This is a genomic window from Streptomyces ficellus (genome assembly GCF_009739905.1).
GTDB lineage: Bacteria > Actinomycetota > Actinomycetes > Streptomycetales > Streptomycetaceae > Streptomyces > Streptomyces ficellus_A.
This window is the reverse complement of record NZ_CP034279.1, coordinates 2,912,437-3,359,943: the sequence shown is the minus strand read 5'-3', so window position 1 is coordinate 3,359,943 and position 447,507 is coordinate 2,912,437. Positions and strand designations below refer to the sequence as shown.

439 protein-coding genes, 6 tRNA genes, 3 rRNA genes and 3 pseudogenes (1 of these 451 only partly in view) are annotated in these 447,507 nt (G+C 71.8%); 284 read left to right on the top strand and 167 right to left on the bottom strand.

Annotation, left to right across the window (positions count from 1 at the left end; genetic code table 11):
- A protein-coding gene (locus EIZ62_RS14800) for a GntR family transcriptional regulator (RefSeq protein ID WP_156693140.1) crosses the window boundary here: on the top strand, positions 1-118 show its end. 563 nt of this gene lie to the left of the window's left edge; the window shows 118 of its 681 coding nt (coding positions 564-681); the start codon falls outside the window, past its left edge; its stop codon occupies positions 116-118.
- 165 nt (positions 119-283) lie between these two features.
- A complete protein-coding gene (locus EIZ62_RS14795) occupies positions 284-934 on the top strand; it encodes a hypothetical protein (protein ID WP_156693139.1) in 651 nt (216 codons plus the stop codon).
- Positions 935-984: 50 nt separating this feature from the next.
- On the opposite strand, the gene EIZ62_RS14790 is transcribed toward EIZ62_RS14795, so the two are convergent.
- Positions 985-1,740, bottom strand: a complete 756-nt coding sequence (locus EIZ62_RS14790) for an SLATT domain-containing protein (RefSeq protein ID WP_208827919.1) — start codon at positions 1,738-1,740, stop codon at positions 985-987.
- A 272-nt stretch (positions 1,741-2,012) separates the two neighbouring features.
- Between EIZ62_RS14790 and EIZ62_RS14785 the strand changes: the two genes are divergently transcribed.
- The 3 genes from EIZ62_RS14785 to EIZ62_RS14775 all read left to right on the top strand — a co-directional run bounded on the left by EIZ62_RS14785 (position 2,013) and on the right by EIZ62_RS14775 (position 3,776).
- The gene (locus EIZ62_RS14785; protein WP_156696403.1) at positions 2,013-2,354 is read left to right on the top strand and encodes a YbaB/EbfC family nucleoid-associated protein; all 342 of its coding nucleotides are present in this window, start codon (positions 2,013-2,015) and stop codon (positions 2,352-2,354) included.
- Positions 2,355-2,524: 170 nt separating this feature from the next.
- A complete protein-coding gene (gene recR, locus EIZ62_RS14780; protein WP_064067261.1) occupies positions 2,525-3,124 on the top strand; it encodes a recombination mediator RecR in 600 nt (199 codons plus the stop codon).
- Entirely contained in the window at positions 3,117-3,776 is a 660-nt protein-coding gene (locus EIZ62_RS14775; RefSeq protein ID WP_156693138.1) for a DUF5063 domain-containing protein, read from the top strand. The genes recR and EIZ62_RS14775 overlap by 8 nt, the downstream gene beginning before the upstream one ends.
- A gap of 71 nt (positions 3,777-3,847) precedes the next feature.
- Here EIZ62_RS14775 and EIZ62_RS14770 read toward each other — a convergent pair whose 3' ends face one another.
- A complete protein-coding gene (locus EIZ62_RS14770) occupies positions 3,848-4,762 on the bottom strand; it encodes a LysR family transcriptional regulator (protein ID WP_208827917.1) in 915 nt (304 codons plus the stop codon).
- Between the two features lie 125 nt (positions 4,763-4,887).
- Between EIZ62_RS14770 and EIZ62_RS14765 the strand changes: the two genes are divergently transcribed.
- The 5 genes from EIZ62_RS14765 to EIZ62_RS14745 all read left to right on the top strand — a co-directional run bounded on the left by EIZ62_RS14765 (position 4,888) and on the right by EIZ62_RS14745 (position 10,828).
- A complete protein-coding gene (locus EIZ62_RS14765) occupies positions 4,888-5,910 on the top strand; it encodes a YncE family protein (protein WP_156693137.1) in 1,023 nt (340 codons plus the stop codon).
- 186 nt (positions 5,911-6,096) lie between these two features.
- Positions 6,097-7,368, top strand: coding sequence for an aspartate kinase (locus EIZ62_RS14760; RefSeq protein WP_156693136.1), 1,272 nt, complete (start codon positions 6,097-6,099; stop codon positions 7,366-7,368).
- 88 nt (positions 7,369-7,456) lie between these two features.
- A complete protein-coding gene (locus tag EIZ62_RS14755) occupies positions 7,457-8,533 on the top strand; it encodes an aspartate-semialdehyde dehydrogenase (RefSeq protein ID WP_280117743.1) in 1,077 nt (358 codons plus the stop codon).
- A 421-nt stretch (positions 8,534-8,954) separates the two neighbouring features.
- The gene (locus EIZ62_RS14750; protein WP_156696399.1) at positions 8,955-9,602 is read left to right on the top strand and encodes a SigE family RNA polymerase sigma factor; all 648 of its coding nucleotides are present in this window, start codon (positions 8,955-8,957) and stop codon (positions 9,600-9,602) included.
- Positions 9,599-10,828 (top strand): hypothetical protein, encoded by a 1,230-nt coding sequence (locus EIZ62_RS14745; protein ID WP_244375700.1) that lies wholly within the window; start codon positions 9,599-9,601, stop codon positions 10,826-10,828. Before EIZ62_RS14750 ends, EIZ62_RS14745 begins: the two co-directional genes overlap by 4 nt.
- A gap of 63 nt (positions 10,829-10,891) precedes the next feature.
- On the opposite strand, the gene EIZ62_RS14740 is transcribed toward EIZ62_RS14745, so the two are convergent.
- From EIZ62_RS14740 to EIZ62_RS14715, 6 genes are all read right to left on the bottom strand, one after another.
- On the bottom strand, positions 10,892-11,794 hold the full coding sequence (locus EIZ62_RS14740) for an SURF1 family protein (protein ID WP_156693135.1): 903 nt from the start codon (positions 11,792-11,794) through the stop codon (positions 10,892-10,894).
- Between the two features lie 22 nt (positions 11,795-11,816).
- Positions 11,817-13,646: a S9 family peptidase gene (locus tag EIZ62_RS14735; protein ID WP_156693134.1), complete on the bottom strand. Its 1,830-nt coding sequence runs from the start codon at positions 13,644-13,646 to the stop codon at positions 11,817-11,819.
- A 95-nt stretch (positions 13,647-13,741) separates the two neighbouring features.
- Positions 13,742-14,227, bottom strand: coding sequence for a DUF7144 family membrane protein (locus tag EIZ62_RS14730; protein ID WP_425281820.1), 486 nt, complete (start codon positions 14,225-14,227; stop codon positions 13,742-13,744).
- Positions 14,228-14,550: 323 nt separating this feature from the next.
- Positions 14,551-15,567, bottom strand: a complete 1,017-nt coding sequence (locus EIZ62_RS14725; protein ID WP_156693133.1) for a hypothetical protein — start codon at positions 15,565-15,567, stop codon at positions 14,551-14,553.
- Between the two features lie 382 nt (positions 15,568-15,949).
- Positions 15,950-16,414 (bottom strand): hypothetical protein, encoded by a 465-nt coding sequence (locus EIZ62_RS14720; protein ID WP_156693132.1) that lies wholly within the window; start codon positions 16,412-16,414, stop codon positions 15,950-15,952.
- A gap of 266 nt (positions 16,415-16,680) precedes the next feature.
- Positions 16,681-16,920, bottom strand: coding sequence for an HAD family hydrolase (locus tag EIZ62_RS14715; protein WP_244375698.1), 240 nt, complete (start codon positions 16,918-16,920; stop codon positions 16,681-16,683).
- 103 nt (positions 16,921-17,023) lie between these two features.
- On the opposite strand from EIZ62_RS14715, the pseudogene EIZ62_RS32455 reads away from it, so the two are divergent.
- Positions 17,024-17,236: pseudogene (locus EIZ62_RS32455) on the top strand (site-specific integrase); the annotation flags it as partial.
- Between the two features lie 78 nt (positions 17,237-17,314).
- Here the strand turns inward: EIZ62_RS32455 and EIZ62_RS14705 are convergent.
- Positions 17,315-17,388: transfer RNA gene (locus EIZ62_RS14705), tRNA-Pro, on the bottom strand.
- A gap of 104 nt (positions 17,389-17,492) precedes the next feature.
- The gene (locus EIZ62_RS14700) at positions 17,493-18,431 is read right to left on the bottom strand and encodes a metallophosphoesterase (protein ID WP_156693131.1); all 939 of its coding nucleotides are present in this window, start codon (positions 18,429-18,431) and stop codon (positions 17,493-17,495) included.
- Positions 18,432-18,509: 78 nt separating this feature from the next.
- Between EIZ62_RS14700 and EIZ62_RS14695 the strand changes: the two genes are divergently transcribed.
- A complete protein-coding gene (locus EIZ62_RS14695) occupies positions 18,510-18,974 on the top strand; it encodes a GatB/YqeY domain-containing protein (protein ID WP_156693130.1) in 465 nt (154 codons plus the stop codon).
- Between the two features lie 198 nt (positions 18,975-19,172).
- On the opposite strand, the gene EIZ62_RS14690 is transcribed toward EIZ62_RS14695, so the two are convergent.
- Positions 19,173-21,425 carry a transglycosylase domain-containing protein gene (locus tag EIZ62_RS14690; RefSeq protein ID WP_156693129.1) on the bottom strand — a complete coding sequence of 751 codons (2,253 nt, stop codon included), beginning with the start codon at positions 21,423-21,425 and terminating at the stop codon, positions 19,173-19,175.
- A gap of 574 nt (positions 21,426-21,999) precedes the next feature.
- Between EIZ62_RS14690 and EIZ62_RS14680 the strand changes: the two genes are divergently transcribed.
- Positions 22,000-22,344 (top strand): WhiB family transcriptional regulator, encoded by a 345-nt coding sequence (locus EIZ62_RS14680; RefSeq protein ID WP_058940833.1) that lies wholly within the window; start codon positions 22,000-22,002, stop codon positions 22,342-22,344.
- A 188-nt stretch (positions 22,345-22,532) separates the two neighbouring features.
- On the opposite strand, the gene bagB is transcribed toward EIZ62_RS14680, so the two are convergent.
- Complete coding sequence (gene bagB / locus EIZ62_RS14675) at positions 22,533-23,906, bottom strand: ATPase BagB (RefSeq protein WP_156693128.1); 1,374 nt, start codon at positions 23,904-23,906, stop codon at positions 22,533-22,535.
- Complete coding sequence (bagA, locus tag EIZ62_RS14670; protein ID WP_208827915.1) at positions 23,903-24,865, bottom strand: ATPase BagA; 963 nt, start codon at positions 24,863-24,865, stop codon at positions 23,903-23,905. Before bagA ends, bagB begins: the two co-directional genes overlap by 4 nt.
- A gap of 210 nt (positions 24,866-25,075) precedes the next feature.
- Between bagA and sp36 the strand changes: the two genes are divergently transcribed.
- The 4 genes from sp36 to EIZ62_RS14650 all read left to right on the top strand — a co-directional run bounded on the left by sp36 (position 25,076) and on the right by EIZ62_RS14650 (position 27,776).
- Entirely contained in the window at positions 25,076-25,234 is a 159-nt protein-coding gene (gene sp36 / locus EIZ62_RS14665) for a Sp36 family protein (protein WP_019992579.1), read from the top strand.
- Positions 25,231-25,701, top strand: coding sequence for a RidA family protein (locus tag EIZ62_RS14660; protein ID WP_064067273.1), 471 nt, complete (start codon positions 25,231-25,233; stop codon positions 25,699-25,701). The genes sp36 and EIZ62_RS14660 overlap by 4 nt, the downstream gene beginning before the upstream one ends.
- A 213-nt stretch (positions 25,702-25,914) precedes the next feature.
- Positions 25,915-26,949, top strand: coding sequence for an NUDIX hydrolase (locus EIZ62_RS14655; RefSeq protein WP_341873946.1), 1,035 nt, complete (start codon positions 25,915-25,917; stop codon positions 26,947-26,949).
- Positions 26,946-27,776 (top strand): MBL fold metallo-hydrolase, encoded by an 831-nt coding sequence (locus tag EIZ62_RS14650; RefSeq protein ID WP_156693127.1) that lies wholly within the window; start codon positions 26,946-26,948, stop codon positions 27,774-27,776. The genes EIZ62_RS14655 and EIZ62_RS14650 overlap by 4 nt, the downstream gene beginning before the upstream one ends.
- Positions 27,777-28,174: 398 nt before the next feature.
- On the opposite strand, the gene EIZ62_RS14645 is transcribed toward EIZ62_RS14650, so the two are convergent.
- Positions 28,175-28,849 (bottom strand): Crp/Fnr family transcriptional regulator, encoded by a 675-nt coding sequence (locus EIZ62_RS14645; RefSeq protein WP_156693126.1) that lies wholly within the window; start codon positions 28,847-28,849, stop codon positions 28,175-28,177.
- Positions 28,850-29,077: 228 nt separating this feature from the next.
- On the opposite strand from EIZ62_RS14645, the gene nth reads away from it, so the two are divergent.
- The 3 genes from nth (at position 29,078) to EIZ62_RS14630 (ending at position 32,511) form a co-directional block, all read left to right on the top strand.
- Positions 29,078-30,085, top strand: coding sequence for an endonuclease III (gene nth, locus EIZ62_RS14640; RefSeq protein WP_425281819.1), 1,008 nt, complete (start codon positions 29,078-29,080; stop codon positions 30,083-30,085).
- A gap of 472 nt (positions 30,086-30,557) precedes the next feature.
- Complete coding sequence (locus tag EIZ62_RS14635) at positions 30,558-31,223, top strand: NUDIX hydrolase (protein WP_208827911.1); 666 nt, start codon at positions 30,558-30,560, stop codon at positions 31,221-31,223.
- 88 nt (positions 31,224-31,311) lie between these two features.
- Positions 31,312-32,511: a MarP family serine protease gene (locus EIZ62_RS14630; protein WP_208827909.1), complete on the top strand. Its 1,200-nt coding sequence runs from the start codon at positions 31,312-31,314 to the stop codon at positions 32,509-32,511.
- A gap of 54 nt (positions 32,512-32,565) precedes the next feature.
- On the opposite strand, the gene EIZ62_RS32450 is transcribed toward EIZ62_RS14630, so the two are convergent.
- The 6 genes from EIZ62_RS32450 to EIZ62_RS14600 form a co-directional block, all read right to left on the bottom strand.
- Positions 32,566-32,745 (bottom strand): hypothetical protein, encoded by a 180-nt coding sequence (locus EIZ62_RS32450; protein WP_156693122.1) that lies wholly within the window; start codon positions 32,743-32,745, stop codon positions 32,566-32,568.
- A gap of 143 nt (positions 32,746-32,888) precedes the next feature.
- Positions 32,889-33,821, bottom strand: a complete 933-nt coding sequence (locus EIZ62_RS14620) for an alpha/beta fold hydrolase (RefSeq protein ID WP_156693121.1) — start codon at positions 33,819-33,821, stop codon at positions 32,889-32,891.
- Complete coding sequence (locus EIZ62_RS14615) at positions 33,818-34,312, bottom strand: phage holin family protein (protein ID WP_156693120.1); 495 nt, start codon at positions 34,310-34,312, stop codon at positions 33,818-33,820. Before EIZ62_RS14615 ends, EIZ62_RS14620 begins: the two co-directional genes overlap by 4 nt.
- 132 nt (positions 34,313-34,444) lie before the next feature.
- Positions 34,445-35,986, bottom strand: a complete 1,542-nt coding sequence (nhaA, locus tag EIZ62_RS14610; RefSeq protein ID WP_425281818.1) for a Na+/H+ antiporter NhaA — start codon at positions 35,984-35,986, stop codon at positions 34,445-34,447.
- 251 nt (positions 35,987-36,237) lie between these two features.
- Positions 36,238-38,193 carry an acetate--CoA ligase gene (gene acs, locus EIZ62_RS14605; RefSeq protein ID WP_156693118.1) on the bottom strand — a complete coding sequence of 652 codons (1,956 nt, stop codon included), beginning with the start codon at positions 38,191-38,193 and terminating at the stop codon, positions 36,238-36,240.
- A 253-nt stretch (positions 38,194-38,446) separates the two neighbouring features.
- Complete coding sequence (locus tag EIZ62_RS14600; protein ID WP_244375694.1) at positions 38,447-41,200, bottom strand: bifunctional SulP family inorganic anion transporter/carbonic anhydrase; 2,754 nt, start codon at positions 41,198-41,200, stop codon at positions 38,447-38,449.
- A gap of 299 nt (positions 41,201-41,499) precedes the next feature.
- Between EIZ62_RS14600 and EIZ62_RS14595 the strand changes: the two genes are divergently transcribed.
- Positions 41,500-43,104 (top strand): polysaccharide deacetylase family protein, encoded by a 1,605-nt coding sequence (locus EIZ62_RS14595; RefSeq protein WP_244375692.1) that lies wholly within the window; start codon positions 41,500-41,502, stop codon positions 43,102-43,104.
- On the opposite strand, the gene EIZ62_RS14590 is transcribed toward EIZ62_RS14595, so the two are convergent.
- The gene (locus EIZ62_RS14590; RefSeq protein ID WP_156693117.1) at positions 43,092-44,078 is read right to left on the bottom strand and encodes an ATP-binding protein; all 987 of its coding nucleotides are present in this window, start codon (positions 44,076-44,078) and stop codon (positions 43,092-43,094) included. The two genes, EIZ62_RS14595 and EIZ62_RS14590, sit on opposite strands and share 13 nt — an antisense overlap.
- A 112-nt stretch (positions 44,079-44,190) precedes the next feature.
- On the opposite strand from EIZ62_RS14590, the gene EIZ62_RS14585 reads away from it, so the two are divergent.
- Positions 44,191-45,072: a Fic family protein gene (locus EIZ62_RS14585; RefSeq protein WP_156693116.1), complete on the top strand. Its 882-nt coding sequence runs from the start codon at positions 44,191-44,193 to the stop codon at positions 45,070-45,072.
- 403 nt (positions 45,073-45,475) lie between these two features.
- Here EIZ62_RS14585 and EIZ62_RS14580 read toward each other — a convergent pair whose 3' ends face one another.
- Positions 45,476-46,306 carry an HAD family hydrolase gene (locus tag EIZ62_RS14580; RefSeq protein WP_156693115.1) on the bottom strand — a complete coding sequence of 277 codons (831 nt, stop codon included), beginning with the start codon at positions 46,304-46,306 and terminating at the stop codon, positions 45,476-45,478.
- A 534-nt stretch (positions 46,307-46,840) separates the two neighbouring features.
- On the opposite strand from EIZ62_RS14580, the gene ssd reads away from it, so the two are divergent.
- Genes ssd through EIZ62_RS32445 form a run of 7 tightly spaced genes read left to right on the top strand, consistent with a single transcriptional unit; the run spans position 46,841 to position 52,011 of the window.
- Positions 46,841-47,944 (top strand): septum site-determining protein Ssd, encoded by a 1,104-nt coding sequence (gene ssd, locus EIZ62_RS14575; protein ID WP_156693114.1) that lies wholly within the window; start codon positions 46,841-46,843, stop codon positions 47,942-47,944.
- Positions 47,941-49,092, top strand: coding sequence for a TadA family conjugal transfer-associated ATPase (locus EIZ62_RS14570; RefSeq protein WP_156693113.1), 1,152 nt, complete (start codon positions 47,941-47,943; stop codon positions 49,090-49,092). The genes ssd and EIZ62_RS14570 overlap by 4 nt, the downstream gene beginning before the upstream one ends.
- A gap of 11 nt (positions 49,093-49,103) precedes the next feature.
- A complete protein-coding gene (locus EIZ62_RS14565; protein ID WP_208828218.1) occupies positions 49,104-49,952 on the top strand; it encodes a type II secretion system F family protein in 849 nt (282 codons plus the stop codon).
- The gene (locus EIZ62_RS14560; RefSeq protein ID WP_244375690.1) at positions 49,949-50,713 is read left to right on the top strand and encodes a type II secretion system F family protein; all 765 of its coding nucleotides are present in this window, start codon (positions 49,949-49,951) and stop codon (positions 50,711-50,713) included. Before EIZ62_RS14565 ends, EIZ62_RS14560 begins: the two co-directional genes overlap by 4 nt.
- A 26-nt stretch (positions 50,714-50,739) precedes the next feature.
- Entirely contained in the window at positions 50,740-50,973 is a 234-nt protein-coding gene (locus tag EIZ62_RS14555) for a DUF4244 domain-containing protein (RefSeq protein ID WP_244375688.1), read from the top strand.
- Positions 50,960-51,325: a TadE family type IV pilus minor pilin gene (locus EIZ62_RS14550; protein WP_156693111.1), complete on the top strand. Its 366-nt coding sequence runs from the start codon at positions 50,960-50,962 to the stop codon at positions 51,323-51,325. The genes EIZ62_RS14555 and EIZ62_RS14550 overlap by 14 nt, the downstream gene beginning before the upstream one ends.
- On the top strand, positions 51,322-52,011 hold the full coding sequence (locus EIZ62_RS32445) for an Rv3654c family TadE-like protein (RefSeq protein WP_244375686.1): 690 nt from the start codon (positions 51,322-51,324) through the stop codon (positions 52,009-52,011). The genes EIZ62_RS14550 and EIZ62_RS32445 overlap by 4 nt, the downstream gene beginning before the upstream one ends.
- On the opposite strand, the gene EIZ62_RS14540 is transcribed toward EIZ62_RS32445, so the two are convergent.
- Entirely contained in the window at positions 51,953-54,430 is a 2,478-nt protein-coding gene (locus tag EIZ62_RS14540) for a DEAD/DEAH box helicase (RefSeq protein WP_156693110.1), read from the bottom strand. The two genes, EIZ62_RS32445 and EIZ62_RS14540, sit on opposite strands and share 59 nt — an antisense overlap.
- A 79-nt stretch (positions 54,431-54,509) precedes the next feature.
- Between EIZ62_RS14540 and EIZ62_RS14535 the strand changes: the two genes are divergently transcribed.
- The 11 genes from EIZ62_RS14535 (at position 54,510) to EIZ62_RS14485 (ending at position 71,873) form a co-directional block, all read left to right on the top strand.
- On the top strand, positions 54,510-54,863 hold the full coding sequence (locus tag EIZ62_RS14535) for an STAS domain-containing protein (RefSeq protein WP_003967428.1): 354 nt from the start codon (positions 54,510-54,512) through the stop codon (positions 54,861-54,863).
- A 584-nt stretch (positions 54,864-55,447) separates the two neighbouring features.
- Positions 55,448-55,906 (top strand): ATP-binding protein, encoded by a 459-nt coding sequence (locus EIZ62_RS14530; protein ID WP_156693109.1) that lies wholly within the window; start codon positions 55,448-55,450, stop codon positions 55,904-55,906.
- Positions 55,907-56,141: 235 nt separating this feature from the next.
- Positions 56,142-58,532 carry a sodium-translocating pyrophosphatase gene (locus tag EIZ62_RS14525; protein WP_156693108.1) on the top strand — a complete coding sequence of 797 codons (2,391 nt, stop codon included), beginning with the start codon at positions 56,142-56,144 and terminating at the stop codon, positions 58,530-58,532.
- Between the two features lie 257 nt (positions 58,533-58,789).
- Positions 58,790-59,455 carry a small secreted protein gene (locus EIZ62_RS14520; RefSeq protein ID WP_156693107.1) on the top strand — a complete coding sequence of 222 codons (666 nt, stop codon included), beginning with the start codon at positions 58,790-58,792 and terminating at the stop codon, positions 59,453-59,455.
- A 105-nt stretch (positions 59,456-59,560) separates the two neighbouring features.
- Positions 59,561-61,075, top strand: coding sequence for a N5-glutamine methyltransferase family protein (locus tag EIZ62_RS14515; RefSeq protein WP_156693106.1), 1,515 nt, complete (start codon positions 59,561-59,563; stop codon positions 61,073-61,075).
- A 521-nt stretch (positions 61,076-61,596) separates the two neighbouring features.
- A complete protein-coding gene (locus EIZ62_RS14510) occupies positions 61,597-61,794 on the top strand; it encodes a hypothetical protein (protein WP_156696391.1) in 198 nt (65 codons plus the stop codon).
- Positions 61,795-62,119: 325 nt separating this feature from the next.
- Complete coding sequence (topA, locus tag EIZ62_RS14505) at positions 62,120-65,008, top strand: type I DNA topoisomerase (RefSeq protein ID WP_156693105.1); 2,889 nt, start codon at positions 62,120-62,122, stop codon at positions 65,006-65,008.
- A gap of 460 nt (positions 65,009-65,468) precedes the next feature.
- Entirely contained in the window at positions 65,469-68,693 is a 3,225-nt protein-coding gene (gene tmk / locus EIZ62_RS14500) for a dTMP kinase (protein ID WP_156693104.1), read from the top strand.
- A gap of 167 nt (positions 68,694-68,860) precedes the next feature.
- A complete protein-coding gene (locus EIZ62_RS14495) occupies positions 68,861-70,066 on the top strand; it encodes a DNA polymerase III subunit delta' (protein ID WP_156693103.1) in 1,206 nt (401 codons plus the stop codon).
- A gap of 102 nt (positions 70,067-70,168) precedes the next feature.
- Positions 70,169-71,725 (top strand): alpha/beta hydrolase, encoded by a 1,557-nt coding sequence (locus tag EIZ62_RS14490; protein WP_156693102.1) that lies wholly within the window; start codon positions 70,169-70,171, stop codon positions 71,723-71,725.
- Positions 71,726-71,799: 74 nt separating this feature from the next.
- Positions 71,800-71,873: transfer RNA gene (locus EIZ62_RS14485), tRNA-Thr, on the top strand.
- 45 nt (positions 71,874-71,918) lie between these two features.
- Here the strand turns inward: EIZ62_RS14485 and EIZ62_RS14480 are convergent.
- From EIZ62_RS14480 to EIZ62_RS14465, 4 genes are all read right to left on the bottom strand, one after another.
- A complete protein-coding gene (locus EIZ62_RS14480; protein WP_156693101.1) occupies positions 71,919-73,325 on the bottom strand; it encodes a tyrosine-type recombinase/integrase in 1,407 nt (468 codons plus the stop codon).
- A gap of 64 nt (positions 73,326-73,389) precedes the next feature.
- On the bottom strand, positions 73,390-73,593 hold the full coding sequence (locus EIZ62_RS14475) for a helix-turn-helix domain-containing protein (RefSeq protein ID WP_156693100.1): 204 nt from the start codon (positions 73,591-73,593) through the stop codon (positions 73,390-73,392).
- A gap of 453 nt (positions 73,594-74,046) precedes the next feature.
- A complete protein-coding gene (locus EIZ62_RS14470) occupies positions 74,047-75,519 on the bottom strand; it encodes an ATP-binding protein (RefSeq protein ID WP_156693099.1) in 1,473 nt (490 codons plus the stop codon).
- A 3-nt stretch (positions 75,520-75,522) separates the two neighbouring features.
- Positions 75,523-76,383, bottom strand: coding sequence for a bifunctional DNA primase/polymerase (locus EIZ62_RS14465; protein ID WP_156693098.1), 861 nt, complete (start codon positions 76,381-76,383; stop codon positions 75,523-75,525).
- A 135-nt stretch (positions 76,384-76,518) separates the two neighbouring features.
- On the opposite strand from EIZ62_RS14465, the gene EIZ62_RS14460 reads away from it, so the two are divergent.
- Complete coding sequence (locus EIZ62_RS14460) at positions 76,519-77,544, top strand: SRA domain-containing endonuclease (protein ID WP_156693097.1); 1,026 nt, start codon at positions 76,519-76,521, stop codon at positions 77,542-77,544.
- 26 nt (positions 77,545-77,570) lie between these two features.
- On the opposite strand, the gene EIZ62_RS14455 is transcribed toward EIZ62_RS14460, so the two are convergent.
- The 10 genes from EIZ62_RS14455 to EIZ62_RS14410 all read right to left on the bottom strand — a co-directional run bounded on the left by EIZ62_RS14455 (position 77,571) and on the right by EIZ62_RS14410 (position 83,853).
- The gene (locus EIZ62_RS14455) at positions 77,571-77,759 is read right to left on the bottom strand and encodes a hypothetical protein (RefSeq protein ID WP_156693096.1); all 189 of its coding nucleotides are present in this window, start codon (positions 77,757-77,759) and stop codon (positions 77,571-77,573) included.
- A gap of 20 nt (positions 77,760-77,779) precedes the next feature.
- Positions 77,780-78,034 carry a hypothetical protein gene (locus tag EIZ62_RS14450; RefSeq protein ID WP_156693095.1) on the bottom strand — a complete coding sequence of 85 codons (255 nt, stop codon included), beginning with the start codon at positions 78,032-78,034 and terminating at the stop codon, positions 77,780-77,782.
- A gap of 150 nt (positions 78,035-78,184) precedes the next feature.
- Positions 78,185-80,257: an FtsK/SpoIIIE domain-containing protein gene (locus EIZ62_RS14445; RefSeq protein WP_156693094.1), complete on the bottom strand. Its 2,073-nt coding sequence runs from the start codon at positions 80,255-80,257 to the stop codon at positions 78,185-78,187.
- 95 nt (positions 80,258-80,352) lie between these two features.
- Positions 80,353-80,514 (bottom strand): hypothetical protein, encoded by a 162-nt coding sequence (locus tag EIZ62_RS14440; RefSeq protein WP_156693093.1) that lies wholly within the window; start codon positions 80,512-80,514, stop codon positions 80,353-80,355.
- A 23-nt stretch (positions 80,515-80,537) separates the two neighbouring features.
- Entirely contained in the window at positions 80,538-80,723 is a 186-nt protein-coding gene (locus EIZ62_RS14435) for a DUF6257 family protein (RefSeq protein ID WP_156693092.1), read from the bottom strand.
- A 75-nt stretch (positions 80,724-80,798) separates the two neighbouring features.
- Complete coding sequence (locus EIZ62_RS14430; RefSeq protein WP_156693091.1) at positions 80,799-81,173, bottom strand: DUF6251 family protein; 375 nt, start codon at positions 81,171-81,173, stop codon at positions 80,799-80,801.
- Between the two features lie 31 nt (positions 81,174-81,204).
- Positions 81,205-82,029: a phosphoadenosine phosphosulfate reductase gene (locus EIZ62_RS14425; RefSeq protein WP_156693090.1), complete on the bottom strand. Its 825-nt coding sequence runs from the start codon at positions 82,027-82,029 to the stop codon at positions 81,205-81,207.
- Positions 82,026-83,144 (bottom strand): conjugal transfer protein, encoded by a 1,119-nt coding sequence (locus EIZ62_RS14420; protein ID WP_156693089.1) that lies wholly within the window; start codon positions 83,142-83,144, stop codon positions 82,026-82,028. Before EIZ62_RS14420 ends, EIZ62_RS14425 begins: the two co-directional genes overlap by 4 nt.
- On the bottom strand, positions 83,141-83,587 hold the full coding sequence (locus tag EIZ62_RS14415; RefSeq protein WP_156693088.1) for a Pycsar system effector family protein: 447 nt from the start codon (positions 83,585-83,587) through the stop codon (positions 83,141-83,143). Before EIZ62_RS14415 ends, EIZ62_RS14420 begins: the two co-directional genes overlap by 4 nt.
- The gene (locus EIZ62_RS14410; RefSeq protein ID WP_156693087.1) at positions 83,584-83,853 is read right to left on the bottom strand and encodes a DUF6284 family protein; all 270 of its coding nucleotides are present in this window, start codon (positions 83,851-83,853) and stop codon (positions 83,584-83,586) included. Before EIZ62_RS14410 ends, EIZ62_RS14415 begins: the two co-directional genes overlap by 4 nt.
- A gap of 649 nt (positions 83,854-84,502) precedes the next feature.
- On the opposite strand from EIZ62_RS14410, the gene EIZ62_RS14405 reads away from it, so the two are divergent.
- Positions 84,503-85,261, top strand: coding sequence for a helix-turn-helix domain-containing protein (locus EIZ62_RS14405; protein WP_156693086.1), 759 nt, complete (start codon positions 84,503-84,505; stop codon positions 85,259-85,261).
- 2 nt (positions 85,262-85,263) lie between these two features.
- The gene (locus EIZ62_RS14400; protein ID WP_156693085.1) at positions 85,264-85,737 is read left to right on the top strand and encodes an NUDIX domain-containing protein; all 474 of its coding nucleotides are present in this window, start codon (positions 85,264-85,266) and stop codon (positions 85,735-85,737) included.
- Here the strand turns inward: EIZ62_RS14400 and EIZ62_RS14395 are convergent.
- The 7 genes from EIZ62_RS14395 to EIZ62_RS14360 all read right to left on the bottom strand — a co-directional run bounded on the left by EIZ62_RS14395 (position 85,725) and on the right by EIZ62_RS14360 (position 92,530).
- Entirely contained in the window at positions 85,725-86,291 is a 567-nt protein-coding gene (locus tag EIZ62_RS14395) for an HD domain-containing protein (protein WP_156693084.1), read from the bottom strand. The two genes, EIZ62_RS14400 and EIZ62_RS14395, sit on opposite strands and share 13 nt — an antisense overlap.
- Position 86,292: 1 nt before the next feature.
- Positions 86,293-86,754 (bottom strand): GntR family transcriptional regulator, encoded by a 462-nt coding sequence (locus EIZ62_RS14390; protein WP_156693083.1) that lies wholly within the window; start codon positions 86,752-86,754, stop codon positions 86,293-86,295.
- Between the two features lie 171 nt (positions 86,755-86,925).
- Complete coding sequence (locus tag EIZ62_RS32930; protein WP_425281877.1) at positions 86,926-87,759, bottom strand: Shedu anti-phage system protein SduA domain-containing protein; 834 nt, start codon at positions 87,757-87,759, stop codon at positions 86,926-86,928.
- 223 nt (positions 87,760-87,982) lie between these two features.
- Entirely contained in the window at positions 87,983-89,371 is a 1,389-nt protein-coding gene (locus EIZ62_RS14375) for an AbiJ-related protein (protein WP_156693081.1), read from the bottom strand.
- Between the two features lie 480 nt (positions 89,372-89,851).
- A complete protein-coding gene (locus EIZ62_RS14370) occupies positions 89,852-91,081 on the bottom strand; it encodes a glycosyltransferase (RefSeq protein WP_156693080.1) in 1,230 nt (409 codons plus the stop codon).
- Positions 91,082-91,229: 148 nt separating this feature from the next.
- Positions 91,230-91,889, bottom strand: a complete 660-nt coding sequence (locus tag EIZ62_RS14365) for a vitamin K epoxide reductase family protein (RefSeq protein ID WP_156693079.1) — start codon at positions 91,887-91,889, stop codon at positions 91,230-91,232.
- A 128-nt stretch (positions 91,890-92,017) separates the two neighbouring features.
- Complete coding sequence (locus tag EIZ62_RS14360) at positions 92,018-92,530, bottom strand: DUF5949 family protein (protein WP_208827906.1); 513 nt, start codon at positions 92,528-92,530, stop codon at positions 92,018-92,020.
- Positions 92,531-92,706: 176 nt separating this feature from the next.
- Here EIZ62_RS14360 and EIZ62_RS14355 point away from each other — a divergent pair, with 176 nt between their 5' ends.
- Entirely contained in the window at positions 92,707-93,174 is a 468-nt protein-coding gene (locus tag EIZ62_RS14355; RefSeq protein ID WP_156693078.1) for a tyrosinase family oxidase copper chaperone, read from the top strand.
- Entirely contained in the window at positions 93,158-94,024 is an 867-nt protein-coding gene (locus tag EIZ62_RS14350) for a tyrosinase family protein (RefSeq protein ID WP_156693077.1), read from the top strand. The genes EIZ62_RS14355 and EIZ62_RS14350 overlap by 17 nt, the downstream gene beginning before the upstream one ends.
- Before the next feature lie 108 nt (positions 94,025-94,132).
- Here EIZ62_RS14350 and EIZ62_RS14345 read toward each other — a convergent pair whose 3' ends face one another.
- The 5 genes from EIZ62_RS14345 to EIZ62_RS14325 form a co-directional block, all read right to left on the bottom strand.
- Entirely contained in the window at positions 94,133-94,402 is a 270-nt protein-coding gene (locus EIZ62_RS14345) for a chaplin (RefSeq protein ID WP_156693076.1), read from the bottom strand.
- Between the two features lie 172 nt (positions 94,403-94,574).
- Positions 94,575-95,093, bottom strand: a complete 519-nt coding sequence (locus tag EIZ62_RS14340; RefSeq protein WP_244375683.1) for a hypothetical protein — start codon at positions 95,091-95,093, stop codon at positions 94,575-94,577.
- A 260-nt stretch (positions 95,094-95,353) separates the two neighbouring features.
- On the bottom strand, positions 95,354-95,632 hold the full coding sequence (locus EIZ62_RS14335) for a hypothetical protein (protein ID WP_156693075.1): 279 nt from the start codon (positions 95,630-95,632) through the stop codon (positions 95,354-95,356).
- 315 nt (positions 95,633-95,947) lie between these two features.
- Positions 95,948-96,649, bottom strand: coding sequence for a hypothetical protein (locus EIZ62_RS14330; RefSeq protein WP_156693074.1), 702 nt, complete (start codon positions 96,647-96,649; stop codon positions 95,948-95,950).
- A gap of 277 nt (positions 96,650-96,926) precedes the next feature.
- Positions 96,927-97,166 carry a chaplin gene (locus EIZ62_RS14325; protein WP_156693073.1) on the bottom strand — a complete coding sequence of 80 codons (240 nt, stop codon included), beginning with the start codon at positions 97,164-97,166 and terminating at the stop codon, positions 96,927-96,929.
- Positions 97,167-97,609: 443 nt separating this feature from the next.
- Here EIZ62_RS14325 and EIZ62_RS14320 point away from each other — a divergent pair, with 443 nt between their 5' ends.
- Genes EIZ62_RS14320 through EIZ62_RS14285 form a run of 8 tightly spaced genes read left to right on the top strand, consistent with a single transcriptional unit; the run spans position 97,610 to position 107,416 of the window.
- Positions 97,610-99,076, top strand: coding sequence for a glycosyltransferase (locus tag EIZ62_RS14320; RefSeq protein WP_280117742.1), 1,467 nt, complete (start codon positions 97,610-97,612; stop codon positions 99,074-99,076).
- Positions 99,073-100,497 carry an exopolysaccharide biosynthesis polyprenyl glycosylphosphotransferase gene (locus EIZ62_RS14315; RefSeq protein WP_156693072.1) on the top strand — a complete coding sequence of 475 codons (1,425 nt, stop codon included), beginning with the start codon at positions 99,073-99,075 and terminating at the stop codon, positions 100,495-100,497. The genes EIZ62_RS14320 and EIZ62_RS14315 overlap by 4 nt, the downstream gene beginning before the upstream one ends.
- Entirely contained in the window at positions 100,497-101,951 is a 1,455-nt protein-coding gene (locus tag EIZ62_RS14310; RefSeq protein WP_156696387.1) for an O-antigen ligase family protein, read from the top strand. The genes EIZ62_RS14315 and EIZ62_RS14310 overlap by 1 nt, the downstream gene beginning before the upstream one ends.
- Positions 101,944-103,713, top strand: coding sequence for a lipid II flippase MurJ (locus tag EIZ62_RS14305; RefSeq protein ID WP_156693071.1), 1,770 nt, complete (start codon positions 101,944-101,946; stop codon positions 103,711-103,713). Before EIZ62_RS14310 ends, EIZ62_RS14305 begins: the two co-directional genes overlap by 8 nt.
- Positions 103,710-104,438, top strand: a complete 729-nt coding sequence (locus tag EIZ62_RS14300; protein WP_156693070.1) for a polysaccharide deacetylase family protein — start codon at positions 103,710-103,712, stop codon at positions 104,436-104,438. The genes EIZ62_RS14305 and EIZ62_RS14300 overlap by 4 nt, the downstream gene beginning before the upstream one ends.
- Complete coding sequence (locus EIZ62_RS14295; RefSeq protein ID WP_156693069.1) at positions 104,435-105,544, top strand: glycosyltransferase; 1,110 nt, start codon at positions 104,435-104,437, stop codon at positions 105,542-105,544. The genes EIZ62_RS14300 and EIZ62_RS14295 overlap by 4 nt, the downstream gene beginning before the upstream one ends.
- Before the next feature lie 7 nt (positions 105,545-105,551).
- Complete coding sequence (locus tag EIZ62_RS14290) at positions 105,552-106,208, top strand: YveK family protein (RefSeq protein ID WP_244375679.1); 657 nt, start codon at positions 105,552-105,554, stop codon at positions 106,206-106,208.
- A complete protein-coding gene (locus EIZ62_RS14285) occupies positions 106,205-107,416 on the top strand; it encodes a GNAT family N-acetyltransferase (RefSeq protein WP_156693068.1) in 1,212 nt (403 codons plus the stop codon). The genes EIZ62_RS14290 and EIZ62_RS14285 overlap by 4 nt, the downstream gene beginning before the upstream one ends.
- Here EIZ62_RS14285 and EIZ62_RS14280 read toward each other — a convergent pair.
- The 4 genes from EIZ62_RS14280 to EIZ62_RS14265 form a co-directional block, all read right to left on the bottom strand.
- The gene (locus EIZ62_RS14280; protein WP_156693067.1) at positions 107,406-108,803 is read right to left on the bottom strand and encodes a glycoside hydrolase family 26 protein; all 1,398 of its coding nucleotides are present in this window, start codon (positions 108,801-108,803) and stop codon (positions 107,406-107,408) included. The two genes, EIZ62_RS14285 and EIZ62_RS14280, sit on opposite strands and share 11 nt — an antisense overlap.
- A gap of 200 nt (positions 108,804-109,003) precedes the next feature.
- Positions 109,004-109,237 carry a chaplin gene (locus tag EIZ62_RS14275; RefSeq protein WP_156693066.1) on the bottom strand — a complete coding sequence of 78 codons (234 nt, stop codon included), beginning with the start codon at positions 109,235-109,237 and terminating at the stop codon, positions 109,004-109,006.
- 510 nt (positions 109,238-109,747) lie between these two features.
- A complete protein-coding gene (locus EIZ62_RS14270) occupies positions 109,748-111,100 on the bottom strand; it encodes a cytochrome P450 (protein WP_156693065.1) in 1,353 nt (450 codons plus the stop codon).
- Positions 111,101-111,249: 149 nt separating this feature from the next.
- Positions 111,250-111,630 (bottom strand): DUF6479 family protein, encoded by a 381-nt coding sequence (locus tag EIZ62_RS14265; RefSeq protein WP_156693064.1) that lies wholly within the window; start codon positions 111,628-111,630, stop codon positions 111,250-111,252.
- A 190-nt stretch (positions 111,631-111,820) separates the two neighbouring features.
- Between EIZ62_RS14265 and EIZ62_RS14260 the strand changes: the two genes are divergently transcribed.
- Complete coding sequence (locus EIZ62_RS14260; protein WP_156693063.1) at positions 111,821-112,213, top strand: rodlin; 393 nt, start codon at positions 111,821-111,823, stop codon at positions 112,211-112,213.
- Between the two features lie 179 nt (positions 112,214-112,392).
- Positions 112,393-112,785 carry a rodlin gene (locus tag EIZ62_RS14255; protein ID WP_156693062.1) on the top strand — a complete coding sequence of 131 codons (393 nt, stop codon included), beginning with the start codon at positions 112,393-112,395 and terminating at the stop codon, positions 112,783-112,785.
- A 113-nt stretch (positions 112,786-112,898) separates the two neighbouring features.
- On the opposite strand, the gene EIZ62_RS14250 is transcribed toward EIZ62_RS14255, so the two are convergent.
- The 4 genes from EIZ62_RS14250 to EIZ62_RS14235 form a co-directional block, all read right to left on the bottom strand.
- Positions 112,899-114,593: a bifunctional 3'-5' exonuclease/DNA polymerase gene (locus EIZ62_RS14250; protein ID WP_156693061.1), complete on the bottom strand. Its 1,695-nt coding sequence runs from the start codon at positions 114,591-114,593 to the stop codon at positions 112,899-112,901.
- Positions 114,594-114,635: 42 nt separating this feature from the next.
- Positions 114,636-116,723, bottom strand: a complete 2,088-nt coding sequence (locus EIZ62_RS14245) for an FtsX-like permease family protein (RefSeq protein ID WP_167536376.1) — start codon at positions 116,721-116,723, stop codon at positions 114,636-114,638.
- Positions 116,717-117,451 carry an ABC transporter ATP-binding protein gene (locus EIZ62_RS14240; RefSeq protein WP_156693060.1) on the bottom strand — a complete coding sequence of 245 codons (735 nt, stop codon included), beginning with the start codon at positions 117,449-117,451 and terminating at the stop codon, positions 116,717-116,719. Before EIZ62_RS14240 ends, EIZ62_RS14245 begins: the two co-directional genes overlap by 7 nt.
- 70 nt (positions 117,452-117,521) lie before the next feature.
- Positions 117,522-118,349, bottom strand: coding sequence for an NAD(P)H-binding protein (locus EIZ62_RS14235; protein WP_156693059.1), 828 nt, complete (start codon positions 118,347-118,349; stop codon positions 117,522-117,524).
- Between the two features lie 71 nt (positions 118,350-118,420).
- Between EIZ62_RS14235 and EIZ62_RS32440 the strand changes: the two genes are divergently transcribed.
- The 3 genes from EIZ62_RS32440 to EIZ62_RS14225 are packed head-to-tail and all read left to right on the top strand — an operon-like array spanning position 118,421 to position 122,036.
- Positions 118,421-118,822: a winged helix-turn-helix transcriptional regulator gene (locus EIZ62_RS32440; protein WP_244375677.1), complete on the top strand. Its 402-nt coding sequence runs from the start codon at positions 118,421-118,423 to the stop codon at positions 118,820-118,822.
- On the top strand, positions 118,819-119,952 hold the full coding sequence (locus tag EIZ62_RS14230) for a DUF2786 domain-containing protein (protein ID WP_244375675.1): 1,134 nt from the start codon (positions 118,819-118,821) through the stop codon (positions 119,950-119,952). The genes EIZ62_RS32440 and EIZ62_RS14230 overlap by 4 nt, the downstream gene beginning before the upstream one ends.
- A 29-nt stretch (positions 119,953-119,981) precedes the next feature.
- Positions 119,982-122,036 (top strand): FUSC family protein, encoded by a 2,055-nt coding sequence (locus EIZ62_RS14225; protein WP_156693057.1) that lies wholly within the window; start codon positions 119,982-119,984, stop codon positions 122,034-122,036.
- Between the two features lie 64 nt (positions 122,037-122,100).
- Here the strand turns inward: EIZ62_RS14225 and EIZ62_RS14220 are convergent, their stop codons facing one another.
- The 3 genes from EIZ62_RS14220 to rpmB all read right to left on the bottom strand — a co-directional run bounded on the left by EIZ62_RS14220 (position 122,101) and on the right by rpmB (position 123,232).
- Positions 122,101-122,628: a hypothetical protein gene (locus EIZ62_RS14220; RefSeq protein WP_156693056.1), complete on the bottom strand. Its 528-nt coding sequence runs from the start codon at positions 122,626-122,628 to the stop codon at positions 122,101-122,103.
- A 62-nt stretch (positions 122,629-122,690) separates the two neighbouring features.
- Positions 122,691-122,996, bottom strand: a complete 306-nt coding sequence (gene rpsN / locus EIZ62_RS14215; protein ID WP_156693055.1) for a 30S ribosomal protein S14 — start codon at positions 122,994-122,996, stop codon at positions 122,691-122,693.
- Positions 122,996-123,232, bottom strand: coding sequence for a 50S ribosomal protein L28 (rpmB, locus tag EIZ62_RS14210; RefSeq protein WP_156693054.1), 237 nt, complete (start codon positions 123,230-123,232; stop codon positions 122,996-122,998). The genes rpsN and rpmB overlap by 1 nt, the downstream gene beginning before the upstream one ends.
- Before the next feature lie 63 nt (positions 123,233-123,295).
- Here rpmB and rpmG (EIZ62_RS14205) point away from each other — a divergent pair, with 63 nt between their 5' ends.
- The 5 genes from rpmG (EIZ62_RS14205) to EIZ62_RS14185 all read left to right on the top strand — a co-directional run bounded on the left by rpmG (EIZ62_RS14205) (position 123,296) and on the right by EIZ62_RS14185 (position 125,637).
- Entirely contained in the window at positions 123,296-123,460 is a 165-nt protein-coding gene (gene rpmG, locus EIZ62_RS14205) for a 50S ribosomal protein L33 (protein WP_030573688.1), read from the top strand.
- A gap of 6 nt (positions 123,461-123,466) precedes the next feature.
- On the top strand, positions 123,467-123,724 hold the full coding sequence (locus tag EIZ62_RS14200) for a type B 50S ribosomal protein L31 (RefSeq protein ID WP_156693053.1): 258 nt from the start codon (positions 123,467-123,469) through the stop codon (positions 123,722-123,724).
- On the top strand, positions 123,724-124,848 hold the full coding sequence (locus EIZ62_RS14195) for a CobW family GTP-binding protein (RefSeq protein ID WP_156693052.1): 1,125 nt from the start codon (positions 123,724-123,726) through the stop codon (positions 124,846-124,848). The genes EIZ62_RS14200 and EIZ62_RS14195 overlap by 1 nt, the downstream gene beginning before the upstream one ends.
- 3 nt (positions 124,849-124,851) lie before the next feature.
- Entirely contained in the window at positions 124,852-125,097 is a 246-nt protein-coding gene (rpsR, locus tag EIZ62_RS14190; RefSeq protein ID WP_156693051.1) for a 30S ribosomal protein S18, read from the top strand.
- 300 nt (positions 125,098-125,397) lie between these two features.
- Positions 125,398-125,637 carry a DUF397 domain-containing protein gene (locus EIZ62_RS14185; RefSeq protein ID WP_156693050.1) on the top strand — a complete coding sequence of 80 codons (240 nt, stop codon included), beginning with the start codon at positions 125,398-125,400 and terminating at the stop codon, positions 125,635-125,637.
- Between the two features lie 52 nt (positions 125,638-125,689).
- On the opposite strand, the gene EIZ62_RS14180 is transcribed toward EIZ62_RS14185, so the two are convergent.
- Positions 125,690-126,211: an ATP-binding protein gene (locus EIZ62_RS14180; protein WP_156693049.1), complete on the bottom strand. Its 522-nt coding sequence runs from the start codon at positions 126,209-126,211 to the stop codon at positions 125,690-125,692.
- A 329-nt stretch (positions 126,212-126,540) separates the two neighbouring features.
- Between EIZ62_RS14180 and EIZ62_RS14175 the strand changes: the two genes are divergently transcribed.
- The 6 genes from EIZ62_RS14175 (at position 126,541) to EIZ62_RS14150 (ending at position 131,826) form a co-directional block, all read left to right on the top strand.
- Positions 126,541-127,404, top strand: a complete 864-nt coding sequence (locus EIZ62_RS14175; RefSeq protein WP_156693048.1) for a helix-turn-helix domain-containing protein — start codon at positions 126,541-126,543, stop codon at positions 127,402-127,404.
- Positions 127,405-127,463: 59 nt separating this feature from the next.
- Positions 127,464-128,921 (top strand): aldehyde dehydrogenase family protein, encoded by a 1,458-nt coding sequence (locus EIZ62_RS14170; protein ID WP_156693047.1) that lies wholly within the window; start codon positions 127,464-127,466, stop codon positions 128,919-128,921.
- Between the two features lie 99 nt (positions 128,922-129,020).
- The gene (locus tag EIZ62_RS14165) at positions 129,021-129,557 is read left to right on the top strand and encodes a DinB family protein (protein ID WP_156693046.1); all 537 of its coding nucleotides are present in this window, start codon (positions 129,021-129,023) and stop codon (positions 129,555-129,557) included.
- 50 nt (positions 129,558-129,607) lie between these two features.
- Positions 129,608-130,216, top strand: a complete 609-nt coding sequence (locus tag EIZ62_RS14160) for a PadR family transcriptional regulator (protein WP_156693045.1) — start codon at positions 129,608-129,610, stop codon at positions 130,214-130,216.
- Between the two features lie 32 nt (positions 130,217-130,248).
- Positions 130,249-131,007 (top strand): MerR family transcriptional regulator, encoded by a 759-nt coding sequence (locus EIZ62_RS14155; protein ID WP_156693044.1) that lies wholly within the window; start codon positions 130,249-130,251, stop codon positions 131,005-131,007.
- Between the two features lie 135 nt (positions 131,008-131,142).
- Positions 131,143-131,826, top strand: a complete 684-nt coding sequence (locus EIZ62_RS14150; protein WP_156693043.1) for a DedA family protein — start codon at positions 131,143-131,145, stop codon at positions 131,824-131,826.
- A 356-nt stretch (positions 131,827-132,182) separates the two neighbouring features.
- Here EIZ62_RS14150 and EIZ62_RS14145 read toward each other — a convergent pair whose 3' ends face one another.
- Positions 132,183-133,853, bottom strand: coding sequence for a threonine/serine exporter family protein (locus EIZ62_RS14145; protein ID WP_208827904.1), 1,671 nt, complete (start codon positions 133,851-133,853; stop codon positions 132,183-132,185).
- Between the two features lie 108 nt (positions 133,854-133,961).
- The gene (locus EIZ62_RS14140; RefSeq protein ID WP_073756976.1) at positions 133,962-134,456 is read right to left on the bottom strand and encodes an inorganic diphosphatase; all 495 of its coding nucleotides are present in this window, start codon (positions 134,454-134,456) and stop codon (positions 133,962-133,964) included.
- Positions 134,457-134,613: 157 nt separating this feature from the next.
- On the opposite strand from EIZ62_RS14140, the gene dacB (EIZ62_RS14135) reads away from it, so the two are divergent.
- From dacB (EIZ62_RS14135) to EIZ62_RS14105, 7 genes are all read left to right on the top strand, one after another.
- Entirely contained in the window at positions 134,614-136,038 is a 1,425-nt protein-coding gene (gene dacB / locus EIZ62_RS14135; RefSeq protein ID WP_156693041.1) for a D-alanyl-D-alanine carboxypeptidase/D-alanyl-D-alanine endopeptidase, read from the top strand.
- A gap of 55 nt (positions 136,039-136,093) precedes the next feature.
- On the top strand, positions 136,094-137,221 hold the full coding sequence (locus EIZ62_RS14130; RefSeq protein WP_156693040.1) for a zinc-dependent metalloprotease: 1,128 nt from the start codon (positions 136,094-136,096) through the stop codon (positions 137,219-137,221).
- Positions 137,222-137,421: 200 nt separating this feature from the next.
- Positions 137,422-138,498: a tRNA lysidine(34) synthetase TilS gene (gene tilS, locus EIZ62_RS14125; protein ID WP_156693039.1), complete on the top strand. Its 1,077-nt coding sequence runs from the start codon at positions 137,422-137,424 to the stop codon at positions 138,496-138,498.
- A gap of 41 nt (positions 138,499-138,539) precedes the next feature.
- Positions 138,540-139,079 carry a hypoxanthine phosphoribosyltransferase gene (gene hpt, locus EIZ62_RS14120; RefSeq protein ID WP_132917781.1) on the top strand — a complete coding sequence of 180 codons (540 nt, stop codon included), beginning with the start codon at positions 138,540-138,542 and terminating at the stop codon, positions 139,077-139,079.
- Positions 139,080-139,249: 170 nt separating this feature from the next.
- On the top strand, positions 139,250-141,289 hold the full coding sequence (gene ftsH, locus EIZ62_RS14115; RefSeq protein WP_156693038.1) for an ATP-dependent zinc metalloprotease FtsH: 2,040 nt from the start codon (positions 139,250-139,252) through the stop codon (positions 141,287-141,289).
- A gap of 134 nt (positions 141,290-141,423) precedes the next feature.
- On the top strand, positions 141,424-142,029 hold the full coding sequence (folE, locus tag EIZ62_RS14110; RefSeq protein WP_156693037.1) for a GTP cyclohydrolase I FolE: 606 nt from the start codon (positions 141,424-141,426) through the stop codon (positions 142,027-142,029).
- A 76-nt stretch (positions 142,030-142,105) separates the two neighbouring features.
- Positions 142,106-143,116: an aldo/keto reductase gene (locus EIZ62_RS14105; RefSeq protein ID WP_156693036.1), complete on the top strand. Its 1,011-nt coding sequence runs from the start codon at positions 142,106-142,108 to the stop codon at positions 143,114-143,116.
- A 23-nt stretch (positions 143,117-143,139) separates the two neighbouring features.
- Here the strand turns inward: EIZ62_RS14105 and EIZ62_RS14100 are convergent, their stop codons facing one another.
- The 6 genes from EIZ62_RS14100 to EIZ62_RS14075 all read right to left on the bottom strand — a co-directional run bounded on the left by EIZ62_RS14100 (position 143,140) and on the right by EIZ62_RS14075 (position 147,972).
- Positions 143,140-143,619 carry a DUF3180 domain-containing protein gene (locus EIZ62_RS14100; RefSeq protein ID WP_156693035.1) on the bottom strand — a complete coding sequence of 160 codons (480 nt, stop codon included), beginning with the start codon at positions 143,617-143,619 and terminating at the stop codon, positions 143,140-143,142.
- A 49-nt stretch (positions 143,620-143,668) separates the two neighbouring features.
- Entirely contained in the window at positions 143,669-144,268 is a 600-nt protein-coding gene (folK, locus tag EIZ62_RS14095) for a 2-amino-4-hydroxy-6-hydroxymethyldihydropteridine diphosphokinase (RefSeq protein WP_156693034.1), read from the bottom strand.
- Positions 144,265-144,624, bottom strand: coding sequence for a dihydroneopterin aldolase (gene folB / locus EIZ62_RS14090; protein WP_156693033.1), 360 nt, complete (start codon positions 144,622-144,624; stop codon positions 144,265-144,267). The genes folK and folB overlap by 4 nt, the downstream gene beginning before the upstream one ends.
- 132 nt (positions 144,625-144,756) lie before the next feature.
- A complete protein-coding gene (locus tag EIZ62_RS14085) occupies positions 144,757-145,221 on the bottom strand; it encodes a nuclear transport factor 2 family protein (RefSeq protein ID WP_156693032.1) in 465 nt (154 codons plus the stop codon).
- Positions 145,218-146,078, bottom strand: coding sequence for a dihydropteroate synthase (folP, locus tag EIZ62_RS14080; protein WP_156693031.1), 861 nt, complete (start codon positions 146,076-146,078; stop codon positions 145,218-145,220). Before folP ends, EIZ62_RS14085 begins: the two co-directional genes overlap by 4 nt.
- Positions 146,079-146,133: 55 nt before the next feature.
- Complete coding sequence (locus EIZ62_RS14075; RefSeq protein ID WP_156693030.1) at positions 146,134-147,972, bottom strand: transglutaminaseTgpA domain-containing protein; 1,839 nt, start codon at positions 147,970-147,972, stop codon at positions 146,134-146,136.
- A 148-nt stretch (positions 147,973-148,120) separates the two neighbouring features.
- Between EIZ62_RS14075 and EIZ62_RS14070 the strand changes: the two genes are divergently transcribed.
- Positions 148,121-149,236: an alpha/beta hydrolase gene (locus EIZ62_RS14070; protein WP_156693029.1), complete on the top strand. Its 1,116-nt coding sequence runs from the start codon at positions 148,121-148,123 to the stop codon at positions 149,234-149,236.
- Positions 149,237-149,250: 14 nt separating this feature from the next.
- Here the strand turns inward: EIZ62_RS14070 and EIZ62_RS14065 are convergent, their stop codons facing one another.
- A complete protein-coding gene (locus EIZ62_RS14065; RefSeq protein WP_156693028.1) occupies positions 149,251-150,393 on the bottom strand; it encodes an ABC transporter ATP-binding protein in 1,143 nt (380 codons plus the stop codon).
- Between the two features lie 185 nt (positions 150,394-150,578).
- Here EIZ62_RS14065 and EIZ62_RS14060 point away from each other — a divergent pair, with 185 nt between their 5' ends.
- The 4 genes from EIZ62_RS14060 to EIZ62_RS14045 all read left to right on the top strand — a co-directional run bounded on the left by EIZ62_RS14060 (position 150,579) and on the right by EIZ62_RS14045 (position 154,217).
- Positions 150,579-151,283, top strand: a complete 705-nt coding sequence (locus EIZ62_RS14060) for an ABC transporter permease (protein ID WP_208827902.1) — start codon at positions 150,579-150,581, stop codon at positions 151,281-151,283.
- Between the two features lie 3 nt (positions 151,284-151,286).
- Complete coding sequence (locus EIZ62_RS14055) at positions 151,287-151,964, top strand: ABC transporter permease (RefSeq protein WP_156693026.1); 678 nt, start codon at positions 151,287-151,289, stop codon at positions 151,962-151,964.
- Between the two features lie 57 nt (positions 151,965-152,021).
- Entirely contained in the window at positions 152,022-153,002 is a 981-nt protein-coding gene (locus tag EIZ62_RS14050; RefSeq protein WP_156693025.1) for an ABC transporter substrate-binding protein, read from the top strand.
- Positions 153,003-153,218: 216 nt separating this feature from the next.
- Positions 153,219-154,217 (top strand): hypothetical protein, encoded by a 999-nt coding sequence (locus tag EIZ62_RS14045; protein ID WP_156693024.1) that lies wholly within the window; start codon positions 153,219-153,221, stop codon positions 154,215-154,217.
- Between the two features lie 36 nt (positions 154,218-154,253).
- On the opposite strand, the gene EIZ62_RS14040 is transcribed toward EIZ62_RS14045, so the two are convergent.
- Entirely contained in the window at positions 154,254-155,396 is a 1,143-nt protein-coding gene (locus EIZ62_RS14040) for an NADH-quinone oxidoreductase subunit D (RefSeq protein ID WP_156693023.1), read from the bottom strand.
- Entirely contained in the window at positions 155,393-156,502 is a 1,110-nt protein-coding gene (locus EIZ62_RS14035) for an SAM-dependent methyltransferase (protein ID WP_244375673.1), read from the bottom strand. The genes EIZ62_RS14040 and EIZ62_RS14035 overlap by 4 nt, the downstream gene beginning before the upstream one ends.
- Before the next feature lie 90 nt (positions 156,503-156,592).
- Between EIZ62_RS14035 and EIZ62_RS14030 the strand changes: the two genes are divergently transcribed.
- Both EIZ62_RS14030 and EIZ62_RS14025 read left to right on the top strand, forming a co-directional pair.
- The gene (locus tag EIZ62_RS14030) at positions 156,593-157,795 is read left to right on the top strand and encodes a sensor histidine kinase (RefSeq protein ID WP_156693021.1); all 1,203 of its coding nucleotides are present in this window, start codon (positions 156,593-156,595) and stop codon (positions 157,793-157,795) included.
- Between the two features lie 58 nt (positions 157,796-157,853).
- Positions 157,854-158,528, top strand: a complete 675-nt coding sequence (locus EIZ62_RS14025) for a response regulator (protein WP_156693020.1) — start codon at positions 157,854-157,856, stop codon at positions 158,526-158,528.
- A 29-nt stretch (positions 158,529-158,557) separates the two neighbouring features.
- On the opposite strand, the gene EIZ62_RS14020 is transcribed toward EIZ62_RS14025, so the two are convergent.
- Positions 158,558-159,667, bottom strand: coding sequence for a DUF5937 family protein (locus tag EIZ62_RS14020; RefSeq protein WP_156696384.1), 1,110 nt, complete (start codon positions 159,665-159,667; stop codon positions 158,558-158,560).
- Between the two features lie 105 nt (positions 159,668-159,772).
- Here EIZ62_RS14020 and EIZ62_RS14015 point away from each other — a divergent pair, with 105 nt between their 5' ends.
- The 11 genes from EIZ62_RS14015 to EIZ62_RS13965 all read left to right on the top strand — a co-directional run bounded on the left by EIZ62_RS14015 (position 159,773) and on the right by EIZ62_RS13965 (position 168,178).
- The gene (locus EIZ62_RS14015; RefSeq protein WP_156693019.1) at positions 159,773-159,967 is read left to right on the top strand and encodes a hypothetical protein; all 195 of its coding nucleotides are present in this window, start codon (positions 159,773-159,775) and stop codon (positions 159,965-159,967) included.
- 67 nt (positions 159,968-160,034) lie between these two features.
- A complete protein-coding gene (locus EIZ62_RS14010) occupies positions 160,035-160,937 on the top strand; it encodes a Rossmann-like and DUF2520 domain-containing protein (protein ID WP_156693018.1) in 903 nt (300 codons plus the stop codon).
- The gene (gene panC / locus EIZ62_RS14005) at positions 160,934-161,944 is read left to right on the top strand and encodes a pantoate--beta-alanine ligase (protein ID WP_156693017.1); all 1,011 of its coding nucleotides are present in this window, start codon (positions 160,934-160,936) and stop codon (positions 161,942-161,944) included. The genes EIZ62_RS14010 and panC overlap by 4 nt, the downstream gene beginning before the upstream one ends.
- On the top strand, positions 161,941-163,635 hold the full coding sequence (locus tag EIZ62_RS14000) for an L-aspartate oxidase (RefSeq protein ID WP_156693016.1): 1,695 nt from the start codon (positions 161,941-161,943) through the stop codon (positions 163,633-163,635). The genes panC and EIZ62_RS14000 overlap by 4 nt, the downstream gene beginning before the upstream one ends.
- Positions 163,636-163,637: 2 nt before the next feature.
- Positions 163,638-164,663 carry a carboxylating nicotinate-nucleotide diphosphorylase gene (gene nadC, locus EIZ62_RS13995; RefSeq protein ID WP_156693015.1) on the top strand — a complete coding sequence of 342 codons (1,026 nt, stop codon included), beginning with the start codon at positions 163,638-163,640 and terminating at the stop codon, positions 164,661-164,663.
- Complete coding sequence (locus EIZ62_RS13990; protein WP_156693014.1) at positions 164,663-165,469, top strand: type III pantothenate kinase; 807 nt, start codon at positions 164,663-164,665, stop codon at positions 165,467-165,469. Before nadC ends, EIZ62_RS13990 begins: the two co-directional genes overlap by 1 nt.
- A 346-nt stretch (positions 165,470-165,815) precedes the next feature.
- On the top strand, positions 165,816-166,391 hold the full coding sequence (locus EIZ62_RS13985) for a hypothetical protein (RefSeq protein ID WP_156696383.1): 576 nt from the start codon (positions 165,816-165,818) through the stop codon (positions 166,389-166,391).
- 13 nt (positions 166,392-166,404) lie between these two features.
- A complete protein-coding gene (locus EIZ62_RS13980) occupies positions 166,405-166,593 on the top strand; it encodes a hypothetical protein (protein WP_156693013.1) in 189 nt (62 codons plus the stop codon).
- Positions 166,594-166,696: 103 nt separating this feature from the next.
- On the top strand, positions 166,697-167,140 hold the full coding sequence (locus EIZ62_RS13975; protein ID WP_244375671.1) for a BlaI/MecI/CopY family transcriptional regulator: 444 nt from the start codon (positions 166,697-166,699) through the stop codon (positions 167,138-167,140).
- A 9-nt stretch (positions 167,141-167,149) separates the two neighbouring features.
- Positions 167,150-167,704, top strand: a complete 555-nt coding sequence (locus EIZ62_RS13970) for an amino-acid N-acetyltransferase (protein ID WP_156693011.1) — start codon at positions 167,150-167,152, stop codon at positions 167,702-167,704.
- A gap of 138 nt (positions 167,705-167,842) precedes the next feature.
- On the top strand, positions 167,843-168,178 hold the full coding sequence (locus EIZ62_RS13965) for a histone-like nucleoid-structuring protein Lsr2 (protein WP_073757004.1): 336 nt from the start codon (positions 167,843-167,845) through the stop codon (positions 168,176-168,178).
- Here the strand turns inward: EIZ62_RS13965 and EIZ62_RS13960 are convergent.
- Positions 168,157-168,732, bottom strand: a complete 576-nt coding sequence (locus EIZ62_RS13960; RefSeq protein ID WP_156696382.1) for an SCO3374 family protein — start codon at positions 168,730-168,732, stop codon at positions 168,157-168,159. The genes EIZ62_RS13965 and EIZ62_RS13960 overlap by 22 nt on opposite strands.
- Before the next feature lie 429 nt (positions 168,733-169,161).
- On the opposite strand from EIZ62_RS13960, the gene EIZ62_RS13955 reads away from it, so the two are divergent.
- Entirely contained in the window at positions 169,162-171,687 is a 2,526-nt protein-coding gene (locus EIZ62_RS13955) for an ATP-dependent Clp protease ATP-binding subunit (protein WP_156693010.1), read from the top strand.
- 73 nt (positions 171,688-171,760) lie between these two features.
- Here the strand turns inward: EIZ62_RS13955 and dacB (EIZ62_RS13950) are convergent, their stop codons facing one another.
- On the bottom strand, positions 171,761-173,332 hold the full coding sequence (gene dacB / locus EIZ62_RS13950; protein ID WP_156693009.1) for a D-alanyl-D-alanine carboxypeptidase/D-alanyl-D-alanine endopeptidase: 1,572 nt from the start codon (positions 173,330-173,332) through the stop codon (positions 171,761-171,763).
- Positions 173,333-174,002: 670 nt separating this feature from the next.
- On the opposite strand from dacB (EIZ62_RS13950), the gene EIZ62_RS13945 reads away from it, so the two are divergent.
- A complete protein-coding gene (locus EIZ62_RS13945; protein ID WP_156693008.1) occupies positions 174,003-174,716 on the top strand; it encodes a M23 family metallopeptidase in 714 nt (237 codons plus the stop codon).
- Positions 174,717-174,719: 3 nt separating this feature from the next.
- On the opposite strand, the gene EIZ62_RS13940 is transcribed toward EIZ62_RS13945, so the two are convergent.
- Positions 174,720-175,286 (bottom strand): TetR/AcrR family transcriptional regulator, encoded by a 567-nt coding sequence (locus EIZ62_RS13940; protein WP_156693007.1) that lies wholly within the window; start codon positions 175,284-175,286, stop codon positions 174,720-174,722.
- A gap of 104 nt (positions 175,287-175,390) precedes the next feature.
- On the opposite strand from EIZ62_RS13940, the gene EIZ62_RS13935 reads away from it, so the two are divergent.
- Positions 175,391-177,043: an MDR family MFS transporter gene (locus tag EIZ62_RS13935; protein WP_156693006.1), complete on the top strand. Its 1,653-nt coding sequence runs from the start codon at positions 175,391-175,393 to the stop codon at positions 177,041-177,043.
- 113 nt (positions 177,044-177,156) lie between these two features.
- On the opposite strand, the gene cseC is transcribed toward EIZ62_RS13935, so the two are convergent.
- From cseC to EIZ62_RS13905, 6 genes are all read right to left on the bottom strand, one after another.
- The gene (gene cseC / locus EIZ62_RS13930; protein ID WP_156693005.1) at positions 177,157-178,482 is read right to left on the bottom strand and encodes a two-component system sensor histidine kinase CseC; all 1,326 of its coding nucleotides are present in this window, start codon (positions 178,480-178,482) and stop codon (positions 177,157-177,159) included.
- Positions 178,479-179,192 (bottom strand): two-component system response regulator CseB, encoded by a 714-nt coding sequence (gene cseB / locus EIZ62_RS13925; protein ID WP_156693004.1) that lies wholly within the window; start codon positions 179,190-179,192, stop codon positions 178,479-178,481. Before cseB ends, cseC begins: the two co-directional genes overlap by 4 nt.
- Before the next feature lie 39 nt (positions 179,193-179,231).
- Positions 179,232-179,951 carry a hypothetical protein gene (locus tag EIZ62_RS13920; RefSeq protein WP_425281817.1) on the bottom strand — a complete coding sequence of 240 codons (720 nt, stop codon included), beginning with the start codon at positions 179,949-179,951 and terminating at the stop codon, positions 179,232-179,234.
- Positions 179,939-180,523 carry a SigE family RNA polymerase sigma factor gene (locus EIZ62_RS13915; protein ID WP_156693003.1) on the bottom strand — a complete coding sequence of 195 codons (585 nt, stop codon included), beginning with the start codon at positions 180,521-180,523 and terminating at the stop codon, positions 179,939-179,941. Before EIZ62_RS13915 ends, EIZ62_RS13920 begins: the two co-directional genes overlap by 13 nt.
- A 258-nt stretch (positions 180,524-180,781) precedes the next feature.
- Positions 180,782-181,693: an HhH-GPD family protein gene (locus tag EIZ62_RS13910; protein ID WP_156693002.1), complete on the bottom strand. Its 912-nt coding sequence runs from the start codon at positions 181,691-181,693 to the stop codon at positions 180,782-180,784.
- Between the two features lie 25 nt (positions 181,694-181,718).
- Positions 181,719-182,396 (bottom strand): phosphatase PAP2 family protein, encoded by a 678-nt coding sequence (locus EIZ62_RS13905; protein ID WP_156693001.1) that lies wholly within the window; start codon positions 182,394-182,396, stop codon positions 181,719-181,721.
- 136 nt (positions 182,397-182,532) lie between these two features.
- Between EIZ62_RS13905 and EIZ62_RS13900 the strand changes: the two genes are divergently transcribed.
- Positions 182,533-183,375: a hypothetical protein gene (locus EIZ62_RS13900; protein ID WP_156693000.1), complete on the top strand. Its 843-nt coding sequence runs from the start codon at positions 182,533-182,535 to the stop codon at positions 183,373-183,375.
- A 55-nt stretch (positions 183,376-183,430) separates the two neighbouring features.
- On the opposite strand, the gene disA is transcribed toward EIZ62_RS13900, so the two are convergent.
- A complete protein-coding gene (gene disA, locus EIZ62_RS13895) occupies positions 183,431-184,555 on the bottom strand; it encodes a DNA integrity scanning diadenylate cyclase DisA (RefSeq protein WP_156692999.1) in 1,125 nt (374 codons plus the stop codon).
- Between the two features lie 457 nt (positions 184,556-185,012).
- Positions 185,013-186,428 (bottom strand): DNA repair protein RadA, encoded by a 1,416-nt coding sequence (radA, locus tag EIZ62_RS13890; protein ID WP_156692998.1) that lies wholly within the window; start codon positions 186,426-186,428, stop codon positions 185,013-185,015.
- A 207-nt stretch (positions 186,429-186,635) separates the two neighbouring features.
- Between radA and EIZ62_RS13885 the strand changes: the two genes are divergently transcribed.
- Complete coding sequence (locus tag EIZ62_RS13885) at positions 186,636-188,381, top strand: BACON domain-containing protein (protein ID WP_156692997.1); 1,746 nt, start codon at positions 186,636-186,638, stop codon at positions 188,379-188,381.
- A gap of 34 nt (positions 188,382-188,415) precedes the next feature.
- On the opposite strand, the gene EIZ62_RS13880 is transcribed toward EIZ62_RS13885, so the two are convergent.
- Complete coding sequence (locus EIZ62_RS13880; protein ID WP_156692996.1) at positions 188,416-189,300, bottom strand: DUF3109 family protein; 885 nt, start codon at positions 189,298-189,300, stop codon at positions 188,416-188,418.
- 39 nt (positions 189,301-189,339) lie between these two features.
- Between EIZ62_RS13880 and EIZ62_RS13875 the strand changes: the two genes are divergently transcribed.
- From EIZ62_RS13875 to ilvD, 4 genes are all read left to right on the top strand, one after another.
- A complete protein-coding gene (locus tag EIZ62_RS13875) occupies positions 189,340-190,272 on the top strand; it encodes a Ppx/GppA family phosphatase (protein WP_156692995.1) in 933 nt (310 codons plus the stop codon).
- A gap of 44 nt (positions 190,273-190,316) precedes the next feature.
- Positions 190,317-191,123, top strand: a complete 807-nt coding sequence (locus EIZ62_RS13870) for a sugar phosphate isomerase/epimerase family protein (RefSeq protein WP_156696380.1) — start codon at positions 190,317-190,319, stop codon at positions 191,121-191,123.
- A 28-nt stretch (positions 191,124-191,151) separates the two neighbouring features.
- A complete protein-coding gene (locus EIZ62_RS13865; protein ID WP_156692994.1) occupies positions 191,152-191,760 on the top strand; it encodes a TetR/AcrR family transcriptional regulator in 609 nt (202 codons plus the stop codon).
- 137 nt (positions 191,761-191,897) lie between these two features.
- Positions 191,898-193,751 carry a dihydroxy-acid dehydratase gene (gene ilvD / locus EIZ62_RS13860; protein ID WP_156692993.1) on the top strand — a complete coding sequence of 618 codons (1,854 nt, stop codon included), beginning with the start codon at positions 191,898-191,900 and terminating at the stop codon, positions 193,749-193,751.
- Here ilvD and EIZ62_RS13855 read toward each other — a convergent pair whose 3' ends face one another.
- Positions 193,752-195,980: a protein kinase domain-containing protein gene (locus EIZ62_RS13855; protein ID WP_156696379.1), complete on the bottom strand. Its 2,229-nt coding sequence runs from the start codon at positions 195,978-195,980 to the stop codon at positions 193,752-193,754.
- A 149-nt stretch (positions 195,981-196,129) separates the two neighbouring features.
- Between EIZ62_RS13855 and EIZ62_RS13850 the strand changes: the two genes are divergently transcribed.
- The 16 genes from EIZ62_RS13850 (at position 196,130) to EIZ62_RS13775 (ending at position 212,245) form a co-directional block, all read left to right on the top strand.
- A complete protein-coding gene (locus EIZ62_RS13850) occupies positions 196,130-196,459 on the top strand; it encodes a peptidase (RefSeq protein WP_425281816.1) in 330 nt (109 codons plus the stop codon).
- A 47-nt stretch (positions 196,460-196,506) separates the two neighbouring features.
- Positions 196,507-197,025: a hypothetical protein gene (locus EIZ62_RS13845; RefSeq protein ID WP_156692992.1), complete on the top strand. Its 519-nt coding sequence runs from the start codon at positions 196,507-196,509 to the stop codon at positions 197,023-197,025.
- A gap of 82 nt (positions 197,026-197,107) precedes the next feature.
- Complete coding sequence (locus EIZ62_RS13840) at positions 197,108-197,875, top strand: ABC transporter ATP-binding protein (RefSeq protein ID WP_156692991.1); 768 nt, start codon at positions 197,108-197,110, stop codon at positions 197,873-197,875.
- On the top strand, positions 197,872-198,609 hold the full coding sequence (locus EIZ62_RS13835) for an ABC transporter permease (RefSeq protein WP_156692990.1): 738 nt from the start codon (positions 197,872-197,874) through the stop codon (positions 198,607-198,609). The genes EIZ62_RS13840 and EIZ62_RS13835 overlap by 4 nt, the downstream gene beginning before the upstream one ends.
- Positions 198,610-198,668: 59 nt before the next feature.
- Positions 198,669-199,478 carry a pyrroline-5-carboxylate reductase gene (proC, locus tag EIZ62_RS13830; protein ID WP_156692989.1) on the top strand — a complete coding sequence of 270 codons (810 nt, stop codon included), beginning with the start codon at positions 198,669-198,671 and terminating at the stop codon, positions 199,476-199,478.
- Between the two features lie 649 nt (positions 199,479-200,127).
- A 16S ribosomal RNA gene (locus EIZ62_RS13825) occupies positions 200,128-201,655 on the top strand.
- Between the two features lie 297 nt (positions 201,656-201,952).
- Positions 201,953-205,075, top strand: a 23S ribosomal RNA gene (locus EIZ62_RS13820).
- A gap of 94 nt (positions 205,076-205,169) precedes the next feature.
- Positions 205,170-205,286: ribosomal RNA gene (gene rrf / locus EIZ62_RS13815) — 5S ribosomal RNA — on the top strand.
- The 16S, 23S and 5S rRNA genes sit together here, the layout of an rRNA operon.
- A gap of 62 nt (positions 205,287-205,348) precedes the next feature.
- Positions 205,349-205,993 (top strand): HAD family hydrolase, encoded by a 645-nt coding sequence (locus tag EIZ62_RS13810; protein ID WP_156692988.1) that lies wholly within the window; start codon positions 205,349-205,351, stop codon positions 205,991-205,993.
- A 43-nt stretch (positions 205,994-206,036) separates the two neighbouring features.
- On the top strand, positions 206,037-207,200 hold the full coding sequence (locus EIZ62_RS13805; RefSeq protein WP_156692987.1) for an MFS transporter: 1,164 nt from the start codon (positions 206,037-206,039) through the stop codon (positions 207,198-207,200).
- A complete protein-coding gene (locus tag EIZ62_RS13800) occupies positions 207,169-208,344 on the top strand; it encodes an acetoin utilization protein AcuC (protein WP_156692986.1) in 1,176 nt (391 codons plus the stop codon). Before EIZ62_RS13805 ends, EIZ62_RS13800 begins: the two co-directional genes overlap by 32 nt.
- 103 nt (positions 208,345-208,447) lie before the next feature.
- Positions 208,448-209,263 (top strand): phosphatase, encoded by an 816-nt coding sequence (locus EIZ62_RS13795; RefSeq protein WP_156692985.1) that lies wholly within the window; start codon positions 208,448-208,450, stop codon positions 209,261-209,263.
- A 128-nt stretch (positions 209,264-209,391) separates the two neighbouring features.
- A complete protein-coding gene (locus tag EIZ62_RS13790) occupies positions 209,392-209,604 on the top strand; it encodes a helix-turn-helix domain-containing protein (protein WP_064070100.1) in 213 nt (70 codons plus the stop codon).
- Positions 209,605-209,756: 152 nt separating this feature from the next.
- Positions 209,757-209,855: a 30S ribosomal protein bS22 gene (locus tag EIZ62_RS13785; RefSeq protein ID WP_003948845.1), complete on the top strand. Its 99-nt coding sequence runs from the start codon at positions 209,757-209,759 to the stop codon at positions 209,853-209,855.
- 200 nt (positions 209,856-210,055) lie between these two features.
- Positions 210,056-211,126: an NAD-dependent epimerase/dehydratase family protein gene (locus EIZ62_RS13780; RefSeq protein ID WP_156692984.1), complete on the top strand. Its 1,071-nt coding sequence runs from the start codon at positions 210,056-210,058 to the stop codon at positions 211,124-211,126.
- Positions 211,127-211,144: 18 nt separating this feature from the next.
- Complete coding sequence (locus tag EIZ62_RS13775) at positions 211,145-212,245, top strand: lysophospholipid acyltransferase family protein (protein ID WP_156692983.1); 1,101 nt, start codon at positions 211,145-211,147, stop codon at positions 212,243-212,245.
- 220 nt (positions 212,246-212,465) lie between these two features.
- Here EIZ62_RS13775 and EIZ62_RS13770 read toward each other — a convergent pair whose 3' ends face one another.
- The 3 genes from EIZ62_RS13770 to EIZ62_RS13760 all read right to left on the bottom strand — a co-directional run bounded on the left by EIZ62_RS13770 (position 212,466) and on the right by EIZ62_RS13760 (position 215,907).
- Positions 212,466-213,671 (bottom strand): DUF5667 domain-containing protein, encoded by a 1,206-nt coding sequence (locus tag EIZ62_RS13770; RefSeq protein ID WP_156692982.1) that lies wholly within the window; start codon positions 213,669-213,671, stop codon positions 212,466-212,468.
- A gap of 225 nt (positions 213,672-213,896) precedes the next feature.
- Positions 213,897-214,676, bottom strand: a complete 780-nt coding sequence (locus EIZ62_RS13765; RefSeq protein WP_064070096.1) for an ECF subfamily RNA polymerase sigma factor, BldN family — start codon at positions 214,674-214,676, stop codon at positions 213,897-213,899.
- A 325-nt stretch (positions 214,677-215,001) separates the two neighbouring features.
- Positions 215,002-215,907 carry an HAD family hydrolase gene (locus EIZ62_RS13760; protein ID WP_156692981.1) on the bottom strand — a complete coding sequence of 302 codons (906 nt, stop codon included), beginning with the start codon at positions 215,905-215,907 and terminating at the stop codon, positions 215,002-215,004.
- Between the two features lie 94 nt (positions 215,908-216,001).
- Here EIZ62_RS13760 and EIZ62_RS13755 point away from each other — a divergent pair, with 94 nt between their 5' ends.
- The 6 genes from EIZ62_RS13755 (at position 216,002) to hemB (ending at position 222,731) form a co-directional block, all read left to right on the top strand.
- Positions 216,002-216,277 (top strand): glutaredoxin family protein, encoded by a 276-nt coding sequence (locus EIZ62_RS13755; RefSeq protein WP_156692980.1) that lies wholly within the window; start codon positions 216,002-216,004, stop codon positions 216,275-216,277.
- A 327-nt stretch (positions 216,278-216,604) separates the two neighbouring features.
- Positions 216,605-217,396, top strand: coding sequence for a redox-sensing transcriptional repressor Rex (locus EIZ62_RS13750; protein WP_156692979.1), 792 nt, complete (start codon positions 216,605-216,607; stop codon positions 217,394-217,396).
- Complete coding sequence (locus tag EIZ62_RS13745) at positions 217,393-218,748, top strand: glutamyl-tRNA reductase (protein ID WP_156692978.1); 1,356 nt, start codon at positions 217,393-217,395, stop codon at positions 218,746-218,748. The genes EIZ62_RS13750 and EIZ62_RS13745 overlap by 4 nt, the downstream gene beginning before the upstream one ends.
- Positions 218,745-219,710, top strand: coding sequence for a hydroxymethylbilane synthase (gene hemC / locus EIZ62_RS13740; protein ID WP_156692977.1), 966 nt, complete (start codon positions 218,745-218,747; stop codon positions 219,708-219,710). Before EIZ62_RS13745 ends, hemC begins: the two co-directional genes overlap by 4 nt.
- Positions 219,707-221,374: a bifunctional uroporphyrinogen-III C-methyltransferase/uroporphyrinogen-III synthase gene (locus EIZ62_RS13735; RefSeq protein WP_156692976.1), complete on the top strand. Its 1,668-nt coding sequence runs from the start codon at positions 219,707-219,709 to the stop codon at positions 221,372-221,374. The genes hemC and EIZ62_RS13735 overlap by 4 nt, the downstream gene beginning before the upstream one ends.
- A gap of 358 nt (positions 221,375-221,732) precedes the next feature.
- On the top strand, positions 221,733-222,731 hold the full coding sequence (gene hemB / locus EIZ62_RS13730; protein WP_156692975.1) for a porphobilinogen synthase: 999 nt from the start codon (positions 221,733-221,735) through the stop codon (positions 222,729-222,731).
- A 9-nt stretch (positions 222,732-222,740) separates the two neighbouring features.
- Here hemB and EIZ62_RS13725 read toward each other — a convergent pair whose 3' ends face one another.
- Together EIZ62_RS13725 and EIZ62_RS13720 are read right to left on the bottom strand one after the other, a co-directional pair.
- Positions 222,741-223,469 carry a DUF4253 domain-containing protein gene (locus EIZ62_RS13725; protein ID WP_156692974.1) on the bottom strand — a complete coding sequence of 243 codons (729 nt, stop codon included), beginning with the start codon at positions 223,467-223,469 and terminating at the stop codon, positions 222,741-222,743.
- A 61-nt stretch (positions 223,470-223,530) separates the two neighbouring features.
- Positions 223,531-224,247: a DUF4232 domain-containing protein gene (locus EIZ62_RS13720; protein WP_156692973.1), complete on the bottom strand. Its 717-nt coding sequence runs from the start codon at positions 224,245-224,247 to the stop codon at positions 223,531-223,533.
- A 295-nt stretch (positions 224,248-224,542) separates the two neighbouring features.
- Here EIZ62_RS13720 and EIZ62_RS13715 point away from each other — a divergent pair, with 295 nt between their 5' ends.
- On the top strand, positions 224,543-225,913 hold the full coding sequence (locus tag EIZ62_RS13715) for a helix-turn-helix domain-containing protein (protein ID WP_244375667.1): 1,371 nt from the start codon (positions 224,543-224,545) through the stop codon (positions 225,911-225,913).
- A gap of 66 nt (positions 225,914-225,979) precedes the next feature.
- Here EIZ62_RS13715 and argS read toward each other — a convergent pair whose 3' ends face one another.
- Positions 225,980-227,737, bottom strand: coding sequence for an arginine--tRNA ligase (gene argS / locus EIZ62_RS13710; protein WP_156692971.1), 1,758 nt, complete (start codon positions 227,735-227,737; stop codon positions 225,980-225,982).
- Positions 227,738-227,927: 190 nt separating this feature from the next.
- On the opposite strand from argS, the gene lysS reads away from it, so the two are divergent.
- Both lysS and EIZ62_RS13700 read left to right on the top strand, forming a co-directional pair.
- Positions 227,928-229,670, top strand: a complete 1,743-nt coding sequence (gene lysS, locus EIZ62_RS13705; RefSeq protein ID WP_156692970.1) for a lysine--tRNA ligase — start codon at positions 227,928-227,930, stop codon at positions 229,668-229,670.
- Between the two features lie 135 nt (positions 229,671-229,805).
- The gene (locus EIZ62_RS13700) at positions 229,806-230,012 is read left to right on the top strand and encodes a hypothetical protein (RefSeq protein ID WP_156692969.1); all 207 of its coding nucleotides are present in this window, start codon (positions 229,806-229,808) and stop codon (positions 230,010-230,012) included.
- Positions 230,013-230,063: 51 nt separating this feature from the next.
- Here the strand turns inward: EIZ62_RS13700 and EIZ62_RS13695 are convergent, their stop codons facing one another.
- The 3 genes from EIZ62_RS13695 to EIZ62_RS13685 all read right to left on the bottom strand — a co-directional run bounded on the left by EIZ62_RS13695 (position 230,064) and on the right by EIZ62_RS13685 (position 233,231).
- Complete coding sequence (locus EIZ62_RS13695) at positions 230,064-231,380, bottom strand: DUF2637 domain-containing protein (RefSeq protein ID WP_156692968.1); 1,317 nt, start codon at positions 231,378-231,380, stop codon at positions 230,064-230,066.
- 131 nt (positions 231,381-231,511) lie between these two features.
- Positions 231,512-232,246 (bottom strand): DUF3558 domain-containing protein, encoded by a 735-nt coding sequence (locus tag EIZ62_RS13690; RefSeq protein WP_156692967.1) that lies wholly within the window; start codon positions 232,244-232,246, stop codon positions 231,512-231,514.
- 136 nt (positions 232,247-232,382) lie between these two features.
- Positions 232,383-233,231 (bottom strand): DUF3558 domain-containing protein, encoded by an 849-nt coding sequence (locus EIZ62_RS13685; RefSeq protein WP_156692966.1) that lies wholly within the window; start codon positions 233,229-233,231, stop codon positions 232,383-232,385.
- A 209-nt stretch (positions 233,232-233,440) separates the two neighbouring features.
- Here EIZ62_RS13685 and EIZ62_RS13680 point away from each other — a divergent pair, with 209 nt between their 5' ends.
- Positions 233,441-234,634, top strand: coding sequence for an RtcB family protein (locus tag EIZ62_RS13680; protein WP_156692965.1), 1,194 nt, complete (start codon positions 233,441-233,443; stop codon positions 234,632-234,634).
- Between the two features lie 70 nt (positions 234,635-234,704).
- Here EIZ62_RS13680 and EIZ62_RS13675 read toward each other — a convergent pair whose 3' ends face one another.
- On the bottom strand, positions 234,705-235,496 hold the full coding sequence (locus tag EIZ62_RS13675; protein ID WP_156692964.1) for an SDR family NAD(P)-dependent oxidoreductase: 792 nt from the start codon (positions 235,494-235,496) through the stop codon (positions 234,705-234,707).
- Positions 235,497-235,618: 122 nt separating this feature from the next.
- On the opposite strand from EIZ62_RS13675, the gene EIZ62_RS13670 reads away from it, so the two are divergent.
- Together EIZ62_RS13670 and EIZ62_RS13665 are read left to right on the top strand one after the other, a co-directional pair.
- A complete protein-coding gene (locus EIZ62_RS13670; protein WP_167536375.1) occupies positions 235,619-236,092 on the top strand; it encodes a hypothetical protein in 474 nt (157 codons plus the stop codon).
- Positions 236,093-236,181: 89 nt separating this feature from the next.
- Positions 236,182-236,889 carry an AAA family ATPase gene (locus EIZ62_RS13665; RefSeq protein ID WP_156692963.1) on the top strand — a complete coding sequence of 236 codons (708 nt, stop codon included), beginning with the start codon at positions 236,182-236,184 and terminating at the stop codon, positions 236,887-236,889.
- 71 nt (positions 236,890-236,960) lie between these two features.
- Here EIZ62_RS13665 and EIZ62_RS13660 read toward each other — a convergent pair whose 3' ends face one another.
- Positions 236,961-238,403: an FAD-dependent oxidoreductase gene (locus EIZ62_RS13660; RefSeq protein ID WP_156692962.1), complete on the bottom strand. Its 1,443-nt coding sequence runs from the start codon at positions 238,401-238,403 to the stop codon at positions 236,961-236,963.
- A 134-nt stretch (positions 238,404-238,537) separates the two neighbouring features.
- Here EIZ62_RS13660 and EIZ62_RS13655 point away from each other — a divergent pair, with 134 nt between their 5' ends.
- Together EIZ62_RS13655 and EIZ62_RS13650 are read left to right on the top strand one after the other, a co-directional pair.
- Positions 238,538-239,098: a TetR/AcrR family transcriptional regulator gene (locus EIZ62_RS13655; RefSeq protein ID WP_156692961.1), complete on the top strand. Its 561-nt coding sequence runs from the start codon at positions 238,538-238,540 to the stop codon at positions 239,096-239,098.
- A 25-nt stretch (positions 239,099-239,123) separates the two neighbouring features.
- Positions 239,124-239,591 (top strand): MarR family winged helix-turn-helix transcriptional regulator, encoded by a 468-nt coding sequence (locus EIZ62_RS13650; RefSeq protein WP_156692960.1) that lies wholly within the window; start codon positions 239,124-239,126, stop codon positions 239,589-239,591.
- A gap of 67 nt (positions 239,592-239,658) precedes the next feature.
- Here EIZ62_RS13650 and EIZ62_RS13645 read toward each other — a convergent pair whose 3' ends face one another.
- The 5 genes from EIZ62_RS13645 to EIZ62_RS13625 all read right to left on the bottom strand — a co-directional run bounded on the left by EIZ62_RS13645 (position 239,659) and on the right by EIZ62_RS13625 (position 243,439).
- Positions 239,659-240,393, bottom strand: a complete 735-nt coding sequence (locus tag EIZ62_RS13645; protein ID WP_156692959.1) for a Mut7-C RNAse domain-containing protein — start codon at positions 240,391-240,393, stop codon at positions 239,659-239,661.
- An 89-nt stretch (positions 240,394-240,482) separates the two neighbouring features.
- A complete protein-coding gene (locus EIZ62_RS13640) occupies positions 240,483-241,334 on the bottom strand; it encodes an SDR family oxidoreductase (RefSeq protein WP_156692958.1) in 852 nt (283 codons plus the stop codon).
- 154 nt (positions 241,335-241,488) lie between these two features.
- Positions 241,489-242,247, bottom strand: coding sequence for a phosphodiesterase (locus EIZ62_RS13635; RefSeq protein WP_156692957.1), 759 nt, complete (start codon positions 242,245-242,247; stop codon positions 241,489-241,491).
- Between the two features lie 63 nt (positions 242,248-242,310).
- Complete coding sequence (locus EIZ62_RS13630) at positions 242,311-242,844, bottom strand: GNAT family N-acetyltransferase (RefSeq protein ID WP_156692956.1); 534 nt, start codon at positions 242,842-242,844, stop codon at positions 242,311-242,313.
- 19 nt (positions 242,845-242,863) lie between these two features.
- The gene (locus EIZ62_RS13625; RefSeq protein ID WP_208827900.1) at positions 242,864-243,439 is read right to left on the bottom strand and encodes a hypothetical protein; all 576 of its coding nucleotides are present in this window, start codon (positions 243,437-243,439) and stop codon (positions 242,864-242,866) included.
- Positions 243,440-243,741: 302 nt separating this feature from the next.
- On the opposite strand from EIZ62_RS13625, the gene hemL reads away from it, so the two are divergent.
- The 8 genes from hemL to EIZ62_RS13580 all read left to right on the top strand — a co-directional run bounded on the left by hemL (position 243,742) and on the right by EIZ62_RS13580 (position 252,066).
- A complete protein-coding gene (hemL, locus tag EIZ62_RS13615; protein WP_156692954.1) occupies positions 243,742-245,049 on the top strand; it encodes a glutamate-1-semialdehyde 2,1-aminomutase in 1,308 nt (435 codons plus the stop codon).
- Complete coding sequence (locus EIZ62_RS13610; RefSeq protein WP_156692953.1) at positions 245,046-245,729, top strand: histidine phosphatase family protein; 684 nt, start codon at positions 245,046-245,048, stop codon at positions 245,727-245,729. The genes hemL and EIZ62_RS13610 overlap by 4 nt, the downstream gene beginning before the upstream one ends.
- Before the next feature lie 269 nt (positions 245,730-245,998).
- On the top strand, positions 245,999-247,255 hold the full coding sequence (locus EIZ62_RS13605; RefSeq protein ID WP_156692952.1) for a polysaccharide deacetylase family protein: 1,257 nt from the start codon (positions 245,999-246,001) through the stop codon (positions 247,253-247,255).
- 67 nt (positions 247,256-247,322) lie between these two features.
- Positions 247,323-247,952, top strand: a complete 630-nt coding sequence (locus EIZ62_RS13600; protein ID WP_156692951.1) for a TlpA family protein disulfide reductase — start codon at positions 247,323-247,325, stop codon at positions 247,950-247,952.
- A 3-nt stretch (positions 247,953-247,955) separates the two neighbouring features.
- Positions 247,956-248,696 carry a cytochrome c biogenesis CcdA family protein gene (locus EIZ62_RS13595; protein WP_156692950.1) on the top strand — a complete coding sequence of 247 codons (741 nt, stop codon included), beginning with the start codon at positions 247,956-247,958 and terminating at the stop codon, positions 248,694-248,696.
- Positions 248,697-248,700: 4 nt separating this feature from the next.
- Entirely contained in the window at positions 248,701-250,434 is a 1,734-nt protein-coding gene (gene resB / locus EIZ62_RS13590) for a cytochrome c biogenesis protein ResB (RefSeq protein ID WP_156692949.1), read from the top strand.
- Entirely contained in the window at positions 250,431-251,510 is a 1,080-nt protein-coding gene (gene ccsB / locus EIZ62_RS13585; RefSeq protein ID WP_156692948.1) for a c-type cytochrome biogenesis protein CcsB, read from the top strand. The genes resB and ccsB overlap by 4 nt, the downstream gene beginning before the upstream one ends.
- A 37-nt stretch (positions 251,511-251,547) precedes the next feature.
- Complete coding sequence (locus EIZ62_RS13580) at positions 251,548-252,066, top strand: SRPBCC domain-containing protein (protein WP_156692947.1); 519 nt, start codon at positions 251,548-251,550, stop codon at positions 252,064-252,066.
- 26 nt (positions 252,067-252,092) lie between these two features.
- Here the strand turns inward: EIZ62_RS13580 and EIZ62_RS13575 are convergent, their stop codons facing one another.
- The 5 genes from EIZ62_RS13575 to EIZ62_RS13555 form a co-directional block, all read right to left on the bottom strand.
- Positions 252,093-253,640: a type 1 periplasmic-binding domain-containing protein gene (locus EIZ62_RS13575; protein WP_156692946.1), complete on the bottom strand. Its 1,548-nt coding sequence runs from the start codon at positions 253,638-253,640 to the stop codon at positions 252,093-252,095.
- 1 nt (position 253,641) lies between these two features.
- A complete protein-coding gene (locus tag EIZ62_RS13570; protein ID WP_156692945.1) occupies positions 253,642-255,714 on the bottom strand; it encodes a hypothetical protein in 2,073 nt (690 codons plus the stop codon).
- Between the two features lie 75 nt (positions 255,715-255,789).
- Positions 255,790-256,734 (bottom strand): isopenicillin N synthase family dioxygenase, encoded by a 945-nt coding sequence (locus EIZ62_RS13565; protein WP_156692944.1) that lies wholly within the window; start codon positions 256,732-256,734, stop codon positions 255,790-255,792.
- Positions 256,727-257,182, bottom strand: a complete 456-nt coding sequence (locus tag EIZ62_RS13560; protein ID WP_156692943.1) for a nucleoside deaminase — start codon at positions 257,180-257,182, stop codon at positions 256,727-256,729. Before EIZ62_RS13560 ends, EIZ62_RS13565 begins: the two co-directional genes overlap by 8 nt.
- Before the next feature lie 83 nt (positions 257,183-257,265).
- Entirely contained in the window at positions 257,266-257,580 is a 315-nt protein-coding gene (locus EIZ62_RS13555; RefSeq protein WP_156692942.1) for a PLD nuclease N-terminal domain-containing protein, read from the bottom strand.
- 88 nt (positions 257,581-257,668) lie between these two features.
- Between EIZ62_RS13555 and EIZ62_RS13550 the strand changes: the two genes are divergently transcribed.
- Together EIZ62_RS13550 and mqnP are read left to right on the top strand one after the other, a co-directional pair.
- Positions 257,669-259,120, top strand: coding sequence for a menaquinone biosynthesis decarboxylase (locus tag EIZ62_RS13550; RefSeq protein WP_156692941.1), 1,452 nt, complete (start codon positions 257,669-257,671; stop codon positions 259,118-259,120).
- Complete coding sequence (gene mqnP, locus EIZ62_RS13545) at positions 259,117-260,037, top strand: menaquinone biosynthesis prenyltransferase MqnP (protein WP_156692940.1); 921 nt, start codon at positions 259,117-259,119, stop codon at positions 260,035-260,037. The genes EIZ62_RS13550 and mqnP overlap by 4 nt, the downstream gene beginning before the upstream one ends.
- Here mqnP and EIZ62_RS13540 read toward each other — a convergent pair.
- The gene (locus tag EIZ62_RS13540) at positions 260,027-260,653 is read right to left on the bottom strand and encodes a rhomboid family intramembrane serine protease (RefSeq protein WP_156692939.1); all 627 of its coding nucleotides are present in this window, start codon (positions 260,651-260,653) and stop codon (positions 260,027-260,029) included. The genes mqnP and EIZ62_RS13540 overlap by 11 nt on opposite strands.
- A 141-nt stretch (positions 260,654-260,794) precedes the next feature.
- Between EIZ62_RS13540 and EIZ62_RS13535 the strand changes: the two genes are divergently transcribed.
- From EIZ62_RS13535 to EIZ62_RS13510, 6 genes are all read left to right on the top strand, one after another.
- Complete coding sequence (locus EIZ62_RS13535) at positions 260,795-261,469, top strand: UbiX family flavin prenyltransferase (protein ID WP_156692938.1); 675 nt, start codon at positions 260,795-260,797, stop codon at positions 261,467-261,469.
- A 167-nt stretch (positions 261,470-261,636) separates the two neighbouring features.
- Positions 261,637-262,092 carry an Lrp/AsnC family transcriptional regulator gene (locus EIZ62_RS13530; protein WP_064070042.1) on the top strand — a complete coding sequence of 152 codons (456 nt, stop codon included), beginning with the start codon at positions 261,637-261,639 and terminating at the stop codon, positions 262,090-262,092.
- Between the two features lie 70 nt (positions 262,093-262,162).
- Positions 262,163-263,326 (top strand): aminofutalosine synthase MqnE, encoded by a 1,164-nt coding sequence (gene mqnE, locus EIZ62_RS13525; protein ID WP_156692937.1) that lies wholly within the window; start codon positions 262,163-262,165, stop codon positions 263,324-263,326.
- Positions 263,327-263,437: 111 nt separating this feature from the next.
- Entirely contained in the window at positions 263,438-263,965 is a 528-nt protein-coding gene (locus tag EIZ62_RS13520; RefSeq protein WP_156692936.1) for a GNAT family N-acetyltransferase, read from the top strand.
- Between the two features lie 122 nt (positions 263,966-264,087).
- Complete coding sequence (locus EIZ62_RS13515) at positions 264,088-264,342, top strand: DUF4229 domain-containing protein (protein ID WP_156696375.1); 255 nt, start codon at positions 264,088-264,090, stop codon at positions 264,340-264,342.
- Between the two features lie 358 nt (positions 264,343-264,700).
- Positions 264,701-266,068 carry a dicarboxylate/amino acid:cation symporter gene (locus tag EIZ62_RS13510; protein ID WP_425281815.1) on the top strand — a complete coding sequence of 456 codons (1,368 nt, stop codon included), beginning with the start codon at positions 264,701-264,703 and terminating at the stop codon, positions 266,066-266,068.
- A 63-nt stretch (positions 266,069-266,131) separates the two neighbouring features.
- Here the strand turns inward: EIZ62_RS13510 and EIZ62_RS13505 are convergent, their stop codons facing one another.
- A complete protein-coding gene (locus EIZ62_RS13505; protein WP_156692934.1) occupies positions 266,132-267,304 on the bottom strand; it encodes a S8 family peptidase in 1,173 nt (390 codons plus the stop codon).
- Positions 267,305-267,540: 236 nt separating this feature from the next.
- Here EIZ62_RS13505 and EIZ62_RS13500 point away from each other — a divergent pair, with 236 nt between their 5' ends.
- From EIZ62_RS13500 to EIZ62_RS13490, 3 genes are all read left to right on the top strand, one after another.
- Positions 267,541-268,176, top strand: coding sequence for a TetR/AcrR family transcriptional regulator (locus tag EIZ62_RS13500; RefSeq protein ID WP_156696374.1), 636 nt, complete (start codon positions 267,541-267,543; stop codon positions 268,174-268,176).
- A gap of 205 nt (positions 268,177-268,381) precedes the next feature.
- Complete coding sequence (locus EIZ62_RS13495; RefSeq protein WP_244375665.1) at positions 268,382-268,669, top strand: hypothetical protein; 288 nt, start codon at positions 268,382-268,384, stop codon at positions 268,667-268,669.
- Positions 268,670-268,813: 144 nt separating this feature from the next.
- Positions 268,814-270,676, top strand: coding sequence for an AMP-dependent synthetase/ligase (locus EIZ62_RS13490; RefSeq protein WP_341873945.1), 1,863 nt, complete (start codon positions 268,814-268,816; stop codon positions 270,674-270,676).
- A 10-nt stretch (positions 270,677-270,686) separates the two neighbouring features.
- Here the strand turns inward: EIZ62_RS13490 and EIZ62_RS13485 are convergent, their stop codons facing one another.
- The 6 genes and pseudogenes from EIZ62_RS13485 to EIZ62_RS13460 form a co-directional block, all read right to left on the bottom strand.
- On the bottom strand, positions 270,687-271,376 hold the full coding sequence (locus EIZ62_RS13485) for a class I SAM-dependent methyltransferase (protein ID WP_156692932.1): 690 nt from the start codon (positions 271,374-271,376) through the stop codon (positions 270,687-270,689).
- A 104-nt stretch (positions 271,377-271,480) separates the two neighbouring features.
- Entirely contained in the window at positions 271,481-271,942 is a 462-nt protein-coding gene (locus tag EIZ62_RS13480; protein ID WP_156692931.1) for a glycine-rich domain-containing protein, read from the bottom strand.
- A 169-nt stretch (positions 271,943-272,111) separates the two neighbouring features.
- A pseudogene (locus EIZ62_RS13475) lies at positions 272,112-272,363 on the bottom strand (type II toxin-antitoxin system VapC family toxin); the annotation flags it as partial.
- Positions 272,315-272,629 (bottom strand): hypothetical protein, encoded by a 315-nt coding sequence (locus EIZ62_RS13470; RefSeq protein ID WP_156692929.1) that lies wholly within the window; start codon positions 272,627-272,629, stop codon positions 272,315-272,317. The pseudogene EIZ62_RS13475 and the gene EIZ62_RS13470, both read right to left, overlap by 49 nt.
- Positions 272,630-272,639: 10 nt before the next feature.
- Positions 272,640-272,885 carry a DUF397 domain-containing protein gene (locus tag EIZ62_RS13465; RefSeq protein WP_156692928.1) on the bottom strand — a complete coding sequence of 82 codons (246 nt, stop codon included), beginning with the start codon at positions 272,883-272,885 and terminating at the stop codon, positions 272,640-272,642.
- Positions 272,882-273,712, bottom strand: coding sequence for a helix-turn-helix domain-containing protein (locus EIZ62_RS13460; protein WP_156692927.1), 831 nt, complete (start codon positions 273,710-273,712; stop codon positions 272,882-272,884). The genes EIZ62_RS13465 and EIZ62_RS13460 overlap by 4 nt, the downstream gene beginning before the upstream one ends.
- 128 nt (positions 273,713-273,840) lie before the next feature.
- On the opposite strand from EIZ62_RS13460, the gene EIZ62_RS13455 reads away from it, so the two are divergent.
- The 4 genes from EIZ62_RS13455 to EIZ62_RS13440 all read left to right on the top strand — a co-directional run bounded on the left by EIZ62_RS13455 (position 273,841) and on the right by EIZ62_RS13440 (position 276,725).
- Positions 273,841-274,251 carry an ATP-binding protein gene (locus EIZ62_RS13455; protein WP_156692926.1) on the top strand — a complete coding sequence of 137 codons (411 nt, stop codon included), beginning with the start codon at positions 273,841-273,843 and terminating at the stop codon, positions 274,249-274,251.
- Positions 274,252-274,524: 273 nt separating this feature from the next.
- Positions 274,525-275,373: a helix-turn-helix domain-containing protein gene (locus EIZ62_RS13450; RefSeq protein WP_244375663.1), complete on the top strand. Its 849-nt coding sequence runs from the start codon at positions 274,525-274,527 to the stop codon at positions 275,371-275,373.
- Positions 275,374-275,417: 44 nt separating this feature from the next.
- Entirely contained in the window at positions 275,418-276,023 is a 606-nt protein-coding gene (locus tag EIZ62_RS13445; RefSeq protein ID WP_156692924.1) for a Uma2 family endonuclease, read from the top strand.
- 84 nt (positions 276,024-276,107) lie between these two features.
- On the top strand, positions 276,108-276,725 hold the full coding sequence (locus tag EIZ62_RS13440) for an antibiotic biosynthesis monooxygenase family protein (RefSeq protein WP_156692923.1): 618 nt from the start codon (positions 276,108-276,110) through the stop codon (positions 276,723-276,725).
- A 24-nt stretch (positions 276,726-276,749) separates the two neighbouring features.
- Here the strand turns inward: EIZ62_RS13440 and EIZ62_RS13435 are convergent, their stop codons facing one another.
- Positions 276,750-277,559: a maleylpyruvate isomerase family mycothiol-dependent enzyme gene (locus EIZ62_RS13435; protein WP_156692922.1), complete on the bottom strand. Its 810-nt coding sequence runs from the start codon at positions 277,557-277,559 to the stop codon at positions 276,750-276,752.
- Positions 277,560-277,804: 245 nt separating this feature from the next.
- On the opposite strand from EIZ62_RS13435, the gene EIZ62_RS13430 reads away from it, so the two are divergent.
- Positions 277,805-278,989, top strand: coding sequence for a hypothetical protein (locus tag EIZ62_RS13430; protein ID WP_156692921.1), 1,185 nt, complete (start codon positions 277,805-277,807; stop codon positions 278,987-278,989).
- A 102-nt stretch (positions 278,990-279,091) separates the two neighbouring features.
- Here the strand turns inward: EIZ62_RS13430 and EIZ62_RS13425 are convergent, their stop codons facing one another.
- Positions 279,092-279,490, bottom strand: coding sequence for a DnaJ family domain-containing protein (locus EIZ62_RS13425; RefSeq protein WP_156692920.1), 399 nt, complete (start codon positions 279,488-279,490; stop codon positions 279,092-279,094).
- A gap of 168 nt (positions 279,491-279,658) precedes the next feature.
- Positions 279,659-279,862: a cold-shock protein gene (locus tag EIZ62_RS13420; RefSeq protein ID WP_003967102.1), complete on the bottom strand. Its 204-nt coding sequence runs from the start codon at positions 279,860-279,862 to the stop codon at positions 279,659-279,661.
- A 261-nt stretch (positions 279,863-280,123) separates the two neighbouring features.
- Here EIZ62_RS13420 and EIZ62_RS13415 point away from each other — a divergent pair, with 261 nt between their 5' ends.
- On the top strand, positions 280,124-280,987 hold the full coding sequence (locus tag EIZ62_RS13415) for a menaquinone biosynthetic enzyme MqnA/MqnD family protein (RefSeq protein WP_156692919.1): 864 nt from the start codon (positions 280,124-280,126) through the stop codon (positions 280,985-280,987).
- Here EIZ62_RS13415 and EIZ62_RS13410 read toward each other — a convergent pair.
- Complete coding sequence (locus EIZ62_RS13410; RefSeq protein ID WP_156692918.1) at positions 280,984-282,072, bottom strand: alpha/beta hydrolase; 1,089 nt, start codon at positions 282,070-282,072, stop codon at positions 280,984-280,986. The genes EIZ62_RS13415 and EIZ62_RS13410 overlap by 4 nt on opposite strands.
- Before the next feature lie 121 nt (positions 282,073-282,193).
- Between EIZ62_RS13410 and EIZ62_RS13405 the strand changes: the two genes are divergently transcribed.
- A complete protein-coding gene (locus tag EIZ62_RS13405) occupies positions 282,194-283,870 on the top strand; it encodes a serine/threonine-protein kinase (protein WP_156696372.1) in 1,677 nt (558 codons plus the stop codon).
- Here the strand turns inward: EIZ62_RS13405 and EIZ62_RS13400 are convergent.
- On the bottom strand, positions 283,853-284,800 hold the full coding sequence (locus EIZ62_RS13400; RefSeq protein ID WP_156692917.1) for an oxidoreductase: 948 nt from the start codon (positions 284,798-284,800) through the stop codon (positions 283,853-283,855). The genes EIZ62_RS13405 and EIZ62_RS13400 overlap by 18 nt on opposite strands.
- Positions 284,801-284,847: 47 nt before the next feature.
- On the opposite strand from EIZ62_RS13400, the gene EIZ62_RS13395 reads away from it, so the two are divergent.
- From EIZ62_RS13395 to EIZ62_RS13380, 4 genes are read left to right on the top strand one after another with little or no spacing between them, the layout of a single operon-like run.
- A complete protein-coding gene (locus EIZ62_RS13395; RefSeq protein ID WP_156692916.1) occupies positions 284,848-285,534 on the top strand; it encodes a TetR family transcriptional regulator in 687 nt (228 codons plus the stop codon).
- Positions 285,535-285,590: 56 nt separating this feature from the next.
- On the top strand, positions 285,591-286,790 hold the full coding sequence (gene mqnC, locus EIZ62_RS13390) for a cyclic dehypoxanthinyl futalosine synthase (RefSeq protein WP_156692915.1): 1,200 nt from the start codon (positions 285,591-285,593) through the stop codon (positions 286,788-286,790).
- A gap of 6 nt (positions 286,791-286,796) precedes the next feature.
- Positions 286,797-287,396 (top strand): hypothetical protein, encoded by a 600-nt coding sequence (locus tag EIZ62_RS13385; RefSeq protein ID WP_156692914.1) that lies wholly within the window; start codon positions 286,797-286,799, stop codon positions 287,394-287,396.
- A 52-nt stretch (positions 287,397-287,448) separates the two neighbouring features.
- Positions 287,449-288,141 carry a demethylmenaquinone methyltransferase gene (locus tag EIZ62_RS13380; RefSeq protein WP_156692913.1) on the top strand — a complete coding sequence of 231 codons (693 nt, stop codon included), beginning with the start codon at positions 287,449-287,451 and terminating at the stop codon, positions 288,139-288,141.
- Positions 288,142-288,161: 20 nt separating this feature from the next.
- Here EIZ62_RS13380 and EIZ62_RS13375 read toward each other — a convergent pair whose 3' ends face one another.
- A complete protein-coding gene (locus EIZ62_RS13375) occupies positions 288,162-288,713 on the bottom strand; it encodes a GNAT family N-acetyltransferase (RefSeq protein WP_156692912.1) in 552 nt (183 codons plus the stop codon).
- 99 nt (positions 288,714-288,812) lie between these two features.
- Here EIZ62_RS13375 and EIZ62_RS13370 point away from each other — a divergent pair, with 99 nt between their 5' ends.
- Positions 288,813-290,105, top strand: a complete 1,293-nt coding sequence (locus tag EIZ62_RS13370) for a geranylgeranyl reductase family protein (protein ID WP_156692911.1) — start codon at positions 288,813-288,815, stop codon at positions 290,103-290,105.
- Here EIZ62_RS13370 and EIZ62_RS13365 read toward each other — a convergent pair.
- Entirely contained in the window at positions 290,071-291,102 is a 1,032-nt protein-coding gene (locus EIZ62_RS13365; protein ID WP_156692910.1) for a helix-turn-helix domain-containing protein, read from the bottom strand. The genes EIZ62_RS13370 and EIZ62_RS13365 overlap by 35 nt on opposite strands.
- Before the next feature lie 104 nt (positions 291,103-291,206).
- On the opposite strand from EIZ62_RS13365, the gene EIZ62_RS13360 reads away from it, so the two are divergent.
- Entirely contained in the window at positions 291,207-292,085 is an 879-nt protein-coding gene (locus tag EIZ62_RS13360) for an NAD(P)-dependent oxidoreductase (protein ID WP_156692909.1), read from the top strand.
- A gap of 91 nt (positions 292,086-292,176) precedes the next feature.
- Here the strand turns inward: EIZ62_RS13360 and EIZ62_RS13355 are convergent, their stop codons facing one another.
- Positions 292,177-293,019, bottom strand: coding sequence for a C40 family peptidase (locus EIZ62_RS13355; RefSeq protein ID WP_156692908.1), 843 nt, complete (start codon positions 293,017-293,019; stop codon positions 292,177-292,179).
- 692 nt (positions 293,020-293,711) lie between these two features.
- On the opposite strand from EIZ62_RS13355, the gene EIZ62_RS13350 reads away from it, so the two are divergent.
- The 16 genes from EIZ62_RS13350 (at position 293,712) to EIZ62_RS13275 (ending at position 311,695) form a co-directional block, all read left to right on the top strand.
- Complete coding sequence (locus EIZ62_RS13350) at positions 293,712-294,071, top strand: NADH-quinone oxidoreductase subunit A (RefSeq protein ID WP_064070021.1); 360 nt, start codon at positions 293,712-293,714, stop codon at positions 294,069-294,071.
- Between the two features lie 18 nt (positions 294,072-294,089).
- Entirely contained in the window at positions 294,090-294,644 is a 555-nt protein-coding gene (locus EIZ62_RS13345; RefSeq protein WP_064070020.1) for a NuoB/complex I 20 kDa subunit family protein, read from the top strand.
- On the top strand, positions 294,641-295,372 hold the full coding sequence (locus EIZ62_RS13340) for an NADH-quinone oxidoreductase subunit C (RefSeq protein WP_156692907.1): 732 nt from the start codon (positions 294,641-294,643) through the stop codon (positions 295,370-295,372). Before EIZ62_RS13345 ends, EIZ62_RS13340 begins: the two co-directional genes overlap by 4 nt.
- The gene (locus tag EIZ62_RS13335) at positions 295,369-296,709 is read left to right on the top strand and encodes an NADH-quinone oxidoreductase subunit D (protein WP_156692906.1); all 1,341 of its coding nucleotides are present in this window, start codon (positions 295,369-295,371) and stop codon (positions 296,707-296,709) included. Before EIZ62_RS13340 ends, EIZ62_RS13335 begins: the two co-directional genes overlap by 4 nt.
- Positions 296,709-297,569: an NADH-quinone oxidoreductase subunit NuoE gene (nuoE, locus tag EIZ62_RS13330; protein ID WP_156692905.1), complete on the top strand. Its 861-nt coding sequence runs from the start codon at positions 296,709-296,711 to the stop codon at positions 297,567-297,569. The genes EIZ62_RS13335 and nuoE overlap by 1 nt, the downstream gene beginning before the upstream one ends.
- Positions 297,569-298,912: an NADH-quinone oxidoreductase subunit NuoF gene (nuoF, locus tag EIZ62_RS13325; protein WP_156692904.1), complete on the top strand. Its 1,344-nt coding sequence runs from the start codon at positions 297,569-297,571 to the stop codon at positions 298,910-298,912. Before nuoE ends, nuoF begins: the two co-directional genes overlap by 1 nt.
- Positions 298,913-298,917: 5 nt before the next feature.
- The gene (locus tag EIZ62_RS13320) at positions 298,918-301,407 is read left to right on the top strand and encodes an NADH-quinone oxidoreductase subunit G (RefSeq protein WP_425281876.1); all 2,490 of its coding nucleotides are present in this window, start codon (positions 298,918-298,920) and stop codon (positions 301,405-301,407) included.
- Positions 301,404-302,762 (top strand): NADH-quinone oxidoreductase subunit NuoH, encoded by a 1,359-nt coding sequence (gene nuoH / locus EIZ62_RS13315; RefSeq protein ID WP_156692902.1) that lies wholly within the window; start codon positions 301,404-301,406, stop codon positions 302,760-302,762. The genes EIZ62_RS13320 and nuoH overlap by 4 nt, the downstream gene beginning before the upstream one ends.
- Positions 302,755-303,381, top strand: a complete 627-nt coding sequence (nuoI, locus tag EIZ62_RS13310; RefSeq protein WP_244375659.1) for an NADH-quinone oxidoreductase subunit NuoI — start codon at positions 302,755-302,757, stop codon at positions 303,379-303,381. Before nuoH ends, nuoI begins: the two co-directional genes overlap by 8 nt.
- The gene (locus EIZ62_RS13305) at positions 303,378-304,229 is read left to right on the top strand and encodes an NADH-quinone oxidoreductase subunit J (RefSeq protein WP_156692901.1); all 852 of its coding nucleotides are present in this window, start codon (positions 303,378-303,380) and stop codon (positions 304,227-304,229) included. The genes nuoI and EIZ62_RS13305 overlap by 4 nt, the downstream gene beginning before the upstream one ends.
- Complete coding sequence (gene nuoK / locus EIZ62_RS13300) at positions 304,226-304,525, top strand: NADH-quinone oxidoreductase subunit NuoK (RefSeq protein ID WP_093661653.1); 300 nt, start codon at positions 304,226-304,228, stop codon at positions 304,523-304,525. The genes EIZ62_RS13305 and nuoK (EIZ62_RS13300) overlap by 4 nt, the downstream gene beginning before the upstream one ends.
- Before the next feature lie 11 nt (positions 304,526-304,536).
- Positions 304,537-306,477, top strand: coding sequence for an NADH-quinone oxidoreductase subunit L (nuoL, locus tag EIZ62_RS13295; RefSeq protein WP_156692900.1), 1,941 nt, complete (start codon positions 304,537-304,539; stop codon positions 306,475-306,477).
- Positions 306,478-306,482: 5 nt separating this feature from the next.
- On the top strand, positions 306,483-308,054 hold the full coding sequence (locus tag EIZ62_RS13290) for an NADH-quinone oxidoreductase subunit M (protein WP_156692899.1): 1,572 nt from the start codon (positions 306,483-306,485) through the stop codon (positions 308,052-308,054).
- Entirely contained in the window at positions 308,051-309,715 is a 1,665-nt protein-coding gene (gene nuoN / locus EIZ62_RS13285; protein ID WP_156692898.1) for an NADH-quinone oxidoreductase subunit NuoN, read from the top strand. Before EIZ62_RS13290 ends, nuoN begins: the two co-directional genes overlap by 4 nt.
- A 118-nt stretch (positions 309,716-309,833) precedes the next feature.
- Complete coding sequence (locus tag EIZ62_RS13280; RefSeq protein ID WP_156692897.1) at positions 309,834-310,829, top strand: helix-turn-helix transcriptional regulator; 996 nt, start codon at positions 309,834-309,836, stop codon at positions 310,827-310,829.
- Between the two features lie 50 nt (positions 310,830-310,879).
- A complete protein-coding gene (locus EIZ62_RS13275) occupies positions 310,880-311,695 on the top strand; it encodes a dioxygenase family protein (protein ID WP_156692896.1) in 816 nt (271 codons plus the stop codon).
- A 4-nt stretch (positions 311,696-311,699) separates the two neighbouring features.
- Here EIZ62_RS13275 and EIZ62_RS13270 read toward each other — a convergent pair whose 3' ends face one another.
- The 4 genes from EIZ62_RS13270 to EIZ62_RS13255 all read right to left on the bottom strand — a co-directional run bounded on the left by EIZ62_RS13270 (position 311,700) and on the right by EIZ62_RS13255 (position 315,925).
- Entirely contained in the window at positions 311,700-312,269 is a 570-nt protein-coding gene (locus tag EIZ62_RS13270) for a hypothetical protein (protein ID WP_156692895.1), read from the bottom strand.
- 141 nt (positions 312,270-312,410) lie between these two features.
- Positions 312,411-313,640: a fumarylacetoacetase gene (gene fahA / locus EIZ62_RS13265; RefSeq protein WP_156692894.1), complete on the bottom strand. Its 1,230-nt coding sequence runs from the start codon at positions 313,638-313,640 to the stop codon at positions 312,411-312,413.
- Positions 313,641-313,683: 43 nt separating this feature from the next.
- Complete coding sequence (locus EIZ62_RS13260; RefSeq protein WP_156692893.1) at positions 313,684-315,708, bottom strand: CocE/NonD family hydrolase; 2,025 nt, start codon at positions 315,706-315,708, stop codon at positions 313,684-313,686.
- A gap of 40 nt (positions 315,709-315,748) precedes the next feature.
- Positions 315,749-315,925, bottom strand: coding sequence for a hypothetical protein (locus EIZ62_RS13255; protein ID WP_156692892.1), 177 nt, complete (start codon positions 315,923-315,925; stop codon positions 315,749-315,751).
- Between the two features lie 156 nt (positions 315,926-316,081).
- On the opposite strand from EIZ62_RS13255, the gene EIZ62_RS13250 reads away from it, so the two are divergent.
- A complete protein-coding gene (locus EIZ62_RS13250) occupies positions 316,082-317,092 on the top strand; it encodes a polyprenyl synthetase family protein (protein WP_156692891.1) in 1,011 nt (336 codons plus the stop codon).
- Between the two features lie 196 nt (positions 317,093-317,288).
- The gene (locus tag EIZ62_RS13245) at positions 317,289-318,500 is read left to right on the top strand and encodes a LolA family protein (protein WP_156692890.1); all 1,212 of its coding nucleotides are present in this window, start codon (positions 317,289-317,291) and stop codon (positions 318,498-318,500) included.
- A gap of 102 nt (positions 318,501-318,602) precedes the next feature.
- On the opposite strand, the gene EIZ62_RS13240 is transcribed toward EIZ62_RS13245, so the two are convergent.
- Positions 318,603-319,952 (bottom strand): M28 family metallopeptidase, encoded by a 1,350-nt coding sequence (locus EIZ62_RS13240; protein ID WP_156692889.1) that lies wholly within the window; start codon positions 319,950-319,952, stop codon positions 318,603-318,605.
- Between the two features lie 348 nt (positions 319,953-320,300).
- Between EIZ62_RS13240 and EIZ62_RS13235 the strand changes: the two genes are divergently transcribed.
- Positions 320,301-320,516: a hypothetical protein gene (locus EIZ62_RS13235; protein ID WP_156692888.1), complete on the top strand. Its 216-nt coding sequence runs from the start codon at positions 320,301-320,303 to the stop codon at positions 320,514-320,516.
- 124 nt (positions 320,517-320,640) lie between these two features.
- On the opposite strand, the gene EIZ62_RS13230 is transcribed toward EIZ62_RS13235, so the two are convergent.
- Complete coding sequence (locus tag EIZ62_RS13230) at positions 320,641-321,093, bottom strand: VOC family protein (protein WP_156692887.1); 453 nt, start codon at positions 321,091-321,093, stop codon at positions 320,641-320,643.
- Positions 321,094-321,114: 21 nt separating this feature from the next.
- Here EIZ62_RS13230 and EIZ62_RS13225 point away from each other — a divergent pair, with 21 nt between their 5' ends.
- Positions 321,115-321,732 carry a CGNR zinc finger domain-containing protein gene (locus EIZ62_RS13225; RefSeq protein ID WP_156692886.1) on the top strand — a complete coding sequence of 206 codons (618 nt, stop codon included), beginning with the start codon at positions 321,115-321,117 and terminating at the stop codon, positions 321,730-321,732.
- Positions 321,732-322,124, top strand: a complete 393-nt coding sequence (locus EIZ62_RS13220) for an SRPBCC family protein (protein ID WP_156692885.1) — start codon at positions 321,732-321,734, stop codon at positions 322,122-322,124. The genes EIZ62_RS13225 and EIZ62_RS13220 overlap by 1 nt, the downstream gene beginning before the upstream one ends.
- Before the next feature lie 45 nt (positions 322,125-322,169).
- Here EIZ62_RS13220 and rarD read toward each other — a convergent pair whose 3' ends face one another.
- The 6 genes from rarD to EIZ62_RS13190 all read right to left on the bottom strand — a co-directional run bounded on the left by rarD (position 322,170) and on the right by EIZ62_RS13190 (position 330,237).
- The gene (gene rarD / locus EIZ62_RS13215) at positions 322,170-323,150 is read right to left on the bottom strand and encodes an EamA family transporter RarD (RefSeq protein ID WP_244376201.1); all 981 of its coding nucleotides are present in this window, start codon (positions 323,148-323,150) and stop codon (positions 322,170-322,172) included.
- 322 nt (positions 323,151-323,472) lie between these two features.
- Positions 323,473-324,522, bottom strand: a complete 1,050-nt coding sequence (locus EIZ62_RS13210; protein WP_156692883.1) for a 2-oxoacid:ferredoxin oxidoreductase subunit beta — start codon at positions 324,520-324,522, stop codon at positions 323,473-323,475.
- The gene (locus tag EIZ62_RS13205) at positions 324,515-326,485 is read right to left on the bottom strand and encodes a 2-oxoacid:acceptor oxidoreductase subunit alpha (RefSeq protein WP_156692882.1); all 1,971 of its coding nucleotides are present in this window, start codon (positions 326,483-326,485) and stop codon (positions 324,515-324,517) included. Before EIZ62_RS13205 ends, EIZ62_RS13210 begins: the two co-directional genes overlap by 8 nt.
- A gap of 287 nt (positions 326,486-326,772) precedes the next feature.
- Positions 326,773-327,432, bottom strand: a complete 660-nt coding sequence (locus EIZ62_RS13200) for a response regulator transcription factor (RefSeq protein WP_280117739.1) — start codon at positions 327,430-327,432, stop codon at positions 326,773-326,775.
- Between the two features lie 236 nt (positions 327,433-327,668).
- The gene (locus EIZ62_RS13195) at positions 327,669-328,982 is read right to left on the bottom strand and encodes a sensor histidine kinase (protein ID WP_156692881.1); all 1,314 of its coding nucleotides are present in this window, start codon (positions 328,980-328,982) and stop codon (positions 327,669-327,671) included.
- 100 nt (positions 328,983-329,082) lie between these two features.
- The gene (locus EIZ62_RS13190; protein ID WP_156692880.1) at positions 329,083-330,237 is read right to left on the bottom strand and encodes a sensor histidine kinase; all 1,155 of its coding nucleotides are present in this window, start codon (positions 330,235-330,237) and stop codon (positions 329,083-329,085) included.
- 181 nt (positions 330,238-330,418) lie between these two features.
- Here EIZ62_RS13190 and EIZ62_RS13185 point away from each other — a divergent pair, with 181 nt between their 5' ends.
- The 13 genes and pseudogenes from EIZ62_RS13185 (at position 330,419) to EIZ62_RS13125 (ending at position 342,265) form a co-directional block, all read left to right on the top strand.
- A complete protein-coding gene (locus tag EIZ62_RS13185; protein ID WP_156692879.1) occupies positions 330,419-330,829 on the top strand; it encodes an NADH-quinone oxidoreductase subunit A in 411 nt (136 codons plus the stop codon).
- Positions 330,820-331,398 carry an NADH-quinone oxidoreductase subunit B gene (locus EIZ62_RS13180; protein ID WP_156692878.1) on the top strand — a complete coding sequence of 193 codons (579 nt, stop codon included), beginning with the start codon at positions 330,820-330,822 and terminating at the stop codon, positions 331,396-331,398. Before EIZ62_RS13185 ends, EIZ62_RS13180 begins: the two co-directional genes overlap by 10 nt.
- A pseudogene (locus EIZ62_RS32925) lies at positions 331,395-331,784 on the top strand (NADH-quinone oxidoreductase subunit C); the annotation flags it as partial. The gene EIZ62_RS13180 and the pseudogene EIZ62_RS32925, both read left to right, overlap by 4 nt.
- A gap of 814 nt (positions 331,785-332,598) precedes the next feature.
- Positions 332,599-333,567, top strand: a complete 969-nt coding sequence (locus EIZ62_RS13170) for a complex I subunit 1/NuoH family protein (protein ID WP_156692877.1) — start codon at positions 332,599-332,601, stop codon at positions 333,565-333,567.
- On the top strand, positions 333,567-334,265 hold the full coding sequence (locus tag EIZ62_RS13165; protein WP_167536480.1) for a NuoI/complex I 23 kDa subunit family protein: 699 nt from the start codon (positions 333,567-333,569) through the stop codon (positions 334,263-334,265). Before EIZ62_RS13170 ends, EIZ62_RS13165 begins: the two co-directional genes overlap by 1 nt.
- Entirely contained in the window at positions 334,262-334,813 is a 552-nt protein-coding gene (locus EIZ62_RS13160; RefSeq protein WP_156692876.1) for an NADH-quinone oxidoreductase subunit J family protein, read from the top strand. The genes EIZ62_RS13165 and EIZ62_RS13160 overlap by 4 nt, the downstream gene beginning before the upstream one ends.
- On the top strand, positions 334,813-335,190 hold the full coding sequence (gene nuoK, locus EIZ62_RS13155) for an NADH-quinone oxidoreductase subunit NuoK (protein WP_156692875.1): 378 nt from the start codon (positions 334,813-334,815) through the stop codon (positions 335,188-335,190). Before EIZ62_RS13160 ends, nuoK (EIZ62_RS13155) begins: the two co-directional genes overlap by 1 nt.
- Positions 335,187-337,187, top strand: a complete 2,001-nt coding sequence (locus EIZ62_RS13150) for an NADH-quinone oxidoreductase subunit 5 family protein (protein ID WP_156692874.1) — start codon at positions 335,187-335,189, stop codon at positions 337,185-337,187. Before nuoK (EIZ62_RS13155) ends, EIZ62_RS13150 begins: the two co-directional genes overlap by 4 nt.
- Positions 337,188-337,214: 27 nt before the next feature.
- The gene (locus tag EIZ62_RS13145; RefSeq protein ID WP_156696368.1) at positions 337,215-338,768 is read left to right on the top strand and encodes an NADH-quinone oxidoreductase subunit M; all 1,554 of its coding nucleotides are present in this window, start codon (positions 337,215-337,217) and stop codon (positions 338,766-338,768) included.
- Positions 338,765-340,348: an NADH-quinone oxidoreductase subunit N gene (locus EIZ62_RS13140; protein WP_208827898.1), complete on the top strand. Its 1,584-nt coding sequence runs from the start codon at positions 338,765-338,767 to the stop codon at positions 340,346-340,348. The genes EIZ62_RS13145 and EIZ62_RS13140 overlap by 4 nt, the downstream gene beginning before the upstream one ends.
- Before the next feature lie 62 nt (positions 340,349-340,410).
- A complete protein-coding gene (gene mscL / locus EIZ62_RS13135) occupies positions 340,411-340,866 on the top strand; it encodes a large conductance mechanosensitive channel protein MscL (RefSeq protein ID WP_156692873.1) in 456 nt (151 codons plus the stop codon).
- A gap of 146 nt (positions 340,867-341,012) precedes the next feature.
- Entirely contained in the window at positions 341,013-341,876 is an 864-nt protein-coding gene (gene htpX, locus EIZ62_RS13130) for a zinc metalloprotease HtpX (RefSeq protein ID WP_156692872.1), read from the top strand.
- Positions 341,873-342,265 (top strand): YccF domain-containing protein, encoded by a 393-nt coding sequence (locus tag EIZ62_RS13125; protein ID WP_156692871.1) that lies wholly within the window; start codon positions 341,873-341,875, stop codon positions 342,263-342,265. Before htpX ends, EIZ62_RS13125 begins: the two co-directional genes overlap by 4 nt.
- A gap of 137 nt (positions 342,266-342,402) precedes the next feature.
- On the opposite strand, the gene EIZ62_RS13120 is transcribed toward EIZ62_RS13125, so the two are convergent.
- Positions 342,403-343,617 carry an APC family permease gene (locus tag EIZ62_RS13120; RefSeq protein WP_156692870.1) on the bottom strand — a complete coding sequence of 405 codons (1,215 nt, stop codon included), beginning with the start codon at positions 343,615-343,617 and terminating at the stop codon, positions 342,403-342,405.
- Positions 343,618-343,703: 86 nt separating this feature from the next.
- Here EIZ62_RS13120 and EIZ62_RS13115 point away from each other — a divergent pair, with 86 nt between their 5' ends.
- Entirely contained in the window at positions 343,704-343,973 is a 270-nt protein-coding gene (locus tag EIZ62_RS13115) for a GlsB/YeaQ/YmgE family stress response membrane protein (RefSeq protein ID WP_156692869.1), read from the top strand.
- 18 nt (positions 343,974-343,991) lie between these two features.
- Here the strand turns inward: EIZ62_RS13115 and EIZ62_RS13110 are convergent, their stop codons facing one another.
- From EIZ62_RS13110 to EIZ62_RS13100, 3 genes are all read right to left on the bottom strand, one after another.
- Positions 343,992-344,678, bottom strand: a complete 687-nt coding sequence (locus tag EIZ62_RS13110; RefSeq protein ID WP_156692868.1) for an alpha-ketoglutarate-dependent dioxygenase AlkB family protein — start codon at positions 344,676-344,678, stop codon at positions 343,992-343,994.
- Positions 344,675-345,172 (bottom strand): methylated-DNA--[protein]-cysteine S-methyltransferase, encoded by a 498-nt coding sequence (locus EIZ62_RS13105; RefSeq protein ID WP_156692867.1) that lies wholly within the window; start codon positions 345,170-345,172, stop codon positions 344,675-344,677. The genes EIZ62_RS13110 and EIZ62_RS13105 overlap by 4 nt, the downstream gene beginning before the upstream one ends.
- 233 nt (positions 345,173-345,405) lie before the next feature.
- Positions 345,406-345,894 (bottom strand): YajQ family cyclic di-GMP-binding protein, encoded by a 489-nt coding sequence (locus tag EIZ62_RS13100; RefSeq protein WP_156692866.1) that lies wholly within the window; start codon positions 345,892-345,894, stop codon positions 345,406-345,408.
- A 204-nt stretch (positions 345,895-346,098) separates the two neighbouring features.
- Between EIZ62_RS13100 and EIZ62_RS13095 the strand changes: the two genes are divergently transcribed.
- A tRNA-Tyr gene (locus tag EIZ62_RS13095) sits at positions 346,099-346,180 on the top strand.
- A 114-nt stretch (positions 346,181-346,294) separates the two neighbouring features.
- On the opposite strand, the gene EIZ62_RS13090 is transcribed toward EIZ62_RS13095, so the two are convergent.
- The 3 genes from EIZ62_RS13090 to EIZ62_RS13080 all read right to left on the bottom strand — a co-directional run bounded on the left by EIZ62_RS13090 (position 346,295) and on the right by EIZ62_RS13080 (position 348,870).
- Positions 346,295-346,813 carry a GyrI-like domain-containing protein gene (locus EIZ62_RS13090; protein WP_156692865.1) on the bottom strand — a complete coding sequence of 173 codons (519 nt, stop codon included), beginning with the start codon at positions 346,811-346,813 and terminating at the stop codon, positions 346,295-346,297.
- A complete protein-coding gene (locus EIZ62_RS13085; RefSeq protein WP_156692864.1) occupies positions 346,810-347,466 on the bottom strand; it encodes an SDR family oxidoreductase in 657 nt (218 codons plus the stop codon). The genes EIZ62_RS13090 and EIZ62_RS13085 overlap by 4 nt, the downstream gene beginning before the upstream one ends.
- Before the next feature lie 171 nt (positions 347,467-347,637).
- Positions 347,638-348,870, bottom strand: coding sequence for an amidohydrolase family protein (locus EIZ62_RS13080; RefSeq protein WP_156692863.1), 1,233 nt, complete (start codon positions 348,868-348,870; stop codon positions 347,638-347,640).
- 390 nt (positions 348,871-349,260) lie between these two features.
- On the opposite strand from EIZ62_RS13080, the gene EIZ62_RS13075 reads away from it, so the two are divergent.
- The 6 genes from EIZ62_RS13075 (at position 349,261) to EIZ62_RS13050 (ending at position 351,835) form a co-directional block, all read left to right on the top strand.
- Positions 349,261-349,333: transfer RNA gene (locus tag EIZ62_RS13075), tRNA-Thr, on the top strand.
- 44 nt (positions 349,334-349,377) lie between these two features.
- Positions 349,378-349,450, top strand: a tRNA-Met gene (locus EIZ62_RS13070).
- Positions 349,451-349,538: 88 nt separating this feature from the next.
- Positions 349,539-349,703 (top strand): 50S ribosomal protein L33, encoded by a 165-nt coding sequence (rpmG, locus tag EIZ62_RS13065; protein WP_003948671.1) that lies wholly within the window; start codon positions 349,539-349,541, stop codon positions 349,701-349,703.
- Positions 349,704-349,788: 85 nt separating this feature from the next.
- Positions 349,789-350,244: a MaoC family dehydratase N-terminal domain-containing protein gene (locus EIZ62_RS13060; protein ID WP_156692862.1), complete on the top strand. Its 456-nt coding sequence runs from the start codon at positions 349,789-349,791 to the stop codon at positions 350,242-350,244.
- A gap of 4 nt (positions 350,245-350,248) precedes the next feature.
- Positions 350,249-350,677, top strand: coding sequence for a MaoC family dehydratase (locus EIZ62_RS13055; protein ID WP_156692861.1), 429 nt, complete (start codon positions 350,249-350,251; stop codon positions 350,675-350,677).
- Between the two features lie 102 nt (positions 350,678-350,779).
- The gene (locus EIZ62_RS13050) at positions 350,780-351,835 is read left to right on the top strand and encodes a UDP-N-acetylmuramate dehydrogenase (protein WP_156692860.1); all 1,056 of its coding nucleotides are present in this window, start codon (positions 350,780-350,782) and stop codon (positions 351,833-351,835) included.
- 6 nt (positions 351,836-351,841) lie between these two features.
- On the opposite strand, the gene EIZ62_RS13045 is transcribed toward EIZ62_RS13050, so the two are convergent.
- Together EIZ62_RS13045 and EIZ62_RS13040 are read right to left on the bottom strand one after the other, a co-directional pair.
- The gene (locus tag EIZ62_RS13045; RefSeq protein ID WP_156692859.1) at positions 351,842-352,864 is read right to left on the bottom strand and encodes an adenosine deaminase; all 1,023 of its coding nucleotides are present in this window, start codon (positions 352,862-352,864) and stop codon (positions 351,842-351,844) included.
- Positions 352,865-352,998: 134 nt separating this feature from the next.
- Entirely contained in the window at positions 352,999-354,225 is a 1,227-nt protein-coding gene (locus tag EIZ62_RS13040) for a pyridoxal phosphate-dependent aminotransferase (RefSeq protein WP_156692858.1), read from the bottom strand.
- 204 nt (positions 354,226-354,429) lie between these two features.
- Between EIZ62_RS13040 and EIZ62_RS13035 the strand changes: the two genes are divergently transcribed.
- The 9 genes from EIZ62_RS13035 to EIZ62_RS12995 all read left to right on the top strand — a co-directional run bounded on the left by EIZ62_RS13035 (position 354,430) and on the right by EIZ62_RS12995 (position 366,805).
- Positions 354,430-354,502: transfer RNA gene (locus EIZ62_RS13035), tRNA-Trp, on the top strand.
- A gap of 102 nt (positions 354,503-354,604) precedes the next feature.
- Positions 354,605-354,892 (top strand): preprotein translocase subunit SecE, encoded by a 288-nt coding sequence (secE, locus tag EIZ62_RS13030; RefSeq protein ID WP_064069968.1) that lies wholly within the window; start codon positions 354,605-354,607, stop codon positions 354,890-354,892.
- Positions 354,893-354,969: 77 nt separating this feature from the next.
- Positions 354,970-355,863 (top strand): transcription termination/antitermination protein NusG, encoded by an 894-nt coding sequence (gene nusG, locus EIZ62_RS13025; RefSeq protein WP_156692857.1) that lies wholly within the window; start codon positions 354,970-354,972, stop codon positions 355,861-355,863.
- A 159-nt stretch (positions 355,864-356,022) separates the two neighbouring features.
- Positions 356,023-356,457, top strand: coding sequence for a 50S ribosomal protein L11 (rplK, locus tag EIZ62_RS13020; RefSeq protein ID WP_064069966.1), 435 nt, complete (start codon positions 356,023-356,025; stop codon positions 356,455-356,457).
- 81 nt (positions 356,458-356,538) lie between these two features.
- On the top strand, positions 356,539-357,267 hold the full coding sequence (gene rplA, locus EIZ62_RS13015) for a 50S ribosomal protein L1 (RefSeq protein WP_156692856.1): 729 nt from the start codon (positions 356,539-356,541) through the stop codon (positions 357,265-357,267).
- A 488-nt stretch (positions 357,268-357,755) separates the two neighbouring features.
- Positions 357,756-358,286: a 50S ribosomal protein L10 gene (rplJ, locus tag EIZ62_RS13010; protein WP_156692855.1), complete on the top strand. Its 531-nt coding sequence runs from the start codon at positions 357,756-357,758 to the stop codon at positions 358,284-358,286.
- A 114-nt stretch (positions 358,287-358,400) separates the two neighbouring features.
- Entirely contained in the window at positions 358,401-358,784 is a 384-nt protein-coding gene (rplL, locus tag EIZ62_RS13005) for a 50S ribosomal protein L7/L12 (RefSeq protein WP_156692854.1), read from the top strand.
- 539 nt (positions 358,785-359,323) lie between these two features.
- Entirely contained in the window at positions 359,324-362,809 is a 3,486-nt protein-coding gene (gene rpoB, locus EIZ62_RS13000; protein ID WP_156692853.1) for a DNA-directed RNA polymerase subunit beta, read from the top strand.
- A gap of 96 nt (positions 362,810-362,905) precedes the next feature.
- Positions 362,906-366,805, top strand: coding sequence for a DNA-directed RNA polymerase subunit beta' (locus tag EIZ62_RS12995; RefSeq protein ID WP_156692852.1), 3,900 nt, complete (start codon positions 362,906-362,908; stop codon positions 366,803-366,805).
- 67 nt (positions 366,806-366,872) lie between these two features.
- Here the strand turns inward: EIZ62_RS12995 and EIZ62_RS12990 are convergent, their stop codons facing one another.
- The 6 genes from EIZ62_RS12990 to EIZ62_RS12965 form a co-directional block, all read right to left on the bottom strand.
- Positions 366,873-368,135, bottom strand: a complete 1,263-nt coding sequence (locus tag EIZ62_RS12990) for a M48 family metalloprotease (protein ID WP_156692851.1) — start codon at positions 368,133-368,135, stop codon at positions 366,873-366,875.
- Between the two features lie 38 nt (positions 368,136-368,173).
- Complete coding sequence (locus EIZ62_RS12985) at positions 368,174-368,683, bottom strand: Pycsar system effector family protein (RefSeq protein WP_156692850.1); 510 nt, start codon at positions 368,681-368,683, stop codon at positions 368,174-368,176.
- Entirely contained in the window at positions 368,680-370,203 is a 1,524-nt protein-coding gene (locus EIZ62_RS32740; RefSeq protein WP_280117738.1) for a hypothetical protein, read from the bottom strand. The genes EIZ62_RS12985 and EIZ62_RS32740 overlap by 4 nt, the downstream gene beginning before the upstream one ends.
- Positions 370,204-370,223: 20 nt before the next feature.
- Complete coding sequence (locus EIZ62_RS12975) at positions 370,224-372,374, bottom strand: hypothetical protein (protein ID WP_156692849.1); 2,151 nt, start codon at positions 372,372-372,374, stop codon at positions 370,224-370,226.
- A complete protein-coding gene (locus tag EIZ62_RS12970) occupies positions 372,371-373,156 on the bottom strand; it encodes a hypothetical protein (protein ID WP_156692848.1) in 786 nt (261 codons plus the stop codon). Before EIZ62_RS12970 ends, EIZ62_RS12975 begins: the two co-directional genes overlap by 4 nt.
- 126 nt (positions 373,157-373,282) lie before the next feature.
- On the bottom strand, positions 373,283-374,071 hold the full coding sequence (locus tag EIZ62_RS12965) for a Crp/Fnr family transcriptional regulator (protein ID WP_156692847.1): 789 nt from the start codon (positions 374,069-374,071) through the stop codon (positions 373,283-373,285).
- Positions 374,072-374,432: 361 nt separating this feature from the next.
- Between EIZ62_RS12965 and rpsL the strand changes: the two genes are divergently transcribed.
- The 4 genes from rpsL (at position 374,433) to tuf (ending at position 378,783) form a co-directional block, all read left to right on the top strand.
- Positions 374,433-374,804, top strand: a complete 372-nt coding sequence (gene rpsL / locus EIZ62_RS12960) for a 30S ribosomal protein S12 (protein WP_003948652.1) — start codon at positions 374,433-374,435, stop codon at positions 374,802-374,804.
- Positions 374,805-374,806: 2 nt separating this feature from the next.
- A complete protein-coding gene (gene rpsG / locus EIZ62_RS12955) occupies positions 374,807-375,277 on the top strand; it encodes a 30S ribosomal protein S7 (protein WP_031076642.1) in 471 nt (156 codons plus the stop codon).
- 38 nt (positions 375,278-375,315) lie between these two features.
- Entirely contained in the window at positions 375,316-377,442 is a 2,127-nt protein-coding gene (fusA, locus tag EIZ62_RS12950) for an elongation factor G (protein WP_156692846.1), read from the top strand.
- 147 nt (positions 377,443-377,589) lie between these two features.
- Positions 377,590-378,783: an elongation factor Tu gene (gene tuf / locus EIZ62_RS12945; RefSeq protein ID WP_156692845.1), complete on the top strand. Its 1,194-nt coding sequence runs from the start codon at positions 377,590-377,592 to the stop codon at positions 378,781-378,783.
- A gap of 85 nt (positions 378,784-378,868) precedes the next feature.
- Here tuf and EIZ62_RS12940 read toward each other — a convergent pair whose 3' ends face one another.
- The 3 genes from EIZ62_RS12940 to EIZ62_RS12930 form a co-directional block, all read right to left on the bottom strand.
- Positions 378,869-380,953, bottom strand: a complete 2,085-nt coding sequence (locus EIZ62_RS12940; protein ID WP_156692844.1) for a PIG-L family deacetylase — start codon at positions 380,951-380,953, stop codon at positions 378,869-378,871.
- A gap of 173 nt (positions 380,954-381,126) precedes the next feature.
- Entirely contained in the window at positions 381,127-381,981 is an 855-nt protein-coding gene (locus tag EIZ62_RS12935) for a LolA-like protein (protein WP_156692843.1), read from the bottom strand.
- A gap of 127 nt (positions 381,982-382,108) precedes the next feature.
- The gene (locus EIZ62_RS12930) at positions 382,109-382,540 is read right to left on the bottom strand and encodes a DUF2000 domain-containing protein (protein ID WP_156692842.1); all 432 of its coding nucleotides are present in this window, start codon (positions 382,538-382,540) and stop codon (positions 382,109-382,111) included.
- A gap of 49 nt (positions 382,541-382,589) precedes the next feature.
- Between EIZ62_RS12930 and EIZ62_RS12925 the strand changes: the two genes are divergently transcribed.
- Complete coding sequence (locus tag EIZ62_RS12925; protein ID WP_156692841.1) at positions 382,590-383,489, top strand: AraC family transcriptional regulator; 900 nt, start codon at positions 382,590-382,592, stop codon at positions 383,487-383,489.
- Between the two features lie 159 nt (positions 383,490-383,648).
- Here EIZ62_RS12925 and EIZ62_RS12920 read toward each other — a convergent pair whose 3' ends face one another.
- The 3 genes from EIZ62_RS12920 to EIZ62_RS12910 are packed head-to-tail and all read right to left on the bottom strand — an operon-like array spanning position 383,649 to position 386,318.
- Positions 383,649-384,350, bottom strand: a complete 702-nt coding sequence (locus EIZ62_RS12920; protein WP_156692840.1) for a bleomycin resistance protein — start codon at positions 384,348-384,350, stop codon at positions 383,649-383,651.
- Between the two features lie 24 nt (positions 384,351-384,374).
- Positions 384,375-385,196, bottom strand: a complete 822-nt coding sequence (locus EIZ62_RS12915) for an RNA repair domain-containing protein (RefSeq protein WP_156692839.1) — start codon at positions 385,194-385,196, stop codon at positions 384,375-384,377.
- A gap of 18 nt (positions 385,197-385,214) precedes the next feature.
- Positions 385,215-386,318 (bottom strand): FAD-dependent monooxygenase, encoded by a 1,104-nt coding sequence (locus EIZ62_RS12910; protein ID WP_156692838.1) that lies wholly within the window; start codon positions 386,316-386,318, stop codon positions 385,215-385,217.
- Positions 386,319-386,506: 188 nt separating this feature from the next.
- Between EIZ62_RS12910 and EIZ62_RS12905 the strand changes: the two genes are divergently transcribed.
- The 33 genes from EIZ62_RS12905 to truA all read left to right on the top strand — a co-directional run bounded on the left by EIZ62_RS12905 (position 386,507) and on the right by truA (position 406,549).
- Complete coding sequence (locus EIZ62_RS12905) at positions 386,507-387,466, top strand: TetR/AcrR family transcriptional regulator C-terminal domain-containing protein (RefSeq protein ID WP_156692837.1); 960 nt, start codon at positions 386,507-386,509, stop codon at positions 387,464-387,466.
- A 39-nt stretch (positions 387,467-387,505) separates the two neighbouring features.
- Complete coding sequence (locus tag EIZ62_RS12900) at positions 387,506-388,618, top strand: hypothetical protein (RefSeq protein WP_156692836.1); 1,113 nt, start codon at positions 387,506-387,508, stop codon at positions 388,616-388,618.
- 500 nt (positions 388,619-389,118) lie between these two features.
- Entirely contained in the window at positions 389,119-389,427 is a 309-nt protein-coding gene (rpsJ, locus tag EIZ62_RS12895; protein ID WP_003948644.1) for a 30S ribosomal protein S10, read from the top strand.
- A gap of 13 nt (positions 389,428-389,440) precedes the next feature.
- Entirely contained in the window at positions 389,441-390,085 is a 645-nt protein-coding gene (rplC, locus tag EIZ62_RS12890) for a 50S ribosomal protein L3 (protein WP_064070111.1), read from the top strand.
- An 8-nt stretch (positions 390,086-390,093) separates the two neighbouring features.
- Entirely contained in the window at positions 390,094-390,744 is a 651-nt protein-coding gene (rplD, locus tag EIZ62_RS12885) for a 50S ribosomal protein L4 (RefSeq protein WP_064069951.1), read from the top strand.
- Positions 390,744-391,061 (top strand): 50S ribosomal protein L23, encoded by a 318-nt coding sequence (rplW, locus tag EIZ62_RS12880; protein WP_156692835.1) that lies wholly within the window; start codon positions 390,744-390,746, stop codon positions 391,059-391,061. The genes rplD and rplW overlap by 1 nt, the downstream gene beginning before the upstream one ends.
- 41 nt (positions 391,062-391,102) lie before the next feature.
- A complete protein-coding gene (gene rplB / locus EIZ62_RS12875; protein WP_156692834.1) occupies positions 391,103-391,939 on the top strand; it encodes a 50S ribosomal protein L2 in 837 nt (278 codons plus the stop codon).
- A 12-nt stretch (positions 391,940-391,951) separates the two neighbouring features.
- Positions 391,952-392,233 carry a 30S ribosomal protein S19 gene (gene rpsS / locus EIZ62_RS12870; RefSeq protein ID WP_031076666.1) on the top strand — a complete coding sequence of 94 codons (282 nt, stop codon included), beginning with the start codon at positions 391,952-391,954 and terminating at the stop codon, positions 392,231-392,233.
- 42 nt (positions 392,234-392,275) lie between these two features.
- On the top strand, positions 392,276-392,623 hold the full coding sequence (gene rplV / locus EIZ62_RS12865; RefSeq protein WP_030685471.1) for a 50S ribosomal protein L22: 348 nt from the start codon (positions 392,276-392,278) through the stop codon (positions 392,621-392,623).
- Positions 392,623-393,456 carry a 30S ribosomal protein S3 gene (gene rpsC / locus EIZ62_RS12860; protein ID WP_147987684.1) on the top strand — a complete coding sequence of 278 codons (834 nt, stop codon included), beginning with the start codon at positions 392,623-392,625 and terminating at the stop codon, positions 393,454-393,456. The genes rplV and rpsC overlap by 1 nt, the downstream gene beginning before the upstream one ends.
- A 5-nt stretch (positions 393,457-393,461) precedes the next feature.
- Complete coding sequence (gene rplP, locus EIZ62_RS12855; protein ID WP_005313579.1) at positions 393,462-393,881, top strand: 50S ribosomal protein L16; 420 nt, start codon at positions 393,462-393,464, stop codon at positions 393,879-393,881.
- Positions 393,881-394,105, top strand: coding sequence for a 50S ribosomal protein L29 (rpmC, locus tag EIZ62_RS12850; RefSeq protein WP_031076670.1), 225 nt, complete (start codon positions 393,881-393,883; stop codon positions 394,103-394,105). The genes rplP and rpmC overlap by 1 nt, the downstream gene beginning before the upstream one ends.
- Entirely contained in the window at positions 394,105-394,389 is a 285-nt protein-coding gene (gene rpsQ, locus EIZ62_RS12845) for a 30S ribosomal protein S17 (RefSeq protein WP_156692833.1), read from the top strand. Before rpmC ends, rpsQ begins: the two co-directional genes overlap by 1 nt.
- A 103-nt stretch (positions 394,390-394,492) precedes the next feature.
- Complete coding sequence (gene rplN, locus EIZ62_RS12840) at positions 394,493-394,861, top strand: 50S ribosomal protein L14 (protein WP_003956455.1); 369 nt, start codon at positions 394,493-394,495, stop codon at positions 394,859-394,861.
- Between the two features lie 2 nt (positions 394,862-394,863).
- On the top strand, positions 394,864-395,187 hold the full coding sequence (rplX, locus tag EIZ62_RS12835; RefSeq protein ID WP_019888758.1) for a 50S ribosomal protein L24: 324 nt from the start codon (positions 394,864-394,866) through the stop codon (positions 395,185-395,187).
- Positions 395,187-395,744: a 50S ribosomal protein L5 gene (gene rplE, locus EIZ62_RS12830; RefSeq protein ID WP_073753487.1), complete on the top strand. Its 558-nt coding sequence runs from the start codon at positions 395,187-395,189 to the stop codon at positions 395,742-395,744. Before rplX ends, rplE begins: the two co-directional genes overlap by 1 nt.
- Positions 395,745-395,749: 5 nt before the next feature.
- On the top strand, positions 395,750-395,935 hold the full coding sequence (locus tag EIZ62_RS12825; protein WP_003956452.1) for a type Z 30S ribosomal protein S14: 186 nt from the start codon (positions 395,750-395,752) through the stop codon (positions 395,933-395,935).
- A gap of 209 nt (positions 395,936-396,144) precedes the next feature.
- Complete coding sequence (gene rpsH, locus EIZ62_RS12815; protein WP_006347222.1) at positions 396,145-396,543, top strand: 30S ribosomal protein S8; 399 nt, start codon at positions 396,145-396,147, stop codon at positions 396,541-396,543.
- Between the two features lie 21 nt (positions 396,544-396,564).
- Entirely contained in the window at positions 396,565-397,104 is a 540-nt protein-coding gene (rplF, locus tag EIZ62_RS12810) for a 50S ribosomal protein L6 (protein WP_156692831.1), read from the top strand.
- Positions 397,105-397,107: 3 nt separating this feature from the next.
- The gene (rplR, locus tag EIZ62_RS12805) at positions 397,108-397,491 is read left to right on the top strand and encodes a 50S ribosomal protein L18 (protein ID WP_031076680.1); all 384 of its coding nucleotides are present in this window, start codon (positions 397,108-397,110) and stop codon (positions 397,489-397,491) included.
- A gap of 43 nt (positions 397,492-397,534) precedes the next feature.
- Positions 397,535-398,140 (top strand): 30S ribosomal protein S5, encoded by a 606-nt coding sequence (rpsE, locus tag EIZ62_RS12800; protein WP_128554712.1) that lies wholly within the window; start codon positions 397,535-397,537, stop codon positions 398,138-398,140.
- Positions 398,140-398,322 (top strand): 50S ribosomal protein L30, encoded by a 183-nt coding sequence (rpmD, locus tag EIZ62_RS12795; RefSeq protein WP_041130781.1) that lies wholly within the window; start codon positions 398,140-398,142, stop codon positions 398,320-398,322. The genes rpsE and rpmD overlap by 1 nt, the downstream gene beginning before the upstream one ends.
- A 1-nt stretch (position 398,323) precedes the next feature.
- Positions 398,324-398,779 (top strand): 50S ribosomal protein L15, encoded by a 456-nt coding sequence (gene rplO / locus EIZ62_RS12790; RefSeq protein WP_126886732.1) that lies wholly within the window; start codon positions 398,324-398,326, stop codon positions 398,777-398,779.
- A 424-nt stretch (positions 398,780-399,203) separates the two neighbouring features.
- The gene (secY, locus tag EIZ62_RS12785; protein WP_156692830.1) at positions 399,204-400,523 is read left to right on the top strand and encodes a preprotein translocase subunit SecY; all 1,320 of its coding nucleotides are present in this window, start codon (positions 399,204-399,206) and stop codon (positions 400,521-400,523) included.
- The gene (locus EIZ62_RS12780; protein WP_156692829.1) at positions 400,523-401,182 is read left to right on the top strand and encodes an adenylate kinase; all 660 of its coding nucleotides are present in this window, start codon (positions 400,523-400,525) and stop codon (positions 401,180-401,182) included. The genes secY and EIZ62_RS12780 overlap by 1 nt, the downstream gene beginning before the upstream one ends.
- A gap of 116 nt (positions 401,183-401,298) precedes the next feature.
- Entirely contained in the window at positions 401,299-402,150 is an 852-nt protein-coding gene (gene map / locus EIZ62_RS12775) for a type I methionyl aminopeptidase (protein ID WP_156692828.1), read from the top strand.
- A gap of 197 nt (positions 402,151-402,347) precedes the next feature.
- Positions 402,348-402,569: a translation initiation factor IF-1 gene (infA, locus tag EIZ62_RS12770; RefSeq protein WP_003956442.1), complete on the top strand. Its 222-nt coding sequence runs from the start codon at positions 402,348-402,350 to the stop codon at positions 402,567-402,569.
- Between the two features lie 57 nt (positions 402,570-402,626).
- On the top strand, positions 402,627-402,740 hold the full coding sequence (gene rpmJ, locus EIZ62_RS12765) for a 50S ribosomal protein L36 (RefSeq protein WP_003956441.1): 114 nt from the start codon (positions 402,627-402,629) through the stop codon (positions 402,738-402,740).
- 184 nt (positions 402,741-402,924) lie between these two features.
- On the top strand, positions 402,925-403,305 hold the full coding sequence (rpsM, locus tag EIZ62_RS12760; protein WP_156692827.1) for a 30S ribosomal protein S13: 381 nt from the start codon (positions 402,925-402,927) through the stop codon (positions 403,303-403,305).
- Between the two features lie 66 nt (positions 403,306-403,371).
- Entirely contained in the window at positions 403,372-403,776 is a 405-nt protein-coding gene (gene rpsK / locus EIZ62_RS12755; RefSeq protein ID WP_003956432.1) for a 30S ribosomal protein S11, read from the top strand.
- Positions 403,777-403,999: 223 nt separating this feature from the next.
- The gene (locus EIZ62_RS12750) at positions 404,000-405,022 is read left to right on the top strand and encodes a DNA-directed RNA polymerase subunit alpha (protein ID WP_003956430.1); all 1,023 of its coding nucleotides are present in this window, start codon (positions 404,000-404,002) and stop codon (positions 405,020-405,022) included.
- Between the two features lie 80 nt (positions 405,023-405,102).
- Positions 405,103-405,591 carry a 50S ribosomal protein L17 gene (gene rplQ, locus EIZ62_RS12745; protein ID WP_064069940.1) on the top strand — a complete coding sequence of 163 codons (489 nt, stop codon included), beginning with the start codon at positions 405,103-405,105 and terminating at the stop codon, positions 405,589-405,591.
- Between the two features lie 91 nt (positions 405,592-405,682).
- The gene (gene truA / locus EIZ62_RS12740) at positions 405,683-406,549 is read left to right on the top strand and encodes a tRNA pseudouridine(38-40) synthase TruA (protein WP_156692826.1); all 867 of its coding nucleotides are present in this window, start codon (positions 405,683-405,685) and stop codon (positions 406,547-406,549) included.
- Here the strand turns inward: truA and EIZ62_RS12735 are convergent.
- A complete protein-coding gene (locus EIZ62_RS12735) occupies positions 406,511-407,395 on the bottom strand; it encodes a hypothetical protein (protein WP_156692825.1) in 885 nt (294 codons plus the stop codon). The genes truA and EIZ62_RS12735 overlap by 39 nt on opposite strands.
- 55 nt (positions 407,396-407,450) lie before the next feature.
- Between EIZ62_RS12735 and EIZ62_RS12730 the strand changes: the two genes are divergently transcribed.
- The 4 genes from EIZ62_RS12730 (at position 407,451) to glmM (ending at position 411,775) form a co-directional block, all read left to right on the top strand.
- Complete coding sequence (locus EIZ62_RS12730) at positions 407,451-409,073, top strand: ABC-F family ATP-binding cassette domain-containing protein (RefSeq protein ID WP_156692824.1); 1,623 nt, start codon at positions 407,451-407,453, stop codon at positions 409,071-409,073.
- 225 nt (positions 409,074-409,298) lie between these two features.
- Positions 409,299-409,742, top strand: a complete 444-nt coding sequence (rplM, locus tag EIZ62_RS12725; protein WP_156692823.1) for a 50S ribosomal protein L13 — start codon at positions 409,299-409,301, stop codon at positions 409,740-409,742.
- A 44-nt stretch (positions 409,743-409,786) separates the two neighbouring features.
- Positions 409,787-410,305: a 30S ribosomal protein S9 gene (gene rpsI / locus EIZ62_RS12720; protein WP_031076704.1), complete on the top strand. Its 519-nt coding sequence runs from the start codon at positions 409,787-409,789 to the stop codon at positions 410,303-410,305.
- Between the two features lie 111 nt (positions 410,306-410,416).
- Complete coding sequence (gene glmM, locus EIZ62_RS12715; protein WP_156692822.1) at positions 410,417-411,775, top strand: phosphoglucosamine mutase; 1,359 nt, start codon at positions 410,417-410,419, stop codon at positions 411,773-411,775.
- 67 nt (positions 411,776-411,842) lie between these two features.
- Here the strand turns inward: glmM and EIZ62_RS12710 are convergent, their stop codons facing one another.
- Positions 411,843-412,784, bottom strand: a complete 942-nt coding sequence (locus EIZ62_RS12710) for a DUF389 domain-containing protein (RefSeq protein WP_156692821.1) — start codon at positions 412,782-412,784, stop codon at positions 411,843-411,845.
- A gap of 29 nt (positions 412,785-412,813) precedes the next feature.
- Positions 412,814-413,806: a type I pantothenate kinase gene (gene coaA, locus EIZ62_RS12705; protein ID WP_425281814.1), complete on the bottom strand. Its 993-nt coding sequence runs from the start codon at positions 413,804-413,806 to the stop codon at positions 412,814-412,816.
- Positions 413,807-414,004: 198 nt separating this feature from the next.
- Between coaA and EIZ62_RS12700 the strand changes: the two genes are divergently transcribed.
- From EIZ62_RS12700 to EIZ62_RS12660, 9 genes are all read left to right on the top strand, one after another.
- Entirely contained in the window at positions 414,005-415,003 is a 999-nt protein-coding gene (locus EIZ62_RS12700; protein ID WP_156692819.1) for an ATP-binding cassette domain-containing protein, read from the top strand.
- Positions 415,000-415,809, top strand: coding sequence for an ABC transporter permease (locus tag EIZ62_RS12695; RefSeq protein ID WP_156692818.1), 810 nt, complete (start codon positions 415,000-415,002; stop codon positions 415,807-415,809). Before EIZ62_RS12700 ends, EIZ62_RS12695 begins: the two co-directional genes overlap by 4 nt.
- A gap of 51 nt (positions 415,810-415,860) precedes the next feature.
- A complete protein-coding gene (gene glmS / locus EIZ62_RS12690) occupies positions 415,861-417,708 on the top strand; it encodes a glutamine--fructose-6-phosphate transaminase (isomerizing) (RefSeq protein WP_156692817.1) in 1,848 nt (615 codons plus the stop codon).
- Entirely contained in the window at positions 417,705-418,073 is a 369-nt protein-coding gene (locus EIZ62_RS12685) for a holo-ACP synthase (RefSeq protein ID WP_156692816.1), read from the top strand. The genes glmS and EIZ62_RS12685 overlap by 4 nt, the downstream gene beginning before the upstream one ends.
- Before the next feature lie 4 nt (positions 418,074-418,077).
- A complete protein-coding gene (locus EIZ62_RS12680) occupies positions 418,078-419,496 on the top strand; it encodes an NAD(P)H-hydrate dehydratase (RefSeq protein WP_156692815.1) in 1,419 nt (472 codons plus the stop codon).
- Positions 419,497-419,877: 381 nt separating this feature from the next.
- Positions 419,878-421,023 (top strand): alanine racemase, encoded by a 1,146-nt coding sequence (alr, locus tag EIZ62_RS12675; protein WP_156692814.1) that lies wholly within the window; start codon positions 419,878-419,880, stop codon positions 421,021-421,023.
- Positions 421,024-421,083: 60 nt separating this feature from the next.
- A complete protein-coding gene (locus tag EIZ62_RS12670; RefSeq protein WP_425281875.1) occupies positions 421,084-422,268 on the top strand; it encodes an alpha/beta fold hydrolase in 1,185 nt (394 codons plus the stop codon).
- On the top strand, positions 422,240-422,755 hold the full coding sequence (tsaE, locus tag EIZ62_RS12665) for a tRNA (adenosine(37)-N6)-threonylcarbamoyltransferase complex ATPase subunit type 1 TsaE (protein ID WP_156692812.1): 516 nt from the start codon (positions 422,240-422,242) through the stop codon (positions 422,753-422,755). Before EIZ62_RS12670 ends, tsaE begins: the two co-directional genes overlap by 29 nt.
- Positions 422,756-422,945: 190 nt before the next feature.
- Entirely contained in the window at positions 422,946-423,149 is a 204-nt protein-coding gene (locus EIZ62_RS12660) for a hypothetical protein (RefSeq protein WP_156692811.1), read from the top strand.
- Between the two features lie 120 nt (positions 423,150-423,269).
- Here EIZ62_RS12660 and EIZ62_RS12655 read toward each other — a convergent pair whose 3' ends face one another.
- Complete coding sequence (locus EIZ62_RS12655; protein ID WP_156696367.1) at positions 423,270-423,812, bottom strand: hypothetical protein; 543 nt, start codon at positions 423,810-423,812, stop codon at positions 423,270-423,272.
- Between the two features lie 129 nt (positions 423,813-423,941).
- On the opposite strand from EIZ62_RS12655, the gene tsaB reads away from it, so the two are divergent.
- The 8 genes from tsaB (at position 423,942) to EIZ62_RS12615 (ending at position 429,478) form a co-directional block, all read left to right on the top strand.
- Positions 423,942-424,598 carry a tRNA (adenosine(37)-N6)-threonylcarbamoyltransferase complex dimerization subunit type 1 TsaB gene (gene tsaB / locus EIZ62_RS12650; protein WP_156692810.1) on the top strand — a complete coding sequence of 219 codons (657 nt, stop codon included), beginning with the start codon at positions 423,942-423,944 and terminating at the stop codon, positions 424,596-424,598.
- 17 nt (positions 424,599-424,615) lie between these two features.
- The gene (gene rimI / locus EIZ62_RS12645) at positions 424,616-425,092 is read left to right on the top strand and encodes a ribosomal protein S18-alanine N-acetyltransferase (protein ID WP_156696366.1); all 477 of its coding nucleotides are present in this window, start codon (positions 424,616-424,618) and stop codon (positions 425,090-425,092) included.
- Positions 425,085-426,197 carry a tRNA (adenosine(37)-N6)-threonylcarbamoyltransferase complex transferase subunit TsaD gene (gene tsaD / locus EIZ62_RS12640; RefSeq protein ID WP_156692809.1) on the top strand — a complete coding sequence of 371 codons (1,113 nt, stop codon included), beginning with the start codon at positions 425,085-425,087 and terminating at the stop codon, positions 426,195-426,197. The genes rimI and tsaD overlap by 8 nt, the downstream gene beginning before the upstream one ends.
- Complete coding sequence (locus tag EIZ62_RS12635; protein ID WP_156692808.1) at positions 426,194-426,469, top strand: hypothetical protein; 276 nt, start codon at positions 426,194-426,196, stop codon at positions 426,467-426,469. Before tsaD ends, EIZ62_RS12635 begins: the two co-directional genes overlap by 4 nt.
- Before the next feature lie 88 nt (positions 426,470-426,557).
- Positions 426,558-426,911, top strand: coding sequence for a DUF6247 family protein (locus tag EIZ62_RS12630; protein ID WP_156696365.1), 354 nt, complete (start codon positions 426,558-426,560; stop codon positions 426,909-426,911).
- A 326-nt stretch (positions 426,912-427,237) separates the two neighbouring features.
- Entirely contained in the window at positions 427,238-427,594 is a 357-nt protein-coding gene (locus EIZ62_RS12625; RefSeq protein ID WP_156692807.1) for a YciI family protein, read from the top strand.
- A 38-nt stretch (positions 427,595-427,632) separates the two neighbouring features.
- Positions 427,633-428,871: an RNA polymerase sigma factor gene (locus tag EIZ62_RS12620; RefSeq protein ID WP_156692806.1), complete on the top strand. Its 1,239-nt coding sequence runs from the start codon at positions 427,633-427,635 to the stop codon at positions 428,869-428,871.
- Positions 428,858-429,478, top strand: coding sequence for a hypothetical protein (locus tag EIZ62_RS12615; RefSeq protein WP_156692805.1), 621 nt, complete (start codon positions 428,858-428,860; stop codon positions 429,476-429,478). Before EIZ62_RS12620 ends, EIZ62_RS12615 begins: the two co-directional genes overlap by 14 nt.
- Positions 429,479-429,500: 22 nt before the next feature.
- On the opposite strand, the gene EIZ62_RS12610 is transcribed toward EIZ62_RS12615, so the two are convergent.
- On the bottom strand, positions 429,501-430,700 hold the full coding sequence (locus EIZ62_RS12610) for a THUMP-like domain-containing protein (RefSeq protein WP_156696364.1): 1,200 nt from the start codon (positions 430,698-430,700) through the stop codon (positions 429,501-429,503).
- Between the two features lie 190 nt (positions 430,701-430,890).
- Between EIZ62_RS12610 and EIZ62_RS12605 the strand changes: the two genes are divergently transcribed.
- From EIZ62_RS12605 to groL, 3 genes are all read left to right on the top strand, one after another.
- Positions 430,891-431,814 carry a polysaccharide deacetylase family protein gene (locus EIZ62_RS12605; RefSeq protein WP_425281874.1) on the top strand — a complete coding sequence of 308 codons (924 nt, stop codon included), beginning with the start codon at positions 430,891-430,893 and terminating at the stop codon, positions 431,812-431,814.
- Positions 431,815-432,098: 284 nt separating this feature from the next.
- Positions 432,099-432,407: a co-chaperone GroES gene (groES, locus tag EIZ62_RS12600; RefSeq protein WP_010471835.1), complete on the top strand. Its 309-nt coding sequence runs from the start codon at positions 432,099-432,101 to the stop codon at positions 432,405-432,407.
- Positions 432,408-432,560: 153 nt separating this feature from the next.
- Positions 432,561-434,189, top strand: a complete 1,629-nt coding sequence (gene groL, locus EIZ62_RS12595) for a chaperonin GroEL (RefSeq protein ID WP_156692803.1) — start codon at positions 432,561-432,563, stop codon at positions 434,187-434,189.
- 82 nt (positions 434,190-434,271) lie between these two features.
- Here groL and EIZ62_RS12590 read toward each other — a convergent pair whose 3' ends face one another.
- The 3 genes from EIZ62_RS12590 to EIZ62_RS12580 all read right to left on the bottom strand — a co-directional run bounded on the left by EIZ62_RS12590 (position 434,272) and on the right by EIZ62_RS12580 (position 437,158).
- Positions 434,272-435,312: a hydroxyacid dehydrogenase gene (locus EIZ62_RS12590; RefSeq protein ID WP_156692802.1), complete on the bottom strand. Its 1,041-nt coding sequence runs from the start codon at positions 435,310-435,312 to the stop codon at positions 434,272-434,274.
- Positions 435,313-435,606: 294 nt separating this feature from the next.
- On the bottom strand, positions 435,607-436,380 hold the full coding sequence (locus EIZ62_RS12585) for an SDR family NAD(P)-dependent oxidoreductase (RefSeq protein WP_156692801.1): 774 nt from the start codon (positions 436,378-436,380) through the stop codon (positions 435,607-435,609).
- Between the two features lie 109 nt (positions 436,381-436,489).
- Positions 436,490-437,158 (bottom strand): MOSC domain-containing protein, encoded by a 669-nt coding sequence (locus EIZ62_RS12580; protein ID WP_156692800.1) that lies wholly within the window; start codon positions 437,156-437,158, stop codon positions 436,490-436,492.
- Between the two features lie 79 nt (positions 437,159-437,237).
- Between EIZ62_RS12580 and EIZ62_RS12575 the strand changes: the two genes are divergently transcribed.
- Complete coding sequence (locus tag EIZ62_RS12575) at positions 437,238-438,131, top strand: LysR family transcriptional regulator (RefSeq protein ID WP_156692799.1); 894 nt, start codon at positions 437,238-437,240, stop codon at positions 438,129-438,131.
- A gap of 165 nt (positions 438,132-438,296) precedes the next feature.
- Here the strand turns inward: EIZ62_RS12575 and EIZ62_RS12570 are convergent, their stop codons facing one another.
- Positions 438,297-438,617, bottom strand: coding sequence for a WhiB family transcriptional regulator (locus EIZ62_RS12570; protein WP_156692798.1), 321 nt, complete (start codon positions 438,615-438,617; stop codon positions 438,297-438,299).
- A 390-nt stretch (positions 438,618-439,007) separates the two neighbouring features.
- On the opposite strand from EIZ62_RS12570, the gene EIZ62_RS12565 reads away from it, so the two are divergent.
- The 4 genes from EIZ62_RS12565 to EIZ62_RS12550 all read left to right on the top strand — a co-directional run bounded on the left by EIZ62_RS12565 (position 439,008) and on the right by EIZ62_RS12550 (position 443,364).
- A complete protein-coding gene (locus tag EIZ62_RS12565) occupies positions 439,008-439,619 on the top strand; it encodes a response regulator transcription factor (protein WP_003948568.1) in 612 nt (203 codons plus the stop codon).
- Between the two features lie 233 nt (positions 439,620-439,852).
- Positions 439,853-440,443 carry a sigma-70 family RNA polymerase sigma factor gene (locus tag EIZ62_RS12560; RefSeq protein WP_156692797.1) on the top strand — a complete coding sequence of 197 codons (591 nt, stop codon included), beginning with the start codon at positions 439,853-439,855 and terminating at the stop codon, positions 440,441-440,443.
- Between the two features lie 166 nt (positions 440,444-440,609).
- On the top strand, positions 440,610-442,112 hold the full coding sequence (gene guaB, locus EIZ62_RS12555) for an IMP dehydrogenase (protein ID WP_156692796.1): 1,503 nt from the start codon (positions 440,610-440,612) through the stop codon (positions 442,110-442,112).
- A 127-nt stretch (positions 442,113-442,239) separates the two neighbouring features.
- Entirely contained in the window at positions 442,240-443,364 is a 1,125-nt protein-coding gene (locus EIZ62_RS12550; RefSeq protein ID WP_156692795.1) for a GuaB3 family IMP dehydrogenase-related protein, read from the top strand.
- A 225-nt stretch (positions 443,365-443,589) separates the two neighbouring features.
- Here EIZ62_RS12550 and EIZ62_RS12545 read toward each other — a convergent pair whose 3' ends face one another.
- Both EIZ62_RS12545 and EIZ62_RS12540 read right to left on the bottom strand, forming a co-directional pair.
- Entirely contained in the window at positions 443,590-444,084 is a 495-nt protein-coding gene (locus EIZ62_RS12545; protein ID WP_156692794.1) for a hypothetical protein, read from the bottom strand.
- Positions 444,085-444,232: 148 nt separating this feature from the next.
- A complete protein-coding gene (locus tag EIZ62_RS12540; protein WP_156692793.1) occupies positions 444,233-445,474 on the bottom strand; it encodes a nucleotide sugar dehydrogenase in 1,242 nt (413 codons plus the stop codon).
- A 281-nt stretch (positions 445,475-445,755) separates the two neighbouring features.
- Between EIZ62_RS12540 and EIZ62_RS12535 the strand changes: the two genes are divergently transcribed.
- Positions 445,756-447,462 (top strand): glycerol-3-phosphate dehydrogenase/oxidase, encoded by a 1,707-nt coding sequence (locus tag EIZ62_RS12535; RefSeq protein WP_156692792.1) that lies wholly within the window; start codon positions 445,756-445,758, stop codon positions 447,460-447,462.
- Positions 447,463-447,507: the final 45 nt, after the last annotated feature.

The window sequence follows — 447,507 nt, the reverse complement described above, 5'->3', positions numbered from 1 at the left end:
CCACGAGGAACTCGTCGACGCGGTGACGCTCGGCGACCCGGACGCCGTAATGGCGGTCGTCGACGCGTACAACGCGCACTCGATGCGGTGGGCCGACCACCTGGACGGGCGGCGCTGACGCCCCCTACCGCTCGTGCCGACGGCTCTTACCGCTCATGACGGGTGGGTAGGGGATGTGCACCCGAGCCGCACCCGACCGAGTCGCACCGAGCCGCACCCGAGCCGCACTAATCTGTCCCGGCCGTCTGCCGTAGCCGCCCAACTGAAGGAGAGCGAGTCTCCCTTGGCCTGTGACCTGTGGTTGGTCCCCCTCGTCGACGTGCTGTGCCACAGCCCCGACAACCCCTTCGCGGAAGAGATCGCCGCGTACGACAAGGCCCTCACCGAGGCCGGTCTGCCGACCGTGCCCGTCTTCGCCTACATGCCGGGCCTGTCCGGCGACGTCGCACCGGTCGCCGGTTTCGACTACGACGCCCTGCACTTCCTGCGCCGCGCCTACCTGCTCCAGATCTGCGGTCTCGCCGTCACCCCGGTCGACGAACTGGGCGGCGACTACGAGCAGCTGCTCGAGATGTTCGAGTCGACGGCCCAGCAGTCACACCTCGTGTGGCACTACGACCACGCGGGCGCGTACGTCCCCGTCGACTTCCCCGCTCCGCTGTCCAACGACGAGCTGCTGGCGGGCGGCGGTCCGCTCGGCTCCGCCCAGGGGCTGCTGCGCGAACTGGAGTACGTCGCGCCGTCGATCGGCATCGACCCCGCCAACCCGCCCGCCGCGCCCCACCCGCCGGAACGCCCGACGGCCCTGGAGGAGCCCGCCGGGCCGGTCCCGTACGACGACAGCCCCTTCGCCCGCGAACGGCACGTGTGGCTCGGCCTGCACGCGGCGGCCACCCGCAGCCTCGCACAGGGCTCGATGATCATCTTCAGCTGACCGCCCGGCGGACCCGGGGGACATCCCGGGCCCGCCGCGCCCCCCGCGGTTCAGCGGGGCTCCGGCGGGCGCTGGCGGGGCATGTTGGGGCGGGTGCCCGGCGGGAGCGGGAAGCGCCCGGAGGGGTGAGCGCCGGCCCCCTCCGGGCGGGGCGGCGCGTACGACAGCGTCGACTGCGTCACCAGCGGCGCCGGGCCGGACCGGAACTCCACCATCCAGTCCGCCGTCTCCGCCCGCACCAGCTCCGTCACGTCCTCCGAGAAGCGGCGCAGCACCCCCAGGCACCGCTCCGCCGCCTCGCTCGCCGTGCCCTCCGTGGGGCCCAGCACCTCCCGGATGTTCTCCGCCGCCCAGTCGAACTGGAGCGCCTGGAGACGCCGCTGCACGGCCTGCGCCGTCGCCACGTCCCGCATCCAGCCGGACGTGAACCCGAAGTACCGGTCGCAGGCCAGGCACGCGGCGCCCAGCAGCAGGGACACGTACCCCCAGCCCGCAGCCCCCTCCAGCGCGCCCGTCAGGTCCAGCAGCGGCAGCCCCGCCCCCGCGACCGCGCCCAGCGCCGTACCGATCCGCAGGGCCCGGGCCCCGAGCCGCTTCGACGCCCGGTCCGCCAGGTACCAATCGGCCGTGCGCAGCGCCTGGTCCTCCACCCACCGGTAGAGCTCGTCCAGCCGCTCCGCCGGCTCGCCCCAGTCGCCGAGCGGGAACGGCCGCCCGCTCAGATCGCCGCCGGGGCCGCCGTACCTGCCCTGGCGGTCGCCCTCCCCCCGGGCCGGGCCCCCGGGCTGCATCTCCGGCTGGCTCACCGGGGCACTCCTCTGCGCTCTGCGTGACAATCCGTAACGTGCGGGCGGTGCGATGCGCGTGTGCGTACTGGTGCGCATGCCTTTCCTACCGCCGAATGGTGGGCCGGCAGCGCGGAATCCCGGGATTTCCGCCCGCAAGAGGGTCTTGATCAGCTAGAGGGCGCGCCCGATTCCCACCCGAAAGAGTGAGGCCGTGTGGATGGGGCACACCGTCCGGCGACCACGTAGGCTCGGCATACCGAATACTCATCGTCGAAATGCCAGGAGTGACCGTGATTCCCGGTGGTGGCCAGCCCAACATGCAGCAGATCCTCCAGCAGGCCCAGAAGATGCAGCAGGACCTCGCCCGCGCCCAGGAGGAACTGGCGCAGACCGAGGTGGACGGGCAGGCGGGCGGCGGTCTGGTGAAGGCCACCGTCACGGGCTCCGGCGAGCTGCGCTCCCTGGTCATCGACCCCAAGGCGGTCGACCCGGAGGACACCGAGACCCTCGCCGACCTCGTCGTCGCCGCCGTACAGGCCGCGAACGAGAACGCGCAGGCGCTCCAGCAGGCCAAGCTCGGCCCGCTGGCCCAGGGCCTGGGCGGCGGCGGCATCCCCGGCCTCGGCATCTAGCCACCGGGTCCGCGGGGCCCGCGGGGTCCGCCGGGTCCGCCGACCCGTTGGTCCGTCCCGTGCGCGTCGTACGGGCCGCGGGCTCGTCGCACGGGCTGCGGGCCCGCCCTTCTAACCCGTACGCACAGCAACTACCGTAAGCATCACAGCACTCCACGAGAGGCGTTCCGTTGTACGAAGGCGTGGTTCAGGACCTCATCGACGAACTGGGCAGGCTGCCAGGCGTCGGTCCCAAGAGCGCCCAGCGGATCGCCTTCCACATCCTCCAGGCCGAGCCCACCGACGTGCGCCGCCTCGCCCACGCCCTCCTCGAGGTCAAGGACAAGGTGCGGTTCTGCGCCGTGTGCGGCAACGTCGCGCAGGAGGAGCGGTGCGGGATCTGCCGGGACCCGCGCCGTGACGAAGCGGTCATCTGCGTGGTCGAGGAGCCGAAGGACGTCGTCGCGATCGAGCGGACGCGCGAGTTCCGTGGGCGGTACCACGTGCTCGGCGGCGCGATCAGCCCGATCGAGGGCGTCGGCCCGGACGACCTGAGGATCCGCGAGCTGCTGGCCCGGCTGGCGGACGGAACGGTCACCGAGCTGATCCTTGCGACCGACCCCAATCTGGAGGGGGAGGCCACCGCGACGTACCTGGCGCGCATGGTCAAGCCGATGGGCCTGAAGGTCACGCGCCTCGCCAGCGGACTCCCCGTTGGCGGAGACCTGGAATACGCCGACGAGGTCACTCTCGGGCGAGCGTTCGAAGGGAGACGACTCCTCGATGTCTGACGCCACACTGCACGCGCACTCGCTGGACCCCGACAGCTTCGCGGTCCAGATCGCCGACTCCATCGAGTCCTTCATCGTCGCCACCACGGAAGTGGCCAAGGGCGACGAGCCCGACAGCGCGATCCCGTTCCTGCTCCTGGAGGTCTCCCAGCTGCTCCTCGCCGGCGGCCGCCTGGGCGCCCACGAGGACATCGTCCCCGAGGAGCGGTACGAACCGGACACCGGGCCGGACGTGGACGTCGACGAGCTGCGCATGCGGTTCGCGGCCATGCTCGATCCGGTGGACGTCTTCTCGGAGGTCTTCGACCCGTACGAGCCGCGCAAGGCGCCCGTGCCGTGCCGGATCTCCGACAACCTGGCCGACATCATCATGGACCTGCGCCACGGCCTGGCCCACTACCGGGCGGGCCGCACCACGGAGGCTCTGTGGTGGTGGCAGTTCTCGTACTTCTCCAACTGGGGCCCCACCGCCTCGGCGACCCTGCGGGCGCTCCAGTCCCTGGTGTCCCACGTCCGGCTGGACCAGCCGCTGGAGGAGCTGGACGGGCTCGACACGGACGAGGACCTCACCGAGGACGCGCTGGCGGAGGAGGCGGGCCGGGTGATGGCCCAGGAGATCCTCGGCCCGCTGGGCATGCGCACGGTGAAGTAGGCCCCGCCCCGCCGGCAGATCGGGGCTCGGTCACGCAGCAGCACCCGCCTCGCCGTCAGGTCCGGGCTCGGTCACGCAGCACCCGTCTCTCCGGCGCTCCAGGTCTCACGGACCCGGTCGCGCAGCCACCTGTGCGCCGGGTCCGCGTCGTTGCGCGGGTGCCAGGCCATGCCCAGCGGGAGCGGCGGCAGGTCCAGCGGGACCTCGAAGGTGCGCAGGCCGAGCGCCTCCGCCACGCCCGGCGGGGCCAGACCCACCAGGTCGGCCTCCCGGCACAGCAGCAGCGCCGCCGACCAGCCCGGCACGACCGCCACCACCCGCCGGCGCAGCCCCAGCGCGGCGAGCGCGTCGTCGACCGGCCCGTGCACCCGCCCCTGCCGGGACACCCCCACGTGCTCGGCGGCGGCGAAGGCCCGTGCGGTGACCCGCGTCCGCGCCGCCAGAGGGTGCCCGGGGCGTACGGCTCCGACGAGGCCCGTGACGCCCAGCGCCTCGGTCCGGGTCTCGGGGTCGGCGTGCCCGATCACCCCGAGCTCCAGGTCGAGCCGCCCGTCGCGCAGCGCGGGGGTGCCCTCCAGGCTCTCCGGCAGGAAGCGCAGGGTGACGCCCGGGGCCTGCCGGGCGACCGCCGTGATCAGCCGGGCGCCGAGGTGGGCGAGGACCAGGTCACTCGCCTGGACCGCGAACTCGCGCCGCAGGGCGGCGGGGTCGGCGGGCGGCCGGGGCGCGAGCAGGTCCCGGGCGGAGGCGACGACGGTACGGACGTGGGGCCGCAGCTCGACGGCGCGGGGCGTGGGGACGAGGTGGCGCCCGGCCCGTACCAGGACGGGGTCGCCGAGCGCCGCCCGGATGCGGCCCAGAGTGCGGCTCATGGCCGGTGCCGAGACGTGCAGGCGGGCGGCGGCGCCGGTGACGCTCTCCTCCTCGAGGAGCGCGTCGAGCGCGACGAGGAGGTTGAGGTCCAGGGATGCCGGGTCGCGGCGCATGCTGTGACTCCGATCACCTGCTTCGCCGCCCGTGGGCGGCACGACGTCGCCGTTTGCGTACGGCGCAAGGACACCTTGCCAGCATTGCACTGGAGTGAATCCGCCGCGGGTCCGAGGCTGGCCGCATGAGTGAGACGAACGACGTCCTGGCCGTCGTGAGCCAGAGCGGCCCCACGGTCACCTTCTTCGACGCGGCCACCCACGACCGGCTCGGCGAGGTCCGCGTCCCGCACGAGCCGCACGAACTGTGCCTCGACGCGGCCCGGCGTCGCCTGTACTGCACGATCACGTACCGGTCCGGCTACTACCACGCCAACGGCGGACGGGCGCGGGAGCTTGTCGTGATCGACCCCGACGAGCGGCGGGTGACCGGCGTGGTCGGCCTCGCTCCCGAGTGGGCGCCGCACGGCATCGCGCTCGACCCGTCGGGCGAGCTGCTCTGGGTGAGCGTCGAGGGCGCGTCGCCTGGCGCGGAGGGCGCCCTGCTGGCCCTGGACGCCGAGTCGCTGCGCCCGGTGAGCCGGGTGGCGGTCGGTGCGCCGGGGCCGCACTGGTTCGCGCTCGCACCGGACGGCACGCGCGCGTACACGGCGAACAAGGAGGCGCCGTTCGTGTCGGTCGTCGACCTGGTCGAGGGTGCGCTCGTGGACCGTGTCGAGGTGCCCGGCAGCGAGGGCATCGCCGTGTCGGGGGACGGACGCCGGGTGTACGTGGCGGCGCCGAAGGGCGATTTCGGCGGCGGGCCCGCGCGGGACGCGGGCGTACGGGTGGTCGACACGGCGACCGGGGCGGTCGTCCGCACGCTGCCGACGGACGGCGTCGTCTTCCCGGTGCACGTGACGCCGGCGGGCCTGCTGCTCGCCGGAGAGCTGCGCATGACGGCCGGGCGGTCGGCGCTGGGCGGCCAGCGGCCGGGGGTGCTGCACGTGTACGGCGAGGGCCTCGACGAGCGCGCCCGCCTGGAGGTGGGTGCCTTCCCGCTGACGATCACCTCGTCACCGGACGGGCGGTACGGGTACGTCGCCGCCGTCTCGTCCAGCACGGTGACGGTCGTGGACCTGGCGGCCGGCGCGGTCGTCGCGACCCTGGAGGTGGGCCGGTCCGGCGAACCGGGGGCACACGGGCTGGCGTACGTACCGTCCGCGTGAGCGGGTGACCCGGCCCACATTCCGCGTAGCCCCGGCGACCCCGGGCAGGTACTGGCCGAGCGGCCGTGAAGCTCCCCTCGTTGATCACGTCGTGAGCGGGACATCTCACGATGTGATATGGCGGGGGCGTTTCCCGGCCGCTCGTTAAACTGAACCGACCGCAAACGGACTGAGCGAGGAGCGCACGTGGGCCTTGTCGTGCAGAAGTACGGAGGCTCCTCCGTTGCCGATGCCGAAGGCATCAAGCGCGTCGCCAAGCGAATCGTCGATGCCAAGAAGAACGGCCACCAGGTGGTCGTCGTGGTTTCGGCGATGGGCGACACGACGGACGAGTTGATCGATCTCGCCGAGCAGGTATCCCCGATCCCTGCCGGGCGTGAGTTCGACATGCTGCTGACCGCCGGAGAGCGCATCTCCATGGCGCTGCTGGCCATGGCGATCAAAAACCTGGGCCACGAGGCCCAGTCGTTCACCGGCAGCCAGGCGGGCGTCATCACCGACTCGGTCCACAACAAAGCGCGCATCATCGATGTCACGCCGGGCCGGATCCGTACGGCGCTGGACGAGGGCAACATCGCCATCGTCGCGGGCTTCCAGGGCGTGTCCCAGGACAAGAAGGACATCACCACCCTCGGGCGTGGCGGGTCGGACACGACCGCCGTCGCCCTCGCCGCGGCGCTCGACGCCGAGGTGTGCGAGATCTACACCGACGTCGACGGTGTCTTCACCGCCGACCCCCGGGTCGTGAAGAAGGCCCGGAAGATCGACTGGATCTCGTTCGAGGACATGCTGGAGCTCGCCAGCTCCGGCTCCAAGGTGCTGCTGCACCGCTGCGTCGAGTACGCACGCCGTTACAACATCCCGATCCACGTCCGGTCGTCCTTCTCGGGGCTCCAGGGCACGTGGGTCAGCAACGAACCGCGAGGGGACCGCAAGGTGGAGCAGGCCATCATCTCCGGTGTCGCCCACGACACGTCCGAGGCGAAGATCACTGTCGTCGGCGTGCCGGACAAGCCGGGCGAGGCCGCCGCGATCTTCCGCACCATCGCGGACAACGAGATCAACATCGACATGGTGGTGCAGAACGTGTCCGCCGCGTCGACCGGGCTGACCGACATCTCCTTCACGCTGCCCAAGGCGGAGGGCCGCAAGGCGATCGACGCCCTGGAGAAGCAGAAGGCGCTCATCGGTTTCGAGTCGCTGCGCTACGACGACCAGATCGCCAAGATCTCCCTGGTCGGCGCGGGTATGAAGACGAACCCGGGCGTCACCGCCGGATTCTTCGAGGCGCTGTCCGACGCGGGTGTGAACATCGAGCTGATCTCGACCTCCGAGATCCGCATCTCGGTCGTGACCCGCGCCGACGACGTCAACGAGGCCGTCCGCGCCGTCCACACCGCCTTCGGCCTGGACAGCGACTCCGACGAGGCAGTGGTCTACGGAGGCACCGGGCGGTGACGAACCGCTGCGGCCGGGCGGTGGCGGATCGGTGGAACTGCACCGTCGCCGCCCCGCGTGGCCGGACCGTGGCCGACCGGTGCGGCCGGTGACGCCGACCGGGCCGCCGCCGCACCGCAAGCCGGCGCTCGCGGTCGTGGGAGCGACCGGGGCCGTCGGCGCGGTGATGCTCCAGATCCTGTCGCAGCACGCGGACGTCTGGGGCGACATCCGCCTGATCGCCTCCCCCCGCTCGGCCGGCCGCAAGCTGACCGTGCGCGGGGAGGAGGTCGAGGTCCTCGGCCTGTCCGAGGAGGCCCTGGAGGGCGCCGACGTGGCGCTCTTCCTCGTGCCGGAGGAGGTCGCCGCCCAGTGGGCGCCGATCGCCGCCGCCAAGGGCACGGTGGTGGTGGACGCCTCCGCGGCGTTCCGGGCCGACCCGGACGTCCCGCTGGTCGTCCCCGAGATCAACCGCCACTGCGTCCGCGTACGACCGCGCGGCATCGTCGCCTGCCCCGGCGACACCACGCTGGCGCTGATCGTCGCGGTGGGCGCGCTGCACGCCGAGTTCGGCCTGAGCGAGCTGGTCGTGTCCGCGTACCAGGCCGCCAGCGGTGCCGGCCGCGGCGGTGTCGGAGCGCTGCGCGGACAGCTGTCGCTGGTCGCCGGTACGGAGCTGGGCACCTGCCCGGGCGACGTGCGCCGGGCCGTCGGCGACGACACGGGGCCCTTCCCCGCTCCGCTCGCCCTGAACGTGGTGCCCTGGTCCGGCTCGCTCCAGGAGGGCGGCTGGTCCTCGGAGGAGCTGCGCGTCCGGGGTGAGACCCGCAAGGTGCTGGACCTGCCGGAGCTGCGGGTCGCGGCGACCTGCGTCCGCGTGCCGGTGGTGAGCGCCCACTCGGTGTCCGTGCACGCGCGGTTCGAGCGGGAGGTGACGGTCGCGCGGGCGCACGAGATCCTGGCGACCTCGCCGGGCGTGGTGCTGTACGACGACCCCGCTTCCGGCGACTTCCCGACGCCGGCCGACGTCGTCGGCACCGATCCGACGTGGGTGGGGCGGGTGCGACGGTCGCTGGACGACGACCGGGCGCTGGAGCTGTTCGTCTGCGGCGACAACCTGCGCAAGGGTGCCGCGCTGAACGCCGCCCAGATCGCGGAGACCGTCGCCGCCGAGTTCACGGCGTGAAGGCATGCCGGTGTGAAGGCGTGCCGACGTGAAGGCGTGACCGGTCGGAGGCGGCCGACAAAAGGGCGATGAACAGATCGTCCGATCTTTGTAGGATCTGTGAACGCCCTGTGAGCAAGTCTTCGGTCTGCGCCACTTGAACTGGGGCGATGGCATGTTCGACGATGCTTTCTTCCTTGCTGCAACCGGTGGTCGGGCGGGAAGCGTCTATGCGGTCGCCCCTTCGCGGCGCCCGTGACATTCGGGGCATTGGGGAAGAGCGGGTACGCATGAGGGCAAACGTCGCACTGTCAAAAGCGACCGTGTGCGCGTACAACCCTGACGGGGGGAAGCGTGTCCAACAGGCGTGGCAGAGGTACTCGACATCACAGCGGCGGTTCCGCTCCGTGCCCGCGCGGCCGGAGCGGCGGGCGGCGTGGGCATGGGCGGCGTCGGCATGGGCGCGGTGCGCCCGCTCCGGCGACCCCGCCGGCCCGGCGGCATGCCGGTGATCGCGCCCGTGCCCGCCGCTAGGCGTACGACCCGGATCCCGTCCCAGCGCGGCGCCCAGAGCACCGACGACACGACGACGATCGCGGGTACGACCGTCGACCACCTCACCGAGACCTACCGCGCCCACTACCGGTCGCTGCTGGGTCTCGCCGCGCTGCTGCTGGACGACACCGCCTCGTGCGAGGACGTCGTCCAGGAGGCGTTCATCCGCGTCCACTCGGCGCGGCGCCGCGTGCGTGACCCCGAGAAGACCCTCGCGTACCTGCGCCAGACCGTCGTCAACCTGTCCCGGTCCGCCCTGCGCCGGCGCATCCTCGGCCTGAAGCTGCTCTCCAAGCCGATGCCCGACATGGCGAGCGCGGAGGAGGGTGCGTACGACCAGCTGGAGCGCGACGCGCTGATCAAGGCCATGCGCGGGCTCCAGCGCCGTCAGCGCGAGGTCCTGGTGCTGAGGTACTTCGCGGACATGACCGAGGCCCAGGTCGCCGAGACCCTCGGCATATCGCTCGGCTCGGTCAAGGCGTACGGGTCACGTGGCATCGCGGCGCTGCGCGTCGCCATGGAGGCCACGGCATGACCGAGCACCAGAAGAACCAGAACCAGAATCAGAACCAGAACCAGAACCAGAACGGGTCCGGGCAGCACGGACCCGGTAGGCCGGACGGGCCGTTGAACGAGAACGACCGGACTGGGAACGACACTGTGAACAACGGGCACGACCGGCCGGAGAAGGGCCCCGCGGACTTCGGTGAGCCCGGTGCCGACGAACTGGCGCTGCGCCGGCTGCTCCACGGCGCCGTGCAGGACCTGCAGCCCGCCGACGGCACCCTGGACCACCTCCGCCGGGCGGTCCCCGCGCGGCGGGCGCGCAAACGGCAGGCGCTGGTGGGCGCCGCCGCGGCCGCGCTGCTCTTCGGTACGGCGGTCCCCGCGTTCGTCCACGTCGCGAGCTCCGACGGCGCCTCCGACGACCGCCCGGTCAACGCCGGCCACGGCGAGCAGGTCCAGGGCGGCACGGGCGAGGAGACCGGCGGGGAGGGCAGCGGCCCGGGGGAGCCCAGCGCCGCGGCGGGCCAGGACACCGGTGGTGGCGGCAAGGACGACAAGGACAGCCCCGCGCAGCCGGGCATCCCGCCGGCCGGCGCCTCCGACGGCACCGTGGGCGGCCCGTCGGCACCGTCCAGCGCCGTCCCGGAGAGCGTCCCGGTGTGCGACGCCGCCCAGCTCGGCGTGGCGGCCGCGGAGGCCGGGCAGCCGGACGCGGAGGGCAAGGTCTACGGCACCTTCCGCATCGCGAACGTATCGGGCACCGACTGCTCGATCACCGGTACCGGAGGCATCGCCTTCCAGACCTCCGGTGCGGCCGACCCGGCGAAGATCGCGGTCGTCGGCCACACGGCGGGCGACCCGGCGACGGGTCTCCCCGACCCCTCCCAGGAGACCCCGGCCCCGCTGCTCCTCAAGCCCTCGGGCGCGTACGAGGTGAAGTTCGCCTGGGTACCGGGCGAGACCTGCCCCGTCGAGGGCGGCGGCAGCGGTGGCACCGGCGGCGGCGACCCCTCGCCCGAACCGACCCCACCGACCGACGGCTCGTCCGCCGAGTCGGCGGGCTCGGACGGCACGGCGGGAACGGCGGCCGTGGAGCCGCAGCTGGGCAAGGAGGAGGACGGCGACGGCCCCCGCGCGGACGGCAGCGTCACGGTCACCCACACCGCGGAACCCGGCGGGCCGTCGGCCGAGGCCGCCATTCCGGGCGCCTGCGCGGGCACCATCTACCGGACGGGCCTGCTGCCGGCGCAGTGACCCGGGGGCGGACGGGACGTGTGGCGGCGTTACGTACGTCGTGACGACCCGGCCTGGGCGCCCTCAGGGCGCCGTATCCGCCTTCGCCCCGTCGGCCGGGGCGCCGGTGGCCGACGTACCGGCGGCCGAAGCACCGACGGCATCGGCATCGCCGACAGCGACCGAAGCACCGACGGCATCCGAGCCGCCGACACCGACAGCGACCGATTCGCCGACGGCGACCGGCGCGAGGCCGAGTGCCTCGTCCCGGGCCTGTTCCGCCTCCCGACGCAGCAGGCGGAACCACATGAAGAGCACGAAGCCCGCGAAGACGAACCACTCACCGGTGTACCCGAGGTTCTGGAACGCCTTCAGGTCCAGACCGCTGCCCTCCGGCGCGGCCGCCGGGACTGGCGTCAGGCCCGCCGGGGCGTCCAGCAGGGTGACCCAGGCGTCGTAGACGTCGTCCTGCACGACGTTCACCAGGGAAGCCGCGCTGATCATGCCGACCTGGCCGCGCGGGAGGGCGCCGGCCGCGTGCACGCCGGCGCTCCCGGTGTGCTCGGACGCCTGGAGCGCACCGGTCACCGTGACCTGGCCCGCCGGCGGGGCGGGGGCCGTGCCGCCGTGGGGCAGCCAGCCGCGTACCACCGGCAGGGACGTGCCGCTCCCGGTGCGCAGCAGGGTCAGGACGTACGAGCCGTCCTTGCCGTCCAGCTCGCGCCCGGGGACCAGGAACTGTTCCCCGTACCGCCCCGTCGCCGTGGCGTGGCGGCCCGAGGTCGACTTGTCGACCGGCAGCAGCTCGTCGAGCGGCGCGGCCCTCACCGAACCGGGGTCCGGCCGCCGCTCCGCCTCCTGGTGGGAGTCGACGCGGTCCTCGAACCGGCCGAGCTGCCACGTCCCCATGAAGACGCAGAAGGGAATCGCCAGCACGACGAAGATGTTGATCCCCCACCAGCGGGGCGTCGTCAGGAACCGGTACACGCCTCCACGGTACGGAACACCGTCACCCGGCCGCCGCGCGGGTCCCCAGATGCCGGTCGGCGAAGTCCAGCTCCAGCCGCACCTGCTTGATCCGCTCCTCGACCACCAGCGAGCCGTGGCCCGCGTCGTACCGGTACACCTCGTGCACCGCGTCGCGGGCGGCGAGCCGGTCGACGTAGTTGTCGATCTGGCGGATGGGGCAGCGCGGGTCGTTGACGCCCGCCGAGATGTACACGGGGACGCGCACCCGGTCGACGTACGTGATCGGGGAGGAGACCTCGAACCGCTCCGGGACCTCCTCCGGCGAGCCGCCGAAGAGGGTCCGGTCGAGGGCCTTCAAAGCCTCCATCTCGTCGTGGTACGCCGTGACGTAGTCCGCCACCGGGACGGCCGCGAGGCCCAGCGCCCAGGCGTCCGGCTGCGTGCCGAGCCCGAGCAGGGTCAGGTAGCCGCCCCAGGAGCCGCCGGTGAGGACCAGCCGCGCGGGGTCGGCCAGACCGGAGGCCACCGCCCACTCCCGTACCGCCGCGATGTCCTCCAGCTCGATCAGCCCGACCCGGTGCTTGAGCGCGTCGGTCCACTCCCGCCCGTAGCCGGTCGAGCCGCGGTAGTTGACCCGGACGACCGCGTACCCGTGGTCCACCCAGGCGGCGGGGGCGGCGGCGTACGCGTCGCTGTCGTGCCAGGTGGGGCCGCCGTGGATCTCGAACACCGTCGGCAGCGGACCGTCCGCCCCCGTCGTGCCCGCCGGGCGCTGTACGAGTGCGTGGATGCGCCCGCCGGGCCCGTCGACCCACACGTCCTCGACCGGCACCGAGGCGGGCGCCTTCATGCCGGGCGGCTCCAGGACGACGCCGCCGGCCGTGGACCGCACCGACGGCGGCTGCGCGGCGGACGACCACAGGTACTCCACCGAACCGTCCGGCCGTGCCGTCGCGCTCGACACCGACCCGGCCGGGGTGTCCACCCGTACGAGCTCCCGCGTCGCGATCTCGTACCGCCACAGCTCGCTGCGCGCCTCGAAACCGTGCACGACGAGCAACCCGGAGCCGTCCGGGTACCACTCCGCCGACACATCACCGGGCAGGTCCAGCCCCAGCTCGGTCTCCACCCCGGTCGCCACGTCCCACAGCATCGGCTCCCAGCGCCCGCGCCGCTGGTGGCCCACCAGCAGCCGGGTGTCCCCGTCGACCGGTGCGAAGCCCAGCACGGACAGCCCCAGCTCCTCGGTCCCGCCCTTGGTGTCGTCCAGCTCGGCCACGACGGCACCGTCCGGGCGGACCACCCGCACGGCCGCGTGCATGGCGTCACCGTGCTCCGTGTGCTCGATCGCGATCAGCGTCCCGTCGTGCGACAGGTCACCGACGCCGGCCGACTCCCGGTGCCGGTAGATCTCCAGCGGCGGCCGCCCGGGCCGTACGACATGGATCGTCGACCCGTCCTCGTCCGTCGACCGCCCGACCACCGCCGTCCCGTCCCGCCCGACGGCCAGCCCCGCCGGGTACGACGGCTCCAGCCCGGGCACGGCCGGCTCGTCCTCCCCGCCCCGGAACGGCTGGCGCATCCACACCCCGAACTCGTCGCCGTCCGTGTCCGAGAACCACCAGACCCACTCGCCGTCCGGCGACGGCACGCCGTCCGTCGTCCCGTTCGGCCGGTCGGTGACCTGCCGCTGCTCCCCGGTCTCCCGGTCCCACGCGTACAGCTCGTACGTCCCGGTCGCGTTCGACACGAACAACGCCCTGCCCGGCGCGTCCCACGCCCACTCGGGCAACGACACCCGCGGCGCCCGGAACCGCTTCTCCCAGTCGGGCATGGCCTGCACCTGTGCGTCCGTCGGCTGCTCAGTCATGCGTCCATGAAACCCGATGGCGGGATCCGGCCGGAGGCGGGTCACTTCTCCTGACGGCCCCGGCCGGACGTGAACCGCCGGGTACGTCCGAGGCCTCAGCGTCTCTTGGCGGCGGCGGTGATCGAGTCGTCGGAGCAGAGCGCCCAGATCACGAAGACACCGATCGCGATCGAAATGATGGCCCACACCGGCTGGTACGGCAGCCAGATGAAGTTCGCGATCACCACGAGCGCGGCCACCGCCACCCCGCTCGCCTTGGCCCACTCCGCCCCACTGAGGATGCCCGCGCCGATGACGGCGACCAACAGGCCCAGCACCAGGTGGACCCAGCCCCACGCGGTGACGCTGAACTCGAAGACGTACTCCCCGATGCGTCCGTAGACATCGTCCTCGGCGATGCCCGCGATGCCCTGGAGCATGCCGAGCACACCCCCGACCATCATCAGCACCCCGGCGAACATGACCCCGCCGGCAGCCCAGCCCCCGCCGCCCCCATGCGTCTCGGGAGCGGGGTGACGGGCGTCGTGATGCGCGTACGCGTGATGTGCCGAGCCGCTCGGCCCCTCGGACGGATTGCTCATTCCCCGAGCGTCCCGCCCTCCCTCCGCGACGGCCACCGCACGCGCCCGTCCGGGTGAGCCAGCCCCTCGGGGGGCCGGGCCGGCAGCTCGGGCAGGGGCGTGGCCCCGGCCTCGGACCGCTGGGCGCCGTCTGCACCCGGCCTTTCTGCCGCGCGGCGACGCTCGGTCACCTGCCAGCGGTGACGGCGGTGTTCGAGGACGGCCTTCCACAGCTCCAAGCGGTGGCGGGAGTCCCTCGGCAACGTGAATCGGAGGATTCCAAGGACCAGGGCAGCCACCAGAACGGGCACGGACACGGGATGCTCGATGAGGAACGGCACGGATCAGCCCTCTCCGTCGCGGAGATCGAGCGACGCGGTGCCCAGCGTGACCCGGTACGCGTCACCGTGGCGAGTGAGTGCCGCGCCCTTGATCCCGACTTCCCGGTGGGTCAGGGCCGTAGCCAGGTCGTAGGGGGCCGGGCAGCCGGACCACCGGTACGTCCACGAGTCCCCGGCACCCCAGAGCCGGCGAACGGCACCGCGCCGCATCACATCCGCCTCCCTCCTGCCTTCGACCCCGGGCCGTCCCAGGGGGTCCCAGGACAGGCTGGTCGCCCACCGGCCGCGCCGGTCCACCAGGTTGTAACGGGACACGAGACCGGCCAGCAGCATGGTGGCGTCGGTCGAGAGCGGCGGGACCGCCGCCAGCGCGCGACGCTCGTGCGAGGTGAGCCCGTGATGCACCGTGAGGTAGGAGTGCAGGGGCACGAGGCTGCGCTTCCTGCCGCGTCGACATCCCTGCGGGTCACCGGTGATGGTCAGCAACGCACCGGTCGGCAGATGGCGCAGGCAGAGGGAGCGCTCGCCATGGCAGGTGTAACTGGCCTCGTGCCGTAGTCCGGGGACGCCGAAGGGGGCGGCTCCCTCACTGGCCAGCAACCGCGTGGCCACGTTCTCCGGAGCACGCTCCGCCACCATCACCAGCCGGTCCCTGCGGGGCGACATCACCGGGTCGTACGACGCGACGACCGAGTAGTTCCACCGCGCCGTCGGGCCGGTGTACACGTTGCCGTTGAACAGCGCGAGCGCCAGCAGAGCCCGGAAGGCACGCTGCTCGTCCGTGCAGTGGTCCAGCCCCAGACCGTGGGTGTCCCCGGTGATCGCGGACCCTGCCGCGGCTTCGCTCTCCCCGGTGTACTGGACGCGGAGCGGGACCCGCTCGGAGGGCTCCATGGTGTGGACGGGCAGTCCGCCCAACTCGTGCGCGGCGGTCAGCCGAGCCTGCCGGAAGGCAATGGCGTCCCCGGACGCGTGCCGGATGCGGCGGGCGAGCGTGGTGATGTCCCTGTCGAGGGTCATGTCCGGCTCCTGGTGGGCGCGCTTCAGTGCTCCCGCCCACTGCGCCCCGAAGGAGGACCGACAGTTGTGGATCACGCGTGCCCGACGGCACTTTGCGCCCTCAACCCTGGGCAGCTGCGGGAGGAACCCAGGTCCGACGTAACGGCGAGCGTGGTCGCCCAGCCCGAGCATAGCGGGCCGGGCGGGCGTGTACGAGGGGATGCTTCAGAGGCAATTCGGGTGGGAGCTCTGCCTTGGGCTGGGACGCCTCTCACCTGCGCTGACGGTCCGCAGACGTTCGCGCTCGTCCGCCGCTGTTCGTCGGCGTTGTCACGCAATTGGACACGCACCGCCCATGTCCGTGCCGGTCTTTAGAGGCGGTCCAACGACCGGACACCCAGCCTCAGAGGTGTTGCTTCGCTGCCCTGACTAGATGAGCGATGCCATCCCGTGTGCGCGTCCTTCGCTGATCCAGCTCTGACCGACTGTCTGTTTTGTGTACGGCTGTGATCTCGGCAAGCAAGCTTTCACCCTTGCGGCTCAGCTCTTCGTTGTCGGTGAGCATCTGCATCCGGAACAGAGCCTCCTGGGCCTTGGACCTGAGGTCGTAGGCCCGGATCTGTACAGCCTCAGCGGCTTCCGGAGGGGGCTGCTCATGGGTACAAAACCAAAGGTGCACGAGACACCGCCGGTAGTTGATCAAAGCCGCCGCATAGGCCGTGTACGCGTCCAGCCGTTCCTGACGCAACTTCTCGTCCCGTGTGAACTGGTGGCCTCTCTCAGTGGTGCGCCGTTGGACTCCCAGGGTGATCCCCGAACCAAGCAGGGTGCCCAAGACGGCGATGGCGCTGGCGATTATGGCTTCCACCTCCGTAGAAGACCACGGTTGAAGGCGCTCTGTGATCGCTTTCGCAGGAGCTACTGGGGCGCATGTTGGGGGGTTGATTCCTCTGCGTAGGAACGAGCTCGTGGGCCCCACGGAGCCTCTGCCCACCACCCGCACCGAATCCCATCCCGGAGTCGGAGCGCCCCGGCCGGAGGCATGTCGGTGACGGTGAGGGAACGGCGGAGCGGAGCGCAGCCGGGTGCTTGATGAGGTGGAGAAACCTGTAACAGGTCCCCGCTGAACCTCGGCTACGCCGTGATGAGTGCGTCGGCGATGGCGTGCATGTCATCCGTGATCGCGTCGGCTCCCGCTTCGGCGAAGAGGTCGGCCTTGTGCATGCGCTCGGCCGCCGTGATGAGCGGGAACGGGCTGGGCTTCATCAGATGTGGTTGCCCGGACGGGCGCCCGACGATCTTCGCGACGTGCTCCCCCAACCCGTGCGCCTCCGGGAAGCGCTGGACGCACTCGGCGGAGTTGTTGCTGACCACCGCTACAACCCGCCCCGAGGAAACGGCGGCACGCAGAGCCTCTTCCGCCCTGGGGCCGGCGGGCCGGCCACCGCCACGGCTTCGACGCCTCAGGGGCAAGCACAACGTCCGCCGCGCCTTCCGCCAGGCACTCAAGGGCATCGACGGAATCAATGCGCTGGAAGTGATCTCCCGCCTCGTCGGCCATTCGGGGACGGCTGTGACGGAAGAGGTCTACCGGAGGCAGATCCGGCCCGTGATCCAGACCGGTGCCGTAGTCATGGACGGGATCTTCGGCGCCGATCCGCCGCCAGCGCGGACACGCGGGGAGCGGTAGTCACGCAGATACACACGCAGACAGCAAATCAGCCGGTCTACTCACGTGAGTAGACCGGCTGATTTGCTGTTTCAGCTGTCGGGGTGGCGGGATTTGAACCCACGACCTCTTCGTCCCGAACGAAGCGCGCTGCCAAGCTGCGCTACACCCCGATGTCACCGGTTGTCGCGGCGACGTCGTTTACTTTAGCCCACCGGCGCTCCCAGACGAAATCCGGTTTCCCGGCCCCGCGCGGGGCCGGGAAACCGGGGCACGGTCAGTCGCGCGGGGTCAGGGTGAGCAGCGTGGCCTCGGGCGGGCAGGCGAAGCGGACCGGGGTGTAGCGGTTGGTGCCGCAGCCCGCCGAGACGTGGAGGTACGCGGTGTTGTCGCCGGCGCGGTGGGTGGAGAGGCCCTTGACGCGCTCGGTGTCCAGGTCGCAGTTGGTGACCAGTGCCCCGTAGAAGGGGATGCACAGCTGGCCGCCGTGCGTGTGGCCCGCCAGGATCAGCGGGTAGCCGTCGGCCGTGAAGGCGTCCAGGGAGCGCAGGTACGGGGCGTGGACGACGGCCAGGGACAGGTCGGCGTCCGGTTCGGGGCCGCCGGCGACCCTGTCATACCGGTCCCGCTTGATGTGCGGGTCGTCCAGGCCGGTGAAGGCCAGCTCCAGCCCCTCCAGCTTGAGGCGGGCCCGCGTGTTCGTGAGGTTCAGCCAGCCCGCCGTGTCGAACGTGTCGCGGATCTCCTCCCACGGGTTGTGGACGGCGCCGACCGCCGGCGCGTTGCCGTTCAGGCCGTGCCGGCCCTGCGCCTTCTCGATCAGGTAGCGGGCCGGGTTGCGCAGCTTGGGGCCGTAGTAGTCGTTGGAGCCGAAGACGTACACACCGGGGAAGTCGAGCAGCGGGCCGAGCGCGTCCAGCAGCTCCGGTACGCCGTTCGGGTCGGAGAGGTTGTCCCCGGTGTTCACCACGAAGTCCGGGCGCAGCCCCGCAAGCGACTGGAGCCAGGCCCGCTTCTTGCCCTGGCCGCTCACCATGTGGATGTCCGAGACCTGGAGCATCCGCAGGGGCCGCGTACCGCGCGGCAGCACGGGCACGGTGATCCGGCGGAGCCGGAAGGAACGGGCCTCGAACCCGGCGGCGTAGGCCAGCCCGGCCGCGCCGGCCGCTGCGATTCCTGCGGTGACTTTCAGGGGAACTCCGTATCGCGCGCGCATGCCGCCATCGTCCCAGAACGGCGTGGGCGCGGGAAATGCACGGGCGTGCAGGTCGTCGCACCTGCCACACTTGTCCGCATGACCACGCTCAAGTCCACGCTGCAGGAAGACCTCAACGCCGCGATCAAGGAGCGCGACGAGCTGCGCTCCTCGACGCTCCGGCTGACCCTCTCCGCCATCACCAAGGAGGAGGTCTCGGGCAAGGAGAAGCGCGAGCTCTCCGACGACGAGGTGCAGAAGGTGATCGCCAAGGAGGCGAAGAAGCGCCGCGAGGCGGCCGAGGCCTTCGCGCAGGGCGGCCGGGCCGAGCAGGCCGAGCGTGAGCGGGCCGAGGGCGTCATCCTCGACGCGTACCTGCCGCAGCAGCTCAGCGACGACGAGCTGAAGCAGATCGTCGCCCAGGCGGTCGACGAGGCCAAGGCGGCCGGCGCCGAGGGCCCGCGCGCCATGGGCGCCGTGATGAAGATCGTGAACCCGAAGGTCGCCGGCCGCGCCGAGGGCGGCCGCGTCGCCGCCGTGGTCAAGCAGCTCCTGGCGGGCTGAGGCCCCGCTGCCCCCGCTGCCCTGGGGGCCCGCTGCCTCGGGCACGGGCGGCGGGCCGCATCACCGGGTCGGCCCCAGGTCCGGCCGCACTCCCAGGACGCCCGCGAGACGGGCAGGCATACGGACAGAGGGGCGCCCCACCGGAAACCTCCGGTGGGGCGCCCCTCTGTCCGCGCTTGTGCGCGCTTGCCCGCGCTCTCAGCGCCAGCCGCCGCCGTTCTGGCCGCCGCCGATCATGTCCGGCGGGAGGGTGATGCCGTCCCAGGGGTTGCCGCCGCCGGGGCGGCCGCCACCCGGCCGGCCCTCGTCGTCATCGCCGTCCCCCGGCTTGTCGCCGCCGCCGCCCGGCTTGTTGTCGCCGGGCTTGGGCTTGCCGTTGCCGGGGTCCTTCGGCGCGTCGGGGATGTGGACGTCGACGAAGCCGGGCGCCTCGCGGCCGTCCAGCGCGCCGGTCATCGCGTCGCGCCAGATCGGTCCCGGCACCTCGCCACCGAAGACCGAGCCGTGGTACCGGCCACCGATCCGGATGGAGAACATCTCGACGTCCTGCGCCGGGCTGCCCACCCACACGGCGCTGGACAGGTTCGGGGTGTAGCCGACGAACCAGGCGTTCTTGCGGGCGTCCGTCGTACCGGTCTTGCCCGCGTTGTCACGGCCGCTCAGACCGGCCTTCTCACCCGTACCGGAGTCGATCACACCACTCAGCAGGGCGTTGATCGAGTCGGCGGTCCGCTCCGACATCGCCTTGCTGCAGTTGGTCTTCGGGACCGGCAGGCTCTTGCCGTCCGCCGTCTTGATCGCCTCGATGGCGGTCGGGGTGCAGTACGTGCCCCGGTTGGCGAACGTCGCGTACGCGTTCGCCATGTTCAGCGGCGACATGCCCTTCGAGCCGAGCGAGATGGCCGGCACCTCGGGCAGCTTCTCGCCGCTGCCCTGCACGGCGCCCAGCTTGGTGGTCATCTCCACGACCGGGCACATCCCGATCTCGGCGATCATCTGCACGAAGTACGTGTTGACCGACTTGGCCATCGCGTCCCGGAGGTTGTACGGGCCGACCTCCGACTCGTTCTCGTTCTCCACCGTGTCGCCCTGGTTGAGCCACGGCTTCCCGCTGCACGTGGAGACGGACGACGGGTAGGGCATCTGGTACGGCGACGGGTACGTCTGCGTCGGCGGCTTGCCCTGCTCCAGCGCGGCGGCCGCAACGAACGGCTTGAACGTCGAACCGACCGGGAAGCCGAAGTTCGAGCCGCCCATGCGCTTGTTGACCGAGTAGTTGATCTGCGTCTCGTTCTTCCCGAAGCCGTACGGCCGGGACTGGCCCATCGCCAGGATCTTGCCCGTGCCCGGCTGGACCATGGTCACCGCCGTGGCGACCTTGTCGGTCTGGTACACGTGCTTCTTGATCGACTCCTGCGCGGACTTCTGCGCCTGCGGGTCCAGCGTCGTCCTGATCGTCAGGCCGCCGCGGTTCCAGACCTTGTTGCGCTCCTCCCGGTCCTTCCCGAAGACCGGGTCGGAGAGGAAGACCTCGCGAACGTAGTCGCAGAAGAAACCGGCGCCGTCGACGGCCGTGATGCAACCGTTCTTGGGCTTGCTGACCCTCAGCTTGATCGGCGTCGCCTTGGCCCGCTCGGCCTCCGCCTCGCTGATGTCACCGACCGCCGCCATGCGCGACAGGACGATGTTGCGGCGCTTGGTGGCCTCCTCCACGTCGTTGACCGGGTCGTACCGGCTGGGCGACTGGACGATGCCGGCCAGCATCGCCGACTCCTCCAGGGTGAGCTTCTTGGCGGGCTTGGAGAAGTACCGCTGGGCCGCGGCCTCGATCCCGTACGCCTGCTGCCCGAAGAAGGTGATGTTGAGGTAGTTCTCGAGGATCTTCTTCTTCCCGAGCTCCTCCTCGACCTGGATCGCGTACTTCAGCTCCTGGATCTTGCGGCCGAGGGTCTGCTGGGTGGCTTCGGCGACCTTGTCGGGGTCGTCGCCGGCCTCCTCCACGAAGACGTTCTTCACGTACTGCTGCGTCAGCGTCGACGCGCCCTGCGCCACCCCGCCCGACTGGGCGTTGCGGTTGAGCGCGCGCAGTACGCCCTTGAGGTCGACGGCGCCGTGCTCGTAGAAGCGCGAGTCCTCGATCGCGACGATCGCCTTCTGCATGTACGGGGAGATGTCCTTGAGGTCCACCACCGTGCGGTCGCGGGAGTAGACCGTGGCGATCTGGCCGCCCTGCGAGTCCAGGATCGTGGTGCGCTGGCTCAGCGGGGGCCGCTTGAGGTTGGCCGGGATCTCGTCGAACCCCTGGACCGTGCCCTTCGCCGCTAGCCCCAGCGCTCCCGCGGCGGGCAGGGCGATGCCCGCCAGGACGGCTCCGGCGAGCACGCTGACACCGACGAACTTGGCGGCCTGCTGGGTCCCGGTCAGACCACCGCCCGAGCGCTTCTTTGGCATGCGGTAACCCTAATCCGTCGGTGGTGGCGTTCCGAGGGAGCGGGTGGGTTACGGGAGGTTCGCGTACCAGGTTGTGACATCGGAGGGAGGAGGGGCCCGCCCCCGTCGGCGGTGGCCGGCGGCCTCTCGGGTGCACCCTGCTCGTTTTCCGGACACGCGTACAGGCCTTGGCCTAAGCTGGTCACAACTGTCACAGCAGTTGCACCCTCAAGTATTTCCCGAGCATTCCCCAAGCACTCTCCGAGTACTTCCCGAGGTACTTCCCGAGCACGCCCCGAGCACATACGAGCACCTCCCGAGCCGCGCCGGTCGCTGTCCGTTTCCCCCTCATGCGTCAGCGCGCGCCCGTTGTGACTCAACCAGAACGCCCTGGCCTGCGTCATACGTCACGCATGTCTCTCGCTCACTCCCCTGGGTGATCTGCCGCGTACGCATAGTCCGTTCGGACCATTCAAGATTGGGCCCGAAGGGGGTGTTGCGCTGTGCCCACCTTCCGTAACGTCCTCAACTGGTAGCGGTGAATATGCCGCTGCCGCCGTGGGGGAGCCTCGATTCGGGAGAGGACGGCGCCGGTATGGGCTGGGTAGCTGACTGGAGTGCGCAGGCCGCCTGCCGCACTACCGATCCGGACGAACTGTTCGTACAGGGTGCGGCGCAGAACAGGGCCAAGGCGGTGTGCACCGGGTGTCCGGTGCGGACCGAGTGCCTGGCGGACGCGCTGGACAACCGCGTCGAGTTCGGCGTGTGGGGCGGTATGACGGAACGTGAGCGCCGTGCGCTGCTGCGGCGGCGGCCGACCGTCACCTCGTGGCGCCGGCTGCTGGAGACCGCGCGCACGGAGTACGAGCGCAGCGCGGGCATCCTGCCCGTCGCGCTGGATGACGACGAGACGTACGAGACGTACGCGGCGGTGGGCTAGCGGCACCCCGAGCCGCGCCGGCCGAACCGCACTGTCGATCGCACCCCACGGCGGTCAGTAACACGGCGGTGAGCGACACGGCGGTCAGTGACACGGCGGTGAGCGACACGGCGGTCAGTGACACGGCGGTGAGCGACACGGCGGTCAGTGACACGGCGGTGAGCGACACGACTACAGCGACACCGCGGTCATGACGACGTCTCAGCGGTGACCCGCGGCCCTTCGGCGGCCGCCAGGCGGTCGCCGATGGCGCGGAGGCCCGCCAGGTCGTGCACGTCACCGGGCAGCGCCGGGACCTCGGTCACCGCCACCTCCGGGTGGAGCGTGGCGAACCGGTCGCGCGTGCGCCGTTCCCGCGCGAGCACTTGCATCCGCTCGGCGTGCAGCCGCAGCAGACCCGCGGTCAGCTCGGCGACGGCGGGTGGTGTGGCCGCGCCGGACTCGGCGTCACCGGCGTCGGTGTGGGGGTGGGTGTGCGTGTGGATCTCTGTGTCGCTACCGATGGCCGCAGCGGCGTCGGAGCGTGCCACTGCCGTGGTTCGGAGGGCCTCGGGCTCGGGAGAGGTGGCCTCGGGGCCTCCGGGGCCACGAACACCAGTCTTCCCGGCGCTCTGATCCACAATGCGGCCCTCTTCAAGATTTTCCGCGGCGGCCAGTGCCCGCTCGGCCGACAGCCGGGCGGCCCCGCTCCCGTGCACCCGGTTCAGCACCAGGCCGGCCAGCGGCATCCGCTCCGCGGCGAGCCGCTCCACGAAGTACGCCGCCTCCCGCAGCGCGTCCCGCTCCGGCGCGGCCACCACCAGGAAGGCCGTACCAGGAGCCTGGAGCAGCCGGTAGGTGGCGTCCGCCCGCGTACGGAAGCCGCCGAACATGGTGTCCATCGCCGCCACGAAGGTCTGGACGTCGCGCAGCAACTGACCCCCCAGCAGCTTCCCCAGGGTGCCGGTCATCATCGACATGCCGACGTTGAGGAACTTCATCCCGGCCCGGCCGCCCACCTTCGCCGGGGCCATCAGCAGCTTGATGAACTTCCCGTCCAGGAACGACCCCAGCCGCTTCGGCGCGTCCAGGAAGTCCAGCGCCGAGCGGGACGGCGGCGTGTCGACCACGATCAGGTCCCACTCGTCACGTGCCCGCAGCTGGCCCAGCTTCTCCATCGCCATGTACTCCTGCGTGCCCGCGAAGCCGGCCGACAGGGACTGGTAGAACGGGTTGCCCAGGATGGCCGCCGCCCGGGCGGGGTCGGCGTGCGCCTCGACGATCTCGTCGAACGTGCGCTTCATGTCGAGCATCATGGCGTGCAGTTCCCCGCCGCCCTCGATGCCGTCGACCCGGCGCGGGGTGTTGTCCAGCTGGTCGATGCCCATGGACTGGGCGAGCCGGCGGGCCGGGTCGATGGTCAGGACGACCACCTTGCGGCCCCGCTCCGCCGCCCGTACACCCAGAGCGGCCGCCGTCGTCGTCTTGCCGACACCGCCCGCGCCGCAGCACACGATGATGCGCGTCGCGGAGTCGTCGATCAGCGGGTCGATCTCCAGGCCGGGAGCCCCGTCGAGAGTCATGCGCCCACCCCGAGCTTCCTCAGTTCCTTGGCCAGCCGGTAGAGGCCGGCGATGTCCGCCCCTTCCCCCAGGAACGGCAGTTCGTACGTCGGTACCTGGAGCTTCGCCAGCGCCTCGCGCTGCTCCCGCTCCAGCTCCACCCGCTGCGCGTGCTCCGCGGCCTGGTCCAGGAGCGGGCCGACCAGCCGGGCCGAACCGCTGATGCCCGACGCCGCGAGCGCCTTCGCGATGCCCTTGCGGTGGTCGCCCGCCGCCGCCCGTACCGCGTCCTCGTCCAGGACGTGCGGGCGGACCATGTTGACCACCACGCCGCCCACGGGGAGGTCCGCCTCCCGGAGTTCGGCGATGCCGTCGGCGGTCTCCTGGACCGGCATCTCCTCCAGGAGGGTCACCAGGTGGACGGCCGTCTCCGGGGACTTCAGGACCCGCATCACGGCCTGGGCCTGATTGTGTATCGGGCCGATCTTCGCCAGGCCCGCCACCTCGTCGTTGACGTTCAGGAAGCGGGTGATGCGGCCGGTGGGAGGGGCGTCCATGACGACGTGGTCGTACACGAACCCCCCTTGTTTCTCCCGGCGGCGTACCGCCTCGCACGCCTTGCCGGTCAGCAGGACGTCCCGCACGCCCGGCGCGATGGTGGTGGCGAAGTCGATGGCGCCCAGCTTCTTGAGCGCGCGGCCCGCCGAGCCGAGCTTGTAGAACATCTGGAGGTAGTCGAGGAGCGCGCGCTCGGCGTCGATGGCCAGCGCGTACACCTCGCCCCCGCCGGGCGCGACGGCGATCTTCCGCTCCTCGTACGGGAGCGCCTCCGTCTCGAAGAGCTGCGCGATGCCCTGCCTGCCTTCGACCTCCACGAGGAGAGTCCGCTTGCCCTCGGTCGCGAGGGCGAGCGCGAGGGCGGCGGCGACCGTCGTCTTACCGGTACCGCCCTTGCCGCTGACGACCTGGAGCCTGCTCACGTATTCGAGACTAACCAGTCGTACCGCGCACCCGTCGCCCCCGGGTCGGATTGGGCGGGTCACGCCTGCCCGGCCGTGGCCGGAAAGCTGCGGCGTTGGCGGGGGCGAGGGAGGTGGCGAGGGCGGTGGCGAGGGTCTGGTCCCGGGAGGCGCCGGGGCCGGGGGCGCCTGTGCGGGAGGCTGTCCCGGGCAGCAGCTACAGTCGGCTCCATGACCAAGTGGGAATACGCGACCGTGCCCCTTCTCGTGCACGCGACCAAGCAGATTCTGGACACCTGGGGCGAGGACGGCTGGGAGCTCGTCCAGGTCGTGCCCGGGCCGAACAACCCCGAGCAGCTCGTGGCCTACCTGAAGCGGGAGAAGCCGTGACCGGCCGCGTCGAGGCGACCCTCGCCGAACTCGGCCTGACCCTCCCGGACGTGGTGCCACCGCTGGCGTCGTACCAGCCGGCGGTCCGGTCGGGCGTGTACGTGTACACGGCGGGCCAGCTCCCCATGGTGGACGGCAAGCTGCCGGTCACGGGCAAGGTGGGCGGCGAGGTCACCCCGGAGGAGGCCAAGAAGCTCGCGCGGATCTGCGCGCTGAACGCGCTGGCCGCCGTGAAGTCGGTCGCCGGGGACCTGGACCGGATCGCGCGGGTCGTGAAGGTCGTCGGGTTCGTCGCCTCCGCGTCGGACTTCACCGGGCAGCCGGCCGTCCTCAACGGCGCCAGTGAGCTGCTGGGCGAGGTGCTCGGCGACAAGGGCGTGCACGCGCGCAGCGCGGTGGGCGTCGCGGTGCTGCCGCTGGACGCCCCGGTCGAGGTCGAGATCCAGGTGGAGCTGGTCCAGGACTGACCGCGCAGGACTGACCGCGCGCTGTACGTTCCCGGGCCTGCGGCGCCCGGGTGTTGCGTACGGCCCCGTCGCCCCAATCGGGCACCCGCGTGGCCCCAATCGGGCGCCCGCGTGGCCCCGGTCCGGCGCCCTCGTGGCGCCGGTGGGCGCGGGGCCGTTGCCGTGACCATCTTTCCTCTCGAACATCTCGGCGGATACGCATAGCATCCGGCCATGTCCAATGGTCAGTGGTATCCCCCGGAGTGGCCCGACCGCATCCGCGCGCTCGCCGGCGGCACGCTCACGGCCGTGACCCCCAGGCGGGCCGCGACCGTCCTGCTGCTGCGCGACGGCGCCCGCGGACCCGAGGTGCACATGCTGCGCCGGCGTACGTCCATGGCGTTCGCCGGTGGCGCGTACGCCTATCCGGGTGGCGGCGTCGACCCGCGCGACGAGCACCCGGTGCGCTGGGCGGGCCCGTCGCCGGCCGAGTGGGCGGCCCGGCTGGGCGTCGGGGAACCGGCCGAGGCGCAGGCCGTCGTGTGCGCGGCGGTGCGCGAGACGTACGAGGAGTCCGGCGTCCTGTTGGCCGGGCCGACCCCCGACTCGGTCGTCGCCGACACCAGGGGCGACGACTGGGAGGCCGACCGGGCGGCGCTGGTCGCCCGTGAACTGGCGTTCGCGGACTTCCTGGACAAGCGGGGGCTGGTGCTCCGTTCCGACCTGCTGGGCGCCTGGGCGCGCTGGATCACCCCGGAGTTCGAGCCCCGCCGCTATGACACCTGGTTCTTCGTGGCCGCCCTCCCGGAGGGGCAGCGCGCCTCGAACGCCTCGACGGAGGCGGACCGTACGGTCTGGATCCGCCCGGCGGACGCGGCGGCCGGGTACGACCGGGGCGAGCTGCTGATGATGCCGCCGACGATCGCCACGCTGAGGGCCCTGGAGGGGTACGCGACGCCCGCGGAGGCGCTGGCGGGGGCCGGGGACCAGGACCTCGCCCCGGTGCTGGCTGAGGCGCGCCTGGAGGGTGGCGAAGTGGTGCTGAGCTGGCCCGGGCACGAGGAGTTCACGAAGCGGATCGGCACGGAGGGCGCCGGGAGCGTCGGGGACGGGGACGCGAACAGGGGCAGGGACGGGAACACGGACGAGGACAGGGACGGGGACGCGGACGGGGACAGAGGCGGGGACTTGGTCGGGGACGTGGACCGGACCCGGGACGTCGGGAACGGCGCGGGGGGCTCGGACCGGGCGGGGGGTGCGGGAGCATGACCGACGCCGCCGCCCTCCCGGGACAGCCGCGCGGAGCCGTGGTCTCCGGCCCCGCGACCGAACGGGCCGTCAACGTCCTCGCGCCGAACCCGTCCGCGATGACGCTCGACGGCACGAACACCTGGATCCTCTCCGAGCCGGACTCGCCGCTCGCCGTCGTGGTCGACCCCGGCCCGCTGGACGAGGGCCACCTGCGGCACGTGGTGGACACCGCCGAACGTCTCGGCAAGCGCGTCGCGCTGACGCTCCTCACGCACGGGCACCCGGACCACGCCGAGGGCGCGGGGCGCTTCGCGGAGCTGACGGGCAGCCCCGTACGCGCCCTGGACCCGGCGCTGCGGCTCGGTGACGAGGGCCTGACGGCCGGCAGGGTGGTCGACGTCGGCGGGCTGGAGCTGCGCGTGGTGCCGACGCCCGGCCACACCGCCGACTCGCTCAGCTTCCACCTGCCGGCCGACCGGGCGGTGCTGACCGGCGACACGATCCTGGGCCGCGGTACGACGATGGTGGCGCACCCCGACGGGCGGCTCGGCGACTACCTGGACTCGCTGCGGCGGCTGCGCTCGCTGGCCGTCGACGACGGCGTCCACACCGTGCTGCCGGGTCACGGCCCGGTCCTGGAGGACGCCCAGGGGGCGGTCGAGTACTACCTGGCCCACCGTGCGACCCGGCTCGCCCAGGTGGAGACGGCCGTCGAGAACGGTCACCGCACGGCGCCGGACGTCGTCGCGCACGTGTATGCCGACGTCGACCGGTCCCTGTGGCCGGCGGCCGAGCTGTCGGTACGGGCACAGCTGGAGTACCTGACGGAGCACGGCCTGATCTGAGACGGTCACGTTCCGAGCCGGACGCGATCCAGACCGGGCTCAATTCAGACCCAGGCCGGACCGAACCGGTCGAATGCGCGACAGGGCGTGCGGCCGGCCCGAACCGGTCGATGCGCGACAGGGCCGGGGCCAGCCGAATCGGTCGAATGCGCGACAGGGCCGCCCCGGTGCTCCCGGGGCGGCCCTGTCACGTACAGGTCGCGGCGTACCCGCTCGCGGGCGTACTAGGGCGTGTTTCGAAAGTCCCGTCTGGCCGGGAACGCCTGGCACGCACCCTCGCGGCGTTGTCGGCCGTCGGCGCAGCCCGCTGCGCTCTCCGACCTCCGCCTTGCGATCGCACGCACCAGACGCCCCCGGCCCCGCCCTCCGGGCGGACGACGCTACTTTCGAAACACGCCCTAGCGCGAGCGCTTGGCGAGGCGCTCGACGTCCAGCAGGATCACCGCGCGCGCCTCCAGGCGCAGCCAGCCGCGGCCGGCGAAGTCGGCCAGGGCCTTGTTGACCGTCTCGCGGGAGGCCCCGACGAGCTGGGCCAGCTCCTCCTGGGTGAGGTCGTGCACCACGTGGATGCCTTCCTCCGACTGGACGCCGAAGCGGCGCGACAGGTCGAGGAGCGCGCGGGCGACGCGGCCCGGCACGTCGGAGAAGACCAGGTCGGACATCTGGTCGTTGGTCTTGCGCAGGCGGCGGGCGACCGCGCGCAGCAGGGCCGTGGCGACCTCGGGGCGGGCGTTCAGCCAGGGCTGGAGGTCGCCGTGGCCCAGGCCCAGCAGCTTGACCTCGGTCAGGGCGGTCGCGGTGGCGGTGCGCGGCCCGGGGTCGAAGAGGGACAGCTCTCCGATCAGCTCGCCGGGGCCGAGGACGGCGAGCATGTTCTCGCGGCCGTCGGGGGAGGTGCGGTGGAGCTTCACCTTGCCCTCGGTGACCACGTAGAGCCGGTCGCCCGGGTCGCCCTCGTGGAAGAGCGCGTCGCCACGGGCGAGCGTCGCTTCACTCATCGAGGCGCGGAGCTCCGCGGCCTGCTCGTCATCGAGCGCCGCGAAGAGCGGGGCGCGCCGCAGAACGTCGTCCACGAGTTCTCTCCTATGTCGACCTGCTCAGGGACGTTGGGTCCCATGATGCCGGACGGTAAAACAGTGCGATCAATCACAACAAGTTTGACGCACTGGTACGCGTGTCCGTACGGCAGGGCCCCGATTGGGTCGTGATCGTTGATGGCCGGGGCGGATGTCGGCGGTGGCGCTTAGGCTGGCCGGGTGTCCAATTCGCCGGTGAGAGCGCAGGCAGAGGGGGCCGGAAGAGTGTCAGGGGAACAGAATTCCGCTGTGGGCGAACAGGTGTCGCCCACGTCAAAGAAAGCCGCAAAAGCGGACAAACCGGCGAAGGTGGCCAAGGTGGCCAAGGCCGCGAAATCGGCTAAGACGGCCAAGACGGCCAAGACGGCCAAGACGGCAGCGTCGGCCGAAACGGCGGCGCCGGCCAAGACCGCCAAAAGGGCGGCCGAGGCGGCGAAGCCGGCCCGTCCGGTGAAAGCGAAGCCGGAGTCGCACCTGGGCATGGTGCGCCGCGCCCGCAAGATCAACCGCGAGCTGGCCGAGGTCTATCCGTACGCCCATCCCGAGCTCGACTTCCGCAATTCCTTCGAGCTGCTGGTCGCGACCGTCCTCTCGGCCCAAACGACCGACCTGCGGGTCAACCAGACGACCCCCGCGCTGTTCGCCAAGTACCCGACGCCGGAGGACATGGCGGCGGCGGTGCCGGAGGAGCTGGAGGAGATCATCCGGCCGACGGGGTTCTTCCGTGCCAAGGCGAAGTCGCTGATGGGCCTGTCCGCGGCCCTCCGTGACCGGTTCGACGGCCAGGTCCCCGGGCGCCTGGAGGACCTGGTGAGTCTGCCGGGCGTGGGCCGCAAGACGGCGAACGTGGTGCTGGGGAACGCCTTCGGCGTACCGGGCATCACCGTGGACACGCACTTCGGTCGGCTGGTCCGGCGGTGGAAGTGGACCGAGCAGGAGGACCCGGAGAAGGTCGAGGCGGAGATCTGCGCGATCTTCCCCAAGTCGGAGTGGACGATGCTCTCGCACCGGGTGGTGTTCCACGGCCGGCGCATCTGCCACTCGCGCAAGCCGGCGTGCGGCGCCTGCCCGATCGCGCCGCTGTGCCCGGCGTACGGGGAGGGCGAGACGGACCCGGAGAAGGCGAAGAAGCTCCTCAAGTACGAGATGGGCGGCTACCCGGGCCAGCGGCTGGCCCCGCCCCCGGACTACCCGGGCCGCCCGGCGGCGCCTCTGGGCACCGGCGACGAGTGACGGTGGAACGAACCGGTGGCCGGAACGCGTTGTGACGTCGGGGGTGCCTATGACGCGCGCTGAAGAACACCCGCACCATCGCGGGACGAACCGCCGGGTGCGGTCGGCCGACCCTGCGCCGACCGCGCCCACCGCTCCGACCGGATTGACCCCACCGGCCGGATTGACCCCACCGACCGGATTGACCCCACCGACCGGATCGAACGCACCGACGGGCATCGAACCGACCGCCCCTCGCGCCCACCGTCGCGCCCCGGCAACACCCGGCACCGCCGGGCCGGGCACGGCCGGCGGGAACCCGTCGCGCCCGGGTGCGTCCGACCCGAACCCGACTCCGCGCCCCACGGCTCCCGCCGCGCACCGCACCGCCGCGCAGCACACCACCCCGCTGCACGACGCTCCCGCGCCCCCGCCGGCTCCACAGCCCGGGCCCCGGCCCACGCCCCACTCGGCGCACCCCACCACCACCCTCATGCCCGTGGCGGTGAGCGAGGAGGGGTTGCCCGAGTGGCTGGAGCCGGTGGCGCGGGCGGGGCGCACGGTCGCGCCCGAGCAGCTCAGCCGCTTCCTGCCGCCCGAGCGGGGTGGCCGCCAGTCCGCCGTGCTGATCCTCTTCGGGGAGGGCGAGCGCGGGCCCGAGCTGCTGCTGATGGAGCGGGCCGGCAGCCTGCGGTCGCACGCCGGGCAGCTGTCGTTCCCCGGCGGCGCCCTCGACCCGGAGGACGGCGACCCGGAGGCCGACGGACCGTTGCGCGCGGCGCTGCGCGAGGCGGAGGAGGAGACGGGGCTGGATCCCGCGGGCGTACAGATCTTCGGCGTGCTGCCGCGGCTCTACATCCCCGTCAGCCGTTTCGTCGTCACGCCCGTCCTCGGCTGGTGGCGCACCCCGAGCCCGTTCCGCGCCGTCGACCCCGCGGAGACCGCCCGCGTCTTCACGGTGCCCGTGGCGGATCTCACGGATCCGGCCAAGCGCGCCACGACCGTCCACCCCAGCGGCCACCGCGGCCCGGCATTTCTGGTCGAATCGGCCCTGGTCTGGGGTTTCACCGCGGGTGTGATCGACCGGATCCTCCACTTCGCAGGCTGGGAGCGACCCTGGGACCGCGGGAAGCAGGTCCCGCTCGACTGGCGCTCATGACAGGCTGACGCATGTGCTCCTGCGGCCCCGACCGGCCGTACGGGGCGACTGTGGGGTGACCGGAGACGAATCTGCGAGGCTAATGACGGTGAACGTGCTGGACATTCTGCTGCTGGTCGCCGCCGTGTGGTTCGCGATCGTCGGGTACCGCCAAGGGTTCGTCGTCGGCATCCTGTCGGTGATCGGCTTCCTCGGCGGCGGCCTGATCGCGGTCTACCTCCTCCCGCTCGTGTGGGGCCCGATGACGGACGACGCCAAGGTGTCGACGACGGCCGCGATCGTCGCCGTCGTCATCGTGATCGTCTGCGCCTCGGTCGGCCAGGCGTTCACCACGCACCTCGGCAACAAGCTGCGCCGCCACATCACCTGGTCACCGGCCCGCGCGCTGGACGCCACCGGCGGCGCGCTGGTCAACGTGGTGGCCATGCTGCTGGTCGCCTGGCTGATCGGCTCGGCCCTGGCCGGTACGTCCCTGCCCACGCTCGGCAAGGAGGTCCGCAACTCCAAGGTGCTGCTCGGCGTGTCACGGGTGATGCCGGCGCAGGCCTCCACCTGGTTCGCGGACTTCTCCTCCGTACTGGCGCAGAACGGTTTCCCGCAGGTCTTCAGCCCCTTCGCCAATGAGCCGATCACCGAGGTCCGCGCCCCGGATCCCGCGCTCGCGGGCAGCCCGGTCGCCGCCCGCGCCAAGAGCTCCATCGTCAAGGTCGTCGGTACGGCGCCGAGCTGCGGCAAGGTCCTCGAAGGCACCGGCTTCGTCTTCGCCGAGCGCCGCGTCATGACCAACGCCCACGTCGTCGGCGGCGTCGACGAGCCGACCGTCCAGATAGGGGGCGAGGGCCGGAAGTACGACGCGAAGGTCGTCCTCTACGACTGGCAGCGCGACATCGCCGTCCTGGACGTGCCGGACCTGAAGGCCAAGCCGCTCCGGTTCACCGAGGCGGACGCGCGCAGCGGCGACAGCGCGATCGTCGCGGGCTTCCCGGAGAACGGCGCGTACGACGTCCGCTCCGCGCGCGTGCGTGGCCGGATCAACGCCGACGGCCCGGACATCTACCACCGCGGTGAAGTACGCCGAGACGTGTACTCGCTGTACGCGACGGTCCGCCAGGGCAACTCCGGCGGCCCGCTGCTCACGGCGGACGGCAGGGTGTACGGGGTGATCTTCGCGAGGTCCCTGGACGACCCGAACACCGGCTACGCCCTGACGGCGGACGAGATCCGCCAGGACATCGAGCTGGGCCGGACCGCCAACCAGCAGGTCGACAGCCAGGGCTGCGCCCTCTGACCGGTCAGCCGACGACCGCCCCGCCGGACAGCACCGGCGGGGACGGCGCGCCGTCTAGTCGCGCGTGTGGCGGAGGCGCGCCGAGACCCAGCGGGCCCGGCGGCGGAGGATGAGGGAAATCCCGAGTCGGGGGTCCTGCCCCGGTACGGCCGGAGGGCCGCTCCTCGGAGGGATCGGCGCAGAGGCCGAGCGGCGGTTCCGTGCTGAGTCAGCGTAGTCGTGCGTCCAGCCCATACCCCGACGTCTGCCCGGGGCTCAAGGTCGGTAACCGCCCCCGGGGCGGCCAATTGGCGTATGCGCCGGGCAATTGGCTGTTCGTCGCACCATGCGTTCGTCGGACTAACGTGTGGTCGCCCCACACGGTGCGCCGATGTTGCTCAGCGGTCAGGCTCGGGGTCCTTGAGCCAGTTGATGAGTTCGGTGGAGAACGCCACCGGGTCCTCCTCGTGGGGGAAGTGCCCGAGCCCGTCGAACAGCCGCCAACGGTACGGGGCTTCGACGTACTCGCCCGAGCCCGCCGCGCTGCGCGTCCGCATCGCGGGGTCCAGCGAGCCGTGCAGGTGCAGCGTCGGCACCCGCACCGGGCGCTTCATGCGGCGGTTGAACTGAATGCCGTCCGGGCGGGCCAGCGATCGCACCATCCACCGGTACGGCTCGATCGAGCAGTGCGCCGTCGACGGGATCGTCATCGCCCGCCGGTACGCCTCGACCGCCTCCTCGCTCGGCTCCTGGCCGGGGCCCGACCAGTCGTGGATCAGCCGCCCCACCAACGCCGCGTCGTCCGCGACCAGCTGACGCTCCGGCAGCCAGGGGCGCTGGAAGCCCCACACGTACGAGCCGGCGCGCGACTGCGAGAAGTCCGACAGCATCGCCGAGCGCCACCGCCTCGGGTGCGGCATCGACGAGACGGCCAGGCGGCGCACCAGCTTCGGCCGCATGACCGCCGCCGTCCACGCCAGGTACCCGCCCAGGTCGTGTCCGACCAGTGCGGCGTCCGGCTCGCCGAGCGACCGGACGACACCCGTGATGTCGAGCGCCAGGTTCGCCGGGTCGTAGCCGCGAGGCGTACGGTCGCTGCCGCCCACGCCCCGCAGGTCCATCGCGACCGCCCGGAACCCGGCCTCGGCGAGCGCGGGCAGCTGGTGCCGCCACGTCCACCAGAACTGCGGGAAGCCATGCAGCAGCAACACCAGCGGTCCGTCGCCCATCTCGGCGATATGGAAGCGCGCCCCATTGGCCGCCACGTCACGATGTGTCCAGGGACCATCGATCCGTACGGGACTGCCGGCGTTGCTCTCAGGGACGGTCATGCAGACGAGCGTGCCACAACCTCGGCCTCGTCCTTGACCGGAAGGGCGGGACGAATCGGACGACCGGGAGCCTCACGCGGGTGCGGCTTGGCGTTGCCGAGCATGGCGGCCGTCTGCTTGGCCGACGCGATCGACCGCTCCGGCGGCTTGACCTTCTTGAACTTGGTCACCGCGAGCAGCGCCAGCAGCCCCGCCAGCACCAGGTAGGCGCTGCCGACGATCAGGAAGGACCAGGCGAGCCCGAGCCCCAGGTTGTGGATGCCGTACGCCGCCGCGAAGCTCAGCACCGGCAGCGAGAAGAGCGCGAAGACGCCCGCGACGCTGATCGCCGCACCGCCCATCGCGCCGCGCTTGACGTCCTGTCGCAGTTCGGCCTTGGCCAGCGCGATCTCGTCGTGCACCAGCGCGGACATCTCGGCGGTCGCCGTGGCGACCAGCTGGCCGAGGCTGCGCTCGGCGGCGGGTCCACCATTGTCGGCGGGGTAGCTCATCGTCTCGCTCCCTCTTCTCTCCTACGGTCCGACCTCAGATCATGCCGGACGGTCGCCGTCCGTGCGCGATGCCCCCGCCACTTCCGCCGCCCGAGCCTCATGGACCCAGCGGTCGCGGCGGTCGCGGCGGGCCTAGCGGTCCTCGCGCGTCGGTGCGGCGGAGTCGGCGGAGGCCTCGGAACGCGCCGTACCGTCCGTGCCCGCCATACCCTCCGTGCCCGCCGTACCGTCCGTGCCCACCGCGGCGTCGGTGCCGGCCGCCGCCGCGGCCGCTTCGGCCAGTTTCCGGTGCTCGGCGGCCTTCTTCTCGTGGATCTCCGCCATCCGCAGGTGGTAGGCCGGGTCGTGCTGCTCGTACACGTCCGGAATGCCGTCCATGTCCTCGTCGCGCTCTTCCTCCTCGAACAGCGCCCGGTACTTCCGGACCCGGAGCTTCAGCAGTACGGCGGCGAGTACGGCCGCGGTGAGCGAGCCCATCAGGACGGCCGCCTTGACCTCGTCGGTCAGTGCCGCGTCCCCGGCGAAGGCCAGCTCGCCGATGAGGAGCGAGACGGTGAAGCCGATGCCCGCGAGCGTGGCGACGGCGAACAGGTCGGCCCAGGCCAGATCCTCGTTCAGTTCCGCCCTGGTGAAGCGCGCCGCCAGCCACGTACCGCCGAAGATGCCGACGGCCTTGCCGACCACCAGGCCGAGCACGACACCGAGGGTCTCGGGCTTGGTGAAGACGTCGGCCAGGGCGCCGCCGGAGACCGACACGCCGGCCGAGAGGAGTGCGAACAGCGGCACGGCGAACCCGGCCGACAGGGGGCGCACCAGGTGTTCGATGTGCTCGCCGGGGGAGTGGTCCTCGCCCTCGCGGCGGTTGCAGCGCAGCATGAGGCCCATGGCGACGCCGGCGATGGTGGCGTGGACGCCGCTGTTGTACATCAGCCCCCAGATGACCAGGGCGAGCGGGACGTAGACGTACCAGCCGCGCACGCCCTTGCGCAGCAGGACCCAGAAGACGACGAGGCCGGCGAAGGCGCCGCCGAGCGCCGCGAAGTTCAGGTCGCTGGTGAAGAAGATCGCGATGATCAAGATCGCGAAGAGGTCGTCGACGACGGCCAGGGTGAGGAGGAAGGCGCGCAGCGCGGAGGGCAGTGACGTGCCGATGACGGCGAGGACGGCGAGGGCGAAGGCGATGTCGGTGGCGGTCGGGACCGCCCAGCCGTCCAGGGAGCCGCCGCCGGTGACGTTGACGATCGTGTAGACGAGCGCGGGGGCGATCATTCCGCAGAGCGCGGCGATCACCGGGAGTGCGGCGGCCTTCGGGTCGCGGAGTTCGCCGGCGACCAGTTCGCGCTTGAGCTCGATGCCCGCGACGAAGAAGAACACGGCGAGCAGGCCGTCCGCGGCCCAGTGCTGGAGGGACAGGTCCAGCCCGAGCGCGGCCGGTCCTATGTGGAAGTCGCGCACGGCCGCGTAGCTGCCGCTGATCGGGGTGTTCGCCCAGACGAGCGCGGCGATGGCGGCGAGCAGGAGCAGGACGCCGCCGACGGTCTCGGCGCGCAGCGCGTCCGCGATGTACGTCCGCTCGGGGAGGGGGAGCCGGGCCAGGAACTTCCGCGGGGCGCTGGGCGGCGTCGGCCGGTCTGCGGGGTGCGTGGGCGGAGTGCTGGGGCTGGGCGCGGCCACGGTGGCGGACCTCCGGTCGGTTCGGCGGGCATGACGAAGCACATGCCGACCAGACTTCCCGGCGCACCTGTGGACCTGCGGACCTGTGGACCTGTGGTTGGACCCTGTGGTCATTTTGTTGACGCGGCTTTAACCCTACCCGGCGCGCGCAAGGGCATATCCGGTGAATGACACCTTATGCGCGAAGAGGGCATCCGGCGCGTCGTCGCCGGATGCCCTCGTGATACTTCTTCTCGTTCCGTCGCGTCCGGTCAGTCCTCGCTGGAAGCAGTCGGCAGCTTGGACTGGATGAGGTCCATGACGGACGAGTCGGTCAGCGTGGTGACGTCACCGAGCTGGCGGTTCTCCGCGACGTCCCGCAGCAGGCGGCGCATGATCTTCCCGGACCGCGTCTTGGGCAGCTCCGCCACCGGCAGGATGCGCTTGGGCTTGGCGATCGGGCCGAGCGTGGCGCCCACGTGGTTGCGCAGGTCGTTGACGAGGGCGTCGTCCTCGCTCGCCGTGCCGCGCAGGATCACGAACGCCACGATGGCCTGGCCGGTCGTCTCGTCGGCCGCGCCCACGACCGCCGCCTCGGCGACCTTCGGGTGCGACACGAGCGCCGACTCCACCTCGGTGGTGGAGATGTTGTGGCCGGACACCAGCATGACGTCGTCCACGCGCCCGAGCAGCCAGATGTCGCCGTCGTCGTCCTTCTTGGCGCCGTCGCCGGCGAAGTACTTGCCCTCGAACCGCGACCAGTAGGTGTCGATGAAACGCTGGTCGTCACCCCAGATGGTGCGCAGCATCGAGGGCCACGGCTCGGTGAGGACCAGGTAGCCACCGCCCCCGTTCGGGACTTCGTTCGCCTCGTCGTCGACGACGGTGGCGGAGATCCCCGGCAGCGGGGTCTGCGCGGAGCCCGGCTTGGTCTGGGTGACGCCCGGCAGCGGCGAGATCATCATCGCGCCGGTCTCGGTCTGCCACCAGGTGTCGACGATCGGGGTCTTGCCGGCCCCGATGTTCTCCCGGTACCAGATCCACGCCTCGGGGTTGATCGGCTCGCCCACCGACCCGAGGACCCGGAGGCTGCTCAGGTCGAACTTGGCGGGGATGTCGTCGCCCCACTTCATGAACGTACGGATGGCGGTGGGCGCGGTGTAGAGGATCGTGACGCCGTACTTCTGCACGATCTCCCAGAAGCGGCCCTGGTGCGGGGTGTCCGGCGTGCCCTCGTACATGACCTGGGTCGCACCGTTGGCCAGCGGCCCGTACACGATGTACGAGTGGCCGGTCACCCAGCCGATGTCGGCGGTGCACCAGTAGACGTCGGTCTCCGGCTTGAGGTCGAAGACCGCGTGGTGCGTGTACGCCGCCTGCGTGAGGTAGCCGCCGGAGGTGTGCAGGATGCCCTTCGGCTTCCCCGTCGTACCGGACGTGTACAGGATGAAGAGCGGGTGCTCCGCGTCGAACGCCTCGGGTGTGTGCTCGGCGGGCTGGCGGGCGACGATGTCGTCCCACCACACGTCGCGGCCCTCGGTGAACGCGGTCTCCTGGCCGGTGCGGCGCACCACCAGGACGTGTTCGATCTGCGGGCACTTCGCCACGGCCTCGTCGATGGCCGGCTTGAGGGCGGACGGCTTGCCGCGCCGGTAACCGCCGTCGGCCGTGATGACCAGCTTGGCGTCGGCGTCCTGGATGCGGGAGGCGACGGCGTCGGCCGAGAAGCCGCCGAAGACGACGGAGTGGGCCGCGCCGATACGGGCGCAGGCCAGCATGGCGACGGCGGCCTCGGGGATCATCGGCATGTAGACCGCGACCCGGTCGCCCTTGCGGACGCCCAGCTCGGTCAGCGCGTTGGCCGCCCTGGACACCTCGTCCTTGAGCTCCGCGTACGTGATGGCCCGGCTGTCGCCCGGCTCCCCCTCGAAGTGGATGGCCACCCGGTCGCCGTGACCCGCCTCGACGTGCCGGTCCACACAGTTGTACGCCACGTTGAGTGTGCCGTCGGCGAACCATTTCGCGAAGGGCGGGTTGGACCAGTCGAGGGTCTCGGTCGGCTCGGTGGCCCAGCTGAGCCGGCGTGCCTGCTCGGCCCAGAAGCCAAGCCTGTCCGCCTCGGCCTGCTCGTACGCGGCCGCCGTCACATTGGCGTTCGCAGCCAGCTCGGCGGGCGGTGCGAACCGCCGCTCCTCCTTCAGAAGGTTGGCCAGGCTCTCGTTGCTCACGACATCTCCCATTCCCGGGGCGTCCGATGTGTCCCAGCCCATAGCTCATCAGCGATATGCCCGGGTGACAAGAGCTTCCAGCCCATTGGTTTAGACCTCTCGCGTGGATGACCCGGGTGGAGGTCGGGTGGAGGAGCCCGGCGGGAATCGGCTGAGGGGGTGAGCGGGACCAGGGGGTCAAGTGACCCCTCCTCCCCGGGCGGTGGGGAGAAGGGGCCACCGTTCAGTCCCACGGATGCGGACCACCGGAGGTTCAGGCGGGCGCACCCTCCTTCGGCGACGGCCGCGCGGGGGCCGCGCGGGAGACGGAGTCCGCGCCGACGGGTTCGGGATCAACGGGCTGGGCACCGTCCCGGTCGGCACCGACGGGTTCGGCACCGACGGGTTCGGCACCGACGGGTTCGGCACCGACGGGTTCGGCACCGACGGGTTCGGCACCGACGGGCTGGGCGCCGTCCGGTTCGGCGGCGGACTGCCCGGTGGAGGAGCGTCCGGCGGGCAGACGTTCGGACGGGGCGGGGGCGGTCGGGGCCACCCAGTGGAAGAGGGCGCGCTCGCCGCCCTCCCGTGGGCTGCCCGCACTGAGGTCGGTGCCCGGCAGTCCGGTTTCCGACAGCTCGGTTTCCGACACCCCGGTTTCCGACGCCCCGGTTTCCGACAGCGCGAGCCCTGACGGCTCGGGCCCGGACAGCAGGTACGCCTGGGCCTCGCCCACGTGGAAGTACATGCCGTGCAGCTCCAGCGTGCCGTCCGCGAGCCGCCGCGCCACCGCCTCGTGGGCCTTGAGGTGCTCCAGCTGCTGGACCACGTTCGTCAGGCACAGCTGCTCGGCGGCGTCGGCGGGGAGCCGGCCCGTGCTGTCGCCGGACGGGCCTCCGGAGAGCCGGGCCCAGGTGCGGTGCGTGCTCTTCATCCGTTCCAGGCTCGCCGTCCCGTGGCGCAGCCAGCGCCGCAGCGGTGTCTGGGGCGCGTCCGGGTCGAGGTTCAGCAGGGTCTGCATCGCCCCGCAGTCCGAGTGCCCGCACACGGTGATCGACTGCACGCGCAGCACCTCCACCGCGTACTCGATCGCGGCCGCCACGGAGTCGTCCCCGCTCTCCGCGCCCGGCAGCGGTACCAGGTTTCCGACGTTGCGCACGGTGAACAGGTCGCCCGGCCCGCTGGCCGTGATCATGCTGGTGACCAGCCGCGAATCGGCGCACGTGAGGAAGAGCTGCGAGGGCCGCTGGCCCTCCCGGGCGAGCCGTGCGAGCTCCTCGCGCACCAGCGGGGCCGTGTTGCGCTGGAAGGAGCTCAGCCCGTTGGCCAGTTGCTGACTCTTCATGTGCCGCTTCGGCTCGGCGGCCGGATGTTCTCCGCAGTGGTGGTTGCGCCAGGGCGTCCAGGGGCGACAGCAGGCGTGCGCGCCCGCGCCGGGTTCGGCGATCCGCACGCCCGCGCGGCCGGTCACCTCGACCTGCCCGCCCCGGACGATGTGGGACGTCTGCCAGTCCTGCAGGGTCTCGTAGGCGGCGTGGTCCATGAACGACCCGTCCAGCTCGACGACGACGCTCGCGCCCTGGGGGATCTGGTGCAGCGTCCGGCTCAGCCGGGGCACGGCCAGGAAGGTCAACTGTCCACGCACCTTGATGCGTTCGGCGCCGTCGGACGTCTCACGCGTGATCCGCGTCCTGGTCAGCCGGTGCATGGCGACACCACTGGCCGCGACGATCCCGAGCGCCACGCCCTCCAGGATCCCGATGAGGACCACCCCGGACACCGTCACCGCGTAGACGAGCACTTCGCGGTGGCGGGTGACGCTGCGGATGTGGGTGATGCTGACCATCTGGATGCCGATGACCATGACGAGCGCGGCCAGCGCCGGCAGCGGGATCAGGTCCAGGACGGGTACGAGGACGAGGGCGGCCAGCACCACCCACGCGCCGTGCAGCATCGTGGAGTGCCTGCTCACCGCACCGGCCGACACATTGGCCACGCTGCGCACGGCGACGCCGGCGACGGGCAGCCCGCCGAGCGCGCCGGAGACGATGTTCGCGGCTCCCTGCCCCGCCAGCTCCCGGTTGAGGTCGGCGCGCGGCACATGGACCGTGGTGTCCTTGCGGGCCGCCACCAGCTTGTCGACCGCGACGGCCGACAGCAGGGACTGGACGCTGGTGACCAGTGTGATGGTCAGGACGCCCACGGCGATGCCCAGGACGGGCCCCTCGGGCAGTCCTGGGAGGGCGTGACTGCTCCAGGACGGCAGGTCGACGCGGGGTACGCCGATTCCCGCGGCGAGGGCCAGGAGGGTCGCCAAGGCGACGGCGGCGAGGGCGGCCGGCAGTTTCCGCAGGCCGCGGCCCACCCGCCCGGGGAGCCGTGGCCACGCCAGCAGGACGAGGACCGTCACCGCGCTCACGGACACGGCGGCCGTGTGCAGGTCGGCCAACTGGGCGGGCAGCCCGCGGACGTTGTCGACGGCCGAGCTCTGTGGCGTACCACCGAGGACGACATGGAGCTGGGCCAGGGCGATGGTGGTGCCGATGCCGGCCACCATGCCGTGCACGATCGCCGGGGACACGACGAGCGCGGAGCGCGCCACACGCAGCGCCGACAGGGCCAGTTGGGCGAGGCCCGCCAGGACGGTGATGGCGCAGGTGGTGCGCCAGCCGTACTTCTGGATCAGTTCGGCGGTGACGAGCGTCAGGCCGGCGGCGGGCCCGCTGACCTGGAGCGGTGAGCCGCCGAGCCGGCCGGCGACGAGACCGCCGACCGCGGCGGCCACCAGCCCGGCCTGGAGCGGGGCGCCGGTGGCGAGCGCGATGCCGAGGGAGAGCGGCAGCGCGATGAGGAACACGGCGATGGAGGCGGACACGTCGGCGCCCGCGACGGGGAACCGGCGTCCTCCCCCCTCCGGTGGCGGGCTGTGCGGCCGCCTGAAGCGGGGCCGCGCCGCTGCACGGAGCGCACGGCCGGGGAGGCCGGTCCGGGCGGTGCGGTTCGTGCGGGCCGGGGTGCAGGCAGTCATGGTTTCCCGTCTCCTCCGGGGCTACGCGGTCGCGGTACGTGCGGGTCGAACGAACGTGGGGTCGCGGCCGTGGGTCACGGCGTGCAGTGGCGGGAACGTTCCAACTCTCTGTAAACGGATCGTAATGCAGAGTAAAGATTTCGGCATTATTTTCGATGCATAAGGTGCAATGTTTCACCTGATTCGGTGATTAATCGTTCTAGTACGGCTTGTCGTATCTTCATGTCGCCTTCCGTGGTGCGAGGTTGACGGCGCTCGCAGCAGAGACCTCCGTGGACCACGAGAAGGGTGGGCGGAAGATGGCCGCCACGAACGAAACCGCCCCGCACGGGCTCCCCGCCCGCACGGGCGCCGCGCCGCAGAGCGCCGCCCGGCGAACCGCCGCCCGCACGGGCGCCGTCCGGCGGCTCGCCGCGTACAGAACCGCCCAGGCCGGAACCGCCCGCAGCGCCGCCGCCCCGACCCCGACCGCCCCGACCTCGACCGCCCCGGCCCCGACCGCCCCGGGCGGATTCGGGTCCGGCGGGTCCGGCGGGTCCGCGGGTTCAGGGGGTCGCGGGGCAGGCGTGGTCGTTTCCGGCGGGGGCGGCCGCGGCGGTGCCGCTCGCGGTGGGCGCCCCGCCGGTGCGGTGGCGGTCGCGGCGGGTGTGGCGGCGGCCCTGGTGGCGGGCCTGGCCGGATGCAGCGGGTCCGGCGATCCCGCCGCGGGCGCCGGAGGCCCCAAGCGGGTCGGCGCGCCCAAGAGCGTGGTACGGCTCATCGGGGACGGTTCGACGGCCTACACCGGCGCCCAGCCCGGCCTGAGCAAGCCGGAACGGCTCAAGCCCGGCCAGAAACCCCCTCAGTTCGTCGTCTTCTCCTGGGACGGCGCCGGCGAGGACAGCCAGAAGCTCTTCTCCCACTTCCGCAAGGTGGGCAAGAAGCACGGCGCGACGATGACGTACTTCCTCAGCGGCGTCTACATGCTGCCGCAGGAGAAGGCGAAGCTGTACGTACCGCCCGGTCACGCCCCCGGCCGCTCCGACATCGGCTTCAACGACACCGAGGGCATCCGCGCCACCGTGCGCGAACTGCGCGGTGCCTGGCAGGAGGGCAATGAGATCGGCACCCACTTCAACGGCCACTTCTGCGGCCCGCAGAGCGGTGTCGGCACCTGGTCGGTCGAGGACTGGAAGAGCGAGATCGCCCAGGCGAAGGCCTTCGTGAAGCAGTGGAAGACGAACGCCGGCCTGACGACGGAGAAGCCGCTGCCGTTCGACTACGAGACGGAACTCATCGGCGCCCGCACCCCCTGCCTGGAAGGCCGTGACAACTTCGTCCGGGCCGCGAGCGAGCTCGGCTGGCGCTACGACACGAGCGGCGTCAACAACCAGGTGTGGCCCGGCAAGGACCAGGGCCTGTGGGACCTCTCGCTCCAGATGATCCCGGTGCCCGGGCGGGCCTTCGAAACGCTGTCCATGGACTACAACTTCCTGGTCAACCAGTCGGGGACCACCAAGGGCGCCCCGTCGATGCACCAGTTCTGGGGCAACCAGTTCCGGGACGGGATGATCCAGGCCTTCGAGCGCGCGTACAACGGCAACCGCGCGCCACTGATCATCGGCAACCACTTCGAGTCGTGGAACGGCGGCACCTACATGCGTGCCATCGAGGAGACGATCGCCAACGTCTGCGGCCGCAGCGAGGTGCGGTGCGTGTCATTCCGGCAGCTCGCCGACTGGCTGGACGCCCAGGACCCCGCCGTCCTCGCCAAACTGCGGACCCTGAAGGTCGGCGAGGCCCCGAAGGCCGGCTGGACGGCCTTCCTCGCCGCCCAGCCCTCCGGCGCCCCGGCGTCCGGCGCCGCCTCGCCCGCCGTCCCGGCGGTCCCGGCCGGTCCCGGCGCCCGTCGTCAGGCCGGCTGAGCCGCGCCCAGGCCCTCACCGAGTATGAAGCCGGGGTCGACCTGTGCCGCCAGGTCGGCCCCCGTCTTCGCGTTGCCCCAGCTCTCCGCGTTCTTCAGGTGGAAGTGCACCATCTGACGCGTGTAGCGCTCCCAGTCCCGGTGCCGGTACGAGTCGTCCGCGGCGTTCTGCAGCGACTGCAACGCCATCCGGTTCTCGGCCTCCAGCAGCTCGAAGCGCGCCGGCCGGCCCTTCTCCATCGAGCGGACCCAGTTCGAGTGGCCGACGGTCACCAGCAGGTCGTCGCCGATCTCCTCGCGGAGGAAGTCGACGTCCTCCATGCCCTGCACCTTGTTGCCGACCACCCTCAGCTCGACGCCGAAGTCCCGCGCGTAATCCTTGTACTGGCGGTAGACGGAAACCCCCTTGCGGGTCGGCTCGGCCACCAGGAACGTCATGTCGAACCGGGTGAACATCCCCGACGCGAACGAGTCGGAGCCGGCCGTCATGTCGACGACGACGTACTCGTCGGCCCCGTCGACGAGGTGGTTCAGGCACAGTTCCACGGCGCCCACCTTGGAGTGGTAGCAGGCGACCCCGAGGTCGGACTCGCTGAACGGCCCGGTCGCCATCAGCCTGATGTCGCCGTCGTCCAGGCGCACGGTGCGGGCGCAGGCCTCGTAGACCGGGTTGTCCTCCAGGACGCGCAGCAGCCGCGATCCCTCGCCCGGCGGGGTGGTCTTGATCATCGTCTCGGCGGACGGGATCCGGGGGTTGGTGCCGCGCAGGTACTCCTTGATCAGCGGCAGGTGCGCGCCCATCGCCGGCAGTGCGGCCACTTCTGCCTCGTCCAGGCCCAGCGCGGCCCCGAGATGCTGGTTGATGTCGGCGTCCACCGCCAGGACGGGGACTTCGTTGGCGACGAGGTGGCGGATGAAGAGCGAGGACAGCGTCGTCTTGCCGCTGCCGCCCTTCCCTACGAAAGCGATCTTCATGTTCAGATAGCGTAGCGGTGTGTAGTGGGGGAGTTGCGTGAAGTCGCCGGTGCGTATGAGGAAGGCCACTCCTGGGCGGGTGCCGTCGGCCGGGCGCGTAGCCTCGCTACCTATGAGTACGAATCCCTCTGACCCCCTGGTCGCGCTGGGAACGCTGCCCGGCGTGCCCGATGCGGTGGACTCCGTTCGCAAGGCCGTCGACCGGGTCTACGGGCACCGTGTGATGCGGCGCCGCAGCAATGAGGTGGCGTCGGAGGCCGCCCTGCGCGGCGCGCGCGGCTCGGCCGCCCTGTCCGGTGCCGACTGGGCGCTGGAGGAGGTGCGCCGGCGTACCGACTTCGGCGGTGACGAGGAGGCGCGGACGGTCGGTGCCGCGTTGCGTCTGAGCGCCGAGGCTGGGCAGTTGCTGTCGATCTGGCGGCAGTCGCCGATGCGGGTGCTGGCCCGGCTCCACCTGGTCGCGGCGGGCGACCCGGGCCGGCCGGCCGGCCCGGCGGCGAGCCCGGTGGCCAGCTCCGAGGCGGCGGCCGGTGCGCCGGCCGATTCGGTGGGACGGCCGCGGCGGGACGGTGAGCCCGTGGTCGAGCCCCTGATCGAGGCCCCGCTGCCGAGTGCCGCGGAGGTCGCGGGGCGGCTGGAGGGGCTGGCGGACCTCATCGTGACGGGCAGCTCGGCCCCGGCGTTGGTGACGGCCGCCGTGGTGCACGGCGAGCTGCTGGCGCTGCGGCCCTTCACCTCGTACAGCGGGCTGGTGGCGCGGGCGGCCGAGCGGCTCGTGCTGATCGGCAGTGGCCTGGACCCGAAGGCGATCTGCCCGGCTGAGGTCGGCCACGCCGAACAGGGGCGGGCGGCGTACGTGGCGGCCTTCGAGGGCTATCTCTCCGGTACTCCGGAGGGCATGGCGGCGTGGATCACGCACTGCGGGCGAGCGGTGGAGCTCGGGGTCCGGGAGTCCACCGCGGTGTGCGAGGCGCTCCAGCGCGGAGCGGCGTAGGAACCACGGCAGGGGCCGGCGGGTTCGGACAGGGTTGCGGCGGTACCGCGGAGCGGTACCGCCGCTGGCACGTCCGCCGAGTTACCAAGCGTCCTCGATATGTGCCCATCAGGCGGGGACTTTGCCCGACGCCTGGTGCGGCTGGCCCGTAATCGACGGGTCGACGTCGCGTGGGTGCTCAGCTTTCGTGCTGTTCGGTCCGTGGGGCCTTCTTGCTCAACAGGTGATCCTTTCGGATGTCCTCGGTCTCGCGGGCCGTTAATTCCTTTGTACTACCGTCCGCGGGGATCCGAAAGCCCTGTCTGCACCTTTTAGCGCCTGAAGCTCACTGTTGAGTTGTTTCGCCCCGCCCGTCGGGGCCCGTCGGGGCCCGTCGGGAGTGGGGCCCGGGGGGACGATCCGCTCATGCGGATTGCCGGCGCCTGCTGGCGTACCAGACCAGGCCCGCCGTGGCCGCGGCCGCGCCCACCGCCGCGGCGGCCACCAGCGCGGGGCGCGGAGGCATCCGGAATGCGGGCAGGCGCTGCTTCAGCCGGACCGGGCGGTTGAAGACCAGAACCGGCCAGTCGCGGGCGGTCGCCTCGCGGCGCAGTGCCCGGTCGGGGTTGACCGTGTACGGGTTGCCGACGGCCTCCAGCATGGGCAGGTCGGTGGCCGAGTCGCTGTAGGCGTAGCAGCGGGAGAGGTCGTACCCCTCCGCTTCGGCCAGCTCGCGGATGGCTTCCGCCTTGGTGGGGCCGTAGGCGTAATACTCCACCTCTCCGGTGAAGCAGCCGTCGTCGCCGACGACCATCCGCGTGGCCACGACCCGGTCGGCTCCGAGCATCTCGCCGATGGGTTCGACGACCTCGGCGCCGGAGGTGGAGACGATCACGACGTCCCGGCCGGCGGCGTGGTGCTCCTCGATGAGGGATGCCGCCTCGTCGTAGATGATCGGGTCGATCAGGTCGTGCAGGGTCTCGGCGACGAGGTCCTTGACCTGCTGGACGTTCCAGCCCTTGCAGAGTGCGGAGAGGTACTGCCGCATCCGTTCCATCTGCTCGTGGTCGGCGCCGCCGGCCAGGAAGACGAACTGGATGTAGGCAGTCCGCAGTACGGCGCGGCGGTTGATCAGGCCGCCTTGATAGAAGGACTTGCTGAAGGTCAACGTCGATGACTTCGCAATGACCGTCTTGTCCAGGTCAAAGAAGGCTGCTGTGCGCGGCAAGGAGTGGTTTTCCACGAGTGCGAGCATAGGTGCCCGCCATTCGGCGTACGCTGGGGCGTGTGGGTTTGCCTGAGAAGGCTCTCGGGTACACCATGGAAGTCACGGATCGTTCGCGACCGTGCTAACCCGGTCCGGCTCCTCCCCCCCCGAGTCGGCCGGAGAGACGACCCCCGCTCTCCCCCCCGGCGGGGGTCGTCGCATGTCCGGACGCGTTTTCGCCCGTTCCTGGCGGCTCCGGTCGATCATCGCGCTTTCCCCTCCCGTGATCCGGCGGTGCCTCAGCCGCACCCTCTCGTCACTCAGCGTAGCGGATGAGCTGCTCTGTGGAAGTCGCTGGTATGGGCGAACGGGATATTCACAACCCGCGAGTTGTCCACAGTTATCCACCAAGATCCACTTCATTTCCGGAAGTCGTACACCGTGATTCCGGCCGCGAAGTCCGCGGCGGAAGGAATCGCAGATCTCCGGTCCCGTGCGAGCGGGGCGGGGCCGTGTGCGGCCGGCGCGCAGAGCGTTGGCGCGACACACGTGATGCGCATGCGAAGGGGAGAGGGGGCGGAGATGGCCGGAACCATCACATCCGACCGGACACCGGCCGGCGAGCGGCGGCGGGCCGGACCGCTGATCGTGACCGAGGACGCCGAGCTGCTCGACGACCTGCTCCGGCTGTGCGCCGCGGCGGGCGCCCACCCGGAGGTGTACCACTCGGTGCCCGAGCAGAGCGCCGACTGGGACGCCGCGCCGCTCGTCCTGGTCGGTGACGACGCGGCCGGGCGGTGCCGCGGTGCGACGCGCAGACGGGACGTGCTCCTGGTCGGGAGGGACCGGGACGACCCCGGCGTGTGGCGGCGGGCGGTGGAGATCGGCGCGGACGACGTGCTGCGGCTACCCGACGCCGAGAGCTGGCTCGTCGACCGGATCGCGGATGTCGTCGAAGGCGCCGGACGGTCGGCGCTGACGGTCGGTGTGATCGGCGGGCGCGGCGGTGCGGGGGCGTCCACGCTGGCCTGTGCGCTGGCGGTCACCGCCGCTCGGGAGGGCCGGCGGACGATGCTCGTGGACGGCGATCCGCTGGGCGGAGGGCTCGACGTCCTGCTCGGTGGTGAGCAGGAGGAGGGCTTGCGGTGGCCGGATCTCGCCGCCTCCAAGGGCCGTGTCGCCGGCGGCGCCCTGGAAGAGTCCCTGCCGTCGCTGCGCGGACTGCGGCTCCTCAGCTGGGACCGGGGAGAGTCGGTGACGATACGACCGGAGGCGATGCGCTCGGTCCTGGCGGCGGCGCGCAGACGCGGCGGAGTAGTCGTGGCGGACCTGCCGCGACGGATCGACGAGGCCACCGCTGAGGCGCTGGCGCAACTGGATCTGGGGCTGCTCGTGGTGCCCGCCGAACTGCGGGCCGTCGCGGGTGCCAAACGGGTCGCGGCCACGGTGGGCACGGTCGTGCGGGACGTGCGGGTGGTGGTCCGGGGGCCGTACGCCGCCGGGGTCGACGACCAGTGGATCGCGTCCGTGCTCGGCCTGCCGCTCGCGGGGGAGCTGCCTCAGGAACCGGGACTGGCGGCGGCGCTGACCGCGGGCGCACCGCCGGGCGACAGCGCGCGGAGCCCCCTCGGACGGTTCTGTTCGGCGTTCTGGGAGCGGGCGCTGCCGGAAGGGAGCACGTCATGACAGCGGGACTCCTGGAGGCCGTCCGGCAGCGGCTCGTCGAGAGCGGCACGGACCCCACTCCGGCCGGGGTGGCGGCGGCACTGCGAGCGCAGGGGCGCTTACTGGGCGACGCGCAAGTGCTCGGCGCGGCCGAGGAGCTGCGCTGCGAGCTGGTGGGGACCGGACCGCTGGAACCCCTGCTCGCGGACCCGCTGGTGACGGACGTCCTGGTGTCGGCGCCGGACCGGGTGTGGGTGGACCGGGGCGCGGGCCTGGAGCTGTCGGACGTCGTCTTCCCCGACGCGGCGGCGGTACGAAGACTGGCGCAGCGGCTCGCGGCAGTGGCGGGGCGGCGCCTGGACGATGCCCGGCCCTGGGTGGACGCGCGACTGCCGGACGGCACCCGGATGCACGCGGTGCTGCCACCGGTGGCGGTCGGGTCGACGTGCCTGTCCCTGCGGGTGGTGCGCCCCCGGGCCTTCTCCCTGGCGGAGCTCACGGCCGCGGGGACGGTGCCGCCGGGTGGTGAGCAGGTGCTAGGGGCACTGGTCGAGGCGCGGGTGTCGTATCTGGTCAGCGGCGGTACGGGGTCGGGGAAGACGACGTTGCTGTCGACGCTGCTCGGCTTGGTGGGGGAGCGGGAGCGGATCGTCCTGGCCGAGGATTCGGCCGAGTTGCGGCCCGACCACCCCCATGTGGTGCGGCTGGAGACCCGGCCCGCGAACCAGGAAGGGGCAGGCCGGGTGACCCTGCGGGACCTGGTGCGCCAGGCGCTGCGGATGCGGCCCGACCGGCTGGTGGTGGGCGAGGTGCGAGGCGCGGAAGTGGCGGACCTCCTGAGCGCTCTGAACACCGGCCACGAGGGCGGCAGCGGGACCGTGCACGCCAACACGGCCGCCGATGTGCCGGCCCGTCTGGAGGCGTTGGGTACGGCTGCGGGTCTCGACCGGGCGGCGCTGCACAGCCAGGTCGCCGCCGCCCTGTCGGTGGTCGTCCATCTCGCGCGGGACAGGTCGGGACAGCGCCGGATCGCCGAGGTCCACGTGCTGGAGCGGAACACGCAGGGACTGGTCGTGACGGTGCCCGCGCTGCGGTGGGGCGCCGGGGGGTTCGTGCACGAGCGGGGCTGGGAGCGGCTGCGGTCGCTGATCGGGGGTGTGCGGTGGTGACGGGACAGCCGATGTACGCGGCGGTGTGCGCGGGTGCGGCGGCCTGGCTGGTGCTGGAGCGGGGGCGCGGGACGCGCAGGGCGCGGCTGCTGTTCGCCGATCCTGGCTCCGCGGGCGCCGGCGAAGCACGGTCGGCCCTGGAGAGGTGGTCGTGGCGGGGGTGGGCGCCGCTGCTGCGGGGGCGGCGGGAGTGGTTGTGCCTCGTGGTGGCGGTGGCCCTCGCGCTGCTGGGGCGGTCGGTGCTGCCGCTCCTCGCGGGGGCGTGTGCCGTGCCGCTGGTGGGCCGGCGGCTGCGGGCCGCGGCTCGTGCCCGCGAACGCGAGCGACGGGCGGACGCGGTGATCGCACTGTGCGGGGCGTTGGCCGGCGAGTTGCGCGCCGGGTGGCAGCCCGGGCAGGCGTTGCGCTGGGCGGCGGGCACCACCGGGGCGCTGGGCGGCGAGGAAGCGGCGGTCCTGGCGGCGGCCCGGTTCGGGGGTGACGTACCGGAGGCGCTGCGGAAGGCGGCGCGGGAGGGCGGCGCGGACGGCCTGGTGGGTCTGGCGGCCTGCTGGAAGGTGGCCGTGGACGGTGGCGCCGGGTTCGCGGCGGGCCTGGACCGGCTGGAGGCGGCGCTCAGGGAGCGGCGGGACCAGCGGGAACGGCTGAGAGCGCAACTGGCGGGCGCCTGGGCGACCGTGGCCGTCCTCGCGCTGCTGCCGGTGGTGGGGCTCGCGATGGGGTGGGCGCTCGGCGCGGACCCGTTGCGGGTGCTGTTCCACACGCCGGCGGGACTGGGGTGCCTGGCGGTCGGCGGGCTCCTGGAGGCCGCGGGCCTGTGGTGGGCCGCACGGGTCGTACGGAGCGGGGAGGAGCCGTGAGCGGGCCGCACGTCCACAGCCTGTGGGTGCTGGTGGCGCTGTCGACGGGCGTGGCATGGCTCGCGCGGATGCTCGTGGCACGGCGACTGAGGGCCAGGGCGCGCCGGCGTACGGCCGCGCTGCTGGGCACGGAGACCGGGCGGCGCCGGACCGGGTGGCCGGGGCGGTGCGGGTCGTGGGTTCGGCGATGGGCGGCGCCCATGGGGGCCGCGGCCGGGGGCTGGGTCCTGGTTGGCGGGGTGGCCGGGCTCGTCGTGGGCGTCGTCTCGGCGTACGGCACCTGGAAGTGGCAGCGGCGCCCGCGTCCGGTGACGGACGAGGACGGTGAGGCGGCTCGCGGGCTGCCGCTGGCGGCGGATCTGCTCGCCGCGTGCCTGTCGGCCGGCGCCGGGCCACGTGAGGCGGCGGAGGCGGTCGGGGAGTCCCTGGGCGGTCCCGTCGGCGACCGGCTGGCGTGGGCGGCAGCGGAGCTGCGACTGGGCGGCGAACCGGACGACGTGTGGGGCCGGTTCGGTGAGATACCGGGCGCCCGACCCCTGGCGCGCTGCCTGGAGCGGGCGAGCGCCTCGGGCGCCCCGGCGGCGGAGGCGGTCTCCCGGCTCGCCGCCGGCCTGCGGGCCGACCGGGCGCGACGGGCGACGGCCCGCGCGCAGCGCGCGCAGGTACTGATCACCGCACCGGTAGGGCTCTGCTTCCTGCCCGCCTTCCTCGCGGTCGGAGTGGCGCCGGTGGTCATCGGGCTGGCGGGCGAACTGTTGTGACGGATCGACATTTCATGGGGGTTGTCATGAGGAACCGGATGGTGCAGGCCGTGAAGGCGCGCGTGGCGTGGGTCGCGCGGGCGGCGCGGGTGCGTGGAGTTGGCGGCGGAAGGGACGCGGGGATGACGACCGCCGAGTACGCGATGGGGACACTCGCCGCGTGCGCCTTCGCCGCCGTGCTCTACAAGATCGTGACGAGTGACGTCGTATCGGGTGGACTGCAGTCACTGATCGGGAGGGCGCTCGATGCCCAGTTCTGAGGGCGGCGGCGACCGGGGCTCGGTGACCGCCGAGGCGGCCACCGTCCTGCCGGTGCTGGCGCTGTTCACCATGGCCCTCGTATGGGCGCTGATGGCGACCGCCGCGCACATCCAGTGCGTCGACGCGGCGCGGGCCGGGGCACGGGCGGTGGCGCGCTCCGAACCGCGCGCACAGGCGGTCGCGGCGGCCCGGTCAGCCGCGCCGGACGGCGCCCGGGTGGCCGTGGACCGAACCGGCGACCTGTGGCGGGTACGGGTGGAGGCGCCGTCCCCCGGCCCGGGACCGCTACGGCTCACGCTCCGCGCGGAGGCGGCCGCGCTGGCCGAGGACACCGTGGGGGTGACGCCATGACACTCCGGGCAGCCGTACTCGGCCACCGCAAGGGCCGCCCCGCGGACCGACCCGCGGACGGCGGAGCGGACCAGGCGGGCGGCACGGCGCCCCATCCCTCGGGCCGCACGGGGTCCGGTGCCTCGGGCGGCACGGGGTCCCGCTCCTCGGCCGGCACCGCAGCCGGTGCCCCCGCCGGCGACACGCCCCGCCCCGCGGCCCGCCCACCGAAAGGGCCCGAGGCCCAGCTGCCGCACGAGCCCGCGGCTCGCCCACCCGAGCGGACCGGGGGTGGCCGTCACGGCACCCTCGGCACCCTCGGCGCCCTCGGCGGCCGGGGGTCGGCCGGGTGCACGGACCGGGGGTCGGCGACGGTGTGGGCGGCCATGGCGGCGACGGTGCTGTGCACGGTGTTCGCGGTGGTGCTCGCCCTCGGACAGGCGGTGGCCGCCCGGCACCGGGCGGGCGGCGCGGCGGACCTGGCGGCGCTCGCGGCGGCGGACCGGGCGCTGTGGGGAACCTCGGCCGCATGCGGGGCGGCCGAGCGGGTGGCGCGGGCCCAGGCCACGGAGGTGGTCCGCTGCACGGTGCGCGGCGAGATCGCGGAGGTGACGGCAAGGGCCCGGTTCGGGCCGTACGCGCCCGTGGTCAGGGCACGTGCGGGGCCTCCTGGGGCGCTTCCGGGGCTCCCCGCAGCAGTTCCGTGAGGAGCCGGACGGCTCCACGCTTGTGCAGCGGGTCGTTGCCGTTGCCGCACTTGGGCGACTGGATGCAGGAGGGGCAGCCCGCGTCGCATTCGCAGGACGCGATGGCGTCACGGGTCGCGGTGAGCCACTCGCGGGCGGTGTGGAAGGCGCGTTCGGCGAATCCGGCGCCGCCGGGGTGGCCGTCGTACACGAAGACCGTCGGCAGCATCGTGTCCGGGTGGAGCGGGACGGACACCCCTCCGATGTCCCAGCGGTCACAGGTGGCGAAGAGCGGCAGCAGGCCGATGGACGCGTGCTCGGCGGCGTGCAGGGCTCCACCGAGCTGCTCCGGGTTCACCCGGGCGGCGTCCAACTGGTCCTCGGTGACGGTCCACCACACGGCGCGGGTGCGCAGGGTGCGGGGCGGCAGGTCGAGCTTCGTCTCGCCGAGCACCTCGCCGGTGATCAGACGGCGACGCAGGTAGGAGACGACCTGGTTGGTGACCTCGACGGACCCGTAGCACAGGCGGCCGTCGCCCCAGGGGATCTCGGTGTCGGTCTCGAGCACGGAGATGGCGGTGGTGTCGCGGGCGGTCGTGGAATAGGGCGGGTTGGCCTCCTCCACGAGGGCGACCGAGTCCTTCAGGTCGAGCTGCCGGACCAGGTAGGTGCGGCCCATGTGGAGGTGCACCGCGCCGTCGTGGACGGCGGCGTGGGCGGCGGACTCGTCGACCGTGCCGAGCAGCCGGCCCGTGCCGGCCTCGACGATCTGTACGGGGCTGCCGCCCTCGCCCCGGATGTCGGTGAGGTCGGCGGCGCGTTCCCGGCGGGTCCAGTACCAGCCGGACGCCCGCCGTCGCAGCAGGCCGGCCGACTCCAGCTGGGGCAGCAGGTCGGGGACGGCCGGGCCGAACAGAGCCAGATCGGAGTCGGTGAGCGGGACCTCGGCGGCCGCGGCGCACAGGTGGGGTGCGAGGACGTAGGGGTTGTCGGGGTCCAGGACGGTCGACTCCACCGGTTGGCGGAACAGCGCCTCCGGGTGGTGGACGAGGAAGGTGTCCAGCGGGTCGTCGCGGGCCACGAGCACGGCGAGCGCTCCCTGCCCGGAGCGCCCGGCGCGGCCCGCCTGCTGCCAGAGCGAAGCGCGGGTGCCCGGGTACCCGGCGATGACGACGGCGTCCAGGCCCGACACGTCGATGCCCAGCTCCAGGGCGGTGGTCGCGGCCAGCCCGAGCAGCTCACCCGAGTGCAGGGCCCGCTCCAGGGCCCGGCGCTCCTCGGGCAGGTAGCCGCCCCGGTAGGCGGCCACTCGCGCGGGCAGCGAGCGGTCGACCTCCGCGAGGCGCTCCTTGGCGATGACCGAGATCAGCTCGGCGCCGCGCCGTGAGCGTACGAAGGCGACGGAGCGGACGCCCTGGACGGTGAGGTCCGTCAGCAGGTCGGCGGTCTCGGCGGTGGCGGTGCGGCGTACCGGGGCGCCCTGCTCGCCCTGGAGCTCGGTCAGCGGCGGCTCCCACAGCGCGAACACCATCTCCCCGCGCGGTGAGGCGTCGTCGGCGACCTCGCGTACCGGCAGGCCGGTCAGGCGCTCCGCCGCGTGGGCGGGCCGGGCGGCGGTGGCGGAGGCGAGGAGGAAGACGGGGGAGGAGCCGTAGCGGGCGCAGACGCGGCGCAGCCGGCGCAGCACCTGGGCGACGTGGGAGCCGAAGACGCCCCGGTAGGTGTGGCACTCGTCGATGACCACGTAGCGCAGTGAGCGGAGGAAGGAGGACCAGCGGGGGTGGGAGGGGAGCACGCCGCGGTGGAGCATGTCGGGGTTGGTCAGTACGTAGTTGGCGTACTGGCGGACCCACTCACGCTCCTCGACCGGGGTGTCGCCGTCGTACACGGCGGGCCGGATGCGGTTGCCCAGCGGTTGGGCGAGGGCTTTGACCGAGCGCCGCTGGTCGGCGGCGAGCGCCTTGGTGGGGGCCAGGTACAGGGCGGTCGCGCCACGGCCGTTGGGCGCCTCGGAGCCGTCCAGCAGGGTCGTGAGGACCGGGGCCAGATAGGCGAGCGACTTGCCGGACGCGGTGCCGGTGGCGATGACGACCGACTCGCCGTCCAGCGCGTACTCGGCGGCGGCCGCCTGGTGGGCCCAGGGGTGCTCGATGCCCGCCGTTCGGATGGCGTTGATCACTTCTGGACGGATGCGATCGGGCCAGACTGCATGCCGACCCGCTCTCGGGGGCAGGTGCTCCGTATGAGTGATGCGCGCAGCCCGGTCCGCCCCTGTGGCGAGCCGGTCGAGGACCGTACCGGGCGTGGGGCGGGTTTCCCCGCTCTCGGGGGGTCGACTGGGGCGGTGATTCATGGCCATCGGCACCGAGTGTGTCACCGGCGTGACGGACAATGCTCCCAAGGCGTCGTGCATGGCTGCTGGTAAGTGAATGAATGCCATCGCGGCTGGCGATCCGTCCCCTGGCTCCGTCCGGAGAATCCGAGGGGCGACCGCTCGATAGCAAGGTGCTGGAGGATCCGTGGACCTGTCCCTGTCGACTCGCAATGTGTCCGGCCCTGGTGGCGACCGTACGGTCGTCGAGGTCGGTGGCGAGATTGATGTGTATACCGCGCCCAAGCTGCGCGAGCAGTTGGTCGAGTTGGTGAATGACGGCAGCTACCACCTGGTCGTCGACATGGAGGGCGTGGACTTCCTCGACTCGACCGGTCTCGGCGTGCTGGTGGGCGGCCTGAAGCGCGTGCGCGCGCACGAAGGATCGCTGCGCCTGGTCTGCAACCAGGAGCGCATTCTCAAGATCTTCCGGATCACTGGCCTGACCAAGGTGTTCCCGATCCACACCACGGTCGACGAGGCCGTCGCGGCGACCGACTGAGGCGGCTCGCCGACCCGTTCGGCCCAGTGGGCGACGGCCGGTTGATATTGGCCGGTTGTCGTCGGTCGGGGTCGGCCGGCGTCGGTCACCCGGCCTCTCCGCCGCCGCCCATGCCGGATTGTCGGCTCGGCTCGGAGGCGGAGACCGGGTCCCTGGAGGGCCCGCATCCGGCCGGTCCGGTTCCGGTCCGAGTCCGGGTCGCAACAGTCCCGGGTCGCAACAGTCCCGGGTCGCAGCAGTCCCGGGTCGGAGCAGTCCGGGTCGCTGGCCGCCCCGGGCCGCAGGCCGTCCCGGGTGCCGCCAGTCCGGGTACCCGGCCCCGGGTCCGGGCACGGACCGGGTCAGGTCCCGAGCCGGATTCCGGCGGTGTGGCCGACAGACGTCGGCACGCCCGTCGGGCCCGTCGGCGCTCGCCGGCTTCGCCGGTGTGCTCCGGTTCAGACGCCGCGGTGCTCCGGTCCACGCCGGTGTCCGGTCCAGGGCCGGTCACCTGCTGGTGACCTGAGGGCCGGGAGGAACAGCAGGGTGCCGGGCGTCCAGCCCGGTCCTCTGAGAGGCACGCTCGCACGTCCGAGGGGGACCGTATGGCCACCGTTGAACTCCGCTTCAGCGCCCAGCCCGAGCACGTCAGGACCGCCCGTCTCGTGGCGGCCGCCGTGGCGCGCCGAGCCGGGGTCGACGAAGCAGTGCTGGACGAGGTCAGGCTCGCCGTCGGCGAGGCGTGCTCCCGCGCCGTCGGGCTGCACCGCAGCAACCACGTGGCCTCGCCGATCCGGGTCGTGCTGAGCGAGGAGGAGAAGACGTTCTCCATCGAGGTCGGCGACGAGGTCCCGGGCGCGGGCGTGGCGGCGGCCGACGCCGCCGGGGTGCCGGGCAGCCGCAGCGCCGCACCCGTCGAGGAGTTCGACGACGCGGAGGGCGAGGACGAGATGGGCCTCGCCGTGATCACCGGGCTCGTCGACGACGTCGAGGTGTCGGCCGGCGAGGCGGGCGGTGTCATCCGGATGACATGGCCGACGACGCCCACTACCGTTCTGCCCTGACTCCACCGCGACAAAATGAAAGGCCCTGCTGAGCAGGGCCTTTTCTCTTTTCTAGATCCATCCGCCGGGCGTCAATGGCCCAAAGTCATTACTGCTTTCGAGTGGATTCCGTACATCGCGCATTTGCCGACTGGCAACCGAAGGTCAATTCTGTTCTACGGCGCTCTGTTTTGATCAGGTTCTGCTCCCTACAATCCGTCCACGTCTTGAGCTCTTCTGACGTCAAGGAGGACGAATGGCGGGGCTCTTCAGTACGCAAGTGTCCGATCACCCGACCTCTCTCGCGGCCGCGGTCCTCACCGATGAGAACCGGATCATCGTGATCGTCATCGCGGCCGTGGCTCTGGCCGCCCTGATCGTCGCGCAGCTGCTCGTACGCCAGGTGCTGGCGGCCGGTGAGGGCACCACCGCGATGAAGAAGATCGCGGCGGCCGTCCAGGAAGGCGCGAACGCCTATCTGGCCCGGCAGCTGCGAACCCTCGGAATCTTCGCGGTCGTCGTTTTCTTCCTGCTCCTGCTGCTGCCCGCGGACAACTGGTCGCAGCGCGCCGGACGATCATTGTTCTTCCTGGTGGGCGCCCTGTTCTCGGCGATCACCGGTTACATCGGCATGCGTCTCGCCGTACGGGCGAATGTGCGCGTCGCGGCGGCGGCGCGCGAGGCGACCCCCGCGCCCGGAGAACCACAAAAGGACCTGACGACCGTCTCGCACAAAGCGATGAAGATCGCTTTTCGTACGGGTGGCGTGGTCGGCATGTTCACGGTGGGCCTCGGCCTGCTCGGCGCCTCCTGTGTCGTCCTCGTGTACGCCGCCGACGCCCCCAAGGTGCTGGAAGGTTTCGGCCTGGGCGCCGCGCTCATCGCGATGTTCATGCGTGTCGGCGGCGGCATCTTCACCAAGGCCGCGGACGTCGGCGCTGACCTCGTCGGCAAGGTCGAGCAGGGAATCCCCGAGGACGACCCGCGCAACGCCGCCACGATCGCCGACAACGTCGGGGACAACGTCGGCGACTGCGCGGGCATGGCCGCCGACCTCTTCGAGTCGTACGCCGTGACCCTGGTCGCCGCGCTGATCCTCGGCAAGGCCGCGTTCGGAGACCTCGGTCTCGCCTTCCCCCTGATCGTGCCGGCGATCGGCGTGGTCACCGCGATGATCGGCATCTTCGCGGTCGCCCCGCGGCGCGCCGACCGCAGTGGGATGGCCGCGATCAACCGGGGCTTCTTCATCTCCGCGGTGATCTCGCTCGCGCTCGTCGCGGTCGCGGTCTTCGTCTACCTCCCCTCCTCGTACGCCGAACTCGAGGGCGTCACCGAGTCCGCCATCAGCGCGCACGGCGGTGACCCGCGCACCCTGGCGCTCGTGGCGGTCGCGATCGGCATCGTGCTGGCCGCGCTGATCCAGCAGCTGACCGGCTACTTCACCGAGACCACCCGGCGCCCGGTCAGGGACATCGGAAAGTCCTCCCTGACCGGGCCCGCGACCGTCGTCCTCGCCGGCATCTCGATCGGCCTGGAGTCCGCCGTCTACACCGCGCTGCTGATCGGCCTCTCGGTGTACGGGGCGTTCCTCCTCGGCGGGGCGTCGATCACCCTGGCGCTGTTCGCCGTGGCCCTCGCGGGCACCGGGCTGCTCACCACGGTCGGCGTCATCGTCGCCATGGACACCTTCGGCCCCGTCTCCGACAACGCTCAGGGCATCGCCGAGATGTCCGGCGACGTCGAGGGGGCGGGCGCGCAGGTCCTCACCGACCTCGACGCCGTCGGCAACACCACCAAGGCCATCACCAAGGGCATCGCCATCGCCACGGCGGTACTGGCGGCGGCGGCGCTCTTCGGCTCGTACCGGGACGCCATCGCCACCGCCGTGCGCGAGGTGGAGGCCAGGGCGACGGAGATGAACCTGACCATGGACATCTCCCAGCCCAACAACCTCGTGGGTCTGATCCTGGGCGCCGCGGTCGTCTTCCTCTTCTCCGGGCTGGCGATCAACGCGGTGTCGCGGTCGGCGGGAGCGGTGGTCTACGAGGTGCGCCGGCAGTTCCGCGAGCACCCCGGGATCATGGACCACAGCGAGAAACCGGAGTACGGACGCGTCGTCGACATCTGCACCAAGGACGCCCTGCGCGAGCTGGCCACCCCCGGCCTGCTGGCCGTCATGGCGCCCATCGCCGTCGGCTTCACGTTCGGCGTGGGCGCCCTCGGGGCGTACCTCGCGGGCGCCATCGGCACCGGCACCCTGATGGCCGTCTTCCTGGCCAACTCCGGCGGCGCCTGGGACAACGCCAAGAAGCTCGTCGAGGACGGTCACCACGGCGGCAAGGGCAGCGAGTCGCACGCCGCCACCGTGATCGGCGACACGGTCGGCGACCCCTTCAAGGACACCGCGGGACCGGCGATCAACCCCCTGCTGAAGGTGATGAACCTGGTGGCGCTGCTGATCGCGCCGGCGATCGTGCAGTTCAGCTACGGCGACGACGCCAGCGCGGGGGTACGGGCCGTGGTGGCGACGCTCTCCATCCTGGTCATCATCGCCGCGGTGTACGTGTCCAAGCGGCGGACCATCGCCGTGGGTGACGAAGACGACAACAACACGGGCCGGGTCACCGACAAGGCGGCGACCTTGTAGGCGCCGGGCGGTCACGTGGCGAGCAAGTGCCGGGCAAGTGTCGGGCAAGTGGCGGGCGGGCGGGTCGTGATGACGGCCCGTCCGCCCGTTCCGTCTGCTCTCCCGCCCGTTCGGCTCATCGGACGGTGAGCCTTCTCTCGTGCTTTCCTCTTGCTACAAATGGTTGTAAAAGCGTACGAAACGGTCGCACGACACGCGAAAGTCGCCCACTTGGCGTGTATGTTCCGGGGCCGAGAGCCTCGGAAGGGACCAAACCGGTGAACAAGAAGCTTGCGGCCGCACTGTCCGGCGGTGCGGTACTGGTGCTCGCGCTGTCGGGCTGCAGTGACGACGACGGTGGTGGCGAGAACAAGGTGGACGCCTGGGCCAAGAACGTCTGCGACCAGGCACAGCCGCAGATCCAGAAGCGGGCCAACGCCCAGCAGGCCATCATCTCGACGGCCGCGGACGGCAAGCCCGCCGACATCCAGGCCGCCGACTCGAAGGCCTTCCAGGACATCGCCGACGCGGACAAGGCACTCGCCAAGGCGGTACAGGACGCCGGTGTACCGCCCGTGGACGGCGGCGAGAAGCTCCAGCAGGACGCGGTCAAGGAGCTGAACGCCACGGCCGCGGCGTACGAGGGCCTCAAGAAGCAGGTCGACGCGCTCGACCCGAAGAACCAGCAGAAGTTCGCCGACGGCCTGCAGACCGTCGCCGCCGGGCTGAAGAAGATCGAGAAGATGGACCAGGACGCACTGGCGAAGCTCCAGGCCGGCCAGCTGGGCCAGGCCATGGCCAAGCAGCCCGGCTGCCGCAGGGCGGAGGCGTCGGTGCCGCCGGCCAAGCCGGGCCCCGCCGCGTCGGACGCATCTGACGCGTCGGCCGCCTCAGGCGCGTCGGCTCCCGCTTCGGCGGGGAAGCCCTCGGCGCCCGCCGCATAAGGGTCAGGGATTCCGGCCCGGTTCCCGGTGTCCGGGGGCCGGGCCGCGCATCGATTGGGGCCGGGCCGCGCGTCGATTGTCAGTGGCGGCGGTCACAATGGGCAGGTGAGTACGACCAGCCTTACCGCCAGCCTCCCGGTGCCCGACCGCGCCGACCGCCTCCGCGACGCCCTGCTCGCCGCCGACTTCACCGCCGACGGCCTGCTCGAGCTGCTCGGCGCCCCCGCCTACGCCGCGCTCGCCCGCAGTGAGACGGTCCCCGCCCTGCGCGCCACCCGCGCGGACGGCCCGCTCGCCACGCTCGTCCGCCTCTTCCTCCTCCAGCGGCCCGTCCCGCACGACCGGGCGCGCGCCGTGCTGCCGCTCGAAGAGGCGCTCGCCGACGGATGGGTCGTGGCGGACGGCGGCGAGATCCGCGCCACCGTCGACGTCCGGCCGTACGGCGGACCGGAGGGGCAGGACTGGTTCATCGTCTCCGACCTGGGCTGCGCCGTCGGCGGCGCGGCGGGCGCGAGCGGCCGCGGCGAGGGCGTGGTCCTCGGCGTGGGCGGCGCGTCCACCACGCTCGCCGGGATCACGGTGCGTACGCCCGTCGCCTCGGCCCTCGACCTCGGCACCGGTTCCGGCATCCAGGCGCTGCACGCCGCGCAGCACGCCACGCGCGTGACGGCGACCGACCTGAACCCGCGGGCGCTGGAGTTCACCCGGCTCACGCTCGCGCTGTCCGGCGCGCCGGAGGCCGACCTGCGCACGGGTTCACTGTTCGAACCGGTGGCCTCGGAGACGTACGACCTGATCGTGTCGAACCCGCCGTTCGTCATCTCGCCCGGTGCCCGGCTGACCTACCGGGACGGCGGGATGGGCGGCGACGACCTGTGCCGGTCGCTCGTCCAGCGGGCCGGAGAGCGGCTGAACGACGGGGGGTTCGCGCACTTCCTCGCCAACTGGCAGCACGTGGAGGGCGAGGACTGGCAGGACCGGCTCCGTTCCTGGGTGCCGCGCGGCTGCGACGCCTGGATCGTCCAGCGCGAGGTGCAGGACGTGACGCAGTACGCCGAGTTGTGGCTGCGGGACGCGGGCGACCACCAGGGCGACCCGGACCGGTACACCGAGCGGTACGAGGCGTGGCTGGACGAGTTCGAGCAGCGCGGGACCAAGGCCGTCGGCTTCGGCTGGATCACGCTCCGCAAGTCCGGCGCGGACGAGCCGTCCGTCGTCGTCGAGGAGTGGCCGCACCCGGTCGAACAGCCGCTCGGCGAGACGGTACGGGCGCACTTCGCCCGCCAGGACTACCTGCGGACGCGCGACGACGCGGCGCTGCTCGCCGACCACTTCGTGCTGGCACCCGAGGTGATGCAGGAGCAGGTCGGGATGCCGGGCGCCGAGGACCCCGAGCACGTCGTGCTCCGGCAGAACCGGGGCATGCGCCGCGCCACCAGGGTCGACACCGTCGGCGCCGGCTTCGCGGGCGTCTGCGACGGGACGCTCAGCGCCGGGCGGATCCTGGACGCCATCGCCCAGCTGATGGGCGAGGACCCGGTGCTGCTCCGGGACCGTACGCCCCAAGCGATCCGGCTCCTCGTGGAGGAGGGCTTCCTGGAACCGGCGCCCGGAACGTGACCGGCATGCCGTGACCCGAGGGTGCGGGGTTCCGGCGCCGGACGGGTCGGCGACCCGGGCGGGCGGTCGGCGGGGCGCGGCCGGCTCGCGCTCCCGACGGCTCGGCGGGCGCGGTCGGCTGCGGTGTCGGCTCGTGCTCCCGGTGGCCCGGAGCGGTGGGGCTCCGCGCGCCGGGTCGGCGACGCCCGGTCGGCTGCGGGGTCGGCTCGCGCTCCCGAGGGCCCGGCCGCGCTCGGGCTCCCGCGCGGGCCCGGTCGGACCGGGCTTCCGGCCGCGGGCTCCCGCGCCCGACAGGTCGGCCCGCGCTCGGGTTCCCCATCCGACCGACCCCCGCCCCTGGCCCCGCCCCCGCCCGCGGCCCCGACGCCCGCCCCGGGCCCCCCGCTCCCGCACGGCGCCGCGTGGGTGAACCCGGGGCGTGTCTTCCGTGCCGTTCATCCGCAATTCGCGCCGGCGACGTCCGGAGGTGTCAGCCTCGCCCTCGGGGCAACCAGGGATCGATGAGCGGATCGGGGTACGGCATGGAGAGCGGACCGGCCATCTTCGCCGGCGTGGCGTTCACGCTGTTCGGGGCGGGGCTGCTGCTGTGGACCGGGACACGTGCGCTGCACCGGGCGCCGGTCGCGCTCGGGGTGAGCCCCGTGGCGGCGATCACGTTCGCGACCTCGCTGGGAGCCGCTTTCGTGGTCCTCGGCCTGTGGTGTTTCGGCCGTGTCTGACAGGACCACGGAATGAGGGGCTCCGGGTACTGAGTGGAGTCCGGGCGGCAGGAATGCCCGGACTCGGGTTACCGTTCGAGTGGCCGTTGCGGTCTTTTGCCGTTTGACACGGGGGCGGGTTGTACCGTCACACTCCGCAGCGACAGCAGCGTAAGAGCACAGCGTCACCGTCACGACAGTCGTGACAGCCGTGGCAGTCACGACGCCACGGCATCCCGACTGGCACGTCAGTCACGGCGGTGCGCGCAGTGCCCAAGGAGTGCACGCGGTGCGACCACACCGCGCGGCACGCGCCACCGAGCGTCGACCGGAGAGAAGAGCGAAGTTGTCCCCGACCAGCGAGACCGCACAGGGCGGCCGCCGACTCGTCATCGTCGAGTCGCCTGCCAAGGCGAAGACGATCAAGGGCTACCTCGGCCCCGGATACGTCGTCGAGGCGAGCGTCGGGCACATCCGCGACCTCCCCAACGGCGCCGCCGAGGTGCCCGAGAAGTACACCGGCGAGGTGCGCCGCCTCGGGGTGGACGTCGAACACGACTTCCAGCCCATCTACGTCGTCAACGCCGACAAGAAGGCCCAGGTCAGGAAGCTCAAGGAGCAGCTGGCCGAGTCGGACGAACTCTTCCTCGCCACCGATGAGGACCGCGAGGGCGAGGCGATCGCCTGGCACCTGCTCGAGGTCCTCAAGCCCAAGGTCCCCGTCCACCGGATGGTCTTCCACGAGATCACCAAGGACGCGATCCAGGCCGCCGTCGCCAACCCGCGCGAGCTGAACAAGCGCATGGTCGACGCCCAGGAGACCCGCCGCATCCTCGACCGCCTCTACGGCTACGAGGTCTCGCCGGTCCTGTGGAAGAAGGTCATGCCCCGCCTGTCCGCGGGCCGCGTGCAGTCCGTCGCCACCCGCCTCGTCGTCGAGCGGGAGCGCGAGCGCATCGCGTTCCGCTCCGCCTCGTACTGGGACCTGACCGGCACGTTCGCCACCGGCCGCACCGGTGACGCGTCCGACCCGTCGAACATCGTCGCCCGCCTGGCCACGGTCGACGGCCGCCGCGTCGCACAGGGCCGCGACTTCGGCCCCGACGGGCAGCTGAAGGCGTCCTCCGGCCAGGTGCTGCACCTGGACGAGGCCAATGCCCGCGCGCTCGCCGCCGCGCTCGCCGACACGTCGTTCGCCGTCCGCTCCGTCGAGTCGAAGCCGTACCGCCGCTCCCCGTACGCGCCCTTCCGCACCACCACCCTCCAGCAGGAAGCCAGCCGCAAGCTCGGCTTCGGTGCCAAGGCGACGATGCAGATCGCGCAGAAGCTGTACGAGAACGGCTTCATCACCTACATGCGTACGGACTCCACCATCCTGTCCGACACCGCGGTCACGGCCGCCCGGGCGCAGGTCACGCAGCTGTACGGGGCCGACTACCTCCCGGACTCCCCGCGCGTCTACGCGGGCAAGGTCAAGAACGCGCAGGAGGCGCACGAGGCGATCCGCCCCTCAGGTGACCGTTTCCGCACCCCGGCGGAGACCGGCCTGACCGGTGACCAGTTCAAGCTGTACGAGCTGATCTGGAAGCGGACCGTCGCCTCCCAGATGAAGGACGCCGTCGGGAACTCCGTCACCGTCAAGATCGGTGGCCGGGCGAGCGACGGCCGCGACGCCGAGTTCAGCGCGTCCGGCAAGACCATCACCTTCCACGGCTTCATGAAGGCGTACGTCGAGGGCGCCGACGACCCGAACGCCGAGCTCGACGACCGTGAGCGCCGGCTGCCGCAGGTCGCGCAGGGCGACGCGCTGTCCGCCGAGGAGATCACCGCGGACGGCCACGCCACCAAGCCGCCGGCCCGCTACACCGAGGCCTCGCTGGTCAAGGAGCTGGAAGAGCGCGAGATCGGCCGCCCGTCGACGTACGCGTCGATCATCGGCACGATCCTCGACCGCGGCTACGTCTTCAAGAAGGGCACGGCCCTCGTCCCGTCCTTCCTCTCCTTCGCCGTCGTCAACCTGCTGGAGAAGCACTTCGGCCGGCTCGTCGACTACGACTTCACGGCGAAGATGGAGGACGACCTCGACCGCATCGCGCGCGGCGAGGCGCAGGCCGTGCCGTGGCTGAAGCGTTTCTACTTCGGCGAGGGCGACGGCGCGACCGGAGGCGCCGCCGAGGCCGGCAACGGCGACGGCGACCACCTCGGCGGCCTGAAGGAACTGGTCACCGACCTGGGCGCGATCGACGCCCGCGAGATCTCCTCCTTCCCCGTCGGCAACGGCATCGTGCTGCGCGTCGGCCGCTACGGCCCGTACATCGAGCGCGGTGAGAAGGACGCGGAGGGCCACCAGCGCGCCGACGTGCCGGAGGACCTCGCGCCCGACGAGCTGTCGGTCGAGCTGGCGGAGGAGCTGCTGGCCAAGCCCAGCGGTGACTTCGAGCTGGGTACGGACCCGGCCACCGGTCACCAGATCGTCGCCAAGGACGGCCGCTACGGCCCCTACGTCACGGAGGTCCTCCCCGAAGGCACCCCGAAGACCGGCAAGAACGCGGTCAAGCCGCGCACGGCCTCCCTCTTCAAGTCGATGACCCTCGACACGGTCACCCTCGAGGACGCGCTGCGCCTGATGTCGCTGCCGCGTGTGGTGGGCACCGACGCGGAGGGCGTCGAGATCACCGCCCAGAACGGCCGCTACGGCCCGTACCTGAAGAAGGGCACGGACTCGCGGTCGCTGGAGAACGAGGAGCAGCTCTTCAACATCACGCTGGAGGAGGCCCTGGCGATCTACGCCCAGCCGAAGCAGCGTGGCCGCGCGGCCGCCAAGCCGCCGCTGAAGGAGCTGGGCACCGACCCGGTCAGCGAGCGCCCGGTGGTCGTGAAGGACGGCCGCTTCGGGCCGTACGTCACGGACGGCGAGACGAACGCCACGCTGCGGACCGGCGACAGCGTGGAGGAGATCACGCCGGAGCGCGGGTACGAGCTGCTGGCGGAGAAGCGGGCCAAGGGCCCGGCGAAGAAGACCGCCAAGAAGACGGCGGCCAAGAAGGCGCCGGCCAAGAAGACCACCGCGAAGAAGACGGCGGCGAAGAAGACGGCCGCGAAGAAGACGACGACGGCCAAGTCGGCGGCGGCGACGAAGACGGCCGCGAAGAAGACGACGACGGCCAAGTCGGCGGCGGCGAAGAAGACGACCGCGAAGAAGACCACGGCGTCCAGGACCACGTCGGACGACTGAGCGTGCGTCCCCGGCCCGGGCTCTCCCGGCCCGGGCTCTCCCGGGCCGGGGACGGCTCCGGCCCGGGCCCTGAGGGCCGGCTCCCCCGGCCACGGGTGCCGGTCAGCCCGGATCCGGCCCCTGGCCAGCCCGGACCCGGCCCCATTGCCAGGTGCACGGCTTCTGGTCACCCGGGCCCGGCTCCAGGCCCACGGCCCCCGGTACGGCGCACCGCGCCCCGCCGGGGGCTCACCGCTCTCCGGGTGCCGGTCCCGCACCCCCGTTGTCGGTGGCCGGCACCGGGTGCCGGACCAGTCCCGGCACCGAGTACCGGACGCCGGTCCCGGGCCGCCGCTGCCCGGCCCCCGCTGTCGCGGGCGGCGCCTGGGGCCGTCCGTCCCGGACCGGCCCCCCGGGCCCTGCCAGCCGTTTGTTCGGGCGGGGACGACTGGGTGTCATTCCGTCCGGATAGGCTGAGGGGATGACGCGAGCCGAGCAGCCAACGGTCTTGAGCCCCACCTCAGACTCCGACGCCGCACTTGCCGCGGACTCCCGCGAGCGCGCCGTCCGGGCCCTGTTGCGCACCCCGCCCCTGAGGCGGTTGTGGAGCGCGCAGCTCGTCGGCGGGATCGGCGACGCCCTCGCCCTGCTCGTCCTGGTGCTGCTGGCCCTTCAGGCGGCGGTCGTGGAGGGAGCCTTCGGCGGCGGGTACCGGGGAGCGGCCTTCGCGGTCGCGGCGGTCTTCGGGGTGCGCATCCTGTCCACGCTCCTCTTCGGCGCCGTCCTGCTCGGCCCGCTGACGACGCTCACCGGCCCCAAGGGCCCCCTGGACCGGCGCTGGACCATGGTCGGTGCCGACGGCGTACGGGTGGCGCTGCTGGTCATCGCCCCGCTGTGGATCGACTGGACCCCGGACAAGGCCCTCGGGTTCCTCCTGGGCACCGTCTTCCTGGCCGGGGTGGCCGAACGCTTCTGGACCGTCGCCAAGGAGGCCGCCGCCCCCGCGCTGCTGCCCGCCCAGCCCCCGGAGGGCGCCGCCGTACGGCCCCTGCCGGACCAGATGGACGCGCTGCGGCGGCTGTCGCTGCGTACCGGCTTCGCCGCCGTCCCCGGCGCCGCGGCCGCGCTCCTGATCGCCACGCTCGTCGGCAACGTGCTGGCGACGGGCGTCGACTGGTTCTCCGGCCACCAGGCGGCCCTGGGTTCGTACGTGGCGGCCGGCCTGTTCGCCGCGTCCGTCTCCGTCCTGTACTTCCTGGAGCTGCCCGACGCGCAGACCCCGCGCCCCCGCTCCCCGCTGGAGGGGCTGCGCCGCCCGTCCACCGGGAACGGCGTCGACAAGGGACGTACGGGAGCGATACCGCTGCTGGTGCTCGCCTGCACGGCCGTGGCCGGCGCCATCGCCTCCGCCACTGCGGTCGCCGTGCTGCACGCGCGCGACCTGGGCGGCGGCCCCGTGACGTTCGCGCTGCTCGTGCTGGCGCTGATCGGCGGTACGGCCCTCGGCATCCGAGGCGCCCGGTCCGTACTGCCCGCCCTGTCCCGGCGCCGCCTACTGGCGCTGGCGATCACCGTCACCGGTGTCGCGCTGCTGGCCCTGGGCCTGGTGCCCGACACGGCGACCGTGCTGTTCATCGCGCTCGGCGCCGGCTTCTCGGCCGGTGTCGCCGCCAACACCGGGCACGTCCTGCTCGACCAGGAGACGGAGGAGTACCGGCGGCCGCGGCTGACCGAGCACCTCCAGGCCGTCGTGCGCGTCACGATCGCGCTCGGCGCGCTCGCCGCCCCGCTGCTCGCCGCCGCCATCGGCCCGCACCGGCTGGCCAACGGCGACTTCGTCTTCGCCCACGGCGGCGCGGCCTTCACCCTGATGCTGGTCGGTGCCCTGCTGCTGCCCGTCGCGGCGCTGGTGCTGGCCAAGACCGACGACCGCTCCGGCGTCCCGCTGCGCCGCGACCTGCGGGACGCGCTGCGCGGTGGCGACCCGGAGCAGGCGCCGTCGAAGAGTGGTTTCTTCATCGCCCTGGAGGGCGGTGACGGCGCCGGCAAGTCCACGCAGGTGGAGGCGCTGGCCGACTGGATCCGCGCCAAGGGCCACGAGGTCGTCGTCACGCGCGAGCCCGGTGCGACCCCGATCGGCAAGCGGCTGCGCTCGATCCTCCTCGACGTGTCCAGCGCCGGGCTGTCCAACCGCGCGGAGGCGCTGCTGTACGCCGCCGACCGCGCCGAGCACGTCGACTCGCTGGTCCGTCCCGCCCTGGAGCGCGGCGCGATCGTGATCTCCGACCGGTACATCGACTCGTCCGTGGCCTACCAGGGCGCGGGCCGCGACCTGTCCCCGACCGAGATCGCCCGCATCTCGCGCTGGGCGACCAGCGGTCTCGTACCGCACCTCACCGTCCTGCTGGACGTCTCGCCGGAGACCGCGCGGGAGCGGTTCACGGAGGCGCCGGACCGGCTGGAGTCGGAGCCGGCGGAGTTCCACCGGCGCGTACGGGCCGGGTTCCTCGCCCTCGCGGCGGCCGACCCGGGCCGGTACCTGGTGGTGGACGCCGGCCAGGAGCCGGAGTCGGTCACCACCGTCGTACGGCACCGGCTCGACCAGATGCTGCCGCTCTCCGAGGCCGAGGTGAAGGCCATGGAGGCGGCGCGCAAGGCGGCCGAGGAGGAGGCGCGGCGCAAGGCCGAGGAGGCGGCGGCGCGCAAGGCCGAGGAGGAGCGCCTGGAGCGTGAGCGCCAGGAGCAGCTCGCCAAGCTCCGTGCCGAGGAGGAGGAGCGCAAGCGCCGCGAGGAGGAGGAGGCGCGGCAGCGCGAGGCCGAGCGGCAGGCCGAGGAGGCCAGGCGGCGTGCCGAGGAGGCGCGCCGGCTCGCCGAGGAGGAGCGCCGGCGGCGCGAGGCCGAGGAGAAGACGCGCCGCGAGGAGCAGGAGCGGCTGCGCCAGCTGAAGGAGGAGCAGGAGCGGCTGCGGGCCGAGGCCGAGGCGCGGCGGCTCGAGAAGCAGCGCAAGGCCGAGGAGGCCCTGCTGCGCGCCGAGGAGGCACGGCGGCTCGCGGAGGCTGCGGCCGCGGCTTCGGCGGCCGCGTCGGTGGCCGCGTCCGCCACGGAGACCGTGTCCGGTACGGAGACGACGGTGCCCACGCCGGTGGTGGACCCGCTCGTGAACCCGGACCAGGAGACCCAGGAGGTCCCCGCTCCGCGCGTCAACATGCGCAAGGACGACGAGGAGACGACCCTCCTCCCGCCCGTCCGGGACGCCGACCCGGCCGGCCGGCCCCCACGGCCCGCCCCCGCCGACGACGAGACGACCCTGCTGCGCCCGGTACGCGACACCGGCACCGGTGCGGACACGGGTACGGGTGCGGGTGCCTCCGCCATCGACGAGACGGCGGTCCTTCCGCCCGTCCGGCAGCAGGACCCGCACCAGGGTGCCGCCGACGAGACGGCCGTCCTCCCGCCCGTACGGGACGCGGGAACCGCCGGCCGCGTACCGCCCGGGTTCTTCCGTGACGAGGAGCCCGACCGGCCGGGCGGCGCCGAGCGGACCCGCGAGCTTCCGCAGGTCGACGAGCAGGGCACACCGCGGCGCCGCTCGGACTGGGCGGAGGAGACTCCGCTGGACGACCTCCCGACCCTCGCCGACGAGCTGCTCGGCCCGCACGACGAGGAGGACGGCCGCGGACGCGGGCGAGGCGGCCGCCGCACCTGAGGCGACCGGGCACTGACCCCGGCCGGCGGGCACCGGCACCGGAACCGGCGTTCGCTGTCAGACCCCTGCCCCACAATGGAAGCGACTCGGGACGGGACCCGGGACGGGGCCCGGGACCGTTCCCGGCCGGACCCGGGATCGGGACGTACGCAGGAAGGCGGTGACCCATGCCCGTGTGGGACGACCTGGTCGGCCAGGAGCGGGTGCAGGAACAGCTGCGGGCCGCCGCCCGGGACGCCGACGCGCTCGTCACCGCCGACGCGTCCGGCACCGCGCCGCCCGACGCGTCGAAGATGACGCACGCCTGGCTGTTCACCGGCCCGCCCGGCTCCGGGCGGACCACCGCGGCCCGGGCGTTCGCCGCCGCGCTCCAGTGCGTCAGCCCGGACCGCGCGCTCGGCGGGGAGCCGGGCTGCGGGTTCTGCGACGGCTGCCACACGGCACTGGTCGGCACCCATGCCGACGTGTCGACGGTCGCCGCCGTGGGCACCCAGATCCTGGTCGACGACATGCGCGACACGGTCCGCAAGTCGTTCACGTCACCCGCCAACGGCCGCTGGCAGGTGATCCTCGTCGAGGACGCCGAGCGGCTGAACGAGAAGTCGGCCAACGCCGTCCTGAAGGCGGTGGAGGAGCCCGCCCCGCGCACGGTGTGGCTGCTGTGCGCGCCGTCCATCGAGGACGTCCTGCCCACCATCCGCTCCCGCTGCCGCCACCTCACGCTGCGCACCCCGCCGGTCGAGGCCGTCGCCGACGTGCTGATCCGGCGCGACGGCATCGAACCGGAGGTGGCCCACGCGGCCGCCCGCGCGACCCAGGGCCACATCGACCACGCCCGTCGCCTCGCCACCGACGAGCGGGCCCGCGCCCGGCGGGCCACCGTCCTGAAGCTGCCCCTGCGGGTCGAGGACGTCGGCGGCTGCCTGAAGGCGGCGCAGGAGCTGATCGACGCGGCGTCCGAGGACGCCAAGGAGGTGGCGGAGGGCACCGACGTCAAGGAGACCGAGGAGCTGAAGGCGGCGCTCGGCGGCGCACCCGGCGGCCGGATGCCGCGCGGCACGGCCGGTGCCATGAAGGAGCTGGAGGACAAGCAGAAGCGCCGCAGGACCCGGACCCAGCGCGACAGCCTGGATCTGGCCCTCGGTGAGCTGACCAGCTTCTACCGCGACGTCCTGGCCCTCCAGCTCGGCTCGGCCACGGCCCTGGCCAACGTCGACGTGCGCGACGCGCTGGAGCGGACGGCCCGCGACTCGACTCCCGAGCGGACGCTGCGGCGCATCGAGGCGGTGCTGGCCTGCCGCGAGGCCATGGACCGCAATGTGGCACCGCTGCTCGCCGTCGAGGCGATGACCATGGCGCTGCGCGCGGGGTGACGCACGGGGTGACGACGCACGGGGTGACGCGTGGCGTACCCCATACGAGTAGCCCCGACTAGCCACGACCACAAGGCGTGCTCGTGCGACTACGCTCCGGTCATGGACTCCCGTCGCCTGTTCCGTACGTCTCGTCTGATCCGTACGTCCGCCGTCTCCCTCTCGGTCTTCGGTCTGCTCCTGGCCGGCTGCTCGGACAGCGGCAGCACGCCCGCCGCCTCCGCGCCCGCCTCCGCCTCGATCGCCTCGCCCGAGCAGCTCAAGGCGTTCTACGACCAGCGGCTGACGTGGCGCGCGTGCGGCGTCGCGGGCTTCGAGTGCGCCACGATGAAGGCCCCGCTCGACTACGCCGACCCGGACGGCGAGCAGATCAAGCTCGCGGTGTCCCGGGTGAAGGCCACCGGTCCGGGCAAGCGCCTCGGCTCGCTGCTCGTGAACCCGGGCGGGCCGGGCGGCTCGGCGGTCGGCTACCTCCAGGGGTACGCGGGCATCGGCTACCCGGCGCCGGTCCGCGCCCGCTACGACATGGTGGCGGTCGATCCGCGGGGCGTGGCCCGCAGCGAGCCGGTCCGGTGCCTGGACGGCCCGCAGATGGACGTGTACACGCAGGTCGACCAGACGCCCGACGACAGCGGCGAGAAGGACCGCCTGGCCGCCTCGTTCAAGGACTTCGCCGCCGGCTGCCAGAAGCGCTCGGGCCGGATCCTGCCCCATGTGTCGACCGTGGAGTCCGCCCGGGACATGGACATCCTGCGCGCGGTGCTGGGCGACAAGCGGCTGAACTACGTCGGCGCCTCGTACGGCACCTTTCTGGGCGCGACGTACGCCGAGCTGTTCCCGTCCCGCACCGGCCGGCTCGTCCTGGACGGGGCGATGGACCCGTCCCTGCCGACCGCCGAGCTCAACCGCGACCAGACGGCGGGCTTCGAGACGGCGTTCCAGTCCTTCGCCGCCGACTGCGTCAAGCGCTCCGACTGCCCGCTGGGCACCGGGTCGCCGGCCGCCGCGGCCGACCGTCTCAAGGCCTTCTTCGCGGAGCTGGACGCCGCACCCGTCCCGACCGGCGAGAGCCGCCAACTCGGCGAGGCGCTGGCCACCACGGGCGTGATCGCCGCCATGTACGACGAGTCGGCCTGGCCGCAGCTGCGCGAGGCCCTCACCCGGGCGATGGGCGGCGAGGGCTCCGCACTGCTGGCCCTGGCCGACAGCTACTACGAGCGCGAGACGGACGGCACGTACTCCAACCTGATGTACGCCAACGCAGCCGTGAACTGCCTCGACCAGCCCCCCGCCTTCACCGGCCCCGCCCAGGCCGCGGCCGCCGTCCCCTCCTTCGAGAAGGCGTCCCCCGTCTTCGGCGAGGGCCTCGCCTGGGCCTCCCTGAACTGCGCCTACTGGCCGACCGAGGCCACCGGCTCCGCCCACCGCATCGAGGCCCGTGGTGCCGCGCCCATCGTCGTCGTCGGCACCACCCGCGACCCGGCCACCCCCTACAAGTGGGCCAAGGCCCTCGCCGCCCAGCTCTCCTCCGGCACCCTCCTCACCTACGATGGCGACGGGCACACCGCCTACGGCCGCGGCAGCGACTGCGTCGACACCGCGATCAACACCTACCTCCTCGACGGCACGGTCCCTCCGGCCGGCAAGCGCTGCCGCTGACGCGTGTACGAGGCACCCCCTGGACCTGTGTAGACTTGTCCCCGCTGCTGCACCCCCCGGGGAGCGCGCGGCATGCCGCCTTAGCTCAGATGGCCAGAGCAACGCACTCGTAATGCGTAGGTCTCGGGTTCGAATCCCGAAGGCGGCTCAGATGAAGCCCAGCTCAGAGTCGATCTGAGCTGGGCTTTTTCGTTCAGCGGATGCGGCGACGGCGCAGGGAGCGTGCCGCACGGGTGTCGGTGGTCTCACTTCTGGTCTCAGTGGGGCCCGGATTCGGGGCTGACGGAGGCGCCGGCGGCGATACGAAGAACTCGCCCATCCTCCGCATGGCGTCCTTGGACAGGTGGGACCGGCCCTTGACGTACCGCCGGGTCTGGCTGATCTGCGTGTGCCTCAGGATCTCCATGATCGTGGGCATGTCGACGCCCAGCTCGTTCAGAATCGTGCCGGCGGTGTGGCGGCTCCCGTCGTACAGGCGGCGGTCATCGATCCCGGCCTCCTTGAGCAGTTCCTTGAACTCCTCGTAGTCGGCGCGCGGATCCAGTGGCCGGCCGTCCGGACGGGAGAAGACGACGTCGTGCTCCTGCCACAGTTCCCCGGCAGCTTCCCGTGCCGTTTCTTGCCGGGCCTTGTGGTCGAGCAGGAAGGGAACGAACACGGGCGGGATCGGCACGGCGTTCCGGCTCTTCTTGGTCTTGGGCCGGGTGAAGGTGAGCCCGCCTTCCTTGCGCTCCGGGCAGGTGCTCGCGTGTTTGGTGCACGTCTTGGCGCACGGCTTCGGGCAACCACGCTTGTAGCCCTTGTGCGAGGTGCAGTCCGGCGGGCACGGCTCGAAGCGGTGCAGCCGCCCCCCACAGGCATGTGGGTCGTCACACCCGTGCCGCCACGTGAGGCGCTGAAGTTGCCACTCTGGGCGGAATAGCTCTGCTTGCAGATCGACGTAGGACCAGCGCAGCCCGAGAGTCTCGCCCTGTCGGAAGCCCATGCCGACTCCGACGACCCACCGCATGAAGGTGGGCCGCTTCGCCGCGGCTTCGAGGAACGCTTTCGCCTCCTCCTTGGTGAAGGGGTTGGCCTCGGTCTCGTCAATGCTTGGCGGGTCCACGAGCGTGGCGACGTTCTCGCCGACAATGCGGCGGCGGTGGGCGATCTTCAAAGCACGGGACAGGATGCGGTGCACCTTCACGACGTGCGAGGGAGCGTGCCCGGCGTCGAGCATGGCCCGGTAAATCCGCTCCAAGTGCTCGGGCTGCAACTTGTCGATGCGGTGCTTGCCGACGCCGGGGATGATGTCGTTGCGGGTCTTGGACCAGTAGTCGTCGAGAGAGCGCGGCTTGAGCTTCAGGCTCGCGATATCCGTGAGGTAGGTCTCCATCCACGCCGTGACGGTCGGCTTACGGCCGGCGGCGGGCGCGCGCCCCTGGTCGCGTTGGCGTTCCAGCTCCTTCACCTTGCGCTTGATCTCGGCCTCGGTCCGGGCCCGGCGGTGGCGTCGGTCGGGCCCACCGTCACTTTTGACGCCCATCGTCACGCGGCCGTGCCACCAGCCATCGGCACCGAAGTAGATGGACGACTCCATGTTGGGCTTTCGGGGACTCATGTGCTCCTCCATGCGGGAGGCGCCCCGAGCAGGATGCTCGGGGCGCCTCGGTGACGTGCTGGGGTCAGTTGGGCAGCGGGGCGAGGTTGGCCACGTACGCTTCGAGGTCGGCACGCCGGATTCGGCGAGTGCGGCCCAACTTGATGTACTTCAGGGTTCCTTCGGCCATCAGCTCGTAGACAGTCGAACGGCTGACGGCGAGCGCCTCGGCAGCCTCTTCGGGCTTGTACAGGAGTCGATCGACGGGAGCGGCAATCGCGGTGCTCATCCGGGTGTCTCCTAGGGTCTTGGGCACTTGTCAGGGCTGGCGCCTGTCCGAGGTGCGTATTTCTGCGTCACTGCGTCATCTGCGTCACGTCATGCGTCTGACCTGCGATTTCTCGTGACGCGCCGGGTCGTGGTGTGCGTCATCGGTGACGCAGTGCCCGCGTCACCGATGACGCAGGTGACGCGGAATGACGCAGCCGCCGCTGTCTGCGTCACTCCTGTTGTGGCAGGCCAGGGGCCGTTGTGCGCCCCGAGGTGACGCAGGTGACGCAGCGCCTTTTCCCTTAGGACAAAGGGAGGGTGTCTGTAGTGGTGCGGCTCGGCTCAGAGCGCGAATGCGGAGCCGCTTCGCGGCGCGACCATCGCGCGGCGGCGAGCCGCCGAACCGCAAGAAGAGCACGCCAGCGCGGCGCCTGGTGCTCTTCTTGCTTGTCCGCGCCGATGGCGCGGCAGGTCAGTGCAGCGCCGCCTGCTCGTGTGCCGGAGGTGCGGGGCGGGTCATCTCGATGTAGCGGGCGGAGCCGGTGCGGCCCCAGTCGATGAGGACGCCCCGGGCGGCGAGGGTGGGCTGGAGGCGCTTGAGGCGGTCGGAGAGGACTTTTCCGGTGGTGGGCCAGCCTTTGGGTAGGGGACGGCACTCCTCGCCGCTGTAAAGGCCGGTGAGGGCATGTAGCCACTCCGAGGACGTCATCTGGACTTCCGTGCCCGGCGTCATGCCGGCGGCGTGCTTGAGCACGGTCTGGGCCAGCAGGTCGCCTTCAATGACGTCGTCGTTGAGGTCGTCCAGGCTGGCCCGGTAGGCGTTCAGCGAGCCGAATCCGGTCGCTTCATCGAGCTGCGCGCACAGGTGCGCGAAGTCGGCCATCCGCAGATCGGTCGGGATGTCCGCCTCGGCGGCCCGCACCTTCACGGCCAGGTCCAGGAGCGAGCCGAGGATGACGGGCAACACCTCCTCGTACTCCGCCCACAGCTCCGCCTCCGTGCGCCGCACGCGGGGACGCTCCAGGCGTAGCGGTAGGAGGCGTTCGGCGAGATCGGGGCGGATGACGCCGACGTCGATGCCAGTCAGCAGCATGGGGCGGCGGTAGCGGGCGCGGAAGACGTCGCCGTCGGTGAACAGGGCGCGCTTGACGTTCTCGGCGCCGGTCACGATGCAGCACATGGCGTCGGACAGGTCCGGGGGCATGTGGGAGAGGTTGTCCAGGGCGGTGACCCACCCGGCGGCGACGGCCGCCGTCAAGTTCTCCTCATCCTTCGGGGCCCGGCGCAGGTCACCGCTCATGCCCTCGATGATCCGAACGAGCATCCGCCCGGCGGTGGACTTCCCCGCGCCCTGGGGGCCGGTGAGGAATGGTGCCGGGACGGGGACGGACGGTCCGAGGCAGCCGATGAGCCAGGCGATGGCCAAACACTCGGTCTCCGCGTTGGCGAAGTTGGTCAGCCTCAGCAGGAGGTCGATGCCCTTGCCGTCGGTGTCCTTGGCCGGCAAGGGCAACTCCCCGGTGAGCTGGGTGCGCCGCCAGCACACCTCACGCGGGTCCGGGACCGTGACGTCCCATCCGGTGGGGTGGATACGGACCGACCGCCCGTCGTTGCGACCCAGGTCCAGCCACGTGGCGCCGTCGAACCCGGGCGCCACGCGGATGTGGACCGGCTGGGTGTCCTCGGTCAGCGCCAGCGCCTCGATCAGGTCCAGGGCCTCCTTGAGGGCAGTGCCGTTGAACACGCCCACGCCGTCGCGAAACAGGCCGACCATGAGTTCCTGCCGGTGGCTGCCCGTGGTGCCCTGCGACCGGATCGGCCGGGCCACGGGATGGCCGTTCCTCTGCGCGTACACGGTCCCGTCGGCGGTGCGGAAGTACCGGAAGTGCGCTTGCGCGTAGTCGGTGATGACCTCGCGCGCCGGGGTCTTCTCGTCCTCAGACATGGATCACATCCCCAGAGCGGTGCGGGCGTTGGCCCACGCGTCGGTGCAGTGCCGCCAGCTCTCGCCCTTGGCCTGCGCGGCGGTGAACAGCCTGCCGACGTGGGTGTCAGTCAGGCAGCCGCACCGGCCATGCGTGGTCAGCACCGCGAGGAACGTCCGGTACACGGTCGCGTGCACGGCGCTGGACGCCTCGGTGATGCGCTGTTCCGCCATGGCGATACCGCGCTCCAGGTAGACGGGCGTGCGGTGAGGGCACTTCCCGGTGCCCGCCCGTGCGGTCATGGCGAGGACATGTGGCGCTGGCCGCGCCGTGGACGGCTTCTTCACGGCCAGTGCGCGGACGGCGTCCGGCAGGTCGGTCATGGTGCCGGTGCCAAATCCGAGCCACCGGGCGTAGGCCATGGTGGACTTGATGTCCACGCCCTGCCGTACCCCGTTAACTGACTGCATAGCACCGAGGTAGAGCCAGTGCTCGCCGCGCGTGGACGGCACGGTCTGCGTGGCGGGCAGGGCCTCGCGCGCCCAGGCGATCGCGTCGGCGTTGTCCAGGTCTACAACCGTCAGACCGGCCCCGCCCGGGTGGTAGGCGACCGCCTCGGCTCGCAGCCAAGCGCGGCGCCAGGGCCCGGAGGTCAGGATGTGCGGGTCGGTGGTGGCGGCGGCCCAGCCGTGGCAAGGCCCGGGGCACTTACACGGTCCGGAGTTCTTCATGTTCGGCCGGCCGCCGCAGGCACCCTTGGCACAGACGCGGCAGTTGCCGAATGGGACCTTGCCGGCTCGCAGCGGCAGGACCGGCACTCCGGACGCAGCCAGTTCGAGCGCCACCGACAGGTGGTCTCGCCGGATGAGGGCACGTTGAGTCATGCTGGAGGTCTCCAGTTCTCTGATCGGATGCTGGATATGAGGGCGGCCCGAGGCTTTGGCGAGACGCGGGCCGCCCTCTGCCCTGCCGCGGAAATCTCCGGGGCGGGTGTCAGTGGGGGCGGTTAAGGTCGCGGCATGACGACGACCGTTGATCTTGTGCCGGGCCTGATCACGACGCGCGAAGCGATCGCGGCGGCCTACGGCTGTGGGACGTTCCAGGGCATCGAACCCGCGGACGATGCCGGCAAGGTGTTCGTGTACTCCGACCCGTCAGCGGGCGAGGAGTACGGCTACACCTTCGACGGCCGCGCCGAGGACGATGAGTTCGGGCCGTTGTACCTGTACACCGGTGCCGGGGCGAACGGGGACCAGAAGCCGTCGGGCCGTAACGGTTCGATCCTGAGCCACGTGGAGAAGCAGCGGGAGCTGCATCTGTTCGTCGCGCACGGCAGGGTTCCGGGCGGCGGGGCGATGCAGCAGCGCTACATCGGCCAGATGGTGGTGGACCCGATCAAGCCGTATGAGGTGCGGCGCGCGCCTGGCCAGAACGGCGTGATGCGCAGCGTGCTCGTCTTCCGTTTCCGGCCGGCTGAGGGCACGACGCCGGCGTGGACGGAAGGGGACAAGGTGCCGGCCGCCACGCAGACGGCGATCGAGGTCACCGACCCTGTGAACGACGTGCCGGCACCGGTCGTCCTGCCGAAGCAGAGCGGTGCGAAGGCCAAGAAGACGGAGCAGCACAGCACCGCGGAGACGGTCGCAGACATCCCCGCGGGACAGCGGAAGGTGCTGCGCCGCGAGGGTGAGCTGGTGAAGGCGTTCGCCGCGCACCTGGCCGCGGCCGGGCATGAGACGCACAGCTTCCAGATCACCATCAAGGGAGAGCCTGGGGCGCTGACCCCGGACCTGTACGACGCGACCGATCACGTCCTGTACGAGGCGAAGGGGCTGACGACTCGGGCCAACGTCCGCATGGCGATCGGCCAGTTGGCCGACTACCGCCGGCACATCCCGAACAGCAAGGCCCTGCGCGTCGCGGTCCTGTTGCCCAGCGAGCCGACCGCGGACGTGAAGGACCTTCTCGGCGAGGTGAACGTGGAGCTGGTCTACCAGGCCGATGAGGGCTTTGCCGGCTGGCCGCTCCTCAGCAGCCAGCCGTAACGCGTGGCCCCGCGCCGCCATCCCGGCTACAGGGCCGGGATGGCGTCGACCAGTGCGGTGACGAGTCGGTTGATGGGTTCGGCGGCGCCGGTGGAGGCGAGGAAGAAGCCGAACCCGGCGGCGGTGAAGGCGCTGCCGGCGGTGAGGCTGTGGGAGCGCAGCAGGAAGAACAGGACGAGTCCGAAGAGGGCGACGAGCGAGACGGTCACGGCCATGACGTGATCTCCCTTCCGGGTCAGGACCAGGGACGGGTGTTCGGGCGGTGGGGGCGGGTGCCGGCGGCGTGGATGTCGCGGCTGGTGTTGAGCAGCCGGCGGCCAACACGCAGCCGGTAGCGCTGGCCGTGGCAGCGGCGGCAGGTCTTGATGCCCTTGCAAACCTCTCGGATGCCGGTGCCCCGGCACGTGCGGCAGGGCCCGAACGGCTTGACCGTGCACAACAGTGCGTAACCGGCGATCGTGGCCAGGATGAGGACGCTAGCGGTGAGCATGACGGAGTGACCTCCCCTTGAAGGCGGGTTTCGGGGGTTGTCCCAGGTGGGCCGCTAGACGCTAGTGCGCTGATCAGCGGCCCTTTGGGTTGCTAGTGGGGCTGCTAGACCTAGCAGCGGTGGGTGCTAGGTCTAGCAGCGCTGCTCGGGTCAGGCAGCGGCCCGGTCGGCGTCACGCCGTGTGATGGCAGCGGTGATCGCGGCGCGCTCGATGCCGCGCCGGTTCTTGCCCTCACCGGTGTCGGTCTGGCCCCAGACCTGTCCGGGCTTGATGCCCCAGGGCTTGAGTGCGGCGGTGACGTTCTCGCCCTTCCACCCGCCGTACGTCTCCGGCCGCAGCGCGGCGAGACGGGCGGCGATGCGCTCGCACCACACGGCCTTCTCACTGGCGGGGATGACCTCCAGGACGTCGGCGAGGATGTCCGTGATGCTGGTCTTCTCCGGGCCCTTGCCGATGGCGTGACCGGTGACGTTGCCGTACTCCTCGCGCAACTTCCGCGCCCGGGCCACGACCTGGCCGGCGGCGACCGCATCGACGAACGCGGAGGCCACGATCCTGGGGTCGTCGCCTTCGCCGGCCATCCAGCAGATGCCCCGGTCGGAGCGGGAGAACATGGTGGCCCGGTATCCGGCCTTGTACATCGACGTGCCCAGCACCATGTCGTTGGCCGGCTGGCCCATGACCTTCAGGCAGAACCGCAGCACCGCGTTCGCGCTGATCCCGGTGGGCAGGGACTTGGCGTCGGGGCGCTGGGTGCCGAACATGGCGACGATGCCGAGCGCGGGGCCCCGCTTGACCAGGTCGGTGCAGATCGCCTCGATCTCATCTCCGTGCTCATCGTGCTCGAAGGCGACCTGGCATTCATCCAGCCCGACCACGATCGGGTGCAGCCCCAGGCTCTTGTCACTCGCCAGTTCCGGCGTGACCTTGGACTCCGGGCAGCGCGTGCGCGGGAGCTCCCGGATCACCTTCGCCCGCCGGCGCAGCTCCTCTTTCAGCTCCCGCAGGGCGTCCAGGACGTAGGCGATGTCCTCGGGGTCCTCGCCGGCGCGGTAGCGGTGGCAGACGGGCTCCAGGGCGCCGAAGTCGCCGGTGCCCTTGAAGTCGAACGCGTGCAGCTCCGCACGCGGGTCCAGGGCGGCGATGAGCAGGAGCAGCCGCATGAGGAAGGTCTTGCCCATGCGGGGGATGGAGCCGACGACGACGGCCGCGAACATCAGCGTCACCGCGACGTCGCGCATGCGCTGGTCGTTGCCGAAGACGACCGGCTTGAACAGGTCGACCTGCCCCGACTTCAGCAGCGGCCAGGCCGGTTTGGTGGTCTCGTTCATCGGCTTGTCACCCACCCACAGGATCAGCCGACCCTCATGCTCGCTGGGGTCGGGGGAGGGCCACACGCAGCCGACCTTGCGGCGCAGACCGGAGGCGAGGGGCTTGCGGGCCTCCATGATGTCTTCCGGCGTCACCCCGTACGGGAGGTCGAGGTCGGCGCGGTAGCCGGGCCCGTCGCGGACAATTTCGGAGACGAACCGCAGACCGTTCATCTCGCCGCCCTTCTTGATGGCGGCGGAGATCTTCGCGTTGCCGATCGAGTCCAGACCGCGCAGCACGATCGACCCGGTGAGCTTCTGCACTTCGGTCTTCAGCACGGCGGGGCCGACGACCGGCGCGTCGGGCTGCTGGCCGGCGAACCCGAGCAGCAGCACGCCACCAGCGGCGAACGCGTACAGGTAGGCCGGGGCCAGGACGTAGAGCCACAGGGCGAACCCGAGACCGAACACGGCCGCCACCAGAGTGACCAGCCCGCGCAGCCGGATACGACCGGACCGCAGCCGGGCAAGGCGCATGTACTCCTCAACGTCCTCCGTGCGCACGGCGAACTCCCGCAGCGGGGCGGCTTCCCGGTCCCACACCCACCGGTTGGTGGAGGCGATGAACCGGCACGCGCCCCGCGGGGACATCAAGGCCAGACGTCCGGCATACACCGGCAGTCGCACCCCGTGATACAGGCTGGCGTAGCCGAGATTGGCGCCGGCGTGACGGGCGGTGGCCAGGAAGTCACGCCGGTTGGTCAGCCACCCGGCAAGCACCGGCTTGCGCTTCTCGATGGTCACCTTCGGCTCGGGAAGGTTCGGGTTGTCCACCGGCACCGGCGTGGCCGGGGCGTCGTCGTCGACGTCGGGCACCGGGTGCAGGTGCGAGGGGCGGGAAGGGTCGGTCATGCTGGGTGTACTCCTGTCTGGCCTTGGTGCTGGGCGGGGGATGGGCCCGGGGCGGCCGGCTTCCTTGGCCGGGTGACGGCCGCCCCGGGGCGTAGTCAGGCGCGGTACTTGCGCACGTGCTCCTCACCGCGCCGCTTGGCCTCGTACGCGCCGCCGTACGCACGGCCCCGGACACCACAGGAGCAGCGCCAGCCGGTGTAGTTGCCATAAATGCCGTCGAGGGTGATCCGGTGCCTGGTGCGGAAGATGTTGTTCATGACGGTGATCCCTTCGGGTCGGGTTACTTGCTGCGGGTCTTCGCTTCGCGCTTGCGGGCGCCCTCGATGACGCGGTCGACCTTGCGCTTCAGGTCGGCCTGGTGCACGTCCTCGCCGGCGATGCTGCGCTTGCACATCCGGGCCACGTAGTAGGTGACCTTGGCCTTCTCGGAAGCGGTGAGCTTGGGTTCCGGCTCGTGCTTGCCCATGACGCGTGCCTTTCCGGGGCCGGTCTGTCCGGCTCCCCACCCGCCCCGGAGCGACCCGGGGCGGACAGGCAGCCATCAGCGGCGGCGACGGGACCGGCGCACGCTCCTGGCGGCGGCTGCACCCTCTGCACCGCCCACAGACCGGACGACGCTGACGACGCCCCAGGTCAGGGCGACGGCCAGGAAGGCGAGGATCGCCAGGTTCGCGGCGATCGCGGTCAAGGCCCCGACGAGCAGCGGGCCGAAGTACACCCCGGCGGCCACCGCGCCGGCGCCGACCCCGGAGCCGAACGCGATGCGCTGGACGGTGCGGTCCGGCGGGGCCTGGTGGATGTGCTGGTGGACGATCTGTGGCTGTACGGGCTGGTGGATGGTGGGCAGGTGGTCGGCGTAGACGTAGGTGCCGTCCGGGAGCTGCACCACCTTTGTGGGTTCAGGGAGGTTGGGCATTGCTGCCTCCTTGGGGGCAGGGGCGCGGGGGTCAGGTCATGCACCAGCCGGAGTCACAGCCGGAGCCCCACTCGTCGAACGGGAGCGTGTCCACGCCGTCCGGGATGGCCTTGCGCAGGGGCCGGTTGAACCGGGTCAGCCAGACGTGGTCCTTGCCGAGTTCGTCGCGGCGCCGGTTGAGAAGTTCTTCGAGCTGGCACGCCTTCTCGAACAGCTCGGGTTCATCGCGGCGCATGTCGTGCCAGGTCTCTGGCCGGTGGAAGGGGCAGAACCAGCACGAGGACTTCGGCGGTACCGGCAGACCGGCGCTTCGGATGATGCGGGCGCAGTCGATTCGGCGGATGCCGCGTTCCAGCAGGGGGTATTCGATGCGCTCGTGCGGCTCGCACCGCCGGTTGTTGGCGCGGTGGATCTCGTCCAGGCTGATCCCGATGCCGACCGTGGCCGGCGCCTCCTTTGTAGCGCCGCGCCGTTTGAGTTCGTCGGCGATGACCTTGATTTTGAACTGGGCCGTGCAGGAGCGGGTGCCAGGGGCTCCGTTCGACATCCGCACCGGGATCTTCAGCGACCGTGATCCCTCCCGGGTCAGGTCCTGATAGAGGGTGCGGACCTCACCGGAGCGCTTCATCATGCGGTCCAACACGACCAGCTCAAGGCCGTGGTCTTTGGCGTAGGGGATGGCGTATTGGTGCAGGTAGGCGAGGGTGCCGGGGTACTCGGAGTCCTCCCCGACGTTCGCCATGAGGAAGGTGCGGAAGTCCAGTTCGCCCGTAGCCGCGAGGACCAGGGCGGCCATGGACTGAACCCCGCCACCGAAGCTGAACGTCTTGACCGCACGCGCGGTGGGTGTGGTCACTTCGCCACCCCCATCACGCGGGCCCGCTCGGCAAGGATCGTGTCCCGCAGAGAGCGGGCGTTCGCCGGCGACGTGCGCACCGCGCGGCGGATGCCTTCGCCGGTCACCTTCGTGTCCGGCCAGTCCGCCGTCGCCGCCCGCGCTTCGGCGAGCAACTGATCCGGCGTGCGCTTGGGTCGACTCGACTTCGCCGCCGCCGGGAGGCGGCCGGTGGCGCGGCGCGGCCGGGTCGACTCCGCCGCCACCGCACGCCGCTCGATCGAGGCCACCGAAGCAGGAGCGACAGGCGGAAGCGGCTTGAGAGGCGGAGTCGACTTGCCCAGATCGACCGCGACCGGATCGGGCACCCTGAGCCGGGTCAGGGTGACCACGTGGGCAGGGGTCGATTCGGGCAGGTCAGCCGTAGACCGTTTCCTGCTGGTCTTGGTGGATTCATCCGCATTCGCCTCCAGGCTGGAGTCGAGGGCGGGGGAGAGGGCGGTGCCGCCGAACATCGAGGCGAGGGCGGCGTCCGCACCGGCGGTGACGCGGTCGCGCTGCACGTCCAGCAGCCTCGATCCGAGCGCCACGTCCCCGACCCCGACTTTGCGAGCCAGCCGCCACGACGCCCGATCCGAACGCTTCCGCACCCGACTGGTCGGGTGCTGGCTGGCGCGGGCCCGGTGATAGGCAAGGGCCTGCACCAGATCGGCGGTGCGGCGCTCGTTCTCTGCGTCGCGGCCATCGATGTGCACCACGATCCGCCGGGCCAGAAACGCCATGCCCTCCGCCGAGACGGACATACCCATCGGGGTCAGGGCGTAGATCACGGTGCGGCCCGGGTCAGGTGCCGCCATCGCCCCCATGACAGCGGCAGCGGCCGGCAGCGCCCACAGCCCGAGCCGGACGATGCGCGGGGAGGACTGACCCAGCATGGTCAGCCCCAGCAGGACCAGGGCGAGCACGGCCGTGGCGCCCTCACCGGCGGCGAGCGCACCGAGCGCGGTGCCCTTGCCGTAGGCGTGACCGATGTTGCTATACGTGCCGATACCGCCGAACACGCCCGTGGCCAGCATCGGCACGAACGCCGCCGTCAGAACCCCGATCTGTACGCGGGTGAGCTTGGCGCCGGTCATCGCACACCCCCGGCGGTGAGCAGGGCGGCGAAGAAGAGCAGGGCGCCGGCGGTCAGGGTGAGGTCGACCGCCTGGCGCAGGCAGGAGAACTTGGCGACCGCCAGCCGGGACAGTCCGGCGATGTCGGCCGCCAGGTCCCCCTCGACGGCGGCGGGGATCTCCTCCGGGGTGAGGGTGGCCCACAGGGGGAAGCCGTGCCGGCCACCGAGGTTCGGGCGGGTCGAGCGCAGCAGCAGACCGGCCGCCGCCACCAGCAGCCCCACCCCGAGCCCGCCCGCGGCGATGGCGGGCCAGTACAGGGGCAGGTCCCGGGCGAGCGACCAGGTACCGCCGAGCACCGCGCCGACGAACGCCAGCAGCAGCGCGGCCTTGGTGTCGGTCCGCGCGATCTCCGCCTTCACCTCGGCGTGCGCGGCGATCAGGTTGCGGTCGGTGGTGCTCATGCGGCACCCCCGTGGAGGCTCGCGCCGGCCACACGGTTGACCATCGCGACCCGGGCGGCCAGCGCGCGGCGGCGGGCCCGGCGGATGCGGCGCTCGTCCAGCTCGGTCGGCGTGCGGTCGAGGGTGACGATGTACGCGTCCAGCAGGTCGACGTCCGCCAGGATCACGGGCATCTCCCGCTCGATCGCCTCCAGCTCCGCATCCGTCGGCTCCATGAAGTCGGCGAACGCGGTAACAGCGTCCTGAGCAGTGACGATGTGGTTCATGGGTCGTGGTCTCCCTAGCAGGTGAAACGGCCCGAACAGCGCCCCCGGTGTTCCAGCACCGGGGGCGCACGCCGTTGAAGTCGGACAATCCGGCTCCCCTCAGCCCAGCCCGTACGGCCAGCGTGCCGGACGGGTTGGGGAGGCAACCGGCCGCAGCAATGCGACTGCGGGGGTCAGATGACGCGGTGGGCGCGGCCGCCTCGCCGGTCCAGCGGCGGCGGCACCTGAAGTCTTCGTCGGAGCATCGGAGCCTCCTTGGTGTCGAACAACGGGGATGAAGCACTGCAAGGGGGACCTATGTCCCCACCCTCCGGCCGTTGCTCGCGGTCACCGGGCCACCTCGCCAGTCGGGCCGAAGCCCTGTCCCCTGGCCTTCAGCGGGATTGCAGCGTCCCCGCCTTCTGCGCATGCGGCATGAAGCCGCCTTCCGACCGAGGTGCTGTGCCCGGTCGTTGCAGTACCTGTTTTACAGGTACTGCATGAGGGCTCGTCAAGTACGTCGACGGAACCTCCTGGTCTTCGCGCCGGAACTTCTTGGCGCACATTCAGAATCGCGGCAGGTCGGGGGAGTTGGTTACCCCGCACGTAGACAGCCCCGGGTCTTCTGGCTACGGTCAAGAAGTCCCTAGAAGTCCCTACGGGGGTGCAGATGTCGAACGAGCGTCTACGGTCCGCCCTCCTCGCCCGCGGCATGACCGTGCAGAGCCTCGCCGAAGAGATCGGCGTCATCCCGAAGACCGTCGAACGCTGGATCACGCAGGGGAAAGTGCCGTACCGGCGTCACCAGTACGCGACCGCGGCGGCGTTGAACGTCGACGTGACGACGCTGTGGGACGACAGCCGGGCTGTCGACAGCGCTACGGACCTGACCAAAGCCGAGATCGTTGCTGTCTACCCGCATCGGCACACGGTGCCGCCCGGTCTCTGGCGTGAGCTCTACGCGCGAGCCGAGAGCAACCTAGACGTTCTCGTCTACTCCGGGCTCTTCCTGTCTGAAGATCCGTTGTTCCACGAGCTTCTGAAGAAGAAGGTGAAGGGGTCTACGCAGGTGCGGATCCTGCTCGGGGACCCAGAGTCCGAAGCCGTCCGGCAGCGCGGCACAGATGAGGGGCACCGGATCATGGATGGCAAGATCCGGAACGCGCTGGTGAACTATCAGCCCCTCATGGCGAGCCACCCTGAAATCGGCTTCCGGCTCCACGCGACCACGCTCTACAACTCCATCTACCGGTCCGATGACGAGATGCTCGTCAACCCCCACGTGTACGGCATCGGCGCCTACATGGCGCCCGTCTTCCACCTGCGGCGCATGCCAGGCGGCGGCCTGTTCGACACCTATGCGAATAGCATCGAACAGACCTGGGGAGGCGCCCGCCAGGTCACGGACCACGACATCACAGGAGCCTGAGCATGGGACGCATTGACTACCTGCACGACCCCGACGCCCCGCCGGCCAACTCCGTCGTGCCGTCTGTCGTCGCGTTCGTGCAGAACGACGCGGGTCAGGTGCTGGTGATCCAGCGGTCCGACAACGGGCGCTGGGCATTGCCCGGGGGCGGCCACGACGTGGGCGAGTCGATCAGTGACACCGTCCTGCGTGAGGTCTGGGAAGAGACCGGGATCAAGGTGGAAGTCGTCGACCTGTCCGGGCTCTACACGGACCCCGGGCACGTGATGCAGTACGACGACGGCGAGGTGCGTCAGCAGTTCAGCATCTGCTTCCGTGCCCGACCGGTCGGCGGTGAACTCCGTACGAGCAACGAGACGACTCAGGTCCGCTGGGTCGACCCTGCGGACCTGTCGACGCTGGACGTGCACCCCACGATGCGACTCCGGATCGAGCACGCCATGGACAGGACGCGCACGACTCCCTACATCGGTTGACGCTTCGCCGCGGCGACCCGTTCGAGCACACGGGACGTGCAGGCCAGGATCTCGGGTTCCGCGCGACGGATGAACGTCCCAATCAGGCTGTCCGGCCCGTACCGCCCCGCGATCTCGTTGATCCGGTCGATCGGATTCGTGGGCGTGCCGTCCGGCGTGGTGTTCATGTCGCAGAAGCACAGCGCGTCATTGAGGTGTGCGCTCTCGCGGGGAAACTCACCCTCCAGCTCCTCGCGCAAGCCGCGAGCTTCCGCCTCCATCCAGGCGCAGGAATGGTGAGCAACCAAGTTGATAACCCGTTCGTCGGCGCTGGCCACGTCCCGGAGGTATCGGGCCCCATCAAGCGGATGGAAGCCCGTCTTGGCCAGGTCGGGCGCGTAACCGATGTCGTGCAGTACCGCCGCGGCTTCCAGTAGATCCGCGTCCTGGTCAAGAACGAGCGCGATCGTACGCGCCCTCTCAGCTACTCCGAGACAGTGCTTCCAGCGCCGCGGAAGCGGCTCAGCGAGCAAGGACTCAGCCAGGGGATAGGCCCACTCCGTCAACGTCGGCAAGCTACGAACGCTCCTCTCGCGTCGGCACGGCGCGGACCGTCCGCACCTTGCCCTGTCCGCCCCCCGCCAGCACGCCGGCGGTCTCCAACTTCTCCAGTGCCTTGGTCACCGTGGGGCGTGAGACCCCGAACCGGTCGGCCAGCGCGGAAGCGCTCGGGAAGGCGTCCCCTACTTCGAGCCCCTCAGCCGTGATGATGTCGGCGATCCGCTCATCGAGCGGGCGCCGGTCGACTCGTGCACCCGAGCGCAGGACGCGCCACCGCTCGCCCGGTGCCGGTTCGGCTACGCCTTCCTGTCGCAGCACACCGAACGCACGGAGCGCGACCCCGCGTGAGACCTTGTGATCGCGCATGACCTCAGCCAGTGACGGGAGGTCCGTCATGTCAGGGTCGTCCTCGATCTGCCGTTTTACCGCGTCGGCAATCTTCAGGAAGGTTCCCCGAGGGTTGGCCTGCTGCGACACTCGCTCTCCCTCTCCATTCGCTCGTCGTGGCTACTAGCCTCGCACGCTGCGCCTCGTGCTCGCCGAGCCCGAGTCCGGTCTATTCACCCTTCAGCGGCCGACGGTCGCCGGTGTCCGCCACGAACCACCCGGCACCCTCTACTGACTCGATGACACCTTCGGCCTCTCGGTCTACTCAACTCCCGTCTGGCGGAAATTCATTCTGTTAGGGTTTCCCCTCTTATGCCGCTCAGACTGCCGCCAATACTCCCATCGCTTCGCGAGATAGTTGCGACGCTCTTCAGTCATCATGACGGACCGATCAAGTGCCGCTTGTGGGTCGCCCAAGACTAGGGCCTCCGGCCCGGTAAAGGCACTGGTGCCATACAAAGGTGAGAAAGCGTAAACTTCGGGCCCCCGAGCCGTCATGGTGAGAGTCATTGAGTTTGAGTGATCGAAACGTGGACGTAGAGCGTCGAATGTCATAAACGACTCGTCTTTTGCTCGCTGCTGATCTCGTTTGTAGCGCACTCCATCTGGGTTTGTGTGGCCGCCCCCGAAGCTAAATTCCGACTCACGGCCGTAGATCAAGACATACTGAGGCTCAAGCGGTCGATTCAGGTATTTGTCATCCAAAAATAGGAACGAATTGCGAAAGATCGCCTGGTTCCCGTCACGAGAGAACCAAGATCGCCAGTCATTGAGCTGATCGTGCGCCTCCACGAACTCGCTAGTGGGGCGCCCATCCTTCCGGAACCACCGCTTCGACGGTTTCTCGATTTCGATCAGAATGGGAGTGATAAGGCCGGATGATCTCGTAACCCACATGAAGTCGGGTTCAAATGTCCGGCCTTCACCGGTAAGCTTTGGGCGCCGAAAAACCGCGCCTGCGTCTGACCCGTGGTGCCCGCCCGGACCGATATCACCGCTTCCCCCTGGAATCATTGCGGGATGCAGCTCAAGGAATCTCTGGACCTCGTCCTCTTCAGGATCCTGGCTGAGTAGTGTGTACCAATCTGCAAGCATCGTATCCGAGTACGTATCCCAGGCAAGGGGCCTCGGTCGCATGGGGTCGGCGTCGGGAAGGACAACCCCTGGCGCGACACTTTGTGACGATTGAGTATTCTCCACAGGTTCAGGCTACTCAGTCCGAACTCGCCGTGCTTCCGAGTCGGCCATTTTCGGGCTCAGGTCTTAGCCGGTGCCGGTGCGAGTGTTCGCCGCAGTGGCTGTGAGTCCACGCCGGGGATCAGATGCGCTGCTGCGGTGAGCGGTCGAGCAGTTGCTGGAAGAAGCTCGTGAGCAGACGATGTGCACGGTCACGGTCACGGAGCTCGTCGTGGCCGAAGCGGAACACCTCGTAGCCGCGAAGCGTCAGCTCGCGGTCTCCAGCCATGGTGGCCGCATACCGGCCGCTGTCCGGTTCGGTGCCCTGATTTCGGGTGTAGTGCTGGAGCCCGTCGACTTCCAGGACCACGCGATGGCCGCCGGGTAGCAGCATCAGGAAGTCCATGCGCAGGTTCTTCAGGGCGTTGTCGCCGCGAGCGCGGACGCTCTTGGGGTCCCAGTGGATCCATATCTCGGGCAGCAGGGCAGGAGCGTCGTCCAGATGATCCCGATGGATGCGGTAGTACAGCCAGAACAGGTTCCGCTGGCCGGGCGAGTTGGACGGTAGACAGGCTTCCATACGGTCATATAGGGCTTTTCCCGCGTCCTGGTCCTGCGGAATCTGCCGGGTTTCCTGCCACCAGGCCCGCAGCTCGTGCCAGCGCAGCCCCTCTTTGCCGACGGGCCGGTCGTAGACGAGGACTTGGTCGGCGCGTTCGGCGATCTCAATGTCGTTGTCGAGGGCGCTAGTGAACCTGATGTCGGGTTTGCCGAGGGTGGCGAAGATGAGGTTGCGTGGGCGGCGCCCGGTGCCGCGGCCGTGCCCGACGAGATGGAACAGCGGGTAGCCGTCCTGGTCTCCTTCGTGTCGCAGCTGCGCGCCTATGGGCTGTAGGTGACGGTTGGCCGTCTCGACGTAGGCGCGCTGGGCCGGTTCGTCGGGTAGGTACGCGGACGAGGCGAGGCGTTCGAGGAACTGGCCGAATCGGGGGTGAGGCGCCTCGAAGGCCCCCAACTCCTCAAAGAGGGTCTCGGTACTCCAGTCGTCGGGAAACCGGATGAAGTGCCGTTCGATGTTGCTGCGCAGACTGGGCTGGTTGGTGAGCCACTCACCGAAAACGTCATGTTCGAGAACCCATACGGAGTCCAGGAGTGCCATGAAACGGTCGGCATAGCGGATGTGGTCGCTCAGGTCGAGGTCCTGGGCCAGTTCACGGCGCGTGCGGGCGGGGATGGGTATGTGGGGTCGGCCGGCCCAGAGCGTGTCCTGGAGGCCGTTGCGTTCGTCCGCGGTCAGCGCCTCGCCTGCCAGGATTGCTTCTGCCACTGCGGGCAAGTCCGTGTCGGGGCAGGCGGCAAGGCTTGCGTCGGCGCGTTGTGCCTTGGTGTTGCCTTCTTGAGGTGGTGGCTGCGGCAGGCCGAGCCGGTCGCACAGGTCGGGCAGATCCTTATGGCCACTGGCCCGGGCCCGCGTCGAGAACACATGGTCGATCAGAGTCCGCAACTGCAACAGGTCCGGCTGTCCACTCATCCTGTGATGATGGGTTAGCGGCAGCTCGCTTTCCACCCCGCCCGCAGTCGGGGCTGGCGGAGCGACCGATCAGACAACTTCTGGGGCGGCATCGGCTCGATGGGCCGGTCTCAATTGCGGTCTCATTCGCGCTTGAATCCGGACGTGTCCACGGTCGTCCATCGAAGTCCCCACAACCACTCTGACCAGGCGTGGAGCCCGTCTCTCGGACATCCGCGGATGCACACGGACCAAGATCGGTAAACTCGTAATGCGTAGGTCTCGGGTTCGAATCCCGAAGGCGGCTCCATCGAGAACCCGGTCCAGGAACGTTCCTGGACCGGGTTTTCTCCTCTCCGGGCACTGCCCCATCCGCCGCCTCGCCGCCCGTCATGCCGTGACCCCGGCCCTACCGGACCGTGTGGCCCCCTGACGGAAAGCCAGGGGGCCACACGGTTCTCACTGGCGTCGGCCGGCCGGGGTCAGGCCCCGGCCCCGCCGTCACGCGGAGGCGGGGCGGCCGTTCTGGGTGGCCGTGTCGAGGAGGAGCTTGGCGGCCACGGCCGCTCCGTCGGTACGGATCGTGCCGGCGACGGCGGTGGCACGGTCGCGGGTCTCGGGGGCCAGCGCGGTGGCGAGCGCGGCCTTCAGGGACTCGGTGGTCGGGTTCGGGTCGGCGTGCGCCGCGCCGATGCCGAGGTCGGCGACCCGGGCGGCCCAGTACGGCTGGTCAACCGACTGAGGGATCACCACTTGCGGCACACCGGCCCGGGCGGCTGCCGTCGTCGTGCCCGCGCCACCGTGATGCACCACGGCGGACACCCGGGTGAGCAGCGCCTGGTGATTGGCCTCTCCGACGACGAAGCAGTCGCCGCCGTCGTCGATCAGGTCCAGGTCGGCCCAGCCGCGGGCGATCAGGGCACGGTGGCCGTGCGCGCGGATCGCCTCGATGGCCACCCGGGCGGCGCCCTCGGGGGCGCGGCCGCTGCCGAAGCTGACGAACACCGGCGGGGTGCCGGCGTCCAGGAAGGCCCGCAACTCGGCCGGGAGCGGGCGGTCGTCCGGCACGAGCCACGCGCCGGTCTGGGTAACGCCCAGGTCCGTCGGCTCCAACCACGGCGCCAGGACCGGGTCCGCGGCCATCCACGGGGTGTCGGTGATGACGTGGTCGCGGACGTTGCCCACCGGGGGCAGGCCGATAGCCAACCGCTGGGCGTTGAGGGCCTGGCCGAACAGCTCGTTGAAGCCCTTGCCGTCAGGGTCCCACAGCTCGCGGTTCTCGGTCACGTCCGACGTGGACGGCCGGTCCGGCAGCGTCAGCGGCGGATGGTGCGGAGAAGGGAGCATGATCGGGCAGTAGCTCGCGTACACGTAACGTATCCCGAGCTTCTCAGCCACCGACCGGGCGGCGACCTGCATCAGGCCGGCCGCCACCAGGACGTCGCAGTCCTCGGCCGCCGCACCGACCACGCCGAACTGGGCGGCGAGCACCCCGGCCGCGAGCGCGGGCAGGTCTTCCGGCGACGGTCCTCCCGTGCCGGCCATCATCGCGCGCATCGGAGGCCCGACCGGGACCAGCGGTACGCCCACGCCGGCCAGCCGCTGGGCGAACTCCTCGTCCGGCGGCGCGGCGACCCGGACTTCCGCGCCGAGTGCCCGAAGCTGCACCGCGAGGGCCACCAGCGGCTCCACGTCCCCGCGCGATCCCAACGTCGACAACAACAAACGCATTCTGTGCCTCCCCGTTTTCGTGAATGCCTGCATCAGTGGCCGATCTTGGCGGCGAACACCGGTCTCAGACCAGGCAGTTTGTTTGATCTTGACTTTACGGGGTGTCACTCACCGGGCCGCAGGCCCCCTTTGGGACACAGGCGCCCGGTCAGCTGGTCCAGAAGTCCCACCAGCGCGTCAGGATCAGCATCCCGATGATCCCGGTGTGCAGGACCGGGAGCACCCAGGTGAACTCGTCGAGGAAGCCGCGGACCGCGCGCGGGGCGGGGAGGAGTCCCTTGCGGACGTTGTGCGAGGTCACGTACCAGAACATGACGAGCGTGGCGACCCAGGCGGAACAGCACCAGAGGCACAGGGCGTTGATCTCGTACAGGGACTGCTGCATGAGCCAGGTGCAGAAACCGACGCCGAAGAGCGTGCCGGCGTTGAGGCCGAGCCAGAACCAGCGGCGGTGGCGGGCGCCGGCGAGGAGCCCGGCGCCGATGGCGACGACCATGCCGTAGGTGACGAGGCCGAGCATCGGGTTGGGGAAGCCGAAGACGGCGGCCTGGTCGCTCTTCATGATGCTGCCGCAGGAGACCACCGGATTCAGACTGCAGCCCGGGGTGAAGTTCGGGTCCTCCAGCAGCTTGAACTTGTCCAGCGTGATCACCCACGCCGCCAGCAGGCCCACCGCGCCGGTGATCACCAGCATCCACGCGAACGCCCGGCCCGCGCCGACGGTGGTGTCCTGCTCGGCAGGCTCGGGAGACTCTGGATTCCCGTTCCGGGCGGAGGACGCCCGGTCCTTCACGCGCGTCATCGTCATGGCGGCGACGTTACAGGCGGAATCCTTTCCTCGCGGTTCTCACCGTTTTCTTCCACCGGAACGAGGGAAGGCCCCGGCGGCAGGTCAACGCGCCTGCCGCCGGGGCCCTTCCGGCCGGACGGCGCGGGTCAGGTACGCACCCTCCGGACGGGCAGCAGGCAGTGGGCGCTCTGCGCCACCAGCTCCTCGTCGGAGAGGAACGCCCGCAACTGCTCCTCGCTGACCGGCTTTCCCTGCACGGCCTCGGGCCAGGGACGCAGCGAGCAGATCAGATAGGCCTTGCCGCTCTCATGGGCGGCCTTCTCCCACTCCGGCGGCACCGGGCACTGCACCTTCATGAACGGCAGGTTGAGGACGGCCTGTTCGGCCTCGACGAGCAGGGTGATGGGGATACGGGTCTCCCGGGCGAGGTCCGTCACCTTGTCGCCGATCGACAGGCCGGTCTTCTCCAGCTGGCCCCGCAGCGCCTCCGCGCCGGCCTCGGGTCCGTCGCGGCCGTCCCCGAGGGAGTACACCATCAGGAAGGGCGTCACGGGCGAGTCGGCGTCGGACTCGGGCTCATTGGCCCAGGGGATCACGATGAGCGTGCCCAGGGGGGATTCCTGCTGCCCCGGTGTGGCCGCGGTGGTGGAAGAAGTCATGGTGCCGGATGGTAGTGGCGCCTTGCGGGCGCTTCATGAGCGTTTCCACCCGTTCAGCCGATATGCGGGGGCGGTGATTCACCTGGGCGGGTAATGGATGCGGTGACCCCCTCCGGAACGGTTCGCGCACCGGGTCGTTGGTCCGGAGGAGCCACGACGAGCAGGGAGCCCGATCGATGAGCGTCACACAGTCGTTGACCCGCCTCCTTCCCCGCCGACGCACCGCGCTGCGGGCGCTGTTCACGCTGACCGTCACCGCCTTCACCGGCGGGACGCTCGCCCATGTCGCCACCACGCGCCCGGACGGGCCGGCCACCCGGAGGGCCGCGGGCGCCGGAGCGGAGGCCGCGGAGGCCGCGAAGGCCACGCCCCGGGCCGGGGGCGGCGGGGAGGGAGCCCCGTTCGACGAGATGTACCGGGGCCGGCACATCCGGGGCGGGCCCGCGGCCGAGGCGGCGGGGTTCGAGGTACGGATCGACGGCCGGCCCCTGCACCTGATGCGGCGCGCCGGCGGCGGCTACCTCACGCCGGTCGACCACTACCAGTCGTACCCGACGCCCCTGGCGGCCGCCCGCGCCGCCGTGGACGAGCTGGGCACGGCCCGGCTGGCCCTGGGAGGTGGACACCATGGCGTACGTCCGTAAGAACCAGCGCGACCTGACCGCCGCCGAGCGGCGCAAGTTCGTCGCGGCCGTGCTGGAGCTGAAGCGGAGCGGCCGGTACGACGAGTTCGTACGGACGCACGTCCGGTACTACAGCGCGGACGGCGACGACGGTCTGCGGGTGGCGCACATGGCGCCGTCCTTCCTGCCGTGGCACCGGATGTACCTGCTGGAGTTCGAGCGGGCCCTGCGGAGCGTCGACCCGTCGGTGACCGTCCCCTACTGGGACTGGACCCGCGACAACACCCCGGCGGCCTCTCTGTGGGGCGAGGACTTCATGGGCGGCAACGGCCGCCGCGGCGACCACCAGGTGATGACCGGGCCCTTCGCGTACGCCAGGGGGAACTGGCCCATCAACGTCGGTGTCACCGAAAGCGCGTTCCTCACCCGCGACTTCGGCAACCCGGCCCGCCCGATCGGTCTGCCGACCGCGCAGGAGCTCGCCCGGGCGAACGCCGAGACGGTCTACGACTCGGCCCCGTGGGACTCCACCAGCCGCACCGGGTTCCGCAACGCCCTGGAGGGCTGGACCCGGGAGAGCGGCAACGGCCGCTGGCGCAACCACAACCGGGTGCACCGGTGGGTCGGCGGCCTGATGCTCGGCGGCGCCTCGGTCAACGACCCCGTGTTCTGGCTGCACCACTCGTTCATCGACCTGCTCTGGTCGCGCTGGCAGCGGAAGAACCCCCGGGCCGGTTACCTGCCCGCGACCCCGCCGCCGCTGGGCTCCGCCCAGTACCGGCGGGTCGTGGCACGGAACGAACCGATGCCGCCGTTCAAGGCCACCCCGGCCGACGTCGCCGGCCACGACCACCTCTACCGCTACGCGTGACCGCGGCTCGCCGCCTCGGCGGCGCGGGCACGGAACGGCCCCCCGGCCGGTGGGCCGGGGGGCCGTACGTGGCTGTACTGGCTGTACGTGGCCGTACGCGCGGTGGTGTCAGCCGCCGTAGCCGTTGTCCTTGTCGCCGTCGACGTTCGCGCACTGGTTGCCGAACGCCGGGTTCAGCAGGCCGATGACGTCGATGGTGTTGCCGCACAGGTTGATCGGGACGTGGATCGGGACCTGGACCGCGTTGCCGGAGATGACACCGGGGGAACCGACGGCAGCGGCGTCGGCGTCGGCGTCGGCGACGGCCATGCCGGTTCCGCTCAGGACGACAGCTCCCGTGCCGACGATGACGGCGGCAGCCTTCGCGATGCGAGACATCAAAATCTCCTTGTACGTGGAAATCCGACCGCGGACCTGCGGTCGTCACTCCCCTACAACGCCACTCGGCAGGCCGGGTAACGGCCGCGCCACCCCAACGGCCGGTCGTGGCACAGGGTTACCTCTTTTGGCCCTGTGACGGGCGGGGGTGCGGGGGTCTGCCCCGCTGGGCTCAGCTCTGGGGCTGCGCGAGGCCGAGGGTCGAGTCCAGCGCCCCCGTCACGGTCGGTGACAGGAACCCGGCCTGCGGCAGTTCGACGCCCGGCAGGCCGAGCGACTCGGGGCGCGGCAGGGTCAGCGGGGAGCCGAGCACGGCGCCCGGCGTGGTCGCCTGTACGTCGGAGGCGGGAGCCGCGACCTCGGCCCGGCCGGTCTGGCCCTCCACGACGTCCGGCAGCGGGGCGCTGACCAGCGTCTCCGGGACGCCCGTCGTGACGGGGAGCTGCGGCAGCATCAGCGGCTGCACCTTGCCCTCACCGTGGCCGGTGAGCCCCATGGGCGCCCCGGGGACGGGGATGGGGACACCGGTACGCAGCGTGGGCGTGTCCGTGGGGAGTACGGTGCCGAGCCCGTGCAGGGGCACGTCCACCGGTGCGACCGGTGCGGCGGCGGCCGCCGCGGGCGTCGCCATCGCCGCCGACGCGAGGCACGTGACGACGATCCCCATGCCGGCCTGAGATTTCAGGTTCATTGCTGCGTACGCCTTCCGGGCTGTGAGTACGGTGCTGCCCAAAAGAACGAGCACGCGCCGGGAAACGCGTCAGAATTCGCCTGGTTGCAGCAAGGCGCGGCCCGCGTGTTGACGACCGGAAGGCAAAGGGGGAACAGCTCCGGGTGGCGCCGGTGAGAACGCCGAAAGGCCGACGGAAACGTCGTCGTTTCCCGTCGGCCCCGGCAGCGTCACGCTCGCGGCGGTGTCTCCCGCGTGTCGCCCGTCGTCGTTCAGGCGTGTTACTTGCCCAGCGGCAGGCCGCCGAGGAGCGGCGCGGCGGTGTCCTTCGCGCCACCCAGCCCACCGGCCGTGTCCTGCACCTTGCCGACGGCCTTGCCGTCCGTCACCTTGCCCACCGCGTCGGTCGGGACGGCCTCGGTCAGGCCGCGCTTGCCGAGCGCTTCGACTCCTCCGTTGAGGCTGGACGGGGTGAGGGTGTCGACGGCGAAGGCGGGCGCGGCCGCGCCCAGAGCCATCACGGAACCGGCGACGACCGCAGCAACCTTGGTGGGCTTCATTGGAGTGAGTCCTTCCTGGAATGGCGTCTGTTCGCTGCAACTCACGCTCGGCGCAGGACAGTTGGGATCACCTGCGCGGCGTTCTGTCTTCTGTAACGAGCCCTCCACGCGGGGGAAACTCCGAGAGCCAGGAATTCTCGGCACTGCACTCGAACGATACGAATCGGTCCTATTCTCCGATCAGCGTGAGATCGGCGTGGGTTCGGCTCGGCTCGGCTCGGCTTGGATCGGCGCGCGCGAAGACCGGCGGCCGTGTCGGCTCAGCGGGGCTGAGGCGGCACGGCCGTCGGAGGTGCGGTGCGGTGGGGCGCGGGTTTAGTGGCCGGTGGCCGGCAGGGTGGTGGCCGGCTGCGAGGTGGCGGGGAGCGTGGTGGCCGGCTGCGAGGTGGCGGGCAGGGTGTTCGTGCCCGTCGCGGGGATGCCCGCCGCCGGGGTGCCGGTCATCTGGGCGACGTCCCGCATGATGGCGTCCATCAGGGCCTTGCTCGCGGCCTGGACCTGGGTGGCGGAGGTGCCCGCCTGGCCGTTCGCCGCGGCCTCCACGAGGGCGTCGATGGACTTGTCCATGTCGGCCAGGGCCTTGTCCATGTCCATCCCCGCGTCCATGCCCGTGCCCGCGTCCATGCCCAGGTCCGCCAGGTCGACGGTGTCCGTACCGTCCCTGGGGACCGTGGTGGTGGCGGTGGCGGTGCCCGCGGTGTTGGTCTCCGTCTCGGCGGCCGCCTTCCTGAGCGCTTCGATGGCGGCGGCGAGGTCCTTCATCTGCTGGTCCATCTCGGCGGCGGGCAGCGTCTGGGCGCTGTTCGTGCCGGACGACGCGGCGCCGGACGCGGTACCGAGGGCGGCGTCGAGGATGTCGCCAACGGCACCGAGGATCTCGCCGATGTCCTGCGGCGCCTCGGCCCGCTGTGGGCCGGCGTGGGGGGCGGAGTGGGCGAGTGCGGTTCCCGCCGTACCGAGCGTGAGCGCGGCGCAGAGGGCGGTGGCCGCCACGCGGCGGGGTGTCAGGAGACGCATGCCTTGTCCTTCCAGTAATGCGTCGAGAACGGTGACATCACCGTGAGTCCGCCCATTGCCCTCCGCAAACGCATGCGCGACGGCCGTGCTTGCTCCCGATGGGTGAAGGAAACCGTCTGACCTGCCGGGAAAAGGCCGCGGTACGCCCTGCGCGGGGAATGGCCCCGCGCCGCCGATGGGGTGGCCGCCCGGCGCTTCGCGCAAAAGCGCAGTGCGCCGTCCCGGCGGGGACGGCGCACTGTGGTCACGCCCGGCTGTCCGCGTGGCGCGGAGCGCGTCAGTCGTTGACGCAGACGTTCCCGAACGTCGGGTTCAGCAGGCCGATGATGTCGATGGTGTTGCCGCAGAGGTTGATCGGGACATGCACCGGGACCTGGAGCAGGTTGCCGGAGAGGACACCGGGGGACTTCACGGCCGCGCCCTCCGCCTGGGCGTCTGCGTGCGCGACGCCGGCGGCACCGGCGACGGACGCGGCGACGGCGGAGGTCAGGACGGCTGCCTTCGCGATACGGGACATGGTGAGGAACTCCTAGGTTGGTGATGCTCGGCGGCCTACGTGGCCGGCTACACCAACAACGCCCCAGTATTTCGCCGGTTGCGCGACCGAATGGGTGACACGCCGCCCCGCCGCCGCGCTCGACACGCCGCACCGGCAACGCGGCGTGAAAATCGGGAAGTTGCTCCGGCGGTGTTTCGCATGCTTCTGACCGGGTTTGTTGAGTTATAACGTACATCTCGCTGGACGCGGTCCCACTCGTCAAAGCGGAGAACCCGTATGGGGAATTCAGAGGTTCTTGCAGTGCGGGCGCGCCCGAATACCGCGCGCCGCTGACGTTCGCCCGGCGCGCACCCGGAAATGCGCCGCCCCCGCCACCCAGAAAATCCCCCAGCCGCCCCGCAGCCCCCGCCGAACCCTTAACGCCGCCCGCTTCGCAGAAAGCTTCGTAGAAAGGGTCACGCGTGCGTCCCCCACTCACCGCATTGCATGTTGTCCAGCCCGGTGACGGCGGGGTGGCCCGTGTGGTCACCGACGTGGTCGGCGCGCAGCTGGACCTGGGAATGCGGGTCGCCGTGGCCTGCCCGCCCGGTACGCCACTGGCCATGGCGGCCCTGGCGCGGGGCGCCGACGTGCACCCGTGGCGGGCCGGCCGCGAACCCGGTCCGCGGCTGGTCGCCGAGAGCCGCCGGATCATCGAGCTCGTCGACCTCCTGCGCCCCGACCTGGTGCACGCGCACAGCGCCAAGGCCGGGCTCGCCGCCCGGATCGCCGTACGCGGCCGGGTGCCCACCGTGTACCAGCCGCACGCCTGGTCGTTCGAGGCGGTCGACGGGGTGACCGGGGCGCTCGCCAGGCGCTGGGAGCGGTGGGCCGCCCGCTGGACCGACCGGGTCATCTGCGTCAGCGAGGCGGAGCGGCGCCGCGGCGAGCACGCCGGGGTGCGGGCGCCCTGGGCCGTCGTCCACAACGGTGTGGACGCCCGGCGGTTCACCACCGGGCCCGGCCGGGCCGCCGCCCGCGCCGCGCTCGGCCTGCCGGCCACGGCACCGCTCGTGGTGTGCGTGGGGCGGCTGTGCCGGCAGAAGGGCCAGGACATGCTGCTGGACGCCTGGCCCGCCGTCCTCGACCGCGTACCGCACGCCCGGCTCGTCCTCGTCGGCGACGGCCCGGAGGCCGAGGCGCTGCGTACTGCCGCCCTACGGCTCACCACCGCCCAGCAGCCGGCCGCCGCCCAACGGCCGGCCACCGCCGAGCAGCCGGCCGCCGCTCAACGGCCGGCCACCGCCGAGCAGCCGGCCGCCGCTCAACGGCCGGCCACCGCCGAGCAGCCGGCCGCCGCTCAACGGCCGGCCACCGCCGAGCAGCCGGCCGCCGCTCAACGGCCGGCCACCGCCGAGCAGCCGGCCGCCGCTCAACGGCCGGCCACCGCCGAGCAGCCGGCCGCCGCTCAACGGCCGGCCACCGCCCAGCGGCCGGCCACCGCCCAGCAGCCCACCGGGGCGCAGCCCGCCGAGCGCGCCGAGCCCTCCGTGCGCCTCGTGGGCGCCGTCGCCGACACCGCGCCCTGGTACCGGGCCGCCGACCTGGTGGTCCAGCCGTCCCGCTGGGAAGGGATGGCCCTCGCGCCGCTGGAGGCCATGGCGGCCGGCCGGGCCGTCCTCCTCACCGACGTCGACGGCGCCCGGGAGAGCCTGCCGCCGGGCCACGAGACGCACTGCCTGGTACGTCCCGGCGACCCCGCCGCCCTCGGCGCCGCCCTCGCCGCACTGCTCCAGCGGCCCGTCCTCCGCGAGGCCCTCGGCCGCAGCGCGCAGCAGCACGTCCTGCGCCGGTTCGACGTCCGGCGCACGGGTGCGGCCATCGCCGACGTGTACCGCGAGGTGACCGCCGCGCCACGTCACGAACTCGGGGAGCCGATCTCCCAGTGACCACGGAAAGCACCAGCCCGGTGACCGCCGCCACCGTCGTCCCCTCGCAGGGCAGCCCGGACCGGGTGGCCCTGCCGCCACGCCGCCCGGTCCCCGCGCCGCCCTTCGTCTCCTCCCTGGTCGCCGCCGACTGCGCCGCCGTCCTGCTGGCCGCCCTCCTGCTGGGACCCGAGCAGCGCAGCGCCGGGCTGCTGATGCAGCTCACCGCGGGCCTGGCCGCGCTCAACGCGTACGCCGGCCTCTACCGGCCGGGTGCCGTCGCCTCCGTACTGGACGAACTGCCCACCCTCGCCGGGCGGGCGGCGATCGCGTGGTGCGCGGCCGCCGCGCTGCTCGCCGCGCAGTCCCCGCGGGCCGCCGCAGGGCCGGGGCTGCTGGCCGCCGCGTACGCCGTCCACCTGGCGTGCGTGTGCGCCTGCCGTGCCGTCCTGCACCACCGGCGCCGTGCCGCCGCCCGCGCGCACCCGCGCTCCGCGCTGCTCATCGGCCCCGTCGCCGAGGCCCAGCGGCTCGCCGGGACGCTCGCCGGGCACCCCGAGTACGGCGTCCGGCCGGTCGGCATCGTCACCACCCACCGGCCCCCGGACCCGGCCGAGGCGACCCTGCCGGTCCTGACGACGCCCGAGGAGATCCACCGGGCCGTCATCCAGAACAGCGTGCGCGACGCGCTGTTCACCGGCGCCCGGCAGCCCGACCTCGTCGCGCTGCTCAGCCACTACGGCTGCGCCGGCTGGCTGGTCGGCGAGGACGGCGAGCACGGCGGCGGCGACGTCCGGCGCGCGCCGATGAGCCAGCACCTGTGGGGCCACCCGTGCCTGCGCCTCGACCCGCCGCCCGCCCAGCGCGGCCGGCCGGCCAAACGGATCCTCGACGTCATGGTCGCCGGGCTCATGCTCACCGCCCTCGCCCCGCTCCTGCTGCTGTGCGCCGCCGCCATCCGAATGTCGGACGGGCCCGGCGTCGTCTTCCGCCAGGAGCGCGTCGGCCAGGACGGCCGGCTGTTCACCCTGCTGAAGTTCCGCACCCTGCGCCCCGCGAACGACGAGGAGGCGGCGACCCGGTGGAGCGTCGCCCACGACGAGCGGATGAGCGTCGTGGGCGCGTTCCTGCGCCGCACGTCCCTCGACGAGCTGCCGCAGCTGTGGAACGTGCTGCGCGGCGACATGAGCCTGGTCGGCCCCCGCCCGGAACGCCCCTACTTCGTCGACCGGTTCAGCCGCGTCCACGCCGGGTACGCGGCCCGGCACCGGATGCCCGTCGGACTGACCGGCCTCGCGCAGGTGCACGGGCTGCGCGGCGACACCTCCATCGAGGACCGGTGCCGCTTCGACAACCACTACATCGACCACTGGTCGCTCTGGCAGGACGTGTGCATCCTGCTGCGCACGGCGGCCTCGCTGATCCGGCCGGCGGGCAGCTGATGCGGTGGCCCCTCACCCGCTGGGCGCCGCTCCTGCCCCTGCTCGCGGTCGTCGCACTGCTCGCCGTACCGCCACCGGACGGCGCGGACGGCGGCTCCGGCACCGGCACGGTGGCGGACGCGGCGTCCGCCGTGCTGGTCGTCGCCTGCGCGGTACGGCTGCTCCGGGACCGGGCCAGGCCGCTCACCCGGACGGCGGCCGTCGTCCTCGGCCTGCCCGTGCTGGGCATCTGCACCGCCGCCGTCGCCTCCCACGACCCGGCGGCGAGCCTCCCGGGCGTCGCCCGCTACCTCCAGGTCTTCGTCCTCGTACCGGCGGCCGTGGTGCTGCTGGTACGGGACCGGCGCGACTTCACCGTGGTCGCCTGGGCGGTGATCGCGCTGGCCCTCGCGCAGGGCGCGATCGGCGTCACCCAGTACCTCACCGGCACGGGCGCCTCGTACATGGGCGAGGACGTCCGGGCGGTCGGGACGTTCGGGGCGACGGACGTGATGGGGATGGCCACGGTCGTCGCGTACGGGATCGTCGCCGCCACCGGGATCGCGCTCGGGTCACCGGGGCGGCGCGCCCGGGCGTGGGCCCTGGTGTGCGGCGGGCTGCTGGCCGTGCCGCTGGTGGTGTCGTTCAGCCGGGGCGCCTGGATCGCGACCGTGGCGGCCTGCGCGCTCCTCCTCGCCCTGTGCGGGGTGCGGCGGGCGCTGCGGGTGGGCCTCGCGGCGGGCGCGCTCGGCGTGGTCCTGGTGGCCGGGCTGGGCGTCGGCTCGCAACTGGTCCAGGAACGCGTCGCGAGCATCTCGCAGGTCACCGCCGCCCCCGACCGCTCGGTCACCGACCGGTACACCATGTGGGCGGCGGCGGCCGGGATGTGGCGCGCCGAACCGCTCACGGGCGTCGGGCTCAAGGGCTTCCCCCACTACCGGGACGGTCACGCCTCGCTGGCCCTGTCGTCGGGCAGCGACACCGCGGGCGCCGGCCGGGGTTTCCAGCGCCAGCCGCTGCTGTCGCCGCACAACATGTACCTGCTGGTGCTGGGCGAGCAGGGGCTGCTGGGGCTCCTGACCGTCGCCGGCAGCTGGCTCGCCCTGCTGGTCTGCGCCCTGCGGCGCCTGGTGGACGCCCGGGCCGGCGGTGCGGCCCCGGCCTGCGGGCTGGTCGCGGTGGGCCTGCTGGTCTGGCAGCTCGTCGACTTCGCGTACGCGGACATCGGCGGCCCCGCGACGGTCCTCACGGCCCTGGTGCTGGGCCTGGCCGCGTGGTGGGCCTTCGCCCCGCCCCAGCCGGCCGGGACGCCGTGCCCGGCCGACCCGCGGGGCGGCCCGCCGATGATGCCGGTGGGGTCGACGGGACCGGCCCTCTCCTCACGCCCAGTCGGCCCGCGGACCGCGCCCGCCCCGCAGACCCGCGCCGCCGCCTCCCGGTCCGGCGCCCGGAACGCGGGGGGCGCACATGGCTGACGTACCACGGAGCGCCCCGCGCGGCGCGCAGCACGACGCACCGCTCGACGCCCTGCACGACGCCCCGCACGACGCCGCCCCGCCGCACCGCACCCGCCCCGATGCGCCGCGCGACACCCCGCGGCGGGTCGCGGTCGCCGAGCGGGCCGCGCCGCGGGGCACCGGCCGGGGGTGGGCGCCCTCCAGTCGCCTCCTCGCCCGGGCGGCCGCGCTCACGGCCGCCCTCACGGCGGTCGGCGCCCTGCTGGGGCTGGTCCGGGACCAGTTGCTGGCGCACGAGTTCGGGGCGGGCGGCGGTACCGACGCGTTCCTCGTCGCCTGGACCGTGCCCGAGTTCGCGGCCACGCTGCTGATCGAGGACGGCATGGCCCTCGTCCTCGTACCCGCCTTCGCCGCCGCCCTCGCGCGCCGGACGGACCGCGACCACGGCCCCGGCCTCCGGCTCGACCCCGTACAGGCGCTGGTCAGGGCCACCCTCCCGAAGACGGTCCTCGGCACCGGCGTGGCGGCCGCGCTGCTGGCGCTCGCCGCACCGGGGTTCGTCGACCTGCTGGCGCCCGGGCTGCCGGAGCGCCGGCTGGCCGTCGACTGCACCCGGCTGACCGCCACCTGCCTGCTCTCCTTCGCGCTCGCCGGCTACTGCAGCGCGGCGCTCCGCGCGCACGGCAGGTTCCTCGCGCCCGCCGCGATCTACGTCGCGTACAACGCCGGCATCATCGCGGCGGTCCTCCTCCTCGGCCCGCCCGGCTGGGGCGTACGCGCGGCGGCGGCCGGGGTCGCGGCGGGCGGCGTGCTGATGGTGCTGATCCAGGCGCCGGTCCTGTGGCGGCACCTGCGTGCGCCCGCGGCGCCGCCCGGCGCACCGGCGGGGCAGCGACCGGACGCGTCCGCCCCGCCGCCCCGCCTCCTCCTGGCCGCGCTCGCGCCGGTGGTCGTGTTCGCGGTGAGCCGGCAGTCGCAGGTGCTGGTCGAACGGTTCCTGGCCGCGCCGCTGCCCGGCGGGGCGATCTCGCACCTCAACTACGCGCAGAAGGTCGCCCAACTGCCGATGGTGCTCTCGCTGATGCTGTGCACGGTCAGCTTCCCCGTCGTCGCGCGGGCGCTCGCGGCCGGCGACACCGGCACCGCCCGGCGGCGGGCCGAACGGGACCTGCTGCTCGCCGGTGTGATCGTCCTCGTCGGCGCCGCGACCGTCGTGGCCGCCGCGCCGCAGATCGTGCACCTGCTCTTCCAGCGCGGTGCGTTCGATGCCGCCGACACCGCCGCCACCGCGACCGTCATGCGGGTGTACGCCCTCGGGCTGCTCGGCCACACGCTGGTCGGCGCCCTCGTACGCTGCTACTTCTCCGCCTCCCGCCCCCTGTGGTACCCGGCCGCCGCCATGCTCGGCGGCATCGCGCTGAACGCCGCCGCGGGCGGGGCCTGGGCCGGGCCGTTCGGCGCGCCCGGCATCGCCGCCGCCAACGCCCTCGGCATCACCGTGACGGCCGCCCTGCTCCTGTTCGGCCTGCGCCGCCAGAGCGTCCCGCTGGACGCCCGAGGCCTCGTCGCCGGGCTGCTGCGGCTCGCCGCGGCCGCCGCCGTCGCCACCGCGGCCGGCTGGTGGTGCGCGGCCGGCCCGCCGGCGCTCGCCGTGGCGCTCGCCGCCACCGCCGTCACGGCCGCGTTCACCGCCACCGCCTGCGCCCTGCGCGCCCCGCTGGTCCCCTCCCTCGTCCGAACCGCCAACCCGTTCCGCCGGCTTGCGAAGGCCCGTACATGAACCAGCCGAAGATCCCTCTGTGGGTCGCGATGTACCACTCGATCGACGACACCACGGACGACGACCCGTACCACGTGACCGTCTCCCCCGCCCGCCTCGACAAGCAGCTGCGCTGGCTGCGCGACCACGGCCTGCGCGGGGTCGGCGTACGGCAGCTGCTGCTGTACGCGGCCCGCCACGGCGACACGCGCGGACTGGTCGGCCTCACCTTCGACGACGGGTACGCCGACTTCCTCGACAACGCCGTCCCGATCCTGCGCCGCCACGAGTGCACCGCCACCGTCTACGTCCTCCCCGGCCGGCTCGGCGGCGCCAACGACTGGGACGCGCTCGGCCCGCGCAAGCCGCTGCTCACCGAGGACGGGGTCCGCCGCTGTGCCGCCGCCGGCATGGAGATCGGCTCGCACGGGCTGACGCACGTCTCCCTGTCCGCCGCCCCCGAGGAGGAGCTGCGCGAGGAGACGGCCGCCAGCCGCGAGGCGCTCCGCGCGGTCACCGGCACCGCCCCGGACGGCTTCTGCTACCCCTACGGGCACGTCAACCAGCGTGCCGCGCGCGCCGTCCGCGAGGCCGGGTACGCGTACGCCGCCGCCATCGACCCCGGTGCGGCGAACGGGGTGTACGCCCTGCCGCGGGTGCACATCGGGGAGCGCGACACCGGCTGGCGGCTGCACGCCAAGCGCCGGCTGCACGGGGTGCGGCGCGCCCCGGTGCTCGTGTCATGAGGTCGCCGCTCAACGTCCTGCACGTCATCACCGGACTCGGCATCGGCGGCGCCGAGCAGCAACTGCGCCTGCTGCTGCCGCACATGGACCGCGTCCGCAGCAGCGTCGTCACGCTCACCAACCCCGGCCCCGTCGCCGACGCCCTCCGCGCCGACGGGGTGCCGGTCACCCACCTGGGCATGCGCGGCAACCGCGACCTGTCCGCCCTGCCCCGCCTCACCCGGCTGGTCCGGCACGGCCGCTTCGACGTCGTCCACACCCACCTGTACCGGGCCTGTCTGTACGGGCGGCTCGCCGCCCGGCTCGCCGGCGTCCGGACGGTCGTCGCGACCGAACACTCCCTGGGCGCCGCGCAGATCGAGGGCCGGCGTCTCAGCACGGGCGCCCGCGCCCTGTACCTGGCCGGCGAACGGCTCGGCCACGCGACGGTCGCCGTCTCCGACACGGTCGCCCGCCGCCTCGCCGGGTGGGGCGTGCACCCGGCGCGCATCCGGGTCGTGCCGAACGGCATCGACGTACCGCGCTTCGCCTTCGACCCCGCCGCGCGGCGGGCGGCCCGGCGGCGCCTGGGGCTCGCGCCCGACGCGTACGTCGTCGGCGGGGTGGGGCGGCTCGCGGCGGGCAAGCGGTTCGACACGCTGATCCGGGCGGTGGCCGCGGTGCCCGGCGACGCCCGGCTGCTGCTGGTGGGGGAGGGCGAGCAGCGGGAGCGGCTGGAGCGGGTGGCCCGGGAGGGCGGGGCGGCGGACCGGGTGGTGTGGGCGGGCGCGGTGGACCGCGGCCTGCCGGAACTGCTGTCGGCGATGGACGTGTTCGTGTCGACGTCCCCCGACGAGGCGTTCGGCCTCGCGATCGTCGAGGCGCTCGCCGCCGGCCTGCCCGTCCGGTACGTGGCGTGCCCCGCGCTCGACGACCTGCCGCCCGGCGACGCGCCCGGCGCGCGCCGGATCGGCGGGACGGCCCCCGAGGTGGCCGCCGCGCTGGCGTCGGTCACCCGCGAGCGCCTCCCCGTGCCGGCCGCCGTGCACCGCTACGACATCGCGCGCAGCGCACAGCAGTTGATGTCCCTGTACGACGAGCTCGCGACGAGCTCCCGGACGAAGTGAGTCGCCGATGACCACGACCCAGTCCCTTGCCGTACGCCGCGCGATCGGCTGGCTCACCCGCCTCAAACGCACCCGCCGCCGGTGGCTCGTCCCCGCCGCGGCCCTCCTGGGCGTCCTGGCCGGCGGCGGGTACGGGCTGCTCGCCACGCCCGAGTACGCGGCGACGAGCTACGTCATCGTCGTCCCGTCCGCGAAGTCCGACCCGGCCGGCGCGATGGGACTGGCGCAGGCGTACGGGAGGGTCGCCACCGACATCGCGGTCACCGGCGACGCCCAGGTCGCGGCCGGCGTGTCGGCGCGGACCCTGCGGGCGAACGTCCAGGCGGCGACCTCGCCCGACGCCCCGATGATCGCGATCACCGCGCGGGCGGCCGTCGCCGCGACCGCGGCCGGGATGGCCGACAGCGTGGCGCGGGCCCTGGTGGACAAGGGCTCCCACACGCAGGGCAGCACGGGCGTGAAGGTCCTTCAGTTCACCCGGGCGGCCACCCCGACGAGCCCCGTCTCGCCGTCCCCGTCGCTCTCCGCGCTCGTCGGCGGCTGCGCGGGCGGCCTGCTCGGCGGGCTCGCCCTGCTGGTCCGCCCCCGGTACCCGCGCCGCGGGGAGCGCACCCGGTACGGCACCGTGCCCGGACCGGTGACGCAAGCGGAGGCGCTGGTATGACCCGAACGGCGCCGACGGCCGCCCCGGGTACGGCCGTCGACGCGGATACGGCTGTTGGCTCGGGTACGGCCGCCGGTCCCGGTGCGGCGCCGGGGGACGGCCCCGGCGCGGCGGTCTGGGACGTCGGCGTGTGCCGGGACGGCGAGGCGTTCGGCCGGCTCGCGCGGGACTGGACGGGCCTCTACCGGCGCTGCGCCACGGCCACCCCCTTCCAGTCCCACCCCTGGCTGCACTCCTGGTGGGTGTCGTACGGCACCCCCGGCCGGCTCCGTGTCGTCCTGGTGCGCCGGAACGGGCGGCTCGTCGCGGCGGCGCCGCTGCGGCTGGAGCGCGTGCCGCTGCCGGTGCTGACCCCCCTCGGTGGGGCGATCACCGACTTCTCCGACGTCCTCGTCGACGACGCTCACGCCGACGAGGCGGTACCGGTACTCGCCGAAGCGCTGCGCCGGCTGGCCCGTACCGCCGTGATCGACCTCCGGGAGGTCCGGGCCGAGGCCGCCGCCCAGCGGGTGTACGCGTGCTGGCGCGGCCCGCGCCGCCGCCTGCCCGACTCCGTCTGCATGGAGCTGCCCGCCCTGTCCATCGACGGGCTGGTCGGCCGGCTGCCGTCGTCCCGCGCCCAGCGCGCCCGCTCCAAGCTCCGCAAACTCGACCGGCTGGGCATCGAGACGCACGTCGTCCCGCCCGCCGAGGTCCCGCAGGCGCTGCGGCGGCTGCTGGACCTGCACCAGCGCCAGTGGGCGGACCGGGGCGTGACGCCGGAGCACCTCCGGCCCCGGTTCGCCGAGCACCTCCAGCGCGCGGTGCGGCCGATGGTGGAGTCGGGGGACGCGATGGTGACGGAGTTCCGCCTGGCCGGCGACGTGGTCGCCGCGGACCTCACCCTGATGTCGCCGCTACTGTCCGGCGGCTACCTGTACGGGGCGGACCCGGTGCTGCGGGCCGGGAAGGTCGACGTGGCGACCCTCCTGCTGCGCAACGGCGCCCGCGAGAGCAGCGCCGGCGGCCGGACCACGCTCAGCCTGTTGCGCGGCCGCGAACCGTACAAGAGCCACTGGCGGCCGGAACCGGTCGTCAACCAGCGGCTGTTGTTGGCCCGGCGGCGGACGGCGGCGCCCCTGCTGCTCCTGGCCGGCTGCGCGGCCGGCCGCCGCTGGGCGGCGGACCGGCTGCGCGACCGTGCCTGGGTGCGGCGGCTCAGGAGCTGACGCTTCGGCGCCACTCCAGCCGGACGCAGAGCTTGCGGCCGATCCACTTCTCGACCCACGCGCCGAGATCCAGTGGCGTACAGGCCGGCTGGGTGGGCTGGGTGGGTGCCTCGGGCTGCTCGGGCGGCTGAGGCTGCTCGGGCTGCTCGGGCTGCTCGGGTTCCGGCTGCGTGGGCTGCTCCGGCTGGGGTGCCGGCGCCGTCGGGTCTCCCTTGCCGGAGAGCATCTCGCGGAACACCACGGACGACTTCGGGTTCTGGTCGCACTGCCAGACGCCGTGCGGACAGTAGTCGGTGATGGTGTGGTATAGCGGCTTGTTCCGCTCGATCCACTCCAGCATGCGCCGCATGTACTCCGGGTTGTCGCCGTTGCGGAACAGCCCCCACTCCGGGTACGAGACCGGCTTGCCGTGGGCGGCGGCGAACTCCACGTGGTGCCGCAGGCCGTAGGGCTGGTTCACCTGCTCGTCGAAGGACTCGCCCGGGGGCTGGTCGTACGAGTCCATGCCGATGATGTCGACGACGTCGTCCCCGGGGTAGCACTCGGTCCACGGAATGGCGTCCCGCCCCCGGTTGGGCGCGAAGTCGAAGCGGAACCGCTGCCCCGGCACCGCGCGCATGGTGGTCACGATGCGCTTCCAGTACGTCTTCCAGGCCTCCGGATCGGGGCCGCAGCGGTGCGAGTACGTGATGCCGTTCATCTCCCAGCCGAGGACGACCACGGTGTCCGGCACGCCGACCCGCACGAGCCGCTCGCCGAGCGCCCGGAAGTGCCGGTCGAACCGCCCGTCCGCGCCCAGGCGCAGCAACTGGCGCACCACCGGGTCCGGCAGGTGGCTCTCGTTGCGCTCCAGCATGGGCACGTTGAGGACGAACAGCCGGTCGTCGGCGGCCCGCCGCCACTGCGCCCAGTGCTCCAGGAACCCGGGGCGGCCCTCGATGTTGGTCCACACGTCGCCGGGCAGGTAGGTGTGACCGACTCGCAGCTCGGTGCCGCCGAGCCACTTGGTCAGCCCCGCCATGCGGTGGATGCCGCGGGGTCCGTAGTCCAGATAGGCCCCCATCGCGGTGCGCGTCTCCTGGGCGGCCTCCTCCGGCCCGGCCGTGTCCGGTTCCTCACCGGTCCCCTCCGGCGCGCCCGTGTCCGGTTCCTCACCGGCCGCCTGGCCGCGCTCCAGCCCCGCCGCGGGTGCGGGGCCCGGGCCCGTGTCCGTCTCGACGGCCGGCTCGGTCACCGGCGTGGTCCCGCCCCCGCCCCCGTCCGGCTCCGGTTCGCGGGCGTGGCCGGACGGCGCCGACACCAGGGAACCGGCCAGCAGTACGCTCAGCAGCCCGGCGGCGAGCACCCCCCGCCGCGCGCCCCTCGTCTTCACTCTCCGGTGACCCATGTCCGCTCCTTCGCCAGGCGTCAGGATTTCGCCAGCCACTCGGAGCAAAAGTATTCTTAATGGGCCTTACGGGATCGCGGTGCCGGGCCTCACTAGCCCGTTGGGGAATTTCATCGCCCGGTTGGGGCATCCGGGAACGGAAAAGCCGGTCCCGGAGCGCTCCGGGACCGGCGATCACGCGGCCGAGGCCTGACGCTGCGTCACTTGTTGATGCAGACGTTCCCGAAGGCCGGGTTCAGCAGCGCGATGATGTTGATGGTGTTGCCGCACACGTTGACCGGGATGTGCACCGGCACCTGGACGACGTTGCCGGACAGGACGCCCGGCGAGCCGATGGCGGCACCCTCGGCCTCGGCGTCGGCGACGGCCGGCGCGGCCGCGCCCAGCGCCATGACGATACCGGCGACGGCCACCGCAGCCTTCTTGCACTTCATAGTTTCGGGTCCTTTCCACAGGAGGAAGTCGTGCCACGGATTTCGTGACGGGCGGGCCGAGATCCGGCCCGGCTTCCACTGCGAAAATCACAACGAATGCGAAAGCGGAAAGACACCACTGCGGCTGCTTTCCGCACCGATTCACTCGAACCGCCGAGCACCGGCAGGAGGCAGATGGCTCAACGGCTGGGCCACACGGGGCGGGAGACCAGAACGTCCCACTCGTGGTCCGGCAGTCCGGGGACCGCCCGGCCCAGCGCTCTCCATTCGCGCAACAACGACGAATAGACGGGGACCGTCTCGGTCTCCGTCGCTTGCCTGCTCTGTGGGATGAGGGGCACACGCTGCCATTTACCGGCGCGAGGGGCCATGCCGAACCTTTCCGTTCACAGCAGCCGCAGCGTTGGCGAGGCTCTCGCATCATGTCACAGCCGGTGCCCGTAACCTCACGGTTCGCGACACCGCGGCAGCTCACGGCCGGCCGCTCACGACCGGTTTTTCACCGGTGGTTCACGGCCGGTGGGGGAGGGCCGCGAAGCGCAGGCCGAAGTGGTCCAGGGTGCGGGGCAGCGGCCGGTCGGGGCGCAGCCGCCCGGGCCGTTCCGGCAGGTAGGTGTGGCGTTCGAGCAGGGCGGCCAGCATGGTCGAGGTGACCAGCAGCACCAGGTCCTCGCCCGGGCACTCGCCCGGCCCGGCGCTGAACGGCATCAGCGACTCGGTGTCCTGGGCCGTGCCGTCCAGCCAGATCTCCGGGGTGAACCGGTCGGAGTACGGCAGCGACTCGTCCCGGTGGAAGAGGGGCGTGTAGATCAGGAACTCGGTCCCGGACGGCAGCGCGTCCTCGCCCCACGCGGTCTCGCGCACCGACTCGCGCAGCACGAACGGCGTGGTGGGCCACAGGCGCACCGACTCCAGCACGCACGCCCGCGTGTACGGCAGGAGGCGCGGCTCGGTGAGGTCGTTGACGGCCAGCTCGTTGCGTATCTGGGTCTCCTGCGCGGTGTGCGTGGAGAGCACGGCCAGGGTCCGGAAGGCCGCGATGCCCGCGGCGTCGAAGGCGAACAGCCAGTGCGGCACCTGGCCGGCCGGGTCGGTGCCGGACGCGGCGGGGGTGGCCGCGAGCGCGGCGGCGAGGCTGCCGGGTTCGGCGCGCTCGAGGTGGCCGCGCAGCCGGCGTTCGAAGCGGTCGCGCAGACCGGTGCGGCGGGGCGCGGCGCCGGACCAGTTGGCGGCGGAGCGCAGGCGTCCGAGCATGGCGGTCAGGCCGGTGTCGTCGCGTCCGGTGTCGCCGAGCACCAGCCGGCGGACGGTGCGGTCCCAGGCGGTACGGAAGGCCGTCCAGTCGATCTCGCCGTCGCCGGCGGTCGTGGCGCCGAGCAGCTTGCCGGTCTCCTCGCGCACCGTCCGCACCATGTGCGGGGCCAGGCTGTGCAGCTGGTGGCCGTACTCCAGCACCGCCTCGTTGAAGGCGCGCCGCTCGTCACGCTCCCGGCCCCGCGAGATCAGCACCCCGTGCGGCTGGAACTGCTCCAGCGAGGCGCGCTTCTCGCGGGTGGCGGGGGAGTACGGGTCGGGCGAGCCGTTGAGGACGCGGGCGGCGTCGCCGGCGCGCAGGACGACGGCGAAGTGGCGTCCGGCGACGTCGACCCGCAGGGGGCCGGTTCCGTAGACGCCGCGCAGTTCGGTGAGCAGCCCGGTGGCGCGCCGGTCGACGGCGTAACGCTCGGCGAGCGCCATTCCGGTGCGGCGGCGGGCGATGACGCCGGCCGCGAGCGTCGGCGCGACGACCTGCGCGGCCAGCCGCGCGGTGTCGCGGGCGGACGCCCGGGCAGGGGTGTGCGTGGCCGTGTCGGGGCTGCTCATGGCCCCCGGGTGCCCCGGCGCTCCCACGGCGAAACGACGCGCCGGGCGCACGGAACACGCTCGTACGGCCGGGACTCCTCGGCATGTACCCGCTCGCGCGGGCCGGGGCGCGCGGGGCGGCCCCGGCGTCCCGGCGTCGCGGGGGTGCGTCAGCCGCCGGTGGTCGGCCCGCCGCTGCCGAAGCCGCCGCTGGGGGCGCCGCCCCACTTGTGGTCCTTCTCGGAGCGCGGTGAGGCGTCCGGGTCGGTGTTCTGGTGCCGCAGCTCGTACGGCATCACCCGGTCCTCGCGCTCGTCCAGCTCGGCAGGCCGGCGGTGACCCTCCGCCTCACCCGGGAGCCCGGCGTCCGGCGGCCGGTGCGGATGCTCCTCCCGCTTGGGAGCTGCGGGCTCGCGGTTCCGGATGCGCCGTCCCAGCCAGAACGCCCCGATCAGGAATCCGACGAGAATGATGCCGGCGACAAGTGGACCAATCCCGACGACATGGTCCTTAGCGGCGAATTCCGTGGCGAACGTCATGAGAGAGTCCATACGGTGCGTGTACCCCGGTCGTGACCGCGTCAGACATCCCCGCTCGCCCGGACAAGCACATCATCATCAAAGCGATTCATCCGTTTTTAGGTGATTGATCTCTTCGGGTGACCTGGCGCAACTTAAACGGTGGCCTGCGGTTGATCAGGGCGACCCCGAGCACCGGGTCTCTCGACGAGAAGGATGGACCATGATCAAGAAGGTTCTGGCCACCGCCGGCGTCGCCGCCGCCGTCCTTGGCGCGTCCGCGCCGATGGCCGCCGCCGTGGGTGACCGCGGAATCGACACGCAGAACGGCAACTTCGCCACCCAGTCGTACGGCAACACGACCACCGGTGGCTACATGAGCCCGCAGATCGGGCTGATCCAGGGCTCGCTCAACAAGCCCTGTGTCGGTCTGCCGGTCCAGGCCGACGTCCAGAACATCGTGGCCCTGGTCAACGTCGGTGTTCAGGACATCCTCAACGACACCCAGAACCAGCAGTGCGCCGAGAACTCCACGGCGGTCAAGGGTGACAGCGCGCTGTCGCACCTGCTGGAGGACGTCCTCTCCGAGAACGTCTCGGCCGCCGTCCAGGACTGACGCCGGACCACTGGCCCGCACGGCCGACTCGTCGGCCGTGCGGGCCGGTAACCCGCGTGGCGTTCACGCCACGCGCAGGCGGGCCGACGCCCGCAACGGGCTGACGCCCGCCCCCACGCGCCCGACGCCGGGCGCTGGCACGACCCGAGCACCGGGTTTCTCGACGAATGGGATGAACCATGATCAAGAAGGTTCTGGCTACCGCCGGCGTCGCTGCGGCCGTGCTCGGCGCGTCCGCGCCGATGGCCGCCGCCGTGGGCGACCGCGGTATCGACACGCAGAACGGCAACTTCTCCCGCCAGATCTACGGCAACACGGTCACGGGCGGCCACCAGAGCCCGCAGGTCGGCCTCGTCCAGGGCACGCTCAACAAGCCCTGTGTCGGCGTCCCGGTCCAGGCCGACGTCCAGAACATCGTTGCCCTGGTCAACGTCGGTGTTCAGGACCTGGTCAACGACACCCAGAACCAGACCTGCACCGAGAACTCCACGGCGGTCAAGGGTGACAGCGCCCTGTCGCACATCCTGGAGGACGTCATCTCGGAGAACGCGTCCGTCGCGGTCCAGGACTGACGCACCTCGCGCGCGTAACCACCGCCTGGGCGGGCCCCGCATCCGGTACGACGGATGCGGGGCCCGCCCTCGTGCGTGGGCGGCTCGTCCCGCCGCCTACAGCGGGCGTCGCCCTACTTCGCGTCCGAGTACCGCTCCACCGTCGCCGTGGTGAACGGGAACCGCACCGGGGTGTCGCCGAAGGCGATCCGGCCGGCCGTGTCGCCGGCCGTGCGGATCGCCTCGGCGACCGCCGGGGCCTCCGCCGCCGGACAGTGCACGATCACCTCGTCGTGCTGGAAGAACACCAGCTCCGCCCGCATCCCGGCCAGCGACCGCCGCAGCGCGGCCAGCATCAGCAGCGCCCAGTCGGCGGCGCTGCCCTGCACCACGAAGTTACGGGTGAACCGGCCCCGCGCGCGGGCGTTCACCGACGCGTACCCGGGGGTGAACTCGCCGTCGGCCGAAGGCTCCTCCGTGCCCTCCTGCGGGATGCCCGCCTCGTCCGGCTCCCCGGCTCCCGCCGCGCGCGGGCTCGTCCGGCCCAGCCAGGTGCGCACCAGCCGCCCCTCCTCGCCCGCCTTCGCCGCGTCGTCCACATAGGCCACCGCCCGGGGGAACCGGCGGCGCAGCGCGGCCAGGTTCTTCAGGCCGTCGCCGCTGGTCTGGCCGTAGATCGCGCCCAGCAGCGCGATCTTCGCGTGCTCCCGGTCGCCGGAGAACGCCCGGTCGGACAGGCGCGTGTAGAGGTCGTCGGGGTGACCGGCCACCTCCATCAGCCCGGGGTCGCGGGAGATCGCCGCCAGCACCCGGGGCTCCATCTGGTTCGCGTCGGCGACGACGAGCCGCCAGCCGTCGTCGGCGACCACCGCCCGCCGGATGACCTTCGGGATCTGCAGGGCGCCGCCGCCGTTGGTCGTCCAGCGCCCGCTGACCGTGCCCCCCGGCAGGTACTCGGGCCGGAACCGCCCGTCGCGCACCCAGTCCTGGAGCCAGCTCCAGCCGTGCGCCGTCCAGATCCGGTACAGCTTCTTGTACGCGATGAGCGGCTCCACCGCCGGGTGGTCGAGCGCCTCCAGCTCCCAGCGGCGCGTCGAGCGCACCTTGATCCCCGCCTGCGTGAACGCCTTCACCACGTCCGCCGGCAGGTCCGGGCGGACGCGGCGCCCGAACGCCGCCGACACCTCGTCCGCCAGCTCCGCCAGCCGGCGCGGCTCGCCGCCGCCCGTGAACCGCTCGCCCAGCAGCTCGTGCAGCACCGCCCGGTGGACATCCGCCCGCCAGGGCAACCCCGCCCGGTTCATCTCGGCGGCCACCAGCATCCCCGCCGACTCGGCCGCCGTCAGCAGGCGCATCCGCCCCGGGTGCCCGGCGGCCGCGTGTCTTCGGTGCTGGTCCTCGTACACCTCCAGGAGCGCCTCGAAGGGCACCTCCGTCGCGGGCTCCGGCTCGAACAGGGACGACTGCGCGTGCGCGCCCGGCTCGGCCGCCCTGAGCGGCGGATCGGGCGGTACGGGCCGGTCGTGCAGCCGCGCCCAGGCCGCCGCGGCCGAGCGGGGCTCGCCCAGGCGCCCCTCGTGCCCGAGCAGCAACTGCTCGGCGGCCTCGATGTCGTAACACCGCTCCACCCGGACCCCCGCGGCCAGCAGCCGGGGGTAGACGGCGCCGGTGGACCGCCACACCCACCGGCCGACGTCCGGCCGCGACCGCACCGCCTCGACGAGGTCCGGCTCGGTCAGCACGGGACCGGCGGGCAGGCCGTCCCCACCGAGGGGGACGAGCCGCGCCCCGCCGCCCTCGGTGCCGTCCACCAGCCAGCGATCGCTCACACCCGCGAGTCTGGCACCCGGCACTGACAATCGGCCGGACGGTCAGCGGACCGTACGGGCGGCGCTGAGGGTGGCCGCGCTGACCGCGACCAGGGCGCAGCCGCCGAGCGCGAGGCCCACCGTCGCCCAGGGGACCGTGACCGCCGCCGGCGCCGAGAGGGAGGCCAGGGCCGCGGCGAGCCCGGCGAGGTTGACCGCCGCCACCGCCGCGCCGAGCACCGCGCCGACGGCGACCGCCAGCAGGGTCTCGCCCGCGACGACCGCCAGGACCTGGCCGCGGCTCGCGCCGGTCAGCCGCAGCGCGCGCAGCTCCCCGCCGCGTACGGAGGTCGCCATCACCAGGGTGTTGGCGAGCGCCAGGGCCGTGTACACCAGGGCGATGCCCAGGATCAGCAGCAGGCCGAGCCGGGTCTGCGAGCTGGTGCGGGGAGCCGCCCAGACGTCGACGGGGGTGACCGTGGCGCCGTCGGCCCGCAGGACGGCGGGGTCGGCGCCATGCGGGAGCCGTACGTCGACGCGGTCGACCGGAGCCGCGGGGGCGTGGGTGGCGGTGACGTACGGACCGTTGCCGCCCGTGCCGGTGGCGAGGACCGCCGCGACGCGGAGCGAGACCGGCCGGCCGTCGCCCAGCCAGACGTCGATGCGGTCACCGACGGTGCGGTGGCCGGACTCGCTGTCGGCGATCTCCTCGTTGATGACGATCGACGTGTCGTCCAGGTCCGCCGGGTCCCCCGCCACGACCGGCAGGCGCGCCAGCGTCGCGAAGGCCGCCGGGTCGGTGACCGCGCGGGCCTCGTACCGGACGACCGCCGTCTCGCCGTCCCGGACGAAGAGGCCCGTCGTCGCGGTGGGGGAGAGGGTGGCCCCGGGGACGCGCACCGGCCGGAGGTCCTCGCCGGTCACCACGTGGTCCGCCGCCGTCTGCTGCCGTGCCTCGGCGGCCTTGGCGGCGGCGACCGTGCCGGTCGTGCCGAGCAGCGAACCGGCCAGCGCGACCGTGACCAGGACGGGCGCGGCGACCGCGGAGGTACGGCGCAGGGCGGCGCCCGCGTTCTCCCGGACGAGCATGCCGAGCGCGCCGGGCAGCGGCAGGGCGCGCGCCAGCGGGCGGACCAGCAGGGGGGTGAGCAGGGCCGCACCGGTGATCAGGAGCATCGGCTGGGTCGTGTACGTCTTGCGCCCCATCAGGTCCGACGGGTCGGCCAGCAGTGCCCGGCCGAGCAGGACGGCGCCCGTGAGCAGCAGCGCCGCGCCCAGCAGGCGGCGGCCCAGGGGCAGGACGCCGCTGTCGACGTCGGCCTCCCGCAGCGCCTCGACCGGGCCGGTGCGCCCCGCCCGGCGGGCGGCCGCCCAGGCGCCTGTGACGGCGACGGCCAGCCCCGTCCAGAAGGCGAGGTGGTACGGCCACGCGGTGTCGCGGATCGTGAACCAGGCGGGCGCTATTTCGCCGTCCACCAGGGCGCGGGCCAGCTTCGGGGCGCCCCACGAGCCGAGCAGGCAGCCGGTGGCGGAGGCCGTGGCGCCGACGAGGGCCGCCTCGGTGAGCAGCGCCCGCCGCACCTGGCCGGGTGTCGCGCCGGCCGTGCGCAGGAGCCCGAACTCGCGGCGGCGCAGGGCCACGGCGAACGCGGACGTCGACGCGACGACGAACACCGCGACGAAGGTGGTGACCCCGCCCGCCGTGCCCAGCAGGGCGTTCACGGTGACCAGCGCCTCGGCGTCCCGTCCCGGTTCCGGGTCGGCCTGCCGCCGCTCGTCGCCGGTGACGACCCGGCCGCGGTCGCCGACGACCGCGCGGACGGCGTCCGGGGCGGCGTCCACGCCCACCGCGTCGGGCCGCCCGTCGGTCGCCACCGGCCCGAGCGCCCGCAGTTCGGCGAGCAGCCGGGCGTCCACAGGGTGTGGATGGAACAGCCGGTGCGTCACCCGCCCGACGGTCAGCGTGTCCGTACCGATCACGACCACCGGTGAGGCCGCGAACCGCTTCGGCGCCCGCTCGGGCGCGTCGAACGTCGAAGCCAGGCCCAGGCCCATGGTCGCCAGCAGCCCGACGCCCAGCGCCAGCGCGACGAAGCTGCCGGCGAACCCCGTCCAGCGGCTGCGCAGGCCGCTCAGCGCGAGACTCAGCACGCCGCACGCTCCGGCGACTCCAGCCCGGCCATCCGGCCCGCGACCGCCTCGGCGGTGGGTGCCGTCAGCTCCCCCGCGACCCGCCCGTCCACCAGGAAGACCACCCGGTCCGCGAACGACGCGGCGACCGGGTCGTGCGTCACCATGATGATCGTCTGGCCGTCCCGGTCCACCAGCTCCCGCAGCATCCGCAGCACGTCGCGGCTCGTGGTGGTGTCCAGCGCCCCCGTCGGCTCGTCGCCGAACAGCACGGCGGGCCGGGTGATCAGCGCCCGGGCGATCGCCACCCGCTGCTGCTGCCCGCCCGACATCTCACCGGGCCGGTGCCGCGCCCGGTCGGCCAGCCCCACGCGCGCGAGCGCCGCGCGCACCTCGGCCCGCGCGGGGCGCCGCCCGGCGAGCCGCAGCGGCAGCGCGACGTTCTGCGCGGCGGTCAGCGACGGCAGCAGGTTGAACGCCTGGAAGACGAAGCCGATCCGGTCCCGCCGCAGCAGTGTCAGCCGCCGCTCGCTCAGGGCCCCCAGGTCGGTCCCGTCGATCTCGACGCGCCCGCCGGTCGGCCGGTCGAGCCCGGCGGCGCACTGGAGCAGCGTCGACTTGCCGGACCCGGACGGGCCCATGACGGCCGTGAAGGACCCGGCGCGGAAACCGAGGTCGACCCCGTCCAGGGCGGTGACGTCGCGATAGGTGCGGCGAAGGGCGGTGAGCCGTACAGCGGTTGTGGTCATGTCTCAAGGACACCGCTTCCGGGGCCCGCGATCACGACCGCTGGCAGGTGTTTTCGCGGTAGGGCCAGCCCTACCGGCCCGGTACGGGTGCGCGCACCGACGCCGTGTACACCTCCCGCGCGGAGCGCGGTTCGCGTCCCAGCAGGGCCGGCAGGTCGCTGCGTACCGCCGTGCCGTCCATGAAGCCGTGGGCGATCGCCGAGTACGTACCGACCAGCATGGGGACCTGGAAGGGTGCGGCGCCGGAGGCGGTGAGGGCCGCCCGGGCGGCGGACAGCGGCGCGGGTGCGTACGAGGCGCCGACCGCGGCCGCCAGGTCCGCCCCGGACAGCGCCCGTTCGCCGGTCAGCTCGTACACCCGGCCCGTGTGTGGCGCCGGATCCAGCGCCACGCGCGCGGCGACCTCGGCGAGGTCCTCGCGGGCGACCGCCGCCAGCTTCCCGTCGCCGAGCGGGGCGGTGATCCGGCCGTCGGCGTCCGGGGCCGCGAGATGGGCCAGCAGCTCGGCGTACAGGCCGTTGCGCAGCACCGTCCAGTTCAGCGAGGAGGCGCGCAGGCGGCGCTCGGTCCAGCGGTGCGCCAGCGCGTACGGCAGGTGGTCGCCGTCGCCGGACAGGCTCGTGTAGACGACATGGCCCACCCCGGCCCGCTCGGCCGCCGAGATCGCGGCCTCGTGGCGGGCGACGACGGTGTCGTCCTCCCCGTACCCCGCCGATATCAGCAACAGCGTGCCGATCCCGGCGAAGGCGGGCGGCAGCGAGGCCGGGTCGTCGAAGTCGACCCGGCGGGCGCCGGGGACCCCGGCCGCCCGGGTCCCGAGGACGACGTCGTCACGGCCCGCGACCCCCGCGGCGACCAGGGAGCCGAGCCCGCCCGAGGCACCGGTGACCAGCAGCATGGACGTTCCTTTCGTTCGAGGACTGCGACCATGGTCACCAGGGAGCGGCGTACGCGTAAGGAGGCACTTTCATGTCGGTCGGGCACACGGAGGTAACCGGCGACTCGGTGGTCAGCTGCGCCGAGGAGTGCGGCGTACGGGACGTGCAGGACCGCCTGGGCGACAAGTGGACCGTGCACGTCGTGGTCGAACTGGCCGCGGGCGTACGGAGGTTCAAGGAGCTCCAGCGACTGGTCCCCGGCATCTCGCAGCGCATGCTGACCCTGACCCTGCGCCGCCTGGAGCGGGACGGCCTGGTCACCCGGACCGTGCACGCCACGGTCCCGCCGCAGGTCGACTACGAGCTGACGGCGACCGGGCACAGCATGACGCACCTGATCAAGGCGCTCGTCGACTGGTCCCTGGAGCACCGCCCGCGGATCGCCGAGGCGCGCCGCGCCTACGACGAGCGGCAGGGCGGGACGCGCGCGTGAGCACCGTCGACGAGGCCCTGGCCGCCGCCGTGTACTCGGGGGACGACACCGCCCTGGACACGGGCGCCTCGCTGCTCGCCGCCGACCCCGGCTCCGACGCCGAACTGGCCTGGCGGGGGGAGGAGTTCCTGCGCCGGGCGTGGCAGCGCGGCTGGCAGCCGGCCGACGTCGTCCGGCTCGTACGCCGCGACCTCGACGAACACCACGTGCGGCTGGTGTCGGGGCTGGTCGTCAGGGAGACCGGCGGGTACGCGGCGCTGCCGCCCCGGTGGGCCGCGCAGCTTTCCGGCCTGCCGGACGGCGACTGGCGGGCGGACCGCTTCTCGTACGCCACCGCCGTCCTGGAGCTGTACCGGCTGCTGGCCCGCCTCCCCGCGATCGAGCCGGTCGGCCCGCCGCCCGGCGCGCCCGCCCCGCACACCGCGCCCGTGCACGGCGAGCCGCGGATGCTGGCCCGGATCCGGGCGCTGCTCGCCAAGGCGGAGGCGACCGGCTACCCGGAGGAGGCCGAGGCGCTCACCGCGAAGGCCCAGGAGCTGATGGCCCGCCACAGCCTGGACGAGGCGGCGCTCGCGGCACGCACGCACAGCGCGGACGAGCCGGGCGCACTACGGATCGGCGTGGACGCGCCCTACGAGACGGCCAAGGCGATCCTCCTGGACGCGGTCGCGTCGGCGAACCGCTGCCGGGCGGTGTGGAACGAGACGTTCGGCTTCTCGACGGTGGTGGGGTTCGAGCCCGACCTGGAGGTCGTCGAGCTGCTGTACACCTCGCTGCTGGTGCAGGGCACGGGCGCGATGACGAAGGCGGAGGCGGAGCAGAGGAAGGGCGGGCGGAAGCGTACGAAGACGTTCCGCCAGTCGTTCCTGCTCGCCTACGCCCACCGGCTCGGCGACCGGCTCGCGGCCGCCTCCCGGCGCGTCGCGGACGAGGAGCCGACGCTGCTGCCCGTGCTGGCGGCGCGGGACGTGGCGGTGACGGACCGCGCGGACAGGATGTTCCCCGAGACGACCACCACCCGGGTGCGCGGCGCCACCGACGAGGCGGGCTGGCGCCACGGCACCGCGGCGGCGGACCGGGCGCGCACCGACCACGAGGGGCGGACCGGGCGGGGCAGGCTTCCCAAGTAGGGGCAAACCCACCCATTACGCTCGTCCCCATGAGCTGGCTCCGAGCGCTGAAGGCCACCGCCCGTTCGGGGCTGACGGTCGAACGGCGCCGCCTGGAGCCCCTCGTCGCGCTGCGCGCCGCCGCGGGCCTGGCGCTCGTGGTCGGCGTCAGCCTCGCCCTGTTCGGCGCCGGAGTCGCCGTCAGCTCGGCGTTCGGGGCCTTCCAGGCCGCCATCGCCACCTTCCAGCGCAGCTGGCGCCCCCGCCCCACCCTCGCGCTCGCCTCCGGCGCCAGCCTCGCCGTCTCGACGTTCCTCGGCTACCTGACGGCCGCCCACCTCGGGCTGTTCCTCGCCCTGCTCGCCCTGTGGACGTTCCTGGCCGGGCTCGCCTGGGCCACCGGCCCCACCACCGGCATCATCGCCTCCTCCAACGTGGCGATCATGCTGGTGACCGTCACCCTGCCCACCTCCGTGGCCGACGCCGCCGCCCACGCCGGGATGATCGCCGCCGGCGGGCTGGTCCAGGCCGCACTGATCGTCCTGGTCCCCATCCGCCGCTGGGGCGCCCAGCGCGACGCGCTCGCCGACGCGCTGGCCGCCGAGGCCGACTACGCCCGGCGCCTGCGCCACGACCCGTACGCCCCCTTCGACCCGGTCCCGCTCATGACCGCCCGTAACGCCGCCGCCGTGACGCCTCGCCAGGCCCGCCGCCGCCCCGCCGAACTCCACGGCGCGCGGGGGCTCGCCGAACGCATCCGCCCCGTCCTCGCCTCGCTCGCCGACCCGGCCGTCGGCGTCCCGCGCGAGGGCCCCCAGCGCGACCGGGTACGCGAACTGCTCGCCGCCGCCGGCTCCGTCCTGGACACCGCCGCCCACGCCGTCCGCCACGGCCGCACCACCACCATCCCGCCAGCCGCACTCGCCGCACTGCGCACACCCGACACGGAAGCCGTCCTGACCGGCCCCGCCCGCCGCGCGGCCCTCCGCCTCGCCGCCCTCCTGGAGGACGTCACCGAAACGGCCACACCCACCGACCGGACCGACACGGCCGAGCTGCGCTCCCGCCCCACCCTCTGGGAACTGCTGCCCGGCGCCCTGCGCACCGTCCGCGGCGAACTGCGCCCCGCCTCGCCGGTCTTCCGGCACGCGGTACGCGTCAGCGCCGTCGCCACCGGCGGCTGGGCCATCGGCACGGCCCTGCCCCTCGGCCACGGCTACTGGGCCCCGCTGGCCGCCGTCATGGCCATGCGCCCCGACTTCACCCAGACCTACTCCCGCTGCGTCGCCCGCTTCTGCGGCACCCTGCTGGGCGTCGCCCTCGCCACGGGCGTGCTCCAGGCGGCGCACCCGGGCCGGTACACCTCGGCGGCCCTCGCGGTGGTCTGCGCCTTCGGGATGTACCTGCTGATGCGCACCGGGTACGCGGTCGCCCAGGTCTGCACCTCGGCGTACGTGGTGTTCCTGCTGGGCATGGGCGGTACGGAGTGGACGCAGACCGTCCCCGAACGGGTCGTGCTGACCCTCCTCGGCGGAGCCCTGGCGATGCTGGCGTACGCCCTGTACCCCGCCTGGGAGACGCCCCGCCTGCGCACCCGGCTGGCCGACTGGCTGGCCGCCGACGGGCGGTACGCGGCCCAGGTGGTCGCCCACCACGCCGACCCGGCGGCCCGCGGCACCGGCGCGGTGCGTGAGGCCCTGCTCGCCACCCGGGACGCGCGCGTGGCCTGGCAGGAGGCGGTCGAACGGGCGGCCCTCGAACCGGTCCGGCACCGGGGGCTGTCGCGTGCCACGGCCGCCGACGCGGGTGACGCCCTGGCGCAGTTCGGCCGGGTCGCCATGCTGGTGGAGGCCCACCTCCCGGACCGCGACGCGGCTCCCCTCCCGGCCGCCGCCGGTCTCGCGGAGGCGCTGCGGCACGCCACGCGGCAGGGCGCGAAGGCCGTCCGCGAACGCCGGGTCCCGCGCTGGGACGAAGTGCGCGACGCCGTCGCCCGCTGGGACGCCGAGACGGTGCCCGACCCGGTCGTCCGCAACGGCGCACGGCTGCTGCTGGAGGCCCTGGAGGCGTTCTCGGCCGCGCTGGAGGAGCGGGAGGAGGCGTAGGGGCGTGTCGTGGGCGGCGTCCGGGGATCGGGATCAGGTCGTGCGCCCGGCGCGGGGGCTGGGCTCAGGGCGTGGGTGGCGTGCTGGGGGGTGGTGCCACCAGGGAGGGAGTGCCCTGGGGCGGGGCCGCCTTGGCGAGGGTGTCCTTCGTGCCGCCGGACCAGGTGACGACCAGCGTGTCCCGGGTGGTTGCGGCGGTGCCCTTGGTGCGGGTGGTGTAGCCGTCGTCGCAGGTGAGGCTGAGTGTGACGGGGCCGGTGCCGCGGGCGGTGCCCTGACACACGTGGGCGTCGGCCAGCACCAGGGCGTGGCCCTTCTTGACGGTGAGGCTGACGGGCCTGCCGTCGGTGAGGCCCACCCACGACCCCTCCACCGCGCCGGCGGTGACCGGAGGGGCGGAGGGGGTGGGCGTGGGTGACGGCGCGGGGCTCGCCGGGGGGTGCCCGCCGGCGGTGGCCCCGGCGGCCGGGGCCCCGGTGGCGTCGCGGCCGCCGTCGCCGGCCGGGCCGCCGCCGCAGCCGGCCAGCACGAGCAGGGCGGTGAGGCCCGCCGCCGCGACGCCTCCGGTACGTACGAGCCTGTGCGCGTCCACGCCACGTCTCCCCAACGTCGGTGCCGGAAACGCGCGCCAAGCTACCAGCCGGTAGTCGCCTGCTACCAGGACGACTTGGTGACCCCGGGCAGGAACCCGGCGTGCGCCTGTTGCCGCACGTTCACCCGGGAGAGGCCGAACCGCCGCAGGTGGCCGCGGGGGCGGCCGTCCACGCTGTCGCGGTTGCGCACCCGCGTGGGACTGGCGTCGCGCGGCTGGCGGCGCAACTCGGCCTGGGCTGCGAGCCGTTCGGCCGGCGGGGTGCCGGGCCGGCGGACGAGTTCCTTCAGCTCCGCTCGGCGGGCCGCGTACCGCGCGACGACCTCCTTGCGGCGCTCGTTGGCCGCGACCTTGCTCTTCTTGGCCATCAGATCCTCACCCCGCGGGCACGGACGCGGGCCACGGCGGCCTCGATGCCGATGGCGTCGACGGCCTTGACGCCCCTGGCGGAGAGGGTGAGCCGGACGTATCGGCCCTCGCTCGGCAGCCAGTAGCGCTTGCGCTGGATGTTGGGGTCGAAACGCCGGGGCGTGCGCCGGTGTGAACGGGAGACGCGGTTGCCGAAACCGGGCCGGGCGCCGGTCAGCTGGCAGTGGGCGGACACGGGTGACCTACCTCTCTGACGATCGTCTTGGAAATGGAAACCATTTCCATTTACTCTAACCCCATGGCCCGCAACGAACTACGACCGGTCATCAAGCTCCGGTCCACCGCCGGCACCGGCTACACCTACGTGACCCGCAAGAACCGCCGTAACGACCCCGACCGCATGACCCTGCGCAAGTACGACCCGGTCGCCGGCCGTCACGTCGACTTCCGAGAGGAGCGCTGACCCGCCATGAAGCCCGGAATCCACCCCCCGTACGAGCCCGTCGTCTTCCGTGACAAGGCGGGCGGCTTCGCCTTCCTGACCAGGTCGACCGCCACCAGCGACACGACGGTCGAGTGGGAGGACGGCAACATGTACCCCGTCGTCGACGTGGAGATCTCCTCCGCGAGCCACCCCTTCTACACGGGCCACGCGCGCGTGCTCGACACGGCCGGACGCGTGGAGCGGTTCGAACAGCGCTACGGCCGGACCCGCGGGGCCCGCTGATGCTGTCCGTCGCCCTCGTCGGCGGACTGCACGCCGACGCCCGGAGGGCCGCCGTGGAGCGGCTGCTGACCAGCGTCCCCGGCAGCGTGGCGCTCCACCACGACCTGTCCACCGCGACCGGGGGCACCGTCACCCGCACCGTGCGCGACGCGACCGGCGTCCTGTCGACGGCCGGCGCGCCGCTGGTCAACGACTGCGCGTGCTGCGCCCTGCGCGAGGACCTGGTGCCCGAGCTGCGGCGGCTGGCGGTCGCCGGAGCGACCCGCCTGGCGGTGGTCGAGCTGTGGGACTCCGTCGAGCCCAAGGCGATGGCCGAGGTCGTCGCCACGGCCGGGCTGACCGTCAGCTCCGTCATCACCGCCGTCGACCCGGCCCTGCTGCTGCCCTGCCTCGGCAACGGCGACGACCTCGCCGACGTCGGGCTGGCCGCGGCCACCACCGACCGGCGCACCGTCGCCGACACCTTTGCGCGCCAGCTGGAGTACGCGCCCGTGCTCGCCGTGCTGGACAGTCCCGAGGCCGACGACGAGGACCGGGCGCTGCTCGACCAGCTCCACCCGACAGCCCGCCGGGTGCCCGTGCCGGACGGCGACCCGGCCGCCGCCGCGCTGGCGGGGTTCGACGTCGAGGCCGCGGCGGCCGCGCAGCACCCGGCCTGTGCGCTGCTGCCGCAGGAGGCGGACGCGCACGGCGTCGGCACCTACGTGTGGCACCGGCGCCGGCCGTTCCACCCGGAGCGGCTGTTCGCGGCGCTGGAGGACCTGGCCTGCGCGGCGGCGCGCAGTCGGGGGCGGTTCTGGCTGGCCGACCGGCCGGACACGCTGCTGGCCTGGGACGCGGCGGGCGGTGCCCTGTGCGTCGAGCCCACCGGCCCGTGGCTCGCCTCGCTGCCGGACGCCGCCTGGGAGATGGTCCCGCCCGTGCGGCGGGCGGCGGCCGCGCTGGACTGGGACCCCGAGCACGGGGACCGCTGCCAGCACCTGGTCTTCACCTCACCCGGGCTGGACCGCGAGGGGCTCGCCGAGCTGCTCGACTCCTGCCTGCTCACCGACGCGGAGTACGCCGAGGGCCGCGAGGCCTGGAAGCGGCTCCCGCCCGCCTTCGACGCCTTCCTGGAGGTCTGACCCATGTCCCCTCGCCGCCCGGCCGACGGCAGGCCCGCGAAGTCCCGCCCCAATCCGCTGGACCGCGACCGCATCACGTACATCGACTACAAGGACACCGACCTGCTGCGGAGGTTCATCTCCGACCAGGGCAAGATCCGCAGCCGGCGGGTGACGCGCGTGTCGGCCCGGCAGCAGCGGCAGCTGGCCCGCGCGGTCAAGAACGCGCGGGAGATGGCCCTGCTGCCGTACGCCTCCTCGGCCCGCTGAAACCCGCCCGAACCCCGCTCGAACCCCGCTCGAAGCCCGCTCGGGACAAAGGCCCTTCTTCCGGGAGGGTCTTTTTCCATGCCCAGGAAGAAGACGGGCGCGGGACGGGAGCCATCCGGGCCGTTCGTTCGTCTCTATGGATGTACGGGGGAGTAGCACCAGGGCGGCGGGCGGCTGTAATCACCGGAGCACCCCGCGTGCACGTGCATCTGCGCAGGCATCTGCACACGCGTCTGCGCGTGAGTCGACGCTATGATCCCGATAGTTGACACCTGCAACATGTATCTCGGGGAGCGTCCTGTGCACCACGTGTACAACGGCATGGCGGCCACGGAGCTTCACGGCGTCGTCTGGCAGAAGAGCAGGCACAGCAACTCGCAGGGCTCGTGCGTGGAGTTCGCCAAACTGCCCGGCGGCCAGGTGGCGATGCGCAATTCCCGGCACCCCGAGGGCCCGGCGCTCGTCTACACCCCGGCCGAGATAGAGGCCCTGTTGCTGGGGGTCAAGGACGGCGAGTTCGACCACCTGGTCGCCGGCTGAGCGACGTCAGGGGCGGGCGTGCCGGCGGGGCGCCCGGAGGCACCCCGGCGGGTCACGACGTCCGGGCTTCGCCCTGCGGCGCGTCCGGGAGGCGGAACAGCGCCCAGACCACCTTGCCGTGCAGCGTGCCGGCCAGCGGGTGCCAGCCCCAGCTGTCGCTGAAGGACTCGACCAGGAACAGCCCGCGCCCCGACTCCGCCGCGAAGTCCTCCTCGGACTCGCGCGTCGCCGGGCTGTCCGGACTGGGGTCGCGCACCGCGCACACCAGCCGGCTCGCCCAGCGCATCAGGTGCAGCCGTACGGGCGGGTCGTGCGGTGCCTCGCGGGGCGTGTCGGCGGGCAGGGCGTGCCGGAGCGCGTTGGTGACGAGTTCGGACACGACCAGGGCGACGTCGTCGAACCGGTCGGTGAGGTCCCACTGGGCGAGGGTCGTGCTGGTGAACTTCCGTGCGCCGCGCACCGCTTCATAGCGGGCCGGCAACGCGCACGAGGCGGAGCTGGAGACGGAAGCGGCATCGATCGGCGGAAGCCCCTGCCTTAAAGGCTCGAGCATGGTCGATCCATTCGTCCCCATGCGAGGCACTCCCGGGATTCGCGGCTGTGGTGCGACAACACGAACGACTACGCAGGTGCGCGAGGCCCATCGTTCCGAATGGGACCACCTGATGCAAGGGCAGATGCACGTGCACGCGCCCGACCTGTCCGCCCCCGTGCCGGTTGCTGGGCAAATCTTCCGGCGACGACTTTCACCGGAGGGCCACTCCGGGGGTCGCGACTCGGTCAAGCCTTCGTCTTTGCGTAACCGACCGAGTACGCGGTGAAGCGTTTTGGTGGCAGAATCCGGCGTCTCGGAGCTCGGGGGTGCTCCGGCGTACACATCGGCGATGGGGAGGGTTGGGAAACGTGACCGCAAGTGAATCGAGCGGTTCCGTGGTGCGGCGCATCCTGCTGGGTTCGCAGCTGCGGCGGCTGCGCGAGTCCCGTGGCATCACCCGAGAGGCCGCCGGCTATTCCATCCGGGCGTCCGAATCCAAGATCAGCCGCATGGAGTTGGGCCGGGTGAGCTTCAAGGCGAGGGACATCGAGGACCTCCTCACGCTGTACGGCGTCACCGACGAGGCCGAGCGCGAACCCCTCCTCAGCCTCGCCCGCGAGGCCAACGTGGCGGGCTGGTGGCACAGTTACGGCGACGTACTGCCCGGCTGGTTCCAGACCTACATCGGCCTGGAGGGCGCCGCCTCGCTCATCCGCATCTACGAAGTGCAGTTCGTCCACGGCCTGTTGCAGACCGAGGCGTACGCGCACGCCGTCGTCACCCGCGGCATGCCCGACGCCTCCCGGGCCGAGATCGACCGGCGCGTGGCGCTGCGCCTGGAACGCCAGAAGACGCTCGTGTCCGAGCGGGCACCCCACTTCCACGCCGTCCTCGACGAGGCCGCCCTGCGCCGCCCGTACGGCGACCGCGGCGTGATGCGCGACCAGCTCAAGCACCTGATAGAGGTCTCCGAGCAGCCCAACGTCACCCTCCAGGTCATGCCCTTCAGCTTCGGCGGCCACGCGGGCGAGAGCGGCGCCTTCACCATGCTGCGGTTCCCCGAGTCCGACCTCTCCGACATCGTCTACCTGGAGCAGCTCACCAGCGCCCTCTACCTCGACAAGCGCGAGGAAGTGGCCCAGTACGAGCGGGTGATGCGCCGGCTGCACGAAGACAGCCCCGGCCCCGAAGAAAGCCGGGACCTTCTCCGAGGTCTCCTCCAACTCACCTGACCCGCCAGTAGGATGACGTCCCATCACACCCCGCGTCGCGCCCCCCGGGAAGGGATGGCATGTCCTACTTCACAGACCTGGCCCAGCAGTACATAGACGGTGAGTGGCGGGCCGGCGGCGGCTCGTGGGACATCATCGACTTCAACCCGTACAACGAGGAGAAGCTCGCCTCCATCACCGTGGCCACGGTCGACGAGGTGGACCAGGCCTACCGGGCCGCCGAACGGGCGCAGCGCGCGTGGGCGGACACCAACCCGTACGCCCGCCGTGCCGTCTTCGAGCGGGCCCTGCGGCTCGTCGAGGAGCGCGAGGCCGAGATCACCGAGGCGATCATCGCCGAGCTCGGCGGCACCCGGACCAAGGCCGGCTTCGAACTGCACCTGGCCAAGGAGTTCCTCCGCGAGGCGGTCCACCTGGCCCTGCGCCCCGAGGGCCGCATCCTGCCCTCACCCGTCGACGGCAAGGAGAACCGGCTCTACCGGGTGCCGGTCGGCGTCGTCGGCGTCATCAGCCCCTTCAACTTCCCCTTCCTCCTGTCGATCAAGTCCGTCGCCCCGGCGCTCGCCCTCGGCAACGCGGTCGTCCTCAAGCCGCACCAGAACACGCCGATCCTCGGCGGCGCCCTGGTCGCGAAGATCTTCGAGGACGCCGGCCTGCCGGCCGGACTCCTCAACGTCGTCATCACCGACATCGCCGAGATAGGCGACGCGCTGATCGAGCACCCCGTGCCCAAGGTCATCTCGTTCACCGGGTCCGACCGGGTCGGCCGGCACGTCGCCACCGTCTGCGCCGCCAACTTCAAGCGGTCCGTCCTGGAACTGGGCGGCAACAGCGCCCTCATCGTGCTCGACGACGCCGACGTCGACTACGCCGTCGACGCCGCCGTCTTCAGCCGTTTCGTGCACCAGGGACAGGTGTGCATGGCCGCGAACCGGGTGCTGGTGGACCGGTCGCTGGAGCAGGAGTTCACCGAGAAGTTCGTCGCCAAGGTGCGCACCCTGAAGGCCGGCGACCCGGCCGACCCCACCACGCACATCGGCCCCCTCATCAACGCCTCCCAGGCCGAGGCCGTCACCACGCTCGTCGAGCAGACCGTCGACGCCGGCGCGACCGCGCTCGTGCGCGGCACCGCCGAGGGCAACGTCGTCGCCCCGACCGTACTGGCCGGCCTGCCGGCCGACTCCCCGGTCCTGACCCAGGAGATCTTCGGACCCGTCGTGATGCTCATCCCCTTCGACGGGGAGGACGAGGCGGTACGGATCGCCAACGACACCCCCTACGGGCTCAGCGGCGCCGTGCACACGGGCGACGTCGAGCGCGGCGTACGCATCGCCCAGCGCATCCACACCGGCATGATCCACATCAATGACGGCACCGTCCACGACGAGCCGATCGTGCCGTTCGGCGGCGAGAAGCACTCCGGAGTGGGGCGGCTGAACGGCGAGGCGACCATCGACGCCTTCACCACCTACAAGTGGATCTCCATCCAGCACGGCCGCAGCCGGTTCCCCTTCTGAGGCGCTTCCCCACTCCGCCCGTGAGTTGAGGACAGCCCCTGACCTGAAGTGCCCGTAGATTGCCGGTCACAGGCACCGACCGGAAAGGCGGACCAGGTCATGGTCACTCACGTTCCCTCAGAGGCCCACGGCGACGAGCGCGGCGCGCTGCTGAACTTCATCGAGGCACAGCGCGGCGCGCTCCGCCGCTCGGTGACCGGACTGACCGAGGAACAGGCCGCGTCCCGCCCCAGCGCCAGCGCCCTGTCGCTCTCGGGGCTCCTCAAGCACGCGGCGGAGACGGAGCTGTCCTGGCTGCGGATGGCCCAGCAGCGGCCCAACGAGCGGATGAACACCGAGAACGCGTACGCGGACAGCTTCCGCCTCAAGGAGGGCGAGACCGTCCCGGCCGTCCTGGACTTCTGGGATGGGGTCGCCAAGCAGACCGAGGAGTACGTACGGGGGGTACCGAGCCTCGACGACACCTTCCCCCTGCCCGAGGCCCCCTGGTACCCCAAGGACGCCCGCGTCTCCGTCCGGTGGCTCTGCATGCACCTCGTGGAGGAGATCGCCCGGCACGCCGGGCACGCCGACATCATCCGGGAGTCGCTGGACGGCAAGAACGCCTTCGAGCTGCTCGCCATGGCACACGGCTGACAGGCCCTGCGTACTCTGGTCAAAATTGACCAGAGGAAGGGCGTGAGGTGATGTCGGCGATCCGGCTGCTGGTCCTCGGCTCCGTGCGCCAGCATGGCCGGGCACACGGCTACCAGGTCCGCAACGACCTGGAGTTCTGGGGCGCCCACGAGTGGTCCAACGCCAAACCCGGCTCGATCTACCACGCGCTCAAGCAGATGGCCAGGCAAGGACTGCTCCACGCCTACGAAACCGCGCCGAGCACGGCCGGCGGCCCGCCCCGCACCGAGTACGAGGTCACCGACCAGGGCACCGAGGAGTACTTCGCCCTGCTGCGCCAGTCGCTCACGGCGTACGACCAGAAGCTGGACGTCCTGTCCGCCGCCGTCGGCTTCATCGTCGACCTGCCCCGTGCGGAGGCCGTCGCGCTGCTCCGGCAGCGCGTCGAGGGACTGGAGCGGTGGCGGGCGGGCGTCACCGAGTACTACACCCCCGAGGACGGCCCCGAGTCCCTGGGGCACATCGGCGAGATCATGAACATGTGGGTCCACTCCGCCGACGCCGGGGCGCAGTGGACCCGCGGCCTGATCGCCCGCATCGAGGCCGGCGCCTACACCTTCGCCGGCGAGGGCGACCCCTTCGCGGACTTGCACCTCACGTCACGTGAGGGACCAGGCTGAGGGGCGTACCGAGAAGAAGGGAGCGGACAGCCATGGGCTACTCCGTGGGACAGGTCGCCGGTTTCGCCCGTGTGACGGTGCGCACACTGCACCACTACGACGAGATCGGGCTGCTCTCCCCGAGCGGCCGCAGCCACGCGGGCCACCGGCGTTACGACGACGCCGACCTCGACCGGCTGCAGCGGATCCTGTTCTACCGGGAGCTGGGCTTCCCTCTCGACCAGGTCGCGGTCCTGATCGACGACCCCGACGCGGACCCGCGGGAGCACCTGCGGCGCCAGCACGAACTGCTGTCCGCGCGGATCGCCGAGCTGCAGAAGATGGCCGAGGCCGTCGAACACGCCATGGAGGCGAAGAAGATGGGCATCAACCTCACGCCCGAGGAAAGGTTCGAAGTGTTCGGGGACCACGACCCCGAGCAGTACGCCGAAGAGGTCCAGCAGCGCTGGGGCAACACCGACGCCTACCGGCAGTCCCAGGCGCGGGCCGCCCGCTACACCAAGGCCGACTGGCAGCGCATGCAGGACGAGGCCACCGAATGGGGAGCCCGCTACCGGGCCGCGATGGCGGACGGCGAGCCCCCGGCCGGTGAACGCGCGATGGACCTGGCCGAGGAACACCGCCGCCAGATCGGCCAGTGGCACTACGACTGCGACCACGAGATGCACCGCTGCCTCGGGGACATGTACGTCGCGGACGAGCGCTTCACCGCGTACTTCGAGGCCATCGCCCCCGGAATGGCCGAGCACTTCCGCGACGCCATCCACGCCAACGCGGCCCGCAACGCCTGACCCGGGCGGGCCGGGGTGGGGCCGGAGTGCGGCCGGGTGCCGGCCGGGGGGACGGAACCGGGGGCAGGGCGGAAGCGTTGATAGCTTTGGGCAGCCGTTTACCGCCCGCCCACCCCACCCAGGAGCCCCGGAACCGTGAATACGCTAGCGCTCGGACCGAGCTGGCTGGACCCGGACTACCTCATCGAGACCTTCGGCCTCATCGGCGTCCTGGTCATCGTCTTCGCCGAGTCCGGACTGCTGATCGGGTTCTTCCTCCCCGGCGATTCGCTGCTCTTCACCACGGGCCTGCTGGTCACCACCGGCGTCCTGGACACCCCGCTGTGGCTGGTGTGCACGCTGATCGTGCTGTCCGCGATCATCGGAGACCAGGTCGGGTACCTCTTCGGCCGCAAGGTCGGCCCGTCCCTCTTCAAGCGCCCGGACTCCCGGCTCTTCAAGCAGGAGAACGTGGAGAAGGCCCATGAGTTCTTCGAGAAGCACGGCCCCAAGTCGCTGATCCTCGCCCGCTTCGTCCCGATCGTGCGGACGTTCACGCCGATCGTCGCCGGTGTGAGCCGGATGAACTACCGCTCGTTCATCACCTTCAACGTCATCGGCGGCGTCCTGTGGGGCGCGGGCGTGACGCTGCTCGGAGCGTCGCTGGGCAACATCGACTTCGTGCACGAGCACATCGAGGCGATCCTGATCCTCATCGTGCTGATCTCGGTCGTCCCGATCGTGATCGAGTACCTGCGGGCCCGGTCCAAGAGCAAGAAGGACGCGTCCGGCGACGACGGCACGCCGCCCTCCGCCCGCGGCCGCCACGCCAAGCGCTGACGCTCGCTCCTGTGGGGCGGGTGCTCTTGGTTGCGCCCGGTGGGTACGGTCGGGGCCCCTCCGGGCTCACCTCCTCGCCGTCGGCGGGGCGCCCATCTACTCTTCTCGCTGTATCGAGCCGCCGATCGGCTGCGGGGGCGACCCTGCACGGCCCCTCCGCGCCGCGGTCAATCGCAACCGGCCCGCAGCCGGGATACGACCGGGCCGCGGCCGTGCAGGGTCGCCCCCGCAGGCGTTGGCGGCGCCGGCACGGCTCCCTTACGTGTGACCCAAGGCCGCCGGCGCCGAGGAGGTGAGCCCGGAGGGGCCGCGGCCCACCCCCGCCGGCAGGCAGCCGACCCGCACCCCACCAGGGGTCAGAACCCGCGTGTGCGCTTGGCCGCGCGGCGGAGCGCGGCCGAGCCGGGCGCGCTGATGAACAGGCGCGCCATCTCGCCACCGAGGTTCACGCCGATCGCGATCGCCAGCGCGAGCGCCGCCGCCCGCGCCAGGGACGTGAAGCCCGCGTCCATGTTGTTCTGGGCGATGTTCAGCACCCCCAGGTACGTGGCGCTGCCCGGCAGCAGTGGCCCGATCGCCGCCGTCACGTACGGCAGTGACGACGTGTGCTCGTACCGGGCCATCAGCTGCCCGAAGAGGCCCACGAGCCCGGCCGCGACCGCCGTCGCCATGACGGTGGAGCCGCCCGCGGTCACCGCTATGGCCGCGTAGATCACCCATGCGGCGGCCCCGTTGAGGGCCACGAACAGCACAGTGGATCGTTCCTGCTGGAGCAGCACCGCGAAGGTCACCGACAGCAGTACCGCCGCGAGGATCTGGATGACGGGCCGCTCGACGGCGTTGACCACGCCCTCGGGGTTGAGCTTGGCGCCCAGCTGGACGCCCCCGTACAGCACGGACAGCACACCGACGACGATGGCGACGAAGAAGTACCCGACTTCCAGGAGGCGGGCCGAGGCGGTGATGTAGAAGCCGGTCAGGCCGTCCTGGACGGCCGCGACCAGCGCCCGGCCCGGGATGAGCGCGAACAGCCCACCGGTGATCACCGCGTTGGGCTGGAGCCCCGCGTGCAGCAGGCTGACCGTGACGCCGAGCGCCGCCGGGGGCACCGCGGCCACGGCGAACTGGTAGAACTCCGGCAGTCCGCGTCCCGCGCAGAACCACGCCAGCCGGTCGCCGAGCATCGCGCCCGCCGCCGCGATGAGGAACACGGCGAGGTCACCGCCGAGGAGCATCGACGCGGCGCCGGCGAGCCCGCCGGCGGCGACCGTGAGCACCCACCCCGGGTAGGGGTGGCGGTTCCGGCGGATCTCGGCGAGGCGCCGGTAGGCCTCCTCCAGCGAGACCTCGTAGTCGTCCGAGTTGATGTCGGCGACGAGGGTGTAGACGGCGGACAGGCGGTTGTAGTCGGTGCCGCGGCGGCGCACGGTCCGGTTGGCGGTGACCGGGTCGTCGACCAGCGAGGGCTGGTGGGTGATCGACAGCAGCGTGAACGTGACGGTCGGCTCGCAGCGGTCGAGCCCGTACGAGCGGCAGATCGCGAACATCGCCGCCTCGACGTCCTCGGCGCCCTCGCCGCCCGCCAGCAGCAGCTCGCCGATACGCAGCGTCAGGTCGAGCACGCGCGGTACGGCGGGCCCGGCCTCGTCCTGCTTCTGGACGGGCTCGGGCACCGGCCGCTCGCTCACCGGCATGCGCAGCATGGTGCGCATCCGGTCCTGCCAGGGCGCGTCCTTGGAGAGCCGTATCGCCGGGAACCCCTGCGCGGGGGTGAACGCCGGAGGGGACTCCTTCGCCGAGTACGTCGAGGGCGGCGCGAACGCCGATCCCTCCGGCTCGGGGGGCGCTTCGGGCGCCAGGCCCTCGGGGAGGGCGAATTCCGACGTCGTCTGCGGGTCCTCCTCGGGCCCGGAGGGCTGCTCCACGCCCGGCACGGGCGTGAAGGCGCTGTGTGCCTCGTCGGACTGAGGCTTACGGTCCTCGGAACCGTCGGTCTCCGGCGCCACTGTGCTCGTCCTCACTCCCATCCGACCCATCCGATCCGCCTGCCCAGTATGGGCACGGCCAAGGGCTCACACACGACGACGGGCGGCGCACCGGTCAGGTGCGCCGCCCGTCGGGCGGAGGAAGGGGGCTCAGTGAGCGCCGCCCTGCGCCTCCAGGCGCTTGATGGAGGCCTCGATCTCGGCCTCGGCCTCGGCGCGGCCGACCCAGTCGGCGCCCTCGACGGACTTGCCGGGCTCCAGGTCCTTGTAGACCTCGAAGAAGTGCTGGATCTCCAGGCGGTCGAACTCCGACACGTGGTGGATGTCGCGCAGGTGCTCCATGCGCGGGTCCGAGGCCGGGACGCACAGCAGCTTGTCGTCGCCGCCCGCCTCGTCCGTCATCCGGAACATGCCGATGGCGCGGCACTTGACGAGCACGCCCGGGAAGGTCGGCTCGTCCAGGATGACCAGCGCGTCCAGCGGGTCGCCGTCCTCGCCCAGGGTGCCCTCGACGAAGCCGTAGTCGGCCGGGTAGACGGTCGACGTGAAGAGGTGGCGGTCCAGTCGGATACGACCGGTCTCGTGGTCCACCTCGTACTTGTTCCGCGACCCCTTCGGGATCTCGATGGTGACGTCGAACTCCACGGGTGGCTCCTCCAAGATCAACACAAAACGTCGGGTGATACTGCTCCCCCAGCAGGACCGGACCGCCGTGCTCACCGGGGGTGCCGTGCTCGCGGCACAGCTCAGTGGTTAAGTGTCCCTCACGCAACTGTGTGCTCGCGAAAGGGGCTGGTCAGCCGTGCTGGAGCCGAAGGTGGTGCGGCTCTCCGCAGGCTCCGCCGTGCTCGGCCTCGTCCTGGCGGCCGGGGCGGTGACCCTGGCCGGGCCCTGGGACTCGGGTCAGCGTACGGCCGAGCGCACCCGGGCCGCCGCCCAGCCCCGTACAGGTGGCGCAGATCACCACGCGGCCGGCCCGCAGCGGCCCGCCCCGGCGCCGGCTCCCAGCGCCCCCGGGGTCCTCACGGCCCTCGCCGCCCCGCGGGCCGACGCCGCCCCGAAGCCCGCCGCGCCCAAACCGGCCGCCGCCCTCGCGGGCGCCCTCGGGCCGCTGCTCGCCGACCCGGGCCTCGGCCCGCTGCGTACGGCGTCGGTCGTCGACGCCGCCACCGGCAAGCAGCTGTACGGCAGCGGCGCGGGCACCCCGATGACCCCCGCGTCCACCGTCAAGATCGCCACCGCGGCGGCCGCGCTCTCCGCCCTCGGCCCCGACCACCGCATCCCCACCACCGTCGTCGCCACCCCCGACGCCCGCCGCGTCACGCTCGTCGGCGGCGGCGACCCCACGCTCGACGCGGCCCGGCTGCGCGCCCTGGCCGCCGACACCGCCCGCGCCCTGCGCTCCCGCGGCGTCACCTCCGTACAGCTGGCGTACGACACCTCCCGGTACACCGGACCCGAACGCCACCCGATCGGCGTCAACGACAACATCGCCCCGGTCACCGCCCTGATGACCGACGAGGGACGGCTCGGCGGCACCGCCACCGGGCCCGCCCCGCGCTCCGCAGACCCGGCGGGCGACACCGCCCGCGCCTTCGCCGGCCTGCTCACCGCCCAGGGCGTCCACGCCGGAAAACCCCCGGCACGCGCGCGTGCCCCCAAGAAGGCGGTCCCGCTCGCCAGGACCTGGTCCGAGCCGCTGTCGGCGCTCGTCGAGCGTGCCCTGACCCACAGCGACAACGACCTCGCCGAAGCCCTCGCCCGGCAGACCGCGATCGCCACCGGCCACCCCGCGAGCTTCGAGGGCGCCGGCCGCGCGGTCGCCGGTGAACTGCGCGAACTGGGCGTACCGCTCGCCGGGGCGCGGTTCGCCGACGGCAGCGGGCTGGACCGCGGCGACCGGGTCTCCGCCGCCCTGCTGACCGCGCTGCTCGCCCGGGCGGCCGACCCCGACCGGCCCCAACTGCGCCCGGTCCTCACGGGCCTGCCCGTCGGCGGCTTCACCGGCACTCTGGAGGACCGTTACGCCGACGGCTCGCCGGGCGCTGCGGGCGCGGGCCTGGTCCGGGCCAAGACGGGCACCCTCACCGGCGTCAACGCCCTGGCCGGCACGGTGGTGACCGCCGACGGCCGCCTCCTGGCGTTCGCCTTCCTCGCCGGGCGGACCCCGTCGGCCGCCGCCGCCCAGCCTTCCCTGGACCGCCTCGCCGCCGCGCTCGTGTCGTGAGCCGGTCGGCGCCGCACCCTGACCCGATCCGGCGCCGAGCACGTACGGTTGACGCATGACGAGCATCGGTGGTGCCGAGATGGTCGACTGGAACCTCGCGGTGGCGACCGCGACCCGCCTGGTACGCCCCGGGCCCGAGGTGAGCCGGGAGGAGGCCCGCGCGGTCGTCGCCGAGCTGCGGCGGCACGCCAAGGCGTCCGAGGCGCACGTCCGGGGGTTCACCCGGATGATCCCCGAGGGGCACGAACCGGAGGACACCCCCGTTCTGGTCGTCGACCGGGCCGGCTGGATCAGGGCGAACGTCGCCGGCTTCCGCGAACTGCTCAAGCCGCTGCTGGAGAAGATGCAGGAGCGCCGCTCGACGAGCGCCGGGGGCGCCGTGCTCGGCGCGGTCGGCGGCAAGGTGACCGGTGTCGAGCTGGGCATGCTGCTGTCGTTCCTGGCCTCCCGGGTCCTCGGGCAGTACGAGACGTTCGCCCCCGCCACCCGCGAACTGCCGGCCGGGGAGAACGGCGGCGGGCGGCTGCTGCTGGTGGCGCCGAACATCGTCCACGTCGAGCGGGAGCTGGACGTCGCCCCGCACGACTTCCGGCTCTGGGTGAGCCTGCACGAGGAGACGCACCGCACCCAGTTCACCGCCGTGCCGTGGCTGCGCGACCACCTCCAGGGTGAGATCCAGTCATTCCTCGCCGCGACCGACATGGACCCCATGACGGTCCTGGAGCGGCTGCGTGAGGCGGCCCAGGCCCTGACCGGCGCCCGCCCCGAGGGCGAGACCGACGAGGGCGGCCGTTCGCTGGTGGAGCTGGTCCAGACGCCCGAGCAGCGGGAGGTCCTCGGCCGTCTCACCGCCGTGATGTCGCTGCTCGAGGGGCACGCCGACTACGTGATGGACGGCGTCGGCCCGCAGGTCGTGCCGTCGGTGGCGGAGATCCGCGAGAAGTTCCAGCAGCGCAGGGCCAAGGGCGCCTCGCGCCTGGACCAGGCGCTGCGCCGGCTGCTGGGCCTGGACGCCAAGCTGCGCCAGTACCGGGACGGCGAGCGGTTCGTGCGCGCGGTGGTCGACGAGGTCGGCATGGAGGGCTTCAACCGGGTGTGGACCTCTCCGAACACCCTCCCCACCAAGTCGGAGATCGCCAAACCGGCGGACTGGGTCGCGAGGGTGCACCGTAAAGCAGAATGAGGCGCCCGATCCGGCCGACGGCAGAAGAACGCCTCCCCAATCACCCATCCGAGGGACCGTGGGCAGTGGGTAGGCGTGCGATGCTCGGGTATCGGCCGAGTTCTGTCACCATCGACGCACTCTGAGTGACCGAACCCCCCGCTCCGGCCGTTAAGACTCCGACCGAGGCACCCCCCAACTTCACACGAAGGGCACCGGACATGGGTCCCCATCCTGCGGTCGCGGCGATACGCCTGGCGGTCCGCCGCGTACTCCACGACGTCATCACCGAGCACTCCGCCCCCGAGCACCCCCTCCCGGGGCCCGCCGCCGCCGCGCACGCCGCTGCCGGGACGGCCGGCGAAACCCCCGGCCGGCCCGCCCAGCCCCCGCTCGTCCTGGTGGCCTGCTCCGGCGGCGCCGACTCCATGGCGCTCGCCTCCGCCCTCGCCTTCGAGGCCCGCAAGCTTCCCGTCCGCGCCGGCGCCGTCACCGTCGACCACGGCCTCCAGCCCGGCTCGGACCTCCGCGCCGCCGAGGTCGCGGCCCGCCTCACCGCCATGGACCTCGGCCCGGTCGAGGCGGTCGCGGTCACCGTCGGCCGCGACGGCGGCCCCGAAGCGGCCGCGCGCGACGCCCGGTACGCCGCCCTGGACGAGGCCGCCGAACGGCTCGGCGCCGCCGCCGTGCTCCTCGGCCACACCCGCGACGACCAGGCCGAGACGGTGCTCCTCGGTCTCGCCCGCGGCTCCGGCATCCGCTCCCTGTCCGGCATGGCCGCCGTGTCCGGCACCGCCGGCCGCTACCGCCGCCCGTTCCTCCAGCTCGACCGGCAGACCGCCCGCAAGGCCTGCATGGTCCAGTCCCTGCCCGTCTGGGACGACCCGATGAACGCCGACCCCGCCTACACCCGCTCCCGGCTGCGCCACGAGGGCCTGCCCGCCCTGGAGAAGTCCCTCGGCAAGGGCGTCGTCGAGGCCCTCGCCCGGACGGCCCAGCTGTGCCGCGACGACGCCGACGCCCTGGACGCCTGGGCCGCCGACGCCGACCCGTCCGTACGCGACGAGGCGGGCCTCCTGGAGTGCGCCAAGCTGTACGCCCTGCCGCCCGCCGTCCGCCGCCGCGTGCTGCGCCGCGCCGCCATCGCCGAGGGCGCCCCGGCCGGCTCCCTGTTCGCCCGCCACGTCGAGGAACTGGACCGGCTGATCACCGGCTGGCGGGGTCAGGGAGCCATCAATCTGCCCGGCCGCGTCGTCGCGCGCCGCCAGGGTGGCAGACTGGTCATTCGGCAAGGCTGACGCAGGCTGCAACGAAAGTGACCCGGGTGAACGAGAAAGACATGGGCACCGACCTCAAGTCGGTGCTCATCACCAAGGAAGAGATCGACGCGAAGCTGGCGGAGCTCGCCGCGAAGATCGACGCTGAGTACGCGGGCAAGGACCTGCTCATCGTGGGTGTCCTCAAGGGCGCCGTCATGGTGATGGCGGACCTGGCCCGCGCGCTGTCCACCCCCGTCACGATGGACTGGATGGCCGTCTCCTCGTACGGCGCGGGCACCCAGTCCTCCGGCGTCGTCCGGATCCTCAAGGACCTGGACACCGACATCAAGGGCAAGCACGTCCTGATCGTCGAGGACATCATCGACTCCGGCCTGACGCTGTCCTGGCTGCTGTCGAACCTCGGCTCGCGCGAGCCGGCCTCCCTGGAGGTCTGCACCCTGCTCCGCAAGCCGGACGCGGCGAAGGTCGCCATCGACGTGAAGTGGATCGGCTTCGACATCCCGAACGAGTTCGTCGTCGGCTACGGCCTCGACTACGCGGAGAAGTACCGCAACCTCCCGTTCGTCGGCACGCTCGCCCCGCACGTCTACGGCGGCTGACCCGCCCCGGACACCCGCCGGGCCCCGGGAACCTGGACCGCCCTCCCGCCGTTGGAGCATGGGAAGGCGGTCGCGGGTGACAATGCTGGGGTACCGTCCGAAGAACAGTCTTTTCTCATAGCAGCATTTACCTACGGGCAGGAGGGACGGGGCGTCATCGCTCCGTATGGATGGACGTGAAGCGATACTTCCGTGGGCCGGTCATGTGGATCGTGCTGGCCGTCCTCGCCGTGGTCGTGTTGATGCAGGTCGTCGGCTCGTCCGGTGGCTACAAGACGGTGGACACCGGCGAGGTCGTCCAGGCGATCGACAAGAACCAGGTCGACCAGGTCAAGCTGACCACCGGCGACGAACAGATGATCAAGGTCGACCTCAAGGACGGCCAGAAGGTCAAGGGCAGCGACAAGATCCAGGCCAGCTACATCGGCACCCAGGGATCCGACCTCGCCGCCACGCTCCAGAAGAAGTACGAAGCCGGCGACATCGACAAGGGCTACACGGTCTCGCCGACGAAGCAGAGCGCCATCGTCTCGGTGCTGCTCTCGCTGCTGCCCTTCGTGCTGATCGTCGTGGTCTTCCTGTTCCTGATGAATCAGATGCAGGGCGGCGGCTCCCGGGTCATGAACTTCGGGAAGTCCAAGGCCAAGCTGATCACCAAGGACACGCCGAAGACCACCTTCGCCGACGTGGCGGGGTCCGACGAGGCCGTCGAGGAACTCCACGAGATCAAGGAGTTCCTCCAGGAGCCGGCGAAGTTCCAGGCCGTCGGCGCCAAGATCCCCAAGGGTGTGCTGCTGTACGGCCCGCCCGGCACCGGCAAGACGCTCCTCGCGCGCGCCGTCGCCGGCGAGGCGGGCGTGCCGTTCTACTCGATCTCCGGCTCGGACTTCGTCGAGATGTTCGTCGGTGTCGGTGCCTCCCGTGTCCGTGACCTCTTCGAGCAGGCCAAGGCGAACGCCCCGGCGATCGTCTTCGTCGACGAGATCGACGCCGTCGGCCGGCACCGTGGCGCGGGCCTCGGCGGTGGCCACGACGAGCGCGAGCAGACCCTCAACCAGCTGCTGGTCGAGATGGACGGCTTCGACGTGAAGGGCGGCGTCATCCTGATCGCCGCCACCAACCGGCCCGACATCCTCGACCCGGCACTGCTGCGCCCGGGCCGCTTCGACCGGCAGATCGCCGTCGACCGCCCCGACATGCAGGGCCGTCTGGAGATCCTCAAGGTCCACCAGAAGGGCAAGCCGGTCGCCCCCGACGTCGACCTGTCCGCCGTGGCGCGCCGTACGCCGGGCTTCACCGGCGCCGACCTGTCGAACGTGCTGAACGAAGCCGCGCTGCTCACCGCGCGCAGCGACAAGAAGCTCATCGACAACCACATGCTGGACGAGGCGATCGACCGGGTGGTCGCGGGCCCGCAGAAGCGGACCCGGATCATGTCGGACAAGGAGAAGAAGATCACCGCGTACCACGAGGGCGGACACGCCCTGGTCGCGGCGGCTTCCCCGAACTCCGACCCGGTCCACAAGATCACCATCCTGTCCCGTGGCCGGGCCCTGGGCTACACCATGGTCCTGCCCGACGAGGACAAGTACTCGACCACGCGCAACGAGATGCTCGACCAGCTGGCCTACATGCTGGGCGGGCGCGCTGCCGAGGAACTGGTCTTCCACGACCCGACCACGGGTGCGGCCAACGACATCGAGAAGGCGACCGCGACCGCGCGGGCCATGGTCACGCAGTACGGCATGACCGAGCGGCTCGGCGCGATCAAGTTCGGCGGCGACAACACCGAGCCCTTCCTGGGCCGGGAGATGGCGCACCAGCGCGACTACTCGGAAGAGGTCGCCGCGCTCGTCGACGAAGAGGTCAAGAAGCTCATCGAGACGGCGCACAACGAGGCCTGGGAGATCCTCGTCGAGAACCGCGACGTCCTCGACAACCTGGTCCTCCAGCTGCTGGAGAAGGAGACGCTCAACAAGGAGGAGATCGCCGAGATCTTCGCCCCGATCGTCAAGCGCCCGGCCCGCCCGGCGTGGACCGGCTCCTCGCGGCGTACGCCGTCCACCCGGCCGCCGGTGCTCTCCCCGAAGGAGCTGGCGCTGACCAACGGCGCCGCGGGCGCCAACGGGGTCACGCCGACGGACGTCACCAAGGCCAGCCCGTCCGGTCCGGCCGCGGAGGCGGTCCCGGAGGAGCGGCCCGAGAGCTGACACCGGGCCCCGGCCGCACCCCGGCCGCCCCGGCCCCGGAATGAAAGCCGCGCCCCCCAGGTTCTAGCCTGGGGGGCGCGGCTTTCGCGTGCGCGGTAGGGCGCGCACTTAGGGCACCACGGAACGAGGCACAGATGACCGACCCGGTGACGTTGGACGTCGAGGGAACGATCGGCGAGTTCGACGAGAAGCGAGCCGAGAACGCCGTGCGCGAACTGCTCATCGCGGTCGGGGAGGACCCGGACCGCGAGGGGCTGCGGGAGACGCCGGCGCGGGTGGCGCGGGCGTACAAGGAGATATTCGCGGGTCTGTGGCAGGAGCCCGAGGACGTCCTGACGACGACGTTCGACCTGGGTCACGACGAAATGGTCCTGGTGAAGGACATCGAGGTGTTCAGCACGTGTGAACACCATCTGGTCCCCTTCCGCGGGGTGGCGCACGTCGGGTACATCCCCTCCACCGAGGGCAAGATCACCGGCCTGTCCAAGCTGGCCCGGCTCGTGGACGTGTACGCGCGCCGTCCGCAGGTGCAGGAGCGGCTCACCACCCAGGTCGCCGAGTCCCTGATGAAGATCCTGGAGCCGCGGGGCGTGATCGTGGTCATCGAGTGCGAGCACATGTGCATGTCGATGCGCGGCATCCGCAAGCCCGGCGCCAAGACGATCACGTCGGCCGTGCGCGGCCAGCTGCGGGACCCCGCGACGCGCGCGGAGGCGATGAGCCTGATCATGGCGAACTGACCAACTCCCCTTCCCGGACCGCCCTTTGGCGGGGCGGGTGGTGGACGGCCGCGAGCGGGGCGGCCAGACTCGCCCCATGACGAACTCACACAGGCCGCCGGGTCCCCTGCCCGTCCGGCGGCTCGGTGGCCTCCAGGTGTCCGCTCTCGGCTTCGGCGCCATGGTGCTGTCGCCCGGGGTGTACGGAGAGGTCGACGACGCGCGTGCCGAGCGGGCGCTGCTCGCGGCGGTGGACGCCGGAGCGACGCTCATCGACAGCTCGGACGGCTACGGGGCGGACGGCCACAACGAGCGGCTGATCGGCCGGGCGCTGCGGGGCCGGCGGGACGAGGTGGTCATCGCCACCAAGTTCGGTTTCCGGCTCCCGGACGGTGTGGAGCCGCACCCCTTCCCGGTCGGGTACGCCTTCGGCGAGCTGGCCGTCAACGCCGACCCGAAGCACGTCCGGGGGTACGCCGAGGCGAGCCTGCGGGAGCTGGGCACCGACCGGATCGACCTGTACTACCCGCACTTCCCCGACCCCCAGGTCCCGCTGGAGGACACGGTCGGCGCGGTGGCCCTGCTCATCGAGGCGGGCCTGGTCCGCCACCTCGGGCTGTCCAACGTCACCGCCGGGCAGCTGCGGGCGGCGCACGCCGTGCACCCGGTGTCGGCCGTCCAGACCGAGTGGTCGATGTGGCGGCACGCCGACGAGGAGCTGCTGGCGGTGGCGCGTGAGCTGGGGGTGGGCGTCGTCGCCTGGTCGCCCCTGGGGGCGGGCTTCCTCACCGGCACAGTCGGCACCGTGGGGGAGGGCGACTTCCGGCAGCACATGCCCCGGTTCGACGCGGCGAACCACCGGGCCAACAACGACCGCTTCGCCCCCGTGCGCGGCATCGCGGCGGAGCTGGGCATCACCCCGGCGCAGCTGGCCCTGGCCTGGCTGCTGGACCAGGACGAGCACGTGGTCCCCATCCCGGGCAGCCGCACCCCGGCCCACATCGAGGAGAACCTGGCCGCCGCGCACGTGCGCCTCACCCCGGACGTACGCGCCCGTCTGACGGCCGTCCTGGCCGGGACGGAGGTGGCGGGCGGCACCCTGCTGTGACCGGGGCGTCGCCCGCCCGGGGGCTACGCGCTGCTGGTGGGAAGCTCGTCCTCGTCCTCCGGGAGCTTGCAGACCCGCTCCAGGAAGATCGCCGCGGCGATGACCCCGATCCCGGCCAGCACGGAGAGGCCCGCGTAGATGGCCTGGTCGCGGCGGGCCGGGATGTCGAGCGAAGCGAGCAGGACGACGCCGATGCCGCCGTACATGCCGCTGACCAGGGCCGCGACCAGGGCGCTGGCCTGGCCGAAGACGACCGCGCGGGCGGCCATCATGGGCTCCACGCCCTTGGCGTCCGGGCGGCGCTCGCGCTGGGCGCGCAGCCGGGAGCGCAGGGAGAGAGCCGTCGCGGTCAGGACCACCGCGATGACCGCGAGGACGATCGGTGCGGCCAGGGGGACGCTGGGCAGGGTGCCGAGCGACTCCCACAGCCGGGCGGCGCCCCACGAGAGGACGCCGGCGACGGCGAACAGTCCGGCCAGTACCTTGAGCCGCAGTTGCTTCACCGGTGGTCCTTCATCTCGTCGCCGTGCACCGCCTGCCGATCACTCAACGCTACTCGGGCAGGCGCAGTTCCAGGTCCGCCCGCGGCAGGATGCCCTCGCGGCCGATGCCGCCCAGCAGTTCGGCGACCGGGCCGACGCCCGGCAGCTGCGCCTCCGGCTCCACGTCGTGCCACGGGGCCAGGACGAAGGCCCGCTCGTGGGCGCGGGGGTGCGGGAGGGTGAGGACGGGGTCGTCGGAGACGACGTCCGCGTACGCCACGATGTCGACGTCGATGGTCCGGGCGCCCCAGCGCTCGTCCCGGACCCGGTGGAAGGCCTCCTCCACGGCGTGCGCCCGCTCCAGGAGGGAGGCGGGGGGCAGCGTGGTCTTGATGAGCACGACCGCGTTGAAGTACGCCGGCTGGGAGCCGGGGTCGACGCCCCAGGGCTCCGTCTCGTACACCGGCGAGACCGCCTTCACCCGGACGCCGGGGGTGTCCTCCAGGGCGTCGATGGCGCCCTGGAGGGTCTCGAGGCGGTTGCCGAGGTTGGCGCCGAGGGACACCACGGCCCGTTTGGGGTTGGACAGGGTGATGTCGGCGGCGTCGACCTGCTCCGTCACGGAGGCGGGTACCGGCTGCACCGTCGGGTCGCTGTGCGTCTTGTTCATGCGCGGCTCCGGGTGATGGTGATGGTCACGTCGTCGAAGGGCACGGTGATCGGGGCGTCCGGCTTGTGGACCACCACCTCCACCTCCTGGACCCCGGCGTGCTTGAGGCACTGCTGGGCGATGCGCTCGGCGAGCGTCTCGATCAGGTCGACCGGCTCCCCCTGCACGACGTCCACGACCTCTTCCGCCACGACGCCGTAGTGCACGGTCTTCGCCAGGTCGTCGTCGGCCGCGGCGGGGCGGGTGTCGAGGCCGAGCACCAGGTCCACGATGAAGGTCTGGCCCTCCTCGCGCTCCCGGGGGAAGACGCCATGGTGCCCGCGGGCCTTGAGGCCGCGCAGCGCGACACGATCCACGCGAATCACTCCTGCTGTCGTTGGTCTGGCGGGCACGCTGCCGGGTGCGGACGGCGCGTTGCCACCACTCGAATCTACCTGCGAGCACTGACACGCCCCGCCCGTGGGCTCCTCAGGGGCTCGCCTACCCACTCACGAGGGGTTCTCGTCGGCCTCTTCCTCGCCGGTTTCCGCCAGAACGGGTGAACCGTGATGAGACCAGATCCGCCATCCGTCCGCTGTGCGGCGGAACACATTCGTGGCGACGACCAGCTGCCCGACCAGCGGTCCGAGGTCGGCGCCGTCCTCGGCGGGGCCGCCGCTGAGGATGTTCTCCGTGCAGGTGACCAGCGCCGTGTCACCGGCCAGGGAGACCTTGACGTCGGTCAGGAAGAACTGGATGTAGTCGGTGTTGGCCATGATCAGGGCGTACGAGCGGAGGACCTCGCCGCGTCCGGTGAGCACCGGCCAGCCGGGGTGGACGCAGGAGATGTCGCCGTGGGAGTCGTCGAGCCACAGCTCGGAGATCTCCTCGAAGTCCCCGCGCTCCATCGCCTCGTAGAAGGCGGTGTTGGCCTGTTCGACGGCCTCGGCGTGGTTACGTGCCGCGTCGCTCACCGGGCCGCCTCGACGGCGCGGGCCACCCGTACGGCGTCCGCGGTGGCGCGCACCTCGTGGACCCGTACGGCCCAGGCGCCCTCGTGCGCCGCGATCGCCGAGACGGCGGCGGTGGCCGCGTCCCGTTCCCTGGCGGGTGGCGGGGCGGCGCCCTCGCCGGCCAGGACGTGGCCGAGGAACCGTTTGCGGGAGGCGGCGACGAGCAGCGGGCGGCCGAGTTCCCGCAGGTCGGCGAGGTGGGCCAGCAGGGCCAGGTCGTGCTGGGCGGCCTTGGCGAAGCCCAGGCCGGGGTCGACGACGATGCGCTCGGGGTCGACGCCGCCCTCGACGACGGCCGCCATGCGGGTGCGGAGTTCGGCGAGGACCTCGGCGACGACGTCGTCGTACACGGCGAGGCGGTTCATGTCCTGGCTGAAGCCGCGCCAGTGCATGACGACGAAGGGCACCTCGGCGGCGGCGACGGCGGGGACCATGCCGGGGTCGGCGAGGCCGCCGCTGACGTCGTTGACCAGGATCGCGCCGGCTTCGACGGCGCGGGCGGCGACGGACGCGCGCATGGTGTCGACCGAGACGGCGACTCCTTCGGCCGCGAGGCCCCGTACGACGGGGACGACCCGGCGCAGCTCCTCGTCCTCGTCGACCCGGGTGGCGCCGGGGCGGGTCGACTCGCCGCCGACGTCCACCAGGTCCGCGCCGTGGGCGACCAGCTCCAGGCCGTGCTTGACGGCGGCCGTGGTGTCGAACCAGCGGCCCCCGTCGGAGAAGGAGTCGGGCGTCACATTGACGACTCCCATGACCGCGCAGCGGTCGAACGTGGGCAGGCCCCGGGCCGTGCCCCGTCCGCGCAAGGTACTCATGCGACCAGCGTAGGGGGTGGGCCGGGGGCCGGGCCGGTGGCCGCCCGGGGGCGGGTCACGCGGCGCGCATCTCGTGCTCCCCGCGGGCGGGGGTGATGTGCGCGCACGGGCGGGCCTTGGCGGCGGAGCGGCGGCGGAAGGGGCGCGGCGGGGCCAGGTTCACGAAGCCTTCGGCCTGCATGGCGGCGAATCCGATGCGCGGCAGGTCGCGGGCGTTGCGGTAGACCACGAAGCGGGGTTCCCAGCGGGGCTGGAACTTGGCGTTGAACTTGTACAGCGACTCGATCTGGAACCAGCGGGAGAGGAACACCAGAAGGCCGCGCCAGACCCGCAGGACCGGGCCGGCGCCGAGCTTCTCGCCGCGGGCCAGGGCGGAGCGGAACATCGCGAAGTTCAGCGAGACCCGTTCGATGCCGAGCTTGGGTGAGGCCTGGAGGGCGGCGACGATGAGGAGTTCGTTCATGCCGGGGTCGGCGGAGCGGTCGCGGCGCATCAGCTCCAGCGACATGCCGTCGGTGCCCCAGGGCACGAAGTGGATGATGGCCTTCAGGTCGCCGTAGGCGGAGCCGTCGGAGTCGTCGTCCGCCTTGTGGGCGGTGGCGATCACCGCGTCGCCGTCGGCGGGGTCTCCGATCCGGCCGAGCGCCATGGAGAAGCCGCGCTCGGTGTCGGTGCCGCGCCAGTCGGCGGCGGCGCGGCGGATGCGCTCCAGTTCGCCGTCGGACAGGTCACGGACGCGCCGGACCCGGGTCTGGTAGCCATTGCGTTCGATGCGCTTGACCATCTGGCGCACATTGCGCATGGCGCGCCCGGTCAGGGAGAAATCCGCGACGTCCACCACCGCCTCGTCGCCGAGTTCCAGTGCGTCGAGGCCGGTCTCGCGGGTCCAGACCTCGCCGCCGGTCTCGGAGCAGCCCATGACGGCGGGGGTCCAGGAGTGCGCCTTGGCCTCGTCCATGAAGCGTTCGATGGCGCCGGGCCAGGCCTCGACGTCGCCGATGGGGTCGCCGCTGGCGAGCATCACTCCGGAGACGACGCGGTAGCAGACGGCGGCCTTGCCGCTGGGGGAGAAGACGACGCCCTTGTCGCGGCGGAGCGCGAAGTGGCCGAGCGAGTCGCGGCCGCCGTGCTTGTCGAGCAGGGCGCGCAGCCGGGCCTCGTCGTCCCCGGTGAGCCGGGCGACCGGGTGCTCGGGGCGGAAGGCCAGGTAGATGGTGGTGATGGCGGTGAGCAGGCCGAGGGCGCCGAGCGAGTACCCGACGGTCCAGTCGACGCCGCCGCGGTAGCCGACGGGGCCCTCGACGCCGAACAGGCCGTAGAGGACGTGCTCCAGCCGGTCGCTGAGGCCGGGGCTGCCGACGACGCGGCCGGGGTGGGCGCTGACGATGACGAGGCCGAGCGCGATGGATCCGGCGCCCATGAGGACGAAGTTGGCCAGTGCCTTCCAGCGGCTGCGCGGGTCGGGCAGGGCCGCGAACTCGCCGCGATGGGCGAGCAGCAGCGCCAGGAGCACCAGCGAGAAGAGCACGCCGATGACGGAGTGGCGGTAGACGAACTGGGCGACGGCGCCGACCGGGAGGAGGATCACGGCGGCCCGCCAGGCGCGGCGCTTGTGGCGCTTGAGGCCGTGGGCGAGGAGGAGCAGCAGGACGCCGACCCCCAGGGAGAGGGCCGCGGAGAGCGGGCCCAGGGTGCCGGGCAGCACCTCGGCGAGGGCGTGCATCCGGCTGGCGCGGAAGCGCGGGAAGACGCCCGCGGCGATGTCGATCAGACCGATGAACGCGCAGGCCGTGCCGACCAGCGCGGGCACCTTCTCGGCGCGTGGCCCGCGCAGGACCCGGCGTATCCGGCTCGGAACCGATTCCGACTTATCCCCATCTACCGTGACAGACATCGCTTCCCAAGGCTCCGCAAAGATTCGTTGTGTCCCCATCGGCCGTGATCGCTTCGGCCCGGACGATTCGCGCTCTCTAGGACGGGGCTCGCGGGGGGCGGGTTCACTCCCTCCCCGGAAAATCTCGACAAGAAGGCTTGAGCGACTCATGGGTCTCACCAGCAACAAAGTCCTGGCGCTGGCCGCCCTGCTGGCCGTGGTGCTGTTCGCCGTCACGGTCTGGCTGTGGCCCCGGCTGGCGCGCGGCGGCTGGCGGACCGTGCTCGGCCGGATAGGTCTGCTGCTGGCGACCCAGGTGGCGCTGTTCGCCTCCGTCGGCCTCGCCGCCAACAACTACTTCCTCTTCTACGGCTCCTGGGCCGACCTGTTCGGACAGGAGCAGGAGCTGGGGGTGGTCGTCGACCACTCGGCGGGCGGCAAGGACATCAAGGTGGTGGGCAGACAGAAGCTGGAGGGCGTGCCCGGAGGGGGCCGGCCGGCGGTGGGCGGGCAGATCCAGAAGGTCGTCATCGCCGGGGAGACGTCCAGGATCGACAGCCCCGCGTACGTCTACCTGCCGCCGGAGTACTTCCAGTCGGCGTACGCGAAGAAGACCTTCCCGGCCGCCGTGGTGCTGACCGGCTACCCGGGCACCGCCGAGAACCTGCTCAAGGGGCTCAAGTACCCCCGGACCGCCTACGAGCAGGCGAAGAACAAGAAGATGCAGCCGATGGTCCTGGTGATGATGCGCCCGACCGTCGCCCCGCCGCGCGACACCGAGTGCGTCGACGTCCCCGGCGGCCCGCAGACGGAGACGTTCTTCGCCAAGGACCTGCCGAAGGCGGTCTCCGAGACCTATCGCGTCGGCACCGCACCCCGGAACTGGGGGTTCATCGGCAACTCGACCGGCGGCTACTGCGCCCTGAAGATCGCGATGCACCACCCCGGGCAGTACGCGGCCGGGGCGGGCCTGTCCGCGTACTACAAGGCCGCCGAGGACATCACCACCGGCGACCTGTTCCAGGGCGACCGGCGTCTGCGCGAGCGGGCCGACCTGCTGTGGAGCCTGGACCACCTGTCGCAGGGTCGGTCGTCGTTCCTCGTCACCACCTCCCGCAAGGGCGAGGGGAACCTCAAGGGGACGCTCTCCTTCATCGAGAAGGTGAAGTCGCCCGCGCGCGTCTCCTCCATCACGCTCGACAGCGGAGGGCACAACTTCAACACCTGGAACCGGGAGATCCCGCCGGCCCTGGTCTGGATGAGCGGCCGGCTCAGCGCCGCCTGACCTCCTTCACCCGCTCACCCGCCGATGGTCTCCAGGTCGACCTCGGCACGCGGGCGGTCCCGGGCGTCCGCGTCGATCGAACGGCGCAGCGCCTCGTGCAGCCGGGCGGGGGTCAGCACACCGAGGAAGCGCCCCCGTTCGTCGGCGTCGACGACGGCGATCCACCCCGCGTCGTGCTGGAGCATCGTCGCGAACGCCTGCTTGAGCGAGGCGCCCACCGGCAGCCAGGCCTCCATGCGCCGGGCGTGCTCCCGCACCGTCCCACCGCGGGCGGCGCTCTCCGCCGAGATCCAGCCGTGCAGGTTGTCCTCGCCGTCCAGGACGACCGCCCAGCGTGAGCCCAGGTCGCGGGGCAGCGCGTCGTCCAGGTGCACCACCGGCGGCTGTTCCAGGTCGCCCGCCTCGACCGGGGTGACCGACAGCCGCTTGAGGCCGCGGTCCGCGCCGACGAAGTCGGCCACGTACGGGGTCGCCGGGGCGCCCAGCACGGTGGCCGGCGCGTCGAACTGCTCGATCCTGCCCTGGCCGTAGACGGCGATGCGGTCACCGAGCCGGACGGCCTCCTCGATGTCGTGGGTGACGAACAGGACCGTCTTGCGCACCTCCGACTGGAGCTTGAGGAACTCGTTCTGCAGGTGCTCCCGCACGACCGGGTCGACCGCGCCGAACGGCTCGTCCATCAGCAGGACGGGCGGGTCGGCGGCGAGCGCGCGGGCGACCCCCACGCGCTGGCGCTGCCCGCCGGACAACTGCTCTGGGTAGCGGTCGCCGTGGACGGACGGGTCGAGCCCGACGAGGGCGAGGAGTTCGGCGGCGCGGGCGCGGGCGGTGGCGCGTTTGACGCCGAGCAGGTGGGGGACGGTGGCGGTGTTCTCCAGGACCGTCTTGTGCGGGAAGAGGCCGACCTGCTGGATGACGTAGCCGATCCGCCGCCGCAGCTCGACCGGGTCGGCGTCCGCTATGTCCCGGCCGTCGAGGAATATCCGGCCCTCGGTCGGCTCGATCAGCCGGTTGACCATCTTCATCGTGGTGGTCTTGCCGCAGCCGGACGGTCCGACGAGCGTGACCAGTTCACCCTCGGCCACCTCGAACGACAGGTCGTCGACGGCGGTCGTGCCGTCCGCGTACCGCTTGGTGACGCGCTCGAATCGGATCATGCGTTCCATTGTGGCCGGTCGCGGGCGGCCTGTGGCCGTGCCGCGTGTGAAGGCCGTGTTGCCAGGCTGTGGTGACGATCGGTGATTGTCGGTGGTGGGGGTTAGGGTCGTTGTCGGATCGAACACCGGGCCGGACGGACACCGGGCCGGACGAGAGGCCGTACGCAGGGGGGCGGGTGAGTACCGTGACGAGCGCTGCCGGATGCCTGGCGGCCAACGACTGGATCTGCGGGGAGTACGTCCGCTCCCGCGCCCAGGAGTTGACCGAGGCGACCCTCCAGCACGTGTGGATCACCGCCGCGTCGGTGCTGATCGGGCTCGCCGTCGCCTTCCCGCTCGCGCTGCTGGTCCGCGCCCGGCCCCGGCTCGCGGCGCCCGTCCTCGGGCTGACCACCGTGCTGTACGCGATCCCGTCGCTGGCGATGTTCTCCCTGCTGCTGCCGCTCTTCGGCCTGTCGGCCGCCCTCGTGGTGACCGGTCTCGTGCTGTATTCGCTGACCATCCTCGTGCGGAACATCCTGGCCGGGCTGGCCGCGGTGCCCGAGGAGGCGAGGGAGGCGGCGCGCGGGATGGGGTACGGCCCGGGGCGGCTGCTGTGGGAGGTCGAACTGCCGCTGGCGCTGCCCGCGGTGATGGCCGGCGTGCGGATGGCCACCGTGTCGACGGTCGCGCTGACGACGGTCGGCGCGCTCGTGGACTACGGCGGCCTGGGCACCCTGATCACTACCGGGCTGAAGAGCTTCTTCAAGGCGCAGGTGCTGACCGCCTCGCTGCTGTGCGTGCTGCTCGCGGTCACGGCCGACCTGCTGCTGCTCTGGCTGCAGAGGCTGCTGACGCCCTGGACCCGGCCGGCCCGCACCCCCGGCACACTCATACGCGGGGCGGGGTGAGCGATGGGCGCGGTGACCGATGCCTGGACGTGGCTGACGACCGGGGCGAACTGGCAGGGCGAGAGCGGGGTCTGGCACCGGCTCGCCGAGCACCTGTGGTTCAGCGGCGTGTGCCTGGCCGTGTCGTGCTTGCTCGCCCTGCCGCTCGCGCTGTGGCTCGGCCACATCGGGCGGGGCGGCGCGCTCGCGGTCAACGTCTCCAACGTGGGACGGGCGGTGCCCACGCTGGCGGTGCTGGTGCTGCTGACGCTCACCCCGCTGGGCAGGCACGGCGACCTCCCGACGATCATCGCGCTCGTGCTGTTCGCCGTGCCGCCGCTGCTCACCAACGCGTATGTGGGGATGCGTGAGGTGGACCGGGCGGTCGTCGAGGCGGCTCGCGGGATGGGGATGTCCGGCGGCCAGGTGTTCCGCCGGGTGGAGCTGCCCCTCGCGTACCCCCTGGTGATGACGGGTCTGCGGACGGCGACCGTGCAGGTGATCGCCACCGCGACGCTCGCGGCGATGGCCGGCGGGGGTGGACTGGGCCGGATCATCACCGCCGGTTTCAACACGGACGACACCGCGCAGGTGGTCGCGGGGGCGCTGGTGGTCGGCGTGCTCGCCCTGCTGGCCGAGGGCCTCCTGGTGGTGGCGGGCCGGGTGTGCGACCCGATGCGGGCGACCCGGCGCGCCCACTGATCGATGAACGGCCGGACGACGAACACGGGCAAGCAGCGGGACCGGACAGGAGACGTGATGAGCAGGAACTCGGCGATGGCGGGTGCGGTACTGGGCGTGGTGGCCCTCACCGGCGGGCTGGCGGCCTGCGGGGGCGGCCAGAGCCTGGAGGAGCGGGGCGGGTCGGACACCTCGTCGTCCGGTGGTGGCGGCAAGGGCACGCTGGTCGTCGGGTCGGCGGGATTCACCGAGGCCAATGTGCTCGCCGAGCTGTACGCGCAGGTGCTGAAGGACGCCGGATTCGCCACGTCCATCAAGACCGTGGAGAACCGCGAGCTGTACGAACCGGCCCTCGAGAAGGGCGAGATCGACGTCGTCCCGGAATACGCGGCCACGCTGGCGGAATTCCTGAACGCCAAGGTGAACGGCCCGAAGGCGGTCGAGGAGAAGCCGGTCGCCTCCAGTGATGTCACCGCCACCGTCACCGCGCTGGAGAAGCTCGCCGGGCCTCGCGGACTGAAGGTGCTCCCGGCCGGTGAGGCGGTCGATCAGAACGCCTTCGCCGTGACCAGGGAATTCGCCGAGAAGAACAAGCTCAAGACGCTTTCGGACCTTGGCGCTTCCGGGCTGAAGGTGAAGATCGCGGCCGGGGACGAATGCGAGATACGGCCGTTCTGCGCGCCGGGGCTGAAGAAGACGTACGGCGTCGACGTGGCGGGCATCGACCCCAAGGGCGTGGGGACGACCCAGGCCAAGCAGGCCGTGAAGGACGGCACCGACCAGCTCGTCCTCACGACCACGACCGACGCGACGCTGGACGCCTTCGGGCTGGTGCTGCTGGAGGACGACAAGAAGCTCCAGAACGCCGACAACGTGCTGCCGGTCGTCCACGCGAAGGACGCCGGATCGGCGGAGGTCGCCACGGCCCTCAACAAGATCACCAAGACCCTCACCACCGAGGACCTGGTGGAGTTGAACAAGAAGGTCGACGCCGAGCGGGCGAAACCGGCGGACGTGGCCAAGGCTTACCTGGAGTCCAAGGGACTGATCGGGAAGTAACCGCCGGGGCGGGTTCGGCTTCGGGATCGGCTTCGGGTTCGGGTTCGGGTCCGGATCGGGATCGGGGCCGGCGGGCACCCGGTACACATCACCGGGGCACCGGGCGAGAAGGCGAAGGGAAAGTCGGGCGGTTGACCGGCCGGTTCGCATCACAGGGCCGAAACATTGCCGGGCCGACTTCCCCATACGGCACCTACGCACGGTAAATTTCAGGCCATGCCACGTGGACGCCACCGCCATTCGCCACCCCTGCACCGGCTTCTGCCCCCTTCCGCGGTAGCCGGAGCGGCCGTCCTGTGCGCCGGTGGCTCCTGGCTCCTCGCCGATCCACTCGTGCTGCGCATCCTGGTGGCCGCGGCGGCGGCGTCCGCCGTCACCGGCGCTGTTCTGATGCGCAGTTGGGACCGCGCGGCCGGCCGCCGCGTCGCCGAACTCACCCGGGCCCGGGCCGGCGACCAGTGGCGTACCGAAGAGCGCATGGCCGAGCTGGAGACCGACCTGGAGGAGTCCCGCGAGCTGCGCGCCAAGCTCGACGCCAGGCTGCGCGCCAAGCGGGTCGAGCTGGCGGCGCTGCGCAACGAGCACGCCGAGCTGCTCCGCCGGTACGCCACCGCCGAGACCGAGCGCGCCAGCGCCCTGGAGGGCCGCCGGCAGCTCGCCCTGGAGGCCGCCGCCCCCACCCGGGCGCTGCCCGCGGGGAGTTCCACGCCCACCCCCGCCACCTACCTCCAGGCCGCCAGGGCGCTGGAGAACCTCACGCGCAGCGCCGCCGAGCAGGAGGCCCGGCGCACCACCGAGGAGGCCCGGCGTCGCGACCTGGCCGAGCGGGCGCGGGAAGCGGAGGCCGACGAGCCGCAGGGGAAGCACGCGGCGGGCGCCGAGCGGCAGCACGACCGCCCGGCGGCCGCCACCTCCTCCGCGCACGGCGCCTCCGCGATGCGCCCGGTGCCGCCCGCCTCCGCCGTCGTGCCCGCGAGCGAGCAGCGCCGCCGGGCGCCGCGTCTCCAGGGCGGCTTCGACTTCTTCGGCGCCCAGAAGACGCCCGCGGCCATCGAGGCCGTACAGGACGAGGACCTCGCGGACGTGGTGGGTGAGGAGGCCCTCGCCGTACGCCGCCGCGAGGACCGCGCGGTCGGCAAGGTCATCGACCTGACCGCCCACGACGAGACCGAGCAGCTGGACGTGGTGGAGCTGCGGCGCGACGCGGTGTCGTAGCGACGCAGTCCCGACCGGCCGCGGGGCGTCGTGGGTCTACTTGTCGATGTCGCCGACGACGAAGAAGAACGACCCGAGGATCGCCACCATGTCGGCGACCAGCGTCCCGGGCAGCAGCTCCACCAGCGCCTGGATGTTGTTGTAGGACGCCGAGCGGAGCTTGAGCCGGTAGGGCGTCTTCTCGCCCTTGGAGACCAGGTAGTAGCCGTTGAGCCCCAGCGGGTTCTCGGTCCAGGCGTACGTGTGCCCCTCGGGTGCCTTGAGGACCTTCGGCAGCCGCTGGTTGATCGGGCCGGGCGGCAGGTCCGCGATCCGGTCCAGGCAGGCGTCCGCGAGGTCCAGCGCGTTGTGCGTCTGAGCCAGCAGGCACTCGAACCGGGCCAGGCAGTCGCCCTCGGTGCGGGTGACGACCTCCAGGACCTCCTGGAGGTCCCCGTACGCCAGGTAGGGCTCGTCACGGCGCAGGTCGAAGTCGACGCCGGAGGCGCGGGCGATCGGGCCGCTCACGCCGTACGCGTGCACGATCTCCTGCGACAGCACGCCCACTCCGCGCGTACGGCCCCGGAAGATTTCGTTGCCGAGGACGAGCCGGTCGTACACGTCCATGCGGGAGCGGACCTCGGCCACCGCGGCCCGGGCCCGGCCCAGCCAGCCGGCCGGGAGGTCCTCCTTGAGGCCGCCGACCCGGTTGAACATGTAGTGCATCCGGCCGCCCGAGACCTCCTCCATCACGTGCTGGAGGTCCTCCCGCTCCCGGAAGGCGTGGAAGATCGGGGTGATCCCGCCCAGCTCCAGGGGGTACGAGCCGAGGAACATCAAGTGGTTGAGGACCCGGTTCAGCTCGGCGAGCAGGGTGCGGGTCCAGACGGCACGCTCCGGAACCTCCATGCCGAGCATCCGCTCGACGGCCATGACCACGCCGAGCTCGTTGGAGAACGCCGACAGCCAGTCGTGGCGGTTCGCCAGCATGATGATCTGGCGGTAGTCGCGCGCCTCGAACAACTTCTCCGCGCCGCGGTGCATGTAGCCGACGACCGGCTCGGCGTGCCGGATCACCTCGCCGTCCAGGACGAGGCGGAGGCGCAGCACGCCGTGCGTGGAGGGGTGCTGGGGTCCGATGTTCAGCACCATGTCGGTGCTCTCCGCGGCACCGCCGATGCCGACCGTGGTCTCCGTCATGCCGGACAGTATCCCTCCCCGGGCACGCGCTGGAGCAGCCAGGTGAAGTCCCCGAGCCCGCCCCGCGCCGTCAGCTCGGCGGCCTCCCCGGCGCGCGCGAGGGCCCGTACGTATCCGGCCGGGTCCGTCCGGGCCAGGTCGAGCGGCGGCCGCCCCCCGCTCACCCCCAGCCGCCCGAGCGCCTCCCGCTGGGTGAGCAGCTCGGCCCCGACCGGCGCGGCCCCGACCAGCTCGGCCCCGGCGCGCCCGCCTTCGCCGCCGGGTGCCGCGTCAGTCGGACCCCCGCTGGCCCGTACCGCGGCAAACGCGCCCGCCGCCGCGCAGGCGTCCAGCGCCACGTGCGCGGTGATGTCGCACGAGCCGTCCGGTACCGGAGGGACCTCCCGGCCGGCGCGGAAGCCGGTGAGGGTGCCGAACGGGGGGCGGGCGGCGGCCACGTGGGCGTAGTCGACCGCCACCGCGAGGCCCGCCGCGAGGGTGCCGACGGCGCGGGACCACGCCTCGTCGCGGGGCCGGCCGATCTCGGCGCGTTCCCCCGGCTCGCGCAGCGGCCACCAGCGGGCCAGCCACGCGGCGTCCGCGCCCGCCACCGGGGCGCCCAGCCGCTCCGTGCCGTCGGGCGCCACCTCCACGTACCGGGCCGTGCCCGACTCGTCCTGCTGCGCCACGTCCACCGGCACGTTGTCCAGCCACTCGTTCGCGAACAGCAGGCCCCGCACCCCCGCCGGCGGCTCGGCGACCCATGTGATGCGCGGGTCGAGGCCCTCGGGCCGGGCGGCGCGCTCGACGGCGTACGCCCGTACGCGAAGCCCCGCGGGCGCGGCGGCCAGCACCCCGCCGAGCAGTTCGCCCCGGCCGGCGCCCATGTCGACCAGGGCGATGTCGTCGGTGCCCAGCTCCCGCGCGACCTCCGCCAGGAGCCGGGTCACCGCCCCGGCGAACAGCGGCGAGGCGTGCACGGACGTGCGGAAGTGGCCCGCCGGCCCCTCGGGCCGCAGGTAGAAGCCGTCCGGCCCGTACAGAGCCGCCTCGGTCGCCGTCCGCCAGCCGCGCCACTGACCGCCCCGCGACGGGCCGCGTTGACACGTCTCATCATTCACGGGCACCAGTCTCCACCTTGGGGAGTACGCCTCCGCCCCCTGGATCGACCCTCCGGTTGACCCATGCACCTATCGGGTTTCCCTACGCTGGGTCACGTGCAGCGTCTCTATGACTTCCTCCGCAGACACCCCACGGGCGTCGACAGTTTCTGGGCTGTGATGCTCCTCGGGTTCTCCTCGCTGTGGGTGGTCCAGGCCCCGGAAGGTGCCGAACCGCGCCTCCTGGCCGCGGGGATCGTGCTGCTGCTCTGCCTCGCCCTGGCACTGCGCCGCCGCGCGCCCGAGAAGGCGCTGCTGCTCACCGCGGTCCTGGGCGTCGCCCAGCTGGCCCTCGACATCCAGGTCAACCCGGCCGACTTCGCCATGCTCGTCGTGATCTACACGGTCGCGGCGCAGAGCGACGGCTCGCGCTGGGCGCGGCGGTTCGCGCTCGTCGGCGGCCTGTGCGCGGCGCCGCTCGCGCAGCTGCGGTGGCCGGAGCCGAACATCTCCACCGCCGGCACGGTCTTCATCACCGTCGTGATGATCGTGCCGTTCGTCCTCGCCTGGGTGCTCGGCGACTCGATGCGCACCCGCCGCGCCTACTTCGCGCAGCTGGAGGAGCGCGCCTCCCGCCTGGAACGCGAGCGGGAGGCCCAGTCCAAGGTCGCCGTCGCCGCCGAGCGCGCCCGCATCGCCCGGGAGCTGCACGACGTCGTCGCGCACAACGTGTCCGTCATGGTCGTCCAGGCCGACGGCGCCGCCTACGTCCTCGACGCCTCGCCCGACCAGGCGAAACAGGCCCTGGAGACCATCTCGACCACCGGCCGCCAGGCGCTCGCCGAGATGCGCCGGCTGCTGGGCATCCTGCGCACCGGTGAGCCGCAGGACTCCGAGGACTACGTGCCCCAGCCCGACGTCCAGCAGATCGAGGACCTCGTCGAACAGGTCCGTACCGCCGGTCTGACCGTCGACTTCAGGGTCGAGGGCACCCCGCGCCCGCTGCCCAGCGGCGTCGAACTCACCGCGTACCGCATCGTCCAGGAGGCGCTGACCAACACCCGCAAGCACGGCGGCCCCGACGCGGGGGCGAGCGTGCGGCTGGTGTACTTCGACGACGGCCTCGGGCTGCTCGTCGAGGACGACGGGCGCGGCGCGGCGCACGAACTGTACGAGGACGGGGGCGCCGACGGCCGGGGCCACGGCCTGATCGGCATGCGGGAGCGGGTCGGTATGGTCGGCGGCACCCTGGACGCCGGGCCCCGGCCGGGCGGCGGCTTCCGGGTCAGCGCCCTGCTCCCGCTCAAGCCCGCCCACTGACCAGGCCACCGATCCGCCATCGCCCCGCCCATCGCCTCCTGAGGAACCGAGGAACCGCATGTCCATCCGCGTGATGCTCGTCGACGACCAGGTCCTGCTGCGGACCGGCTTCCGCATGGTGCTCGCCGCCCAGCCGGACATGGAGGTCGTCGCGGAGGCGGGCGACGGGGCCGAGGCCATCGACGTCCTGCGCTCCACCGCGGTCGACGTCGTCCTCATGGACGTGCGCATGCCCCGGCTCGACGGCGTGGAGGCGACCCGCCGCATCTGCGCCGGGCCGCAGGCGCCCAAGGTGCTGATCCTCACCACCTTCGACCTCGACGAGTACGCGTTCTCCGGGCTCAAGGCGGGCGCCAGCGGCTTCATGCTGAAGGACGTGCCGCCCGGCGAGCTGCTCAGCGCGATCCGCTCCGTGCACAGCGGCGACGCGGTCGTCGCGCCGTCCACCACCCGCCGTCTCCTGGACCGCTTCTCGCCGATGCTGCCCGCGACCGGCACCGAGCCGCGCGACAAGACGCTGGAGAAGCTGACCGAGCGGGAGCGCGAGGTCATGATGCTGGTCGCCCAGGGCCTGTCGAACGGCGAGATCGCCGCCCGGCTGGTCCTCTCCGAGGCCACGGTCAAGACCCACGTGGGCCGCATCCTCACCAAGCTGGCGCTGCGGGACCGCGTGCAGGTGGTGGTCCTGGCGTACGAGACGGGCCTCGTCCGGGCCGGGGGCGGCGCGGCCTGACCGCCCCTGCGCCGGGCGCCGGACGGCCGTCAGCGCAGCACCGTCTCCAGGAAGTCGCTGCCGATGCGCGCCACCGCCGCCACGTCCAGCTGGTGGAGGACGTACCGGCCGCGCCGGCGGGTGGTGATCAGGGACGCCTTCTTCAGCACCGCCAGGTGGCGCGAGACCTCCGGCGGGGTGATGCCGTACGTCTCCGCCAGCTCGCCCGTCGTGTACGCCGAGCGCGCCAGGTGCCGGCACAAGCGCATCCGCATCGGGTGGGCCAGCGCGTCCATGCGCCGTTGCAGCAGCTCCACCGAGGCGGGGCTCGGCAGCTCGGGGGCGCCGACCGGATAGTGCACGACGGGGCGCCAGCCCGGGGCGTGCAGCACCATCAGGTGCGGCCAGCCGAAACTGGTCGGCACGAACGTCACGCCCGCCCCGACGGCCGGGTCCGCGGCGCTGGTCCGGCCGTTGGCGAGCTTGTCCACCTCGATGCGCTGCCGGGCACCGTCCTGCGAGACCTCCAGCGCCACGGCGGGCGACACCGCGCGCAGCGTCTCCGGCAGGCCCTTGCGGCGCAGCAGCTCCGTCTTGTGGCGGGCGTCGGCGGCGAGGCCGGGCGCGACCCGGCGCCAGGTGTCCGCGAAGAACGCCCGGTCGCAGTCCTCGAACAGCCGGCGCAGCCAGGCCCGTACGCCCGCCGGGTCGGCGAGCATGCGGCGCGTGAAGTCCAGCTGCCGGGGCCCGCGGCTGGCGGCCAGCTCCAGCGCCCGCCCGGGACGCGGCGGGCCGCCCGCCGCCGCGTACTGCTCGGAACAGGTGAACTCCAGCGCGGCCGCCACGAACCGGTCCTCGTCCAGCCGGTCCAGCAGGTCCAGCTCCTCCGCGAGCGTCGCGCCGGTGCGCCCGTCGCCGCCGCGGATGCCCGCGTACGGCATGAGGATGTCGGAGAACGCGGTCGTCCAGAGGAAGTCCGCCTCGTGCAGCCGGTCGGCCAGGTCCGGTTTGAGGGCGGCGGCGGTGGCGGTCGCCCAGCCGTGCAGCCCCGGGTGGTGGCCGGGTTCGGCCAGCGCGTGCAGCGCCACGCCCAGCTCGGCGAGGGGTGACGGCTCGAAGACGATGCGCTCGGGCGGCACGCCCGTGATGTCGATGATCACGCTCACGTCCCCATGGTGAGGGGTCCGGCGGCGGTCCTCGCGCCATTTGACGGGCCTCGTCAATCGGCGGTGCGCCGGTGACCGGGCGGGCGGAGGGTGGCAGGCATGAACGCCCTGCACCAGCACATGATCGACCTCTACCGGGCGGCCCGGCTCGGCGAGGCGCCCCCGCCGCCCCCGGGCCGTGACGACGTCGCCGTCCTGCGCGAGGCCCGCGACCGGCACCGGGACGGCCCCGGCCCCGCGGGGCGGCCGGGAGACGGGTCCACAGGCTGTGGACGGGGACGTAGCCGCGCGTAACGCTGGCGTAGCATGACGAGAAATCGTCCGGTACCCCCCGCGGACTGGAACGGAAGGCCGTCGACGCGTGAACCCCTCCTCAGAAGCCCGCCCCGCCCGGCTCGCCGTCGGTGTCGTCGGCGCCGGCCGCGTGGGACCCGCCCTCGCCGCGGCGCTCCAGCTCGCCGGGCACCGGCCCGTCGCCGTCTCGGGCGTGTCCGACGCCTCCCGGCGCCGCGCCGCCGAGCTGCTGCCCGGCGTGCCGCTCGTGCCGCCCGCGCAGGTCCTGGAGCGCGCCGAGCTGGTCCTGCTCACCGTCCCGGACGACGCGCTGCCCGGCCTCGTCGAGGGCCTGGCCGAGACCGGGGCAGTCCGGCCCGGGCAGCTCCTGGTCCACACCTCCGGGCGGTACGGCACCGCCGTCCTCGACCCGGCCCGCCGCGCCGGCGCGCTCCCGCTCGCCCTGCACCCCGCCATGACGTTCACCGGCACGGGCGTCGACGTCCAGCGGCTGGCCGGCTGCTCCTTCGGCGTCACCGCCCCCGAGGAGCTGCGGCTGGCCGCCGAGGCGCTCGTCATCGAGATGGGCGGCGAACCCGAGTGGATCGAGGAAGCCGCCCGCCCGCTCTACCACGCGGCCCTCGCCCTGGGCGCGAACCACCTCGTCACCCTGGTGGCCCAGTCGATGGAGCTGCTGCGGCAGGCGGGCGTCGCCGCCCCCGACCGGATGCTCGGCCCGCTGCTGGGCGCCGCCCTCGACAACGCCCTGCGCTCCGGCGACGCCGCCCTCACCGGCCCCGTCGCGCGCGGCGACGCCGGCACCGTCGCCGCCCACGTGGCCGAGCTGCGCAAGCACGCGCCCGCCACCGTCGCCGGATACCTCGCCATGGCCCGTACGACCGCCGACCGCGCGCTCGCCCACGGCCTCCTCAAGCCCGAGCTCGCGGAGGACCTGCTGGGTGTCCTCGCGGAAGGAGACACCGGCCGATGAGCCGCGACTTCGCCCTGATCCCGACGCGCGCCGAGCTGGAGCGCACCCTCGAACACGCCGCGCCCCGCGGCCGCACCGCCGTCGTGATGACGATGGGCGCCCTCCACGACGGCCACGCCACCCTGGTCCGCGCCGCCCGCGCCCACGTCGGCACCGAGGGGTACGTCGTCGTCACCGTCTTCGTGAACCCGCTCCAGTTCGGCGCGGGCGAGGACCTCGACCGCTACCCGCGCACCCTGGAGGCCGACCTCAAGACCGCCGAGGCGGCCGGCGCCAACGCCGTGTTCGCCCCCTCCGCCGACGAGGTCTACCCCGGTGGCGCACCCCAGGTGCGGATCACGGCCGGACCCATGGGGGAGCGGCTGGAGGGCGCCTCGCGCCCCGGCCACTTCGACGGCATGCTCACCGTGGTCGCCAAGCTGCTGCACCTCACCCGCCCCGACGTGGCGTTCTTCGGCCAGAAGGACGCCCAGCAGCTCGCCCTGATCCGCCGCATGGCCCAGGACCTCAACTTCCCGGTCGAGATCGTCGGCGTCCCCACCGTGCGCGAACCCGACGGCCTCGCCCTCTCCAGCCGCAACCGGTACCTGGCGCCCGGCGAGCGCCGCACCGCCCTCGCCCTGTCGGCCGCGCTGTTCGCCGCCCGCGACCGGCTCGCCGCCCAGGCCGCGCTGCTCGCCCGGGCCGAGACGCTGCCCGCCTCCGAGAGCCGCGCCGAGGCCCTGTCCCGGCTCGGCGAGGCCCGCGCCGCCGCCGACGCCCACGCGGTGGCCGCCGCCACCCCCGGCGGCGCGCACGCGGTTCGCGCCGCCGCCCGCGCGGTACTCGACGAGGCGGCGAAGGCCGAACCGCCCCTGCGCCTCGACTACCTCGCGCTCGTGGACCCCGCCGACTTCACCGAGGTCCGGGACGACCACACCGGCGAGGCGATCCTCGCCGTCGCCGCGAAAGTCGGCACCACCCGGTTGATCGACAACCTCCCCCTCACCTTCGGAGCCCCCGCATGACCGGCATACGCCTCCAGGCCCCCGCCCCCGGCTGGGCCATCGACGCCGACGTCGTCGTGGTCGGCTCCGGGGTCGCGGGCCTGACCGCCGCACTGCGCTGCACGGCCGCCGGGCTGCGTACCGTCGTCGTCACCAAGGCCCGCCTCGACGACGGCTCCACCCGCTGGGCGCAGGGCGGCATCGCGGCGGCCCTCGGCGACGGCGACACCCCCGAACAGCACCTCGACGACACGCTCGTCGCCGGCGCGGGCCTGTGCGACGAGGAGGCCGTACGCCTGCTGGTCACCGAGGGCCCCGACGCGGTACGCCGCCTGATCGACACCGGCGCCCGCTTCGACACCGACGCGGCCGGCACCATCGAACTCACCCGCGAAGGCGGCCACCACCGCCGCCGCATCGCGCACGCGGGCGGCGACGCGACCGGCGCCGAGATCTCCCGCGCCCTCGTCGACGCCGTCCGCGACCGCGCCGTACGCACCATCGAGAACGCGCTCGTCCTCGACCTCCTCACCGACGCCGACGGCCGCACCGCCGGCGTCACCCTGCACGTCATGGGCGAGGGCCAGCACGACGGCGTCGGCGCCGTCCACGCGCCCGCCGTCGTCCTCGCCACCGGCGGCATGGGCCAGGTCTTCTCCGCCACCACCAACCCGGCCGTCTCCACCGGCGACGGCGTCGCCCTCGCGCTGCGCGCCGGCGCGGAGGTCAGCGACCTGGAGTTCGTCCAGTTCCACCCGACGGTCCTCTTCCTCGGACCGGACGCCCAGGGCCAGCAGCCGCTGGTCTCGGAGGCGGTACGCGGAGAGGGCGCCCACCTCGTCGACGCCGACGGCGTCCGGTTCATGGCCGGGCAGCACGAACTCGCCGAACTCGCCCCGCGCGACATCGTCGCCAAGGGCATCATGCGCCGCATGCGCGAACAGGGCGCCCGGCACATGTACCTGGACGCCCGGCACTTCGGCGCCGACATGTGGGCGTCCCGCTTCCCCACGATCCTCGCCGCCTGCCGCGCCCACGGCATCGACCCGGTCACCGAGCCCATCCCGGTCGCCCCCGCCGCCCACTACGCCTCCGGCGGCGTCCGCACCGACCTCCACGGCCGCACCACCGTGCCCGGCCTGTACGCCTGCGGCGAGGTCGCCTGCACGGGCGTCCACGGCGCGAACCGGCTCGCCTCCAACTCCCTCCTCGAGGGCCTCGTCTTCGCCGAGCGCATCGCCGACGACATCGCCGCCTCCCCGGCCCGCGCGGGCGACCCCGTACCGCACCCGGCGCCCACCGTCCTGCCGCTCCTCGACCCCGACGCCCGCGCCCGCGTCCAGCACGTCATGACCACCGGCGCCGGGGTGCTGCGCTCCGAGGCCAGCCTCGCCGACGCCGCAGCCGCCCTGGACGCCGTGTACGCCGAGGCGCTGAACGACGGCCCGGACGGGAACAAGGCCGCCGAGCCCGGTGTGGAGTCCTGGGAGACCACCAACCTGCTGTGCGTCGCCCGCGTCCTCGTCGCCGCCGCCCGCCGCCGCGAGGAGACCCGCGGCTGCCACTGGCGCGAGGACCGCCCCGACCGCGACGACGCCGACTGGCGCCGCCACCTCGTCGTACGCCTCGGCCCGGACCGGACCCTGGACGTCCGCTCCACCGACACCCAAGACTTCCCCCCGACCGACGCCGACGCCCCCAGGGAGCCGTAACCGTGAGCACGCCCGAAGAACGCCCGCAGCCCGTGGACGTACCCCTGATCAACATCAGCGCCCCGGCCGACCAGGCCGCGGGCGGCTGCGGCGACGGTTGCGGCTGCGGCGGCGACGGCGACGAGGTCTACGAGTGCGGGCTCGACCCCGCGCTCGCCGCGCTCCTGGTGAACGCCGGCCTCGACCCCGTGCTCGTCGAGGACGTGGCGTACCGCGCCATCGAGGAGGACCTCGACGGCGGAGTCGACGTGACGTCCGCCGCGACCGTCCCCGACGACGCCGTCGCCACCGGTGACTTCACCGCCCGCGAGGCGGGCGTCGTCGCCGGCATCCACATCGCCGAGGCCATCCTGTCGGTCGTCTGCACCGAGGAGTTCGCGGTCGAACGGCACGTGGCGGACGGCGACCGCGTCGAAGCAGGCCAGAAGCTGCTGTCGGTCACCACCCGCACCCGCGACCTGCTCACCGGCGAGCGCAGCGCCCTCAACATCATGTGCCGCCTGTCCGGCATCGCCACCGCCACGCGCGCGTGGGCCGACGCCCTGGAGGGCCACAAGGCGAAGGTCCGCGACACCCGCAAGACCACGCCCGGCCTGCGCGCCCTGGAGAAGTACGCGGTGCGCTGCGGCGGCGGCGTCAACCACCGCATGTCGCTGTCCGACGCGGCGCTCGTCAAGGACAACCACGTCATCGCCGCCGGCGGCGTCGCCCAGGCCTTCAAGGCCGTACGGGACGCCTTCCCCGACCTCCCCATCGAGGTCGAGGTCGACACCCTCCACCAGGTCCGCGAAGTCCTCGACGCGGGCGCCGACCTGATCCTCCTCGACAACTTCAGCCCCGCCGAGACGGAGGAGGCCGTCACCCTCGTCGCCGGACGGGCCGTCCTGGAGTCGTCCGGCCGCCTCACCCTGGAGAACGCCGCCGCCTACGCCTCGACCGGCGTCGACTACCTCGCGGTCGGCGCGCTGACCCACTCCTCCCCGATCCTCGACATCGGCCTCGACCTCCGAGAGGCGGACCAGGGCTGATGCTGCTCACGATCGACGCGGGCAACACCCACACCGTCCTCGGGCTGTTCGACGGCGCGGAGATCGTCGAGCACTGGCGCATCTCCACCGACCCCCGCCGCACCGCCGACGAGCTGGCCGTGCTCCTCCAGGGGCTGATGGGCATGCACCCGCTCCTCGGCGACGAGCTGGGCGACGGCATCGAGGGCATCGCCATCTGCTCGACCGTCCCCTCCGTGCTGCACGAACTGCGCGAGGTCACCCGCCGCTACTACGGCGACGTCCCCTCCGTCCTCGTCGAGCCCGGCATCAAGACCGGCGTGCCGATCCTCACCGACAACCCCAAGGAGGTCGGCGCCGACCGCATCGTCAACGCGGTCGCCGCGAGCGAGCTCTACGGCGGCCCGGCGATCGTCGTCGACTTCGGCACGGCGACGACGTTCGACCCCATCAGCGTGCGCGGCGAGTACATCGGCGGCGTGATCGCCCCGGGCATCGAGATCTCCGTCGAAGCCCTCGGCGTACGCGGCGCCCAGCTCCGCAAGATCGAACTGGCCCGCCCGCGGAGCGTGATCGGCAAGAACACGGTCGAGGCGATGCAGGCGGGCATCGTGTACGGCTTCGCCGGCCAGGTCGACGGCATCGTCAGCCGCATGAAACGCGAACTCGTCGGCCGCGACGGCGACCCGTCGGAGGTCAGGGTCATCGCCACGGGCGGGCTGGCACCGATGGTCCTGGGCGAGGCCCGGGAGATCGACGAACACGAGCCCTGGCTCACCCTGATCGGCCTCCGCCTGGTCTACGAACGCAACATCGCCCGCATGTAGCGCTGCGCGCCGCCCACCCGTTGTGCGCCATCGTCCGCTGGGGCTCCCACCCCGCCGCCCCGTTGTGGGCAGTCGTCCCGCCGGTCTCGTTGTGGGCAGTCGTCCCGCTGGGGCGGGACGGGTGGGCACAACGGGACTGGGGCGGTGCCTATTCTCGGTTCGCCTGCGGGGCGGTGCGTTGTCCCAGTGGCCCCCGGTGGGTGGTGGGCACGGCCCCACCCCCGGTGCGTCGCCGGCTGCGGGGCGGTGGGTGGGGCAACGCGCCCGGATTGGGTTGGTAAACGAATTTTGTCTGATTAGACCGTATCGTCGGACCATGCCCACGCCATACGGATCCCGCGGCGGCCTGGCGTTCGGCGCAGACGAGCTGCGTGTGCTCCGACGCGCCCTCGCCCATGCCCTCCACCCCACGCCCCTCGACGACGAAGACGTGCAGGACTGCCTGCGACTCGCCGGCTCCGTGGACGAGGCGGTCCGCGAGGCCGGCCGGATGCGGGCCTTCCTCCTCGCCGACCTCGCCCGCTACCGCGACGCGCTGCCCGGCTCGGCGGCCGGGTACCTGGAGCTGCTCCAGGACGCCCTCGCCGCCGGATACGACCCCCGCCCCGAGGACCTCGCCGCACTGCGCACCCTGCGCGGTACACCCGTCGGCGCCGCCCTGCTGGAGCGGTGCCGGACGCTCGCCGAGCACTCCGTACGGGCGAGGCTCGCCGGCCGGCACGTCACGCCCGGGCCGCGCACCCGGCTGCTCGCCCTGGCGGGCGGGCGCGACGGCGGGTCGGAGGAGCCGAAGCCCAGGCCCGCCCCGCCCAAGCCCGGCCCGGCGCCGACGGACCGCCCGGTGCCCAAGCCGTCCGAGGTGTTCCCGCCCCGCCGGCGCCCCGCCGCGCCGCCCCCGCCCGAGGAACGGGCGGCCGGCTAGCTACCCTGGTGTCATGGAATACGTATCCGCGCTCCTGCCCCCCGTGGTGATGGCCGCCTTCTTCATCGGCCTCGTGGTGACGATCGTCAAGAGCCAGGGCGGCCCCAACAAGGCCAAGGAGGACGCGGCCGTGGACGCGGCGCTCGCCCGCGCCGAGACCACCCGCCAGGCCGACGGAAGCGCCACGCCCGGCCAGGCCTGACCGGCCGGGACAGCGCACCGAGGGCGTACGACCACATCCGTCGTACGCCCTTTTTGGTCCGTCAATAGCCAGTTATTCCGACATCTCCCACTATGGTGAAGATGTGCCCCGTCAATTGGGAGAGCTCGAAGACGCCGTCATGACGCGCGTCTGGCAATGGAACCGGCCCGTCACCGTCCGGGAAGTCCTGGAGGATCTCCAGCAGGAACGCTCCATCGCCTACACCACCGTCATGACCGTAATGGACAATCTCCATCAGAAGGGCTGGGTGCGCCGGGAAGTCTCGGGCCGCGCCTATCGATATACGGCGGTCTCCACCCGCGCCGCCTACTCGGCCGCACTGATGAACGAAGCCTGGTCGAAGAGCGACAACCCCGCCGCCGCGCTCGTCGCCTTCTTCGGCATGATGTCGGCGGAGCAGCGAGAGGCACTCAACGACGCGGTCCGCATCGTGCAACGGGACACTCCCGAACAGGGCGGCGAAGAACCCCCGGAAGAAGCCGAAGAGGGCCGGGCCGCCGGGGGAGAGGCCGCGGCGGGGCGATAGCGTCCAGGCATGTCGTCCTCCTCCTCTTCGCCCGCCGGGCAACCGCCCTCCGGTCCCGTGAAAGCCGTCACCGTGCGCCGGGCCCGGACCAGTGATGTGCAGGCGATCCGCCGGCTCGTCGATCCGTACGTCAGCGAAGGCATCCTGCTCGACAAAGCACCGGTGACGCTTTACGAGGACATCCAGGAGTTCTGGGTCGCGGAACGCGACGAGGACGGCACCGTCGTCGGCTGCGGCGCGCTGCACGTGATGTGGGAAGACCTCGCCGAAGTGCGTACTCTCGCGACGGATCCCGACTTCAAGGGCGCCGGCATCGGGCATCACGTGCTCGACAAGTTGCTGCACACCGCCCGCTGGCTCGGGGTCCGCCGGGTTTTCTGCCTGACCTTCGAAGTCGACTTCTTCGCGAAGCACGGCTTCGTCGAGATCGGGGAGACCCCGGTCGACGGAGATGTCTACAGCGAGCTCCTCCGTTCCTATGACGAGGGCGTCGCCGAGTTCCTCGGTCTCGAACGAGTGAAGCCGAACACCTTGGGCAACAGCCGGATGCTTCTGCACCTGTGATCTGAACCCGGCACCCTATGTCCGAATCGCGTACGTTTCCCGCGCTCTCGGGGTTCTGAACCTCTCCCAGGGGTTTGTGTTTTCCAGGGAAAAGCGGTTTCCTTTCCGCGTACTGCATTTTCGATGAAAGGAAATCCGGTGGCACAGAAGGTTCAGGTCCTTCTTGTCGACGACCTCGACGGTGGCGAGGCGGACGAGACGGTGACGTTCGCTCTGGACGGCAAGACCTACGAGATCGACCTCACCACCGCCAATGCGGACAAGCTGCGCGGGCTGCTCGAGCCGTACACCAAGAGCGGCCGTCGTACCGGTGGCCGTGCCTCGGCCGGGCGCGGCAAGGGCCGGGCGGCCGCCGGCGGCAGCCCCGACACCGCGAAGATCCGCGCGTGGGCCAAGGAGAACGGTTACAACGTGAACGACCGCGGCCGCGTGCCCGCCGACATCAAGCAGGCTTACGAGGACGCCAACCGCTGAGTGCGGCCGGCACCCAGCAGACGGACCCGGTGGCATTCCGATGCCGCCGTGTCCACGAGTCGCACGAGGCAGGGGGCGTCGGCGCCGCCTCCCACGGCCGGCATGGCCGGCAGCGTCGGCTCCACTTCGCGCCCGGGCTCGGGGGGACGCAGCCACGCGGCGCCGCCGGACGAGCCGGACCCGCTCCATCCTGGGGGAATCGGAGCGGTCGTCCGGTCGCCGGCGCCCAGGGCGACGAGGTCGAGGGCGATGCCGCCCCACTCCAGCCAGTCGAGCAGCCCCGGCAGCTCGTCCGCGGCCCCCGCGGCGACCAGCATCCGCATCCGCCGCCCCTCGACCGCGACGGGCCACCCGCCCCCGAGCCGCCGCAGCACGGCGACCCCGGCGGCGGCCGGCAGGTCCAGGACGTCGAAGCGCAGCCCCGTGCGCAGCGCGACCGGCTCCCCGGCGGCCCGCTCGGCGGTCGCCCAGCCGAGTTCGTGCTCGTACCACCACGCGACGCCGTGACGGCCGGACGGTGAACGGGGCGACGGGACGCGCACGGTGAGGGCCATGCCCGGGGAACTCGCGACCACTCCGCCAGGTTACGGAAGGTGCGCCCACTACTACTCTGCGTGTCCGGCGTGGGTGTGCGACGGGTGTGGGGGAGCGCAAGGGTGTTCGCCCGTAGCTGAGGGAACCGGGGTGCGCCGCATGGAGTGTCAGTGCTTACGGGTAAGACATTCCTAGTGGTGGCGGGGCGACACGCAGGATCTGGCGTCTCACGTTCGCCATCGGCGTAGTGCCGTTACGGGTAAGTGCCTGGCCTGCGGGAACATCGTCTCGGACCATTGGGTTGGAGCATTTGTCGGCGTTCGGGTCAGGAGGCCAGAGACGGGTGTCGGCAGTTGGAATGAGCGGTCCCCGCTTGCGGGACTAAGCTGCGGAAGGACAGGGAGGGGACCGACCCCTTACTGCCTGACCGCTCTGAGGAGCGATTAACGATGTTCGAGAGGTTCACCGACCGCGCGCGGCGGGTTGTCGTCCTGGCTCAGGAAGAAGCCCGGATGCTCAACCACAACTACATCGGCACCGAGCACATCCTCCTGGGCCTTATCCACGAGGGTGAGGGTGTCGCCGCTAAGGCCCTGGAGAGCCTCGGGATTTCGCTCGAGGCGGTCCGCCAGCAGGTGGAGGAGATCATCGGCCAGGGCCAGCAGGCCCCGTCCGGGCACATCCCCTTCACGCCCCGTGCCAAGAAGGTCCTGGAGCTGTCGCTCCGAGAGGCCCTCCAGCTCGGCCACAACTACATCGGCACCGAGCACATCCTGCTCGGCCTGATCCGCGAGGGCGAGGGCGTCGCCGCCCAGGTCCTCGTGAAGCTGGGCGCCGATCTCAACCGGGTGCGGCAGCAGGTCATCCAGCTGCTCTCCGGCTACCAGGGCAAGGAAGCCGCCACCGCCGGCGGCCCTGCCGAGGGCACCCCCTCGACGTCCCTGGTCCTCGACCAGTTCGGCCGGAACCTCACCCAGGCCGCTCGTGAGTCCAAGCTCGACCCGGTCATCGGGCGCGAGAAGGAGATCGAGCGGGTCATGCAGGTGCTGTCCCGCCGCACCAAGAACAACCCGGTCCTCATCGGCGAGCCCGGCGTCGGCAAGACGGCCGTCGTCGAGGGCCTGGCGCAGGCCATCGTCAAGGGCGAGGTGCCCGAGACCCTCAAGGACAAGCACCTCTACACCCTCGACCTGGGCGCGCTGGTCGCCGGCTCCCGCTACCGCGGTGACTTCGAGGAGCGCCTGAAGAAGGTCCTCAAGGAGATCCGCACCCGCGGCGACATCATCCTGTTCATCGACGAGCTCCACACCCTCGTGGGTGCGGGCGCCGCCGAGGGCGCGATCGACGCCGCCAGCATCCTCAAGCCGATGCTGGCCCGCGGTGAGCTCCAGACCATCGGCGCCACCACGCTCGACGAGTACCGCAAGTACCTGGAGAAGGACGCGGCCCTGGAGCGCCGCTTCCAGCCCATCCAGGTCGCGGAGCCGTCCCTGCCGCACACCATCGAGATCCTCAAGGGTCTGCGCGACCGGTACGAGGCCCACCACCGCGTCTCCATCACGGACGAGGCGCTGGTCCAGGCCGCCACGCTGGCCGACCGGTACATCTCCGACCGCTTCCTGCCGGACAAGGCGATCGACCTGATCGACGAGGCCGGTTCCCGGATGCGCATCCGCCGGATGACCGCGCCGCCGGACCTCCGCGAGTTCGACGAGAAGATCGCCGGCGTCCGCCGGGACAAGGAGTCCGCGATCGACTCTCAGGACTTCGAGAAGGCAGCGTCCCTCCGCGACAAGGAGAAGCAGCTGCTGGCGGCGAAGGCCAAGCGGGAGAAGGAGTGGAAGGCCGGCGACATGGACGTCGTCGCCGAGGTCGACGGCGAGCTGATCGCCGAGGTCCTCGCGACCGCCACCGGCATCCCGGTCTTCAAGCTGACCGAGGAGGAGTCCTCGCGTCTGCTGCGCATGGAGGACGAGCTCCACAAGCGCGTCATCGGGCAGAAGGACGCCATCAAGGCCCTGTCGCAGGCGATCCGCCGTACGCGTGCCGGCCTGAAGGACCCGAAGCGCCCCGGCGGCTCGTTCATCTTCGCCGGCCCCTCGGGCGTCGGTAAGACCGAGCTGTCCAAGACGCTCGCCGAATTCCTCTTCGGCGACGAGGACGCGATGATCTCCCTCGACATGTCGGAGTTCAGCGAGAAGCACACGGTTTCCCGGCTCTTCGGCTCCCCGCCCGGATACGTGGGTTACGAGGAGGGCGGCCAGCTCACCGAGAAGGTGCGCCGCAAGCCGTTCTCCGTCGTCCTCTTCGACGAGGTCGAGAAGGCCCACCCCGATATCTTCAATTCCCTTCTCCAGATCCTGGAGGACGGTCGCCTGACCGACTCCCAGGGCCGGGTCGTGGACTTCAAGAACACGGTCATCATCATGACGACCAACCTCGGGACCCGGGACATCTCCAAGGGCTTCAACCTGGGCTTCGCGGCGCAGGGCGACGTCAAGACCGGTTACGACCGGATGAAGGCGAAGGTCAACGAAGAGCTGAAGCAGCACTTCCGGCCCGAGTTCCTCAACCGCGTCGACGACACGGTCGTCTTCCACCAGCTCAGCCAGGAAGACATCATCCAGATCGTCGACCTGATGATCGCCAAGGTGGACGAGCGCCTGAAGGACCGCGACATGGGCATCGAGCTCAGCGGTTCCGCCAAGGAGCTCCTCGCCAAGCACGGCTACGACCCGGTGATGGGCGCCCGGCCGCTGCGCCGGACGATCCAGCGCGAGATCGAGGACGTGCTGTCGGAGAAGATCCTCTTCGGCGAGCTGCGCCCCGGTCACATCGTGGTCGTGGACACCGAGGGCGAGGGTGAGGAGAAGAAGTTCACCTTCCGCGGCGAGGAGAAGGCCGCTCTGCCGGACGTCCCTCCGATCGAGCAGGCCGCCGGCGGTGCCGGTCCGAACCTGTCGAAGGACGCGTAGGCGGTAACCACCGCTGAACGAGAAGGGGCCGCCCCTTGGGGCGGTCCCTTTTCGCGTTGTCAGCGATGCCGAGTCAGCAGGGCTGGGGCTTGCGCCAGGAGCATTCGAGGCCGGCGGACGGTTCCGCGGACCGGGCGCGCTGCGGGGCCGCCGGACGGATCGTGTTCGCGGCCGTGTCGGAGCGGGCCAGGGTGACCACGATGGCGTCCTCGATGCTCTTGACCGACGACGCCAGGTGGTTGTTGAGGACGACGGAGTAGACGAGGAGCCGCCCGCCGGCGTCCGTGACGTACCCGGACAGGGCGGACGCGCCGGTGAGCGAGCCCGTCTTCGCGCGGGCGTTGAGGGCGGCCGGGGTGCCGCACATCCGGCTGCGCAGGGTGCCGCCCTCCGCGCGGTCCGGGGCGCAGGCGACCGGGAGCGACGCGTGCCAGTCGGCGTACCAGGGGGCGTCCTGGACCGCGACGAGCAGGCGGGCCAGCTGGGCGGCGGGGAAGAGGTTCATCCGGGACAGTCCCGAGCCGTCGACCTGGCGGATCGTGGCCGTCTCGACGTCCTCCTGACGCAGGTACGCGTCGACGGCGGCGAGGCCCGCGCTCCAGGTGCCCCTGCCCTCCACCTGGTGGCCGATCGTCTTGGTGAGGGCCTCGGCGTGCATGTTGTTGGACAGCTTCATGAACGGCCGCATGAGGTCCTTGAGCGGCATGGACGTGTGCACGGCGAGCGGTTTCGCGGCGGACGGCGTGGCCACGCCCAGCCGGGCCGGGCCGGTGACCCGTACGCCATGGGCGGCGAGCGCGTCGGCGAAGACGGCGGCCGCGTACCCGGTCGGCTCCTGGACGGTGATCCACTCCTTGGTGGGGGTGCCCTGGACGGGGATCTCGCCCTTCACGGTGATCGTGTTCGTGCCGTGGGCCCGCTCCACGGTGAGCGTGCCGGGCCGCCCGGCGGGAACGGTGGTGGCGCGGTTGTCGACGCGTACGTAGCGGGTGGCGGGAGTCAGCGCGACGAGCGGTTTCGCGCCGGCCCGGGGCGCCGGGGACGCCTCGACAATCACGGTGCCGGAGTCGTAGTCGGTGTCCGGAGCGACCGTGAGCGGCGAGATCTGCGCCGAGTAGTACGACGACTCGTCGTCCGCCGCCCAGGAGCGGCCCAGCCGGTTGTCGTCGAAACGGGTGTCGTCGGCGACCAGCCGGCCGGCCACCCGCCGCACCCCCGCCGCGGCGACCCGTGCGGCCAGGGCGTCGTAGTCCCTGGCGAGCGTGGTCGGGTCGCCCGTGCCGCGCAGGTACAGGTCGCCGCGGAGGACGCCCCCCTTGGGCCGGGCGGTGGCCAGCACCTCCGTACGGAACCGGTACTCGGGGCCGAGCAGTGCCATGGCGGCGACGGAGGTGGCGATCTTCGTGTTGGAGGCGGGCATGAGGCGGTCGCCCCCGTTCCGCTGGTACAGGCTGTCGCCGGTCGCGGCGTCGGCCACGACGACGCCGGCCGCGGCGCCGTCCAGCCGGGGATCACTGAGGATCGTGTCGATGGCCCCCTTCAGGCCGGTGTCGGACGGTCCGGCCCCGGCGGGAAGGCTGCTCGCCGTGAGAAGGCCGGCGAGCCCGAGGGCGAGGGCGGTCACGCGCATCACGTGTCTGCTCATGGTGCTGAGGATGGCGGAGGCCGGTGGGTGTGGGAAGGAGGCGTGCGCGGAGCGACGGTCACGGCACGGGCGCCGAGCGGCCCCCGGGGCGGGGGCGCCGCCGGGCGGGCGCGGGGCGGTTCCGGGGCGTGCGGGTGCCGTCCGGGGCGGTGGCGGGTGGCGGGGGCGGGGCTCGTCCGGGTACGGGTGGGGTCCGGCGTCCATGGGCGTGCCCCCGGCGGTGGTGTGCGGGGGCGCTCTGACCGGCGGGAACGCGTGGTCCAGGTCACGAATCGGGGCCCGGCCGGCCGGGTGCTCCGTGACAAGGCGCACAGGCGTTTTGGGCGGTACTACGTGGAATAGTGCATTCGGCCGGGTAGGAGACGCGGTTTTCGGGACCGCCGGGGCCGCTGAGGGGGCCGGGCGGGGCGGCGGGGGCGGTGCGTACCGCGGAAAGCGCCAGGTGATGGGGGCCGCTGTAGGGATAAACCTTCCTTTCTAAGGACATATCGGGCATGCCGCCTGGGTTCGCTCGCGCCGTCAAGAGGTCACGTCACACCGGCCGGACTACGACCAGATGTCGTAGATGGGGGGTTTGAGGCGAGATGGGGGCGCGGGTTACCAAGGATGAGCCAACCCGCCCGGCGTGCTCATCGCGTCGGGTCCGTTCTTGCCTGGAGGACTTCCCCGTATGTCGAAGCGCGTCATCAACCCCAGCCGTAACGCCGTCGTCGCTCTCGCCGCCGCCGGCCTGGGAGCGTCGATGGTGTTCGGAGGCGGTGCCGCCTTCGCCGCCGACAGCAAGACCACCCCGGTCGCCGCGAACCCGGCCGCCGCCGTCGCCGCCCAGGCCGAGACCCAGGCCGCGCAGGCCAAGGTCGCCCAGCAGGCGAAGGCCGCCAAGGCCGCCGCCGCGAAGAAGGCGGCCGCCGCCAACGCCGCCAAGAAGGCCGCCGCCGCGAAGAAGGCCGCTGCCAAGAAGGCCGCCTCCTGGGTCAAGCCGGTCGGCGGTTACACCCTGACCGCCAGCTTCAACCAGGGCGGCTCCATGTGGTCCCACAAGCACTCGGGCCAGGACTTCGCCGTGCCGGTCGGCACCACCGTCAAGGCCGCCCACTCGGGCGTCGTCGTGAAGGCCGGCCCGAACGGCGGCGGTGACGGCCCGGCGTACGGCAACGCCATCGTCGTCAAGCACGCCAACGGCCAGTACTCGCAGTACGCCCACCTGTCGAAGATCAAGGTGCACGTCGGCCAGACCGTGAAGACGGGCCAGACCATCGCCAAGTCCGGCAACACCGGCAACTCCTCCGGCCCGCACCTGCACTTCGAGATCCGTACGACCCCGAACTACGGTTCCGCGCTGAACCCGGCGAAGTTCCTGCGCGCCGAGGGCGTCGTCATCTGACGCTCAGCCCCGCGCGGGCCCCTGGTGGGCCCTGGTCACCAGATCGACGGCGACCTCGAGGACGGCATCACGCTTCTCCTCGGGGTCGCCGTCGACGTGCTGCATGAAGAACATCCCGGCGTGCATGGTGAACAGCGCGCTGATGCAGCGCACCCGGTCGGCCATGGCGAAGTCCGGCTCCTGGATCAGCCGCGTCAGCGTGACCATGCGCTCCTTGAACGTCTCCCCGATGCTCAGGTCCCGCACGGTGGCCTGGTTCTCCTGCATGAAGCGGAAGAGGGGGGCCGCGCCGGTGAGCGCCACGTGGTAGCGGCGCAGGATCTCCTGCTTCGTCTCCAGGGTGCGCGGCTGCTCGCCGGCCCAGGCGATCAGCTCGTCGATCGGCCGGGTCAGGTCGCGGAAGAGGCTGATGAGGATCTCTTCCTTGGTCTTGAAGTGGTAGTAGAGCGCCGCCTTGGTGACCTCCAGCCGTTCGGAGATCTCGCGCAGCGAGGTCTTCTCGTAACCCTGCTCGGCGAAGAGTTCGAGGGCCACGTCCTGGATGCGCTGACGGGTGTTGCCTCTGGCCATGGTCGCTCCCACGAAACTTACTTGACGCCCGGCTAGTGACGGGTCTACTGTCCCTCAGTCTAGTAACTAGCCGGGCGGCAAGTAAGTAACGGGAGTGGGGGAACATGTCGGAGCCCTTGGAGAAAACACCGGACACCTCGGAGGAGGAGAAGACGGCCGCGGACGCCGGGGAAGCGGCCGCGGACACGTCGGTGACCGCGCCGGACACACCACCGCGCAGCGTCCGCGTGGTCCTCCTGGCCCTCATGATCGCGATGCTGCTGGCCATGCTGGACAACATGATCATCGGTACGGCCATGCCGACGATCGTCGGCGAGCTCGGCGGCCTCGCCCACCTGTCCTGGGTCGTCACCGCGTACACCCTGGCCACCGCCGCCTCCACCCCGATCTGGGGCAAGCTCGGCGACCTCTACGGCCGCAAGGGCACCTTCCTCACCTCGATCGTCATCTTCCTCGCCGGCTCGGCGCTCAGCGGCATGGCCCAGGACATGGGCCAGCTCATCGGCTTCCGGGCCGTGCAGGGACTGGGCGCGGGCGGCCTGATGGTCGGCGTCATGGCGATCATCGGCGACCTGATCCCGCCGCGCGAGCGCGGCAAGTACCAGGGCATGATGGCCGGCGTCATGGCCCTCGCCATGATCGGCGGACCCCTGGTCGGCGGCACCATCACCGACCACTGGGGCTGGCGCTGGTCCTTCTACATCAACCTGCCGCTGGGCGCCGTCGCGCTCGCCATGGTCACCGCCGTACTGCACCTGCCCCAGCAGCGGCGCGACACCAAGCCCCGCATCGACTACCTCGGTGCGGCGCTCCTGACCATCGGCATCACCTCGATCGTCCTGGTCACCACCTGGGGCGGCACCGAGTACGCCTGGGGCTCGGCCATGATCGTCGGACTGAGCGCGCTCGGCGTCGCCACCCTCGCCGGTTTCCTGTTCGTCCAGACCCGGGCCGCCGAGCCGATCATGCCGCTGCACATCTTCCGCAGCCGCAACTTCACCCTCATGTCGGTGATCGGTTTCCTCATCGGCTTCGTGATGTTCGGCGCCACGCTCTTCCTGCCGCTGTACCAGCAGTCCGTGCAGGGCGCGTCCGCCACCAACTCGGGCCTGCTGCTCCTGCCGATGCTCCTCGCGATGATGGTCGTCTCGCTCTACGCGGGCCGCGTCACCACCAGCACCGGCAAGTACAAGATCTTCCCCATCGTCGGCGGCGCGCTGATGGTCGTCGGGCTCTTCCTGCTCGCCCAGATGGACACCGGCACCTCCCGGATCACCTCCGGCGTCTACATGGCGGTGCTGGGGGCCGGCATGGGCTTCCTGATGCAGATCACCATGCTCGTCGCCCAGAACAGCGTCGAGATGCGGGACATGGGCGTCGCGTCCTCCACGACCACCCTCTTCCGTACGCTCGGCTCGTCCTTCGGCGTCGCCATCATGGGCGCGCTGTTCACCGGCCGGGTGCAGGACGAGATGGCCGAGCGCGGCGGGGGCGAGGCGACCCAGGCGTCGGCCCAGCTCACGGCGGAGGCCCTGGAGAAGCTGCCGGACCCGCTGCGCGAGGCCTACCAGCTCGCCGTGTCGTCCGGGACGCACCTCGCGTTCCTGGTGGGCGCGGCGATCGCGGTCGTCGCCTTCGTGGCGGCCCTCTTCGTCAAGGAGGTCCCGCTGAAGGGCGCCGGACCGCAGGCCGCGCCGCCCGCCGACGACCAGGACCCCGCACGCCCCGAGGGCCGGCTCGCGGACACCTCCGTCTGACCTCGCCCTCCGGCTGACCCCGGAAGCCCGGCCCCCGGGACGTACGACGGCGGTGACCCCCGCGCACAGCGGGGTCACCGCCGTCAGGGCGTACCGACCTCGGAACCGAAGCCTCAGGGCGTGTCGGGGAGCTGGAGGATCGGGAAGCTGCCCGTCGCCGTCGGGGCGTGCTCCGGGAGCCACAGCACCGCGATCGCGCCCCCCGCTCCCGGGGCCGTACCCGTCGGGGCGGCGTTGCGGAAGGTGAGCCGGGCGCCCAGCACCCGGGCCTGGCCCGCCGCGATGGTCAGGCCCAGCCCGTGGCCGTGCCCGGCGCGGTCGGTCGCGCCCGTACGGAAACGGCTCGGCCCCTCCCGCAGCAGCGCCTCGGGGAACCCCGGCCCGTGGTCGCGGACCCGCAGCACCCGGCCCTCGACCGTCACCTCGACCGGGCCCTTGCCGTGCTTGGCGGCGTTCGCCAGCAGGTTGCCCAGTATCCGCTCCAGCCGGCGCGGATCGGTGCTCACCCACGACTCGTGCACCACCCGCACCACCGCGTCCGGGTACAGCGCGACGACCCTGCGCTCCACGAACTCCCCGAGCGCGATCTCCTGGAGCTCGGCCCGCTCCGAGGCGCTGTCCAGCCGGGCCACCTCCAGCACGTCCTCGACCAGCGTGCGCATCGCCTGCGCCCGGTCCCGCACCAGCTCCGTCGGCCGGCCCGGCGGCAGCAGCTCGGCCGCCGTGAGCAGCCCCGTCACCGGCGTACGCAGCTCGTGCGCGATGTCCGCGGTGACGCGCCGCTCCGCCTCGATCCGCTCGTTCAGCGCGTCCGTCAGGGCGTCGACCGCCCGCGCCAGCTCGTCCGTCTCGTCCCGTACGACACCGCCGACGGCCTCCCGGACCCGCACCTCCGTGTTGCCCTGCGCGACCTTCCCCGCCGCGGTCGCCGCCTTCCGCAGCCGCCGCGACAGCTGGCCGCCGATCAGCACACCCAGAGCGCAGCCGCCGAACACCACCGACACCGAGCCGACGATCAGCGCCTCGTCCAGGTCCTTCATGATCGTCGTGCTGCGGCTGGCGAACTGGCTGTGCAGCGACAGGACGTCCCCGTTGCCCAGCGGCACGGCGGCCCACACGTCCGGCGGGCCCTGCTCGTGCTCCTGCACGTACGTCCCGCGCCGGCGCTCCCGCATCAGCTCGTCCAGCTCGCGCGGCAGCGCCGGGTCGTTGAGCTTCGCCCCGAACTTGGGGTCGGTCTTGGGCTTGGCGGCCGACTCGTACATCCGCTGCGCGAACACCAGGCGTTCCATCTGCACGTCACGGGCGTTGCCGAGCATCGACACCCGGGCGGCGTTGTGGACGACGAGGCTGAGCGCGACCGCGACCAGCGCGCCCACGGCGGCGATGGCGATCGAGATCTTCCATCTCACACCGGTGCGCAGTGCGGGAGTCCTCATGCCTTGAGCTTGTAGCCGAAGCCGCGGACCGTCTCGATCCGGTCCTGGCCGATCTTGGTGCGCAGGCGCTGCACGTGCACGTCCACGACCCGCGTGTCGCCGCCCCAGCCGTAGTCCCAGACCCGCTCCAGCAGCTTGTCCCGCGACAGCACCGTGCCCGGCGCCGACGAGAACTCCAGCAGCAGCCGCATCTCCGTCGGCGTCAGCGCCACCGGGGCACCGCCCCTGCGGACCTCCATGCCGTCGGTGTCGACCTCCAGCTCGCCGAAGACCAGCACACCGCCCTGGTCGTGCCCGGCACGGTCGCCGTCCCCGGCGCCTGTGCCCGCGGGCCCGCCCGCGTGCCCGAAGCGGCGCAGCACCGCGCGGATCCGCGCGACCAGCACCGCACCGTCGAAGGGCTTGGTGACGTAGTCGTCGGCGCCGGCCTCCAGGCCCAGCACCACGTCGATCGCGTCGGCACGGGCCGACAGCATGATCACCGGCACGGTCGACTCGTCACGGATGCGCCGGCACAGGCTCACGCCGTCCATGCCCGGCAGCATCACGTCCAGCAGCGCGATGTCCGGCCGCCGCTGCCGGAAGGACTCCAGACCGGACAGCCCGTCCGGCATCGCCGTCACCGCGAAGCCGTCCCGCTCCAGGGCGAGCTGCGTGGCCTCACGGATGACGTCGTCGTCCTCCACGAACAGGACATGGGTCTCGGCCATCGACGTCCACTCTCCGTGCTCTCGAATCAGGTGCGGGGGTCAGTTCTTGGGGGGCGCGGTCGGCTCGGCGGGGCCGTCGATCTCACCGTCACCGACCGTCTTGCTGTACTCGTTGTGCACCCGGTCGTGCTCGCTGAACTTGCTGCCCGCCCACCGGTAGGTGATCACGTCCTCGCCGGACGGATACGACACCGGGTCGTCCTCCGCGTACACCTGCTTGGTGACGACCAGGTCCCCCCGGTCGATCGTCGAGTACACGGCCGGCTCCTCCAGCGAGAAGACATTCTGGTACGCCGTGCCCTTCCCGTCGTCCTTGGCGGCACCGAGACGGTACACATACGTCCCGACCCCCACCGCGTCCCCGCACGTCAGCACGTTCACCACGACGTCCGGCGCCCCAGAGTCCGTCAGCGTCCCGTACGAGGTGTCCACCGGGTAGGCGTCCGCCACGCACGGCTTCAGATCCTCCTTGACCCGGTCGCTGACCTTCGGGTCACTCATGATCAGCTGGACCGCGTCCACCTTCCTCATGCGCGACGACGCCGACGACGCGGGGGCCGGCGCACTCGACGGCGTGCCCTGGTCGGCCCGGGCCGCGCCCTCGTCGCGGGTCCCCGTGCCGCCGGTGGAGCAACCGGCCGTGAGCAGGCCGACGGCGGCGGCCACCGCCATCGCCGTGGTGCCCGCCGCCCGGATCCTGCCCGTGCCGCTCGTGCCGCTCGTGCCGTTCCCGCTGTCTCTGGCGCTCAGGCCGCGCACCGCTCCCGCCCCCGTTCCAGGCCACGTCCGTCCGCGCGCCCCGCACGGCCGTCACGCTCCAGGGCCCGGACGTCGGCGTCGACGGCCCGGCTCTCCAGCTCCTGACGGAGGCGGGCGAGCGCCCGGTGAAGCGTGGACTTCACCGTACCGGTCGACATGCCGAGCGCGGCGGCCGTCTCCTCGGTGCTCATCTGCTCCCAGTGCCGCAGCACCACGACGCTGCGCTGCTTGGGCGCCAGCACCTTCAGGATGTCCATCAGCAGGGCCCGGTCGGCGTGCTGCTCGGTGGCGTCGTCGACGGACGCGTCGGGCAGCTGCTCGGTGGGCACCTCCTCCAGCTTGCGGGCGCGCCACCACTCCGTACGCGTATTGATCATCACGCGGCGGAGGTAGGCGTCGGCGAGGGACTTGTCGGCTATGCCGTCCCAGCGGCCGTACGTACGGGCCAGCGCCGTCTGGAGCAGGTCCTGGGCGTCCACCGGGTCCGGGACGAGGCGCCGGGCGCTGCGCAGCAGGGCGTCCTGCCGTGTGCGTACGTACTCCTCGAATTCCAGCACCTCGCCGTGCGACATCCGAACCGCCTCCGATCCCCGTTTTCCCCGTTGTTGCCTAACGGGGAAGACGCTACGGAGCGGTTGTCACGGGGTTGTCCGCACAGACCGTCGGCGGACGCACGGCTGGCCATCGGTTGTGTAACAGCGATGGTGTTACGTAAAGGGAGACGCACCGAGCGTCACTCCGGACGCCGGGGAACGGCGCGCGGACCCCGCCGCCCACCGCCCCGGTACCCAGGCCCGGTACCCGACCCCGGACCCGATCCCGGTGTCGGCTCAGCCGGCCGGAAGCTGGTATCGCCCGCCGTCCAGCGGCTCGACCAGCCCGTCCGCCACCAGACCGTCCAGGGCCCGGGCGCGCTGCACCGGATCGTGCCAGACCGCGTCCAGCGCGGCCTGCCCCACCGGCGTCACCGCGTCCCGCAGGACCGCCAGCAACCGGCCCCGCACCTGGCGGTCCGTACCCGCGTACGTCTGGCCGCGCCGGGCCGGCCCGTCGTGGGCCGGCTTGCCCGCCAGCCGCCACGCGCACGACTCCGCGATCGGGCACCGCGCGCAGTCCTCGCCCCGGGCCGTGCACACCAGGGCGCCCAGCTCCATCGACGCCGCCGCCCAACGGGCCGCCCGCTCCTCGTCGTCGGGCAGCAGCGCCCGCGCCAGCTTCCGTTCGGCGGCGGTCGTCGCGTTCGGCGGGTACTGCACACCCGTCACCGCCCGCGCGAACACCCGCCGCACATTGGTGTCCAGCACCGCGTGACGCTGCCCGTACGCGAACGACGCCACCGCCGCGGCCGTGTACTCGCCGATGCCCGGCAGGGCCAGCAGGTGCGCGTGATCGCTCGGAACGTCACCGCCGTGCCGTTCCGTTATCGCGACCGCCGCGCCGTGCAACCGCAGCGCACGGCGCGGGTAGCCGAGCCGGCCCCAGGCGCGGACCGCCTCACCGGGAGCCTCGGCGGCCAGGTCCGCGGGGCGGGGCCAGCGGGCCAGCCACTGCTCGTACACCGGGAGCACCCGGCTGACCGGGGTCTGCTGGAGCATGAACTCGCTGACCATCACCCCCCAAGCGCCCGCCTCGGGGCGGCGCCAGGGGAGGTCGCGGGCGTTCTGCTCGAACCAGGCCAGCACGGGCGCGTGCAGGCCGGCCGCGTCGGGCCCGGCTTCGGGGGAGGAGGAGATCGCAGTCATGGCACCTCCGATCCTGGCACGTTCCTCAGGGACGGCGGTGCATCGGCTCCCGGCGCCGCCGGGTCACGGCCGGTTCCGGCGCCCCCGGCGCCGCCGGCACACGAGCGGCGGGCCCCGCACCGGCCAGCCACAGGGCGACGGCCGACCGGCTCATCCGCATCGAATCGGCCAGCGCCCGGGTCGGCCCGGTCAGCAGCTTCACGAACAGGACGGCCATCAGCGCGCCCAGCACCAGACCCGCCGCCACGTCGTGCGGGTAGTGGACACCGACGAAGACCCGCGAGAACGCCATCAGCAGCGCCATCGGCACCGTCAGCCACACGATCCCGCGCCAGGCGAGGGCCAGGGCGACCGCGGCGGCACCCGCGATGGCCGAGTGGTTGCTCGGGAAGGACCAGTCGCCGTACGGCGGGCACTCCACGAGCGAAGCCGCGGCCCCGGCGACCGCCCGGCACGGCCGCTCCTCGTCCACCACCGACTTCAGCAACTCGCTGACCACGTAACCGAACGCCGTGCCCAGCGGGGCCAGCACGGCCACCGCCAGAGCCCGGGAGTCGGCGGTCCGCGTCCGCCACCAGCCGGCGAGGAACAGCACGCCGAACAGCAGCAGACCGGCCTCCGTCCACAGCTCGGCGACGAGCTGCAACCAGCCCGGGGTGTCGTGGGCTAGGTCGGTGATGTCGCGATAGAGGTCCTGGCTCATGGCTACGGACGGTACCTGGCGTCCGGCCCCCACTCCGACCCGAGCCCCGCCCTCCGAGTGTGATCATCGGCAAAACTTGGTGCACAGGCGGCGGGTGGGGCGGGAGTTGGCGTCGATCTCTCGTACAGTTCCGTCCGTGGGATCTCTGCGCAATCCGGTCGGGCCGCTTCCCTCCTCCATCTACTGGCGACGGAGGGCAGTCGCGGCGAGCCTGGTCGCGCTCCTCGCGCTGCTGATCGTATGGTTCGTCAGCTCCGGTGACGACCGGGGCGACCAGGGCGGCGACCGCTCCGACGGAGCCGCTCCCGCCACGACCATCACCCCGGGGCCGTCCAGCCCCGGACCGGCGATCAGCGAACAGCCGGGCGGGCGCGACGAGTCGGCGGCCGGCACCGGCGACGACGGCGGCAAGAACGGCGACACCTCGTCACCCGGTGCCGGCGGCACGGACGGTGGCACGGGCGGCGGTACCGGTTCGGGTACGGACGCGGGAACCGGCGGCGACGGGGGCGGCACCGGCTCGGTCTCCGGCCAGGGCGGCACGGGCTCCGGACAGCAGGTCCCCGCGAACTCCCCGCTCCCCAACTGCGCACCCGGCACCCTGCAGTTGACCCTCCGCAGTGCCAAGGTCAGTTACGCGCCCGGCGAGAAGCCGCGCTTCGAACTCGTCGCCCGCAACACGTCCGCCACCACCTGCAAGGCCGACCTCGGGCCCACGACCGCCGTGCTGACCGTCAAGGACGACGAGGCCGACCAGGTCTGGTCGTCGAAGGACTGCCCGCGCGGCACCGGCACCCTGCTGCTGCGCGTCCCCGCCCGCGGCAGCGTCACGCACGCCGTCGAATGGGACCGCCGCCCGAGCGAACCGCGCTGCGCGACCCCGTCCGCACCGGCCGCCGGACCGGGCACCTACCTGGTCGAGGCGGCGGTACCGGGCGCGAAGGTGATGCCGGCGTCGTTCACCCTCACCAAGGACTGACCCGGCCCGACCGGGGCCCGGCCCGACGGGGGCCCGGCCCGACCGGGAGCCGGGTCTAGACGTACCGCTCCAGGATCGACGACTCGGCCAGCCGCGACAGTCCCTCGCGCACGCTGCGGGCACGCGCCTCGCCGACCCCGTCGACGGTCTGGAGGTCGTCCACGCTCGCCGCGAGCAGCTTCTGCAGGCCGCCGAAGTGCTCCACGAGCCGCTCGATGATCGCGCCGGGCAGCCGCGGCACCTTCGCCAGCAGCCGGTAGCCGCGCGGAGACACCGCCGAGTCGAGCGCCTCCGGGGACCCCGTGTAACCGAGGGCACGCGCCACGATCGGCAGCTCCAGCAGCTCGGCGTGGCTCAGCGCGTCCAGCTCCGTGAGCGCCTCGGCGACCGTACGCGACCGCTTGGCCGTCGGCTCCGGTACGTAGTCGCGGACCACGAGCTCCCGCTCGGGCTCGACACCCGCGATCAGCTCGTCGAGCTGGAGGGCGAGCAGCCGCCCGTCCGTGCCGAGCTCCACCACGTACTCGGCGATCTCCGTGGCGATCCGGCGCACCATCTCCAGGCGCTGCGCGACGGCCGTGACGTCCCGGACCGTCACCAGGTCCTCGATCTCCAGCGCGGAGAGCGTGCCGGCCACCTCGTCGAGGCGGAGCTTGTACCGCTCCAGCGTGGCGAGCGCCTGATTCGCACGCGACAGGATCGCGGCCGACTCCTCCAGGACGCGGCGCTCACCGTCCACGTACAGGGCGATCAGCCGCATCGACTGCGACACGGAGACGACCGGGAAACCGCACTGCTTGCTGACCCGGTCCGCCGTGCGGTGACGGGTGCCGGTCTCCTCCGTCGGGATCGACGCGTCCGGCACGAGCTGCACGCCCGCGCGGAGGATCTTGGTGATGTCCTTGTCGAGGATGAGCGCGCCGTCGAGCTTGCACAGCTCGCGCAGCCGGGTCGCGGTGAACTCCACGTCCAGCACGAACCCGCCCGTGCACATCGACTCGACCGTCTTGTCCATGCCCAGCACGAGGAGACCGCCGGTGTTCCCGCGGAGGATGCGCTCCAGTCCGTCGCGCAGCGACGTACCCGGGGCGACGGCACTGAGCGAGGCGCGCATCAGCGCCTCGTTGCCGGAGCCCGCGCCGGACTTTCCGGGAGCTGCTGCCCCGTCCTTGGCTGCCACTGCACTCCTCCGGCTCGTACGGATGGGCGAGACCTGGGCAAAGTCTAGCGACCCCGCCCACGCCCGTCGGGCTCCCGTCCGCTCCGCCCCGATTCGGACCGCTGCGTGCACCCCTGCGGGACGGTTGCCTGCCGGTGGGTGGTGGGCCGCGGCCCCTCCGGGCTCACCTCCTCGGCGCCGGCGGCCTTGGGTCTCGACAGTTCGAACCCATCTATCGCCGCCAGCGCGCTGCGGGGGCGACCCTGCACGGCCGCGGCCCGGGTCGTATTCCGGCTGCGGGCCGGTTGTGATTGACCGCGGCGAGGAGGGGCCGTGCAGGGTCGCCCCCGCAGCCGATCGGCGGCGCGATACGGCGAGAAAAGTAGATGGGCGCCCCGCCGACGGCGAGGAGGTGAGCCCGGAGGGGCCCCGACCGTACCCACCGGGCGCAACCAAGAGCACCCACCCCCGCAGGGGGTCAGCCCTGCGCGGGCTCCTCCCGGGGCGCGGGGGCGGCGCGGCGGCGGGCGCGGGGGAGGACCCGCAGCGCGTCGCCCATGTCGGCGACCTCCGTGACCTTCATGCCCGCGGGAACCTTGCCCGGGTCCACCGGTACCAGCGCGTGCGTGAAGCCCAGCCGGTGCGCCTCGGCGAGCCGGCGCTGGACGCCCGTCACACGACGGACCTCGCCCGCGAGGCCGACCTCGCCGATCGCGACCAGGTTCTTCGGCAGCGGGGTGTCGCTCGCGGCCGAGGCGAGGGCCAGCGCGACGGCCAGGTCGGCGGCGGGCTCGGACAGCTTCACCCCGCCGACCGTCGCCGAGTAGATGTCCCGCTTGCCGAGCGCGGTGATGCGGCCGCGCTGTTCGAGGACGGCCAGCATCATGGAGACGCGGGACGTCTCCAGGCCGGACGTGGTGCGCCTCGGTGACGGGATCTGCGAGTCGACGGTCAGCGCCTGCACCTCCGCGACCAGCGGTCGGCGCCCTTCGAGGGTGACCGTCAGGCACGTGCCGGGCACGGCCTCGGCGCGGCGGGTGAGGAACAGCCCGCTGGGGTCGGCGAGCCCGGTGATGCCCTCGTCGTGCAGTTCGAAGCAGCCGACCTCGTCCGTCGCCCCGTACCGGTTCTTCACGCCCCGTACGAGCCGCAGCCGGGCGTGCCGGTCGCCCTCGAAGGACAGGACGACGTCCACGAGGTGTTCCAGGAGGCGCGGGCCGGCGATGGCGCCGTCCTTGGTGACGTGGCCCACCAGCAGGGTGGACATGCCCCGCTCCTTGGAGGCGCGGATGAGCGCGCCGGCGACCTCGCGGACCTGGGCCATGCCGCCGGGGGCGCCGTCGATCTCGGGGGAGGCGACGGTCTGTACGGAGTCGAGGATCAGCAGGGACGGCTTGACCGCGTCGAGGTGGCCGAGGACGGCCGACAGGTCCGTCTCGGCGGCCAGGTAGAGGTGGTCGCTGAGCGCGCCGATGCGGTCGGCGCGCAGCCGGACCTGGCTCGCGGACTCCTCGCCCGTCACGTACAGCGTGCGGTGGTCGTCGCTGGCCGCCTTCGCCGCGACGTCGAGGAGGAGGGTGGACTTGCCCACGCCGGGTTCGCCCGCGAGGAGCACGACGGCGCCGGGCACGAGGCCGCCGCCCAGGACGCGGTCCAGTTCGTCCACCCCGGTGGAGCGCGCGGTGGCCTGGCGGCCGTCCACCTGGCCGATGGGGAGCGCGGCGGTGGACACGCGCCCCGCGGCGGTGGTGCGGACGGCGGGCGCGCCGTACTCCTCCACCGTGCCCCAGGCCTGGCACTCGGGGCAGCGGCCGAGCCACTTGGCGGTCGTCCAGCCGCATTCGGTGCAGCGGTAGGAGGGCCTGTCCTTGGCGGATTTCGTACGGGCAGCCATGCGACGACCGTAGCGGGCCCCACTGACAACACCGCCCGCCCGGGCGCCCACGGGGCTCGGGTGGCGACCGGGACATCAGGGGCGCTGGTGGGTGACCGGCGCGGAATGTGCGCTTCCTGTCCCCTTTTGAGGGATACGTTCACCCGTAAGGATTAAAACTGCAGAAGGGGTGCGAAGGGTGTGCCGTCCACTGCCTACGGTCGCCGGGTGACGAGCAGCAGGCTGGAAACCCCTACGCACACCACCGGCGCACACCGGGCACAGCGCCGCGCGCCCCGCAGCGGGCCCCGCACCCTGTCCCAGCGCCCGCCGGCGCGGTACGAGCCGTACCTCGACGGGCTGTTCACGTACTGCCTGTCCGTGCTCTGCGACCACGACGTGGCGACCGTGGTGCTGGGGGACGTACTGGCCATCTCCGAGCGGCAGTTCGGGCGGTGTCCCGGCGCCGAACCGGAGCGCAGGGCCTGGCTGTACGCTCTCGCCCGGTGGGCCTGCCTGCGTGAGCTCGGCGAGCAGCGGCGCCGGCGCCGGCAGCGGCCCCAGGGGGCGCACACGGGGCGCACGACCCCTGCCGCGCCCCACGCGCCCGGGCAGCCGACCGCCCAGGTCTCCCCCGGGACGGCCGAACAGCGCCACCGCGAGCTGGCCCTGCTCGCCTGGCCCGAGGCGGCCGGCACCACGCCCGAGCAGCGCGAGGCGCTGGAACTGGCCGTGCGCCACCAGCTGGCCGCTCCCCACGTCGCCGCCGTCCTCGGCATGGAGGCCTCCGCGACCCGCGAGCTGCTGTCCGCAGCCGCCTGCGAGGTGGAGCGCACCCGCGCCGCGCTCGCCGTCGTCGAGACCGGCACCTGCCCGGCCGTGGCCCGCCTCACCGGGGACAACGAACTGCTGCTCTCCGCGACCCTGCGCCGCGAGCTCGTCCGGCACGTCGACGACTGCCCGCGCTGCCGCCGCGCCGCCGAGCGCGCCGGGGCGGTCGGGCCCTGGCCCGGCTCGTCCGTCACCCCGGCGAAGCTGCCGCTCGTGGAGGCGCCCCGGGCGGCGGCGTACATCGCGATGCTGCACGTCCCGCGCACCCGGGCGGGCGGCCCGAGATTCGGGCGGGACGGTTTCCCGCTGGACCCCAAGGACCACGCCGCCCGCCGCGACCGGATGCGCGCGCGGGCGGTGACGACGACCGTCGTGGCCACGGTGGTCGCCGCGCCGGTGCTCGCCCTGTGGGCGGCGCACCGCGGGGCGCCGACGAGCGAGGGCCCCGACGGCGCCCCGGTCAGCGCTGCCGAGGCGGACGAGCCGGGCACGGGGGCGGGCGGGCCGGACGGCCGGGCCGACCACTACGAGAACGCGGGCAGCGCCCGGACCGACCCGGGGCGCCGCTCCGCCACCCCCGGCGCGCCCCACGTGTCCGTCGAGGTGATCAGCACCGGTACGCCCCCGCCCACCGCCCCCGGGCGCGCGGGCCCCGGCCGGATCACGGTGTCCGCCCAGCCGTCGGGCGGCGACACGACGATGCTGACGCTCACCGCGTCGGGCGGTGCGCCGGTGGCCTGGTCCCTGTGGACGAACGCCCCCTGGCTGTACGCCGACCGATCCTCCGGCACGCTCGCCCCGGGCCGGTCGGTCACGGTGTACGTCTCGGTCGACCACGACCGTGAACCCGCCGGCGCCTGGACCGCCCGCGTCGGGGTCGACCCGGCGGGCGCGGTGGTGGAGATCGACGGCCACGGGGCGTCCCGTCCGGGTCCCGGCCCGCGCCCGGAGCCGAGCTTCCCGGCGCCGTCCCCGCCGCAGTCCCCGAGTCCGGTGCCGACCCGGACCGAGCCGGAGCAGCCGGACCCGACGCCCACACCGACCCCGTCCGCGCCCTCGACGCCGCCGCCGTCCCCGGACCCCAGCCCCTCGGACACGGCGTCGCCCACGGCGAGCCCGTCGACGGACACCCCGCAGCCTTGAACCGCCGACGGACGCCGGCCGGAACGATTCGGCGCTACGTCACCGGGTTCGTCGCCGTCCCCGGGGCCGCCGGCGCGCCCGGGGCGGCGGGCCCCACCGGCGCGGCCGGGTCCGCCGGGTGCGGGGCCACCAGCGGAAGGTGCGACGCCAGCCGGGCCTCGCACAGCTCCACCAGCACGTCGTACGCGTCCTTGCCCATCATCTCCGTCAGCTCCGGGCGGTACGTCACGTACACCGGCTCGCCCGCCCCGTGCGCCGACGTCGCCGAGGTGCACCACCAGTGCAGGTCGTGGCCGCCCGGTCCCCAGCCGCGCCGGTCGTACTCACCGATGGAGATCTGGAGCACCCGGGTGTCGTCCGGGCGGTCGATCCAGTCGTACGTACGCCGCACCGGCAGCTGCCAGCAGACGTCCGGCTTGGTCTCCAGCGGCTCGCGGCCCTCCCGCAGCGCCAGGATGTGCAGCGCGCAGCCCGCCCCGCCCGCGAAACCGGGCCGGTTCTGGAAGATGCAGGAGCCCTGCCAGCGGCGCGTCTGGCGCTCGCCGTCCTCGTCGAGCTGCACCCAGCCGCCGGCCGACGTGCCCTCGCCGTGGAACTGCCACAGGTCGGGCGTGAGGCGTGCCACGTGGGAGGCGACGCGTTCCTCGTCGTCCTCGTCGGAGAAGTGCGCGCCCAGGGTGCAGCAGCCGTCGTCGGCGCGCCCCGCCTGGATGCCCTGGCAGCCGCTGCCGAAGACGCAGGTCCAGCGGGACGTCAGCCACGTGAGGTCGCAGCGGAAGACCTGCTCGTCGTCGGCCGGGTCGGGGAACTCCACCCACGCACGGGGGAAGTCCAGGCCCTTTTCGTCGGGAACATCCGGTACGGCAAGCTTCGCGGGCTTCGTGAGCTTCGCGGACTTCGCCTTCTTCGTCTTTGGCACACACCAAGCGTATGCGCCAGGCGCAGTAGCGTTCAGGTCATGAGACTCGGAGTTCTCGACGTCGGTTCGAACACAGTGCACCTGCTGGTGATGGACGCCCACCCGGGCGCCAGGCCGCTGCCCGCCCATTCGCACAAGGCGGAGCTGCGGCTCGCCGAGCTGCTGGACGCGGACGGCTCCATCGGTGCCCACGGCGTCGAGCGGCTCGTCACCATCACCCATGACGCGGTGCGCACCGCCGAGGACAAGGGCTGCGAGGAGGTCCTCCCCTTCGCGACCTCCGCCATCCGCGACGCGACCAACGCCGACGCCGTGCTGAAGCGGGTCAAGGAGGAGACCGGCGTCGACCTCCAGGTGCTGACCGGCGCCGAGGAGGCCCGCCTCACCTTCCTCGCCGCCCGCCGCTGGTTCGGCTGGTCGTCGGGGAAGCTGCTGCTGCTCGACATCGGCGGCGGTTCGCTGGAGATCGCGTACGGGATGGACGAGGAGCCCGACGCGGCCGTGTCCCTGCCGCTGGGCGCCGGCCGGCTCACCGCCGGGTGGCTGCCCGGCGACCCGCCGGACGCGGCCGACGTGAAGGCGCTGCGCCGCCACGTGCGGGCGCAGATAGCGCGTACGGTCGGTGAGTTCGCCCGCTTCGGCCGGCCGGACCACGTGGTGGCCACGTCCAAGACGTTCAAGCAGCTGGCGCGGCTGGCGGGGGCCCCGGGCTCCGGCGAGGGTCAGTACGTACAGCGGGTACTGAGTCGTACGTCACTGGAGGAGTGGGTCCCCAAGCTGTCCGCCATGACCGCCGAGCAGCGCTGCGCCCTGCCCGGGGTGTCCGAGGGCAGGGCGCCGCAGCTGCTGGCGGGAGCCCTGGTGGCGGAGGGTGCGATGGACCTGTTCGGGGTCGAGGAACTGGAGATCTGCCCATGGGCTCTGCGCGAGGGAGTCATCCTGCGCCGGCTGGACCACCTCCCGGCCGCCTAGCGGGTGCCCGTAGTCTGTCCTCCGTGGCTGAAACGTCGGAATCAGTGGTGCGCATCCCGGATGCGAAGGTCGCACTGTCGACGGCCTCGGTCTATCCGGAGTCGACGGCGACGGCCTTCGAGATCGCTGCCCGCCTGGGCTACGACGGTGTCGAGGTCATGGTGTGGACCGACCCGGTCAGCCAGGACATCGAGGCGCTGCGCCGCCTGTCCGACTACCACCAGGTGCCGGTGCTCGCCGTGCACGCGCCGTGCCTGCTGATCACCCAGCGGGTCTGGTCGACCGATCCGTGGGTGAAGCTCCAGCGGGCGCAGGCCGCGGCGGAGAAGCTCGGCGCGTCGACGGTGGTCGTGCACCCGCCGTTCCGCTGGCAGCGCCAGTACGCCCGGGACTTCATCAGCGGCATCTGGCGGATGGCGGACGAGACGGACGTGCGTTTCGCGGTGGAGAACATGTACCCGTGGCGCTACCGCGACCGCGAGATGCTGGCCTACGCGCCGGAGTGGGACGTCAGCAAGGACGACTACCGCCACTACACGATCGACCTGTCGCACACCGCGACCGCGCGCAGCGATGCCATGGACATGATCGGCCGGATGGGGGACCGGCTCGGCCACGTCCACCTCGCCGACGGGCGCGGTTCCGCGAAGGACGAGCACCTGGTGCCGGGGCGCGGTACGCAGCCGTGCGCCGAGCTGCTGGAGCACCTGGCGCGCTCCTCCTTCGACGGCCATGTCGTGATCGAGGTCAACACCCGGCGCGCGATGTCCGCGGCCGAGCGCGAGGCCGACCTGGCGGAGGCCCTGGCCTTCACCCGGCTGCACCTGGCCTCCTCGGCGCGCGTCCGGTGAGCGGCGGCGCCGCGGCGGGGTCCCGCCGGTGACGGGGGCGCGCAGGGGGCCGGGCCGGCCGCCCAGGGCCGAGGCGGCGGAGGGCCCGGACGCGCGGACCAGGATCCTGGAGGCGGCCCGCGCCGAGTTCGCCGAGCGCGGGTACGACAAGACGTCGGTGCGCGGCATCGCCAAGGCCGCGGGCGTGGACCCGGCGCTCGTGCACCACTACTTCGGTACGAAGGACGAGGTGTTCGCGGCGGCCATCGAGGTCTCCTTCGAGCCCGAGCTGATCGTCCCGGCGGTGCTCGGCGAGTCCACCGAGGGGATCGGCGAGCGGCTCGCCCGGTACTTCCTGTCCGTGTGGGAGAACCCGGCCACCCGGGCCCCGCTGCTCGCGGTCATCCGGTCGGCGCTCACCCACGAGGCGGCGGCGAAGGTGCTGCGCGGGTTCGTGCTGCGGCGGGTGCTGGAGCGGGTGGCCGCCGACCTCGACGTACCGGATCCGAAGTTCCGCGCGGAGCTGGCGGCCTCGCACATGATCGGCATCGCGATCCTCCGGTACGTCGTGCGGGTGGAGCCGCTGGCGTCCGCGACGCCCGACGAGATCGTGGCCACGGTCGCCCCCACGCTCCAGCGGTACCTGACCGAGGCGTGAGCGGGGAGCGCCTCCGGGACATGCCCGCGGACTGAGCCGGCCGTCCCGGTATGCGGACACCCTGTCCAGATCTTGGAGCCGGGGCGTACGCTCGAAGGAGACATATCCCTTCCCAGGAGCGAGCGGAGCGAGCGACGATGCCCGAGCTGAGGTCCCGCACTGTCACCCACGGCCGCAACATGGCGGGCGCCCGCGCCCTTATGCGGGCCTCCGGTGTACCGGGCGCGGACATCGGCCGCAAGCCGATCATCGCGGTCGCCAACTCGTTCACCGAGTTCGTCCCGGGCCACACCCACCTCCAGCCGGTCGGCCGGATCGTTTCCCAGGCGATCACCGAGGCGGGCGGCATCCCCCGCGAGTTCAACACGATCGCCGTCGACGACGGCATCGCCATGGGCCACGGCGGCATGCTGTACTCGCTGCCGTCCCGCGACCTGATCGCGGACAGTGTGGAGTACATGGTCGAGGCGCACTGCGCCGACGCCCTGATCTGCATCTCCAACTGCGACAAGATCACCCCGGGCATGCTGAACGCGGCCCTGCGCCTGAACATCCCCACGGTCTTCGTCTCCGGCGGCCCCATGGAGTCCGGCCGCGCCACCCTGGTCGACGGCACGGTCCGCACCCTCGACCTGGTCGACGCGATCTCCGACGCCGTCAACGACAAGATCTCGGACGCCGACATCCTCCGCATCGAGGAGAACGCCTGTCCGACCTGCGGATCCTGTTCCGGCATGTTCACCGCCAACTCGATGAACTGCCTGACCGAGGCCATCGGCCTGTCCCTCCCCGGCAACGGCTCGACGCTCGCCACCCACACCGCCCGCCGCGCCCTCTACGAGAACGCCGCCCGCACGGTCGTCGAGCTCACCGACCGGTACTACGCCCGGGGCGACGAGTCCGTCCTGCCGCGCAACGTCGCCACGTTCGCCGCGTTCGAGAACGCCATGGCCCTCGACATCGCCATGGGCGGCTCCACCAACACGATCCTGCACCTGCTGGCGGCCGCCCAGGAGGCGGGCGTCCCCTTCGGCCTGACGGAGATCGACGCCGTCTCCCGCCGTGTGCCCTGCCTGGCCAAGGTCGCGCCGAACGTCGCCAAGGACCGTACGTACTACATGGAGGACGTGCACCGCGCCGGCGGCATCCCCGCCCTGCTGGGCGAGCTGCACCGCGCCGGGCTGCTCAACGAGGACGTGCACTCCGTCCACAGCTCCTCCCTCGCCGACTGGCTCAAGACGTGGGACGTGCGCGGCGGTTCGCCGTCGGCCGAGGCCGTCGAGCTGTGGCACGCGGCCCCGGGCTGCGTCCGCTCCGCCGAGGCGTTCTCGCAGTCCGAGCGCTGGGACACGCTGGACGTGGACGCCGCCGAGGGCTGCATCCGCTCCGCCGAGCACGCCTACTCCAAGGACGGCGGCCTCGCCGTGCTGAAGGGCAACCTGGCGGTCGACGGCTGCGTCGTGAAGACCGCCGGTGTCGACGAGTCGATCTGGACCTTCGAGGGCCCGGCCGTCGTCTGCGAGTCGCAGGAGCAGGCCGTCGAGAAGATCCTGCTGAAGGAGATCAAGGAGGGCGACGTCGTCGTCATCCGCTACGAGGGCCCCAAGGGCGGCCCCGGCATGCAGGAGATGCTCTACCCGACCTCGTATCTGAAGGGCCGGGGCCTGGGCAAGGCCTGCGCGCTGATCACCGACGGCCGCTTCTCCGGAGGTACGTCGGGCCTGTCGATCGGCCACGCCTCCCCCGAGGCGGCCAGCGGCGGCACGATCGCCCTCGTCGAGGACGGCGACCGGATCCGCATCGACATCCCCAACCGCAGCATCGACCTGCTCGTCGACGACGCCACCCTGGCCGCCCGCCGTGACGCCCTCGGCGGCGCGTACGCCCCGAAGAACCGCGAGCGCAAGGTCTCGGCGGCCCTGCGCGCGTACGCGGCGATGGCCACCAGCGCCGACAAGGGCGCCATCCGGGACGTCAGCAAGCTCGGCTGATCACCAACGGGTCGGGTCCTTCGCCGCCACGGCGAAGACCGACCCGTCGGGCGCCGTGGCGAACACCGTGCCGTTCGCCACGGCCGGCGCCGGCAGCAGCGGCGCGAACGTGTACCGGCCGCCGTCCATCCGCGGCTTGGTCATCCCCAGCAGTACGCCCCGCCCGGCGTCCACCGCGAGCAACCGCCCGTCGGCCGCCGCCAGGTAGAGGTGCCCGCCCGACACGACCGGCCGGGACGCGCGCGTCACCGCCGTCTCCAGACGCCAGCGCTGCGCCTGCCCCGCGCCGCCCGCCGCACGGCCGGTGTCCACGGCCGCGAGCGAACCGCCCGACCCGATCACGTACACCGTGTCGCCCGCCCTCACCGCCTGCGCCTGGTCCGCCCGGACGGTGAGCGGCACGCGCCGGACGGCCCGCCCGTCCGCGTCCAGCGTCACGACCGCGTCGGTGTACAGATCGGCATCGGTCGACAGGAGCAGCAGCCCGTCCTCCGAAGCCTGTACGGGACTGAGCGCACCGCTCGTCCGCTTGGTCCACCGCACCCGCCCGTCCGCCGGGTCGACCGCCCTGACCAGCGTGGACGCCCCGTCGGGTGACGCCGTCGCGGCGTACACGGCATCGCGGCCGGCCACCCACTGCGCACCGCGCGCCGCGAACCGCCCGCGCCAGCGCTCGTCGCCCGTGGCACCGTCCAGCGCGCGCACCGCCCCGTCCGCCGCCACGAGCAGCACGGTGTCGCCCGCGTGCAGGACGGTCGCGTACGCGGAGACGTTCCGGCTCCACCGGGTGGCGCCGGTCTCCGGAGCGAGGGCCTCCAGGCGGGCCCGGCCCGGCGCCACCACATGGACCAGCCCGCCCGACAGCACGGGCGCCTCGGTCGCGTCGGTTGATGCGGTCGCGTCGGTCGCGTCGGTCGGGATCAGCCAGGCGGTGCTGCCGTCGGTGGGGCGGACGCGGGCCGCCTTGACGCCGGGGGCGGTGCAGTAGAGGGCGGTGGGGGCGGACGCGTCCGTGGGGCCGGCCGGGGCGGCGCACAGGGGCGTGCGGTTCTCGCCGCCGGCGGTGCCCAGGGCGACGGACCAGGGCCGGAACGTGCTTACGGTGCCGTCCTGTTGGGCTCGTACGGTCCTCGTGGCTGGGTCGTCCGCCATGCCGCTCACCCCGACGACCCCGCCCGTGACCACCGCGGCGAGCACGGTGAGCCCGGCGGCCCAGCGCAGCCGGGGGCGGCGGCGCGAAGGGGCGGCGGAGGGGCGCGGGGTGCTGGTGGCACGTGAGGTGTGGGCCGTTCGCGAGGTGCCGCCCGCGACCGCGGCACCCGGCCCGACCGGGGCACCCGGCCCAACCACGGCGCCCGGCCCAACCGCGGCGCTGGGTTCACCGGCGCGCAGCTCGCCCAGCACCTCGTCCGCCGTGGGCCGCTCCGCGGGGTCCTTCGCCAGGCAGCGCCTCAGCAGCGGGACCAGGTGCTCCGGGACGCCGGCCAGGTCGGGCTCGTTGTGGACGACCTGGTAGGCGACGACGTACGGGGAATGGGAGTCGAACGGCCCGCGCCCGGTCGCCGCGTGGACCAGTACGGCGCCCATCGCGAAGACGTCGGCCGCCGGTCCCACCTCGCGCGGGCGCTGGAACTGCTCGGGCGCCATGAACGGCGGCGTACCGATCAGCTTCCCCGTCTCCGTACGCAGGTCACTGTCGGCCGGCCGCGAAATCCCGAAGTCGATGACCTTCGGCCCGTCCGCGGCCAGCAGGACGTTGCTGGGCTTCAGGTCGCGGTGCACCACGCCGGCCCGGTGGATGTCGCGCAGCGCCTCGGCGAGTCCGGCACCGGCACCGCGCAGTTCCGCGGCGCCCAGCGGCCCGTTCCGCTTCACCCGCTCCGAGAGGGTGGGCCCGTCGATGAACAGGGTGGCCATCCAGGGCCGGGCGGCGTCCGGGTCCGCGTCCACGACGGGTGCGGTGAACGCCCCGCTGACCCGCCGGGCGGCCGCGACCTCCTGCCGGAAACGTGCCCTGAACTCGGGATCCGCGGCGTGCTCGGCATGGACCACCTTGACCGCGAGGCGCAGCCCCGAACCGGACCTCGCCAGGTGGACGACCCCCATGCCGCCCGACCCCAGGCACTCCTCCAGCCGGTACCGCCCGGCGTATTGCGGATGCTCCGCTTCCGGAGCGTCCGCGGCGCCCTGGTGCTCCGGAACCGGTCCGGTCCTGCGCAACGGCGGCATCGCCACCCCCGTGTGTGTTCGTCCGCGCGCGTCCCGCGTCCAGCGCGACGCACGGAGCCTAGTCGATGATGCGTGCGAGGCCATTGGGGCTTGTTAGCCTGCGCGCGGCGCGCGTGCACGGGGTACGCGCCCGGACGGGGGAGGGCCGTATGGCCACCGAGAACACCACGGAGAACATGGCGAACACGGAGAGCGCGGGGGCGGAAGCGGCCGGGGCGGAGGCGTTCGCCGTGCCGCGCTACCCGGTGGCGCCCGGCTGCCGGCTCAACGTCCGCAGCGGCCCGGGCACCGGGTATGGCCTGGTCAAGGTCCTGCCCGAAGGCGTACGCGTCCCGATCAACTGCCAGAAGCCGGGCACGAGGGTCGTCGGCCCGTACGGCACCTCCAACCTCTGGGACAACATCGGCAACGGCCAGTGGGTCGCCGACGCCTACGTGAACACGGGCAGCGACGGCTACGTCGCCGTTCGCTGCTCCTGACGGCCGGCACCACCGGCGAAGGGGGCCGCCCGGGGATAATCGACCCCGTGAGCGACCACACCAGCAGTACCGACAGCACCACCAGCACCCCGGCCGGGCCGCAGCCCGAGCCCATCCGCTTCTTCGGCACGACCTGGGTCGGCCACGACGGCGGATACGGGCTGCGGCGCGCCGGGGTCGCCGCCGGCTCGCTCGCCGCGGCCGTGGCGGGCGCGTTCGTCCTCCGGTTCGCCTACGAGGGCCTGGCCGTCGCCGACGTCGGCGGCTTCGTCAACGGCCTGCTCGTCGTCATGTTCGCCGTGTGCACCTCCATCGCCTTCGGCCGGACGTGGCAGGGCTTCACCCGCCGGCCCGCCGACCCGGCCCGCGAGGACGCGCTGCGCAGCCTGAAGGCGATCGGCTTCATCGGCTCCCTCCTCGCGTACTTCCTCCGCTCCCTCACCGAGGCGCCCGGCGAGAAGTTGCTGCGCTCCGAGTACGAGACGGCCCTCGCCCGGTACGAGAAGCGCCGTTCGGCCCGTACGGGCAACCCGGCCACCCGGAAGAAGAAGCCCCAGCGCCCCTGAGGCGCCGCCCTCCTCCCTGACGACGTCCTCCCCGACGCCCTCCTCCTTGACGTCCCGCTTCCGCGGACCCCATATTCACCACATGGTGAATTTTACGGGTCACGCCGTCGAGGCACAGGACCTCACCGTCGTACGCGGCCCCCGCACCGTCCTGCGCGGCCTCGACTTCTCCGTACCGACCGGACGGACCACCGGCCTCCTCGGCCCATCCGGCTGCGGCAAGTCGACCCTCATGCGCGCCATCGCCGGCACCCAGGCCAAGGTCACCGGCACCCTCCACGTCCTCGGCCGCCCCGCCGGCCACCCCACCCTCCGCGCCCGCATCGGCTACGTCACCCAGGCACCGTCCGTCTACGACGACCTCACCGTCCGGCAGAACCTCGACTACTTCGCCGCCGTCCTGCTCCCCGGCCGCCACCACCGCGACACCCGCGCCGAAGCCGTCACCCGCGCCATCACCGACGTCGACCTCACCCCGCACGCCGACGCCCTCGCCGGAAACCTCTCCGGCGGCCAGCGCAGCCGCGTGTCCCTCGCCGTCGCCCTGCTCGGCACCCCCGACCTGCTCGTCCTCGACGAACCGACCGTCGGCCTCGACCCCGTCCTCCGCCGCGACCTGTGGGACCTCTTCCACCACATCGCCGCAGACCGCGGCACCACGATCCTCGTCTCCTCGCACGTCATGGACGAGGCCGAGCGCTGCGACCGCCTCCTCCTCATGCGCGACGGCCGGATCCTCGCCGACGACACCCCCGAAGCCCTGCGCCGCCGCAACGACACCCCCACCGTCGAAGAGGCCTTCCTCCGCCTCGTCGACGCCGCCAACGCCCTCCAGGAAGGCCGGCGATGAACGCCTCCCGAGTCCTCGCCACCGCCGCCCGCGTCCTGCGCCAGCTGCGTCACGACCCCCGCACCATCGCCCTGATGCTCCTGGTCCCGGTCGTCATGATCACGCTCCTCCGGTACGTGTTCGACGGCAGCCCCGGCACCTTCGACGCCATCGGCGCCTCCCTGCTCGGCATCTTCCCGCTGATCACCATGTTCCTGGTGACCTCGATCGCCACCCTGCGCGAACGCACCTCCGGCACCCTGGAACGCCTCCTCGCCACGCCCCTCGCCAAGGCCGACCTCATCGCCGGTTACGCCCTGGCCTTCGGCCTGCTCGCCGTCGTCCAGTCCGCCCTCGCCACCGGCACCGCCCTCTGGATCCTCGACCTGACCGTCACCGGCTCCCCCTGGCTGCTCCTCCTGGTGGCCCTGCTCGACGCCCTGCTCGGAACCGCGCTCGGACTGTTCGTCTCGGCCTTCGCCGCCTCCGAGTTCCAGGCGGTCCAGTTCATGCCGGCCGTGATCTTCCCCCAGCTGCTCCTGTGCGGCCTGTTCACGCCGCGCGACACCATGCAGCCCGCCCTCGAAACCCTCTCCGACGTCCTGCCCATGTCGTACGCGGTCGACGGGATGAACGAGGTCCTCCGGCACACCGACATGACCGCCGACTTCGTCCACGACGCCCTCGTCGTCGCCCTGTGCGCCCTGGCCGTCCTCGTCCTCGGCGCGGCCACCCTCCGCCGCCGCACCGCGTGACACCGCCCGCCCATCGGACACCGCCGCGCCGGCCCCGCCCCCGGTGCGAGGATGGAGCCATGACCCAGACCGTCGCAGTCCTCGGTACCGGCAAGATCGGTGAAGCCCTGCTCAGCGGCATGATCCGGGCCGGCTGGCCCGCCGCCCACCTGCTCGTCACCACCCGCAGGGCCGACCGCGCCGAGGAACTCCGCGCCCGCTACGGCGTCGAGACCGTCACCAACGCCGAGGCCGCCAAGCGCGCCGACACCCTCATCCTGGCCGTGAAGCCCCAGGACATGGGCAAGCTCCTCGACGAACTCGGCCCCCACGTCACCCCCGACCGCCTCGTCATCAGCGCCGCGGCCGGCATCACTACCACCTTCATCGAGGAACGCCTCCCCACCGGCACACCGGTCGTCCGCGTCATGCCGAACACCCCCGTCCTCGTCGACGAGGGGATGTCCGTCATCTCCGCGGGCGGCCACGCCACCGGTGACCACCTCGCCCACACCGAGGAGATCTTCGGTGGCGTCGGCAAGACCCTCCGCGTCCCGGAGTCCCAGCAGGACGCCGCCACCGCCCTCTCCGGCTCGGGCCCGGCGTACTTCTACTTCCTCGTCGAGGCGATGACCGACGCCGGCATCCTCCTCGGCCTGCCCCGCGCCCAGGCCCACGACCTGATCGTCCAGGCCGCCATCGGCGCCGCGGTGATGCTCCGCGACAGCGGCGAGCACCCCGTGAAGCTCCGCGAGGCCGTGACCTCCCCGGCCGGCACCACCATCAGCGCCATCCGGGAGCTTGAGAACCACGGGGTACGCGCGGCCCTCATCGCCGCCCTCGAAGCCGCCCGCGACCGCAGCCGAGAACTGGCCACCGGCAATGGCTGACCGGGCCCCGGGCCGGGGTTGACACGCCCCTGCCCGGTCCGTAGTGTTCTCCGGGTTGTCCGACGTGAGCGCCGACCCCGGTCGGTCCCCGGACAGCCATTCCGCAAGAACCACTCCAAGCGAGCGACATCTGTCGCCCTGCTTTCCGTGCGCTTTTGCGAAATGCGGAATCCACGTTCGAACGAGCGAAGCCCCGATTAGCGTCGGAGCCGAGGAATCCGCTAAAGTCTCACTCGTCGGAACGGCCCAACAGCCGCAAAGACATCCCACTCTGACTGGGAATCAGGCCCGAAAGGATCTGATAGAGTCGGAACCGCCGGAAAGGGAAACGCGAAAGCGAAGAACAACCCGGCAGCCCGCTCCAGCGGGTGGCGGAAACGGAAAACGGATCTGCTAAGCTGGAAACACGAAATACCGAAGGGAAGCGCCCGGAGGAAAGCCCGCAAGGGTGAGTACAAAGGAAGCGTCCGTTCCTTGAGAACTCAACAGCGTGCCAAAAATCAACGCCAGATTAGTTGATACCCCGTCCATCCAACGGATGGTCGAGGTTCCTTTGAAGAAAACACAGCGAGGACGCTGTGAACCGAGGGGACTATTCCTCCCCTCCGGTTCCGCTCAACGCGAGTGTCAACCCGATCACGGGTAAACATTCACGGAGAGTTTGATCCTGGCTCAGGACGAACGCTGGCGGCGTGCTTAACACATGCAAGTCGAACGATGAACCCACTTCGGTGGGGGATTAGTGGCGAACGGGTGAGTAACACGTGGGCAATCTGCCCTTCACTCTGGGACAAGCCCTGGAAACGGGGTCTAATACCGGATACGACCACTGAAGGCATCCTCAGTGGTGGAAAGCTCCGGCGGTGAAGGATGAGCCCGCGGCCTATCAGCTTGTTGGTGGGGTAATGGCCTACCAAGGCGACGACGGGTAGCCGGCCTGAGAGGGCGACCGGCCACACTGGGACTGAGACACGGCCCAGACTCCTACGGGAGGCAGCAGTGGGGAATATTGCACAATGGGCGAAAGCCTGATGCAGCGACGCCGCGTGAGGGATGACGGCCTTCGGGTTGTAAACCTCTTTCAGCAGGGAAGAAGCGAAAGTGACGGTACCTGCAGAAGAAGCGCCGGCTAACTACGTGCCAGCAGCCGCGGTAATACGTAGGGCGCAAGCGTTGTCCGGAATTATTGGGCGTAAAGAGCTCGTAGGCGGCTTGTCACGTCGGATGTGAAAGCCCGGGGCTTAACCCCGGGTCTGCATTCGATACGGGCAGGCTAGAGTGTGGTAGGGGAGATCGGAATTCCTGGTGTAGCGGTGAAATGCGCAGATATCAGGAGGAACACCGGTGGCGAAGGCGGATCTCTGGGCCATTACTGACGCTGAGGAGCGAAAGCGTGGGGAGCGAACAGGATTAGATACCCTGGTAGTCCACGCCGTAAACGTTGGGAACTAGGTGTTGGCGACATTCCACGTCGTCGGTGCCGCAGCTAACGCATTAAGTTCCCCGCCTGGGGAGTACGGCCGCAAGGCTAAAACTCAAAGGAATTGACGGGGGCCCGCACAAGCAGCGGAGCATGTGGCTTAATTCGACGCAACGCGAAGAACCTTACCAAGGCTTGACATATACCGGAAACGGCCAGAGATGGTCGCCCCCTTGTGGTCGGTATACAGGTGGTGCATGGCTGTCGTCAGCTCGTGTCGTGAGATGTTGGGTTAAGTCCCGCAACGAGCGCAACCCTTGTTCTGTGTTGCCAGCATGCCCTTCGGGGTGATGGGGACTCACAGGAGACTGCCGGGGTCAACTCGGAGGAAGGTGGGGACGACGTCAAGTCATCATGCCCCTTATGTCTTGGGCTGCACACGTGCTACAATGGCCGGTACAAAGAGCTGCGAAGCCGCGAGGCAGAGCGAATCTCAAAAAGCCGGTCTCAGTTCGGATTGGGGTCTGCAACTCGACCCCATGAAGTCGGAGTTGCTAGTAATCGCAGATCAGCATTGCTGCGGTGAATACGTTCCCGGGCCTTGTACACACCGCCCGTCACGTCACGAAAGTCGGTAACACCCGAAGCCGGTGGCCCAACCCCTTGTGGGAGGGAGCTGTCGAAGGTGGGACTGGCGATTGGGACGAAGTCGTAACAAGGTAGCCGTACCGGAAGGTGCGGCTGGATCACCTCCTTTCTAAGGAGCATCTAGATTCCGCAAGGAATCCAGAGCCACTACGTCGGCAAACGTCCGACGGTGGTCAGCTCATGGGTGGAACGTTGATTATTCGGCACGGTTCGTGAGGGTCACTAGTACTGCTTCGGCGTGGAACGTGAACCTGATCTGATCGTGCCGGGCACGCTGTTGGGTGTCTGAGGGTGCGAGCGTTGCTCGCCCTTCTGCGATGCCGGCCCCGGTAAAGCACCATCTCGATGGTGTGTGACGGGTGGCTGGTCGTTGCTTGAGAACTGCACAGTGGACGCGAGCATCTGTGGCCAAGTTTTTAAGGGCGCACGGTGGATGCCTTGGCACCAGGAACCGATGAAGGACGTGGGAGGCCACGATAGTCCCCGGGGAGCCGTCAACCAGGCTTTGATCCGGGGGTTTCCGAATGGGGAAACCCGGCAGTCGTCATGGGCTGTCACCCACTGCTGAACACATAGGCAGTGTGGAGGGAACGAGGGGAAGTGAAACATCTCAGTACCCTCAGGAAGAGAAAACAACCGTGATTCCGGGAGTAGTGGCGAGCGAAACCGGATGAGGCCAAACCGTATGCGTGTGATACCCGGCAGGGGTTGCGCATGCGGGGTTGTGGGATCTCTCTTTCACAGTCTGCCGGCTGTGAGACGAGTCAGAAACCGTTGATGTAGGCGAAGGACATGCGAAAGGTCCGGCGTAGAGGGTAAGACCCCCGTAGCTGAAACATCAACGGCTCGTTTGAGAGACACCCAAGTAGCACGGGGCCCGAGAAATCCCGTGTGAATCTGGCGGGACCACCCGCTAAGCCTAAATATTCCCTGGTGACCGATAGCGGATAGTACCGTGAGGGAATGGTGAAAAGTACCGCGGGAGCGGAGTGAAATAGTACCTGAAACCGTGTGCCTACAAGCCGTGGGAGCGTCGCTCATTGGGTTTACCCAATGGGTCGTGACTGCGTGCCTTTTGAAGAATGAGCCTGCGAGTTTGCGGTGTGTTGCGAGGTTAACCCGTGTGGGGAAGCCGTAGCGAAAGCGAGTCCGAACAGGGCGATTTAGTAGCGCGCTCAAGACCCGAAGCGGAGTGATCTAGCCATGGGCAGGTTGAAGCGGAGGTAAGACTTCGTGGAGGACCGAACCCACCAGGGTTGAAAACCTGGGGGATGACCTGTGGTTAGGGGTGAAAGGCCAATCAAACTCCGTGATAGCTGGTTCTCCCCGAAATGCATTTAGGTGCAGCGTCGTGTGTTTCTTGCCGGAGGTAGAGCACTGGATAGGCGATGGGCCCTACCGGGTTACTGACCTTAGCCAAACTCCGAATGCCGGTAAGTGAGAGCGCGGCAGTGAGACTGTGGGGGATAAGCTCCATGGTCGAGAGGGAAACAGCCCAGAGCATCGACTAAGGCCCCTAAGCGTACGCTAAGTGGGAAAGGATGTGGAGTCGCAGAGACAACCAGGAGGTTGGCTTAGAAGCAGCCACCCTTGAAAGAGTGCGTAATAGCTCACTGGTCAAGTGATTCCGCGCCGACAATGTAGCGGGGCTCAAGCGTACCGCCGAAGTCGTGTCATTGCAGCATACGGGCCAACGCCCGCTGTGATGGGTAGGGGAGCGTCGTGTGCCGGGTGAAGCAGCCGCGGAAGCGAGTTGTGGACGGTTCACGAGTGAGAATGCAGGCATGAGTAGCGATACACACGTGAGAAACGTGTGCGCCGATTGACTAAGGGTTCCTGGGTCAAGCTGATCTGCCCAGGGTAAGTCGGGACCTAAGGCGAGGCCGACAGGCGTAGTCGATGGACAACCGGTTGATATTCCGGTACCCGCTTTGAAACGCCCAATATCGAACCAGGCGATGCTAAGTCCGTGAAGCCGTTCCGGACCCTTCGGGGAAAGGAAAGTGGTGGAGCCGACGGACCAGACCTGTAGTAGGTAAGCGATGGGGTGACGCAGGAAGGTAGTCCAGCCCGGGCGGTGGTTGTCCCGGGGTAAGGGTGTAGGCCGTGTGATAGGCAAATCCGTCACACGTTAAGGCTGAGACCTGATGCCGAGCCGATTGTGGTGAAGTGGATGATCCTATGCTGTCGAGAAAAGCCTCTAGCGAGTTTCATGGCGGCCCGTACCCTAAACCGACTCAGGTGGTCAGGTAGAGAATACCGAGGCGTTCGGGTGAACTATGGTTAAGGAACTCGGCAAAATGCCCCCGTAACTTCGGGAGAAGGGGGGCCATCACTGGTGAGAGCACTTGCTGCTCGAGCTGGGGGTGGCCGCAGAGACCAGCGAGAAGCGACTGTTTACTAAAAACACAGGTCCGTGCGAAGCCGTAAGGCGATGTATACGGACTGACGCCTGCCCGGTGCTGGAACGTTAAGGGGACCGGTTAGCTCCATTTCGGTGGGGCGAAGCTGAGAACTTAAGCGCCAGTAAACGGCGGTGGTAACTATAACCATCCTAAGGTAGCGAAATTCCTTGTCGGGTAAGTTCCGACCTGCACGAATGGCGTAACGACTTCTCGACTGTCTCAACCATAGGCCCGGTGAAATTGCACTACGAGTAAAGATGCTCGTTTCGCGCAGCAGGACGGAAAGACCCCGGGACCTTTACTACAGTTTGATATTGGTGTTCGGTTCGGCTTGTGTAGGATAGGTGGGAGACTGTGAAGCTTGGACGCCAGTTCAGGTGGAGTCGTCGTTGAAATACCACTCTGGTCGTGCTGGATGTCTAACCTGGGTCCGTGATCCGGATCAGGGACAGTGTCTGATGGGTAGTTTAACTGGGGCGGTTGCCTCCTAAAGGGTAACGGAGGCGCCCAAAGGTTCCCTCAGCCTGGTTGGCAATCAGGTGTTGAGTGTAAGTGCACAAGGGAGCTTGACTGTGAGACCGACGGGTCGAGCAGGGACGAAAGTCGGGACTAGTGATCCGGCGGTGGCTTGTGGAAGCGCCGTCGCTCAACGGATAAAAGGTACCCCGGGGATAACAGGCTGATCTTCCCCAAGAGTCCATATCGACGGGATGGTTTGGCACCTCGATGTCGGCTCGTCGCATCCTGGGGCTGGAGTCGGTCCCAAGGGTTGGGCTGTTCGCCCATTAAAGCGGTACGCGAGCTGGGTTTAGAACGTCGTGAGACAGTTCGGTCCCTATCCGCTGTGCGCGTAGGAATATTGAGAAGGGCTGTCCCTAGTACGAGAGGACCGGGACGGACGAACCTCTGGTGTGCCAGTTGTTCTGCCAAGGGCATGGCTGGTTGGCTACGTTCGGGAGGGATAACCGCTGAAAGCATCTAAGCGGGAAGCCTGCTTCGAGATGAGTATTCCCACCTCCTTGAGAGGGTAAGGCTCCCAGTAGACGACTGGGTTGATAGGCCGGATATGGAAGCCCAGTAATGGGTGGAGTTGACCGGTACTAATAGGCCGAGGGCTTGTCCTCAGTTGCTCGCGTCCACTGTGTTAGTTCTGAAGTAACGAACTCCCACACCCCCTGTTTGGGGTGGCTGGTTGTAGTTCGGATATCTTCATAGTGTTTCGGTGGTCATAGCGTTAGGGAAACGCCCGGTTACATTCCGAACCCGGAAGCTAAGCCTTTCAGCGCCGATGGTACTGCAGGGGGGACCCTGTGGGAGAGTAGGACGCCGCCGAACAATCATTGTGGGAAAGCCCCGCACCTTCTGGTGCGGGGCTTTCCTGCGTTTAGAGTCGTGTAATGCGCCATGAACTGATCATCTTCGACAACGACGGCGTCCTCGTCGACAGCGAGCCCCTCTCCAACAGGATCCTCGCGGGCTATCTGACCGAGCTGGGGCACCCCACCTCGTACGAGGACTCCCTGCGGGACTACATGGGCGGAGCCGTGCACCGGGTGCACGACCTGATCCTGGAGCGGACCGGCCGGCGGTTGCCCGAGGACTTCGACGACGTCTTCCACGAGCGGGTGTTCACCGCCTTCAGGAGAGAACTCGAGCCCGTCGCCGGAGTACCGGAGATGCTGGAGAAACTCGCCGCCGAAGGGGTGCCGTACTGCGTCGCCTCGTCCGGGAGCCACGAACGGATCCGGGTGGGCCACTGGAAGACCGGGCTCGACCGGTGGTTCGGCGAGGACACGGTCTTCAGCGCTCAGGACGTGGGGCGGGGCAAGCCCGCGCCCGACCTGTTCCTGCACGCCGCCGAGCGGATGGGTGTGACGCCCGAGCGGTGCGTCGTCGTGGAGGACAGCCCGCTCGGGGTCCAGGCCGCTCTGGCGGCCGGGATGGATGTGTACGGGTTCACCGCCATGACACCGGCGGACCGACTGGACGGGGCGAACGGGTACTTCGACGACATGGAGCAGCTGCTCGGACTGCTCGCGTGAACCGTCTACCCAGCGGTAGTTGAGAGATCTACGCTGTGCCGCCATGACGGATGCGCGGTTGCGGCGTGGGCGGGGCTCGCTGGCGGTCTCCTTCTTCGTGCAGGGGGTGACCTTCGCGCTGCTGGTGACGCGCATCCCCGCCGTGCAGAACCGGTACGGGATCTCCGACGCCCTGCTGCCGGCCTTCCTCGCGGCCGTCCCCGTCCTCGCCGGTGCCGGGAGCGCGGGCGCGGGGGCGCTCGTGCGGCGGGTGGCGCCGAGCACGCTGTTGCGCTGGGCCCAGCCGCTGGTGCTGCTGTCGCTCGTGGCCGTGGGGTCGGGCGAGCGACTGTGGCACGTGGCCGTGGCACTCGGGGTGTTCGGGCTGGCCGTCGGGGCGCTCGACGCGTCGATGAACATGCTTGGGGTGAGCCTCCAGCAGGCGTACGGGCGCAGCATCATGCTCGGTTTCCACGCCGCGTACAGCCTGGGCGGGATCGTGGGGGCGTCGCTGGCGTGGGCGGCTGTGCACTGGCAGGTGCCGCTGGGCGTCTCGTACCTGGCGGCCGTGGGGGTGATGGCGCCCGCCGCGTGGGTGGGGAGCCGGTGGTACGTGGACGGGGAGCGGCGGGCGGGTGGCCCGTCGGGGCGTCGGGTCGGGGTGCTGGTGCCGCTGTGCCTGGTGATGACGTTCGCGTACATCGGGGACTCGACGGTGTCGAACTGGAGCGCCATATACCTGACGGACGTGCTGGCCGGCTCGGAGGAGCTGGCGACCGTGCCGTACAACGCCTATATGGTCACGACCCTGTTGGGGCGGGCCGTGGGTGACGCCGGGGTGCGGCGGTTCGGGGCGGTGGCCGTGGTGCGGGGCGGGGCGCTGCTGGCGGCGGCCGGGTTCGCGGTGGTGGCCACGGCGCCGGGGGCGTGGGCCGGGGTGGCCGGGTTCACGGTGCTGGGCCTGGGGCTGAGCGTGCTGGTGCCGCAGACGTTCGCGGCGGCGCGCGGGGACGCGGAGGTGGCGCGGCTGAACGTCTTCAACTACGTGGGCTTCCTGGTCGGGTCGCCGTTGGTGGGGGCCCTGGGGGAGGCGTGGAGCTATCGGGGGGCCATGGCGGTGCCGCTGGTCCTGGTGCTGCTGACGCTGCGGTATGCCCGGTCGTTCGCCGTTGAACCGTACCGATACGGTGGCGGGCATGAGCGGCCGCGCACTGTTGATGTGGGATGACGCACTTACCGGGTACGACTTCGGGGCCGGGCACCCGATGGATCCGGTGCGGCTCGCGCTGACCATGGGGTTGGTGCGGGCGTACGGGCTGGACCGTGCGGTGGAGGTGGTGGCGGCCAAGCCGGCCGGGGACTCGACGCTGCGGCTCGTGCACCGTGAGGACTATGTGGCGGCCGTACGGGCGGCTTCCGCGGACCCGGGGGCGGCGGACCAGGCGTACGGCCTGGGGACGCTGGACGACCCGGCGTTCGCCGGGATGCACGAGGCGTCGGCGCTGATCGCGGGGCAGTCGGTGGGCGCGGCCGAGGCGGTGTGGCGGGGAGAGGCCGCGCACGCGGTGAACTTCGCGGGCGGACTGCACCACGCGATGCCGGGTTCGGCGGCCGGGTTCTGCATCTACAACGACGCCTCGCTGGCGATCGCGCGGCTGCTGGAGCTGGGCGCCGAGCGGGTGGCGTACGTGGACGTGGACGTGCACCACGGGGACGGCGTACAGGCGGCGTTCTGGGACGACCCGCGGGTGCTGACCGTGTCGCTGCACGAGCATCCGCGGACGTTGTTCCCGGGCACCGGGTGGCCGGAGGAGACGGGGCCGTCGGGGGCGGCCGAGGGCGGCGCGGTGAACGTGGCGCTGCCGGCCGGGACGGGCGACGCGGGCTGGCTGCGGGCGTTCCACTCGGTGGTGCCCGAACTGCTGGCGGACTTCCGGCCGCAGGTGCTGGTGACCCAGCACGGGGCGGACACGCACTTCGAGGACCCGCTGGCGCACCTGGCGGTGTCGCTGGACGCCCAGCGGGCGGTCCAGGTGGCGTGCCACGACCTGGCGCACGAGTACGCCGAGGGGCGGTGGGTGGCGCTCGGCGGGGGCGGGTACGCGGTCGTCGACGTCGTGCCGCGGTCGTGGACGCATCTGGTGGGCGTCGCGGCGCACGCTCCGGTGGAGCCGGAGTCGGTGGTCCCGTCGTCGTGGCGGGACGAGGTGTACGCGCGGACGCGGCAGCTCGGTCCGGGGCGGATGACCGACGGGCTGTGGCCGGTGGCGTGGCGGGGCTGGGACGAGGGGTACGACCCGGCGGACCGGCTGGACCAGGCGGTGCTGGCGGCGCGCCGGGCGGCGTTCCCGCTGCGGGGGCTGCTGCCGTAGGGCGTGGTCCGTTCGCGGACGGGCCGTCGGGCGGTTACGCCAACTGTGGGGTGTCCGCCCTGTTCCGGCGCCGCGCCGGGTGGGCTGCGGCAGCATCGGCAGGGTGTTGAGTACCGGTGCGCTGCGCGCGCATTTGCTGGCGGCCAGGCTGGCCGGGCCGGTGGCCACGTCGCGGGAGGACAGCCTGCGGAGCTATCGCCTGTTCGCCGCCCGGGATCCCCGGGTGACGCTGGGGCTCGATCCGCAGTGGGCGTGGGGCGAGCGGGACCTGCTGCGGCTGATGGCCGACAAGTGCGGGGTCTCCGGGGATCCGGCGTACCGCTCGGGGCCCGATGTCATCGACCCGGAGCGGACGCTGAGGGCGCTCGGGGCGTTCGCCGGGCGGCTCGCGGCGGTGGCGCGGAGACGGGCTCCGGTGCTGATCGGGACGGGTCACCCGCACCGACTGCTCGGTTTCTACGCCGGGCTCGCAGACGCTTTGTCGGCGGCCGGATGTCTCGTTCTCACACCCGCGCAGGGGCGATGTGTCGACATAACGACCCGGTTCGGCGTACGTACGTACCGACTCGACTACGTACGGGGAGTCGCGCTGGTGCGGGAACCCGGAGGCGAAGGCGCCGGTTGTGAGCCCGGCGCACACACCCATTCACCCCTCCCCGTCAGGGCCGCTCTGGAGGCCCTCGCGGACGCCGGCGGGCCGCTGCCGGAGCTGGTCGTCGGGGACCACGGATGGGTCTGCGGCGCAGGTCAGCTGGGTTTTGAGGCCGTCGGGCTGGCCGACACGGACGACCCCGCGCTGTTCGTCGGGGAGGCGGAGGGGCGCGTGTCGGTGGCCGTGCCGATCGATGACGCTGTGCGGTCCGCTTACTACCGACCGCTTACTCGCTATGTACTCAATCGAGCGTGTCTGTCACAGTAGGCGGCCGGTGGTAGCTCCTCTTCCCCACTCGTATCACCCGCCCCTAGTCTGGTGAGTGAGCGCACCGCGACGAAGAGTCACCGGAGGGGAAGCCGGTGGGCGTTGTGGGCGGAAGGTACAGGTGGGTCATGGCTGCTGCTGGCGAGAGGCCTCTCAACGAGGTCAAGTTCCTGACCGTGGCGGAAGTCGCCTCGGTGATGCGAGTGTCGAAGATGACCGTGTACCGCTTGGTGCACAGCGGTCATCTGCCGGCGATCCGGGTGGGCAGGTCGTTCCGGGTTCCGGAGCAAGCGGTTCACGAGTACCTCAGGGAGTCCTTCGTGGGGGTGGAGACGGCGTAGCGGTCGCCGGATGAGTCCTGCGTACCCCTCGGATTACAAGGACGGCGCTCTGGCCGGTAGGCTAGGCCGACGTAGGTCGTGTGGGCCCAGACGCCCCGCACCGAGATCCCCCGCTGATGCGGGGGTGTTCCGAGAAGTGAGCGAGGGTAGTCGTGGGCTCTGTTATCAAGAAGCGGCGCAAGCGGATGGCGAAGAAGAAGCACCGCAAGCTGCTCAAGCGCACTCGCGTTCAGCGTCGCAACAAGAAGTAAGCGACGGCTGATCGTGCGCCGTCCGCGGCCCTCCCACCGGTTCCGGTGGGAGGGCCGCGGTGTTTTTCCGCCGCGTTCCGCGGGTGTGCCGGGGTGCCGGGCGGGGCGGCCGGGGCCGCCGGGGGTGCGGCGGTCATTACAGCGCACCATTCACCCGCTACGGTGGCGCATAGGCGAGGACCGAACGGAAGGCGCTGATCTTGGGGAAGGTCGTGCTCGTCACCGGCGTGGCCCGGCGGCTCGGCGGGAGGTTCGTCCGCGCCGTGCAGCGGGACCCCGGCGTGGAGCGGGTGATCGGCGTGGACGCCGTGCCGCCCGCGCACCAGTTGGGGGACGCGGAGTTCGTGCGTGCCGACATCCGGCAGCCCGCCATAGGGCGGGTCCTCGCGGAGTACGGCGTCGACACCGTCGTCCACCTGGACGTCACCGGGACACCGCTCGGCGCCGGCGGCCGGACGGCGGTCAAGGAGACCAACGTCATCGGCACCATGCAGCTGCTCGGCGCGTGCCAGAAGTCGCCGACCGTCAGCCGGCTGGTGGTGAAGTCCAGTACGAGCGTCTACGGCTCCGCGCCGCGCGACCCGGCCGTCTTCATGGAGACGACACCGCCGAAGTCCCTGCCGAGCGGAGGCTTCGCGAAGGACGCCGTGGAGGTGGAAGGGTACGTCCGGGGCTTCGCGCGCCGACGGCCCGACGTGGCGGTGTGCGTCCTGCGGTTCGCCAACATCCTGGGCCCCACCGCGGACTCGCCGCTGGCCGAGTACCTGTCGCTGCCCGTGCTGCCCACCGTGTTCGGCTACGACCCGCGGCTCCAGTTCGTCCACGAGGACGACGTCATCGAGGTGCTGCGGATCGCGTCGCACGAGCCCCGGCGCGGCACCCTCAACAGCGGCACGTTCAACGTGGCCGGTGACGGGGTGCTGACGCTGTCGCAGTGCTCGAGGCGGCTGGGCCGGCCGACGGTGCCGGTGCTGCTGCCGGCGATCACCTGGGTCGGTACGGCCTTGCGGACGGCCGGTGTGACCGACTTCTCACCGGAGCAGATCCGGTTGCTGATGCACGGTCGGGTGGTCCGTACGGCGCAGATGCGCGAGACGCTCGGGTTCGAGCCGAAGTACACGACCGTGGAGACCTTCGCGGATTTCGCGCGCAGCCGTGGCCCCGGCCTGCTGCCGCCGCAGGTGCTCGCGGGTGCGGTCGACCGGATCGCCGCGTCGCGGCTGCCGCTGGCGGGCCGCGGTGGTGCGAAGACGACTCACGGCGCGGGATAGAGGGAGCGCGATTCAACGATGGCGGACGCCAAGGTCATTCCGTTCGACGACGACCGGTCACGCTCGGGTGCGGCGGGCCCCAGGCCGGGGCGCCGGCGTGCCCTGCTGGGCGGCGGCGCACGGCGACGGAACGGCGAGGGCGCGGTGAGCCCGCTGCCGGGTCCCCAGCCGCCCGGTGAGGCGCCGGACGGGGCCGGGCCCGGCACGGACGGTACGGGCGGCGTGGAAGACGCGAGGGGCGGCGGGGCGGGGGTGCCGGGCGGAGACGCGAGTGGCGCCGGACAGTGGGAGCGGCGGCTCGCGGGCGGGCTGGCGTTCCTGCGGCGGCGGATCACCGGCGAGTACGAGGTCGACGAGTTCGGCTACGACGCGGAGCTCACCGACCAGGTCCTGATGTCGCTGCTCCGGCCGCTCTATGAGGGCTACTTCCGCGTCGAGGTGAAGGGCATCGAGAACATCCCGTCCGAGGGCGGGGCGCTGGTGGTGGCGAACCACTCCGGGGTGCTGCCGCTGGACGGGCTGATGATGCAGGTCGCCGTGCACGACAACCATCCGGCCGGGCGGCACCTGCGGCTGCTCGCCGCCGACCTCGTGTTCATGCTGCCGGTCGTCAACGAGCTGGCCCGGAAGGCGGGGCACACGCTGGCGTGCGCGGAGGACGCGGAGCGGCTGCTCCAGCGGGGCGAGGTCGTCGGGGTGATGCCGGAGGGCTTCAAGGGCATCGGCAAGCCCTTCGGCGAGCGCTACAAGCTCCAGCGGTTCGGCCGGGGCGGGTTCGTGTCGACCGCGCTGCGGGCGGGTGCGCCGATCGTGCCGTGCTCGATCGTGGGGGCGGAGGAGATCTACCCCATGATCGGGAACCTCAAGACGCTGGCCCGGGTGCTGGGCATTCCGTACTTCCCGGTCACGCCGACGTTCCCCTGGCTGGGCCCGCTGGGGGCGCTGCCGCTGCCGACGAAGTGGACCATCCAGTTCGGTGAGCCGATCCCGACGGACGGCTTCCCGCCGGAGGCGGCGGAGGACCCGATGCTGATGTTCAACCTGACGGACCAGGTCCGGGAGCAGATCCAGCACACGCTCTACAAGCTTCTGGTGCAGCGGCGGTCGGTCTTCTTCTGACGCGGCATGGAGGTACCCGCCGACGGGCCGGGTGCCGCCGGACGGAGTCCGGCGTGGCTGTCCGATGCCCGTGAGGCCCCCAGGGCCGAGCGGTGCGAGGGCAGCAGATAAGAGGGGCCAAGCTTCTGGTGCAGCGGCGGTCGGTTTTCTTCTGACGCGGCATACCGAGGGGTGGGTGCCCTCCTGGGGGAGGGCACCCACCCTTTCGTCACCCTTGCTGCTACCGGGCGTCTTCCTCGTCGATGCCCAGGCCCGGGAGGATGCCGGGCAGGATCGGCGGGATGGTGACGTCCGGGGCGGGCGGCGGGGTGGGGCCGCCGGAGTTGCCCGTGGACGGCAGGGGTGTCGTCGGGTCCGGTTCGAGCAGGCCGCCCGTGTTGCCGCCGAGCAGGCCGTCGTCCTTCGTCGCGCTGGCGCCCGGGCTGGAGGGGCCGGGTTTGCTGCTGCTGCCGGAGGGGCGGCTCTCCGGGGCGGAGGGGGCCTGGTGGGACGGCCGGGTGCCGGAGGAGTCCTCGGTGGCGCCCGGGCGGCCGGAGCTCCTGCCGTCGCTGCGCTCCGGGGTCTGCGGCAGCTGGGACCGCAGCGGTCCGACCTCTTCGTCTATGGCGTCGAAGACGTCGGTCACCTCGTCCCGCACGTCGGTCAGCTGGACGGGCAGCCGGTCGCGCAGGCCGTTCCACGCCTCGCGGTGGCTGCGGGCGAACGAGTTGAGCGTGGCCATCGGGGCGATGGTGCCGTCCCGCTCGTAGGCCAGGAGGAGCAGCCGGTGGCCCTCGGCGGCGTCGTGCTTCATGCCGTTGAGCGCTCGCCGGATCTCGCCCAGGGACTCGTGGTCCAGCGCGCCGGACCGGTCCCGCTCGATGAGGCGGCGGGCCTCGCTGAGCCGGGTGGACGCCTGGTTGAGGTAGATCTCGCCCCGGTCGGCGTCGTCGTCCGCCAGACCCAGCTTGAGGTCCTCCATGCCGCGTTTGAGTCCGTAGAGCGAGTCACCGGGGAGGGCGTCGGAACTGGCAGCGGCCACTCCGCTGAACGCGCCCGCCGCCACCCCGACCGTGAGCCCGCCGGCGGCGAGCCCCTTCGACCAGCGTGAGCGGGGCCGCAACTTCCGGAGCCCGGTGGCCCGGTGGGCGCCCCGCCCGCTCGCCGCCCGCTGCTCCGGCACCGTAGGGCCCGTGGACGCGCCACCCTCGCCGGCCGCGCCCTCGGCGAACAGTGCCTCCATGGCGGCGACGAGCTGCGCCCGCTGCACCACCTTCACCTCGGGGGCCAACTCCGGTCTCGGCAGCTCGCCGAGACCGTTCGCCAGGGCCAACAGCCGACCCTGCTCGGTCGGTTCGACCGAGGCCTCGGGCTGCTCGGCCGCCTGCTCTTCCAGGGCCTGGGCGAAGGCGTTCGCCCGCCGGTGCGCCGATACGTTCGCGATCACTGGCGGCACCTCCTCTCGTCATGACGGTCGACTCCCCGGGGGGTCCGGAAGGTTGCACACCTTGAGCACATCCACACGATCGAGTGAGTGGACGGGGTCAGGGTGTGACCACAGGGAGCCTGCATCCCGCACAACGAGCGGCTCGGCACTTGGGTTACGCACGAAAGATGATCGGACCAGCGCGTCATCGAGGCGTCACCGACGGTGAGTTGAAGTGGACGGGGGTCAGCGGGCGTCTTCGGGGAGCAGGCGCGCCAGGGTGCGGACGGCCCGGTACTGGAGCGTCTTGATCGCGCCCTCGTTCTTGCCCATCACGCGGGCGGTCTCCGCGACGGACAGGCCCTGGAGGAAGCGCAGGGTCACGCACTCCTGCTGCTGCGGGTTGAGCTTGCGGACCGCCTCCAGGAGGGCCGCGTTCGAGAGGGACTCCAGGACCGAGTCCTCCGGGCTGCGCTCCACCTCGTTGGCGTCCAGCATTTCACCGGTGGTCACTTCCAGCCGGAATCGGCTCGACTTGAAGTGGTCGGCGACCAGGTTGCGAGCGATGGTGACCAGCCAGGCGCCGAAGTCGCGTCCCTGCCAGGTGAAGGTGGAGATGCGGCGCAGGGCCCGCAGGAACGTCTCGCTGGTCAGGTCCTCGGCCGTCGCCTTCCCGCCGACGCGGTAGTAGATGTAGCGGTAGACGGTGTCGCTGTACTGGTCGTACAGCCGTCCGAACGCGTCGGCCTCGCCGGCCTGGGCGCGCTCGACCAGCTCCATCATGCGGGCGCTGTCGCTGTCGGCGGTGGGGCGGCGGGCGGTGGTCGAGGTGCCCGAACCGCCCCGGCCGCCGCGTCTCCCGACGGCTGCACCGCCGTCGGCGAGGGCATAGCAAGGACCGGCGAGTGCCGGTGAGGCGAAGGCCGGGACGGCGTACGCGGTGGGGACGAAGCCGCGCAGATGGTCGAGGACCGTCGCGCGGAGCGTAGCCAGGCCCGAGGCGTCAACCCCGACGTGTGGGTACACGGGACTCCCAGAGGCAGAGCTTCCATCACGTGCAGTACGGAACCTTTCACCCGTCGTAGCGACGTGCGTCGGGTCCGTATGCGTCTGAGGAGAATAACGCTTAGTGCAGGGAGCGCTACGCCGAGTTGCTCAAATCATCGATTCAGTCGCTTCTGTTACGTCTACGCGGCTGATCAAGTAGCACTTGGTGACCAGATATTGATCGGATTACTTCGAGAAGTGCATGGGTCCGGGATCTGTTGTGCCCGAGTGCGGACCGGGGCGACTGGCGCGGGCCGGAGGCGGGTAAGAGCCGGGTTTGGGCGTCCGGCGGGGGAGGCGGCCGTCAGCGGCGGCGGCGGTGCATGGCGACCGCGGCGGCCGTACCGCCCGCGAGGGCGCCGACGCCGGCGGCGGCCGGGATGCCGACCTTCGCGGCCTTGCGGCCCGTGCGGTAGTCCCGCAGCCGCCATTCGCGCTCGCGCGCGTACCGGCGCAGCTTGGCGTCCGGGTTGATGGCGTAGGGGTGGCCCACCAGGGACAGCATGGGGATGTCGTTGTGGCTGTCGCTGTACGCGGCGCAGCGCGCCAGGTCCAGGCCCTCCGCCGCGGCCAGGGCGCGGACGGCCTCCGCCTTGGCGGGGCCGTGCAGGGGCTCGCCGACGAGCTTGCCGGTGTAGACGCCGTCGACGGACTCGGCGACCGTGCCGAGCGCGCCGGTCAGGCCCAGGCGGCGGGCGATGATGGTGGCCGTCTCGACGGGGGCCGCGGTGACCAGCCAGACCCGCTGGCCGGCGTCGAGGTGGGCCTGGGCGAGGGCGCGGGTGCCGGGCCAGATGCGGTCGGCCATGTACTCGTCGTAGATCTCCTCGCCGATGGTCATCAGCTCGGAGACGCGGTGGCCCTGGACGATGGACAGCGCGCTGTCGCGGGCGTCCTGCATGTGCTCGGGGTCCTCGACGCCGGCCAGCCGGAACCAGGCCTGCTGCCAGGCGAACCGGGCGAGCTCGCGGCGCTGGAAGAACTTCCGCTTGTACAGCCCACGGCCGAAGTGGAAGATCGCGGCGCCCTGCATCACGGTGTTGTCGAGGTCGAAGAAGGCGGCGGCGTCCTCGTGGCCGGGCACGGGGAACGGGGGTTCCGGGGCCGGCCGTGAGGTCTTGCGCGCCGCCTCGGCCGACGCCTCGCCCGCCAGCACGCTGCGCGCGGTGGCGGAACGCCTGTGCGGGGTGAGCCATCCCAATGCGGCCATGTCCGTGAGCATAGCCACTGTGTTCGGTCCTTCCCGACGTGTGGGGACGCCATGGCGTGAACTCTGTGCGGCGTCGGTGTGACGCGGGCGGAGAATGGGAGGCATGTTCGGACGTACGAAGAAGAAGGCCGGTCCGCGGACGGTGACCCTCATCGGGAAGCCCGGGTGCCACCTGTGCGACGACGCGCGCGAGGTGGTCCGGGCGGTGTGCGCCGAGACGGGCGTGGTGTGGGAGGAGAAGGACATCCTCCAGGACGAGGAGCTGCACGGGGCGTACTGGGAGCAGATTCCGGTTGTCCTGGTGGACGGGGAACAGCACACGTTCTGGAAGGTGGACGCCGGGCGGCTGCGGCGCGCGCTGGAGGGGTGACGCCGGTGCGGCGCCCGCCGGGGGCGGGCGGGGGTCCGCGAGCGGGCTCGGTGACCGGAAAGACGGTTACCATCGTGTGCGTTTTGTTGCGCTTCGGGGGCGTGGTCATGAGGAGTGTGTACCGCTTTGTCCCCTTCGGCACGCGAACGGACTGAGGTTCGCCTTGGTTCCGGGATGGCGCGATCGGTTCGCGTGACCCCGGTCACTTTGCCCGGACAAAACGGACACCATCTTTGTGCACGCGTTCACAAAGACATAGCCTGCTGTCGACGGGGCGGTCTGGGTACGTCTGGCCGCCTGCAGCCCCGCTCATCCCGCAGGAGCACCGTGGCAACTGGCCGAACACACCGACCGGCGACCCGTAGCCGAGGAATCCCCGAGGCCACCGTCGCCAGGCTTCCGCTGTATCTGCGGGCGCTCACCGCTCTGTCGGAGCGCTCCGTGCCCACGGTCTCCTCCGAGGAGCTCGCGGCGGCCGCGGGAGTCAATTCCGCGAAGCTGCGCAAGGACTTCTCCTACCTCGGCTCGTACGGGACCCGCGGCGTCGGGTACGACGTCGAGTACCTCGTCTACCAGATCTCGCGCGAGCTGGGGCTCACCCAGGACTGGCCGATCGTCATGGTCGGCATCGGCAACCTCGGCGCCGCCCTCGCCAACTACGGCGGGTTCGCCTCCCGGGGCTTCCGCGTCGCCGCGCTGCTCGACGCCGACCCCTCGATGGTCGGCAGGCCGGTCGCGGGCATGCCCGTCCAGTTCATCGACGACCTGGAGCGGATCGTCGACGAGAACGGCGTCTCCATCGGCGTCATCGCCACGCCCGCCGGCGCCGCGCAGCAGGTCTGCGACCGGCTCGTCGCGGCCGGGGTCACCTCGATCCTCAACTTCGCGCCGACCGTGCTGTCCGTGCCCGACGGCGTGGACGTGCGCAAGGTCGACCTCTCCATCGAACTCCAGATCCTCGCCTTCCACGAGCAGCGCAAGGCGGGCGAGGAGCCGGGCGCCGGCGCCGAGGCGGCCCTGCCGCCGGTCGTGCGCGACGCCGCGGCGGCCGCCGCCGCGGCCGAGGCCGAGGGCCGGAAGGGACCTGACGGGGACATGCCCGCCGTGATGCCGGCATGAGCCTCCTCGTCGTCGGCCTCAGCCACCGCAGCGCCCCCGTCAGCGTCCTCGAGCGGGCCTCCCTCGACGCCGAGACGCGCGGCAAACTCCTCCAGGACACCCTCGCCGCCGAACCGGCCACCGAGGCCGCCGTCCTCGCCACCTGCAACCGCATCGAGCTGTACGCCGACGTGGACAAGTTCCACGCGGGCGTCGCCGAGCTGTCCACCCTGCTCGCCCAGCACAGCGGCGTCGGGCTGGAGGAGCTCACCCCCTACCTCTACGTGCACTACGAGGACCGGGCCGTCCACCACCTGTTCTCGGTCGCCTGCGGACTCGACTCCATGGTCGTCGGCGAGGGCCAGATCCTCGGCCAGATCAAGGACGCCCTCGCGCGCGGCCAGGAACTGCACACCGCCGGCCGCCTGCTGAACGACCTGTTCCAGCAGGCCCTGCGGGTCGGCAAGCGGGCCCACAGCGAGACCGGCATCGACCGGGCCGGCCAGTCGCTCGTCACCTTCGGGCTCCAGCAGCTCGCCGCGGGCGCCGACGTCACCGGCTGGGCCGAGGGCAAGCGGGCGCTCGTCATCGGCGCCGGATCCATGTCCTCCCTGGCCGCGGCCACGCTCGCCCGGGCCGGCGTCGGCGAGATCGTCATCGCCAACCGGACGGCCGACCGCGCCGAACGGCTCGTACAGATCCTGACCGAGCCCGGAGGCACCGGCGTGGCCGCGCGCGCCGTGCCCATGGCCTCCGTCGGCGACGAACTGACACGTGCCGACGTGGTCGTCTCCTGCACCGGCGCCACCGGCCTCGTGCTCACCGGCGTGGCCGTCGAGGCCGCCATGGACGGCCGTACCGCGCCGCTCGCGCTGCTCGACCTCGCCATGCCCCGCGACATCGACGCCGCCGCCCACCGCCTGGAGGGCGTCCGGCTCGTCGACATCGAGTCGCTCGCCGAGGCCTCCGCCGACGCGCCCATGGCCGCCGACGTCGACCAGGTGCGCGGCATCGTCGCCGACGAGGTCGCCGCGTTCGGCGCCGCCCAGCGCGCCGCCCACATCACCCCCACCGTCGTCGCGCTGCGCACCATGGCCGCCGACGTCGTCACCGGCGAGATGGCCCGCCTGGAAGGCCGGCTGCCGGACCTCGACGACAAGCAGCGCGCCGAGATCACCCAGACCGTGCGCCGCGTGGTGGACAAGCTCCTCCACGCGCCGACCGTCCGGGTCAAGCAGCTCGCCGGCGAGCCCGGCGGCGCCGGGTACGCGGACGCGCTGCGCACACTCTTCGACCTCGACCCGGAGACGGTCGCCTCCGTCAGCCGGGCCGACGTGAACGACGCCGATCCTAAGAACCGAGGGCGAGTATGACCGAGAGGGCCCAGAGGGCATTGAGGCTCGGGACCAGGCGCAGCAAGCTCGCCATGGCCCAGTCCGGGCACGTCGCGGAGGCGGTGCGGCAGCTGACCGGGCGCCCCGTGGAGCTCGTGGAGATCACCACGTACGGTGACACCTCCCGCGAGAACCTCGCGCAGATCGGCGGCACCGGCGTCTTCGTCACGGCGCTGCGCGACGCGCTGCTCGCCGGCGAGGTCGACTTCGCCGTCCACTCGCTGAAGGACCTGCCGACCGCGCAGCCCGACGACCTGGCGCTCGCCGCGATCCCGCGGCGCGAGGACCCCCGGGACGTGCTCGTCGCCCGCGACGGGCTGCGGTTCGCGGACCTTCCGGCCGGGTCCCGCGTGGGCACCGGTTCGCCGCGGCGCATGGCGCAGCTCAACGCGTACGCCCGCGCCCACGGCAGGGAGATCGAGTGCGTCGCCATCCGCGGGAACGTCGACACGCGCATCGGCTACGTCCGGAGCGGGGAGCTGGACGCGGTGGTACTCGCCGCGGCCGGGCTCAACCGCATCGGGCGCAGTGAGGAGGTCACCGACTTCCTGTCGGTCGACACCGTCCTGCCCGCTCCCGGCCAGGGCGCGCTGGCGATCGAGTGCCCGGCGGCCGACGCCGCCCTCGCCGCCACGCTCGCCGAGCTCGACGACCCGCACACCCGGGCCGCCGTGACCGCCGAGCGGTCCCTGCTCGCCGCCCTTGAGGCCGGCTGCAGCGCACCCGTGGGTGCCCTGGCCGACCTCCTGGCCGATGGGCCTGTTCATGAGATGCGCCTGCGGGGCGTCGTCGGCACGACCGACGGCTCCGCGCTGGTGCAGTTGTCCACCACCGGTTCCGTACCCACGTCGCACGGCGACGCTGTCGCGCTCGGTCGCGAACTCGCGTCCGAGATGCTCGCCAAGGGTGCGGCCGGTCTTATGGGGGAGCGAGCACTTTGAGCCCCACCACTGCGTCCAAGGCTTCCTCCGCGTTCTCCGCGTGCGGGCACGTCACCTTCCTGGGTGCCGGACCCGGTGATCCGGGGCTGCTGACACTGCGTGCCGTCGAGGCCCTGTCAGGCGCTGACGTACTGATCGCCGAGCCGGATGTGCTCGATGTCGTACGCGGCCACGCGCGGGCGGGCGTGAGCACGCCTGAGCTGGCAGTCGTTGACGATGCGTCAATGGCCGCCGGGGTCCCCGTGTTGAGGGATGCGGCCAATCTTGTCATGGAGGCCGCGCGGGGCGGCAAGCGGGTCGTCCGAGCGGTCAGCGGCGATCCCGGGCTCGACGGCGACGCGAGCGCCGAGATGCTCGCGTGCGCCGCGGAGGGCATCCCCTTCGAGGTCGTGCCCGGCATCGCCGCCGCCGTCGGCGTCCCCGCCTACGCGGGTGTCCCGCTGCGCGACGCGGAGGGCACGGACGTGCGCTTCGTCGACGCCCGGACCGCGAGCGAGCGGTGCTGGACCGAGGTCGGCGCCTCCGACGGGACGGTCGTCGTGTCGACGACGCTCGACTCCGTGGCCGCCGCGGCCGGTGAACTGGTGTCGGCGGGCCGTAAGCCCGACACCCCGCTCACCGTCACCGTCGCCGGGACGACCACCCGGCAGCGGACCTGGACCGCGACGCTGGGCTCCATCGCCCAGGTGCTGAAGCAGACCAAGGCGCTGCCGTCGCCGGACGGCCACCAGGCGGCCGTCGCCGTCGTCGGCGAGCGCAGCTCCGCCGCCCAGCGCGACCAGCTCGCCTGGTTCGAGTCCAAGCCGCTGTTCGGCTGGAAGGTCCTCATACCGCGCACCAAGGAGCAGGCCGCGTCGCTCTCCGAGCAGCTCCGCTCCTACGGCGCCGTGCCCAGCGAGGTCCCGACCATAGCCGTCGAGCCGCCGCGCACCCCGCAGCAGATGGAGCGGGCGGTCAAGGGCCTCGTCACCGGCCGCTACGAGTGGATCGCCTTCACCTCCGTCAACGCCGTCAAGGCCGTGCGGGAGAAGTTCGAGGAGTACGGGCTCGACGCCCGCGCCTTCGCCGGGATCAAGGTCGCGGCGGTGGGCGAGCAGACGGCGAAGGCGCTCGTACGGTTCGGTGTGAAGCCGGACCTCGTCCCGAGCGGCGAGCAGTCGGCGGCGGGCCTCCTGGAGGACTGGCCGCCCTACGACCCGGTCTTCGACCCGATCGACCGCGTCTTCCTGCCGCGGGCCGACATCGCGACCGAAACCCTGGTCGCCGGACTCATCGAGCTCGGGTGGGAGGTCGACGACGTCACGGCCTACCGGACCGTGCGCGCCTCGCCCCCGCCGGCGGAGACCCGCGAGGCGATCAAGGGCGGCGGCTTCGACGCGGTGCTCTTCACGTCGTCGTCGACCGTGCGGAACCTCGTCGGCATCGCCGGCAAGCCGCACAACGTGACCGTGATCGCGTGCATCGGCCCGGCGACCGCGAAGACCGCGGAGGAGCACGGGCTGCGGGTGGACGTCCTGGCGCCCGAGCCGTCCGTCCACAAGCTCGCCGAGGCGCTCGCCGAGTTCGGGCTCCGGCGCCGGGCGGCGGCGCTCGAGGCCGGCGACCCGGTCACCCGGCCCAGCGAGCGGCGCCCGGGCGCGCGGCGGAGGCGTACGACGACCTGACGGTCGGGGTGGGGACGCGTCTCTGCGTGGGGTCTGGCCCTGTGTGGGGGCGCGTCTGTGGGTGGGGTGCGTCTGTGGGTGGGGTGCGCCTGTGGGTGGGGTGCGCTCTGTGTGAGGGCGCGGCTCTGTGTTGTGCTGGTGTGGTGCGGTCCGGTGGGCGGTGGCTTCCGCCGGGGAGTGGGGCGGGGCCCCTCCGGGCTCACCTCCTCGGGGCCGGCGGCCTTGGGTCACGGGTCCAGGGAGCCCCGCCGCTGCCGCCGGCCCCTGCGGGGGCGACCCTGCACGGCCCCTTCCGCCGTGGGCGGTGTCCGGCACGGTGTCGGCAAGAGCAGGGGCTGGGCGGGCGTAGCGTGGGCGTATGACTTCGTACGGATCCTTCCCCGGTTCGCGGCCGCGGCGGCTGCGGACGACTCCCGTGATGCGGCGGATGGTCGCCGAGACACGGCTGCACCCGGCCAACCTGATTCTGCCCGCGTTCGTGCGGGAGGGCGTGAGCGAGCCGGTGCCGATCGGGGCGATGCCCGGGGTCGTGCAGCACACGCGGGACACCCTGCGGAAGGCCGCCGTCGAGGCGGTCGAGGCCGGGGTCTCCGGGATCATGCTGTTCGGCGTGCCCGAGGACGCGAAGAAGGACGCGGCCGGGACCGCCGGGACCGACCCGGACGGCATCCTCCAGGTCGCCATCCGGGACGTGCGCGCCGAGGTCGGTGACGAGCTGGTCGTGATGTCGGACCTGTGTCTGGACGAGTACACCGACCACGGGCACTGCGGAGTGCTGGACGCCGAGGGGCGTGTCGACAACGACGCGACCCTGGAACGGTACGCCGAGATGGCGCAGGTCCAGGCGGACGCGGGCGTCCATGTGGTGGGCCCCAGCGGGATGATGGACGGCCAGGTCGGTGTGGTCCGGGACGCCCTGGACACCATCGGCAAGGAGGACGTCGCGGTGCTCGCCTACACGGTGAAGTACGCGTCGGCGTTCTACGGGCCGTTCCGTGAGGCGGTCGGGTCGTCGCTGAAGGGCGACCGCAAGACGTACCAGCAGGACGCGGCCAACTCGCGCGAGTCCATGCGGGAGTTGGCACTGGATCTGGAGGAGGGCGCCGACATGGTGATGGTGAAGCCGGCCGGCCCCTACCTGGACGTGCTGGCGAAGGTCGCGGACGCGGTGGACGTCCCCGTGGCGGCGTACCAGATCAGCGGTGAGTACGCGATGATCGAGGCCGCCGCGGAGAAGGGCTGGATCGAGCGGGACAAGGCGATCCTGGAGTCCCTGACGGGCATTCGGCGGGCGGGCGCGCAGATGATCCTCACCTACTGGGCGACCGAGGCCGCCCAGTGGTGCCGCCGGCTCTGAGGCGTTTCCTCAGTCCCACCAGAACGTCCAGTCGGGGCGGTCAAGCACCTCCTCGGCGGCGTACGCGCGGAGGGTGTCGTAGCCGTCCCACACGTTGTCGGGGCAGAACGCGTAGTGCTCCGCCGCCACGGCGAGGGCGTCGGCCATGGTGCGGGGCGGCGCGGCGACGGACACCGTGAGAATGTCGTGGCCCAGGCCCACCACCCGTATGCCGAAGCGGTCCTCCCAGGAGCGGAGGACGGCGGAAAGCCGGACGGCGTCGGTGTGGTGGACGGCGCCGCCCCAGCCGAGGACGGCCGGGATGTCGGCGCTCCGGCGGGCGGGGACGAGGGCGCCCCGGGCGCCCTTCAGCCAGTCGTCCCCGCCGGCCAGTTCGGCCGTGGTGCGCGCGGCGGTGTCGTCCGGGTCGGTGTCGCCCTCGCCGGGCGGGGCCAGCCCGGGCCAGGCCGTGGAGAACGGGGCGATGATGCCGGCGTCTTCCTCGTCCTCGGCCAGCTCCCGCCAGAGGCCGGCCAGGACGGCGGCCGGGTCGTGGTCGTCGGGGTCGCCCACCCGGTTCACACGGAAGTGCTGGGTCTCGGTGAGCAACACCGGCTGCATCCCGGCGGCCTGACGGGCGGGCAGGAGCCGTGCCCATGTGTCGGGCGCGGCGGGCTCGTCCGCGTACCAGAGCGACGGCTGGACACGCATGGTGCCGGGCGGCAGGTCCAGGCCCAGCGCGTTCGGGTTGATGACCATGGAACGACCTTAGGTGCCGGCACTGACAACGACCGCTGACCGCGGGGCGGGACGCGGGAGTTCAGTGCCCCAGGGCCGCGTCCATGGAGCTCTGCCAGTAGGTGACGTTCGTGGAGCTGTCGACGTACGTGTCCTTCGGCAGCGTGATGGCGGCCGGGGCGTCGTCGGTCGAGCCCTCGCCGCTGCGCGGCGCGAAGTGCACCGCGAGCTTCTCGGCCGTTCCGCCGTGGGTTCCGCTGCCGTCGGCGACGGCCAGGTTGATGGCCGCGTAGGCGGACTCGCCGGGGCCGATCCTGACGACCGACTGCGGCTTGCTGCCCTCGTTGACGGCCGTGACGGACTGCGCGTCGTCGAAGCGGAGCAGGGGCGCGTGGTACGCGTCGCAGGCCGTGGAACCGGTGTTGGTCATGGTGAGCAGCGCGTGGTTCAGGGGGCGGCTCAGGGTGGTGTACGTGACCTTGACGTCGGCTCCGCAGGCTTCGGCCTCGGCCTGGGGGTCGGAGTCGTCGTCGGCGGCGGAGGTGGCGCCGCCCTTGCCCGAACCGCCGTTCGTGGCCGGCTCGGCGTCCGAGGAACTCTTCCCGGAGGGCGCGGGGCTCGCGGGCTTCTCGGCGCCTCCGGGGGTCTGCGCGGTGGCGGCCGGGCTGGGCGAACCGGCGGGCGTGGTGGAGCCGTTCGCCGCCTGGGGCTCCTGGCCCGGCAGGCAGGCGGTGAGCGAGAGCGCGGCCAGGACGGCGGTCGCGGCGGCGGCGGTGGTGCGGATACGGAAGGTACGCATGTGGTCGGTGCTCCCCGTGGGTGTGTGTCATGAACGGTGGATCAGGGCGACGACGATCGCCGTGCAGACGATCAGGACGCCGACGGCGCAGGCGTCGACGAGGTGGAGGCGGCATCGGGTCCGCATCGGGTTCCTCTCTCCTGCGGTGCTGGACACACCGTGCCCAGCGGCGTGATCCACCGGCAATGGGCACGGGACAATGGGGAACACTGGAACGCCGGAACGGCCCTGGCCTGCACGTTTGTTGAGGCCCTGGAACGCCGTCCCGGGATGGTGCGGTGGAGGGACGGCAGCGGTGGGGACCGAGACGGAAGGCTTCGCGGAGGCGTTGCGCGGGCTGAAGGAGCGCTCCGGGCTCAGCTACGGCGCACTCGCGAAACGGGCGCACATGAGTACGTCGACGCTGCACCGCTACTGCAACGGGGACGCCGTACCGACGGAGTTCGCCCCCGTGGAGCGGCTCGCGCGGCTCTGCGGGGCGTCCCGGGACGAGATGGTGGCCCTGCACCGGCGCTGGATCGTCGCGGACGACGCCCGGCTGCGGGGCCGGTCGGCGTCGGTTCCTCCGGACGAGCCTCCGGCCGATCAGGAAACGGTCGTGGTGGAGGACACCTCTGTGGGGGCGGGGGCTGAGGGTGCCTCTGCGGAGGTGGGTGGAGAGGGCGATTCCGCGGAGGTGGGTGAGGAGCCTGATGCTCCGGAGGTCGTCGCTGTGGCCGCCAGGCAGCGGCCCCGGCGGCGGATCCGCCTCGCGGTCGCCGCCGCGGTCCTCGTCGCTGCGACCGCGTCGACCGCGCTGGCGGTGACCATCGGCTCCGAGACGCCTCGGAGCGACCGGACCGCGCCGGACCCCACCGGGCGTACCGGGCCGGCCCGTGCCACCGGCCCGGCGGCAGGCCCGTCCGCCGCCCCCTCGGCAGCCGCACCGTCCCGCTCTGCGCCGCCCGGCGCGTCCCCGTCCGGCGCCGTGCCCCCGAAGGCCGCGCCCTCTGAGGAGGCGCCGCCGAAGAGCGGGGCACCCGGGCGGCGTGACGGCCGCCCGCCACTGGCCGTCGAGGTGCGCCCGTACGTGTGGGCCGATCCGTGCAGCCAGGTGTACGTGGTCGACCGACCGCCCGCGCAGGTTCCGCCGCCGCCCTCCGAACAGGCCGCGCGCGGCTGGGTGACCGCCCTGGGCGGCGTGCCGGGCGGCGACATGCTGCTGGAGCTGGTCGTGCAGGGCACCGGGGAGGAGACGGTGGTCCTCAACGCGCTGCACGTCCGGGAGGTCGACCGGGGCGAGCCGCTGCCGTGGAACGCGTACGGGATGGGCGTGGGCTGCGGGGGCAACGTGACGCCGCAGAGCCTCGACATCAACCTGGACGCGGCGCGCCCGCGGGCCGTGCCGGTCGCGGGGCAGCAGGGCGACCGGGAGATCCCGGCCGTCGGGCTGCCCTACACGGTGTCCGCGAGCGATCCGGAGGTGCTGCGGGTCACGGCGCACACGGCCGGGTACTCCGTGCGCTGGTTCCTGGAGCTGGAGTGGAGCAGCGGCGACCGGTCGGGGACGCTGCGGATCGACGACAACGGCAAACCGTTCGCCACGAGCGCCATCACGGGGCGGCCCACCTTCGACCACCCCCTGGGGAGCAGCGGCTGGGGGCCGCGTGTACCGAACGAGGGGTGAGGGACGGTCCGTTCCGGTCGCCGCGCGCGTGGTGCGTGCGGCGACCGGTCGCGGGCCGGGAGTCGCTCAGAGGCGCTCGGGCGTGCGAATGCCGAGCAGGGCCATGCCCCGGTGGAGGGTGCGGGCGGTGAGGTCGCACAGGAACAGGCGGTTCTCGACCTGCTCGGGGGTATCCGCCTTGAGGACCGGGCACTCCGAGTAGAACGTCGTGTAGTGCGACGCCAGCTGGTAGAGGTACGCGGCCAGCTTGTGCGGCTCGTAGGACGACGCCACCTCGGCCAGCGTCTCGCCGAACTGGTCCAGGTGCAGGCCAAGCGCCCGCTCCGCCGGGGCCAGGGCGACCTCGGGGTGGGCGGCCGGCTTCGCGTCGCCCGCCTTGCGGATGATCGACTTGATCCGGGCGTACGCGTACTGGAGGTAGACGGACGTGTCGCCGTTGAGCGAGACCATCTGGTCCAGGTCGAACTTGTAGTCCCGGGACGCGGAGGTCGACAGGTCGGCGTACTTGATCGCGCCGATGCCGACCTGGGCCGCGCGCTCGGCGATCTCGTCCTCGGTCAGGTCCTGGGCCTTCTCGCGGACCACGGCCGCCGCCCGGTCGATCGCCTCGTCCAGCAGGTCGACCAGCCGGACCGTCTCGCCCTCGCGGGTCTTGAACGGTTTGCCGTCCTTGCCGAGGACCGTGCCGAAGGCGAGCTGCACGGCGTGCACCTGGTCGTTCAGCCAGCCGGCGCGGCGGGCGGTCTCGAAGACCATCTTGAAGTGCAGCGACTGGCGGGCGTCCACCACGTACACCAGGGTGTCGGCGCCCAGGTTCTGGACGCGGTCGCGGATGGCCGACAGGTCGGTGGCCGCGTACCCGTAACCGCCGTTGGACTTCTTGACGATCAGCGGGACCGGGTTGCCGTCCGGGCCCTTCACGTCGTCGAAGAACACGCACAGGGCGCCCTCGGAGCGGACCGCGACGCCGGAGTCCTCCAGCAGGCGGCAGGTCTCGTCGAGCATGTCGTTGTAGCCGGACTCGCCGACGACGTCCGGGTCGTCGATCTCCATGTCGAGCTTGTTGAAGACCGAGTAGAAGTAGATCTTCGACTCGTCGACGAACCGCTGCCAGAGGGCGAGGGTCTCCTCGTCGCCGGACTGCAGCGCCACCACCCGGTCGCGTGAGCGGGCCTTGAACTCCTCGTCGGAGTCGAACAGGGCGCGGGCGGCCTTGTAGAGGCGGTTCAGGTTGGACATCGCCTCCTCGCCGGAGACGTCCGCGTCCTTGTGGTCCAGCTCGTGCGGGTGCTCGATCAGGTACTGGATGAGCATGCCGAACTGGGTGCCCCAGTCGCCGATGTGGTGGCGGCGGACGACCTTCTCGCCGGCGAACTCCATGATCTTGACCATGGCGTCGCCGATGACGGCGGAGCGCAGGTGCCCGACGTGCATCTCCTTCGCCACGTTCGGCTGGGCGTAGTCGATGACCGTCGTTCCGGCCTGCTCGGCGTACGGCACGCCGAGGCGGTCGTCGGCGGCGCGGGCGGCGAGGGTCTCGGTGATCGCCCGGTCGGTGACCGTGATGTTGAGGAAGCCGGGGCCCGAGACCTCGACGTCCTTCAGGAGGTCGGTGCTCCCGAGGGACTCGACGACCTTGGTGGCCAGCTCGCGCGGGTTGCCCTTGAGCTTCTTCGCGAGCGCCAGGATGCCGTTGGCCTGGAAGTCGGCCCGGTCGCTTCGTCGCAGCAGGGGGTCGGCGGGGCCGGCCTCCGGCAGGGCAGCCGAGAGGGCGTCCGCGAGCCGCTGCTGCACGGTCGAAGCGAGGGAAGGGACCGAGGCCATGAGCTTCCGTTCCTGTCGTGGGTGAGTCGTGGGTGAGCCGTGGGGAATGCCTATTCCGGTTGTCAAGTGTCCCACGGGTCCGCAAGCTCTTTGTCGGGGCTTCGCCCGGGCTGTGGACAACCTCGGGGGACGTTGTTCCGTCTGGGAGAATGTCTTACGCCAGCCTTCGAGATCCCAAGGAACCAAGGACGTGCCGATCGTGGCTCAGAGCAGCACCGAGACCGACTGGGTCTCCCGTTTCGCGGACGAGGTCATCGCCGAATCGGAGCGACGTGCGCCTGGGAAACCGGTCGTGGTCGCCTCCGGCCTGTCGCCCTCGGGCCCCATCCACCTGGGCAACCTCCGCGAGGTCATGACCCCGCACCTGGTCGCCGACGAGATCCGCCGCCGGGGGTACGAGGTCCGGCACCTGATCTCGTGGGACGACTACGACCGGTACCGCAAGGTGCCGGCCGGTATCGCGGGCGTGGACGAGTCGTGGGCCGAGCACATCGGCAAGCCGCTGACGTCCGTCCCCGCCCCGGCCGGCTCCCCGCACGCGAACTGGGCGGAGCACTTCAAGGCCGGCATGACCGAGTCGCTGGCCGAGCTGGGCGTCGAGTACGACGGGATCAGCCAGACCGAGCAGTACACCTCCGGCGCCTACCGCGAGCAGATCCTGCACGCGATGCGGCAGCGGGGCGCGATCGACGCGGTCCTCGACCGGTACCGGACGAAGGACAAGGCGACCGGCAAGCCGAAGAAGCAGCAGCAGAAGCCGGTCGACGAGGCCGAGCTGGAGGCCGCCGAGGGGTCCGGCGCGGCGAGCGAGGACGACGGCTCCGGCGGCGCCGGCGGCTACTTCCCGTACAAGCCGTACTGCGGGCAGTGCGGCAAGGACCTGACCACCGTCACCTCGTACGACGACGAGTCGACCGAGCTGGCCTACACCTGCGCCTGCGGCTTCGCCGAGACGGTGAAGCTCAGCGAGTTCAACCGCGGCAAGCTGGTCTGGAAGGTCGACTGGCCGATGCGCTGGGCCTACGAGGGCGTGATCTTCGAGCCCAGCGGTGTCGACCACTCCTCGCCCGGCTCGTCGTTCGTGGTGGGCGGGCAGATCGTCCGCGAGGTCTTCGGCGGCGTCCAGCCGATCGGCCCCATGTACGCGTTCGTGGGCATCTCCGGCATGGCGAAGATGTCGTCCTCCAAGGGCGGCGTCCCCACCCCGGCCGACGCCCTGAAGATCATGGAGGCCCCGCTGCTGCGCTGGCTGTACGCGCGCCGCAAGCCCAACCAGGCCTTCAAGATCGCCTTCGACCAGGAGATCCAGCGGCTGTACGACGAATGGGACAAGCTGGAGGGCAAGGTCGCCGACGGCAGCGTGCTGCCCGCCGACGCCGCCGCCCACTCCCGTGCCGTGCGCACCGCCGCCGGTGAGCTGCCGCGCACGCCCCGCCCGCTGCCGTACCGCACGCTCGCCTCGGTCGCCGACATCACCGCCGGCCACGACGAGCAGACGCTGCGCATCCTGAGCGAGCTGGACCCGGCCAACCCGCTGGCCTCGCTCGACGAGGCCCGCCCCCGGCTGGACCGCGCCGAGAGCTGGATCTCCACCCAGGTCCCGGCCGACCAGCGCACCATCGTCCGCTCCGAGCCCGACACCGAGCTGCTCGGCTCGCTGGACGACGAGGGCCGCGAGTCGCTGCGCCTGCTGCTGGAGGGCCTGGACAGCCACTGGTCGCTGGACGGGCTCACGACGCTCGTCTACGGCGTGCCGAAGGTGATGGCCGGGCTCGACCCGGAGGCCAAGCCGACGCCGGAGCTGAAGGTCGCCCAGCGCACCTTCTTCGCCCTGCTCTACCGCCTCCTGGTCAGCCGTGACACCGGGCCCCGGCTGCCCACGCTGCTGCTCGCCGTGGGCGCCGACCGGGTGCGCAAGCTGCTCGGCGCGTAGGCGTCACCGGACCCGTGCCGCGGAGGGCTCTCACCTGGGGTGAGGGCCCTCCCGCCGTTCCTGCATCCTTTGGATGACCCGGGTATCGGTCCGGCGCAGGACGCGTCCGGCACCCGGGCGCGGGACGGTGGAGTCATGAAGGAGATCGTGGCAGTCATCGGTTGGGTCGCCGGCATCCAGGGCGTACTGGGCGTCGCGGGACGGATCTTCGGGGACGGGCCGTGGGGCCTGCTGCACAAGTGGTGGGAGATCCCCACGGCCGGGTACGCCGTGATCGCGGTCGCCGGTGCGGTCCTCGCCGTGTACGGGGAGACCGCGAAGACCCGGGCCAAGCAGGTGTGAGCGCCGGGCGCCGGGCCGGACGAGCGCCCGGCGGCTGGGCGCCGTGCCTTATCAGGCGATGTGCTCGGCGGCCAGCTCCGCCTGGTAGCGGTCCTTGAAGTCGGGCAGCAGGCGGCGGAGCAGGACCGCGCTGAGCGGGTGACGGATGTCGTAGCCGTCGGCGAGGTGTATGGCGAGCACGTCCACGCTCGGCCAGTCGTTGTTCTCGTCGACGTACTGCCGGAACACCGGGTAGGCGAGGCGGCTGAACTCCTCGGCGTCCGGGTCGTCCGCCTCCCCGGGCAGTGCCTCGCCGGGCAGCGTCTCGCTGGGCAGCGCCTCACCGGGCGCCGGGTCCTCGGGGACGTAGCCGCGCTGCTCGTAGCCGGTCTGCTCGTAGGCGTCCTGCGGCAGTTGCGGGGCGGCGAACCAGGGGCTCACGTGGTTACCCGGAAGCTGGTGCTCCGGCTCCGGGACCGACACGTCCTCGGGCGCGGGCGGCTGTTCCGGCAGGGGCTGCGGGTCCGGCCCCTGCGGCGACGGCGGCTGCGGCTGCGGTTCTGCCGTGTGCGGCGCTTCCGGCAGGGCCTGCGGCTCGGGGTGGTCGTGACCCCGGGTGCCGTCCGGCCCGTCGGGCACCCGGTGCTGGAGCAGCGCCGGCTCGGGAGCCGCCTTCTCCACCAGGGCCGGCGTGGGCGGCAGCAGGACGGGCTCGATGCCCGCCGCCGCGAGACCGGCCGGTGCCGTCTCGGCGAGCGGCACCCCGTACTTCGCCAGCCGCAGCGGCATCAGTGCCTCGACCGGGGCCTTGCGGCGCCAGGCGCGGCCGAAGCGCGCCTGGAGGCGGGCCTGGTAGATCAGCCGGTCCTGTTCGAGCTTGATGACCTGCTCGTACGAGCGCAGCTCCCACAGCTTCATCCGGCGCCACAGCCGGAAGGTGGGGACGGGCGAGAGCAGCCACCGGGTGAGGCGTACGCCCTCCATGTGCTTGTCGGCCGTGATGTCGGCGATCCGGCCGATGGCGTGCCGCGCCGCCTCCACCGACACCACGAACAGCACCGGGATCACGGCGTGCATGCCCACGCCGAGCGGATCGGGCCAGGAGGCCGCGCCGTTGAAGGCGATCGTCGCCGCGGTGAGCAGCCACGCCGTCTGGCGCAGCAGCGGGAAGGGGATGCGCAGCCAGGTCAGCAGCAGGTCGAGCGCGAGGAGGACGCAGATACCGGCGTCGATGCCGATGGGGAAGACGAGCGAGAAGTCGCCGAAACCTTTCTTCTCGGCGAGCTCGCGCACGGCCGCGTACGAACCGGCGAAACCGATACCGGCGATGATCACCGCACCGGTGATGACGACGCCGATGAGTATGCGGTGCGTCCGTGTGAGCTGCATTGCGGCCACCCGCGATCCCCTCCCCTTGATGGAACTGAGCGGGCAAAGCCTGGCACACGTGTGCGGAGCCCGGACCTCGGGGGAGGTCCGGGCTCCGCGACCGCGTGCCTGCCGCCGTGCGCCGGCGCCGGTTACTTGTTGGCCGCCGCGACCGCGGCCACCGCCTCCTTGGAGGCCTTGACCGCGTCCTCCATCAGGTCCGACGGGGTGGGGGTCTTGGCGCCCGCGTAACCGGCGCCGTTGTAGGAGACGGTGATGAGGACGTTCTCGGTACGGGTCACGATCACCGCGTACTTGAAGTCCTCGTCGGTCTTCTTCAGGCCGTAGCTGACGGCGGTCGACTCGTTGCCGACACCCGCGGCGGGCGAGGTCTTGACCGCGGTGGCGCCCTCGGTCGCCTTCACCTTGGCGACCTCCTTGGTGTAGTTCGCCTGGGCGCGCTGCTCGCCGCTGCCGAGCGACGGGTCGGACTCGTAGCGCAGGAGGGAGACGTCGAGCCAGCGGTACTGCGAGCCCTTGACGCCCTTGTCGTCGAGGCCGTTCCAGGCGCAGCTGCCGCGGCTGGCGGTGTCGCTGGACTTGCCCGGCGTGCCCTTCTCGTTCTTCACCTCCGGCACCAGGTCCTCGACGGTCTCGCCGGTGATCGCCTTGCAGGCCTCGGGCAGCTTGGTGAACTTCGCGGGCGCGACGCTCGGCGTGGGCTTCACGTCCGCCTGCGGCGAGGCGGCGGCGGACGGCGACTGCGCGCCCGAGTCGCTCTTGGCGCCCTTGCTGTCGGAGTCCGACGAGCAGCCGGCGACGACGAGCATCACCGGTACGGCTGCGCAGGCGAGTATGCGGGTGAGTCGCGGGGCTGATCGGTGCATGGTTCCTTCAGTCGCTTGTCGTACGGTCCGGCGGTCCTGTGGTGCTACGGGGTCCGCGGTTCTGCCGTCCGCGGTCCCGACACCGTAGCCCGAACGGGGACGTGCGCGGAGGGCCCGGGGGCGGACCGCGGGGTGGCTAGTCCTCGAAACTCTCGGCGAGGTTCCGGGCCAGCCCCTGGGCCTTTTCCTGCAGTTCCTTGCTGTCGGGCACCTCGGTGACCCGGGCGGGCTGCTCCCCGTACCGGATGGTCACGATGACGTTCGATGTGCGGAACACCACGCTCACGGTGCGGTGCTGCGCGGTCGAGCCGGCGCGGTTGAGGACGTCGTCGAGGAACGCGGCGTCGGCGAGGTCGGCCAGTACGCGCGGCTCCAGGCCCTCGGGGGCGGTGGTGCTCGTCGCCCCGGCCGTGGGTGCGGCGGTGCCGGTGGCGGGCGGGGTCTTCGTGCCCGGCGGTGCCGACGCCTGGGGTGCCGGTGACTGGGGTGCCTGTGGCGCCTGGGCGTCCGAGGGGGTGGTGGTGGCCGCGGGGAGACCCGCGGCGCTCTCCTTGCCCGCGTACACCTGCTGGGCCCGGTCGTCGTCGCTGACGGTGGGGTCGTAGGAGACGACGCGCTCGAAGTCGATGCTCAGCTGGTGGGAGGCGTCCGGTCCGTCGGTCTTCCAGCTGCACCCGGCGCGGCGGTCGGTGTCGTACGTGACGGAGGCGGTACCGCGGTAGACCCGCTCGCGCTGGTCCTCCGGGAGCTGGGCGGCTCCGGGCAGGAGGTCCCTGAGCGTGGAGCGCTGTACGGCGCCGCAGGGTTCGAGCAGCGTGCGGTACTTGCCCGGCTGGACGGTGGAGTCCGCGGTGCCGCCCACCTTGGAGTCGGTGTCGGCGCCGTCCGGTCCGGAGCCGGCGGTGCAGCCGGTGAGGCCGGTGACGCCGGCGGTGAGCGCCGCGAGGAGTGCGGCCACACCGGGTACGTACGCCCTTCGCTGCACGGTCCCGGGCTCCTTTCGCTCTGGTGCCGGTCGGTACGGCCGGTGCCGGTCGGGGGCCTTCCCGCAAGGAAAACGGGTTGCCGCCCGTCGGCGGTCGATGGACACAATGTGTATCGCACGCACTGCCGTCGATGCCGGTCCGCTGTCTCTTTCGCGGACCTTGGAGCCGGTTTTTGCGCTTTCATACTTTTCGGGGGGTTTGAGGAATCATGTCGTACGTAGAGGTGCCCGGGGCGAAGGTCCCGATCCGGATGTGGACCGATCCTTCGACGGTGGAGGACGGCGCGATGCGGCAGTTGCACAACGTCGCCACCCTGCCCTGGATCAAGGGCCTGGCCGTGATGCCCGACGTGCACTACGGCAAGGGCGCCACGGTCGGCTCGGTGATCGCCATGCGCGGGGCGGTCTGCCCGGCGGCGGTCGGCGTCGACATCGGCTGCGGCATGTCGGCGGTGAAGACGTCACTGACGGCGAACGACCTGCCGGGCGACCTGTCCCGGCTGCGCTCGAAGATCGAGCAGGCCATTCCCGTCGGGCGCGGGATGCACGATGACATGGTCGACCCCGGCCGGCTGCACGGCTTCCCGACGTCCGGGTGGGACGATTTCTGGACGCGGTTCGACGGTGTGGCCGACGCGGTCAGGTTCCGCCGGGACCGGGCGGCGAAGCAGATGGGTTCGCTGGGTGGGGGAAACCACTTCATCGAATTCTGCCTCGACGAGTCCGGATCGGTCTGGCTGATGCTCCACTCCGGTTCCCGGAACATCGGCAAGGAGCTGGCCGAGTACCACATCGGCCAGGCGCAGAAGCTGCCGCACAACCAGGGGCTGGTCGACCGCGACCTCGCCGTCTTCGTCGCGGACACCCCGCAGATGGCGGCCTACCGCAACGACCTCTTCTGGGCTCAGGAGTACGCCAAGTACAACCGGGCGATCATGATGGCGCTCTTCCAGGACGTGGTGCGCAAGGAGTTCAAGAAGGCGAAGGTCACCTTCGACCACGTGATCTCCTGCCACCACAACTACGTGGCGGAGGAGCGGTACGACGGGATGGACCTGCTGGTCACCCGTAAGGGCGCGATCCGGGCGGGCTCCGGCGACTTCGGCATCATCCCCGGCTCGATGGGCACCGGCTCGTACATCGTGAAGGGCCTCGGCAACGCGGCGTCGTTCAACTCGGCCTCGCACGGCGCCGGCCGGAAGATGAGCCGCAGCGCCGCGAAGCGCCGGTTCTCGACGCGGGACCTGGAGGACCAGACGCGGGGCGTGGAGTGCCGCAAGGACTCCGGTGTCGTGGACGAGATCCCGGGTGCGTACAAGCCGATCGAGAAGGTCATCGACCAGCAGCGCGACCTGGTGGAGGTCGTGGCGAAGCTGAAGCAGGTGGTGTGCGTCAAGGGCTGACGCGGACCGACGGCACAAGGGCAGGGCCCCGGCGGGTTGGCGCCGGGGCCCTGCCCTTGTACCGGGCCGGTCAGGACTCGCGGTGGACCTTGGTGTTGGAGGCCTGGGCGCGGGGGCGGACGACCAGGAGGTCGATGTTGACGTGGGCGGGGCGGGTGACCGCCCAGGTGATGGTGTCGGCGACGTCGTCGGCGGACAGCGGCTCGGGGACGCCCGCGTAGACCTTGGCCGCCTTCTCGGTGTCGCCGCGGAAGCGGGTGGTGGCGAACTCGTCCGTCTTGACCATGCCGGGGGCGATCTCGATGACGCGGACCGGGGTGCCGACGATTTCGAGGCGGAGGGTCTCGGCGAGGACGCGTGCGCCGTTCTTGGCGGCGACGTAACCCGCGCCGCCCTCGTAGGTGGCGTGGCCCGCGGTGGAGGAGACGACGACCACCGTGCCGGCGCCGCTCGCGGTGAGGGCGGGCAGCAGCGCCTGCGTCATGTGGAGCGTCCCGATCACGTTGACCTCGAACATCCGGCGCCAGTCGGCGGGGTCGCCGGTGGCGACCGGGTCCGCGCCGAGGGCTCCGCCCGCGTTGTTCACCAGGACGTCGACGGAGGGGAAGCGGTCGAGGCTCGCCGCGAAGGCGTCGACGGCGGCCCGGTCGGTGACGTCGAGGGCGTACGCCGTGGCGCGGTGGCCCTCGGCGGTGAGTTCGGCGGCCAGGGCCTCGACCCGGTCCTGGCGGCGGGCGGTGAGGACGACGTGGTGGCCGGCCTCGGCGAGCCGGCGTGCCGTGGCGGCGCCGATACCGCTGCTCGCCCCGGTGACGACGGCGACGGGGGCGGCGACCGGGGAGTCGGGGGTGGCGGCGGTCATGGGGGGTGCTCCTCGCGCGGGTGATCGAACGGCCGGTACCGGTCAGCATAGGTGGCCGCGGAAATCCCGATCTCGCGGCGGGGCAGGCTGATGATATTCGGTCATATAGGTATGTTGCGGGCATGCATGCTATGCGCAGGGGCCTGCTGGTGATGTCCGTCGCGTGGGCGACGGTGGTGGGCGCGGTCGGCGCCGCCGCCGGGAGCGTGGCCCCGGAGGCGGACGTGTCGCACCACGGTCACATCGCCCTGCTGGACGGGCGGCTCGACGTGCTGCTGCTCAGTGAGAACCGCGGGCCGTCCGCGCTCGAGGACGCCACCGTGCGGCTGGTCTTCTCGGAGCCGCTGGCCCCGGGATACCGGCTGGCGCCCGGGTGCGTGTGGGGCGGCGACCGCGAGGTGCTGTGCTCGACGGGGCCGCTGCGGGTGGACGGTACGCGGCACGAGACGGTACTCGGCCTGCGGACGGCCGGGGCGCCGCAGGAGCTCACGGCCCGGGTGTCCACCGCCTGGAACGGCGGCGCGACCGACCGGAACCCGGCCGACAACGACCACCGGGTGCTGGTGCTCGCGACGGGCGACCCGTACGTCTTCTGAAATCCGCACGTCTTCTGAAATCCGTACGTCGCCTGATTCCGGCGGCGCCACGTTTGCCGTGCGGCCGGGGCGGCCGTGACACTCGGACCATGATTGTCGAACGCGCGTACGCACATGTCGCCGCCCACGACGAGGACGAGTGGCCCTGGTCGGTGCCGTGCGTGCGGCAGCTGATGGGGGAGGGGCTGCGGTTCACCGCGCCCGTGACCTTCCTGGTCGGGGAGAACGGCTCGGGCAAGTCGACGCTCGTCGAGGCTTTGGCGGAGGGCTTCGGGCTGGACTCCTGGGGTGGTTCGCACGACTGGCGGTACGCCACCCAGCGGGGCAAGTCGGTACTGGGCGAACGCGTCCGCTTCGACGCGGCGCCCCGCGGCCGGCGCATGCTCGGGAGCCGGGCCGCCCGCAAGGGGTTCTTCCTGCGGGCCGAGACGGCACTGGACGCCCTGGACCGGGAGGGCTTCGCCCCGGACTCGGTGAGCCACGGCGAGGGCTTCCTCGCGGCGTTCCGCGGCAAGTTCCTCCAACCCGGCCTGTACGTGATGGACGAGCCGGAGGCCGCCCTCTCGTTCAGCTCCTGCCTCGAACTGCTCGGGCACCTGGACCAGTTGACCAAGCGGGGCGGCCAGGTCGTCTGCGCGACCCACTCGCCGCTGCTGACCGCCCTGCCGGGCGCCGACATCGTCGAGGTGGGCGAACACGGCCTGCGCCGCGTGGAGTGGCGGGACCTGGCCCTCGTCGACCACTGGCGCCGCTACCTCGCCGACCCCGGCTCCTATCTGCGGCACGTGCTCGAATGACCCCGGGGGGTGGGGCGCGGTGGCGATCGGCGGCGCGGCAGACGGGCGGGGGTCGGCCCACGGTCGGCGGGTCAGTCCGTGGCCCAGGCGATGTAGCCGTCGGGCCGCACCAGGAGGGTGCCGCGGCGGGCGCCGCTCGCCCAGCTCGCCCGTATGACCTGGCCCGGCACCGGGGTGTGCGGGCCCTGCGGGGCGGCCCCCGGCGGGGCGACGAGGACGAACCGGCCCCCGCGGAGCAACTCGTACAGCCGCCCTTCGGTGAGCGCCAGGTCCGGGGCGCGCCGGCCGGTCAGAGGGTGGGCGCCGCGCGGTGCTCCGTACGTGATGCCGACGCCGCTGATCATGCCGGTGGCCTTGGCGGCGGCCGGGCGGACGCTGGTCAGCATGCCGACGGCCAGGGAGCGGACGGCGCGCTGGAGGGGCGTGTGGGCCATGGCGAGGCGGACGAGGCCGCCGCTGCTGCGCAGTACCATCGCGCCGACCGGGTGCCGTTCGGTGTGGTAGCTGTCGAGCAGTGCCTCGGGGTCGGGCGCCGTGCCCCGCAGGACGGAGGCGAGCTTCCAGGAGAGGTTGGCGGCGTCCTGGAGGCCGGTGTTGAGGCCCTGGCCGCCGGCGGGGGAGTGGACGTGGGCCGCGTCCCCGGCCAGGAAGGCCCGGCCGGTCCGGTACGCGGGCACCTGGCGCTCGTCGCTGTGGAAGCGGGAGAGCCAGCGGGCGTCGTGCATGCCGTGGTCGGAGCCCAGGCTGCGCCGGACGATGTCACGCACCTCGTCGAGGTCGAGCGGTGCGCTGTCGGGAACCTGGTGGTTGCTGTCCCAGCCCATGACGCGGTACCAGCCGTCGCCGAAGGGGGCGATCATGGCGAAGGTGTCGCCGGGGCCGTCGGCCGTGATGACGTCGCCGGGCCTCTCGGTCAGGCGGACGTCGGCGAGCACGATCGAGCGGATGACGGACCGGCCGGGGAACGGCAGGCCCAACTCGCGGCGCACGGCGCTGCGGTGGCCGTCGGCACCGACGAGATACCGCGCCCGCAGGACACCGTCACCGTCCGTGCCGCCCGTGACGTCGGCGGTCACCGTGTGGCCGTCCTGGCGCAGGGCGCGCAGCTCGGTGCCGTAGCGGAACTCCACGCCGGCCGCGACGGCACGGCGCTCCAGGAGGCGCTCCACCTCGTACTGCGGGGTGATGAGCACGAAGGGGAAGCGGGTGCGCAGCCCCGACACGTCCAGCGACAGCCGGCCGAACATCCGGAGCTGGGTGACGGGCGTGCCCCGCTCCACCAGCTCGTCCGCCAGGTCGCGCGCGTCGAGCAGTTCGAGGGTGCGGGCGTGTATGGCGAACGCGCGCGTCATGTTGCTGATCCCGTGCGGCCGGCGCTCGACCACCGTGACCTTGAGGCCGGCGGTGGCGAGGTCGCCGGCGAGCAGGAGCCCCGTGGGCCCCGCACCCACCACGATGACGTCGGTCTGCGGATCGGTTGTTTCGGGCGTTTCCGTGCCGGGCGTGCCGTGCATGGCTGCCTCCTCGGTGCCCCATCCCCAAGATGAGGTCAACGCTTGTTGGTCAACAACTGTTGGTCAACGCTTGTTGGCAACGGTAGACCCGTCCCGGCTGGCATGTCAACGGTTGTTGGCCTACGCTTGTTGACGTGACGACTTCCCGCCGCTCCGACACCACCCGCGCCGCCATCCTCAAGGCGGCCAGGGAGCGGTTCGCCGCAGACGGCTACGAGCGCGCCACCATCCGCGCCATCGCCCGGGACGCGGGCATCGACCCGGCGATGGTGATGCGCTACTACAGCAACAAGGAAGGGCTGTTCACCGCGGCCTCCGAGGTCGACCTGCGACTCCCCGAGATGGAGGCGATGCCGGCCCAGCACATCGGTGCCGTCCTCGTCTCGCACTTCCTCGACCGCTGGGAGGAGGACGACGTGCTGACCGGGGTGCTGCGCGTCGCGGTCACGAACGAAGCGGGCGCCGAGCGCCTGCGCAGCATGTTCGGCAGGCAGATCGGCCCCGTCGCGGCCGCCGTGTGCCCCGACCCGGCGGACGCCCCGCGCCGCGCGGTCCTCGTCGCGTCCCAGATGCTCGGCATGGCCATGGCGCGCTACGTGCTGCGGCTGCCGCCCGCCGTGGAGATGTCACGCGACGAGCTGGTCGCCTGGCTCGCGCCGACCGTGCAGCGCTACCTGACCGCGGAACGCGCGTAGGGACGCCGCTGCGTAAAATCGCCGCATGGCGCACAGGAAGCGGCTGCTGGCCGAGCTGTCCGGCGAGGCCCGCCGTCACATGGCCGCCTATGCCCTGTTCAACCAGGCCGTCGCCGACCATCTGCGACTGCACCCCACCGACGTGCAGTGCCTCAACCTGCTGGATCTGGAGCCGGGGCCCGTCACCGCCGGCCGGGTCGCCGAGCTGACCGGGCTCACCACAGGATCGGTGACCCGTCTCGTCGATCGTCTGGAGCGTGCCGGCTACGTCACGCGCGAGCGTGACGCGGTGGACCGGCGCCGCGTGCTGGTGGCGGTGGTGCCCGAGCGGATGGCCGCGCTCGGCAGGCTGTGGGAGCGGCTCAACGCGCCCTGGGCGGCGATGTTCGACGCGTACACCGACGACCAACTGGCTTTTCTGACCACTCACATGAGGCACGCGGTCGAGCTCAGTGCCGCGCAGGTCGAACACCTGCGCGCGGAGGGGCCCTAGGGTGCGTCCGGGCAGGCCGGTGACGTGCCTCGCGGCCCTGACCCAGCCTGATCCGGACGGGAAAACCTCAGGCGGCCGCGTCGCCGAACTCGCGCAGGGCGTCCTCGACGATCGCCTCCAAACGCGCGTGGTGTGCGCCGCGCCAGTACACCCTGTTGCACGCGGTGCACTGCGCGAACACGTCGTACGTGCGCTGCGTGCCCTGCTCCAGCCGCCCGCGCACCGCGTCCTTGTCGGCGTCCGTCAGCTGCCCGTTGCAGGCCGTGCATCGCGTCCACGGGGCGAGCGCCGGGGCGAACCGCTCCAGCACGTCCCGCAGCTGCTCCTCCGGGCGGTCGCTGTAGACGTACGCCCCCGCCCACAGCTCACGGCGCCGCAGCAGGCCCCGGTCGCGCGACAGCATCACCCGCCGCTCCCTGGCCGACCACGCGGCCAGCGCCGGGTCGCCGATGTCCTCGCTCTCGTACGCCGCGTCCACGCCGAGCAGCCGCAACCGGCGTGCCAGCGTGCCCAGGTGGACGTCGAGCAGGAACCGGAGCGGGGCGCCCGGGACCGGCTGCGGACGCTCGATGCCCAGCACCTCGACGTGCTCGCCGGCGGCCGGGACGTGGGCGGGCGGGACCGGCCGGCCGTCGACCAGCAGCCGGCCCGCCTCGGTGAGGGGCACGCCGAGCGACTCGACGACATGACCGAGGGTCGACACCCCGTCGGTGACCACGGCGGTGCGCCCGCCGCGGCGCGGGGCCGCGACGAAGAGGGCCAGGCCGGGCGCGAAACTGATGTGGATCTCCGGTCCGTTCACGCCGCCAGGATGCCACCGGGCGCGCCGGACCGGCCAGATCATTTCGCCGCCGCCTCGCCCCGTCCTCCCCGCTGTTGAATGGTGTTTCCTCAGCCGCCGAACGCGTCCGCGTGGTCGGCCGCCCACCGCGCGAAGCCACGGGGCGGCCGCCCGGTCACCTCCTCGACGGTCCGGGTCAGAGGCGGGGATGCCGCCGCGCAGGTCTTCCAGTACTCGAGCAACGCCTCGGCGAACTCCGCCGGCATGTACGGCGTGGCCGACGCCTTCCACTCCTCCGGTGTGACGGTGTTGACCCGGATCCCGCGCCCGGCCGCCCGGCCGATGATGCCGAGCTGTTCGGCGAACGTGAGCACCTCGGGGCCGGTCAGGACGTACGACGAACCGCGCAGCCGGTCGTCCCCGAGGACGGCGTACGCCACCTCCGCGATGTCCGCCTCGTGGATCGGGTCGCCCGCGGCACCCGGGTACGGGAGGTCCACGGAGCCGGTCGACCGCACGGCGGGGGCCCAGTGCAGGGCGTTGGTCGCGAAGGAGCCCGGTTGCAGGTACGTCACGTCGAACGAGCCGTCGGCGGAGGCGGCGGCGAGGGCGCGTTCGACCCGGAGGTGGGACGCGGCGATCGCGTTCACCTCGGCGTCCGGGGACAGCACGGAGCTGGAGGAGAGCAGCACGATGTGCCGCACTCCGGCGGAGCGGGCCGCCGCGGCGAACGCCTCGGCGTGGCGCGGATCGGCGTACAAGAACACGGAGTCGACGCCGTCGAGCGCCGCGGAGAAGGTCAGGGGGTCGCCCAGGTCGCAGTGGGCGGTCACGACCCCGGCCGGCGGGTCGAGGTCGGCGGGGCGGGCGGACGCCGCCCGGACCCCGACGCCCGCGCGGTGCAGCAGGTCGATGAGGGCCGAGCCGACACGGCCCCGGCTTCCGGTGACAAGCACGGTCATGGTGAACGTCTCCTTCACGAACTTGCCGGTGCCCGCAGTGCCCACGGTGCCCCGCGCACACGGACAACGACAGTAGATGTTTCGCGCAGAATCTGCGTGACGCAGATAAATGTCCATGGGGGGGAGCGATCCGTCAAACCGTTTTCGCGTACGCCTACGGCACGACCCTGAAGTGCGTGGTCACCCGTCCGTCCCCCGTCAGCATGTGGAACGCCACCCCGGGCGGGGCCACCCGGTCCGTCAGGCTGTCGCCGCTCTCCCACGGCAGGCGCAGCGTCGAGACGACGCCCGGCGCCACCAGGAGCGGGCGGCCCGCGAAGGTCGTGGCGGCGGGGGTGTGCGCGTGGCCGGTCAGGATCGCCGGGACGTTGGTCCGCCCCTTCAGCAGGTTCGCCAGCCGGTCCGCGTCAGTGAGGTTCATCGAGTCGACGTACGGGTGGTGGAGGAGGGCGGGCGGGTGGTGGAACGCCGGGATCGCCGGGGTGTCGCCCAGCTCGTCCAGCGTGCGCGCCAGCCAGTCGAGCGTCTCGTCGCCGAGGAGACCCGCGTCCTCGCCCGGGATCGTCGAGTCGCACAGCAGCAGCGCGTGCCCGGCCACCCGGTGCGACCGGTTGACCGGCCCGGTGCCCTCCGGTGTCGTCGCGCCCTCGCCGCCGGGCCGCAGCACCTCGCGGTAGGCGGCGCGGTCGTCGTGGTTGCCGGGGCAGGTGAACGCGGGGGCGGCCAGGGTGCCCAGCAGCCGTGCCGCCTCCGCGTACTCCTCGGGGGCGCCGTGGTCCGCGATGTCGCCCGTCACCAGCACGGCGTCCGGCTGGCGCGACAGGCCGTTCAGGTAGGCGACGACCCGGGCCGCCCGCTCCGTCGCGTGCTCGGTGCCGTCAAGGTGCAGGTCGCTGATGTGGGCGAGCAGCATGGATCCCCCTGGGTCGGAAGACGCCGGACGGCGCCTGGTGGTCGCTGGCCACGCACCATGTGATCAGCGCCGACGGGCGGCCTCAAGGTCCAGGCGCCAGACGTTGGTGAGCAGCGGGTTGCCCGGCGGGTACTCGAACTCGCGCTCGCCGAGCAGCTCGAAACCGGCCTTCCGGCACACCGCGTTCGACGCGCCGTTGCCCACGGACGGGAAGGCGAGCAGGTGCCGGTGCTTGCGCGCCTCCCCGGCCCGCTCGGCCACCGCCCGCGTCGCCGCCGTCGCGACGCCCCGCCCCTGGAAACCGCCCAGTACGGTCCAGCCGGTCTCGTAGACCCGTGTCCCGTCCCAGGTCTGCTCCCAGAAGCCGATCACCCCCACCGGGACCTCCTCCGGTCGCAGGACGATCCGGAACATCCGTCCCGCCCCCGTCCGGTCCGCGCTCAGGTCCACGTACCTCTGGTGCCGCTTGACCAGCTGCTCGTCCGTCTCCGGACCCCCCAGGTGCTCCATCAGTTCGGGCGCGTTGACGGCCCGGAGGAGGGGCAGGTCTCGCTCCGACCACGGCTCGATGCGTACCGGCGACACGTCACTGTCCATATCAGGCACGTCAGTACATTCAGGGCCACACCAGGCAGTACGGCTGGTGCCCCGCCTCGTGGAGCCGTACCGAGAAGTCCTGCCACTCGTGCAGCAGCTGGTAGACGTTGAACGCGTCGCGCGGGCCGCCGCGGTCCGGGACGGTCGACCATATGAAGGCCGCCGCGCCCACCGACTCCTCGCCGATGCCGCGCAGCGGGTCGACCACCGTAGTGGGGAGCTTGACCACCGCGTAGTCGGGGTGCAGCACGACCAGCTCCAGCGGCGGCACCTTGTTGAGCGGCATGCCCTGGATGCCGGTCAGCACCATCGCGGCTATGGTCTCGGGCTTGATCTTGGTGAACATGCCGCCCATGCCCAGCTCGTCGCCGCCCAGCTCCTCGGGCCGCATCGAGATCGGCACGCGCGCGGCGGTGGCGCCGTTGGGAGCGCCGAAGTACTTGTAGGTCACCCCCATGCCCCGGCCACCCCCGCTTCCGCCGCCGCCGATCGGTCCCAGGGAGGTTCTGTCCTGCTCGCGCCGGTGCTTCCCCCGCCGGGCAGGCTCAGGACCCAGGTCGTCGGTCCCCTCGCCCAGTCCGCCACCGCGATGCATATCTCCACCCGACTGCTTTTTAGGTAACACAGCCCCCGCCGCGCAACCCGATCATCGTGACAGTGACCTCCCCCGCGGACGTGCGGTGAAACACCTGTCCGCAAGAACGTCGGGGCCTCTGACACCATGGATTCCGTGAGCATTCCCTATGACGCCCCAGTTTCGCAGACCCGGAGGTCCGGCGCCTCGTCGTAAACAACGTCGCGGACAGGCGGGCCGTTCAAGGAGGGCCCACTCCCTCGCCCCGGCCGCCATGCCCGAGCATTGCTGCCGTCAACTCGTTCTCGCAGGTCAGGACCAACGTGCCGTATTCATACGAAGCCCCAGTCTCACAGACGCTTTTCGACCGCGCGTCCCTCGTGACGCCCGGCGGCGTGAACTCTCCCGTGCGTGCCTTCCGGGCCGTGGGCGGTACGCCCCGGTTCATGGTGTCCGGCACCGGTCCGTACCTCACCGACGCGGACGGGCGGGAGTACGTCGACCTCGTCTGCTCGTGGGGGCCGATGATCCTCGGTCACTCGCACCCCGAGGTCGTCGCCGCCGTCCAGGAGGCCGTCTCCCGGGGCACCTCCTTCGGCACGCCCGGTGAGGGCGAGGTCGCGCTCGCCGAGGAGATCGTCGCCCGGATCGAGCCCGTCGAGCAGGTGCGACTGGTGTCGTCCGGCACCGAGGCCACCATGTCGGCGATCCGGCTGGCCCGCGGCTTCACCGGCCGCGCCAAGGTCGTGAAGTTCGCCGGCTGCTACCACGGCCACGTGGACGCCCTGCTGGCCGCCGCCGGGTCCGGGCTCGCCACCTTCGCGCTGCCCGACACGCCCGGCGTCACCGGCGCCCAGGCCGGCGACACGATCGTCCTGCCGTACAACGACCTGGACGCCGTGCGCCAGGCCTTCGCCGCCCACCCCGGCGAGATCGCCTGCGTGATCACCGAGGCGTCGCCCGGCAACATGGGCGTGGTGCCGCCCCGCGACGGGTTCAACCAGGGGCTGAAGGACCTGTGCGCCGAGAACGGCGCGCTGTTCGTCTCCGACGAGGTCATGACCGGCTTCCGCACGTCGAAGGCCGGCTGGTACGGCGTCGACGGCGTCACGCCCGACCTGATGACCTTCGGCAAGGTCATGGGCGGCGGCTTCCCGGCGGCCGCGTTCGGTGGCCGCGCCGACGTCATGGCGCACCTGGCCCCGGCCGGCCCCGTCTACCAGGCGGGCACGCTGTCCGGGAACCCGGTCGCCACCGCCGCCGGTCTCGCGCAGCTGCGGCTGCTGGACGACGCGGCGTACGAGAAGGTGAACGCGGTCTCGCGGGAGATCCAGGCCCTGGTGACCGGCGCGCTGGACAAGGAGGGCGTCGCCCACCGCCTCCAGACGGCGAGCAACATGTTCTCCGTCTTCTTCACCGACGCCGAGGTCGCGGACTACGACGACGCCAAGCGGCAGGAGTCCTTCCGCTTCACCGCGTTCTTCCACTCCATGCTGGCGCAGGGCGTCTACCTCCCGCCGTCCGCGTTCGAGTCCTGGTTCGTGTCCACCGCGCACGACGAGCGCGCCGTCGAGCGCGTCGCCGCCGCGCTGCCGGCCGCCGCCCGCGCCGCGGCGGAGGCCACCGCATGACCGCCGGCAAGGACATCACCGTCGTCCACCTGATGCGCCACGGCGAGGTGCACAACCCGGACGGGGTCCTGTACGGGCGCCGGGCCGGCTACCACCTGTCGGACCTGGGCCGGCGGATGGCCGACCGGGTCGCCGAGCACCTGGCGGGCCGGGACGTCACGCACGTCGTCGCCTCCCCGCTGGAGCGCGCCCAGGAGACCGCCGAGCCCATCGCCAAGGCGCACGCCCTGGACCTCGCCACCGACGAGCGGCTGATCGAGGCGGGCAACGTCTTCGAGGGCAAGACCTTCGGGGTCGGCGACGGCGCGCTGCGCCGGCCCGCCAACTGGCGCCACCTGACCAACCCGTTCCGGCCCTCGTGGGGCGAGCCGTACATCGACCAGGTGGTCCGGATGATGGGCGCGCTGAACGCGGCGCGGGACGCGGCGCGCGGGCACGAGGCGGTGTGCGTCAGCCACCAGCTGCCCATCTGGATCGTGCGGAGCTTCGTCGAGCGTCGGCGGCTGTGGCACGACCCGCGCCGCCGGCAGTGCACGCTCGCGTCGCTGACCACCTTCACGTACCAGGGCGACCGGATCGTGTCGGTGGGCTACAGCGAGCCGGCGCGCGACCTCGTCCCGCCGCACCTGCTGGCCGGGGCCAGGCCGGTGAAGGGCAAGTCCAAGGCGTACGGCGCGTAGCGGCCCCCCGGGGGCGCCGGCCCACCCGCCGCGCGCCCCCGGGTCCGCTCCCCGGCCTGCCCTCCTGGCCGCCCCCGTGGCCGCACCCGGCCCGCCCCCGTGCCCGCACCGGACCCGTTTGTGCCGCCCCGTCCCACCCCTGCGTAATAGCTTCGTCACGCAGCAGATTCAGCCACCGTTCCACGCAACCGGGGTCCCGCCGCGTCCCTCTCACTCATTGCCGGTTTGGAAGGTATGTCCGGCAACGAACGAGCGCGGATGGGGACGATATGCGCGGGATCAGTCGAAGGGGCCTGCTGGGAGCCGGGGTTGGAGCCGCGGCCGCCGCGGCCGCCGTCGGGATCAGTGGCTGCGGTGCCGGTGGCGGCGGTTCGGACGGGGCCGGGAACGCGCCCGGCAAGGGTGGCAAGAACGGTTCGGGCGATCCGGCCCCCGGCAAGGTGGAGGGGCGGCCCATCGGCGACGGCTCCACGTCCGACACCGGAAAGCAGCCGAACCAGCCCGACAAGCCCGTTCCCCTGGAGCCCGGCCAGACCCCGCCGCAGTTCGTGATCTTCTCCTGGGACGGTGCCGGAGAAGTCGGCAACGGGCTTTTCCCCCGGTTCCTGGAACTCGCCAAGGACCACGGCGCGGGGATGACCTTCTTCCTCTCCGGGCTGTACCTGCTGCCGGAATCGAAGCAGAGCCTCTACCGCCCGCCCAACAACCGCATCGGCGCCTCCGACATCGGTTACCTCACCGACGACCACATCAAGCAGACGCTGAAGTACGTGCGCCAGGCGTGGCTCGACGGGCACGAGATAGGCACCCACTTCAACGGCCACTTCTGCGCCGGATCCGGCTCGGTCGAGAAGTGGAGCCCGGCCGACTGGCAGAGCGAGATCGACCAGGCGGTGAAATTCGTCACCGAGTGGAAGACCATCACCGGCTGGACCGACCTGGAACCGCTGCCCTTCGACTACCGCAAGGAACTCGTCGGCGCCCGCACGCCCTGCCTCCTCGGCCAGGACAACCTCCTGCCCACGGCGAAGAAGCTCGGCTGGCGCTACGACGCCAGTTCCCCCGGCGGCCACCAGAAATGGCCCGTGAAGCGCCAGGGGATCTGGGACCTGCCGCTCCAGGCGATGCCCTTCCCCGGGCACGGCTTCGAGGTCCTGTCCATGGACTACAACATCCTGGCCAACCAGTCGAAGAACACGACCAAGGGCATGCCCTCGCGTTATCCCGGCTGGAAGAAGCAGGCCACCGAGGCCTATCTGGCGGGATTCACGCGCGCCTACGAATCGAATCGTGCGCCTTTCTACATCGGCAACCACTTCGAGCAGTGGAACGGCGGCATCTACATGGACGCCGTCGAAGAGGCGCTCAAGGGCATGGCCGGGAAGAAGGACGTACGGCTGGTGTCGTTCCGGCAGTTCTGCGACTGGCTCGACGTCCAGGACCCGAAGATCCTCGACAAGCTGCGGTCGCTGGAAGTCGGCCAATCGCCGGCCGGAGGCTGGAACACCTTCCTTAAGTCCGCCTGACATCGGGCTTTACGGGCAGCCAGGGGGGCGCGCAAGATCCCCGAAACGCACATGCGAAACTTTTCACATGAGCTTCAGCCGCGCCCCCCGAGGCACCCTGCTCACCGCCGGTGTCCTGGCCGCCGCGCTCGCGCTGACCGCGTGCAGCGGCGAGTCGGGCGGCAAGTCCGGCGGTGGCGGCAACACCAACTTCGTCACCAGCACGGGCGGCATCGACACCGTCGCCAAGGGTGAGCGCACGGCCCCCGGCAAGCTCGCCGGTGAGACGCTCGACGGCAAGCGGCTCGACGTCGCCGACCTCAAGGGCAAGATCGTCGTCCTGAACGTCTGGGGCTCCTGGTGCGGCCCCTGCCGGGCCGAGGCCAAGCACTTCACCAAGGTCGCGAACGAGCTCAAGGCGCGGGGCGTCGAGTTCGTCGGTATCAACGCCCGCGACGGCAACAAGCGGCAGGCCCTCGCCTTCGAGGAGAGCTTCGCCGTCCCGTACCCCAGCCTGTACGACCCGGCGGGCGAGCTCCTCCTCTACGGCTTCCCCAAGGGCACCCTCAATCCGCAGGGCATCCCGTCCACGATCGTCCTCGACCGTGACGGCAAGATCGCGGCGCGGGCCCTCAAGCCGCTGAACGACACCGACCTGCGCACGATGATCGACCCGATCCTCAAGGACGAGGCGCCCGCGAAGGCCGCGGGGAACTAGCCGATGTACAACGAGACGGTCTCCAGCGGGGCCCTCCTGCTCGCCCTGCCCATCGCGGTGCTCGGCGGGCTGGTGTCGTTCTTCAGCCCCTGCGTCCTGCCGCTCGTCCCCGGCTACCTCTCGTACGTGACCGGGGTCACCGGCACCGACCTGGCCGAGGCCCGGCGGGGCCGGATGGCCGCCGGAGCCGCCCTCTTCGTCCTCGGCTTCTCCGCCGTGTTCGTCTCCGGCGGCGCCCTCTTCGGCTACTTCGGCTGGACCCTCCAGGCCCACCGCGAGACGCTCACCACCGTCCTCGGTGTCCTCATGGTCCTCATGGGGATCTTCTTCCTCGGGCTCATGCCGTGGTTCACCCAGCGCGAGTTCCGCTTCCACAAGCGGCCGGTGACGGGGCTCGCCGGAGCGCCGCTGCTCGGCGCGCTGTTCGGCATCGGCTGGACGCCGTGCATCGGCCCCACGCTCGCCTCCGTCCAGGCCCTCGCGGCCAACGAGGCCAGCGCGGGCCGCGGGGCGCTGCTGACCCTCGCGTACTGCCTCGGTCTCGGCCTGCCGTTCGTGCTCGCCGCGATCGCGTTCCGCAAGGCGCTCGGCGCTTTCACGTGGATCAAGCGGCACTATGCGTGGGTGATGCGGATCGGCGGCGGCATGATGATCGTGACCGGTCTGCTGCTGCTCACAGGTGCGTGGGACGCCCTGGTGCAGGAGATGCAAGGGTGGTCCGCAGGCTTCCAGGTGGGGATCTAGTTCCATGAGCAAGACAGAGACGACCGCACGCGACGAGGCGGAGGCCGGCGCGCAGCTGTCCACCGCCCCCAGGGAGGAGACCTTCTCGGGCGGCGGGCCCGCGCTCGGCGTCCTCGGCTGGATCCGCTGGTTCTGGCGGCAGCTGACCTCCATGCGGGTCGCGCTGATCCTGCTCTTCCTGCTGTCCCTCGGCGCCATCCCGGGCTCGCTGATCCCGCAGAACAACGTCGACGACCTGAAGGTCCGCACCTTCAAGGAGCAGCACGAGGTCCTGGCGCCGGTCTACGACCGGCTCCAGCTGTTCGACGTCTACAGCTCGGTGTGGTTCTCCGCGATCTACATCCTGCTGTTCGTCTCCCTCATCGGCTGCATCGTCCCGCGCACCTGGCAGTTCACGGGCCAACTGCGCAACCGGCCGCCCGCCGCGCCCAAGCGGCTCACCCGCATGCCCGCGTACACCAGCTGGCGCACCGCGGCCGAGCCGGAGGAGGTGCGCGAGGCCGCCCTGAGGATGCTGCGCGGCCGCCGCTTCCGCGCGCACACGGCGGGGGACGCGGTCGCCGCCGAGAAGGGGTACCTGCGCGAGGTCGGCAACCTCCTCTTCCACATCGCGCTGATCGTGATGCTGGTGGCGTTCGCCACCGGCCAGCTCTTCAAGTCGGAGGGCGGCAAGCTGATCGTCGAGGACGACGGCTTCGCCAACACGCTCAGCCAGTACGACGACTTCAGGTCCGGGTCCCTGTTCTCCACCGACGAGCTGGCGCCGTTCAGTTTCCGGCTGAACCAGTTCACCGGTACGTACGAGTCCTCAGGACCCCAGCGCGGCACCCCGCGCACCTTCGAGGCGGACGTCACCTACTCGCGGGCCGACGGCGTGAAGAAGCGCGGCGTCATCCGGGTCAACGAGCCGCTGGAGGTCGACGGCTCGAAGGTCTACCTGATCTCCCACGGCTACGCGCCGGTCGTCACCGTCAAGGACGGCAGCGGCAAGGAGGTCTTCCACGGTGCCGTGCCGCTGCTGCCGATCGACAACAACATCACCTCCACCGGTGTGGTCAAGGTGATGGACGGCTACCGCGACAAGACCGGCAAGAAGGTTCAGCTGGGCTTCCCGGCCTTCTTCGTCCCGACGTTCGCGGGCAAGGGCCACGGCCAGATGTTCAGCGAGTTCCCCGCGCTCGCCTTCCCGGCGCTGAACCTCAGTGCCTACCACGGCGACCTGCGCGTCGACGGCGGCCTGCCGCAGAACGTGTACCAGCTCAACACCAGCAAGATGAAGCCGTTCAAGGACGCGAACGGCGAGATCTTCAAGAAGACGCTGCTGCCGGGCGAGACCATGACGCTGCCGGGGGGAGCGGGCTCGATCACCTTCGAGAAGGAGATCAAGGAGTGGGCCAGCTTCCAGATCTCCCAGCAGCCCGGCAACGGGCTCGCCCTCGCCGGCGCCATCGCCGCGATCGCCGGACTGGCCGGCTCGCTGTTCGTCCAGCGCCGCCGGGTGTGGGTCCGGGCCGTACGCGGGGACGACGGCGTGACCGTCGTCGAGATGGCGGGCCTGGGGCGGAGCGAGTCCGCGAAGCTCCCCGAGGAACTGGCCGACCTGGCCACCACGCTGCACGACCGGGCGCCGACCGCGCCGGAGCCGACCGCGACAGAGCCGGCCGGTGAACCCGAGCCGGGCGACGAACCCGAGCCGGGCGACGAACCCGCACCAGCCGACGAAGGGGCTGAGAAGTGAATCTCGCCGCCGCGACCAACGAGAGCCTGGCGGAGATGAGCAACGTGCTCGTCTACTCCGCCATGGCGGTCTACATCCTGGCCTTCCTCGCGCACATCGCCGAGTGGGTCCTCGGCAGCCGCAGCAAGGTCGGCCGTACGGCGGCGGCCCTGACGCCCGCCACCGCACGGGCGCGGGCCGAGGCGCACGCCGGCCGGCAGGGCGGGGGCACCGCCGTCCTCGACAAGCCGAAGGTGGTCACCCGCTCCGCCACCGGCGCCCGTGACGTACCGGACGGGCCCGGCGCGGCCGGCGGCGACGAGAAGGGCGACCTGTACGGGCGCATCGCCGTGTCGCTGACCACCCTCGCCTTCCTCGTCCAGGCCGCCGGGGTCGTCACCCGCGCCCTGTCCGTGCAGCGCGCCCCCTGGGGCAACATGTACGAGTTCTCGATCACCTTCTCCACCGTGGTGGTCGGCGCGTACCTGGGCTTCCTGGTGGCGCGGAAGAACGTCCGCTGGATGGGTCTGCCGCTGGTCACCACCGTCCTGCTGGACCTGGGCGTGGCCGTGACCTGGCTGTACACGGAGAGCGACCAGCTCGTCCCCGCCCTGCACTCGTACTGGCTGTGGATCCACGTCTCGACCGCGATCTTCTGCGGCGCGGTGTTCTACCTGGGCGCGGTCGGCACGCTGCTGTACCTGTTCCGCGACACCTACGAGAACAAGATCGCGAACGGTGGCACGCCGAGCGCCTTCGCCCGCTCGGTCCTGGAGCGGCTGCCGGCGGCCGCGAGCCTGGACAAGTTCGCCTACCGGGTCAACGCGGCGGTCTTCCCGCTGTGGACGTTCACGATCATCGCGGGCGCCATCTGGGCCGGTGACGCGTGGGGCCGCTACTGGGGCTGGGACGCCAAGGAGGTCTGGTCGTTCATCACGTGGGTGGCCTACGCCGCCTACCTGCACGCCCGGGCGACGGCCGGCTGGAAGGGCCGCAAGGCCGCGTACGTCGCGCTGATCGCGTTCGCGTGCTGGCTCTTCAACTACTACGGCGTGAACATGTTCGTGAACAGCCTCCACTCGTACGCGGGCGTGTGAGGTAGCGCGGGCCCCGGGAGCGCGGGACGCTGGAGGCATGGCCGATCAGATCCCGCCCGGTACCAGCGAGAGCCACGACGGCAGCCACGTCCTGCGGTTCGTGGTGCCCCTGCCCCACCCGGAGGAACGCGTCTGGCTCGCCCTGACCACCCCCGGCGGGCTGCGGGGGTGGCTCGCCGAGGCGGAGGTCCTGCAGAACCGGCTGGGCGGCGAGGTCGTCCTGCGCTGGCTCAACACCGCGCCGACGACCCTGGTGAGCGGCACCGTCACCGCCTGGGACCTGGAGCGGGTCGTCGAGTACACGCTCCAGACGCACGGCCGGGCGCGGTTCCACCTGGAGCCGGGCGGCGGACCGAGGGCGACCGTGCTGCGGTTCACCAACGAGTTCCGGGGCACGGAGGACTTCCGGCTCGACTGCCTGGCCGGCTGGCACGACCACTTCCTGTACCTCGCCGACTCCCTCGACGGCCACCTGGCCGACTGGCCGTCCTGGTCCCGGGCACGCTGGCAGGAACTGCGTGACCAGTACGAGGCCCGGGACTTCGACGCGTCGTAACGCGCACGGCCCACCGCGCTCCCTCCCTAGGGCGTGCGCGGGGGCATGCACTCGCCGGTCGGGGGCTTGCCCTCCGGCCAGGCGATCTGGACGAAGCGGGGCTTGTCGCGGGTCAGCTCCACCACCGGCACCGCCTTGTTGTACGGGTTGCCGTGGTTGTCCAGGCAGATCCAGCCGCCCGCGCCCCGCACCCGCAGGTCGCCGGTCATCTGGGGCCATTGGAGGCCCACGTCCTCCAGGGCAGGCAGCCGCTCACCCCGTACGGTGGCCCGCCGGATCGCCAGCACGGCGACCGCCATGGCGTCGTACGCGACGATCGCCTGGCCGTCGGAGAGCTCGATCGCCCCGACCGGCCCCGCCTCCGGGCCCGACACCGCCGCCAGGACGGCGCGGAACCGTTCGTACGCCTGCGCCGAGCCGCCCGTCGCCGGGAGCTTCCGGCCCGGGGACGGCTGCCAGGCGTCGGGGTGGGCCAGCGCCGCGTACCGGACGGTCAGCCCGGCGCCCAGCGCGTCGCGGTCAAGTTCGGGGTCGGCGCCGAGGTAGGAGCCCTCGTCGCCGGTCAGCACGGTGAACGCCCGGTGGGTGCAGCCGCGTGCCCCCAGCGCGTTGATGAACTGCCGCAGCTGGGTGTGGCGTCCGGCGAAGTACACGGTGTCCGCGCGCGTGGTGCACAGCAGGTGGGCGATCTGCTGGAAGGTGTTCGCGGTGGTGCCCTCGTCGTTCGGGTTCTTCGGCGAGGTGAACAGCTGCGGCTGGTACGGGGACTTCGCCAGGAGCTTCGAGAAGGCGCCCTTCAGGGTGTCCGTGTAGTGGTCGCCGTCGCGGGCGTCGTGGACCAGGATCGCCTTCGCCGCGTCCACCCGCCCGAAGTGCGCGAGGGCGTCCGCCTCGTCGCTGTTGGTGGGGGAGACCCGGGCGAGGCCCGGGAACGGCTTCCGGCCGGGGCCGTTGGTGAGGTCGTCGGCGGTGATGGTGGTGCCGACGACCGCGACGCCCGCACCGGTCAGCTCGGTCACCGCCTGCCGCACGGGGGCGCTGCTGGTCGCTATGCCCGACACGGCGCGCAGGTGGTGCGGCGCACCGGTCATGCCCTTCAGGGCGTCCACGGTGGGGCGCCAGTGGGCGTTGCCGTCGCCGGTGTTGGCGAGGACCAGCCGGATCCTGGGCACCTGGTTGTTGGACCGGTTGTTGGCCTCGTACTGCTGGGCGAACGCGCCCTGCACCTCGTGCAGGATCTTGGTCCGCATCGAGGGGCTGGTGGACGTCAGCGGCAGCAGCAGCGCCACCGTGGCGTACTGGCCGGGCTCCAGCCGGTCGTTCTCCTCGTCGATGGCCCGGGCGACGTCCCGCAGGGCCGGGACCCCGAAGTCGTGGCCGTCGCCGGAGACCCCGACGCACTCGGCGCTGCCCGCCGGGCGGGCCACCCCCGGCGCGCAGGAGCGGTCCTCCGGGGTGGTCAGCCGGCCGACGGCGTACACCGTGCCGGCGGCCAGCAGCGCCAGCACCAGCGCGCTGGTGACGATCTTCTGCCGGGTGGTGTAGAAGACCCGGTAGCGCAGGGGATGGGGCACGTCAGACTCCGTCCTCCCGGCCCGGCGGGACGGTGAGCCCCCGCCAGGCACGGATGTCCTTCGGCCAGTGGGTGGCCGCGTCCCACAGCGGGCTGGTGCCGGTCAGGTGCCGGCCGGAGAGCTGGCGCAGCTCGTGCACCAGCATGTCGTCCACGTCGTCGTCGGGCAGGGCGAGGTGGTCGGTCAGCAGCCACACCGCGTGCAGCAGCCGCCGCAGGCACAGGTGCAGGGCCGCCGCGTCCCCGTCCAGGCCGTCCGGCAGCGGGCCGCCCGGGTCCTCGCCGAGCGCCACCGCGCGGCGCGGGTCGGGCCCGGTGCTCCGGTGTTCGCGGGGGTACGGGGCGGAGGCGATCATCCGCAGCCGCCCCAGCCAGCCGAGGACGTCCGGGCCGGGGAACGCCCGCCGCAGCTCGGTCACCGCCCCCTCGGTCCGGCCGAGCGCCAGTTCCTGCCGGAGCCGGTGGGGCGCCGCGTCGGGGGTGGGCCCGTGGTGGCGGTGCAGCGTCTCGTGGACCGCGCGCCACGCGGCGTACGCGGGCGCGTCGCCGTCGTGGAACCGCAGCCGGTGCAGCAGCAGGGCCCGCAGCAGCGGGTCGGCGACGAAGTGCCCGTCGCCCTCGGGCCAGCCGTCCGCCCGCAGCGCGTCCCGCACCAGCAGCGCCATGTCGCCCTCCAGCGACGCGCCGCGCAGCCGGGTGCGGGCCAGCACCCGGGCCGACCCCTCGTCGTGGGCGGCGGCCAGCACGGCGGCCACGTCGGGGCGCAGCCCCGGCGGCAGCAGCTCGCCCAGCAGGGTCGCGGCGACCGGCACGGCGGGGGCGTCCTCGCGCAGCTCCACCGTCAGGTCCAGCAGCGCGCCCGGGGTGAGCGCCCCGCGCCGCTCCGCCGGCACCCCGCCCGCCGCCCGCCCGAGCAGCGCCACCGCCAGCGGCCGGCCCCCGGTCAGCCGGTGCACCGCCCGGGACAGGCCGGCCGGGGTGCGCCCGGCCGGGTCGTGCCGGTCGAACACGGCCCGGGTGTGCGCCGCGCCCAGCGGGGTGAGCTCCACGGCGAGGATGCCCGACGTGATGTCCGGGCCCCGGGGGCAGGGCGCCCGGTGGGCGACCTCCGGCAGCCGCGCCCGGGTCGCCCGGCTCAGCCCCTCGTGGTCGCGGTCCCGGGACGAGGCGACGATCACCAGCTGGTCGCGGTGCCCGGCGCTGCGGTCCCGCAGGACGGGTTCGACCAGGCGGCGGCCCAGCGGGAGGTGGGCGTTGTCCAGCAGGACCAGGGGGCGGCCGCGCCGGGTGCCGCGCCGGGTGAGGCCCGTGTACGCGCGGCGGACGTCCTCCACGAGCGCGCCGACGAGGAACCCCTCGGCCTCCTCCCGGCGCCGCCCGCCCTGCTCGAAGTCGACCGCCAGCTGGTGCAGCCCCAGCTCGCCGCGCCCGCCCGCGTTGCGGTAGGCGCCGTACCAGGCCTTGGACTTGCGCTGGTAGCGGCCGAACACCTCCTCCAGGACCGTCTCCACCGTCGCCTCGGCCAGCACCCCGGCGAGCGGCGCCGTCGACTCGGCGGCCGTGGCGGCGAGTTTGGCCAGCACCTTGGAGACCCACGTACCGGCCGCGCCCTTGGTCTCGTCGACGGTCGCCAGGACCGGCCCGAGGCGCTGGAGGTCGCGCCGCGCCCGGTCGTCGTCCTCCTGCGACCAGCCGGTGACGGCGACCGCCGCGAGGCCCAGGGCGAGGCGGGGGAACTCCACCGGCTTCGCCGAGTGGACCTTCGGCGACAGCTGTACGGCCAGCTCGGCGAGGGCGCCCGTCAGCGGGTTCCAGCCGGGCCCGTGGTCGAGCGGCGGCTCGATGTGGGCGCAGTCCAGCAGCGCGAGCGGGGTGCCGCCCCGGTAGGCGTTGCGGATCTGCTTCAGCAGCGCGGTCTTGCCCATGCCGCGTCCGCCGGTGAAGACGGTGACGGGCGGGTCGTCGCCGTGCTCGTACGCGGCGGCGGCGAAGCCGTACGGGGTGAGGCCGGTCAGCCGCGCGGCCAGCCCGGTGTCGTCCAGGACCGCCTCGCGGCCGTACAGCTCCCTGTCCACCGCCACCCCCCGTGACTCAGCGTCAAGTCAAGGTTACTTTCGAACCGTTGGCCGTGTGCGGGGTCGGGCGAACCGTCATGCAGTCGTGATCGCGTCGAGCTGCGCGCGCAGGTAGGTGTGCGAGTCGGTGCCCCGGACGTCCGTGCCGGGGTCGCACTCGTAGAAGTACACCAGCGACATCAGTTCCTCGGCGGGTACGTCGGCGGGCGGCGGCAGCACCCGGTGGCGGCCCGAGCGCCAGCGCCCGCCCGTCCAGAAGGCCATCAGGTCACCGATGTTGACGGTGAACGCGTCCGGGTCGTACGGGGCGTCCTGCCAGCCCGCGTCGTCCGTGAAGACCTGGAGCCCGCCCCGGCCCGCCTGCCGGTCCAGCACGGTCACCGTCCCGAAGTCGGTGTGCGGCCCGATCCGGAACTGGCCCGGCTCCGGCTCTCCCACCACGTCCCGCCCCGGGTACCAGTTGATGTTGAAGCCCCAGGTGGGGTGGCCGGTGTGCCGGGTGAAGAAGTCCTCGCCCTCGCCGAGCGCCTCGCCCAGCAGGCCCAGCAGCCGGTCGGACAGCTCCCGCATCCGCGCCAGGTACTCCTCCACCAGTGGTCTCAGCCCCGGTACCTCGGCCGGCCAGGTGTTGGGCAGGAACCACTCGGCGTCCACCGCCGGGTCGCCGGTCGGCTCGTGGGAGGCGAAGGACAGCGACTCCTTCAGGTCCGGCGGGCTGACGGCACCCTCCGCGTGGGCGTTGGCCTCCGCGCCCGGCCCGAGCCAGCCGCGCCCGCCGACCTTCACGGCGTACGGCGCCTTGACCCGCGCGTCCAGGTGGAAGAAGTCCCGCGCCTCGCGCCGGATCGCCGCCCGCAGCGCGGGGTCGACGCCGTGCCCGGTCACCAGCAGGAACCCGGCGGTGCGCAGCGCCCGGTCGACGGTCCGCGCGGTCGCCGCGCGGGCGGCGGGGTCGCCGGACAGCCACGGCGCCAGGTCGACGACGGGGACGGCCGCCTCGGAGGCCGGGAATTCACTCATCGCCGATGTCCTCGTTCCAGAGCGCCGGGTGTTCGGCGACGAAGCCGCGCATCATCGCCACGCAGGCCGGGTCGTCGAGCAGGACGACCTCCACGCCGTGGGCGGCGAGCCAGTCGTGCCCGCCGTGGAAGGTCTCCGCCTCGCCGATCACCACCCGGGAGATCCCGAACTGCCGCACGAGCCCCGAGCAGTACCAGCACGGCGAGAGCGTGGTCACCATGGTCGTCCCCCGGTACGACCGCTGCCGCCCGGCCGCCCGGAACGCGGCCGTCTCGGCGTGCACGGAGGGGTCGCCGTCCTGGACGCGGCGGTTGCGCCCCCGGCCGAGGAGGGTGCCGTCCGCGCCGTAGAGGGCGGCCCCGACGGGGATGCCGCCCTCGGCGAGCCCGGCCCGCGCCTCGGCGACGGCGGTGTCCAGCCACCGCCGTACCTGCTGCTCACTGTCCATGGCGGGAAGCCTTCCCCGCCGGCCGCCGGAATTCCCCCGGCGGCCCGGTTCCCCGCGCCCGGCGGGTGAGGGCCGGGCGGGGGTCAGGTCCGGTCGGGGCCGGTGTCGCCGTCGTCCTGCTGCTCGTCCTTCTCCTCGCGGAGCGACTTCAGGAACTCGGGGTTGTCGTCCGGGGCGACCCATTGCGAGCGGCCCGCGCGACCGCCGGCGGCCCGGGGGCGGCGCTGCTTGCCGCCGACGACCCAGACGATCGGGCCGACCACCCAGAACAGGAGGATGATGAAGACCCAGGCGACCTTGGGGAGGTGCTTCACCTCGTCCTCGGGGGTGTTCAGGCAGTCGATGAACGCATAGATCGCCAGCGCCAGCGGCAGGATGTACAGCAGTGCCCTGAGCATGTGGGACGGCCCCCTGAAGCGTTGGCGGGGCGCGTTTCCCAAGCCCCGGTGACGAACCCAGCGTAACGGGTACCGGATACTGGGCCCCATGGCTTACGACGATCTCCGCTCGCTGCTCAGGGCGCTGGAGCGCGAAGGCGACCTCAAGCGCATCAAGGCCGAAGTCGACCCGTATCTGGAGGTCGGGGAGATCGTCGACCGCGTCCAGAAGTCGGGCGGCCCGGCCCTGCTCTTCGAGAACGTCAAGGGCTCCGCCATGCCGCTCGCGATGAACGTCTTCGGGACGGACCGCCGGCTGCTGAAGGCGCTCGGGCTGAAGTCCTACGACGAGATCAGCGCCAAGATCGGCGGCTTGCTGAAGCCGGAGCTGCCGCACGGCTTCGTGGGCGTGCGCGAGGCGTTCGGCAAGCTGGGCGCGATGACCCACGTACCGCCGAAGAAGGTCAAGGACGCGCCGGTGCAGGAGGTCGTCCTGACCGGCGACGACGTCGACCTGGAGCAGCTGCCCGCCCTCTTCACCTGGCCCAAGGACGGCGGGTCGTTCTTCAACCTGGGGCTCACGCACACCAAGCACCCCGAGAACGGCATCCGCAACCTCGGTCTCTACCGCCTCCAGCGCCACGACCGGCGCACCATCGGGATGCACTGGCAGATCCACAAGGACAGCCGCAACCACTACCAGGTCGCCGCCCGGCGCGGGGAGCGGCTGCCGGTGGCGATCGCGTTCGGCGCGCCGCCCGCCGTGACGTACGCGTCGACGGCGCCGCTGCCCGAGGACATCGACGAGTACCTGTTCGCCGGATTCCTCCAGGGCAAGCGGATCGAGATGGTCGACTGCAAGACGGTCCCGCTCCAGGTGCCGGCGCAGGCGGAGGTCGTGCTGGAGGGCTGGCTGGAGCCGGGCGAGATGCTCCCCGAGGGCCCGTTCGGCGACCACACCGGCTTCTACACCCCGCAGGAACCGTTCCCGGCGCTGACCATCGACTGCGTGACCATGCGGAAGCGGCCGCTGCTCCAGTCGATCGTGGTGGGCCGCCCGCCGACGGAGGACGGCCCGCTGGGCCGGGCGACGGAACGCTTCTTCCTCCCCCTGCTCAAGATCATCGTGCCGGACATCGTGGACTACCACCTGCCGGAGTCCGGCGGCTTCCACAACTGCGCGATCGTCTCGATCGACAAGAAGTACCCGAAGCACGCCCAGAAGGTGATGCACGCCATCTGGGGCGCCCACATGATGTCGCTGACCAAGCTGATCGTGATCGTCGACGCCGACTGCGACGTCCGCAACCTGCACGAGGTGTCCTGGCGGGCCCTCGGCAACACCGACTACTCCCGCGACCTCACGGTCGTCGAGGGCCCGGTCGACCACCTGGACCACGCGTCGTACCAGCAGTTCTGGGGCGGCAAGGCGGGCATCGACGCCACGAAGAAGTGGCCCGAGGAGGGCTACACGCGCGACGGCGGCTGGCCGGACATGGTCGAGTCCGACCCGGCGACGGCGGCCCTGGTCGACCGCCGCTGGAAGGAGTACGGGCTGTGACCGCGTCCGCGTCCGCCGGCGCGCCGGCGGTGCCGCAGCCGGGCGGCGGGAAGGTGCGGGCCTTCCTGCGCCTGGTCCTCATCGAGCACTCGGTCTTCGCGCTGCCCTTCGCGTACATCGCCTCGCTCACCGCCATGTACCAGGAGGACGCCACCGTCCACTGGACGGAGCTGCTCCTGGTCACCGTGGCGATGGTGGGCCTGCGCACCTTCGCGATGGCCTGCAACCGGATCATCGACCGCGAGATCGACGCCCGGAACCCGCGCACGGCGGGCCGCGAGCTGGTCACCGGCGCGGTGTCCGTCCGGTCCGCCTGGACCGGGGCGCTGGTGGCCCTGGCGGCCTTCCTGGGCGCCGCCGCCCTGCTGAACCCGCTCTGCCTGGCGCTCGCGCCGGTCGCCGTCGTCCCGATGGTGGTCTACCCGTACGGCAAGCGGTTCACGAACTTCCCGCACGCCATCCTGGGCCTGGCGCAGGCCATCGGGCCCGTCGGTGCCTGGCTGGCGGTCACCGGCGCCTGGTCCTGGGACGCGGTGATCCTGGGGCTCGCCGTGGGCGTCTGGATCGGCGGGTTCGACCTGATCTTCGCCTGCCAGGACGTGCAGGCGGACCGCGCCCACGGGGTGAAGTCCGTCCCCGCCCGCTTCGGCATCCCAGCGGCCCTGCACGGCGCCCGCGCCTGCCACGTCGTCACCACCGCGCTGCTGGTCTGGTACGCGCTGGCCACCGGCGCGGGCGTGTTCTTCTGGGCGGGCCTGCTGATCGTCGCCGTCGCGTTCGTCTACGAGCACACCATCGTGCGCCCGCACGACCTGTCCCGGCTGAACCGGGCGTTCTTCACCACCAACGGCTTCATCGGCGTCGCGCTCTTCGTGTGCGCGCTCACCGATCTGCTGGTGCGCGGCCTCAGCCTCTGAGCCCGGACGCCCCGGACGCCGCGCGTGGGCGGCGGCGGAAGACGAACGCCGCCGCCACGCCCGCGAGCAGCCCGAACAGGTGGCCCTGCCAGCTGACGCCGGACTGCGTGGGCAGCACGCCCAGCAGGATCGTGCTCCCCCAGACGGCGCCGACGAGCAGCCCGGTGAGGATGTCCAGCGGGCTGCGGTCCACGAAGCCGCGCACCACCAGATAGCCGAAGAGGCCGAAGACCAGGCCCGACGCGCCCGCCGTGACGCTGTACGAGGGTGCGACCAGCCAGACGCCCAGCCCGTCGACGACCACGATCAGCGCGGCGACGGCCAGGAAGCGGCGGACGCCGCCGAGCGCGGCGAGGAACCCGAACACCAGCAGCGGCACGGTGTTCGCCGCCACGTGCCCGAAGCCGAAGTGCAGGAACGCCGACGGGACGACGTCCCGCAGCTCGGCGACCTCGCGCGGCGAGACGCCGTACGGGTCGAGCGCGTGCCCGCTCACCACGTCGACGGCCTCCAGCAGCCACAGCAGGGCCACCCACGCGCCGACCAGCAGGGCGGCGGCCCTGACCCGGTCGGCGCGGGTCCGGCCGCCGACGTCGCTGCCCGTGGTGTTCGCCATGACGGCCCCCTGCCGTGTCGCGCGCCGTGGCGCCGGCGTGTCTCCTCCCGGAAACGTCCGGTGCGCGCCCGCGGTTCCGCGCCGGCCGCCCGACCCCCACCGACCGGTCCCCCGCGGGCGGGGCCGGATAGGCTCAGCGGCGTGGAGCCGGTACAAACGCAGCGTCGTCCGTGGGTCGTCGGGGTGTCGGGGGCGTCGGGAACCCCGTACGCCGCCGCCGTGCTGCGCGGGCTGCTCGCCGCGGGGGAGAGCGTCGATCTGGTGGTGTCCCGGGCGTCGCGGCTGACGCTGCTCGACGAGACCGGGATCGCCTTCCGCGACGCGCACTGGCGCGAGGACCTCGCGGAGTGGCTGTCGCGGGGCGCGGACGGCAAGCCGGGCACGTTCCGGGCGGACGTGTCGGACGTGCGGCACTGGGCGGCGGGCGACCTCGCGGCCGGGCCGTCGTCGGGTTCGTACCCCGTCAAGGGGATGCTGATCGTGCCGGCGTCCACCGCGTGCGTGGCGGGGGTGGCGCTCGGCCTGTCGAAGGACCTGTTGCAGCGGGTGGCCAGCGTGACGCTGAAGGAGCGGCGGCCGCTGGTGGTGGCGGTCCGGGAGACGCCGCTGAACGGCCAGACGCTGCGGCACCTGGTGGCGCTGGACGACGCGGGCGCCGTGGTGCTGCCCGCCTCCCCGGCGTTCTACGCGGGGGCGACGCACATCCAGGACCTGGTGGACTTCGTCGCGGGACGGGTGCTGGACGCCGCGGGCGTCCCGCACCGGTTGTACCGCCGCTGGAAGGGAGAGCTCGGCGGCGCCCGCGGGGACGAGTGAGTCCGCGCGCATGTGGGCGTAGGTCATCCCGATCGTGTACACGGTGAGTGTCGCCGCCCGACGAATCACCTTTGATCATTTAAAAGATTCACAGGGCATTGGATCCGTGTGCCTTTGTTTCTACAATGAACGTGCTGTATTGCTGAATAATGGAAGGCTTCAGGTATATGGACGCCGTGGACAGGCAGCTCATCCAGGCCCTTCGTGAGAACGGCCGGGCCTCGTACGCCGAGCTCGGCCGGCTCGTCGGGCTCTCCGGGCCCTCCGTCACCGACCGGATCAACCGCCTGGAGGCGGCGGGCGTCATCACCGGCTACCGCGCCACGGTGGACTCCGCCTCCCTCGGCCTCGGCGTCACGGCGCTGATCGGCATCTCCCTCTCGGACGCCGCCGACCACGAGGACGTGGCCCGCCGGCTCAAGGACCTCGCCGAGATCGAGGACTGCTGGTTCATCGCCGGCGACGACTCCTTCATGCTCAAGGTGCGCGCCAGCGACGTGGACGGCCTGGAGAAGACCATCCGCCGGCTGTCCGGCACCAAGGGCGTCTCCCGGACGCGGACGACCATCGTGCTGTCGACCAAGTGGGAGAACCGGGTCGGCGACCTGCCGGAGGAGGGCTGACGCCGCCCCCCGAATGCGGGGGAGTACGGTGGTGGAGCCCGATTGACGCACGTATGGGAGGCGGCCTGCTATGGACGCGGGGCTCAAGCGCGAGCTCGAGGAGAAGGTCCGGTCCGGGGAGCGGCTGACCCGCGAGGACGGCATCGCCCTCTACGAGTCGGACGACCTGGCCTGGCTCGGCGGCCTCGCCCACGAGGTGCGTACGCGCAAGAACGGTGACGTCGTCCACTTCAACGTCAACCGGCACCTCAACATGACCAACGTGTGCACCGCGTCGTGCGCGTACTGCTCGTTCCAGCGCAAGCCGGGCGAGAAGGACGCGTACACCATGCGCATCGAGGAGGCCGTCCGCCTCGCCAAGGCGATGGAGAACGACAACCTCACCGAGCTGCACATCGTCAACGGGCTCCACCCCAACCTGCCGTGGCGCTACTACCCGCGCTCGCTCAGCGAGCTGAAGAAGGCGCTGCCGAACGTCTCCCTGAAGGCCTTCACCGCCACCGAGATCCACCACTTCGAGACCATCTCCGGGATGTCGGCGTCCGACATCCTCGACGAGCTGATCGAGGCCGGCCTGGAGTCCCTCACCGGCGGCGGCGCGGAGATCTTCGACTGGGAGGTCCGCCAGCACATCGTGGACCACCGCACCCACTGGGAGGACTGGTCCCGGATCCACCGCCTCGCGCACGAGAAGGGCCTCAAGACCCCGTGCACGATGCTGTACGGGCACATCGAGGAGCCCCGGCACCGGGTGGACCACGTGCTGCGGCTGCGGGAGCTCCAGGACGAGACCGGCGGCTTCCAGGTCTTCATCCCGCTGCGCTACCAGCACGACTTCGTGGACATGCAGGACGGCAAGATCCGCAACCGGCTCCAGGCGCGGACCACGATGGCGACCGGCGCCGAGGCGCTCAAGACCTTCGCCGTCTCGCGGCTGCTCTTCGACAACGTTCCGCACGTCAAGGTCTTCTGGGTCATGCACGGCGTCCAGACCGCCCAGCTCGCGCTCCAGCACGGCGCGGACGACATGGACGGCTCGGTCGTCGAGTACAAGATCACGCACGACGCCGACAACTACGGCACCCCCAACAAGCTGGGCCGCGAGGACCTGCTGGAGCTGATCCGCGACGCCGGCTTCCGCCCGGTGGAGCGCAACACGCGCTACGAGATCATCCGCGAGTACCCGGGCCCGGACGAGGGCCGCCGCGAGACGCCCCAGCCGATGCGCGTCTGACCCGTCGCGCCGGCCGCGCCGGGGCGCGCTCCGGGCCGGTCACCGGGCGTCCGGTGGCCGGCCCGCGGACGGCCGCACGGGCCCCGCGCCGCGCCGTTTATCGTCGTACGCATGCCGCTGACCTTCGAACTGGACCCGCCGGTCGACCCCACCCTCCGGGACGGCGTCCTCGCCCTGTGGACGGACGTCTCCAACGCGGGCGGCTCCGTCGGCTTCGTTCCGCCCGTCACCCCCGACGACATCCGCCCCGAGTGGGTCGGGCATCTCACGGCCATGGCCGAGGGGCGCACCCGGCTGCTCGTCGGCCGGGACGAGGACGGCGCCGTCGCGGCGACGGCGTTCATCGCGCACAACACGCACCGCCTGATGACGCACTGGGTGTGGCTGTACACGGTGATGGTGCACCCGCGTCACCAGGGCAAGGGGTACGGGCGCGACCTCATGGCCGCGACGGAGGCGGCGGTACGCGGCCTCGACGGCATCGACGCGATCAGGCTGACCTGCCGGGGCGGCACCGGTGTCGACCGGTTCTACGCCTCGTGCGGCTACAAGGAGGTCGGGCGGGTCCCGGACGCGATCCGGGTGGCGGACGGGGACGACCGCGACGACATCATCATGTACCTCCCCCTCACCCCCTGAATTGATCGATTCGTCACGTGCTTCACTAGTCAGGCAGGAACGCCGTACGAAGGAATACGAAGGAAGAAGGCCCCGCCGTGTCCGCTGCTGCCAGCACGAGCGCCACGATCCGGTACACCCTCATGCGTCTCGGCGTCTTCGCCGGGTGCTTCCTCGTCCTGTGGGGCCTGGTGTACGTCGGCGCGCTGCCGCGCGGCCTCGGTGACTCCAACCTCCTGTGGGTGCTGCTGCTGTCCATCGTGATCTCGGCGCCGCTCAGCTTCGTCCTGCTGCGCAAGCAGCGTGACGCGATGTCCGCGCAGATCGTCGACAAGGTCGACACCGCGAAGGCCCGCCTGGAGGCGAACCGGACCCGCGAGGACAGCGTCACGCAGTGACGTGGCTCACGCCCGTCCCACCCGCCTTTCCCGCACCCCCGTGCCGAAGCCGCGCTTCGCACGGGGGTGTTGGCGTTCCCGGGCCCCTGACCGTGCCCGCACCCGGGCCCGCGTCCCAAAGAAGTGCTTTGAGGTCCTCAAAGTTCAAGTGTTAACGTGTTCGACGTGACGACAGCAGTGCGCCTCCAAGACGACGCCATGGGCATCCCGCTCGTGGCGCGCCTGCATGTCGACCTCTGCCGCTGTATGTCCGCGGTCTGTTGCCGCGCAGTCTGACCCGGCATCATGCAGCGGCGCCGCCGAAAGGCGCGCGCGCCGCACCCCTCGTCCCGTATTCCCCGATACGCACCACTGGAGTGTGTCCGTGTCCGCGTCCGCGAGCACCGCGAACCCCGATGCCCAGCCCACCCGCCGCCGCATACCGAAGGTGCCCTTCTGGGCCCAGATCGTCGCCGGTCTCGTCCTCGGCGTCGTCCTCGGCTGGGTCACCCGCACCTATGACGTGCAGTGGCTGCACACCACCCTCGACCAGGTCGGCCACATCTTCGTCCAGCTGCTGAAGCTGGCCGTCGCGCCGCTCGTCTTCTTCGCGATCCTGGTGTCCATCACCAACCTGCGGAAGGTCAACAACGCCGCCCGGCTGGCCACCCGCACCCTGCTCTGGTTCATGATCACGTCGCTGATCGCGGTCGCCATCGGCCTCACGATCGGCCTGCTCACCAACCCGGGCGCCGGTACCGGCCTCACCCCGAAGGACGGCGAGAAGCCCGAGAGCGCCGGCTCCTGGCTGGACTTCCTCACTGGGATCATCCCCACCGACGTCATCACGCCGTTCACCGAGCTGAACGTCCTCCAGATCGTCTTCATGGCCGCCGTCGCCGGTGTCGCCGCGCTGAAGCTCGGTGAGAAGGCCCAGCCGATCCTCACCTTCAGCGAGTCGGTGCTGGCCCTGCTCCAGAAGGCCCTGTGGTGGGTCATCCGCCTCGCCCCGATCGGCACCGTCGGCCTCATCGGCTACGCCATCGCCGACTACGGCTGGGACCTCATCGGCAAGTACGCCACCTTCACCGCCGACGTCTACATCGGTTGCGCGCTGGTCCTGTTCGGCGTGTACCCGCTGCTCCTCGCGACGGTCGCCAAGGTCAACCCGGTCCAGTTCTTCAAGGGCGCCTGGCCCGCCATCCAGCTGGCCTTCGTCTCCCGCTCCTCCGTCGGCACCATGCCGGTCACGGTCAAGGTCACCGAGCGCCTGGGCGTGCCGAAGGAGTACACCTCGTTCGCCGTCCCGTTCGGCGCCACCACCAAGATGGACGGTTGCGCCGCGATCTACCCGGCGCTCGCCGCGATCTTCATCGCGCAGATCTTCGACGTCCAGCTGGGCATCGGCGACTACCTGCTGATCGCGTTCGTCTCGGTGATCGGCTCCGCCGCCACGGCCGGCCTGACGGGCGCCACCGTCATGCTGACGCTGACCCTCTCCACGCTGGGCCTGCCGCTGGAGGGCGTCGGCCTGCTCATGGCGATCGACCCGATCCTGGACATGATGCGCACGGCCACGAACGTCGCCGGCCAGGCGCTCGTCCCGGTGATCGTCGCCGCCCGCGAGAAGATCCTCGACCACGACGCGTACAACGCGGCGTCGTCCTCGCCGATCGACGACGAGGACGAGGACGCGTACGGCGTGCGTGACGCCGAGCGGAAGGTGACCGTGCCGGCCACCGCCTGACGGCTCGCACTCGCGCACGCGACGGTGCCCCCGACCCGCCGTGGGTCGGGGGCACCGTCGCCGTCACAGGCCGCCGGTCTGGAGGAGGCGGTTGGGGGAGGACTTGGTGACCGTGAGGACGTCCTTCACCGACTGGTCCATGATCCAGGTGTAGACCTGCGCGGAATTCGCCCCCGGGTAGCGGGCCTTGAGGAGCGTCGCCACGCCCGCGACGTGGGGGCTCGCCATCGACGTGCCGTTCAGGGAGACGCTGCCGCCGCCGAGGCGGGCCGACAGGATGGCCGCCCCGGGTGCGTAGACGTCCAGGCAGGGGCCGTAGTTGGAGAAGTCGGTCTCCTGGTCCTGGTGGTTGGTTGCCCCGGTGGTGAGGACCCGGGCCGCGCTCGCGGGGGAGACGTTACAGGCGTCGATGGAGTCGTTGCCGGCGGCGACCACCGGGAGGACGCCGCTGTCCGACAGATTCGTCGCCGCCTGGTTGACGGCGTCACTGCGCGGGCCGCCGAGGGAGCCGTTGAGCACCGCGGGCTGCCTGGCGTTCTTCGCCACCCAGTCCATGCCGGCGATCATCCCGCCCAGGGTGCCCCGGCCGTCGCAGCCGAGGACGCGGACGCTCACCAGCGCCGCCTGCCGGGCCACGCCGAAGTTCGCCCCGCCGACGGTGCCCGCCACGTGCGTCCCGTGACCGTTGCAGTCCTGGCCGTTGCGCCCGTCGCCCATCGCGTCGAACCCGGGCCTCGCGCGGCCGCCGAACTCCTGGTGCCCGTAGTCGATCCCGGTGTCGAGGATGTACGCCGTGGCGCCGGAGCCCGTGCTGTTGACGTTGAACTGCTGGTTGAGGGGCAGGTAGGGCTGGTCGATCCGGTCCAGTCCCCAGCTGTACGCCGGGGCGCGGTTCGCGCGCGGCGGGCTCGCGGTGACGACCGCGTCCTGCTCCACCGCCGCCACCTCCGGCAGGCCGCGCACGGTCGCCAGCTGGGCGGTTTCGAGCCTGGCGGTGAACCCGCGCAGCACGGTGGAGTACTCGTGCAGCGCGGTGACGCCGAGCCGCTGGGTGACCCCGGCCGCCGAGGCGGAACCGGGTTTCAGGGTGACGATGTACTGGCCGGGGACGGGCGCGGCGGTGGTGCGCAGGGGGGCGGGCTCGTCGTCGTCGGCAGCGGCAGCGGTGGCGGGGGTCGCGGTGAGGGGGAGCAGGAGGAGCATCGCGGCGAAGGCGCGGCGAGCGGACAGCCTCATGCAGAACTCCGATCGGGAGTGTCCGGCAAAGAGCGACAGACCCAGGGAAGCAGCCCGCCACCATCGCCCGGCATCACTCACTGGAGTGACGCGAACACTTTCGGTGGCGAACGGCGCATGTGTCCACGGGTTATGTGCGCGGCACGCGCCCTTCCGGCGGGCCGTAGTCTTACCGCCTACCGAGAAGTAGTAGGAGGACGGGCTTCGTGAAGAGCACGGGTGCGAGGGCGAAACGCCTGCCGCGGGCCGAGCGCGAGCAGCAGATGCTGGACGCGGCCGTGCAGACCTTCGGGCAGCGCGGGTACCGCGCGGCGTCGATGGACGAGATCGCCGAACTGGCGGGTGTCTCCAAGCCGTTGGTCTACTTGTACCTGAACTCCAAGGAAGACCTCTTCACCGCCTGCATCCGCCGCGAGGCCGCCGCGCTGGTCGCCGCCGTGCGCGGCGCCGTGGAGCCGGAGGGCGCCGCCGGGCCGGGCATGCCGGCCGACCGGCAACTGTGGGCGGGGCTCACCGCGTTCTTCGCCCACACCGCCGAGCACCCGGACGGCTGGGCCGTGCTGCACCAGCAGGCCCGCACCCACGGCGAGCCGTTCGCGGCCGAGGTGGCGGAAATGCGGGCCGAACTCGCCGCGTTCGTCACCGGCCTGATAGGTGAGGCGGCCCGCGCCGCGCACCAGGACCCCGCGTTCGGCGACCGGGACGTGTCCGGTCTCGCCCAGGCGCTGGTCGGCGCGGCCGAGTCGCTGGCGCAGTGGGCCAACGAGACGCCCGGGGTCTCCGCCCACGAGGCCGCCGCGACCCTGATGAACTTCGCCTGGACCGGCCTGGCCGGCCTCATGGACGGACACCGCTGGTCACCGACCCGGTGAGCTGAACCGAGCCGCCCGGCTCGCAGCGGCCCGGCTCCCGGCGGCCCTGGCTCGCAACGGCCCGGCTCCCCGCAGGCCCGGCCCCCGCCCACCCCCGCTTCCGGCGACCCGCCCCCCGCCCGCCACCCCTCCCGGTCGACCGGCCAGGATGCCTGACGCCGTGTGCACCGTGTGCGCGGTGACGACAGCAGAGGATGGCCCGGCCATGAGACCCGAAGTGCAGGCGTTCGTCGCCGACGGCCCGCTTCCCGACTGGGACGCGAGCGAGGAGGAGATCGACCGGCGGGTCGCGCAACTCGAGGCGATCGCCAGGCCGGTCACGGGGGAGGAGGCCCGGGCGCTCGTCGCCTGTTTCGGCCCGGACGACTGCTACGGCGTCGCCTGGACGCTCCTCCACCTCATCGAGACCGGCCCGAACCCCGTCCTGACCGACCCGCCTGGACCCGACGCCAACGAGTGGCACCAACGGCTCTACGGCCGCGCCGGGTCCTGATCCGGAACAGGGCGGGGCGGCTCACTGTCCAAGCTCCGTGCGGAGCCCTAGATTTACTCCTGAGTAAGGTTACTGAGAAGTCAGGAACTGGCCCGGGGCGGCACCCCACGCCCGCCCCGGCCCCGCCCGACGAAGGAGCCGCACGTGACGCCCGCCCCCGCCCCGCCGCCGCACGAAGTCTCCGTACCGCCGCTGGTCCCGCCCGCGACGAGCGGGTCCCTCGCCGACATCCCCTTCGACAACGCCCGCGAGGCGCCCGCCGATCCGGTGCTCAGCCGCAAGGACGCCGAGGGCGCCTGGTCCGACGTCACGGCCGCCGGCTTCGCCGCCGAGGTGCTCGCCGTCGCCAAGGGCCTGGTGGCCGAGGGCCTGCGGCCCGGCGACCGGCTCGCCGTCATGGCCCGCACCACGTACGAATGGACCCTGCTCGACTTCGCCGCCTGGGCCGCCGGTCTGATCACCGTCCCCGTCTACCCGACGTCCTCCGCCTTCCAGGCCCGCTGGATCCTCCAGGACTCGGGCGCCGTCGCCTGCGTCGTCGAGACCATGGACCAGGCACGGATGATCAGCACCGAACGCAGGCAGCTCGCGGACCTGCGCCACCTGTGGGTGTTCGACGCGGGAGCCGTCGGCACCCTGAAGCAGGCCGGCCACCGGATACCCGACGAGGTCGTCACCGCCCGCCGGGCCGGCCTGTCCCCGGAGTCGATCGCCACCCTCATCTACACCTCCGGCACCACCGGCCACCCCAAGGGCTGCGTCATCACCCACGCCAACTTCTTCGCCGAGGTCGACAACGCGGTGGAGCTGCTGCACCCCGTCTTCAAGAGCGTCAGCAAGGACCCCGCCTCCACCCTGCTGTTCCTGCCCCTGTCCCACGTCTTCGGTCGCATGGTCGCCATCGCCTGCCTCCGCGCCCGGGTACGCCTCGGGCACGCGCCCTCGATCCGCACGGAGGACCTGCTCGCCGACCTCGCGGGCTTCCGGCCGACGTTCCTGCTCGCCATCCCGTACGTCCTGGAGAAGGTCTTCAACACCGGCCGCGCCACCGCCGAGAAGATGGGCCGCGCCGCCTCCTTCGACCGGGCGGCCGCGATCGCCGGGCGGTACGGCGAGGCGGTGGAGGCCGCGCAGCACGGCACCGGTCCCGGCCCGTCACGCGGGCTGCGGCTCGCCCGCGCCCTGTACGACCCGCTGGTCTACCGCCGCGTCCGGGCGGCCCTCGGCGGCCGCGTCCGGTACGCGATCTGCGGCGGCTCCCCGCTGGGCAGGCGCCTGGCGTCGTTCTACGCGGGCGCGGGCATCGACGTGTTCGAGGGGTACGGCCTCACGGAGACCACCGCCGCGTCCACCGTGACCCCGCCGCTCAGGCCCAAGCTCGGCACGGTCGGCCGGCCCCTGCCGGGCACGTCGGTACGGATCGCCGATGACGGGGAGGTCCTGCTGCGGGGCGGCCACGTCTTCGCCGGCTACTGGGACGCGGAACGCGGCGACCCCGTGCCGGTGGCCACGGACGGCTGGTTCGCCACCGGTGACCTCGGCGCGCTGGACGAGGACGGCTACCTCACCATCACGGGCCGCAAGAAGGACATCATCATCACCTCGGGCGGCAAGAACGTCACCCCCGCCCCACTGGAGGACTGGCTGCGCGCCCACCCCCTGGTCTCCCAGTGCATGGTGGTCGGCGACGACCGCCCGTACGTCACCGCCCTCCTCACCCTGGAGCCCGACGGCCTCGCCCACTGGCGCCGGATGAACAAGAAGGACGACGTGCCGCTGCGGGACCTCGTGGCCGACGAGGACCTGCGCGGCGCGCTCCAGAAGGCCGTCGACGAGGCCAACCGCCTGGTCTCCCGCGCCGAGTCCATCCGCCGCTTCCGCGTCCTGGCGACCGACTTCACGGAGGAGGGCGGCCACCTGACGCCCTCCCTGAAGCTCAAACGCGCCGCCGTGGCAAGGGACTTCGCGGCGGACATCGAAGCGCTGTACGAGGGTGACGGCCGCTGACCCCCGCCTCTCACGCCGGTCGATACGCGGTCAGGAGCAGGGTCGCCGCGGTACGGGGACCCTCTCCCGTGGCGGGCAGCACCTCGGCGCTGATCCGGGCGAACCCCGCCTCGTCCAGGGCCTTCACCCAGATGTGCTCCTGGAGCACCCACCGGCGCATCGTGGCCGCCGCTCCCTCGGGCGTCTTCGCCGGGACGTCGGCGGCCGTGATGTCCGCCTGTGCAGGAGCGCCGCTCAGGTAGTGCGCGAGGGTGGCGAACACCAGGCGCCCACCCGGCCGCAGAGCGACGAGGGCGGCCGGCAGCAGTTCGCGGGGATCGGTGAAGTCCACGGCGCCGAAGACGCTGTAGAGCACGTCGTAGGGGCCGTTCGCCCCCCGCAGGTGTGAGACGGCGTCGGACCGGACGATCCGAAGGCGCGGCGCGAGGTGGCTGAACAGGTCGGTCGCGATGTGGTGCTGGGCGGGGGAGGAGTCGACCGCGACGACTTCGGACGGATCCTGGTGCATGACGAGGTGAGCGGCATGCCGGGCCGCCCCGGCCCCGAGATCGGCGACGACCCGCCCGGACAGGTCCCCCAGCAGCTCCGCACCGGGACCACCGTCCTGGCTCCAGGTCCAGTGAAAGGTGTCGGGGACCGCCCGGTCCCCCTCGGCGCGGATGCGGCCGTAGTGATGCCAGAGATCTGTGGTGGTGGTCATCCGCCCTATGCTGGCGGTGCGGCCGCGGTGTCGGGCGGGATCGCGACAATGTCACCCTTGCGCGTCTCGGGCCCCCTCTTGCCGGGGACCGAGACGCAGGACGATCAATGCGAGTCGTTACCGGGGTGGCATGGGCCGCAGTCGGCGGCGTCCGCCCAGAGAGGCAGGTCGACGTCCCAGCCGTCGGCGGCGACGATCTGCGCCGTCCTGAGCACCGAGCCGTCGTTCTTCATCCCCACCTCCGGCACGTGGTGCAGGAAGTGCCCACCGTTGTGCTTGTCGCACAGCGCCGAGTACGCGACGGTGTCCAGGATGATCGTGTGAACGCCGATGTCCACGAGCCTGCTGGGCGCGAGCCCCAAGGACTCGCCCCGGTGCCGCATCGCGGTCAGCAAGTAGACGTAACCCTGACCCAGGACCCGGGTCGCCATGACCGAGTCATAGGGGTAGTCCCGCATGAGCAGTCCGACCTGCTTGTCCCACAACTCGTCTGGCACGACGTCCCGGACCGAGCGGCTCGGTCCGGTGGTCGGGTCGGCGGCGAGCGGAACGACAGTCATGGCCATGGTGCCTCCGGTGGACGGAGCCCCGGGTTTCGGAGCGCTGTGTCCCGAGCACACCGTGCCGGTCATCTCATGGCTGACGTCCAGTCCGCGCGCCGAGGAGGACCCGATGCGCCGCCGAACGCTGCGCGCTGTATGAAGACGGGCGACGATGAGCCGGCCTTCGGCTGGGTCAGACCTTGATCACGGTGATGTCGTCACCACAGAGGATTCGGAGGTCTTTCGGGTCGGAGGTGAGGACGGTCACCGGTGCCGGAGAGGCCAGCGCGGTGGCGGCCACGATGGCGTCCAGCGCGTACTTGTGTCCGTGTAGTCCGGCCGACGCGAGGAGCTTGCTCGCTCGGCGTGCGATGGGTTCCGTGGGCGGGACGATGTTCACCCGCGAGATCGCGTGGTCGAATCGCGCCTGGTGGATTCTGGGATCGCATACGCCGAATCGGCTTTGCCTCCGCGCAGGATCGCCCGCTTGGCCTCGACGGCTTCCCGATCGGCCGGGCCGTGCTCGGCTTCCGCCTCCTCGATCAGCTCGCGGAGGCGCTCGCGTTCCAGTTGTCGCTGGATGAGCGCCTCCACGTACGCGGACATGCCGCGCTTGCCGGTGCGCTCCCTGAGCGCCGCGATGGTGCCCTCGTGCAAGGACACGGAGACGGGCCGCACGGGCCCTTCACCGGGAGCGGGTGTGGTCGCCATGCCGCCATATTCACGCCATCGCGAGGAACGCGGTCCAGGCCGTCGGCGTCACGGCGAACGTGGGGCCGGTCGGGTTCTTGGAGTCCCGGACGTGCACGGTGGAGGGGGTGGCGGCGACCTCGACGCACGAGGGGCCGTCGGCCGTGCTGTAGCTGCTCTTGACCCAAGCGACTTCGACGCAGGCGGGTCCGTCGTTGCTGCTGTAGCTGCTCTTGCTCCACTCCTGCACGGTCCCGGTGGAGGGCTTGAGGCTCATGTCTCTCCCAGCACTTTCTCGATGAAGGCCATCGACTCCCGAGGGGTGAGAGCCTGGGCCCGCAGGATCCCATACCGCAGCTCAAGGATCTGGATCTCCCGCAGGTCGGAGATCAGGCGGTTGGAGAGCTGGCCCTCCCAGTGCCCCACGGTGGCGCCGTCCTTGAGCTTGAGCAGTTGCAGTTCACCACCCATGCCGGCGTGGTCCTCGCAGTCGGTCGGCATCACTTGGATCTCAACGTGCCTCAACTGCGCGACTTCCAGCAAGTGTTCGAGCTGGCGCCGGAGGACCATTCTGCCCCCAAGAGGGCGCTTGAGCGTCACCTCTTCTTGGACAAAGGTCAACATGATCGGTGGAGTGCCCGCGAAGATGTGCTGCCGAGCCAGCCTGCCTGCCACCAGGCGTTCGATCTGGTCCTCGGTGTACGAGGGGCGGCGCATGGCGTACAGGGCGCGGGTGTACTCCTCTGTTTGCAGCAGGCCGTGGATGTTGTGGTTGCCGTAAGCCCCAAGTTCGACGGCGTTCGCTTCCAACCTGGCCAGGTCCCGCACCTTCTTCGGGTACCGCGCCTCCGCGACGTCCTGCTTCATCGCGGCGATCTTGCCGTTCGCGCCCAGGATCTCGTCCGCCCGGTCCAGGTACTCGGGCCGGGGGATCCGCTTGCCCGCCTCCACCTTGTAGACGAGGTTCTCGCCGTAGCCGATGGCCGTGCCGAATTCGGCCGGTTTCAGGTTGGCCGACTCGCGCCACAGCTTGAGCTGCCGTCCGACCGCCGCGATGACCGCCCTGGAGTCGTCGTCCTCCAGGCCGAGGTCCTCTTCGTTCATCCGCCCGCCCCGCCTTCCGTATCCGCCTGCGTACCCGCCTGGACAGGGCCGTACAGCGACCGGACAGTCACCCCCCGTACAGGCGTCATCACTGGTCAGCGTACGTACGGGCAGCCACGCTGAGTGACGTGAATCACGAAAACACCACCGCCGTGGCGAGCGCACGCCACTTCAGCGTCCAGTTGTCCTCCACCCGCCGGGGTGCGCGGCTCGCGCGGCTGCTGGCGACGGAGCAACTGCGTTCGTGGGGAGTGCCGTTCGACGTGGCGGAGCTCGTGATCGGCGAGTTGGCGGCGAACGCCGTGCTGCACGGGCGGGTGGCGGGGCGGGACTTCCGGCTCACTCTCGCGGCTGATGCGCGGACGCTGCGGATTGCCGTGACCGACACGCGGGGTGACCGGATGCCGGTCGTCCGGCCGGGGGCGGAGGAGTCCGGGCGGGGGCTCCTGCTGGTTGAGGCGCTGGCCGAGCGGTGGGGCGTGACGCACGGGCCGGTGCCCCGCAAGACCGTGTGGGCGGACATCGGACTCGTACCGTGAACCCTCCTCCCACCGCGTCGTGGATCCCCGCGACGCGGTGGGCCGTGACGCGGTGATCCGCGACGCATAAAGCAAAAGCCTTGAAGGGGAAATGACCCTTCCCACCCCACCAGCCTCCCCGTCACCCACATGGGTGGAATGCGCAACTGGGCCGGGTACGCGCCGGGTTGGCGGGCATATGCTCGCGCCGACCACCCGACAAACACGTCGGCCCCCGGCCGGGACTGGCATCCCGATCGAGGGCCTGACCATCAAGGAAGCAACACCTTCCCGATGGATGTTCAGCACCATAACGCGCCCGAGTGCGCCACGTCTCCGGTTGGCCGGAGCACCGCCCGATCCGGTGTCATTCACGTCAACGTGCGGCACACCAGTCACTACACCGTCATCGGCAACCACCTCGCCCAGCACCGCGAGTTGAGCCTCGTCGCGATCGGCCTCGCCGTCCACATCCAGTCGCTGCGCCCCGGCGCGCGCGTCGGCGTCAAGTGCCTCGCCGGACGCTTCCCGGAGAGCGAGCCCCGTATCGCGGCGGCCATGCGGGAGCTGGAGGCCGCCGGGTACCTGGAGCGCTCCCGCGAGCGGTTGCCCAACGGCCGGATGATGCCGCGCACGATCTCGTACAACAGGCCCGGTGCCGACGCCCAGCCGCTCCCGGTCCCGGTCCCGGCGCCGAGGCGTGCGCCCGTACCTGAGCAGCCCGCGCCGGTCGCCGCCCCGCCCGCCCCACCCGTACGCCCCGGGCCACCGCCACCGCCCCTGCCGGAGCCCGCCATCCCCGATCCGGACCGCCACCGGGCGGCGGCCGACCTGCTCAGCGGGCTGCGGCGCCACGAACCCCGGCTGCTGCTCTCCGAGCCGGACGTCCACCGCCTCGCCCCCGCCGTCGCGGCCTGGCTGGAGCGGGACGCCGCCCCCGACGCCGTACGCCGCACCTTGACCGCCGGTCTCCCGGACGTCCTGCGCAACCCCGCGGCGCTCCTCGCCCACCGCCTCACCGCCATGCTCCCGCCACCCCTCCCGGCGGCGCCCAAGGCGCCCGACCCCCTCCAGACCTGTGAGGTCTGCGACCGCGCCTTCCGCGCGCCCGGGCCGGGCCGTTGCCGCGGGTGCTTAGCATGACGGTGGTGATGACGCCCCCAGGTCCCATGCGAGGAGCGAGCACGATGACCATCGCCCCGGACGACGCACGACGAGACGCCTCCCTGTACGAGGCGATGCGGGACTTCGTTCAGTCGATGGACGACACCCTGCCGGGCAGGTTCGAGATCACCAAAGAAGGAATCGTCCACGACATGACGGCCCCCGTCGGCCCCCACGAGCTGACCGCGCTGCGCATCCGGAAACGCCTGGAGCGGGTGATGCCGGAGGAGTTGGTGGCCCACACCGGAACGCCGGACGTCGAGGACGAACCCGAGCGCATCCTGCGCCACCCCGACATCATGGTGACTGCCGAGGCGGACATGGAGGTGGAGGGTTCCTTCGACCCCCGCACCCTTGTCGCCGCCATCGAGGTCGTGTCCCGCTCCAATCCGGACAACGACTGGGTGGGCAAGATGCGGGACTACCCCCTCCTCGGGATCCCGGTGTACGCGGTTTTCGACCCCCGTACCGGCTCGGGCGCGGTGTTCTCCGACATCCACTCCACCCCCGCGGGGCCGCGCTATGCCACCCGCAAGGACTTCCTCTACGGCGAGGACGTGACCATCGCCGACTGGACGGTCTCCACGGAGAACCTGCCCCTCTACGCGGCCCCGTCGGCCGGGGTGTGACCCGAACGCGCTGACCGCCTTGCCGTTCGCCCGCGGCGGTCGTCGGATGGGCAGGGACATCCGGTACGGCGCGGAAGGCGGCCCATGTTCGTTCGTACGACCTATGCGACAGGCGATCCGGCGAAGCTCGACGGGGCCGTGCGCGCCCTGACGACGGAGGGCAGGGAACAGCTCGCCGCCGAGCCGGGCTACCGGGGCGCGGGCCTGTTCATGGACCGGGAGACGGGCAAGCTCATGACCGGGACGTGGTGGGAGGACGAGGAGGCCCTGCGGGGGAGCGCCGACCGGATGAGCGAGGTGCGGGCCCGGATGCTGTCGGGGTTCGCCGCCACCGTGACCGTCGACAACTGGGAGGCGGTCGTCGGCGCCCGGCCGGAGGGGCCGCCCGGTGAGGACGCCCGCTTCCGGCTGACCCGGCTCGAGTTCGCCCCGGCCGACGCGGGCCTCCTCGTCGACGCGTTCCAGAACGACGCCCTGCCCCGGCTCCGGGGCCTGCCCGGTTACCTTGGCGGATCCCTGCTCATCGACCGCTCCGGGGGCCGCGCGATGGCCGGCGCGATCCACGCCGACGGTGACGCCCTGGCGGCGTCCCGCGGTCCGGCCGCCGAGGTGCGGGGTGCGGCCACCGGCAAGGCGCGGGCGACCGTGCGGGCACTGGAGGAGTTCCGGGTCGCCATGCTGGAGACCCGGCCGCCGTCCTGACCCTCGCGCGACGCGCCGGGTGTCTCAGAACACCACCCGGGCCGCGGCGAAGGCCGCCACGTCCGCACGGGCCCCGTCGTACTCGACGACACCGGTGGCCGGACGGCCCGAGAGCTGGCGCATCAGCGTCACGGCGTCCGTCTGGACCACCACGGACGGGGTGCCCCGGCCCAGCGTCCAGCGGCCGCCGGCGGGTCCCGACAGGTCCAGGAACGCCGGAGGGCCGCTCCAGTCGAGGGCGAGGTCCAGCAGCACCTGCCCCACGACCTCCTTGTCGTGCTCCCGCAGCACGAGGTCCCGGCCGGTGGCGTCGCAGACGTCCACCCGGTGCATCCAGGTGTCCCGGGTGACCAGGACACGGGCCAGGTAGTCCATGGAGTCCTCGGCCAGCTCCTTGGACTCGGGGAACAGCGGGCTCAGCCGAATCCGCCGCCGCGCGGCGCCCGGCAGGCGCTCCACCGCCCGTACACCCCGGGGCCCGAACCGTGCCAGCAGCCCGGGCACGGCGTGCGGCGGCACCTCGCGCCGGGCGTCCACCTGGCACTGGTTGTGCGCGTGCAGCGGCGAGAGCCTCGGGTAGCGCCGCCGGCCCAGGACGGCCCGGCCGACCAGCAGCCACGGCCGCGCGAGCTCCTCGTACTGCGCCACGACATGGGTGGCGAGGTCCCGTACGGTCCAGCCCTCGCACGCCGTGACGCGCGTCCAGTCGTCGGCCGCCAGCCCGTCCAGCGCGGCGACCATCGCCCGCATCTCCGCGAGGTTCACGGCCCGCGCCCGCAGCGGGTGCGTGCGCGGGATGTCGAGAGCGGAGGCGGGTGCGGAGGTGGTGACCATGGGGCGCCTCCCTGGCGCGGTCGTACCCCCCGGAACACGACTCACGCTACGCCGGTCCGCGCCGGATTTCGCGCCGCTGACGACCGGGCACGGCCCCGGTTGCGCGATCCACGGGGCGGGAACACAGTTGATGCTGTAAGGCCTGCGCACCGTTGAGTTGTGACTCCGGTGTCCCCCGCGCCGCCTCGGGGGCCGCGCATCGAGCGGGACGAAGCAGCACACCACACAGCGCCAGAGGACTCACTATGCCCAGACTCCCCCGCCGGCGAATCACCCGCCTTGTCGGCACCTCCTGTTTGGCCGCGGCGCTCGCCGTGCCCGTCGGCATGACCACGGCCACGGCCGCTTCCGGTGCGCCGGCGGCGGCTTCCTCGAGCGTCGACCTCAACCCGCCGCCACCTCCCCCGGACCCGAACCAGGAGGAGCAGCCGCCGCCGCCGGAGGAGCAGCCGCCACCGCCGCCGGAGGAGGAGCAGCCGCAACCGGAGGAGCAGCCCGAGGAGCAGCAGCCGCCGGAGCAGCAACCGCCCGAGGAGCAGCCGCCGCCGAACCAGGACAAGCAACTCCAGCAGCTCACCCCGGCGGAGGAGAAGAGCCTCCAGGACGAGATCAACAAGGTGCAGGACAAGAAGCTGAAGGACCAGCTCAACGCGACCCTCAAGGAGGCCCAGGCGTTCATCAACGACCCGAAGACCTCCAAGGAGGACAAGCAGAAGTACGACGCGGTCCTGAAGCAGATGACCGCGACCCTGAAGAAGATCCAGGACCCGAAGACGACCCCCGAGGAGAAGAAGCAGCTCACGAAGATCGTGGCAGGGCTGAACGAAGCGGTGAAGAAGTCCCTCGACCCCAAGGCGTCGGCGACGGACAAGGCGTCGTTCAAGAACCTGGCCGTTCTGATGAGCAACATGATGGCGGTCCTCGACGACCCGAAGACGAAGCCGGACGTCAAGGCGTTCGTCCTCACGACCCTCGACACCCTCAGCACCGGACTGCTGGCCGCCACGAACCCGGAGACCAAGCCGAAGAAGCCCGAGGACGAGAAGAAGGTCAAGGACACGCTCAAGAAGTACGCCGACGCCCTGAAGGTGTATCAGGACCCCAACTCCACGCAGCAGCAGCGGGACGAGGCCAAGTCGACCCTCGACCAGCTCGGCGACGCCACACAGAACGCGCAGTACCTTTCGCTGGTCGCGGAGTTGAAGCGGCTGAAGGCGCCGCAGGAGTGCCTCACGTCCGTGGAGAACCGGACCAAGGAAGCGGGATGGCCTGACGGCTCCCTGTGGGGCGTGGCCGACGAGACCTGCGCCGAGACGGTCCAGGCGGGTGCGGAGGACACCGACAGTGCCTGGAGCGAGATGTTCCAGTGCATCCTGGACCAGCCGTTCTCGCAGTGCGTGGCCACCATTCCCAAGAACAGCGGTCCCTGACCCGGGAGAGACGTACGGGACGACCCGTGAAAACGAAGGGCCCCCGCCGTGGGTGCGCGGGGGCTCTTCACTTCCGGGTGCGGTACGCCCGAGGGCTCGGTGTCACTGGCGCGACCGCCACCGCCGTACCTGCTCCTCCACGTCCAGCGGCGCCAGGCGCAGCGGCGGGCCCGGGGGCGGGAGGCGGACCGCTTCGGTGATCTTCTCGTTGACGGCGGCGACGATCCGCCGTACCTCCGCCTCGCTCGCCGCCCGCCCGACCGCCTCCAGCGCGTCCTCGGCCTCCTTGCGGAGGGCGAGCGCGGGCGGCAGGACGGGCGCGACACCTTCGCGGTGCAGCTTGCCCTTGACCCACCACAGCTCGTCGTACGGGGCGGAGTCGTCCGCCAGGGGCTTGCCGAAGCCGGCCAGGTTCCGGAACTCGCCGCGTTCCGTCGCCTCACGGATCTGTTTGTCGACGAACGACTCGAAGTCGACACCGGGCGGTTTGCGTTCGGTCATGTCTTCGAGCGTACGGGCGCGGGCGGCATGCGGGGAGTCTCGGCCGTGGGGCCGGGCGGAAAAGGCAGGAGCCCTTTCCGCTCGGCCGTGAGACCGGGCGGAAAAGGCTCCTTGGGTACTGCGCTCAATCGGGTACTGAAAGTCGTGCGCGATCGCCGACCCGGGCAATTAGGCCGGGGTGACGTTCTCCGCCTGCGGGCCCTTCGGGCCCTGGGTGACGTCGAAGTTCACGACCTGGTTCTCCTCGAGGGAGCGGAAACCAGACGCGTTGATCGCGGAGTAGTGGACGAAGACATCCGGGCCGCCGCCGTCCTGGGCGATGAAGCCGAAGCCCTTTTCAGCGTTGAACCACTTGACGGTTCCGGTAGCCATAAGCCCTCCTATGGGCCAAAGGGTTGCCCTGCTCCAGAACCTGCCAAACAAGTCTGAAAACTACAAAAGCCTGCGGGTCACATGCTCCGCAGGCTCTGTACTGCAAGGGAAACCAAACTGCAACTTGCGTTTAGCCTAGCACGCAGAGTGTGCGCATGGGTAGAGGGAAAGATCACGTCACCCGGATGTTTGATGGAGTTCATCCGCGCTGACGGCGGACCCGGCGATGCCGGCCGTACCAGACGGGGCTAGCCTCGCGTTGTGGACAATTCAACCGACCACCACCAGCTCCGGAGCCGGCCCCGTGTCGGACACATCCAGTTCCTGAACTGCCTGCCCCTCTACTGGGGCCTGGCCCGCACCGGAACGCTCCTCGACCTGGAGCTGACCAAGGACACGCCGGACAAGCTCGGTGAGCAGCTCGTGCGCGGCGACCTCGACATCGCCCCGGTCACCCTCGTCGAGTACCTGCGCCACGCCGACGACCTCGTCGCCTTCCCCGACCTGGCCGTCGGCTGCGACGGCCCCGTCATGTCCTGCGTGATCGTCTCCCAGCAGCCGCTGGAGCGGCTGGACGGGGCGCGCGTCGCGCTCGGCTCCACCTCCCGCACCTCCGTGCGCCTGGCCCAGCTGCTGCTCGACGAGCGGTACGGGGTCGCCCCCGACTACTACACCTGCCCGCCCGACCTGGGCGTGATGATGCAGGAGGCCGAGGCGGCGGTCCTGATCGGCGACGCCGCGCTGCGCGCGTCCCTCCACGACGCCCCGAGGCTGGGCCTCCAGGTCCACGACCTGGGGCTGATGTGGAAGGAGTGGACGGGCCTGCCGTTCGTCTTCGCGGTGTGGGCCGTCCGCAAGGAGTACCTGGCGCGCGAGCCGCGTGTCGTGCGCCAGGTCCACGAGGCGTTCCTCGCCTCCCGGGACGTGTCCCTGGAGGAGGTCGCGAAGGTCGCCGAGCAGGCCGCGCGCTGGGAGGCCTTCGACGCGGTGGTGCTGGAGAAGTACTTCACCACCCTGGACTTCCGCTTCGGGGCCGACCAGCTCGCCGGGGTGCGGGAATTCGCCCGCCGGACCGGGCCGACGACCGGCTTCCCCGCGGACGTGGCCGTCGAGCTGCTGTCCTAGGGAGCGCCTCCGGACGCGGGAGCAGGCGCAGGCGCGGGTGCCGGGACGGGGCCCTGCATGTGCTTGCTGATCCACTGGATCGAGCCGTCGCCCATGCCCTTCACATAGGTCCTGGCGTTGTGCTCGCCGTCCTTGATCACCTGAAGGCGGCTCTTCACCGGTCCCTTGGTGTACGTCCGGACGAAGGACCGCACGTCGGCGAGGCCGGATTCCCGGCTGCCGGCCTGGAACGCCAGGAAGACCCGGCGGTCCGCGGTGTCCGGTGCGGCGCCGAGGGCCGCGGCGAGCCTCTCCGGGTCGTTGGCCCGCCGCTCCTTCTCGTGCCCGGCCCACAGCGGCGAGTCCGGAACGGTGTCCGGGCCGGAGGCGATGACGGCCTTGAACCGGTCCGGGTGCTTCAGCACCGACTTCAGCCCGACGAACCCGCCGGACGACGAGCCCATGAACGCCCAGCCGTCCCGTGAGGCGAACGTCCGGAAGTTGGCCCGGACGAAATCGGGGACGTCGTCCGTCATCCAGGTGCCCATCTTCGGCTGCCCCGGGATGTCGCTGCCGTCGTAGTAGTGCTCGTCGTCCGGGTTGAGGACCGGCATCACCACCACGAAGGGCAGGCTCTTGCCCTGCTTCGACCACGTGCTGATGCTGCTCTGCAGTTTGAGGTCGGTGCCCATCCAGTAGTTGTTCGGGTAGCCGTTGCCGCCGGGAAGGGCGATCAGCACCGGGAAGCCGCTGCCCGCGTACTTCGGGTCGAAGTACTGGGGCGGGGCCCACACCCAGACCTTGCCGGTGAAGCCGGACTTGGCGCCGTGCAGCGTCGTCACGCCGATCCTGGTGCCGTCGGGGAGGGTGTTGGCGGTGGTGAAGTCGGCCTTCGGGCCGGTCGGCATCAGGGTCTTCGGGCCGCCGCCCGCCTCGCCCGTCCCCTTCGCCGGGCCGCCCGTTCCGGCCGTCCCCCCGCCCGGCGCGGAGGACGCCGTTCCCGGCCCGTCGAAGGTCATCGGGTCCCCCTCGCCGGAGCACCCGCCGACCAGGACGAGGGAGCCGAGGGCGACGGCGGCGGCGAGCGCCTTGGAGGGACGTTTCATGGAGCACTCCGGGTCTTTCGGGGCATTCGCGGCTCGTACGGCGTGCTAGATGGCCGGACGCGCCGACCGGTTCCGCCCCGGGCCGTACGCTGCTGTACGCGACGACGTACGGGGGGAGCGCATGGAGCCGCTGGAAGTGGGCGAACCCGCGGTCATCGGTCCGTACCGGCTGCTGGGCAGACTCGGGGCGGGCGGCATGGGCCGGGTCTACCTCGCCCGCAGCGGGGGCGGCCGGACCGTCGCGGTGAAGGTGGTGCACCCGCACTTCGCGCTGGACGAGCAGTTCCGGGCGCGGTTCCGGCGGGAGGTCGAGTCGGCGCGGCGGGTCGGCGGGCGGTGGACGGCGCCGGTGCTCGACGCCGACCCGGAGGCGCCGGTCCCGTGGGTCGCCACCGGGTACGTTCCGGGCCCCTCGCTGGCCGGGGCGGTCACCGGGCACGGGCCGCTGCCGGAGCACGCGGTACGGGCGCTGGGCGCCGGACTGGCGGAGGCCCTGGCGGCGGTGCACGGGCTCGGGCTGGTGCACCGGGACGTCAAGCCGTCGAACGTGCTGCTGGCGCTGGACGGCCCCCGTCTCATCGACTTCGGCATCGCCCGCGCCACGCGGGACGCCGCGTCGCTCACCTCCACCGGCGTGTCGGTCGGCTCGCCCGGCTACATGGCGCCCGAGCAGATCCTCGCGAAGGGCGTCACCGGCGCCGCGGACGTCTTCTCGCTGGGCGCCGTCCTGGCGTACGCGGCGACCGGTACGGCGCCGTTCCCCGGCGACTCGTCGGCCGCCCTCCTCTACAAGGTGGTCCACGAGGAACCCGAGCTGGGCGGTGCCCTCACCGGTGAGCTGCGGGACCTGGTCGCCGCGTGCATGGCCAAGGACCCGGCCGCCCGCCCCGCGCCCGGCGAGCTCGTCCGGCGGCTGGCGCCGGACGGGGCGGCCGCGCTGGTGGTGGGCGGGTGGCTGCCGGGTCCGGTGGTGGAGGAGGTGAGCCGGACGGCGGTACGGCTCCTGGACCTGGACCTGGACCTGGACCCGGGGCCGGCGCGGGCGGACCCGTCGCTCTCCGGCCCGGTCCCGTTCAGCAGCCCGGCGGTGGGGGAGTACGCGGGCCCGGCGATTCCCGGCGGGTCCGGCCCGACCGGCGCCCTGGGCGTCTTCGGGCCGCCCCTCGACCCCGCCCCTGCTGTGGACGCCGGGCGCCCGCCGCGTACGCCGGTGTCGGTGTCCCTCAGCGCGTCCGCCGAGCCGGGAGCCGCGGGGCGGGGCCGCCGGCTCAGCTGCTCGGTCGCCCTCGCGGTGGCGGGCGCGCTGGCCGCGGTGACCGTGGGCGGCGGCTTCCTCCTGGACCTGTTCGGCGACCGGGGCGGCACCCGTGACACCGCCCAGCCGCCGGGCAAGAGCTCCCCGGCCGACGGCGCCGAGCCCGAGCCCGTCGCCGTGCCGAAGGCGTTCCTCGGTACCTGGAAGGGGCCCACCCAGGAGGCGAGCGGCCTGCCGCACGGGGAGCTGACGGCCGTCTTCACCGCGGGGTCCCGGGGGCAGGACGTGGTGCGGATGACCACGACGCTGACCGTCCTCGGGACGAGCGTCGAGTGCCACAGCATCGGCAGGCTGACCGCGGCAGGGCCGAAGACGCTGCGCGTCACCGACCGCACCGATCCCGGCCGGCCCGGCTCGCCGGGCATGTGCACGGGCTCCTCCGCCGCCCTGACGTTCACCCGCAACGCGGACGGCACCCTCGGCTACCGGTCCGACGAGGAAGCGGCCGGCGAACCGCGCGGGACGCTACGCAAGTCCGGCTGAGCGGCTCGGGAGCGCGAACCGTACGCCGGTCAGCCCCTCCGACACCTCCCACAGCCGGGCGCCCGTCCCCGCGTCGGCCGCCCGTGGGGCCAGCGGTACCGGCACGGGGGCCCCGCGCAGCTCGCCGGGGCCGTCCGGCCCGATGAACGCGCCGCCCTCCGCGCGCGGGTCGGTCGCCGCGTACAGCTGCGGCAGCGCGCCCCGGTCGGGGGACTGGGCGAGGGGCAGCAGGACGCCGCCGAACAGCCAGCGCACCATCGGGACGGGCGTGCCCCGCTGGAGGCCGGTCGAGGTGTAGCCGGGGTGGGCGAGCAGGCTGCGCACCGGGCTGCCGGCAGCGGTCAGCCGCCGGTGCAGCTCGTGGCCGAAGACCGCGTTGGCGAGCTTCGACTGGTTGTAGAACCCCATGGGGGAGTACGCGCGTTCGCCGGAGAGGTCGTCGAAGAACAGGCGCCCCTGCCGGTGGTTGGCCGAACTCACCGTCACCACCCGGGGGTCCCGCCCGGCGCCCAGCTTGTCGAGCAGCAGCCCGGTCAGCGCGAAGTGCCCGAGGTGGTTGGCGGCGAACTGCAGCTCGTGTCCCTGGGCGCTCAACGAGCGGGGCGGGGCCATCACGCCCGCGTTGTTGACGAGCACGTCCAGCCGTGGGTGGTCGGCGCGCAGCGCGCCGGCGAAGGCGTGCACCGAGTCGAGGTCGGCCAGGTCGAGCCGGCGTACCTCCAGGCGGGCGTCCGGCAGGCCGGCCGTCACGTCCGCCGCCGCGCGGCGGCCCCTGCCCTCGTCGCGCACGGCGAGGATCACGTGCCCGCCCCGGCGGGCGAGTGCCCGGGTGGTCGCCAGCCCGAGGCCGCTGTTGGCCCCGGTGACGACGAACACCCGGCCGGTCAGGTCGGGGATCTGGTCGGTGGTCCAGCGCTGCTGCTTCGTCATGCGGCACAGACTGCTCTCCGTGTCACTCGGTGTCAAGATGGCACTTGATGTCATGCAGGGCATGGTGTGTAGTCGGTGTGTACGCTGCTCCCGTGAGCACCCGCCCGGAAACCACGCTGGCCCAGCGCAAGCGTCAGCTCGTCTCGGACGAGCTGACCGAAGCGGCCCTCCAACTCCTGGCGCTGAAGGGGTTCGACGGCGTCACCATCGACGAGATCGCGACCACCGCCGGCGTCTCCAAGCGCACGTTCTTCCGGTACTTCGCGTCCAAGGAAGACGTCGTCGTCCGGTTCCTGGCCGACATGGGCACCGACATCCACGCCGAGCTGGCGGCCCGCCCGGCGGCGGAGCCGCCCTCCGTGGCGCTGCGGCACGCCGTCTCGGTGCCCCTCGCGACCTGCGGCGACCACGGCGAGCGGGCCCTGCGCGTGGTGCGGCTCATCCTGCGCACCCCCGCCCTGCTCGCCCGCTTCCTGGAGCGCCAGGCGCAGTGGCGCGACGACCTGGCGGCGGAGCTGGCCCGCCGGCTGGACCTGGACCCGGCCACCGACCTCTATCCGCGGCTGGCGGCCGCGATGGCGCTGAACGCCTTCGACACGGTCCTCCAGCGCTGGACCGACAGCGACGGCGCCGACGACCCCGCCGAACTGACCGGGCGGGCCTTCGCCGTCATCGCCCCGGCGCTCGACGCGCCCGGCCCGGCGGCTGTGGAGGGTGCGCCGGTCGGGGGCTGAGACGCTGGCGTTAGGCTGGTTCGGTCCGTCCACAACCCTGTCGAAAGGGACACCCGGTGACCGAGAAGGCCGACCTTCAGTCCGTCCTGGACCGTGCCGCCGCGGGTGGGCGGATCACCCCCGAGGAGGCGCTCGACCTCTACCGGTCGGCCCCGCTGCACGCGCTGGGCGCGGCGGCGGACGCGGTGCGCCGACGGCGCTACGCGGGTACCGAGCACATCGCGACGTACATCATCGAGCGCAACATCAACTACACGAACGTGTGCGTCACCGCGTGCAAGTTCTGCGCCTTCTACGCGCCGCCCAAGGACACCGCCAAGGGCTGGACCCGCGACCTGGACGACATCCTGCGCCGCTGCGCGGAGACCGTCGAACTGGGCGGCACGCAGATCATGTTCCAGGGCGGGCACCACCCGGACTACGGCGTGGAGTACTACGAGAAGCACTTCGCCGCCATCAAGAAGGACTTCCCGCAGCTGGTCATCCACTCCCTCGGCGCGTCCGAGGTCGAGCACATGGCCCGCATCTCGGGCGTCTCCGTCGAGGAGGCGATCTCCCGCATCCACGCCGCCGGGCTCGACTCCTTCGCGGGCGCCGGCGCCGAACTGCTGCCCGAGCGGCCGCGGAAGGCGATCGCGCCGCTCAAGGAGTCCGGCGAGCGCTGGCTGGAGATCATGGAGATCGCGCACCGGATGGGCGTCGAGTCGACGTCCACGATGCTGATGGGCACCGGCGAGACCAACGCCGAGCGCATCGAGCACCTGCGCATGATCCGCGACGTGCAGGACCGCACGGGCGGCTTCCGCGCGTTCATCCCGTACACGTACCAGCCGGAGAACAACCACCTCAAGGGCCGCACCCAGGCCACGATCTTCGAGTACCTGCGCATGATCGCCATCGCGCGGCTGTTCTTCGACAACATCGCCCACATCCAGGGCTCGTGGCTCACCACGGGCAAGGAGATCGGGCAGCTGACCCTGCACTACGGCGCGGACGACCTCGGATCGATCATGCTGGAGGAGAACGTCGTCTCCTCGGCGGGCGCCAAGCACCGCTCCAACCTGCGCGAGATGATCGACATGATCCGCACCGCCGACCGCGTCCCGGCGCAGCGCACCACGACGTACGAGCACATCGTCGTCCACGACGACCCGGCGAACGACCCGGTCGACGACCGCGTCGCCTCCCACATCTCCTCCACCGCCATCGCCGGCGGCACCGCCCACCCCGAGCTCAAGCTGCTCCCGGCCACCTGAGCCGGCGTGCTGACGATCCACGCCGCCGAGGCGTCGCCTGACTCCGCCGTCCTCGTCGACGGCGCGTACGTCGCCGCCCTCGGCCCGTACGAGGAGCTGGCCGCCGCCCGGCCCGCCGCGCGCGTGCGGCGCTGGCCCGGCATCCTCACGCCCGGGCTGCTCAACCCGTACGGGCCCGAGCTGCTGGAGCTGACCTACCACCCCGACCCGCGCGAGGCCGACCGGTTCGGCACCGGGCCGGTCACCGGCGAGCGGGCGCGGGCGATCTTCCGTGCCGACCCGGCGCGGCAGGGCGCCAGCGCCCGGCGCGGGGTCAAGCGGCTCCTCGCCCACGGCACGGTCGCCGTCGCCGGTGAACTGCGCTCCCGCGCCGCCCTGGACGCGGTGCGCCGGGCCGGGCTCGTCGTCGGGCAGCGGCCGCCGGAGCTGCCGGGGCCGCCGTCCCTCTCGCCGGTGCCGCTGGTGCTGCTGCCGGGGCTGACCGTCGGCGGGCCCGCGCGGTTCGCGGTGTTCGACGTACCCGACCGGGCGGCGCTCGTCCGGCTCGGCGCCGCCACGTGCGTGGCGACCGTCGTGGGCGGCCGGCTCGTCCACAGGCGCGCGTAGCTCGTCCACAGGCGCGCGTAGGCGGCACGGGCCCGCCTGCCACAATGGGCGCGTGACCCGAGCAACCCTGGACAAGCAGCCGCACGAAGTCGCCTCCATGTTCGACGACGTCGCCGCGAACTACGACCTCACCAACGACGTGCTCTCGCTCGGCCAGGACCGCCGGTGGCGCAAGGAGGTCGCCAAGGCGGTCGGCGCCCGGCCCGGCCAGAAGGTCCTCGACCTCGCGGCGGGCACGGGCACGTCGTCACTGCCGTTCGCCCGCTCCGGCGCGTTCGTCGTGCCGTGCGACTTCTCGCTCGGCATGCTGCGCGAGGGCAAGAAGCGCCACCCCTGGCTGCCCCTGACGGCCGGTGACGCGACGCGGCTGCCGTTCCGGGACGACGTCTTCGACGCGGTGACGATCTCCTTCGGGCTGCGCAACGTCCAGGACACGGACGCGGCGCTGCGCGAGCTGTACCGGGTGACCAGGCCCGGCGGACGCGTGGTGATCTGCGAGTTCTCCCACCCCACCTGGGCCCCGTTCCGGACGGTGTACGAGGAGTACCTGATGCGCGCGCTGCCGCCGGTCGCGCGCGCCGTGTCGTCCAGCCCCGACGCGTACGTCTACCTCGCCGAGTCCATCCAGAGCTGGCCCGACCAGCCGACGCTGGCCGGGCTCCTGAAGAAGGCCGGCTGGTCGAAGGTGGCCTGGCGGAACCTGACGGGCGGCATCGTCGCCCTGCACCGGGGCACCAAGGCCTGACACCGGTCGGCGCGTACGCCTCACAGCTCCAGGCGGAAGCAGTACCCCTCCTGCCCGCCGCTGCCGGGGATCGCGTACGTCTCCGCGCGGGTCATCCCGAGCCGCCGCGTCACCGCCACCGACCGCTCGTTGCGGGTGTTCACCATGGCGACCACCCGCTGGACGCCCGCCTCCCGCAGCCGCTCCAGCGTGACGCGGGCGGCGGCCGTGGCGTACCCCCTGCCCCACGCGGACCGCGCCAGCCGCCAGCCGATCTCGATCTCGCCGACCGGCCCCCAGGCGCGCGGCCACGGCTGCGCGCCGGTGAAGCCGATGACCTCGCCGTCCTCGTCCAGCAGCGTCCACAGGCAGAAGCCGAGTTCGGCGTCGTGCCGGCGCTGCCGGGCGGTGATCTCGTGGTACGCCGACAGCTCCGCCGGCCCGCCCTGGAAGAACTCCATGACCTCCGGGTCGTCGAACACCCGGTGCCAGGCGTACGCGTCCTCGTCCGTCGGCACGCGCAACCGGACGGCCGGCCCGGCGGCGGGCGCTGCGGCGGCGGGCTCGACGGCGGCGGGGAGCAGCTCGGTCATCGGGGTGGGCCCTTCCGGTCGGTGATCAGCACGTCCCCATAGACTGCACACGTACTGTGCCGTCCGGTACGCAATTTCGAGTATTCGGGAGAACCCGCCGTGACCGAGCAGCAGACCCTCTCCGAACACACCGCGGATGTGATCGTCGTCGGGGCCGGTCCGGCCGGCTCGACGACCGCGTACTACCTCGCCAAGGCGGGACTCGACGTCCTGCTCCTGGAGAAGACCGCCTTCCCCCGCGAGAAGGTCTGCGGTGACGGCCTCACCCCGCGCGCCACCAAGCAGCTGGTCGCCATGGGGATCGACATCTCCGAAGAGGCCGGCTGGCTGCGGAACAAGGGCCTGCGCATCATCGGCGGCGGCGTCCGCCTCCAGCTCGACTGGCCCGACCTGGCCTCGTACCCGGACTACGGACTGGTCCGCAAGCGCGACGACTTCGACGAGCAGCTCGCCCGCCAGGCGCAGAAGGCGGGCGCGCGGCTGTACGAGCGGTGCAACGTGGGCGCGCCGGTCGTCGACGACCGCACCGGCCGGATCACCGGCGTGCGGGCCAAGCTCGGTGAGGAGAAGCGCGAGGTCACCTTCCACGCGCCGCTCGTCGTCGCCGCCGACGGCAACTCCACGCGCCTGTCGCTGGCGATGGGCCTGCACCGGCGCGAGGACCGGCCGATGGGCGTGGCCGTGCGGACGTACTTCACCTCCCCGCGTCACGAGGACGACTACCTGGAGTCCTGGCTGGAGCTGTGGGACCGCCGCGGCCCCGGCGAGGACCGGCTGCTGCCCGGCTACGGGTGGATCTTCGGCATGGGCGACGGCACGTCCAACGTCGGCCTCGGCGTCCTCAACACCTCCGACTCCTTCAAGGAGCTGGACTGGCGCGAGGTGCTGAAGGCGTGGTGCGCCTCCATGCCGGAGGACTGGGGCTACACCCCGGAGAACATGACCGGCCCGATCCGCGGCGCCGCCCTGCCGATGGCCTTCAACCGCCAGCCGCACTACACGCGCGGCCTGCTGCTGGTCGGCGACGCGGGCGGCCTGGTCAACCCGTTCAACGGCGAGGGCATCGCGTACGCCATGGAGTCCGGCCAGATCGCCGCCGACGTCATCGTCCAGGCGCATGCCCGCTCCACTCCCGCGCAGCGCGAACTGGCCCTGCACCACTACCCGAAGGTCCTCAAGGAGACCTACGGCGGCTACTACACGCTGGGCCGCGCGTTCGTGAAGCTGATCGGCAACCCGAAGGTCATGAAGATCGCCACGCAGCGCGGTCTGACCCATCCGCTGCTGATGAAGTTCACGCTGAAGATGCTGGCGAACCTGACAGACCCGACGGGCGGCGACGCGATGGACCGGATCATCAACGGCCTGTCGAAGGTGGCCCCGAAGGCCTGACCCCCGGCGGCGGGGGCCTCTCCGGGGGGCGGTACGCCCTGCGGTAGTCGGTGGGGGAGACCCCCACCGACCGGCTGAAGTGGCGGCGGAGGTTCGCCGCCGTGCCGAGGCCGCTGGCCTCGCCGATCCGCTCGACGGGCAGGTCCGTCGACTCCAGCAGCAGCTGGGCGCGGGCGACGCGCTGCTGGAGCAGCCACTTCAGTGGCGTGGTGCCGGTGGCCTCCAGGAGGCGCCGGTGGAAGCTGCGCGGGCTCATCCGCGCCCGCCGGGCGAGGCCCTCGACGGTCAGCGGCTCGGCGAGGTGCTCGCTGGCCCACTGGAGCACGGGGCCGAGGCTGTCCGTGTCCGCCGGCGGCAGTGGCGCCTCGATGAACTGCGCCTGGCCGCCCGCGCGGTGGGCGTGCACCACCAGGCGGCGGGCGAGCTGCCCGGCGATCCGGGCGCCGAGGTCGCGGCGGACCAGGTGCAGGCACAGGTCGAGGGCGGCCGTGGCGCCCGCGCTGGTGAGGACCGTCCCCTCGTCGGTGTACAGGACGGAGTCGTCGACGATCACGGCCGGGTACCGGGCGGCCAGCTCGGCGGTGTGCTGCCAGTGGGCGGTGGCGCGGCGGCCGTCCAGGAGCCCGGCGGCGGCGAGCGCGAAGGCACCGGTGCACAGCGACACCATCCGCGCCCCTGAGGCGGCCGCCGCGCGCAGCGCCTCGACCAGGTCGGCGGGGACGTCCTCGCCCTCGTCCACCACCCGGTCGGGGACCGACGGGACGATGACGGTGCCGGCTCCGGCCAGGGCGTCCAGGCCGTGGTCGGTCCGGAGCGAGAAGGGGCCGGCCGGGGAGCCGCCGGTGGTGCACAGGCGCAGGTCGTACCAGGGGTCGGCGAGGTCGCCGTGCGGGGTGCCGAACACCGCGAGCGCGATGGACAGTTCGTACATCTCCCAGGGCGATATGCCCAGGCGCGGGTCGGGAACGACGGCGATGGCTACGGTCCCCGGGCTCATGGTGCCGAGCCTATGCGGCCCGCCCGGGGTGCGGGCAGGAATTTTGCGGAGGTGGGCAGTCCTGCCGCTGTCGGCGGCCGGGGCGCGCTGCGAGGCTGACGATCATGAACAGCACACCCGACCACACCACCGTCACCGTCCTGGGCCTCGGCCGCATGGGATCCGCGCTCGCCGCCGCGTTCCTCGCCGCCGGTCACCCCACCACCGTCTGGAACCGCACGCCCGCCAAGGCCGACGCCCTCGCCGCCGAGGGGGCGGTCCGCGCGGACACCGTCGCCGAGGCGGTCACCGCGAGCGACCTCGTGATCGTCTGCGTCCTCGACCACCCCGCCGTGCAGGCGCTGCTGGACCCGCTGGCCGGGTCGCTCACGGGCCGCACCGTGGTGAACCTGACGTCCGGATCGCCGGAGCAGGCCCGGGAGATGGCCGCCTGGGCGGCCGGGCACTCCATCGCATACCTGGACGGCGGCATCATGACGACGCCGGACGGCGTGGGCAACCGGGCGAGCATGTTCCTCTACGGAGGGTCCCGGGAGGCGTTCGCGGCGCACCGCGACACCCTGGCCGTGCTCGGCGACCCGGTCGACCTGGGCGCGGACGCCGGGCTGGCCTCGCTGTACGACGCGGGACTGCTGGGGCTGATGTGGTCGGTCTTCGGTGGCTGGCTGCACGCCACGGCGCTCGTCGGCGCCGACGGGGTGACCGCGGGCGCCTTCACCCCGGTCGCGGTCCGCTGGCTGACGACGGTGAGCCTCTTCATGGACCGGTACGCCGGGCAGATCGACGCCGGCCACTACCCGGGCGACGACGCCACCATCGACGTCCAGCTCGCGGCGATCGAGCACCTGCTGCACGCCGGCCACGCGCGGGGGGTCGACGGGAGGCTGCCGGAGCTGCACCGGGAGCTGATGGCGAAGGCCGCCGCCGAGGGCAACGGCGGAGACAGCTACGCCCGCCTGGTGGAGGCCTTCCGCGGGCGCTGAAGCGGGCTGAACGTGCCGCAGGGACGCCGAAGGGCCGTCGCTCCCTCCCCGAGCGGGAGAGCGACGGCCCTTCGGGCCGGGCGGGTGCGCCTTAGAGCACGCGGACCGCGCCGGACGGCATGTCGTAGTCGAGCGAGCGCTCGACGACACCGGTGCCGGGGTTCTGCGCGCCGACGAAGTTGCCGCCGCCCACGTAGATCGCCACGTGGTACGAGTTGCTCCGGCTGCCCCAGTAGAGGATGTCGCCGGGCTGGAGGTCGTCCAGCGAGACGGAGGTGCCGCGGCTGGACTGGTCGCCGGAGACGCGCGGGAGGTCGACGCCGGCCTGGCGGTAGGCGGCCTGGACGAGGCCCGAGCAGTCCCACGAGTTCGGGCCGGTGCTGCCCATGACGTAGGCGTCGCCGACCTGGGCGCGGGCGAAGGCCACGATCGCCGCGGCGGAGCCGGTGGCCTGGCCGGAGTCGTAGGAGGAGCCGCCGCCGTCCTCGTCGGAGTCGCCGCCGGACGCGGAGAGCGTGGTGCGCTCGGAGGAGCGGGAGGCGCGCTCGGCGGCCTCGGCCTTGGCCTTCGCCTCGGCCTTGCGCTGGGCCTCCTCGGCCTCGGCCTTGCGCTCGGCCTCCGCCTTGGCGGTCTTGGCCTCCTTCGCGGCCTTCGTGGCCGCGGCGTCCTCCTGAGCCTGCAGTTCCTGGTCGAGCGCCACCTGCTGGGTCGCCTCGGCGGAGGCGGCGACGGCGCTGGACAGGTCCGCGGACAGGTCCGCGTTGAGAGTGGGCATCTCGATGGTCTCGGTCACCGGCTCGGCGTTGGCCGGCCCGGCTGCACCGGCCACCGCGATGGTGCCGAGGACGCCACCGGCAACTCCGGCCCGCAGCGCGAGCTTCGAAGCGCTGCGGCGGGGCTTCCGGTGGCTGGGTATGTGAGCGGTGTGGGACATGAGTACAACCGCTATCAGGGCTTCACGGTTCCCTTCAAGAAACGTGGTGTGCGCCACAGTTGTGCCCGGATTGGTTGAATCCGCTTCAGTCGGCCTCTTATTGACGCCGTAACGGACAATGCGGACGTTGGTGATCACGGCCGTGATCATGGGTTATCCGTGAAACGTCCGAATTGCCGTGCGCTTACCACTCCTTCACGCCGGTGGCCAAGCCCGCTTTTCCGGGCCGGTCGGCGGAGTGACGCAGGTCACGGAAAGGTCACCGCCGGGGATGCCCGGAAGATCGTGAAAGCGCGCACGTGTCCACTTCGCTACCCGGGCGCCCCTCGCGCGAGTGAAGCGAGGTTCTTTATCACCCGGGAGAGTCCAGGGCGAATTTGCCTGTAGTGGCCACTGCTTGATAGGGCGAGCCCCCTCTGACCAGCCCCAACCCGCGAAAATGTCACGTCTTGTGAGTGTCTGGACACGCGCGGTATGAAGATCACCTCTGCCGGTGATTCATGATCCTTCGTCTGGTGGTGGAGATCACAAGAGCGTTGCTGTACCCCGTGTCGCAGATCACAGATCGACGGGCATAGGATGCGAAGCAGTCGGGCTTGTGAACTGCCTCACATGTGCACGATCTTCGCGAGGCGGCGAGACGGTGCCCGGTGCGGTCCATCGGTCAAGGACGACTGGAAGGAGCGAGGAGCGTGAATGCCTACGCGCCCATCCTCGTGCTCGGCGCCCTCGGGGCAGGGTTTGCGATCTTCTCCGTGGTCATGGCCACGCTTATCGGCCCAAAGAGGTACAACCGGGCGAAGCTTCAGGCATACGAGTGCGGCATCGAGCCGACGCCCACTCCGGCCGGAGGGGGCCGCTTCCCCATCAAGTACTACCTGACGGCGATGCTCTTCATCGTCTTCGACATCGAGATCGTCTTCCTCTACCCCTGGGCCGTCAGCTTCGACGCCCTGGGGCTTTTCGGGCTCGTGGAGATGCTGCTCTTCGTGCTCACCGTCTTCGTCGCCTACGCGTACGTGTGGCGGCGCGGCGGCCTGGAATGGGACTGAGGGGCTGAGGGGCACCACATGGGACTCGAAGAGAAACTGCCGAGCGGTTTTCTGCTGACGACCGTCGAACAGGCCGCGGGCTGGGTGCGCAAGGCGTCCGTCTTCCCCGCGACCTTCGGCCTCGCCTGCTGTGCCATCGAGATGATGACCACCGGCGCCGGGCGGTACGACCTGGCGCGCTTCGGCATGGAGGTCTTCCGCGGCTCACCGCGCCAGGCCGACCTGATGATCGTGGCGGGCCGGGTGAGCCAGAAGATGGCGCCCGTCCTGCGCCAGGTCTACGACCAGATGCCCAACCCCAAGTGGGTCATTTCCATGGGGGTTTGCGCATCGTCGGGCGGGATGTTCAACAATTACGCGATTGTGCAGGGTGTCGACCACATCGTCCCCGTCGACATCTATTTGCCCGGCTGCCCGCCGCGCCCGGAGATGCTGATGGACGCGATCCTCAAGCTCCACCAGAAGATCCAGGGCTCCAAGCTCGGCGTGAACGCGCGCGAGGCGGCCCGCGAGGCCGAGGAAGCGGCGCTCAAGGCACTGCCCACGATCGAGATGAAGGGGCTGCTGCGATGAGCGACGACCGGCCCAACCCCGACAAGGACCTCAGCGCGCAGAACCTGCCCGGCCAGCGCGGCGACCACGGCGAGGAGGTCCGCGTCCAGCGCGGCATGTTCGGCGCCAACAGCGGCGGCGACACCTCCGGCTACGGCGGCCTCGTCCGCTCCGTACGCCTGCCCGGCCCGGCCACCCGCCCCTACGGCGGCTGGTTCGACGAGGTCGCCGACGAGCTGGAGGGCGCCCTGGAGGAACAGGGGCTCCTCCCGGCGAACGCCATCGAGAAGACGGTCGTCGACCGCGGCGAGCTGACCTTCCACATCGCCCGCGAGCACCTGCTGCGCGTCGCCCGCACCCTGCGCGACGACCCCGCCCTGCGCTTCGAGCTGTGCACCGGCGTCAGCGGCGTCCACTACGAGGGCGACAAGGGCCGCGAACTGCACGCGGTGTACCACCTGCGCTCGCTCACCCACGGCCGGCTGATCCGGCTGGAGGTCACCGCCCCGGACGCCGACCCGCACGTCCCCTCGCTCGTCGCGGTCTACCCGACCAACGACTGGCACGAGCGCGAGACGTACGACTTCTTCGGGCTGATCTTCGACGGCCACCCCGCCCTCACCCGGATCATGATGCCGGACGACTGGCAGGGCTTCCCGCAGCGCAAGGACTACCCCCTCGGCGGCATCGCCGTCGAGTACAAGGGCGCCCAGATCCCGGCTCCGGACCAGCGGAGGTCGTACTCGTGACCACCCCACACGCTCCCCAGGCCCCGCGGGCCGACGCCCGCGAGACCACCGAGGGCACCGTCTACACCGTCACCGGCGGCGACTGGGACGAGGTCGCCCGGTCCGCGGCCGAGGCCGACGACGAGCGGATCGTCGTCAACATGGGCCCCCAGCACCCGTCCACGCACGGCGTGCTCCGGCTCATCCTGGAGATCGACGGCGAGACCGTCACCGAGGCCCGCTGCGGCATCGGCTACCTCCACACCGGCATCGAGAAGAACCTCGAGTACCGCACCTGGACGCAGGGCACGACCTTCGTCACGCGCATGGACTACCTGACGCCGTTCTTCAACGAGACGGCGTACTGCCTGGGCGTGGAGAAGCTCCTCGGCATCGAGGACCAGATCCCCGACCGGGCGACGGTCATCCGCGTCCTGCTGATGGAACTCAACCGGCTCTCCTCCCACCTGGTGTGCATCGCCACCGGCGGCATGGAACTCGGCGCCACCACCATCATGATCTACGGCTTCCGGGACCGCGAGCTGATCCTGGACCTGTACGAACTGATCACCGGGCTGCGCATGAACCACGCGTTCATCCGCCCCGGCGGCCTCGCACAGGACCTGCCGCCCGGCGCGGTCGACCAGCTCCGCGAGTTCGTGAAGACCATGAAGAAGAACATGCCGGAGTACGACAAGCTCGCCACCGGCAACCCCATCTTCAAGGCCCGCATGCAGGACATCGGCTACCTCGACCTGGCCGGCTGCATGGCCCTCGGCGCGACGGGGCCGATCCTGCGCTCCGCGGGCCTCCCGCACGACCTGCGCAAGACCGACCCGTACTGCGGCTACGAGACGTACGACTTCGACGTCCCCACCGCCGACACCTGCGACGCCTACGGCCGCTTCCTGATCCGGCTGGAGGAGATGCGCCAGTCGCTGCGGATCGTCGAGCAGTGCCTGGACCGGCTGGAGCCCGGCCCGGTGATGGTCGCCGACAAGAAGATCGCCTGGCCCGCGCAGCTCGCCCTCGGCCCCGACGGGCTCGGCAACTCCCTCGACCACATCAAGAAGATCATGGGCACCTCCATGGAGGCCCTGATCCACCACTTCAAGCTGGTCACCGAGGGCTTCCGGGTCCCGCCCGGCCAGACCTACACGGCGGTCGAGTCGCCCAAGGGCGAGCTCGGCGTCCACGTCGTCAGCGACGGCGGCACCCGCCCCTACCGGGTCCACTTCCGCGACCCGTCCTTCACCAACCTCCAGGCCATGGCGGCCATGTGCGAAGGCGGCCAGGTCGCCGACGTCATCGTCGCCGTCGCGTCCATCGACCCCGTGATGGGAGGCGTCGACCGGTAATGACAGACGTCAGCTTGGGGATGCCGCAGCTCCCCGCCCCCGATTACCCGGCCGATGTGCGCGCCCGGCTCGAAGCGGACGCCCGCGAGGTCGTCGCCCGCTACCCCGACAGCCGCTCCGCCCTGCTGCCCCTGCTGCACCTGGTGCAGTCCGAGGAGGGGCACGTCACCCGCACCGGCATGCGGTTCTGCGCCGAGGTGCTGGACCTGACCACCGCCGAGGTCACCGCCGTCGCCACCTTCTACTCCATGTACCGGCGGCGGCCCTCCGGCGACTACCAGGTCGGGGTGTGCACCAACACCCTGTGCGCCGTCATGGGCGGCGACGCCATCTTCGAGGAGCTCCAGCGGCACCTCGGCGTCGGCAACAGCGAGACGACGTCCGACGGCAAGGTCACCCTCGAACACATCGAGTGCAACGCGGCCTGCGACTTCGCCCCCGTGGTGATGGTCAACTGGGAGTTCTTCGACAACCAGACGCCCGAGTCGGCCAAGCGGCTCGTCGACGACCTGCGCGCCGGCCGGCCCGTCGCACCCACCCGCGGCGCGCCCCTGTGCACGTACAAGGAGACCGCCCGCATCCTCGCCGGCTTCCCCGACGAGCGCCCCGGCGCGGTCGAGGCGACCGGCGGCGCGGGTCCCGCCTCGCTGATCGGCCTCAAGCTCGCCAAGGGCGAGGCCGCGCCCGGCGCCCGGGTGGTCCACCCGCGCGGCGAGGCCCCGCGGGACGCCCCGCGCGACGAGCCCGGCTCGGAGCACCTCAGCTCGCACGACGCGCCCCAGCCGACGTCCGCCTCCGACCCGCAGCACCCGTCCGGCCCGGTCGGTCCGGCCGGCCCGGCCACCGAGGAGGGGGAGTGATGACGGTGGCGACCGAGACACCCAGCCCGGAGAAACTGCTCGCACCGGTCCTGTCCGCGTTCTGGGACCAGCCGGACTCCTGGACGCTGGAGACCTACAAGCGGCACGACGGCTACGAGGGCCTCAAGAAGGCCCTCGCCATGACGCCCGACGACCTCATCGCGTACGTCAAGGACTCCGGCCTGCGCGGCCGCGGCGGCGCGGGCTTCCCCACCGGGATGAAGTGGCAGTTCATCCCGCAGGGCGACGGCAAGCCCCACTACCTCGTCGTCAACGCCGACGAGTCGGAGCCCGGCACCTGCAAGGACATCCCGCTCCTGTTCGCCAACCCGCACTCCCTCATCGAGGGGATCGTGATCGCCTGCTACGCGATCCGGTCCAGCCACGCCTTCATCTACCTGCGGGGCGAGGTCGTCCCCGTGCTGCGCCGGCTGCACGAGGCCGTGCGCGAGGCGTACGCGGCGGGCTACCTCGGCCGGAACATCCTCGGCAGCGGACTCGACCTCGAACTCACCGTGCACGCCGGCGCCGGCGCGTACATCTGCGGTGAGGAGACCGCGCTGCTCGACTCGCTCGAAGGCCGCCGCGGCCAGCCCCGGCTGCGGCCCCCCTTCCCCGCGGTCGCCGGTCTGTACGCCTGCCCCACCGTGGTGAACAACGTCGAGTCCATCGCGTCGGTTCCCGCGATCCTCCACCGGGGCAAGGACTGGTTCCGTTCCATGGGCAGCGAGAAGTCCCCCGGCTTCACGCTCTACTCGCTCAGCGGCCACGTCGCCTCACCCGGCCAGTACGAGGCGCCCCTCGGCATCACCCTGCGCCAGCTCCTCGACATGAGCGGCGGCATGCGGCGCGGCCACCGGCTGAAGTTCTGGACGCCCGGCGGCTCGTCGACGCCGATGTTCACCGACGAGCACCTGGACGTCCCCCTCGACTACGAGGGCGTCGGCGCGGCCGGCTCGATGCTCGGCACCAAGGCGCTCCAGTGCTTCGACGAGACGACGTGCGTGGTGCGGGCGGTCACCCGCTGGACGGAGTTCTACGCCCACGAGTCGTGCGGCAAGTGCACCCCCTGCCGCGAAGGCACCTACTGGCTGGTGCAGTTGCTCCGCGACATCGAGGCCGGCAAGGGCACGCTCGGCGACCTCGACAAGCTGAACGACATCGCCGACAACATCAACGGCAAGTCGTTCTGCGCCCTCGGCGACGGCGCCGCCTCGCCGATCTTCTCGTCGCTGAAGTACTTCCGCGGCGAGTACGAGCAGCACATCACGGGCAAGGGCTGCCCCTTCGACCCGGCCAAGTCGACCGCCTGGGCGGACAACCACGTGGAGGTGACGGCGTGACCGTCATGGCATCCGGCCCCGCCCAGGGCGGCGGCGCGGCCGTCCCGCCCGAAGACCTGGTCACCCTGACCATCGACGGGATCGAGATCTCCGTCCCCAAGGGGACGCTGGTCATCCGCGCCGCCGAACAGCTCGGCATCGAGATCCCCCGGTTCTGCGACCACCCCCTCCTCGACCCGGCAGGCGCCTGCCGCCAGTGCATCGTCGAGGTCGAGGGCCAGCGCAAGCCGATGGCGTCCTGCACCATCACCTGCACCGACGGCATGGTCGTCAAGTCGCAGCTCACCTCGCCCGTCGCCGAGAAGGCCCAGGTCGGGGTGATGGAGCTGCTGCTCATCAACCACCCGCTGGACTGCCCGGTCTGCGACAAGGGCGGCGAGTGCCCGCTGCAGAACCAGGCCATGTCGCACGGGCAGGCCGACTCCCGGTTCGAGGGCCGCAAGCGCACCTACGAGAAACCCGTGCCGATCTCCACCCAGGTGCTGCTCGACCGCGAGCGGTGCGTCCTGTGCGCCCGCTGCACCCGGTTCTCCAACCAGGTCGCCGGCGACCCGATGATCGAACTGATCGAGCGCGGCGCGCTCCAGCAGGTCGGCACCGGCGAGGGCGACCCGTTCCAGTCCTACTTCTCCGGCAACACCATCCAGATCTGCCCGGTCGGCGCGCTGACCTCGGCGGCGTACCGGTTCCGCTCCCGCCCCTTCGACCTGGTCTCCAGCCCGTCGGTGTGCGAGCACTGCGCGGGCGGCTGCGCCACCCGCACCGACCACCGGCGCGGCAAGGTCATGCGGCGGCTCGCCGCCAACGACCCGGAGGTCAACGAGGAGTGGATGTGCGACAAGGGGCGCTTCGCGTTCCGGTACGCGCAGGCGCGCGACCGGCTCACCACGCCGCTGGTGCGCCGGCCCGAGACCGGTGAGCTGGAGCCCGCGTCCTGGCCCGAGGCGCTGGAGGCGGCGGCCCGGGGACTGGTCCGCGGCCGCACCGGCGTCCTGGCCGGCGGGCGGCTGACCGTCGAGGACGCCTACGCGTACGCCAAGTTCGCCCGGGTGGCCCTCGACACCAACGACGTCGACTTCCGCGCCCGCGTCCACAGCAGCGAGGAGGCCGACTTCCTGGCCGCCCGGGTCGCGGGACGCGGCCGGGACCTGGACGGAGCCGGCGTCACGTACACCTCCCTGGAGGCCGCCCCGGCGGTGCTGCTCGCCGGACTGGAGGCGGAGGAGGAGGCCCCGGGCGTCTTCCTGCGGCTGCGCAAGGCGTGGCGAAAAGCGGGCCAGCGGACCTACGCGCTCGCCTCGCACGCCACCAGGGGCCTGACGAAGGCGGGCGGCACGCTGCTGCCGGCCGCGCCCGGGACGGAACCCGAGTGGCTGGACGCGCTCGCCGCCGGGACGGGGCTGGACGCGGACGGCACCGCCGCCTCCCGGGCCCTGCGGGAGCCCGGCGCGGTCCTGGCGGTCGGCGAGCGGCTGGCGGGAGTGCCGGGCGCGCTGACCGCCGCGGTGCGCGCCGCGGCGGCGACGGGCGCGGAGCTGGTGTGGATCCCGCGCCGGGCCGGTGAGCGCGGCGCGCTGTGGGCGGGCGCCATCCCGTCCCTGCTGCCTGGCGGGCGGCCCGCCACCGATCCACGCGCGCGTGAGGAGGTCTCCGCCGCCTGGGGCGTACGGGAACTGCCGCACCGCTACGGGCGGGACACGGGCCAGATCGTGGAGGCCGCGGCCACCGGCGAGCTGGGCGCGCTGCTCGTCGGCGGCGTGGAGGTGGCCGACCTGCCGGACCCGCAGCGCGCGCGTGAGGCGCTGGACGCGGCGTTCGTGGTGTCGCTGGAGCTGCGGCCCGGCGAGGTCACCGAGCGGGCGGACGTGGTCCTCCCGGTGGCCGCCGTCGCGGAGAAGCCGGGCACCTTCCTCAACTGGGAGGGCAGGGTGCGGATGTTCGAGGCCGCGCTGAAGCCGGAGCACATGACCCGCACGCTCGCCCCGGCCGACGCCCGGGTGCTGCACATGCTGGCCGACACGATGGACGTGCACTTCGCGCTGCCGGACGTGAAGGCCGTGCGCCGCGAGATGGACCGGCTCGGCGCCTGGGACGGCGCCCGGGCCGGCGACCCGGTGGAGGCCGCCGCACCGCTGCCCCGCGCGGGGGAGGGCGAGGCGGTGCTGGCCGGCCACCGGATGCTGCTGGACCTGGGCGTCCTCCAGGAGGGCGACGAGGCCCTGGCGGGCACCCGGCACGCCGCGGTGGCCCGCCTCTCGGCGGCCACAGCCGCGGAGACGGGCGTCAAGGACGGTGACGTCCTGAAGGTGACCGGACCGGCCGGTTCGGCCGAACTGCCGCTGCTGGTCACCGACATGCCCGACCGGGTGGTGTGGCTGCCGCTGAACTCCACGCCCGGCGGCGTGCCGTCCGCCGTGGGCGCCGCGCCCGGGCAGCTGGTCCGCCTCGCCCCGACGACCCCGAACGCCGCGGCCCCCACGGAGGTGGAGGCATGAGCCTGTACACCCTGGCGGCGGAGGACCTCTCCATGTTCGGCCGCGACCCCTGGTGGCTCGTGGCGGTCAAGGCGGTCTTCTGCTTCGCCTTCCTCATGGTCACCGTGCTCTTCTCCATCGTGTGGGAGCGCAAGGTGGTCGCCTGGATGCAGCTGCGCATCGGCCCCAACCGGCACGGCCCGTGGGGCCTGCTCCAGTCCCTCGCGGACGGCATCAAACTGATGCTGAAGGAGGACGTGGTCGTCAAGCGGGCCGACAAGGTCGTCTACATCCTCGCGCCGATCATCGCCGCCATCCCGGCGTTCATGGCGATCGCGGTGATCCCGTTCGGGCCCGCCGGGAACGAGGTGTCGATCTTCGGGCAGCGCACCACGATGCAGCTGACCGACCTGCCGATCGCGATGCTCTACGTCCTCGCGGTCGCCTCCGTCGGCATCTACGGCATCGTGCTGGCCGGCTGGTCGTCCGGCTCCACCTATCCGCTCCTCGGCGGTCTGCGCTCCTGCGCGCAGATGATCTCCTACGAGATCGCCATGGGCGCCGCCTTCGCGTCCGTCTTCCTCTACTCCGGGTCGATGTCGACCTCGGCGATCGTCGAGGCGCAGGCGGACCGCTGGTACATCATCCTGCTGCCGGTGTCGTTCATCATCTACATCGTCACCATGGTCGGTGAGACCAACCGCGCCCCGTTCGACATGCCCGAGTCCGAGGGCGACCTGGTCGGCGGCTTCAACACCGAGTACAGCTCCATCAAGTTCGCGATGTTCATGCTCGCCGAGTACGTGAACATGGTGACCGTCTCGGCGGTGTCGGTGACGCTGTTCCTGGGCGGCTGGCGCGCCCCGTACCCGATCTCCACCTTCTGGGAGGGCGCGAACCACGGCTGGTGGCCGATGCTCTGGTTCGTCGTCAAGGTCCAGCTGCTGCTGTTCTTCTTCATCTGGCTGCGCGGCACGCTGCCCCGCGTCCGCTACGACCAGCTGATGAAGCTCGGCTGGAAGGTCCTGATCCCGGTGTCGGTCGTCTGGCTGATGCTGGTCGCGACCGTGCGGGCGCTGCGCAACGAGAACTACGACTTCCAGCAGATCGTGCTGTACGTCGCCGGCGCGGTGATCACCGTCCTCCTCCTGTCCTTCCTCGTCGACATGTTCCGCGACCGGAGGACCGGCAAGGAGGCCGAGGCCGGCGGGCCGCCCGCCGAGTTCGACCCGATGGCCGGCGGATTCCCCGTACCGCCGCTCCCCGGACAGACCCTGCCGCCGGTGCCCCGCCGACGGCCGCGCTCGGAGCGCGAGTTGATTGTCAGTGGTGGCGCCGATACTGAGCGTGACGGAAAGGAGGCTGACGGTGTCTGAGGGCAACTTCCAGAATCCGGTCGCCGGCTTCGGCGTGACCTTCAAGGCCATGTTCAAGAAGCGGCTGACCGAGCAGTACCCGGAGCAGCCGAAGACGACGGCGCCGCGCTTCCACGGCCGCCACCAGCTCAACCGCCATCCGGACGGCCTGGAGAAGTGCGTCGGCTGCGAGTTGTGCGCCTGGGCCTGCCCGGCCGACGCCATCTACGTGGAGGGCGCGGACAACACCGACGAGGAGCGGTACTCGCCGGGCGAGCGGTACGGCCGCGTCTACCAGATCAACTACGCCCGCTGCATCCTGTGCGGACTGTGCATCGAGGCCTGCCCGACCCGGGCGCTGACGATGACGAACGAGTTCGAACTGGCCGACAGCTCCCGCGAGAACCTGATCTACACCAAGGAGCAGCTCCTCGCCGGTCTGGAGGAGGGCATGGTCGACTCGCCGCACGCCATCCACCCCGGCATGTCCGAGCAGGACTACTACCGGGGCCTGGTCACCGAGGCCGCGCCCGGCACGGTCCCGCAGCCGGCCGCCGGCAAGGGCGACGAGAAGCCCCAGGAGGCCGCCTCGGACTCCGGCCCCGACGAGCCCGCCTCGAAGAAGGTGATCGGCGCATGAGCACACTCGCCGCCGCCGGCGCGGCCTCCACCGGCGAGGCCGTGCAGTTCTGGGTGCTGGGCACCGTCGCCGTCGTCGGCGCCCTGGCCACCGTCCTGATGAAGAAGGCCGTGCACAGCGCGCTGAGCCTGGCCGCCACGATGATCGTCCTCGCGGTGTTCTACCTCGCCAACGGGGCGTACTTCCTGGGCGTCGTGCAGATCATCGTCTACACCGGCGCGATCATGATGCTCTTCCTCTTCGTCGTGATGCTCGTCGGTGTCACCGCCGCCGACTCCCTGAAGGAGACCATCAAGGGCCAGCGCTGGCTGGCCGCCGCCTGCGGGCTGGGCTTCGGCATCCTCCTCGCCGCCGGACTCGGCCGGGCGTCGCTCGACACCTTCGAGGGCCTCGGCACCGCCAACGCCGGCGGCAACGTGGAGGGCCTCGCGGCGCTGATCTTCACGACGTACGTCTTCGCCTTCGAGATCACCGGCGCACTGCTGATCACCGCGACCGTCGGCGCGATGCTGCTGACCCACCGGGAGCGCACCGAGCGGGCCCGCACCCAGCGCGAGCTCGCCGAGCAGCGCGTACGGGAGGGCAAGCACCTGCCTCCGCTGCCGGCCCCCGGTGTCTACGCCCGGCACAACGCGGTGGACATCGCCGGTCTGCTGCCCGACGGCACCCCGTCGGAGCTGACCGTCAGCAAGACGCTGCGGGCACGCGGCCAGATCCGTGACGTGTCCCGTGAGGCGCTGGAGGACCTCAAGGCGCTGGAGCAGCGCGCGGAGGAGCGCCTGGGGCGCGGCCCCTCGGAGCCGCAGGCGTCCCGGCCCCAGGACCGCAAGGAGGAGAACGCGCAGTGAATCCGGTCAACTACCTGTACCTGGCCGCCCTGTTGTTCACCATCGGCGCGGCCGGGGTGCTGATCCGGCGGAACGCGATCGTCGTCTTCATGTGCATCGAGCTGATGCTCAACGCCTGCAACCTCGCGCTCGTCGCCTTCTCCCGGATGCACGGCAATCTCGACGGCCAGATCATCGCCTTCTTCACGATGGTCGTCGCCGCCGCGGAGGTCGTGGTCGGGCTCGCGATCATCGTGTCGCTGTTCCGTTCCCGCCACTCGGCCTCGGTCGACGACGCCAGCCTGATGAAGCTGTGAGGGGCTGAATCGTGGAAAACCTGATCGCGCTGCTGGTCGCGGCGCCTCTGCTGGGAGCTGCCGTCCTGCTGTGCGGAGGGCGGCGGCTGGACCGGGCCGGGCACTGGCTCGGCACCCTGCTCGCCGCCGCCTCCTTCGTCATCGGGGCGGTGCTCTTCTTCGACATGCTGGGCAGGGGCACGGAGGAACGGGCGCTGCACCAGCACCTGTTCAGCTGGGTGCCGGTGGAGGGCTTCCAGGCGGACATCGCCTTCCAGCTCGACCAGCTGTCGATGACCTTCGTCCTGCTCATCACCGGTGTCGGCACGCTCATCCACCTGTACTCGATCGGGTACATGGAGCACGACGAGCGCAGGCGCCGCTTCTTCGGCTATCTGAACCTGTTCCTCGCGGCGATGCTGCTGCTGGTCCTCGCCGACAACTATTTGCTGCTGTACTTCGGCTGGGAGGGCGTCGGTCTCGCCTCCTACCTGCTGATCGGCTTCTGGCAGCACAAGCCCAGCGCGGCGACCGCGGCCAAGAAGGCCTTCCTGGTCAACCGGGTCGGCGACATGGGCCTGTCCATCGCCATCATGCTGATGTTCACCACTTTCGGGACGTTCACCTTCGGCCCGGTGCTCGGGGCGACGGGCGAGACGTCCGAGGGGATGCTGACGGCCATCGGCCTGATGCTGCTGCTCGCCGCGTGCGGCAAGTCCGCGCAGGTGCCGCTCCAGTCCTGGCTCGGTGACGCGATGGAGGGCCCGACCCCGGTCTCGGCCCTGATCCACGCGGCCACGATGGTCACCGCCGGCGTCTACCTGATCACCAGGTCGGGCGCGATCTTCAACGCGGCGCCGGACGCGCAGCTGGCGGTCGTGGTGGTCGGCGCGGTGACGCTCCTGTTCGGTGCGATCGTCGGTTGCGCCAAGGACGACATCAAGAAGGCGCTGGCCGGTTCGACGATGTCGCAGATCGGCTACATGGTCCTGGCGGCCGGGCTCGGCCCGATCGGCTACGTCTTCGCGATCATGCACCTGGTGACGCACGGCTTCTTCAAGGCCGGGCTGTTCCTCGGCGCCGGGTCGGTCATGCACGGCATGAACGACGAGGTCGACATGAGGAAGTACGGCGGCCTGCGGGAGTACATGCCGGTCACCTTCGTGACCTTCGGGCTGGGATACCTGGCGATCATCGGCTTCCCGGGACTGTCCGGCTTCTGGTCCAAGGACAAGATCATCGAGGCCGCCTTCGCCAAGGGCGGCACGGAGGGCTGGATCCTCGGCGCGGTCACCCTGCTGGGAGCGGGCATCACCGCGTACTACATGACCCGCGTGATGATCATGACGTTCTTCGGTGAGAAGCGCTGGCAGCCCGCGCCCGACGCGGACGCGGCGCCCAGCGCCGAACCGGCCGCCGAGGACCACGCCGGCCGGATGCCGCACCCGCACGAGTCGCCCAAGTCCATGACCATCCCCATGATCGTGCTGGCCTTCGGGTCGGTCTTCGCGGGCGGGCTGTTCTCGCTCAACAGCGCGTTCGTCAACTGGCTGAAGCCGGTCACGGAGTACGAGCACGGGCACCCGCCCATCAGCGCCGGCGCGGTGACCGCCTCCACGGTCGTCGTCCTGCTGATCGGCGTCGGCATCGCGTACGCGCAGTACGGCCGCAAGCCCGTCCCGGTCGTCGCACCGCGCGGCTCGCTGCTCACCCGCGCCGCCCGGCGCGACCTGCTCCAGGACGACTTCAACCACGTCGTGCTGGTCCGCGGCGGCGAGCACCTCACCCGCTCGCTGGTGTACATGGACCACACCGTGGTCGACGGGGTCGTCAACGGCACCGCCGCCTCGGTCGGCGGTCTGTCCGGCCGGCTGCGCAGGACGCAGAACGGCTTCGCCCGCTCCTACGCGGTCTCGATGTTCGGAGGTACGGCGGTGCTGATCGCCGCGACCCTGCTGATGAGGGGGGTGTGACGGCCATGTCGTTCCCCCTCCTGACCCTGACGGCGGCGGTCCCGGCCGCCGGCGCGATCCTCACCGCCGCCGTCCCGGCCGCCCGCCGCACCGCCGCCAAGTGGCTGGCGCTGCTGTTCTCCCTGGCCACCCTGGGCCTGGCCGCGGTGGTGGCCGTCCGGTTCGAACCGGGCGGCGCCCGCTACCAGCTCACCGAGTCCCACGCCTGGATCGCCGACTTCGGCGTCCGGTACGAACTGGGCGTCGACGGCATCGGGGTGGCGCTCGTCGCGCTCACCGCCCTGCTGATCCCCTTCATCATCGTGGCCGGCTGGCACGACGCCGATCCCCATGGGACCCAGACGAAGCGGTGGCGGCCGACGCAGGGCTTCTTCGCCCTGATCCTGATGGTCGAGGCGATGGTGATCCTCTCCTTCGAGGCCACCGACGTCTTCCTCTTCTACATCCTCTTCGAAGCCATGCTCATCCCGATGTACTTCCTCATCGGCGGCTTCGGGGACCGGGCCCACACCGGCACCGACGACAACGCGGCGGCCCAGCGGTCGTACGCCGCCGTCAAGTTCCTCCTCTACAACCTGGTCGGCGGGCTCATCATGCTGGCCGCCGTCATCGGGCTGTACGTGGTCGCGGGGAACTTCTCCCTCACGGAGATCGCCGCCGCGCGGGCGAGCGGCGAGCTGGAGATGGCCACCAACACCGAGCGGCTGCTGTTCCTCGGCTTCTTCTTCGCCTTCGCGGTCAAGGCCCCGCTGTGGCCGCTGCACACGTGGCTGCCCAACGCGATGGGCGAGGCGACCGCGCCGGTCGCCGTGCTCATCACCGCCGTCGTCGACAAGGTCGGCACCTTCGCGATGCTCCGCTTCTGCCTCCAGCTCTTCCCGGAGGCGTCGAAGTGGGCCACGCCCGCCATCATCGTGCTGGCGCTGATCAGCATCGTGTACGGGGCGCTGCTCGCGGTCGGCCAGCGGGACATCAAGCGGCTGGTCGCCTACGCGTCGATCTCCCACTTCGGCTTCATCATCATGGGCATCTTCGCGATGACCAGCCAGGGCCAGTCCGGGGCGACGCTCTACATGGTCAACCACGGGATCTCGACCGCCGCGCTGATGCTGGTGGCCGGGTTCCTGATCTCGCGGCGCGGCTCGCGGCTCATCGCCGACTACGGCGGGGTGCAGAAGGTGGCGCCGGTGCTCGCCGGGACGTTCCTCATCGGCGGTCTGGCCACCCTGTCGCTGCCGGGACTCGCGCCGTTCGTCTCCGAATTCCTGGTCCTGGTCGGCACGTTCGCCCGGTACCCGGTGGCGGGGATCGTCGCCACCACCGGCATCGTGCTCGCCGCGCTCTACACGCTGGTGCTCTACCAGCGGACGATGACGGGCCCGGTGAAGGAGGAGGTGCGGGCGATGCCCGACCTCAAGGCGCGGGAGCTGGTGGTGGTCGCCCCGCTGATCGCCCTGCTGATCCTCCTGGGCGTCTACCCCAAGCCGCTGACCGAGATCGTCGACCCGGCCGTGCGGCACACCATGTCCGACGTACAGCAGAAGGACCCGGCACCTGAAGTGGAGGCGGCCAAGTGAGCGCTACAGCCGCAGAAGCCGTCCACAGCCTGTGGACGACGGCCGCCGAACCGGGCGCGGTCGACAAGATCGGGGCTCCGGCCATCGAGTACGCCCAGCTGGCACCCACCCTGATCGTGGTGGGAGCCGCCGTGGTGGGCATCATGCTGGAGGCCTTCGTACCGCGCAGGTCCCGCTACTACGCGCAGGTGTTCCTGACCGTCGTGGCGCTGGCCGCCGCCTTCGCGGCGGTCGTGGCCCTGGCGGCCGGCGGCCACGCCACCACCAGGGCCGGCATCGTCGCGATGGGTGCCATCGCGGTCGACGGACCGGCGCTGTTCCTCCAGGGCACCATCCTGCTCACCTCGATGGTCGCCGTGTTCACCTTCGCGGAACGGCGGCTCGATCCCGCCCACCACGGCCACCGCGTCGACTCGTTCGCCGCCGAGGCCGCCTCCGTGCCCGGCAGCGACCACGAGAAGGCCGCCGTCAAGGCCGGGTTCACCACCACCGAGGTCTTCCCGCTGATGCTGTTCGCGGTGGCCGGGATGCTCGTCTTCCCGGCGGCCAACGACCTGCTGACGCTGTTCATCGCCCTGGAGGTCTTCTCCCTCCCGCTGTACCTGCTGTGCGCGGTCGCCCGCCGCAAGCGGCTGATGTCGCAGGAAGCCGCCGTGAAGTACTTCCTGCTGGGCGCCTTCTCCTCGGCGTTCCTGCTGTTCGGCATCGCCCTGATGTACGGGTACGCGGGCTCCGTGTCGTACGCCCGCATCGCCGACGTGGTGGACGGCTCGGTCAGCGCGATCACCCCGGCGCTCGCCCAGACCATGGGCAACGACGTGCTGCTGCTCATCGGTTTCGCGATGGTGCTGATGGGGCTGTTGTTCAAGGTCGGTGCGGTGCCGTTCCACATGTGGACCCCGGACGTCTACCAGGGCGCCCCCACACCGGTCACCGGCTTCATGGCCGCCGCCACCAAGGTCGCCGCGTTCGGCGCGCTGCTGCGGCTGCTGTACGTGGTGCTGCCCGGGCTGCGCTGGGACTGGCGGCCCGTCATGTGGGGCGTCGCCATCGTCACCATGCTGGCCGGCGCGATCGTCGCCATCACCCAGACCGACATCAAGCGGCTCCTCGCCTACTCGTCGATCGCCCACGCCGGGTTCATCCTCGCCGGTGTCATCGCGGCCACGCCCGACGGCGTCTCGTCGGTGCTGTTCTACCTGGGCGCCTACTCCTTCGTGACGGTCGGCGCCTTCGCGGTCGTGACCCTGGTGCGGGACGCGGGCGGCGAGGCGACGCACCTGTCCAAGTGGGCGGGGCTCGGGCGGCGTTCACCGCTCGTCGCCGCCGTCTTCGCGGTCTTCCTGCTGGCCTTCGCCGGGATCCCGCTGACCTCCGGGTTCTCGGGCAAGTTCGCCGTGTTCAAGGCGGCGGCGGAGGGCGGCGCCGGGACGCTGGTGGTCATCGGTGTGATCTCCTCGGCGATCGCCGCGTTCTTCTACATCCGCGTCATCGTGCTGATGTTCTTCAGCGAGCCCAAGCCGGAGGGCCCGACGGTCGCCGTGCCGTCGCCGCTGACGATGACGACCATCGCGGTGGGCGTCGCCGTCACCCTCGTCCTGGGTGTGGCGCCGCAGTCCTTCCTCGACCTGGCCGGCCAGGCGGGGGTCTTCGTCCGCTGACCCGCGGGACGTCGCAGGGCCCGGTACCCGAGGAGGGGGTGCCGGGCCCCGTGCGTGCGTGCCATCGTGACACCGGCAGATTGGTCTGGACCTTAAGGGAACGGAAGGGGAACGGACGATGCGCGGCACCACCGTCTTACCCGGCACGCCCTGCGTGGCCCCGGCAGAGGGCGTCCTGCCCATGCACCGGCTCGAAGTACCGATGCCCAACGCCCTGCCGTTCGCCATCGGCACCTTCGACACCATCGGCCCGATGTCCCGCGCCGACTTCCCGCACCGCCACACCTTCTACGAGATCCTCCACATCACCGCCGGCACCGGCACCCACGTCCTGGACCTGGCCCGCTGGGAGCTGAGCCCGCCGCACCTGTGCGTCATCGCCCCCGGCCAGGTCCACCACTGGGAGGACGCGGTGGGGCTCGACGGGTCCGTGGTGCTGTTCACCGAGGACTTCCTGCTCGACCACCCCGGCGACCGCGAGCTGCTCCGGCACCTCGGCGAACACCGCCCCTGGCACCCGCTGAACGCCCGCGACCACGACCGCACCGGCCGCCTGGTGGCCGACCTCCACGAGGAGTACGGGCGCGGGGACGACGGCTTCGACAGCGTCCTGCGGGCGCTGCTGCACGTCCTGGTCGTCCGCGCCTCCCGGCTCCCCGGCCCCGCGCCCCGCCCCGCGGCCGTCGGCGACCGCGCCGGGACGAGCCGCCCCGGCGCGGTCGCCGACGCGTTCGCCCGCCTCCTCGCCCGTACCGACCCGGCCCTGTGGTCGGTGGGCGCCTGTGCCGAGCGGATCGGGGTCACCACCGGCTACCTCGCCGAGGCCGTGAAGGCGGCCACCGGGCGCACGCCCGGCCAGCACGTCCGCGAGGCGCGCGTCCAGGAGGCGAAACGGCTGCTGGTGCACACCGGGCTGACCGTGCGGCAGGTCGCGGCCCGGGTCGGGTTCGCCGACCCGGCGTACTTCTGCCGCTTCTTCCGGCGCGAGACGGGGGTCAGCCCGGGAGAGTTCCGGCGCGGCGGGGACATGCGGGGCGGGGAGACGCGGGGCGGGGACGCGCGGGGCGGGGATATGCACCACGACCACCGGATCGAGTCCATCGCCCGCCGGTGACCGGCTGCGTAGGTTCGGTGCCGATCCCGACACCCCCTCGGAGGACAGCCATGGAACGGCACCCCAGCCGGCATCCCAGCCGCAAGGCCGTGTTACGCGCCGCGCTCGCCGCCGGAGTCACCGCACCCGCCGTGCTGATGGGCGTACCGGCGCTGGCCCGTACGGTCGCCCCCACCGGCACCGCGCCCGAGCCCACGCCCGCCTGCGACGACGGCGACGACCCGACCCCGCCGCAGATGGAGGGCCCCTACTTCAAGCCGAACTCGCCCCGGCGCACCTCACTGCTGGAGCCGGGCACCCCGGGCACCCGCCTCACCGTCACCGGCTACGTCTTCGGCCTGGCGTGCCGCCCGCTGAGCGGGGTGCTGCTGGACTTCTGGCAGGCGGACGTCAACGGGGCGTACGACAACGCGGGGTTCCGCTTCCGCGGGCACCAGTTCACCGGCGCGGACGGGTCGTTCACCCTGACGACCATCGTGCCGGGGCTGTACCCCGGCCGCACCCGGCACCTGCACGTCAAGGCGCAGGCGCCGGGGCGCCCGGTGCTGACGACGCAGCTGTACTTCCCCGGCGAGCCGCGCAACAACACCGACCCGCTGTTCGACGCCCGGCTGCTGATGACCGTGCGGGACGCGGGCGGTGGCAGCCAGGCGGCGTTCGACTTCGTCCTGAACGTCCCCCAGACCCCGGGCCCGGGCCCCGGCCCGACGCCGCCGCCCGGCGGTGGGGGCTGGGCGGTGGGCACCGCGTACCGGCCGGGCGACCGGGTCACCTACGGGACGGGCGCCTACACCTGCCTCCAGGGCCACACGGCCCAGCCCGGCTGGGAGCCGCCGAAGGCCCCCGCCCTGTGGCGGGCCGGCTGACACGTCAGCCCGTGTGGGAGCCGGCGGCGGCCGCGGGACAGCGGACGTTCGGGTTCCACTCGGTGAACATGCCCTTCGGGTTGTGCTTGTAGATCCACACGTGCAGGTCGTAGTGGACCTTCACACCCGCCTCGACGCCCGGCGTCGGGCCGAGGAACGGCTGCCCGAACATCGTCGGCCGGTCGTCGTCCGTCGCGACCTTCTGGTCCCGGTCCTCGACGAAGAACTCGATCCCGACCAGCCGCTTGCCGCCGTTCCCGGTGTCCTCGTACATCAGGGCGGCGGGCTTCGCGGGGTCGGTGGAGTTGTTGCGGGCCGTGTTGACGTAGTGGTAGCCCATGCCGCCCTCGGGCCGGTCGATGCAGCCGCGCATGGGCTTGTAGCCGTCGGCCACCGCACGTTCGACGGAGTGGTACTTCGCGGTCGCGCGGTACGCCCTGGCCAGGTCGGCCCGGACGGTGGCGTCGTCGTCCCGGGGAGCACCCGAAGGGTCGGGCGCGGCGGGGGCGGTGCCCAGCGCCAGGGCGGCGAGGGCGGTCAGGCCGAGGGCGGATATGAGCGGGCGGGTGCGCATGGTCGCTCCTGGGGTGGGGGGAGGCGCGTGGACGCGCCGGGTCCGTGCGGGCTCCCCCCACAGCCACCACCAGCAGCATGTGACGCCCCGGGCGCCGCCGCACGCCCGGGCCGTCCATCGGGCTGACGCCCGGACGCGGTGTCAGCCGGCGGCGGGGGCGATCCGGCCGGTGACCTCGCCGAGGCCGACCTTCGTCCCGTCCGGGCCGGGCGCCCAGGCGGTGAGCGTGACCTCGTCGCCGTCCTCCAGGAACGTCCGCTTGCCCGTGGACAGTTCGACCGGCTCCTGGCCGTTCCAGGTCAGCTCCAGCAGCGAGCCGCGCTGGTGGACCTCCGGGCCGCTGACCGTGCCGGAGCCGAAGAGGTCGCCGGTGCGCAGGGAGGCGCCGTTGACCGTCATGTGGGCGAGTTGCTGGGCGGCCGTCCAGTACATGCTCGCGAAGGGCGGCTCGGCGACCGTCTCGCCGTTGATCCGCACGGTGATGTGCAGGTCGAAGCCGCCCGGCTCGTCGTCGGCGCCGTCGTCCAGGTAGGGCAGGAGCGGCAGGTCGCGGGCCGGCGGGGCGACCCGGGCGGCGTCCAGCGCCTCCAGCGGGGTCACCCAGGCGGACACCGAGGTCGCGAACGACTTGCCGAGGAACGGGCCGAGGGGGACGTACTCCCACGCCTGGACGTCCCGGGCCGACCAGTCGTTGAGGAGGGTGAGGCCGAAGACGTGGTCCCGGAAGGAGGACAGGCCGACCGGCCGGCCGAGCTCGGACGGCGCACCGACGAGGAAGCCGACCTCCGCCTCGATGTCCAGCTTCACCGACGGGCCGAAGACCGGCGCCGCGTCGGTGGGCGCCTTGCGCTGGCCCGAGGGGCGGACGATGTCCGTGCCGGAGACGACGACCGTGCCGGAGCGGCCGTGGTAGCCGATCGGCAGGTGCTTCCAGTTCGGGGTGAGCGGCTCGCCGTCCGGGCGGAAGATCTTGCCGACGTTGGTGGCGTGGTGCTCGGAGGCGTAGAAGTCGACGTAGTCCGCCACCTCGTAGGGCAGGTGGAGGGTCACGGCGGACAGGGGGTGCAGCAGCGGCTCTATGTCCGCGCGGTGGGCCGGGACGGTCACCCAGGCGGTCAGCGCGCGGCGGACGTCGCGCCAGGCGGTGCGGCCGGCCGCGAGCAGCGGGTTCAGGCTCGGCTGCGCCAGCAGCCTGGCGTACGGCGAGCCCAGCGCGTGCGCCGCCGCCCCCGCGTCCAGGACGTGGTCGCCGATCCGGACGCCGAGCCGGCGGCGGCCGGGCTCGTCGGCGGTGGTGAAGACGCCGTACGGAAGGTTGTGCGGGCCGAAGGGGTCGCCCTCGGTCAGGTCGAGCGGGCTCTGCTCGGGCATCGGTGCTTGCCTCGCTTTCCACGTGTGTGGGGGACACGTTAGATCAGCCCGCCGTACGGGCGACGCGCTTCTCCCACGTGCGGTGGAAGAGGACCTCGGAGCCCTCCTTGCAGATCACCTCGGCGGCGGTGACGAAGTGCGTGGCGTCGCAGGCGATCTCGGACCGGGTGTCGACGGTGACGTTCCAGGGCAGGTCGGGACGGTGCAGGCGGATCGTCCGGTCGGAGCGGGTGCGGGCGGAGAGCGGGTCGTCCTCGGTGATCGTGTACGTCTCGACGGCGTCCTCGGTGCACTCCAGGCCGTCCGGGTGGACCCGGGTGCCGCCGTGACGGGGGTCGACCTCGAGGCGCCATTCGCCCGTGGCCACGTCGCGGACGACCAGCCGTTCGGGGCGGAGGTCGTCGTCGCCGAGGGTGGCCGGGACGGTCACGCCGAGGGGTTCGGCCTGCTCGGGCTCCTCGAAGGCGACGGCGGCGTCGGTGGCGCGGGCGGCGTCGTCCCGGGCGGCGCGGACCGGCAGCAGCAGGGTGCTGGCGTCCGGTTCGAGGGTGAAGCCGGCGGCGTCGGGGCGGGGCCAGATCCACGGCCAGTACGCGGAGGAGACCGCGAGCCGGACGCGGTGCCCGGGCGGGAAGGTGTGGCCGATGCCGTTCAGCTCGAAGACGCACTCGGCCGGCTCACCGGGTTCCGCGTCGACGGCCCTGTCGCGGCCGTGGCGGGCGGAGAGGTTGAGCGCCCCGCGCGTGACCAGGGTGGAGGAGCCGTCGGGCGCGACGTCGCAGAGGCGGGCGATCACCTGCCCGGTGGGCGCGCCGGGGCGCAGCGTGAGGGCGACGCGGGGGCGGCCGAGGATCTCGATGGGCCCGCCGTCCGCCGGGACGGGGAAGTCGAAGCAGGCGGAGTGGGCGTCGTCGGCGCGCTGGTCGGGCGGCAGGTCGGCGTCGTTGCCGGAGGGGAGGAAGCGCCCGGCGTCCAGTCCGGTGTGCTGCGGGGAGCGGACGAGGACGGGCGGGCCCTGGAGGGCGTAGGTGACCGGGGTGACGTTGGCCGACGGCCAGGTCACGTCGCCGGTCCAGCGGCCGGGCAGCTCGGCGTACACGGTGGCGGGCGGGTGCGACCCGCTGATCCAGGAGCGCAGCAGCGGCTCGGCCATGACGCCGGTGTCCTCGCCCTTGAGGTGCTGGTCCCACCAGCGCAGCGTCTCCTGGAGGAACCCGATCGCCGGGCCGGGCGGCAGCCCCTGGTCCGGGTACTGGTGCGACCAGGGCCCGATGATGCCCCGCACCCGGTCGGGCGGCAGGTGCTCGACGAGCCGCAGGACGGTGTCGCGGTACGGGTCGTGCCAGCCGCCCACCGCGAGGACGGCCGCCCGGATCGCGCCGTAGTCCTCGCGGACGCTGCCGTGCCGCCAGTAGTCGTCGCGGGTCTGGTGGCCGAGCCAGGTGGGGAGGAGCGGCTCCACCGCCTCCAGTCGCGTCAGCCACATCTCGCGCCAGGCGTCGCCGGCGTACAGCGGGTCGGGCGGCCGGGAGGCGAAGGCGAGCAGGGTGGCCGCCCAGGCGTGCGTGTCCACGGCGAGGACGGAGCCGCCCATGGAGTGGACGTCGTTGTCGTACCGGTCGTCGCTGGAGCACACGGTGACGACGGCCTTGAGCGGCTCGGGGGCGAGTGCGGCGATCTGGAGCGAGTCGAAGCCGCCCCACGCGATGCCGAACATCCCCACCCGCCCGTCGCACCACGGCCGCGCGGCCAGCCAGTGGACCACCTCGACGCCGTCGGCCAGCTCGGTGGCGGAGTACTCGTCGCCCGGCAGCCCCTCGCTGTTGCCGTGCCCGCGCACGTCCACCCGGACCGAGGCGTAGCCGTGGCCCGCGTACCAGGGGTGGCGCTGCCGGTCGCGGGGCGCGGTCCCGTCGGTCAGCCGGTGCGGCAGGTACTCGAGCAGCGCCGGGACGGGCTCGTCGGTCACCGGGCGCCAGACGCGGGCGTAGAGCCGCGTCCCGTCCGCCAGGGGGATGCGGAGGTCCTCGTGGGTGGTCTCGTACGGGAAGGAGGTGCGGATCTTCATGGGGGACCTCGGCGGACGTACGGGGCGTGTGGGGGGCGGCTCAGCGGACGGGGAGCACGGTGCGGCGGAGCCGGGGGGCGAGCCGGCCGTGGTCGCCGAGCCGGCCGTACGGCAGCCCCCGGGGCCGGCCCGGGAAGGCATGATCGTCGTGCGGCGGCGGCCGCTCGTCCGGGCCTGCGCCGCCCGGTCCGCTCGTTTCCTCGGCTGTACCGGACAAAGGGCTCGCTCCTGATCATATGAGCTGGTTTTGAACATACCGGGGGACGGCGGAAGGCGCCCACGGTGATCGAAAGGCGACCGGATACGCTGACTTGAGTGAATCCAGCGACACATCGACAATCCGTGTGATCGTCAGCAGACAGGAGACCCCCTCGTGACCGCAGTCGGGCCGTTCGGGCTGAGCGTGCGGGACCAGGCTCTCGAGGCCGATGTCCAGGCCGGATTGGCGGCCGTCGAGGCAGGGCTCCTCGACGCCACCAAGAGCGACGTGCCGTTCATCACGGAAGCGGCCCAGCACCTGGTGAGGGCCGGGGGCAAGCGCTTCCGCCCGCTGCTGGTGATGCTCGCCGCCCAGTTCGGCGACCCGCACGCACCGGGGATCGTGCCCTCTGCCGTCGTCGTCGAGCTCACGCACCTCGCGACGCTGTACCACGACGACGTCATGGACGAGGCCGACGTCCGCCGGGGGGTGGACAGCGCCAACGCCCGCTGGGGCAACTCGGTGGCCGTCCTCACGGGTGACTTTCTCTTCGCCCGCGCCTCACACATCCTGGCGGACCTCGGGCCCGAGGCGGTGCGCATCCAGGCGGAGGCGTTCGAACGCCTGGTCACCGGTCAGATCCTGGAGACGGCCGGCCCCCGCGACGACCGCGACCCGGTCGAGCACTACCTGGACGTCATCGCCGGCAAGACCGGCTCGCTGATCGCCGTCTCCGGCCGCTTCGGCGCGATGATGTCCGGCGCCGACGAGCAAGTCGTGGACATCCTCACCCAGTACGGCGAGCGGCTCGGCGTCGCCTTCCAGCTCGCCGACGATGTCCTGGACATCGCCTCCGACTCCCACGAGTCGGGCAAGACGCCGGGCACCGACCTGCGCGAGGGCATCCCCACCCTGCCCGTGCTGCACCTGCGCGCCCGGGCCGCCTCGGGCGGCGCGGCGGAGGACCTGGAGCTGGTCGCGCTGCTGGACAGCGACCTGACGGACGACGCCCGGCACGCGGAGGCCCTGCGGCGGCTGCGCCTGCACCCGGCGCTGGAGCAGGCGCGGCGCGACACCGTCCGGTACGCCCAGGAGGCGCGGGCGACGCTGGCGCCGCTGCCGGACTGCTACGCCAAGGCCGCGCTCGAGGAGCTGTGCGACCTGGTGGTGCACCGGGCGGGTTAGGGCGTCCTCCGTCAGTCCCGGGCGGTGGCGTACCCCCCGTTCCGGGCGGTGGCGTACCCCCCGTCCGGGTCAGGCGTCTCGGGGTCGGGGTCATCCTTCAGCAGTACGCAAGTTGAGCCCGGGGACTGACGCCCCGGGCCCGCCGCCCTTGGTCAGATGGATACAGACGGATCGCTGACCACGGAGGTAGGCACACATGGCACCGAACGACAGCGCCGGGGGCCGCAGGACGGCCCGGTACGCGGTCCCGGTCGCGGTGGCGGGGGTGGCGGCGGCGACGATCGGGCTCGTCCCGGCGCTCGCGGCCAGTGGGGACCCCGAGCTGCCCGGGATCACGGCACAGCAGCTGGTGGAGAAGATCGCCGCGTCGGACGTGCAGCGGCTGTCCGGCACGGTGAAGGTGACGACGGACCTGGGACTCCCGTCGCTCGGCGGGCTCGGCGGCGACCTCGGCGCGGGCGCCGGAGGCGGCGAGGGGCTCGGGAAGCTGATGGAGTTCGCCTCCGGTACGCACACCCTGCGCGTCGCGGCGGACGGCCCGGACAAGCAGCGGCTGAGCGTCGTGGGCTCCGCCGCCGACGAGTACACCATGGTGCGCGACGGGGACGACGTGTGGGCGTACGACGGTGCGTCCAAGGAGGCCGTCCACTCGACCGGGCACGGCTCGTCCGAGGCCCCGGGGGCGTCGGAGGCGCCCGGGCCGGGGATGCCCGCCACGCCCAAGGACCTCGTGGACGAGGCGCTGAAGGCCGTCGACCCCACGACGTCGGTGACGGTCGAGGGTACGGCGCGGGTCGCCGGGCGGGACGCGTACCAGCTGGTCATCAAGCCGAAGCAGAGCGGCTCGACGATCGGTTCGATCAAGGTCGCGGTGGACGCGGACAACGGCGTACCGCTGAAGTTCACGCTCACCCCGAGCAGCGGCGGCAAGGCCGCGATCGACGCGGGCTTCACCAAGGTGGACTTCGCCAAGCCCGACGCGTCGACCTTCGACTTCACCCCGCCCAAGGGCACCAAGGTGACGGAGGAGCCGGCAGGCGGGGCGGAGCACGAGGCACCCGGCAAGCCCTCGAAGCCCTTCGGCAAGCCCGGGGAGGCCGGGAAGCCTGGGGAGGCCCCCGAGCAGTTCCTCGGCGAGGAGGGCGTGAACGTCATCGGCGAGGGCTGGACGTCCATCGCCCAGCTCAGCGGCCCGGCCGGCGGCGTCCCGTCGGAGGTCCCGGAGGACGCCCCCGCCGAGGCCCAGCAGTTCCTCGACGCGCTCGGCGACAAGGTGACCGGGAAGTTCGGCTCCGGCACGGTCTTCAAGACGCGCCTGGTCAACGCCCTGATGACCGACGACGGCAAGGTCTACGTGGGTGCGGTGACCCCCGAGGCCCTGGTCGGCGCGGCGAACGCCGCGAAGTAGCGGACCGCGCGGGTTCCCCGGGTTGGCTGGTGCCCCGCCGGGAGAGGGTGACTCTCCGGGCGGGGCACCCGTCTGTGTCGCGGCCCTCGCGGGCGCGGTGGGTCAGAACGTCAGGCGGAAGGCGTTGACGTACCCGGTGTCCTGGGCCGCCACGTCCTGGACGCGCAGCTTCCACGCCCCGTTCGCCGCCTCGCTCGACGCGTTGACCGTGTAGGTGGTCTGCACGTTGTCGGCCGAGTCGTTGCCGCTGGAGTTCTTCAGGCGGTACGCCGTCCCGTCGGGCGCGACCAGGTCGACGACCAGGTCGCCGCGCCAGGTGTGGACGATGTCGACGCCCACCTTGAGCGTCGCGGGGGCGTTGCCGCTACGGCCGGAGACGGTGACCGTGGACGTCACGGCCGCGCCGTTGTCGGGGATGGCGACGTCGGCGGTGTTCTCGTACGTGTCGCCCGTCGGCGGCTCCGTCGTACCCGCCGACAGCGTCCAGACGGCGTGCGCGACCGCGTCGCTGTTCCGGTCGAGCGCGGTGTCGTTGATGTTCGACGTGTTGTCGCACGAGGAGTGGTAGCAGCGGTCGAAGGCCTGGCCGGCCGTGCCGCCCCACTTCTGCGCCTGCGCGCTGGACTTCGCCCGGCTCGCGCCGGTGAACAGACCGCCGACCGGGATGCCGACGTTCTTGAACGAGGCGTGGTCGGAGCGGCCGTCGCCCTCCGTCTCGATCTCGGTCGCGACACCGAGGCCGGCGAAGTAGTCCTTGAAGGTCTTCTCGATCACCGGGTCGTCGTCGTAGACGAAGTAGCCGGGGTTCGGCGAGCCGATCATGTCGAAGTTGAGGTAGCCGGAGACCTTGGAACGCTCGGCGGACGGCAGGTTGTTGACGTAGTACTTGGATCCGACCAGCCCCAGCTCCTCCGCGCCCCACCACGCGAAGCGCAGGTGCTTGGCCGGCTTGAGCTGGGCGCGGGAGACGGCGAGCGCGGTCTCCAGGACGGCGGCGGAGCCGGAACCGTTGTCGTTGATGCCGGCGCCGGAGGAGACCGAGTCGAGGTGGGCGCCGGCCATGAGCACCTGGTTGGCGTCGCCGCCGGGCCAGTCGGCGATCAGGTTGTAGCCGGTGGCGCCGCTGGTCGTGAACTGCTGCACGGTGGTGGTGAACCCGGCCGCGTCCAGCTTGGCCTTCACGTAGTCGATCGACGCCTTGTAGCCGGGGCGGCCGTGGGCCCGGTTGCCGCCGTTGGCGCCGGCTATGGACTGGAACTGGGTCAGGTGCGCCTTGACGTTGGCGATCGGGATGTCGGGTGCGGCCGCGGCTGCGGCGGGTGCGGCTGCCGTGGCCGTGGCTGTGGTTGCCGCGGTGGCGGCCGGGGCGGCGGTGGCCAGCAGCCCGGCGAGGACGAGGGCGGCGATCGCGGCCGTCCGTCTGGGTATGTGGTGGTGCGCGGAGACGTTCATGTGGGGGCTCCGGATTCCGTACGGGGATGGGAACGGAACGTGCGAGACGCCCCGGTCGGCGATGACGCGGGGCGTTGGAGCTGGTGGCGCTGGTGGAGCTGACGGCGCTTTTTGGTGCGGTGTGCGTTGCGATGTGCGTGCTGAATGTTCAGCGAGAGTTTGACTCAACGTCAAGGGCGTAATCCGGTCACGGGCGTTCGGATATCGGACCACTTCATGCAGATGCGGTCACGGAATGGACAACGCCACATGGTCTTTCGGGCGCGGAGCGCCCTCCCCGGACCGGGGCGCGCCATGCTGGCCCAAGCGGCGTCGTGTGCGCCGAGCGCCCGGAGGAGGTGAGTGATCGTGCACTTCGAACCGTCCCACATGATCGAGGGGCTGATCGGGCTCTTCGCCCCCGTCGCGGTGGTCTTCGCCCTGGTGATGCTGTGCCTGTGCGCCGCGGTGGTCGGCGCCCTCCACGCGTGGCGGCGGAGGAGCGGGGCGCACCACGAGCGGGCCGGCGCGCAGGAGGACGTGGGCCTGCGCGGTTTCCGCTGGGCGGAGGGCGACGAGCCGTAGGCCCCGCCGGTCTGACGGCGGGGCCTGCGACGGTGCGCCTGTGAAGGTGAGCCTGTGACGGCGGGGCCTGCTCCGGTGGCGGGCGGCCGGGCTCGGGCCGTGGGCGGGCGACGGGCCGCCGGGCCTACTGGACGCAGAACTCGTTGCCCTCCGGGTCCGTCAGCACCGCCCACTCCCCGCCCGGTTCGCTGACGCGGCGCACCACGGACGCGCCCAGCGCCTCCAGCCGGGCCACCTCCGCGTCGCGCCGGTCGGGCCCGGCGTGCAGGTCGAGGTGGAGCCGGTTCTTCACGGTCTTCGCCTCCGGCACGCGCTGGAACAGCAGCCGCCGGCCCTGCCCGATGCCGGTCTCCTCCTGATACGGGTCGTCCGGATGCCGGACGGCGATCAGATCGCGCCACGCGCGTCGGCCGTGCGCTTCGACGGTCTCCGTCTCCTTCACGTACCCCTGGCCGAGCAGCCGGTCGATGAGGGCGCTGTTGTCCTCGACGACGTACCCCAGGGCCTCGGCCCAGAAGTCGGCCTGGGCGTGCGGGTCGGAGGAGTCGATTACGAGCTTCCAGTGGAGCGGTGTCATGTAACCAGTTATATTGGTTACGTGAGTGAGTCCGCAATAGGTCTGCGCCTGCACACGCCGGAGGGTCGCGCGTTTCTCTTCGACCCGGGGGCGCTGTGCCTGGAACTGCTGCCCACGGGCGGCCCCGGCCCGCTCGCCCGGTACGAGGTCCTGGACACCCCGGCCGGGCTCCTCGACTGGGTGGCGGCCAGCCGGCTGGCCCCGCCCGGCCTGCGGCTGCCGCCCGTCGAGGAGCGGCACCTCGCGGCGGTGAGGGAGCTGCGCGACGCGCTGCACGGGCTGGGCGTCGCCCGGGCGTACGGCCGGCCCCCCGCGGCCGCCGACCTCGCCGTGCTGAACGCGGCGGCGGCCCGGCCCCCGCTGACCGTGCGGCTGACGGACGAAGGGCGGCGCGCGTGGGCTCCCGGCGCGAGTGTGGCCGGGCTGTTGTCGACGATCGCCCGTGACGCGATCGACCTGTTCACCGGCCCGTACGCGACCGCGGGCCGGATCCGCGAGTGCGGTGCCCACGACTGCTACCTGCTCTTCGTCGACACCTCCCGCCCCGGGCGCCGCCGCTGGTGCGCGATGGAACGGTGCGGGAACCGGAACAAGGTGCGGGCCCACCGCTCCCGCGCCCAGGCGGAAGGAGAAGCGTGATGCCCACAGGACTGACCCGTGACGCGGGCTGGCAGATCGGTGTGTCCAAGACCCTGGCGCTGCCCGTCGGCGCGCTCTGGGACTTCCTCGCGAGCCCCGAGGGCGTCGCGATCTGGCTCGGCGCCACCGAAGGCGGCCTGCCCACGGAGAAGGGCACGGCGTACGAGACGGCCGACGGCACCGTCGGCGAGGTGCGCAGCTACCGGCCGGGCGACCGGGTACGGCTCACCCACGGCACGACGACCGTCCAGGTCGCCGTCTCCGCGAACGGCCCCGGCCGGACCGTCCTCACCTTCCACCAGGAGCACCTCGCGAGCGCCGAGGAGCGCGAGCGGCGCCGGGCGCACTGGCAGGGCGTCATGCGCCGGGTGGAGGAGGCCCTGGGGGCCTGAGGCCCAGCCGTTGACCGGTTCGCCGTCCGGACGGCCGCCGGTGACCTACGGGCGCGCCGGCCGGGACGTGCCGCTCGTACCGGCGACGGCCGCTTCCGCCGCCGTACCGGTCGTACCGCTCGCGGCCGCTTCCACGCCGGCCGCCTCGGCACCGGCCGCTTCGGCCGCCACCAGCCGCAGGGCCGCGGCCTCGGCCCGGGTGCGGCGTGCCGAGCGCAGGGCGTCCCAGGTCAGGATCGTCAGGGCCAGCCAGACGAGCGAGAAGCCCGCCCACCGCTCGGGCGGCATGGCCTCGTGGAAGTAGACGACGCCGAGCCCGAACTGGAACACCGGCGCCAGGTACTGCAACAGCCCCAGCATGGACAGCGGCACCCGGATCGCCGCCGCGCCGAAGCAGACCAGCGGCACGGCGGTGACCACACCCGTCGCGGCGAGCAGCGCCGCGTGCCCCGCGCCCTCGGTGCCGAAGTGGCCCGTGCCCTGCGAACCCAGCCACAACAGGTACGCCAGCGCGGGCAGGAACTGCACGGCCGTCTCCGCGGCCAGCGACTCCAGCCCGCCGATGTTGACCTTCTTCTTCACCAGGCCGTAGACCGCGAACGAGAAGGCGAGTATCAGCGAGATCCACGGCGGCCGCCCGTACCCCACGGCGAGGACCACCACCGCGGCGAAGCCGGTGCCGACCGCGGCCCACTGCGCCGGACGCAGCCGCTCCTTCAGCAGCAGCACGCCCATGGCGATGGTGACCAGCGGGTTGATGAAGTAGCCGAGGGAGGCCTCCACGACCTGCCCCGCGTTCACGGCCCAGATGTAGAGGCCCCAGTTGACGGTGATCACGGTGGCGGCGATCGCGATCAGCCCGAGCTTGCGCGGCTGCTTCAGCAGCTCGCGTATCCAGCCCCAGCGGCGCAGCGCGAGGAGCGCGATCCCGACGAGCGCCAGGGACCAGACCATGCGGTGCGCCAGGATCTCGACGGCCCCGGCCGGTTTCAGCAGCGGCCAGAAGAGCGGCACGAGCCCCCACATGCCGTAGGCGGCCACACCGTAGAGGAATCCAGCCCGCTGTTCGCCGCCGCTCTGCGCCACCACTGGCCGCCCGTCCTTCCGCACTGCCCTGTCCTGCCCGGTCCTGCCCAGGTCCTGCTCCATGCCCTGCCGACGAAGGTAACGCCGGGCGAGGGTCGATGTCATGCCCGTTTCGCCATACGGTCATGACACCTGCGTCACAGCGATCGACCGTCGCGCCACGCGCACGACGGCGCCACGCGCACGACGAAGCCCGGGTCCCCTCGGAGGGAACCCGGGCTTTTCGCGGGCGTGCCGGCGCGGTCGACGGCGGCCCCGGCCGTCAGCCGACGACCGTCCAGGTGTCGTTGCCCGCGAGCAGCGCGGAAAGGTCGCCCTTGCCGTTCTGCTCGACGGCCGTGTCGAGCTGGTCGGCCATCAGCGTGTCGTAGACGGGGCGCTGGACGGACCGGAACACCCCGATGGGCGTGTGGTGCAGGGTGTCGGGGTCCGCGAGCCGGGACAGCGCGAAGGCGGTGGTGGGGCTGGCGCTGTGCGCGTCGTGGACCAGGACCTGGCTCTCGGTCTCCGGCGTCACCGCGACCACCTTCAGGTCACCGGTGACCGGGTCCCGGACCACGCCCTTGGCGCCGTCCGGGCCGAACCGGATCGGCTGCCCGTGCTCCAGGCGGATCACCGCCTCCTCCGCCTGCTCCTTGTCCTTCAGGACGTCGAAGGCGCCGTCGTTGAAGATGTTGCAGTTCTGGTAGATCTCCACCAGCGCCGTGCCGGGGTGAGCCGCCGCCTGCCGCAGGACCTCGGTGAGGTGCTTGCGGTCGGAGTCGACGGTCCGCGCCACGAACGACGCCTCCGCGCCGATGGCCAGGGACACCGGGTTGAACGGCGCGTCGAGCGAACCCATGGGTGTCGACTTGGTGACCTTGCCGACCTCCGAGGTCGGCGAGTACTGCCCCTTGGTCAGGCCGTAGATCCGGTTGTTGAACAGCAGGATCTTGAGGTTGACGTTGCGCCGCAGGGCGTGGATCAGATGGTTGCCGCCGATGGACAGCGCGTCCCCGTCGCCGGTGACGACCCAGACCGACAGGTCGGTGCGGGAGGAGGCCAGGCCGGTCGCGATCGCGGGCGCGCGGCCGTGGATCGAGTGCATCCCGTAGGTGTTCATGTAGTACGGGAAGCGCGAGGAGCAGCCGATGCCCGAGACGAAGACGATGTTCTCCTTCGCCAGGCCGAGGTCGGGCATGAAGCCCTGCACGGCGGCGAGGATCGCGTAGTCACCGCAACCGGGGCACCAGCGCACTTCCTGATCGGACTTGAAGTCCTTCATGGACTGCTTGGCCTCGGCCTTGGGCACCAGCTTCAGCGCCTCAGTCATGGATGGCCTCCTTGAGAACCGTGGCGAGCTGCTCCGCCTTGAACGGCATGCCGTTCACCTGGTTGTAGCTCTGGGCGTCGACCAGATATTTCGCCCTGATCAGGGTGGCGAGCTGGCCCAGGTTCATCTCCGGCACGACGACCTTGTCGTACCGCTTCAGCACGTCGGCGAGGTTCTTCGGGAAGGGGTTGAGGTGGCGCAGGTGGGCCTGGGCGATGGGCTCGCCGGCCGCCCGGAGCCTGCGCACCGCGGCCGTGATCGGCCCGTACGTCGAGCCCCAGCCCAGCACCAGCGTGCGCGCCGCACCGGCCGGGTCGTCGACCTCCAGGTCGGGGACGTCGATCCCGTCGATCTTGGCCTGCCGGGTGCGGACCATGAAGTCGTGGTTGGCCGGGTCGTAGGAGATGTTGCCCGTGCCGTCCTGCTTCTCGATGCCGCCGATGCGGTGCTCCAGCCCCGGCGTACCGGGCAGGGCCCACGGCCGCGCCAGGGTCAGCGGGTCCCGCTTGTACGGCCAGAAGACCTCGGTGCCGTCGTCCAGGGTGTGGTTGGGGCCGGTGGCGAACCGGACACCGAGGTCGGGCAGCTCCTCCAGGTCCGGGACGCGCCACGGCTCGGAACCGTTGGCCAGGTAGCCGTCGGAGAGCAGGAAGACCGGCGTGCGGTAGGCGAGCGCGATGCGCGCCGCCTCCAGCGTCGCGTCGAAGCAGTCCGCCGGTGTCCTCGGCGCCACGACCGGCACCGGTGCCTCGCCGTTGCGCCCGTACATCGCCTGGAGCAGGTCGGCCTGTTCGGTCTTGGTCGGCAGACCGGTCGACGGGCCACCGCGCTGGATGTCGACGATCAGCAGCGGCAGCTCCAGCGAGACCGCGAGACCGATCGTCTCGGACTTCAGCGCCACGCCCGGGCCGGACGTGGTGGTGACCGCGAGCGACCCGCCGAACGCCGCGCCCAGGGCCGCGCCGATGCCGGCGATCTCGTCCTCGGCCTGGAACGTCCGCACACCGAAGTTCTTGTGCCGGGACAGCTCGTGCAGGATGTCCGACGCGGGCGTGATCGGGTACGAGCCCAGGTACAGCGGCAGGTCCGCCTGCCGGGACGCGGCGATCAGGCCGTAGGCCAGGGCCAGGTTCCCGGAGATGTTGCGGTACGTACCGGCCGGGAACGCCTTGGTGGCGGGGGCGACCTGGTAGGAGACCGCGAAGTCCTCGGTGGTCTCGCCGAAGTTCCAGCCCGCGCGGAACGCGGCCACGTTCGCCTCGGCGATCTCCGGCTTCTTCGCGAACTTCCGCCGCAGGAACTTCTCCGTGCCCTCGGTCGGCCGGTGGTACATCCAGCTCAGCAACCCGAGCGCGAACATGTTCTTGGAACGCTCGGCCTCCTTGCGGGACAGGCCGAAGTCCTTCAGGGCCTCGATCGTCAGCGTCGTCAGCGGCACGGGGTGGACGCGGTACCCGTCGAGCGAGCCGTCATCCAGGGGCGACGTCTCGTACCCCACCTTCGCCATCGCCCGCTTGGCGAACTCGTCCGTGTTGACGATGATCTCGCTGCCGCGCGGCACGTCGCCGATGTTCGCCTTCAGCGCCGCCGGGTTCATCGCGACCAGCACGTTCGGCGCGTCGCCCGGCGTGAGGATGTCGTGGTCGGCGAAATGCAGCTGGAACGACGACACACCCGGCAGGGTCCCGGCAGGCGCCCGGATCTCGGCCGGGAAGTTCGGCAGCGTCGACAGGTCGTTCCCGAACGACGCCGTCTCCGACGTGAAACGGTCACCCGTGAGCTGCATACCGTCGCCGGAGTCACCCGCGAACCGGATGATCACCCGGTCCACACGTCGTACTTCCTTCTCCGCGCCGTGCTGCGCGGGGCCGCCGCGCTGCTCCCCGACGACGGCCTCGCCGGCGCTCTGGATCCCCTCGGACCCGTCGGCCTGATCGGCTGGGCTACTGACCTGGCTGGTCACTGAACTGGACCTCCCTCGAGACAAGGGGCCTCCCCGCCGTCGACGGGGGAACGCTCGGGAGACAGCCGGCCCACCGGCCGTCCCAAGGCCCACCCTACGTCCGTAAGGGTCGCCTTCCCTGGACCGCTCACATGATGGACGTCGCTCGGAGACGTCCTTACGCCCTGGATCATCATGCTTTGTCTCCCCCCGCGCCGTTCGGTAACGACGCTCCCGACTCGTCCTTCGGTTCCGGTCCGTCCGGCAGGTGTCGCGACCGGCCGGGCCGGTGCGGCGGGCGCCGCACCTCAGCCCTTCAGGTAGGTCAGCACGGCGAGCACCCGGCGGTGGTCCCCGTCGCTGGGGGACAGCCCGAGCTTCAGGAAAATGCTGCTCACGTGCTTCTCCACCGCCCCCTCGCTCACCCTCAGCTCGCGCGCGATCGCCGAGTTCGTCCGGCCCTCGGCCATCAGCCCGAGGACCTCGCGCTCGCGCGGCGTCAGCGCCGCCAGTACGTCCTGCTTGCGGCTGCGGCCCAGCAGCTGGGCCACCACCTCCGGGTCCAGCGCCGTACCGCCCCGCGCGACCCGCACCACCGCGTCCACGAACTCGCGGACCTCGGCGACCCGGTCCTTCAGCAGATAGCCCACCCCTCGGCTGCTGCCCGCCAGCAGCTCGGTGGCGTACCGCTCCTCCACGTACTGCGACAGCACCAGCACGCCGATGCCCGGGTGCTCCTTGCGGAGCCGGACCGCCGCCCGCACCCCCTCGTCGGTGTGGGTCGGCGGCATCCGCACGTCGGCGACGACCACGTCCGGCAGAGCGCCCTCGTCCGCCAGCTCGCCCACCGTCTTCACCAGCGCGTCGCCGTCGCCGACCCCGGCGACCACCTCGTGCCCCCGGTCGGTCAGCAGCCGGGTCAGGCCCTCCCGAAGCAGTACGGAATCCTCGGCGATGACCACGCGCACCCTGTCCTCCACCACAAGCCGCTTCCCCCATGAGTCGATGTGCACCACGCGATTCCCGCGTCTGCGACCCAGCATCCCAGCACCCGGATCCCGGCGGGTCGGCCTGTGGACAACTCGTCGGCCGCCTGCCACCGGGCCGGGCCGGAGGAGGGAGAACACCAGGGGAGGGTGAACGGGACGGGAAGCACGAGGGGAGGCGGGTCGGGGATGCGCGCGACCGCGGGGGGCCGAAGGTGTCAGCCCCGCCAGGGCAGCTCGGCGACGACCGTCGTCGGACCGCCGGCCGGTGACTGCACCGCCAGGATGCCGTCCACCGCGTCCAGCCGCTCCGTCAGCCCCGCGAGGCCCCTGCCCCCGGTCACGTCCGCGCCGCCACAGCCGTCGTCCGTCACCTGAAGCATCAGCCTGTCGTCCACTCGCCATACGTCGACCGTCGCACGGCTCGCTCGTGAGTGCTTCGAGACGTTCTGGAGCAGCTCCGAGACGGTGAAGTAGGCGATGCCCTCGATCGCCGGGGCCGGCCGGGTCGGCAGGTCCACCTCCACCGTGACCGGCACGGTGCACCGCGAGGCGACGGCGGACAGGGCGGCGTCCAGACCGCGGTCGGTCAGCACGGCCGGGTGGATGCCGCGGGCCAGGTCGCGCAGCTCCGCCAGGGCGAGCTTCACCTCGCCGTGGGCCTCGTCGACCATCGCCGACGCCGCCTCCGGGTCCTCCAGCAGCTTCTCCTTGGCCAGACCCAGGTCCATCGCCAGGGCGACCAGGCGGGCCTGGGCGCCGTCGTGCAGGTCGCGCTCGATCCGGCGCAGGTCGGCGGCGGCGGTGTCGACGACCACACCCCGGTCCGACTCCAGCTCCGAGACACGGGTGGCGAGCCGGGACGGGCTCAGCAGCCCCACCACCAGCAGCCGGTCGACCCCCGCCAGGGCCCGGATCACCCACGGCGTGACGAGCACGAAGAACAGGCCGGTCAGGCTGGTGACGGCCACCTCCACCGGGGAGTCCAGGTAGAACTCGTGCGTGCCGTCCCCGTAGAGCTGGATGCCGTCCACCCCCGCGTACGCCGGGAAGACCCACCGCCACAGCGGATACGTCAGCAGCCCCCAGCCGTAGGTGAAGAAGGCCAGCGAGACGCTGAAGGCGAATATGGCCCACGGCATGTGCAGCACCGAGTAGAGGAAGTGCCGCCAGGACTCGCCGCTCTTGAGGACACCGCCGACCCAGCCCATCAGCCCGCCGCCGGGCCGGCCGCGCACCGGGGCCGGCTCGGCTATCTCCACCCCCAGCAGACCGCGCGCCCGCGCCCGCTCCACCGTGCCGAACGCGCGGCACATGACGAGGGCGGCGGCGAGCAGCGGAACGCCCAGGAAGGTCACCACCAGGCCGGCGCCGAGCGACACCATCGTGATGGACAGGGCGAAGTAGAGGACGCTCAGCGGCAGGCCGAGCAGCAGGTGGCCGAACTCGCGCCACGTGCGGGCCTCCACGGGCGCCCGCAGCACAGCGGGGAGGCGGTGGTGCCGGGTCTCCGGTCCATGAGCCAGGGCCATCGGGTCGTCCGTCCGTTTCTCGTCGTCCTGTCGCGTACCTCAAGACTCCCGGCCCGGACGGACCCGCACCATGGGGCTCGTATCCGTCTTCGACCGGGGGTTATCCCCCCTGTGGGGCGAGGCGGGACACCTCCCGGCGGCGCCAGGGCAGCTCCGCGGTGACCGTCGTCGGACCGCCGGCCGGGGACTCCAGGGCGAACAGGCCGTCCACCGCCCCCAGCCGCTCCGCCAGCCCCGCCATCCCGCTGCCCCCGTCGAGCCGGGCACCCCCGCACCCGTCGTCGGACACCTGGATCAGCACCCGGTCGCCCGCCCGCCAGACGTCCACCACGGCCGTGCGGGCCCGCGAGTGCTTCGAGACGTTCTGGAGCAGCTCCGAGACGGTGAAGTAGGCGATGCCCTCGATCGCCTCCGCCGGGCGCTCCGGCAGGTCGACCGTCACCGTGACCGGCACGGTGCAGCGGGAGGCGACGGCGGACAGGGCGGCGTCCAGACCGCGGTCGGTGAGCACCGCGGGGTGGATGCCGCGGGCCAGGTCGCGCAGCTCCGCCAGGGCGAGCTTCACCTCGCCGTGGGCCTCGTCGACCATGGCGGCGGCCGCCTCCGGGTCCTCCAGCAGCTTCTCCTTGGCCAGACCCAGGCCCATGGCCAGGGCGACCAGGCGGGCCTGGGCGCCGTCGTGCAGGTCGCGCTCGATCCGGCGCAGGTCGGCGGCGGCGGTGTCGACGACCACGCCCCGGTCCGACTCCAGCTCCGCGATCCGCCGCTCCAGCTCGTCGGACGGTGACAACAGCCCCCGCACCAGCGCCCGGTCCACGTTCGACAGTCCCCGGGCGATGAAGGGGAGCACCGGCCACAGGACGACCAGGCCCACCAGGGTCACGGCGAACGTCAGCACGCCCCAGGGCAGCCGTATGAACTCGTACAGCACGCACCGCCACGCCACCGGATCCTTCAGGGCCGTCCACAGCCACGGGAAGAAGCCGGCGCCCCGCCGGCGGGGCAGCGGGCTGGGCTCGTCGATACGTATGCCGAGCAGCGCCCTCGCCCTCGCCCGCTCCGCCCGGCCCAGCCACCGCGCCCCCGCCAGGCCGGCGGCGAGCAGCGGAAGACCGACGACGGTCACCGACAGCCCCACACCCAGGGACACCGTGAGCACCACGTAGACAAAGCCGATGAGGGCGACCGGCAGATCGGTCAGAAGGTGGGTGACTTCCTTCCAGAGGTGCCGGTCGAAGCGCATGCGTGCGGTCATGCGGACCAGCCTGCCGGGCCCGGCCCGCCCGTGCCATGGGGTTCGTGGGGGGAAGCGAAGTAGGGGTAGCCCCACCTGAAGTGCGGCACGGCTGATTACCGGCGCTTTGCCAGGGCCTAGACTCCCGTGCGTACAGATCGCATAAGCATCGCCGCGAGGGCAGGGAGCGAGGGACACGGACGTGCCGGAGCCGACCGTACGGACCGCAACGACCGTACTCTCCGCCGACTATTTCCAGAGCTACTCGGTCGTCGGCCTGCTCGCCGTCGTCGGCGTGCTGTTCGTCGCGGTCGCCTTCGCGGCCGGACGGCTGCTGCGGCCCGTCGTGCCGACGCCGGAGAAGCTGCTGACCTACGAGTGCGGCGTCGACCCGGTGGGCGAGGGCTGGGCCCACACCCAGGTCCGCTACTACGTCTACGCTTTTCTGTACGTCATTTTCGCGGTGGACTCGATCTTCCTCTTCCCGTGGGCGACCGTCTTCGCCGCACCCGGCTACGGCGCCACGACGCTGGTCGAGATGTTCATCTTCCTCGGCTTCCTGGCCGTTGGACTGCTCTACGCGTACAAGAAGGGCGTCCTGACATGGACGTGACCCCTGTCGATCTTCCCGAGCCGAAGCGGCTCGGAGCCCTCGCCCGGCTCGCTCCCGAGCCGATGAAGGTGGTCCTCAACTGGGGCCGCCGCTACAGCCTGTGGGTCTTCAACTTCGGGCTCGCCTGCTGCGCGATCGAGTTCATCGCGGCGTCGATGGCGCGGCACGACTTCATCCGGCTCGGCGTGATCCCCTTCGCGCCGGGGCCGCGCCAGGCCGACCTCATGGTCGTGTCCGGCACGGTCACGGACAAGATGGCGCCCGCGGTCAAGCGGCTGTACGAGCAGATGCCCGAGCCCAAGTACGTCATCTCCTTCGGCGCCTGCTCCAACTGCGGCGGCCCGTACTGGGACTCGTACTCCGTCACCAAGGGCGTCGACCAGATCATCCCGGTCGACGTGTACGTACCCGGCTGTCCGCCGCGACCGGAAGCGCTGCTCCAGGGCATCCTCAAGCTCCAGGAGAAGATCGCCCGCGAGTCGCTCAGCGAGCGGTACGGCCACGGGCGCTCCTCGTCGGCCGCCCAGCTGCGCAGCGGCCTGGTGCCCCCTCCGGGAGGTACGGCGTGACCGCGTACGACCGCCTTCCCGACGCCGTCACCGAGCTCTTCGGCGACGAGGCGACGGCCGAGCGGACCTACGACCTGCTGACGGTCGACGTCCCCGCCGGCGCCTGGACCGCCGCCCTGGAGACCGCCCGGGACGAGCTGGGCTGCACCTATTTCGACTGGCTCAGCGCCGTCGACGAGCCCGCCACGGGCTTCCGCGTCTGCGCGCACGTCGCCGCCCTGGAGAGCGGCCGGGTGCGGCGGCTCCTGCTGCGCACGACCGTCCCGCACGACGCCCCCGCCCTGCCGAGCGCCGTCGGCGTCTACGCCGGAGCCGCCTGGCACGAGCGCGAGACGTACGAGATGTTCGGCGTGACGTTCACCGGCCACCCGCACCTGGTGCCGCTGCTGCTGCCGGAGGGCTTCGAGGGCCATCCGCTGCGGAAGGACTTCGTGCTGGCCGCCCGCGTGGCCAAGGCGTGGCCGGGCGCCAAGGAGCCGGGGGAGCCGGCGGCGGGCGCGGCGCACGGCGGCCCCAAGCGGCGCCAGATGCTGCCGCCCGGCGTTCCGGACCCGAACGAATGGGGTCCCCTCAAGGGCCAGCTCCCACCCGCCCCCGCCCGCCCGGCCCGCGCGGCGCGCCCCGCCGGTGACCGCCCGGTCCGCCGCACGCGCACGGCCGGCGAGGGCTCGGCGAGCCAGGCGGCGCCCACCGGCGAGGCACCGGCGGAGGCACCCCAGGGCACCGCACCCGAGGCGGCACCCCGGCCGCGCCGTACGCGCAGCGCCTCCGACGGCTCGGCCAGCCAGTCCGCCGCCCCGGCGGGCCCCCGCCGGCGCGAGGAACCGGCGACCGAGACGCCCCCGGCGCCCCCGCCCCGCACCCGCAGCGCGGACGCCCCCTGGAACAACCCGCGCCCCGCCTTCGACGACGACGCCCCAGCCCCGGCCCCCGGGGCCGGCGCGCCCGGCCCCGGGCCACGGACCCGCGACCCACGCCGGAGGACCGAACCTCGCCCGGCGAGCAATCGTCCGACGAGGCCGACAAGCGCACGACGGGCGACCGACCGGCCGACGACCGTACCGACAGCGGCGCACCGGCCGACAAGCGCACGATGCGTGACCGATCGGCCGACGACCGCACCGACAGCGGCGCACCGGCCGGCGAACGCACGACTGACGACCGCACGACCGACGGACGAGCGAACAACGGAGGAGACGCGTGAACGACGTACTCGACGTCGCCCTCCGGCTGCTCGTCGTCTTCGCCGTGTTCCTGGTCCTGCCCCTGGTGATCGGCCAGACCGAGCACAAGGTCATGGCCCACATGCAGGGCCGCCTGGGCCCCATGTACGCCGGCGGGTTCCACGGCTGGGCGCAGCTCGTCGCCGACGGGGTGAAGTTCGCGCAGAAGGAGGACGTGGTCCCGGCCAACGCCGACCGCCGCATCTTCCAACTCGCCCCCGCCGTCGCCCTCCTCCCGTACCTCCTCGTCCTGGTCGCCATCCCCGTCGGGCCGGGCGAAGGGGCCGTCGGCGAGGTCGTCGACGCGGGCATCTTCTTCGTGCTGGCCATGATGGGTGTCGGCGTGCTCGGCTCGCTCATGGCGGGCTGGGCGTCCGCCAACAAATTCTCCCTCCTCGGCGGCCTGCGCACCGCCGCCCAGCTCCTCGCCTACGAGCTGCCCATGCTGCTCACCGCCGCCTCCGTCGCCATGGCGGCCGGCACGGTGTCGCTCCCCGGCATCCTCGACGCGTTCGAGTGGTGGTGGGTGCCCTGGCAGATCGTCGGCGCGCTCGTGTTCTTCGTAGCGGGGCTCGCCGAACTCCAGCGCCCGCCCTTCGACATGCCGGTCGCCGACTCCGAGATCATCTTCGGCGCGTACACCGAGTACACCGGTCTGCGCTTCGCGTTGTTCCTGCTGGCCGAGTACGCCGGCATCGTCGTCCTGTGCGGTCTGACCACCGTCCTGTTCCTCGGCGGCTGGCACGGACCCTTCGGGGCCGAGGGTCTCGGCTGGGTGTGGACCCTGCTCAAGACGGCCGTGCTCGCCTTCGTCGTGATCTGGCTGCGCGTGAGCTACCCGCGACTGCGCGAGGACCAGCTGCAGAAGCTCGCCTGGACCACGCTCGTCCCGCTCGCCCTCGCCCAGATCGCCCTCACCGGCATCGTCAAGGTGGTGATCCAGTAATGCCTCCGATCCCCGGATCCGGCCTGGCGAAGGGCCTCGCCGTCACCCTCCGCACGATGACGAGGAAGAGCCACACCGCGCAGTACCCCGACGCACAGCCCGAGCTCCCGCCCCGCACGCGTGGCGTGATCGGCCTGTTCGAGGAGAACTGCACGGTCTGCATGCTCTGCGCCCGCGAGTGCCCCGACTGGTGCATCTACATCGACTCCCACAAGGAGACGATCCCGGCCGCCGCCCCCGGTGGCCGGGAGCGCAGCCGCAACGTCCTCGACCGCTTCGCCATCGACTTCGCGCTGTGCATGTACTGCGGTATCTGCATCGAGGTCTGTCCTTTCGACGCGCTGTTCTGGTCGCCGGAGTTCGAGTACGCGGAGACGGACATCCACGAGCTCACCCACGAGCGGGACAAGCTCCGGGAGTGGATGTGGACGGTCCCCGAACCGCCCGCCCTCGACCCCGGCGCCGAGGAGCCCAAGGAGATCGCCGCCGCCCGCAAGGCGGCCGAGAAGCTCGCCGCCGCCCAGGCCGCCGCCGAAGCCGCCCCGGCGACCGGGACCGCCCCGGCGACCGGGACCGCCCCGGCGACGGGGACCGGCGGACCCGCCGCGCCCGGTTCCGCCGCGCCCGGCGCTCCTCCCGTGCCGCCCGCGCCCGGCACCGGCAAGCCGCAGCCCCCGGCCGAGGGAGGAACCGCGTGACGCTCGCCGCCACCCACGGCTTCCTGTCGCCCACCGGTGTGGAGATCGCCTTCGTCCTCGTCGGCATCGTCACCCTCGGCGCCGCCGTCGTCACGGTCACCACCAAGCAGCTGGTGCACGCCGCCCTGTGGCTGGTCGTGGCGCTCGGCGGGCTGGCCGTCGAGTACCTCCTCCTCACCGCGGAGTTCATCGCCTGGGTCCAGGTGCTGATCTACGTCGGTTCCGTCGTCGTCCTCCTCCTCTTCGGTCTGATGCTCACCAAGGCGCCGATCGGCCGCTCCGAGGACGCCGACTCCGGCAACCGCCCGGCCGCCCTGGCGGTCGCCGTGGCCGCCGCGGCCGCCCTCGTCTGGGTGGTCGTCGACGCGTTCCGCGCCACCTGGATCGACCTCGACGGGCCCGCCCAGGGCTCCACGAAGGTGTCCGGCGCGATCCTCTTCCGGCACTGGGTACTGCCCTTCGAGGCGCTCTCCGTCCTCCTCCTGGCCGCGCTCGTCGGCGCGATCGTCCTGTCCCGCCGGGACCGCGACCAGGAGGGCGGCAACTGATGCACCTCGCCTACCCGGCGGTCCTCGCCGTCCTGCTGTTCTGCACCGGCCTGTACGGGGTCCTCGCCCGCCGCAACGCGATCCTGGTCCTGATGTCCGTCGAGCTGATGCTCAACGCCGTCAACCTCAACCTGGTCGCCTTCGACGTCTGGCTGCGCGACGCCCTGCACGCCGGCCAGGCGCTGACCCTCTTCACCATCGCCATCGCCGCCGCCGAGATCGGCATCGGGCTGGCGATCGTCCTGATGGTCCACCGCAACCGCGGCACCTCGGACATCGACAAGCTCCGCGACAACGCCGAGACCAACGACGCGGACCGGACCGCCGGTGCCGCCGAGACCGCGGGCCCCGACGAGAAGGCTGAGGCCGCCGCGTGACCACCACGACCCTCGCCGTCCTCGTTCCCCTCCTTCCCTTCCTCGGTGCCGTCGCCGGGCTCGCGCTCGGCCGCACCGCGCCGGGGTTCGTACGCCCCCTGGCCGTGCTGCCGACGGCCGCCGCCCTCGTCCTCGCCGTCCTGGTCGCCGTACGCCAGGGCGGCGGCAGGGCGATCGACGCGTCGACCCAGCTCACTCCGACCGGCTCGGTGCCGATCGACCTGGCCCTCCACCTGGACGGGTTCGCCGTCCTGACCGCGGTCCTGGTGGGCGTGGTCGCCTCGTGCGTGCAGCTCTACTCGACGGCCTACCTCCGCGAGGACCCGCGCTACGCCTCGTACGCGGCGCTCGTCTCCCTGTTCACCTCCGCGATGCTGCTGGTCGTCTACTCCGGCGACCTGATGGTGCTGCTGGTCGGCTGGGAGATCATGGGCATCTGCTCGTACTTCCTCGTCGGCCACTACTGGGAGACGCCCGAGGCGCGGGCCGCCTCCCTCAAGGCCTTCCTGGTCACCAAGCTCGGCGACGTCCCCTTCCTCATCGGTCTGTTCGCGCTGGCCGCCGACGCCGGCACGTTCCGGATCACCGGGGTCCTCGGCGCCGTCGCCGCGGGCGGCATCGAGCACCCCACCCTGATCGCGCTGCTGCTGCTCGCGGGCGTCGCCGGCAAGTCCGCGCAGTTCCCGCTGCACACCTGGCTCCCGGACGCCATGGCCGGCCCGACGCCGGTGTCCGCACTGATCCACGCCGCGACGATGGTCGCCGCCGGCATCTACTTCGTGGCCCGTCTCCTCCCCGTCTTCGCGGCCTCCGCCGCGGCCATGACCGTGCTCGCCGTGATGGCCGCCGTCACGATGGTCGGCTCCGGACTGGCCGCCCTCGCGCAGGACGACATCAAACGGGTCCTCGCCTACTCGACCATCGGCCAGCTCGGCTACATGTCCGGCGCCCTGGCCGCCGGCGACCGGGGCGCGGCCGTCTTCCACCTCCTGTCGCACGGAGCGTTCAAGGCGCTGCTGTTCCTCGCCGCCGGCGTGATCATCCACGCCGCCGGTACGAACTCGCTGGCCGCCATGTCCCGCATGCGGGGCCTCGCCGGCCGCATCCCCGACGCGTACTGGACGATGACGATCGCCCTGCTGGCGCTCGCCGCGATCCCGCCCTTCGCCGGCTTCTTCTCCAAGGAGGCCGTCCTGGTGGCCGCCGAGCACACCGCACTCGGCGACGGGTCCACCGCGCCCGCCGCGGCCGGCTGGGTGGTCCTCGTCTCCGGACTGCTCACCGCCCTCCTCACGGCCGCCTACGCGACCCGCCTGTGGCTGCTGGTCTTCCGCGGCCGGGGCACCGAGGCCCCCGACCACGGCCGGCAGCCGCTCGTCATGAACGCCGTCCTGTGGGTGCTCGCCCTGCCCTCCCTCGCCTTCGGTCTGTCCGTGGGCGTCCTCGGTGACTGGTTCGACGGCCACGCCCTGACGCCGACCGTCACCACCGCGGTCCTCGGCACCGGCATCGCGCTCGTCGGCGGGCTCGTCACCTACGCCACCTGGCGGCACACCACGGCGATGGCCGGCCGCACCCCGATCGGCGCGGTCGCGGCCCACCCCCAGGCCGACCCGGCCGTCTCCGAGGCGGAGGCGATCGCCACGCACACCCCCGCCTACGGTGACCCGGCCTCGGCCCCCGACCCCGCCGACCCCGGACGCCTGCTGCTCGGCCCGCTGCACCGCCACGCCGCCGCCGGCTTCCACCTCGACGCCGTCTACTCCGCCCTCTTCGTCCGCCCCGTCAGGGCGGCGGCCTCACTGGTCACCTTCCTCGACCGCGAGGTCGTCGAGACCTACGTACGCGCAGCGGGTGGTGGCACCAACCTGCTGGGGCGGGCCGTCCGGCGCGCCCAGACGGGCAACCTGCAGACCTATCTCAGCGCCCTGCTCGCCGGCTCCGTCGTCCTGGCGATCGCCGCCGTCGCCCTCGCCAACGTCAACGCCGGGTCGTGAGCCGTGATCGATATCAGCGAATCCGTGATGCAGTTCCTTCTCGCGTTCATCGTCGTCGGCCCGCTCATCGGCGCCGCGGCGGCCCTCCTGCCCGCCCCGCCCGGGCTGAAGGGGAAGTCCCCGGACCAGGCCGTGCTCCGCCACGGTGTGACCGTCACCGGCGCGATCCTCGCCGCCGCGATCGTCCTCACGCTCGGTTTCGACCACGACCAGCCGTCGAGGATGCAGGCCACGACGGACATCAGCTGGATCCCCGCGCTCGACGTGCGGATCCATCTCGGCATCGACGGCATTTCCCTCCCCCTCCTGGTCCTGACCGCGCTGCTGACCTTCCTCTGCGCGCTGTACAGCTACTTCAAGATGCCCGCGGGCCCGTCGCCCCGGGCCTTCGTCGCGCTGCTGCTCGTCCTCGAGTCCGGCACGCTGGCGACCTTCGCCGTCCTCGACCTGCTGCTGTTCTTCCTGGCCTTCGAGATGGTGCTCATCCCGATGTACTTCCTCATCGCCCGCTGGGGCGGCGAGGGACGCCGGGCGGCCGCCTGGCGCTTCATCCTCTACACGCTGCTCGGTTCGGTCGTCATGCTGCTGGGCCTGCTCCTCATCGGGCTGAAGGCGGGCACGTTCGACATGGTGGCACTCGCCACTGACAACGGCCGTGACATCACCACGTCCGTGCAGGTCATCGCGGTTCTCGCGGTGGGGATCGGGCTCGCGGTGAAGACCCCGATGTGGCCGCTGCACAGTTGGCTGCCGGACGCCCACACCGCCGCGCCCACCGTCGGCTCCGTCCTCCTCGCCGGTGTCCTGCTGAAGATGGGTACGTACGGATTCGTCCGGATTGCTTTGCCGATCACGCCGGACGGCATGCACGTCCTCGCGCCGTACCTCGCCGCGTTCGCCGCCGCCGGCATCATCTACGGATCACTCGCCTGCCTCTCCCTCGCGCGCACCGGCGCGAAGGGCGACCTCAAGCGCCTGATCGCCTACTCCTCCGTGGGCCACATGGGCTTCGTCCTCCTCGGCATCGCGACCATGACGCCCACCGGGGTCAACGGCGCGCTCTTCGCCAACGTCGCCCACGGCCTGATCACCGGCCTGCTGTTCTTCCTGGTCGGCGCCATCAAGGACCGGTACGGCACCGCCGACCTCGACACCCTCGCCGGCGCCACCGGCGCCGCGCTCTACGGCCGCGCGCCCCGCCTCGGCGGCCTCCTCGCCTTCGCCGCCGTCGCCTCGCTCGGGCTGCCCGGCCTGGCCGGGTTCTGGGGCGAGATGCTCGCGCTGTTCGGCGCGTTCCGGCCGGCCGAGGGCCTCAGCCGCCCCGCGTTCCTCACCTTCATGGCCGTCGGCGCGTTCGGCACCCTGCTCACGGCCGCGTACCTCCTGGTCGTCGTGCGGAGGGTGTGCATGGGCGCCCGGCCCGGCCCCGACCAGCCGGCCCTCCCCGACATCCAGCGGTACGAGTTCGCGGCCTGGTCGCCCCTGGCCGTCCTCACCGTCGTCGCCGGCCTCTGGCCCGCGGTCCTCCTCGGCCTGACCGATCCGGCCGTGCAGAAGCTCCTCGCAGGAGGCAAGTCGTGACCCTCGCCGCCACGAGTGCTCCGGGCGCCGCGAACGCGTCGAGCGCGGGCGATCTCGTCCAGTCCGTTGACTGGGCCGCCATCGCCCCGCCGACCATCGCCGCCGTGGTCGGCCTGGTCGTGCTGGTCGCCGACCTGTTCGTGCCCAAGGAGCGCAAGCAGTTCCTCGGCGGCTGCGCGATCGCCGGCCTCGCCGTCGCGATCCTCGCCCTCGTACCGCTGCGCAAGGGCGACCGCAGCACCTTCTGCCTGACCACCGACGTCGACGCGTGCAGCTACACCGCCGACCACTTCACCCTGGTCATCCAGTTCCTGGTGCTCGGCGGGGCCCTCCTGACGGCACTGCTGTCGCTCCACGACACCAAGGAGAGGCTCCCGGCCGGCGAGTTCTGGTTCCTGCTGCTCTCCTCGGCCGCCGGCGCCGCCCTGCTGCCCGCCTCCCGCGACCTCGCGACGCTGGTCGTCGCCCTGGAGGTCGCCTCGCTGCCCGCCTTCGCGCTCGTCGGCCTCAAGCGGGGCTACCGGATGTCCGGCGAGGCGGCGCTGAAGTTCTTCCTCTCCTCCGTCACGGCCACCGCCGTGATGCTGCTCGGCGTCAGCTTCGTGTACGCGGCGACCGGCACGCTCCATCTGACCGAGATCGCCCAGAGCCTGGACGACGTCCCGGCGCGGCTGGAGACCCTCGCCAAGGCGGGCGTCGCCCTCACCCTCGTGGGATTCGCCTTCAAGACGGCGGCGGTCCCGTTCCACTTCTGGGTCCCCGACACCTACGTCGGCGCGCCGCTGCCCATCGCCGCCTACCTGTCCGTCGTCGGCAAGGCGGTCGGCTTCACCGGCCTCATCCTGGTGACCGTCATCGCCTTCCCGACGTACGCGGACGTGTGGGGACCGGCGCTCGCGGTCCTCGCCGCGCTCACCATGACCGTCGGCAACGTGGCCGCCCTCCGGCAGGCCCCCACGCGCGCGTGGAGCGCGGTACGGCTGCTGGCCTGGTCGTCGGTGGCCCAGGCGGGCTACCTGTTGGTGCCGATCGCGGCGGCGGCGTACTCCGGGGACGACCAGATCGGCGCCACCGTCGCGTACGCCCTGATGTACGCCGTGGTGAACCTCGGCGCGTTCGCGGTGGCCGCCCTGGTCGCCCGCGCGCACCCGCTGAACCGGATCTCCGACTACCGGGGCCTGTACGCCACCCGGCCCGGCGCCGCCCTGGTCATGGGGTTCTTCCTGCTGTGCCTGGCCGGCCTGCCGCCGGGCATCATCGGCCTCTTCGCCAAGGTCACCGTCTTCTCGGCGGCGGTCGACGCGGGCCTCGGCTGGCTCGCCGTCGTCATGGGTCTCAACGTCGTGATCGCCCTCTACTACTACCTGCAATGGACGGCGGTGCTGTTCCGCACCCCGGAGGGCGCCCCCGCCCGGCCGTCCGTGGAGGAGCGGCCCACTCCCGCGCCCACCGCGGCGACCGCCCTCGCGTCCACCCCCGCGCCCGTCACCGTGGCCATCGCCTTGACGGCCGTCGCGGGCGTGGTCCTGTCGGGCTACCCGCAGCTGGTGCTGCGCTTCGCCGCCGACACGCTGTTCTGACCCCCTCCAACGCCAGGGCCCACAGCCCCCACACACCCCACGCACTACCTAGGAGCACGGCCGTGCTGAACGGTTTCAAGGACTTCTTCCTCCGCGGGAACGTCATCTCCATGGCCATCGGCCTCGCCGTCGGCGCGGCCTTCACGGCGGTCGTCACCGCCTTCAGCAACGCCTTCATCACCCCGCTCATCGGCCTCGCCACCGGCACCGTGGGTGACTTCAGCCACTCCTACTTCGTGGTCAGGAACGCCAAGTTCCCCTATGGCCTGTTCATCAGCGCCGCCCTCGCGTTCCTGATCACCGCGGTGGTGCTCTACTTCTGCGTCGTCCTGCCGATGATGAAGATCCAGACCCGCTTCAAGCGCGACGAGCCCTTCGACATCAAGGCGGCGGTACGCGACTGCCCGCGCTGCTACACCGAGATCCCGGCCGTCGCCAGCCGCTGCGCCCACTGCACCAGCGAGGTCGAGCCGGTGCCCGAGGCCCTCCAGAAGGCCGGCCTGCCCGCCCAGCGCTGAGTCACCCGAACGGCCCACCCCCGCCCCCCGGCGCACCAGGGAACCCGCCATGCCCGCCTGGCGTTGACCAGTACGGGAGGGTCCACTGAGCAGTGGACCAGCACCAGGCAAAGGGTCCCCCTGCCGCACCACTTGGAGGGCGTACCGTGCACCGCCGGCACAACGGGCTGAAGACCGCCGTACTCCTCGGGGGACTGTCCGCACTCATCATCCTGATCGGCAGCTTCTTCGGCCGTACGGGCCTCGTCGTCGCGCTCGTCGTGGCCCTCGGCACCAACGCGTACGCGTACTGGAACAGCGACCGGCTCGCGCTGCGCGCCATGCGGGCGCGCCCGGTGAGCGAGTTCCAGGCCCCGCAGCTGTACCGGATGGTCCGTGAGCTCTCCACGCAGGCCCGCCAGCCGATGCCCCGCCTCTACATCTCGCCCACGCAGGCCCCCAACGCGTTCGCGACCGGGCGCAACCCGCGCAACGCGGCGGTCTGCTGCACGGAGGGCATCCTCCAGCTCCTCGACGAACGCGAACTGCGCGGGGTCATCGGCCACGAGCTGAGCCACGTCTACAACCGGGACATCCTGATCTCGTCGGTCGCCGGAGCGCTCGCCTCCGTGATCATGTTCCTGGTGCACTTCGCCTGGCTGATCCCCACCGGCCGCTCCGACGACGACGACGGCCCGGGCCTGCTCGGCATGCTGCTGATCATGCTGCTGGGCCCGCTCGCCGCGTCCGTCATCCAGCTGGCCATCAGCCGCTCCCGGGAGTACGAGGCGGACGCCTCCGGAGCCCAGCTCACCGGAGACCCGCTCGCCCTGGCCAGTGCCCTGCGGAAACTGGAGGCGGGCACCAAGCAGCTGCCCCTGCCGCCGGAACCCCGGATCGAGACGGCCAGTCACATGATGATCGCGAACCCGTTCCGCCCGGGTCAGGGGTTCGCCAAGATGTTCTCGACACATCCGCCGATGGCGGAACGCATCGCCCGACTCGAACAGATGGCAGGTCGCCGCCCATGAAAGCAATCCTCAACGTCATATGGCTGCTGCTGGGCGGCTTCTGGCTGTTCCTCGGCTACATGGTCGCGGGTCTGCTGCTCTGCATCACCATCCTGGGCATCCCCTTCGGCCTGGCCGCCTTCCGCGTCGGCCTCTACGCGCTGTGGCCCTTCGGCCAGACCGTCGTCGAGCGCCGGGACGCCGGAGCCGCGTCGTGCGTCGGCAACGTGCTGTGGCTGGTGCTGGCCGGCTGGTGGCTGGCGCTCGGGCACGTCGTCACCGGCATCGCCCTGTGCGTCACCATCATCGGCATCCCGCTGGGCATCGCGAACTTCAAGCTCATCCCGGTCTCCCTGCTGCCCCTGGGCAAGGAGATCGTCCCGACCGACCGGCCCTTCGCGACCCGTTGACGACTGCACGCCACCGTCGCCCGGATCTCTGTCGGTTGTCAGTGCCGTGGTGCACCATGAACACATGACCGAGGAACAGCAGTTGCCGGCCGGCGGCCCGGACGCGGTCGTCGCCCGAATATGACGCGCGCGGGGCGTCAGCTCCGCCGCACCGCGTACATCACCGCGCCCGCCGCCAGGACCGCCGTGCCCGCCAGCACGGACGACACCGGCAGGGCGAACGCGAGCGCCAGGCAGCCCGCCAGCCCCGCCACCGCCAGGACCCGCCCCGAACCGAGGGTCCAGGCGGAGGCGTTGGCGACCGCGTAGTAGACCAGCACCCCGAACGACGAGAAGCCGATCGCCCCGCGCACATCCGCCGTCGCCGCCACCACCGCGACGACCAGCCCCACCGCCAGCTCCGCGTGGTGCGGCACCCGGAAGCGCGGGTGGACGGCGGCGAGCGCACCCGGCAGGTGGCCGTCGCGCGCCATCGCCAGCGTCGTACGGGACACCCCGAGGAGCAGCGCCAGCAGGGAACCCGAAGCGGCCGCCACCGCGCCCACCCGCACCACCGGCACCAGCCAGTCCGCCCCCGCGGCGCGTGCGGCGTCCACCAGGGGAGCCGCCGACGCGCCCAACTCCCGTGCGCCCAGCACCGACAGGACGGAGACCGCCACGGCCGCGTACACGACCAGCGCGACACCCAGCGCCAGCGGAACCGCCCGCGGGATGGTCCGCGCCGGGTCCCGCACCTCCTCGCCGAGAGTGGCGATCCGCGCGTACCCGGCGAACGCGAAGAACAGCAGCCCGGCCGCCTGGAGCACCCCGCCCGCCGTCATGCCCCCGGACGGGCCCAGCCGCGCGGGATCCACCGCGCCCGACCGGAGGGAGGACACGACCACCGCGGCCAGGACCGCCAGCACGCCCGCCACCAGGACGCGCGTGAGCAGCGCCGACTTCTGGACGCCCCGGTAGTTCACGGCCGTCAGCGCCACGACGACCGCGGCCGCCACCGCGTGCGCCTGATCCGGCCATGCGTACGTCCCGACCGCCAGCGCCATCGCCGCACACGAGGCGGTCTTGCCGACGACGAAGCCCCAGCCCGCCAGATACCCCCAGAAAGGCCCCAGCCGTTCGCGACCGTACACATATGTTCCGCCCGAAGCCGGATACCGGGCGGCCAGCCGTGCCGACGCCATGGCGTTGCAGTACGCGACGGCCCCCGCCAGGGCCAGGGCCGGCAGCAGCCCGTTCCCGGCCGCCTCCGCAGCGGGCCCGAGCACGACGAAGATCCCCGCGCCCACCATCGACCCCAGCCCGATGACGACCGCGTCGAAGAGGCCCAGCGAACGCCGCAGCTCCTGTGTCATGGGCCGCACCCTACTGATCTCCGCAACCACCCCCCGCCCCCCGGGCGTCCTTCCGGACAACACCGTACGAAAGGCAGGTTCACGGCATGGACATCCTCAGCTGGATCATCCTCGGGCTGGTGGCCGGCGTCATCGCCAAGGTGCTGCTGCCCGGCCGTGACCCCGGCGGGCTGATCGGCACCACGCTCATCGGCGTCGCGGGCGCCTTCGTCGGCGGCTGGCTGTCGGCCCGCTTCCTCGACCGGCCGATCAGCAACCAGTTCTACGACGGTCCCACCTGGTTCGCGGCGATAGGCGGCTCGCTGGTGCTGCTCATCGCGTACCGCATCCTGTTCGGCCACTCCCGCTCCCGCTGAACGAGGCGGGGCGGGGGACTACCTGGAACTACCCGACAGCCCCGTCTCCCGCAGCGTGATGTTCAGCCGGCCCGACTCCAGCCCGACCGCCGGATCGGCCGTACCCGGCAGGATTCTCGGCACACCGTGGTACGCGAAGCGCGACGGCCCGCCGAAGACGAACAGATCCCCCGACACCAACTCCACGTCCCTGTACGGGCGGCCGCGCGACCCGGTGTTCCCGAACCGGAAGACGCAACTGTCCCCGATGCTCAGCGACACCACCGGGGCACCGGACCGCTCCTCCTTGTCCTGGTGCATCCCCATGCGGGCCGCCCCGTCGTAGAAGTTGATCAGCGCCGTGTCCGGGGCGTACCCGCCGGTCCGGCCATAGGCCGCGACCAGCGCCTCCCGCCCCAGGTCCGCCAGCCAGTCCGGGAAGGGAGCCACCGGGGCGCCGTTCACGTCACCGGCCGTCCGCGCGTACCGGTACGGCTGCCAGTGCCAGCCCAGACACACCGTCCGCACCGACATCACGCCACCGCCCGGGAGCACCGTGTGCCGCATCGGCACCGGTCCACGCGCCCACTCCCGGCACGCCGCCACCAGCTCCCGCTGCCGCTCCACGGACAACCAGCCCGGCACGTGCACCGCACCGGGCGCGATCTCCGTCCGCTCCCGCTCCACCGCGAAGAGCCCGTCGTCACCGGACGCCGCACCCGTCACCGTACGAGTGCGCCTTCCAGCCCGAGCAGCCGCTCCTTGCGCTCCAGCCCGGCCGCGTACCCCCGCAGCGCCCCGTCCGCGCCGATCACCCGGTGGCAGGGCCGCACCACCAGGAGCGGATTGCGCCCGATCGCGGTCCCCACCGCCCGCACCCCGGCCCCCGGCGCACCGACGCGCGCCGCGATCTCCCCGTACGTCACGGTCGCGCCGTACGGAATGTCGTCCACGGCCCGCCACACCCGCCGCTGGAAGTCGGTCCCGGCGTCGGCGTACGTAAGGTCGAAGCGGGTCAGCCCGCCCGTGAAGTACGACCGGAGCTGCGCCGCGATGCCCTCGAACGCCCCGGGGGCGTGCCGCCAGCCCTCCCGGACGACCGCCGCGCCCTTCTGCCCGGGCAGGGAGAGGGAGGCGAGCACGGTCCGGCCGTCCGCGTACTCCTCGCCGACCAGCAGCATCTCGCCCAGCGGGCCGTCCACGTACGCGTACACCGTCATGATCCGTTCCCTTCCTCGCCCATCCCCGCGTCCCCACCAGTGTGCGTCCGCCCTGACCAGCGGGCTGGCGGCTTTCGGACACGACGATCGGTGCCGGCGCCACGATCGGTGCGGCGCCACGATCTGTGCCGGACCGCGATTCGTGCCGGACAACGGGCGGGGGCGGGCCGGCCGCAGCCGTGTCCGCCCCCGATCCGCCCGGTGACCGGTCGCCGACCGGTCCGAGGCGTGCCCTAGCGGTAGTTCACGAACTGGAGGGCGAAGTCGAAGTCCTGGCCCTTCAGGAGCGAGATCACGGCCTGGAGGTCGTCCCGGCTCTTCGAGCTGACCCGCAGCTCGTCGCCCTGCACCTGCGCCTTGACGCCCTTGGGCCCCTGGTCGCGGATGATCTTCGCCACCTTCTTGGCGTTGTCCTGGGAGATGCCCTCCTCGATGGAGGCGAAGATCTTGTACTCCTTGCCGGAGATCTGCGGCTCGCCGGCGTCGAGCGACTTCAGCGAGATGCCCCGCTTGATCAGCTTTGACTCGAAGACGTCGAGGATGGCCTTGACCCGCTCCTCGGAGTTCGCCTGCATCAGGATCTTCTCGCCGGACCAGGCGATGGAGGCCCCGACGTTCTTGAAGTCGTAGCGCTGCGAGATCTCCTTCGCCGCCTGGTTGAGGGCGTTGTCGACCTCCTGCCGCTCGACCTTCGAGACGATGTCGAAACTGGAGTCGGCCATGTCCTGTGGCTCCTTGGGTCGCGTGCGTAGAGGTTGGCTGTGGTGCGTCCGGGCTCCCCGGACCGCCACCGCAAAGCCTAGCCATCCCGCCCGCCGCGAGTGCTGATCAATCCGGTGGCGAAGCACCCCCGGACATCGGGTATTGTTTACGTCGTTGCCGGGGAGCACCGCCGAAAAGCGGCCATCCTCCAGGCGACATCCCATGGCGGTGTGCCCGAGTGGCCAATGGGAACGGACTGTAAATCCGTCGGCTTAGCCTACCCAGGTTCGAATCCTGGCGCCGCCACGCGATGAACGGCCCCTGATCTGCGGAAACGCGATCAGGGGCCGTTTGCGTTCCCGACCGACCGAACGAACGACCGGCCAGCCCGCTGGGGCCGGCCGGCCGGGCGGGGATACGTCAGGGCGACGGCCGGTCGGCGAGGCGGAAGGCGAGTTCCGTCTCCCACCGGGACGGGTCCGGTTCGACCCGGGGGTCCGTGCGGTAGGACTCGATACGGCAGCCCCACCGCTCGACGCCGTCCACCTCCCGCATGTCCCACGCCAGGCCCCGCTCGTCCGCCCACTCCCGCAGGGCGGCGGCCGCGGCGAACAGCCGGTCGGGGTGGCCGACATGGGTCAGCGTCGCGTAGCGGCCGGCCGGGAGCAGCGCCACGCCGACGTCGCCCTCAGGTTCCGGGAGCGAGGGGAGCGGGGCGACCGGAACACCGGCCTCCACCTCCGACTCGCCCGCCATGTCGACGGTGACGAAGCGGAAGAACGGGGCGTCGGCGAGCTCGATGTCCCGCGCCCCCAGCCACCCGACCAGCTCCGGCAGCCGGTCGGCGATCTCGCCGAAGCCGTCCATCCGCACCGACCGGCGCATGAAGACGTAGGGCTGCTCGGGGCGCTCCACCACGACCGGTTCGGCGAAGGTCATTGGCCCGCGACCGCCTTCACCGCGACCGTCACCGGTACGGACCCGCTGATCAGCTCCAGCGTCAGCCCCGCCGTGGCCGGCGTCTCAACCAGCTCGGCCAGGACCGCCGCCACGTCGTCGCGCGGTACCGGCCCGCGTCCGGTGGCCGCCTCCAGCCGCACCAGGCCGGTGCCGGCGTCGTTCGTCAGCATGCCGGGCTTGAGGATCGTCCAGTCGAGGCCCCGCTTGGCGCGTACGTAGTCGTCCGCCGCCCCCTTCGCCCGCAGGTACGCGTCGAAGATCTCGTCCCCCGGGTGGCCGGCGTCGGCGCCCATCGACGACACGACGACGTACCGCCGTACGCCCGCCCTGGCCGCCGCGTCCGCGCAGAGCACCGCCGCCCCGCGGTCCACGGAGGCCTTGCGCTCCGCGCCGCTGCCCGGGCCGGCGCCCGCCGCGAAGACCACCACGTCGGCGCCCGTGACCGCCGCGGTGACCTCGTCCTCGGTCGCCGACTCCAGGTCCAGGACGACCGGTTCGGCACCCGCCTCGCGCAAGGCGTCGGTCTGTTCGGGGTTGCGGATGATGCCCGCGACGTCGTGCCCGCCCGCCGACAGCAACCGCTCCAGTCGCAGGGCGATCTGACCATGTCCTCCAGCGATGACAATGCGCATGCTCCCGACCGTACGACGCCGGAGCCGAAAACGCGCAGGAACCAGGCACCGACGGGCCGGAACGAATGCCGGAACGGATCCCGGAACGCACGGACACCGGCGCCGGACGGGCCGTCAGGACACCCGCCGAGGTCCGCCCGCCGAGGACGCCCCGCGCGGGCATCCGGATGGTCAGGGGCGGGCGTCCGGCCGTCCCTGGCGCGGCAGTTCGAGCGCCGCCGCCGAGTCGCAGTACTCCCGCACCGCGCTCGTCCGCGCCACCACCCGGCCGCGGTGCACCACGATCCGGCTGTACGCCAGCGACAGCACGCCCGACAACCGCTCCCCGCGCACCGCCAGCAGCTCCGCCGGGAACCCCGCCTCCACCCGCACCGCGGGCAGCCCCATCGCCTCCCGCGCGGCCCCGCTCACCGCCCCGTACGCCTCCGCGGGCCGCAACCCGCCCTGGGAGGCCAGCAGGTACGCCGCCTCCAGCGGATCGCCCCGCCCCACCGGGTTGGCCACGTCCCGCAGCGCCCCGCTCCCGGCGGCGACCCGTACGCCCGCCGCCCGCAACAGCCGCACGGGCGCGACCCCGCGCACCTCCGTACCGCCGCAGCCGCCCTGCGGCATGCACGCGACCGTCACGCCCGCCGCCGCGAGCTGGTCGGCCGCCCGCCCCGCCGCGTCGCCAGGAAGCCGCCCCAGCGCCCCGCACGGCCCGATGGTGACCCCCGGCCGCAGACCGCCCGCCATGGCGGCCAGCCGGGCGAGGCGCGCCGGGTCGTCGCCGTCCGTGTGCAGGTCGACCGGGCAGCCGTGCTCCGCGGCCACCTCCAGCACCGCCTCCGCGTACCCGGCCGGGTCGGGGTCCAGGTCCGGGCACCCGCCCACCACCCCGGCGCCCATCTTCACCGCGTCGCGCAGCATCGCCAGCCCGTCCGCCCCCGCCACACCGGTCAGCAGCCGCGGGACGGCGACCGCCGTCAGGTCGGCCAGCCCGCGCAGCGAGCGGCGCGCCTGGAGGACCGCCTCCAGCGGGCCGAGCCCCTGGACGTCGCCGATCCGGACGTGGGCGCGCAGTGCGGTCGCCCCGTGCCCGAGCTGGAGCAGCGCGGCCTCGGTGGCGCGGCGCTGGACGTCCTCGGTGGCGTACGAGACGGGGCCGGGGCCGTCGGCGCTGAGCGCGGTGTCGGCGTGGGCGTGCGGTTCGGCGGGGGCGGGCAGCAGCAGGTAGCCGGCGAGGTCGACGCGGGCGCCGTGGGTGGGCAGGCTGCCCGCGGTGCCGACGGCTTCGATGCGCCCGCCGCTGAGCCGTACGTCGACGGTCCGGCCGTCGGTGAGGCGGGCGCCGCACAGCAGCAGCGCGGTGGCGTCGGCGGTGGCGCCCTCGGGCGGCTGCGGCTGCTGGCTGTCGGAGGACATCGGGCTCCTGGCGGGCTCGGGGGCTCGGTGGCTCGGCGTGGTCCGCGGCGTGCGGGCGGCGGGGCCGCCGGCCGTGCGGGTGTACGGGCGTACTGGCGTGATCACGCAGCGTGAGCCGAGCCTAGGGGCCGTCCCACTGGGCATCGAGGAGGAGCGCAATAGTCGTACCGGCGCGGGGCGCGAGTGGCGTACGGGACCTCGGGGATGTACGGGGCCGACGCCCCGCCCGCCGGGCCGGCGGACCGCCCGGGGTGACCCTCCGTGGCGGCGCCGGAAGGGGGCGGTGGGCGTTCCGTGAGCGTTTTGGGGAGTGGCGGCGCGGGGGCCGGGTAGCCGCGGGGAATCGGATTTGGGCGAACGGCGGCCGACCGTGTAATGTCTTCATCGCTCGCCCCAATAGCTCAGTCGGCAGAGCGTCTCCATGGTAAGGAGAAGGTCTACGGTTCGATTCCGTATTGGGGCTCTGGTGCGGTAGCCCTCACCTTCGGGTGAGGGACTCCGTATCAAAGCGGTGTAGCTCAGTCGGTAGAGCAAGCGGCTCATAATCGCTGTGTCACCGGTTCAAGTCCGGTCACCGCTACACACGGTAGCCGATTGTGGGGTCGGTCCTTCGATCGGCTACTCTTTTATGCGTTCATCCGTCCATCCGTCCGTCAAGGAGCACTCACGTGGCTGCCACCGACGTCCGCCCGAAGATCACGCTGGCCTGCGTGGAGTGCAAGGAGCGGAACTACATCACCAAGAAGAACCGGCGCAACAACCCGGACCGTCTTGAGATGAAGAAGCACTGCCCGCGCTGCAACGCGCACACTGCGCACCGCGAAACGCGCTGAATCAGGCTCGTACACGAGGCCGTCCCCGTCAGGGGGCGGCCTCGTGTCGTTTGTTCGAAGACATGACCCAGGAGGTAGCGAGTTCATGGCGCTCGATCAGTCCTTCGTGGGGCGGACCTATCCGCCCACCGCGCCGTACGAGGTCGGCCGGGAGAAGATCCGCGAATTCGCCGAGGCGGTCGGGGACCTGAATCCGGCGTACACCGACACGGAGGCCGCCAAGGCGCTCGGCCACCCGGATGTGATCGCTCCGCCGACCTTCGTGTTCGCCATCACCTTCCGGGCCGCGTCAGCGGTGATCGAGGACCCGCAGCTGGGCCTGGACTACAGCCGCGTGGTGCACGGCGACCAGAAGTTCGCGTACACCCGTCCGGTACGGGCGGGGGACCGGCTGACGGTCGTCTCGACCATCGAGGCCATCAAGTCGCTCGCCGGCAACGACATCCTGGACGTCCGCGGGGAGGTCCACGACGAGGCCGGTGAGCACGTGGTGACGGCGTGGACGAAGCTCGTGGCCCGTGCCGCGGCAGAGGAGGCGTGAGGCGATGAGCGCGAAGATCGCATTCGACGAGGTCGAGGTCGGCACCGAGCTGCCGGCGAAGAGCTTCCCCGTGACGCGCGCCACGCTGGTGCGGTACGCGGGCGCCTCCGGGGACTTCAACCCGATCCACTGGAACGAGAAGTTCGCCAGGGAGGTCGGGCTGCCGGACGTCATCGCGCACGGCATGTTCACCATGGCCGAGGCGATCCAGGTGGTGACCGACTGGTCGGGCGACCCGGGGGCGGTCGTCGAGTACGGGGTGCGGTTCACCAAGCCGGTCGTCGTCCCCAACGACGAGACGGGCGCGCTGATCGAGGTCAGCGGCAAGGTCGCCGCGAAGCTGGACGACAACCGGGTGCGGGTGGACCTGACCGCCATGAGCGCCGGCCAGAAGGTGCTCGGCATGTCCCGCGCCGTCGTACGGCTCGCCTGACCGCCGCACGCCCGACGCCGCCCGGGGGGTGCCACGCGCGCGTGGCCCCCCCCGGCGCGCACCCGGAAGGGGCTGTCCGAGCCGCACCGTAGGCTTGGGCGCGTGCAGGAACTCCACGACGCTCCCCTCGCCCCCCTGACCACCTTCCGGCTCGGCGGCCCCGCGAACCGGCTCGTCACGGCGACCACCGACGACGAGGTCGTCGCCGCCGTGCGCGAGGCCGACGAGACCGGCACCCCGCTGCTGGTCATCGGCGGCGGGTCCAACCTCGTCATCGGCGACAAGGGCTTCGACGGCACCGCCCTGCGCATCGCCACCCGGGGATTCGTCCTGGACGGCACGCGGCTGGAGCTGGCGGCCGGTGAGGTGTGGACGGACGCCGTGGCGCGCACGGTGGAGGCCGGGCTCGCCGGCATCGAGTGCCTGGCCGGCATCCCCGGCTCGGCGGGCGCCACCCCGATCCAGAACGTCGGGGCGTACGGCCAGGAGGTCTCGGCCACCATCACGGAGGTCGTGGCGTACGACCGCCGCTCGGGCGAGACGGTCACCGTCCCGAACGCCGAGTGCGACTTCTCGTACCGCCACAGCCGCTTCAAGGCCGACCCGGACCGGTTCGTCGTGCTGCGGGTGCGCTTCGAGCTGGAGGACGCGCAGGGGCTGAGCGCGCCCATCAAGTACGCCGAGACGGCCCGCGTGCTCGGCGTGGAGCCCGGCGACCGCGTCCCGGCCGCCACCGCCCGCGAGACGGTGCTCGCGCTCCGCGCCGGCAAGGGCATGGTCCTGGACCCGGCGGACCACGACACCTGGTCGGCGGGCTCGTTCTTCACCAACCCGATCCTGGAGCAGGCGCACTACGAGGAGTTCCTCGCCCGCGTCCGTGACCGCCTCGGCGCCGACGTCGCCCCGCCCGCCTTCCCAGCCGGCGACGGACGGGTCAAGACCTCCGCGGCCTGGCTCATCGACAAGGCCGGCTTCACCAAGGGGTACGGCACCGGCCCCGCCCGCATCTCCACCAAGCACACCCTGGCCCTCACCAACCGCGGCGAGGCCACCACCGAGGACCTGCTCGCCCTCGCCCGCGAGGTCGTCGCGGGCGTACGGGACGCCTTCGGCGTCACGCTGGTCAACGAGCCGGTGACGGTCGGCGTCAGCCTCTGACGCCGCTCACGGGCCCGCCAGCCAGTCGTCGACGCCCGCGAGCAGCTTCGCCCGGACGTCCTCCGGCGCCGCCGAGCCGCGCACCGACTGACGGGCCAGCTCCGCCAGCTCGTGGTCGGAGAAACCGTGGTGGGCGCGGGCGATCTCGTACTGGGCCGCCAGCCGCGACCCGAACAGCAGCGGGTCGTCCGCCCCGAGCGCCATGGGCACCCCGGCCTCGTACAGCGTCCGCAGCGGGACGTCCTCGGGCTTCTCGTACACGCCGAGCGCCACGTTCGAGGCGGGGCACACCTCGCAGGTCACTCCCCGCTCGGCCAGCCGGCGCAGCAACCGGGGGTCCTCCGCGGCCCGGACGCCGTGCCCGATGCGCGCCGCCCGCAGGTCGTCCAGGCAGTCCCGCACGGACGCCGGGCCGGTCAGCTCGCCCCCGTGCGGCGCGGCCAGCAGCCCGCCCTCCCGGGCGATCGCGAACGCCCGGTCGAAGTCCCGCGCCATGCCGCGCCGCTCGTCGTTCGACAGCCCGAAGCCGACCACGCCCCGGTCCGCGTACCGGACGGCCAGGCGGGCGAGGGTCCGGGCGTCCAGCGGGTGCTTCATGCGGTTCGCGGCCACCAGGACCCGCATGCCCAGGCCGGTCTCCCGCGAGGCGCTCTCCACCGCGTCCAGGATGATCTCCAGGGCCGGGATCAGACCGCCCAGCCGCGGGGCGTACGACGTCGGGTCCACCTGGATCTCCAGCCACCCCGACCCGTCCCTGACGTCCTCCTCGGCCGTCTCGCGCACCAGGCGCCTGATGTCCTCCGGTTCGCGGAGGCAGGACCGGGCGATGTCGTACAGCCGCTGGAAACGGAACCAGCCCCGCTCGTCGGTGGCCCGCAGCTGCGGGGGCTCTCCGCCGGTCAGCGCCTCGGGCAGATGGACGCCGTACTTGTCGGCGAGCTCCAGCAGGGTCCCGGGCCGCATCGACCCGGTGAAGTGCAGGTGCAGATGGGCTTTGGGCAACAGCCGCAGATCTCGTACGTGCTCCATTGAGGGATCTTGCCAAAACCGCCGCCCGCGCGGGAGCCCCTTTCACCGATCGGGTGCTCAAGGGAACGGAAAAGCGGGCCCCGGCACACCGCCGGGAGCCCGCCCGTACGTCCGCGCCTCCGTGGAGGGCCGGCTCAGTCGCGCGCCTCCGCCAGCAGCTTCTGCATCCGCGACACGCCCTCGACCAGGTCCTCGTCGCCCAGCGCGTACGACAGCCGCAGGTAGCCCGGCGTGCCGAACGCCTCGCCGGGAACGACCGCCACCTCCGCCTCGTCGAGGATCAGCGCCGCCAGCTCCACCGAGGTCTGCGGGCGCTTGCCGCGGATCTCCTTGCCCAGCAGCCCCTTCACCGACGGGTACGCGTAGAACGCGCCCTCCGGGGTCGGGCAGTAGACGCCCTCGATCTCGTTGAGCATCCGCACCATGGTCTGGCGGCGGCGGTCGAACGCCGCCCGCATCTCCGCCACCGCGTCCAGGCTGCCCGAGACGGCGGCCAGCGCGGCGGCCTGTGCGACGTTCGACACATTGGACGTGGCGTGCGACTGGAGGTTCGTCGCGGCCTTCACCACGTCCTTCGGGCCGATGATCCACCCGACCCGCCAGCCGGTCATGGCGTACGTCTTGGCCACGCCGTTGACGACGACGCACTTGTCCCGCAGCTCGGGCAGGATCGCCGGCAGCGAGGTGAAGGTGGCGTCGCCGTACACGAGGTGCTCGTAGATCTCGTCCGTCATCACCCACAGGCCGTGCTCGACGGCCCAGCGGCCGATCGCCTCGGCGTCGCCCTCGGTGTAGACGGCGCCGGTCGGGTTGGACGGGGAGACGAAGAGGACGACCTTCGTCCGCTCCGTACGGGCCGCCTCCAGCTGCTCCACGGACACCCGGTAGCCGGTGGTCTCGTCGGCGACGACCTCCACCGGCACACCGCCGGCCAGCCGGATCGACTCGGGGTACGTCGTCCAGTACGGCGCCGGGACGATGACCTCGTCGCCCGGGTCCAGGATCGCGGCGAACGCCTCGTAGATCGCCTGCTTGCCACCGTTGGTCACCAGGACCTGGGAGGCGTCGACCTCGTAGCCGGAGTCCCGCAGCGTCTTCGCGGCGATGGCTGCCTTCAGCTCGGGCAGTCCGCCGGCCGGCGTGTAGCGGTGGTACTTCGGGTTGCGGCAGGCCTCTACCGCGGCCTCGACGATGTAGCCGGGCGTCGGGAAGTCGGGCTCACCCGCGCCGAAGCCGATCACCGGGCGCCCGGCGGCCTTGAGGGCCTTGGCCTTGGCGTCGACGGCGAGGGTCGCGGACTCGGAGATCGCGCCGACTCGGGCGGAGACCCGGCGCTCGGTGGGAGGGGTTGCAGCGCTCATGCGGCCCATGCTCCCAGACCGGGAAAGAGCGCGGCACACGGATCTCGCCGTGCGGACGGCGGGAATCCGACGGGTGCGAGGGGGCTGCGCCGACCGTGTCAGGAGCTATCTGTTCGACGCGGCGCCGCTGACCACGTACACTCTCTGCTCGTTGGCCCTCATCGACCACGTCCACGGATGCGGTAGGTTGGGGGAGAACGACAGAGGGTCGTAGCTCAATTGGTAGAGCACCGGTCTCCAAAACCGGCGGTTGGGGGTTCAAGTCCCTCCGGCCCTGCTACACACACCGCCAGGTTGTGTGCGCAGGTATGTACTTCATTGCACCGCCGTGCGGCTCCACCCGGGCGCGGCACGGCCGACCCGGAATCAGGTGAGAGACGTGACGGATGCCGTAGGCTCCATCGACATGCCTGATGCCGAGGACGAAGCACAGGAGTCGAAGAAGAAGGGCCGCAAGGGCGGCAAGCGCGGAAAGAAGGGCCCGCTGGGCCGTCTCGCGCTCTTCTACCGCCAGATCGTCGCCGAGCTGCGCAAGGTCGTCTGGCCGACTCGCAGCCAGCTGACGACGTACACGACCGTCGTCATCGTCTTCGTCGTCATCATGATCGGTCTGGTGACCGTGATTGACCTCGGCTTCCAGGAAGCAGTCAAGTACGTCTTCGGCTGAGTCCCGCGGAGGGCGCCCACCCAGGCGCCCCTTTTCGCATGTTCCACCCCATCTGTATCCAGGAAGAAGCAGCCACCGTGTCTGACCCGAACCTGAACGAGTCCGCCCAGGACGAGCTCGACGTCGTCGAGGCGGCCGACGAGGACCAGGCGGAAGCTGCGGACGCCGCTGTCGGCGAGGCCGCCGAAGAGGCCGCTCTCCACGTCGAGGACGAGGACGCGGTCGAGGAGGCCCCCGAGGCCGAGGCCGGCACTGAGACCGCCGAGGGCGAGACCGCCGAAGCCGACGAGACCGACGCCGACGAGGACGAGACCGACGACGTCGTCGCCGAGGCGGCGGAGCCCGAGGCCCCGGCCGACCCCATCGCCGCCCTCCGCGACGAACTGCGCGGCCTGCCCGGCGAGTGGTACGTCATCCACACCTACGCGGGCTACGAGAAGCGCGTGAAGGCCAACCTCGAGCAGCGTGCCGTCTCGCTGAACGTCGAGGACTTCATCTACCAGGCCGAGGTCCCCGAGGAAGAGATCGTCCAGATCAAGAACGGCGAGCGCAAGAACGTCCGGCAGAACAAGCTGCCCGGTTACGTTCTCGTCCGCATGGATCTGACGAACGAGTCCTGGGGCGTCGTCCGCAACACCCCCGGCGTCACCGGCTTCGTGGGCAACGCCTACGACCCGTACCCGCTGACCCTGGACGAGATCGTCAAGATGCTCGCCCCGGAGGCCGAGGAGAAGGCCGCCCGCGAGGCCGCCGAGGCCGAGGGCAAGCCGGCTCCGGCCCGCAAGGTCGAGGTCCAGGTGCTGGACTTCGAGGTCGGCGACTCGGTCACCGTCACCGACGGCCCGTTCGCCACGCTCCAGGCCACGATCAACGAGATCAACGCCGACTCGAAGAAGGTCAAGGGCCTCGTCGAGATCTTCGGTCGCGAGACCCCGGTCGAGCTGAGCTTCGACCAGATCCAGAAGAACTGACGCATACAGCTTCCGAACAGGTCAGACCGGGCCTCGCGCCCGTTCTGACCTGCTCGGTTTTTGGCCGCGCATGGATACCCGTTATCGTTGTGCGGTATGCCTCCATCCGGATGACGTCGGATGGTGGCGAGAAACTCTCACTAGGACCCGGAGAGAGCAATGCCTCCCAAGAAGAAGAAGGTCACGGGGCTTATCAAGCTCCAGATCCAGGCCGGCGCGGCCAACCCGGCTCCGCCGGTCGGCCCCGCCCTGGGTCAGCACGGCGTCAACATCATGGAGTTCTGCAAGGCCTACAACGCCGCGACCGAGTCGCAGCGTGGCATGGTCGTGCCGGTGGAGATCACGGTCTACGAGGACCGTTCCTTCACCTTCATCACCAAGACTCCGCCGGCCGCCAAGCTGATCCTCAAGGCCGCGGGTGTGGACAAGGGCTCCGGCGAGCCGCACAAGACCAAGGTCGCCAAGCTCACGAGCGCCCAGGTCCGCGAGATCGCCTCGGTCAAGCTGCCCGACCTGAACGCCAACGACCTGGACGCCGCCGAGAAGATCATCGCCGGCACCGCCCGCTCCATGGGCATCACGGTCGAGGGCTGAGCAGCCCCCCGTACGACCTGTGGGAGGGCCACGCGCTGGCCCGGACCACGACTCCACACCTGAACCACACCAGGAGAAGCAGTGAAGCGCAGCAAGGCACTCCGCGGCGCGGACGCCAAGGTCGACCGGGAGCGTAACTACGCCCCCCTCGAGGCCGTCCGTCTCGCCAAGGACACCGCCACCACCAAGTTCGACGGCACCGTCGAGGTCGCCTTCCGCCTGGGCGTCGACCCGCGCAAGGCCGACCAGATGGTCCGTGGCACCGTGAACCTTCCGCACGGCACCGGTAAGACCGCCCGGGTCCTGGTCTTCGCGACCGGTGACCGTGCTGCGGCCGCGGAAGCCGCGGGCGCCGACATCGTCGGCTCCGACGAACTGATCGACGAGATCTCCAAGGGCAACCGCCTGAACGAGTTCGACGCGGTCGTCGCCACCCCGGACCTCATGGGCAAGGTCGGCCGCCTCGGCCGCGTCCTCGGCCCGCGTGGTCTGATGCCGAACCCGAAGACCGGCACCGTCACCATGGACGTCGCCAAGGCCGTCAACGAGATCAAGGGCGGCAAGATCGAGTTCCGCGTCGACAAGCACTCGAACCTGCACTTCATCATCGGCAAGGTTTCCTTCGACGAGACGAAGCTGGTCGAGAACTACGCGGCGGCGCTGGAGGAAGTCCTCCGTCTGAAGCCGTCCGCCGCGAAGGGCCGCTACATCAAGAAGGCGACCCTCACCACCACGATGGGCCCCGGCATCCCGCTGGACTCCAACCGCACCCGCAACCTCCTCGTCGAGGAGGACCCGGCCGCCGTCTGAATCTGACGGCAGTCGCGGGTCACGCGCACGAAACCGGCCCCCGCCGCTCGCAGGAGCGGCGGGGGCCGGTTTCTCGTCGTACGGGGCCCGCCCCACGAGCCGGTGGCGCCCGTGGGCCCCCTGGCCCCGTGGAGGCCCCTGTCAGGCCCCCGGAGCCCGGCCGGAGCGCTGCGGTGGCACGGGCGCGCGGGGGCGGGGAGTCACCCGGCCGGCGGCGATTTGCTTGACGGCGGGGCGGTCCCGTACTCTTCCACAGAAGCCAAAGACCGCTGGTCGTTGCTGCGCTCGTCAGAGTCGCGGCGGCCGAAGGATCCGCTAGCTGCGGACGACCCGCGCAGGTGACTGTGGATGAACTCCTGGATACCGCTCCTCGCTGAGCGCGACCGGTTGAGTCACGCCCCGTGCGCCTGCGCCGGGGCGTTTCGTTTTGCCCAGTCTCCTTCCTTCAGCCCACGCGGTCCGAATCACCCGGAAGGAGGCCGAGGCTCATGGCGAGGCCCGACAAGTCTGCTGCGGTTGCCGAGCTGACGGACAAGTTCCGCAGCTCGAACGCCGCCGTGCTGACCGAGTACCGCGGTCTCACCGTGGCACAGCTCAAGCAGCTGCGCCGTTCGCTCGGTGAGAACGCCCAGTACGCCGTGGTGAAGAACACGCTGACCAAGATTGCGGCCAACGAGGCCGGGATCTCGACGCTGGACGACCAGTTCGCTGGTCCGACGGCTGTCGCCTTCATCACCGGTGACCCGGTGGAGTCGGCGAAGGGTCTTCGTGACTTCGCCAAGGAGAACCCCAACCTGATCATCAAGGGCGGTGTCCTTGATGGCAAGGCGATCTCCGCCGATGAGATCAAGAAGCTTGCGGACCTCGAGTCCCGCGAGGTTCTGCTCGCCAAGCTGGCGGGCGCCATGAAGGGCAAGCAGTCCCAGGCTGCCGCGCTCTTCCAGGCGCTTCCCTCGAAGCTCGTCCGCACCGTGGACGCGCTCCGTGCCAAGCAGGCCGAGCAGGGCGGTGCCGAGTAATTCGGCTCGCGCATTGACCGTGGCCCCCTAGGGGCGACGGTCGCAGCGGGCCCAACGTACGCCCGCCTCACATGTACACCCGGCACCAGCCGATTTAGTGGAAGGACCGCCATCATGGCGAAGCTGTCTCAGGAAGACCTGCTCGCGCAGTTCGAGGAGATGACCCTCATCGAGCTCGCCGCGTTCGTTTCGGCGTTCGAGGAGAAGTTCGACGTCACCGCCGCCGCCCCGGTCGCCGTCGCCGCCGCCGGTGTCCCCGGTGCCCCGGCCGAGGCCGCTGAGGAGAAGGACGAGTTCGACGTCATCCTCACCGGTGCCGGCGACAAGAAGATCCAGGTCATCAAGGTCGTGCGTGAGCTGACCTCCCTGGGCCTGAAGGAGGCCAAGGACCTCGTCGACGGCACCCCGAAGCCGGTCCTCGAGAAGGTCGCCAAGGACGCCGCCGAGAAGGCCGCCGAGTCCCTCAAGGCCGCCGGCGCCTCGGTCGAGGTCAAGTAACACCCTGCGGGTCTCCTGACTCGCTCAGACGCTCGTACAGGGCGTTCTCGAAGGGCGATCACCCATCCGGGTGGTCGCCCTTCGGCGTTCCCGGGACGCCTGCCTTGCGCTGGGCGCAGCGCGGAGTATGGTGATCTTCGCCGTGCGCCCCACACGGGCCCCGAGGGCCGGGGGCCTTGACGAACCGCACGCCGCGCGCAATTCTCAGGACGCGCCGTCAACGATCCGGATCCGAGGCATGGATCGGCGGCCGAACGGGCAGTATCGATGTGCGCCAACGGCGCGAGGTGCCGCGGAGTTGAGAACAACGAGGGTCGCGAATTACTCGCCCTGGACATCAGTGAGCCAAGTGGCTACACTGACCCTTTGCGCTGCCTGTTAGCTGCCCCCTGCCCGTCACCAGGGGCATACCCTCGCAAGAGCACAGTTGACCGAGCCTCCTGACCTGGCCTTTTGGCTGACATCGGGAAGTCTGTCTCCGTGTCCGGCGTGGGACCGGTACGCGCGTAGTGAGTCCGAGCCCTCGGAAGGACCCCCTCTTGGCCGCCTCGCGCAACGCCTCGACCGCGAATACGAACAACGGCGCAAGCACCGCCCCGCTGCGCATCTCCTTTGCAAAGATCAAGGAGCCCCTCGAGGTTCCGAACCTCCTCGCGCTGCAGACCGAGAGCTTTGACTGGCTGCTCGGCAACGCCGCGTGGAAGGCTCGTGTCGAGGCGGCTCTGGAGTCCGGACAGGACGTCCCCACCAAGTCCGGTCTCGAGGAGATCTTCGAGGAGATCTCGCCGATCGAGGACTTCTCCGGGTCGATGTCGCTGACTTTCCGCGACCACCGCTTCGAGCCCCCCAAGAACTCGATCGACGAGTGCAAGGAGCGCGACTTCACGTACGCCGCGCCGCTCTTCGTCACGGCCGAGTTCACCAACAACGAGACCGGCGAGATCAAGTCCCAGACGGTCTTCATGGGCGACTTCCCGCTCATGACCAACAAGGGCACCTTCGTCATCAACGGCACCGAGCGTGTCGTGGTGTCGCAGCTCGTCCGCTCGCCGGGTGTCTACTTCGACTCCTCCATCGACAAGACGTCCGACAAGGACATCTTCTCCGCCAAGATCATCCCGTCCCGGGGTGCCTGGCTGGAGATGGAGATCGACAAGCGCGACATGGTCGGTGTCCGCATCGACCGCAAGCGCAAGCAGTCCGTCACCGTCCTCCTCAAGGCTCTCGGCTGGACCACCGAGCAGATCCTCCAGGAGTTCGGCGAGTACGAGTCCATGCGCGCCACCCTGGAGAAGGACCACACCCAGGGCCAGGACGACGCGCTGCTCGACATCTACCGCAAGCTGCGCCCGGGCGAGCCGCCGACCCGTGAGGCCGCTCAGACGCTGCTCGAGAACCTCTACTTCAACCCCAAGCGCTACGACCTCGCCAAGGTCGGCCGCTACAAGGTGAACAAGAAGCTCGGCGCCGACGAGCCGCTGGACGCCGGTGTACTCACCACCGACGACGTCATCGCCACGATCAAGTACCTGGTCAAGCTCCACGCGGGCGAGACCGAGACGATCGGCGAGAACGGCACGCAGATCGTCGTCGAGACCGACGACATCGACCACTTCGGCAACCGTCGTCTGCGCAACGTCGGCGAGCTCATTCAGAACCAGGTCCGCACGGGTCTGGCCCGGATGGAGCGCGTCGTGCGCGAGCGCATGACGACCCAGGACGTCGAGGCGATCACGCCGCAGACCCTGATCAACATCCGGCCGGTCGTCGCCTCCATCAAGGAGTTCTTCGGCACCAGCCAGCTGTCGCAGTTCATGGACCAGAACAACCCGCTGTCCGGGCTGACGCACAAGCGTCGTCTGTCCGCGCTCGGCCCGGGTGGTCTGTCCCGTGAGCGGGCCGGCTTCGAGGTCCGTGACGTGCACCCGTCCCACTACGGACGCATGTGCCCGATCGAGACCCCCGAAGGCCCGAACATCGGTCTGATCGGTTCGCTCGCCTCGTACGGCCGCGTCAACGCGTTCGGCTTCGTCGAGACGCCTTACCGCAAGGTCGTCGAGGGTCAGGTCACCGACGAGGTCGACTACCTGACCGCCGACGAGGAGGACCGCTTCGTCATCGCGCAGGCCAACGCGCCGCTGACCGACGAGCTCCGGTTCGCCGAGGCCCGCGTGCTGGTCCGCCGCCGTGGCGGCGAGGTCGACTACGTCGCGCCCGACGACGTGGACTACATGGACGTCTCGCCGCGCCAGATGGTGTCGGTCGCGACCGCCATGATCCCGTTCCTCGAGCACGACGACGCCAACCGTGCCCTCATGGGCGCGAACATGATGCGCCAGGCCGTTCCGCTGATCAAGGCGGAGGCGCCGCTGGTCGGCACCGGCATGGAGTACCGCTGTGCCACCGACGCCGGCGACGTCATCAAGGCGGAGAAGGACGGTGTCATCCAGGAGGTCTCGGCCGACTACGTCACCGTCGCCAACGACGACGGCACGTACACCACGTACCGCATCGCCAAGTTCTCCCGCTCCAACCAGGGCACCTCGGTCAACCAGAAGGTCGTCGTCTCCGAGGGCGACCGGGTGATCGAGGGCCAGGTCCTCGCCGACGGCCCCGCCACCGAGAACGGTGAGATGGCGCTCGGCAAGAACCTGCTGGTCGCGTTCATGCCGTGGGAGGGTCACAACTACGAGGACGCGATCATCCTGTCGCAGCGCCTCGTGCAGGACGACGTCCTCTCCTCGATCCACATCGAGGAGCACGAGGTCGACGCCCGTGACACCAAGCTCGGCCCGGAGGAGATCACCCGGGACATCCCGAACGTCTCCGAGGAGGTCCTCGCCGACCTCGACGAGCGCGGCATCATCCGTATCGGTGCCGAGGTCGTCGCCGGCGACATCCTCGTCGGCAAGGTCACGCCCAAGGGTGAGACCGAGCTGACCCCGGAGGAGCGCCTGCTCCGCGCGATCTTCGGCGAGAAGGCCCGTGAGGTCCGTGACACCTCGCTGAAGGTGCCGCACGGCGAGACCGGCAAGGTCATCGGCGTGCGCGTCTTCGACCGCGAGGAGGGCGACGAGCTTCCCCCCGGTGTGAACCAGCTGGTGCGCGTGTACGTCGCGCAGAAGCGCAAGATCACCGACGGTGACAAGCTCGCCGGCCGTCACGGCAACAAGGGCGTCATCTCCAAGATCCTGCCGATCGAGGACATGCCGTTCCTGGAGGACGGCACCCCGGTCGACATCATCCTCAACCCGCTGGGTGTCCCGTCCCGAATGAACCCGGGACAGGTCCTGGAGATCCACCTCGGCTGGCTCGCCAGCCGCGGCTGGGACGTCTCCGGCCTCGCGGACGAGTGGGCGCAGCGCCTGCAGGCCATCGGTGCCGACCAGGTCGAGCCCGGCACCAACGTCGCCACCCCCGTCTTCGACGGTGCGCGTGAGGACGAGCTGGCCGGTCTGCTGCAGCACACCATCCCGAACCGCGACGGCGAGCGCATGGTGCTCCCCTCCGGCAAGGCCCGGCTGTTCGACGGCCGCTCCGGCGAGCCGTTCCCGGACCCGATCTCGGTCGGGTACATGTACATCCTCAAGCTCCACCACCTGGTCGACGACAAGCTGCACGCGCGTTCGACCGGTCCGTACTCGATGATCACCCAGCAGCCGCTGGGTGGTAAGGCTCAGTTCGGTGGCCAGCGCTTCGGTGAGATGGAGGTGTGGGCGCTGGAGGCTTACGGCGCCGCGTACGCCCTCCAGGAGCTGCTGACCATCAAGTCCGACGACGTCACCGGCCGCGTGAAGGTCTACGAGGCCATCGTCAAGGGCGAGAACATCCCCGAGCCCGGCATCCCCGAGTCCTTCAAGGTGCTCATCAAGGAGATGCAGTCCCTGTGCCTCAACGTGGAGGTGCTGTCCTCGGACGGCATGTCCATCGAGATGCGCGACACCGACGAGGACGTCTTCCGCGCTGCGGAAGAGCTCGGTATCGACCTGTCCCGGCGCGAGCCGAGCAGCGTCGAAGAGGTCTGACGGGTCTGGCCGGGGCCTCCTCGTGAGGCCCCGGCCCTGCCCCGGACCCGTACAGACCATGATTGAGACTCAAACCCTGAGAGGGATTGACGCATAGTGCTCGACGTCAACTTCTTCGACGAGCTGCGGATCGGCCTGGCCACCGCGGACGACATCCGTCAGTGGTCCCACGGCGAGGTCAAGAAGCCGGAGACCATCAACTACCGCACCCTGAAGCCCGAGAAGGACGGACTCTTCTGCGAGAAGATCTTCGGTCCGACCCGGGACTGGGAGTGCTACTGCGGCAAGTACAAGCGTGTCCGCTTCAAGGGCATCATCTGTGAGCGGTGTGGCGTCGAGGTCACCCGCGCCAAGGTGCGCCGTGAGCGGATGGGCCACATCGAGCTGGCCGCCCCCGTCACCCACATCTGGTACTTCAAGGGCGTCCCGTCCCGCCTGGGCTACCTGCTGGACCTCGCCCCGAAGGACCTGGAGAAGGTCATCTACTTCGCGGCGTACATGATCACGTACGTCGACGAGGAGCGCCGCACCCGCGACCTGCCCTCGCTGGAGGCCCACGTCTCCGTCGAGCGCCAGCAGATCGAGAACCGCCGCGACGCCGACCTCGAGGCCCGCGCCAAGAAGCTCGAGACCGACCTGGCCGAGCTCGAGGCCGAGGGCGCCAAGGCTGACGTGCGCCGCAAGGTGCGCGAGGGCGCCGAGCGCGAGATGAAGCAGCTGCGCGACCGCGCCCAGCGCGAGATCGACCGTCTCGACGAGGTGTGGAACCGCTTCAAGAACCTCAAGGTCCAGGACCTCGAGGGCGACGAGCTGCTCTACCGCGAGCTGCGCGACCGCTTCGGCACCTACTTCGACGGCTCGATGGGTGCCGCGGCGCTGCAGAAGCGCCTGGAGTCCTTCGACCTCGACGAGGAGGCCGAGAAGCTCCGCGAGATCATCCGGACCGGCAAGGGCCAGAAGAAGACCCGTGCGCTCAAGCGCCTCAAGGTCGTCTCCGCGTTCCTGCAGACCAGCAACAGCCCCAAGGGCATGGTGCTGGACTGTGTCCCGGTCATCCCGCCGGACCTGCGTCCGATGGTGCAGCTGGACGGTGGCCGCTTCGCGACCTCCGACCTGAACGACCTGTACCGCCGTGTGATCAACCGGAACAACCGTCTCAAGCGTCTCCTTGACCTCGGTGCCCCCGAGATCATCGTGAACAACGAGAAGCGGATGCTCCAGGAGGCCGTCGACGCGCTGTTCGACAACGGCCGCCGCGGTCGCCCGGTCACCGGTCCCGGCAACCGCCCGCTGAAGTCCCTCAGCGACATGCTGAAGGGCAAGCAGGGCCGCTTCCGTCAGAACCTGCTCGGCAAGCGAGTCGACTACTCGGCGCGTTCCGTCATCGTCGTCGGTCCGCAGCTGAAGCTGCACCAGTGCGGTCTGCCCAAGGCCATGGCGCTGGAGCTCTTCAAGCCGTTCGTGATGAAGCGCCTGGTCGACCTGAACCACGCGCAGAACATCAAGTCGGCCAAGCGCATGGTCGAGCGCGGCCGCACCGTGGTGTACGACGTCCTCGAAGAGGTCATCGCCGAGCACCCGGTGCTGCTGAACCGTGCGCCCACGCTGCACCGCCTCGGCATCCAGGCCTTCGAGCCGCAGCTGGTCGAGGGCAAGGCCATCCAGATCCACCCGCTCGTCTGCACCGCGTTCAACGCGGACTTCGACGGTGACCAGATGGCCGTGCACCTGCCGCTGTCCGCGGAGGCGCAGGCCGAGGCCCGCATCCTGATGCTGTCCTCGAACAACATCCTCAAGCCGGCCGACGGCCGTCCCGTCACCATGCCGACCCAGGACATGGTGCTGGGCCTCTTCTTCCTCACCACGGACGAGGAGGAGCGCGAGGTGCGCGGCGAGGGCCGTGCGTTCAACTCCACCGCCGAGGCGATCATGGCCTTCGACGCCCGGGAGCTGTCGCTCCAGGCGAAGGTCGACATCCGCTTCCCGATCGGCACCGTCCCGCCCCGGGGCTGGACTCCGCCGGTCGCCGAAGAGGGTGAGCCCGAGTGGCAGCAGGGTGACTCGTTCCGTCTGCGGACGACCCTGGGCCGTGCGCTCTTCAACGAGCTGCTGCCCGAGGACTACCCGTTCGTCGACTACTCGGTCGGCAAGAAGCAGCTCTCCGAGATCGTCAACGACCTCGCCGAGCGCTACCCCAAGGTCATCGTGGCGGCGACGCTCGACAACCTGAAGGCGGCCGGCTTCTACTGGGCGACCCGTTCCGGTGTCACCGTCGCCATCTCCGACGTCGTCGTTCCCGAGGCGAAGAAGGAGATCGTCAAGTCGTACGAGGCTCAGGACGAGAAGGTCCAGAAGCAGTACGAGCGCGGTCTGATCACCAAGGACGAGCGCACGCAGGAGCTCATCGCGATCTGGACCAAGGCGACCAACGAGGTCGCCGAGGCGATGAACGACAACTTCCCGAAGACCAACCCGATCTTCATGATGGTGAACTCGGGTGCACGAGGCAACATGATGCAGATGCGTCAGATCGCCGGTATGCGTGGTCTTGTGTCGAACGCCAAGAACGAGACGATCCCGCGTCCCATCAAGGCGTCCTTCCGTGAGGGCCTGTCGGTGCTGGAGTACTTCATCTCCACGCACGGTGCCCGTAAGGGTCTCGCCGACACCGCCCTGCGTACCGCCGACTCGGGTTACCTGACCCGTCGTCTGGTGGACGTCTCGCAGGACGTGATCATCCGCGAGGAGGACTGCGGCACCGAGCGCGGTCTGAAGCTGCGGATCGCGGCCAAGGACGCCGCGGGCGTGCTCCGCAAGGCGGAGGACGTCGAGACGTCCGTGTACGCGCGGATGCTCGCCGAGGACGTCGTCGTCGACGGCAAGGTCATCGCGCCGGCCAACGTCGACCTGGGTGACGTGCTCATCGACGCCCTGGTCAACGCGGGCGTCGAGGAGGTCAAGACCCGCTCGGTCCTGACCTGTGAGTCCGCGGTCGGCACCTGTGCCTTCTGCTACGGCCGTTCGCTCGCCACCGGCAAGCTGGTCGACATCGGTGAGGCGGTCGGCATCATCGCCGCCCAGTCCATCGGTGAGCCCGGTACGCAGCTGACGATGCGTACCTTCCACACCGGTGGTGTGGCCGGTGACGACATCACCCAGGGTCTGCCCCGTGTCGTCGAGCTCTTCGAGGCTCGTACGCCGAAGGGTGTCGCCCCGATCTCCGAGGCCTCCGGCCGCGTGCGGATCGAGGAGACCGAGAAGACCAAGAAGATCGTCGTCACCCCGGACGACGGCAGCGACGAGACGGCCTTCCCGATCTCGAAGCGCGCCAAGGTCCTGGTGCACGAGGGCGACCACGTCGAGGTGGGCCAGAAGCTCACCGCGGGTGCAACCAACCCGCACGACGTGCTGCGCATCCTCGGCCAGCGTGCCGTCCAGGTCCACCTGGTCGGCGAGGTCCAGAAGGTCTACAACTCGCAGGGCGTGTCGATCCACGACAAGCACATCGAGATCATCATCCGGCAGATGCTGCGCCGCGTGACGATCATCGAGTCCGGCGACGCGGAGCTGCTTCCGGGCGAGCTGGTCGAGCGGTCGAAGTTCGAGTCGGAGAACCGTCGTGTGGTCACCGAGGGCGGTCACCCCGCCTCCGGCCGTCCGCAGCTGATGGGTATCACCAAGGCGTCGCTGGCGACGGAGTCGTGGCTGTCCGCGGCCTCCTTCCAGGAGACGACCAGGGTCCTGACGGACGCGGCGATCAACGCCAAGTCCGACTCCCTGATCGGCCTCAAGGAGAACGTCATCATCGGTAAGCTCATCCCGGCCGGTACGGGCCTGTCCCGCTACCGCAACATCCGGGTCGAGCCGACCGAGGAGGCCAAGGCCGCGATGTACTCGGCCGTCGGCTACGACGACATCGACTACTCGCCGTTCGGCACCGGCTCCGGCCAGGCCGTTCCGCTGGAGGACTACGACTACGGTCCGTACAACCAGTAAGCGAGTCGCTTGATCGACCGGAGGGCGGTCACCCCGTTGCGTACGGGGTGGCCGCCCTTCGGCGTGCCTAGTGCTGTGGTCGTAGGTACGGCTGGAGGTGGTGCAGCCGGGTGTGGTGGTCCGGGTGCGAGGAGAGCAGCTTGCTCAGCGGGCTCTCCTGCGGCGGCGGCTGCCCGTGGTACGCGGCGACGGCGGCGGCCTGTGCCTGCTGGTGCTGTTCCGCTTGGTGGAGCTTGTCCAGGACGGCGGCCAGCATGGGGGCGAAGCCGAGGACGGCCGCGTGCCGGTCGGCCCGCAGCTCGGCGCGCCGGCCGACGGCGGCGAGGGCGTACGGCACGGCGAGGACGAGGAGCGGGAGCCCGTACAGGGTGCTGACCGTCGCGTAGGCGATGGCGCCGAAGACCAGCAGCACGAAGCCCATGCCGAAGCAGGAGAACAGCCGGGACACCCTGAAGACCACCGCCGAGACGGTACGCAGCACCCGCCAGGCGATCCGGCCGGGCAGCGCGTACCAGTGGCCGAGCAGCGAGGACCAGGCGTGCCCGCCGACGTGGTGGCCCAACTCGTGCGCCAGGACGGCGGCGAGTTCGCCGTTGGGCAGCCGGTTCATGGCGAACCGGGTCACGCCGACGATGTGCCCGGCGGCGGCCACCGCGTTCAGGTGGTCGCTGTCCTCCACCCACAGCTCGTAGTTGCGGCCCTCCACTCCCGCCCTTGCGGCGACCTCCCGCCACACCGGCTCCAGCCGGGCCCGCTCCTGCGCGGTGGGGTACCGCAGGCGCAGCAGCCGGCGGGCGATGGCGCTCTCGGTGGGGCGGTGGAACACCAGGGCGCCGCTGAGCAGCCAGGCGACGAACAGGATGAGCCCGAACCCGCCGAAGACGAGCGAGACCAGCGCCACGACGAACGCGCTGCACAGGAAGTGGGGGAGGTAGAGCAGCAGGTTGCCGATGGCGGTGGCGTCGGCGCCGCGCTGGCTGTCGGAGAGGTGGATCCGCCGCCGGTCGGTGCTGATGTGGTGCGGGTGGGCGGTGTCGTGGGGAAGCGGACCGGCGGGCCCGGGACCGGGCTGGTGCGGGTGGTGGCCCGGGTGGTCCGGGCGCTGGGCGTGGGGTCGGCGGACGGGCGGGTGGGGGTACGGCGGCGCCTGCGGGGTGTGGGGGTACGGCGGGGCCTGCGGGGGTACGGCGGCGCCTGGGCCGGTGGGGTACGCGGGCGGCGGCGCGGGCTGTGCGGGCCCCTGCCCCGGGTAGCCGGGCGGAACGGCGGCGGGTGCTTCGGGGTACGGGGGCGGGGAGCCCTGGTGGGGCGGCTGTGGTGGCTGGGACATGGTGTTCCTTCGGGACCTTCCGTGGTGTGGGGACGACGTCAGCCGACGAGCAGGGACGTGGGCAGCAGGACCGCACCCGCCGAGAACGCGAGCACCCCGGCGCGTATCCACTGGTGCTTGCGGGCGGCGATGCGGCTGTTCTCGGTGAGTGCCGCGAGGAGCGCGGCCGCGCCGGCGCGCTCGGTCTCGGCGAGCGCCTCCGCCAGCCGGCCCCGGCGCACGGCCTCCCGGATGTCACCGAAGTAGGAGAGGGGCTGACCCGGCTCCCAGGAGGTCCCGCCGTACCGCGGCACGATGGCCAGCAGCAGCGCCAGCAGCGCCACGGCGAGCGCGGCCGTCCCCGCCCACCAGACGGCGGCCCCGGGCGCGGACAGGGCGCTCGGGTTCCAGCCCCGGCCGGCGAGCAGACCGCTCACCACACCGGCGGTCATCCCGAGCGCGGCGACCAGCACGGACGCCTTGTGGTCGGCGCGGGCGATCTCGGAGCGCAGGTCGGCGAGCAGCCGGGCGGCGGCGGCCTCGGGTGCCTCGGGGACGCGGGCCGTCACGGGGCACCGGTCTCGGGGGCGGGCTCCGGCCCGGCCGCCGTCTCGCCATGGTCCGTCCCGCCGGCCGGCTCCCGCGGTGGTACGGGCGGCTGCGCCGGTGGCCGCGGCGGCATGACCGGCGCGCTGCCGTACCCCGGGGGCGGCTGCCAGCCCCGGAAGGCGCCGGCCGCCGGGGCGCCGGGCTGTCGGTCAGCGGGATCCGCGGCCGGAGCGGGTGCCGGGGTGGGTGCCGGAGCCGGGGGAGGTGCCGGGGCCGGAGCGGGAGCCGGAGCGGGAGGTGCCGGCGGTGCGGCCGGGGGCTGTGGGTGTCCCTGCTGCGGCGGGGCCGCCGGGTACGGCTCGTACGAGGGGCGCCCGGGCGCGGCCAGGGGTGCCGCCGACGGCCGGCCCGGGTGGGCGGGGGCGCCGCCGGGGTCGCCCGGCAACGGTGGCGGGGTGCCCTGGGCGACACCGGGGAGGCGCTGGTTCAGGATGTCGCTGACCGCCCGCAGGGCCAGCTGCTTGGGGCCCTCCAGTTCGTAGCTCTCCGCGCCGTCGCTGCCGAGCAGCTGGCCGACCAGGTTCATCTGCGCCTGGATCAGGCGGAGCTGGTCCTCGCGCATGCTCTCCATGACGAGGCGGGAGTCCTCGGGGTGCTGCGCGAGGTGCAGGGCCCAGGCCTGCACGCCGCCCTGTTCGAGGTGCCACTGGTAGAACGCGATCTTCTGCGCCTCGATCTGCTGCATCTCGACCGCCTGGCGGGCCTCCAGCACGGCCCTCTCGTGCTGCCAGGCCTGCTGCTGGAGCACCAGGTCCTGCTCCTGCCGGCCGTGCTCCACGGCGCGGCCCACCTGGAGGGCGTCGTGCTGCCTGCTGCGCCGGTCCAGGGCGGCGTCGTACTCCATGCCGCGCCGCTCGGTGTGGATCTGCTCGGTCGCGGCGTGGTCGATGGCCTGGAGCCGCAGCTGGTGGTCGATGTTCTCCTGGTCGCGCCGCAGCCGGACCGTCCACGTCACCGTCAGCCCGGCCGGGGCGCCCAGCGGGCCGCGCGCGGCCAGGGCGCCCAGCAGTTCCCGCTCGGCGGCCGCGCTCTCGGCGATCGGGAAGCGCCGCGCCACCGGCCGGGCCGCCTGCTCCAGCTCGCCGAGCAGCAGCCGGGGCACGTCCCGGTGGCCGCTCGCCACGAACCGGGCGGGGTCGTCGACCCGCCAGGACAGCTCGGTGACCACCCCGAACTCGAAGGCGTCGTTGTCGCTGGGCAGCCGGATCTCGGCCCGCACCGGATGGACGCCCATGTCGACCTCGTACACCGCGGTGTACCGCTTGGCCGCCGCTTCCGAGCGCGAGGGGCGCCGCGGCGGCAGGTAGGCGTCGTAGGAGCCCTTGGGCGTGGCGAAGACCAGGGCGTGGTCGATGCGGGTCAGCGACTTGCGGGCGAAGTCGAACCGCGAGAGCTGCCGCACGGTGAGCACCGGGTCGGTCAGCTCGGCGTGCCGGTCGGCGTCCTGCGCCCAGTCGTACGGGCGGCGGAAGTCGGGCATGGGGACGTGTCTCCTCGGGATCAGGCGGACGGGCGCGGCAGGACGGTGAGGAGCCGGCCGGCGACGGGCGGCGGGGGAGCGCCGTCCTCGCCGGCCGCGGTCCGCAGCAGGTGGTCCAGCCGCTGGTGTTCGGAGGCCGTGGTGACCAGCGCGGGCAGCAGCGCCGCGAGCTCCCACTCGACGGACGGCTCGCGCTCGGCCGCAAGGACCCAGCGGTGCAGTACGTCGCGCGCGTGGCCGGTGTGGGCGCGGTCACCCAGGGCGGTGCGCCAGAGGGCGGCGATGTGGTGGGCGGCCGGGCCGTGGCCGGTGGCGGCCCGTGCGTACCAGTGCAGGACCAGCGGCCGGCCGTACCGCTCGTCGTCCTCGGTGTGGTCGCAGGCCCGGACGAAGCCGCGGACGGCCAGGTCCAGCACGCTCCGGTCGTCGTGCATCGTCCGGACCAGCTCCGCCAGGACCCGGTCGCCGGCGGGGGAGAGCAGCAGCAGCTCGACCGACTCGGCGAGCTCGGCCGTCAGCAGCGCGTCCGGGTCCTTCTGGGCGTCCTGGTGGCGGGCCGCGGCCCGCAGCGCGGCCAGCGTCTCGACCGGCCGGGCGGGGCCGGTCAGCCCGTGCGTCCGGATGGCGACCCAGCACAGCCGCTGGTCGTCGCTCTCGCACCAGGCGTCGAGGATGCGGGGTACGTTCGGCGCGCCGATGAGGTGGGCGAGGGCGAGCGCGTTGACCGCGACGAGGCGGTGCCGGAAGCGGTCGGCGGTCGCCCACGGTTCGATGACCAGGGCCATCGCGGAGGGCAGGTCCGCGTACGCGAGGACGGCGACCGCGGCGGCGGCGCGGGTGCGCACCAGGGGGCGGCCGTCGCCCGCGAGCCGCCGCAGCCAGGCGATCAGGGCGGGCCGGGCGGACGGGTGGCCCGTCCACACCTCCCGCAGCAGCACCGGCGCGGCGCGGTCGTCCTCGTACCGTGCCTTGAGCTGGCGGACCGGGCCCCACTCCGTGTGCTCCTCCTCCTCGTACCGCCTGGCGCGGGCCAGCTGGAGGCGCTTGCCGACGTGGGTGCCGAAGACGGGGACCTCGGGCGCCCGGGAGGGGTTCTCGGTCTTCTGGAGCAGCGCGTACAGCAGGTCGCTCAGCTCGGCCGTCAGCGCGTACGGCCCGCCGTCGAAGGCGGCCAGCGCGACCAGGAACGCCTTGTCCCGCAGGTGCAGGGACTCCTCGTCCTGCTCGAACCACTCCTGGACCTGGCTCTCCAGCGCCGCCTGCGAGAACTCCTCGATGCGCCGCTCGTCCACCTCGCCGGCCGCGTACCGCGCGAGGACCGGGGCGTACGCGGCGGCCTCGCGCAGCTGGTGGCTCCGGGCGAGGAAGCCGGTCACCGGCGGCAGGGCCAGCAGCTGGCGCACCGTCTCCTCGTCCGTCTCGGCGCGCAGGTGCGCCTCCAGTACGGCGGCGGGAGCGGGCGGCCGCCAGGCGGCGGGGGTGATGTCCTCCAGGGCGGCGGTGGGCCCGACGGTCACGACCAGGTACGCGTCCTTCTCCGCCAGCCGCTCCCGAGCGGCCAGCAGGTGCGCCTCGCGCAGCGGCCGGTCGCGCCGGGTCAGCGGGTCGCACAGAAGGTGCCCGCCCGTGTCGATGCGCCCCGCGAGCTCGCCGGGCCGGGTCTCCCGGTCCAGCGCGCGCACGGGCGTCGCGCCCAGCCGGTGCAGCAGCATCAGGGCGGCGGTGCGGCGCCCGGTGAACGGCCCGCCCGTCAGCACCAGGAAGCGTTCGGCGCGCAGCCGCTCGGCCAGCGCGTCGAAGGCCGCGTCGCCGCCCGTGACGAACCGGGCGCTTAGCCGTTCGAGCGTCGTCGCCGGCACCTCACCAGAGGAGTGGGAGGCCGACGCGCCGCCGAACTGGTACTGGTGGACGACCTCGGTCTTGCTGCCGAGGTGGACGCTGCCGGTGAAGTGGCCGCCGCTGATGCCGTGGTGGTCCGACCCGACGACACCGCCGGTGACGTTCCACGGGCTGTGGTTGACCAGGTCGCGCCGGGCCGACCAGGCGTTCTGCCGCTGGTCGGGCTCCTCCTGCGCGCTCTCGTCGGTGCCGGCCGGCTGCCGGGCGTCCCCCTCGTCGGCGGGGTCCGGCTCGGGTGCCGGAGGGCCCGCCCCCGCCTCCTGGGCGCTCATGCGTCACCGCCGATCGTCACGTCGCCGTGGAAGGTGCCGCCGCTGATGCCGTGGTGGCTGCCGCCGGTGAACCCGCCGTCGATCCGGACGTCCGAGCCCCGGAAGTCGTACGAGTGTCCCGGCGCCGGGCGGTCCCCCGATCCGCCCGGCGCCGGAGTTCCGGTGGGTTCCGGCGCGGCGCTCCCGGCCGCCGCCCCGGTGGCCGCCCCCGTGGGCACCGGGCCGTGCAGCCAGGCGCGCAGGGGGCCGTTCTTGCTGGTCACCGTGATGGGGTGGAAGTCCTCCGGCGGGATGCCCCGGTGCCCGTGGCGCACGATCCCGGAGTGCACGGGCTCCGAGACGCACAGCGCGAAGTCGTCGCCGCGCTCCCGCAGCGCGGCGCGCAGCAGCTCGGCGTCCAGGAGCCGGCAGGCGTGGTTCAGGTCCGAGCCGACCCAGCCGTCGAGCGCGTCGACCGCCACGTACCCGGTGGCCAGGACCGCGCGCAGCCGGATCTGCGCGGAGCTGGACGCCATCCGGTTCACCGCGCGCAGCTGTACCGGCACCTCGGTGAGCAGGGCGCGCAGCAGGGCGGTCACCGAGGCGTTGGCGTCGATCAGCTCCATCACGGAGTCGCCGCGGTCGGCGCGCAGCCGAAGGGTCTCCTCGATGCCCGCGCTCTCCAGGGCGCTGTCGCTGATGCCGTACAGCATCCGGCGCAGGTAGGCCTGCTCGACATCGTCCCGGTCGCTGTACTTCTCGATGTCGAGCAGGAGGATCGTCCGGCTCACGGGGTCGGTCATGGTCGCCTTTCCGGTGGGGAGGGGAGCGAGGCCAGACTGGCGACCCGGAAGCCCGAGCGGTGAGGAACGATGACGCACTCGAAGTGTGACCGTGTGCACAGAGCGGCGTATCGGGACGGGCGGGCCTCAGGCGTCGGGGTGCTCGGCGCGGGCGATCCGCCGCAGCACGTCCGGGCGCGTGATCAGCAGGGTGCGGCGCCCGGTGGACACCGCCTCCCGGGTCCGCAGCTCCTTCAGCAGCCGCTGCACCATCTCCCGGGAGGCCCCCACCGACCCGGCCAGCTCCTGCTTGCTCAGCGGTACGGCGACCTCGATGCCGTCGTCCGTACGCCGGCCGTGCATCCGGGCGAGCTCCAGCAGCAGCGCGGCGAACCGCTCCCGCACGCTCATCGACGCGAACTGGAGCCGGCGCCGGTCGGCGGCGCGGGTGCGGTCGGAGGTGAGGCCCAGCAGGGCGAACGAGACGGCGGGGGAGCGGCCGAGGAAGTCGGTGAACCGCTCGTGCTCCACGGCCACCGCCCGTACTGGCTCCAGCGCGGTCACGGTCGCCGAGCGGGGGCGGCCGGTCAGCGCGGCGGACTCCCCGACGACGTCGCCCGGCCCGCGCAGGGCGAGGAGCGCCTCGTAGCCGTTGGCGGCGGACGCGGTGACCTTGGTCCAGCCGCGCACCAGGAACAGCACGTGCGACGACGGCTCGTGCTGGTGGAGCAGCACCATCCGGGGCGCGAAGGCCAGCTCCCGGCCGAGCGCCAGCAGCGCCTGCCGGTCGGCCGTCTCCAGGCGGGCGAGGAAGGGCACCCGGTCGTCCAGGCCGCCGCCCCCGCCCCGGAGGTCGCCGCCTCCGGCCGCACGCGCGGCTCGGGCTCCGGTCCCGGCCCCGGCTCCGGCTCCGTCGGATAAGTTCGCCGCCGTCATGGGTTCCCCGATTCGTCGAGCGGACCGATCAACGTACTGAAGGCGCGGTCCGCGGGGGGACCGAATGGCCGGTTCCCGCCACGAACGGTCCTCTCCGGGATGATCGAATCCGGCGTGTCCCTGCCGTCCGCATTTGTTTTGACCGAAGTCCGTGCGGTAGGTACGCTCAGACCTTGTGCCTGGGGTGTGCCTGGGCTCGTGTGCGTGTCCTCAACCGCATGACGAGTCGAGTATCGGCCACCGTGATCTGCGCCCTTTCCGCCCTGCGGCGGAGGTTCGCAGTATTCGACACACCCGACCGCGTGGGTCGGCGACGTTCCAGGTTAGCTTTACTACACGGCACACAGAAACCGGAGAAGTAGTGCCTACGATCCAGCAGCTGGTCCGGAAGGGCCGGCAGGACAAGGTCGAGAAGAACAAGACGCCCGCACTCGAGGGTTCCCCTCAGCGCCGCGGCGTCTGCACGCGTGTGTTCACGACCACCCCGAAGAAGCCGAACTCGGCCCTGCGTAAGGTCGCGCGTGTGCGTCTGACCAGCGGGATCGAGGTCACGGCTTACATCCCGGGTGAGGGACACAACCTGCAGGAGCACTCCATCGTGCTCGTGCGTGGTGGCCGTGTGAAGGACCTGCCGGGTGTTCGTTACAAGATCATCCGCGGCTCGCTCGACACCCAGGGTGTCAAGAACCGCAAGCAGGCCCGCAGCCGCTACGGCGCCAAGAAGGAGAAGTAAGAATGCCTCGTAAGGGCCCCGCCCCGAAGCGCCCGGTCATCATCGACCCGGTCTACGGCTCTCCTCTGGTGACCTCGCTCATCAACAAGATCCTGCTGAACGGCAAGCGCTCCACCGCCGAGCGGATCGTCTACGGCGCCATGGAAGGCCTCCGCGAGAAGACCGGCAACGACCCGGTCATCACGCTGAAGCGCGCCCTCGAGAACGTCAAGCCGTCCCTCGAGGTCAAGTCCCGCCGTGTCGGTGGCGCCACCTACCAGGTGCCGATCGAGGTCAAGCCCGGTCGCGCCTCCACGCTCGCGCTGCGCTGGCTCGTGGGTTACTCCCGCGCCCGTCGCGAGAAGACCATGACCGAGCGCCTCATGAACGAGCTCCTCGACGCCTCCAACGGCCTCGGTGCTTCGGTCAAGAAGCGTGAGGACACGCACAAGATGGCCGAGTCGAACAAGGCCTTCGCGCACTACCGCTGGTAGTCGCACCCACATCGAGACCGAGAGAAGACTGAAGCCTTATGGCTACCACTTCGCTTGACCTGGCCAAGGTCCGCAACATCGGGATCATGGCCCACATCGACGCGGGCAAGACGACCACCACCGAGCGGATCCTGTTCTACACCGGTGTCTCGTACAAGATCGGTGAAGTCCACGACGGCGCTGCCACGATGGACTGGATGGAGCAGGAGCAGGAGCGCGGCATCACGATCACGTCTGCCGCGACGACCTGCCACTGGCCGCTGGAAGACGTTGACCACACCATCAACATCATCGACACCCCGGGCCACGTCGACTTCACGGTCGAGGTGGAGCGTTCGCTCCGCGTGCTCGACGGTGCGGTGACGGTGTTCGACGGCGTCGCCGGCGTTGAGCCGCAGTCCGAGACCGTGTGGCGTCAGGCGGACCGCTACGGCGTTCCGCGTATCTGCTTCGTCAACAAGCTCGACCGCACCGGCGCCGAGTTCCACCGCTGCGTCGACATGATCGTGGACCGCCTCGGCGCGACCCCGATCGTCATGCAGCTCCCGATCGGTGCCGAGGCCAACTTCCAGGGCGTCGTCGACCTCGTCCGTATGAAGGCTCTTGTCTGGTCCGCCGAGGCCACCAAGGGCGAGATGTACGACGTCGTCGACATTCCGGCCACGCACACCGAGGCTGCCGAGGAGTGGCGCGGCAAGCTGCTGGAGACGGTGGCGGAGAACGACGAAGAGATCATGGAGCTGTACCTGGAGGGCCAGGAGCCCACCGAGGAGCAGCTGTACGCCGCGATCCGTCGTATCACCATCGCGTCCGGCAAGGGCGGCGACACCACCGTCACCCCCGTGTTCTGCGGCACCGCGTTCAAGAACAAGGGCGTTCAGCCCCTGCTCGACGCCGTCGTGCGCTACCTCCCCTCCCCCCTGGACGTCGAGGCCATCGAGGGCCACGGCGTGAAGGACCCGGAGGAGGTCGTCAAGCGCAAGCCGTCCGAGTCGGAGCCGCTGTCGGCCCTCGCGTTCAAGATCGCGAGCGACCCGCACCTCGGCAAGCTCACCTTCATCCGGGTCTACTCGGGTCGCCTGGAGGCCGGCACCTCGGTGCTGAACTCCGTCAAGGGCAAGAAGGAGCGCATCGGCAAGATCTACCGGATGCACGCGAACAAGCGTGAGGAGATCGACTCGGTGGGCGCCGGCGACATCGTCGCCGTGATGGGCCTGAAGCAGACCACCACCGGTGAGACGCTGTGCGACGAGAAGAACCCGGTGATCCTGGAGTCCATGGACTTCCCGGCGCCGGTCATCCAGGTCGCGATCGAGCCCAAGTCCAAGGGTGACCAGGAGAAGCTGGGTGTCGCCATCCAGCGTCTCGCGGAGGAGGACCCCTCCTTCCAGGTTCACTCGGACGAGGAGACCGGCCAGACCATCATCGGTGGTATGGGCGAGCTTCACCTCGACGTCCTCGTCGACCGCATGCGTCGCGAGTTCAAGGTCGAGGCGAACGTCGGCAAGCCGCAGGTCGCCTACCGCGAGACGATCCGCAAGGCCGTCGAGCGCGTGGACTACACCCACAAGAAGCAGACCGGTGGTACCGGTCAGTTCGCCAAGGTGCAGATCGCGATCGAGCCCATCGAGGGCGGCGACGCGTCGTACGAGTTCGTGAACAAGGTCACCGGTGGCCGCATCCCCAAGGAGTACATCCCCTCGGTGGACGCGGGTGCGCAGGAGGCCATGCAGTTCGGCATCCTGGCCGGCTACGAGATGACGGGCGTCCGCGTCATTCTTCTCGACGGTGCCTACCACGAGGTCGACTCCTCCGAGCTCGCGTTCAAGATCGCCGGTTCGCAGGCCTTCAAGGAGGCCGCGCGCAAGGCTTCGCCGGTCATCCTCGAGCCGATGATGTCCGTCGAGGTCACCACGCCCGAGGACTACATGGGCGAGGTCATCGGTGACATCAACTCCCGCCGTGGCCAGATCCAGGCCATGGAGGAGCGCAGCGGCGCTCGCGTCGTGAAGGGCCTCGTGCCCCTCTCGGAGATGTTCGGCTACGTCGGAGACCTCCGCAGCAAGACCTCGGGTCGCGCAAGCTACTCGATGCAGTTCGACTCCTACGCCGAGGTTCCGCGGAACGTCGCCGAGGAGATCATCGCGAAGGCCAAGGGCGAGTAACTCTCCCGAGTTCACGCTTTAGGCTTGACACCATCCGCCGTGGCTTCGCCCCGAACCCGGGACGGGGCTCCGGCGGGTGGCCACCCAGCAAAGATCACCTGGCGCCGATGAGTAAGGCGTACCAGAACCACTCTCAGGAGGACCCCAGTGGCGAAGGCGAAGTTCGAGCGGACTAAGCCGCACGTCAACATCGGCACCATCGGTCACATCGACCACGGTAAGACGACCCTCACGGCCGCCATTACCAAGGTGCTGCACGACGCGTACCCGGACCTGAACGAGGCCTCGGCCTTCGACCAGATCGACAAGGCTCCTGAGGAGCGCCAGCGCGGTATCACCATCTCCATCGCGCACGTCGAGTACCAGACCGAGTCGCGTCACTACGCCCACGTCGACTGCCCCGGTCACGCGGACTACATCAAGAACATGATCACGGGTGCGGCGCAGATGGACGGCGCCATCCTCGTGGTCGCCGCCACCGACGGCCCGATGCCGCAGACCAAGGAGCACGTGCTCCTGGCCCGCCAGGTCGGCGTTCCGTACATCGTCGTCGCCCTGAACAAGGCCGACATGGTGGACGACGAGGAGATCCTGGAGCTCGTCGAGCTCGAGGTCCGTGAGCTCCTCACCGAGTACGAGTTCCCGGGCGACGACGTTCCGGTCGTCAAGGTCTCGGCGCTCAAGGCGCTCGAGGGCGACAAGGAGTGGGGCGAGTCCGTCCTCAACCTGATGGCCGCCGTCGACGAGTCGATCCCGCAGCCCGAGCGTGACGTCGACAAGCCGTTCCTGATGCCGATCGAGGACGTCTTCACGATCACCGGTCGCGGTACGGTCGTCACCGGCCGTATCGAGCGTGGTGTCCTCAAGGTCAACGAGACCGTCGACATCATCGGCATCAAGACCGAGAAGACCACCACCACGGTCACCGGCATCGAGATGTTCCGCAAGCTGCTCGACGAGGGCCAGGCCGGTGAGAACGTCGGTCTGCTCCTCCGTGGCATCAAGCGCGAGGACGTCGAGCGCGGCCAGTGCATCATCAAGCCGGGCTCGGTCACCCCGCACACCGAGTTCGAGGCGCAGGCCTACATCCTGTCCAAGGACGAGGGTGGCCGCCACACGCCGTTCTTCAACAACTACCGCCCGCAGTTCTACTTCCGTACCACGGACGTGACCGGCGTCGTGACCCTCCCCGAGGGCACCGAGATGGTCATGCCGGGCGACAACACCACCATGACGGTCGCGCTGATCCAGCCGGTCGCCATGGAGGAGGGCCTGAAGTTCGCCATCCGTGAGGGTGGCCGGACCGTCGGCGCCGGCCAGGTCACCAAGATCACGAAGTAATTCGGATCTGACCTGGTAGCTCCTGCAGAGCTGCAAGAAGGGCCCCGCACCGTCAGGTGCGGGGCCCTTCGCTCGTCCTCCCGCCTCAGCCCTCGGTGTGCGGTTCCGGCACCCAGGTCCAGGGGTGGGCGTCCGGGCCGAGCCCTATGGCGAGGGTGCCGTGGCGGGCGGTGGCGAGGAGGGCGGCCGACCCCACAGGGAGCGGGCCCCGCGCGCGGCGGACGACGCGGCCGGCGGGGGTGCGGACCTGGAGGCGGCCGTGGAGGTCCGTGCCCAGCAGGACCGGGCCCCGGGGCGTGGCGGCCGCGGTCAGGGCGCCGTACCCGGGGAGGGCGACCCGGGGGAGGGGCGTGCCGTCGGGGCGTACCGCCGTCACCTCCTTGCGGGCGGGCGCGCGGTAGTGCAGCGCCAGGCCCCCGTCCGGGGTGCCCGCCACCGCCACGGGGCCGCCCGGGGCGGGGAGGCCGGTGCCCGCGCGGGAGACGACCGGGCCGCCCGGGGCGTTCTGCGCCCAGTGGTGGACGGTTTCGCGGCCCGCCGCGAACAGGTGGACGCGTCCGGCGGCGTCGACCGCGGCCGACAGCCCGTCCTGCACCTCTCCGCCGCCCAGGTCCCGCCAGGGCCCCCAGCTCCCGCCGGCCGACCGCACCCGGCTACTTACGCCCTTGTCCGCGTCGCGTACGAAGAGGTGGACCCGGCCCTCCCCGTCGGCCACCGCCACCGGGACGCCCAGCCGGCGGCCCCGGTCGTCGCCGCGCTCGGGGTTGCCGAGCCCGGTCCAGGCGAGGAACGCCCCGCCCGCCTCCCGCTGCTCCAGCAGCACGACCTCGCGCTTGTTGGGCCCGCCGTGCCCGCCCAGCGCCGCGAACCGGAGCCCGAACAGCAGCTGGCGGCCGTCCCCAAGGGTGACCCCGCCGAGGCCCGGCGCGAGCGGCCCGCCGCCCAGGTCGCCCGGCTCGCCCCACTGCCCGCTGCCCGGTGCCGTCTCGCGCCAGCGCACGGCGCGCAGGCCCAGCACCCCGTACACGGCGAGCCGCCCGTCCGGTTCGGTGGCCACGACCGGGCCGGCGCCCGGGTAGCGGTGGTGGGTGGCGCGTACCCAGCCCTTCTTGTTGGTGAGCGGACGGGCACCGCCGACGTTGTAGTCGCCGCAGCCGCCGCTGTTGCCGCACTCCCAGGACGGGTCACCGCCGTAGGGCACGAGGTGGGCCGCCTTCTCCTTGAGCACCGGCCCGGGGAGGTTCTTGGGCCAGTGCCGGTTGTAGTAGCCGCGGAAGGCGGTGGTGGTGAAGGCGGGTATCGCGCCGCCGTCCCTCGTCGCGTCGGCCACCCAGCGGACCATGGCCGCCCACGAGAAGGACGCGACGGCGGTGTGGTCGGCGTGGTCGGAGTAGCCCGGCTGCTCGGAGTCCTTCCGCCGGGTCCGCTCGTCGCTGTGCTGGATGTCCGGGTCCGGGTCCAGGGTGTGGATCACCGTCGGGCGGTAGCGCTCCAGGAGGCCCACGAGGACGTCGACGAGCGCGTCGTAGTCGTAGGTGTCGGCCCTGCGTACGGGGGAGTCGTCGGCCACCACGGTCCGCAGGCCCAGCGCCCGGTCCTTCCACAGGCTGGGCAGGGCCGTCCAGCGGCGCGGGGCGTGCATGGAGAGGTTGAGGAAGACCAGCTCGACGCGGCGGTCGCCGTGGGTGAGGGTGTTGATCTCGGCGCGGCGGTCCCCCCGCAGGGTGAGGACACCCTTCTGCCAGGCGGCGAACATGTCGAGCCCGAGCATGGCCGCATAGGCCTGCCGCAGGCCCTGGTGCCGGGCGGAGGAGTAGGCCGCCTTGTCGGCGGGGGCGTCCCCGCGGCCCGGTACGTGGTTCCTGCCGTCGTGCTCGCCGGCCGTGACGTATATCGAGACCAGCGGCACCCCGGCGTCCACCATCCGCTGGGTGTCGGGGTTCATGAAGTACAGGTCGTCGTCCGGGTGCGCCGCCAGCTGGAGCAGCTGGGCGCGCCGGGGGCTGCTGATCGGCATCCCGGGCGCGGGGTCGGCGATCGGCCCGGCCCGCCGCGGCGCGGGCACCGAGCACCCGGTGGCCGCCGCCAGCGCCACGGCCGCCGCGGAGCCCAGCACGCCCCGCCGCCGGAAGACGGCAGGGCGCCGCCCCGCCCCCCGTATCCGATCCATCCCCTGAACCCCCGCCCCTCGTCCCGCCCCCGTGTCCCGCCCGGTGTCCCGCGCCGGTCACCCCTCGCGGTCAAGCTTCGAGGTCACATGGCGCGGTCATGCCTCGCGGTGACCAAGACGGGGAACGAGGGGGCCGGGTTGCCCGGCGGGGGGCGGGGCCTTGGTGGGTGCGGTCAGAGGCTCTCGGGGAGGTCCCCTTCGGTGATCTCGCCCTGCGGCACGGTGATCCGCACCGGCTTGCCCAGCTCGGAGAAGGTGAGGGTGTTGGTCGACGTGACCCCTCCCATGTCGAGGGCGAGGCGGGCCCGCACGGCGCGCCCCCGGGCGTCCACCCAGACGTCGACGTCCGCCGGTATCCGGCCGCCGAGCGTGCGGCGCATCTCCCCGATCTTGTCGCTGGTCGCCTTCTCCATGCGCAGCGTGACGGCTTCGTGGGGCAGGGCGCCCCGGTAGCGGACGACCGGTGCGCCGTTGATCGTCTCCTCGCCGGCCCGTGCGAACGTCCGCGCCATGGTGGCCTGGCTCAGGGTGTATTCGGGGTCGTTCGCGGGTGCCCGGAGCAGGTGCCGGGCCGGTGCCCGGCGGTCGGCGAGGTACCAGTCGCCGTCCGGGTCGCCGGGCACCTGGCCCCGGAGGTAGACGTTGTCCCCGTCGAAGACCTCCTCGAAGGCGACCGGGCCGAGGGTGACGGCCAGATTGCCCCGGTCCTTCGCGAAGTCGAAGTCGCCGCCGACGGTGATGGTGTGGACCTGCTCGCCGATGGCGGTGCCGTCGATGGTGTGCGTCTGGGCGATCCGGGCGCTGGTGCGGCCGGTGGCCGCGACGGCGGCGCGTACCGTCGCCGCGTGCTCGGCCGTCGCGGTCTCCGTGCCCGTCTCCGTCTCCGCCGGGGCCGATCGGGCGCCGGCCCCTGCCCCGCTCTTCGCGCCGCCGGCGCCGCCGGATCTGTCGGATCTGTCGGTGTCGTCGCATCCGCCGACCAGCAGGGCGGCGCAGCACAGGGTGGCCAGGGCAAGGGCATGACGCATGGGCGTGTCTCCAGGAGGGGGGTGGATCGTCGGACGGCGCCCACGATGATGATCATCGTATGTCGCCGATCGGCCCCCATTCCAGGAGTTATCCGGCCATCGAGCCCGGCCTCCGGGGCGCGTCGTCTCAGGGGTGCATCCGGGCCCCCTTGAGCACCTTGTCGACCGCGTTGCGCGGCCCGTACACGCACAGGCCCACCAGGTCCAGGTGGTCACGGGCCACGGCTCGTACCGCCGCGCGGTTGTCGCGGTCGTTGCCGGTGGTGAAGAGGTCGGAGGTGAACACCGACCGGGGCAGCGAACGGGCCAGGGCGCGGCGGTGGGCGGCGGTCAGCGTCTCCTTGGTGCCCTCGAAGACCAGGACCGGCTGGCGGAACATCGGCAGGTAGGGGCTGCCGTCGGCGTCGGCGTACGGTTCGCCGATCACCTCCGGGAGCTGGGCGCCGAGGCCGCTGACCAGGAACGCCGTCACGTTCAGCCGCTGCCAGGGCTCCAGGTCCTCGCGCAGCAGGACGGCGATCTTGGTGTCGAAGCGTACGGGCGTGTTCTCGGTGGTCATGGTCCGAGACTGCCGCCGGGCCGGCCGCCCGGTCTTGTACGTTTCTCGCATGGTGGCCCGGCAGGAGGTTTCCGCGTGGCGCCCGAAGGTGCCGGGTGTCGTCGAGGTCCTGCACGCGCACTTCACCGAGCACGCCTATCCGATGCACGTCCACGACGCGTGGACGCTGCTGATCGTGGACGACGGCGCCATCCGGTACGACCTGGACCGCCGCGAGCACGGCGCGCCGAGCGACACGGTGACGCTGCTGCCGCCGCAGGTGCCGCACAACGGCTCGTCCGCGACGCCCCGCGGGTTCCGCAAGCGGGTGCTCTACCTGGACCTGCCGGAGCTCGACGAGACCTTCATCGGCCCGGCGGTGGACGGGCCCGTCCTGGTCGACCCGCTGCTGCGGCGGCGCGTCGCGCAGGTGCACGCCGCCCTGGCGCACCGGGGCGACGAACTGGAGGCGCAGAGCCGGCTGGCCCTGATCGGCGAACGGCTGCGCGGGCGGCTGCGGCCCCGGCTCGTCACCCCCGCGCGGCCGGCCGGCGACGGCGTCGCCCACCGGCTGCGGGAACTCCTCGACGAGCGGCTGTCGCGCGGGGTGACCCTCGACGAGGCCGCGGGCCTGGTGCACGCCCATCCCGCGCACCTGGTACGGGCGTTCAGCGGCGCCTTCGGCATCGCCCCGCACCAGTACCTGATGGCCCGCCGGGTCGACCGCGCCCGGCGGCTCCTCCTCGACGGCCGGTCGCCCTCCGCGGTGGCGGCCGCGGTGGGCTTCTACGACCAGGCGCACCTGAACCGGCACTTCAAGCGGCTCGTGGGCACCACACCGGGGCGGTTCGCCCGGCTCGACGGCGCCGGCCCGGGGCGGTTCGCCGGAAGACGCCGCTCCGGCGAGACCCGCTCCGGCGAGACCCGTTCCGGCGATGGGCGGCGGGTCGGCCCGCCCACCACGACCTAGGGCCTCTCGTTCGGATCTTGCTGGGCTCGTGACGCCTGGACACCGCACCTCGCGGCGTTGTCGTCGGTCGCCAATGCTCCGCAGTGGCTCCCTCCTCCGCCTTGCGATGCACGGCACCAGACGCCACTCCCTGATCCAGCCTGATCCAAACGAAAGACCCTAGTCCCGCAGGTCCTCCAGCCGGGCCAGCTCGTCGCGCAGCGACTCCCGCTCCTCGGCGGTGAGCCGGACCCCATCCGCCCGGGCCAGGGCGGACGCGGCGGTCTCCGGGTCGCCGAGCCGCCCGGCGACGTCCGCGCGCAGGACGAGGAGGCGGAACAGCTGTACGGGCGTGGGCCGTTCGTCCGGCAGGTCCAGCGCCCGGTCGATGAACTTCGCGGCGCCCGCCGGGTCGTCCCTGGAGTCCGCGAAGAGGGACGCGTAGTGCAGGGCCCGGGCGAAGGTCTCCGTCGGGGCGGGCCGGTGGTTCAGGTCGTCGGAGACGGGCGTGCCGACGCGGACGCAGTTGCCGCCCGGGTCGGTCATCAGGAACTGGCGCATGCCGTGCGAGGTGTCCTTCACCGGGCCGATGCGCGGGAGTCCCCGCGTCGGGACGCGCCCGTACGCCGCCTTCAGTCCGGCACGGAACGCCGCGTGCAGCCCGTCGACGTCGTCGGTCACGACGTAACACGTGCTGTACGACGCGGCCGGGTCGTACTGCCTCATCGCGAAGAAGTGGAGCTCGATGCGGCCGCGCTCGACGGCCGCGTACGGATTGGGGCTCTTCTGCTGGAAGGTGACGCCGAAGCCGAGCGCCGCGTAGAAGTCGAGGACCGGCTGAAGGGTCCGGCAGGGCAGCATCGGAATGGTCTTCTCGTCCATGCCCGCCACTCTAGTCAAACTTGATTAGTCAGGGGGAGGGGTTTTCCCGGACCACCGCACCTCGCCCGTGCCGAGCACCACCGTCGCCCGGACCCGCATCGGTCCGTCGCCGCGCCGGGACAGGACCGCCACCTCGACGACCCGCGCCGTCAGGGGCCCCCACGCGCCGAGCCGGTCCGCGCACTCGGCCGTCACGCGCCGCGGGTCCCGGGTGCGGCCCAGGCTCAGGTGCGGGGTGAAGCCCCGGTGCGGGCCGCGGCACTCGGGGAAGCGCCGCTCCAGGGCCTGGCGCAGGTCCGCCCAGGGCCGGGTGCCCGCGGCTGCCGGGTCCAGCCACACCGTGGCGCCCGCCCGGTGGCGGAACGTACGGATCCCGGCCAGCCGTGCCCCGAACGGCTCGACGCCGGCCGCCGCCGAGGAGAGCAGCGGCGCCGCCCGTCCGAAGTCCTCCTCCGGGACGAACCCGAACAGCAGGTTCACATGCGGCGGCCAGCGGTGGATCTGCGGGTCGTGGTCCCGGCGGACGGCCTGGAGCGGCGGCCACAGCTCCGCGGGCGGCAGCCAGGCCACCGCAGTGCGGGGTGTGGGCCGCGCGGCGAGCGCCCGTACCCGGCCGGCGCCGGTCGCGCCGAGCCGGTCCAGACCCGTCCTGCGGTCCCACACCACCTCGCCGTCGGCCTCGAAGAACAGCACCCGGTGCCAGGGGATGTCACCGCCCGGTACGAAGCCGGTCAGCGGGACCCGCCCGGGGCCGGCCTCCCGCAGGCGGACGCCGATGACGAACCGGGCGGGGTCGAACCGCGGGTCCCACAGCACCCGGTGGTAGATCTCCTCGCTGGTGTGCACGCCTCCACCGTGCTCCCGTCAGCCGTCCAGCGCGATCGCGTTCTTCGCCCGCCCCATGGACTCCTCGGAGGCGGGCCTGCCGGGGTTCTCCGTGGCCAGGGCCTGGTTCGCGGTGACGAAGGGCCGCATGCGCGACTCGTACGCGGTGAAGGCCGCCGCGTGGTCGCCGCCCGCCCCCGCCAGCGCGTCCGCCAGGACGTGGGCGCCCACCAGCGCCAGACTCGTGCCCTGCCCGGACAGGGGGGAGGGGCAGTAGCCGGCGTCGCCGAGCAGCACCGCCCGGCCCCGGGACCAGCGGTCCAGGTGGACCTGGGCCATCGCGTCGCAGTAGAAGTCGGGCGCCTCCTGGGCGGCCTTCGCCAGCCGGGCGCCCTCCCAGCGCAGTGCGGCGAGCCGCGCCACGATCAGCGCCTTCAGGTCCGCGTCCCGGGGGAGCGGCGCGGACTCGAACCCGAACGCGACCCGCAGCTCGCGATTGCCGCGTACCGGCATGATGCCGAACCCCGCCTCGCCGTCCCGCAGCCAGAGCTGCCAGTCCTCCAGGCCGAGGAAGTTGTCCGCGGTGAAGACCGACAGGTAGCTGCCCAGGTGCCGGACGTGGTCGTCCTCCGGGCCGAAGGCCAGCCGCCGGACCGTCGAGCGCAGCCCGTCCGCGCCGACCACCAGGTCGAAGCGGCGTGACGGGGCGAGCGCGAAGTCCGCGACCACCCCGTCGGCGTCCTCGGTGAGCGCGGTGACGCTGTCGCCGAAGACGTACTCCACGCCGCCGCCCGTACGCGCCCGGTCGTGCAGCAGCCGGGTCAGGTCGTCGCGCAGCACCTCGATGTCGTCGCCGTCGAGCCGGCCGCTGCTCAGCGCGTACTCCGTCGAGCGGTCGATCTCCGTGCCGTCCGCGTCCAGGACCGACATGCCGCGTATCCGGGTGCGGACCTCCCGCGCCTGCTCCAGGACGCCGATCCGGTCGAGCACCTCCAGGGCGACGCCCCGCACGTCGATCGCCTGGCCGCCCGCCCGCGGCCCCGGGGCGCGCTCGACGACGGTGGGCGCGAAGCCCCTGCGGTGGAGCAGGTGCGCGAGGGCGGATCCGGCGATACCGGCACCGGAGACAAGTACGGACTGCATGGTCCAGCTCCTTTCGATACGGTGTACGCCACTGAATGTACGGCGTACACACAACCCTGCCAAGCGCGCTCGACACGCGCCTAAGCACCGCCCTGTACTAGGTCAGAGGGTGAACAGGGCCGATCGCCGCTGCTAGGGTCTGCCCTAGTACAGGGCCGTCGGCCCGGCGAAGGAGGCGGAAAAAAAACATGACGCGACCCCCCGGGGACCAGCCCCCCTACCTCCGCATCGCCGCCGACATCCGGCGGCGCATCACCGACGGCGACCTCCGCCCGGGCGACCGCGTCCCCTCCACCCGGCAGATCGCCCAGGAGTGGGGCGTGGCCCTCGCCACCGCCACCAAGGCGCTCACGGCGCTCCGCCTGGAGGGCGCCGTCGAGGCCCGCCCGCGCGTGGGCACCGTGGTCGCCGGAGCGCCCGGCGGGCAGGAGGCGCCCGCCGGGCGCGAGCGGGCCGCCACCGCCGCCGAACCGGAGCTCACCCGGGCCCGCGTGGTCCGGGCGGCCATCGAGATCGCCGACGCCGAAGGACTCGCCGCCCTCTCCATGCGCGGCATCGCCGCCCGCCTCGGCGTGGCCGCCATGTCCCCGTACCGGCACGTCGGCAGCAAGGACGAGCTCGTCGCCCTGATGGCGGACGCCGCGTACGGCGAGGTCGGGCACCCGGCCGAACCGCCGGAGGGCTGGCGGGGACGGATGGAGACCGGGGCGCGCGCCCTGTGGGAGGTGTGCCGGCGGCACCCGTGGGTCGCCCAGATCGGGCCGCTCAGCCGCCCGCTCGTGCTGCCGAACCTGATGGCGCACGGTGAATGGGTGCTCGGCGCGCTGGCGGACAGCGGCCTGGACGCCCGGACCCGGTTCGACATCCACTTGCTGATCTACACCTACGTCCAGGGCATCGCCGTCCACCTGGAGCGCGAGACCCAGGCCCTGGCCGCCACCGGCCTCACCGAGGACGAGTGGATGGCGGGCCAGGAGGCGGCGATGCGCGAGGTCGTCACCTCGGGGCGCTACCCGGCCCTCAGCCGCACCCTCATGGAGTTCGAGGACGGCTACGACCTCGACCTCGACGCCCTCTTCGAGTTCGGCCTCGGCCCCCTGCTCGACGGGATCGGGCGCATCGTCAACGGGGCGCCACGACCGGCGTGATCAAATATGCCCGTCATACGGACGACTGGGGTGGGGGCCATGGGCAGGGGCGCGGCGGAGGAACGGCCGGAGGACGGGTCGTCGGTGTCCGACGAGGAATGGGCGCGCTTCCTCCGCGAGGCGGGTGAGGGCCACGGGGCGGACGCGCCCAAGGAGCCGTCGGCCGACGAGCGGGAGCGGCGCGCCGGGCGCACCGCCCGCCCCGCGCAGCCCGAGGGCTGGCGCACCGGCCCGGCCTGGCGGGAGCCCGACGGCCGCGCCACCCGGCGCAGGCGCTGGACCGGCGCCCTCGGGGTGCTGCTGGCGGCGGGGCTCGTCGTCGTCGCCGTACGCCCCGAGCTGGTCACCGACCGGTTCGGCGGCACCGGCCACGCCGAGGCCACCGCGCCCCTGGCGGGCGCGGGCGCCGGTGACGTCCCCACGCTCAAGGAGCCCTTCCGGGGCTCGCCCGCCGCCGGCTGGGCGGACGGCGCCGACGGCATCGAGGTGCCCGGGGCGGAGGCCGTCGCCGGGATGACCAGGCAGCAGGTCGCCCAGGCGCTGGACAACACCAAGAAGCTTCTGGTCGCCGCCAACCTGGACCCGGCGACCCTCCGGGGCGAGCACCCCCGGGCCGCGCTGGACCTGCTGGACCCGCTGCAGCCGAGCGGCCGCGGCGCGCTGGAGAAGGCCCTGGCCGACCCCGGCCCGGACAGCGACCCCCTGTGGCTCTTCAGCCGCTTCGACCCCTCCGAGGTCGTTCCGGCGGGTGACGTGGTGAAGGTCCGGGGCACGCTGACGTACGGGAAGGGCGAGCGCGCCGGCGAGATGCGGGTGCACGCCGACTACACGTTCGTCTACCCGGTGGTGAAGGCGGCGCCCGGCTCCACGGAGGTCGCCCGGACCGTCGTGCGCCGCCAGATGACCCTCGCCCTGCACGACCCCGTGACGTTCCGCGCCACGCCCGGCAAGCTGTCGGTGCTGCGCATGGACGAGAGCGCCGGCAACGACGACTGCTCCCGCGCCCACGACGGCTTCCTGCACCCGCGGTTCACCTCGGACCTCCTGGCGGGCGAGGACGGCGGTGGCACCGGCAAGGCGTTCGACCCCTACGACCGCACCAAGCCGCTCGCCGAGCAGCCCGACTGGTGCGGCACGGTCAGCCGCACCTGACGGACGCGCCCGAAGGAGCCCGGAACCCGGGCCTCCGCGTGCCGTGGTTTGACGCGGGAGCCCGCCGGGGTAATCTCTTCGGCTCGATTGGCGTCGGCATGGCCCCGTATGGCAGACTGTCCGGGTTGCTCGGTTGAGTGCCGATGCTGCGCGCCTCCCGCCGGGAGGACCGGAAGCGAGTCCCACAGTACTCGTCGCCCCATGCGTTGTACCGAGAGGTGCAGGGGCGGACGTACGGGAATCTTCCGGGAAGTGTCAGCGGGGCGCCGACCAGGCACCCGGTGGGTGTTCCGCCCCCGACGCTCTTCACAGAGCACAGCGCGGTCCTCGGGCCCGCACCCCCTCAGCTGGGAAATCCTTCGGGAGAGCTACGTGGAGGGGATGCGACACGCCCGACCGCGTGGGTCGGAGGAGGAGCTGCGATTCCCAGGCCGTGAGGCCCAGGAGGAGCGGCCCGCCAGGTTCCAGAGCGTTACGAGAGACAGGACTACTGAGTAGCCATGGCGGGACAGAAGATCCGCATCCGGCTCAAGGCCTACGACCACGAGGTCATCGACTCGTCGGCGAAGAAGATCGTCGAGACGGTGACGCGCACTGGTGCGTCGGTCGCGGGCCCGGTGCCGCTGCCCACTGAGAAGAACGTGTACTGCGTCATCAAGTCGCCGCACAAGTACAAGGACTCGCGCGAGCACTTCGAGATGCGCACGCACAAGCGCCTCATCGACATCCTCGACCCCACGCCGAAGACGGTTGACTCGCTGATGCGTCTCGACCTGCCGGCCGGCGTCGACATCGAGATCAAGCTCTGAGGTGACGCGCGAGATGGCTAAGAACATTAAGGGCGTCCTGGGCGAGAAGCTCGGCATGACCCAGGTCTGGGACGAGAACAACCGGGTTGTCCCGGTCACCGTCGTCAAGGCCGGGCCCTGCGTCGTCACCCAGGTCCGCAGCAACGACACCGACGGCTACGAGTCGGTCCAGATCGCCTTCGGCGAGATCGACCCGCGCAAGGTGAACAAGCCCCTCAAGGGTCACTTCGCCAAGGCCGACGTCACCCCGCGCCGCCACCTGGTGGAGATCCGCACCGCTGACGCCTCCGAGTACACGCTCGGCCAGGAGATCACCGCTGAGGTCTTCGAGGCGGGCGTCAAGGTCGACGTCACCGGCAAGAGCAAGGGCAAGGGCTTCGCCGGTGTCATGAAGCGCCACAACTTCCGTGGCCTGGGCGCCGGACACGGTACCCAGCGCAAGCACCGCTCGCCCGGTTCCATCGGTGGCTGCGCCACCCCGGGCCGTGTGTTCAAGGGCCTCCGCATGGCGGGCCGCATGGGCAACGAGCGGGTCACCACCCAGAACCTGACCGTCCACGCCGTTGACGCGGAGAAGGGTCTGCTCCTGATCAAGGGTGCGGTTCCTGGTCCGAACGGCGGCCTCGTCCTGGTCCGTACCGCGGCCAAGGGGGCCTGAGGTAACCGATGAGCACCATTGACATCCTTTCGCCGGCAGGCGACAAGGCCGGGACCGTCGAGCTCCCCGCGGAGATCTTCGACGCCAAGACCAGCGTTCCGCTGATCCACCAGGTCGTCGTCGCCCAGCTGGCCGCTGCCCGTCAGGGCACGCACAAGACCAAGACCCGTGGCGAAGTCCGCGGTGGTGGCAAGAAGCCGTACCGCCAGAAGGGCACCGGCCGCGCCCGTCAGGGTTCGACCCGTGCGCCGCAGTTCGCCGGCGGTGGCGTGGTCCACGGCCCCGTGCCGCGTGACTACTCGCAGCGCACCCCGAAGAAGATGAAGGCCGCCGCCCTGCGCGGTGCCCTCTCGGACCGGGCGCGTCACTCCCGCATCCACGTCGTCACCGGCGTGGTCGAGGGCGAGGTCTCCACCAAGGCCGCCAAGACGCTGTTCGGCAAGATCTCGGAGCGCAAGAACCTGCTCCTGGTCGTCGAGCGCGCCGACGAGGCCGCGTGGCTGTCCGCCCGCAACCTGCCCCAGGTTCACATCCTGGAGCCGGGCCAGCTGAACACGTACGACGTGATCGTCTCCGACGACGTGGTCTTCACCAAGGCCGCCTTCGAGTCCTTCGTGTCTGGCCCCAAGGCCGATGACAACGAGGGGAGCGAGGCCTGATGGCCGAGATCACCAGCAAGACCTTCTCCGACCCGCGTGACGTTCTCGTCAAGCCGGTCGTCTCCGAGAAGAGCTACGCGCTGCTCGACGAGAACAAGTACACGTTCATCGTGGCGCCGACCGCGAACAAGACCCAGATCAAGCAGGCCGTCGAGTCGGTCTTCTCGGTCAAGGTCACGTCGGTGAACACGATCAACCGCCAGGGCAAGCGCAAGCGCACCCGCACCGGTTTCGGTAAGCGCGCCAACACCAAGCGCGCCATCGTGACCCTTGCTGAGGGCAACCGTATCGACATCTTCGGCGGTCCGACCGCCTGACGGCGGTCTGGATCGTCCGAATATCGGACGAGGACTGAGAAATGGGTATCCGCAAGTACAAGCCGACGACTCCGGGCCGTCGTGGCTCCAGCGTCGCCGACTTTGTCGAGATCACGCGGTCCACGCCGGAGAAGTCGCTGGTCCGCCCCCTGCACAGCAAGGGCGGCCGTAACAACACCGGTCGTGTGACCGTCCGTCACCAGGGCGGTGGCCACAAGCGCGCCTACCGCGTGATCGACTTCCGTCGTCACGACAAGGACGGCGTGCCGGCCAAGGTCGCTCACATCGAGTACGACCCCAACCGCACCGCGCGCATCGCGCTCCTCCACTACGTGGACGGCGAGAAGCGCTACATCATCGCTCCGCGTGGCCTGAACCAGGGCGACCGGGTCGAGAACGGCCCCGGCGCCGACATCAAGCCCGGCAACAACCTGGCCATCCGCAACATCCCGGTCGGTACCACGATCCACGCGATCGAGCTCCGTCCCGGCGGTGGCGCCAAGTTCGCCCGCTCCGCGGGTGCCTCCGTGCAGCTGCTCGCGAAGGAGGGCCAGATGGCCCACCTGCGCATGCCGTCCGGCGAGATCCGTCTCGTCGACGTCCGCTGCCGCGCCACGATCGGCGAGGTCGGCAACGCCGAGCAGTCGAACATCAACTGGGGCAAGGCCGGCCGCAAGCGCTGGCTGGGCGTCCGCCCGACCGTCCGCGGTGTGGCGATGAACCCGGTTGACCACCCGCACGGTGGTGGTGAGGGCAAGACCTCCGGTGGTCGCCACCCGGTCTCCCCGTGGGGTCAGAAGGAGGGTCGTACTCGTTCTCCCAAGAAGGCGAGCAACAAGTACATCGTCCGCCGCCGCAAGACGAACAAGAAGCGCTAGGAGCGGGTTTAGATGCCGCGCAGTCTCAAGAAGGGGCCCTTCGTCGACGACCACCTGATCAAGAAGGTGGATTCGCAGAACGAAGCCGGCACCAAGAACGTCATCAAGACCTGGTCCCGCCGCTCGATGATCGTCCCGGCCATGCTCGGCCACACGATCGCGGTGCACAACGGCAAGACCCACATCCCGGTGTTCGTCACCGAGTCGATGGTCGGCCACAAGCTCGGCGAGTTCTCGCCGACGCGCACCTTCCGGGGTCACGTCAAGGACGACCGGAAGTCGAAGCGCCGCTAAGGCGGGGTGGAATCGACTATGACTAACACCGAAGGGACAACCATGGAAGCCAGGGCCCAGGCGCGGTACATCCGCGTCACGCCCATGAAGGCCCGCCGCGTGGTGGACCTCATCCGTGGCATGGACGCCACGGAGGCTCAGGCGGTCCTGCGTTTCGCCCCGCAGGCCGCGAGCGTGCCGGTCGGCAAGGTGCTGGACAGCGCCATCGCCAACGCCGCGCACAACTACGACCACACGGACGCCTCTTCGCTGTACATCAGCGAGGCGTACGTCGACGAGGGCCCGACCCTGAAGCGGTTCCGTCCGCGTGCCCAGGGCCGTGCCTACCGGATCCGCAAGCGGACCAGCCACATCACCGTGGTCGTCAGCAGCAAGGAAGGAACCCGGTAATGGGCCAGAAGGTAAACCCGCACGGGTTCCGGCTCGGCATCACCACCGACTTCAAGTCGCGTTGGTACGCCGACAAGCTGTACAAGGACTACGTCAAGGAAGACGTCGCCATCCGTCGGATGATGACGTCCGGCATGGAGCGCGCCGGCATCTCGAAGGTGGAGATCGAGCGCACCCGTGACCGCGTGCGGGTGGACATCCACACCGCTCGTCCCGGCATCGTCATCGGCCGCCGTGGCGCCGAGGCCGACCGCATCCGCGGTGACCTCGAGAAGCTCACGGGCAAGCAGGTCCAGCTGAACATCCTCGAGGTCAAGAACCCCGAGGTCGACGCTCAGCTCGTGGCCCAGGCCGTGGCGGAGCAGCTGTCCTCCCGCGTCTCCTTCCGCCGTGCCATGCGCAAGAGCATGCAGTCGGCCATGAAGGCGGGCGCCAAGGGCATCAAGATCCAGTGTGGTGGCCGTCTCGGCGGCGCCGAGATGTCCCGCTCGGAGTTCTACCGCGAGGGTCGTGTGCCGCTGCACACGCTGCGCGCGAACGTCGAGTACGGCTTCTTCGAGGCCAAGACGACCTTCGGCCGCATCGGCGTGAAGGTCTGGATCTACAAGGGCGACGTCAAGAACATCGCCGAGGTCCGCGCCGAGAACGCTGCTGCCCGTGCGGGCAACCGCCCGGCCCGTGGTGGCGCTGACCGCCCGGCCGGCCGCGGTGGCCGCGGTGGCGAGCGTGGCGGACGCGGTCGCAAGCCGCAGCAGGCTCAGGCTGCCGAGGCCCCCAAGGCCGAGGCTCCCGCCGCCGCTCCGGCTGCTGAGAGCACCGGAACGGAGGCCTGACCGAAATGCTGATCCCCCGTAGGGTCAAGCACCGCAAGCAGCACCACCCCAAGCGCCGCGGTATGGCCAAGGGTGGTACGACGGTTGCGTTCGGCGAGTACGGCATCCAGGCCATGACTCCGGCGTACGTGACCAACCGCCAGATCGAGGCGGCTCGTATCGCGATGACCCGCCACATCAAGCGTGGCGGCAAGGTCTGGATCAACATCTACCCGGACCGCCCGCTGACGAAGAAGCCCGCCGAGACCCGCATGGGTTCCGGTAAGGGTTCCCCCGAGTGGTGGGTCGCGAACGTGCACCCGGGCCGGGTCATGTTCGAGCTGTCCTACCCGAACGAGAAGATTGCACGTGAGGCTCTGACTCGCGCGGCCCACAAGCTGCCGATGAAGTGCCGGATCGTCAAGCGCGAGGCAGGTGAAGCGTGATGTCGGCCGGTACCAAGGCGTCCGAGCTGCGCGAGCTGGGCAACGAGGAGCTTGTTGCCAAGCTCCGCGAGGCCAAGGAAGAGCTGTTCAACCTCCGCTTCCAGGCGGCGACCGGGCAGCTCGAGAACCACGGTCGGCTCAAGTCCGTCCGTAAGGACATCGCCCGGATCTACACCCTGATGCGCGAGCGTGAGCTGGGCATCGAGACGGTGGAGAGCGCCTGATGAGCGAGAACAACGTGACTGAAGAGAAGACCGCTCGCGGTTTCCGCAAGACCCGTGAGGGTCTGGTCGTCAGCGACAAGATGGACAAGACCGTCGTCGTCGCCGTCGAGGACCGCGTCAAGCACGCGCTGTACGGCAAGGTCATCCGCCGTACGAACAAGCTCAAGGCGCACGACGAGCAGAACGCCGCGGGTGTCGGCGACCGTGTCCTCCTGATGGAGACCCGGCCGCTGTCCGCGAGCAAGCGCTGGCGCGTCGTCGAGATCCTCGAGAAGGCCAAGTAATCGCTCGGGGGGTTTCCCCCGAGTTCGTTCCGCCAGGCTCGGCAGGGGCCGACCTCTCCGGAGGAGCCCCTGCCGGGAACCGGCAGACAATCAGGAGATAGACGTGATCCAGCAGGAGTCGCGACTGCGTGTCGCCGACAACACTGGTGCCAAGGAGATCCTTTGCATCCGTGTTCTCGGTGGTTCCGGTCGCCGCTACGCGGGCATCGGTGACGTCATCGTCGCCACCGTCAAGGACGCGATCCCCGGTGGCAACGTGAAGAAGGGTGACGTCGTCAAGGCGGTCATCGTTCGCACCGTCAAGGAGCGCCGCCGCCAGGACGGCTCGTACATCCGCTTCGACGAGAACGCCGCCGTCATTCTGAAGAACGACGGCGACCCTCGCGGCACCCGTATCTTCGGCCCCGTGGGCCGTGAGCTGCGCGAGAAGAAGTTCATGAAGATCATCTCGCTCGCGCCGGAGGTGCTGTAAGCATGAAGATCAAGAAGGGCGACCTGGTCCAGGTCATCACCGGTAAGGACAAGGGCAAGCAGGGCAAGGTCATCGCGGCCTTCCCCCGCGAGGACCGTGTCCTGGTCGAGGGTGTCAACCGGGTCAAGAAGCACACCAAGGCCGGTCAGACCGCTCGCGGTTCCCAGACCGGTGGCATCGTCACGACCGAGGCCCCCATCCACGTGAGCAACGTTCAGCTCGTCGTGGAGAAGGACGGCAACAAGGTCGTCACGCGCGTCGGTTACCGCTTCGACGACGAGGGCAACAAGATCCGCGTTGCCAAGCGGACGGGTGAGGACATCTGATGGCTACCACCACCACTCCGCGTCTCAAGACGAAGTACCGCGAGGAGATCGCGGGCAAGCTGCGTGAGGAGTTCTCGTACGAGAACGTCATGCAGGTTCCCGGCCTCGTCAAGATCGTGGTCAACATGGGTGTGGGCGACGCCGCCCGCGACTCCAAGCTGATCGAGGGTGCCATCAAGGACCTCACCACGATCACCGGTCAGAAGCCGGCCGTCACCAAGGCCCGCAAGTCCATCGCGCAGTTCAAGCTGCGTGAGGGCCAGCCGATCGGTGCCCACGTCACGCTCCGTGGCGACCGCATGTGGGAGTTCCTGGACCGCACCCTGTCGCTGGCGCTTCCGCGCATCCGCGACTTCCGCGGCCTGTCCCCCAAGCAGTTCGACGGCCGTGGCAACTACACCTTCGGTCTCACGGAGCAGGTCATGTTCCACGAGATCGACCAGGACAAGATCGACCGTGTCCGGGGTATGGACATCACCGTGGTGACCACGGCGACCAACGACGAAGAGGGCCGTGCGCTCCTCCGTCACCTCGGCTTCCCGTTCAAGGAGGCGTAAGCGAGATGGCGAAGAAGGCTCTCATCGCGAAGGCTGCCCGCAAGCCCAAGTTCGGCGTGCGCGCGTACACCCGCTGCCAGCGCTGCGGTCGTCCGCACTCCGTCTACCGCAAGTTCGGCCTGTGCCGCGTGTGCCTCCGTGAGATGGCTCACCGTGGCGAGCTGCCGGGCGTGACCAAGAGCTCCTGGTAATCCCCTTCATCAGGGATTCCGGAGTCTCTCGGTAAGCATCTGGTCGGCAGGAGCCCACACCCGCATGCCGTAGGCTTGTGGGGTTGGGCGCCTGCCGCCCGTACGACTTACTACGCCGTAGGTCCCCGCACCGCACCCGTCCCGCCCATGAGCGGGGAGAGGGATGGCGCATACAGGAAACCCCGGCGAGAGAGGCCGAAGGCCAATTCATGACCATGACTGATCCCATCGCAGACATGCTGACTCGTCTGCGTAACGCGAACTCGGCGTACCACGACTCCGTGACGATGCCGCACAGCAAGATCAAGTCTCACATCGCGGAAATCCTCCAGCAGGAGGGCTTCATCACGGGCTGGAAGGTCGAGGACGCCGAGGTCGGCAAGAACCTCGTCCTCGAGCTGAAGTTCGGTCCGAACCGTGAGCGCTCCATCGCGGGCATCAAGCGGATCTCGAAGCCCGGTCTGCGGGTTTACGCGAAGTCCACCAACCTGCCGAAGGTCCTCGGCGGTCTGGGCGTGGCGATCATCTCCACGTCCCACGGCCTCCTGACCGGCCAGCAGGCGCAGAAGAAGGGCGTGGGTGGGGAAGTCCTCGCCTACGTCTGGTAGTCGGGAACGGAGGAAAAGCCAATGTCGCGTATCGGCAAGCTCCCCATCACGGTTCCCGCCGGCGTGGACGTCACCATCGAGGGCCGCACGGTCACGGTGAAGGGTTCCAAGGGCACCCTGAGCCACACCGTCGCCGCGCCGATCGAGATCGTTAAGGGCGAGGACGGCGTTCTCAACGTCACCCGTCCGAACGACGAGCGTCAGAACAAGGCCCTTCACGGCCTGTCCCGCACGCTGGTGGCCAACATGATCACCGGTGTGACCAAGGGGTACACGAAGGCGCTCGAGATCAGCGGTGTCGGTTACCGCGTGGCCGCGAAGGGCTCCAACCTGGAGTTCCAGCTCGGCTACAGCCACCCGATCCTGGTGGAGGCCCCCGAGGGGATCTCCTTCAAGGTCGAGTCGCCGACCAAGTTCTCGGTCGAGGGCATCGACAAGCAGAAGGTCGGCGAGGTCGCCGCGAACATCCGCAAGCTTCGCAAGCCCGACCCCTACAAGGCCAAGGGCGTGAAGTACGCGGGTGAGGTCATCCGCCGCAAGGTCGGAAAGGCTGGTAAGTAAGCCATGGCATACGGCGTGAAGATTGCCAAGGGCAAGGCCTACAAGGGCGCTGCTCTGAAGCGTCGCCACATCCGCATCCGCAAGAAGATCGCGGGTACGACCGAGCGTCCGCGCCTGGTCGTCACGCGTTCCAACCGCGGCATCACCGCTCAGGTCATCGACGACATCGCGGGTCACACCCTCGCGTCGGCGTCCACCCTGGACGCGTCCATCCGCGGCGGCGAAGGCGACAAGTCGGCTAAGGCGAAGCAGGTCGGCCAGCTCGTGGCCGAGCGTGCCAAGGCTGCCGGCATCGAGGCTGTCGTGTTCGACCGTGGCGGCAACCAGTACGCCGGGCGCATCGCCGCCCTGGCGGACGCCGCCCGCGAAGCCGGGCTCAAGTTCTGAGCCGGTTCCGTAGCTCAGCGGAAAACGAAGAGAGGTAATTCCAATGGCTGGACCCCAGCGCCGCGGAAGCGGTGCCGGTGGCGGCGAGCGGCGGGACCGGAAGGGCCGTGACGGCGGCGCTGCTGCCGCCGAGAAGACCGCGTACGTTGAGCGCGTTGTCGCGATCAACCGCGTCGCCAAGGTTGTGAAGGGTGGTCGTCGCTTCAGCTTCACCGCGCTGGTCGTGGTGGGCGACGGTGACGGCACCGTGGGTGTCGGTTACGGCAAGGCCAAGGAGGTGCCGGCCGCCATCGCCAAGGGTGTGGAGGAGGCCAAGAAGCACTTCTTCAAGGTCCCCCGTATCCAGGGCACCATCCCGCACCCCATCCAGGGTGAGAAGGCCGCGGGCGTCGTCCTGCTCAAGCCTGCTTCCCCCGGTACCGGTGTGATCGCCGGTGGCCCGGTGCGCGCCGTTCTCGAGTGCGCCGGCGTCCACGACATCCTGTCGAAGTCCCTGGGCTCCGACAACGCGATCAACATCGTGCACGCGACCGTGGCGGCCCTCCAGGGTCTGCAGCGTCCCGAGGAGATCGCGGCCCGCCGTGGTCTGCCCCTCGAGGACGTCGCCCCCGCGGCTCTCCTGCGTGCGCGTGCAGGGGCGGGTGCGTAATGGCTCGCCTCAAGGTCACGCAGACGAAGTCGTACATCGGCAGCAAGCAGAACCACCGCGACACCCTGCGTTCCCTGGGCCTCAAGCGCCTGGGTGACGTGGTCGTCAAGGAGGACCGCCCCGAGTTCCGCGGAATGGTGCACACCGTCCGCCACCTCGTGACGGTCGAGGAGGTCGACTGACATGGCGGAGCAGAACCCGCTGAAGGTCCACAACCTCCGTCCCGCCCCGGGCGCCAAGACCGCCAAGACCCGTGTGGGTCGTGGTGAGGCGTCGAAGGGTAAGACGGCCGGTCGTGGTACCAAGGGCACCAAGGCCCGTTACCAGGTTCCGGAGCGCTTCGAGGGTGGGCAGATGCCCCTCCACATGCGTCTCCCGAAGCTGAAGGGCTTCAAGAACCCGTTCCGCACCGAGTACCAGGTCGTGAACCTGGACAAGCTCGCGGCCCTGTACCCGCAGGGTGGCGAGGTCACCGTTGCCGACCTGGTCGACAAGGGTGCCGTGCGCAAGAACAGCCTCGTCAAGGTCCTGGGCCAGGGCGAGATCTCCGTGGCGCTGCAGGTGACGGTCGACGCCGTCTCCGGCTCCGCCAAGGAGAAGATCACCGCCGCCGGCGGCACCGTCACCGAGCTCGTCTGAGCCTCGTCCTGACGGACACCGAACGGCAGAGAGCCTGGCCGGCGCCCCTCGTGGGCGTCGGCCAGGCTCTTTTTCGCCATGTCCGCCCTCGTCGTCCGCGCCGTCGTCCGCCCGTCGTCCGTTCCGTCGCCGCACGGCGTCTTTCGGACATCTTCACGAAGGCGCCACACGGTCCGGCATCAACTGCGGCCCTCGGTCGTTGCCCTGGGTGGGGGACCGGGTGACCGGTCGCCAAGGAGGGATCGGCCTTACCCGTGGTTGACGTGCCTCAGCGACGTTTCACGCGGGCGTGACGGCCGGGTATGGTAGCCGCTGTTAGTGTCCCGGCAGTCTGCCCCCGTGGCGTAAGGCTGCCGTGTTTGTATCTACTCACTTACCAAACCGTCACCCTCACGCGCGTAACGCGGGGGTCGCAGGAGGCACCGTGCTCACCGCGTTCGCCCGGGCGTTCAAGACGCCCGACCTGCGCAAGAAGCTGCTCTTCACGCTGGGCATCATCGTGATCTACCGGCTCGGGGCCCACATCCCCGTCCCCGGTGTCGACTACCAGTCCGTCCAGCAGTGCGTGGACGAGGCCAGCAAGGGCGGCAACAGCCTGCTGGGCCTGGTGAACCTGTTCAGCGGCGGGGCGCTTCTGCAGATCACCATCTTCGCGCTCGGCATCATGCCGTACATCACGGCGAGCATCATCCTGCAGCTGCTGACCGTCGTCATCCCGCGTCTGGAAGCCCTCAAGAAGGAGGGCCAGGCGGGTACGGCCAAGATCACGCAGTACACGCGGTACCTGACGATCGCCCTCGCGATCCTCCAGGGCACCGGCCTCGTGGCGACCGCCCGCACCGGCGCGCTGTTCAGCGGCTGCACGGTGGCCGGCCAGGTCGTCCCGGACCGCTCGATCTTCGTCACCATCCTGATGGTCATCACCATGACCGCGGGCACCGCCGTCGTCATGTGGCTCGGTGAGCTCGTCACCGACCGCGGCATCGGCAACGGCATGTCGATCCTGATGTTCATCTCGATCGCCGCCGGCTTCCCGGGCGCCCTGTGGGCCATCAAGGTCAGCGGCAAGCTCGCGCAGGGCTGGATCGAGTTCGGCACGGTCATCCTGATCGGCTTCGTGATGGTGGCCCTGGTGGTCTTCGTCGAGCAGGCCCAGCGCCGCATCCCGGTGCAGTACGCGAAGCGCATGATCGGCCGCAGGTCCTACGGCGGTACGTCCACGTACATCCCGCTCAAGGTGAACCAGGCAGGTGTGATTCCTGTCATCTTCGCCTCGTCGCTGCTCTACATCCCGGCCCTGATCGCGCAGTTCTCCAGCGGCACCTCCGGCTGGAAGACCTGGATCGAAGCCCACTTCGTCAAGGGTGACCACCCCTACTACATCACCGTCTACTTCCTGTTGATCGTCTTCTTCGCCTTCTTCTATGTGGCGATCTCGTTCAACCCCGAGGAAGTCGCGGACAACATGAAGAAGTATGGTGGCTTCATCCCGGGTATCCGGGCTGGTCGACCTACTGCTGAGTACTTGAGCTACGTGCTCAACCGGATCACCTGGCCGGGCTCGCTGTATCTGGGTCTGATCGCTCTTGTGCCGACGATGGCGTTGGCAGGCTTCGGTGGCGCCAATGCCAACTTCCCGTTCGGCGGGACGAGCATCCTCATCATCGTGGGTGTGGGGCTGGAGACCGTGAAGCAGATCGAGAGCCAGCTCCAGCAGCGCAATTACGAAGGGTTCCTCCGCTGATGCGAATCGTCCTCGTCGGACCGCCCGGTGCGGGCAAGGGAACGCAGGCCGCGTTCCTTGCCAAGAACCTGTCGATCCCGCACATCTCCACGGGCGACCTGTTCCGAGCCAACATCAGCCAGGGCACGGAGCTGGGGCTGAAGGCCAAGTCCTACATGGACGCCGGCGAGCTGGTGCCCGACGAGGTCACCATCGGCATGGCCAAGGACCGCATGGAGCACCCGGACGCCGTGAACGGCTTCCTGCTGGACGGCTTCCCCCGGAACGTGTCGCAGGCCGAGGCGCTCGACGTCATGCTCCGGGCCGGGAACATGAAGCTCGACGCGGTGCTCGACCTGGAGGTCCCCGAGGACGAGGTCGTGAAGCGGATCGCCGGCCGCCGGCTGTGCCGCAACAACGACAAGCACGTCTTCCACGTGACCTACACCCCGCCGAAGACCGAGGGCGTCTGCGACGTGTGCGGCGGCGAGCTGTACCAGCGCGGTGACGACTCCGAGGAGACGGTCCGCAGGCGGCTCGAGGTCTACCACACGCAGACCGAGCCGATCATCGACTACTACAAGGCCCAGGGCCTGGTGGTCACCATCTCCGCGCTCGGCAAGGTCGACGAGGTGACCGGCCGCGCGATGGCGGCGCTGCGGGGCGAGCAGGCCGCGTAGTACCCCGCCGGCTTCCGTACGACGGCCGCGGTGCCCTTCGGGGCGCCGCGGCCGCTGTCGTACCGCCGTATCGTTGTGAGGTCACCCCGTACTCCCTTGGAAAGGCGTCAGCCGTCATGGTGCAGATCAAGACTCCCGAGCAGATCGCGAAGATGCGCGAGGCGGGGCTGGTCGTCGCCGCCATCCACGCGGCGACGCGCGAGGCCGCGGTGCCGGGCGCGACGACGAAGGACCTGGACGAGGTCGCGCGGAAGGTGATCGCCGACCACGGGGCGAAGTCGAACTTCCTGGGGTACGGCGGCTTCCCCGCCACGATCTGCACGTCGGTGAACGAGGTCGTCGTCCACGGCATCCCCAGCGACGACGTCGTCCTGAAGGACGGCGACATCATCTCCATCGACTGCGGCGCGATCGTCGACGGCTGGCACGGTGACGCCGCCTACACGGCGTTCGTGGGCTCCGGTCACGCCCCGGAGCTGATCGAGCTCTCCCGGGTGACCGAGGAGTCGATGTGGGCGGGCATCGCCGCGATGCGCAACGGCAACCGGCTGATGGACATCTCCAGGGCGATCGAGTCCTACATCCGCCGCCAGCCGCGCCCGTCGACGGGCGAGCACAGCCTGGGCAAGTTCGGGATCATCGAGGACTACGGCGGCCACGGCATCGGCACCGAGATGCACATGGACCCGCACCTGCTGAACTACGTCACCCGCAAGCGCGGCAAGGGCCCCAAGCTGGTGCCCGGCTTCTGCCTGGCGATCGAGCCGATGGTGTCGCTCGGCACCCCGCGCACGGAGGTGCTGGAGGACGACTGGACCGTCATCACGACGGACGGCACCTGGTCCTCCCACTGGGAGCACTCGGTCGCCCTCACCGAGGAGGGCCCCCTGGTCCTCACGTCCCCCGACGGCGGCAAGGCGAAGCTCGCCGAGCTGGGCGTCACGGCAGCCCCGGACCCGCTGGCCTGACGGCAGCCGTCGGCGGCCGGGCCGGGGCCGGGGGTGTGCTTCCGCGCGCGGGGGTAACGATCACCGGCGGTGGGCAAGCTACCGGATTCGTGTTTTCCAGGGGCCTGACGTAGACTGATGCGTCGGCTCTCGTGTACCCGTGTGTCCGCACGCGGTGAGCGGGAGTCGATCAAGGTAGCCGATTCGAAGGGCGAAGCGTGGCCAAGAAGCAAGGTGCCATCGAAATTGAGGGCACCGTGATCGAGTCCCTGCCGAACGCCATGTTCAAGGTGGAGCTCCAGAACGGTCACAAGGTCCTCGCGCACATCTCCGGCAAGATGCGGATGCACTACATCCGTATCCTCCCGGACGACCGGGTCGTCGTGGAGCTGTCTCCGTACGACCTGACGCGTGGCCGGATCGTCTACCGATACAAGTAGATCTTGTCGCGCCCCGTCCGCGGGGTGGTGGCACTGACCCGGAGAACCTCACATCCCATGAAGGTCAAGCCGAGCGTCAAGAAGATCTGCGACAAGTGCAAGGTGATCCGCCGTCACGGCCGGGTCATGGTCATCTGCGACAACCTGCGCCACAAGCAGCGCCAGGGCTGACGCACGCCGACCTGCACCTGAAGCAGTTCTTCGCGCGACGCGAGCAAATTCGTACATACGCAGAGCCCGCCCAGCCCGCAAGGGTCGGCGGCACCTCCGGCGGGGGCCGGGGACCCGATTCGTACCTCATACGGCGGTCGGGAGCGGCTTTGCGGAAGACCCCCGAACACACAGGAGCCATTGAATGGCACGCGTTTCCGGTGTTGACATCCCGCGCGAAAAGCGTGTGGAGATCGCACTCACCTACGTCTTCGGTATCGGGCGTACCCGTTCCAAGGAGATTCTCGCCTCCACCGGCGTGAACCCCAACACCCGCGTTCGTGACCTGTCCGAGGAGGACCTGGTCAAGATCCGCGAGTACGTGGACGCCAACCTCCGGACCGAGGGTGACCTCCGCCGCGAGATCCAGGGCGACATCCGCCGCAAGATCGAGATCCAGTGCTACCAGGGCATCCGCCACCGTCGTGGCCTGCCCGTGCACGGTCAGCGCACCAGCACGAACGCTCGTACCCGCAAGGGCCCGCGTCGCGCCATCGCCGGTAAGAAGAAGCCGGGCAAGAAGTAGTCCTCAGCGGACGCTTGATCAAGCGGTCTTCGCTGTAGGACCGACCACCTCCCGTAGGAGTTATAGATGCCCCCCAAGGGTCGTCAGGGCGCTGCCAAGAAGGTGCGCCGCAAGGAAAAGAAGAACGTCGCTCACGGGCACGCCCACATCAAGAGCACGTTCAACAACACGATCGTCTCGATCACGGACCCCTCGGGCAACGTGATCTCCTGGGCCTCCGCCGGCCACGTCGGCTTCAAGGGCTCGCGCAAGTCCACCCCCTTCGCCGCGCAGATGGCCGCCGAGTCGGCCGCCCGCCGCGCGCAGGAGCACGGCATGCGCAAGGTCGACGTCTTCGTCAAGGGTCCCGGCTCCGGCCGTGAGACCGCGATCCGCTCCCTCCAGGCCACCGGCCTCGAGGTGGGTTCGATCCAGGACGTCACCCCCACCCCGCACAACGGCTGCCGTCCGCCGAAGCGCCGCCGCGTCTGACGCACGGCTGCTGACGGGCGGGTCGGCGGTCTGCTGGGGGTCCGGGGGTCGTCCCCCGGGAATTCGCAGCACGGCTGCCGTCCGCCGAAGCGCCGCCGCGTCTGACGCACGGTTGCTCGCGCACGGAATCGGGCGGTACGGCTCTTCGGGGGCGTGCCGCCCGTACCCTTGCAGTACCAGAGGACGTCAAATAGCGGGCGTCCACGACTGAAGGAAACACACCATGCTTATCGCTCAGCGTCCCTCGCTGACCGAAGAGGTCGTCGACGAGTACCGCTCGCGGTTCGTCATCGAGCCCCTGGAGCCGGGCTTCGGCTACACGCTCGGCAACTCCCTCCGCCGTACGCTCCTCTCCTCGATCCCGGGTGCGGCCGTCACGTCCATCCGCATCGACGGCGTCCTGCACGAGTTCACCACCGTGCCGGGCGTCAAGGAGGACGTCACCGACCTCATCCTCAACATCAAGCAGCTGGTCGTCTCCTCGGAGCACGACGAGCCGGTCGTGATGTACCTGCGCAAGCAGGGCCCCGGCCTGGTCACCGCCGCCGACATCGCCCCGCCGGCCGGTGTCGAGGTGCACAACCCCGACCTGGTGCTCGCCACGCTGAACGGCAAGGGCAAGCTGGAGATGGAGCTGACCGTCGAGCGCGGTCGCGGCTACGTCTCCGCCGTCCAGAACAAGCAGGTGGGCCAGGAGATCGGCCGTATCCCGGTCGACTCCATCTACTCGCCGGTGCTCAAGGTCACGTACAAGGTCGAGGCGACCCGTGTCGAGCAGCGCACCGACTTCGACAAGCTGATCGTCGACGTCGAGACCAAGCAGGCCATGCGCCCGCGCGACGCCATGGCGTCGGCCGGCAAGACCCTGGTCGAGCTGTTCGGCCTGGCCCGCGAGCTCAACATCGACGCCGAGGGCATCGACATGGGCCCGTCCCCGACGGACGCCGCCCTGGCCGCCGACCTGGCGCTGCCGATCGAGGAGCTCGAGCTCACCGTTCGTTCGTACAACTGCCTCAAGCGCGAGGGCATCCACTCCGTGGGTGAGCTCGTGGCGCGCTCCGAGGCCGACCTGCTCGACATCCGCAACTTCGGTGCGAAGTCGATCGACGAGGTCAAGGCGAAGCTGGCCGGCATGGGCCTGGCCCTGAAGGACAGCCCGCCCGGATTCGACCCGACCGCCGCCGCCGACGCCTTCGGCGCCGACGACGACGCGGACGCGGGCTTCGTCGAGACCGAGCAGTACTGATTGCTGCCCGCAGGCGACCGCCTGCGGGGCCCTGACCCCGGTACCTGACACGGCCGGGGCAGATCACAAGGAGAAACACCATGCCGAAGCCCGCCAAGGGTGCCCGTCTGGGCGGCAGCGCCGCGCACGAGAAGCTGCTCCTCGCGAACCTCGCGAAGTCGCTCTTCGAGCACGGCCGCATCACCACGACCGAGGCCAAGGCCCGCCGCCTGCGTCCGGTCGCCGAGCGCCTGATCACCAAGGCGAAGAAGGGCGACATCCACAACCGTCGCCTGGTGCTGCAGACGATCACGGACAAGGGCATCGTCCACACGCTCTTCACCGAGATCGCTCCGCGCTACGCCGAGCGCCCGGGTGGCTACACCCGCATCACGAAGATCGGCAACCGTCGTGGCGACAACGCCCCGATGGCCGTGATCGAGCTGGTCGAGGGCGAGATCGCCAAGAAGGCGACCGTCGCCGAGGCCGAGGCCGCCACCAAGCGCGCCGTCAAGGAGTCCGACGAGGCCGCCAAGGCCGAGGACACCAAGGCCGACGAGGCTCCGGCCGAAGAGTCCAAGGACGCCTGAACCGCGTTCTGAAGGCTGTACGGACGGGCCCGTCCCCCTCGCGGGGGGCGGGCCCGTTCGGCGTGAGAGGCCACTTGAGAGGATGGGTCGCGTGAGCGATGAGGTGGAGCCCGGTTTCGTACGGGTGCGGCTGGACCTGTCGTACGACGGCAAGGACTTCCACGGCTGGGCCAAGCAGGCCGGCGGGCAGCGGACCGTGCAGGGCGACATCGAGGACGCGCTGCGCACGGTGACGCGGTCGTCCGAGACGTACGAGCTGACCGTCGCCGGGCGGACCGACGCGGGCGTCCACGCGCGCGGCCAGGTCGCGCACGTCGACCTGCCGGAGGCGGTGTGGGCCGAGCACCGGGACAAGCTGCTGCGGCGGCTGGCCGGGCGGCTGGCGCACGACGTGCGGGTGTGGCGGGTCGAGGAGGCGCCCAGCGGGTTCAACGCCCGGTTCTCGGCGATCTGGCGCCGCTACGCGTACCGCGTGACCGACACCCCCGGCGGCGTCGACCCGCTGCTGCGCGGGCACATCCTGTGGCACGACTGGCCGCTGGACGTCGACGCCATGAACGCCGCCGCCGAGGCCCTGGTGGGCGAGCACGACTTCGCCGCGTACTGCAAGAAGCGCGAGGGCGCCACGACGATCCGCACCCTCCAGGAGCTGCGCTGGGAGCGGCTGCCCTCCGGCGTGCTGGAGGCCACCGTCAAGGCGGACGCCTTCTGCCACAACATGGTCCGCTCGCTGGTCGGCGCGCTGCTGTTCGTCGGTGACGGGCACCGGCCGGCGGACTGGCCGGGCAAGGTGCTGGCGGCGGGCGTGCGGGACTCGGCCGTCCACGTCGTACGGCCGCACGGGCTCACGCTGGAGGAGGTCGGCTACCCGGCCGACGAGCTGCTGGCCGCCCGGAACCTGGAGGCCCGCAACAAGCGGTCACTGCCCTCCGGCGGCCGGAGCGGTGGCTGCTGCTGAGGCCTGGGTGCGGCCGCGGGCGTAGATCTGGTTGAAGGTGAAGGCCGCGAGGTCGTCGCTGGCCTTGTAGACCGCCTTCTCGCCCGTGGTGACCTTCTTGCCGCTGGTGAAGCCCGCCTGGGTGAAGTAGGCGTACCGGCCGAGCGTGTTCGTGCGGCGCAGGCACACGGTCTGGGACTGGCAGAAGCCCTTGACGCCGGACCCGGCGAGCGGGACGACGCTCCCCACCGCCTGCTCCTTGGCCTTCAGGGCGGCCGCCTCGGTGTCGAAGAGCGCGACGCCCACCGTGACGGCGACGCCGTCCCGTTCGTACGTGGCGCGGATCACGCGCGTGCAGCCGTTGCGCTCCAGGACCGCGCCGAGGCCGTCCTCGGCGGCGGAGCCGCAGTCGGTGGTGGAAGCGGTGGCGCCCTTGCGGTGGACGCGGTCGCCCATGGTGAGCTTCTTGCCGGGGAAGAGGGTGTCCGGGCCGATCGGCGCCTTGTCCTTGGCGGCGCTGGAGATGAAGTCCATCGGGTCCGGCGGCGGCGGGGGCGCCACCGAGGAGAACGACGGCTGCGGCTTGGCGGTGTCCGTGGGTAGCTCCGGGGCGGCGCTGGTGGTGTCCGCCAGGTTGGCGCCGTCGTCGCCCTTCTTGTTGGCGGACACGATGGCCGTCGCGATCAGGGTGCCCACCAGTGCGGTCGCCAGCGCGGCGCCTCCGATCAGCAGCAGGCGCTTACGGCGCGTACGGGCGGCCGAGGCCTCCGCGAGGGCGCTCCAGTCCGGCGTCTGCGCCGTCGGCTGCTGGTGCTGCTGGTACGGATCGTGCGGCTGCTGCGGCCACTGGGGTCCCCCAAAGCTCATGCCGCGCATCCTAAACCGGTTGGGGCGGGGCCCGGCCCCCGGCGACAATGCGGTCATGGGACATGTAGAGGTCGCGCACGTCGAGTACTTCCTGCCGGACGGGCGGGCGCTGCTCGGTGATGTGTCGTTCCGGGTGGGCGAGGGCGCGGTCGTGGCGCTCGTCGGCGCCAACGGGGCCGGCAAGACGACGCTGCTGCGGCTGATCTCGGGGGACCTCCAGCCGCACGGCGGGACGGTGACCGTCTCGGGCGGCCTCGGTGTGATGCCGCAGTTCGTCGGGTCGGTACGGGACGAGCGGAGCGTGCGGGACCTGCTGGTGTCGGTCGCGCCGGCCCGGATCCGGGAGGCGGCGGCCGCGGTGGACGCGGCCGAGCACCTGATCATGACCGTGGACGACGAGGCCGCGCAGATGGCGTACGCGCAGGCGCTGAGCGACTGGGCGGAGGCGCGGGGGTACGAGGCCGAGACGGTCTGGGACATGTGCACCATGGCCGCGCTGGGCGTGCCGTACGAGAAGGCGCAGTTCCGCGAGGTGCGCACGCTCAGCGGGGGTGAGCAGAAGCGGCTGGTGCTGGAGGCGCTGCTGCGCGGCCCGGAGGAGGTCCTGCTGCTGGACGAGCCGGACAACTATCTGGACGTCCCCGGCAAGCGGTGGCTGGAGGAGCGGCTGGGCGAGACCCGCAAGACGGTCCTGTTCGTGTCGCACGACCGGGAGCTGCTGGCCCGGGCGGCGGAGAAGATCGTCGCCGTGGAGCCCGGCCCCGCCGGGTCGGACGTGTGGGTGCACGGCGGTGGCTTCGCCACCTTCCACGAGGCCCGCCGGGAGCGGTTCGCCCGCTTCGAGGAGCTGAAGCGCCGGTGGGAGGAGAAGCACGCCCAGCTCAAGAAGCTGGTGGTGAACCTGCGGCAGGCGGCGTCGGTCAGCCACGAGATGGCGTCGCGGTACGCGGCGGCCCAGACGCGGCTGCGGAAGTTCGAGGAGGCCGGCCCGCCGCCGGAGCCGCCGCGCGAGCAGGACATCCGGATGCGGCTGCGGGGCGGCCGGACCGGGGTGCGGGCGGTGACGTGCGCCGGGCTGGAGCTGGCCGGGCTGATGAAGCCGTTCGACCTGGAGGTCTTCTACGGGGAGCGCGTCGCGGTCCTCGGGTCGAACGGGTCGGGCAAGTCGCACTTCCTGCGGCTGCTGGCGGGCGACGCGTCGGTGGCGTACACCGGGTCGTTCAAGCTGGGCGCGCGGGTGGTGCCCGGGCACTTCGCGCAGACCCACGCGCACCCCGAGCTGCTGGGCCGGACGCTGGTGGACATCTTGTGGACCGAGCACGCCAGGGACCGGGGAGGGGCGATGTCGGTGCTGCGGCGGTACGAGCTGGAGCGCCAGGGCGACCAGGTCTTCGACCGGCTCTCGGGCGGGCAGCAGGCCCGGTTCCAGATCCTGCTGCTGGAGCTGGCGGGCACCACCGCGCTGCTGCTGGACGAGCCGACGGACAACCTGGACCTGGAGTCGGCGGAGGCGCTCCAGGTGGGGCTGGAGGCGTACGAGGGGACGGTGCTGGCGGTCACGCACGACCGCTGGTTCGCCCGCGCCTTCGACCGCTACCTGGTCTTCGGCTCGGACGGCGTGGTGCGCGAGACGCCGGAGCCGGTGTGGGACGAGCGGCGGGTGGAGCGGGCCCGCTGACCGGTGCCGGCGGCGTTTTGACCCGTCGGGGGCGGCGCGGGTACTGTTGCCGTTTGTTATGCGTATCGGCTTCGTCGTTCTCACGCGAAGAGCCCTTACGCAAGTTCCCTGGAGCAGTTACCAGTGGCTCGCATACGGGCGGTGTTCCCGGCAGTGCAGGCCCCAGCTGCATGATCGCTTCAGGTGTGTCTGGACTCCATCCACTGAAGAAGCGAAGGCTACGAAGTGCGTACGTACAGCCCCAAGCCCGGCGATGTCACTCGCCAGTGGCACATCATCGACGCGCAGGACGTTGTCCTGGGTCGTCTGGCGACGACGGCTGCGAACCTCCTCCGGGGTAAGCACAAGCCCGTCTACGCGCCCCACATGGACATGGGCGACTTCGTCATCATCATCAATGCTGACAAGGTCCACCTGTCCGGCAACAAGCGGACCCAGAAGATGGCCTACCGCCACTCCGGCTACCCGGGTGGTCTGCGCTCCGTCCGTTACGACGAGCTGCTGGACAAGAACCCCGAGAAGGCCGTCGAGAAGGCCATCAAGGGCATGATCCCCAAGAACTCCCTCGGCCGTCAGATGCTCTCGAAGCTGAAGGTCTACGCGGGCGAGAACCACCCGCACGCTGCCCAGCAGCCGGTCCCGTTCGAGATCACCCAGGTCGCGCAGTAGTTCCGGCCACACCCCCTAAGAACGAAAGAAATCTGAGGAGCATCGTGGCCGAGACCACTGTTGAGAACCCCATCGAGGGCGAGGAGACCTACGCCGAGGTCACCACCTTCGAGTCCGAGGTCCCCGTCGAGGGCGAGTACACCTCGGAGTCCCTCGCGTCCCGCTTCGGCGAGCCGCAGCCGGCCGCCGGCCTGGGCCGCCGCAAGAACGCCATCGCCCGCGTCCGGATCGTCCCGGGCACCGGCAAGTGGAAGATCAACGGTCGCACCCTCGAGGACTACTTCCCGAACAAGGTGCACCAGCAGGAAGTCAACGAGCCCTTCAAGGTGCTCGAGCTCGACAACCGCTACGACGTCATCGCCCGCATCTCGGGTGGCGGCGTCTCCGGCCAGGCCGGCGCCCTGCGCCTCGGCGTGGCCCGCGCGCTGAACGAGGCGGACGTGGACAACAACCGCGGCCCGCTGAAGAAGGCCGGCTTCCTGAGCCGCGACGACCGCGCGGTCGAGCGCAAGAAGGCCGGTCTCAAGAAGGCCCGTAAGGCCCCGCAGTACAGCAAGCGCTAATCACGCCTGCTCGGTCTGCTCGTACGTACGCCCCGGCGGCACCTTTCGTGCTGCCGGGGCGTACGTCTATACGCTTCACCTTGCTTTTTCGGAGTAACTCGGAGGACAGCTGTGGGACGACTCTTCGGCACGGACGGTGTGCGCGGTGTCGCCAACGCGGATCTGACGGCGGAGCTGGCGCTCGGCCTGTCGGTCGCTGCGGCGCACGTGCTCGCCGAGGCGGGGACCTTTGAAGGACACCGGCCGACCGCCGTGGTCGGCCGTGACCCGCGTGCGTCGGGAGAGTTCCTGGAGGCCGCCGTCGTGGCGGGCCTGGCGAGCGCGGGCGTGGACGTCATGCGCGTGGGCGTGCTGCCCACCCCGGCCGTCGCGTTCCTGACGGGCGCGCTCGGTGCCGACCTGGGCGTGATGCTCTCGGCCAGCCACAACGCGATGCCGGACAACGGCATCAAGTTCTTCGCGCGCGGCGGCCACAAGCTGGCCGACGAGCTGGAGGACCGCATCGAGTCCGTGTACGAGCAGCACCGCACCGGTGAGCCGTGGGACCGGCCGACCGGCGCGGGCGTCGGCCGCGTGGCCGACTACCAGGAGGGCTTCGACCAGTACGTCGCCCACCTGCTGAGCGTCCTGCCGAACCGGCTCGACGGCCTCAAGATCGTCCTGGACGAGGCGCACGGCGCCGCGTCCGGCGTGTCGCCCGCCGCGTTCCAGCAGGCCGGGGCCGAGGTCATCACCATCGGCGCCACCCCGGACGGGCTCAACATCAACGACGGCTGCGGCTCCACGCACCTCGGCATGCTGAAGGCCGCCGTCGTCGAGCACGGCGCCGACCTCGGCATCGCCCACGACGGCGACGCCGACCGCTGCCTGGCCGTGGACCACACGGGCGCCGAGGTCGACGGCGACCAGATCCTCGCCGTCCTCGCCCTCGCCATGCGCGAGGCCGGGACGCTGCGCGGCGACACGGTCGTCGCGACCGTCATGTCGAACCTGGGCTTCAAGCTCGCCATGGAGCGCGAGGGCCTCCAGCTCGTCCAGACCGCGGTCGGCGACCGCTACGTCCTGGAGTCGATGAAGGAGCACGGCTACGCGCTGGGCGGCGAGCAGTCCGGGCACGTCATCGTGCTGGACCACGCCACCACCGGCGACGGCACACTCACCGGTCTGATGCTCGCCGCGCGCGTGGCGGCGACCGGGCGTTCCCTGGCCGACCTGGCCGGCGTCATGGAGCGGCTGCCGCAGGTGCTGATCAACGTCAAGGACGTCGACAAGTCGCGGGTGAAGACCTCCGCCGAGCTGGGGACCGCCGTCGCGGACGCCGAGCGCCGGCTGGGCTCCACCGGCCGCGTCCTGCTGCGCCCCTCGGGCACCGAGCCGCTGGTGCGCGTCATGGTCGAGGCCGCCGACATCGAGCAGGCCCGCTCGGTCGCCGGTGAGCTGGCCGACGTGGTGAAGTCCGCGCTGGGCTGAGCCGCGGTCGTACGCGTACGAGGAAGGGCGCCCCGCCGACCGACCGGCGGGGCGCCCTTCGCGTGGCTCAGGCCTTGACCGGCCCGCGGCGGCGCTGCCGGGCCCAGAAGAACTTCTGCGCCAGCAGCGTCAGCGTGCCGGCGAGGACGATCGCGAGCAGGTTCAGCAGCAGCTGCTCGACCGAGCCCCTGGTCTGGCCGAGGTCGCCGTACGCCAGCGCCACCGCCGCGTTGGCCGCCGCCGGGACGGTGGTGACCGAGATGGCCACCCCGACCAGCGCGCCGGACTTGGCCGAGGTGAGCGACAGGGTGCCCGCGGCGCCCGCGAGGAGGCCGACGACGAAGGAGAACCAGTCGGGGGCGTAGACGAACCCGGTGTTCGGCCGGTCGCCGTGCAGCATGTCCTCGGTGAACAGGCCCGTGGCGTTCATGCCCAGGCTGAACAGCACCGTCAGGCCCATGGCGGCCGCGAAGCCCACGAGCAGCGCCACCAGGGACCGGCCGGCGAGCCGGGGCCGGCGCTGCACCAGCGCCGTACAGACACCGGCGAGCGGGCCGAACTCGGGGCCGACGGCCATCGCGCCGACGACCAGGATCGCGTTGTCCAGCACCACACCACAGGCGGCGATCATCGTGGCGAGCGTCAGGAACGCCACATACGTCACGCTGAGCGTCGACTCCTCGTGCGTGGCGTCCTGGAGCTGCTCCCACAGCACGGCGTCCGCGCCCTCGCCCGGCGCGTCCTCCTCGGCCTGGTTCGCGCGCTCCGACAGCGACAGGCCGATGTCCTCGACGGCGATCGAGCCGTCCCGGTCCAGCCCCAGGGCGCGCAGGCCGGAGATCAGCTCGTCGCCCGCCTCCCGCGCCACGTCGCACAGCACCAGGTCGCCCACCGGGTCGCGGGCGGCGCCGGGAACGACGACGAGGTGCGTGGTGCCGACCGTCTTCTCGATGGCGGCGACCACCTCGTCGGTGCGGTCGGCCGGGACGATCAGGCGCAGGTGCAGCACGGACGCGGTCCCTTCACGGCTTTCGGGCCTCAGAGCTTGCGCAGGGAGAGCCGCTGGACCTTGTGGTCCGGGCCCTTGCGTACGACGAGGGTGGCACGCCCGCGCGTCGGCGCGACGTTCTCCAGCAGATTCACCTTGTTGATCGTCCGCCACATGGTACGGGCGTAGTCGAGCGCCTCCTCCTCGCTGACCTGCGTGTACTTGCGGAAGTACGAGGAGGGGTCCTGGAACGCGGTGGCGCGCAGCTTGCGGAAACGATTCAGGTACCAGGCCTCGATGTCCTCGGGGCGCGCGTCGACGTACACGGAGAAGTCGAAGTAGTCCGCCAGGCCGACGCGGGTGCGGCCGTCCTTGCCGGGCAGCGCGGGCTGGAGGACGTTGAGGCCCTCGACGATCAGGATGTCCGGGCGCCGGACCGTGAGGCGCCGGCCGGGGACGATGTCGTAGATCAGGTGCGAGTAGACGGGCGCGGTGACCTCGTCCTTGCCGGCCTTGATGTCGGCGACGAACCGGGTCAGGGCGCGCCGGTCGTACGACTCGGGGAAGCCCTTCCTGGACATCAGGCCGCGCGCCTGGAGCTCCTTCATGGGGAGCAGGAACCCGTCGGTCGTGACCAGCTCCACGCGCGGGTGCTCCGGCCAGCGGGCGAGGAGCGCCTGGAGGAGCCGGGCGACGGTGGACTTGCCGACGGCGACCGAACCGGCGACCCCTATGACGAACGGGGTGCCGCGCTGGGCGCTCTTCTGGCCGACGTCCCCGAGGAACGTGTTGAGCGCGCCGCGGAGGTTGGCGGTGGCGCCCACGTACAGGTTGAGCAGGCGGGAGAGCGGGAGGTAGATGTCGCGGACCTCGTCGAGGTCGATGACGTCACCGAGGCCGCGGAGCCGCTCGACCTCGTCCGCCGTCAGGGGGAGCGGCGTCTTCTCGCGCAGCGCGCTCCACTCCGCACGGGTGAGGTCGACGTACGGGGTGGCCTCCGCACGGCGGTGGGCGGCGGCGCTTCGTGGCGGCGAAGTGATCACACAGGCCATTGTCGTCCTTGCCGCGGTGTCGTGGGCCGTGTGCTCGGTCACCCTCGGCCGCGCTCCGGCCGCCCGTCGCCTGTCCCCGGGCGTCCCCCGTCGTCCGGAATGTCAGTGGCGTGCGTCACAGTTGTGGGGAAGGTGGGCGTCGGTGCTCCGGCGTCCGCCGGTACGACCCGAGCCGAGGGGATCACTTCCATGACGTACGCGATCCAGGCGGAAGGCCTGGCCAAGCGGTTCAAGGAGACCGAGGCGCTGGCCGGCGTGGACCTCGCCGCCCGCACCGGCACGGTGCTGGGGCTGCTGGGGCCGAACGGGGCGGGGAAGACCACCGCGGTGCGGATCTTCGCCACGCTGCTGGAACCCGATGCCGGCCGGGCCACGGTCGCCGGGCACGACGTGGTGCGCGAGGCGGGGCTCGTGCGCTCGCTCATCGGCCTCACCGGGCAGTACGCGGCGGTCGACGAGAACCTGACGGGCACGGAGAACCTGCTGCTGATCGGGCGCCTGCTGGGGATACCGCGGCGGGAGGCCAGGGCGCGGGCGACGGAGCTGCTGGAGCGCTTCCAGCTGACCGGCGCGGCGGGGCGCGCCGTGAAGACGTACTCCGGGGGCATGCGGCGCCGGCTGGACCTGGCGGCGAGCCTCGTGGGGCGGCCCCGGATCCTGTTCCTCGACGAGCCGACCACCGGCCTGGACCCGCGCAGCCGGGGAGAGCTGTGGGACATGCTGCGCGGCCTGGTCGCCGAGGGCGTCACCGCCCTGCTGACCACGCAGTACCTCAACGAGGCCGACCTGCTCGCCGACAACATCGTGGTGATCGACCATGGCCGGGTCATCGCCGAGGGCACGCCCGACCAGCTGAAGTCGCAGGTCGGCGGCCAGGTCCTCCAGCTGCGCCCGGTGCACGGCTCCGACCTGGTGACGGCCCACGGGCTGGTCGCCCGGGCCGCTGGGCCGCAGACGCAGATCGAGGGCGACGTGATCACCGCTCCGGTGAACGGCCCGGAGCTGATGCCCATCGTCGTACGGGAGCTGGACGGCGCCGGGATCGCGATGGGCGAGCTGACCCTGCGCCGCTCGTCCCTCGACGAGGTGTTCCTGGCCCTGACCGGGCACCGGGCCGAGTCGGAGGACGGCCAGGAGGAACCGGAGCCGGACGACAGCGACATCGAGAAGGTGGTGAGTTCGGCATGACCGCCACGACGATCACCGCGCCCGTCACGCCGAGCGGCCGGGTCCGCCCGGGCGCCGGCCTGCGGCAGACCGTCACCATGGCGTGGCGCAGCCTGGTCGCGGTCAAGCACAATCCGCTGGAGCTGGTCGACTACAGCATCACGCCGATCATGTTCGTGCTGCTGTTCACGTACGTGATGGGCGGCCAGATGGCCGGATCGCCCGACGCGTACCTGAAGTACGCCCTGCCGGGGATCATCGTGCAGAACACGCTGTTCATGACGATCTACACGGCGATGGCCCTCAACACCGACCTGACCAAGGGCGTCTTCGACCGGCTGCGGAGCCTGCCGATCGCCCGCTCGGCGCCGCTGATCGGCCGGATCACCGCCGACCTGGCCAAGCACGTCTGGGCGATCGTCCTGATGATCGCCCTCGGGCTCGCGCTGGGCTTCCGCGTCACCGGTGGCTTCGGCGGGCTCCTGCTGGGCGTGCTGCTGATCGTGGTGTTCGCGGCGGCCGTGTCGTGGTGCGCGGTGCTCATCGGGATGCTCGCGGGCGACGCGGAGAAGGTGCAGGCCTTCGGGTTCACCCTGATCTTCCCGATCACCTTCACCAGCAGCGCGTTCGTCGTGGTCGACACCATGCCGGGCTGGCTCCAGGCCTGGGTGAACGTCAACCCGGTCACCCATCTGTCGGACGCCTTCCGCGGGCTGCTGCTGGGCGGCGAGATCGGCCGGCCGGTGATGTGGTCCCTGGTCTGGGCGGCCGGCATAGCCCTCGTCTTCTGCCCGCTGGCCATGCGCGCCTACCGGGCGAAGGCCTGACCCGGGTGGCCTTGCCGCCGGCGGCGGCCGGACCGTTCTAGGCTGCTCGGCATGTGCGGAATCGTGGGGTACGTCGGCGGGCAGTCGGCGCTTGATGTGGTGATCGCGGGCCTCAAGCGGCTCGAGTACCGGGGCTACGACTCGGCCGGTGTCGCGGTTCTCGCGGACGGCTCGATGGCCGCGGCGAAGAAGGCGGGCAAGCTCGTCAACCTGGAGAAGGAACTGGACGCCCGGCCGCTGCCGACCGGCAGCGCGGGCATCGGGCACACCCGGTGGGCCACGCACGGCGGGCCGACCGACGCCAACGCGCACCCGCACCTCGACAACGCGGGCCGGGTCGCCGTCGTCCACAACGGCATCATCGAGAACTTCGCGTCGCTGCGCGAGGAACTGGCCGGGCGCGGGCACACCCTGGAGTCCGAGACGGACACCGAGGTCGTCTCGCACCTGCTGGCCGAGTCGTTCTCGTCGTGCGGCGACCTCGCGGAGGCGATGAGGCTGGTGTGCCGGCGGCTGGAGGGCGCCTTCACCCTGGTCGCCGTGCACGCCGACCAGCCGGACGTGGTCGTCGGCGCCCGGCGCAACTCGCCGCTGGTCGTCGGGGTCGGCGAGGGCGAGGCGTTCCTCGCCTCGGACGTGGCCGCGTTCATCGACCACACCCGCTCGGCGGTCGAACTCGGCCAGGACCAGGTGGTGGAGCTGCGCCGGGACGGGGTGACGGTCACCGACTTCGACGGGGCGCCGGCGGACGTCCGCGCGTATCACGTGGACTGGGACGCCTCGGCGGCCGAGAAGGGAGGGTACGACTACTTCATGCTCAAGGAGATCGCCGAGCAGCCCAAGGCGGTCGCCGACACCCTCCTGGGCCGGATCGACGCGGGAGGCTCGCTGACCCTGGACGAGCTGCGGATCCCCGACGCGGTGCTCCGTGAGGCGCACAAGGTGGTCGTCGTGGCGTGCGGGACGGCGTTCCACGCCGGTCTGATCGCCAAGTACGCCATCGAGCACTGGACCCGCATCCCGTGCGAGGTGGAGCTGGCGAGCGAGTTCCGCTACCGCGACCCGATCCTCGACCAGCGGACGCTGGTGATCGCGATCTCGCAGTCCGGCGAGACCATGGACACCCTCATGGCGCTGCGCCACGCACGGGCGCAGGGGGCGCGGGTGCTGGCCGTCTGCAACACCAACGGTTCCACGATCCCGCGCGAGTCGGACGGAGTGCTGTACACGCACGCCGGGCCGGAGGTGGCGGTCGCGTCCACCAAGGCGTTCCTGACCCAGCTCGTGGCGGTGTACCTGCTCGCGCTGTACCTCGGGCAGTTGCGCGGCACGAAGTGGGGCGACGAGATCCGAGCGGTCGTCAAGGACCTGGCGCGGATCGCGGACGACGTCGACCGCGTCCTGGAGACCATGGAGCCGGTGCGGGAGCTGGCCCGGTCGCTGGCCGACAAGAAGACGGTGCTGTTCCTCGGCCGGCACGTGGGCTACCCGGTGGCCCTGGAAGGCGCGCTCAAGCTCAAGGAACTCGCCTACATGCACGCGGAGGGGTTCGCCGCCGGCGAGCTGAAGCACGGGCCGATCGCCCTGATCGAGAAGGACGTCCCGGTCGTCGTCGTGGTCCCCTCGCCGCGCGGCCGCTCCGTCCTGCACGACAAGATCGTTTCCAACATCCAGGAGATCCGGGCCCGGGGCGCACGCACCATCGTGATCGCGGAGGAGGGCGACGAGGCGGTGACGCCGTACGCGGACCACCTGATCCGCGTCCCGGCGACGCCGACGCTGCTCCAGCCGATGGTGTCGACGGTGCCGCTCCAGGTCTTCGCCTGCGAGCTGGCGACCGCCCGGGGCAACGAGGTGGACCAGCCGCGCAACCTGGCGAAGTCGGTCACCGTCGAATGATCATCGGGGTGGGGATCGACGTGGCGGAGATCGACCGGTTCGCCGCGGCGCTCAAGCGGACGCCGCACATGGCGGAGCGGCTGTTCGTGGAGCGGGAACTGCTGCTGCCGAGCGGCGAACGCCGGGGGATCGCCTCGCTCGCGGCGCGGTTCGCGGCGAAGGAGGCCCTCGCGAAGGCGCTCGGCGCGCCCGCCGGGCTCCAGTGGACGGACGCGGAGGTGTACGTCGAGGACACCGGGCAGCCCCGGCTGCGGGTGAGCGGCACGGTCGCGGCCCGCGCCGCCGAACTGGGCGTCCGGCAGTGGCACGTGTCGCTCAGCCATGACGCGGGGGTGGCGTCGGCGGTGGTGATCGCGGAGGGTTGAGCCCATGCGTACCGCTTACCGCGTGGAGACAGTACGGGCCGCCGAGGCCGAGGTGATGGCGAAGCTGCCGGACGGCGCGCTGATGCAGCGGGCGGCGGCGGGCCTGGCCACCACGTGCGCCGGGCTGCTGCGCCGCGTGTACGGCGCCCGCGTGGTGCTGCTCGTCGGCAGCGGCGACAACGGGGGCGACGCGCTGTACGCGGGTGTGCGCCTGGCGCGCCGGGGGGCGGGCGTGTCGGCGGTGCTGCTCGGCTCGCGCGCCCACGAGGCGGGGCTCGCGGCCCTGCTGGGCGCCGGGGGCCGGGTCGCCGACGACCCGTACGGCGTGCTGGCGCGGGCCGATCTCGTGGTGGACGGCATCACCGGGATCGGTGGGCGCGGCGGCCTGCGCCCCGAAGCGGTGCCCGTGGTGCGGGCGGCCCGCGACTCCGGTGCCGTCCTCGTGGCCGTCGACCTGCCGAGCGGGGTGGACGCCGACACGGGCGAGGTTCACGGGGAGGCGGTGCGGGCGGACGCGACGGTCACGTTCGGGGCGTACAAGCCGGGGCTGCTGATCGACCCGGCGCGGGAGTACGCGGGTGCGCTGCGGCTCGTCGACATCGGGCTCGCCCTGCCGCCGGCGCCCGAGGTCGAGGCCCTCCAGCACGCGGACGTGGCCCGGCTGCTGCCCGTCCCGGTGGGGGAGAGCGACAAGTACCGGCGCGGCGTCGTCGGGATCGTCGCCGGCTCGGCCCGCTACCCCGGCGCGGCCGTCCTCGCCGTGTCCGGCGCGCTGCGGGGCGGCGCGGGCGCGGTGCGGTACGTCGGTCCGGCCGGCGACGCGGTGCTCGCCCGCCACCCGGAGACCCTGGTGCACGCCGGGCCGCCCGCCAAGGCGGGGCGCGTCCAGGCGTGGGTGATCGGCCCGGGCCTCGGCGACACGCCGGGAGTGGACGACGTCCTCGCCTCCGACGTCCCCGTCCTGGTGGACGCCGACGGTCTGCGGAGCCTCGACCCTCCGGCGGTCCGCGCCCGCCCGGCGCCCACCGTCCTCACCCCGCACGCCGGCGAGGCGGCGGCGCTCCTGGGCACGGCGCGGGAGGACGTGGAGTCCCGGCGCCTGGAGGCGGTACGGGAACTCGCCGGGCGGTACGGCGCGACGGTGCTGCTCAAGGGCTCGACGACCCTCGTCGCCTCACCCACCGGCCCGGTGCGCGTCAACCCCACGGGTACGCCCTGGCTGGCCACCGCCGGCAGCGGCGACGTCCTGTCGGGCCTCACGGGCTCCCTCCTCGCGGCGGGCCTCGCGCCGCGCGACGCCGCGTCGGCCGGGGCGTACCTCCACGGCCTCGCCGCCCGCCACGCCTCCCGCGACGCCCCCGTCGCGGCCTGTGACGTCGCCGAAGCGCTCCCGGGGGCCTGGCGGGACGTGCGGAGCGGCTGAGGCGGGGGCGCCCGGGGCGGCCCGTCTGCCCCCGCCCGCCTCCCGGGCCGGGTGCGCCGCCGCCCCGGGAGCCACACCCGTCCATCCCCGACCGCCACTCGGGTCGCCCCCTGCCAGGCCGCGCCCTGCCGCCCGGCCGCACCCCGTCTGTGGGTGGGCGGGTCTACGGGGACCCGCCACCCGGCCCGGGGGCGACCCGGACCCGCCTGGTCGGCCGTGCCGACCGGACCCACCGTGCCGACCGGGCCCGCCGGACCCGCCTGGTCGGCCGTGCCCCAGGCGCTCCAGAGCCGCCGGGCTCGCCCGGGGTGACCCCGGTCGGGTCGACGCGTGGGCGGGGACGCGGAGGGTGGGGGGCGCGTACCTGAGAGACTGGGCGCGATGAGTGAGACACCGCAGACCCTTCGCGCCCGCGCCGAGATCGACCTCGGCGCGCTGCGCGCCAATGTGCGTGCCCTGCGGGGCCGCGTGGGGCCGGACGTTCAGGTCATGGGCGTCGTGAAGGCCGACGCGTACGGGCACGGGGCGGTGCCCTGCGCGCGGGCGGCGCTGGAGGCCGGGGCCACCTGGCTCGGGACCGCCACGCCCCACGAGGCGCTCGCGCTGCGGGCGGCCGGGATCGACGCGCCCGTGCTGTGCTGGCTGTGGACGCCCGGCGACCCGTGGGACGAGGGCATCCGGGCGGGCCTGGACATGGGCGTGAGCGGGATGTGGGCCCTGGACGAGGTCAAGGAGGCCGCGCGCCGGACCGCACAGCCGGCGCGCGTGCAGCTCAAGGCTGACACCGGGCTCGGGCGCAACGGCTGCCAGCCCGCCGACTGGCCCCGGCTCGTCGGCGAGGCGCTCACCGCCCAGCGCGAGGGCCTGTTGAAGGTCACCGGCCTCTGGTCGCACTTCGCGTGCGCCGACGAGCCCGGGCACCCCTCCATCGGCGCCCAGCTGGAAACGTTCCACGAGATGCTCACGTACGCCGAGAAGGCCGGCGTCGAGCCCGAGGTGCGGCACATGGCCAACTCCCCGGCCACGCTCACCCTCCCCGAGACGTACTTCGACCTCGTCCGCCCCGGGATCGCGACGTACGGGGTCTCGCCGAGCCCGGAGGTCGGGACGTCCGCGGACCTCGGGCTGCGGCCCGTCATGCGGCTGGTCGGCAGCGTCGCACTCGTCAAGGACGTGCCGTCCGGGCACGGCGTCAGCTACGGCCACCACTACGTCACCGAGGGCCCCACCAGCCTCGGGCTCGTACCCCTCGGGTACGCCGACGGCATCCCCCGCCACGCCTCCGGGCGCGGCCCGGTGCTGGTCGGCGGCAGGGTCCGGACGGTGGCCGGACGGGTCGCGATGGACCAGTTCGTCGTCGACCTTGAGGGGGACGATGTCGAACCCGGTGCACAAGCCGTGCTGTTCGGGGCAGGCGATGACGGTGAGCCGACCGCCGAGGACTGGGCGCGCGCCGCGGACACGATCGCGTACGAGATCGTGACGCGCATCGGTTCGCGCGTACCGCGCGTCTACCTGAACGAGTAACGGGAGCCTTGAGGAGCAGCCGTAGTGAGTGAGACCAGTTCGGTGGCCGCGGCGGAAGCGATGTCCGCCGCGGCCGGCAATTGGCGCCGCGCCGGTTTCGCCGGGGCCGCGATAGGAGTGGTCGCGGCGGGCGCGGCGGCCGGTGTCGCCATCGAGCGGCTCACCGTCGGGCGCGGCATGCGCCGCAAGGCGCGCCTCGCACTGGACGCGGCCGGCCCGTACGGCTCGCTGCGCGGCACGCCCGGCCGGGCCGAGGCCGACGACGGCACCCCGCTGTACTACGAGGTCGACGAGGTGGAGGCGGACGGCAGCGCGCCGCGCCGCCGCCGGCTCTTCGGGCGCCGCACGCCCGGCCCCGTCACCGTCGTCTTCAGCCACGGCTACTGCCTCAACCAGGACTCCTGGCACTTCCAGCGCGCAGCCCTGCGCGGCCTGGTCCGCACCGTCCACTGGGACCAGCGCAGCCACGGCCGTTCCGGGCGGGGCGCCGCCCAGCAGGGCCCGGACCGGGTGCCGGTCTCCATCGACCAGCTCGGCCGCGACCTCAAGACGGTCCTCGACGCCGCCGCGCCCGAGGGCCCGCTGGTGCTGGTGGGGCACTCGATGGGCGGCATGACGGTGATGGCGCTGGCCGAGCAGTACCCGGAGCTCATCCGCGAGCGGGTCGTCGGCGTCGCCTTCGTCGGCACCTCGTGCGGCAACCTCGGCGAGGTCAACTACGGGCTGCCCGTCGCGGGCGTGAACGCCGTGCGCCGGGTGCTGCCCGGGATACTGCGGGCGCTCGGCTCGCAGGCGGAGCTGGTGGAGCGCGGGCGGCGGGCCACCGCGGACCTGTTCGCGGGGCTCATCAAGCGCTATTCGTTCTCGTCGCGGGACGTGGACCCGGCGGTCGCCCGGTTCGCCGAGCGCATGATCGAGGGCACCCCCATCGACGTGGTCGCCGAGTTCTACCCGGCGTTCACCGAGCACGACAAGGCGGAGGCGCTGGGCGTCTTCGCCGAGGTGCCGGTGCTGGCGCTGGCCGGGGACCAGGACCTGGTGACGCCGAGCTCCCACACCGAGGCCATCGCCGGCCTGCTCCCGGACGCGGAGCTGGTCATCGTCCCCGACGGCGGCCACCTGGTGATGCTGGAGCACCCCGAGACGGTCACCGACCGGCTCGCGGACCTGCTGGTCCGGGTCGGTGCCGTATCGGCAGCGACTAACGTTGGCACGTATGGAAGCACCGCACAGCCCGGCCCCTGAGGGGGCCACGGCCACCGCCCGTCTCACCCTGCACGCCCCCGAGCAGACCCAGGACCTGGGCCGCACGCTCGCCAAGCTGCTGCGCCCCGGCGACCTCGTCATGCTCACCGGCGAGCTCGGCGCCGGCAAGACGACGCTGACGCGCGGGCTCGGCGAGGGCCTCGGGGTGCGCGGCGCGGTGACGTCCCCGACGTTCGTCATCGCGCGCGTCCACCCGTCCCTCACCGGCGGCCCCGCCCTCGTGCACGTCGACGCCTACCGGCTGGGCGGCGGGCTCGACGAGATGGAGGACCTCGACCTCGACGTCTCGCTGCCCGACTCGGTGGTGGTCGTGGAGTGGGGCGAGGGCAAGGTGGAGGACCTCACGGACGACCGGCTGCACGTCGTCATCCACCGGGTCGTCGGCTCCACCGACGACGACCGGCGGGTCGTGACGCTGAGCGGGTACGGGGAGCGCTGGGCGGGCGTGGACCTGGCGCTGGGGTGACGGGGTGGACGGGGCGAGGGGGAGACGGGCCGACGGGGTGACGGGGCGACGGCGTCACGCAGCGTGCCCGCCGTAGTTTCCGACAAGACGTCGGCATGATGTTGCGCCGTACCTCCGAGGCGTGGTCCCATGGAGACCAGGACCTGGTTAGGTGTACCTAACCATGCCCCCGTAGCCCCAGGAGGCGACCATGCCGACGTCCGAGCAGAATGTGTCGATGCGTGATCTGCTGGCGTCGTGCGCGGCGGCCAGCGCCGTCTCCACGCCGCCAGGGACCGCTGACGCCGACCAGACTCCCGCGCCCGGCGTCGGGGACGTTCTGGACGCGCGGGAGACGAACTCCGCCGCCGACAGGACCGCCGAGACCGCCCCGGAACGCCGCCGGGCGGCCTGAGCGCCGACCGCCAGGCATCAGCGCTACTCCGCGTGATCCGCGACCCCATGTGCGCCGTGCACGCCCCCTGCCAGGGCGCGGGTGCGCGGGTGCGCGGGTTCCGTTCGGCGCCGGTGAGGCCTACGGGACGACGACGACCTTCGAGTTGACCGTCGCGAACGTCCACATCGCGTTGCCGTCGGTCCGCTTCATGCGGATGCCGCCCGTCCGGCGCTGCGGGTCCGGGGTGGCCATGGTGCCGTCGACCGCCGCGCTGAAGCCGATCGTCACGCCGTCGACGCTCGCGAACCGCACCACGTGCTCGATCCTGACGCCGTCGGAGCCGGACACGCTGCCCGAGCGCGACGTCACGGCGTACGTGCCCGGAGCCGGGTCGACCGTGCTCGGCATCACCGCGAACGTACGCGCCACCACGTTTTTCTCGTCCACCAGCCACACCCGCCGCTCACCGAGCGAGTACACCACCCGCACGCCCGAGCCCGACTGCTTCGGCAGCGCGAGCGCCGTGACGGCGGGGTCCTTCGGGAGGGCGCCGGGCGCGGGGGCCGACGGCGACGCGGCGGGGGCGGGCGAGCCGGCCTTCAGGTCGGCCGGGGCACTGGCCGACGCCTGGTAGGCGAGGAAGGCGACCGCCGCCATGGCCGCCGCGGTGAGCCCGGCCACGAATCCCGAGCTGCTCCTTGCCACGTTGCTGCCCACCTCTCCCACGTACGTATGCGGTGTGACCGTAGCAGGATCACGCACGGGACCCGGGGCGCCGTGCGCGGCGCCCCGGAGCCGTAGGCTGTTCGCGTGCTCTTGCTCGCCATGGATACCGCCACACCCGCCGTCACCGTCGCCCTCCACGACGGGGACTCCGTCGTCGCCACCTCCACCCGGGTCGACGCGCGCCGGCACGGGGAACTCCTGCTGCCCGCCGTCCACCAGGTGCTCCGGGAGGCCGGCCGCAAGCTCGACGCCGTGACCGGCATCGTCGTCGGCGTCGGCCCGGGCCCGTACACCGGACTGCGGGTCGGCCTGGTGACGGCGGCGACCTTCGCGTCGGCGCTCGGCGGGGTGCCGGTGCACGGACTGTGCACGCTGGACGGGCTCGCGTACGCCTCCGGGATCGAGGAGCCGTTCGTCGTGGCGACGGACGCGCGCCGCAAGGAGGTCTACTGGGCGCGGTACGACGACTGCCGCACCCGTGTCACGGACCCGTCCGTCGACCGGCCCGCCGACATCGCGCAGCGGGTCGCGGGCCTCCCGGCGGTCGGCGCCGGCGCGCGCCTGTACGGCGAGGTGTTCCCGGACGGCCGCGACCCCGAGCACCAGTCCGCCGCCGCGCTCGCATCGCTGGCCGCCGAGCGGCTGAGGGCGGGCGGGGCGTTCGAGGAGCCGCGCCCCCTGTACCTGCGGCGCCCCGACGCGCAGGTACCGAAGAACTACAAGGTGGTCACCCCGAAGTGACGGCGCTCCTGCGTGAGATGCGCTGGTGGGACATCGCGCCGGTGCTGGAGCTGGAACGGGAGCTGTTCCCCGACGACGCCTGGTCGGAGGGCATGTTCTGGTCCGAGCTCGCCCACGCGCGCGGCCCGCACGCCACCCGCCGGTACGTCGTGGCGGAGGAGGACGACCGGCTGGTGGGGTACGCGGGGCTCGCCGCGGCCGGCGGGCTCGGCGACGTACAGACGATCGCCGTCTCCCGCGACCAGTGGGGCACCGGGCTGGGCGGGCGGCTGCTCGCCGACCTGCTCCAGCACGCCACCGCCTTCGAGTGCGACGAGGTCCTGCTCGAGGTGCGGGTGGACAACACCCGGGCCCAGAAGCTGTACGAACGCTTCGGCTTCGAACCGATCGGCTTCCGCCGCGGCTACTACCAGCCGGGCAACATCGACGCGCTCGTGATGCGCCTGCGCGTACACACCGTCCAAGGAACTGAGAGCACTGAGAGTCATGGCTGACGAACCCCTCGTCCTCGGCATCGAGACGTCCTGCGACGAGACCGGCGTCGGCATCGTCCGCGGCACGACCCTGCTGGCGGACGCCGTCGCGTCGAGTGTGGACACGCACGCCCGGTACGGCGGTGTCGTGCCCGAGATCGCCTCCCGCGCGCACCTGGAGGCGATGGTCCCGACCATCGAACGCGCCCTGGAGCAGGCGGGTGTGACCGCCCGTGACCTGGACGGCATCGCGGTCACCGCCGGCCCCGGCCTCGCGGGCGCGCTCCTCGTCGGGGTGTCGGCGGCGAAGGCGTACGCGTTCGCGCTGGACAAGCCGCTGTACGGGGTGAACCACCTGGCCTCGCACATCTGCGTCGACCAGCTGGAGCACGGGCCGCTGCCCGAACCGACGATGGCGCTGCTGGTGTCCGGTGGCCACTCCTCGCTGCTGCTCGCCCCGGACATCACCTCCGACGTCCGGCCCATGGGCGCGACGATCGACGACGCGGCGGGCGAGGCGTTCGACAAGATCGCGCGCGTGCTGGACCTGGGCTTCCCGGGCGGGCCGGTGATCGACCGGCTGGCGAGGGAGGGCGACCCGTCCGCGATCGCGTTCCCGCGCGGGCTCAGCGGGCCCCGGGACCCGGCGTACGACTTCTCCTTCTCCGGCCTCAAGACGGCGGTGGCCCGCTGGATCGAGGCCAAGCGGGCGGCGGGCGAAGAGGTGCCGGTACGCGACGTGGCGGCGTCCTTCCAGGAGGCCGTCGTCGACGTCCTGACCCGCAAGGCCGTGCGGGCCTGCAAGGACGAGGGCGTCGACCACCTGATGATCGGCGGCGGCGTGGCCGCCAACTCGCGGCTGCGGGCGTTGGCGGAGGAGCGGTGCGAGCGCGCCGGCATCCGCCTCCGGGTGCCGCGCCCCGGGCTGTGCACGGACAACGGCGCGATGGTCGCCGCCCTGGGCGCCGAGATGGTGGCCCGCAACCGGCCCGCATCCGACCTGGAGCTGTCGGCGGACTCCTCCCTCCCGGTGACGGACCCGCACGTGCCCGGCAACCACGGCCACGGTCACGGACACGATCACGACCACGTGCACGAGATCAGCAAGGACAACCTGTACTCATGACCGTGGTCACCCTGATGTGGGAGGCCCGCGCGGCGGACGGCTGCGGCCCCGAGCTCCTGGCCTGGGCCCGCGCCCAGCCGCTCCCCGGCCCCGCCGCACCGCTCCGCCGCGAGACGTTCACCGCCCCCGGCGACCGGGTCCTGGTCCTCACCTGGTGGGACGCCCCCGGCGACGCCCCCCTCGACGCGGCCCTCCCCGAACTCCCCGACCCCGCCCCCGACCTGGTCACCCGCCCGGTCCACCGCTGGCGCTTCGAGTCGCACGGGACGTGACGGCCGCGCCGGCCGTTCGGCTGACAACCCTCGAATCGGTGCTCGGTAGGCTGGGGCACGGCTCAGAATCCCCGCCATGGGAGAACGTATGACCGCCGGCCCGCCAGAGCAGCCGCTGATCCCGCAGCCTCCGCCGACCGTCACGGCGCTGCGTCAGGCTGTCGCACAGATCACCCCGGCAGCTCTGCCGGCGTTCACCCGGGAGCTGGACCAGGCCGCCGACCAGGCCCGTCTCGGCTCGGACCTCGCGCCGCTCAGGCGCTTCACCGCTCACTGGGCCGTGCATGTGCAGATCCACCGTCGGCCAGCTGTGTCGGCCCGGCTGCGCGCACTGGAGGAAGTCGTCGAAACGGGCGACGCGGAAGAGGTCCGGCGGGCCGCGGCCGAGGTCGGGCGCATTCTCGACGAGGCAAGGGCCGCGCTGTCGCGGAACCCGCGGTGACCGATGCCTGGCGGTGGGAGTACGACCCGGACCAGGCCCACGTGGCCGGTGGGCTTCCCGCGGTGGTCGTCGCCGAGGTGGAGCGACTGACGCCACCTGATCATCGTCGTACGCATCGTCCCGCCGTTCGACAGTCTGTGATCGTCCCCGCCCCGCGCCGCGAGACCGGGGGACCGGAGGCCCAGGGGGCCGGGAACCGGGGGGGCCGGGGGCCCGGGAGGAACTTCCCGAAAGTTTTTCCCGGCGGGTGTCGATCCCGCCCCCTCCCGTTCGACGTAAGGGTGAGAGGCGGGGAACAGCCCCCGCCGCACACCGAGGAGAACGCCATGCCGCGCTTCCTGACGCTGATCCGTGTCGACGAGAAGAACGCCCCCGCCGAGGGGCCGAGCCCCGAGCTGCAGGAGCGGATGGGGAAGCTGCTGGAGGAGATCACCAAGGCGGGCGTCATGCTGGAGACCGCCGGGCTCACGCCGTCCGAGGACGGCACCCGCGTCACCTGGGAGGGCGGGGAGCTGTCGGTGACCGACGGGCCCTTCACCGAGGCCAAGGAGGTCATCGGCGGGTACTCGATCTCGCAGTGCAAGGACAAGGCCGAGGCCGTCGAGTGGACCAAGCGGTTCCTCGCGACGCACGAGGACTACTGGACCATCACCGCCGAGGTGCGGGAGATCGCCGAGGGCTGACCCGCCCGGCGGCGGCCCGTGCGGCACCATGGGGAGGCGTGAGCGCACCCCACGCCGTGGAGACGGTGTTCAGGATCGAGTCTGCGCGGATCATCGCGGCCGTCGCCCGGATCGTCCGTGACGTGGGCATCGCCGAGGAGCTGGCGCAGGACGCGCTGGTCGCCGCCCTGGAGCAGTGGCCGGAGTCGGGCGTCCCGGACAAGCCGGGTGCCTGGCTCATGGCCACGGCCAGGAACCGCGCCGTCGACCTCGTACGCCGCCGCGAGACGTACGCCCGCAAGCTCGCCGAGGTCGGGCGCGACCTGGAGGAGGCGTACGAACCCGAGCCCGCCGCGCCGGACGACATTGACGACGACCTGCTGCGGCTCGTCTTCACCGCCTGCCACCCGGTGCTGTCCCGCCACGCGCGCGTGGCGCTCACCCTGCGGCTCCTCGGCGGGCTGACCACGGAGGAGATCGCCCGCGCCTTCCTGGTCCCGGAGGCGACGGTCGCCCAGCGGATCGTCCGCGCGAAACGTTCCCTCGCCCGCGCGGGCGTGCCCTTCGAGGTGCCGTACGGACAGGACCGGGCCGCCCGGCTGGCGTCCGTGCTGGAGGTCATCTACCTGATCTTCAACGAGGGCTACGCGGCGACCGCCGGCGACCACTGGCTGCGCCCGGGCCTGTGCGAGGACGCCCTGCGGCTCGCGCGCGTGCTGGCCGGCCTGATGCCGGAGGAGCCCGAGGTGCACGGGCTCGCCGCGCTGCTGGAGCTCCAGGCCTCGCGCACGGCGGCACGTACGGGACCGGACGGCGAGCCGGTGCTGCTGGCCGACCAGAACCGGGCGCGCTGGGACCGGTTGCTGATCCGGCGGGGTGTCGCGGCGCTGGAGAGGGCCGGCACGGGCCCGTATTCCCTCCAGGCGGCGATCGCGGCCTGCCACGCGCGGGCGGCGCGGTACGAGGACACCGACTGGGCCACCATCGCGGCCCTGTACGGGCGGCTCGCCGCCGTCGCCCCCTCCCCGGTCGTCGAACTCAACCGCGCGGTGGCCGTGTCGATGGCCGACGGCCCGGCGGCGGGGCTCGCCCTCGTGGACGCCCTCGCCGGCGAACCCGCCCTCACGGGCTACCACCTGCTGCCGAGCGTCCGGGGCGACCTGCTCGCCAGGCTGGGCCGCCGGGACGAGGCGCGGGCGGAGTTCGCACGGGCTGCGTCGCTGGCCCGCAACGCCCGGGAAAGGGCCCTGCTGCTCGAACGATCACGGGAGCTAACCTCGGACCATGCCCAGCCGTAGCCCCCTGCCTCCCCCTCCGCCGCCCGTTCACCTGCGCACCTGGCCGGACCGCGAGGCGCTGCTGGCCGACCGGGCCCTGGCCGTGGGCGAACTGAACCGGCGTGTCCTGGGCGGCCGGAGGCTCACGTACTTCCTGGTCACCCTGGTGGGGCTCCAGCTGGGGTGGGGCCTGGTGGGAGCCGGGCTCACGGCGTTCGACGGACCGGGGGACCCGCTGACGGCCACCGTCGCCGGCCTCACGATCGTCCTGGGGCTGGTCGTGCTGGTCCCGCTCGTCGTCGCCGTCGTGCTCGGCGTCCGCCACGACCGCTCGGCGCGCGCCCGGCTCCTTCAGTGGGCGGCCCTGGACCCCGCCGCGATCCGCGACGCCCGCTTCCGGGCGCCGGGCCTGAGCGTGGCGTGGCTGCTGCTGTCGTTCGCGCAGTGCGCCGCAGGCCTGTGGTTGTCGTTCGCCGTCCCGGCCGCGGCGCGCCCCGGTGACACCACGTACACCGAGGTCGCGTACGCCATGGGCGCCGGGCTCATCCTGTGGGTCAGCGGCCTGCTGGGGGCCGTCAAGGCCGTCGGCCACCGCCGCCTGGTGCTGCGCCTGGCGCCCCGGGCCTGACGGCCCCGGACTTGACGGGCGGTCACGCGAGGGGGGACGGCGCGGGACGGCCGACGAGCATGGTGGGCGCCCCGGCCACCCGGGTCAGGAAAACCGTCGCCGCGTGGGGGCCCTTCGGCTTGAGCTTGCGGCGCAGCTCCTCCGGTTCGACCGCCGAGCCGCGCTTCTTCACCGTCAGGGTGCCCACCTCCCGCTCGCGCAGCAGGGCCTTCAGCTTCTTGAGGTTGAACGGCAGCTCGTCGGTGATCTCGTAGGCGGTGGCGTACGGCGTGGGGCGGAGCTCGTCCGCCGTGACGTACGCGATCGTCTCGTCGACCAGGCCGCCGTCGAGGTCCTCGGCCACCTCCGCGACCAGGTGCGCGCGGATGACGGCGCCGTCCGGCTCGTACAGGAAGCGGCCGACGGGCCGGACGGGCGGGTCGGCCAGACCGCGGCCGGTGAGGGTGTGCGGGCCGGGCAGGAGCGTCGCGGTGACCGTGCCGGGGCGGGTGCCGAACCACAGCACGGCCTCCTTCACGTCACCGCCGTCGGAGACCCATTCGGCCGCGGCGTCCGGCGGCACCGTCTCGTGCGGGATGCCCGGGGCGATCTTCAGCGCCGCGTGGGGCGCCGTGCGGGCCGCCTCGATCGCCCACGACAGGGGCGGGGAGTACGCCTCGGGGTCGAAGATCCGGCCCCCGCCCCGCCCGCCGCGCCGCGCCGGGTCGACGAAGACCGCGTCGTACGGCGAGGTGTCGACCTCGGTGACGTCCGCGCAGCGCACCTCGATCAGGTCGGCCAGGCCCAGCGCGGCGGCGTTCGCGCGGGCGGCCTCGGCGGTCAGCGGGTCGCGGTCGACGGCGAGGACCCGGATGCCGGCGCGGGCCAGCGCGATCGCGTCGCCGCCGATGCCGCCGCACAGGTCGGCGACGCTCCGTACGCCGAGGCGGGCGAAGGCGGCGGCCCGGTGCTCGGCGACCGCCCTGCGGGTGGACTGCTCGACGCCGCCGGGCGTGAAGTACATGCGGTGCGCGTCGCGCTCGCCGAACTTCGCCACCGCCCGCTGCCGCAGCCGGGCCTGCCCGAGCGCCGCCGTGACCAGCTCGGCGGGGTGCTCACGGCGCAGCCGGGAGGCGACCGCCAGCTCCTGGGAGGGGGTGTAGTCGCGCAGGGCGGCGAGCAGGGCCTGGCCCTCGTCGGTGAGGAGCGCGGAGAAGGCGGCGAGATCGGTCACCCGGCCCATTGTGGGCCAGGCGGGGGATGGTGTGCGCCGGGCGGCGGTGTCGGCCGGTAGCGGGGGCGGAGCGCTGACAGGATGCGGCGCCATGCAGCTAGTACGACAAAAAGGTCAAAAGGTAAGTGATGGGGTGGACGTGCAGGGGTGGGCGGCCGAGCGGGTGCGGCCGCCCGTACCGGCACGGCCACGGGCGCGGCTGCGGGCGCGGTTGCGGGCGCGCGTGCTGCTCGCCGCGCTGCTGATCTCGGCGCTCGGTTCCGCCTGCGCGGCGCAGGACGAGGGCGGGCGCGGGCCCGCCGGGGCGGGAGGCGGCGGCGCCGAGCCCGCCGCGGGCCAGCAGGCGCAGCCCCCCGGTACGGCGGCGGCGCTCAGCGCGTACGTCGAGAAGGTCCGGCGCGCCCAGGCCGCCCGTGTCCTGGCGGCCAGGAAGTGGGGTCTCAGGAGCGCCCCGCTCGCCGCACCCCCGCCCCCGGCGGCGGGCGACAAGCCGCACATCACCTTCCGGCAGGGATTCGGTGTCGGCGACCCGAGCCTGCCGCCCGTCTTCACCACCGTCCCCACCAAGGAACGGATCGTGTTCCTGACGATCGACGACGGCGCGGACAAGGATCCCGAGCTGCTGCGGATGATGGACGAACTGGACATCCCCTACAGCGCGTTCCTCAGCGACTACCTCGTCAAGGAGGACTACGGCTACTTCAAGCGGATGCAGGACCGGGGCGTGGCCCTGCACAACCACACCCTCAACCACCGCTACATGCCGGCCCTGTCCTACGCCGAGCAGAAGCGGGAGATCTGCGGGCAGCAGGACACCATCGAGAAGCGCTACGGCAAGCGGCCGCCGCTCTTCCGCCCGCCCTACGGCAACTACAACGCCGACACCCTGCGCGCGGCCCGGGCGTGCGGTGTGAAGGCCGTACCCCTGTGGGCGGCCGAAGCGTTCCCGGACCACATGGAGTGGCGCGAGTGGGACCGGGACCTGCACCCCGGCGACATCATCCTCACCCACTTCCGGGGCCGGGAGGACTGGAACGGCTCCATGGCGGACATGATCCGGCAGGTGATGAACGTCGTCACGGCCAAGGGCTATGCGGTGGCCAGGCTGGAGGACTACGTCTGAGCCGCCCGGAGCCCCGGAAGGGTCCGTCCGGGAGCCGCCCCGGAAGCCGCCCCGGGAATCGCCCCCGGAAGCCGCTTCAGGGGGCCGTTCGCGCCACGACCGGGCGGTGAATTGGCACTCCGCTTGACCGAGTGCTAATCGCGGTCATAGTCTCGGCCCTGGCACTCCCCACTGGAGAGTGCCAACACAGCGACGGGCAGGTCCGGCACCCGCGACGACGGATCCACCTGGTCGCCACCTCAGACAGTTAACCCCGTGAGATCTCCGAAGGGGGAGGTCGGATCGTGACGACCACCAGCTCCAAGGTTGCCATCAAGCCGCTCGAGGACCGCATCGTGGTCCAGCCGCTCGACGCCGAGCAGACCACCGCCTCTGGCCTGGTCATCCCGGACACCGCCAAGGAGAAGCCCCAGGAGGGCGTCGTCCTGGCCGTGGGCCCGGGCCGCTTCGAGAACGGCGAGCGCCTGCCGCTCGACGTCAAGACCGGCGACATCGTGCTGTACAGCAAGTACGGCGGCACCGAGGTCAAGTACAGCGGCGAGGAGTACCTCGTCCTCTCGGCCCGCGACGTGCTCGCGATCGTCGAGAAGTAGGTCGGAGTTCCGGGGGTCGCCCCCCGGAAGCCTCCGCACCCGAGCAATATCGCTTTTCTGAGCTGCGCCCCTGGCCCCCGCTGATGACACATTGCCGGGCGGCGAGGGGCGCGGTTCGTCAACCAGAGTTTTCGAGAGGGCTGAATCGCTCCCATGGCGAAGATCCTGAAGTTCGACGAGGACGCCCGTCGCGCCCTTGAGCGCGGCGTCAACAAGCTTGCCGACACGGTGAAGGTGACGATCGGCCCCAAGGGCCGCAACGTCGTCATCGACAAGAAGTTCGGCGCGCCGACCATCACCAACGACGGTGTCACGATCGCCCGCGAGGTCGAGATCGAGGACCCGTACGAGAACCTCGGCGCCCAGCTGGTGAAGGAGGTGGCGACCAAGACCAACGACATCGCGGGTGACGGCACCACCACCGCCACCGTCCTGGCCCAGGCCCTCGTCCGCGAGGGTCTGCGCAACGTCGCCGCCGGCGCCTCCCCGGCCGCCCTGAAGAAGGGCATCGACGCCGCGGTCAAGGCCGTCTCCGACGACCTGCTCGCCACGGCCCGCCCGATCGACGACAAGGCCGACATCGCCGCCGTGGCCGCGCTCTCCGCGCAGGACCAGCAGGTCGGCGAGCTCATCGCCGAGGCGATGGACAAGGTCGGCAAGGACGGTGTCATCACCGTCGAGGAGTCCAACACCTTCGGCCTGGAGCTGGACTTCACCGAGGGCATGGCCTTCGACAAGGGCTACCTGTCCCCGTACATGGTCACCGACCAGGAGCGTATGGAGGCCGTCCTCGACGACCCGTACATCCTGATCCACCAGGGCAAGATCTCCGCGATCACCGACCTGCTCCCGCTGCTGGAGAAGGTCATCCAGGCCGGCTCCTCCAAGCCGCTCCTGATCATCGCCGAGGACGTCGAGGGCGAGGCGCTGTCGACCCTGGTCGTCAACAAGATCCGCGGCACGTTCAACGCCGTCGCGGTCAAGGCCCCCGGCTTCGGCGACCGCCGCAAGGCGATGCTCGGTGACATGGCCGCCCTCACCGGCGCCACCGTCATCGCCGAGGAGGTCGGCCTCAAGCTCGACCAGGCCGGTCTGGACGTGCTCGGCACGGCCCGCCGCGTCACCGTCACCAAGGACGACACCACGATCGTCGACGGCGGCGGCAACTCCGAGGACGTGCAGGGCCGCGTCGCGCAGATCAAGTCCGAGATCGAGACCACGGACTCCGACTGGGACCGCGAGAAGCTCCAGGAGCGCCTCGCGAAGCTGGCCGGCGGCGTGTGCGTGATCAAGGTCGGCGCCGCCACCGAGGTGGAGCTGAAGGAGAAGAAGCACCGTCTGGAGGACGCCATCTCCGCGACCCGCGCCGCGGTCGAGGAGGGCATCGTCTCCGGTGGTGGCTCCGCGCTCGTCCACGCCGTGAAGGTCCTGGACGGCAACCTCGGCAAGGACGGCGACGAGGCCACCGGTGTCGCGGTCGTCCGCCGCGCCGCGGTCGAGCCGCTGCGCTGGATCGCCGAGAACGCGGGCCTGGAGGGCTACGTCATCACCTCCAAGGTCTCCGAGCTCGACAAGGGCCAGGGCTTCAACGCCGCCACCGGCGAGTACGGCGACCTGATCAAGGCCGGCGTCATCGACCCGGTCAAGGTCACCCGCTCGGCCCTGGAGAACGCCGCCTCCATCGCCTCCCTGCTGCTCACGACCGAGACCCTGGTCGTCGAGAAGAAGGAAGAGGAGCCGGCGGACGCGGGCCACGGCCACGGTCACGGCCACTCCCACTGACGCCTGCTGAGCGTTACGAGGCCCGGTGCCCCCGTCGCGGGGGCACCGGGCCCCGGTGTTTTCCGGGCCGCCCTTCACGGCTCTACGCCGAGCGGCCGAGGTCCGAGGGCCGCACCGGCTCCGCGAACGGCGCGCCCTTCGCGTACCGCTCCAGCTCGTCCAGCGCCCGGTCCGCCATGCGGTGCAGCTCGTTGCCGAGCGAACCCGCGACGTGCGGAGTGAGGAGCACATTGGGGAGCGTGTACAACGGGGAGTCCGGGGGCGGGAGTTCGGGGTCGGTGACGTCGAGCACGGCATGCAGCCGGCCCGAGGTGAGGTGCGGGAGCAGGGCGGTCTCGTCGACCAGCGACCCGCGCGCGGTGTTGATGAGCGTCGCGCCGTCCCGCATGAGCGCCAGCTGTGCGGCGCCGATCATATGGCGCGTGGACGGCAGTTGCGGGGCGTGTACGGAGACGATGTCCGCGCGGGCGCACAACTCGTCGAGCGCCGCCGGGACGGCGCCGAGCGCCGAGGCCTCGACCGGGGTGACGTAAGGGTCGTGGAGCAGGACCCGCAGGTCGAAGGGGCGCAGCAGCTCCATCACACGGCGGCCGATGCGGGACGCGCCGACGATGCCGACCGTGCGGCCGTGGTTGCCGCTGTCGGCGAGCTCAGCCGCCCAGTCGTGGCCGCTGCGCAGCTCGGCGTACCGCCGGGCCGCGTGGAGGACGCGCTTGCCGGACAGCAGGATCGCGGCCAGCGTGTACTCGGCCACGGGCAGGGCGTTGGCGGTGGCCGTCGAGGTCACGCCGATGCCGCGTTCCCAACAGGCCTCCGTGATGTGGTGCTTGACGGACCCGGCGGCATGGACGACGACCCGGAGGCCGGGCGCCCGGTCGAGCACGTCCGCCGTGAGCGGCGTCGCGCCCCAGCAGGTGAACAACACCTCGGCCTCCCCGAGCGCGGCGGCGACCCGGGGCGTTGGGGCGGCCAGGTCGTGGGCGACCAGGTGCGGGTCGGTGTGCGCGAGGGCGGTGAGGCGGGCGCGGTGGGCGTCGGTGAGCAGACGTCCCGCGATGCCGGGGCCCATGGCCAGCAGCAGGCGGGGGCGCCGGGAGGGCTGGTGGTCGGTGGCGGGGCTCATGGCGGGCGCGGGGCCTCCTGAACGGACGGCGACACGGCTGATACGGCGTGTGGCCGCGATGATCGGGCTCCCCCTGGGCGAAGTCAAGGCCGAAAGGCCGTGTGCCCCACGAGCCCCCACCCCCGCGGGGGTTGTGCCCGGGCGGCCGTTCCCGTTGCCGGCTCCCGGGCCCGTCGTGGCGACCAGGGCCGCGCCCATGCTCGTGGCCCCGCCCCGCCCCGCCCCGGCCCGCGGGGCCGCCCCGCCGCCCCAGGGCGAGGCGCGCCCGAAGTCGGCCCCCCGGCAGCTCGGTGACTACCGCGGCCCGTACTTCCGGCCCGCTCGGGAGCTCACGCCTCCGAGCAGGCTGCGGGGCGCCAGCTTCACCACGCCCATCAGGGCCTTGTAGCGCGGGTCGGGGATGGACAGGGTCCGGCCCCGCGCGAGGTCCGCCAGCGCCGAGGCCACCAGCTTGTCGGCGTCCAGCCACATCCAGCCGGGGATGTTGTCCGTGCCCATCCCGGCCCGCTGGTGGAACTCCGTACGCACGAAGCCGGGGCACAGCGCCATCAGCCGCACCCCGCTGCCCGCCAGGTCACGGGCCGCGCCCTGGGTGAACTGCACGACCCACGCCTTCGACGCCCCGTACGTGCCGCGCGGAACGAAGGCGGCGACCGACGCCACGTTCACCACGCCGCCCCGCCCCCGGTCGCGCATCGACGCCGTCGCCGCCGACGTCAGCCGCAGCACCGCCTCGCAGTGCACCTTCAGCATCGTCAGCTCGTCGGCCATCGACACTTCCAGGAACCGGCCCTTGTTGCCGAACCCGGCGTTGTTGATCAGCAGGTCGACCGGCCGCTTGCGGTCGGCCAGCCGTGCCTCCACGGCCGCGATGCCGCTCTCCTCGGACAGGTCGGCCGCGAGGACCTCCGCCTCGATGCCGTGCCGGTCGTGCAGCTCGGTCGCCTGCTCCCGCAGCCGCTTCACATCCCGGGCCACCAGCACCACGTCGCGGCCGTCCGCCGCCAGCCGCCGCGCGAAGGCGGCCCCGATTCCCGCCGTCGCGCCCGTGATCAGTGCAGTCGTCATACGCCGCACGTTAGTGCCCCGCGCGGACAGGCGGACGCGGGGTCGCGCGCGGCGGGGGACGGATCACCGTACATATACGGAGTGTCGGGATCCGCCGCGCGCGGAGCCGCTACGAACGGTGCTTCGCCACGTACGTCCGGGCGGTCTCGCGCAGCTCCGGGTCCAGCGCCTCGCCCGCGGCCAGCAGGCCGGGCAGCAGCTCGCGCTGGAGCATGAGCGCCCGGAACGCCAGCTCGACCGTCACGTCGTGGTCCGGCCGGTGTACGACCTCGATGGGGTCCCCCGCGCGGATCTCACCCGGCTCCACGACCCTGAGGTACGGCCCGGGCGCCGCGCGCCGGGTGAACCGCTTCACCCAGCCCCGCTCGTCCAGCCAGCTCGCGAACGTACGGCAGGGCACGCGCCCCGACGCCACCTCCAGGACCGCCGATCCACCGATCCGCCACCGCTCCCCGATGAGCGCGGCGTTGACGTCCAGCCCCTCCGTGGTGAGGTTCTCCCCGAAGGCGCCGTTGGCTATCGCGCGCCCCAGCTCGCTCTCCCAGTGGTCCAGGTCCTCGCGCGCGAACGCGTACACCGCCTGGTGGGTCCCGCCGTGATGGCGGAGGTCGCAGACCGCGTCCCCGGCCACACCGCTCGCCCCCACGCCCTTGGGCCCCGGATCGGCCACCCGCACGGGCCCCTCGGCCGGCCGCTTGTCGATGCCCGTCGTGCCGCTCGGCGCGTCGGTGTACCCCACGGCCCGCGGCCGCCCCACGTTGACGGAGAGAACTCTCATGGCGCCACGCTAACGCGCGCTCCCCAAAGGGACGAGTGAATAATTCGCGCCCGGTCCAAGCAAGGCTTATATTCGAAAGGTGATCGAAGCCCGTCATCTGCGCGTGCTCCGCGCCGTCGCCACCACCGGGTCCTTCTCCGCGGCAGCGCGCGAACTGGGCTGCACGCAGCCCGCGGTGAGCCAGCAGATGAAGGCGCTCGAAACCTCCGCGGGAACGCCCCTGCTGGTCCGCACGGGCCGCGAGATGCGCCTGACGCAGGCCGGCGAGGCCCTCGTACGGCACGCCTCCGGCATCCTCGCGGGCCTCACCGCAGCCGAGGAGGAGATCGCCGCCATCGCCGGCCTGCGCGCCGGCCGGGTCCGGCTGGTCTCCTTCTCCAGCGGCAGCTCCACCCTCGTACCGGCCGCCCTCGCCGCACTCCGCGCCGCCCACCCCGGCACCCAGGTGTCCCTGGTGGAGGCGGAACCGCCCCGCTCGGTCGAGATGCTCCGCGACGGGGACTGCGACGTGGCCCTCGCCTTCCGCTACCGCCCGGCCGCCGCCGAGTGGGACGACCTCGTCGTACGCCCCCTCCTCGCCGACCGCCTCGTCGGCCTGGTCCCCGACGGGCACCGCCTCGGCGACGCGGACGCCGTCGCCATCGGCGAGCTGGCCGAGGAGTCGTGGATCGCGGGCTGCCCGCGGTGCCGCCGCCAGCTCGTGGAGGTGTGCGAGGGGGCCGGGTTCGTCCCGCGCATCGACTTCGCGACCGACGACTACCCGGCGGTGATCGGCCTGGTCGGCGCGGGTCTCGGCGTCGCGGTCCTGCCCGAGCTCGCCCTCCGCTCGGTACGCCCCCGGGGGGCCAGGACGGTGGCGGTCGAGCCGGCCGTCGAGCGCGAGATCGTCGCCCTGACCCTCCCGGACCTCGCCAAGGTGCCCGCCGTGGCCGCCACCCTCGACCACCTGACCCGCGCCGCCGCGCTGGCCTGAGCCCGCCCGCTGCCCAGGGGGAGGACCCGTACCTGAGGGGCGGCCCGTACCTGAGGGGCGGCCCGTACCTGCGGGGCGGCCTGAGGCGGCCGCCCCGGAGGGCCTTGTGGATGGTGTGGTGCCGAAAGCTGTCGTGGTGCCGAAAGTCGTTGCAGAAACGTTCCTTCAGGCGCGGGCCGGAGTCCCCGACGACGCCGTGATGAGACGGTTGCGGGCTCGTCCCATGAGTTCTTCGCGCTCGTCCTCGGTGAGGCCGCCCCATACGCCGTAGGGCTCCCGCACGGCCAGTGCGTGGGCCGCGCACTCCGCGCGGACCGGGCACCGCATGCAGACCTCTTTCGCCGAGTTCTCGCGCGCACTCCGCGCCGCGCCACGCTCCCCCTCCGGGTGGAAGAAGAGCGAACTGTCGACCCCCCGGCATGCCGCGAGCAGCTGCCAGTCCCACAGGTCGGCGTTGGGTCCGGGAAGGCGGGAGAAATCTGCCATAGCGCATGTCCCCTTGGTTCCGGTACTGAGCGGGTGAGTGGGCTGATACAGCCACGACCGTACAACTACTGTCTAAGTAGATGTAAATATGACTCATTGCGAATCTAGCTACAGACACCGACAAAGTGAAGGAAAAGCCGCTAAATGGGGCATAGCTCTGGGTGAAGCAACCGTGACCTGCGTCGCTCTCCTCCGTGTGCGCTCCCTCACGTAGAGTGCCGACAGGGGAGGGCGTACCCGTAACTCTTTCGAGTGACCGTCGTTGAGAGTGCGGAGGCGGTTGAGAGAACAAGCGCTCGGGCAGGTGTCCGGGAGCGTCAACCGCACAGGTGACGATTCGTAACCAGCCTGGAGGCTCAAGGTGACGCGCATCAGCTGCGGAGGACGGCCATGACATCCGTCCTCGTCTGCGACGACTCCCCGCTTGCCCGAGAAGCGCTCCGCCGCGCCGTCGCGACGGTGCCCGGCGTCGAGCGCGTGACGACCGCGGCCAACGGCGAGGAAGTCCTCCGCCGCTGGGGCGCGGACCGCTCGGACCTCATTCTGATGGACGTGCGCATGCCCGGACTGGGCGGCGTGGAGACCGTCCGCCGGCTGCTCTCCGCGGACCCCGGCGCCCGCATCATCATGCTCACCGTCGCCGAGGACCTGGACGGCGTGGCGCTCGCCGTCGCCGCCGGTGCCCGTGGGTACCTGCACAAGGATGCCTCGCGCGCCGAGCTGCGGGCCACGGTCACCCAGGCCCTCGCCGACCCGACGTGGCGGCTCGCCCCGCGCCGGCTGCGCTCGGCCGAGATGGGCGCCGCCCCCACCCTCACCGCGCGCGAGATCCAGGTGCTGGAGGGCATGAGTCACGGCCGCTCCAACGCCGAGATCGGCCGTGAGCTCTTCCTCTCCGAGGACACGGTCAAGACGCACGCCAGGAGGCTCTTCAAGAAGCTGGGCGCATCGGACCGGGCGCACGCCGTCGCGCTCGGTTTCCGCTGGGGCCTGGTGCGCTAGGGCGTGACCGTACCGATCCCCGTCCGCCCTCCGGCGGACGGGGCGGCGGAGGCCCGATATCTGTTTCCGGTCGGATGCCGCATCCTTGAAGGGTGGAGTTCCTCGGGGACGAGTCGATCGAGCGGGAGGGGAGGGCGCAGGGGATGACTTCCGGCGCACCTGCTCATAACGCTTCGGTGCACAACAGTGGACGCGGTGCCGCGGACGGGCGACCGCCAGGGCACCATGGACCGATGCGCGACGACGAGGCGGCGGCCCATGCCCGCGGGGCCATCGGTGCACTCGTACACCGTGCGGTCGAAGGCGACGAGCAGGCCACGCACGACCTCCTGGCCCACGTCCACCCCCTGGCCCTGCGCTACTGCCGTACGCGGCTGAACCGGCTGCCCGGTGACGCCCGCCACTTCGTCGAGGACCTCGCCCAGGAGGTCTGCGTCGCGGTCCTGATGGCCCTGCCGCGGTACCGGGACACCGGGCGCCCCTTCGAGGCGTTCGTCTTCGCCATCGCCGGCCACAAGGTCGCCGACCTCCAGCGCGCCGCCATGCGGCACCCCGGCTCCACCGCCGTCCCCTCCGACGAGATGCCCGAGCGGCCGGACGACTCCCTCGGCCCCGAGGAGCGGGCGCTGCTCAGCGACGACGCCGAGTGGGCCAAGCGCCTCCTCGCCAACCTCCCGGAGAACCAGCGCGAGCTGCTGGTGCTGCGGGTCGCCGTGGGGCTCACGGCCGAGGAGACCGGCCAGATGCTGGGCATGTCCCCCGGGGCGGTACGGGTCGCGCAGCACCGCGCGCTCAGCCGGCTGCGGGCCCTCGCCGAACAGTGAGCCGCGGGAAGGGCCCAGTGCCGAGCCGCGGGAGCGGCCCCGTACGGACGCGTCCGTACGTGTGAACGTCCAAACCTTCCGGGTGATCTTGCTCGTGGAATGAGACACGGCCACAGGCCGTTAGCATGGACATCCGCACCGATCAAGGCCATTTGGGGAAGGTGTCATGACTGCCAACGTCGACGGAGTGCCCGAGAAATTCGCGACACTCGGGCTGACCTACGACGACGTGCTGCTGCTGCCCGGCGCGTCCGACATGGCACCCGACCAGATCGACACGTCCTCGTACATCTCCAAGAACGTACGGGTGAACATCCCGCTGCTGTCCGCCGCCATGGACAAGGTCACCGAGTCGCGCATGGCGATCGCGATGGCCCGCCAGGGCGGCGTCGGCGTGCTGCACCGCAACCTCTCGATCGCCGACCAGGCCAACCAGGTCGACCTGGTCAAGCGCTCCGAGTCCGGCATGGTGACCGACCCGATCACCGTCCACCCCGACGCGACGCTCGCCGAGGCCGACGCCATCTGCGGCAAGTTCCGCATCAGCGGCGTCCCCGTCACCGACGCGGCGGGCAAGCTCCTCGGCATCGTCACCAACCGCGACATGGCCTTCGAGACCGACCGCAGCCAGCAGGTGCGGGACGTCATGACGCCCATGCCGCTGGTCACCGGCAAGGTCGGCATCTCCGGCGTCGACGCCATGGAGCTGCTGCGCCGCCACAAGATCGAGAAGCTGCCGCTCGTCGACGACGCGGGCATCCTCAAGGGCCTCATCACCGTCAAGGACTTCGTCAAGGCGGAGAAGTACCCCAACGCCGCCAAGGACAAGGAGGGCCGGCTCCTCGTCGGTGCCGCCGTCGGCGTCGCGGGGGACGCGTTCGAGCGCGCCCAGGCGCTGATCGAGGCGGGCGTCGACTTCATCGTCGTCGACACCGCGCACGGCCACTCCCGGCTCGTCGGCGAGATGGTCGCCAAGATCAAGTCGAACGCTCCGGTGGACGTCATCGGCGGCAACGTCGCCACGCGTGACGGCGCCCAGGCGCTGATCGACGCCGGTGTCGACGGCATCAAGGTCGGCGTGGGCCCCGGCTCCATCTGCACCACCCGTGTGGTCGCCGGCATCGGCGTCCCCCAGGTGACCGCCATCTACGAGGCGTCCCTCGCCGCCAAGGCGGCCGGTGTCCCGGTCATCGGCGACGGTGGCCTGCAGTACTCGGGAGACATCGCCAAGGCCCTGGTCGCCGGCGCCGACACGGTGATGCTCGGCTCGCTCCTCGCGGGCTGCGAGGAGTCGCCGGGCGAGCTGATGTTCATCAACGGCAAGCAGTTCAAGTCGTACCGCGGCATGGGTTCGCTCGGCGCCATGCAGACCCGTGGCGAGCAGCGCTCCTTCTCCAAGGACCGGTACTTCCAGGAGGGCGTCGCCTCCGACGAGAAGCTCGTGCCCGAGGGCATCGAGGGCCAGGTGCCCTTCCGCGGCCCGCTCTCCGCGGTCGTCCACCAGCTCGTCGGCGGTCTGCGCCAGTCGATGTTCTACGTCGGCGGCCGCACCGTCCCGGAGCTCCAGGACCGCGGCCGGTTCGTCCGGATCACCTCGGCGGGCCTCAAGGAGAGCCACCCGCACGACATCCAGATGACGGTCGAGGCGCCGAACTACAGCAGGAAGTGACGCGAGACAGCGCGGAAAGCGGTCCACGCGCGCGAGGAGGGGCGGTCCCGTATTCGGACGGGACCGCCCCTCCCGCGCGTGTCGGGGATACTGGTAGGCGCAGACGTAGAGGGAAAGGCCACACATCGTGACTGAGATCGAGATCGGGCGCGGCAAGCGCGGCCGCAGGGCGTACGCGTTCGACGACATCGCCGTCGTACCGAGCCGGCGCACCCGGGACCCGAAGGAGGTCTCGATCGCCTGGCAGATCGACGCCTACCGGTTCGAGCTGCCGTTCCTGGCCGCTCCGATGGACTCGGTGGTCTCCCCGCAGACCGCGATCCGCATCGGCCAGATGGGCGGCCTGGGCGTCCTGAACCTCGAGGGCCTGTGGACCCGGTACGAGGACCCGCAGCCGCTGCTCGACGAGATCGCCGAGCTGGACGAGGCGAACGCGACCCGCCGTCTGCAGGAGATCTACGCGGCCCCGATCCAGGAGGAGCTGATCGGGCAGCGCATCAAGGAGGTGCGCGACTCGGGCGTGGTCACCGCGGCCGCGCTCTCCCCGCAGCGCACCGCCCAGTTCTCCAAGGCCGTCGTCGACGCCGGCGTGGACATCTTCGTCATCCGCGGTACGACCGTCTCCGCCGAGCACGTGTCGGGCGCCGCCGAGCCGCTGAACCTGAAGCAGTTCATCTACGAGCTCGACGTCCCCGTCATCGTCGGCGGCTGCGCCACCTACACGGCCGCCCTGCACCTGATGCGCACCGGCGCGGCGGGTGTCCTCGTCGGCTTCGGCGGCGGCGCCGCGCACACCACCCGCAACGTGCTGGGCATCCAGGTGCCGATGGCGACCGCCGTCGCGGACGTCGCGGCCGCGCGCCGGGACTACATGGACGAGTCCGGCGGCCGGTACGTCCACGTCATCGCGGACGGCGGTGTGGGCTGGTCGGGCGACCTGCCCAAGGCGATCGCCTGCGGCGCCGACTCGGTGATGATCGGCTCCCCGCTCGCCCGGGCGACCGACGCCCCGGGCAAGGGCCACCACTGGGGCATGGAGGCCGTCCACGAGGACGTCCCGCGTGGCAAGCTGGTGGACCTGGGCATCGTCGGGACGACCGAGGAGATCCTGTCCGGCCCGTCGCACTCGCCGGACGGGTCGATGAACTTCTTCGGCGCGCTGCGCCGTGCGATGGCGACGACGGGCTACAGCGAGCTCAAGGAGTTCCAGCGCGTCGAGGTCACGGTCGCGGACGCCCAGCACAAGCGCTGAGCCGCAGCGGCCGGCCGGCTGGGCCGGTGCGGCTGGCTGGCTGAGTTGCCGCGGCTGACGGGCTGAGTGGCCGCAGCCGGCCCGGCTGGGCGCTGGTGGACACCGGCCGCCGCGCGGCTGGTCGGCTGGGCCGCCGCCGCGGCGGGCCAGCCGTCGTTGTCGTGTACGCGAAGGGCCCGCACCGGGTGACGGTGCGGGCCCTTCGCGTGCGTGGCGGCGGGCCGGTCAGCCGTTGGCCTTCTTGGCGCCACCGAAGGCGGCGACGGCGCCGATGGCGAGGAAGAGGTAGGACATGCCGTCCGCGGTCTCCTTCCACAGGTCGGTCAGCGAACCGAAGTCCTCCATGAGGATCTCCGGCGCGGACCCGCCGAGGGTGTTGCTGATGACGACCGCCACGGCGACGAGCTGGCCGAGGTAGACGGCGCCGATCGACAGGAGCGCGGCGACGACGGGCAGCGCCGGGTTGCGGCCGCCGACCTTGGCGGCGGCGAAGCCGACGAGGAAGCCGACGCCGATCGCCGCGTAACCGATCTCGCGCTCGATCGCGCCGCCTATCGCGCCGTACGCGACGGCGGCGACCACGGCGGCCACGAGGGCGGTCAGCAGGCCGAGCGCGACGTTGTCCCGCGCGGGGGCCGGGGCCTGGGCGGGCGGGTACGGGGCGGCCGGGCCGCCGGCGAAGGGGTTGCCGGGCGGCGGCGGCGGAACGGGCTGGCTCATGCTGGGAAATCCCCCCTGAAAACGGTACAGACCCTGCGTGCACCTGCGCACATAAAGTCTGCGTAAGTGAGGCCCGGAGACTAACAGGCCCCTCCGACAGCCCGGCAGCCCGGCATCCTCGTCCCCGCCCGGATGCTGGGCGTGTGCGTCACAGCCGGTGTGCCGCGCCCGCCGGCGTGACGCCGCGGGTGTCCAGCAGGAGCTGGGCCTTCACGGCCAGCCCCTGGAGGTCGTAGGTGCGGTGGTGCTGGAGCAGGACCGTCAGGTCGGCGGCCGCGGCGGCCTCGTAGAGGGAGTCCGCCCGGGGGACGGGCAGGTCGCGGACGCGCCAGTCGGCGACGTACGGGTCGTGGTAGCTGACCGCGGCGCCCATGTCCATCAGGCGGCGGCCGATCTCGGTCGCGGGGGAGCCCTCCTGGTCGGCCAGGTCCGGCTTGTAGGTGACGCCGAGCAGCAGGACGCGGGCGCCGCGCGCGGACTTGCCGTGCTCGTTGAGGAGCGTGGCGCAGCGCTGGATGACGTACTGCGGCATGCGTTCGTTGACCTGGCCCGCCAGTTCCACCAGCCGCAGCGGGCGGTGGGTGCCGATCGTGTCGACGGGGACGCCGTGGCCGCCGACACCGGGGCCCGGCCGGAAGGCCTGGAACCCGAACGGTTTGGTCTCGGCGCACCGGATGACGTCCCAGAGGTCGACGCCCAGGTCGTGGCAGAGCACCGCCATCTCGTTGACCAGCGCGATGTTGACGTGCCGGAAGTTGGTTTCCAGCAGCTTGACGGTCTCGGCCTCCCGGGTGCCACGCGCGCGTACGACCTTGTCGGTGAGGCGGCCGTAGAAGGCGGCGGCCGACTCGGTGCAGGCCGGGGTGAGGCCGCCGATGACCCGGGGTGTGTGGGCGAAGTCGTGGGCGCGGTTGCCGGGGTCGAGACGCCCGGGGGAGTACGCGAGGTGGAAGTCCCGGCCGGCCCGCAGGCCCGAGCCCGCTTCGAGGAGCGGACGCAGCACGTCCTCGGTGGTGCCGGGGTGGACGGGCGACTCGAGCAGGACGGTGGTGTTGGGGCGCAGCCGGGCCGCCAGCGCGCGCGCCGCCTCGGCGACGGCGCCGAGGTCCGGTGTGCGGTCGGCGCCGAGGGGGGTGGGGGTGCAGATGACGGCGGTACGGACGCGGCCCAGCTCGGTGGGGTTGGTGGTCGGCCGGAAGCCCCCCGAGAGCATCCGGCGGATCTCCGAGGCGGTGAGCGAGCCGTCGACCGGCGGCCGGCCGGCCGCCAGCTCCGCCACCGGGCGCGGGTCGGTGTCGAAGCCGATGGTGTCGACCCCGGCGGCTGTGGCGGCTTGGGCCAGGGGCAGTCCGAGGTGGCCGAGGCCGATGACGGCGAGGTCTGCGGGCATGGGTGATGCCGTCCTTCCCAGTAGCCGGAGTGGACGAGACGCGCAAGTCCTGTGGACAGAACGAGCGCAGCGCAATGTCAGACTAGGCGTAAATATGACCGTTATGCGGCATTGTGAGCCGTGGTTCGGCCGAGTGTTGTCCACAGGCGGTGGCTGAAGTCGGGGGCCCGGGACAGAATCGAGTGTGTGAGCCCGAGCACACGGGACCACGCGGGAACCACGTGCGGTTCGCGTGGGGACCGACCCACTCGGGAACCACTCGGGGGCGACGGGAGGCAGCGGTGAGGACAGCGACACTGGGACCCGCCGAGCGCGCACAGGCGCTGGCGGCCATGGCCGATCGTGAACTGGACGTGCTGGTCGTGGGCGCCGGAGTAGTGGGCGCCGGGACGGCTCTCGACGCGGCGACACGCGGCCTCGCGACCGGCCTCGTCGAGGCGCGTGACTGGGCGTCCGGCACCTCCAGCCGGTCGAGCAAGCTGATCCACGGCGGGCTGCGCTATCTGGAGATGCTGGACTTCGCCCTCGTACGGGAAGCGCTGAAGGAACGCGGGCTGCTGCTGGAGCGCCTCGCCCCCCACCTGGTCAAACCGGTGCCGTTCCTCTACCCGCTCCAGCACAAGGGCTGGGAGCGGTTCTACGCCGGATCGGGCGTGGCGCTGTACGACGCCATGTCCGTCTCCTCCGGACACGGCCGCGGCCTGCCCATGCACCGGCACCTGTCCCGGCGCGGCGCGCTGCGGGTGGCACCGGCGCTCAGGAAGGACGCGCTCGTCGGGGCACTGCAGTACTACGACGCCCAGATGGACGACGCCCGGTTCGTGGCCACCCTCGTACGCACGGCGGCCGGCTACGGCGCGCACGTCGCCAGCCGGGCCCGCGTCATCGGCTTCCTGCGCGAGGGCGAGCGCGTCGTCGGCGCCCGCGTGCAGGACGTGGAAGGGGGCGGCGAGTACGAGGTCCGCGCCAAACAGGTCGTCAACGCCACCGGAGTGTGGACGGACGACACACAGGCCCTGATCGCAGAGCGGGGCCAGTTCCACGTCCGCGCGTCGAAGGGCATCCACCTCGTCGTGCCCAAGGACCGGATCCACTCGACCACCGGTCTGATCCTGCGCACCGAGAAGTCGGTCCTCTTCGTCATCCCCTGGGGCCGCCACTGGATCGTGGGGACCACCGACACCGACTGGGACCTGGACAAGGCACACCCGGCGGCGTCCAGCGCCGACATCGACTACCTCCTGGAGCACGTGAACAGCGTCCTCGCGGTACCGCTCACCCGCGACGACGTCCAGGGCGTGTACGCGGGCCTCCGGCCGCTGCTGGCCGGCGAGTCCGACGCCACGAGCAAACTGTCGCGCGAACACACGGTCGCCCACCCGGTGCCGGGCCTGGTCGTCGTGGCGGGCGGCAAGTACACGACCTACCGGGTGATGGCCAAGGACGCCGTCGACGAGGCGGTGCACGGCCTCGACCTCCGGGTGGCCTCCTGCGTCACCGAGGACGTGCCACTGCTGGGCGCCGAGGGCTACCGCGCCCTGTGGAACGCCCGCGCCCGCATCGCCGCCCGGACGGGCCTTCACGTGGTGCGCGTGGAACACCTGTTGAACCGGTACGGCTCGCTCGTCGAGGAACTGCTGGACCTGATCGCCGCCGACCCGAAACTCGGCGAACCCCTGGGCGGCGCCGACGACTACCTGCGCGCCGAGGTCGTCTACGCCGCGTCGCACGAGGGCGCCAGGCACCTGGACGACGTCCTCACCCGGCGGACGCGCATCTCCATCGAGACGTTCGACCGGGGCACCCGCTGTGCGCGCGAGTGCGCCGAACTGATGGCGCCGGTGCTGGGCTGGGACGAAGGGCACATCGAGAAGGAGGTGGAGCACTACGAGAAGCGCGTGGAGGCGGAGCGCGAGTCGCAGCGACAGCCGGACGACCTCACGGCCGACGCCGCCCGCCTGGGCGCCCCCGACATCGTGCCGCTGTAGGGCGGTCGGCGGAGTCGGTAATCGGTAGGCAGGTGGTGGCTCGTC

What these genes read in the sequence shown, in the direction of transcription:
- EIZ62_RS14585 (WP_156693116.1), top strand. Translation starts at nt 44,191, where the DNA reads ATGAGTACGAATCCCTCTGACCCCCTGGTCGCGCTGGGAACGCTGCCC.
- EIZ62_RS13145 (WP_156696368.1), top strand. Translation starts at nt 337,215, where the DNA reads ATGCAGTTCCTTCTCGCGTTCATCGTCGTCGGCCCGCTCATCGGCGCC.
- EIZ62_RS12990 (WP_156692851.1), bottom strand. Translation starts at nt 368,135, where the DNA reads ATGTCCCAGCCACCACAGCCGCCCCACCAGGGCTCCCCGCCCCCGTAC.
- EIZ62_RS13630 (WP_156692956.1), bottom strand. Translation starts at nt 242,844, where the DNA reads ATGGACAGTGACGTGTCGCCGGTACGCATCGAGCCGTGGTCGGAGCGA.
- EIZ62_RS14475 (WP_156693100.1), bottom strand. Translation starts at nt 73,593, where the DNA reads ATGAGCACCGCGATTGCCGCTCCCGTCGATCGACTCCTGTACAAGCCC.
- EIZ62_RS13980 (WP_156693013.1), top strand. Translation starts at nt 166,405, where the DNA reads ATGGAATACGTATCCGCGCTCCTGCCCCCCGTGGTGATGGCCGCCTTC.
- EIZ62_RS13060 (WP_156692862.1), top strand. Translation starts at nt 349,789, where the DNA reads ATGGCGCTCGATCAGTCCTTCGTGGGGCGGACCTATCCGCCCACCGCG.
- EIZ62_RS14590 (WP_156693117.1), bottom strand. Translation starts at nt 44,078, where the DNA reads ATGAAGATCGCTTTCGTAGGGAAGGGCGGCAGCGGCAAGACGACGCTG.
- EIZ62_RS12700 (WP_156692819.1), top strand. Translation starts at nt 414,005, where the DNA reads ATGACGTACGCGATCCAGGCGGAAGGCCTGGCCAAGCGGTTCAAGGAG.
- EIZ62_RS14290 (WP_244375679.1), top strand. Translation starts at nt 105,552, where the DNA reads ATGACCACGACCCAGTCCCTTGCCGTACGCCGCGCGATCGGCTGGCTC.
- EIZ62_RS14405 (WP_156693086.1), top strand. Translation starts at nt 84,503, where the DNA reads ATGTCGAACGAGCGTCTACGGTCCGCCCTCCTCGCCCGCGGCATGACC.
- EIZ62_RS14000 (WP_156693016.1), top strand. Translation starts at nt 161,941, where the DNA reads ATGACCGGCATACGCCTCCAGGCCCCCGCCCCCGGCTGGGCCATCGAC.
- tmk (WP_156693104.1), top strand. Translation starts at nt 65,469, where the DNA reads ATGACGCGAGCCGAGCAGCCAACGGTCTTGAGCCCCACCTCAGACTCC.
- EIZ62_RS14055 (WP_156693026.1), top strand. Translation starts at nt 151,287, where the DNA reads ATGGGCGCGGTGACCGATGCCTGGACGTGGCTGACGACCGGGGCGAAC.
- alr (WP_156692814.1), top strand. Translation starts at nt 419,878, where the DNA reads ATGAGTGAGACACCGCAGACCCTTCGCGCCCGCGCCGAGATCGACCTC.
- EIZ62_RS14450 (WP_156693095.1), bottom strand. Translation starts at nt 78,034, where the DNA reads ATGCTCACCGCTAGCGTCCTCATCCTGGCCACGATCGCCGGTTACGCA.
- EIZ62_RS14460 (WP_156693097.1), top strand. Translation starts at nt 76,519, where the DNA reads ATGACGACGACCGTTGATCTTGTGCCGGGCCTGATCACGACGCGCGAA.
- EIZ62_RS14160 (WP_156693045.1), top strand. Translation starts at nt 129,608, where the DNA reads ATGTCGGCGATCCGGCTGCTGGTCCTCGGCTCCGTGCGCCAGCATGGC.
- EIZ62_RS14580 (WP_156693115.1), bottom strand. Translation starts at nt 46,306, where the DNA reads ATGCTCGCACTCGTGGAAAACCACTCCTTGCCGCGCACAGCAGCCTTC.
- EIZ62_RS14225 (WP_156693057.1), top strand. Translation starts at nt 119,982, where the DNA reads ATGAGCTGGCTCCGAGCGCTGAAGGCCACCGCCCGTTCGGGGCTGACG.
- EIZ62_RS14355 (WP_156693078.1), top strand. Translation starts at nt 92,707, where the DNA reads ATGAGCGTCACACAGTCGTTGACCCGCCTCCTTCCCCGCCGACGCACC.
- EIZ62_RS14735 (WP_156693134.1), bottom strand. Translation starts at nt 13,646, where the DNA reads ATGACTGAGCAGCCGACGGACGCACAGGTGCAGGCCATGCCCGACTGG.
- EIZ62_RS12970 (WP_156692848.1), bottom strand. Translation starts at nt 373,156, where the DNA reads ATGACCGACCCCGTGAGCCGGACGATCCTCCTGCTCGACATCGAGAAG.
- radA (WP_156692998.1), bottom strand. Translation starts at nt 186,428, where the DNA reads ATGGCTGCCCGTACGAAATCCGCCAAGGACAGGCCCTCCTACCGCTGC.
- rpsM (WP_156692827.1), top strand. Translation starts at nt 402,925, where the DNA reads ATGGCACGCGTTTCCGGTGTTGACATCCCGCGCGAAAAGCGTGTGGAG.
- EIZ62_RS14775 (WP_156693138.1), top strand. Translation starts at nt 3,117, where the DNA reads ATGTCTGACGCCACACTGCACGCGCACTCGCTGGACCCCGACAGCTTC.
- EIZ62_RS14200 (WP_156693053.1), top strand. Translation starts at nt 123,467, where the DNA reads ATGAAGCCCGGAATCCACCCCCCGTACGAGCCCGTCGTCTTCCGTGAC.
- EIZ62_RS14375 (WP_156693081.1), bottom strand. Translation starts at nt 89,371, where the DNA reads ATGAGTGGACAGCCGGACCTGTTGCAGTTGCGGACTCTGATCGACCAT.
- EIZ62_RS12625 (WP_156692807.1), top strand. Translation starts at nt 427,238, where the DNA reads ATGCCGCGCTTCCTGACGCTGATCCGTGTCGACGAGAAGAACGCCCCC.
- EIZ62_RS14555 (WP_244375688.1), top strand. Translation starts at nt 50,740, where the DNA reads ATGAGGAACCGGATGGTGCAGGCCGTGAAGGCGCGCGTGGCGTGGGTC.
- EIZ62_RS14410 (WP_156693087.1), bottom strand. Translation starts at nt 83,853, where the DNA reads ATGAACCACATCGTCACTGCTCAGGACGCTGTTACCGCGTTCGCCGAC.
- EIZ62_RS13240 (WP_156692889.1), bottom strand. Translation starts at nt 319,952, where the DNA reads ATGAACGTCTCCGCGCACCACCACATACCCAGACGGACGGCCGCGATC.
- EIZ62_RS14465 (WP_156693098.1), bottom strand. Translation starts at nt 76,383, where the DNA reads ATGACTCAACGTGCCCTCATCCGGCGAGACCACCTGTCGGTGGCGCTC.
- EIZ62_RS13520 (WP_156692936.1), top strand. Translation starts at nt 263,438, where the DNA reads ATGCCGCTGACCTTCGAACTGGACCCGCCGGTCGACCCCACCCTCCGG.
- EIZ62_RS13435 (WP_156692922.1), bottom strand. Translation starts at nt 277,559, where the DNA reads ATGGTCACCACCTCCGCACCCGCCTCCGCTCTCGACATCCCGCGCACG.
- ssd (WP_156693114.1), top strand. Translation starts at nt 46,841, where the DNA reads ATGGCCGGAACCATCACATCCGACCGGACACCGGCCGGCGAGCGGCGG.
- EIZ62_RS14770 (WP_208827917.1), bottom strand. Translation starts at nt 4,762, where the DNA reads ATGCGCCGCGACCCGGCATCCCTGGACCTCAACCTCCTCGTCGCGCTC.
- EIZ62_RS14360 (WP_208827906.1), bottom strand. Translation starts at nt 92,530, where the DNA reads ATGACTTCTTCCACCACCGCGGCCACACCGGGGCAGCAGGAATCCCCC.
- EIZ62_RS13085 (WP_156692864.1), bottom strand. Translation starts at nt 347,466, where the DNA reads ATGCGCATTGTCATCGCTGGAGGACATGGTCAGATCGCCCTGCGACTG.
- tilS (WP_156693039.1), top strand. Translation starts at nt 137,422, where the DNA reads ATGGGTCCCCATCCTGCGGTCGCGGCGATACGCCTGGCGGTCCGCCGC.
- EIZ62_RS13485 (WP_156692932.1), bottom strand. Translation starts at nt 271,376, where the DNA reads ATGACCACCACCACAGATCTCTGGCATCACTACGGCCGCATCCGCGCC.
- EIZ62_RS14235 (WP_156693059.1), bottom strand. Translation starts at nt 118,349, where the DNA reads ATGCTGCTGGTCACCGGTGCCTCGGGCGGGCTCGGCTCCCTGGTCGCC.
- EIZ62_RS12615 (WP_156692805.1), top strand. Translation starts at nt 428,858, where the DNA reads ATGCCCAGCCGTAGCCCCCTGCCTCCCCCTCCGCCGCCCGTTCACCTG.
- EIZ62_RS14445 (WP_156693094.1), bottom strand. Translation starts at nt 80,257, where the DNA reads ATGACCGACCCTTCCCGCCCCTCGCACCTGCACCCGGTGCCCGACGTC.
- EIZ62_RS13190 (WP_156692880.1), bottom strand. Translation starts at nt 330,237, where the DNA reads ATGACCGCACGCATGCGCTTCGACCGGCACCTCTGGAAGGAAGTCACC.
- rpsC (WP_147987684.1), top strand. Translation starts at nt 392,623, where the DNA reads ATGGGCCAGAAGGTAAACCCGCACGGGTTCCGGCTCGGCATCACCACC.
- EIZ62_RS13280 (WP_156692897.1), top strand. Translation starts at nt 309,834, where the DNA reads ATGCGCGGCACCACCGTCTTACCCGGCACGCCCTGCGTGGCCCCGGCA.
- EIZ62_RS14295 (WP_156693069.1), top strand. Translation starts at nt 104,435, where the DNA reads ATGAGGTCGCCGCTCAACGTCCTGCACGTCATCACCGGACTCGGCATC.
- EIZ62_RS13100 (WP_156692866.1), bottom strand. Translation starts at nt 345,894, where the DNA reads ATGGCCGACTCCAGTTTCGACATCGTCTCGAAGGTCGAGCGGCAGGAG.
- EIZ62_RS12900 (WP_156692836.1), top strand. Translation starts at nt 387,506, where the DNA reads ATGGGCAGGGGCGCGGCGGAGGAACGGCCGGAGGACGGGTCGTCGGTG.
- EIZ62_RS13040 (WP_156692858.1), bottom strand. Translation starts at nt 354,225, where the DNA reads ATGAGCGCTGCAACCCCTCCCACCGAGCGCCGGGTCTCCGCCCGAGTC.
- rpmJ (WP_003956441.1), top strand. Translation starts at nt 402,627, where the DNA reads ATGAAGGTCAAGCCGAGCGTCAAGAAGATCTGCGACAAGTGCAAGGTG.
- rpsQ (WP_156692833.1), top strand. Translation starts at nt 394,105, where the DNA reads ATGAGCGAGAACAACGTGACTGAAGAGAAGACCGCTCGCGGTTTCCGC.
- EIZ62_RS14275 (WP_156693066.1), bottom strand. Translation starts at nt 109,237, where the DNA reads ATGAAGTGCAAGAAGGCTGCGGTGGCCGTCGCCGGTATCGTCATGGCG.
- EIZ62_RS13935 (WP_156693006.1), top strand. Translation starts at nt 175,391, where the DNA reads ATGTCGGAGCCCTTGGAGAAAACACCGGACACCTCGGAGGAGGAGAAG.
- EIZ62_RS12570 (WP_156692798.1), bottom strand. Translation starts at nt 438,617, where the DNA reads ATGGCAGATTTCTCCCGCCTTCCCGGACCCAACGCCGACCTGTGGGAC.
- EIZ62_RS13775 (WP_156692983.1), top strand. Translation starts at nt 211,145, where the DNA reads ATGGCGGACGCCAAGGTCATTCCGTTCGACGACGACCGGTCACGCTCG.
- EIZ62_RS13080 (WP_156692863.1), bottom strand. Translation starts at nt 348,870, where the DNA reads ATGTCCTCCGACAGCCAGCAGCCGCAGCCGCCCGAGGGCGCCACCGCC.
- rplQ (WP_064069940.1), top strand. Translation starts at nt 405,103, where the DNA reads ATGCCGAAGCCCGCCAAGGGTGCCCGTCTGGGCGGCAGCGCCGCGCAC.
- cseC (WP_156693005.1), bottom strand. Translation starts at nt 178,482, where the DNA reads ATGAGGACTCCCGCACTGCGCACCGGTGTGAGATGGAAGATCTCGATC.
- EIZ62_RS13090 (WP_156692865.1), bottom strand. Translation starts at nt 346,813, where the DNA reads ATGACCTTCGCCGAACCGGTCGTGGTGGAGCGCCCCGAGCAGCCCTAC.
- EIZ62_RS13565 (WP_156692944.1), bottom strand. Translation starts at nt 256,734, where the DNA reads ATGAGTGAATTCCCGGCCTCCGAGGCGGCCGTCCCCGTCGTCGACCTG.
- EIZ62_RS13675 (WP_156692964.1), bottom strand. Translation starts at nt 235,496, where the DNA reads ATGACCGCCGCCACCCCCGACTCCCCGGTCGCCGCCCCCGTCGCCGTC.
- rpsH (WP_006347222.1), top strand. Translation starts at nt 396,145, where the DNA reads ATGACCATGACTGATCCCATCGCAGACATGCTGACTCGTCTGCGTAAC.
- EIZ62_RS13690 (WP_156692967.1), bottom strand. Translation starts at nt 232,246, where the DNA reads ATGCACCGATCAGCCCCGCGACTCACCCGCATACTCGCCTGCGCAGCC.
- EIZ62_RS13125 (WP_156692871.1), top strand. Translation starts at nt 341,873, where the DNA reads ATGAAAGCAATCCTCAACGTCATATGGCTGCTGCTGGGCGGCTTCTGG.
- folK (WP_156693034.1), bottom strand. Translation starts at nt 144,268, where the DNA reads ATGAACAAGACGCACAGCGACCCGACGGTGCAGCCGGTACCCGCCTCC.
- EIZ62_RS13430 (WP_156692921.1), top strand. Translation starts at nt 277,805, where the DNA reads ATGCCCAGACTCCCCCGCCGGCGAATCACCCGCCTTGTCGGCACCTCC.
- bagB (WP_156693128.1), bottom strand. Translation starts at nt 23,906, where the DNA reads ATGACTCTCGACGGGGCTCCCGGCCTGGAGATCGACCCGCTGATCGAC.
- EIZ62_RS13550 (WP_156692941.1), top strand. Translation starts at nt 257,669, where the DNA reads ATGGCTTACGACGATCTCCGCTCGCTGCTCAGGGCGCTGGAGCGCGAA.
- rpmG (WP_030573688.1), top strand. Translation starts at nt 123,296, where the DNA reads ATGGCCCGCAACGAACTACGACCGGTCATCAAGCTCCGGTCCACCGCC.
- EIZ62_RS13695 (WP_156692968.1), bottom strand. Translation starts at nt 231,380, where the DNA reads ATGCAGCTCACACGGACGCACCGCATACTCATCGGCGTCGTCATCACC.
- EIZ62_RS13445 (WP_156692924.1), top strand. Translation starts at nt 275,418, where the DNA reads ATGACCATCGCCCCGGACGACGCACGACGAGACGCCTCCCTGTACGAG.
- glmS (WP_156692817.1), top strand. Translation starts at nt 415,861, where the DNA reads ATGTGCGGAATCGTGGGGTACGTCGGCGGGCAGTCGGCGCTTGATGTG.
- EIZ62_RS13420 (WP_003967102.1), bottom strand. Translation starts at nt 279,862, where the DNA reads ATGGCTACCGGAACCGTCAAGTGGTTCAACGCTGAAAAGGGCTTCGGC.
- EIZ62_RS14570 (WP_156693113.1), top strand. Translation starts at nt 47,941, where the DNA reads ATGACAGCGGGACTCCTGGAGGCCGTCCGGCAGCGGCTCGTCGAGAGC.
- EIZ62_RS14635 (WP_208827911.1), top strand. Translation starts at nt 30,558, where the DNA reads ATGCCCGTGGCGGTGAGCGAGGAGGGGTTGCCCGAGTGGCTGGAGCCG.
- EIZ62_RS14730 (WP_425281820.1), bottom strand. Translation starts at nt 14,227, where the DNA reads ATGAGCAATCCGTCCGAGGGGCCGAGCGGCTCGGCACATCACGCGTAC.
- rplC (WP_064070111.1), top strand. Translation starts at nt 389,441, where the DNA reads ATGGCTAAGAACATTAAGGGCGTCCTGGGCGAGAAGCTCGGCATGACC.
- EIZ62_RS13660 (WP_156692962.1), bottom strand. Translation starts at nt 238,403, where the DNA reads ATGCACGGCACGCCCGGCACGGAAACGCCCGAAACAACCGATCCGCAG.
- EIZ62_RS14070 (WP_156693029.1), top strand. Translation starts at nt 148,121, where the DNA reads ATGGGTCTCACCAGCAACAAAGTCCTGGCGCTGGCCGCCCTGCTGGCC.
- EIZ62_RS32450 (WP_156693122.1), bottom strand. Translation starts at nt 32,745, where the DNA reads ATGGGCTGGACGCACGACTACGCTGACTCAGCACGGAACCGCCGCTCG.
- EIZ62_RS12635 (WP_156692808.1), top strand. Translation starts at nt 426,194, where the DNA reads ATGACCGTGGTCACCCTGATGTGGGAGGCCCGCGCGGCGGACGGCTGC.
- EIZ62_RS14420 (WP_156693089.1), bottom strand. Translation starts at nt 83,144, where the DNA reads ATGACCGGCGCCAAGCTCACCCGCGTACAGATCGGGGTTCTGACGGCG.
- EIZ62_RS13440 (WP_156692923.1), top strand. Translation starts at nt 276,108, where the DNA reads ATGTTCGTTCGTACGACCTATGCGACAGGCGATCCGGCGAAGCTCGAC.
- folP (WP_156693031.1), bottom strand. Translation starts at nt 146,078, where the DNA reads ATGAGTACCTTGCGCGGACGGGGCACGGCCCGGGGCCTGCCCACGTTC.
- rplL (WP_156692854.1), top strand. Translation starts at nt 358,401, where the DNA reads ATGGCGAAGCTGTCTCAGGAAGACCTGCTCGCGCAGTTCGAGGAGATG.
- dacB (WP_156693009.1), bottom strand. Translation starts at nt 173,332, where the DNA reads ATGAGCAGACACGTGATGCGCGTGACCGCCCTCGCCCTCGGGCTCGCC.
- EIZ62_RS14745 (WP_244375700.1), top strand. Translation starts at nt 9,599, where the DNA reads ATGACCGAGCACCAGAAGAACCAGAACCAGAATCAGAACCAGAACCAG.
- EIZ62_RS12905 (WP_156692837.1), top strand. Translation starts at nt 386,507, where the DNA reads ATGACGCGACCCCCCGGGGACCAGCCCCCCTACCTCCGCATCGCCGCC.
- EIZ62_RS14300 (WP_156693070.1), top strand. Translation starts at nt 103,710, where the DNA reads ATGAACCAGCCGAAGATCCCTCTGTGGGTCGCGATGTACCACTCGATC.
- EIZ62_RS13340 (WP_156692907.1), top strand. Translation starts at nt 294,641, where the DNA reads ATGAGCGACGACCGGCCCAACCCCGACAAGGACCTCAGCGCGCAGAAC.
- rplW (WP_156692835.1), top strand. Translation starts at nt 390,744, where the DNA reads ATGGCCGAGATCACCAGCAAGACCTTCTCCGACCCGCGTGACGTTCTC.
- EIZ62_RS12940 (WP_156692844.1), bottom strand. Translation starts at nt 380,953, where the DNA reads ATGGATCGGATACGGGGGGCGGGGCGGCGCCCTGCCGTCTTCCGGCGG.
- EIZ62_RS13480 (WP_156692931.1), bottom strand. Translation starts at nt 271,942, where the DNA reads ATGGCCATGACTGTCGTTCCGCTCGCCGCCGACCCGACCACCGGACCG.
- EIZ62_RS12750 (WP_003956430.1), top strand. Translation starts at nt 404,000, where the DNA reads ATGCTTATCGCTCAGCGTCCCTCGCTGACCGAAGAGGTCGTCGACGAG.
- EIZ62_RS13260 (WP_156692893.1), bottom strand. Translation starts at nt 315,708, where the DNA reads ATGAAGATCCGCACCTCCTTCCCGTACGAGACCACCCACGAGGACCTC.
- EIZ62_RS12540 (WP_156692793.1), bottom strand. Translation starts at nt 445,474, where the DNA reads ATGCCCGCAGACCTCGCCGTCATCGGCCTCGGCCACCTCGGACTGCCC.
- EIZ62_RS13955 (WP_156693010.1), top strand. Translation starts at nt 169,162, where the DNA reads ATGTTCGAGAGGTTCACCGACCGCGCGCGGCGGGTTGTCGTCCTGGCT.
- EIZ62_RS13400 (WP_156692917.1), bottom strand. Translation starts at nt 284,800, where the DNA reads ATGACGAAGCAGCAGCGCTGGACCACCGACCAGATCCCCGACCTGACC.
- EIZ62_RS14565 (WP_208828218.1), top strand. Translation starts at nt 49,104, where the DNA reads ATGTACGCGGCGGTGTGCGCGGGTGCGGCGGCCTGGCTGGTGCTGGAG.
- EIZ62_RS14455 (WP_156693096.1), bottom strand. Translation starts at nt 77,759, where the DNA reads ATGGCCGTGACCGTCTCGCTCGTCGCCCTCTTCGGACTCGTCCTGTTC.
- groL (WP_156692803.1), top strand. Translation starts at nt 432,561, where the DNA reads ATGGCGAAGATCCTGAAGTTCGACGAGGACGCCCGTCGCGCCCTTGAG.
- map (WP_156692828.1), top strand. Translation starts at nt 401,299, where the DNA reads ATGGTGCAGATCAAGACTCCCGAGCAGATCGCGAAGATGCGCGAGGCG.
- EIZ62_RS14145 (WP_208827904.1), bottom strand. Translation starts at nt 133,853, where the DNA reads ATGGGAGTGAGGACGAGCACAGTGGCGCCGGAGACCGACGGTTCCGAG.
- EIZ62_RS14130 (WP_156693040.1), top strand. Translation starts at nt 136,094, where the DNA reads ATGACGAGCATCGGTGGTGCCGAGATGGTCGACTGGAACCTCGCGGTG.
- EIZ62_RS14600 (WP_244375694.1), bottom strand. Translation starts at nt 41,200, where the DNA reads ATGACTGCCTGCACCCCGGCCCGCACGAACCGCACCGCCCGGACCGGC.
- EIZ62_RS12925 (WP_156692841.1), top strand. Translation starts at nt 382,590, where the DNA reads ATGGTGGCCCGGCAGGAGGTTTCCGCGTGGCGCCCGAAGGTGCCGGGT.
- EIZ62_RS13515 (WP_156696375.1), top strand. Translation starts at nt 264,088, where the DNA reads ATGCGTCTCGGCGTCTTCGCCGGGTGCTTCCTCGTCCTGTGGGGCCTG.
- EIZ62_RS14525 (WP_156693108.1), top strand. Translation starts at nt 56,142, where the DNA reads ATGGCGGGGCTCTTCAGTACGCAAGTGTCCGATCACCCGACCTCTCTC.
- nuoK (WP_156692875.1), top strand. Translation starts at nt 334,813, where the DNA reads ATGCACCTCGCCTACCCGGCGGTCCTCGCCGTCCTGCTGTTCTGCACC.
- EIZ62_RS32930 (WP_425281877.1), bottom strand. Translation starts at nt 87,759, where the DNA reads ATGCTTGCAGATTGGTACACACTACTCAGCCAGGATCCTGAAGAGGAC.
- EIZ62_RS12560 (WP_156692797.1), top strand. Translation starts at nt 439,853, where the DNA reads ATGCGCGACGACGAGGCGGCGGCCCATGCCCGCGGGGCCATCGGTGCA.
- EIZ62_RS12590 (WP_156692802.1), bottom strand. Translation starts at nt 435,312, where the DNA reads ATGAGCCCCGCCACCGACCACCAGCCCTCCCGGCGCCCCCGCCTGCTG.
- EIZ62_RS14345 (WP_156693076.1), bottom strand. Translation starts at nt 94,402, where the DNA reads ATGTCTCGCATCGCGAAGGCTGCCGCCGTCATCGTCGGCACGGGAGCT.
- EIZ62_RS13665 (WP_156692963.1), top strand. Translation starts at nt 236,182, where the DNA reads ATGATTGTCGAACGCGCGTACGCACATGTCGCCGCCCACGACGAGGAC.
- EIZ62_RS13580 (WP_156692947.1), top strand. Translation starts at nt 251,548, where the DNA reads ATGGCCGATCAGATCCCGCCCGGTACCAGCGAGAGCCACGACGGCAGC.
- EIZ62_RS13115 (WP_156692869.1), top strand. Translation starts at nt 343,704, where the DNA reads ATGGACATCCTCAGCTGGATCATCCTCGGGCTGGTGGCCGGCGTCATC.
- EIZ62_RS13220 (WP_156692885.1), top strand. Translation starts at nt 321,732, where the DNA reads ATGCCCACAGGACTGACCCGTGACGCGGGCTGGCAGATCGGTGTGTCC.
- EIZ62_RS13355 (WP_156692908.1), bottom strand. Translation starts at nt 293,019, where the DNA reads ATGTCCCACACCGCTCACATACCCAGCCACCGGAAGCCCCGCCGCAGC.
- EIZ62_RS13210 (WP_156692883.1), bottom strand. Translation starts at nt 324,522, where the DNA reads ATGACTGAGGCGCTGAAGCTGGTGCCCAAGGCCGAGGCCAAGCAGTCC.
- EIZ62_RS12780 (WP_156692829.1), top strand. Translation starts at nt 400,523, where the DNA reads ATGCGAATCGTCCTCGTCGGACCGCCCGGTGCGGGCAAGGGAACGCAG.
- ilvD (WP_156692993.1), top strand. Translation starts at nt 191,898, where the DNA reads ATGCCCGAGCTGAGGTCCCGCACTGTCACCCACGGCCGCAACATGGCG.
- EIZ62_RS13105 (WP_156692867.1), bottom strand. Translation starts at nt 345,172, where the DNA reads ATGACGGTGTACGCGTACGTGGACGGCCCGCTGGGCGAGATGCTGCTG.
- EIZ62_RS14025 (WP_156693020.1), top strand. Translation starts at nt 157,854, where the DNA reads ATGTCCATCCGCGTGATGCTCGTCGACGACCAGGTCCTGCTGCGGACC.
- rplD (WP_064069951.1), top strand. Translation starts at nt 390,094, where the DNA reads ATGAGCACCATTGACATCCTTTCGCCGGCAGGCGACAAGGCCGGGACC.
- EIZ62_RS13290 (WP_156692899.1), top strand. Translation starts at nt 306,483, where the DNA reads ATGTCGTTCCCCCTCCTGACCCTGACGGCGGCGGTCCCGGCCGCCGGC.
- proC (WP_156692989.1), top strand. Translation starts at nt 198,669, where the DNA reads ATGACCCAGACCGTCGCAGTCCTCGGTACCGGCAAGATCGGTGAAGCC.
- rpsN (WP_156693055.1), bottom strand. Translation starts at nt 122,996, where the DNA reads ATGGCCAAGAAGAGCAAGGTCGCGGCCAACGAGCGCCGCAAGGAGGTC.
- EIZ62_RS12685 (WP_156692816.1), top strand. Translation starts at nt 417,705, where the DNA reads ATGATCATCGGGGTGGGGATCGACGTGGCGGAGATCGACCGGTTCGCC.
- rplV (WP_030685471.1), top strand. Translation starts at nt 392,276, where the DNA reads ATGGAAGCCAGGGCCCAGGCGCGGTACATCCGCGTCACGCCCATGAAG.
- EIZ62_RS13360 (WP_156692909.1), top strand. Translation starts at nt 291,207, where the DNA reads ATGAACAGCACACCCGACCACACCACCGTCACCGTCCTGGGCCTCGGC.
- EIZ62_RS13495 (WP_244375665.1), top strand. Translation starts at nt 268,382, where the DNA reads ATGAGACCCGAAGTGCAGGCGTTCGTCGCCGACGGCCCGCTTCCCGAC.
- EIZ62_RS12660 (WP_156692811.1), top strand. Translation starts at nt 422,946, where the DNA reads ATGCCGACGTCCGAGCAGAATGTGTCGATGCGTGATCTGCTGGCGTCG.
- EIZ62_RS13650 (WP_156692960.1), top strand. Translation starts at nt 239,124, where the DNA reads ATGGCGCACAGGAAGCGGCTGCTGGCCGAGCTGTCCGGCGAGGCCCGC.
- EIZ62_RS12975 (WP_156692849.1), bottom strand. Translation starts at nt 372,374, where the DNA reads ATGAGCGCCCAGGAGGCGGGGGCGGGCCCTCCGGCACCCGAGCCGGAC.
- rplJ (WP_156692855.1), top strand. Translation starts at nt 357,756, where the DNA reads ATGGCGAGGCCCGACAAGTCTGCTGCGGTTGCCGAGCTGACGGACAAG.
- EIZ62_RS13970 (WP_156693011.1), top strand. Translation starts at nt 167,150, where the DNA reads ATGTCGTCCTCCTCCTCTTCGCCCGCCGGGCAACCGCCCTCCGGTCCC.
- hemC (WP_156692977.1), top strand. Translation starts at nt 218,745, where the DNA reads ATGACCGAGAGGGCCCAGAGGGCATTGAGGCTCGGGACCAGGCGCAGC.
- EIZ62_RS14750 (WP_156696399.1), top strand. Translation starts at nt 8,955, where the DNA reads ATGGGCGGCGTCGGCATGGGCGCGGTGCGCCCGCTCCGGCGACCCCGC.
- rplB (WP_156692834.1), top strand. Translation starts at nt 391,103, where the DNA reads ATGGGTATCCGCAAGTACAAGCCGACGACTCCGGGCCGTCGTGGCTCC.
- EIZ62_RS14700 (WP_156693131.1), bottom strand. Translation starts at nt 18,431, where the DNA reads ATGCGCGCGCGATACGGAGTTCCCCTGAAAGTCACCGCAGGAATCGCA.
- EIZ62_RS13055 (WP_156692861.1), top strand. Translation starts at nt 350,249, where the DNA reads ATGAGCGCGAAGATCGCATTCGACGAGGTCGAGGTCGGCACCGAGCTG.
- EIZ62_RS14350 (WP_156693077.1), top strand. Translation starts at nt 93,158, where the DNA reads ATGGCGTACGTCCGTAAGAACCAGCGCGACCTGACCGCCGCCGAGCGG.
- cseB (WP_156693004.1), bottom strand. Translation starts at nt 179,192, where the DNA reads ATGGCCGAGACCCATGTCCTGTTCGTGGAGGACGACGACGTCATCCGT.
- argS (WP_156692971.1), bottom strand. Translation starts at nt 227,737, where the DNA reads ATGGCCTCGGTCCCTTCCCTCGCTTCGACCGTGCAGCAGCGGCTCGCG.
- EIZ62_RS12670 (WP_425281875.1), top strand. Translation starts at nt 421,084, where the DNA reads ATGTCCGCCGCGGCCGGCAATTGGCGCCGCGCCGGTTTCGCCGGGGCC.
- EIZ62_RS12565 (WP_003948568.1), top strand. Translation starts at nt 439,008, where the DNA reads ATGACATCCGTCCTCGTCTGCGACGACTCCCCGCTTGCCCGAGAAGCG.
- EIZ62_RS13595 (WP_156692950.1), top strand. Translation starts at nt 247,956, where the DNA reads ATGTACAACGAGACGGTCTCCAGCGGGGCCCTCCTGCTCGCCCTGCCC.
- EIZ62_RS13945 (WP_156693008.1), top strand. Translation starts at nt 174,003, where the DNA reads ATGTCGAAGCGCGTCATCAACCCCAGCCGTAACGCCGTCGTCGCTCTC.
- EIZ62_RS13670 (WP_167536375.1), top strand. Translation starts at nt 235,619, where the DNA reads ATGCATGCTATGCGCAGGGGCCTGCTGGTGATGTCCGTCGCGTGGGCG.
- EIZ62_RS13910 (WP_156693002.1), bottom strand. Translation starts at nt 181,693, where the DNA reads ATGACTGCGATCTCCTCCTCCCCCGAAGCCGGGCCCGACGCGGCCGGC.
- EIZ62_RS12910 (WP_156692838.1), bottom strand. Translation starts at nt 386,318, where the DNA reads ATGCAGTCCGTACTTGTCTCCGGTGCCGGTATCGCCGGATCCGCCCTC.
- EIZ62_RS14015 (WP_156693019.1), top strand. Translation starts at nt 159,773, where the DNA reads ATGAACGCCCTGCACCAGCACATGATCGACCTCTACCGGGCGGCCCGG.
- EIZ62_RS13720 (WP_156692973.1), bottom strand. Translation starts at nt 224,247, where the DNA reads ATGCGTACCTTCCGTATCCGCACCACCGCCGCCGCCGCGACCGCCGTC.
- EIZ62_RS12825 (WP_003956452.1), top strand. Translation starts at nt 395,750, where the DNA reads ATGGCGAAGAAGGCTCTCATCGCGAAGGCTGCCCGCAAGCCCAAGTTC.
- EIZ62_RS14335 (WP_156693075.1), bottom strand. Translation starts at nt 95,632, where the DNA reads ATGAAGCCCACCAAGGTTGCTGCGGTCGTCGCCGGTTCCGTGATGGCT.
- nuoH (WP_156692902.1), top strand. Translation starts at nt 301,404, where the DNA reads ATGAGCCTGTACACCCTGGCGGCGGAGGACCTCTCCATGTTCGGCCGC.
- rpsG (WP_031076642.1), top strand. Translation starts at nt 374,807, where the DNA reads ATGCCTCGTAAGGGCCCCGCCCCGAAGCGCCCGGTCATCATCGACCCG.
- rpsJ (WP_003948644.1), top strand. Translation starts at nt 389,119, where the DNA reads ATGGCGGGACAGAAGATCCGCATCCGGCTCAAGGCCTACGACCACGAG.
- EIZ62_RS13045 (WP_156692859.1), bottom strand. Translation starts at nt 352,864, where the DNA reads ATGGAGCACGTACGAGATCTGCGGCTGTTGCCCAAAGCCCATCTGCAC.
- EIZ62_RS14620 (WP_156693121.1), bottom strand. Translation starts at nt 33,821, where the DNA reads ATGACCGTCCCTGAGAGCAACGCCGGCAGTCCCGTACGGATCGATGGT.
- rplP (WP_005313579.1), top strand. Translation starts at nt 393,462, where the DNA reads ATGCTGATCCCCCGTAGGGTCAAGCACCGCAAGCAGCACCACCCCAAG.
- fahA (WP_156692894.1), bottom strand. Translation starts at nt 313,640, where the DNA reads ATGCCCGAGCAGAGCCCGCTCGACCTGACCGAGGGCGACCCCTTCGGC.
- EIZ62_RS14690 (WP_156693129.1), bottom strand. Translation starts at nt 21,425, where the DNA reads ATGCCAAAGAAGCGCTCGGGCGGTGGTCTGACCGGGACCCAGCAGGCC.
- EIZ62_RS13835 (WP_156692990.1), top strand. Translation starts at nt 197,872, where the DNA reads ATGAACGCCTCCCGAGTCCTCGCCACCGCCGCCCGCGTCCTGCGCCAG.
- EIZ62_RS14695 (WP_156693130.1), top strand. Translation starts at nt 18,510, where the DNA reads ATGACCACGCTCAAGTCCACGCTGCAGGAAGACCTCAACGCCGCGATC.
- EIZ62_RS14155 (WP_156693044.1), top strand. Translation starts at nt 130,249, where the DNA reads ATGGGCTACTCCGTGGGACAGGTCGCCGGTTTCGCCCGTGTGACGGTG.
- EIZ62_RS14470 (WP_156693099.1), bottom strand. Translation starts at nt 75,519, where the DNA reads ATGTCTGAGGACGAGAAGACCCCGGCGCGCGAGGTCATCACCGACTAC.
- EIZ62_RS14255 (WP_156693062.1), top strand. Translation starts at nt 112,393, where the DNA reads ATGATCAAGAAGGTTCTGGCTACCGCCGGCGTCGCTGCGGCCGTGCTC.
- EIZ62_RS13850 (WP_425281816.1), top strand. Translation starts at nt 196,130, where the DNA reads ATGGCCACCGAGAACACCACGGAGAACATGGCGAACACGGAGAGCGCG.
- EIZ62_RS13305 (WP_156692901.1), top strand. Translation starts at nt 303,378, where the DNA reads ATGAGCACACTCGCCGCCGCCGGCGCGGCCTCCACCGGCGAGGCCGTG.
- EIZ62_RS13460 (WP_156692927.1), bottom strand. Translation starts at nt 273,712, where the DNA reads ATGAACGAAGAGGACCTCGGCCTGGAGGACGACGACTCCAGGGCGGTC.
- rpsS (WP_031076666.1), top strand. Translation starts at nt 391,952, where the DNA reads ATGCCGCGCAGTCTCAAGAAGGGGCCCTTCGTCGACGACCACCTGATC.
- EIZ62_RS14105 (WP_156693036.1), top strand. Translation starts at nt 142,106, where the DNA reads ATGACGAACTCACACAGGCCGCCGGGTCCCCTGCCCGTCCGGCGGCTC.
- EIZ62_RS14680 (WP_058940833.1), top strand. Translation starts at nt 22,000, where the DNA reads ATGGGCTGGGTAGCTGACTGGAGTGCGCAGGCCGCCTGCCGCACTACC.
- tsaD (WP_156692809.1), top strand. Translation starts at nt 425,085, where the DNA reads ATGGCTGACGAACCCCTCGTCCTCGGCATCGAGACGTCCTGCGACGAG.
- EIZ62_RS13275 (WP_156692896.1), top strand. Translation starts at nt 310,880, where the DNA reads ATGGAACGGCACCCCAGCCGGCATCCCAGCCGCAAGGCCGTGTTACGC.
- EIZ62_RS13855 (WP_156696379.1), bottom strand. Translation starts at nt 195,980, where the DNA reads ATGCCGCCGTTGCGCAGGACCGGACCGGTTCCGGAGCACCAGGGCGCC.
- rplF (WP_156692831.1), top strand. Translation starts at nt 396,565, where the DNA reads ATGTCGCGTATCGGCAAGCTCCCCATCACGGTTCCCGCCGGCGTGGAC.
- EIZ62_RS14495 (WP_156693103.1), top strand. Translation starts at nt 68,861, where the DNA reads ATGCCCGTGTGGGACGACCTGGTCGGCCAGGAGCGGGTGCAGGAACAG.
- EIZ62_RS12580 (WP_156692800.1), bottom strand. Translation starts at nt 437,158, where the DNA reads ATGAGAGTTCTCTCCGTCAACGTGGGGCGGCCGCGGGCCGTGGGGTAC.
- EIZ62_RS14430 (WP_156693091.1), bottom strand. Translation starts at nt 81,173, where the DNA reads ATGCCCAACCTCCCTGAACCCACAAAGGTGGTGCAGCTCCCGGACGGC.
- EIZ62_RS14260 (WP_156693063.1), top strand. Translation starts at nt 111,821, where the DNA reads ATGATCAAGAAGGTTCTGGCCACCGCCGGCGTCGCCGCCGCCGTCCTT.
- EIZ62_RS12930 (WP_156692842.1), bottom strand. Translation starts at nt 382,540, where the DNA reads ATGACCACCGAGAACACGCCCGTACGCTTCGACACCAAGATCGCCGTC.
- EIZ62_RS14725 (WP_156693133.1), bottom strand. Translation starts at nt 15,567, where the DNA reads ATGACCCTCGACAGGGACATCACCACGCTCGCCCGCCGCATCCGGCAC.
- EIZ62_RS14180 (WP_156693049.1), bottom strand. Translation starts at nt 126,211, where the DNA reads ATGGGGACGAATGGATCGACCATGCTCGAGCCTTTAAGGCAGGGGCTT.
- EIZ62_RS32445 (WP_244375686.1), top strand. Translation starts at nt 51,322, where the DNA reads ATGACACTCCGGGCAGCCGTACTCGGCCACCGCAAGGGCCGCCCCGCG.
- EIZ62_RS14550 (WP_156693111.1), top strand. Translation starts at nt 50,960, where the DNA reads ATGCCCAGTTCTGAGGGCGGCGGCGACCGGGGCTCGGTGACCGCCGAG.
- tsaE (WP_156692812.1), top strand. Translation starts at nt 422,240, where the DNA reads ATGGAAGCACCGCACAGCCCGGCCCCTGAGGGGGCCACGGCCACCGCC.
- EIZ62_RS14595 (WP_244375692.1), top strand. Translation starts at nt 41,500, where the DNA reads ATGGCCGCCACGAACGAAACCGCCCCGCACGGGCTCCCCGCCCGCACG.
- EIZ62_RS14435 (WP_156693092.1), bottom strand. Translation starts at nt 80,723, where the DNA reads ATGGGCAAGCACGAGCCGGAACCCAAGCTCACCGCTTCCGAGAAGGCC.
- EIZ62_RS14415 (WP_156693088.1), bottom strand. Translation starts at nt 83,587, where the DNA reads ATGAGCACCACCGACCGCAACCTGATCGCCGCGCACGCCGAGGTGAAG.
- EIZ62_RS12610 (WP_156696364.1), bottom strand. Translation starts at nt 430,700, where the DNA reads ATGGGCCGGGTGACCGATCTCGCCGCCTTCTCCGCGCTCCTCACCGAC.
- EIZ62_RS32440 (WP_244375677.1), top strand. Translation starts at nt 118,421, where the DNA reads ATGTCGGTCGGGCACACGGAGGTAACCGGCGACTCGGTGGTCAGCTGC.
- EIZ62_RS13270 (WP_156692895.1), bottom strand. Translation starts at nt 312,269, where the DNA reads ATGCGCACCCGCCCGCTCATATCCGCCCTCGGCCTGACCGCCCTCGCC.
- EIZ62_RS14365 (WP_156693079.1), bottom strand. Translation starts at nt 91,889, where the DNA reads ATGACGATGACGCGCGTGAAGGACCGGGCGTCCTCCGCCCGGAACGGG.
- hemB (WP_156692975.1), top strand. Translation starts at nt 221,733, where the DNA reads ATGACTTCGTACGGATCCTTCCCCGGTTCGCGGCCGCGGCGGCTGCGG.
- nuoF (WP_156692904.1), top strand. Translation starts at nt 297,569, where the DNA reads ATGACGGTGGCGACCGAGACACCCAGCCCGGAGAAACTGCTCGCACCG.
- EIZ62_RS13790 (WP_064070100.1), top strand. Translation starts at nt 209,392, where the DNA reads ATGGCTGCTGCTGGCGAGAGGCCTCTCAACGAGGTCAAGTTCCTGACC.
- EIZ62_RS13760 (WP_156692981.1), bottom strand. Translation starts at nt 215,907, where the DNA reads ATGGCCGCATTGGGATGGCTCACCCCGCACAGGCGTTCCGCCACCGCG.
- EIZ62_RS14400 (WP_156693085.1), top strand. Translation starts at nt 85,264, where the DNA reads ATGGGACGCATTGACTACCTGCACGACCCCGACGCCCCGCCGGCCAAC.
- EIZ62_RS14265 (WP_156693064.1), bottom strand. Translation starts at nt 111,630, where the DNA reads ATGGACTCTCTCATGACGTTCGCCACGGAATTCGCCGCTAAGGACCAT.
- EIZ62_RS12965 (WP_156692847.1), bottom strand. Translation starts at nt 374,071, where the DNA reads ATGACGGCGGCGAACTTATCCGACGGAGCCGGAGCCGGGGCCGGGACC.
- EIZ62_RS13410 (WP_156692918.1), bottom strand. Translation starts at nt 282,072, where the DNA reads ATGAAACGTCCCTCCAAGGCGCTCGCCGCCGCCGTCGCCCTCGGCTCC.
- EIZ62_RS14065 (WP_156693028.1), bottom strand. Translation starts at nt 150,393, where the DNA reads ATGATCCGATTCGAGCGCGTCACCAAGCGGTACGCGGACGGCACGACC.
- EIZ62_RS13700 (WP_156692969.1), top strand. Translation starts at nt 229,806, where the DNA reads ATGAAGGAGATCGTGGCAGTCATCGGTTGGGTCGCCGGCATCCAGGGC.
- EIZ62_RS14370 (WP_156693080.1), bottom strand. Translation starts at nt 91,081, where the DNA reads ATGCGTTTGTTGTTGTCGACGTTGGGATCGCGCGGGGACGTGGAGCCG.
- rplO (WP_126886732.1), top strand. Translation starts at nt 398,324, where the DNA reads ATGGCGGAGCAGAACCCGCTGAAGGTCCACAACCTCCGTCCCGCCCCG.
- mqnE (WP_156692937.1), top strand. Translation starts at nt 262,163, where the DNA reads ATGGACGCGGGGCTCAAGCGCGAGCTCGAGGAGAAGGTCCGGTCCGGG.
- ftsH (WP_156693038.1), top strand. Translation starts at nt 139,250, where the DNA reads ATGGACGTGAAGCGATACTTCCGTGGGCCGGTCATGTGGATCGTGCTG.
- rarD (WP_244376201.1), bottom strand. Translation starts at nt 323,150, where the DNA reads ATGTGGGGGCTCGTGCCGCTCTTCTGGCCGCTGCTGAAACCGGCCGGG.
- EIZ62_RS13465 (WP_156692928.1), bottom strand. Translation starts at nt 272,885, where the DNA reads ATGAGCCTCAAGCCCTCCACCGGGACCGTGCAGGAGTGGAGCAAGAGC.
- folE (WP_156693037.1), top strand. Translation starts at nt 141,424, where the DNA reads ATGACCGACCCGGTGACGTTGGACGTCGAGGGAACGATCGGCGAGTTC.
- EIZ62_RS14240 (WP_156693060.1), bottom strand. Translation starts at nt 117,451, where the DNA reads ATGACCACAACCGCTGTACGGCTCACCGCCCTTCGCCGCACCTATCGC.
- EIZ62_RS12630 (WP_156696365.1), top strand. Translation starts at nt 426,558, where the DNA reads ATGACCGCCGGCCCGCCAGAGCAGCCGCTGATCCCGCAGCCTCCGCCG.
- EIZ62_RS14305 (WP_156693071.1), top strand. Translation starts at nt 101,944, where the DNA reads ATGGCTGACGTACCACGGAGCGCCCCGCGCGGCGCGCAGCACGACGCA.
- EIZ62_RS13960 (WP_156696382.1), bottom strand. Translation starts at nt 168,732, where the DNA reads ATGGCCCTCACCGTGCGCGTCCCGTCGCCCCGTTCACCGTCCGGCCGT.
- EIZ62_RS14325 (WP_156693073.1), bottom strand. Translation starts at nt 97,166, where the DNA reads ATGTCCCGTATCGCGAAGGCAGCCGTCCTGACCTCCGCCGTCGCCGCG.
- EIZ62_RS32740 (WP_280117738.1), bottom strand. Translation starts at nt 370,203, where the DNA reads ATGCCCGACTTCCGCCGCCCGTACGACTGGGCGCAGGACGCCGACCGG.
- EIZ62_RS14540 (WP_156693110.1), bottom strand. Translation starts at nt 54,430, where the DNA reads ATGGCATTCATTCACTTACCAGCAGCCATGCACGACGCCTTGGGAGCA.
- EIZ62_RS14655 (WP_341873946.1), top strand. Translation starts at nt 25,915, where the DNA reads ATGTCCAATGGTCAGTGGTATCCCCCGGAGTGGCCCGACCGCATCCGC.
- EIZ62_RS14510 (WP_156696391.1), top strand. Translation starts at nt 61,597, where the DNA reads ATGGAGAGCGGACCGGCCATCTTCGCCGGCGTGGCGTTCACGCTGTTC.
- EIZ62_RS14310 (WP_156696387.1), top strand. Translation starts at nt 100,497, where the DNA reads ATGCGGTGGCCCCTCACCCGCTGGGCGCCGCTCCTGCCCCTGCTCGCG.
- rplK (WP_064069966.1), top strand. Translation starts at nt 356,023, where the DNA reads ATGCCTCCCAAGAAGAAGAAGGTCACGGGGCTTATCAAGCTCCAGATC.
- EIZ62_RS12920 (WP_156692840.1), bottom strand. Translation starts at nt 384,350, where the DNA reads ATGGACGAGAAGACCATTCCGATGCTGCCCTGCCGGACCCTTCAGCCG.
- EIZ62_RS14440 (WP_156693093.1), bottom strand. Translation starts at nt 80,514, where the DNA reads ATGAACAACATCTTCCGCACCAGGCACCGGATCACCCTCGACGGCATT.
- EIZ62_RS13425 (WP_156692920.1), bottom strand. Translation starts at nt 279,490, where the DNA reads ATGACCGAACGCAAACCGCCCGGTGTCGACTTCGAGTCGTTCGTCGAC.
- EIZ62_RS13800 (WP_156692986.1), top strand. Translation starts at nt 207,169, where the DNA reads ATGAGCGGCCGCGCACTGTTGATGTGGGATGACGCACTTACCGGGTAC.
- nuoE (WP_156692905.1), top strand. Translation starts at nt 296,709, where the DNA reads ATGACAGACGTCAGCTTGGGGATGCCGCAGCTCCCCGCCCCCGATTAC.
- EIZ62_RS14270 (WP_156693065.1), bottom strand. Translation starts at nt 111,100, where the DNA reads ATGAGCAGCCCCGACACGGCCACGCACACCCCTGCCCGGGCGTCCGCC.
- EIZ62_RS14285 (WP_156693068.1), top strand. Translation starts at nt 106,205, where the DNA reads ATGACCCGAACGGCGCCGACGGCCGCCCCGGGTACGGCCGTCGACGCG.
- EIZ62_RS13365 (WP_156692910.1), bottom strand. Translation starts at nt 291,102, where the DNA reads ATGAGCCCGGGGACCGTAGCCATCGCCGTCGTTCCCGACCCGCGCCTG.
- EIZ62_RS14765 (WP_156693137.1), top strand. Translation starts at nt 4,888, where the DNA reads ATGAGTGAGACGAACGACGTCCTGGCCGTCGTGAGCCAGAGCGGCCCC.
- EIZ62_RS13605 (WP_156692952.1), top strand. Translation starts at nt 245,999, where the DNA reads ATGCGCGGGATCAGTCGAAGGGGCCTGCTGGGAGCCGGGGTTGGAGCC.
- EIZ62_RS13165 (WP_167536480.1), top strand. Translation starts at nt 333,567, where the DNA reads ATGCCTCCGATCCCCGGATCCGGCCTGGCGAAGGGCCTCGCCGTCACC.
- rpsE (WP_128554712.1), top strand. Translation starts at nt 397,535, where the DNA reads ATGGCTGGACCCCAGCGCCGCGGAAGCGGTGCCGGTGGCGGCGAGCGG.
- guaB (WP_156692796.1), top strand. Translation starts at nt 440,610, where the DNA reads ATGACTGCCAACGTCGACGGAGTGCCCGAGAAATTCGCGACACTCGGG.
- EIZ62_RS13940 (WP_156693007.1), bottom strand. Translation starts at nt 175,286, where the DNA reads ATGGCCAGAGGCAACACCCGTCAGCGCATCCAGGACGTGGCCCTCGAA.
- EIZ62_RS14040 (WP_156693023.1), bottom strand. Translation starts at nt 155,396, where the DNA reads ATGACGGAGACCACGGTCGGCATCGGCGGTGCCGCGGAGAGCACCGAC.
- EIZ62_RS13470 (WP_156692929.1), bottom strand. Translation starts at nt 272,629, where the DNA reads ATGGCGACCACACCCGCTCCCGGTGAAGGGCCCGTGCGGCCCGTCTCC.
- EIZ62_RS13505 (WP_156692934.1), bottom strand. Translation starts at nt 267,304, where the DNA reads ATGAGGCTGTCCGCTCGCCGCGCCTTCGCCGCGATGCTCCTCCTGCTC.
- EIZ62_RS14165 (WP_156693046.1), top strand. Translation starts at nt 129,021, where the DNA reads ATGGTCACTCACGTTCCCTCAGAGGCCCACGGCGACGAGCGCGGCGCG.
- rpmD (WP_041130781.1), top strand. Translation starts at nt 398,140, where the DNA reads ATGGCTCGCCTCAAGGTCACGCAGACGAAGTCGTACATCGGCAGCAAG.
- EIZ62_RS13180 (WP_156692878.1), top strand. Translation starts at nt 330,820, where the DNA reads ATGGACGTGACCCCTGTCGATCTTCCCGAGCCGAAGCGGCTCGGAGCC.
- EIZ62_RS12735 (WP_156692825.1), bottom strand. Translation starts at nt 407,395, where the DNA reads ATGAGCTTTGGGGGACCCCAGTGGCCGCAGCAGCCGCACGATCCGTAC.
- rimI (WP_156696366.1), top strand. Translation starts at nt 424,616, where the DNA reads ATGCGCTGGTGGGACATCGCGCCGGTGCTGGAGCTGGAACGGGAGCTG.
- EIZ62_RS13805 (WP_156692987.1), top strand. Translation starts at nt 206,037, where the DNA reads ATGACGGATGCGCGGTTGCGGCGTGGGCGGGGCTCGCTGGCGGTCTCC.
- EIZ62_RS13875 (WP_156692995.1), top strand. Translation starts at nt 189,340, where the DNA reads ATGAGACTCGGAGTTCTCGACGTCGGTTCGAACACAGTGCACCTGCTG.
- EIZ62_RS13395 (WP_156692916.1), top strand. Translation starts at nt 284,848, where the DNA reads ATGTCATGCAGGGCATGGTGTGTAGTCGGTGTGTACGCTGCTCCCGTG.
- EIZ62_RS13745 (WP_156692978.1), top strand. Translation starts at nt 217,393, where the DNA reads ATGAGCCTCCTCGTCGTCGGCCTCAGCCACCGCAGCGCCCCCGTCAGC.
- EIZ62_RS13230 (WP_156692887.1), bottom strand. Translation starts at nt 321,093, where the DNA reads ATGACACCGCTCCACTGGAAGCTCGTAATCGACTCCTCCGACCCGCAC.
- EIZ62_RS13610 (WP_156692953.1), top strand. Translation starts at nt 245,046, where the DNA reads ATGACCGCCGGCAAGGACATCACCGTCGTCCACCTGATGCGCCACGGC.
- EIZ62_RS14615 (WP_156693120.1), bottom strand. Translation starts at nt 34,312, where the DNA reads ATGAGCTACCCCGCCGACAATGGTGGACCCGCCGCCGAGCGCAGCCTC.
- EIZ62_RS12695 (WP_156692818.1), top strand. Translation starts at nt 415,000, where the DNA reads ATGACCGCCACGACGATCACCGCGCCCGTCACGCCGAGCGGCCGGGTC.
- EIZ62_RS13530 (WP_064070042.1), top strand. Translation starts at nt 261,637, where the DNA reads ATGGACGCCGTGGACAGGCAGCTCATCCAGGCCCTTCGTGAGAACGGC.
- EIZ62_RS13810 (WP_156692988.1), top strand. Translation starts at nt 205,349, where the DNA reads ATGCGCCATGAACTGATCATCTTCGACAACGACGGCGTCCTCGTCGAC.
- EIZ62_RS13405 (WP_156696372.1), top strand. Translation starts at nt 282,194, where the DNA reads ATGGAGCCGCTGGAAGTGGGCGAACCCGCGGTCATCGGTCCGTACCGG.
- EIZ62_RS13840 (WP_156692991.1), top strand. Translation starts at nt 197,108, where the DNA reads ATGGTGAATTTTACGGGTCACGCCGTCGAGGCACAGGACCTCACCGTC.
- EIZ62_RS14490 (WP_156693102.1), top strand. Translation starts at nt 70,169, where the DNA reads ATGGACTCCCGTCGCCTGTTCCGTACGTCTCGTCTGATCCGTACGTCC.
- EIZ62_RS13120 (WP_156692870.1), bottom strand. Translation starts at nt 343,617, where the DNA reads ATGACACAGGAGCTGCGGCGTTCGCTGGGCCTCTTCGACGCGGTCGTC.
- EIZ62_RS12545 (WP_156692794.1), bottom strand. Translation starts at nt 444,084, where the DNA reads ATGAGCCAGCCCGTTCCGCCGCCGCCGCCCGGCAACCCCTTCGCCGGC.
- EIZ62_RS14480 (WP_156693101.1), bottom strand. Translation starts at nt 73,325, where the DNA reads ATGAGTCCCCGAAAGCCCAACATGGAGTCGTCCATCTACTTCGGTGCC.
- resB (WP_156692949.1), top strand. Translation starts at nt 248,701, where the DNA reads ATGAGCAAGACAGAGACGACCGCACGCGACGAGGCGGAGGCCGGCGCG.
- EIZ62_RS13555 (WP_156692942.1), bottom strand. Translation starts at nt 257,580, where the DNA reads ATGCTCAGGGCACTGCTGTACATCCTGCCGCTGGCGCTGGCGATCTAT.
- EIZ62_RS13640 (WP_156692958.1), bottom strand. Translation starts at nt 241,334, where the DNA reads ATGACCGTGCTTGTCACCGGAAGCCGGGGCCGTGTCGGCTCGGCCCTC.
- EIZ62_RS13755 (WP_156692980.1), top strand. Translation starts at nt 216,002, where the DNA reads ATGGGAGGCATGTTCGGACGTACGAAGAAGAAGGCCGGTCCGCGGACG.
- EIZ62_RS13600 (WP_156692951.1), top strand. Translation starts at nt 247,323, where the DNA reads ATGAGCTTCAGCCGCGCCCCCCGAGGCACCCTGCTCACCGCCGGTGTC.
- EIZ62_RS14530 (WP_156693109.1), top strand. Translation starts at nt 55,448, where the DNA reads ATGGCCACCGTTGAACTCCGCTTCAGCGCCCAGCCCGAGCACGTCAGG.
- EIZ62_RS14075 (WP_156693030.1), bottom strand. Translation starts at nt 147,972, where the DNA reads ATGTCTGTCACGGTAGATGGGGATAAGTCGGAATCGGTTCCGAGCCGG.
- EIZ62_RS13905 (WP_156693001.1), bottom strand. Translation starts at nt 182,396, where the DNA reads ATGAGCCAGGACCTCTATCGCGACATCACCGACCTAGCCCACGACACC.
- EIZ62_RS14050 (WP_156693025.1), top strand. Translation starts at nt 152,022, where the DNA reads ATGAGCAGGAACTCGGCGATGGCGGGTGCGGTACTGGGCGTGGTGGCC.
- EIZ62_RS13915 (WP_156693003.1), bottom strand. Translation starts at nt 180,523, where the DNA reads ATGTCGCACGGCGAGGTGCTGGAATTCGAGGAGTACGTACGCACACGG.
- EIZ62_RS13560 (WP_156692943.1), bottom strand. Translation starts at nt 257,182, where the DNA reads ATGGACAGTGAGCAGCAGGTACGGCGGTGGCTGGACACCGCCGTCGCC.
- EIZ62_RS13345 (WP_064070020.1), top strand. Translation starts at nt 294,090, where the DNA reads ATGGGACTCGAAGAGAAACTGCCGAGCGGTTTTCTGCTGACGACCGTC.
- rpmC (WP_031076670.1), top strand. Translation starts at nt 393,881, where the DNA reads ATGTCGGCCGGTACCAAGGCGTCCGAGCTGCGCGAGCTGGGCAACGAG.
- panC (WP_156693017.1), top strand. Translation starts at nt 160,934, where the DNA reads ATGAGCCGCGACTTCGCCCTGATCCCGACGCGCGCCGAGCTGGAGCGC.
- EIZ62_RS14170 (WP_156693047.1), top strand. Translation starts at nt 127,464, where the DNA reads ATGTCCTACTTCACAGACCTGGCCCAGCAGTACATAGACGGTGAGTGG.
- EIZ62_RS14340 (WP_244375683.1), bottom strand. Translation starts at nt 95,093, where the DNA reads ATGAACCTGAAATCTCAGGCCGGCATGGGGATCGTCGTCACGTGCCTC.
- sp36 (WP_019992579.1), top strand. Translation starts at nt 25,076, where the DNA reads ATGACCAAGTGGGAATACGCGACCGTGCCCCTTCTCGTGCACGCGACC.
- EIZ62_RS14650 (WP_156693127.1), top strand. Translation starts at nt 26,946, where the DNA reads ATGACCGACGCCGCCGCCCTCCCGGGACAGCCGCGCGGAGCCGTGGTC.
- EIZ62_RS14280 (WP_156693067.1), bottom strand. Translation starts at nt 108,803, where the DNA reads ATGGGTCACCGGAGAGTGAAGACGAGGGGCGCGCGGCGGGGGGTGCTC.
- EIZ62_RS12680 (WP_156692815.1), top strand. Translation starts at nt 418,078, where the DNA reads ATGCGTACCGCTTACCGCGTGGAGACAGTACGGGCCGCCGAGGCCGAG.
- EIZ62_RS12585 (WP_156692801.1), bottom strand. Translation starts at nt 436,380, where the DNA reads ATGACGACTGCACTGATCACGGGCGCGACGGCGGGAATCGGGGCCGCC.
- EIZ62_RS13195 (WP_156692881.1), bottom strand. Translation starts at nt 328,982, where the DNA reads ATGGCCCTGGCTCATGGACCGGAGACCCGGCACCACCGCCTCCCCGCT.
- EIZ62_RS13635 (WP_156692957.1), bottom strand. Translation starts at nt 242,247, where the DNA reads ATGCTGCTCGCCCACATCAGCGACCTGCACCTTGACGGCACCGAGCAC.
- rpsR (WP_156693051.1), top strand. Translation starts at nt 124,852, where the DNA reads ATGTCCCCTCGCCGCCCGGCCGACGGCAGGCCCGCGAAGTCCCGCCCC.
- fusA (WP_156692846.1), top strand. Translation starts at nt 375,316, where the DNA reads ATGGCTACCACTTCGCTTGACCTGGCCAAGGTCCGCAACATCGGGATC.
- EIZ62_RS13990 (WP_156693014.1), top strand. Translation starts at nt 164,663, where the DNA reads ATGCTGCTCACGATCGACGCGGGCAACACCCACACCGTCCTCGGGCTG.
- EIZ62_RS14045 (WP_156693024.1), top strand. Translation starts at nt 153,219, where the DNA reads ATGCCACGTGGACGCCACCGCCATTCGCCACCCCTGCACCGGCTTCTG.
- EIZ62_RS14195 (WP_156693052.1), top strand. Translation starts at nt 123,724, where the DNA reads ATGCTGTCCGTCGCCCTCGTCGGCGGACTGCACGCCGACGCCCGGAGG.
- rplR (WP_031076680.1), top strand. Translation starts at nt 397,108, where the DNA reads ATGGCATACGGCGTGAAGATTGCCAAGGGCAAGGCCTACAAGGGCGCT.
- EIZ62_RS13375 (WP_156692912.1), bottom strand. Translation starts at nt 288,713, where the DNA reads ATGACCGAGCTGCTCCCCGCCGCCGTCGAGCCCGCCGCCGCAGCGCCC.
- EIZ62_RS13540 (WP_156692939.1), bottom strand. Translation starts at nt 260,653, where the DNA reads ATGGCGAACACCACGGGCAGCGACGTCGGCGGCCGGACCCGCGCCGAC.
- EIZ62_RS13245 (WP_156692890.1), top strand. Translation starts at nt 317,289, where the DNA reads ATGGCACCGAACGACAGCGCCGGGGGCCGCAGGACGGCCCGGTACGCG.
- rplE (WP_073753487.1), top strand. Translation starts at nt 395,187, where the DNA reads ATGGCTACCACCACCACTCCGCGTCTCAAGACGAAGTACCGCGAGGAG.
- EIZ62_RS12730 (WP_156692824.1), top strand. Translation starts at nt 407,451, where the DNA reads ATGGGACATGTAGAGGTCGCGCACGTCGAGTACTTCCTGCCGGACGGG.
- rpsK (WP_003956432.1), top strand. Translation starts at nt 403,372, where the DNA reads ATGCCCCCCAAGGGTCGTCAGGGCGCTGCCAAGAAGGTGCGCCGCAAG.
- EIZ62_RS13450 (WP_244375663.1), top strand. Translation starts at nt 274,525, where the DNA reads ATGGATGTTCAGCACCATAACGCGCCCGAGTGCGCCACGTCTCCGGTT.
- EIZ62_RS14330 (WP_156693074.1), bottom strand. Translation starts at nt 96,649, where the DNA reads ATGCGTCTCCTGACACCCCGCCGCGTGGCGGCCACCGCCCTCTGCGCC.
- EIZ62_RS13625 (WP_208827900.1), bottom strand. Translation starts at nt 243,439, where the DNA reads ATGCATCGCGGTGGCGGACTGGGCGAGGGGACCGACGACCTGGGTCCT.
- EIZ62_RS13725 (WP_156692974.1), bottom strand. Translation starts at nt 223,469, where the DNA reads ATGGTCATCAACCCGAACGCGCTGGGCCTGGACCTGCCGCCCGGCACC.
- EIZ62_RS13680 (WP_156692965.1), top strand. Translation starts at nt 233,441, where the DNA reads ATGTCGTACGTAGAGGTGCCCGGGGCGAAGGTCCCGATCCGGATGTGG.
- EIZ62_RS12935 (WP_156692843.1), bottom strand. Translation starts at nt 381,981, where the DNA reads ATGCGTCATGCCCTTGCCCTGGCCACCCTGTGCTGCGCCGCCCTGCTG.
- EIZ62_RS13320 (WP_425281876.1), top strand. Translation starts at nt 298,918, where the DNA reads ATGGCATCCGGCCCCGCCCAGGGCGGCGGCGCGGCCGTCCCGCCCGAA.
- hpt (WP_132917781.1), top strand. Translation starts at nt 138,540, where the DNA reads ATGGGCACCGACCTCAAGTCGGTGCTCATCACCAAGGAAGAGATCGAC.
- rplX (WP_019888758.1), top strand. Translation starts at nt 394,864, where the DNA reads ATGAAGATCAAGAAGGGCGACCTGGTCCAGGTCATCACCGGTAAGGAC.